Annotated in this window: 414 protein-coding genes, 2 tRNA genes, 3 pseudogenes, 1 CRISPR repeat array and 5 riboswitches (2 of these 425 only partly in view); of the genes and pseudogenes, 218 read left to right on the top strand and 201 right to left on the bottom strand. The window is 70.7% G+C overall.

All coding sequences use genetic code 11. The annotated features are described in order from the left end of the window. On the bottom strand, positions 1 to 310 hold the beginning of the coding sequence (locus A9A59_RS03220) for a major capsid protein (RefSeq protein WP_098502907.1). 578 nt of this gene lie to the left of the window's left edge; the window shows 310 of its 888 coding nt (coding positions 1-310); its start codon is at positions 308 to 310; its stop codon lies off the left edge, out of view. Between the two features lie 139 nt (positions 311 to 449). Here A9A59_RS03220 and A9A59_RS03215 point away from each other — a divergent pair, with 139 nt between their 5' ends. The 3 genes from A9A59_RS03215 to A9A59_RS03205 all read left to right on the top strand — a co-directional run bounded on the left by A9A59_RS03215 (position 450) and on the right by A9A59_RS03205 (position 4495). Continuing rightward, positions 450 to 2606, top strand: coding sequence for an amylo-alpha-1,6-glucosidase (locus A9A59_RS03215; protein WP_098502906.1), 2157 nt, complete (start codon positions 450 to 452; stop codon positions 2604 to 2606). A 109-nt stretch (positions 2607 to 2715) separates the two neighbouring features. After that, positions 2716 to 3822: a glycosyltransferase family 4 protein gene (locus A9A59_RS03210; RefSeq protein WP_098502905.1), complete on the top strand. Its 1107-nt coding sequence runs from the start codon at positions 2716 to 2718 to the stop codon at positions 3820 to 3822. Positions 3823 to 3961: 139 nt separating this feature from the next. Continuing rightward, on the top strand, positions 3962 to 4495 hold the full coding sequence (locus A9A59_RS03205) for a hypothetical protein (protein WP_098502904.1): 534 nt from the start codon (positions 3962 to 3964) through the stop codon (positions 4493 to 4495). Positions 4496 to 4508: 13 nt separating this feature from the next. Here the strand turns inward: A9A59_RS03205 and A9A59_RS03200 are convergent, their stop codons facing one another. Further along, a complete protein-coding gene (locus tag A9A59_RS03200) occupies positions 4509 to 5468 on the bottom strand; it encodes an ArgK/MeaB family GTPase (RefSeq protein WP_098502903.1) in 960 nt (319 codons plus the stop codon). Beyond that, positions 5465 to 7522, bottom strand: a complete 2058-nt coding sequence (locus tag A9A59_RS03195; RefSeq protein WP_278286768.1) for a protein meaA — start codon at positions 7520 to 7522, stop codon at positions 5465 to 5467. Before A9A59_RS03195 ends, A9A59_RS03200 begins: the two co-directional genes overlap by 4 nt. 156 nt (positions 7523 to 7678) lie before the next feature. Between A9A59_RS03195 and A9A59_RS03190 the strand changes: the two genes are divergently transcribed. After that, positions 7679 to 8899 (top strand): MFS transporter, encoded by a 1221-nt coding sequence (locus A9A59_RS03190; RefSeq protein WP_098502901.1) that lies wholly within the window; start codon positions 7679 to 7681, stop codon positions 8897 to 8899. A gap of 65 nt (positions 8900 to 8964) precedes the next feature. Here the strand turns inward: A9A59_RS03190 and A9A59_RS03185 are convergent, their stop codons facing one another. Together A9A59_RS03185 and A9A59_RS03180 are read right to left on the bottom strand one after the other, a co-directional pair. Next, positions 8965 to 9924 carry an electron transfer flavoprotein subunit alpha/FixB family protein gene (locus tag A9A59_RS03185; RefSeq protein WP_098502900.1) on the bottom strand — a complete coding sequence of 320 codons (960 nt, stop codon included), beginning with the start codon at positions 9922 to 9924 and terminating at the stop codon, positions 8965 to 8967. A gap of 15 nt (positions 9925 to 9939) precedes the next feature. After that, positions 9940 to 10740 carry an electron transfer flavoprotein subunit beta/FixA family protein gene (locus tag A9A59_RS03180; RefSeq protein ID WP_165772466.1) on the bottom strand — a complete coding sequence of 267 codons (801 nt, stop codon included), beginning with the start codon at positions 10738 to 10740 and terminating at the stop codon, positions 9940 to 9942. Positions 10741 to 11099: 359 nt separating this feature from the next. Between A9A59_RS03180 and A9A59_RS03175 the strand changes: the two genes are divergently transcribed. The 3 genes from A9A59_RS03175 to A9A59_RS03165 all read left to right on the top strand — a co-directional run bounded on the left by A9A59_RS03175 (position 11100) and on the right by A9A59_RS03165 (position 13605). After that, on the top strand, positions 11100 to 12530 hold the full coding sequence (locus tag A9A59_RS03175; protein ID WP_098502898.1) for an ammonium transporter: 1431 nt from the start codon (positions 11100 to 11102) through the stop codon (positions 12528 to 12530). Positions 12531 to 12608: 78 nt separating this feature from the next. After that, complete coding sequence (locus tag A9A59_RS03170; RefSeq protein ID WP_098502897.1) at positions 12609 to 12947, top strand: P-II family nitrogen regulator; 339 nt, start codon at positions 12609 to 12611, stop codon at positions 12945 to 12947. Between the two features lie 172 nt (positions 12948 to 13119). After that, a complete protein-coding gene (locus tag A9A59_RS03165; protein ID WP_098502896.1) occupies positions 13120 to 13605 on the top strand; it encodes a hypothetical protein in 486 nt (161 codons plus the stop codon). Here the strand turns inward: A9A59_RS03165 and A9A59_RS03160 are convergent. From A9A59_RS03160 to A9A59_RS13665, 4 genes are all read right to left on the bottom strand, one after another. After that, positions 13602 to 15026, bottom strand: a complete 1425-nt coding sequence (locus tag A9A59_RS03160) for a flavin monoamine oxidase family protein (RefSeq protein ID WP_098502895.1) — start codon at positions 15024 to 15026, stop codon at positions 13602 to 13604. The two genes, A9A59_RS03165 and A9A59_RS03160, sit on opposite strands and share 4 nt — an antisense overlap. A 66-nt stretch (positions 15027 to 15092) precedes the next feature. Further along, complete coding sequence (locus A9A59_RS03155; protein WP_098502894.1) at positions 15093 to 15323, bottom strand: type II toxin-antitoxin system HicA family toxin; 231 nt, start codon at positions 15321 to 15323, stop codon at positions 15093 to 15095. Then, positions 15320 to 15622, bottom strand: coding sequence for a type II toxin-antitoxin system HicB family antitoxin (locus tag A9A59_RS03150; RefSeq protein WP_098502893.1), 303 nt, complete (start codon positions 15620 to 15622; stop codon positions 15320 to 15322). Before A9A59_RS03150 ends, A9A59_RS03155 begins: the two co-directional genes overlap by 4 nt. A gap of 38 nt (positions 15623 to 15660) precedes the next feature. Further along, on the bottom strand, positions 15661 to 17004 hold the full coding sequence (locus A9A59_RS13665) for a CCA tRNA nucleotidyltransferase (protein ID WP_133117492.1): 1344 nt from the start codon (positions 17002 to 17004) through the stop codon (positions 15661 to 15663). Positions 17005 to 17176: 172 nt separating this feature from the next. On the opposite strand from A9A59_RS13665, the gene A9A59_RS03130 reads away from it, so the two are divergent. After that, positions 17177 to 19669: a PAS domain S-box protein gene (locus A9A59_RS03130; protein WP_165772465.1), complete on the top strand. Its 2493-nt coding sequence runs from the start codon at positions 17177 to 17179 to the stop codon at positions 19667 to 19669. Positions 19670 to 19700: 31 nt separating this feature from the next. Further along, positions 19701 to 20282 (top strand): YfcE family phosphodiesterase, encoded by a 582-nt coding sequence (locus tag A9A59_RS03125; RefSeq protein WP_098502891.1) that lies wholly within the window; start codon positions 19701 to 19703, stop codon positions 20280 to 20282. Positions 20283 to 20294: 12 nt separating this feature from the next. On the opposite strand, the gene A9A59_RS03120 is transcribed toward A9A59_RS03125, so the two are convergent. Continuing rightward, a complete protein-coding gene (locus A9A59_RS03120) occupies positions 20295 to 21161 on the bottom strand; it encodes a universal stress protein (RefSeq protein WP_098502890.1) in 867 nt (288 codons plus the stop codon). Between the two features lie 40 nt (positions 21162 to 21201). Next, on the bottom strand, positions 21202 to 21684 hold the full coding sequence (locus tag A9A59_RS03115; protein ID WP_098502889.1) for an NUDIX hydrolase: 483 nt from the start codon (positions 21682 to 21684) through the stop codon (positions 21202 to 21204). 85 nt (positions 21685 to 21769) lie between these two features. Here A9A59_RS03115 and A9A59_RS03110 point away from each other — a divergent pair. From A9A59_RS03110 to A9A59_RS03085, 6 genes are all read left to right on the top strand, one after another. After that, positions 21770 to 21846: transfer RNA gene (locus A9A59_RS03110), tRNA-Pro, on the top strand. A 26-nt stretch (positions 21847 to 21872) separates the two neighbouring features. Next, positions 21873 to 22742 (top strand): hypothetical protein, encoded by an 870-nt coding sequence (locus A9A59_RS03105; protein WP_133117491.1) that lies wholly within the window; start codon positions 21873 to 21875, stop codon positions 22740 to 22742. Beyond that, entirely contained in the window at positions 22720 to 23004 is a 285-nt protein-coding gene (locus tag A9A59_RS03100) for a hypothetical protein (protein WP_098502887.1), read from the top strand. Before A9A59_RS03105 ends, A9A59_RS03100 begins: the two co-directional genes overlap by 23 nt. 101 nt (positions 23005 to 23105) lie before the next feature. After that, on the top strand, positions 23106 to 24005 hold the full coding sequence (locus A9A59_RS03095; protein WP_098502886.1) for a DUF4352 domain-containing protein: 900 nt from the start codon (positions 23106 to 23108) through the stop codon (positions 24003 to 24005). 46 nt (positions 24006 to 24051) lie between these two features. Next, positions 24052 to 25029 carry a 2-hydroxyacid dehydrogenase gene (locus A9A59_RS03090; RefSeq protein ID WP_098502885.1) on the top strand — a complete coding sequence of 326 codons (978 nt, stop codon included), beginning with the start codon at positions 24052 to 24054 and terminating at the stop codon, positions 25027 to 25029. Between the two features lie 11 nt (positions 25030 to 25040). Next, complete coding sequence (locus tag A9A59_RS03085) at positions 25041 to 25826, top strand: HpcH/HpaI aldolase family protein (protein ID WP_098502884.1); 786 nt, start codon at positions 25041 to 25043, stop codon at positions 25824 to 25826. 10 nt (positions 25827 to 25836) lie between these two features. Here the strand turns inward: A9A59_RS03085 and A9A59_RS03080 are convergent, their stop codons facing one another. After that, positions 25837 to 26862 carry a CE1 family esterase gene (locus A9A59_RS03080; protein WP_098502883.1) on the bottom strand — a complete coding sequence of 342 codons (1026 nt, stop codon included), beginning with the start codon at positions 26860 to 26862 and terminating at the stop codon, positions 25837 to 25839. A 115-nt stretch (positions 26863 to 26977) separates the two neighbouring features. On the opposite strand from A9A59_RS03080, the gene A9A59_RS03075 reads away from it, so the two are divergent. From A9A59_RS03075 to A9A59_RS03065, 3 genes are all read left to right on the top strand, one after another. Next, on the top strand, positions 26978 to 27895 hold the full coding sequence (locus tag A9A59_RS03075) for an ABC transporter ATP-binding protein (protein ID WP_098502882.1): 918 nt from the start codon (positions 26978 to 26980) through the stop codon (positions 27893 to 27895). Next, positions 27892 to 28743 carry an ABC transporter permease gene (locus tag A9A59_RS03070; RefSeq protein ID WP_098502881.1) on the top strand — a complete coding sequence of 284 codons (852 nt, stop codon included), beginning with the start codon at positions 27892 to 27894 and terminating at the stop codon, positions 28741 to 28743. Before A9A59_RS03075 ends, A9A59_RS03070 begins: the two co-directional genes overlap by 4 nt. 105 nt (positions 28744 to 28848) lie before the next feature. Further along, the gene (locus tag A9A59_RS03065) at positions 28849 to 29601 is read left to right on the top strand and encodes a 3-hydroxyacyl-CoA dehydrogenase family protein (protein WP_098502880.1); all 753 of its coding nucleotides are present in this window, start codon (positions 28849 to 28851) and stop codon (positions 29599 to 29601) included. Between the two features lie 12 nt (positions 29602 to 29613). Here A9A59_RS03065 and A9A59_RS03060 read toward each other — a convergent pair whose 3' ends face one another. Together A9A59_RS03060 and A9A59_RS03055 are read right to left on the bottom strand one after the other, a co-directional pair. Beyond that, positions 29614 to 30270: an arsenate-mycothiol transferase ArsC gene (locus tag A9A59_RS03060; protein WP_098502879.1), complete on the bottom strand. Its 657-nt coding sequence runs from the start codon at positions 30268 to 30270 to the stop codon at positions 29614 to 29616. Positions 30271 to 30272: 2 nt separating this feature from the next. Continuing rightward, complete coding sequence (locus tag A9A59_RS03055) at positions 30273 to 30965, bottom strand: MIP/aquaporin family protein (protein WP_098502878.1); 693 nt, start codon at positions 30963 to 30965, stop codon at positions 30273 to 30275. 88 nt (positions 30966 to 31053) lie between these two features. Between A9A59_RS03055 and A9A59_RS03050 the strand changes: the two genes are divergently transcribed. Further along, the gene (locus A9A59_RS03050) at positions 31054 to 31527 is read left to right on the top strand and encodes a DinB family protein (RefSeq protein ID WP_098502877.1); all 474 of its coding nucleotides are present in this window, start codon (positions 31054 to 31056) and stop codon (positions 31525 to 31527) included. A gap of 5 nt (positions 31528 to 31532) precedes the next feature. On the opposite strand, the gene A9A59_RS03045 is transcribed toward A9A59_RS03050, so the two are convergent. The 4 genes from A9A59_RS03045 to A9A59_RS03030 form a co-directional block, all read right to left on the bottom strand. Beyond that, positions 31533 to 32426, bottom strand: coding sequence for an alpha/beta hydrolase (locus tag A9A59_RS03045; protein WP_098502876.1), 894 nt, complete (start codon positions 32424 to 32426; stop codon positions 31533 to 31535). A 67-nt stretch (positions 32427 to 32493) separates the two neighbouring features. Further along, positions 32494 to 33690, bottom strand: coding sequence for an MFS transporter (locus A9A59_RS03040; protein ID WP_098502875.1), 1197 nt, complete (start codon positions 33688 to 33690; stop codon positions 32494 to 32496). Positions 33691 to 33748: 58 nt separating this feature from the next. Then, positions 33749 to 34807: an SGNH/GDSL hydrolase family protein gene (locus A9A59_RS03035; RefSeq protein WP_165772464.1), complete on the bottom strand. Its 1059-nt coding sequence runs from the start codon at positions 34805 to 34807 to the stop codon at positions 33749 to 33751. A gap of 42 nt (positions 34808 to 34849) precedes the next feature. Beyond that, complete coding sequence (locus tag A9A59_RS03030) at positions 34850 to 36361, bottom strand: MBOAT family O-acyltransferase (protein WP_278286767.1); 1512 nt, start codon at positions 36359 to 36361, stop codon at positions 34850 to 34852. A 36-nt stretch (positions 36362 to 36397) separates the two neighbouring features. Between A9A59_RS03030 and A9A59_RS03025 the strand changes: the two genes are divergently transcribed. From A9A59_RS03025 to A9A59_RS02995, 7 genes are all read left to right on the top strand, one after another. Continuing rightward, positions 36398 to 37282: a DUF459 domain-containing protein gene (locus A9A59_RS03025; protein WP_098502873.1), complete on the top strand. Its 885-nt coding sequence runs from the start codon at positions 36398 to 36400 to the stop codon at positions 37280 to 37282. 39 nt (positions 37283 to 37321) lie between these two features. Beyond that, on the top strand, positions 37322 to 37660 hold the full coding sequence (locus A9A59_RS03020; protein ID WP_098502872.1) for an ATP-dependent Clp protease adaptor ClpS: 339 nt from the start codon (positions 37322 to 37324) through the stop codon (positions 37658 to 37660). Positions 37661 to 37813: 153 nt separating this feature from the next. Continuing rightward, positions 37814 to 38428 (top strand): pyridoxal 5'-phosphate synthase glutaminase subunit PdxT, encoded by a 615-nt coding sequence (gene pdxT / locus A9A59_RS03015; protein WP_098502871.1) that lies wholly within the window; start codon positions 37814 to 37816, stop codon positions 38426 to 38428. Then, positions 38425 to 39348: a hypothetical protein gene (locus A9A59_RS03010; RefSeq protein ID WP_098502870.1), complete on the top strand. Its 924-nt coding sequence runs from the start codon at positions 38425 to 38427 to the stop codon at positions 39346 to 39348. Before pdxT ends, A9A59_RS03010 begins: the two co-directional genes overlap by 4 nt. Before the next feature lie 4 nt (positions 39349 to 39352). Continuing rightward, on the top strand, positions 39353 to 41116 hold the full coding sequence (locus tag A9A59_RS03005) for a R3H domain-containing nucleic acid-binding protein (RefSeq protein ID WP_278286766.1): 1764 nt from the start codon (positions 39353 to 39355) through the stop codon (positions 41114 to 41116). Continuing rightward, a complete protein-coding gene (tmk, locus tag A9A59_RS03000; protein WP_098502869.1) occupies positions 41113 to 41733 on the top strand; it encodes a dTMP kinase in 621 nt (206 codons plus the stop codon). The genes A9A59_RS03005 and tmk overlap by 4 nt, the downstream gene beginning before the upstream one ends. A gap of 35 nt (positions 41734 to 41768) precedes the next feature. After that, positions 41769 to 43007 (top strand): alpha-L-fucosidase, encoded by a 1239-nt coding sequence (locus A9A59_RS02995; RefSeq protein WP_098502868.1) that lies wholly within the window; start codon positions 41769 to 41771, stop codon positions 43005 to 43007. Positions 43008 to 43237: 230 nt separating this feature from the next. On the opposite strand, the gene A9A59_RS02990 is transcribed toward A9A59_RS02995, so the two are convergent. Further along, positions 43238 to 43549, bottom strand: coding sequence for an MFS transporter (locus A9A59_RS02990; protein WP_133117490.1), 312 nt, complete (start codon positions 43547 to 43549; stop codon positions 43238 to 43240). A 240-nt stretch (positions 43550 to 43789) separates the two neighbouring features. Next, the gene (locus A9A59_RS02980) at positions 43790 to 44362 is read right to left on the bottom strand and encodes an MFS transporter (RefSeq protein ID WP_098502865.1); all 573 of its coding nucleotides are present in this window, start codon (positions 44360 to 44362) and stop codon (positions 43790 to 43792) included. Positions 44363 to 45004: 642 nt separating this feature from the next. Between A9A59_RS02980 and A9A59_RS13660 the strand changes: the two genes are divergently transcribed. Beyond that, positions 45005 to 45739 carry a hypothetical protein gene (locus A9A59_RS13660; RefSeq protein ID WP_133117489.1) on the top strand — a complete coding sequence of 245 codons (735 nt, stop codon included), beginning with the start codon at positions 45005 to 45007 and terminating at the stop codon, positions 45737 to 45739. 99 nt (positions 45740 to 45838) lie between these two features. Here the strand turns inward: A9A59_RS13660 and A9A59_RS02975 are convergent, their stop codons facing one another. Further along, entirely contained in the window at positions 45839 to 47569 is a 1731-nt protein-coding gene (locus A9A59_RS02975; protein ID WP_165772463.1) for an alpha/beta hydrolase, read from the bottom strand. A gap of 99 nt (positions 47570 to 47668) precedes the next feature. On the opposite strand from A9A59_RS02975, the gene A9A59_RS02970 reads away from it, so the two are divergent. The 7 genes from A9A59_RS02970 to radC all read left to right on the top strand — a co-directional run bounded on the left by A9A59_RS02970 (position 47669) and on the right by radC (position 53386). Then, entirely contained in the window at positions 47669 to 48553 is an 885-nt protein-coding gene (locus A9A59_RS02970) for a patatin-like phospholipase family protein (protein WP_165772462.1), read from the top strand. A gap of 302 nt (positions 48554 to 48855) precedes the next feature. Further along, positions 48856 to 49149, top strand: coding sequence for an ATP-dependent Clp protease adaptor ClpS (locus A9A59_RS02965; RefSeq protein ID WP_098502862.1), 294 nt, complete (start codon positions 48856 to 48858; stop codon positions 49147 to 49149). Positions 49150 to 49188: 39 nt separating this feature from the next. Next, positions 49189 to 49746 (top strand): LysM peptidoglycan-binding domain-containing protein, encoded by a 558-nt coding sequence (locus tag A9A59_RS02960; protein WP_098502861.1) that lies wholly within the window; start codon positions 49189 to 49191, stop codon positions 49744 to 49746. Continuing rightward, positions 49743 to 50279, top strand: a complete 537-nt coding sequence (locus A9A59_RS02955) for a hypothetical protein (protein ID WP_098502860.1) — start codon at positions 49743 to 49745, stop codon at positions 50277 to 50279. Before A9A59_RS02960 ends, A9A59_RS02955 begins: the two co-directional genes overlap by 4 nt. Positions 50280 to 50380: 101 nt before the next feature. Beyond that, the gene (locus tag A9A59_RS14230; protein ID WP_133117488.1) at positions 50381 to 51511 is read left to right on the top strand and encodes a trypsin-like serine peptidase; all 1131 of its coding nucleotides are present in this window, start codon (positions 50381 to 50383) and stop codon (positions 51509 to 51511) included. 104 nt (positions 51512 to 51615) lie between these two features. Further along, entirely contained in the window at positions 51616 to 52650 is a 1035-nt protein-coding gene (locus tag A9A59_RS02945; protein WP_098502858.1) for a trypsin-like serine peptidase, read from the top strand. Positions 52651 to 52669: 19 nt separating this feature from the next. Further along, a complete protein-coding gene (gene radC, locus A9A59_RS02940; RefSeq protein WP_098502857.1) occupies positions 52670 to 53386 on the top strand; it encodes a RadC family protein in 717 nt (238 codons plus the stop codon). 9 nt (positions 53387 to 53395) lie between these two features. Here the strand turns inward: radC and A9A59_RS02935 are convergent, their stop codons facing one another. Continuing rightward, on the bottom strand, positions 53396 to 53689 hold the full coding sequence (locus A9A59_RS02935; protein ID WP_098502856.1) for a hypothetical protein: 294 nt from the start codon (positions 53687 to 53689) through the stop codon (positions 53396 to 53398). A gap of 193 nt (positions 53690 to 53882) precedes the next feature. Here A9A59_RS02935 and A9A59_RS02930 point away from each other — a divergent pair, with 193 nt between their 5' ends. Continuing rightward, complete coding sequence (locus tag A9A59_RS02930) at positions 53883 to 55058, top strand: thiolase family protein (protein WP_098502855.1); 1176 nt, start codon at positions 53883 to 53885, stop codon at positions 55056 to 55058. A 105-nt stretch (positions 55059 to 55163) separates the two neighbouring features. On the opposite strand, the gene A9A59_RS02925 is transcribed toward A9A59_RS02930, so the two are convergent. The 5 genes from A9A59_RS02925 to A9A59_RS02905 form a co-directional block, all read right to left on the bottom strand. Beyond that, a complete protein-coding gene (locus A9A59_RS02925) occupies positions 55164 to 55610 on the bottom strand; it encodes a CoA-binding protein (RefSeq protein ID WP_098502854.1) in 447 nt (148 codons plus the stop codon). Further along, on the bottom strand, positions 55594 to 56313 hold the full coding sequence (locus A9A59_RS02920) for a hypothetical protein (protein ID WP_098502853.1): 720 nt from the start codon (positions 56311 to 56313) through the stop codon (positions 55594 to 55596). The genes A9A59_RS02925 and A9A59_RS02920 overlap by 17 nt, the downstream gene beginning before the upstream one ends. A gap of 54 nt (positions 56314 to 56367) precedes the next feature. After that, positions 56368 to 57735, bottom strand: a complete 1368-nt coding sequence (locus tag A9A59_RS02915) for an NAD-dependent malic enzyme (RefSeq protein ID WP_098502852.1) — start codon at positions 57733 to 57735, stop codon at positions 56368 to 56370. Between the two features lie 66 nt (positions 57736 to 57801). Next, a complete protein-coding gene (locus tag A9A59_RS02910; RefSeq protein WP_165772461.1) occupies positions 57802 to 58596 on the bottom strand; it encodes a class I SAM-dependent methyltransferase in 795 nt (264 codons plus the stop codon). 34 nt (positions 58597 to 58630) lie between these two features. Beyond that, complete coding sequence (locus A9A59_RS02905; protein WP_165772460.1) at positions 58631 to 60064, bottom strand: acetate--CoA ligase family protein; 1434 nt, start codon at positions 60062 to 60064, stop codon at positions 58631 to 58633. A gap of 100 nt (positions 60065 to 60164) precedes the next feature. On the opposite strand from A9A59_RS02905, the gene A9A59_RS02900 reads away from it, so the two are divergent. Next, a complete protein-coding gene (locus A9A59_RS02900; protein ID WP_098502849.1) occupies positions 60165 to 60995 on the top strand; it encodes an alpha/beta fold hydrolase in 831 nt (276 codons plus the stop codon). A gap of 4 nt (positions 60996 to 60999) precedes the next feature. On the opposite strand, the gene A9A59_RS02895 is transcribed toward A9A59_RS02900, so the two are convergent. Together A9A59_RS02895 and ileS are read right to left on the bottom strand one after the other, a co-directional pair. Beyond that, positions 61000 to 62328, bottom strand: a complete 1329-nt coding sequence (locus tag A9A59_RS02895; protein WP_098502848.1) for an MFS transporter — start codon at positions 62326 to 62328, stop codon at positions 61000 to 61002. Positions 62329 to 62407: 79 nt separating this feature from the next. Next, a riboswitch (cyclic di-AMP (ydaO/yuaA leader) is annotated at positions 62408 to 62542 on the bottom strand. An 84-nt stretch (positions 62543 to 62626) separates the two neighbouring features. Then, a complete protein-coding gene (ileS, locus tag A9A59_RS02890) occupies positions 62627 to 65872 on the bottom strand; it encodes an isoleucine--tRNA ligase (RefSeq protein WP_098502847.1) in 3246 nt (1081 codons plus the stop codon). Positions 65873 to 66287: 415 nt separating this feature from the next. On the opposite strand from ileS, the gene A9A59_RS02885 reads away from it, so the two are divergent. From A9A59_RS02885 to A9A59_RS02870, 4 genes are all read left to right on the top strand, one after another. Next, entirely contained in the window at positions 66288 to 67313 is a 1026-nt protein-coding gene (locus A9A59_RS02885; RefSeq protein WP_133117487.1) for an exonuclease/endonuclease/phosphatase family protein, read from the top strand. 58 nt (positions 67314 to 67371) lie between these two features. After that, the gene (locus tag A9A59_RS02880) at positions 67372 to 68703 is read left to right on the top strand and encodes a tetratricopeptide repeat protein (protein ID WP_098502845.1); all 1332 of its coding nucleotides are present in this window, start codon (positions 67372 to 67374) and stop codon (positions 68701 to 68703) included. A gap of 56 nt (positions 68704 to 68759) precedes the next feature. Beyond that, a complete protein-coding gene (locus tag A9A59_RS02875; protein ID WP_098502844.1) occupies positions 68760 to 69254 on the top strand; it encodes a hypothetical protein in 495 nt (164 codons plus the stop codon). Between the two features lie 83 nt (positions 69255 to 69337). Then, positions 69338 to 70495, top strand: coding sequence for a phosphotransferase (locus A9A59_RS02870; RefSeq protein ID WP_098502843.1), 1158 nt, complete (start codon positions 69338 to 69340; stop codon positions 70493 to 70495). Here the strand turns inward: A9A59_RS02870 and A9A59_RS02865 are convergent. The 4 genes from A9A59_RS02865 to A9A59_RS02850 are packed head-to-tail and all read right to left on the bottom strand — an operon-like array spanning position 70492 to position 74482. After that, positions 70492 to 71445 carry an ABC transporter substrate-binding protein gene (locus A9A59_RS02865; RefSeq protein ID WP_098502842.1) on the bottom strand — a complete coding sequence of 318 codons (954 nt, stop codon included), beginning with the start codon at positions 71443 to 71445 and terminating at the stop codon, positions 70492 to 70494. The genes A9A59_RS02870 and A9A59_RS02865 overlap by 4 nt on opposite strands. Beyond that, entirely contained in the window at positions 71442 to 72101 is a 660-nt protein-coding gene (gene cofC / locus A9A59_RS02860; RefSeq protein WP_098502841.1) for a 2-phospho-L-lactate guanylyltransferase, read from the bottom strand. Before cofC ends, A9A59_RS02865 begins: the two co-directional genes overlap by 4 nt. Continuing rightward, positions 72098 to 73030: a 2-phospho-L-lactate transferase gene (gene cofD / locus A9A59_RS02855; protein WP_098502840.1), complete on the bottom strand. Its 933-nt coding sequence runs from the start codon at positions 73028 to 73030 to the stop codon at positions 72098 to 72100. The genes cofC and cofD overlap by 4 nt, the downstream gene beginning before the upstream one ends. A gap of 39 nt (positions 73031 to 73069) precedes the next feature. Next, positions 73070 to 74482 (bottom strand): O-antigen ligase family protein, encoded by a 1413-nt coding sequence (locus tag A9A59_RS02850; RefSeq protein WP_133117486.1) that lies wholly within the window; start codon positions 74480 to 74482, stop codon positions 73070 to 73072. A gap of 63 nt (positions 74483 to 74545) precedes the next feature. Between A9A59_RS02850 and A9A59_RS13650 the strand changes: the two genes are divergently transcribed. The 5 genes from A9A59_RS13650 to A9A59_RS02825 all read left to right on the top strand — a co-directional run bounded on the left by A9A59_RS13650 (position 74546) and on the right by A9A59_RS02825 (position 80668). Continuing rightward, complete coding sequence (locus A9A59_RS13650; RefSeq protein ID WP_098502838.1) at positions 74546 to 75646, top strand: hypothetical protein; 1101 nt, start codon at positions 74546 to 74548, stop codon at positions 75644 to 75646. After that, positions 75610 to 76659, top strand: coding sequence for a glycosyltransferase family 4 protein (locus tag A9A59_RS02840; RefSeq protein WP_098502837.1), 1050 nt, complete (start codon positions 75610 to 75612; stop codon positions 76657 to 76659). Before A9A59_RS13650 ends, A9A59_RS02840 begins: the two co-directional genes overlap by 37 nt. Further along, positions 76659 to 77669: a glycosyltransferase family 4 protein gene (locus A9A59_RS02835; RefSeq protein WP_165772459.1), complete on the top strand. Its 1011-nt coding sequence runs from the start codon at positions 76659 to 76661 to the stop codon at positions 77667 to 77669. Before A9A59_RS02840 ends, A9A59_RS02835 begins: the two co-directional genes overlap by 1 nt. Beyond that, positions 77666 to 78700 carry a glycosyltransferase family 2 protein gene (locus A9A59_RS02830; protein WP_098502835.1) on the top strand — a complete coding sequence of 345 codons (1035 nt, stop codon included), beginning with the start codon at positions 77666 to 77668 and terminating at the stop codon, positions 78698 to 78700. The genes A9A59_RS02835 and A9A59_RS02830 overlap by 4 nt, the downstream gene beginning before the upstream one ends. Before the next feature lie 87 nt (positions 78701 to 78787). Then, entirely contained in the window at positions 78788 to 80668 is a 1881-nt protein-coding gene (locus A9A59_RS02825) for a sigma-70 family RNA polymerase sigma factor (protein ID WP_098502834.1), read from the top strand. Here the strand turns inward: A9A59_RS02825 and A9A59_RS02820 are convergent. The 5 genes from A9A59_RS02820 to A9A59_RS02810 are packed head-to-tail and all read right to left on the bottom strand — an operon-like array spanning position 80601 to position 86135. Continuing rightward, positions 80601 to 81503 carry an ECF transporter S component gene (locus A9A59_RS02820; RefSeq protein WP_165772458.1) on the bottom strand — a complete coding sequence of 301 codons (903 nt, stop codon included), beginning with the start codon at positions 81501 to 81503 and terminating at the stop codon, positions 80601 to 80603. The genes A9A59_RS02825 and A9A59_RS02820 overlap by 68 nt on opposite strands. After that, on the bottom strand, positions 81493 to 82344 hold the full coding sequence (locus A9A59_RS13950) for a hypothetical protein (RefSeq protein ID WP_165772457.1): 852 nt from the start codon (positions 82342 to 82344) through the stop codon (positions 81493 to 81495). The genes A9A59_RS02820 and A9A59_RS13950 overlap by 11 nt, the downstream gene beginning before the upstream one ends. Continuing rightward, positions 82332 to 83924 carry an ABC transporter ATP-binding protein gene (locus A9A59_RS02815; RefSeq protein ID WP_133117485.1) on the bottom strand — a complete coding sequence of 531 codons (1593 nt, stop codon included), beginning with the start codon at positions 83922 to 83924 and terminating at the stop codon, positions 82332 to 82334. Before A9A59_RS02815 ends, A9A59_RS13950 begins: the two co-directional genes overlap by 13 nt. Beyond that, positions 83921 to 85006, bottom strand: a complete 1086-nt coding sequence (locus A9A59_RS13645; RefSeq protein WP_165772456.1) for an energy-coupling factor transporter transmembrane component T — start codon at positions 85004 to 85006, stop codon at positions 83921 to 83923. The genes A9A59_RS02815 and A9A59_RS13645 overlap by 4 nt, the downstream gene beginning before the upstream one ends. A gap of 7 nt (positions 85007 to 85013) precedes the next feature. After that, positions 85014 to 86135 (bottom strand): prenyltransferase/squalene oxidase repeat-containing protein, encoded by a 1122-nt coding sequence (locus tag A9A59_RS02810; RefSeq protein WP_098502831.1) that lies wholly within the window; start codon positions 86133 to 86135, stop codon positions 85014 to 85016. 154 nt (positions 86136 to 86289) lie between these two features. Then, positions 86290 to 86429: riboswitch (cobalamin riboswitch) on the bottom strand. A gap of 131 nt (positions 86430 to 86560) precedes the next feature. On the opposite strand from A9A59_RS02810, the gene A9A59_RS02805 reads away from it, so the two are divergent. Genes A9A59_RS02805 through A9A59_RS02780 form a run of 6 tightly spaced genes read left to right on the top strand, consistent with a single transcriptional unit; the run spans position 86561 to position 90036 of the window. Beyond that, positions 86561 to 87352 (top strand): phosphatase PAP2 family protein, encoded by a 792-nt coding sequence (locus A9A59_RS02805; protein ID WP_098502830.1) that lies wholly within the window; start codon positions 86561 to 86563, stop codon positions 87350 to 87352. Continuing rightward, a complete protein-coding gene (locus tag A9A59_RS02800; protein ID WP_098502829.1) occupies positions 87342 to 88016 on the top strand; it encodes a glycerophosphodiester phosphodiesterase in 675 nt (224 codons plus the stop codon). Before A9A59_RS02805 ends, A9A59_RS02800 begins: the two co-directional genes overlap by 11 nt. 41 nt (positions 88017 to 88057) lie before the next feature. Further along, complete coding sequence (locus A9A59_RS02795) at positions 88058 to 88894, top strand: LLM class F420-dependent oxidoreductase (protein WP_098502828.1); 837 nt, start codon at positions 88058 to 88060, stop codon at positions 88892 to 88894. A gap of 33 nt (positions 88895 to 88927) precedes the next feature. After that, complete coding sequence (locus A9A59_RS02790) at positions 88928 to 89203, top strand: ubiquitin-like small modifier protein 1 (RefSeq protein WP_098502827.1); 276 nt, start codon at positions 88928 to 88930, stop codon at positions 89201 to 89203. A gap of 5 nt (positions 89204 to 89208) precedes the next feature. Continuing rightward, positions 89209 to 89454, top strand: coding sequence for a MoaD-like domain-containing protein (locus A9A59_RS02785; RefSeq protein ID WP_098502826.1), 246 nt, complete (start codon positions 89209 to 89211; stop codon positions 89452 to 89454). A 39-nt stretch (positions 89455 to 89493) separates the two neighbouring features. Next, positions 89494 to 90036: a thioredoxin family protein gene (locus A9A59_RS02780; RefSeq protein WP_098502825.1), complete on the top strand. Its 543-nt coding sequence runs from the start codon at positions 89494 to 89496 to the stop codon at positions 90034 to 90036. Positions 90037 to 90045: 9 nt separating this feature from the next. Here the strand turns inward: A9A59_RS02780 and A9A59_RS02775 are convergent, their stop codons facing one another. Further along, the gene (locus A9A59_RS02775) at positions 90046 to 91365 is read right to left on the bottom strand and encodes an MFS transporter (RefSeq protein WP_098502824.1); all 1320 of its coding nucleotides are present in this window, start codon (positions 91363 to 91365) and stop codon (positions 90046 to 90048) included. Positions 91366 to 91481: 116 nt separating this feature from the next. Continuing rightward, positions 91482 to 91751 (bottom strand): hypothetical protein, encoded by a 270-nt coding sequence (locus A9A59_RS02770; RefSeq protein ID WP_133117483.1) that lies wholly within the window; start codon positions 91749 to 91751, stop codon positions 91482 to 91484. A 311-nt stretch (positions 91752 to 92062) separates the two neighbouring features. Here A9A59_RS02770 and A9A59_RS02765 point away from each other — a divergent pair, with 311 nt between their 5' ends. Further along, positions 92063 to 92560 carry a PadR family transcriptional regulator gene (locus tag A9A59_RS02765; protein ID WP_098502822.1) on the top strand — a complete coding sequence of 166 codons (498 nt, stop codon included), beginning with the start codon at positions 92063 to 92065 and terminating at the stop codon, positions 92558 to 92560. Between the two features lie 5 nt (positions 92561 to 92565). On the opposite strand, the gene A9A59_RS02760 is transcribed toward A9A59_RS02765, so the two are convergent. Further along, complete coding sequence (locus tag A9A59_RS02760) at positions 92566 to 93768, bottom strand: acyl-CoA dehydrogenase family protein (RefSeq protein ID WP_165772455.1); 1203 nt, start codon at positions 93766 to 93768, stop codon at positions 92566 to 92568. Between the two features lie 217 nt (positions 93769 to 93985). Between A9A59_RS02760 and A9A59_RS02755 the strand changes: the two genes are divergently transcribed. Further along, a complete protein-coding gene (locus tag A9A59_RS02755; protein WP_098502820.1) occupies positions 93986 to 94492 on the top strand; it encodes a DUF2231 domain-containing protein in 507 nt (168 codons plus the stop codon). On the opposite strand, the gene A9A59_RS02750 is transcribed toward A9A59_RS02755, so the two are convergent. From A9A59_RS02750 to A9A59_RS02675, 16 genes are all read right to left on the bottom strand, one after another. Next, a complete protein-coding gene (locus A9A59_RS02750) occupies positions 94493 to 95254 on the bottom strand; it encodes an alpha/beta fold hydrolase (RefSeq protein WP_098502819.1) in 762 nt (253 codons plus the stop codon). Positions 95255 to 95309: 55 nt separating this feature from the next. Continuing rightward, positions 95310 to 96212: a DsbA family protein gene (locus A9A59_RS02745; RefSeq protein WP_098502818.1), complete on the bottom strand. Its 903-nt coding sequence runs from the start codon at positions 96210 to 96212 to the stop codon at positions 95310 to 95312. 137 nt (positions 96213 to 96349) lie between these two features. Beyond that, positions 96350 to 96526: a hypothetical protein gene (locus A9A59_RS13945; protein ID WP_165772454.1), complete on the bottom strand. Its 177-nt coding sequence runs from the start codon at positions 96524 to 96526 to the stop codon at positions 96350 to 96352. 113 nt (positions 96527 to 96639) lie between these two features. Continuing rightward, positions 96640 to 96777: riboswitch (cyclic di-AMP (ydaO/yuaA leader) on the bottom strand. A gap of 99 nt (positions 96778 to 96876) precedes the next feature. Continuing rightward, positions 96877 to 97818, bottom strand: a complete 942-nt coding sequence (locus tag A9A59_RS02740; RefSeq protein ID WP_278286765.1) for a ribose-phosphate diphosphokinase — start codon at positions 97816 to 97818, stop codon at positions 96877 to 96879. A 720-nt stretch (positions 97819 to 98538) separates the two neighbouring features. Continuing rightward, on the bottom strand, positions 98539 to 99222 hold the full coding sequence (locus A9A59_RS02730; RefSeq protein ID WP_098502816.1) for an NYN domain-containing protein: 684 nt from the start codon (positions 99220 to 99222) through the stop codon (positions 98539 to 98541). Positions 99223 to 99340: 118 nt separating this feature from the next. Continuing rightward, positions 99341 to 99817: a RidA family protein gene (locus A9A59_RS02725; protein WP_098502815.1), complete on the bottom strand. Its 477-nt coding sequence runs from the start codon at positions 99815 to 99817 to the stop codon at positions 99341 to 99343. Positions 99818 to 99819: 2 nt separating this feature from the next. Then, a complete protein-coding gene (locus A9A59_RS02720; protein WP_098502814.1) occupies positions 99820 to 100836 on the bottom strand; it encodes a ParB/RepB/Spo0J family partition protein in 1017 nt (338 codons plus the stop codon). Beyond that, positions 100833 to 101603 carry a ParA family protein gene (locus tag A9A59_RS02715; protein WP_098502813.1) on the bottom strand — a complete coding sequence of 257 codons (771 nt, stop codon included), beginning with the start codon at positions 101601 to 101603 and terminating at the stop codon, positions 100833 to 100835. Before A9A59_RS02715 ends, A9A59_RS02720 begins: the two co-directional genes overlap by 4 nt. Next, positions 101603 to 102346 carry a carbohydrate kinase family protein gene (locus tag A9A59_RS02710; RefSeq protein ID WP_098502812.1) on the bottom strand — a complete coding sequence of 248 codons (744 nt, stop codon included), beginning with the start codon at positions 102344 to 102346 and terminating at the stop codon, positions 101603 to 101605. The genes A9A59_RS02715 and A9A59_RS02710 overlap by 1 nt, the downstream gene beginning before the upstream one ends. A 92-nt stretch (positions 102347 to 102438) precedes the next feature. Continuing rightward, positions 102439 to 103437, bottom strand: coding sequence for an RNA-binding cell elongation regulator Jag/EloR (gene jag / locus A9A59_RS02705; protein WP_098502811.1), 999 nt, complete (start codon positions 103435 to 103437; stop codon positions 102439 to 102441). Further along, positions 103391 to 104248: a YidC/Oxa1 family membrane protein insertase gene (locus A9A59_RS02700; RefSeq protein WP_098502810.1), complete on the bottom strand. Its 858-nt coding sequence runs from the start codon at positions 104246 to 104248 to the stop codon at positions 103391 to 103393. The genes jag and A9A59_RS02700 overlap by 47 nt, the downstream gene beginning before the upstream one ends. Further along, a complete protein-coding gene (locus A9A59_RS02695) occupies positions 104248 to 105399 on the bottom strand; it encodes an outer membrane protein assembly factor BamB family protein (RefSeq protein ID WP_106427048.1) in 1152 nt (383 codons plus the stop codon). The genes A9A59_RS02700 and A9A59_RS02695 overlap by 1 nt, the downstream gene beginning before the upstream one ends. A gap of 787 nt (positions 105400 to 106186) precedes the next feature. Continuing rightward, positions 106187 to 106411 (bottom strand): membrane protein insertion efficiency factor YidD, encoded by a 225-nt coding sequence (yidD, locus tag A9A59_RS02690; protein WP_098502808.1) that lies wholly within the window; start codon positions 106409 to 106411, stop codon positions 106187 to 106189. After that, positions 106408 to 106812: a ribonuclease P protein component gene (gene rnpA / locus A9A59_RS02685; protein ID WP_098502807.1), complete on the bottom strand. Its 405-nt coding sequence runs from the start codon at positions 106810 to 106812 to the stop codon at positions 106408 to 106410. Before rnpA ends, yidD begins: the two co-directional genes overlap by 4 nt. Before the next feature lie 11 nt (positions 106813 to 106823). After that, positions 106824 to 106967 carry a 50S ribosomal protein L34 gene (gene rpmH / locus A9A59_RS02680; protein ID WP_098502806.1) on the bottom strand — a complete coding sequence of 48 codons (144 nt, stop codon included), beginning with the start codon at positions 106965 to 106967 and terminating at the stop codon, positions 106824 to 106826. A gap of 72 nt (positions 106968 to 107039) precedes the next feature. Next, entirely contained in the window at positions 107040 to 109289 is a 2250-nt protein-coding gene (locus A9A59_RS02675; RefSeq protein WP_165772453.1) for a lytic transglycosylase domain-containing protein, read from the bottom strand. 74 nt (positions 109290 to 109363) lie between these two features. Here A9A59_RS02675 and alr point away from each other — a divergent pair, with 74 nt between their 5' ends. Continuing rightward, entirely contained in the window at positions 109364 to 110539 is a 1176-nt protein-coding gene (gene alr / locus A9A59_RS02670; protein WP_098502804.1) for an alanine racemase, read from the top strand. A gap of 118 nt (positions 110540 to 110657) precedes the next feature. On the opposite strand, the gene A9A59_RS02665 is transcribed toward alr, so the two are convergent. From A9A59_RS02665 to A9A59_RS02645, 5 genes are all read right to left on the bottom strand, one after another. Further along, on the bottom strand, positions 110658 to 111899 hold the full coding sequence (locus A9A59_RS02665) for a CpaE/TadZ family protein (protein WP_098502803.1): 1242 nt from the start codon (positions 111897 to 111899) through the stop codon (positions 110658 to 110660). A 199-nt stretch (positions 111900 to 112098) separates the two neighbouring features. Further along, positions 112099 to 113361 (bottom strand): portal protein, encoded by a 1263-nt coding sequence (locus tag A9A59_RS02660; RefSeq protein ID WP_278286764.1) that lies wholly within the window; start codon positions 113359 to 113361, stop codon positions 112099 to 112101. 538 nt (positions 113362 to 113899) lie between these two features. Next, a complete protein-coding gene (locus A9A59_RS02655; protein WP_133117482.1) occupies positions 113900 to 116128 on the bottom strand; it encodes a S8 family serine peptidase in 2229 nt (742 codons plus the stop codon). A 25-nt stretch (positions 116129 to 116153) separates the two neighbouring features. After that, positions 116154 to 116960 carry a hypothetical protein gene (locus tag A9A59_RS02650; RefSeq protein ID WP_098502801.1) on the bottom strand — a complete coding sequence of 269 codons (807 nt, stop codon included), beginning with the start codon at positions 116958 to 116960 and terminating at the stop codon, positions 116154 to 116156. Continuing rightward, positions 116960 to 117709, bottom strand: a complete 750-nt coding sequence (locus tag A9A59_RS02645; RefSeq protein WP_098502800.1) for a hypothetical protein — start codon at positions 117707 to 117709, stop codon at positions 116960 to 116962. Before A9A59_RS02645 ends, A9A59_RS02650 begins: the two co-directional genes overlap by 1 nt. 418 nt (positions 117710 to 118127) lie before the next feature. Between A9A59_RS02645 and fsa the strand changes: the two genes are divergently transcribed. Further along, a complete protein-coding gene (gene fsa, locus A9A59_RS02640) occupies positions 118128 to 118784 on the top strand; it encodes a fructose-6-phosphate aldolase (RefSeq protein WP_098504779.1) in 657 nt (218 codons plus the stop codon). Positions 118785 to 118793: 9 nt separating this feature from the next. Here fsa and dnaE read toward each other — a convergent pair whose 3' ends face one another. Beyond that, positions 118794 to 122510 (bottom strand): DNA polymerase III subunit alpha, encoded by a 3717-nt coding sequence (gene dnaE, locus A9A59_RS02635; protein ID WP_098502799.1) that lies wholly within the window; start codon positions 122508 to 122510, stop codon positions 118794 to 118796. Positions 122511 to 122637: 127 nt separating this feature from the next. Between dnaE and A9A59_RS02630 the strand changes: the two genes are divergently transcribed. Together A9A59_RS02630 and A9A59_RS02625 are read left to right on the top strand one after the other, a co-directional pair. Next, a complete protein-coding gene (locus A9A59_RS02630) occupies positions 122638 to 123048 on the top strand; it encodes a hypothetical protein (RefSeq protein WP_098502798.1) in 411 nt (136 codons plus the stop codon). Next, positions 123048 to 124604: a tetratricopeptide repeat protein gene (locus A9A59_RS02625; RefSeq protein ID WP_098502797.1), complete on the top strand. Its 1557-nt coding sequence runs from the start codon at positions 123048 to 123050 to the stop codon at positions 124602 to 124604. The genes A9A59_RS02630 and A9A59_RS02625 overlap by 1 nt, the downstream gene beginning before the upstream one ends. Before the next feature lie 12 nt (positions 124605 to 124616). Here A9A59_RS02625 and A9A59_RS02620 read toward each other — a convergent pair whose 3' ends face one another. The 3 genes from A9A59_RS02620 to A9A59_RS02610 all read right to left on the bottom strand — a co-directional run bounded on the left by A9A59_RS02620 (position 124617) and on the right by A9A59_RS02610 (position 129394). Continuing rightward, complete coding sequence (locus tag A9A59_RS02620; protein WP_098502796.1) at positions 124617 to 126785, bottom strand: pyruvate, phosphate dikinase; 2169 nt, start codon at positions 126783 to 126785, stop codon at positions 124617 to 124619. A gap of 10 nt (positions 126786 to 126795) precedes the next feature. Then, positions 126796 to 128529: a PEP-utilizing enzyme gene (locus A9A59_RS02615; RefSeq protein ID WP_106427047.1), complete on the bottom strand. Its 1734-nt coding sequence runs from the start codon at positions 128527 to 128529 to the stop codon at positions 126796 to 126798. A 121-nt stretch (positions 128530 to 128650) separates the two neighbouring features. After that, complete coding sequence (locus tag A9A59_RS02610; protein ID WP_098502794.1) at positions 128651 to 129394, bottom strand: PIG-L deacetylase family protein; 744 nt, start codon at positions 129392 to 129394, stop codon at positions 128651 to 128653. A gap of 277 nt (positions 129395 to 129671) precedes the next feature. Between A9A59_RS02610 and obgE the strand changes: the two genes are divergently transcribed. Both obgE and A9A59_RS02600 read left to right on the top strand, forming a co-directional pair. Beyond that, entirely contained in the window at positions 129672 to 130931 is a 1260-nt protein-coding gene (gene obgE / locus A9A59_RS02605; protein ID WP_098502793.1) for a GTPase ObgE, read from the top strand. A 68-nt stretch (positions 130932 to 130999) separates the two neighbouring features. Beyond that, a complete protein-coding gene (locus A9A59_RS02600) occupies positions 131000 to 131782 on the top strand; it encodes an enoyl-CoA hydratase/isomerase family protein (protein WP_098502792.1) in 783 nt (260 codons plus the stop codon). Here A9A59_RS02600 and A9A59_RS02595 read toward each other — a convergent pair. Next, the gene (locus A9A59_RS02595) at positions 131779 to 132651 is read right to left on the bottom strand and encodes an SDR family oxidoreductase (RefSeq protein ID WP_165772452.1); all 873 of its coding nucleotides are present in this window, start codon (positions 132649 to 132651) and stop codon (positions 131779 to 131781) included. The genes A9A59_RS02600 and A9A59_RS02595 overlap by 4 nt on opposite strands. 211 nt (positions 132652 to 132862) lie before the next feature. On the opposite strand from A9A59_RS02595, the gene A9A59_RS02590 reads away from it, so the two are divergent. The 3 genes from A9A59_RS02590 to uvrB all read left to right on the top strand — a co-directional run bounded on the left by A9A59_RS02590 (position 132863) and on the right by uvrB (position 136428). Then, on the top strand, positions 132863 to 133213 hold the full coding sequence (locus A9A59_RS02590) for a hypothetical protein (RefSeq protein ID WP_098502790.1): 351 nt from the start codon (positions 132863 to 132865) through the stop codon (positions 133211 to 133213). Positions 133214 to 133292: 79 nt separating this feature from the next. Continuing rightward, on the top strand, positions 133293 to 134090 hold the full coding sequence (locus A9A59_RS02585) for an enoyl-CoA hydratase/isomerase family protein (RefSeq protein WP_165772451.1): 798 nt from the start codon (positions 133293 to 133295) through the stop codon (positions 134088 to 134090). A gap of 217 nt (positions 134091 to 134307) precedes the next feature. Then, entirely contained in the window at positions 134308 to 136428 is a 2121-nt protein-coding gene (gene uvrB / locus A9A59_RS02580; protein ID WP_098502788.1) for an excinuclease ABC subunit UvrB, read from the top strand. Between the two features lie 10 nt (positions 136429 to 136438). Here the strand turns inward: uvrB and A9A59_RS02575 are convergent, their stop codons facing one another. Next, positions 136439 to 137026, bottom strand: coding sequence for a protoglobin domain-containing protein (locus tag A9A59_RS02575; protein WP_098504778.1), 588 nt, complete (start codon positions 137024 to 137026; stop codon positions 136439 to 136441). A gap of 74 nt (positions 137027 to 137100) precedes the next feature. Here A9A59_RS02575 and A9A59_RS02570 point away from each other — a divergent pair, with 74 nt between their 5' ends. Next, positions 137101 to 137697, top strand: a complete 597-nt coding sequence (locus A9A59_RS02570; protein ID WP_098502787.1) for a MarR family winged helix-turn-helix transcriptional regulator — start codon at positions 137101 to 137103, stop codon at positions 137695 to 137697. A gap of 46 nt (positions 137698 to 137743) precedes the next feature. Then, positions 137744 to 138223, top strand: coding sequence for a crossover junction endodeoxyribonuclease RuvC (gene ruvC / locus A9A59_RS02565; protein ID WP_278286762.1), 480 nt, complete (start codon positions 137744 to 137746; stop codon positions 138221 to 138223). 8 nt (positions 138224 to 138231) lie between these two features. Here the strand turns inward: ruvC and menA are convergent, their stop codons facing one another. Continuing rightward, entirely contained in the window at positions 138232 to 139131 is a 900-nt protein-coding gene (gene menA, locus A9A59_RS02560; protein ID WP_098502785.1) for a 1,4-dihydroxy-2-naphthoate octaprenyltransferase, read from the bottom strand. A 126-nt stretch (positions 139132 to 139257) separates the two neighbouring features. On the opposite strand from menA, the gene A9A59_RS02555 reads away from it, so the two are divergent. Both A9A59_RS02555 and A9A59_RS02550 read left to right on the top strand, forming a co-directional pair. Next, complete coding sequence (locus tag A9A59_RS02555) at positions 139258 to 139617, top strand: hypothetical protein (protein ID WP_098502784.1); 360 nt, start codon at positions 139258 to 139260, stop codon at positions 139615 to 139617. A gap of 140 nt (positions 139618 to 139757) precedes the next feature. After that, a complete protein-coding gene (locus tag A9A59_RS02550) occupies positions 139758 to 140537 on the top strand; it encodes a hypothetical protein (RefSeq protein WP_098502783.1) in 780 nt (259 codons plus the stop codon). Positions 140538 to 140676: 139 nt separating this feature from the next. Here the strand turns inward: A9A59_RS02550 and A9A59_RS02545 are convergent, their stop codons facing one another. After that, a complete protein-coding gene (locus A9A59_RS02545; RefSeq protein ID WP_098502782.1) occupies positions 140677 to 141210 on the bottom strand; it encodes a hypothetical protein in 534 nt (177 codons plus the stop codon). Positions 141211 to 141272: 62 nt separating this feature from the next. Here A9A59_RS02545 and A9A59_RS02540 point away from each other — a divergent pair, with 62 nt between their 5' ends. From A9A59_RS02540 to lon, 10 genes are all read left to right on the top strand, one after another. Further along, a complete protein-coding gene (locus tag A9A59_RS02540; RefSeq protein WP_165772450.1) occupies positions 141273 to 142490 on the top strand; it encodes a DUF3179 domain-containing protein in 1218 nt (405 codons plus the stop codon). A 199-nt stretch (positions 142491 to 142689) separates the two neighbouring features. After that, positions 142690 to 143478 carry an ABC transporter ATP-binding protein gene (locus tag A9A59_RS02535; protein ID WP_098502780.1) on the top strand — a complete coding sequence of 263 codons (789 nt, stop codon included), beginning with the start codon at positions 142690 to 142692 and terminating at the stop codon, positions 143476 to 143478. Further along, the gene (locus A9A59_RS02530; protein WP_098502779.1) at positions 143475 to 144188 is read left to right on the top strand and encodes an ABC transporter ATP-binding protein; all 714 of its coding nucleotides are present in this window, start codon (positions 143475 to 143477) and stop codon (positions 144186 to 144188) included. The genes A9A59_RS02535 and A9A59_RS02530 overlap by 4 nt, the downstream gene beginning before the upstream one ends. 27 nt (positions 144189 to 144215) lie before the next feature. Next, positions 144216 to 145103: a branched-chain amino acid ABC transporter permease gene (locus tag A9A59_RS02525; protein ID WP_098502778.1), complete on the top strand. Its 888-nt coding sequence runs from the start codon at positions 144216 to 144218 to the stop codon at positions 145101 to 145103. Positions 145104 to 145106: 3 nt separating this feature from the next. Continuing rightward, positions 145107 to 146372 carry a branched-chain amino acid ABC transporter permease gene (locus A9A59_RS02520; RefSeq protein WP_098502777.1) on the top strand — a complete coding sequence of 422 codons (1266 nt, stop codon included), beginning with the start codon at positions 145107 to 145109 and terminating at the stop codon, positions 146370 to 146372. Between the two features lie 64 nt (positions 146373 to 146436). Next, the gene (locus tag A9A59_RS02515; protein ID WP_165772449.1) at positions 146437 to 147756 is read left to right on the top strand and encodes an ABC transporter substrate-binding protein; all 1320 of its coding nucleotides are present in this window, start codon (positions 146437 to 146439) and stop codon (positions 147754 to 147756) included. A 165-nt stretch (positions 147757 to 147921) separates the two neighbouring features. After that, positions 147922 to 148092 (top strand): hypothetical protein, encoded by a 171-nt coding sequence (locus A9A59_RS13940; RefSeq protein WP_165772448.1) that lies wholly within the window; start codon positions 147922 to 147924, stop codon positions 148090 to 148092. Next, positions 148089 to 148301, top strand: a complete 213-nt coding sequence (locus A9A59_RS02510) for a hypothetical protein (protein WP_098502775.1) — start codon at positions 148089 to 148091, stop codon at positions 148299 to 148301. Before A9A59_RS13940 ends, A9A59_RS02510 begins: the two co-directional genes overlap by 4 nt. A gap of 131 nt (positions 148302 to 148432) precedes the next feature. Beyond that, on the top strand, positions 148433 to 148852 hold the full coding sequence (locus A9A59_RS02505; RefSeq protein WP_098502774.1) for an Hsp20/alpha crystallin family protein: 420 nt from the start codon (positions 148433 to 148435) through the stop codon (positions 148850 to 148852). Next, complete coding sequence (gene lon, locus A9A59_RS02500) at positions 148849 to 151281, top strand: endopeptidase La (protein ID WP_098502773.1); 2433 nt, start codon at positions 148849 to 148851, stop codon at positions 151279 to 151281. Before A9A59_RS02505 ends, lon begins: the two co-directional genes overlap by 4 nt. On the opposite strand, the gene A9A59_RS02495 is transcribed toward lon, so the two are convergent. The 5 genes from A9A59_RS02495 to katG form a co-directional block, all read right to left on the bottom strand. Continuing rightward, positions 151241 to 151615 (bottom strand): PIN domain-containing protein, encoded by a 375-nt coding sequence (locus tag A9A59_RS02495; protein WP_278286925.1) that lies wholly within the window; start codon positions 151613 to 151615, stop codon positions 151241 to 151243. The genes lon and A9A59_RS02495 overlap by 41 nt on opposite strands. 69 nt (positions 151616 to 151684) lie before the next feature. Then, positions 151685 to 152557 carry a hypothetical protein gene (locus A9A59_RS02490; RefSeq protein ID WP_098502771.1) on the bottom strand — a complete coding sequence of 291 codons (873 nt, stop codon included), beginning with the start codon at positions 152555 to 152557 and terminating at the stop codon, positions 151685 to 151687. A 976-nt stretch (positions 152558 to 153533) separates the two neighbouring features. Beyond that, a complete protein-coding gene (locus tag A9A59_RS02485) occupies positions 153534 to 154079 on the bottom strand; it encodes a disulfide bond formation protein B (protein ID WP_098502770.1) in 546 nt (181 codons plus the stop codon). 251 nt (positions 154080 to 154330) lie between these two features. Further along, a complete protein-coding gene (locus tag A9A59_RS02480) occupies positions 154331 to 155104 on the bottom strand; it encodes a dienelactone hydrolase family protein (protein ID WP_098502769.1) in 774 nt (257 codons plus the stop codon). Positions 155105 to 155344: 240 nt separating this feature from the next. Continuing rightward, positions 155345 to 157510, bottom strand: a complete 2166-nt coding sequence (katG, locus tag A9A59_RS02475) for a catalase/peroxidase HPI (RefSeq protein ID WP_278286761.1) — start codon at positions 157508 to 157510, stop codon at positions 155345 to 155347. A 212-nt stretch (positions 157511 to 157722) separates the two neighbouring features. On the opposite strand from katG, the gene A9A59_RS02470 reads away from it, so the two are divergent. The 4 genes from A9A59_RS02470 (at position 157723) to A9A59_RS02455 (ending at position 164768) form a co-directional block, all read left to right on the top strand. Continuing rightward, positions 157723 to 158841, top strand: coding sequence for a glycosyltransferase family 4 protein (locus A9A59_RS02470; RefSeq protein ID WP_098502768.1), 1119 nt, complete (start codon positions 157723 to 157725; stop codon positions 158839 to 158841). Between the two features lie 151 nt (positions 158842 to 158992). Then, the gene (locus A9A59_RS02465; RefSeq protein ID WP_098502767.1) at positions 158993 to 162544 is read left to right on the top strand and encodes a BadF/BadG/BcrA/BcrD ATPase family protein; all 3552 of its coding nucleotides are present in this window, start codon (positions 158993 to 158995) and stop codon (positions 162542 to 162544) included. A 49-nt stretch (positions 162545 to 162593) separates the two neighbouring features. Further along, positions 162594 to 164207, top strand: a complete 1614-nt coding sequence (locus tag A9A59_RS02460; protein WP_165772447.1) for a 2-hydroxyglutaryl-CoA dehydratase — start codon at positions 162594 to 162596, stop codon at positions 164205 to 164207. A gap of 60 nt (positions 164208 to 164267) precedes the next feature. Beyond that, positions 164268 to 164768, top strand: coding sequence for a hypothetical protein (locus A9A59_RS02455; RefSeq protein WP_098502766.1), 501 nt, complete (start codon positions 164268 to 164270; stop codon positions 164766 to 164768). Here A9A59_RS02455 and heR read toward each other — a convergent pair. Next, a complete protein-coding gene (gene heR, locus A9A59_RS02450; protein WP_098502765.1) occupies positions 164765 to 165529 on the bottom strand; it encodes a heliorhodopsin HeR in 765 nt (254 codons plus the stop codon). The genes A9A59_RS02455 and heR overlap by 4 nt on opposite strands. 145 nt (positions 165530 to 165674) lie before the next feature. Here heR and A9A59_RS02445 point away from each other — a divergent pair, with 145 nt between their 5' ends. Then, the gene (locus tag A9A59_RS02445; protein WP_098502764.1) at positions 165675 to 166238 is read left to right on the top strand and encodes a YbhB/YbcL family Raf kinase inhibitor-like protein; all 564 of its coding nucleotides are present in this window, start codon (positions 165675 to 165677) and stop codon (positions 166236 to 166238) included. 40 nt (positions 166239 to 166278) lie between these two features. Here the strand turns inward: A9A59_RS02445 and A9A59_RS13635 are convergent, their stop codons facing one another. After that, entirely contained in the window at positions 166279 to 168927 is a 2649-nt protein-coding gene (locus tag A9A59_RS13635; protein ID WP_133117480.1) for a DEAD/DEAH box helicase, read from the bottom strand. Between the two features lie 338 nt (positions 168928 to 169265). On the opposite strand from A9A59_RS13635, the gene A9A59_RS14295 reads away from it, so the two are divergent. Beyond that, positions 169266 to 169394 (top strand): hypothetical protein, encoded by a 129-nt coding sequence (locus A9A59_RS14295; protein WP_278286760.1) that lies wholly within the window; start codon positions 169266 to 169268, stop codon positions 169392 to 169394. Positions 169395 to 169408: 14 nt separating this feature from the next. On the opposite strand, the gene dnaN is transcribed toward A9A59_RS14295, so the two are convergent. Next, positions 169409 to 170557, bottom strand: coding sequence for a DNA polymerase III subunit beta (gene dnaN / locus A9A59_RS02430; protein WP_098502762.1), 1149 nt, complete (start codon positions 170555 to 170557; stop codon positions 169409 to 169411). A 198-nt stretch (positions 170558 to 170755) separates the two neighbouring features. Here dnaN and A9A59_RS02425 point away from each other — a divergent pair, with 198 nt between their 5' ends. From A9A59_RS02425 to A9A59_RS02415, 3 genes are read left to right on the top strand one after another with little or no spacing between them, the layout of a single operon-like run. Further along, positions 170756 to 171850: an iron ABC transporter substrate-binding protein gene (locus tag A9A59_RS02425; protein ID WP_098502761.1), complete on the top strand. Its 1095-nt coding sequence runs from the start codon at positions 170756 to 170758 to the stop codon at positions 171848 to 171850. Between the two features lie 15 nt (positions 171851 to 171865). Beyond that, a complete protein-coding gene (locus A9A59_RS02420) occupies positions 171866 to 173461 on the top strand; it encodes an ABC transporter permease (RefSeq protein WP_098502760.1) in 1596 nt (531 codons plus the stop codon). Further along, positions 173361 to 174485: an ABC transporter ATP-binding protein gene (locus A9A59_RS02415; RefSeq protein WP_098502759.1), complete on the top strand. Its 1125-nt coding sequence runs from the start codon at positions 173361 to 173363 to the stop codon at positions 174483 to 174485. The genes A9A59_RS02420 and A9A59_RS02415 overlap by 101 nt, the downstream gene beginning before the upstream one ends. Before the next feature lie 21 nt (positions 174486 to 174506). Here A9A59_RS02415 and A9A59_RS02410 read toward each other — a convergent pair whose 3' ends face one another. Together A9A59_RS02410 and A9A59_RS02405 are read right to left on the bottom strand one after the other, a co-directional pair. Further along, positions 174507 to 175358 carry a VOC family protein gene (locus A9A59_RS02410; protein WP_133117479.1) on the bottom strand — a complete coding sequence of 284 codons (852 nt, stop codon included), beginning with the start codon at positions 175356 to 175358 and terminating at the stop codon, positions 174507 to 174509. 80 nt (positions 175359 to 175438) lie between these two features. Next, entirely contained in the window at positions 175439 to 176242 is an 804-nt protein-coding gene (locus A9A59_RS02405) for an enoyl-CoA hydratase/isomerase family protein (RefSeq protein WP_098502757.1), read from the bottom strand. A gap of 68 nt (positions 176243 to 176310) precedes the next feature. Between A9A59_RS02405 and A9A59_RS02400 the strand changes: the two genes are divergently transcribed. Together A9A59_RS02400 and A9A59_RS02395 are read left to right on the top strand one after the other, a co-directional pair. Next, the gene (locus tag A9A59_RS02400) at positions 176311 to 176736 is read left to right on the top strand and encodes a protein-tyrosine phosphatase family protein (RefSeq protein WP_098502756.1); all 426 of its coding nucleotides are present in this window, start codon (positions 176311 to 176313) and stop codon (positions 176734 to 176736) included. Positions 176737 to 176872: 136 nt separating this feature from the next. Further along, positions 176873 to 178111: an ATP-binding protein gene (locus A9A59_RS02395; RefSeq protein WP_098502755.1), complete on the top strand. Its 1239-nt coding sequence runs from the start codon at positions 176873 to 176875 to the stop codon at positions 178109 to 178111. An 8-nt stretch (positions 178112 to 178119) separates the two neighbouring features. On the opposite strand, the gene A9A59_RS02390 is transcribed toward A9A59_RS02395, so the two are convergent. The 5 genes from A9A59_RS02390 to mutM form a co-directional block, all read right to left on the bottom strand. After that, entirely contained in the window at positions 178120 to 180075 is a 1956-nt protein-coding gene (locus A9A59_RS02390; protein WP_098502754.1) for an alpha/beta hydrolase, read from the bottom strand. 150 nt (positions 180076 to 180225) lie between these two features. Continuing rightward, the gene (locus tag A9A59_RS02385) at positions 180226 to 181077 is read right to left on the bottom strand and encodes a methyltransferase family protein (protein WP_106427045.1); all 852 of its coding nucleotides are present in this window, start codon (positions 181075 to 181077) and stop codon (positions 180226 to 180228) included. A 130-nt stretch (positions 181078 to 181207) separates the two neighbouring features. Then, a complete protein-coding gene (locus A9A59_RS13935; protein ID WP_106427044.1) occupies positions 181208 to 181936 on the bottom strand; it encodes a hypothetical protein in 729 nt (242 codons plus the stop codon). A gap of 40 nt (positions 181937 to 181976) precedes the next feature. Beyond that, the gene (locus A9A59_RS02380) at positions 181977 to 182879 is read right to left on the bottom strand and encodes a phosphotransferase (RefSeq protein WP_098502752.1); all 903 of its coding nucleotides are present in this window, start codon (positions 182877 to 182879) and stop codon (positions 181977 to 181979) included. Next, positions 182869 to 183729 (bottom strand): bifunctional DNA-formamidopyrimidine glycosylase/DNA-(apurinic or apyrimidinic site) lyase, encoded by an 861-nt coding sequence (mutM, locus tag A9A59_RS02375; protein ID WP_098502751.1) that lies wholly within the window; start codon positions 183727 to 183729, stop codon positions 182869 to 182871. Before mutM ends, A9A59_RS02380 begins: the two co-directional genes overlap by 11 nt. A gap of 57 nt (positions 183730 to 183786) precedes the next feature. Here mutM and ruvA point away from each other — a divergent pair, with 57 nt between their 5' ends. Further along, positions 183787 to 184446: a Holliday junction branch migration protein RuvA gene (gene ruvA / locus A9A59_RS02370; RefSeq protein ID WP_098502750.1), complete on the top strand. Its 660-nt coding sequence runs from the start codon at positions 183787 to 183789 to the stop codon at positions 184444 to 184446. Between the two features lies 1 nt (position 184447). Here the strand turns inward: ruvA and A9A59_RS02365 are convergent, their stop codons facing one another. Beyond that, positions 184448 to 184810 (bottom strand): hypothetical protein, encoded by a 363-nt coding sequence (locus A9A59_RS02365; RefSeq protein ID WP_098502749.1) that lies wholly within the window; start codon positions 184808 to 184810, stop codon positions 184448 to 184450. Positions 184811 to 184921: 111 nt separating this feature from the next. On the opposite strand from A9A59_RS02365, the gene A9A59_RS02360 reads away from it, so the two are divergent. From A9A59_RS02360 to A9A59_RS02350, 3 genes are all read left to right on the top strand, one after another. Then, positions 184922 to 185425 (top strand): hypothetical protein, encoded by a 504-nt coding sequence (locus A9A59_RS02360; RefSeq protein WP_098502748.1) that lies wholly within the window; start codon positions 184922 to 184924, stop codon positions 185423 to 185425. Between the two features lie 61 nt (positions 185426 to 185486). After that, positions 185487 to 186074: a hypothetical protein gene (locus A9A59_RS02355; RefSeq protein ID WP_098502747.1), complete on the top strand. Its 588-nt coding sequence runs from the start codon at positions 185487 to 185489 to the stop codon at positions 186072 to 186074. Positions 186075 to 186170: 96 nt separating this feature from the next. Next, complete coding sequence (locus A9A59_RS02350) at positions 186171 to 187631, top strand: phosphoinositide-specific phospholipase C-related protein (RefSeq protein WP_098502746.1); 1461 nt, start codon at positions 186171 to 186173, stop codon at positions 187629 to 187631. 4 nt (positions 187632 to 187635) lie between these two features. Here A9A59_RS02350 and A9A59_RS02345 read toward each other — a convergent pair whose 3' ends face one another. Both A9A59_RS02345 and A9A59_RS13930 read right to left on the bottom strand, forming a co-directional pair. Then, positions 187636 to 189315, bottom strand: coding sequence for a Na/Pi cotransporter family protein (locus A9A59_RS02345; RefSeq protein ID WP_133117478.1), 1680 nt, complete (start codon positions 189313 to 189315; stop codon positions 187636 to 187638). Between the two features lie 10 nt (positions 189316 to 189325). After that, entirely contained in the window at positions 189326 to 189775 is a 450-nt protein-coding gene (locus A9A59_RS13930; protein ID WP_098502744.1) for a DUF6941 family protein, read from the bottom strand. A gap of 204 nt (positions 189776 to 189979) precedes the next feature. On the opposite strand from A9A59_RS13930, the gene A9A59_RS02335 reads away from it, so the two are divergent. Continuing rightward, the gene (locus A9A59_RS02335) at positions 189980 to 192022 is read left to right on the top strand and encodes a methyl-accepting chemotaxis protein (RefSeq protein WP_098502743.1); all 2043 of its coding nucleotides are present in this window, start codon (positions 189980 to 189982) and stop codon (positions 192020 to 192022) included. 221 nt (positions 192023 to 192243) lie between these two features. Further along, positions 192244 to 192870, top strand: a complete 627-nt coding sequence (locus A9A59_RS02330) for a superoxide dismutase (RefSeq protein ID WP_098502742.1) — start codon at positions 192244 to 192246, stop codon at positions 192868 to 192870. 104 nt (positions 192871 to 192974) lie between these two features. On the opposite strand, the gene A9A59_RS02325 is transcribed toward A9A59_RS02330, so the two are convergent. Then, the gene (locus A9A59_RS02325) at positions 192975 to 194282 is read right to left on the bottom strand and encodes a glycosyltransferase family 4 protein (protein WP_133117477.1); all 1308 of its coding nucleotides are present in this window, start codon (positions 194280 to 194282) and stop codon (positions 192975 to 192977) included. Continuing rightward, complete coding sequence (locus A9A59_RS02320; protein ID WP_098502740.1) at positions 194279 to 195673, bottom strand: glycosyltransferase; 1395 nt, start codon at positions 195671 to 195673, stop codon at positions 194279 to 194281. The genes A9A59_RS02325 and A9A59_RS02320 overlap by 4 nt, the downstream gene beginning before the upstream one ends. A 103-nt stretch (positions 195674 to 195776) precedes the next feature. Between A9A59_RS02320 and nhaA the strand changes: the two genes are divergently transcribed. From nhaA to A9A59_RS02305, 3 genes are all read left to right on the top strand, one after another. Further along, the gene (gene nhaA, locus A9A59_RS02315) at positions 195777 to 197168 is read left to right on the top strand and encodes a Na+/H+ antiporter NhaA (protein WP_165772446.1); all 1392 of its coding nucleotides are present in this window, start codon (positions 195777 to 195779) and stop codon (positions 197166 to 197168) included. Between the two features lie 63 nt (positions 197169 to 197231). Further along, entirely contained in the window at positions 197232 to 199178 is a 1947-nt protein-coding gene (locus A9A59_RS02310) for a hypothetical protein (RefSeq protein ID WP_098502738.1), read from the top strand. After that, positions 199178 to 199387 (top strand): hypothetical protein, encoded by a 210-nt coding sequence (locus A9A59_RS02305; RefSeq protein ID WP_098502737.1) that lies wholly within the window; start codon positions 199178 to 199180, stop codon positions 199385 to 199387. Before A9A59_RS02310 ends, A9A59_RS02305 begins: the two co-directional genes overlap by 1 nt. Positions 199388 to 199399: 12 nt before the next feature. On the opposite strand, the gene A9A59_RS02300 is transcribed toward A9A59_RS02305, so the two are convergent. Then, a complete protein-coding gene (locus tag A9A59_RS02300) occupies positions 199400 to 199810 on the bottom strand; it encodes a hypothetical protein (RefSeq protein ID WP_098502736.1) in 411 nt (136 codons plus the stop codon). Positions 199811 to 199919: 109 nt separating this feature from the next. Beyond that, entirely contained in the window at positions 199920 to 200228 is a 309-nt protein-coding gene (locus A9A59_RS02295) for a hypothetical protein (protein ID WP_098502735.1), read from the bottom strand. Positions 200229 to 200537: 309 nt separating this feature from the next. Here A9A59_RS02295 and A9A59_RS02290 point away from each other — a divergent pair, with 309 nt between their 5' ends. Both A9A59_RS02290 and A9A59_RS02285 read left to right on the top strand, forming a co-directional pair. Further along, positions 200538 to 202019 carry a sensor domain-containing diguanylate cyclase gene (locus tag A9A59_RS02290; protein ID WP_165772445.1) on the top strand — a complete coding sequence of 494 codons (1482 nt, stop codon included), beginning with the start codon at positions 200538 to 200540 and terminating at the stop codon, positions 202017 to 202019. Between the two features lie 84 nt (positions 202020 to 202103). Further along, the gene (locus A9A59_RS02285; protein WP_098502733.1) at positions 202104 to 204389 is read left to right on the top strand and encodes a PAS domain S-box protein; all 2286 of its coding nucleotides are present in this window, start codon (positions 202104 to 202106) and stop codon (positions 204387 to 204389) included. On the opposite strand, the gene A9A59_RS02280 is transcribed toward A9A59_RS02285, so the two are convergent. From A9A59_RS02280 to A9A59_RS02265, 4 genes are all read right to left on the bottom strand, one after another. Next, a complete protein-coding gene (locus A9A59_RS02280) occupies positions 204386 to 204625 on the bottom strand; it encodes a MoaD/ThiS family protein (protein ID WP_098502732.1) in 240 nt (79 codons plus the stop codon). The genes A9A59_RS02285 and A9A59_RS02280 overlap by 4 nt on opposite strands. 42 nt (positions 204626 to 204667) lie before the next feature. Continuing rightward, positions 204668 to 205597 carry a diacylglycerol/lipid kinase family protein gene (locus tag A9A59_RS02275; RefSeq protein ID WP_098502731.1) on the bottom strand — a complete coding sequence of 310 codons (930 nt, stop codon included), beginning with the start codon at positions 205595 to 205597 and terminating at the stop codon, positions 204668 to 204670. 72 nt (positions 205598 to 205669) lie between these two features. Beyond that, on the bottom strand, positions 205670 to 206041 hold the full coding sequence (locus A9A59_RS02270) for a (2Fe-2S) ferredoxin domain-containing protein (RefSeq protein WP_278286759.1): 372 nt from the start codon (positions 206039 to 206041) through the stop codon (positions 205670 to 205672). A gap of 65 nt (positions 206042 to 206106) precedes the next feature. After that, complete coding sequence (locus A9A59_RS02265) at positions 206107 to 207705, bottom strand: FAD-binding oxidoreductase (protein ID WP_098502730.1); 1599 nt, start codon at positions 207703 to 207705, stop codon at positions 206107 to 206109. 493 nt (positions 207706 to 208198) lie between these two features. On the opposite strand from A9A59_RS02265, the gene A9A59_RS02255 reads away from it, so the two are divergent. After that, positions 208199 to 209770: an ABC-F family ATP-binding cassette domain-containing protein gene (locus A9A59_RS02255; RefSeq protein WP_098502729.1), complete on the top strand. Its 1572-nt coding sequence runs from the start codon at positions 208199 to 208201 to the stop codon at positions 209768 to 209770. On the opposite strand, the gene A9A59_RS02250 is transcribed toward A9A59_RS02255, so the two are convergent. Together A9A59_RS02250 and A9A59_RS02245 are read right to left on the bottom strand one after the other, a co-directional pair. Further along, on the bottom strand, positions 209767 to 211647 hold the full coding sequence (locus tag A9A59_RS02250; protein WP_098502728.1) for a GmrSD restriction endonuclease domain-containing protein: 1881 nt from the start codon (positions 211645 to 211647) through the stop codon (positions 209767 to 209769). The genes A9A59_RS02255 and A9A59_RS02250 overlap by 4 nt on opposite strands. 49 nt (positions 211648 to 211696) lie before the next feature. Further along, positions 211697 to 212293: a phage adaptor protein gene (locus tag A9A59_RS02245; RefSeq protein WP_098502727.1), complete on the bottom strand. Its 597-nt coding sequence runs from the start codon at positions 212291 to 212293 to the stop codon at positions 211697 to 211699. A gap of 115 nt (positions 212294 to 212408) precedes the next feature. Here A9A59_RS02245 and A9A59_RS02240 point away from each other — a divergent pair, with 115 nt between their 5' ends. Then, entirely contained in the window at positions 212409 to 212948 is a 540-nt protein-coding gene (locus A9A59_RS02240) for an inorganic diphosphatase (RefSeq protein WP_098502726.1), read from the top strand. A 15-nt stretch (positions 212949 to 212963) separates the two neighbouring features. On the opposite strand, the gene chrA is transcribed toward A9A59_RS02240, so the two are convergent. Beyond that, positions 212964 to 214166: a chromate efflux transporter gene (gene chrA, locus A9A59_RS02235; protein WP_278286758.1), complete on the bottom strand. Its 1203-nt coding sequence runs from the start codon at positions 214164 to 214166 to the stop codon at positions 212964 to 212966. 154 nt (positions 214167 to 214320) lie between these two features. On the opposite strand from chrA, the gene A9A59_RS02230 reads away from it, so the two are divergent. Genes A9A59_RS02230 through A9A59_RS02220 form a run of 3 tightly spaced genes read left to right on the top strand, consistent with a single transcriptional unit; the run spans position 214321 to position 216328 of the window. Beyond that, positions 214321 to 214644 (top strand): hypothetical protein, encoded by a 324-nt coding sequence (locus tag A9A59_RS02230; protein WP_098502724.1) that lies wholly within the window; start codon positions 214321 to 214323, stop codon positions 214642 to 214644. Continuing rightward, the gene (locus A9A59_RS02225) at positions 214641 to 215591 is read left to right on the top strand and encodes an ABC transporter ATP-binding protein (protein ID WP_098502723.1); all 951 of its coding nucleotides are present in this window, start codon (positions 214641 to 214643) and stop codon (positions 215589 to 215591) included. The genes A9A59_RS02230 and A9A59_RS02225 overlap by 4 nt, the downstream gene beginning before the upstream one ends. Continuing rightward, on the top strand, positions 215588 to 216328 hold the full coding sequence (locus A9A59_RS02220) for an ABC transporter permease (protein ID WP_098502722.1): 741 nt from the start codon (positions 215588 to 215590) through the stop codon (positions 216326 to 216328). Before A9A59_RS02225 ends, A9A59_RS02220 begins: the two co-directional genes overlap by 4 nt. Positions 216329 to 216331: 3 nt before the next feature. Here A9A59_RS02220 and A9A59_RS02215 read toward each other — a convergent pair whose 3' ends face one another. Further along, on the bottom strand, positions 216332 to 216901 hold the full coding sequence (locus A9A59_RS02215) for a TMEM165/GDT1 family protein (protein WP_098502721.1): 570 nt from the start codon (positions 216899 to 216901) through the stop codon (positions 216332 to 216334). Between the two features lie 311 nt (positions 216902 to 217212). Between A9A59_RS02215 and A9A59_RS02210 the strand changes: the two genes are divergently transcribed. Next, positions 217213 to 217416, top strand: a complete 204-nt coding sequence (locus tag A9A59_RS02210) for a dodecin family protein (protein ID WP_098502720.1) — start codon at positions 217213 to 217215, stop codon at positions 217414 to 217416. Between the two features lie 98 nt (positions 217417 to 217514). Here the strand turns inward: A9A59_RS02210 and A9A59_RS02205 are convergent, their stop codons facing one another. The 4 genes from A9A59_RS02205 to A9A59_RS02190 all read right to left on the bottom strand — a co-directional run bounded on the left by A9A59_RS02205 (position 217515) and on the right by A9A59_RS02190 (position 221698). Beyond that, the gene (locus A9A59_RS02205; RefSeq protein ID WP_165772444.1) at positions 217515 to 218747 is read right to left on the bottom strand and encodes a BREX system ATP-binding domain-containing protein; all 1233 of its coding nucleotides are present in this window, start codon (positions 218745 to 218747) and stop codon (positions 217515 to 217517) included. Further along, entirely contained in the window at positions 218744 to 219730 is a 987-nt protein-coding gene (locus A9A59_RS02200) for a hypothetical protein (protein WP_133117476.1), read from the bottom strand. Before A9A59_RS02200 ends, A9A59_RS02205 begins: the two co-directional genes overlap by 4 nt. Further along, positions 219687 to 220466 carry a hypothetical protein gene (locus tag A9A59_RS02195; protein WP_278286757.1) on the bottom strand — a complete coding sequence of 260 codons (780 nt, stop codon included), beginning with the start codon at positions 220464 to 220466 and terminating at the stop codon, positions 219687 to 219689. Before A9A59_RS02195 ends, A9A59_RS02200 begins: the two co-directional genes overlap by 44 nt. 305 nt (positions 220467 to 220771) lie before the next feature. Beyond that, positions 220772 to 221698: a transglycosylase SLT domain-containing protein gene (locus A9A59_RS02190; protein ID WP_098502718.1), complete on the bottom strand. Its 927-nt coding sequence runs from the start codon at positions 221696 to 221698 to the stop codon at positions 220772 to 220774. A gap of 311 nt (positions 221699 to 222009) precedes the next feature. On the opposite strand from A9A59_RS02190, the gene cysS reads away from it, so the two are divergent. The 9 genes from cysS (at position 222010) to A9A59_RS02140 (ending at position 228652) form a co-directional block, all read left to right on the top strand. Further along, complete coding sequence (cysS, locus tag A9A59_RS02185) at positions 222010 to 223383, top strand: cysteine--tRNA ligase (RefSeq protein ID WP_098502717.1); 1374 nt, start codon at positions 222010 to 222012, stop codon at positions 223381 to 223383. Between the two features lie 80 nt (positions 223384 to 223463). Beyond that, positions 223464 to 223599, top strand: a riboswitch (cyclic di-AMP (ydaO/yuaA leader). Positions 223600 to 223682: 83 nt separating this feature from the next. Then, positions 223683 to 224174, top strand: a complete 492-nt coding sequence (locus A9A59_RS02180; protein ID WP_098502716.1) for a hypothetical protein — start codon at positions 223683 to 223685, stop codon at positions 224172 to 224174. Between the two features lie 294 nt (positions 224175 to 224468). Next, a complete protein-coding gene (panD, locus tag A9A59_RS02175) occupies positions 224469 to 224873 on the top strand; it encodes an aspartate 1-decarboxylase (RefSeq protein ID WP_098502715.1) in 405 nt (134 codons plus the stop codon). Between the two features lie 37 nt (positions 224874 to 224910). Beyond that, positions 224911 to 225753 carry a 3-methyl-2-oxobutanoate hydroxymethyltransferase gene (panB, locus tag A9A59_RS02170; protein ID WP_098502714.1) on the top strand — a complete coding sequence of 281 codons (843 nt, stop codon included), beginning with the start codon at positions 224911 to 224913 and terminating at the stop codon, positions 225751 to 225753. 11 nt (positions 225754 to 225764) lie between these two features. Next, a complete protein-coding gene (gene panC / locus A9A59_RS02165) occupies positions 225765 to 226661 on the top strand; it encodes a pantoate--beta-alanine ligase (protein WP_098502713.1) in 897 nt (298 codons plus the stop codon). 414 nt (positions 226662 to 227075) lie between these two features. Then, a complete protein-coding gene (locus tag A9A59_RS02155) occupies positions 227076 to 227501 on the top strand; it encodes an RNA recognition motif domain-containing protein (RefSeq protein ID WP_278286756.1) in 426 nt (141 codons plus the stop codon). A 131-nt stretch (positions 227502 to 227632) separates the two neighbouring features. Further along, positions 227633 to 227851 carry a translation initiation factor IF-1 gene (infA, locus tag A9A59_RS02150; protein WP_098502711.1) on the top strand — a complete coding sequence of 73 codons (219 nt, stop codon included), beginning with the start codon at positions 227633 to 227635 and terminating at the stop codon, positions 227849 to 227851. Positions 227852 to 227942: 91 nt separating this feature from the next. Then, positions 227943 to 228362 carry a spore germination protein GerW family protein gene (locus A9A59_RS02145; protein ID WP_098502710.1) on the top strand — a complete coding sequence of 140 codons (420 nt, stop codon included), beginning with the start codon at positions 227943 to 227945 and terminating at the stop codon, positions 228360 to 228362. 92 nt (positions 228363 to 228454) lie between these two features. Then, entirely contained in the window at positions 228455 to 228652 is a 198-nt protein-coding gene (locus A9A59_RS02140) for a hypothetical protein (protein WP_098502709.1), read from the top strand. An 89-nt stretch (positions 228653 to 228741) separates the two neighbouring features. Here A9A59_RS02140 and A9A59_RS02135 read toward each other — a convergent pair whose 3' ends face one another. Next, a complete protein-coding gene (locus tag A9A59_RS02135; RefSeq protein WP_098502708.1) occupies positions 228742 to 230727 on the bottom strand; it encodes a HAMP domain-containing methyl-accepting chemotaxis protein in 1986 nt (661 codons plus the stop codon). Between the two features lie 162 nt (positions 230728 to 230889). Beyond that, positions 230890 to 232221 (bottom strand): cobyrinic acid a,c-diamide synthase CobB, encoded by a 1332-nt coding sequence (locus tag A9A59_RS02130; RefSeq protein WP_098502707.1) that lies wholly within the window; start codon positions 232219 to 232221, stop codon positions 230890 to 230892. Between the two features lie 113 nt (positions 232222 to 232334). On the opposite strand from A9A59_RS02130, the gene A9A59_RS02125 reads away from it, so the two are divergent. Both A9A59_RS02125 and A9A59_RS02120 read left to right on the top strand, forming a co-directional pair. Further along, positions 232335 to 234143, top strand: a complete 1809-nt coding sequence (locus A9A59_RS02125) for a PAS domain-containing protein (RefSeq protein ID WP_165772443.1) — start codon at positions 232335 to 232337, stop codon at positions 234141 to 234143. 85 nt (positions 234144 to 234228) lie between these two features. After that, on the top strand, positions 234229 to 234915 hold the full coding sequence (locus A9A59_RS02120; protein WP_098502705.1) for a winged helix-turn-helix domain-containing protein: 687 nt from the start codon (positions 234229 to 234231) through the stop codon (positions 234913 to 234915). 6 nt (positions 234916 to 234921) lie between these two features. Here A9A59_RS02120 and lysA read toward each other — a convergent pair whose 3' ends face one another. From lysA to A9A59_RS02100, 5 genes are all read right to left on the bottom strand, one after another. After that, positions 234922 to 236202 carry a diaminopimelate decarboxylase gene (gene lysA, locus A9A59_RS02115; RefSeq protein ID WP_098502704.1) on the bottom strand — a complete coding sequence of 427 codons (1281 nt, stop codon included), beginning with the start codon at positions 236200 to 236202 and terminating at the stop codon, positions 234922 to 234924. Between the two features lie 26 nt (positions 236203 to 236228). Then, entirely contained in the window at positions 236229 to 236399 is a 171-nt protein-coding gene (locus tag A9A59_RS13925) for a hypothetical protein (RefSeq protein WP_165772442.1), read from the bottom strand. Then, positions 236399 to 237091 (bottom strand): serine O-acetyltransferase, encoded by a 693-nt coding sequence (cysE, locus tag A9A59_RS02110; protein ID WP_181950237.1) that lies wholly within the window; start codon positions 237089 to 237091, stop codon positions 236399 to 236401. Before cysE ends, A9A59_RS13925 begins: the two co-directional genes overlap by 1 nt. A gap of 71 nt (positions 237092 to 237162) precedes the next feature. Then, positions 237163 to 238629 (bottom strand): amidophosphoribosyltransferase, encoded by a 1467-nt coding sequence (gene purF / locus A9A59_RS02105; RefSeq protein ID WP_098502702.1) that lies wholly within the window; start codon positions 238627 to 238629, stop codon positions 237163 to 237165. A 78-nt stretch (positions 238630 to 238707) separates the two neighbouring features. Next, on the bottom strand, positions 238708 to 239994 hold the full coding sequence (locus A9A59_RS02100; RefSeq protein WP_098502701.1) for an alkyl sulfatase dimerization domain-containing protein: 1287 nt from the start codon (positions 239992 to 239994) through the stop codon (positions 238708 to 238710). 129 nt (positions 239995 to 240123) lie between these two features. On the opposite strand from A9A59_RS02100, the gene A9A59_RS02095 reads away from it, so the two are divergent. Together A9A59_RS02095 and A9A59_RS02090 are read left to right on the top strand one after the other, a co-directional pair. After that, the gene (locus tag A9A59_RS02095) at positions 240124 to 240618 is read left to right on the top strand and encodes a hypothetical protein (RefSeq protein ID WP_098502700.1); all 495 of its coding nucleotides are present in this window, start codon (positions 240124 to 240126) and stop codon (positions 240616 to 240618) included. A gap of 81 nt (positions 240619 to 240699) precedes the next feature. Continuing rightward, the gene (locus A9A59_RS02090) at positions 240700 to 241989 is read left to right on the top strand and encodes an MFS transporter (protein WP_098502699.1); all 1290 of its coding nucleotides are present in this window, start codon (positions 240700 to 240702) and stop codon (positions 241987 to 241989) included. Positions 241990 to 241996: 7 nt separating this feature from the next. On the opposite strand, the gene A9A59_RS02085 is transcribed toward A9A59_RS02090, so the two are convergent. The 3 genes from A9A59_RS02085 to A9A59_RS02075 form a co-directional block, all read right to left on the bottom strand. Further along, positions 241997 to 242554, bottom strand: coding sequence for a hypothetical protein (locus A9A59_RS02085; RefSeq protein ID WP_098502698.1), 558 nt, complete (start codon positions 242552 to 242554; stop codon positions 241997 to 241999). An 82-nt stretch (positions 242555 to 242636) separates the two neighbouring features. Beyond that, positions 242637 to 243644, bottom strand: coding sequence for a DUF5667 domain-containing protein (locus tag A9A59_RS02080; RefSeq protein ID WP_098502697.1), 1008 nt, complete (start codon positions 243642 to 243644; stop codon positions 242637 to 242639). Further along, on the bottom strand, positions 243641 to 244210 hold the full coding sequence (locus A9A59_RS02075; RefSeq protein WP_098502696.1) for an RNA polymerase sigma factor: 570 nt from the start codon (positions 244208 to 244210) through the stop codon (positions 243641 to 243643). Before A9A59_RS02075 ends, A9A59_RS02080 begins: the two co-directional genes overlap by 4 nt. Positions 244211 to 244375: 165 nt before the next feature. Between A9A59_RS02075 and A9A59_RS02070 the strand changes: the two genes are divergently transcribed. The 6 genes and pseudogenes from A9A59_RS02070 to A9A59_RS02050 all read left to right on the top strand — a co-directional run bounded on the left by A9A59_RS02070 (position 244376) and on the right by A9A59_RS02050 (position 251326). Further along, positions 244376 to 244588 carry a hypothetical protein gene (locus A9A59_RS02070; RefSeq protein WP_098502695.1) on the top strand — a complete coding sequence of 71 codons (213 nt, stop codon included), beginning with the start codon at positions 244376 to 244378 and terminating at the stop codon, positions 244586 to 244588. Positions 244589 to 244621: 33 nt separating this feature from the next. Then, positions 244622 to 245557 carry a magnesium transporter CorA family protein gene (locus A9A59_RS02065; protein ID WP_165772441.1) on the top strand — a complete coding sequence of 312 codons (936 nt, stop codon included), beginning with the start codon at positions 244622 to 244624 and terminating at the stop codon, positions 245555 to 245557. 28 nt (positions 245558 to 245585) lie between these two features. Further along, positions 245586 to 246842, top strand: a complete 1257-nt coding sequence (locus A9A59_RS02060) for an MgtC/SapB family protein (RefSeq protein WP_098502693.1) — start codon at positions 245586 to 245588, stop codon at positions 246840 to 246842. Between the two features lie 40 nt (positions 246843 to 246882). After that, positions 246883 to 247254: pseudogene (locus A9A59_RS14420) on the top strand (double zinc ribbon domain-containing protein); the annotation flags it as partial. A gap of 84 nt (positions 247255 to 247338) precedes the next feature. Continuing rightward, complete coding sequence (locus tag A9A59_RS14290) at positions 247339 to 247887, top strand: hypothetical protein (protein WP_278286755.1); 549 nt, start codon at positions 247339 to 247341, stop codon at positions 247885 to 247887. A gap of 58 nt (positions 247888 to 247945) precedes the next feature. Then, complete coding sequence (locus tag A9A59_RS02050) at positions 247946 to 251326, top strand: zinc ribbon domain-containing protein (protein WP_098502691.1); 3381 nt, start codon at positions 247946 to 247948, stop codon at positions 251324 to 251326. A 153-nt stretch (positions 251327 to 251479) separates the two neighbouring features. Here the strand turns inward: A9A59_RS02050 and A9A59_RS13630 are convergent, their stop codons facing one another. Beyond that, positions 251480 to 252154: a hypothetical protein gene (locus tag A9A59_RS13630; protein WP_133117475.1), complete on the bottom strand. Its 675-nt coding sequence runs from the start codon at positions 252152 to 252154 to the stop codon at positions 251480 to 251482. A 431-nt stretch (positions 252155 to 252585) separates the two neighbouring features. On the opposite strand from A9A59_RS13630, the gene mgtA reads away from it, so the two are divergent. Together mgtA and A9A59_RS02030 are read left to right on the top strand one after the other, a co-directional pair. Next, the gene (gene mgtA, locus A9A59_RS02035) at positions 252586 to 255171 is read left to right on the top strand and encodes a magnesium-translocating P-type ATPase (protein WP_098502688.1); all 2586 of its coding nucleotides are present in this window, start codon (positions 252586 to 252588) and stop codon (positions 255169 to 255171) included. 393 nt (positions 255172 to 255564) lie between these two features. Further along, a complete protein-coding gene (locus tag A9A59_RS02030) occupies positions 255565 to 256308 on the top strand; it encodes a DUF5131 family protein (RefSeq protein WP_098502687.1) in 744 nt (247 codons plus the stop codon). A 2-nt stretch (positions 256309 to 256310) separates the two neighbouring features. Here the strand turns inward: A9A59_RS02030 and tcmP are convergent, their stop codons facing one another. From tcmP to A9A59_RS02005, 5 genes are all read right to left on the bottom strand, one after another. Further along, the gene (gene tcmP, locus A9A59_RS02025; RefSeq protein WP_133117474.1) at positions 256311 to 257210 is read right to left on the bottom strand and encodes a three-Cys-motif partner protein TcmP; all 900 of its coding nucleotides are present in this window, start codon (positions 257208 to 257210) and stop codon (positions 256311 to 256313) included. A gap of 310 nt (positions 257211 to 257520) precedes the next feature. Then, positions 257521 to 258279, bottom strand: coding sequence for an enoyl-CoA hydratase/isomerase family protein (locus A9A59_RS02020; protein ID WP_278286924.1), 759 nt, complete (start codon positions 258277 to 258279; stop codon positions 257521 to 257523). 131 nt (positions 258280 to 258410) lie between these two features. Next, positions 258411 to 259076 (bottom strand): hypothetical protein, encoded by a 666-nt coding sequence (locus A9A59_RS02015; RefSeq protein WP_133117473.1) that lies wholly within the window; start codon positions 259074 to 259076, stop codon positions 258411 to 258413. An 81-nt stretch (positions 259077 to 259157) separates the two neighbouring features. Next, the gene (locus A9A59_RS02010; RefSeq protein WP_133117472.1) at positions 259158 to 259763 is read right to left on the bottom strand and encodes a hypothetical protein; all 606 of its coding nucleotides are present in this window, start codon (positions 259761 to 259763) and stop codon (positions 259158 to 259160) included. A gap of 1 nt (position 259764) precedes the next feature. Beyond that, on the bottom strand, positions 259765 to 260241 hold the full coding sequence (locus A9A59_RS02005) for a hypothetical protein (RefSeq protein WP_098502682.1): 477 nt from the start codon (positions 260239 to 260241) through the stop codon (positions 259765 to 259767). Positions 260242 to 260656: 415 nt separating this feature from the next. On the opposite strand from A9A59_RS02005, the gene groES reads away from it, so the two are divergent. Both groES and groL read left to right on the top strand, forming a co-directional pair. Then, positions 260657 to 260983, top strand: a complete 327-nt coding sequence (gene groES, locus A9A59_RS02000; RefSeq protein ID WP_098502681.1) for a co-chaperone GroES — start codon at positions 260657 to 260659, stop codon at positions 260981 to 260983. 83 nt (positions 260984 to 261066) lie between these two features. Continuing rightward, on the top strand, positions 261067 to 262689 hold the full coding sequence (gene groL / locus A9A59_RS01995; RefSeq protein WP_098502680.1) for a chaperonin GroEL: 1623 nt from the start codon (positions 261067 to 261069) through the stop codon (positions 262687 to 262689). An 85-nt stretch (positions 262690 to 262774) separates the two neighbouring features. On the opposite strand, the gene A9A59_RS01990 is transcribed toward groL, so the two are convergent. From A9A59_RS01990 to A9A59_RS01970, 5 genes are all read right to left on the bottom strand, one after another. Beyond that, positions 262775 to 263857 carry a Zn-dependent alcohol dehydrogenase gene (locus tag A9A59_RS01990; protein ID WP_098502679.1) on the bottom strand — a complete coding sequence of 361 codons (1083 nt, stop codon included), beginning with the start codon at positions 263855 to 263857 and terminating at the stop codon, positions 262775 to 262777. A 76-nt stretch (positions 263858 to 263933) separates the two neighbouring features. Continuing rightward, positions 263934 to 264326 (bottom strand): large conductance mechanosensitive channel protein MscL, encoded by a 393-nt coding sequence (gene mscL, locus A9A59_RS01985; protein WP_098502678.1) that lies wholly within the window; start codon positions 264324 to 264326, stop codon positions 263934 to 263936. A gap of 170 nt (positions 264327 to 264496) precedes the next feature. Then, positions 264497 to 265942: a hypothetical protein gene (locus A9A59_RS01980; RefSeq protein ID WP_098502677.1), complete on the bottom strand. Its 1446-nt coding sequence runs from the start codon at positions 265940 to 265942 to the stop codon at positions 264497 to 264499. 72 nt (positions 265943 to 266014) lie between these two features. Beyond that, a complete protein-coding gene (locus tag A9A59_RS01975; protein ID WP_098502676.1) occupies positions 266015 to 267373 on the bottom strand; it encodes a HAMP domain-containing sensor histidine kinase in 1359 nt (452 codons plus the stop codon). A gap of 3 nt (positions 267374 to 267376) precedes the next feature. Beyond that, positions 267377 to 268084 carry a response regulator transcription factor gene (locus A9A59_RS01970; RefSeq protein ID WP_098502675.1) on the bottom strand — a complete coding sequence of 236 codons (708 nt, stop codon included), beginning with the start codon at positions 268082 to 268084 and terminating at the stop codon, positions 267377 to 267379. 93 nt (positions 268085 to 268177) lie between these two features. On the opposite strand from A9A59_RS01970, the gene A9A59_RS01965 reads away from it, so the two are divergent. Then, positions 268178 to 268810: a TlpA family protein disulfide reductase gene (locus A9A59_RS01965; RefSeq protein WP_098502674.1), complete on the top strand. Its 633-nt coding sequence runs from the start codon at positions 268178 to 268180 to the stop codon at positions 268808 to 268810. Between the two features lie 115 nt (positions 268811 to 268925). Beyond that, a complete protein-coding gene (locus A9A59_RS01960; protein ID WP_098502673.1) occupies positions 268926 to 270494 on the top strand; it encodes a DUF2238 domain-containing protein in 1569 nt (522 codons plus the stop codon). A 126-nt stretch (positions 270495 to 270620) separates the two neighbouring features. Here A9A59_RS01960 and A9A59_RS13620 read toward each other — a convergent pair whose 3' ends face one another. Beyond that, on the bottom strand, positions 270621 to 271940 hold the full coding sequence (locus A9A59_RS13620) for a ferredoxin reductase family protein (RefSeq protein ID WP_133117470.1): 1320 nt from the start codon (positions 271938 to 271940) through the stop codon (positions 270621 to 270623). Between the two features lie 123 nt (positions 271941 to 272063). Here A9A59_RS13620 and A9A59_RS01940 point away from each other — a divergent pair, with 123 nt between their 5' ends. Beyond that, a complete protein-coding gene (locus tag A9A59_RS01940; protein WP_165772439.1) occupies positions 272064 to 275696 on the top strand; it encodes a DUF4011 domain-containing protein in 3633 nt (1210 codons plus the stop codon). 3 nt (positions 275697 to 275699) lie between these two features. Here the strand turns inward: A9A59_RS01940 and A9A59_RS01935 are convergent, their stop codons facing one another. From A9A59_RS01935 to A9A59_RS01925, 3 genes are all read right to left on the bottom strand, one after another. After that, positions 275700 to 276926, bottom strand: coding sequence for a serine hydrolase domain-containing protein (locus A9A59_RS01935; protein WP_098502671.1), 1227 nt, complete (start codon positions 276924 to 276926; stop codon positions 275700 to 275702). Positions 276927 to 276988: 62 nt separating this feature from the next. Continuing rightward, positions 276989 to 277759 (bottom strand): SIR2 family NAD-dependent protein deacylase, encoded by a 771-nt coding sequence (locus A9A59_RS01930; protein WP_278286754.1) that lies wholly within the window; start codon positions 277757 to 277759, stop codon positions 276989 to 276991. 170 nt (positions 277760 to 277929) lie between these two features. Beyond that, positions 277930 to 279171 carry an acyl-CoA dehydrogenase family protein gene (locus tag A9A59_RS01925; protein ID WP_165772438.1) on the bottom strand — a complete coding sequence of 414 codons (1242 nt, stop codon included), beginning with the start codon at positions 279169 to 279171 and terminating at the stop codon, positions 277930 to 277932. Positions 279172 to 279290: 119 nt separating this feature from the next. Between A9A59_RS01925 and A9A59_RS01920 the strand changes: the two genes are divergently transcribed. Together A9A59_RS01920 and A9A59_RS01915 are read left to right on the top strand one after the other, a co-directional pair. Beyond that, entirely contained in the window at positions 279291 to 280646 is a 1356-nt protein-coding gene (locus A9A59_RS01920) for an AAA family ATPase (RefSeq protein WP_098502669.1), read from the top strand. Continuing rightward, on the top strand, positions 280639 to 282015 hold the full coding sequence (locus A9A59_RS01915; RefSeq protein WP_098502668.1) for a vWA domain-containing protein: 1377 nt from the start codon (positions 280639 to 280641) through the stop codon (positions 282013 to 282015). Before A9A59_RS01920 ends, A9A59_RS01915 begins: the two co-directional genes overlap by 8 nt. Before the next feature lie 307 nt (positions 282016 to 282322). Here A9A59_RS01915 and A9A59_RS01910 read toward each other — a convergent pair whose 3' ends face one another. From A9A59_RS01910 to A9A59_RS13920, 3 genes are all read right to left on the bottom strand, one after another. Further along, complete coding sequence (locus A9A59_RS01910) at positions 282323 to 282505, bottom strand: hypothetical protein (RefSeq protein ID WP_098502667.1); 183 nt, start codon at positions 282503 to 282505, stop codon at positions 282323 to 282325. Positions 282506 to 282629: 124 nt separating this feature from the next. Then, positions 282630 to 283079, bottom strand: a complete 450-nt coding sequence (locus A9A59_RS01905) for a DUF6941 family protein (RefSeq protein ID WP_098502666.1) — start codon at positions 283077 to 283079, stop codon at positions 282630 to 282632. A 35-nt stretch (positions 283080 to 283114) separates the two neighbouring features. Continuing rightward, positions 283115 to 284257, bottom strand: a complete 1143-nt coding sequence (locus tag A9A59_RS13920; protein WP_165772437.1) for a pentapeptide repeat-containing protein — start codon at positions 284255 to 284257, stop codon at positions 283115 to 283117. 594 nt (positions 284258 to 284851) lie between these two features. On the opposite strand from A9A59_RS13920, the gene A9A59_RS13915 reads away from it, so the two are divergent. Next, complete coding sequence (locus A9A59_RS13915) at positions 284852 to 285577, top strand: gamma-glutamyl-gamma-aminobutyrate hydrolase family protein (RefSeq protein WP_098502664.1); 726 nt, start codon at positions 284852 to 284854, stop codon at positions 285575 to 285577. Then, positions 285574 to 286254, top strand: coding sequence for a phosphoribosylanthranilate isomerase (locus tag A9A59_RS01890; RefSeq protein WP_098502663.1), 681 nt, complete (start codon positions 285574 to 285576; stop codon positions 286252 to 286254). The genes A9A59_RS13915 and A9A59_RS01890 overlap by 4 nt, the downstream gene beginning before the upstream one ends. On the opposite strand, the gene A9A59_RS01885 is transcribed toward A9A59_RS01890, so the two are convergent. After that, positions 286251 to 287450, bottom strand: a complete 1200-nt coding sequence (locus tag A9A59_RS01885) for a cytochrome P450 (RefSeq protein ID WP_098502662.1) — start codon at positions 287448 to 287450, stop codon at positions 286251 to 286253. The genes A9A59_RS01890 and A9A59_RS01885 overlap by 4 nt on opposite strands. A gap of 115 nt (positions 287451 to 287565) precedes the next feature. Between A9A59_RS01885 and A9A59_RS01880 the strand changes: the two genes are divergently transcribed. From A9A59_RS01880 to A9A59_RS01860, 4 genes are all read left to right on the top strand, one after another. After that, a complete protein-coding gene (locus tag A9A59_RS01880) occupies positions 287566 to 288012 on the top strand; it encodes a GNAT family N-acetyltransferase (protein WP_165772436.1) in 447 nt (148 codons plus the stop codon). A gap of 366 nt (positions 288013 to 288378) precedes the next feature. Then, entirely contained in the window at positions 288379 to 289605 is a 1227-nt protein-coding gene (locus A9A59_RS01870; RefSeq protein WP_098502660.1) for an aspartate kinase, read from the top strand. 56 nt (positions 289606 to 289661) lie between these two features. After that, entirely contained in the window at positions 289662 to 290897 is a 1236-nt protein-coding gene (locus A9A59_RS01865; RefSeq protein WP_098502659.1) for a pyridoxal phosphate-dependent decarboxylase family protein, read from the top strand. 23 nt (positions 290898 to 290920) lie between these two features. Then, complete coding sequence (locus tag A9A59_RS01860; protein ID WP_098502658.1) at positions 290921 to 291451, top strand: DinB family protein; 531 nt, start codon at positions 290921 to 290923, stop codon at positions 291449 to 291451. 28 nt (positions 291452 to 291479) lie between these two features. On the opposite strand, the gene A9A59_RS01855 is transcribed toward A9A59_RS01860, so the two are convergent. Then, complete coding sequence (locus A9A59_RS01855) at positions 291480 to 291677, bottom strand: hypothetical protein (RefSeq protein WP_133117469.1); 198 nt, start codon at positions 291675 to 291677, stop codon at positions 291480 to 291482. A 126-nt stretch (positions 291678 to 291803) separates the two neighbouring features. Further along, positions 291804 to 292616 carry a PD-(D/E)XK nuclease family protein gene (locus A9A59_RS01850; RefSeq protein ID WP_098502656.1) on the bottom strand — a complete coding sequence of 271 codons (813 nt, stop codon included), beginning with the start codon at positions 292614 to 292616 and terminating at the stop codon, positions 291804 to 291806. Positions 292617 to 292657: 41 nt separating this feature from the next. Between A9A59_RS01850 and A9A59_RS01845 the strand changes: the two genes are divergently transcribed. The 3 genes from A9A59_RS01845 (at position 292658) to A9A59_RS01835 (ending at position 295580) form a co-directional block, all read left to right on the top strand. Beyond that, on the top strand, positions 292658 to 293863 hold the full coding sequence (locus A9A59_RS01845) for a CaiB/BaiF CoA transferase family protein (protein ID WP_098502655.1): 1206 nt from the start codon (positions 292658 to 292660) through the stop codon (positions 293861 to 293863). Positions 293864 to 293923: 60 nt separating this feature from the next. After that, positions 293924 to 294592 carry a PaaI family thioesterase gene (locus A9A59_RS01840; protein ID WP_098502654.1) on the top strand — a complete coding sequence of 223 codons (669 nt, stop codon included), beginning with the start codon at positions 293924 to 293926 and terminating at the stop codon, positions 294590 to 294592. A gap of 160 nt (positions 294593 to 294752) precedes the next feature. Then, positions 294753 to 295580 (top strand): Fpg/Nei family DNA glycosylase, encoded by an 828-nt coding sequence (locus A9A59_RS01835; protein WP_165772435.1) that lies wholly within the window; start codon positions 294753 to 294755, stop codon positions 295578 to 295580. Here the strand turns inward: A9A59_RS01835 and A9A59_RS01830 are convergent. After that, complete coding sequence (locus tag A9A59_RS01830) at positions 295559 to 302869, bottom strand: GAF domain-containing protein (protein WP_098502652.1); 7311 nt, start codon at positions 302867 to 302869, stop codon at positions 295559 to 295561. The genes A9A59_RS01835 and A9A59_RS01830 overlap by 22 nt on opposite strands. Positions 302870 to 303005: 136 nt before the next feature. On the opposite strand from A9A59_RS01830, the gene A9A59_RS01825 reads away from it, so the two are divergent. Both A9A59_RS01825 and A9A59_RS01820 read left to right on the top strand, forming a co-directional pair. Beyond that, positions 303006 to 303662, top strand: coding sequence for a M23 family metallopeptidase (locus A9A59_RS01825; RefSeq protein WP_098502651.1), 657 nt, complete (start codon positions 303006 to 303008; stop codon positions 303660 to 303662). A gap of 163 nt (positions 303663 to 303825) precedes the next feature. Next, positions 303826 to 305598, top strand: a complete 1773-nt coding sequence (locus A9A59_RS01820) for an ABC transporter substrate-binding protein (RefSeq protein WP_165772434.1) — start codon at positions 303826 to 303828, stop codon at positions 305596 to 305598. A 132-nt stretch (positions 305599 to 305730) separates the two neighbouring features. On the opposite strand, the gene A9A59_RS01815 is transcribed toward A9A59_RS01820, so the two are convergent. The 3 genes from A9A59_RS01815 to A9A59_RS01800 form a co-directional block, all read right to left on the bottom strand. Further along, entirely contained in the window at positions 305731 to 306558 is an 828-nt protein-coding gene (locus A9A59_RS01815) for a hypothetical protein (RefSeq protein WP_098502649.1), read from the bottom strand. A gap of 740 nt (positions 306559 to 307298) precedes the next feature. After that, complete coding sequence (locus A9A59_RS01805; protein WP_098502648.1) at positions 307299 to 309047, bottom strand: CapA family protein; 1749 nt, start codon at positions 309045 to 309047, stop codon at positions 307299 to 307301. Between the two features lie 33 nt (positions 309048 to 309080). Continuing rightward, positions 309081 to 310109: an HDOD domain-containing protein gene (locus A9A59_RS01800; protein ID WP_098502647.1), complete on the bottom strand. Its 1029-nt coding sequence runs from the start codon at positions 310107 to 310109 to the stop codon at positions 309081 to 309083. Positions 310110 to 310241: 132 nt separating this feature from the next. On the opposite strand from A9A59_RS01800, the gene A9A59_RS01795 reads away from it, so the two are divergent. The 5 genes from A9A59_RS01795 to A9A59_RS01775 all read left to right on the top strand — a co-directional run bounded on the left by A9A59_RS01795 (position 310242) and on the right by A9A59_RS01775 (position 316147). Further along, entirely contained in the window at positions 310242 to 312020 is a 1779-nt protein-coding gene (locus A9A59_RS01795) for an ABC transporter substrate-binding protein (RefSeq protein ID WP_098502646.1), read from the top strand. A gap of 110 nt (positions 312021 to 312130) precedes the next feature. Then, positions 312131 to 313084: an ABC transporter permease gene (locus tag A9A59_RS01790; RefSeq protein WP_098502645.1), complete on the top strand. Its 954-nt coding sequence runs from the start codon at positions 312131 to 312133 to the stop codon at positions 313082 to 313084. A gap of 2 nt (positions 313085 to 313086) precedes the next feature. Beyond that, on the top strand, positions 313087 to 314001 hold the full coding sequence (locus tag A9A59_RS01785; protein ID WP_098502644.1) for an ABC transporter permease: 915 nt from the start codon (positions 313087 to 313089) through the stop codon (positions 313999 to 314001). Positions 314002 to 314084: 83 nt separating this feature from the next. Continuing rightward, positions 314085 to 315389, top strand: coding sequence for an adenylosuccinate synthase (locus tag A9A59_RS01780; RefSeq protein WP_098502643.1), 1305 nt, complete (start codon positions 314085 to 314087; stop codon positions 315387 to 315389). A 17-nt stretch (positions 315390 to 315406) separates the two neighbouring features. Further along, on the top strand, positions 315407 to 316147 hold the full coding sequence (locus tag A9A59_RS01775; protein WP_098502642.1) for a phosphoglyceromutase: 741 nt from the start codon (positions 315407 to 315409) through the stop codon (positions 316145 to 316147). Positions 316148 to 316159: 12 nt separating this feature from the next. Here the strand turns inward: A9A59_RS01775 and A9A59_RS01770 are convergent, their stop codons facing one another. Beyond that, entirely contained in the window at positions 316160 to 317023 is an 864-nt protein-coding gene (locus tag A9A59_RS01770) for an SDR family NAD(P)-dependent oxidoreductase (protein WP_165772433.1), read from the bottom strand. A 123-nt stretch (positions 317024 to 317146) separates the two neighbouring features. Here A9A59_RS01770 and A9A59_RS01765 point away from each other — a divergent pair, with 123 nt between their 5' ends. The 4 genes from A9A59_RS01765 (at position 317147) to A9A59_RS01750 (ending at position 319392) form a co-directional block, all read left to right on the top strand. Beyond that, positions 317147 to 317542, top strand: a complete 396-nt coding sequence (locus A9A59_RS01765; RefSeq protein WP_098502640.1) for a hypothetical protein — start codon at positions 317147 to 317149, stop codon at positions 317540 to 317542. Positions 317543 to 317586: 44 nt separating this feature from the next. Then, positions 317587 to 318048 (top strand): hypothetical protein, encoded by a 462-nt coding sequence (locus tag A9A59_RS01760; protein WP_098502639.1) that lies wholly within the window; start codon positions 317587 to 317589, stop codon positions 318046 to 318048. A gap of 100 nt (positions 318049 to 318148) precedes the next feature. Further along, entirely contained in the window at positions 318149 to 318793 is a 645-nt protein-coding gene (locus tag A9A59_RS01755; RefSeq protein ID WP_098502638.1) for an SCO family protein, read from the top strand. Beyond that, positions 318790 to 319392, top strand: a complete 603-nt coding sequence (locus A9A59_RS01750; RefSeq protein WP_165772432.1) for a copper chaperone PCu(A)C — start codon at positions 318790 to 318792, stop codon at positions 319390 to 319392. The genes A9A59_RS01755 and A9A59_RS01750 overlap by 4 nt, the downstream gene beginning before the upstream one ends. Before the next feature lie 85 nt (positions 319393 to 319477). Here A9A59_RS01750 and A9A59_RS01745 read toward each other — a convergent pair whose 3' ends face one another. From A9A59_RS01745 to A9A59_RS01725, 5 genes are all read right to left on the bottom strand, one after another. Next, positions 319478 to 320026, bottom strand: coding sequence for a hypothetical protein (locus A9A59_RS01745; protein ID WP_098502636.1), 549 nt, complete (start codon positions 320024 to 320026; stop codon positions 319478 to 319480). Positions 320027 to 320134: 108 nt separating this feature from the next. Further along, positions 320135 to 320590 carry a hypothetical protein gene (locus A9A59_RS01740; RefSeq protein ID WP_098502635.1) on the bottom strand — a complete coding sequence of 152 codons (456 nt, stop codon included), beginning with the start codon at positions 320588 to 320590 and terminating at the stop codon, positions 320135 to 320137. 499 nt (positions 320591 to 321089) lie between these two features. Next, positions 321090 to 321362, bottom strand: coding sequence for a hypothetical protein (locus A9A59_RS01735; protein ID WP_098502634.1), 273 nt, complete (start codon positions 321360 to 321362; stop codon positions 321090 to 321092). A 190-nt stretch (positions 321363 to 321552) separates the two neighbouring features. Next, positions 321553 to 321984: an Hsp20/alpha crystallin family protein gene (locus A9A59_RS01730; RefSeq protein WP_098502633.1), complete on the bottom strand. Its 432-nt coding sequence runs from the start codon at positions 321982 to 321984 to the stop codon at positions 321553 to 321555. A 97-nt stretch (positions 321985 to 322081) separates the two neighbouring features. Continuing rightward, positions 322082 to 322465, bottom strand: a complete 384-nt coding sequence (locus A9A59_RS01725; protein ID WP_165772431.1) for a response regulator — start codon at positions 322463 to 322465, stop codon at positions 322082 to 322084. Between the two features lie 288 nt (positions 322466 to 322753). Between A9A59_RS01725 and A9A59_RS01720 the strand changes: the two genes are divergently transcribed. The 5 genes from A9A59_RS01720 to dnaK all read left to right on the top strand — a co-directional run bounded on the left by A9A59_RS01720 (position 322754) and on the right by dnaK (position 327150). After that, entirely contained in the window at positions 322754 to 323224 is a 471-nt protein-coding gene (locus tag A9A59_RS01720; RefSeq protein WP_098502631.1) for a hypothetical protein, read from the top strand. Further along, the gene (locus tag A9A59_RS01715; protein ID WP_098502630.1) at positions 323221 to 323439 is read left to right on the top strand and encodes a hypothetical protein; all 219 of its coding nucleotides are present in this window, start codon (positions 323221 to 323223) and stop codon (positions 323437 to 323439) included. Before A9A59_RS01720 ends, A9A59_RS01715 begins: the two co-directional genes overlap by 4 nt. Before the next feature lie 129 nt (positions 323440 to 323568). Continuing rightward, positions 323569 to 324603: a heat-inducible transcriptional repressor HrcA gene (gene hrcA, locus A9A59_RS01710; protein ID WP_098502629.1), complete on the top strand. Its 1035-nt coding sequence runs from the start codon at positions 323569 to 323571 to the stop codon at positions 324601 to 324603. Between the two features lie 22 nt (positions 324604 to 324625). Continuing rightward, the gene (locus tag A9A59_RS01705) at positions 324626 to 325237 is read left to right on the top strand and encodes a nucleotide exchange factor GrpE (protein WP_098502628.1); all 612 of its coding nucleotides are present in this window, start codon (positions 324626 to 324628) and stop codon (positions 325235 to 325237) included. Between the two features lie 26 nt (positions 325238 to 325263). Further along, positions 325264 to 327150, top strand: a complete 1887-nt coding sequence (gene dnaK, locus A9A59_RS01700; protein ID WP_098502627.1) for a molecular chaperone DnaK — start codon at positions 325264 to 325266, stop codon at positions 327148 to 327150. A gap of 319 nt (positions 327151 to 327469) precedes the next feature. On the opposite strand, the gene A9A59_RS01695 is transcribed toward dnaK, so the two are convergent. Together A9A59_RS01695 and A9A59_RS01690 are read right to left on the bottom strand one after the other, a co-directional pair. Beyond that, positions 327470 to 328279: an inositol monophosphatase family protein gene (locus tag A9A59_RS01695; RefSeq protein ID WP_098502626.1), complete on the bottom strand. Its 810-nt coding sequence runs from the start codon at positions 328277 to 328279 to the stop codon at positions 327470 to 327472. Beyond that, complete coding sequence (locus A9A59_RS01690; protein ID WP_278286753.1) at positions 328276 to 329025, bottom strand: SDR family NAD(P)-dependent oxidoreductase; 750 nt, start codon at positions 329023 to 329025, stop codon at positions 328276 to 328278. The genes A9A59_RS01695 and A9A59_RS01690 overlap by 4 nt, the downstream gene beginning before the upstream one ends. An 82-nt stretch (positions 329026 to 329107) precedes the next feature. On the opposite strand from A9A59_RS01690, the gene A9A59_RS01685 reads away from it, so the two are divergent. After that, complete coding sequence (locus tag A9A59_RS01685; protein ID WP_165772430.1) at positions 329108 to 329734, top strand: DNA-3-methyladenine glycosylase family protein; 627 nt, start codon at positions 329108 to 329110, stop codon at positions 329732 to 329734. Positions 329735 to 329746: 12 nt separating this feature from the next. Here A9A59_RS01685 and A9A59_RS01680 read toward each other — a convergent pair whose 3' ends face one another. After that, complete coding sequence (locus A9A59_RS01680) at positions 329747 to 330688, bottom strand: SPFH domain-containing protein (protein ID WP_098504771.1); 942 nt, start codon at positions 330686 to 330688, stop codon at positions 329747 to 329749. Positions 330689 to 331009: 321 nt separating this feature from the next. On the opposite strand from A9A59_RS01680, the gene A9A59_RS01675 reads away from it, so the two are divergent. Both A9A59_RS01675 and A9A59_RS01670 read left to right on the top strand, forming a co-directional pair. Continuing rightward, complete coding sequence (locus A9A59_RS01675; RefSeq protein ID WP_098502623.1) at positions 331010 to 331882, top strand: CAP domain-containing protein; 873 nt, start codon at positions 331010 to 331012, stop codon at positions 331880 to 331882. Between the two features lie 89 nt (positions 331883 to 331971). Further along, positions 331972 to 332700, top strand: coding sequence for a DUF4352 domain-containing protein (locus tag A9A59_RS01670; protein WP_098502622.1), 729 nt, complete (start codon positions 331972 to 331974; stop codon positions 332698 to 332700). 287 nt (positions 332701 to 332987) lie between these two features. Here A9A59_RS01670 and A9A59_RS01665 read toward each other — a convergent pair whose 3' ends face one another. Then, positions 332988 to 334772, bottom strand: coding sequence for an ABC transporter substrate-binding protein (locus A9A59_RS01665; protein WP_106427042.1), 1785 nt, complete (start codon positions 334770 to 334772; stop codon positions 332988 to 332990). A gap of 188 nt (positions 334773 to 334960) precedes the next feature. Between A9A59_RS01665 and A9A59_RS01660 the strand changes: the two genes are divergently transcribed. Continuing rightward, entirely contained in the window at positions 334961 to 335812 is an 852-nt protein-coding gene (locus tag A9A59_RS01660; RefSeq protein ID WP_165772429.1) for an amidohydrolase family protein, read from the top strand. After that, entirely contained in the window at positions 335809 to 336420 is a 612-nt protein-coding gene (thpR, locus tag A9A59_RS01655; protein ID WP_098502619.1) for an RNA 2',3'-cyclic phosphodiesterase, read from the top strand. The genes A9A59_RS01660 and thpR overlap by 4 nt, the downstream gene beginning before the upstream one ends. An 18-nt stretch (positions 336421 to 336438) precedes the next feature. On the opposite strand, the gene A9A59_RS01650 is transcribed toward thpR, so the two are convergent. Continuing rightward, entirely contained in the window at positions 336439 to 337062 is a 624-nt protein-coding gene (locus A9A59_RS01650) for an MBL fold metallo-hydrolase (RefSeq protein WP_098502618.1), read from the bottom strand. Between the two features lie 61 nt (positions 337063 to 337123). Beyond that, positions 337124 to 338107 (bottom strand): beta-ketoacyl synthase N-terminal-like domain-containing protein, encoded by a 984-nt coding sequence (locus A9A59_RS01645; RefSeq protein WP_098502617.1) that lies wholly within the window; start codon positions 338105 to 338107, stop codon positions 337124 to 337126. Positions 338108 to 338602: 495 nt separating this feature from the next. Between A9A59_RS01645 and A9A59_RS01640 the strand changes: the two genes are divergently transcribed. Further along, positions 338603 to 339046, top strand: a complete 444-nt coding sequence (locus tag A9A59_RS01640) for a Fur family transcriptional regulator (protein WP_098502616.1) — start codon at positions 338603 to 338605, stop codon at positions 339044 to 339046. Between the two features lie 49 nt (positions 339047 to 339095). Then, on the top strand, positions 339096 to 340271 hold the full coding sequence (locus tag A9A59_RS01635) for a thiolase family protein (RefSeq protein ID WP_098502615.1): 1176 nt from the start codon (positions 339096 to 339098) through the stop codon (positions 340269 to 340271). 33 nt (positions 340272 to 340304) lie between these two features. On the opposite strand, the gene A9A59_RS14285 is transcribed toward A9A59_RS01635, so the two are convergent. After that, positions 340305 to 340928, bottom strand: a complete 624-nt coding sequence (locus A9A59_RS14285; protein ID WP_098502614.1) for a TetR/AcrR family transcriptional regulator — start codon at positions 340926 to 340928, stop codon at positions 340305 to 340307. 26 nt (positions 340929 to 340954) lie between these two features. Beyond that, complete coding sequence (locus A9A59_RS13910) at positions 340955 to 341125, bottom strand: hypothetical protein (RefSeq protein WP_165772428.1); 171 nt, start codon at positions 341123 to 341125, stop codon at positions 340955 to 340957. Between the two features lie 144 nt (positions 341126 to 341269). On the opposite strand from A9A59_RS13910, the gene A9A59_RS01620 reads away from it, so the two are divergent. Together A9A59_RS01620 and A9A59_RS01615 are read left to right on the top strand one after the other, a co-directional pair. Then, positions 341270 to 342145 (top strand): matrixin family metalloprotease, encoded by an 876-nt coding sequence (locus A9A59_RS01620; RefSeq protein WP_098502612.1) that lies wholly within the window; start codon positions 341270 to 341272, stop codon positions 342143 to 342145. A gap of 30 nt (positions 342146 to 342175) precedes the next feature. Beyond that, positions 342176 to 343132 carry an Acg family FMN-binding oxidoreductase gene (locus tag A9A59_RS01615; protein ID WP_098502611.1) on the top strand — a complete coding sequence of 319 codons (957 nt, stop codon included), beginning with the start codon at positions 342176 to 342178 and terminating at the stop codon, positions 343130 to 343132. Positions 343133 to 343135: 3 nt separating this feature from the next. Here A9A59_RS01615 and A9A59_RS01610 read toward each other — a convergent pair whose 3' ends face one another. Then, on the bottom strand, positions 343136 to 343621 hold the full coding sequence (locus A9A59_RS01610) for an NUDIX domain-containing protein (RefSeq protein ID WP_098502610.1): 486 nt from the start codon (positions 343619 to 343621) through the stop codon (positions 343136 to 343138). A gap of 57 nt (positions 343622 to 343678) precedes the next feature. Continuing rightward, positions 343679 to 343759: riboswitch (ZMP/ZTP riboswitch) on the top strand. Between the two features lie 45 nt (positions 343760 to 343804). On the opposite strand from A9A59_RS01610, the gene purH reads away from it, so the two are divergent. The 3 genes from purH to A9A59_RS01595 all read left to right on the top strand — a co-directional run bounded on the left by purH (position 343805) and on the right by A9A59_RS01595 (position 346535). Further along, on the top strand, positions 343805 to 345379 hold the full coding sequence (purH, locus tag A9A59_RS01605; protein ID WP_098502609.1) for a bifunctional phosphoribosylaminoimidazolecarboxamide formyltransferase/IMP cyclohydrolase: 1575 nt from the start codon (positions 343805 to 343807) through the stop codon (positions 345377 to 345379). Between the two features lie 17 nt (positions 345380 to 345396). Further along, the gene (locus A9A59_RS01600) at positions 345397 to 345936 is read left to right on the top strand and encodes a TlpA family protein disulfide reductase (protein ID WP_098502608.1); all 540 of its coding nucleotides are present in this window, start codon (positions 345397 to 345399) and stop codon (positions 345934 to 345936) included. 80 nt (positions 345937 to 346016) lie between these two features. Further along, positions 346017 to 346535, top strand: coding sequence for a group I truncated hemoglobin (locus A9A59_RS01595; RefSeq protein ID WP_278286752.1), 519 nt, complete (start codon positions 346017 to 346019; stop codon positions 346533 to 346535). A 12-nt stretch (positions 346536 to 346547) separates the two neighbouring features. Here A9A59_RS01595 and A9A59_RS01590 read toward each other — a convergent pair whose 3' ends face one another. After that, a complete protein-coding gene (locus A9A59_RS01590; RefSeq protein ID WP_098502607.1) occupies positions 346548 to 348857 on the bottom strand; it encodes a DEAD/DEAH box helicase in 2310 nt (769 codons plus the stop codon). Positions 348858 to 349002: 145 nt separating this feature from the next. On the opposite strand from A9A59_RS01590, the gene A9A59_RS01585 reads away from it, so the two are divergent. From A9A59_RS01585 to A9A59_RS01575, 3 genes and pseudogenes are all read left to right on the top strand, one after another. Beyond that, positions 349003 to 349857 (top strand): hypothetical protein, encoded by an 855-nt coding sequence (locus A9A59_RS01585; RefSeq protein ID WP_098502606.1) that lies wholly within the window; start codon positions 349003 to 349005, stop codon positions 349855 to 349857. Positions 349858 to 350198: 341 nt separating this feature from the next. Next, positions 350199 to 350555 (top strand): annotated as a pseudogene (locus A9A59_RS14410) (TlpA family protein disulfide reductase); the annotation flags it as partial. Beyond that, on the top strand, positions 350552 to 352261 hold the full coding sequence (locus tag A9A59_RS01575) for a cytochrome c biogenesis ResB family protein (RefSeq protein ID WP_098502605.1): 1710 nt from the start codon (positions 350552 to 350554) through the stop codon (positions 352259 to 352261). The pseudogene A9A59_RS14410 and the gene A9A59_RS01575, both read left to right, overlap by 4 nt. Positions 352262 to 352283: 22 nt before the next feature. On the opposite strand, the gene A9A59_RS01570 is transcribed toward A9A59_RS01575, so the two are convergent. The 4 genes from A9A59_RS01570 to A9A59_RS01555 all read right to left on the bottom strand — a co-directional run bounded on the left by A9A59_RS01570 (position 352284) and on the right by A9A59_RS01555 (position 357602). After that, a complete protein-coding gene (locus tag A9A59_RS01570; RefSeq protein ID WP_098502604.1) occupies positions 352284 to 354056 on the bottom strand; it encodes an ABC transporter ATP-binding protein in 1773 nt (590 codons plus the stop codon). After that, complete coding sequence (locus tag A9A59_RS01565; RefSeq protein ID WP_165772427.1) at positions 354053 to 355801, bottom strand: ABC transporter ATP-binding protein; 1749 nt, start codon at positions 355799 to 355801, stop codon at positions 354053 to 354055. Before A9A59_RS01565 ends, A9A59_RS01570 begins: the two co-directional genes overlap by 4 nt. A 282-nt stretch (positions 355802 to 356083) precedes the next feature. Then, complete coding sequence (locus A9A59_RS01560) at positions 356084 to 356467, bottom strand: hypothetical protein (protein ID WP_098502602.1); 384 nt, start codon at positions 356465 to 356467, stop codon at positions 356084 to 356086. A 181-nt stretch (positions 356468 to 356648) separates the two neighbouring features. Next, on the bottom strand, positions 356649 to 357602 hold the full coding sequence (locus A9A59_RS01555) for an LLM class F420-dependent oxidoreductase (protein ID WP_165772426.1): 954 nt from the start codon (positions 357600 to 357602) through the stop codon (positions 356649 to 356651). Between the two features lie 98 nt (positions 357603 to 357700). On the opposite strand from A9A59_RS01555, the gene A9A59_RS01550 reads away from it, so the two are divergent. Next, positions 357701 to 358642 carry an alpha/beta hydrolase gene (locus tag A9A59_RS01550; RefSeq protein WP_098502600.1) on the top strand — a complete coding sequence of 314 codons (942 nt, stop codon included), beginning with the start codon at positions 357701 to 357703 and terminating at the stop codon, positions 358640 to 358642. A gap of 113 nt (positions 358643 to 358755) precedes the next feature. Here the strand turns inward: A9A59_RS01550 and A9A59_RS01545 are convergent, their stop codons facing one another. From A9A59_RS01545 to A9A59_RS01535, 3 genes are all read right to left on the bottom strand, one after another. Next, positions 358756 to 359913, bottom strand: coding sequence for a Fic family protein (locus A9A59_RS01545; protein ID WP_098502599.1), 1158 nt, complete (start codon positions 359911 to 359913; stop codon positions 358756 to 358758). 115 nt (positions 359914 to 360028) lie between these two features. Beyond that, on the bottom strand, positions 360029 to 360475 hold the full coding sequence (locus A9A59_RS01540) for a DUF6691 family protein (RefSeq protein WP_098502598.1): 447 nt from the start codon (positions 360473 to 360475) through the stop codon (positions 360029 to 360031). Between the two features lie 12 nt (positions 360476 to 360487). Further along, a complete protein-coding gene (locus tag A9A59_RS01535) occupies positions 360488 to 360991 on the bottom strand; it encodes a YeeE/YedE family protein (protein ID WP_098502597.1) in 504 nt (167 codons plus the stop codon). Between the two features lie 134 nt (positions 360992 to 361125). On the opposite strand from A9A59_RS01535, the gene A9A59_RS01530 reads away from it, so the two are divergent. Continuing rightward, the gene (locus tag A9A59_RS01530) at positions 361126 to 361488 is read left to right on the top strand and encodes a CZB domain-containing protein (protein ID WP_098502596.1); all 363 of its coding nucleotides are present in this window, start codon (positions 361126 to 361128) and stop codon (positions 361486 to 361488) included. Positions 361489 to 361660: 172 nt separating this feature from the next. On the opposite strand, the gene A9A59_RS01525 is transcribed toward A9A59_RS01530, so the two are convergent. The 4 genes from A9A59_RS01525 to A9A59_RS01510 form a co-directional block, all read right to left on the bottom strand. Further along, entirely contained in the window at positions 361661 to 362455 is a 795-nt protein-coding gene (locus A9A59_RS01525; RefSeq protein ID WP_098502595.1) for an HAD family hydrolase, read from the bottom strand. A 4-nt stretch (positions 362456 to 362459) separates the two neighbouring features. Beyond that, a complete protein-coding gene (locus tag A9A59_RS01520) occupies positions 362460 to 363635 on the bottom strand; it encodes an acyl-CoA dehydrogenase family protein (protein WP_098502594.1) in 1176 nt (391 codons plus the stop codon). Positions 363636 to 363717: 82 nt separating this feature from the next. Next, entirely contained in the window at positions 363718 to 364425 is a 708-nt protein-coding gene (locus A9A59_RS01515; RefSeq protein ID WP_098502593.1) for an HNH endonuclease, read from the bottom strand. A gap of 72 nt (positions 364426 to 364497) precedes the next feature. After that, positions 364498 to 365145, bottom strand: coding sequence for a class I SAM-dependent methyltransferase (locus A9A59_RS01510; protein ID WP_165772425.1), 648 nt, complete (start codon positions 365143 to 365145; stop codon positions 364498 to 364500). Between the two features lie 176 nt (positions 365146 to 365321). Between A9A59_RS01510 and A9A59_RS01505 the strand changes: the two genes are divergently transcribed. After that, a complete protein-coding gene (locus A9A59_RS01505) occupies positions 365322 to 369290 on the top strand; it encodes a Calx-beta domain-containing protein (RefSeq protein ID WP_098502591.1) in 3969 nt (1322 codons plus the stop codon). Positions 369291 to 369361: 71 nt separating this feature from the next. Here A9A59_RS01505 and A9A59_RS01500 read toward each other — a convergent pair whose 3' ends face one another. Next, the gene (locus A9A59_RS01500; protein WP_098502590.1) at positions 369362 to 369901 is read right to left on the bottom strand and encodes a hypothetical protein; all 540 of its coding nucleotides are present in this window, start codon (positions 369899 to 369901) and stop codon (positions 369362 to 369364) included. 151 nt (positions 369902 to 370052) lie between these two features. Here A9A59_RS01500 and A9A59_RS01495 point away from each other — a divergent pair, with 151 nt between their 5' ends. From A9A59_RS01495 to A9A59_RS01475, 5 genes are all read left to right on the top strand, one after another. Beyond that, on the top strand, positions 370053 to 370349 hold the full coding sequence (locus A9A59_RS01495) for a hypothetical protein (protein WP_098502589.1): 297 nt from the start codon (positions 370053 to 370055) through the stop codon (positions 370347 to 370349). A gap of 79 nt (positions 370350 to 370428) precedes the next feature. Beyond that, positions 370429 to 371619 (top strand): MFS transporter, encoded by a 1191-nt coding sequence (locus A9A59_RS01490; RefSeq protein ID WP_098502588.1) that lies wholly within the window; start codon positions 370429 to 370431, stop codon positions 371617 to 371619. Between the two features lie 9 nt (positions 371620 to 371628). Continuing rightward, the gene (locus A9A59_RS01485) at positions 371629 to 372528 is read left to right on the top strand and encodes an enoyl-CoA hydratase-related protein (protein ID WP_098502587.1); all 900 of its coding nucleotides are present in this window, start codon (positions 371629 to 371631) and stop codon (positions 372526 to 372528) included. A 15-nt stretch (positions 372529 to 372543) separates the two neighbouring features. Next, positions 372544 to 373257 carry a DUF433 domain-containing protein gene (locus A9A59_RS01480; RefSeq protein WP_133117468.1) on the top strand — a complete coding sequence of 238 codons (714 nt, stop codon included), beginning with the start codon at positions 372544 to 372546 and terminating at the stop codon, positions 373255 to 373257. Then, a complete protein-coding gene (locus A9A59_RS01475; protein WP_098502585.1) occupies positions 373254 to 373646 on the top strand; it encodes a PIN-like domain-containing protein in 393 nt (130 codons plus the stop codon). The genes A9A59_RS01480 and A9A59_RS01475 overlap by 4 nt, the downstream gene beginning before the upstream one ends. Positions 373647 to 373680: 34 nt before the next feature. Here the strand turns inward: A9A59_RS01475 and A9A59_RS01470 are convergent, their stop codons facing one another. Next, complete coding sequence (locus tag A9A59_RS01470) at positions 373681 to 374853, bottom strand: cytochrome P450 (protein ID WP_098502584.1); 1173 nt, start codon at positions 374851 to 374853, stop codon at positions 373681 to 373683. A gap of 97 nt (positions 374854 to 374950) precedes the next feature. Beyond that, positions 374951 to 375799, bottom strand: coding sequence for a DNA adenine methylase (locus tag A9A59_RS01465; RefSeq protein ID WP_098502583.1), 849 nt, complete (start codon positions 375797 to 375799; stop codon positions 374951 to 374953). 74 nt (positions 375800 to 375873) lie between these two features. On the opposite strand from A9A59_RS01465, the gene A9A59_RS01460 reads away from it, so the two are divergent. From A9A59_RS01460 to A9A59_RS01450, 3 genes are all read left to right on the top strand, one after another. Beyond that, positions 375874 to 376761, top strand: coding sequence for an NUDIX hydrolase (locus tag A9A59_RS01460; protein WP_098502582.1), 888 nt, complete (start codon positions 375874 to 375876; stop codon positions 376759 to 376761). Positions 376762 to 376911: 150 nt separating this feature from the next. Beyond that, positions 376912 to 379572, top strand: a complete 2661-nt coding sequence (gene gyrA, locus A9A59_RS01455) for a DNA gyrase subunit A (protein WP_165772424.1) — start codon at positions 376912 to 376914, stop codon at positions 379570 to 379572. 15 nt (positions 379573 to 379587) lie between these two features. Then, entirely contained in the window at positions 379588 to 380430 is an 843-nt protein-coding gene (locus A9A59_RS01450) for an EamA family transporter (protein WP_098502581.1), read from the top strand. A 12-nt stretch (positions 380431 to 380442) separates the two neighbouring features. Here the strand turns inward: A9A59_RS01450 and A9A59_RS01445 are convergent, their stop codons facing one another. Continuing rightward, a complete protein-coding gene (locus A9A59_RS01445) occupies positions 380443 to 381204 on the bottom strand; it encodes a YceI family protein (protein ID WP_098502580.1) in 762 nt (253 codons plus the stop codon). 184 nt (positions 381205 to 381388) lie between these two features. Continuing rightward, entirely contained in the window at positions 381389 to 382693 is a 1305-nt protein-coding gene (locus A9A59_RS01440) for a thiolase family protein (RefSeq protein WP_165772423.1), read from the bottom strand. A 169-nt stretch (positions 382694 to 382862) separates the two neighbouring features. Between A9A59_RS01440 and A9A59_RS14220 the strand changes: the two genes are divergently transcribed. Together A9A59_RS14220 and A9A59_RS01430 are read left to right on the top strand one after the other, a co-directional pair. After that, positions 382863 to 383597 (top strand): hypothetical protein, encoded by a 735-nt coding sequence (locus A9A59_RS14220; RefSeq protein ID WP_181950224.1) that lies wholly within the window; start codon positions 382863 to 382865, stop codon positions 383595 to 383597. A 38-nt stretch (positions 383598 to 383635) separates the two neighbouring features. Continuing rightward, complete coding sequence (locus A9A59_RS01430) at positions 383636 to 383785, top strand: nucleotidyltransferase domain-containing protein (RefSeq protein ID WP_098502578.1); 150 nt, start codon at positions 383636 to 383638, stop codon at positions 383783 to 383785. A 7-nt stretch (positions 383786 to 383792) separates the two neighbouring features. Here the strand turns inward: A9A59_RS01430 and A9A59_RS01425 are convergent, their stop codons facing one another. The 5 genes from A9A59_RS01425 to A9A59_RS01405 form a co-directional block, all read right to left on the bottom strand. Beyond that, a complete protein-coding gene (locus tag A9A59_RS01425; protein ID WP_098502577.1) occupies positions 383793 to 384089 on the bottom strand; it encodes a zinc ribbon domain-containing protein in 297 nt (98 codons plus the stop codon). Continuing rightward, positions 384079 to 384372 (bottom strand): PspA-associated protein PspAA, encoded by a 294-nt coding sequence (gene pspAA, locus A9A59_RS01420; protein ID WP_165772422.1) that lies wholly within the window; start codon positions 384370 to 384372, stop codon positions 384079 to 384081. Before pspAA ends, A9A59_RS01425 begins: the two co-directional genes overlap by 11 nt. Positions 384373 to 384383: 11 nt before the next feature. Continuing rightward, positions 384384 to 385091, bottom strand: coding sequence for a PspA/IM30 family protein (locus tag A9A59_RS01415; RefSeq protein ID WP_098502575.1), 708 nt, complete (start codon positions 385089 to 385091; stop codon positions 384384 to 384386). Between the two features lie 115 nt (positions 385092 to 385206). Further along, positions 385207 to 386151 (bottom strand): TerC family protein, encoded by a 945-nt coding sequence (locus A9A59_RS01410; RefSeq protein WP_278286750.1) that lies wholly within the window; start codon positions 386149 to 386151, stop codon positions 385207 to 385209. 481 nt (positions 386152 to 386632) lie between these two features. Next, a tRNA-Thr gene (locus A9A59_RS01405) sits at positions 386633 to 386708 on the bottom strand. Between the two features lie 425 nt (positions 386709 to 387133). Here A9A59_RS01405 and A9A59_RS13615 point away from each other — a divergent pair. Continuing rightward, complete coding sequence (locus tag A9A59_RS13615; RefSeq protein ID WP_133117466.1) at positions 387134 to 387796, top strand: hypothetical protein; 663 nt, start codon at positions 387134 to 387136, stop codon at positions 387794 to 387796. Positions 387797 to 388107: 311 nt separating this feature from the next. Then, positions 388108 to 389313, top strand: coding sequence for a hypothetical protein (locus A9A59_RS01390; protein ID WP_133117465.1), 1206 nt, complete (start codon positions 388108 to 388110; stop codon positions 389311 to 389313). On the opposite strand, the gene A9A59_RS01385 is transcribed toward A9A59_RS01390, so the two are convergent. The 4 genes and pseudogenes from A9A59_RS01385 to A9A59_RS14405 all read right to left on the bottom strand — a co-directional run. Continuing rightward, a complete protein-coding gene (locus tag A9A59_RS01385; protein ID WP_098502571.1) occupies positions 389300 to 389860 on the bottom strand; it encodes a CRISPR-associated endonuclease Cas3'' in 561 nt (186 codons plus the stop codon). The genes A9A59_RS01390 and A9A59_RS01385 overlap by 14 nt on opposite strands. A gap of 107 nt (positions 389861 to 389967) precedes the next feature. After that, positions 389968 to 390630 carry a hypothetical protein gene (locus tag A9A59_RS01380; protein ID WP_098502570.1) on the bottom strand — a complete coding sequence of 221 codons (663 nt, stop codon included), beginning with the start codon at positions 390628 to 390630 and terminating at the stop codon, positions 389968 to 389970. A 5-nt stretch (positions 390631 to 390635) separates the two neighbouring features. Next, positions 390636 to 394244, bottom strand: coding sequence for a RecQ family ATP-dependent DNA helicase (locus A9A59_RS01375; protein WP_181950244.1), 3609 nt, complete (start codon positions 394242 to 394244; stop codon positions 390636 to 390638). Positions 394245 to 394259: 15 nt separating this feature from the next. Continuing rightward, positions 394260 to 394370, bottom strand: a pseudogene (locus A9A59_RS14405) (topoisomerase DNA-binding C4 zinc finger domain-containing protein); the annotation flags it as partial. A gap of 283 nt (positions 394371 to 394653) precedes the next feature. Between A9A59_RS14405 and A9A59_RS01370 the strand changes: the two are divergent. The 13 genes from A9A59_RS01370 (at position 394654) to A9A59_RS13900 (ending at position 419144) form a co-directional block, all read left to right on the top strand. After that, a complete protein-coding gene (locus A9A59_RS01370; protein ID WP_098502568.1) occupies positions 394654 to 395124 on the top strand; it encodes a hypothetical protein in 471 nt (156 codons plus the stop codon). 117 nt (positions 395125 to 395241) lie between these two features. After that, positions 395242 to 395718 (top strand): hypothetical protein, encoded by a 477-nt coding sequence (locus tag A9A59_RS01365; RefSeq protein ID WP_098502567.1) that lies wholly within the window; start codon positions 395242 to 395244, stop codon positions 395716 to 395718. Between the two features lie 680 nt (positions 395719 to 396398). Then, positions 396399 to 396998: a hypothetical protein gene (locus tag A9A59_RS13905; protein ID WP_165772421.1), complete on the top strand. Its 600-nt coding sequence runs from the start codon at positions 396399 to 396401 to the stop codon at positions 396996 to 396998. 212 nt (positions 396999 to 397210) lie between these two features. Continuing rightward, positions 397211 to 398395: a type I-G CRISPR-associated RAMP protein Csb1/Cas7g gene (gene cas7g / locus A9A59_RS01360; RefSeq protein ID WP_165772420.1), complete on the top strand. Its 1185-nt coding sequence runs from the start codon at positions 397211 to 397213 to the stop codon at positions 398393 to 398395. 2 nt (positions 398396 to 398397) lie between these two features. Further along, positions 398398 to 399873, top strand: coding sequence for a type I-G CRISPR-associated protein Csb2 (csb2, locus tag A9A59_RS01355; protein ID WP_098502565.1), 1476 nt, complete (start codon positions 398398 to 398400; stop codon positions 399871 to 399873). Beyond that, entirely contained in the window at positions 399866 to 402856 is a 2991-nt protein-coding gene (gene cas3g / locus A9A59_RS01350) for a type I-G CRISPR-associated helicase/endonuclease Cas3g (RefSeq protein ID WP_098502564.1), read from the top strand. Before csb2 ends, cas3g begins: the two co-directional genes overlap by 8 nt. Further along, positions 402849 to 403880 (top strand): type I-G CRISPR-associated protein, Cas3-extension family, encoded by a 1032-nt coding sequence (locus tag A9A59_RS01345; RefSeq protein WP_098502563.1) that lies wholly within the window; start codon positions 402849 to 402851, stop codon positions 403878 to 403880. Before cas3g ends, A9A59_RS01345 begins: the two co-directional genes overlap by 8 nt. A gap of 18 nt (positions 403881 to 403898) precedes the next feature. Then, a complete protein-coding gene (cas4g/cas1g, locus tag A9A59_RS01340; protein WP_278286749.1) occupies positions 403899 to 405602 on the top strand; it encodes a CRISPR-associated endonuclease Cas4g/Cas1g in 1704 nt (567 codons plus the stop codon). 10 nt (positions 405603 to 405612) lie between these two features. Further along, on the top strand, positions 405613 to 405906 hold the full coding sequence (gene cas2, locus A9A59_RS01335) for a CRISPR-associated endonuclease Cas2 (RefSeq protein WP_098502562.1): 294 nt from the start codon (positions 405613 to 405615) through the stop codon (positions 405904 to 405906). Between the two features lie 272 nt (positions 405907 to 406178). Further along, a CRISPR array of direct repeats spans positions 406179 to 412982; the repeat unit is 36 nt; unit sequence GTTTCCACCATCAACAGATGGTGGCTTCATTGAGGG. Positions 412983 to 413394: 412 nt separating this feature from the next. Then, on the top strand, positions 413395 to 415143 hold the full coding sequence (locus A9A59_RS14210) for a hypothetical protein (RefSeq protein ID WP_181950223.1): 1749 nt from the start codon (positions 413395 to 413397) through the stop codon (positions 415141 to 415143). Positions 415144 to 415375: 232 nt separating this feature from the next. After that, positions 415376 to 416956: a hypothetical protein gene (locus A9A59_RS01325; RefSeq protein ID WP_098502561.1), complete on the top strand. Its 1581-nt coding sequence runs from the start codon at positions 415376 to 415378 to the stop codon at positions 416954 to 416956. A 147-nt stretch (positions 416957 to 417103) separates the two neighbouring features. Next, positions 417104 to 418675, top strand: coding sequence for a fatty acid--CoA ligase (locus A9A59_RS01320; protein WP_098502560.1), 1572 nt, complete (start codon positions 417104 to 417106; stop codon positions 418673 to 418675). A 46-nt stretch (positions 418676 to 418721) separates the two neighbouring features. Then, positions 418722 to 419144 carry a PilZ domain-containing protein gene (locus A9A59_RS13900; protein WP_165772419.1) on the top strand — a complete coding sequence of 141 codons (423 nt, stop codon included), beginning with the start codon at positions 418722 to 418724 and terminating at the stop codon, positions 419142 to 419144. An 11-nt stretch (positions 419145 to 419155) separates the two neighbouring features. Here the strand turns inward: A9A59_RS13900 and dapB are convergent, their stop codons facing one another. After that, positions 419156 to 419935 carry a 4-hydroxy-tetrahydrodipicolinate reductase gene (gene dapB, locus A9A59_RS01310; protein WP_278286748.1) on the bottom strand — a complete coding sequence of 260 codons (780 nt, stop codon included), beginning with the start codon at positions 419933 to 419935 and terminating at the stop codon, positions 419156 to 419158. A gap of 27 nt (positions 419936 to 419962) precedes the next feature. After that, on the bottom strand, positions 419963 to 420862 hold the full coding sequence (locus A9A59_RS01305) for an alpha/beta fold hydrolase (protein ID WP_098502558.1): 900 nt from the start codon (positions 420860 to 420862) through the stop codon (positions 419963 to 419965). A gap of 50 nt (positions 420863 to 420912) precedes the next feature. Here A9A59_RS01305 and A9A59_RS01300 point away from each other — a divergent pair, with 50 nt between their 5' ends. After that, positions 420913 to 421446 carry a hypothetical protein gene (locus A9A59_RS01300; protein ID WP_098502557.1) on the top strand — a complete coding sequence of 178 codons (534 nt, stop codon included), beginning with the start codon at positions 420913 to 420915 and terminating at the stop codon, positions 421444 to 421446. A gap of 284 nt (positions 421447 to 421730) precedes the next feature. Here A9A59_RS01300 and A9A59_RS01295 read toward each other — a convergent pair whose 3' ends face one another. Further along, positions 421731 to 423782 (bottom strand): RecQ family ATP-dependent DNA helicase, encoded by a 2052-nt coding sequence (locus A9A59_RS01295; protein ID WP_165772418.1) that lies wholly within the window; start codon positions 423780 to 423782, stop codon positions 421731 to 421733. 649 nt (positions 423783 to 424431) lie between these two features. Here A9A59_RS01295 and A9A59_RS01290 point away from each other — a divergent pair. Continuing rightward, positions 424432 to 425205, top strand: a complete 774-nt coding sequence (locus A9A59_RS01290) for a type III pantothenate kinase (protein ID WP_098502555.1) — start codon at positions 424432 to 424434, stop codon at positions 425203 to 425205. Between the two features lie 17 nt (positions 425206 to 425222). Continuing rightward, positions 425223 to 426467 (top strand): bifunctional phosphopantothenoylcysteine decarboxylase/phosphopantothenate--cysteine ligase CoaBC, encoded by a 1245-nt coding sequence (gene coaBC / locus A9A59_RS01285; protein ID WP_098502554.1) that lies wholly within the window; start codon positions 425223 to 425225, stop codon positions 426465 to 426467. Here the strand turns inward: coaBC and A9A59_RS01280 are convergent. Continuing rightward, positions 426451 to 427356 carry a TVP38/TMEM64 family protein gene (locus A9A59_RS01280; RefSeq protein ID WP_165772417.1) on the bottom strand — a complete coding sequence of 302 codons (906 nt, stop codon included), beginning with the start codon at positions 427354 to 427356 and terminating at the stop codon, positions 426451 to 426453. The two genes, coaBC and A9A59_RS01280, sit on opposite strands and share 17 nt — an antisense overlap. A gap of 87 nt (positions 427357 to 427443) precedes the next feature. Between A9A59_RS01280 and A9A59_RS01275 the strand changes: the two genes are divergently transcribed. The 3 genes from A9A59_RS01275 (at position 427444) to A9A59_RS01265 (ending at position 428940) form a co-directional block, all read left to right on the top strand. Next, positions 427444 to 427980: a GNAT family N-acetyltransferase gene (locus A9A59_RS01275; RefSeq protein WP_278286747.1), complete on the top strand. Its 537-nt coding sequence runs from the start codon at positions 427444 to 427446 to the stop codon at positions 427978 to 427980. A gap of 106 nt (positions 427981 to 428086) precedes the next feature. Beyond that, positions 428087 to 428707, top strand: a complete 621-nt coding sequence (locus tag A9A59_RS01270) for a hypothetical protein (RefSeq protein ID WP_098502551.1) — start codon at positions 428087 to 428089, stop codon at positions 428705 to 428707. Continuing rightward, the gene (locus A9A59_RS01265; protein ID WP_098502550.1) at positions 428704 to 428940 is read left to right on the top strand and encodes a hypothetical protein; all 237 of its coding nucleotides are present in this window, start codon (positions 428704 to 428706) and stop codon (positions 428938 to 428940) included. Before A9A59_RS01270 ends, A9A59_RS01265 begins: the two co-directional genes overlap by 4 nt. 15 nt (positions 428941 to 428955) lie before the next feature. Here the strand turns inward: A9A59_RS01265 and A9A59_RS01260 are convergent, their stop codons facing one another. Both A9A59_RS01260 and A9A59_RS01255 read right to left on the bottom strand, forming a co-directional pair. Next, positions 428956 to 429789: a GNAT family N-acetyltransferase gene (locus tag A9A59_RS01260; RefSeq protein WP_098502549.1), complete on the bottom strand. Its 834-nt coding sequence runs from the start codon at positions 429787 to 429789 to the stop codon at positions 428956 to 428958. Then, positions 429786 to 430211, bottom strand: a complete 426-nt coding sequence (locus A9A59_RS01255) for a DUF983 domain-containing protein (RefSeq protein ID WP_181950222.1) — start codon at positions 430209 to 430211, stop codon at positions 429786 to 429788. The genes A9A59_RS01260 and A9A59_RS01255 overlap by 4 nt, the downstream gene beginning before the upstream one ends. 31 nt (positions 430212 to 430242) lie before the next feature. Here A9A59_RS01255 and metH point away from each other — a divergent pair, with 31 nt between their 5' ends. Both metH and A9A59_RS01245 read left to right on the top strand, forming a co-directional pair. Next, positions 430243 to 433782, top strand: coding sequence for a methionine synthase (gene metH, locus A9A59_RS01250; RefSeq protein ID WP_098502548.1), 3540 nt, complete (start codon positions 430243 to 430245; stop codon positions 433780 to 433782). Positions 433783 to 433853: 71 nt separating this feature from the next. Next, on the top strand, positions 433854 to 434786 hold the full coding sequence (locus A9A59_RS01245) for a TIGR03619 family F420-dependent LLM class oxidoreductase (RefSeq protein ID WP_098502547.1): 933 nt from the start codon (positions 433854 to 433856) through the stop codon (positions 434784 to 434786). A 14-nt stretch (positions 434787 to 434800) separates the two neighbouring features. Here A9A59_RS01245 and A9A59_RS14275 read toward each other — a convergent pair whose 3' ends face one another. The 7 genes from A9A59_RS14275 to A9A59_RS01210 all read right to left on the bottom strand — a co-directional run bounded on the left by A9A59_RS14275 (position 434801) and on the right by A9A59_RS01210 (position 440630). Then, positions 434801 to 434935 carry a hypothetical protein gene (locus tag A9A59_RS14275; RefSeq protein WP_263970091.1) on the bottom strand — a complete coding sequence of 45 codons (135 nt, stop codon included), beginning with the start codon at positions 434933 to 434935 and terminating at the stop codon, positions 434801 to 434803. A 53-nt stretch (positions 434936 to 434988) separates the two neighbouring features. Then, positions 434989 to 435480: a GNAT family N-acetyltransferase gene (locus A9A59_RS01235; RefSeq protein ID WP_098502545.1), complete on the bottom strand. Its 492-nt coding sequence runs from the start codon at positions 435478 to 435480 to the stop codon at positions 434989 to 434991. Positions 435481 to 435484: 4 nt separating this feature from the next. Further along, positions 435485 to 436270: an enoyl-ACP reductase FabI gene (locus A9A59_RS01230; RefSeq protein WP_098502544.1), complete on the bottom strand. Its 786-nt coding sequence runs from the start codon at positions 436268 to 436270 to the stop codon at positions 435485 to 435487. Positions 436271 to 436314: 44 nt separating this feature from the next. Further along, positions 436315 to 436716 carry a pyridoxamine 5'-phosphate oxidase family protein gene (locus A9A59_RS01225; RefSeq protein WP_165772416.1) on the bottom strand — a complete coding sequence of 134 codons (402 nt, stop codon included), beginning with the start codon at positions 436714 to 436716 and terminating at the stop codon, positions 436315 to 436317. Then, positions 436701 to 437345: an MBL fold metallo-hydrolase gene (locus tag A9A59_RS01220; RefSeq protein WP_165772415.1), complete on the bottom strand. Its 645-nt coding sequence runs from the start codon at positions 437343 to 437345 to the stop codon at positions 436701 to 436703. Before A9A59_RS01220 ends, A9A59_RS01225 begins: the two co-directional genes overlap by 16 nt. A 69-nt stretch (positions 437346 to 437414) precedes the next feature. After that, positions 437415 to 438578: an acyl-CoA dehydrogenase family protein gene (locus A9A59_RS01215; RefSeq protein WP_098502541.1), complete on the bottom strand. Its 1164-nt coding sequence runs from the start codon at positions 438576 to 438578 to the stop codon at positions 437415 to 437417. 75 nt (positions 438579 to 438653) lie between these two features. Continuing rightward, positions 438654 to 440630, bottom strand: a complete 1977-nt coding sequence (locus A9A59_RS01210; RefSeq protein ID WP_133117464.1) for a PAS domain-containing sensor histidine kinase — start codon at positions 440628 to 440630, stop codon at positions 438654 to 438656. Between the two features lie 114 nt (positions 440631 to 440744). Between A9A59_RS01210 and A9A59_RS01205 the strand changes: the two genes are divergently transcribed. After that, complete coding sequence (locus A9A59_RS01205) at positions 440745 to 441305, top strand: DinB family protein (protein ID WP_098502539.1); 561 nt, start codon at positions 440745 to 440747, stop codon at positions 441303 to 441305. On the opposite strand, the gene A9A59_RS01200 is transcribed toward A9A59_RS01205, so the two are convergent. From A9A59_RS01200 to A9A59_RS01190, 3 genes are read right to left on the bottom strand one after another with little or no spacing between them, the layout of a single operon-like run. Further along, entirely contained in the window at positions 441299 to 442702 is a 1404-nt protein-coding gene (locus A9A59_RS01200; RefSeq protein WP_098502538.1) for a hypothetical protein, read from the bottom strand. The genes A9A59_RS01205 and A9A59_RS01200 overlap by 7 nt on opposite strands. After that, positions 442699 to 443664: a 4-hydroxythreonine-4-phosphate dehydrogenase PdxA gene (pdxA, locus tag A9A59_RS01195; protein ID WP_098502537.1), complete on the bottom strand. Its 966-nt coding sequence runs from the start codon at positions 443662 to 443664 to the stop codon at positions 442699 to 442701. Before pdxA ends, A9A59_RS01200 begins: the two co-directional genes overlap by 4 nt. A 37-nt stretch (positions 443665 to 443701) precedes the next feature. Continuing rightward, entirely contained in the window at positions 443702 to 444838 is a 1137-nt protein-coding gene (locus tag A9A59_RS01190) for an acyl-CoA dehydrogenase family protein (RefSeq protein ID WP_165772414.1), read from the bottom strand. Positions 444839 to 444941: 103 nt separating this feature from the next. Here A9A59_RS01190 and A9A59_RS01185 point away from each other — a divergent pair, with 103 nt between their 5' ends. From A9A59_RS01185 to A9A59_RS01175, 3 genes are read left to right on the top strand one after another with little or no spacing between them, the layout of a single operon-like run. Next, positions 444942 to 446630 (top strand): aldehyde ferredoxin oxidoreductase C-terminal domain-containing protein, encoded by a 1689-nt coding sequence (locus tag A9A59_RS01185; RefSeq protein WP_098502535.1) that lies wholly within the window; start codon positions 444942 to 444944, stop codon positions 446628 to 446630. A 44-nt stretch (positions 446631 to 446674) separates the two neighbouring features. Beyond that, positions 446675 to 447574: an enoyl-CoA hydratase-related protein gene (locus A9A59_RS01180; protein WP_098502534.1), complete on the top strand. Its 900-nt coding sequence runs from the start codon at positions 446675 to 446677 to the stop codon at positions 447572 to 447574. A 5-nt stretch (positions 447575 to 447579) separates the two neighbouring features. After that, positions 447580 to 448005: a PaaI family thioesterase gene (locus A9A59_RS01175; RefSeq protein WP_098502533.1), complete on the top strand. Its 426-nt coding sequence runs from the start codon at positions 447580 to 447582 to the stop codon at positions 448003 to 448005. On the opposite strand, the gene A9A59_RS01170 is transcribed toward A9A59_RS01175, so the two are convergent. After that, positions 448002 to 448646: a hypothetical protein gene (locus tag A9A59_RS01170; protein WP_098502532.1), complete on the bottom strand. Its 645-nt coding sequence runs from the start codon at positions 448644 to 448646 to the stop codon at positions 448002 to 448004. The two genes, A9A59_RS01175 and A9A59_RS01170, sit on opposite strands and share 4 nt — an antisense overlap. 84 nt (positions 448647 to 448730) lie before the next feature. Here A9A59_RS01170 and A9A59_RS01165 point away from each other — a divergent pair, with 84 nt between their 5' ends. Genes A9A59_RS01165 through A9A59_RS01160 form a run of 3 tightly spaced genes read left to right on the top strand, consistent with a single transcriptional unit; the run spans position 448731 to position 450420 of the window. Then, positions 448731 to 449126 carry a nuclear transport factor 2 family protein gene (locus A9A59_RS01165; protein ID WP_098502531.1) on the top strand — a complete coding sequence of 132 codons (396 nt, stop codon included), beginning with the start codon at positions 448731 to 448733 and terminating at the stop codon, positions 449124 to 449126. A 24-nt stretch (positions 449127 to 449150) separates the two neighbouring features. Then, positions 449151 to 449324: a hypothetical protein gene (locus tag A9A59_RS13895; protein ID WP_165772413.1), complete on the top strand. Its 174-nt coding sequence runs from the start codon at positions 449151 to 449153 to the stop codon at positions 449322 to 449324. Position 449325: 1 nt separating this feature from the next. Further along, entirely contained in the window at positions 449326 to 450420 is a 1095-nt protein-coding gene (locus A9A59_RS01160; RefSeq protein ID WP_098502530.1) for a glycerate kinase family protein, read from the top strand. A 1-nt stretch (position 450421) separates the two neighbouring features. On the opposite strand, the gene A9A59_RS01155 is transcribed toward A9A59_RS01160, so the two are convergent. Beyond that, the gene (locus A9A59_RS01155; RefSeq protein ID WP_098502529.1) at positions 450422 to 450700 is read right to left on the bottom strand and encodes a metal-sensitive transcriptional regulator; all 279 of its coding nucleotides are present in this window, start codon (positions 450698 to 450700) and stop codon (positions 450422 to 450424) included. 107 nt (positions 450701 to 450807) lie between these two features. Here A9A59_RS01155 and trxA point away from each other — a divergent pair, with 107 nt between their 5' ends. The 3 genes from trxA to A9A59_RS01140 all read left to right on the top strand — a co-directional run bounded on the left by trxA (position 450808) and on the right by A9A59_RS01140 (position 452521). After that, entirely contained in the window at positions 450808 to 451134 is a 327-nt protein-coding gene (trxA, locus tag A9A59_RS01150; RefSeq protein WP_098502528.1) for a thioredoxin, read from the top strand. 75 nt (positions 451135 to 451209) lie between these two features. Beyond that, on the top strand, positions 451210 to 452154 hold the full coding sequence (gene trxB, locus A9A59_RS01145; protein WP_098502527.1) for a thioredoxin-disulfide reductase: 945 nt from the start codon (positions 451210 to 451212) through the stop codon (positions 452152 to 452154). 67 nt (positions 452155 to 452221) lie between these two features. Continuing rightward, complete coding sequence (locus A9A59_RS01140) at positions 452222 to 452521, top strand: FmdB family zinc ribbon protein (RefSeq protein ID WP_098502526.1); 300 nt, start codon at positions 452222 to 452224, stop codon at positions 452519 to 452521. Positions 452522 to 452527: 6 nt separating this feature from the next. On the opposite strand, the gene A9A59_RS01135 is transcribed toward A9A59_RS01140, so the two are convergent. From A9A59_RS01135 to A9A59_RS01125, 3 genes are all read right to left on the bottom strand, one after another. Beyond that, positions 452528 to 453346, bottom strand: coding sequence for an aldolase/citrate lyase family protein (locus A9A59_RS01135; protein WP_133117463.1), 819 nt, complete (start codon positions 453344 to 453346; stop codon positions 452528 to 452530). Continuing rightward, positions 453343 to 453888 carry a DinB family protein gene (locus tag A9A59_RS01130; protein ID WP_165772412.1) on the bottom strand — a complete coding sequence of 182 codons (546 nt, stop codon included), beginning with the start codon at positions 453886 to 453888 and terminating at the stop codon, positions 453343 to 453345. The genes A9A59_RS01135 and A9A59_RS01130 overlap by 4 nt, the downstream gene beginning before the upstream one ends. A gap of 72 nt (positions 453889 to 453960) precedes the next feature. Further along, positions 453961 to 454346 carry the 3' end of a glutamine synthetase family protein gene (locus A9A59_RS01125; RefSeq protein ID WP_098504764.1) on the bottom strand. Its footprint extends 937 nt past the window's final position, so the window shows 386 of its 1323 coding nt (coding positions 938-1323); the start codon falls outside the window, past its right edge — the gene reads right to left on this strand; it ends in the stop codon at positions 453961 to 453963.

Genomic DNA, 454346 nt, shown 5'->3' with positions numbered 1-454346 from the left:
CGGCCTCGAGGTCCTGGAGGTTGGAGCGGGTGGCCTTGAGGAAGTTATCGATGTCGGCGTCGCCGCCGAGGATCTTGAGGGTGGCGGTGGCCTGGGTGAAGGTGGGGGTGCTCTCGTCCCAGTCGTCGCCGACATCGTAGAAGGCGGCCGACGGGGGGACGTTCTCGCGGTTGTAGGTGAGGCCGTTGCCGACGATTTCGATGAAGGGGAGGCGCTGGAGGACGGGGCTTTCCTGCGCGATCGTCTCGATGACGCCGGCGAGGAGGGTATCGTTGCTGAGCTTCGCGGCTTCGATGAGGGTGAGTGCCAAGGTGGTGCTGACCTCCGTGTGAAGTTCGGGGTCAGCGTGCGGGGGCGGGTGCGGAGCTCCGAGGGGGAGGTGTCACCGGGTGCGGGCGCTGCCCTTCACCGGGCGCGGGCTGCGGGGGAGAATTTCCCGCGAAGCAGGCATGTCGAAGGCGCGACCGATCCCCGCGGCGGGCTGGCTGCCGGTCGGCGAAGAACCGCAGCCGACGGGCTCGATTACCGACTGCGTGATCCTTCGGAACGACGGCGTTTCGCTCGTGGCGCTGCCGGGCGGCGATATCGATGCGGAGGAGCACGAGGCGACGGGGCTCTACCGTTGCGACACGCGCCACCTCTCGCGCTTCCGGCTGACGCTGGGCGGCGTGGCGCCGATCCTGCTCGATGCGAGCCAGTCGGGCGCGATCTTCTCGGCCGTGTACACGAACCCGGCGATGGCGGAACCGGGCGGGCGGGTGGTTCCGGCGCGGGCGCTCGTCATCCGCCGCCGGCGGGTGCTCGGCCGGGGGCTCGTCGAGAGCCTGACCGTTTCGAACTACCACCCGGACCCGCAGGCGGTCGAGGTGCGGCTCGAGGTCGATGCTGATTTCCACGACATCTTCGAGGTCCGCGGCTTCGAGCGGCGGAGCCCGCGGCCGCCGGTGGATGCGCAGGCGGGGCGGACGGGCATCCGCTTCCGGTACGCGGGGGCCGACGGCACGGTGCGGACGACCTCGGTGCGGTTCGACCCGCCGCCTTCGTCGATCGGCGCCGGCGGGGCGCTCTACCGGCTCGTGCTGGAGCCGCGGGAGACGGTGGTGCTCGACATCCGGGTGAGCACGGGCGAACCGGGGGAGCGCCAGCCGGTGCCGCAGGTGATTGCGCGGGTGCAGCGCGAGGAGCGGACCTTCCTCGACGAGGCGACGCGCTTCCAGTGCGACTACGAGCCGCTGAACGACGCCGTGGAGCGCGCGCTGCTCGATGTGCGGGCCTTGCGGACGGGGGTGGACGGGACGGAGTTCATCGCGGCCGGGGTGCCCTGGTTCGATACGCTGTTCGGGCGCGACAGCCTGGTCACGGGTATGTTCCTGGCGCCGTGGGCGCCGCGGCTGCTGCGCGGGGCGCTGGAGGTGCTGGCCCGCTACCAGGCGGAGGAGCACGACCCTGCGAGCGACGCAGCCCCGGGCAAGGTTCCCCATGAGCTGCGCTGGGGCGAGCTGGCGCGCATCGGCGAGGTGCCCTTCGGCCGGTACTACGGCAGCATCGATGCGACCCCGCTCTTCCTGGTCGCGGCTGAGGAGTACCTGGCCTGGACGGGCGACCGGGCGGCGATCGAGCGGCTCTGGCCGAACCTCCGGGCGGCGGCCCGCTGGTGCCTGGCCGAACTGGAGCGGCACGGGGGCGTGGTGGCCTATGCCCGGGAGTCTCCTGCGGGGCTGGAGAACCAGGGGTGGAAGGACTCGCACGACGCGATCCGCTGGCCGGATGGGCGGCTCGCCGAGCCGCCGATTGCCCTTGTCGAGGTGCAGGGCTACACGCTGGCGGCGCTGCGGGCGTTCGTGCGGATGGCGGCGCTCTGCGGCGAGCCCGCCGACGGCGCCGAAGCTGCCGCCGGCCGGCTGGCGGCGCTCATCGAGGAGCGGTTCGGCGACGATGCCCTCGGTTACGTGCTCTGCCTCGAGCGGGGGCGGACGCCGGTGCCGACGCCGGCTTCGAACCCGGGCCACCTCCTCTGGCTGGGCGACCCGCTGCCCGCGCGGGCGGCCGCCTTCGCCGACCGCGCCTTCCAGTCGGACCTGTTCAGCGGCTGGGGCGTACGGACGCTGGCGTCGTCGGTGGCTGGCTACAACCCGCTCGGCTACCACACGGGCTCCGTCTGGCCGCACGACAACGCGATCCTGCTCGCCGGGCTGCGGCGGCACGGTTTCGACGACCTTGCGCGGGCGCTGGGGACGGCGTTCATCGAGGCGGCGCTCGCCTTCCCGGCCTACCGCATCCCCGAGCTGTACTGCGGCGACCCGCGGGAGCTGCGGCTGGTGCCCACGCCGTACCCGGTCGCTTCGCGGCCGCAGGCGTGGTCGGCGGCGAGCCTGCCGTTCGTGCTGGCGACGATGCTGGGGGTGCGCCCGGCCGGGCCGCGCACGCTCGCAATCACCCGCCCGCAGCTGCCGGGGATGGTCGAGTGGGTGCGGCTGCGGAACCTCCGGGTGGCCGGCGCCGGGGTCGACCTCGCCTTCCGGCGGGGCGCGGCCGGGGTCGCGGTGGAGGTCGAAGGGGTGCGGGGCGACCTCGCCATCGTGCTCTCCGACCGGTGGCCGCGGTAGCGGCAGCCGACGCGGTATTGACGTCTTCGCAATAGCGAACGAAGAATGGTGGTAAGGCGCGGCCGGGGCGGCCCGCGCCAGAGAACCGTTCGAACCCGAGGGATGCGAGATGGAGACGATGCGGATCGCCATCGTTGCGCCGCCGTGGTTCGCCGTTCCGCCGACGGGCTACGGCGGCATCGAGTGGGTGGTCAGCTACCTCGCGGACGGGCTGGCCCGGCGCGGCCACGATGTGACCCTCTTCGCCGCGGGCGGCTCACGAACCGAGGCGCGGCTGGTGACGACCTTCCCGGACCCGCCATCGAAGCTGCTCGGCAACGCCGCAGTCGAGGCGCGGCACGTGCTCGCCGCCTACGACCGCTGGCGCGAGTTCGACATCATCCACGACCACACCTTCCTTGGCCCCATCGTGGGCGCCGCGGTGCCGGTTCCGGTGGTTCACACGGTGCACGGGCCGGTGACGCCTGACAACCGCGGGCTGATTGCCGACCTCGGCCGGCGGCTGCACCTCGTCGCGATCAGCCACCACCAGCGTTCGACCCTGCCGGATGGGGTGCACGCGACGGTCATCCACAACGGCATCGACCCGGCGGCGTTCCCCTTTAGCGACCGGCCCGGGGAGTACCTGCTGTTCTGCGGGCGGATCAACCCGGAGAAGGGTCCGGTGCAGGCGATCGAGATCGCCCGGCGGGCCGGGCTGCCGCTGCTGATGGTGGTCAAGATCAACGAGCCGATCGAGCACGAGTACTGGGAGGCGGAGGTGCGCCCGCGGCTGCGCGGGCTCGATGTGGAGGTGAAGCAGCAGCCGCCGACGGAGGAGAAGCTGCGCGCCTACCGCGACGCGCTCGCCACGCTCTTCCCCATCCAGTGGCCGGAGCCGTTCGGCCTGGTGATGATCGAGTCGATGGCCACGGGCACGCCCGTCATCGCCTTCCGGAACGGGTCGGTGCCGGAGGTGGTGCAGGACGGCGTGACCGGCATCATCTGCGAGGACATCGACGCTGCTGCGGAGGCGGCCTGGCGGGCGAAGGAGCTGGACCGGCGGGAGTGCCGGCGGCGGGTGGAGCGGCACTTCAGCGCGGCGCTGAACGTGCTCCGGCACGAGCAGCTCTACCGCGCCATCCTCGCGGAAGGCGGCCGGCGCGAGGCTGCGGCGCAGCTCCCGCTGGCGCTGGATGCGGCCGACGGCCGCACCGACGGCGCAGGCCGGGCCTGACGCGAGGGCTGAAGGCTGCGGGCTGTGGCGGCATGGCGGTCCGGCAGCCGGCCCCCGCGGCGGGGCCCGGTCGGCCCTCCGCAGGGCTGCCGGGCTGGCGGAAACTGAAGGCCTCAGTCCGTACCATGGAGGCCGCCCGATGCCCGCTCCGCTCGTCCTGCCCGGCTCACCCGGGCGACCGACGCCCTTCGTTCCGCCCATCCTGCCGATCCTCGGCTGGTGGGTTGCCTGGCCGCTCGCGGCGCGGATCATCTCGCTCCTGCTCGCGCTGCTGATCGCGGCCACGGTGGTGGTCGGCGGGGCGCTGGCCGTCGCGAGCTTCGCCGTCGGGTCGGCGGAGGTCCGGCTCGAAAACGCCGGCTGCGACCCGATTGCACCGCCGCCGGGGCTGGTTCGGCGGCTGATCAACCTGCTGCCCGTGTTCGCGGTGCCGGCGCGGGCGATTGGCCCGGGGGAGGCCGGCACCTACCGTGTCCCGGCGGGAAGCTACACCGTCGACATCCGCCAGGGCGAGGCGCGCTTCAGCTGGCGGTTCGTCGACCAGTCGGTGACCTACTCGCGCCCGCTCGTCTCAGTCACCTTCGATGGCGAGGAGCTGCTGGAAGCCGGGGAGACCCGGCTGGAGCTGGACCGCGGCAGCGAGCACACCGCAGTGGTTACCTGCGGGCCGTGAGCCGGGGCCGGCCTCAGCCGGGCGGGGCGACGGGCGGCCGGTAGGCGGCCTGGGCGGCTTCGAATGTCGCGGCCCGCGCGAGCAGCCCCTCGGCGCCGCCCTGGCGCTCCAGCAGGTCGAGCCCGAAGCGGCCGTACTCGTCGCGCACCCACTTTTCGAAGAAGTAGCGGTCGCGTTCCCGGCGGCCGGCCGCATCGCGGAGGGTGCGGTGGGCGACGAGGTCGGCTAGGACGTCGTCGAGCCCTTCGCCGGAGAGCGCGCTGGTGCGGAAGATCGGCGGAGGCGACGCCTCGCCGGGGCGTGCGAAGTCGATGCTGGCGCGGAGGGCGTGGTAGCTCCGGCGGGCGGCGGCGCCGACATCGCATTTATTGAGGATGAAGGCGTGGGGCACCTCCATGATGCCGGCCTTCATGAACTGGATGTGGTCGCCGCCGAGGGGCTGGAGGACGAGGTAAACGCGGTCGGCCAGGCGTTCCACTTCGACTTCGCTCTGGCCGATGCCGACGGTTTCGACGAAGACGTAATCGAAGAGCCGCTCGAGCACGCGGACGACGGGGTAGGTGGCCCGGCCGATGCCGCCGAGCTCACGGTCGGAGGGCTGGGAGCGGAAGTAGAGCCGCCGTTCGCCGATAGGGAAGTGGACGCGCGTGCGGTCGCCGAGGATGGAGCCGCCTGAGCGGTAGCTGGAGGGGTCGATGGCGAGCACGGCGACGGAGATAGCAGGGTCGCGGGCGACCATGCGGGCGGCGAGTTCGCCGACGAGGGTAGATTTGCCGCTGCCCGGGGTCCCGGTGAAGCCGGCGACCATGGCGCGGGGCAGGGCGCCGTGGGTTTCGAGGGCGGCGATGGCGGCCGCTTTCCCGGGCACGGCCTCGGGGCGCGCGTCCTCGAAGAGGCGGACGAGCCGGGCGAGCGGCCACTTTTCGAGCGCGACCGCGCCGGCGATGAGCTCGTCGAGCGCGGGGGCGGTCACCGGGCGCGGACGCCGGCCTGTTCTTCGACGACGTCCATGATGCGGCTCATCACGTCGGCGAGGTCGAAGTCGGCCGGGGTGAAGACCTGGCGGACGCCGAGGGCGCGGAGCGCCTCGTGGTCGTCCCTGGGGATGATGCCGCCGACGATGACGGGGATGGAGTCGCCGGCGCCGGCGGCCCGCAGCCCTTCGATGACCTGCCGGGTGAGGTCGAGGTGGGAGCCGGAGAGGATGGAGAGGCCGACGACATCGGCGGCCTCTTCGACGGCGCTCTGGACGATCTCCTCGGGCGTGAGGCGGATGCCGGAGTAGACGACATCGAAGCCGCAGTGGCGGGCCGCGACGGCGATGACTTCGGCGCCGTTGGAGTGGCCATCGAGGCCGGGCTTGCCGACGACGATCCGGGGGCGGTGGCCGGTGCGGCGGACGAACTCCTCGGCGCGGCGGCGGACCTCGGCGACGCGGTCGCTATCGACGTAGAGGCGCTGGCCTTCAACGCCGGTGGGCGGGCGGTACTCGCCGAAGACGCCGCGGAGGGTATCGGCCCATTCACCGGTGGTGACGCGGGCGAGGGCGCATTCGATGGAGGGCTCCATCAGGTTGGCGCCGCTGCGGGCCGCGGCTTCGAGGGCTTTCAGGGCGGCCTGCACCCGGGCCGGGTCGCGCTTCGCTTTGACAGCGGCGAGCGCTTCGAGGGTGCGGCGGGTCTCGGCTTCGTCGACCTTGAAGATGCCGCCGTCCTCGCCGGTGAGGAGGGGCGAGGGGAGGCCGTCGGTCCAGCGGTTGACGCCGACGATGACGAGCTCGCCGGAGTTGATTTTGCTGACGCGCTCAGACATGGAGCGGACGAGCTGGGACTTGAGGTAGCCGGATTCGACGGCCGCGCGGATGCCGCCCATGGCTTCGATGCGGGCGATCTCCTCGCGGGCCTGCCGCTTGAGCTCTTCGACCTTCGATTCGATGACGACGGAGCCGTCGAAGATGTCGGGGTATTCGAGGAGGTCGGTTTCGTAGGCGAGGATCTGCTGGAGGCGGAGCGACCACTGCTGGTCCCACGGGCGAGGGAGGGAGAGGGCCTCGTTCCAGGCGGGGAGCTGGAGGGCGCGGCAGCGCGCCTTGCGGGAGAGGGTGACGCCGAGGGCTTCGATGAGGATGCGCCAGGCGTTGTTCTCGGGCTGCTGCTCGGTGAGGCCGAGGGAGTTGACCTGCACGCCGTAACGGAAGAGCCGGAGCTTCGGGTCGGTCACGCCGTAGCGGTCGCGGGTGATCTCGTCCCAGAGCTCCACGAAGGCGCGCATCTTGCACATCTCTTCGATGAACCGAATGCCGGAGTTCACGAAGAAGGAGATGCGGCCGACGACTTCGGGGAAGCGGTCGGCGGGGACGACGCCGCGCTCGCGGATGGTATCGAGGACGCCGATGGCGTTGGCGAGGGCGAAGGCGAGCTCCTGGACGGGGGTGGCGCCGGCCTCCTGCAGGTGGTAGCTGCAGATGTTGGAGGCGTTCCACTTCGGCAGGTTATCGAGGCAGTACTCGTACATCTCCGCGATGAGGCGGAGGCTCGCCTCGGGCGGGAAGATGTAGGTGCCGCGGGCGAGGTATTCCTTAATGATGTCGTTCTGGGTGGTGCCCTGGAGCTTGCGGACGTCCTCGCCACGTTCGCGGGCGACGCCGATGTAGAGGGCGAGCAGCCACATCGCGGTGGCATTGATGGTCATCGACGTGTTCATCTCGGCGAGGGGGATGCCCTCGAAGAGCTGGTGCATGTCGTCGATGGTGTTGATGGGCACACCGACCTTGCCGACCTCGGGCAGGGCGAGGGGGTGGTCGGAGGAGTAGCCGGTCTGGGTCGGCAGGTCGAAGGCGACAGAGAGGCCGGTCTGCCCGGCGGCGAGGTTCTTCCGGTAGAGCGCGTTGGAGGCGGCGGCGCTGGAGTGCCCGGCGTAGGTGCGGAAAATCCAGGGGCGGTCTTTCGTCGGGTTGCCGTCGGCGTCGTAGAGGCGATGGGGCAGGCGCTCGGCGGGGGCCTGCCCGGGGTCGTTCGGTGAGTTCACGCGTTCTCTCCGGGGCCAGGGTTCGCTGCCGGGGCTGGCGAAAGCGCCAGCAGCAGATGCGCGCTTTATGGTAGCGCAGGCGCGGCCGTACGTCCGAACGCGCTGTTCGAACATCGGAGAATTGCGATAGCGGCCGGGCTGTGGTTGTATCCGGCGATGCAGGTCGCGCTGGCACGCACGGGACGCGCCGTCGTTTCCCGCAAGTGGCTGCAGGTTGCTGCCGCTGCGCTGTTCATCAACACCAGCTACGGGACGCTGTCGTACGCGTTCTCGGTGTTCGTGACGGCGAGCGGGCCGGCCGGGGAGTTCGGCGCGGGCGTGGTGTCTGCCGGGTTTGGCGCCGCGCTGCTCGTGAGCGGCGTGTCGGGGGTCTTTGCCGGGACGGTGGCCGACCTGCTGGGGACTCGCCGGCTGATGGCCGGCGGCGCGGTGCTGGGCTGCGCCGGGCTGGCGCTGCTCGGGACGGCGCAGGAGGCGTGGCAGTTCATCGCGGTCCTCGCGGCCGTCCTCGGGCCGGCGATGGCGGCCACGTTCTACGAGCCGGTGTATGTGCTGATGAACCGCTGGTTCCCGGCGGAGGAGCGGCCGCGGGCGTACGGCGTGCTGACGCTGCTGAGCGGCTTCAGCATCACGATTTTCACGCCGCTGACGCGCTGGCTGGTCGATGGCCTCGGCTGGCGGGCGGCGATGGCGGTCCTGGGCGGGATGCTGCTCGCCGTGGGGACGGCGGTCCCGGCGGTCATCCGGGAGCCGGCCGGGCCGACGGGGGAGCGCCTGGCGCCGCGCAGCTTCCTCCGGGAGACAGCGGCGGGAGTCCGCCAGGCGGACGGGGCGTTCTGGCTGTTCACCCTCGCGTTTTTCGTTGCGACGGTGGCGTTCAGCGGATTCCAGTTCCACCTGGTGGCGGGGCTCGAAGGCCGCGGCTTCTCGCCGGGCGGGGTGGCCTGGGCCATCGCCGTCACGGGCATCGTCAGCCTGCCGGCCCGGCTGCTCCTCCCGATGCTCTCGGGACGGGTCTCGAGCCCGGCGATGCTGGCGATCTGCTTTGCGGGTGTCGCCGGGGCGGCAGCGACGGCCACCGTGGCCGATGCGTGGTGGCAGGTATGGGTGGTGGTCGGGCTGTTCGGCACGGTCTTCGGCGCGATCTACCCGCTGCGGGCCCTGGTCACCTCCGAGCGGTTCGCGGGCCCGTACTTCGGGCGGCTCATCGGACTGCAGGCACTCTTCGTGGCGGCTGGCCGGGCAGCGGGCCCGGCGGCGATCGGGCTGGCGAGCACCTCCCCGGCGGGGTACGAACTGGCATTCCGCGGCGCTGCGGCGGCCCTGCTCGCGAGCGCGGCGGTGACGTGGCTGGCCTTCGGCCGCGGGCGGCGGTGAAATAGCGCAAAGGGGGCGGGGGATGCATCCCCCCGCCCCCCTGGGCTGCACCGGGAGCCGGCGGCTCAGCCGAGCTTCTTAATCTCTTCGATCAGGGCCGGGATGACCTTCCGGTAGTCGTCGATGACGGCGTACTTGGCGACCTTGACCATGTTCGCCTCGGGGTCCTTGTTGATCGCCACGATGTTCTTCGAGCCGGCCATGCCTGCCATGTGCTGGCTGGCGCCGGAGATGGCGACGGCGATGTAGAGGTTCGGGGAGACGACCTTGCCGGTGAGGCCGACCTGCTGGCTCGGCGGGTACCAGCCGAGGTCGCAGGCGGCGCGGCTGGCGCCGGTAGCGCCCTTGAGGAGGGCGGCGAGCTCTTCGAGCATCTTGAAGCCGGAGGGGTCCCCGAGGCCGCGGCCGCCGGAGACGACGACCGGGGCATCCTCGAGGCGGATGCCGGTGCTCTCGGCCTTCTGGACGCCGAGGATCTTGATGCGGGCTTCGCCGGCGACGTCGATGGTGGTGACGGTGCCGGTGCGGGAGGCATCGGGTGCGAGGGCGTCGAACGACTTCGCCTTGACGGTGGCGATGGCCGGCGCGTTCTTGAAGGAGACCTCGGCGCGGGCGTTGCCGCCGTAGCAGGAGCGGGTGGCGATCAGCTTGCCCTGGTACTTCAGGTCGACGGTCTCCATCGAGACGGCGGTATCGAGGGCGAAGGCGAGCATGGGGCCGAGATCGCGGCCGAGGGCCGTCTGGCCGATGAGGACGATATCGGCGCCGGACTGCTGGAGGGCGGCCTGGACGGCGGGGAGGTAGACCTCGGCGAGGGCGCCCTGGAGGGCGGGGTTGGTATCGACGATGGCGGCGTCGGCGCCGAGGGCGATGAGCTCGTTACCGAGGGCCTCGCCGCCGGCGATGAAGGCGGTGACGCTGCCGGCGCCCTCAGCGGAGAGCTTGCGGGCAGCACCGAGGAGCTCGCCCGAGATGGGGGCCAGCGCCCCCTCGTTGGCTTCTGCGATGACCAGGATTCCTGCCATGGTGCGTGCTCCTCCTTAGATCAGCTTCGCGGCCCGGAGCTTCTGGGCGAGGTTGCGGGCCTTCTCTTCGGGCGTTTCGCCTTCGATGATCTCGACGTTGCTCTCGACCTTCGGGACGTAGAGGGCTTCGAGGACGAGCCGGCGGTTCTCCTTGCCCATGTCGCCGGCGATGCCGAGGTCGTTCGCACCCCAGACCTGCACGGTCTTCTTGGCGGCGAGCATGATCTGGCGGAGCTGCGGGTAGCGGGGCTCGCCGAACTCGTTCGAGACGGAGACGACGGCGGGGAGCGGCGTTTCGACCGTCTGGAAGCCGTCTTCGAGGACGCGCTCCACCTTGAGGCCGGCGCCGTTCTTTTCGATCGCCTTGGCGACGGTGACGCAGGGGACGCCGAGGGCCTGGGCGATGCCGAGCGGGACGACGCCCATGTCCCAGTCGGCGGCGGCGCGGCCGGTGAGGACGAGGTCGGCGCCGCCGAGCTTCTGGATGGCAGCGGCGAGGGCCTTCGCCGTCTGGAAGTTGTCGATGTCCTCGAACTCGGGGCCGGTGATGAGGACGCCTTCATCGGCGCCCATGGCGAGGGCGTGCTTGATGGCGTCGCGGGCAGACTCGGGGCCGAGGCTGATGACGGTGACCTTGCCGGTGCCGGCGGCCTCCTTCAGGCGGAGGGCGGCCTCGGTCGCCTGCGGGTCGTACGGGTTGACGACCGGGGCGATGCCCTGGGCCGGGATGACCTTCTTGGCAACCTCATCGACCTTGAAGGACGCGGCCGGGGTCTCGGGATCGGGGATTTGCTTGACACAAACGACGATGTTCACGCGGCGTTCCTTGCCTCCTGCGCGTTGCCGGTCCTCGTGCGGGGATGCGGGCCGGGGCGATTCCTGCAGTGAATTGGGGCAAACCCCGAGCAATGTACCACACGTGACGAGATTGTGAAATATCGCACCAATGCTGGCCGCCCGGCCAGCGGGGCCGGGCGGGGGCGCCGGCGGCGCGGGCCGTGAAACATCAACGTCATGACCCGGAAACAGGTTCGAAACGGCGTCGAAATCGGCGAGAAACCGCGCCTTCCTACCGTTACGGCCATCCAGCGGGGGCGTCCGCGGGGCCCCGGCCGCCGCACGCTGGCAATCCGCAGGTGCCGCGGGGCACCGGAACGTCACGGGGGTTCACGCGCATGAAACGGCGCACCTGGCTGCGCACACTGCACCGGCCGCTCGCTGTGCTGGGCGGCGCCATCCTGGCTATGGCGGCGATTTCTGCTGCCGCAGCCCAGGAACCAACGACCGAGGAGAACGTCGCCGACCTGCTCGCCGCGCTCGATACGACGTGGCTCCTCGTCGCGGGGTTCCTGGTGTTCTTCATGCAGGCAGGCTTCGCCATGCTGACGGGCGGGTTCGTCCGCTCCAAGAACACGGCGAACATCCTGATGAAGAACATGATCGACGCCTGCGTCGGCGGCCTCCTCTTCTGGGCCGTCGGCTACGGCATCGCCTACGGCGCCTCGGACTCGGCGAACGGGTTCATCGGCTGGGGCGACTTTTTCTACGACACGTACGAGGGGTTTGCGGGCTGGTTCTTCCAGTTCGCCTTCGCGGCGGCGGCGGCCACGATCGTGGCCGGCTGTCTTGCCGAGCGGCTGAAGTTCAGCGCCTACCTCGCCTACACGGTGGTCATTACGGGCTTCATCTACCCGGTGGTGGTCCACTGGGCCTGGGACGTGAACGGCTGGATGTCGGCCTTCAACGAGGATCCGTTCCTTGCCAGCGGCTACATCGACTTCGCCGGTTCGGGCGTGGTGCACATGGTCGGCGGCTGGGCCGGCGTCGTCGGTGCGGCGCTGCTCGGGCCGCGGCTGGGGAAGTTCGGCCCCGGCAAGCAGGTGAACGCCATCCCGGGCCATAACATCGGCATCGCCACGCTCGGCATGTTCATCCTCTGGTTCGGCTGGTACGGCTTCAACCCGGGTTCGACGCTCGCGCTGACGGGCGGCGGCGCGGCCCTGGCGGCGAAGGTTGCGGTCAATACGACGCTCTCGGCGGCTGCCGGCGGCGTTGCAGCGGTGATTTACTCGAAGATTCTGACCACGCGGTACGACCCCGGTCTCACCATCAACGGGATCCTCGCGGGACTGGTCGGCATCACGGCGCCGTGCGCGACGGTGGACCCGTGGGCGGCGGTCGTCATCGGCGCGGTGGCCTCGGCCGTGATGTACGGCGCGGTGCTCCTGCTCGATGTCGTCCGGATCGACGACCCGGTGGGCGCGTTCCCGGTGCACGGCGCCGCCGGGCTCTGGGGCGTGATCGCGGTCGGCCTCTTCTCGAGCGAGGGCGGGCTGGAGCAGGCCGGCTACAGCGACCCCTCGAAGTACGGGCTCCTGCTCGGCGGCGGCTTCGATCAGCTGGCTGCCCAGCTGGTCGGCGCGGCCGCGATCATCGGCTGGGTGGTGGTGACGGCCTTCATCCTCTTTACCGCCATCAAGTACACGATCGGCCTCCGTGTACCGCAGGAGGAGGAAGAGAAGGGGCTCGACCTGCTCGAGCACGGGCTCGACTCCTATCCGGACTTCGGGCCGACGGGCCCCGGCGTCTTCAGCCCGGGCGCCTAGGCTGCACGGCGATCAGCTAGACTCACCGCGGGGCCGGGCCCCGGCTCCGCGGACCATCGAGAGAGGAAGGCAACTGCAATGAAGCGCATCGACGCGATCATCCGGCCCTCCCGGCTCCCCTTCGTCCGCGAGGCGCTCGAAGAGCTCGGCTACGGCGGCATGACGGTGGCCGAGGTGAAGGGGCATGGCAAGCAGCGCGGCATCACGGAACAGTGGCGCGGGCGCGAGTACAAGGTCGAGTACCTGTCGAAGGCGTGGATCCTGATCGTGGTCAACGACCAGGACCTCCAGAAGGTCGTCAATGCGATTGTGGAGAACGCGCGCACCGGCGAAATCGGCGACGGGAAGATCTTCATTTCGGACGTGCTCGATGTGATCCGCGTCCGGACGAACGAACGGGGCCCCGCAGCGGTTTAGCCGGCGGCGCGGGCAGGCAGCGGCAGCGGCCGGGCACATGCAGTGCCCGGCCGTTGTGCTGCGCCGCAAGGAAATGCGTCCGTAACGTCGGCGCAAAGCGGACGAAATGCCGGGCGTTCAGAATCGGGACGATGCAGGCCCAGATGCGATGCCGGGAGGTGGAGGCGGGACGGTGCCGGCGCTGACCCTCGAGCCGTTCCGCAGGCGGGTTGAACAGCTGCGCGATGCCTGGGCGGAGCGGCGCGCGCTGCGCCGCATTGCGGGGGCGCACGACCGGGCGTCGCAGCTGGCGCTCCTGCGGACGCTCCACGGGTGGGCGGTGGAGGCCGCGGCCGACATCCGCGCGGTGTACGGCCCGGGGCTCGCCGTCGAGGTGAGCCGGCTGCCGGCCGACGATGCGGAGGCGGCCGCCTTCACGGTGCGCGTGGCGCAGGACCATACGCTGACCTTCGCCCTGGTGGAGCGGCGGCGGGTCGGCGGCACGCGCTGGCACATCGCGGTGACGATGAGCACCGGGGGGCCGCGCGGCTCAACCGCGGCAGCCGGGCCGGAGCGGCGGAACGGCCAGTGGACGCGGGCGCGGCTGGAGGACCTGCTCCTCTCGCTGCTGGGGGCGTACGAGCGGGCGCGGTCGGAGGGGAGCGAGGGGGCGGGCTAGCCCGCAGCCCGGTCCAGGATTTCGGCGACGCAGCGGAGGCCGGATTCGACGGCGCCCTGGATCCAGCCGTGGGCGAGGGAGGCGTGTTCGCCGGCGATGTGCAGCCGGCCCTCCGGGGCGATGATGTGGCGGTAGAGGTGGGTTTGCTGGCCCGGCTCGAAGAGGGCGTAAGCGCCGCCCGCGAACTCGTCCTGGTGCCAGACCTTGCTGGCTCCGAGTTCGAACTCCTGCCGGACCGCGGGGTGGATGACTTCGACGTTTTCGATCGCCTGGGCGAGGCGCTCCTCGGGGCTGAGCGTGCCCCAGCGGCGGGCGTCTTCGGCCCACGTGTAGCTGGCGAGGAGGATGCCGCGGCCGCCGGGCTCGCCGCCGGCGGGGTAGTAGATGGTGCGGATCGGGAGGTCGGTGACGGAGCCGCCGCCGCTGATGCCCTCGTCCTCCTCCCAGAAGCGGCGCCGGCACTGGAAGAAGATCTTCGTGGCCGCATCGTAGTAGAGGGTGCGGATGGCGCGCTGCTTGCCGCGGCTGAGGGCGGGGGTGATTTCGATGTGGCGGAGGAGGGAGAAGGGGATGGTGATGATCGCGCGGTCGGCCGTGAAGGTGTGTTCGCCGGCGACGGTTCGGCAGCGGACCTGCACGCCTTCGAGCGACTGGTGGATCGCGATGACGCGCATGCCGTAGCGGATGGCGTCGCCGAGTTCGGCGAGGAAGGCGCGGGGCAGGCGGTCCATGCCGCCGGGGATGGTGACGACATCGGTGAACCAGTGCCCGGCCTCTTCGCGAAGCACTTCGAGGAAGGCGCTGTTCATGAACGGCTCCATGTGGGTGAGGAGCCCCCAGAGCTCGATGGCGCCCTGCGACCAGCCGCGGGATTCGAGGAATTCGGAGAGGGAGTAGTGGTCGTACCGGCTGGCGACCTCCTCCCAGCCGAGGTCGCCGTGCTCGCGGATGGTTGCGAGCAGGGGGGCGATCTCCCGCTCCCAGCGGGTGCCGATCGGGAGGTCGGTTTCGCCGGGCTGGAGTTCGAAGTCGCCGGCGTGCTGCGCAGAATCGAAGTCGCCGCGGCGGACCCGTTCGCCGTTAAAGGCGACGTACGTGCGGGGATTCTCCATGACGAAGGGGACCGTCGGGAGGCGGAACCGCTCGACGTAGTGGAGAACGAGGTCGTGGGCGCGGGGGATGCGCATGGCGCCGGCTTCGCCGGAGAGGCCGTCGGAGAACGGTTCGCGGAAGGTCTGGATGCGGCCGCCGACACGGGGCTGGGCTTCGAGGATGGTGACGGTGAAGCCGCGGCGGCGGAGCTCGAAGGCCGCGGCGAGGCCGGCCATCCCGGCGCCGAGGACGAGGATGTGCTCGCGGCCGGCGGGGGCGGGCTGCGGGTCGGCGGCGAGTTCGCGGAGGCGTTCGGGCGTGACGGTCATTGCGGCCGGCAGGCTACCACAGGCGCGGGCGGCCGGGGATGGTCAATCGCGGCCCATGAGGCGGCTTCACCGCCCGGCGATCTGCAGGAAGGTGTCGACGTCGATTCCCATGGCGCGGATCAGGGCACGGACCGTGCCGGGACGCAGTTCGCGGTGGTTGGGCACAACGAGGATGGGGAGCCCCTGCGAGGGCGGAACGTACACCAGGTGCGACCCGGATTGCCGTTCGAGCTGCCAGCCGAGCCGCTCGGCAACCCGGCCGACCTCGCGCGCGGAGAACCCGGCCAGGCGGCTCACGCAACCTGCGCCGCGGGCAGGCTGAGTGCGATGGTTTCGACCACCAGCGGGGCGCCTTCCGCGGCAAGGTCGCGGAGCGCTCCGGCAACCGCATCGGCCACAAGTTCGGGCGTCTCATCGCGCGGGCGCTCCCCGCGGCGGGCGGCCGCATCGAGCCATGCCGCGAGCGCGCGTAGCAGTCCATCGATGGCCTCGTCGCGGCTCGCGGCCTCGGCGACGGCGCCGGGCATCGCCGGGCAGGTAGCGGTGTACCACCCCTCGGCGTCGCGGGCGAGGACTCCGGTGTACCGGGCGGCCATGGCCGCAGGCTACCACAGGCGCGGGCGGCCGGGGATGGTCAATCGCGGCCCATGAGGCGGCGGGCGATGCGGGCGGCGGCCTCCTTATCGCCGGGAGCGAGTTCGCCGTCGAGCACCATGGCGCCGAGCTGCCGCTTGATCACCCCGACCCACGGCCCCGGGGGGCGGTCGAACATCCGGACCAGCTCGTCGCCGGAGAGCGGGCTTTCGGCGCGGATTGCTTCGGCCTCCTCCTGCTCGGCGCGGAGGCAGGCCGCCTCGAGGGCGTCGTGGTAGGCGGTGTCGTCGTAGGTGTGGCTGGCGTTGTCGGCGCGCTTGAGCGCGAGGAGGTCGCGCCAGTGGCCGCCGAGCTTCGCCATGAAGCGGCGGACGGCGCGGCGGTCGGCCGGGTCGGGGCGGTCCATGTGGCGGCGGACGAGGAGGACGACGACGTGGCTTTCCGCCCGGCCGAGGCGAAGCCGCTCGAGGAGGGCAGCGGCGAGCTCGGCGCCGACGACCTCGTGGCGGTAAAAGCCCCATTCGCCGTTCGGCTTCCGGTGGCGGACGGCAGGCTTGCCGATGTCGTGGAGGAGCGCTGCCCAGCGGCGCAGGCGGAGCGTCTCCGGCGTGGCGGCGATCGCCTCGACGGTCGCGAGCGTGTGGCCCCAGACATCGAACCTGTGGAAGCGGTTCTGCTCGCAGCCGGGCATGGCGGCCAGCTCGGGGAGGGCGTGGGGAAGAGCGCCGACCTCGCGGAGGGCCTCGAGGCCGGCCGCCGGGGCCCGCCCCTGCAGGAGCTTGTCGAGCTCGGCGGTAACGCGCTCCTGCGAGAGGGTGGCGATGAGGTGGGCGGTTTCGCGCATCCCGGCGGCAGTGGCCGGGTCGAGCCGGAAGCCGAGCTGGCTGACGAAGCGGACGCCGCGCAGGATGCGGAGGGGGTCTTCGCGGAAGCGGGTGGCCGGGTCGCCGACGGCGCGGATGATGCCTGCGCGGAGGTCGGCCTCGCCGCCGAAGAGGTCGAGCCACTCGCCGGTGTGGGCGTTTTCGGCGAAGGCGGTAATGGTGAAGTCGCGCCGGGCGAGGTCCTCTTCGATGGTGCGGCCGAAGGTGACCTCGGGCCAGCGGCTGCCGCCGGCGTAGCTGTCGCCGCGGAAGGTGGTGATTTCGACCCACGTGTCCTCGACGAGGACGCCGATGGTGCCGAACCGCTTGCCGACGGTGCTCACCTTCGCGCCGAGGGAGCGGGCGATCTCCTCGATTTCGTCGGGGAGGGCGTCGGTGGCGTAGTCGATATCCTTCGACGGGATGCCGAGGAGGCGGTCGCGGAGGGCGCCGCCGACGAGCCAGAGCTGGCGGCCGCGGGCGCGGAAGGCCTCGCGCAGCGCCTCGTGGGTGATGGTCATGGCGGGATTGTCTGGCCGGCGGCGCGCGGGTGTCGAACCCGTGGCCGTCGCGGGACTGCGGGAAAACCCTGAGTGCGAGGGGCGAGCCCGGGGCGGTACGCTATGGCTGCTGGCCGCCACAGGGCTCCGGCGCGCCGGCGGGGGGACGACCACGAGCCCGGGCAGGCCCTGCGTGACGAACCCGGCTGACCTCGAGACACCCGAGCTTCTTGTGCAGCGGTACCTTGAGCTCTCGGCTGAATACGAGCAGTTCCGCTACCACCTGCCCGAGGCGCTCATCGAGTTCGAGCTCCCTTCGGCCCGGGTGACCTCGATGAACCGGCTGGCCGAGGTGCTGCTGGGGTACACGGTGGAGGATGTGCTGGCCGGGCTGTACGGCTACCAGGTGGTCGACGAGGAGAGCTGGCGGCGCGCGCTCCGGGCGGGCGAGGAGGACTTCGCCGGCACGGTGCACAAGGGGCTGCCGTATGAGCGGCGCCCGGGCCAGCAGGTGCACCGGTTCACGGCGATCCGGAAGGACGGTTCGCGCTTCCCGATCGAGGCGCAGGGTTCGTACATCGTCGATGCCCGGGGTGTGCCGACCGGGGTGCGGTTCCTCTTCCGCGACATCAGCGCACGGGTGGCTGCGGAGCGCGAGCACGCCCGGCTGGCGGCGATCGTGGAGTCGGCCGGTGACGCGATCGTGAGCCGCGACCTGGAAGGGCGGATCCTGAGCTGGAACCGCGGCGCGGAGGCGCTGTACGGCTGGACGGCCGCCGAGATGATCGGCCGGACTGCGGACGTGCTGGCCCCGCCCGGGCGGGAGGACGAGGTCCGCGAGCTGACGGAGCGGGTGAAGCGGGGTGAACACGTGCAGGTCACGACGCGGCGGCGGGCACGCGACGGCCGTATCATCGACGTTGAGCTGTCGCTCTTCCCGGTGCGGGATGAAGCCGGGCAGGTGATGGCCATCGGCGGCATCGCACGGGAGATCACTGAGCGGCTGCGGATGACCGAAGAGCTGGAGCGGACGAACCGGCTGCTGGGGGCGATTTCGCGGGCGCAGGCAGAGTTCATCGCCTCGGGGGACCACCAGGCTGTCTTCGAGGGGCTCCTCGCCGCACTGCTGGACCTGACGGAGAGCGAGTACGGATTCATCGGCGAGACGATGGCCGAGCCGGGAGGGGCGCCGAAGCTGCGGGCTATTGCGCTGACCTACCCGGAGGACCCCGCCGACCGGGCGAGGCTGGCCGAGGCGGCACCGCCGGACCTCGTCTTTGAGAACCTCGACACGCTCTTCGGGGTTACGCTCCGGACAGGGGAGCCCGTCATCAGCAACGACCCGGGCTCGGACCCGCGCGCCCACGGGACTCCGCCGGGGCATCCGCGGCTGACCAGCTACCTCGGCCTGCCGATCGTGAGCCGCGGCGAGGTGGTCGGCATGGTCGGTGTCGCGAACCGGCCGGGGGGATACAGCGACGCGGATGTCGCCTTCCTGCGGCCGTTCCTTGCCACCTGCGCGACACTCATCGAAGCGCTGCGCGCCGAGGAGCAGCGCCTCGCAGCGGAACGGCGGCTCGCGGCCGCACTGGAGCGCTCGGAGATCACGCTGTGGGAGTGGGACGTCGCCCGCGACGAGATGGTCGCCTTCGCCGGCAACTCCGAAGGGGCACCGCCCCAGCCGGGGCTCCCCCACTGGCTCGAGCGGGTCCACCCGGATGACCGGCGCGCGGTCGTCGCCGCCTTCGAAGCGCACCTGCGGGCGGAGGCCAGCGCGATCGACGTCGAGCACCGCTACCTCCTGCCCGGGGGCGGCTACGGCTGGTACCTCACCCGGGGGCGGATCATCGAGCGGGCCCCGAATGGGCGGCCGCTCCGGGCCGTCGGCAGCTTCCTGAACATCACCCGCCGGAAGGAGGCCGAGCTCGAGCGGGAGCGGCTCGAGCTGCTCGTCCGGCAGGCGCAGAAGCTGGAAAGCCTCGGCGTGCTGGCCGGGGGCGTGGCCCACGATTTCAACAACCTGCTCACCGCCGTGCTCGGCAATCTCTACCTGCTGCGGCAGGCCGCGCCGGCCGACCCCGCCCTCCGCGAGCTGATCGACGATGCGGCCCACGCGGCCGAGCGCGGGGCAGGGCTCGTACGGCGGCTGCTCGCCTTCGGCCGGCCCGATATCGCGCAGGACGAGGTCGTCGACCTCGACGAGCTGATTGCGGAGTCGGCGGCGCTCGCCAGGCCGATGGTGGAGCCCCAGGTGAAGCTGGTCATCCGGGGCGGCCCCGGGAAGGCGCGGGTGAAGGGGTCGGCGAGCGCGCTGGAGCAGGTCCTCGTCAACCTCTTCGTCAACGCGCGGGATGCGATGCCGGAGGGCGGGACGATCACGGTAACCCGCACCACCGCGGAGCTGGGCAGCCGCCGCCGGTGGGCGCCGCCCGAGCTGCCCCGCGGCCGCTACCACGTCATCGCCGTGCGCGACACCGGCACCGGGATGCCGCCCGAGGTGCTCGAGAAGATCTTCGACCCGTTCTTCACGACGAAGCCGGTCGGGCGGGGCTCCGGGCTGGGCCTGCCGACGGCGCTTGCCATCGCCCGGGCCCACGGGGGGTGGCTCTCGGCCGAGAGCACGCCCGGCCGGGGGAGCATCTTCCGGCTGCTCCTGCCCGTTTTGGCCGAAGGCGACGCACGCTGAACGCCGGGCGGCGGGCTGCTACAGTTCGGCCATGCGCATCGGTCTCATCTCCGATACCCACATTCCCGAAGCCCGCCACGAGCTCTGGCCGCAGGTGTTCGACGCCTTCCGCGGGGTCGACTGCATCCTCCACGCGGGCGACATCCACGACCTCGTGGTCATCGACCAGCTGCACGACATCGCGCCGACGTACGCAGCGCGCGGCAACGGCGAGGACGGCTCGGGCGGCCGGCCGGTCCAGCCCGACCACCCGCGGCTGCGGGAGGCGTGGCTGCTCGAGCTCGAGGGGCTGAAGGTCGGGCTGGTGCACGATGTGCCCATCCCGGAATACCCGCCCCACCTGACGCTGGAGCGGGCGCTGAAGCGGTACTTCGGCACGACGGATCTCGACGTGCTGGTCTACGGCGATACCCACGTGGAGGCAATCAACACGATCAACGGCATCCTCTGCGTGAACCCGGGCTCGCCCACCTACCCGCACAACCTCGAAACGCAGTACGGCACCATCGGCTTCCTCGAAATCAGCGGCGGGAAGGCGGAGGCCACCATCTGGCAGATTACCGACGACGGTATCGAGCCGTTCAACTGGAACCGCTGGAAGCGGCCGTGGTAGCCGGGGCCGGGGTCAATCGACCGGGGCGCTTTTGACGAGGATGACCGGCACCGGCGAGCGGCGGGCGACGCCGAGCGCCGTGCTCCCGGCGATGAGGTGGCGCCGGGCGCTGTGGCCGTGGGTGGCGCTGGCGATGGCGTCGGCGCCGAGCTCCTTCGCGGCCTCGATGATGGCGGTATCGATGCCCGCGCCCGGCGGCACGACCGGCAGGTGGCAGGCGACCTCCACGCCGGCCGGGATGCGCGGGCGGAGGGCTTCGAGCCCGGGGAGGGCACGCGCCTTCGCCTCGGGCTCGGTTTCGAGGGCGCGCATGACCACAACTTCGACGAGGGTGACCCTGACACGTCCGGGAAGGAGCAGGGGCGCGAGCGCGGGGAAGACGCTGCGGGCATCGGGCGAGCCGTCGGTGGTGACCAGAAGGTGGTAGGGACCTGCGTGCGGCATGACGGGCGGGCAGCCTGAGAGTGTCATGACGGGCAGGTCGGCCCGGCCGAGGACGCCCATGGTGACGCTGCCGAAGACGGCGTGGCGGATGGCGCCGGTCCCGCGGGAGGCCATGGCGACCAGGACAGCGCCGAGCTCATCGGCGGCGCGGTGGATGGCTGCGGGGACATCCTCGCCCCAGCGCCGCTCGATGACGAGCGGCTCGCCCTCGATCCCATGGTCCGCGAGGAGGGTGCGGAGCTCGGCTTCCCAGCGGGTTCGCACGCCGGAGACGGCCTCGGCGAGCCGCCCGGCGACGACGCCGGCCGCATCGGAGCGGGGATCGAGCACGCGGGCGAGATGGAGCCGGGCACCGACCGCGCGGGCGAGGGCGGCGGCGTGGGGGAGGATGCAGGCGGAGCGCTCGGAGCCGTCGGTGGTAACGAGGATGTTCATCGCGGCGATTGTAGGGGAGGCCGGGCGACGGGGCGCGGGCTCAGCGGCCGAGCTGCACCGGCTCGCGGGGGAGGTCGCCGCGGGCGAGGGCCGCGAAGAGGTCGGCGAAGTTGGCCGGGACGAGGCGCTCCGGCCAGCCGGCGAGCTCCTCGGGAGTGAACCAGCGGTACCGCTGGAGGAAGGCGCGCTCCTCAGCGAGGTGGCGGGAGGTATCGACCTCGAAGGCGGGGCAGCGGACGAGGTAGTACGCCTCGCGCTGGCGGATGAGCCGCTCGCCCCAGCGGAAGGACTGGTCGCGGACCCAGACGCAGGGGCCGATGTCGCAGGACTGGAGGCCGGTTTCTTCGAAGAGTTCGCGGCGGAGGGCATCGAGTTCGGTTTCGCCGGGTTCGAGGCCGCCGCCCGGGGTGATCCAGAAGACGCGGGTGGGGTCGCCCGGGGCGTGGATGCGGAAGAGGAGGGTGCGCCCGCGGTCATCGAGGATGACAGCGCGGGCGGCGAGCCGCGGCTGGAGGGTATCCATGGCAACAGGGTACGCCGGGCGGCGGTTAGGGGACGGGTGCGCGCTCGCGCCTGTGCGGGCTGGCTGGTATGCTCGGGGGCAGGCGCGGGGTGTAGCTCAGCCTGGAAGAGCGCTGCGTTCGGGTCGCAGAGGCCACAGGTTCAAATCCTGTCACCCCGACCAGTTTTGTTTTTCCGCGGGGCGAGTCGATGAGCGGGCCTCTCGTGGCCCCGGGAGAGCTGCGGACGGTCGCCGACCTGGCATTTCTGGGCGCGGACAGCCGGGCGGACGAGCTTGAGATTGACCTCCACGAGGTGAAGTGGGTTGCGCCGGCGGGCGTTGTGGCGCTGCTCGCCCAATGCCTGGGGGCGCAACGAGCCGGTCGCCGCGCTGCCGTCCGGCTGCCGCGCGATCCGGCCGTCCTTGCCTACTTCGACCGAATCGGAATGTACGACGAGCTGGTCGTGAACGGCTGGAGTGTTGCTCCCGGGGCGCGGGCGCCCGCCGCCTACCGGATCCATCACCACGTGCCGGTGATGCGCATCACCGACTTTGCCGAACTCGAGGAGATGGGCATCCGCCTGGAGGGGGTGCTGCGCGCGGCAGGGCTGGCAAGCCTCATCGAACCGATTTTCACCGTAGCATCGGAGCTGTCCGGGAACGCACGCGACCACGGCTCCGACTGCTACGCCGTCCTCCAGACCCACACCGGGCGGACCAGCGGCACGCCGGGGGTACACCTTGCAGTTGCGGACTTCGGCCCGGGCTTCGCAGCCAACCTGCGGCCCGTGCTCGGTGACCTGCCGCCCGAGGAATGCATTGCGCGGGCCTTCGAGGAGGGGATCACGTCACGCGCGGAGCCGTACCGCGGGTACGGGCTGCACCACGTTGCCCTGGCGATTGGAGCCATCCCCGGCGCCACACTCGACATCGCTTCCGGGGGCGGGCTCGTGAGCCTGTCTAATTCCCGGATGCAGGCCAGCCCGTTCGCCCACCTCCCGTTTACGGTTGCCAGTGCCTATTTTCCTGTACCATTGCTCGATACCGAGGTGGGCCATGGAGCTGCGCCTGAAAGATAGTGGCCGAACGTTCGCGACCAGGTGGCGGGCGCGGCAGATTCTTGAGGAGCTGCCGGAAGACGACGCCCCAGAAATCAGCGTGGCGCTCGACGAGATTGTCGCAAGCCCGTCGTTCCTCGCAGAGCTGTATGTGGGGCTGCTCGAGCGGTACGAGCGCGTCATCCTCCTCGGTCTGCCAGACCACCAGGCTTTGGCAGTTCGTGTGGCGGCAAGCATGGGGCTCGGCGACCGGGTTGTCGCTGCTGCCACGGCGGGCGGGTAAGCCTCCGTCTCTGCATCGTCGGTTCCCCGGGGCGGCTGTTATCCGCCGAATCACCGAACAGGTGATATGCTGCGGCCCTGATTTCCCAGGGGGAGCCCGCCATGCCCCGGTTTCGCGCCCTCGCCGCACTCGCCCTCGGTGCCGCCGTCATCCTGTTCGCTGCCGCCTGCGGCGGCGGTGACGGGCAGGCCCGGACGGAAGAAGGCCTCAAACGGGCCGTCCGGGAGGCTGCGGAAGGCCTGTTCAAGGGCGACTACCGGAAATGGTACGACTCCTACGCGAAGGAGTGCCGCGACCAGGTGGACTTCAAGGAGTTCGAATCGACCACCCGCCTCGGCGTCGTGTTCATCGAGCAGCTCGCGGGCGTGAAGCTGAAGGACTTCAAGGTCGCCGGCGTCGAGGTCCGCAACTTCACGAAGGACGGCGCGGAGGTCTCGGTCACGATCGAGGCGCCGAAGGCCGCCGAGGGGTTCGAGGACTTTGTCGGCGCCGGCGAGTTCGAACCCTGGAAGTGGGAGGACGGCCGCTGGGTCGCAGCCGATTGCTCGGGGCTCGCCGGCGGCAGCGGCGACGATTTCGGCGACAGCGGGCCCGCGCCGACCGTTCCGCCGCCCGGGTCGGGGCCGAAGCTCGGTGAGACCGTCGAGGCCGGCAAGGCGCGGGTCACGGTCCACGCGGTTGAGGACCCCGCGCGCGCACCGGACGCCGTGGTCGAACCGGGCCGCCGGCTCGTCGCCATCGAGGTCAGCATCGAGGCGGCGAAGGGGAGCGTGTCGGTCGCGACCTTCGACTTCACGGTCCAGGACGAGAAGGGCTACACCTACGACCCGGCGTTCTTCGGCCGCGAGCCGGCGCTGAAGATGACCGACCTCGCCCAGGGGCGGACGATCCGCGGTTGGGTGACCTTTGATGTGCCGAAGGACGCGAAGCTGGTGGCGGTCTACGCAGACCTCGACTTCCCGAAGCCGGAGACGCTGGTCGCCGACCTGACCCGGAAGTAGCGAGCGGGGGTGGCAGCGTTCATGCGGCCGGAGTAGCCTTGCCCCGATGTCGAAGCCGCCGGCCATCATCGCCATCGACCTGCCCGCCGGGCTGCTCGAAGACCTGCGCCGCTCGGTGACGCCGATCGTGACGGGCAGCGACCCGGCGGCGATCGCCGAGGCGCTGCCGCGGGCGGAGGGGATCCTCTGCAGCGCGCTCTTCCCGCTGCCGGCGGAGACGCTCGACCGTGCGCCGCGGCTGCGGGTGATTTCGAACTTCGGCGTGGGCTACAACAACGTCGACCTCGAGGCGGCCACGGCCCGCGGCATCGCCGTCTGCAACACCCCGGGGGTGCTGAGCGGCGCGGTGGCCGACCTGACGATGGCGCTCATCCTGGCGATCGCCCGGCGGCTGTTCGCGAACGCTGCGTATGTGCGGGCGGGCGGCTGGAGCCGGCGCGAACCGCCGCCGCCGCTGGGGTGGGACCCGGCCGGCAAGACCCTCGGCATCATCGGTTTCGGGCGGATCGGACAGGCCGTGGCCCTGCGCGCGCAGGCGTTCGGGATGGAAGTGGTCTACCACGACCTCGTCAACGAGCCGGTCGAAGGGCTGGAGGACTGCCGCCCGGTTCCGCTCGAGGAGCTGCTGGAACTCTCCGACGTGGTGACGCTCCACGTGAACCTTGACCCGTCGACGCACCACCTCATCGGCGCGCGAGAGCTGGCGCTGATGAAGCCGACGGCGTGGCTCATCAACACCTCGCGGGGGCAGGTGGTCGACCAGCAGGCCCTGGCGGCCGCGCTGCGCGACGGGACGATCGCCGGGGCCGCGCTCGATGTGCTCGACCCGGAGCCGCCCGCGCCGGACGAACCGCTGCTCGCGATGGAGAACGTCATCGTGCTGCCGCACGTGGGCTCGGCGACGGTGGAGACGCGGGCGGCGATGCGGGACATGGCCGTCCGGAACCTGGTGGCCGTGCTGACGGGGCGGACGCCGCCGTCGTGCGTCAATCCGTCGGTGCTGGAGCGGGCGGCAAGCCGCTGAAAGGAGCCGGGATGCGGACGAACACGGTGAAGGAGCGCTGGGCCCGGGGCGAGGTCACCTTCGGGGGCTGGCTTTCAATTGCGAACACGTTTACGGCCGAAATCATGGCCCACCAGGGGTTCGACTGGCTGTGCATCGATATGCAGCACGGCGTAGTTGATTACCAGGCAGCGGTGGCGATGCTGCAGGTCATCGGCGGGACGGAGACGGTGCCCTTCGTGCGGGTGCCCTGGAACGAGCCGGGGATCATCGGCAAGGTGCTCGATGCCGGTGCGATGGGCGTCATCATCCCGCTGGTGAACAGCCCGGAGGAGGCCCGCCAGGCGGTGGGCGCCTGCCGCTACTACCCGGAGGGGTACCGGAGCTTCGGCCCGACGCGCGCGGCCTACTACGCCGGGGCGGACTACTTCGCCGGGGCGAACCGGGAAGTGGCCTGCATCCCGATGATCGAGACGCAGCAGGCGCTCGAGCGGCTGGAAGAGATCCTCGCGGTGCCGGGCATCGATGCGGTCTACGTGGGGCCGGCCGACCTGAGCATCACGCTCGGGCTGCCGCCGCGGATGGACAACGAGGGCGCCTTCGAAGCGGCCCGGCTGCGGATTGCGGCCGCCTGCCGGGAGCGCGGCATCGTCGCGGGCATCCACGCGAACGCGGCACTGGCGGCGAAACACGCGGCGGCGGGCTTCCAGATGATCACCGTGTGCGGCGATGCGGGGGCGCTCGCGGCCCAGGCGGCAGCCGACCTCCGCCAGGCGCGCGGGAGCGCCGGGGGCGGGGGACGCTCCGTCTACGGCTGAGGCCGCGGAACTAGGGCGTCCTCGGGTGCGCCTTGAAGAACTCCCAGGCGATGTCGCTGGCGCTGATGGAGGTGGTCGTGGCGCCGAGCCGCGGGACCGGCACCGCGCCGGGCCAGGTGTGGCCGCCCCCTTCGACCCGGTAGTGCACCACGGGCGCCCGGCAGCCCTGGTACTCGACTTTCACGACGTCGGCGGCGATGCGGGTCTCCGCCGGCGGGGCATCGCTGCAGCCGTTGTGCTTCGCCCAGGCGTCGAGCACGGCGGCCACACCGGGGAAGGGCGTCCCCGAAACGGCGCCGGCGTTGATGGTCCCGGCCTGGTAGGGCACGACCGTATCGTCGGTGCCGTGGAAGAGGACCATGGGCACCGGGCGTTCGCCGCAGCCGGCGGCCGGGGCGGATTCGCCGGCCACCGGGGCGACCGCCGCGATGAGGTCCTGCGCGCGGCAGGCCAGGGTGGTCGACATGAAGCCGCCGTTCGACATGCCGGTGGCGTAGACGCGGGCGGGGTCGAGGCAGAGTTCGTTGCCGAGCGCGGCGACAAGGTCGTAGACGAACTGGATGTCATCGAGACCGGCGGCGATGAGCCAGGAGTTCTGGACGCCGTTGGGGCTGGCGACGACGAAGCCTTCGCGCTGGGCGATGGGCACCCAGCCGCCGTAGATGTGCTGCTGGGCGCCGGTGCTGCCGAGCCCGTGGAAGTTGAGGACGAGCGGCATCGGCTCGGCCGCCGGGCCGGCCGAGGGCGGGAGGTAGACGAGGTAGGTGCGGGTGCGCCCGGCGGACTGGAGAGTGCGGGAGACCGTCTCGCCCGCCTTGAGGTCGGCGGGCAGGGGCTGGCGGCAGCCCGGGGTGCCGCGGAGGGCGGGCGCAGGGTTTGGGGAGGGGGACGGCGCGGGCGTGGGTGCGGCCGGGGCCTCGGTGGGCGAGCGTGCGGGTGCGGCCGGCTCGTCGGCGCCGGTGCAGGCGCCGAGGGAGATGCCGAGCGCCACGAGCAGCAGGGCGAGGAAGGCCAGGAGGCGGGCGCGGCGAGCCATGTGCCAGATAGTACGGCGGAATGGCGCGATGCAGCAGGGGGCACACGCGTGCAACACGGGTGCTCTCCATGCTGCGCCCCGGGGTTGTTAATGTCCGCTCTAGAATCTGTCCGCGATGTCCGCCGCAATCGAAGCCCGCGATGTCGTAAAGCGGTACGGAGCGCTGGAGGCGGTCGCGGGCGTGTCGCTGGAGGTGCCGGCCGGGGAGGTGTTCGCCCTGCTCGGCCCGAATGGGGCGGGCAAGACGACATTCGTCGAGATTCTCGAAGGGTTCCGGCGGCGGACGGCGGGGGAGGTGCGGGTGCTCGGCACGGACCCGGAGGCGGGCGGGCTCGCGTGGCGGGTGCGGGTCGGCGTCGTCTTTCAGTCGGCGGGGTATTTCGATGCCCTCACCCCGCGGGAACTGCTGCGCCACTTCGCCGGGTTCTACCCGGACCCGCTCGACCCGGACACAGCGATTGCGATGGTCGGCCTGGAGGAGAAGCGGAATACCCGGATTGGGAAGCTCTCAGGCGGCCAGAAACGGCGGGCTGACCTGGCGCTCGGGCTGATCGGGGACCCGGAGCTGCTCTTCCTCGACGAGCCGACGACGGGTCTGGACCCTGAGGGCCGGCGGCAGGCCTGGGCGGTCATCAAGGAGTTCGCCGCCCGCGGCCGAACCGTCCTGCTCACGACCCACTACCTCGACGAAGCGGAGGAGCTGGCCGACCGGGTGGGGATCATCGTGCGGGGCCGAATCGTGGAGCTCGGCCCGCCGCATACGATCGGCGGCCGGGAGCGGGAGCTGGCGCGCGTCACGATCGACCCGCCCCCCGGGCTTCCGCCGCCGCCGGGCGACTGGGAAGCCCACGCCGATGGCCGCCTGGAGCTGCTGACGCCGGAGCCGACGGCCGTCGTCGTCGCGCTCGCGCGGTGGGCGGAGGCGCAGGGCTGCGGGGAGGTGCCGGGGCTTGAGGTGCGCCGGCCGACGCTGGAGGACATCTACCTGCGGCTGGTCCGGGAACACGGCGGCAATGGCGAGTCGGCGGGATGAGCGGGCGGACACCCGGACCGCGCACCTTCGCGCCGAACTCGCCGGCCCGGCTGGCGCGCCTCGGGGCGAGCCGGGTCGGGATTGAGCTGGTCGGCTTCTTCCGCTCAACCGACCAGGTCTTCTTCACGTTCCTGCTGCCGGTCCTGTTCGTGGTGGTGTTCTCGACAGTGTTTTCTGGCGACCTGCCGGGGCCGCCCGGGCGGGGGACGGTGCCGTTCGCGCAGTACTTCGTACCGGGGATGATCGCCGCAGGGGTGATGAGCGCCGGCTTCGCGGGGCTGGCGATCGGCATCGCGATCGAGCAGCACGACGGCCTGCTGCGGCGGCTTTCGGCGACGCCGCTGCCGCGCACGGCGTACTTCATCGGCAAGGTGGGGCTGGCGATCACGACGGCGGTGCTGATGGTCGCGATCATCCTGGCGATCGGTATGACCTTCTACGGGGTATCGCCGCCGCGGGACGCGGGGCGGTGGGCGGTGTTCGCAGCGGTGCTGTTCCTCGGCGTGGGCTCGTGCAGCCTGCTCGGGATTGCGTACACGCGGCTAATCCGGAGTTCGACGGCGGCTCCGGCGGTGGTGCAGCCGCCGTACCTCGTTCTCCAGTTCATCAGCGGCGTGTTCATCCAGTACTCATCGGTTCCGGGGTGGCTGCAGGCGGTCGCGAGCGTTTTTCCGCTGAAGTGGATGGCGCAGGGTTTCCGCTACGTGTTCCTGCCGGAGTGGGTGGCGGCGGTGGATTACGGCGGCAGCTGGGAGATTGAGCGGGTCCTGGCGGTGCTGGCGGCGTGGTTCGTCGGTGCGGGCCTGCTGGCGCGGCTGGCGTTCCGCTGGGACCGTTCGCGGGGGTAGGGGGTAAGAGGCCGCGAGGCGCTTCACCGCGATGGGCGCCTCGTGTAGCGTGCACGGCACAGAATTCTCCCGGGCGCACGGTGCCCGGACGGAGGTGCGGGCGCGATGAAGTTCGAAGACGTGCGGAAGGTGGGCTGCCTCGGCGGCGGCGTGATGGGCGGCGGCATCGCCCAGGTGTTCGCGGCCGCCGGCTACGACGTGGTGGTGCGCGATATCAGCGACGAGGCGATCGCGAAAACGCGCTCCGCCATCGAAGACGGCAAGTGGGGCCTCAAGCGGGCCGTGGAGCGCGGCAAGCTCGGGTTCGACGACGCGGTCGCGGCGATGGCTCGCATCGCCTACACGACGGAGCTCGCGCCGCTGGCGGACTGCGACATCATCATCGAGGCGATCCCGGAGAACCTGGAGCTGAAGCAGCGCGTCTTCCAGGAGCTCGACGGTCTGGTGAAGCCGGAAGCGATCTTCGCGACCAACACGAGCGGCTTCTGCATCCAGGACGTCGCGCGGGACGTTTCGGAGGCGCGCAAGGAGCGGTTCATCGGCATGCACTTCTCCAACCCGGTGAGCGTGATGCGGATGTGCGAGGTGGTGTGGACGCCGCAGAACAGCGAGGAGGTGATCGCGACAGTGCGGCGGCTGGCGGAGGCGGCCGGGAAGGAGGTCTCGATGGTGAAGGACACGCCGGGGACCTACGGGTTCATCCTGAACCGGGTGTTCGCCGCGGCTGCGCGCGAGGCCCGCGCCATCGTGGAGGCGGGCATCGCGACGAAAGAGGACGTCGACAAAGCGATGATCACCGGCCGGAACTGGCCGTCCGGCTTTTTCGGCGGCCGGGGCGGCATCGGCAGGGAGTGGTAGCCGGGCCGAAGGCTACTGCGCGGCGGCGACGCCCAGCTCCGCGAGGAGCTTGCGGACCCGCTGCTCGATGTCTTCGACGATGGCCTCGACGACCTCGCGGGGCTGGCCGGCCGGGTCGGGCACCTCCCAGTCCATGTAGCGCTTGCCGGGGTAGATGGGGCAGGCGTCGCCGCAGCCCATGGTGATGACGACATCGGCCGCGCGGACGACTTCGTCGCTGAGCGGCTTGGGGAACTCCTCGGAGAGGTCGATGCCGCGCTCGGCGAGGACCTCGACGACGGCGGGGTTGATTTCGTCGGCCGGGTCGGAGCCGGCGGAGCGGACGCTGACGGCGCCGCCGCTGAGCCGCGCGGTGAGCGCGGCGGCAATCTGCGAGCGGCCGGCGTTGTGGACGCAGACGTAGAGGACTTCGGGCCGGTCCTTGGCGATCAGCCCCTCGGCCTGGGCGAGGGCGCGGAGCCGCTCGCGGCTGTAGCGGTGGACGAAGACGGGCACGAAATCGAGCAGGCGGGCGCGCCCCCGGATGGCATCGAACGATTCGGTGACGTACCGCTCGACCGTTTCGGGGGAGAAGATCCCGGCGAACTCGCGGGCGAGGGCTTCGGCTTCGCGGCGGACGCGGGCGCGGAGTTCACCCTCTTCGGCGGGGGTCAGCTGGAGTGCGGCCATGGTCAGCTCCTTCCTGGTGGCGGCGGCCCCGGGGGCGAGCCGGGGCGGATGAGTTCGAAGGCGAGGGCGCCGAGCAGCGCGCCGGCGATCGGCCCAAGCCAGTACACCCAGTGGGCATGCCACGCGCCGGAGGCCACCGCCGGGCCGAACGAGCGCGCGGGGTTCATGGAGGCGTTCGCGACCGGGCCCCAGCCCGTGGCGGCCATGGCGACGTAGCCGCCGATCGCGATGGCGGCGAGGGCGCCCTGCGCGCGGGCATCGGTGGCGACCGAGAAGACGACCAGGGCGAGGAAGAAGGTGAGCACGACTTCGGAGACGAGGGCGGCGTCGGTCCCGCCGAGGCGGGGAAGGCTGGCGCCGGCATCGGCGTAGTCGCCGACGATGGCGACGATGGCGAGCCCGGCGAGTGCAGCCCCGGCGAGCTGGGCGGCGATGTAGCCGAGCGCTGCCGCCGGGCCGATCCGCCGGCGCGCGGCGAAGGCGAGCGTGATCGCCGGGTTGATATGGCAGCCAGAGATGTGGCCGAGCGCGAAGATCATCGCCATCACGATGAGCCCGAAGCTGAGCCCAATGCCGACGCCGCTGACGGCGCCGCCAGAGGCCGCATCGACCGCGATGGCGCCGGGGCCGGCGAAAACGAGGGCGAACGTGCCAAGCGCCTCGGCGAGGTACGGTGCGGCCTGCTCACGGGACATCCGGGGCGATGCTCCAAGTGCGTGATTAACGGGAGATTAGCGCGCCGCCCGCGCCGGCGCGCCGGCGGACGTGTCGTAGGATGAGGGCGTGATTACCCGCGAGGACCTCGTGAAGTACGTGGTGAACGTGCAGGCGCGGACGTACGAGGCGTTCGAACGGCTGCGCGACGAGCACCTCGGGTGGCGGCCGGCGCCGGGCGAGTACACGGTGGCGGAGCTGGCGCTGCATATCGTCGCCAGCCGGCGGATGAACCTCGAGGCGGTCCTCAGCGGTCAGCCGCGCTACCCCGGCCACGAACCGCCGCCCGGGCTGACCGCCGACCGGCTGCGGGCGCTCTGCCTGCGCACGGGCAAGAAGACCGTCGCCGTGCTGACGACTGCCGACCTGGAGCGGACGATCGGCAACCTGGCGGGCGACCCGTTCCCGGCGTGGAAGCGGGTGCTCGGCGGGCTCGTTGAGCATGAGGTCCACCACCGGAGCCAGCTCTGCTCGTACCTCGCGGCGCTGGGGGTCGAGCCGCCGCCGCTGTTCGGGCTGCGGGTGGAGGAGCTGCCGCGCTGAAGCCCTCAGCCGGCGGTGTACCGGGCGATGAAGGCGCCGGCAGCCCGGACGGCTTCCTGCGCCTCGGGGAGCATGCCGAACAGCTGGAAGACGTGGAAGAGGTCGCGCCAGGGCTCGAAGGTGACGGCGGTGCCGCCTTCGATCGCGCGGATGGCGAGCCGGACGGCGTCGTCGTAGAGGGTCTCGGCGGTGCCCACCTGGATGAGCAGCGGCGGCAGGCCGGCGAGGTCGGCGTGGATGGGTGAGGCGAGGGGGTGGCGCGGGTCCTGCCCGGCGAGGTACCAGTCGGCCATCTGCTGGATGCCGGGCCGGTGGACCATCGGGTCGATGGCGTCGCGTTCGTCCATGGAGGCGCCCTCGAGGGCGAGGTCGGCCCAGGGGGAGAAGGTGACGGCACAGGCAGGGAGCGGGTCGCCGGCATCGCGGAGGGCGACGAGAGCGGCGACGGTCAGCCCGCCCCCGGCGGAGTCGCCGGCGATGGCGATGCGGCCGGGCGCGATGCCCTGCCCGAGGAGCCAGCGGTAGGCGGCAACCGCATCCTCGACGGCCGCGGGGAAGGGGTGCTCGGGGGCGAGGCGGTAGTCGAGGGCGAGGCCGGCCGCACCGGAGGCGGCCGAGAGGCGGGAGACGACGCCCCGGTGGGTGGCGATCGACCCGATCACATACCCGCCGCCGTGGAGGTAGAGGATGGCGCGGTCGCGGCTGGCACCGGGACCGGTGATCCACTCGGCGGGGACGCCGGCGGCATCGACCGGCTCAGATACCGTTCCCGGCTCGGGGCCGCCGAGGACGGCCATGCTCTCCATGTTGGCGCGGAGCTGCTCGACGGACGGGGACTCGAGGGGCGCGGGAGCAGCGCGGAACATGGCGGCCAGCTGCTCGGCTTCGGGGCTCGGCATGGGGCAATCCTCCAGTGCGCAGGTGCGTGGAGCATAACGGTTTGGGGTGCGGCGTGTGCGGGCCGGGTCACCGCCGGGCCGGCGGCGCGCCCCGGGCATAGGCGGCGATCGCGGACGTTGCGAGCGCCGCCAGCAGGGCCGAGACGAGGAAGGCAGCCTCCGCGCCCCAGCGGCCGACGACGAACCCGCCGAGCGCGGGGCCGAGGGCCAGCGCCAGCCCGCTGAGCGCGACGGAGAGGCCGATCAGGGTGCCGCGGTGGCTTTCGGGGGCGAGGTCCATCACCGCCGCGTTCCATGCCGGCACGGTGAGGACGTTGCCGGCGAAGACGAGGGTCGCTGCACCCATCGCGACGGGCAGGCTGGCCGTCGCCGCCAGCACCAGGAGGCCGGCGACGAGGCAGAGCTGCCCCGCGGCGAACGGCTTCCAGCGGCCGAACCGGTCGGCGAGGTCGCCGGCCGGGATGTAGAGGAGCGCGCCGACCGCCACGGCAGGGACCAGTGCGAGGGTGAGCCGCGAGAAGGTGACCCCGAGCTCCCGTTCGCCATAGGGGCGAATGGCCGGCACGAGCATGGCGAGGGCGATGCTGGCGAGGAGGATGAGCCCGGCGAGGGCGGCAACCCTGCCGGTCAGCACCGCGCGGAGCGGCGGCCGGGCCGGGCCATCGACCCGGCGGAAGAGCGACCCTCCGCGGTAGTTCGGGATGCCGAGGAGAGCGGCGGCGAAGGCGAGCCCGACGCTCACCGCGGCGGCGCCGAAGAGCTCGCGGCCGCCGGCGTGGTCGACGATGAATGCGCCGCCGAGGGCGCCGATGCCAAATCCGGCGAGCTGGGCGAGGTTCAGGAAGCCGATGACTTTGCCGCGCCGGTCGACCGGGTAGAGGTCGGCGGCGATGGCGTAGGCCGCAGGCCAGAGGAAGGCCGTGGCGGCGCCGAGCATGGCGGCGAAGGCGAGGTAGGCCCGCGCGTCGCGCACGGCGCCCATGAGGGCGATGGCGGGGAGCATGAGGAGGAAGCCGAACAGGAGCCCGGCGCGCCGCTCGACGCGGTCGGCGAGGGCGCCGGTCGGCGTTTCGAGGAGGAAGCGGGCCGCGCCGTAGGCGGCGAGCAGGTAGCCGCCCCAGGCATCGGAGGTGTCGAGCTCGCGGGGGACCCACTCCTGGAATGCGGCGAAGAGGATGATGCCGAGGGCGCCCTGGACGAGCAGGATGGCGAGGGCGAGCGGCAGCGGGTAGCGCCGGAACCCGGGCGGGAGGCTGCCGTCCATCGCCTTCGAGCCTACGGCCGGCGGGCGGAACGGACGACCGCGGGCGCGGCCCCGGCGCTCAGGGGATCTTCGCCTCGGCCTTGAGGACGGCCAGGATGGCGCGGGCCGCCCGTTCGCCGCCGGCGCGGACGAGGTGGACGCCGTCGGGGTGGCGCATCTCCTTCACCTGGCCGTCATCATCGGCGAGGTAGGCATCGTAGCCGCCGGAGGGGGTCGTGAACAGCGGCCAGAGGTCGATGAACTGCACCCACGGGCGCTTTGCGGCCTCTTCGCGGTAGATGGCGTTGAGGGCGGCCATCCGTTCGCTGAACTCGGAGCTGCGCATGATGGGCTGGCCGACCCAGAGGACGAGCCGGTCCTGGCCGCCGAGGAGGTCCATCACGCCGGCGACGCGGCGGCGGTACTCGGCGGTCCAGCCCTCCTCGCCGGGCTGGAAGATCTTGCCGTCCGGCGTCTTGATGCCCTGGGAGTCGTTGGCGCCGAACATGACGATGAACACTTCGTAGCGGCCGGACTGGACGAGCTGGTTGAAATGACCTGGCCAGTCGAAGAAGTCGGGGCGGGTGAGGCCGCTGGAGAGCTGGGGGTCGTGGGTGGCGGCGATGACGCCGGTTTCGGCGGCCTGGCGGAGGAAGGCCTCGCCGAGCACCTTCACCATCGAGTCGCCGCCAATCCAGACGCGGAGGGGGTCGGCGGCGGTGGGGGTGCGGAGGCGCGGGCGGGGATCGGGCGTGGGCGTCGGCGTGGCGGCGGGCGTGCCGCGGCCTGGGGCCGGGGTGCGGGCTGGCGTGGCCGTTGCGGGCGGCGCAACACCCGGTTCTTCGCCGCCGGGCGCGGCCGGGAGCTCGAAGAGGTCGCCATCGCTGCGGCCGAGGGCGCGGTCGAGCAGGTTGCGCGGCTCATCGAGGAAGAAGGCCCGGCTGACGGCTGCGAAGGGCTTCCAAACGGCGAGCCAGAAGTCGCGTTCGCGGCCGTAGGGCATCCGCTCGGCGCCCTGTTCGAGGGCAGGGGCATTGAGGAGGACGGCGAGGAGGAGGCCGCCGACCATGACGCCGAAGACGCGCCGGGGCCGGGCGCCGAGGCGCTGGCGGGGGCTGTGCCGGGTTGCGCCGGACATCTGCTGGTGCTGCTCCATCGCGGCGGGCGGGGCCGCCGGCCGCTAGAACTGGAAGTAGATGAAGGGCGCCACGCCCTCCGGCCCGAGGGCATCGATCAGGACGAGCGCCACCGCCAGCATAGCCGCCTGTGCGGCAGGGGCGAGTTCAGAATAGGCGACTTCGAACCGGCGGAAGAGGTCCTTCGGAAGGAACTGGGCAGCGATCGACCCGGCGATGACGGCGGCCAGCAGCGGTGTGACGGCCGGGGAGGGCTCGCCCCAGGCGGTGGCGATACGGGTGATGACCTCCCAGGCGGCCCCGAACGTCTCGGCCCGGAAGAAGATCCAGGCGAAGCAGACCAGGTGGAAGGTGACGAACCAGCCGACGGCCTTCGCGGCCGCGCCGCGGAGCCAGCGGTTGCGTGCGCGGACCTCGCGCTCGAGAACGAGCCCGGCGCCGTGGATGGCGCCCCAGGCGACGAACGTCCAGGCGGCGCCGTGCCAGAGGCCGCCGAGCAGCATGGTGAGAAAGAGGTTGCGGTAGACGAACCACTTCGGGCCGCGGTTGCCGCCGAGGGGGATGTAGAGGTAGTCGCGCAGCCAGCGGCTCAGGGTCATGTGCCAGCGGCGCCAGAAGTCCTGGAGCGACCAGGCACGGTAGGGGCTGTCGAAGTTCTGCGGGAACTGGATGCCGAGGAGGAGGGCGCAGCCGATGGCGATATCGGTGTAGCCGCTGAAGTCGGCGAAGATCTGGACGGCGTAGGCGTAGACGCCGAACAGGTTTTCGAGTGCGCTGTGGCTGGCCGGGCTGGCGAAGACGGGGTCGGCGATCTCGCCGGCGAGGTAGGTGGAGATGACGACCTTCTTGAAGAGGCCGGCGACGATGAGGGTGAAGGCCGGGGCGGCATCGATGACCCGCTCGCGGAGGGGCGCGCGGATTTGCGGCGCGAACTCGGTGACCCGGACGATGGGACCGGCCACCAGGTGGGGGAAGAAGGAGAGGTAGAGCGCAAAGTCGAGCGGGGAGAGCGGCTCACAGTCGCCGCGGGCGATATCGACCAGGTAGCTGATGGCGTGGAAGGTGAAGAACGAGATGGCGACCGGCAGGGTGACCTGGAGGAGCGGGAGCGGGAGGTCGACGCCGAACCGCTCAATCAGCCCGGCGACATCCTCGACGAAGAAGCCGTAGTACTTGAACCAGCCGAGGGTGAGGAGGTTGGCGGCGATGCCGAAGCCGAGGAACCAGCGGCCGAAGCGGGTGAGCCCCTCGGGGGTGCGCATGGCGGCGAGGTCGCGGCCGACGGCCCAGTTGAAGGCGGTGGAGCCGATGAGCAGGAGGACGAACTTCGGCTCCCAGAAGCCGTAGAAGAACCAGCTCGCGGCGACGAGGAAGACGCGCCACCAGAAATGCCAGGGCCGGATCAGCCAGGCGATGGCGAAGACAACGACGAAGAAGACGGCGAAGTCGACGGTCGGGAAAAGCATGGCATCGGCCGGCGGGTGAGCCGCCCCGTCCTGCATTGTCGCCGCCTCGTCCGAAGCGGGCGACTGGCGGAAACTTTCGGCTGGCATCATCCGTTGTAGCGTGTGAGCCCCTGCGAGGTTGCCCGGTTGGAGGACGAACGCGACGCCGACGCCCCAGCCGCCCCGGTCCGCGGACCATTCCGGGGCCGGGCGGCGCGCCGGTGGCATGCGGCGCTTCTGCTGCTTGCCGGGCTGCTGGGCGGCGCCGCCGGGGTCATCTATTCGGCGGCGAGCAACCCGCAGGCCGAGGCCCCGGCAGCTGGCGCGGCAGCGCCGCCGCTGCCCGTGTACGTGATGGGCCTCGCTTTCGACGGCACCCCCGAGCCGACGCCGACACCGACACCGACCCCGACGCCGCCGCCTGCCCGCCTCCAGTCGGCCGAGGGCGTGCGCATCTGGTCGGACGGGGATTCGACCTCGTACTTCATGACGGTCGCGCTCTTCCAGGCGTGGAGCGCGCTGGGCGGGGTGCCGGTGCGGGGCGCCGACTACAAGATCTCCTCGGGGCTCGTCAGGAGCGACTTCTTCGACTGGCCGGCCTACCTCGCGGCCGAGATGGCGCGCTACGACCCGGACGTCGTGGTGTTCATGGTCGGCGCGAACGACGCGAACCAGGTGCGTTCGGAGGAGGCGTATGCGGCCCGCGTGGGCGCGGTGATGGACCTGCTCTACCGGCCGGGGCGGACGGTCGTCTGGGTCGGCCAGCCGAACATGGGGCGGCCCGACCTCGCGGCGAGCGTGCCGCGGGTCAACGCGATCTTCCGGGCGCAGGCGGCGGCGCGGCCGTGGGTGCTGTACCTCGATGCGTGGGCGCTCACCTCGGGCCCGGACGGCAGCTACACGGCGGTGCTGCCCGATGAGGCCGGCGTGCCGCGGGTGATGCGGACGGATGATGGGGTCCACTTCACGCCTGCCGGCGGGCGGCTGCTGGCGCTGGCGGTGATCGCGGCGCTGTTCGAACCCGGCCGCTGAGGGGCCGGGCGGAGCGGCCGACGCGGTATAATTGCGGGTATGAGCCTGCTGCCATCTCCAGGGACACGCGTCATCGACGAGACCGATCAGCAGCTCGAACCGCCGTACCACCTCGTGCTGCTGGACGACGACGAGCACACCTACGCCTACGTCATCCGCATGTGCGCCGAGATCTTCGGGTACGGGCCGGAGAAGGGGTACGCCATCGCCTGCGTGGTCGACAGCCAGGGGCGGGCCGTACTGATGACCGGCAGCCACGATGAGGTGCGGGCGAAGCAGGAGCTCGTCCACGCCTACGGGCCGGACCCGCTGATGCCGAATTCGCGCGGGAGCATGTCGGCGATCATCGAGCCGGCGTACCAGGGCACAGGACGTTAACGTTTCCCGGCACGCAGGGCCCCTGCGGGTGCGCTACACTGGAAGCAGGTTGCGCAGGGTTTTTGCACTGCCGTTGCCATCGAGCATCCGCCGTTCCACGCACCCCTCGGTTGCCGTCCGTGAGCCGCGCCCTGCGCCGGGGGACCCTTCCGCATGACCAACGTCCAGGTTCCAGGCCCGCGCACCGTGGGCGTCCTTGCCCTGCAGGGCGACTTCCGCGAGCACCGCGAGATGCTCGAGGCGATGGGCCACCGCGCCATCGAAATCCGCAAGCCGGCCCAGCTCGAGGGGATTGATGCGCTCATCATCCCCGGGGGCGAAAGCACCACCATTGCCCGGCTGATCCTCTCGAACGGCTTCCAGCAGCCCCTGCGCGACTTCTGCGCGAGCGGGAAGCCAACCTGGGGCACCTGCGCGGGCGCCATCCTCCTCGCGCAGGAGGTCGACCGGCTCGACCGGCCGGGCATCGAGGTGATGGCGATCCGGGTGCGCCGGAACGCCTTCGGCCGCCAGGTGGACAGCTTCGAAGAGGAGATCGCCATCGACGGAATCGAGGGCGGGCCGTTCCGGGCCGTGTTCATCCGTGCGCCCGTCATCGAGCGGGTCGACCCGCCGGCCCGGGCGATCGCCCGGCTGGAGGACGGGACCGTGGTGGCGGCGCGGCAGGGGAACCTGCTGGCGACGAGCTTCCACCCGGAACTGACGCACGATCCGCGGCTGCACGCCTACTTCCTGGCGATGGGCGCGCCGCAGGGGGCAGCGAAATGAGCGAACTGGCAGCCGAAGCGCTGAGCCCCATCGATGCGGCGACGCTCTGGCCGCAGCTCCACCGGCTCGATACCGAGGTGGTGGCGCTGCGCGGGTCGCAGAACCTGCTCGTTTCGAGCGGGCTGGCGGCGACGGGCATCGCCCGGCTGCCGCGCGTGCCCCGGACAGCCGTCGTGGGGCTGCGCCGCGGGCTGAGCTACCGGGGCGTGGCGGTGGCGCGCCAGCTTGCCGGCGGCGCCGGCTGGGATGTCGCCTCGGTGCGCATTGGCCGGCCGAAGGACGACGACGCGGTCGAGGCGCTGCTGCTCGGGCTCGCGCGGGAAGTGGCGCTCCGCGGCGGGCGGGTGCTCTACCTTCGCTACGCCGAGGGGTCGCCCCACGCGGCGGCGCTCCGGCGGGCCGGCTTCTACGCGTACCGGCTGGAGCGGCTGTACGCCATCCGCAGCGCGCGGGCGCAGATGGCGGAAGGGAACCCGTTCCGCCCGGCGGCGCGGGCCGACCGCGCCGGCATCTTCCGGCTGTACTGCCGGGCCGTGCCGGAGCAGGTCCGTCGGAACGAGGCGCCCGGCCTGCAGGAGTTCCGGGCCGTGCTCGATTCGTTCGATTGCGAGCACGAGTTCGTGGCCGATGGCGAAGGCGCGCTCATCGGCTGGGCCGGGATCGGCGAGCGCGAGGCGCACCTCCTGCTCGCCGAGGGCGGCAGCCTCGTGGAGGCTGCGCTCGACACCGTGGAGGCCCATGCACCCCGCCACGGGGCGCTGGTGGTGGCCGAACACCAGCCCGGCATCGAAGCTGCCGCGCAGGAGCGCGGCTATCCGGCCCTCGGAGTGCGGCTCATGTGCGCTCGCCGCCTCGCGCGGGCCGAGACCCTCAAGGAGGTCGTAGCGGTCCCGGCGGAGTCGTTCCCCGTGCCGCAATAAGCCCGTGACCCACCCGTCTTCTTCTTCAACGCCGCTGCCATCTGAACAGATCGTCACCGACGACCTCGACCTGCTGCTCGATGCGCTGCCGCCGCACATCTCCGGCCCGCTGCGCGACGCCGAGCGCCGCACCGACCTGCTCGAAGTGGTGATGGACCTCGGCCGCCTGCCCGAGGCGCGCTACCCCGGCCGCGAAATTATCCTCAGCCGGGAGGAGGTGACCGAGGCCGACCTCCAGTGGGTGATCGCCCGGATCGGCGACTTCGGCGACGACAACCGCGCCGGCATCGAGCGCACCCTCCACCGCATCTCCTGCATCCGCAACCGGCGGGGCAAAGTGATCGGCCTCACCTGCCGCGTGGGCCGGGCCGTCTACGGCACCATCCGCGTGATCGAAGACCTCGTGCTGAGCGGCAAGAACATCCTCCTCCTCGGCCGGCCGGGTGTGGGCAAGACGACGATGCTGCGCGAGGTGGCCCGCGTCCTCGCTGACGACGCGAACAAGCGGGTCATCATCGTCGATACCTCGAACGAAATCGGCGGCGACGGCGATGTGCCCCACCCGGCGATCGGCGGCTCCCGCCGGATGCAGGTCGCGACGCCCTCGATGCAGCACGCGGTGATGATCGAAGCCGTCGAGAACCACATGCCGGAGGTCATCGTCATCGACGAGATCGGCACCGAGCTGGAGGCGCAGGCGGCCCGGACGATCGCCGAGCGCGGCGTGCAGCTCGTCGGCACGGCCCACGGCACCTCGCTCGAGAACCTGATGCTGAACCCGACGCTGGCCGACCTGATCGGCGGGATCCAGTCGGTCACCCTCGGCGACGAAGAGGCCCGGCGGCGCGGCACGCAGAAGTCGATCCTCGAGCGGAAGGCGCCGCCGACCTTCGACATCGTGGTCGAGATCGAGAGCTGGCGGCGGGTCTCCATTCACAAGAATGTGGCGGAGACGGTCGATGCCATCCTCCGCGGCTACCGGGCGAAGCCGGAGACGCGGCAGCTCGGCCCGGGCGGGCGGATCGAGATTGTGGACGATGCGGACCGCGAGGGCGGCGAGTTCGGCATGGGCGCCCTGGGCGCCGGCGGCGCGCGCGGCGGGCGGCCGCCGACCTGGGAGATTGGGCACCGCCGGAACGGCGGCCACATCCGCGAGTACCGCGAACCGCGCGAGCCGCGCGCCTACGAACCGGCAGAGCCGGCCGGGCCCGAGCCCGAGGACGAGGAGGAGGGCACGCCGTTCGTGACAGCAGCGCCGCGCGCAGCATCGCGGATTACGCGGCTCTTCCCGTTCGGCATCCCGCGGGGGCGGCTGGAGCAGGCCGCGCGCTCGGTGGGCGCCAACATCGAACTGGTCGATGACCCGGCCGATGCCGATGCCGTGATTACGCTCCGCAACTACTACCGGAACAAGCCGCCGGCCCTGCGCGAGGCCGAAGACCGGAACCTGCCGCTCTACGTGGTGAAGAGCAGCGGCGTCTACCAGCTCGAGCAGGCGCTCCTCCAGCTCCGGGGCGACCGCGGGAGCGCGGGCCGCGGCCCGCGGCGCGACCCGATGGTCGATATCTTCCGCGAGACGGAAGAGGCGATCGCGAAGGTGCTGGAGGAGGGGCGGCCGGTGGAGCTGCCGCCGGCGAACAGCTACGTCCGGCGGGTGCAGCACCAGCTGGCGAACCGGTACAACCTTGAGAGCCGCAGCTCCGGCAAGGAGCCGATGCGCCGGGTGAAGATCCTGCCGCTCGGCACCGGGACGCCGTTCGAGCGGTGAGCAGCGGCGCGCGCGGCCGGTTCATCGTCTTCGAGGGCGGCGACGGCTCGGGCAAGAGCACGGCGGCGGCCGCCGTTGCGGCGCGGCTGGAGGCGGCCGGCCAGCGGGTGGTGCTCACGCGGGAGCCGGGCGGGACCCCTGCCGGCGAGGCGATCCGGGCCCTGCTCCACCACCGGCTGAGCCCGTGGGCCGAGCTGTTCGCCTTCCTCGCGGCCCGCGCCGAGCTGGTCAGCACGGTGATCCGGCCCGCGCTCGAGGGCGGCGCGACCGTCATCTGCGACCGGTTCGCGCCGAGCACCTTCGCCTACCAGGTCCATGCCCGCGGCCTCGACCCGGTGGTCGTGCGGACCGCCAACCGCGCCGCCGCCGGCGGCCTGGAGCCCGACCTCGTGGTCTACCTCGATATCGACCCTGCGGCCGGGCTGGCCCGGAAGGCGGGCGAGGGACCGGCCGTCGCCACCGGCCAGGAGGGGCTCGAGTTCCACCGAAAGGTCCGCGAGGGGTACCTCCTCCAGGCGCGGGACGACCCGGCGCGCTGGGCCGTCATCGATGCCAGCCTGCCCGCCGAGCGGGTCGCCGAGCTCGCCCTGGAACGGGTGCTGCGGGCCCTGCGCTAGCGGCAGCGGGGTACGGCGCGTACCATCCGGCCGCGATGACAGACTGGTTCGCGGCCGCCCGCTTCGGCATGTTCATCCACTGGGGGCACGCGTCCCAGCAGGGAGTCGAACTGTCGTGGCCGATGGCCGGCGGCAACGTCGCCCTCCCCACGGGCGCGATGACGGTCGCGGCGTACCAGGCCTCGGCGGCCACGTTCGACCCGCGGAACCGCGACTTCCCGGCGCTCGCCCGCCTCGCGAAGCGCTGCGGGATGCAGTACGCAGTCTTCACCGCGAAGCACCATGACGGCTACGCCATGTTCCACACGAAGACGAGCGATTTCGGCGTGGCCCATTCGCCCGCCGGGGCCGACCTCGTCCGGGAGTACGTGGAGGCGTTCCGCGCCGAGGGGCTGCGCGTCGGGCTCTACTTCTCGCTCTGCGACTGGCACCACCCCGGCTACCCGGCGCTCACCGACGATGACCGGCCGTACCGGTTCGGGCGCGGCCGCCAGCCGACGCCCGAGGGCTGGGAGCGGTTCCTCGCCGACATGTTCGAACAGGTGCGCGAGCTGCTGACGAACTACGGGCCGATCGACCTGCTCTGGTTCGACGGCGGCTGGGAGCGCACGCCGGAACAGTGGCGGGCGAAGGAGCTGGAGGCGCTCATCCGGCGGCTGCAGCCCGGCATCCTGGTCAACGACCGGCTGCCCGGGGCCGGCGACTTCGCGACGCCGGAGCAGTTCGTGCCGCCGCAGCCGCCCGGGGAGCGCTGGGAGACCTGCATGACGCTGAACGAGAGCTGGGGGTACGTGCCGGCCGATACCCGCTACAAATCGCCGCGGCAGGTGGTGCACACGCTCTGCGAGGTGGCCGGGCGCGGCGGGAACCTGCTGCTGAACGTGAGCCCCCGGGGCGACGGGACGCTGCCGCCGGAGCAGACCGCCATCCTCGAGGAGGTGGCCGGCTGGATGGCCCGCCACGGCGAGGCGATCATCGGCACCGAACCGGGGCTGGAGCCGTGGCAGTTCTACGGCCCGGCGACGAAGCGGCGGAACGTGACGTACCTCCACCTCCTGATGCGGCCGTACGACCGCGTGACGGTGCGGGGCGTGCCGATCGACCACGTGCGCCGGGCGTGGATCGTGGCCACAGGCCGCGAACTGGCGACCTCCGGCCGCTGCGCCATCGTGGACCGGCTGCTCGGGCGCGACCCGCCGGGCGAGCTGACGATCGAGGTTCCTGAGGAGGAGCTGGACCCGCTGGCGACGGTGCTGGCGGTGGAGTGGGGGTAGGAGGGAGGAGGGAGCCCCGCCGCCCCGGTCCGCGCCCCGCCGAGGGAGGAGGGAGCCCCGCCACCCCGGCCCCGCCCCGCCCAGGGAGGAGGGAGGAGGGAGCCCCGCCCCGGCCCGCGCCCCGCCCCAGGGAGGAGGGAGGAGGGAGCCCCGCCGCAGCCCTGCCCCGCCCCGGGGAGGAGGTTGGAGCTTGGAGCTTGGAGCGGGGAACGGGGAGCGGGGAGCGGCGGCTAGGGGCGGCGGGAGGGCGGCGGGGATGGGCGGCTGGCGAGGAGGAAGAAGACGGAGCCGGCGAGGGCGATGAAGGCGAGGATATCGAAGCCGAGGCGGTAGTTGCCGGTGCGGTCGTAGGCGACGCCGGCGATGAGCGGGCCGAGGATCGTGCCGCTCAGGATGACCAGGTTCGAGACGCCCATGATCGTGCCGAAGGCGGCCCGGCCGAAGTAGTCGGCCCGGATGGCGGTCATCTTGGGGGCCGCGCCACCCCCACGCGAGGCCGTGGATGACCACGAAGGCGGCGACCATCCACGGGTTGGCGGCATGCGAAAGGATGAGCAGCCCGGTGCAGTGCATCGCCATGCAGGCCACCAGCAGGGCGCGCTTGTTCACCCGGTCGCCGAGGAACCCGCCCGTGAGGTTGCCGACCATGAACGTGAAGGTGAGCGCCAGCACAACGGCGGAGGCCTGGCCGAGCGTCTAGCCCTGGCTGTCGCGCAGGTGGGAGACGAGGTGCACGCTCATCGCGACGACGACGAACAGGGCCGAGGCGTGGCCGAGCGAGATCAGCCAGAAGGCCGGGGTGCGGACGACCTCGCCGAGGGTGAAGTCGCGGTGCGCCGGCGCGCGCCGAGGCCGCCCGTGGCGCGCCGCGCGGCTGCCGGCGGGCCGCCGTCGGGTTCGAGGCCGAGCTCATGGGGGTGGTGCCGGTAGAGCCGGGCAAGCGGCAGCCCGGCCGCGATGATGAGGACCCCGGAGAGGAGCGCCGTGGTGCGCCCGCCGAGGCTTTCGAGGGCAAGGACGGTGAGCGGCACGCACATGCCGCCGATAGCGAAGCCGGCCGAGGTGAGCGAGATGGCTGTGGCGCGGCGGCGTTCGAACCAGTGGACGGCGGCGAAGGTGGCCGTGAGGAAGCCCGACATGCTCGCGCCGACGGCGATGACGAGGAAGGCGGCGTAGAACTGCCAGGGCTCCTGCACGCGGCTGAAGAGCATGAAGCCGAGACCGAGGATGACGACGCCGGCCGAGGCGACCTTTCGCGGCCCGAACCGGTCGAGCAGGGCGCCGTGGAGTGGCCGAGGATGCCGCTTTCGGCCTCGCGGAGGCTGGAGGCGGCGGAGAGCATCGTCGTGCTCCAGCCGAACTGCTCACGGAGGAGGACGACGCAGGCGCCGTAGGCCTGGCCGAGGAGGGCGGCCTGGAGGGCGCCGGGCGCGGCATCGGCCACGATCCACCAGCCGTAGAAGAAGCGGGCCGGGCGGGTCCGCGGGCCTCCGAGGGCGCCGGGCGCGGCATCGGCCACGCGGGTCCTCCGGTCCCGTGGTGGGGGTGAACCGGAGTGTACGCGACGGCAGGGTTAGGGGCCGGGCGCGCGCGCGGCGGGACTGGGCGATGCCGATGAAGAACCCCCAGTTTCCGCCCTGCGCCATGACTTGGAGTAGAATCGGGGCGAAATCCCCCGTCACCGGTGCGTCATGCCCGCCGATCAGCAATCCATAACCAGCAACGCACCATCCCGCACTACTCTAGCTGAGGCGCTTAGCCTCACTCGCCTATACGACCATCACCATCTGCTAAAAACCTCCACCGCCGCTCGCAGGCAGCCAAGCACGATCAAATCGAATAACGTGAATAATAATGGCAGACGTTACGAAAGTACTCGATCTACCAAATTTTTGAACACTTCTGAATGATGCGTGTTTCTAAGTAGACAAAGGTATGTCCAGAGAACACCGCATGAATGGACATCGATGCACTGCAATACATCGAGATAAAAACGTATGACTGGCGAAAAAGGTTTTCTGATTATCCGTGGCGTCCAGCCAATGGTTAATATTCATATTATTGAAAGACCTGATGGCAATTTTATTCCTCAATTTTCGATGAAGCTACGATATTCAGCCGCGCCTTTTTGGATATGGATTGCAAGCAAACATAGAGATCAATCACTAGTTGCTGGCAACGAAATAGCTGCAGTTTGGGATACATCCGACGCTGATAACAGGGCTCGCATGTTGGAATCGGAATTGAGCTCTTGCTCTCAGACAATCGTCTCTTTGGCGATCGCGTGGGAGTCCTTTCAGAAGGTAATTGCCGATTCGATACGTTCGACAAAAGATGTGAAAGCTTCTTGGAAAAAGAACAGAAAATCTGCGGCAAAGAAAATAACTCAGACTATGGAGTTAGCCTTCGATCTGAAAAAGGAAACGGGTGGGCAATTACATTCTCATCTGTCTGCACTCTTCAGGTTGCGCAATATGGTTGTCCATCCATCGGCAGAGTTTGCTGATCCTGTTTGGAGAGATGACGTCAGAAGCTATGTTAGTCCTGTTTTTGCCGAATTATTTGCAGAACGGGTCAATCACTTCTTTTCCGATTCCCTTCATTTCTTTTGGATGATCGCGAATCAACCAAAGAGCGCGAATCGTCACGTTGATGATCACAGAAACTCGCTACGTGTGCGCCTGTTGGAGCAATTCCCAAACCTGCCAGACGTTTTTCCGAGTCCGGGATGAGGTGTTTAGCCCAGCCAAAAGGCGCCGGGCGCGGCATTGGCCACGCGGGTCCTCCGGTCCCGTGGTGGGGGGTGAACCGGAGTGTACGCGAGGGCGGGGTTAGGGGCCGGGCGGGCGCGCGCGGCGGGACTGAGCGACGCCGATGCCGACGAAGGCGATGGCCGTCGCCAGCAGGAGCAGGCCGACCAGCCAGTAGCCCCACGTGGCCGGCTCGCCGCCTCCGGACTGGCCGCTCTCGGCCGGTGGGTCGCCGGCGGCGGCCGGCGTTGGGGTGGCCAGGCGGGCAGCGGGCGACGGCGTCGCGGCCTCTGTCGGCGGCGATGCAGCCGGTTCGGCGGCCTGCCCGGGCGGCGGCGGACCGTCGCCGCAGGTGGTGCCCGCGGCGGGCAGCGCCAGGTTCAGCAGGTAGGCGTTGACCACCTCGTCGACGCAGGCGTTGCCCTGGGCGTAGATGGTGTGGCCGTTGCCGCGGTAGGTCAGCAGGACGGCATTCTCGAGCTGCTCGCTCAGGGCCTTCCCCCACTCGTAGGGCGTGGCAGGGTCGTTGGTCGTGGCGATGACGAGGATGGGCGCCGAGCCGGCGGCCCGGGGCACGCCGAGCGGGTCGGGCGGGGCCGCCCAGTAGGCGCAGACGAGCCCGCTCGAGGCCGCCGACCGGCCGAAGGTGGGCGCAATCTTCGCGAACCGGTCGGCCATCGCCCGGTAGGCGCGCGGGTCTTTCGGGCAGACCGAATCGACCGAGTTAACGGCGTAGTTCGCTTCGATCAGGTTCGGGTAGGAGCCGTCGGGGTTGCGGAGCAGGTACTGGTCGGTGAGCTGGACGAGGCCGGTGCCGTCGCCGGCGAGCGCGCGGACGAGCGCCTGCGTGAGCTGATTCCAGTACGACGTGCTGTAGAGGGCGGAGATGATGCCGAGCTGGACTTCGCCGGGGCCGGCCGGGCGGTCGGCGCCGGGCGCGGGGATCGGCGCCTGCTCCGCAGCGGCGATGACGCGGTCGATGGCGGCCCGGGGGTTGCCGTCGCGCCCGAGGGGGCAGCGCCGCGCCGCGCAGTCGTCGAGATAGGCCTGGAGGGCCCGTTCGAAGCCGACCATCTGGGTCACGGCCAGGGTTTCGTAGTCGAGCGACTGGTCGGTGCCGCCGTCGAGCACAAAGGCGCGGACGCGCCCGGGGAAGAGGTCAGCGTAGACGGCGCCGAGCGTCGTCCCGTAGGAGTAGCCGACGTAGGTGAGCTGCTCTTCGCCGAGGGCGGCGCGGAGGGCGTCCATATCCCGCGCCACGTCCTTCGTGCCGACGTGGGGGAGGAGGCGCCCGGCGGCTGCGGCGCAGTCGTCAGCGAACGCCTTCGCGACGCGCTCGGCCTCCTGCCACTCGGCCTCGGTGTCAGGGTCGGGGTCGACGGCGACGAGCTCCTGGAGGCGGTCGTGGCAGAGGATGGGGGTGCTTTCGCCGACGCCGCGCGGGTCGAAGGCGACGAGGTCGAAGCGGTCGCGGATGTCGGGGGCGAGGATGCTCTGCCAGGCGCGGAGGAAGTCGATGGCGGAGCCACCGGGGCCGCCGGGGTTCGCCATCAGCACGCCGATCCGCTGGTCGGGCTTGCGCGCCGGGTAGCGGATGACGGCGATCTCGATCGTTTCGCCTGACGGTTTGTCCCAGTCGAGCGGGACCTGGAGGGTGGTGCACTCGGCGCGGCCGCCGCAGTTCGACCACTGGAGCGCGGCAGGGCCGGGTCCGGCGGTGCCGGCGTCGGCGTTCGAGGGTGCGCGGTCGGAGCAGGCCAGCGCAAGGGCGGCGAAGGCGGCAGCAGCGGACAGGAGGAGGCGTCGGGCCATAGCAGAAACGAAGGTAGCAGCCCGCAGGGAAAGGGAAGAGGGAAGGGGCTGTACGGGCGGGGCAGGCCGGCCGATACCCATGACACAGGAGGATGCAGGGTGGCACCGGAGGCTCCCCGGAACGGTCTGCGGGCGCTGGTCCTCGGCGGGGGCGGGACCTACGGCGTGGTCCAGGCCGCCTACATCCAGGCCGCGTTCGAGCTCGGCTTCCGGCCCGACCTCGTCGTCGGCACGAGCGTCGGCTCGCTGAACGGCGCCTGGGTGGCGATGTACCCGGACGACCCGGAGGGGCTGCTCGAGGTGTGGCGGGGGCTCGGCCGGATCCGGGTGCTGCGCTGGAACCCGGTCCACCTGGCCGCGCGGATTGCGCGGAGCCCCCGCGCCCTGCGCGAGAACGACATCGTTCGCGGCCTGCTCGATGCCCACGTGCGCGACCTCCGCTTCGAGGATGCGCGGCTCCAGCTCGCGGTGGTGGCGACAAACCTGACGCGCGGGCAGAAGCACCTCTTCCGCGAAGGGCCGCTGGCGCCGGCGATTGCGGCGTCGACCGCCATCCCGGGGGTGTTCGAGCCGGTGGAGATCGGCGGCGAGCTGTTCGTCGACGGCTGCATCACCGCGTCGGTCGACATTGCCAGCGCGCTGGCGCTGGGCGCGGGCGAGGTGCTGGCGATCGACCTGACGCCGCCGCCGGGCGCCGCGCCGCCCCCGCGGACCGCCATCGGCGTGCTCGCCCGCTCGTTCAGAATCCTGACCCACGCCACGACCGATGCGATGGAGGCGATCGCGCACTCCGCGGCGGCGGTCCGGGTGGTGCGGCCGGACCTTGCCGGGCTGTCGCCGTGGCGGCTGGATGTGTCGGAGGGGCTGATCCAGGAGCAGCTTGCGCGGGCGCGGAGTGAGCTGACGCGGGTGATCGATCCCTGGGGCCGGGTGATGCCTGCGGGGAGGTCCCACCCGGGCGGCAGCGCACGGCTGGCGGCGTAGGGAGGGGCCCCCGCCGCACCGCAGCCCCGCCCCGAGGGAGGAGGGAGCCCCGCCCGGCCCACGCACCCCGCCACAGGGAGGAGGGAGGAGGGAGCCCCGCCCGCGGCCCCGCAGCCCCGCCACAGGGAGGAGGGAGGAGGGAGCCCCGCCCGCGGCCCCGGCGCCCCGCCCAGGGAAAAGGGAGGAGGGAGCCCCGCCCGCCGCGCCCGCGCCCCGCCCCAGGGGAGGAGGGAGGAGGGAGGAGTTGGGTATACTCAAGCTCCAGGCTCCAGGCTCCAAGCTCCAAGCTGCAGGCTCCAGCCATGCCGACTCCGACGACGGAACTCGACCCTGCGCTGCTCGAGAAGCTGCTGCCGCCCTACCGCGTGATCCTCCACAACGACGACGTGAACACGATGGACCACGTGGTGAAGGCGCTGCGGCGCTCGGTGCCTTCGCTCACGGCAGAGGAGGCGACGGCGATCATGCTCGAGGCGCACCACCACGGCCGGGCGGTCGTCATCGAATGCCCGAAAGAAGCCGCCGAGCACTACCGCGCGCGGCTGGAATCGTTCGGGCTGACCGCCACCATCGAGCCCGCGGGCAGCAACGGTTGACTTTCCCGTTCCGGCCGGCGGGGTAGGCTTGCACTACCGGTGACCGACACGACCTGTCATTACTGCGAACGCCCGGCGACGGCCGACTGCCCGACCTGCGGCCGCCTCTACTGCGAGGAGCACGGCGCCGAGGTGTGCCTGCGGTGCATGGCGCCGGAATCGGCTGTGCCCTCGGCAAGGGTATTCCGCGGGTCGCTGGCGCTGCTGGCGCTGGCCACGCTCGTGACGGCCTTCCTGCTCATCCGCCCGCCGGCGAGCGAGAGCCGCGGTCCGCTCGTGCGCGAACTGCCGAGCCCGACGCCGGCGGTCAGCGCGACCGCGACGCCCACGCCGCGCGGCGGCGCGCCGACCCCGACCCCTGCGCCAGGGCGCACCGCGACGGCCGCGGCCACGGCGCCAACCACGGTAACGGCGGCGGCATCACCCACGCCTCCGGCCACCCCGACGCCGGCGGGCCGCGTGTACGTCGTGCAGCCCGGCGATACCCTCTTCCAGATCGCGCTGGATAACGACACGACCGTCGAGGCCATCGTCGCGCTCAACCCGGGGCTGAACCCGGACACCCTTGCCGTCGGCATGGAGATTCGGCTGCCATGAGCGCGTACGGCGACCCGCAGCTGGAGCGTGAACTGAAGGCGCGGGCGGTGCGGGGGGGCATCCTCCGCTCGGCGCTGCTCTGGGTGCCGGTGGCCGCCATCACCATCGGCGCATTCCTTTTCGTCCTGTACGACCGGACGGTTGGGGGAGGCGAGCGCGGCTCGACCTGGTTCCTGGTGGTGGTGCTGGGATTCCTTGCGTTCCTCTTCGGGTACCAGGCGGTGCAGTCGGTGCTGGACCTGTTCGCGAAGCCGCGCGTGCGCCAGGGGCGGGTGACGCGGATGTGGTCGCGGCGGGATTCGCTGGTGCTGAAGACGTACTACGTGCGCGTGGACCGGCAGATTTTGCGCGCCGATGCGCACGCGGTGGCCGGGGTGCGGGAGGGCGACTGGGTGGAGGTGACGTATTACCCGCACTCGGCGGTGCTGGTCTGGGCCGAAGTGGTGCCGGAGCCGGGCGACGGCGAGGAGGCGCGCGGGCAGGGCCGGGATCCCGCGGGCGGGAGCGGGCGGGGGCCGATTGAGCGGCGGTAGGCGGGTTTTGTGAATTTTTTGCATCCCTGCCCAAATCGCGACAGGCGCTGTCGCTGGGCCGGCGTAGAGTCGCGCCACTTTTCCGCTGGAAAGGGCGTGCGATGCGCTGGACACGGGTTTTCGGGCTCCTGCTGGCCGGGCTGTGGCTCGTCGGCGGGGCGATAGTTCTCTCGAGCGGGGCCGGCCGGGCCGAGGCAGATGCGAGCCCATACGAGCTGGTGGAGTTTGAGCTTCAGCCGCCTCCTGAGAACGCCGAGGAGCTGATCCGCGCCGCAATGGCGGAGTCGGGCGATGCCGGAGCGGCGACGGTGTTTCCGCCAGACGACCGCATCCGGGTTACTGACACCACGCAGCCAATTTTCCGGACCGTGGCAAGATTGGGGATTTTCGATCATAACGAAAACCTCAGCTATTGCTCGGGGACACTCGTTGCGGTCAACGTAGTTCTAACCGCTGCACATTGCGTTTATTTTTCCGGAAGATACGTTAAATCTGTCGTTGTGATACCAGGATCAAACGGACTTAATTGGCCATTTGGCAGTGGATATTCAATTAGGATGGCCGTACCAAACGGATGGGCAAATGGCCCAGGACGAGACCCAGCAGACGCGCTGTTGCCTCCAACAATTTACGACTGGGCCATACTTGTGCTCGATCTTTACGACTGGGACGACACGATAATGAGACCTTACCCCGTTATAGCATATGCTCCAGACGGATTTTTGAACGATCATAGTGTCGGTCTAGTAACGGCAGGATATCCTGGTGATAAGCCAGTTGGGACGATGTGGTGGACTGCCGTCGATCATGAAGATTTCTTCTTTGATGATGATTTTATTTACACCTGGGCAGACGTCTATAAAGGACAGAGCGGGAGTCCAATCTGGGCGGTATCACCAGACACAGCATACATCGTCAGTGTAGTTTCCGGCGGAAATAGCTACGTCAATCGTTCAGTTCGTTTTTCCATCCCAGTTGTCAATGCGCTCGAAAGTTATGCCCGAGAACTCGGCGCCAGCCTGACGACCTACATCCTCCCGGGAGACACACCTGCTCCTACCCCTACCTGGACCCCAACCCGGGCCGCCTCGCCCACGGCGACCCCGACCCCTACGCGGACCACCCCGCCGACCTTTACGCCCCCGGCGACACCCACGCGGGCGGCCACGCCGACCCCCACGCCGCCGCCCCGCCCGGCGCCCATCCGCATCCCGCAGGTGGCGCGGGATTGAGCCGAATGTTCGTAACCCGGACCACGTAGAATCGCGGCTGCGCGGCGCCGCGCGGCCCCCGCCCCCGGCGGCTCCCCGCGACACCATCGACGGAGCAGCCCCCGATGCGCCGCCGCGTGCTCCCGCTCCTGCCGGCCGTACTGGCACTCGCCGGCCTCCTGCTCGTCATGCTCGCGCCCGGCGGCACGGCCGGCGCCGACCCGGCCCCGCCGGCAGCCCGCGGCGGCAAAATCTTCCGCGACGACGGCCTCCACCCGCCGGTTGCCGCCCGCACCCCGGCCGATGCCGGCGCCGCAGCGGTCATCGGCCCCGATAACCGCATCCGGGTGACCAACACCGCCGACTTCCCCTGGTCGGCGGTCGTCTACCTCGAGCTGTACGACCGGTACGGCTTTCTCGTCAGCAGCTGCAGCGGCACCTTCATCTCGCCCGATGCCATCCTGACCGCGGCCCACTGCCTCTACAGCGAGGACGGCTGGACCGAGGACATCCGCGTCGTCCCCGGCAAGAGCGGCGCCCTCGAGCCGTTCGGCTTCACCTGGGCGACGGACTGGTGGGTGCCCGACCCTTGGTACTTCGACCCCGGGAACGAGCTGTACGACTGGGGGCTGATCCGGGTGTCCGACGAACCGGGCTGGGAGACGGGCTGGCTGACGATGGCGATCCTCTCGACAGCCACGCTGCGGCTGCCCGACATCGAGCCGGCCATCGTGGGCTACCCGGGCGATAAGCCGGACGGGACGATGTGGTTCGACTACGAGCCCGGCTTCCTCGACGTGGATGCGTTCACGCTCTACCACACGATCGACACCGCCCCGGGGCAGAGCGGCTCGGCGGTCATCCTGACGAACACGACGAACCGGATTGAGCTGCTCGGCTACATCGTGGGCATCCACGTGCGGGGCGTGGCCGCCGGCGGCTACAACAAAGCGACGCGGATCGACGACGAAGTGATCGCCGACCTTGTGGAGGCGTGCAACCAGATGGGCTGCGACTTCGAGTGGTACGTCGAGGGCGCGGCGCCGACGGCGACACCCACCCGGACGCCCACCGCGACCGCCACGCCGATGCGCACGCCGACGCCTCCGCCGCCGGGGAGCCAGTTCCGGCTGCGGGTGCCGCTGCTCTCGCGCGACTGAGCGGCTACAATCGCGGCCCATGGGCGACGCGCAGCGGGCGGCACCCTACCGGACGATGCGGGAGTGGGCAGGCGACGAGCGCCCGCGCGAGCGGCTGCTCGAGCACGGGCCGGGCGTCCTCGCCGATGCCGAGCTGCTGGCCATCCTCCTCCGCACGGGCCGCCGCGGCGAAAACGTGGTCGACCTTGCCCGGCGGCTGCTCGAATCGCTCGGCGGGCTCCGCGGGCTGGTCCGCGCCGACCCCGCGGCGCTCCAGCGGGTCGACGGCCTCGGCCCGGCCAAGGCGGCCGAGCTGGCCGCCGCGGTCGAGCTCGGGCGGCGGGTGCACGCCCTCGACCCGGGCGAGCAGCCGACCCTCCTCCGCCCGGAGGCCGTGTTCGACCTGCTCGGGCCGCGGCTGCTCGGGAAGACGCGCGAGGAGTTCTACGCCCTCCCGCTCGATACGAAGGGACGGCTGCTCGGCGGCATCGCCCCCGTGAACGGCGGGAGCGTCAACGCGGTCAGCATCCGCGCGGCCGAGACCTTCCGGCAGGCGATCGTGCTGGAGGCGACGTCGGTGATCCTCGCCCACAACCACCCCTCGGGCGACCCGCGGCCGAGCCCGCAGGATATCGCCCTGACGCGCGAACTGATCCGGGCCGGCGAGATGCTCGACATCGCCGTGCTCGACCACGTCGTCATCGGCGCGCGGGGGTTCGTCTCGCTCCGGCGCGAGGGGCTCGCCTTCGACGCGTGAACGGGCCGGCTAGAAGCCCCAGTCTTCGCGGGCGATGCCGAGCGAGGTGTAGAGGCTCGGCGGGAGGGGGATTTCGCCGTTCTCCCGCTCGTACTCCTTCAGCTGGGCGCGCAGCAGCATGGCCAGCACCTTGGCGTGCTCGAGGCTCATCCGGAGGACGCAGAGGTCCTTCGGCACCGTGCCGTGGGGGCCGGTCGGGTGGGGCGGGTTCAGCCCGAAGGTGAGGGCGACGCCGTAGACGCCGGTGCTGATCTGGACGGCATCGACGTAGTACTCGGGGACGGATTGCTCGGCTTCGCTCACGGGGCGGCTCCTCGGATGGATGCTGAGGGCAGGGTACGACGGGAGCGCGTTCTAACCCATAGGGCGGAGCTATCGGTGGGGCGGCTGCTATGGGCTGGCACGGCGGTGAAGGCCGCGCGTAGAATGAAGCCCACGTGCTCCCTGGGCCCATCCCCGCGGGCTCCAGCATTCCATGCACCCGGGATGTTCGAAGATGGAAGATGTCGTCATCACGAGCGGTGTGCGCACCGCGATCGGCCGGTTCCAGGGCTCGCTCGCCGATGTGCCGGCCTCCGACCTCGCCGCCCATGTCATCCGCGAGGCGGTGAACCGCGCGGGGGTCGAACCCGACCGGGTCGACCACGTGGTCATGGGCATTGTCGGGCAGGTTGCCGAGGACGCCTACCTCTCCCGCCACGCGGCGGTGAAGGCGGGCCTGCCGATCGGCACGCCGGCGATGAACGTGAACCGGATCTGCGGTTCCGGGCTCGAGGCGATCAATACCGCGTCGCGCCTCATCCAGAGCGGGGATGCCGGGGTGGTCGTCGCCGGCGGCGCCGAGAACATGACGCGGATGCCGTTCTACCTCCGCAAGGCGCGGCAGGGGTACCGGCTCGGCCACGACTCGATCGAAGACGGCATCATCCACATGCTGAGCGACCCCTTCAAGGGGTACCACATGGGCATCACGGCGGAGAACCTCGCCGAGCGGTTCGAAGTGAGCCGCGAGGCGCAGGACGCCTTCGCCGCCGAGAGCCAGCGGCGCGCCCTCGCCGCCATCGAAGCGGGCCGGTTCAAGGAGCAGATCGCCCCGATCACCATCCGCGTCGGCAAAGAGGAGAAGGTCTTCGATACCGATGAGCACCCGCGGGCCACGACCGTGGAGGCGCTGGCCAAGCTCCGCCCGGCCTTCAAGGAGGGCGGCGTGGTGACGGCCGGCAACGCCAGCGGCATCAACGACGGCGCCGCCGCACTCGTCCTGATGAGCGCGAGCAAGGCGAAGGAGCTGGGCGCCCGCCCGCGGATGCGGATCGTCGCCCGGGCCGAGGCCGGCGTCGACCCGGCGATTATGGGCTCCGGCCCGATCCCGGCGATCCGGAAGGCGCTCGAAAAGGCGCAGATGACCCTCGACCAGATCGACTGCATCGAGCTGAACGAGGCGTTCGCCAGCGTCTCCTGCGCCTGCGCGAGCGAGCTCTGCCTCGACCCCGAGAAGGTGAACCCGAACGGCGGCGCCATCGCGCTCGGCCACCCAATCGGCGCGACCGGCGCCATCCTGACGGTGAAGCTGATGTACGAGCTGGAGCGCACGGGCGGCCGCTACGGCATCGTCAGCCTCTGCATCGGCGGCGGGCAGGGCATCGCCACCATCTTCGAACGGCTCGACTGACCCGGCCGTCCGGCGAATGCAGCGGGGCCGCCTGGTGGCGGCCCCGTTTTGGTGTGCTCCGGCTCACGGCGCACCCGGCCAGGGCGGGACGCGGAGCCTGGCGGTTCAGCCTGCGGCGTTCTCCCCGGCGCGGCGCGCCGCCTGCTGCTGGTGGACCACCTTCGCGCAGCGGTCCTGGATGGCGGCGAGGCCGGCCGCCCGCGCCCGCTCGATGCCGGCGTCGTTGGTGATGCCCTCCTGCAGCCAGACGCACTTTGCGCCGATGGCGATGGCGTCGTCGATCACCTCGTCGGTATCGGCAGGGCGGACGAAGACGTCGACGAGGTCGACGGGCCCGGGAATGTCGCGCAGGGAGGCGTAGGCCCGTTCGCCGAGGATTTCGTCGGCCGGGAAGCGCCCCCGGTGGACCGGGATGACCCGGTAGCCGTTTTCTTTGAGGTAGCTGGCGATCCGGTAGGCCGGGCGGTCGGTGCGGCTGTCGAGGCCGACGACGGCGATGGTCTTCGCGTTCATCAAGAGGTCGATGGCGGCCTGGTCAGCGGCTGCGGTCATGGCGCTTCCTCCGTGGCCGGGGCCGTTCCCCGGCGGGTTTGGTGACCGGCTGGCCGGTCTCGAGGTCGATTTCGACCAGCTCCCAGCCCGCGGGCAGGTCGAGCCGGGCGCCGGTCATTGCGGCGACCGCCTGACCGACGGCGAGGGTGCGGTCCATGCCGTCCTCCTGGCCGTAGGCGGGCACGGGGACGTTGCAGATGGGCAGGCGTTTGCCGCTCTTCTTGACGAGGATAAGGGAGAACTGGCGGAGGTCATCGGGGAGGTCGTGCCAGCGGTCGGGCTGGTCGCCTTCGATGCAAATTTCGAGGTGGTCGATTTTCGCGAAGGGGACGAGCTCCCTGGTGCCGATGCCCATGCCGAGGTAGCCCTGCTGCCAGGTGGCCGAGCCCTTTCGCCGATCGATGACGACATCGGCGCCGACGAGGGCGCCGACGAGCCCCATGACCGAGACGGGCACGAGGATGATGAGGACGAGGAGGAGGATGACCAGCAGCCAGAAGGGGAGGGCGGGGCCGCGGTCGACCATGAACCAGCCGATGGCGAACGAGACGAGGAGGCCGATGAGGGGGAGGATGACGGTGCCGCGGGCGCTCTTGATTTCGATGCGGTCGTCGCCGATGACGGCCATCGAGCGGTGGAGGAGGACGGTCTTGCGTCCGTCGCGGCGCTGTTCGACGACGTGCCCGGGGAGGTCGGTGACCATGTCGTGGTTGATCGTCGAGGGTCGGGGGGCGGGCGGTCAATGCGCTCGGGGGCGTCAGCGGCCTTCGAGCATGTAATCGGGCGGCACCTCGCGGGTGGCGACCCCGGCATCGATCGCCGCGCCGGCGACGGCCCGGGCCACCCGCCGATGAACGGCGCGGTCGAGCGGCGGGGGAAGCAGCTGCCCGGGGGGAGCGCTCTGCACGATCGCCTCGGCGGCGGCCCGGAAGATCGCCGGGACGAACTCGCGGACGCCGGCATCGAGCCCGCCCCGGCAGAGCCCGGGGAACGCAAGCATGTTGTTGGTCGCCCGGCCGTCGGTGGCCAGCGCGGCGCCGGCGGCCATCGCCACGTCGCGCTCGATCTCGGGGACGGGGTTGGAGAGGGCGAGGATCACCTGTCCGCGGCGGACCATGGCCGGCTCGATAAGGCCCGGTCGGCCCGTTGTCGCCACCACGAGGTCGCAGGTGGCCATGATGGCGGCGAGGTCGGAGGGTTCGCCGCCGGCGGCGCGGAACCGTTCGATGGCGCCCGGGTCGAGGTCGGCGCCGAGGACGGGGCGGCCGAGGTAGTCCATGAGCGCGCGGGCGATTGCGGTGCCGGCGGCGCCGAGGCCGATGCAGCCCACCCGGCAGCGGGCGAGGTCGAGCCCGGCCAGTCCCGCAGCGCCGATGACGGCGGCGAGGACGACGGCTGCGGTGCCGTGCTGGTCATCGTGGAAGACGGAGATGCCGGCTGCCCGGAGGCCGGCTTCGACCTCGAAGCAGCGCGGCGCGGCGATATCTTCGAGCAGGACCAGCCCGAAGCCGTGCGCAACGGTCGCGATCGCCTGCACGAGCTCGCTTGTGGGCACGGCCCCGGCCGCCAGCGGGACGCAGCTGACGTCGACGAGCTCAGCGAGGATGGCGGCCTTCCCTTCGAGGATCGGGAGGGCGGCGAGCGGCCCGAGGTTGCCGAGCCCGAGGATGGCGGTGCCGTCGGAAACGATGGCGACGGTGCTCGCGCGCATAGTGTAGTGGTCGGCCAGCTCCGGTTCGGCGGCGATGCGGCGGGCGACTTCGCCGACGCCGGGCGTGTAGACGCGGCGGAGGTCGGCCTCGCTGGCGATGGGGTGGCGGGCGCGGATGACGAGCTTGCCGCCGACGTGGAGGTCGAGCACCTCGTCGCGCACTTCGAGCACATGGGCCTCGCCGGTGGCGTCGATGGCGCGGATGGCCGGCTCGATCTCGGCCGCGTCGGCGAAGCCGATTTCGATATCGCGGACGCGGCTGAGGGGGCCCATGAAGACGGTGCGGAGGTCGCCGATAGAGGCGCCGTGCTCGGCGAGGATGGCGAGGACGCGGGCGAGGACGCCGACGTGGTTGCTGGTGCGCACGCGGAACGTGCGGAGCACCATCGGGCGGGGTTCGACGGAATCGGGCATGCGAGGGCCCCGGGACGCGATATTCCAAGTTTCGCCCGGCGCCGGCCTCCGGGCGACGAGCCAGGGTCAGGCCGGGCGGCGGCACACCCCCTGCAGCAGCCCGAGGCGGCCGTCGGCCATGCAGGCCGCGAGATTGGCGACCCGCTGCTCCATCCCGGCGCCCATCACCGCGCGGAGGGAGAAGGGGCTCGACGTATCGGGACGGCCGACGGGCGGCGGGGGCTGGTTCCAGGCCTCGATGACGAAGCCGACCTCCTCCAGCAGCGCGCGGGTCGCCCCGGCATCGAGGAGGAAGCTGATTGCGGGGTCGCCCGCCCAGGGCAGCGGGTAGGCCGGCTCGGCCGGGTTCGGCCCGCGGATGACATCGAAGAAGGCGAACCGCCCGCCGGGCCGGAGCACCCGGTACGCCTCGGACCAGAAGGCGCGCCGGTCGGCGATGTTCATCGCCGCGTGCTGGGTGAAGACGACATCGAAGTTGGCATCGGCGAAGGGGAGCGCCGTCGCATCGGCCACGCGGAAGGCGGCCCGTTCGCCGAGCCCGCAGGCCTCGGTCAGCACCGCAGCCGAGCGGACAAACTCGGGCGAGAGGTCGACGCCCGTGACCTCGCAGCCGAACTCGGCGGCGAGCACGCGGGCGGGGCCGCCGAGGCCGCAGCCGAGGTCGAGCACGCGGTCGCCGGGGCCGATGCCGGCGAGGCGGGCGAGTTCGCGGGTGGCGCGGAGGCCGCCCATGTGGAACTGGTCGGCGGGGGCGAGCGCGGCCGGGGTAAGCGGGTGGACGCCGGCCGCGCGGGCGGCCTCAAGGATGCGCTCGGCGAGCGCCTCTCCGCGGTAGTGCGCGAGGACGTCGTCGGTGCCCATGTGCAAAACCTCCCGCCGGCGGCCTGCCGGCATGCTAGGCCCGGCGGCGCTCCGCGGCCTGGACGAGCCGGCCGAGGGCGAAGGCGGCGCGCTCCACGCTCGGGAAGACGGCGATGCCCCGGGCGACGAAGTCGTCGCGGACCTCGTCGACGAGGGCGCGGTGGTCGCGGTTGCGCGTCTCCGTGGGCCCGAGGACGACGGCAACCGGCTTCGTGCTGGCGGCGGCGATGGCGGCGAGCCGGCCGCAGGCGTGCTTCAGCCGGTCAGCGGCATCGGGCCGGCCGAAGAACCAGTCCTCGCCGACGTTGGCGATGGCGAGGTCGTAGTGGTCGCCTTCGAGCATCAGCTCGAGCAGGCCGTTCGAGGAGAGGCCGCTGCCGGCGAGGATCGACTGGTCGACCGGGTTGCCGACCCAATCGGCGAGCATGGGGGCGCGCTCGCGGACCCGTTCGCGCACGGCATGCGGGAGGGGCACGACCTCGAAGCCGTTCTCTTCGGCGGCATCGGCCGACTGGACGCTGCGCCCGCCGCCGCCGCCCACGATGGCGATCCGCCGGCCGGCGGGCGGGCGGAGGAGCGCGGCGCCGACCATGAGGTCGAGGAGCTGGTCCTGGTTCCGGGCTTCGATGGCGCCGGCCTGGCGGAGGACGGTGCTCCAGAGCTCGGCCTGGCCGGCGAGGGCGGCGGTGTGGGAGGCCGCGGAGCGGGCGCCGGCGCGGGTGCGCCCGGCCTTGTGGATGATGACCGGCTTGCGGGCGGCGGCAGCGCGCAGTCCTTCGTAGAAGCCGCGGCCGTCAGGCACGCCTTCGACGTAGCCGCCGATGACCGTCGTCTCAGGGTCGTCGGCAAGGTAGCGGAGGAGTTCGCCCGGCGTGATATCGAGCCCGTTGCCGTAGTTGACGACCTTGCCGAAGGCGAGGCCGCGGGCGTTGCCGCGGGTGATGACCTCGACGGCGTTGTTGCCGGACTGGCTGAGGAAGGCGACGCCGCCCCGGTCGGTCGGCAAGTCGGGCCGGAAGGAGAGGCCGCCGGCCGGGTGGTAGAGGCCCATGCCGTTCGGGCCGAGGATGCGCACTCCGAGCTCGGCCGCGCGGCGGGCGATCGCCTGTTCGAGGCGGGCGGCCTCGGCGTCGCCGGTTTCGCTGAACCGGCCGGTGAAGAGGTGGAGGAAGCGGACGCCTTTTTCGCCGCAGTGTTCGACCAGCTCCGGGACGGCGGGGGCCGGCACGCAGGAGATGACGAGGTCGACCTGGCCGGGCACCTCGCGCAGGGAGGGGTAGGCGCGGAGGCCGGCGACCGTGTCGGCCTTCGGGTTGATGGGGTAGATGGGGCCGCTGAACCCCTGCCGTTTGATCGCTTCGAGGTAGTCGTGGCCTGGGCTGTCGACGTTGGTGGAGGCGCCGGCGACAGCAACGGAGCGGGGACGGAAGAGGAGGTCGAGGTCGGGCGTCGAAGGGAACCGGGTCACGCCCGGATTGTACGGGAGGGGCGGCTTGCGGGGTTGCGGACGCGGGCGGGCAGCGTAGCATCCGCGGCACACCGACGCTGCGCCCGACGGAGGACCACCTGTGACGCTTCCGCCCCCGCTCGACCAGTACGCGCTGCTGCGCGGCCTCCGCTTCCACTACCGGGAATGGCCGAACCCCGGGCGGCCCCCGCTCGTGCTGCTGCACGGGTTCACCGGGCACGCCCGCTCGTGGGACACCTTTGCGGCGGCAATGCAGCCGCAGTTCCACCTCTACGCGCTCGACCAGCGCGGCCACGGGGAAAGCGCCTGGGCCGACGACTACACGGCCGATGCCATGGTCGAGGACCTGCGCGCCTTCGCGCAGGCGCTGCGGCTGGAGCGGTTCGCGCTGCTCGGCCTCTCGATGGGCGGCCGCAACGCCTACCTCTTTGCGGCCCGCTACCCCGGGGCGGTCGAGCGGCTGGTCATCGTCGATATCGGCCCCGAGGTCCACGCAGCCGGGGCCGCGCGCATCCAGTCGGGCGTGCGTGCGCCGGACATCTTCGCCTCGCCGGAGGAGGCGGTCGAACGGGCGCTCCGGGCGAACCCGAACGCCGACCCCGCCGAGGCGCGCCGCCGCACGCTGAACAACCTCCTCCTCCTGGAGGACGGGACCTGGACGTTCCGGTACGACCGCGCCTTCCGCGATGGGACGCGGCCGATCAGCCGGCCGGACCCGGAGGCTTCGTGGCGGGAGCTCGCGAAGATTGCTGCGCCGACGCTGCTCGTCCGCGGCGAGCGGAGCGACGTGCTCGCGCCGGAGGTTGCGGCCCGGATGGCGGCGACGATCCCGGACTGCCGGCTGGTGGAGGTGCCGGGGGCGGGGCATTCGATCCCGCTCGAGCGGCCGCAGGGGTTCCTCGAGGCGGTGCGGCCGTTCCTGCTCGGCTGAGCCGTCAGGCCCCGGGCGAGGCTGCGGGGCGGGGCAGGAGGTCGGCCGGCTGCCCGACCCTGCGGAGGAACCGCGCCCGGTCGAGCTCGGCGAGGAGGAGGAAGCCGCCGACGAGCAGCGCCATGGCCGCGAGGGTGACGCGGGCGCCGGCGTAGGTGGTGCCCACGCCGAGGGCGAGCAGCGGCAGGGAGATCGCCGTCTCGGTGAGGGTGAGCTGGACGGCGAAGACGCGGCCGTGCTGGCCGGCCGGGGCCGTCTCGGTGAGCGCGACGCGCCCGGCGATGAGGAGCCCGGAAAGGGAGACCCCAAGCAGGAAGGCGACGGGGATGGCGACCGCGAAGGTGGTGTTCATCGAGGCTTCGAGGCGGGCCACCGGCGGGATGTGGCTGTACTGGGCGACCGCGGTGATGCCGTAATCGAGGGCGGTGAGCGCCGCCAGCGCAACCAGCAGGCCGAGGAGCCCGAGCCTGAGCACCTCGTGGGCGCGGGCAAGGGTCAGCTCGCGGCTGCACCACCAGAGCCCGGCCAGCACGCCGAGGACCCCGGGCGCGAAGAGGTACGCCATCGCCTCCCAGCCGAGGCCGAGGTCGCGCTCGAGGTAGAAGGGGAGGGCGACGACGATCCCTTTCGAGACCACCATCTTCAGCCCAAGGGCGACGAGGGCGTAGCGGGCGAGCGATTCGCGGCCGAAGAAGGCGATCGTCTCGCGGAAGCTGAGGGCGGCCCGGGCGCTGCCGGCAGCGAACGCCCGGGCCAGCGGTGCAACCCGCACGGCCAGCACCACGGTCAGTGCGAAGAGGAGGGACATGCCGACCGCAGCGCCGATCACCATCGCCGTGGGACCGCCGAGGAAGTAGAGCGCGGGCGCGAGCACGAGCATCCCCGCGGCCTGGCCGGCGTACTGGAGCGCCGCCAGCCAGGAGTGGACGCGGCCGACATGGCTCGCCTGGAGCGGCCGGACGAGGGCGAGCTCGGCCGGGGTGAAGACCTGGGAGCCGGTGGAGTAGAGGAAGGCGAGCACCCAGGCGCTGGTGCCGCCATCGAGGAGCCAGGTGCCGGCGGCCACCGGCAGGAAGCGCAGGAGCGCCCCGAAGGCGTAGCCCCTGCCCGGGCCGAGCCGGTCGGCAATCGACCCGCCCGGCAGGCCGAGCAGGATGGAGGGCAGGAGCATGGCGATGAAGAGGCTCGAGAGGTCGAGCGCAGGCTTCGCTCCGGTGCCGGCGACGAGGAAGAGCGCGGCCAGCCAGATGTTCTGGGACGTTTGCGCGGTGAACCGCGCGGCGTAGCTCAGGGCGCGTTCGAAGCGAAGCGATGACGGCTCGCGGGAATCCATCCCGTTCCCCCGTGACAGTCCGGTGGCCGCGCCGGGTGCGGTGCGGCCGGTGGCCTCGAGAGACGGGAGGTGCCGGTTCCGCGTCTCTCCCAAGAGCCTGCGAGGTTAGCTGACGGGTTCGGCATTGGGAGTTGCCTACGCGCCTGCGCGCGATTCACCCCGTGCGTTGGGTCCCCCGCTCTCCGCGTGGGCGGAGATTCGGCTTCGCACAGTATACGCCGCCCGTGATCGGCCGGTTTGCACACGGTTCACGAACGGCGAACGACCAGTCCCCGGCCGGTGCCGCGGAGACAGCCGCTCAGCGCGCCCGGCGCACCCCGAAGACGACGGGCGTCCCCTCCAGGTCCTCCTCGGCGCGGGCCGCATCGGCGGGCGGCTCCTCGCTGCGAAGTTCGAGCGCGAGCGTCTCGCCGCGGATGTAGGCGCCGTGGCGCTCCAGCACGCGGGCGACATCGGCGTCGCCGGCAACCCAGGCGATGATCCGGTCGGCGAGCTCGAAGCCGGCCTCGCGGCGGAGGTCCTGCAGCCGGCGGACGATTTCGCGGGCGAGCCCCTCATCGGCAAGCTCGGGCGTGATGGCCGTCGTGACGGCCACGGTGTAGCCGGCCTCCTGTGCGGCGGCGTACCCCTCGCGGTCCTGCGCCTGGAGGAGGATGTCGCCGGGCTCCAGCTCGATGCCGGCGACGGTGACGGTGCGCCCGCGGCGGACGGCGGCGGCGACCTCGGCGGGGTCCATCGCCGCCAGCCCCTGCCGGATGGCGCCGACCGCCTGCCCGTGCTTCGGCCCGAGGACCGGGAGGTTCGGCTTGACGTCGTAGGCGACGACGGCGGTCTCGTCCTCGACGATGCGGAGCGCCTTCGCGTTCAGCTCTTCGAGCACAAGGTGCCGGTTGCGCTCGACGACCGCGGCTTCGGCGGGGTCGCGAAGCCTGACGAGCACCTCGGCGACCGGCTGGCGCACCTTGATCTGGACCTTCGCGCGGGCCGCGCGCCCGAGGGAGCAGAGCCGCTTGATGAGCTGTGTCTCGGCGTTGAGGCGGGCGTCGATGCGCGCCGGGTCCGGCTCGGGCCACGCCGCGAGGTGGACGCTCTCGGGCGCGGCGGGGTCGACGGTGCGGACGAGGTTCTGCCAGAGCTCCTCGGCGACGAACGGCGTGAACGGCGCCAGCAGCTTCGCGAGGGTGGTGAGGGCTGCGTAGAGCGTTTCGTAGGCGCTCTGCTTGTCGGCGTCGCCCTCGGTAGCGCCGCGCCAGAAGCGGCGGCGGGAGCGGCGGACGTACCAGTTCGACAGGTCGTCGACGAATGCTTCGATGGCGCGGGCGGCGTCGGTCGGGTCGTACGCCTCCAGCTCATCGGTGACTTTGACAATGAGGGCGTTCAGCTCGCTCAGGAGCCAGCGGTCGATTTCGGCGGCCGGCTCCCAGCGGCCGGAGGGGCGGAAGCCGTCGATGCTGGCGTAGCTGACGAAGAAGCTGTAGGTGTTCCAGAGGGTGAGGAGGAAGCGGCGGAGCCCCTCTTCGACGAGGCCGGCGCTGAAGCGGCGGGGCGAGCCGGCGGGGCTGGCGGCGTACATGTACCAGCGGGTGGCATCGGCGCCGTGGCGGTCGATGACGGTCCACGGGTCGACCGTGTTGCCCCGGCTCTTCGACATCTTGTTGCCCTTTTCGTCGTTGATGTGGCCGAGGCAGATGACGTTGCGGTAGGCGATGCCGTCGGGGATGGCGCCGGCGGCGTGGAGGAGCGTGGCCTCGGCGTGGAGGGTGTAGAACCAGCCGCGGGTCTGGTCGATCGCCTCGCAGATGAAGTCGGCCGGGAAGTGGCGCTGGAACTCCGTCTCGTGCTCGAAGGGGAAGTGCCACTGGGCGTAGGGCATGGCGCCGCTATCGAACCACGCGTCGGCCACCTCGGGGACGCGCCGGGCGGTGCCGCCGCAGGCCGCGCAGCGGATGGTGATGGCATCGACGAAGGGGCGGTGGAAGTCGTCGAGGGCACGGGCGGCCTCCGGGTCTTCGGCCCGTTCGATAAGCTCGGCGCGGGAACCGATGCAGGCCGTCTCGCCGCAGGCATCGCACCGCCAGAAGGGGAGGGGCGTGCCCCAGTACCGCTCCCGGCTGACGGCCCAGTCGATGTTGTTCGCGAGCCAGTTGCCGAAACGGCCGTGCTTGATGTGCTCGGGGTACCAGTTGATCCGTTCGTTGCCGGCGAGGAGCTGCTCGCGGAGGGCCGTGGTGCGGAGGTACCAGCTCGGCTTGGCGTAGTAGAGGAGCGGGGTGCCGCAGCGCCAGCAGAAGGGGTAGGTGTGGCGGATGGTGCCCTTCTTGAGGAGCAGGCCGCGCTCCTCGAGGTCGCGCTCGATGTCGCGGTCGGCCTGCTTGGCGAATTTGCCGGCGCCGGGCAGGCCCTCGGCCATGATGCCGCGGAGGTCGATCGGCTGGGCGAAGAGGAGGCGGTAGTGCTTGCCCTCTTCGAAGTCCTCGCCGCCGAAGGCCGGGGCGATGTGGACGATGCCCGAGCCGTCTTCGAGCGAGACGTAGTCGGCCGCGATGACCCGGCGGAGGCCATCGGTCGATTCGCCGGGCGCGAGCGGGCGGAGGCGGCCGTCGTCGCCGAAACGGCGGACCGGGTGGCCGAGCAGCTCGGGCCGGTAGAGCGGTTCATAGGCGATGCCGACGAGCTGCTCGCCGCGGAGCGAAGCGGCCGGCTGCGCGCCCTCGCCGAGCACGCGCGGGGCGAGGGCTTCAGCGAGCACCACGGCCTCGTCGCCGAGGTCGTAGACGCCGTAGGAGGCATCGCTCTTGACGGCGAGGGCGACGTTGCCGGGGAGCGTCCACGGGGTGGTGGTCCACGCCACGAGGGCGAGCGGCCTGTCGGTGCGGAAGCCTGCGGCGGCGAGGGCATCGCCGGGGATGCGGAACTTCACGAAGACGGAGGGGTCGGGCACGTCGTCCTGGTAGCCGAGGGCGACTTCGTGGTCGCTGAGGCTGGTACCGCAGCGGGGGCAGTGGGGCGTGGAGCGGTAGTCCTGGTAGACGAAGCCGGCATCCCAGAGCTGCTTGAAGATCCACCAGCAGGTTTCGATGTAGCCATTGTCGTAGGTGACGTAGGGGTTGTCGTAATCGGCCCAGAAGGCGATCCGCTCGCTCAGGCGGGTCCACTCTTCGACGTAGCGGGAGACGGACTCCTTGCACTTCTCGTTGAAGGCGGCGATGCCGTACTCCTCGATCTCGGGCTTGGATTTGAGGCCGAGCTCCTTTTCGATTTCGAGTTCGACGGGAAGGCCGTGGGTATCCCAGCCGCCTTTGCGGGGGACGCGGTAGCCGCGCATCGTCTTGTAGCGCGGGATGAGGTCTTTGAAGACGCGGGAGAGGACGTGGTGGATGCCGGGGCGGGCGTTGGCCGTGGGCGGGCCTTCGTAAAAGACGAAGAGGCGGTCTTCCGGGCGCTGCTCGATGCTCTTTTCGAAGATGCGGTGCTCCTTCCAGAACTGGAGGATGCGCGCTTCGAGCTCGGGGAAACTGACCTTTGGGTCGACAGGACGGAACACGGTGGCCTCCGGTGCAGGACGCAGCGTTGACGCCACAGGGTGCGAATGAGAAGGCCGCGGCGGGCGGCGGTATCGTACCCTTCGGCGAGATGGATGCGCGCATGGAGGCCCGGACACGACAACGCGCGCCTGCCCCCGCTCCAGGGACGAGCGCGCGCGCCCGCGGTACCACCCTGGTTCCCGCCGTGCGGCGGGCACTCATGGGGCGCCAGCACGCCCCTGCCCCTGGTAACGGTGGGCCTCCGCCCGGGTCTACTGGGCGCGCGGGGCGCCGTTCGGCCGGGGGCTCGGGAGGGATGTTCGCGCTGCCGTGCCGTGCCCCCTTCCACCCGCCGGGGCTCGCTGGACGGCCGATGCGGCGCTACTCGTCTCCGTCATCGCCGATGGGCTCCACTACAGCAGCGCCCGAGGGGGAATGTCAATGCTGACCCGGCGGCGGCTGCTTGCCGGCTTCCTCGCTGCGGCGGCGTTCGCGGGGTTCGGCGCCGCCTGCTCGGGGAACACTCCCTCCGACAGCTACGCGCGCCCGGTCGAGACGCCGGAGCCGACACCGACGCGGCCCGTGCCGACGCCCGAGCCGACGCCGGAGCCGACGGAGTTCCGGGTCGCCTTCATCAACCTGATGAGCCCGATCCAGACCGACGCGAATGACCCCATCGCCGGCGACACCTTCGAGCAGCGGCTCCAGCTCGTCATCGACGAGCTGCGGAGCTACCGGCCCGACCTCGTCGGCTTCAGCGAGGCCACGTGGACGGCGAAGCACGGCTCGGCAGTGGCGAAACTCGCCGCCGAGCTGAAGATGGAGCCGCTCTTCGTGCAGGCGAACCCGTGGTTCGCTGGCCGCACCGAGCAGCAAAACCGGGAGCTCGCAAGGCAGATCGGCTTCGAGGAGGGCGAGCTGGTGCTCGTCCGCAGCGACCGGTGGGTGGTGCTGGGCGCGACGCCGGCATGGCTGAACCCGCGCACGAGCGAGACCGAAGGGCGGGCCGCGCTCCACGTCCGCATCAAGGGGCCGCCGGCGCTGGGCACCGTCGACGTCTTCATCACCCACCTCACCGGCGGAGGCGAACGGCTGCGCGGCCAGCAGGCGGAATCGTTCGCCGAGTTCGTGCGGAAGCAGCGGACCGGCGGGCCGGCGATCATCCTCGCCGACCTTTCCGATCCGCCGGGCTCGCCCGCCTACGAGGCGCTGATTGGCCTCGGTTTCGAGGACCCGCTGGCCGGCATCGACCCGCCGACCTGCTGCCGCCCGGGCGTCATCGGCGAGCAGCCGGAGCCGACGGTACGGACGTCGTTCATCCTCTCGGCAGGGTGGCGGGCCTCGGTGGCGGCCGCGTTTGCGACGAAGCCGGGCCGGCTGCCGGACGGCCGCCCGCTCTATGCGAGCGACCACAACGGGGTCTGGGCGCTTTTCCCCGTGCCGAAGCGGAGCGGCCAGTAGCCCGCGCGGACGCGCGCCGGCTGCCCTAGAATGCCCCCACGCTGCCGGGGGGACGCGCATGGCCTTTACCGACCGCTACGGGCTCGAACTTTCCACCACCTCGCCGCGAGCCGCCGAGGCGTACTGCCGCGGGCTCGACCACGCGCTCGCCGCCGAAGCCGAGGCCGAGGCCTGCTTCCGCGAGGCACGGCTCGAGGACCCGGGCTTCGCCCTCGCCCACATCGCCGAGGCGCGGATGCTCCAGTTCCGGGCACGGCCGGCCGAAGCCCGCGAGGCCGCCGACCGCGCCCTGCAGGTGGTCGGCGGGGCGACCCGGCGGGAGCGCCAGCACGTGGACGCCATCGCGACCGCCGTGGCGGGCGACCCGCGCGGCGCGCTCGAGAAGGTCCGGGCCCACGTGGCGGAGTTCCCGCGCGATGCCTTCGTGCTCTCGCAGGCCACGGGCGTCTACGGGCTCATCGGCTTCAGCGGGCGGCTGGAGCGGAACGAGGAGCAGCTCGCCCTGCTCGAACCGCTCGCCGGGGCCTACGGCGATGACTGGTGGTTCCTTTCGCAGATCGCCTTTGCCTACAACGAGCTGTTCCGCCACCGCGAGGCGCAGCAGGCCGTGGAGCGTTCCCTCGCCGGGAACCCGCGCAACGGCCACGCCTCCCACACCGTCGCTCATATCGCCTACGAGACCGGCGACGCCGAGGGCGGCGCGGCCTTCCTGCGGGAGTGGCTCGTCGGCTACGACCCGGCCCACCAGCTCTACGTCCACAACCACTGGCACCTCGCCCTCTTCGAGCTGGCGGCCGGGAACTTCGAGCGGGTCATGGAGCTGTACGACCGGGTCATCCGGCCGTCGGTGGCCACCTCACCGCCGCTGGGCACCATCGCCGATGCCGCCTCGCTCCTCTGGCGCTGCACCCTCACCGAGCGGCCGGCAGCCGACCTCCCGTGGGCCGAGGTTGCCGCGTACGCCGCAGACCGGTTCCCGCGGCCCGGGACTACCTGGGCCGATGCCCATTGCCTCATTGCCTGGTGCGCGGTGAACGACACCGACCGCCTGACGATGCTGGTCGGCCAGCTGCGCGACCGGGTGGCCGGCGGGAAGGTGTACGCCGGGCCGGTGCTCGTGACGCTGGCCGAGGGGTACCTCGCCTTCGCCCATGGCGACTGGGACCGGGCGGCGAACCTCTTCCAGCTGGCGCGGCCGGAGGTCATCCGGCTCGGCGGCAGCCATGCCCAGCGCGACGTCTTCGAGGAGACGCTCATCGAGGCGTGCGCGCGGGCCGGCCGGCTCGAACAGGCGCGGACGATCCTCGAGGAGCGGCTCGACCGGCGCCCGAACGGCCGCGACCGCCGCTGGCTGGAGCACATCACCGCGCGGGAGGCAGCGACCGCCTGAGCCGGCGGCCCCGGCGGTTGCCTCTACCCCGCGCTTCCGGCCACAATCGGGCCAGCATGGCCGACTTTTCGCTTCCCGCACCGTACGAACCGCAGAAATCGAGCTACATCCACGACCGGGCGACCCGCCCGAAGCGCCCGCCGATCGACTGGCGGGAGCTCACGGGCCGCTTCTGGGGCCTGGGGATGGGCGTCGCCTTCTCGGTCATCTTTACGGTGGCGCTCTTCGAGCTGCGCGATTCGTGGGACAACCACCGCGATTGGCTCGTGATGCTGATTCCATTTTTTGCGATTGCCGGGCTCGCCTTCGGCCACCTGATGTACCGCGGGAAATGGGAGGCGCTGGCCGTGCCCGGCGGCTTCCTGCTGCTCACGGGCATCTTCACCGTCTCGGTCTTCCTCGGCGACATCGACGGGATGAGCCGGGACACGCGGCGGATCGTGGCCGCGCTCGGCGGCATTTCGATGGCGCTGACCATCGTCTCGGCGATCGTGGCCCTCCTCTGGGTTGAGTTGCGCGAGCCGGCCAAGGCGCCGCCGCCCCAGCTGTAAGCAGGACCGCACCGGGCGCATCGCCCCCAACGCCCCCTGGTGATAGATTCCTCAAATCTGTTCGCCCGGGGGGTTTTTGCTGAATGACCAGCCTTTCCATTCCCGCCACGATGGATGACGTCACGCCGGAGTGGCTGACCGCCGCGCTGCGCGAGCGCGGCCACCTGCGCGAGGCCCGCGTCGTCGAGGCCCCACGCCAGCGGATCGGCGAAGGCGTCGGCATCCTCGGCGAACTCGCCCGCATCACCCTCGTCTACGACCGGGAGGAGCCGGGCGCGCCGCAGACGCTGATCGCCAAGATCCCGACGGCGGACCCCGGCGGCCGGGGTGTGGCCCACATGCTCGGCTTCTACGAGAAAGAGCGCCGCATCTACGACGAGCTGGCCCACCGGATCGGCGTCCGCAGCGCCCGGGCGTACTACACGGCCGGCGACCCCGAATCGGTACAGTACATCATCCTGATGGAGGACCTCGCCGGGCTGCGCCTGGGCGACCAGGTGGCCGGGGCCTCGGCCGAGGAGTGCTTCACGCTCGCGCGCGAAATCGGGAAGCTGCACGCCCGCTGGTGGAACGCGCCTGAGCTGGCCGCGCTCGACTGGATCCCGCGCGGGAACGACCCCGTCAACCTGATGGCCGCCGTCGCCTTCGCGCAGGCCGTCGAACCGTTCCTCCAGAACTTCGGCGGCGAACTGAGCGAGTTCGAGCGCGGCCTCGTCCTCCGGTACATGCACCGGATGAACCCGATGCAGGACCGCTTCTCGCAGGTACCGGAGACGCTCTGCCACGGCGACCTCCGCCTCGACAACGTCTTCTGGGGCAGCCCCGAGGGCGACGCGCCGCTCACGCTGGTCGACTGGCAGATCGCCGTCAAAGCGCGCGGCCCGTACGACATCGGCTACTTCATGAGCCAGTCGGTCGATACGCCTGTCCGCCGGGCGCACGAGCGCGACATCGTCCGCGCGTATTACGACACGCTGTTGGAGCACGGCGTGCGGGACTACAGCTGGGAGCAGTGCTGGGACGACTACCGGATGACCGTCATGTGGTGCCTCACCTACCCGGTGGTCTCGTGCGGGTCGATCGACCTGGCGAACGAGCGCGGGCTGGCGCTGGCCCGGGCGATGCTCCGGCGGGCCCTGGATGCGATCCTCGACCTCGAGGCGTACGACGTGCTGGATACGCTGGAGGAGCGGCCCCATCCGCTGGTGCTCGAGGCGGCAGCGGCCCGGCAGCAGGGCTAGGGCGCAGGGTAGAGGAGGACGAGGAGCGTTTCGATCGCCTCGGCGATGCGCGGCCCGGGCGCGCGCAGGAAGAGCATCCGGTCGAGCACGTGCACCCGGCCGTCCCGGACTGCGGGCGTCGTCGCCCAGGCCGGGTCGCTCCGGATGAGCGTGTCGAGGCCGCCGTCGGCGGCCGGGAGCACCAGCACGACATCGGGCGCGAGGAGCGCGGCCTGGCCGACATCGATAACGCCGAACCCGGGCAGCGGGCCGCCCTCGGGCGGGTTCGCGAGGGCGTTCTCGGCGCCGAGGATGCTCAGCAGGTTGCCCACGTAGGTGGCGGGTCCGGCGGCGAAGGTGTCGCGGCCGGCGCCGGTGAGCACGAGCACGCGCGGGCCGGCGGCCCCGCGGCGCTCCCGGGCGGCCAGCGCGGCGGCGACAACGCGCGCTTCGACGTCGCCGCGGAGGGCAGCCGCCTCCTCCTCCCGGCCGACGGCCGCGCCGAGCCGCTCGATGGCATCGAGAATCGAGAGGTAGTCCGCGGCCTTTACGAGGTAGACGGGCACAGTGAAGCGGTCGAAATCGGCGATGCGCGCGCCCTGCACGGCGGCGTCGCCGATGACGAGGTCGGGCGCGAGGGCGGCGATGGCGGGGAAGTCGGGGTTGAGCGTGCTGCCGACCGGCTGCGCCCCGGCCGCCGGGGGGATATCCGAGGGTTGCCCGATGACCTCGAGCCCGAGGGCACGGGCGTAATCGGCTGCGGCGGGCGCGGTGACCACCACGCGCTCCACCCGGGCGGGGAGGCGCACCGCGCGGCCGGCCATATCGGTCACGACGCGGTCGCCGGCCGGGGCGCTGCCGGCGAGGGTGGGGGTCGGCGTGGGGCGGGGCGGCGCCTGCTGCCGCTCGGAGCCGCAGGCAGCCCCGGCGAGCAGGAGCGCGGCCGCGAGCGCCGGGAGCAGCCGCCTCATGCCTGCGCGGCCGCGAGGCGCCGGTCGGCGCCGATGGCGAGGAGGTAGTGGCCGGCGGCTGTCTGCTGGCCACGGGCCGTGGCGAGGAGGGCGGCCACATCGGCCGGGGTATCGAGGTCGAGCTGCAGCTCGCGGTTCGGGCTTTCGATGACGCGCATCCCTGCAGCGCGGGCAGCTGCCGCGTGCCGTTCGAAGCTGCCCGGCCCGTAGGCGAGCGCGAAGCGGCCCGGCGGGTGGAGGAGCATGGCGTTGGTGCCGCCATCGCGGCTGCGGACCATCACCACGCAGCCGGGCCCCTCGTCCTCCGCCTCGAGCGTCTCGATGGTCCAGCCCCGAACCAGCGGCAGGTCGGCGTGGAGGATGAGCAGCCGGTCGGCGACGGTGCCGTCGGCGCGCAGCCGTTCGATGGCGCGTTCGAGCTGGGCGTTCAGCCCCTGCACGGCCGGGTCTTCCGGGAGGACGCGGTAGCGGCCGGCCATCCGCTCAATGACCCGCGGGTCGGCCGTGAGGATGACGGCAGCGGCGCCGGCGGCGTGGGCCGCCGTCTCGGCGGTGATGAGCGCGAGCTCCTCCCGCTCGGCCTCGGTGAGAAGCGGGGCGAGGCGGCCTTTCGCCTGTTCGAGCCGGTTGACGGGGATGAGGACCGGGAGCGTCACGGGGCAGCCTCCAGTGCGGCGAGGACCGCAGCGGCGAGCGCGCGCTTCCGCTCGGGGGTCGTCATCAGCGTCTCGGTGACGAGGGCGCGCATGCCGAGCGCCTCGACCTCCGGCGCGAGCCCAGCATCGGCCGTATCGAGCACGAACAGGTCGATGAGCCCGCGGTAGAGCCGGGCCACGCCGAGGGCGGAGACCTCGTGGCCGAGCGAGGCGAGCATCTTCGCGGCCGGGCCCTTGACGACCTGCCCGGCGATGATGGGGCTGACGGCGGCCCGGCGGGCGCGGGTGCCGGCCAGCGCCTCGCGGATGCCGGGCACGGCGAGGATCGGTCCGATGCTGACGAAGGGGTTGCTGGGCGCGAGGATGACGGCCCGGGCCTCGCGGATCGCTTCGAGCACGCCCGGGGCCGGGCGGGCCGCCTCCGCGCCGGCGAAGCGGAAGCCGCGGACCTCCACCTCCGTCCGCAGGCGGACCATGTACTCCTGGAACGGCAGCTCGCCCTCCGGCCCTTCGATGAGCGTGCGGACCGGGTCGTCGCTCATCGGCAGGAGGCGCACCTCGAGGCCCCAGGCGCGGGCGAGTTCGGCGGCGATGCGGTGCATCGGCCAGCCCTCGCGCAGGAGGCGGGTCCGGTGGAGCGACATCGCGAGGTCGCGGTCGCCGAGGTTGAACCAGCGCGGGTAGCCGAACCGTTCGAGCGCCTCGACAACGGCGAAGGTATCGCCGGCGAGCCCCCAGCCGGTCTCGGGGTTCACGGCGCCGGCGAGGGCGTAGATGACGATGTCGGTATCGGGCGAAACGTGCAGGCCGGCGAAGTCGAGGTCGTCGCCGGTGTTGGAGATGACGGTGATCTCCCGCTGGGGGACGGCCGCGGCGAGCCCCTGCAGGAAGCGGGAGGCCCCGACGCCGCCGGCAAGGACCGTGTACATGGCGGGCTCCATGCTACCGCCCGGGCCGCATGGCCGCGATCAGGCGGGGGCCGCCGCCGGCTCGCGGGGCGGTGCGGGCGCGGATGCAGCCGGCGCGGCCGCGGCGGGCGCGGCAGCGGGCGCGCGGCGGGCGGCGCCGGCTTCGAGCGCGGCGACGAGCGCGAGCAGCAGCCAGAGGTACGGCTCCTCGAACAGCCGCCCCTCGGACTGCGACTGGAAGAGGATTTCGACGAAGGCGGCGATCAGCCAGCCGCCCAGCATCCGCTCGAAGGGGTCGCCGGCGCTGCGATAGATGCGGACCGCGGCAGCGCCGACCCGGCCAGCGAAGAAGGCGAAGGCGACGACGCCGACCAGCCCCCACTCGGCGAGGATGCTGATGAACGAGGTGTGGGAGAGCGAGGTCTTCGCCCAGTAGGGCATCACGGAGTTGTAGGCGACGAGCAGGGCGTTCTGGTAGCTGCCGGTGCCGACGCCGACGAGCGGGTTATCCTTCCACATCTCCCAGCCGGCGCGGATGAGGAACTGGCGGACGCCGAGGACGACATCGACGCCGCCCGCGAGCGAACGGACGCGGGCCGCATCGGCGCCGCCCTGGACCAGGAGCAGGCCCAGGAGTGCGGCCAGCGTGCCGAAGGCGGCCACGGTGATGCGCGTTTTCGTGTAGCGCGGCACGGGCGCGAGGACCACAACGATGAAACTGGCCAGCAGCATGCCAAGCCAGCCGGAGCGCGAGGCGGTGGCGATGAGCGCCGGGGCGGAAAGCAGGAGCGCCGGCGCTGCGAGGTAAACCGTCAGCCGCCGCGGCCCGAGGGCGAGGAGGCCGGCGGCGGCCAGCGCGATGGTGATGGCGAGCAGCCGGGCCAGGTTGTTCGGGTCGGCGAAGGTGGCGTTCGCGCGGTAGCTGTAGGCATCGGACTGCACGAGGATGGCCCGCCACTGGAAGACGCCGAGCAGCCGCTGGGCCACGGCCAGGAGCGAAAGCCCGATTGCCGCAAGGAAGAACGCGGCGAGAATCCGCTCGAGGTCGCGCCGGTCGTCAATGAGCGACGGCGCGGCGAAGACGAACCCCACATACAGCACCAGGATGAGCACGGCGTTGTTCGGCCGCTGCAGGTCGGCCCAGGCGAGGCCGACGATCGACAGGAAGAGGATGACGAGCGCCGGGAGGAGTACACGGCTCGGCGGAAGGAGCCGCCGGGGATCGTACCGGGCGCGCCAGGCGGCGACCACGATAGTGGCCGCCATGGCGGCCTTGCCGGGGTTGAGCATCGCGCGGATGGCGCCCCCGACGCCGCTTTCGCCGAGCGTGTCGACCGCCTGTGTCTGGAGGTATTCGACGGGGAGGCCGATGACGACCGCAGGGATGAGCAGCTTCGGCTCGCGGAGGATGACGACGGCGGCGAACAGCGCCGCCTGCACGAAGACCACGAGCGCGAGGTCGGGGTGGGGCACGCGCACCTCGTGAAGTGCTTCACAATTGACCGGTGAAACCGGGCGAACCTACCATACCTCGCGATGCCCTCCGAAACCAGCGGCCTCCAGCGCGACGTCGAGGTCATCCGGCGCCGCTGGTGGGTGTTCCTCCCCTTCGCCGCACTCGGCCTCCTGGCAGCGCTCGCCATCGGCGCCGTCTCCGGCGGGTCGACGGCCGTGGCGACGATGACGCTGGACACGACGGTTCACGACCTGGTCATCGGCGGCGACCGAGGGCTGCGGATCTTCGAGGCGCAGGCGATGACGGCCGACCCGGCCTTCAAGGAGAAGGTCATTGCGGCGATCGGGGAGTCCGATTTCGAGTACGCCCGCTTCAGCGTGAGCCTCTCCCCCATCTCCGTCGGCGACGGTATTTCGCGCGGCATCCTGACGGTGACGATTTCGGACCCGGACAGGGCGAAAGCGGAGCGGTACCGGCAGGCGTTCGTCGACGTCTACACGGCCGAGTACACGAAGCCCGACGGCCTCTTCCGGACGCGGTTCGTGGACCGGCGCCGGGAGGTGGCGGCAAACGCCGAGGCCGACTACCAGGCTGCCTACCAGCGGCTGGCGCAGGCCACCGCGGGCAGAGGCATCGACCTGGCGGCGCTGGTCGAGACGCGGGGCGAGGCCAACCCGCTCGTCTTCGTGACCCAGCAGCGGGCCGAGCTCACGCGGCAGCTTGCCGAGGCGAAGGGCGCCCTGGCCGCGGCATCCGGCGCCAGCCCGGAAGCGGCGGCGGCGATCGCAGCGGCCGTTATCGGCCAGCCGGTGCAGGCCGGGCAGGCTGCGGCCGTCCTGGACGCGCGGGTTGCGGCCCTGGAGGCGGCCCTGGAGGAGTACAGCCGGCTCGCCCCGGCCCTCCCCGAGCAGCAGCTCGACCCGGCCACGCAGGCGCTCCTGAACGAGGTCCGCGGGCTGCGCCAGGTGCGCGATGCCGCCTACGTAAATCTCGGCAACGCGCAGATTGCCGTCCGCAGCGCCGAGAGCCGGATCGAGACGTCGTACAGCTTCTCGGGCGGGCTGGCGGGCACGCTCGCCGGCCGCGTTGCGGTGGCGCTTGCGGTGACGGTCATCTTCGGCCTGGCGGCCATCTTTGCCCTGGAGTGGCTGAGCCCGTCGCGGCGCCCGGGCGAGGGGTGACCCTCATGCGCATCGCCGAAATCAACGACATCGCCTCGGTCGCGACGGAGATCGGTGGCGGGCTGCGCGCCCGCGGCCACACCGTCGATTACTATTACCCGCGGCTGGTGGGCGCGAAGCTCCACCCGAACATTAAGCCGATCACCGGCCCGCTGCGCGCGCTCGACTGGCTCGACCTGATCCGGCGCATCCGGGCCGGCCGGTACGACCTCGTCCACATCCACTACGCCTACCTCGGCAACATCGGGGCGCTCGGCGGCTTCCCCTATATCCTCCATTGCCACGGCACCGACCTCCGCGGCGGCACGGCCTTCACCCGGCCTCTGATCGCCAACGCCATCCGTCAGGCGCGCCACGTGTTCTACTCCACGCCCGATTTGGCGGGCTGGGTGTTGCCGCTGCGGCCGGACGCCGAGTTCCTGCCGAACCCGGTCGATACCGCGCTGTTCGCCCCGAAGACGCCGCCCTCGGCCCACCAGTCGGCCTGGGTCGCCTGCGCCCTGACCGAGGTGAAGGGTGCGGGCCGCATCCTCCGCGCCTGCCGGCTGCTGGCCGAGACGCACCCCGGCCTCCGGATCGACGCCTTCGGCGGGGGCGAGTACACGGCCGCCTTCCGGGAGCTCCCGAACGTGACGCTCTACGCCCGCCACCCGCGGAGCCGGCTGCCGCAGATTATCGACGAGCACGGCATCGTCATCGGCCAGGCGCGGCTCGGCGCGGCCGGCATGGCCGAGCTCGAGGCGATGGCCTGCGGGCGGCCAGTGGTGACCTGGTTCAACGAACAGGGCGCCTACGCCGAGCCGCCCCCGTTCCTCTCCGCCGTCGACGGCGACGACATCGCCCGGCTCGTCGGACGCCTCGCCGACGACCCCGCCCTGCGCGACCGGGCCGGGGCGGCCGGGCGGGCATGGGTCGAGCGGCACCACGCGGTGGACCGGGTCGTCGACCGCGTCGAAGCCGTGGCCCGGGCGATCGTCCGCGGCGAACCTATCCCCGCAGCACCGGCAGCCTGATGCGGTTCGCACAGGTCAACGACGTCGCTTCCGTCGCCGCCGGGCTCGCCGCTGGCCTGCGCGCCCGCGGGCACACCGTCGACATCCTCCTGCCGCGGCTGTACGGGGCGAAGCTGCCGCCGCTGCTGAAGCTGGCGGTCGCCCCGCTGCGGGTCATGGACTGGGTGCGGCTGGCAGCCCGGCTCCGCCGGGGCCGGTACGATGCGGTCCACATCCATTACGCCTACCTCGGGCTGGTGGGCATCCTCGCGGGCGTTCCGTACGTCCTCCACTGCCATGGCGACGACGTGCGCGACCTCGCCCGGCGGCCGTGGCGCGGGCTGATCCGGCTGGCCCTCCGGCGGGCGGCGCACGTGTATTACTCCACGCCGGACCTTGCGCCGTGGTGCACGGCCGTCCGGCCCGATGCCGAGTTCCTGCCGAACCCGGTCGATACCGCGACCTTCCGGCCGCAGCCGCTGCCGGCCGATGCGCGCGATGTCTTCATCATCTGCGCCCTCGCGCGCAACAAAGGCGCAGAGAAGATCCTCGCTGCGATGCGCCAGCTCAGCGCCCGCCGCCCCGGCCTGCGGGTCACGGCCATCGCCGGGGGCGAACTGACGCGGCAGTTCGAGGCGCTCCCGACCGTCGTGCTCCTCCTCCACCAGCCGCGCGAGCGGCTCCCGGGGCTGATGGCCCGCCACCGGGTGCTCATCGGGCAGGTGCACGAGGGAGCGATCGGCATGGTCGAGCTGGAGGGGATGGCCTGCGGGCGGCCGGTCATCGCGTCGTTCCGCTTCGCCGAGGTGTACGGCGTGGAGGCGCCAGTGGTCCACGCGGAAACGCCCGAGGCGATCGCCGCGGCGGTGGAGCAGCTCCTCGATGACCGGGCGCTGGCCGGGGCCGTCGGCGCGGCCTCCCGGCGGTGGGTGGAGGAGCATCACGACGCCGCCGTGGTCGCCGGGCGGGTCGAGGCGTGGCACCGGGCGCGGATTGACCGCCGCGCGGGCCGTGGTAGCGTGGAGGCATGACCGCGCCAGCCACGTCTGCCCGCCTCGACGATGCCCCGCTCACCCTTCCCGAGCGGCCGCTCGTCTCGATCGTCATCCCCTGCCTGAACGAAGAGCGGTACATCACGGGGCTGCTCGATGCGCTCGCCGCGCAGGACTACGGCCCGGACGGGATCGAGGTCATCGTGGCCGACGGCGGCAGCACCGATGCGACGCGCGAGCTGGTGCGGAGCTACTGCTCACCCTTCGCCCGCCTCGAACTTGTCGACAACCCACGCCGGATTACGGTGGCCGGCCTGAACGAGGGGATGAAGGCGGCGCGCGGCGACTGCTGGATCATCATCGGGGCGCACAGCACGGTGCGGCCCGACTTCGTCCGCCAGTCGGTCGAAGCGCTGAAGCGGACCGGCGCGGCCTGCGTCGGCGGGCCGATCGACACAGTCGGCGAGGGCGCCGTGGGCCGCGCCATCGCGGCCGCGATGTCCTCCCCGTTCGGCGTCGGCAACGCGAAGTTCCGCTACGCGAACGAAGCGGGCTACGTCGATACGGTGCCGTTCGGCTGCTACCACCGGCGGGTCTGGGAGGTGGTCGGCGAATTCGACGAAACGGTCGACGGCGCCGACGAGGACAGCTACAACGCCCGCGTCATCGAAGCCGGCGGGCGGATCTGGCTGGACCCGGCGATCCGCTCGACCTACTACCCGCGGCGGACACTGCAGGCGCTGGCACGGCAGTACCGGGAGTACGGCGCGGCGAAGGGCACGCTCTTCGCGCGGGGGCGGCCGCTCCGGCCGCGGCACTTCGCGCCCTCGGCGATGGTCGTCGGCGGGCCCGCGCTCTGGCTGGCGGGGCGGGTTTCGAAAACGGCGCGGCTCGCCCTGCGCGGGCTGGCGCTTGCCTACCTCGGGCTCGGCGGGTTCGCGGCGTACCGGGCCGCAAAGCGCCATGGCGCGAACCCGGTGCTCACCTTTGCCGCCATGGCCACCATGCACCTCGCCTACGGGGCCGGCTTCCTCGAAGGCTGGTGGCGCGAACGCGCGAACCGGGCCTGACCGCGCCCGGCTGTAAGATCACCGCCGCCCCGGCGGTCCCCTCCCTGTCCGGCCGGGGCACCGCCCGCCCGGGCGCCCGGAGTTGGTATGACCCAGCTCACTGACGCGGACCTCGTCGAAGCCGCACAGGGCGGCGACCGGCAGGCGCTCGCCTCGCTGTACGAGCGCTACGTCGATGCCGTCTACGACTTTGCTGCGCGCCTGGTGCGCGACCGCGACGAGGCCGCCGACATTGCGCAGGAGACGTTCCTCAAGGCCATGAACGGGCTCGGCGGGCTCAAGCAGGGGGCCAGTTTCCGCGGCTGGCTGTTCAGCATCGCGCGGAACACCGCGCTCAACCGGCTCGAACGGCGGGGCCGAACCCGGCCGCTCACGGCCGCCGGCGACGACGGCGAAGAGCTCACCCTCGATGTGGTGGACACTTCCCGCTTCGCCAGCCCCGAGGAGGCGGCCGAGGCCGCGGCGGCAGCCCGGCTCGTCTGGGAGGCGGCCAGCGCGCTCGACCCGCGCCAGCTCTCGCTGCTCGACCTCCACGTGCGGCAGGGGCTCGACGCCGAGGAGATTGCGCAGGCGCTCGGCATCACCCGGAACAACGCCTATGTGCTCCTCCACCGGCTGAAGAAGGCGGTGGAGAGCGCGATTTCGGCCTACGTGCTCTGGAAGCAGGCCGGCGAACGGTGCGAAGGGCTCGCGGCGGTGCTCGCACCGGCCGCGGCCGGGGGCGCGCTCACCCCGGCCATCCGGAGGGAGGTCGACCGGCACGTGGAGCGGTGCGCCGACTGCCGCGAGCGGCGGCGGAAGCTCGCGCCGCTCGCCGTCTTCGGGGCGCTGGCGCCGGTGGCGCCGCCGCCGGGCATCCGCGCGGCCGGGCTGGAGCAGCTGCTCCGGCAGCCGCGGCCGCCGGCGCCGGCCCGCCGGGAGCCCCCGGGCCAGCCCAAGCAGCCGCCGGGCGGCCCGGCCCGGGACGCGCACCACGGGTTCACCTCGCCGCAGTTCCTCCGCGCGGGCGCGCTGCTCGGGGTGGCCGCCGGGCTCCTGGTCCTCGCCCTTGTGCTGCCGTTCAGCCCGCTCGCGCTCACCCGGGGCGACGGCAACGGCCTGCGCATGGGTGCGCCCGCCGGCGAGACCCCGCGGCCGGGCGGCAGTTCGACCATCATCATCCCCGTCAGCCCTTCGGCGACGGCCACGGCCACGGCCGCTGCCGCCGGTTCGCCCACGGCGCCTCCGAGCCCATCGTCGGGCGGGGCGCCGGGCGGCACCGCCGCCACCTCCACGCCCGCTGCGACATCAACGCCGGCGCCCGTGACGCCCACCGCCGCGGCCACGGCGAACCCGTCGCCGACCGGCACCGTCGCCACACCGACCGCGAGCCCCACGCCGTGCACCCCGGCCATCGGCCTGCCGCCGGGCACGGGCGGGCTGACCATCCCGGCCGGCGGCCAGGCGAGCTTCCAGCTCCAGAACGCGACGGGCTGCCCGGCGGGCTTTTCCCTCGCCTACGGCGCCGCCTGGCTGGTCGGGCCTGCGGGCGGGACGGTGCCGGCCTTCGGTTCGGTGACGGTGACCCTGCGGGTCGACCCCGGGGCGCTCCCGGCCGAGGAGGGCGACTACCCGGCGACGGTGACGGTGACCGGGCCGGCGAACAGCTTCACCCTGCCCGTCACGGCCCGGAGGGGCGGGCAGCCGCCGCAGCTCCTCTCGGCGAGCGCAGCCTGCGCCGGGGCGTCGCGGCCGGGCGCGAACTTTGTCGCCGAGGCGGCTGATGACGTCGCCGTCGTGCGGGTGACCGTGACGTTCGCCGGCGAGGGCGGCCCGGTGACCCTCGACCTCGGCCACGCGGGCGGCACGCGCTGGACGCTCGGCACGCAGGTAAGCCTCCAGGGCGTGGGGCAGGTCACCTTCACGGCGTACGACGGGGCAGGGCGGACGGCGGCGCGGGCGGTCGCGCCGGCCGGCTGCGGGACGTAGGCGGGCCAGCGTCGACCTGGAAGGCGAACCGTTCGCGGAAGCGGAGGAGCGCGCGGAGGATGGGCCCGCCCACGGCGGCAAGGACGACGGCGTTGCAGACGGTCCGGAAAAGGTCCCAGCCGAGGCTGGTGAGGAGGTAGTAGTTCCAGTAGCGGCGGAGGGTTTCGGCCGGGCCGAGGCCGGGTTCGTAGGAGATATCCGGCCCGGAGACGATCCAGGGCCAGGCCCAGAGGTTGGTGATGGCGCCATAGATGAGGCCCCAGGCCGATCCGAAGGCGATGACCAGCGCGAGGCGGCTGCGGGGGCCCATCTCCGCCCGGTCGGCGGCCCGGCCGAGCAGCCCGGCGGTGGCGCCCATCCAGGCCGCGGCGAACATCTGGAACGGCAGCCAGGGGCCGAACCCGCCGGTCACGACGGCGCTGAGGAAGAAGGAGAGCGCGCCGAGCAGGAAGCCCAGCCGGGCGCCGAAGGTGAACGCGCCGAGGATGACCAGGAAGAAGTAGAGGTTCGCCCCCGCGGGCAGGGTGATGGTGCGGAGCACCGCTGCGAGCGCCGACAGCACCCCCAGCACCGCCAGCCGCTTGCTGTCGACGCCCCCGCCGGCGAGGTCGGCCACGACGAGGACGAGGCAGAGGGCCGCAATCCCTGCGAACACCGCCGGGGCATCGGTGCGGTGGGCGAACCAGGCCGAGCCTTCCTCGACGACGCCGGGCGCGAAGAAGGGGTGGAGGTAGGCGAACAGCCCGAGCAGGTTGAGCAGCACGAAGACGACGGCGCCGGGGTCGAGGCGGGCCGCAGCGCGCGGGCGGGCGAGGGCAGGCAGGCTAACGGCCACGGCGCGCCCTCCAGGCAGCAGCACCGCCGATCGCGGCGAGCAGGGCCCCCGCGAGCAGTCCGAACGCGGCGAGGCGCATGGTGGAGCTGCCGTCCCCGCTGTCCGCGGGCGCGCCGGCGGCAGCGGCGGTGCCTGCCGGCGCCGGGGGAGCCGCCGGGCTCTGCGGGACGATGGTGATGACGGCGGTCGCGGCGGGGGATGGAGCGAGCGTCATCGTTGCGCCCGGGGCTTCCGGGCTGGCGGCCGAGGTCGCCGCCGGGCTCGCCGGGGCAGCGGCGCCCGCGGTCGGCGAGGGCTGGAGGGCCGGCACGGACGTCGACGTCGGCGGGAGCGGCGTCGGCGGGAGCGGCGTCGGCGCTGTGCCGCCGCGGGGCGGGTAGCCGCAGATCTGTTCGAAGGTGATATCGGCCGGCGCCGGGGCGCTCGAAGGGCCGCCGCGGCCCCACTTCCAGCCGTGGACCTCGCCGTCCTTCGCCCGCGCGAGCGAAATCCCGACCGAGGAGTAGACCCAGCCCTTGCCGTAGGCGCGGGTGAAGAACGCCCAGTAGGTGCAATCGTTCCCTTTGCACTCGCAGAAGCAGCTGTCGAACGAGGAGGGGTTGAAGCAGCCGACCTGCCCGATGGCGCAGACGACGCGCCCCGAGCTGCCGCCGAACAGCTCGACCGGCAGGCCGCTGGCGGCCAGGAGGCGCTCGCCGGAGATGCTGTCGCCGGTAAACGGCACGCAGTAGGTGGTGACCTGGTCGCCGACCTGGATGACGAGCCCGGCCTCGCCGTCGGCGCGGGCCGCGAAGGGCGCCAGGGCAGCGGCCGCCGCGAGCACGGCGATCAGGCGGCGCACGGGAGCACGACCTCGTCGAGGGTGACCGCCCCGGGCACGAGCCGGGCGACCTGGGTGGGGAGGGGCCCATCGGCCGCGAACGCCTCGCGGGCGGGCAGGTCGAAGACGACCTCGCCGGCGCGGAGCCCGACGACGCGGGTGGCGAAGAGCGCGGCTGCTTCGATGTCGTGGGTGGCGACGATGGCCGCGCCGCCGGCGGCGGCGTGGTCGCGCAGGCGGGCGGCGAGCCAGGCCTTCGCCGGGCCGTCCATGCCGCGGGTCGGTTCGTCCATCAGCCAGGTTCGGGGGCCGTGGGCGAGCATGGCGGCGATGGCGACCCGCTGCTGCTGGCCGACGGAGAGGTCGCGCGGGTCGCGGGCGAGGAGGTCGGCGATGCCCCAGGCCCGGGCGGCGGCTTCGACGTCGGCCCGGCCGCGGGGGAGGCCGCGGTGGCGGAGCGTCTCGGCGAGCTCGGCGGCGACCTGCTCCTGGTAGAGGGCGAGCGCCGGGTCCTGCGGGACGAGGCCGGCGTGGCGGGTCCGCTCCCGGGGTGAGCGGGGCGCGGCCGCGCGGGCGAAGCGCATCTCGCCGCGGCCCGGTTCGACCAGGCCCGCGAGCGCGCGGAAGAGGGTCGTCTTGCCGCTGCCGTTGGGCCCGACGAGCGCGACCAGCTCCCCTTCGCGCAGGGTGAGCGACACGCCGCGCAGCGCCTCGACCGGCCCGTAGGCCACGGTCAGCCCCTCGGCGCGGAGCAGCTCGTCGCCCGGCGGGGGGTACGGCCGCGGGCGTGCTGCCGGGAGCCGGCCGGAGAGGGCCGCACGCACGCCGTCGACCGTCAGCGGGAGCGGGTCGGCCCCGAGCCACCGGGCGAGTTCGACCGCGGGGGGCACCGAGCGGAGCGTCTGCGCCGCTTCGCCCGGCGGCGCGGCAGCCACCCGGCCGCCCTCAACGGCGACAACGGCATCGACCCGGTGGAGGAGGCGTTCGAGCCGGTGCTCGGCGAGGACGATGGCGAGGTCGCCCCGGCGGTGGAGGGCCTCGACCGCGGCGAGGACGGCATCGGCGCCGTCGCCGTCGAGCTGGGAGGTCGGTTCGTCGAGGACGAGGAGCTGCGGTTCGAGCGCGAGGACAGCGGCGATGGCGACCCGCTGGCGTTCGCCGCCGGAGAGGGTCGCGAGCCGCCGCCCGCGGAGGTGGCCGATGCCGAGCTCGGCGAGCACCCGTTCGAGCCGCCGGCGCATCTCGGCCGGCGGGACGGCCTGCTGCTCCATGCCGAAGACGATTTCGTCCTGGACGGTTTCGGCCACGGCCTGGGCCTCCGGCTCCTGGAAGACCATGCCGACGGCCAGGGCCATCCGCCGGGCCGGCGTGGCGAAGGGGTCGAGCCCGGCCACGCGGGCGCTGCCGGAGATGGTCCCGCCGTGGAACTGCGGGACGAGGCCGTTGAAGACGCGGAGGAGCGTGGATTTGCCGCTCGCGGAGGGGCCGGCCACGAGGGCGAAGGCGCCCGGTTCGAGGTCGAGCGCGGCGCCTTCGAGGGCGGGCCCGGCCGCGCCCGGGTAGGTGTAGGTGACGCCCTGGAGGCTGGCCAGCGCCGTCACGGGGCGCGCTCCGGGGCAAACCGCGCCTCGGGCGAGGCGGCCGGGGCAGGGGCGGGCCGGGCGATGAGGAGGACAGCCGGCCAGGCGCTGGCGACGGCGATGAGCGCGGGCAGGAGTTCGAAGCCCGGCACCTCGAGGCCGGCGAACGGGTTGTAGTCCATCGCCCCGTGGCCGGTGAGGCGCAGGCCGAGCGCGCCGAGGGCGAGCGCCCCGGCGAGGACCAGCCCGGCCCGCTCGGCCGCCGGCAGCCGCTCCCGTTCGAAGCGGGTCACGGGACGGGCGCGGCTGGCGGCTCTCCACCAAAACGCGAGGAGCGCCAGCGCAGCTGCGAAGAGGCCGAGGGCCGCCGGCCGCCAGTCCGTTTCGTAGAACCAGAGCCAGGCCGCGGCGATGAGCAGCGGGGCCGAAGCAGCGGCAGCGAGCCGGGCCCGCGCAGGGAGCGGCGGGCTCGCGCCGTAGCCGCGGGCCTCCATCGCCTCGGCCAGCCGGAGCGAGCGTTCGAGGCCGCCGACGATGGCGGGCACCACGAGCGCGGGCAGTTCGCGCAGGCCGCCGGGCGCCCCGCGCAGGGCCCGCATCTCCCGCACGCGGCGGAGGTCCTCCACGCTCGACGGGAGGAGCGTCAGGCCGACCGTCACGACGAGGCTGGCCTGGAAGAGCGCTGCCGGCGTCGAGCGGAGCAGCCGGTGGGGGCTCACGGCGCTGTTGAAGACGCCGTAGGCGAAGAGGATGGAGAGAATGGCAAGCCCGCGGATCGACGCTGCGGCGAAGCCTTCAGCCGAGACCGGCCCGCCGAGCCGCAGCCCGCCGAGCCACTCGGGCACGCGCGGGCCGGGCAGGGTGAAGAGGATGTGGTCGCCGTAGCTGCCGTTGATGGCGGCGATGCCGAGCGAGAGCGCGAACATCACCACGCCGAAGACGGCCAGGGCGCGGAAGCTGACGACGCCGGTGCCTTCGCGCGGGGCGACGACCGCCACGAGCACCACGGCGAGCAGGAGGAGCGACAGGTAGAACGGGTTGGTGGTGGCGAGGGCCACCACCATCACCGCGAGGACCCAGCCGACCCAGCTCGCCGGGTGCATGGCAGGGTCAGGCGCCGGTGCGCCGGCGGGCGGCTGCGGCAGCCGCGCCACCGAGGGCGAGGAGGAGCAGCCCGCCGGCCGCGAGCGCGGGCGCGGGGCTGCCCGGCTGCGCGGCAGCGGTATCGCCGGTGGCCGGCGGGCGCGGCGCCGGGGTCGTGGCCTGCGGCGTCGGCGAGGCCGCCGGGGTTGTCGGCTGCGGGGTCGGCGTCGGCTGCGCGGCCGGCCGGGTGCGGGTGATCGGCGTCTCCGCAGCGTTGCAGAAGGTGCGGCCGGCGAGCGCAGGCACCACCTGGTTCGCCGCGAAGGCCGGGTCGTAGCCGACGAAGGAGCCGTCCGGGAGCTGCTTGCTGAGGAGGTACTGGACGGGCGTGACACCGTTCTTGGTGTAGGCCGCCGATTCCGGGTCCTCACCGAGGGCGAGGAGGGCCTGGATAGCGAAGGCAGTCGACGAGGTGTTCGAATCGTTCGGGTCGAAGCCCCAGCCGCCGTCGTTGCCCTGGTTCGCCTTCAGCCAGGCGAGGCCCTCGGCAACTTTCGGGTCGGTCTTCGGGACGCCGGCCGCGAGGAGGGCCTGGATGGCGATCGCCGTCGTATCGGGGTCGGCGTTGCCGCCGAATCCCCAGCCGCCGCCCTCGACGGAAGCCGCCTTGAGATTGTCGGCCGCCTTCGGGCCGACGGGGTTGCCGGTGCAGGCCAGGCCGAGGATGGCGATCGACTGGCTGAAGGCGTTGTTCGCGTAGGCGCCGGTCTCGGCGTCGTAGCCGCCCTGGGCGATGGCGACCAGGTCGGTGCCGCCCACGTTCTTCGGGTCGAGGCCGAGCGCTTTCGCGCCGAGCGCTGCTTTCGCCGCTGAGACGGGGGAGGTGATCGACGGTGCGGCGGCGATCAGCCAGTCGACCGGGGACTTGCCGTCCTTCACGTCGAGGCGGGGATCGTAGCCGGCCGCGCGGACGGCGAGGATGGCGTCGATGGTCTGCCCGGGCGATTCGGCGTAGCTGCCGTCGGGGCGCTGCACGGTCTTGATGAAGGCTGCGCCTTTGATGACGGCATCGGTGGCGGGAAGCGCGGCGAAGGCGGCCGCGGGGAGCACGGCGAGGGCCGCGGCGAAGGCAAGGACAAGCCGTTTCATGGAGACTCCTTAGAGATCAGGGTGAACCTGGGCCGCGCGGTGTGCGCGGCAGCGGCAGCATCGGACGGCCGGGAAGGCGGGGAGAACGAACAAGCCCGCCTCGGCGGCGGGCTCAGGTAGCGAGAACCATGGCACCGACCCCTTTCGCGCGAAGGATCATCGGTCCGGTTGGGCGGGTTTTCTGGCTCGGCCGTTCGGCCTCACAGTTGCGGCACAGCGCCGGATTCGCACCGGACTTGCCCCTGCTCCTCCCGCACGGCTGGCGGCGGAAGGGCCCTCCCGGTCTTCGATTGTCGAAATGCAATCTGGCGGTTTGACAGGCGAACGTCAAGCGGGCGGGGCGGCGGAACGCAGCCGGGCCGCGTGCGCGAACGCCCCGTGTGCCCCGGGCTCACCCGGCCGACGCTGCGGGGTACACTGGGAAGATGACGCATGGCGGTTTCCGGAATGGCGAAACGCTGGATGCCCGGCGGGCCGGCCTGGCCGCAGCCCGCGAGCTGGGGATCATGTTCGTCGCCGTCATCGCCTACTTCGCCATCCGCGGGTTCACCGAAGGCGCCTACGACGACGCGCTGGCGAACGCGCGCCGGGTCGTCGACCTCGAGCAGCTGCTCGGCATCCACATCGAAGAGGAGCTGCAGGAGCTGATCCTCGGCTCCCATGCGCTGGTGACGCTGGCGAACTGGGTCTACATCTGGGGCCACTGGCCGTTTATCGCCGCGGTGGCGGCCTGGCTGGTCATCAGCCACCCGGCCGAGTACCGGGCGATCCGCAATGCCTTCCTTGTCTCTGGGAGCGTCGGCCTCGTCATCTTCGCCACCTTTCCCGTGGCGCCGCCGCGGCTGTTCGACCCGTCGTTTGTGGATACCGTGACCGAGCATTCGCGGGCGTACCGGGTGCTCCAGCCGCCGGCGCTGGTGAACCAGTACGCCGCCCTGCCGAGCTTCCATTTCGGCTGGAACCTGCTCATCGGCCTGGGCATCGTGCGGTGCGCGCAGCGGCGATGGCTGAAGGCAGCCGGGGTGGCAGCCCCGGCGGCGATGGGCCTGGCGACGGTGCTGACCGCCAACCACTACCTCCTCGACCTTGCGGCCGGGGCGGCGATCGCCCTGGCGGCGCTCTACGCGGTGGAGCTGGCGCGCGGGCGCCGGTTCGCGCCGTGGGCGATCCGGGCCTGGGTCCGGCCGCTGGAGCGGGTGCCCGCCGATGCCGCCTGAGCTGCCGGCCGGGCTGTTCGCCATCGCCCACCGCGCAGGGAACGAGCCCGCGCGGCTGGCTGAAGCGGTTGCCGCCGGCGCCAGGGTCGTCGAAGCCGACCTGTGGCTGCATCGTGGCCACATCGAGGTGCGCCACACGAAGACCGCCGGGCCGCTGCCCATCCTCTGGGACCGCTGGGAGCTGCGTCCCGGCTGGGGCCCGCGGCTCCGCCTGCCGGAGCTGCTGGAGCTGGCGCCCGCTCACATCCTCCTCCACCTCGACCTGAAGGGGTGGGACGACCGGCTCGGGCCGGCCGTGCGGCAGGCGATGGCCGCGCTTGCGCCGGGGCGGCCCTACCTCGTGAGCGCCCAGCGCTGGTCGCTGCTCGCGCCGTTCGAGGCCGCCGAGGAGGCGCTGGTGGTCCACTCGATCGGCAGCGCGCGGCGGTTCGAGCGGCTCGCGGGAAAGCTCGGCGGACGGCGGGCCGCAGCCGTCGCCATCCACCGGGAGCTGCTGACGCCGGAGCGGGCCGAGCGGCTCCATGCGCTGAGCGGGGCGGTGCTCACCTGGCCGGTGAACGACCCGGCGCTGCTCGGGCCGCTCGCTGCGCTGGGGGTGCGCGGCGTCATCAGCGATTCGCTCGCCATTGTGCGGGCGGTCGCGCCGGCGGGCGCGGCGGGCTAGAATCCGCGGGCGCCACACCCCCGCTTCCCAAGGAGCCTTCGATGAAGTACGGCATCCAGATGTTCCCGACGGACTACGCGATCCCGGTCACCGAGCTCGGCCGGGCCGCCGAGGAGCTCGGCTTCGAATCCGTCTTCTTCCCGGAGCACACCCACATCCCCACCAGCCGCCGGACCCCCTGGCCGGGCGGCGGCGAGCTCCCGAAGGAGTATTCGCACACGCTCGACCCCTTCGTCGTCTGCGCGGCCGTGGCGGCGGTTACGAAGACGCTGAAGGTGGGCACCGGCGTCTGCCTCGTGATGCAGCGCGACCCGATCATCACGGCGAAGGAGGTCGCCTCGGTCGACCATTTCTCGGGCGGCCGGTTCCTCTTCGGCATCGGCGGCGGCTGGAACGAAGACGAGATGGAGAACCACGGCACCGACCCGAAGCTGCGCTGGAAGATCCTGCGCGAGCGGATCCTGGCGATGAAGGAGATCTGGACGAAAGAGGAGGCGGAGTTCCACGGGAAGTTCGTGAACTTCGACCCGATCTGGCAGTGGCCGAAGCCGGTGCAGAAGCCGCACCCGCCGATCCTCGTGGGCGGGGCCGGCCCGCACACCCTCGACCGCGTGCTCGAGTACGGCGACGGCTGGATGCCGATCGGCGGGCGGACGGGCCAGGTGCTGGCCGGCATGATCCGCGAGCTGCAGGAGCGGGCGAAGGCTGCCGGCCGCGGGCCGATCCCGGTCTCCGTTTTCGGGGTGCCGCCCTCGAAGGAGGTCATCGAACAGTACGCCGAGATGGGCGTCGACCGCGTCATCTTCGGCGTCCGACCCGAAGGCGCCGACCAGGTGCTCCCGGCCCTGAAGCGGTACGCGGAGGTCGCCGGGCTGTAGCCGCCGGCCCGGCGGGAGGGGAGGTTCGCCGCGATGCACGTGAACTTCTACGCCACCCTGAGACCCCTTGCGGGCGGCAAGACCGTGGAGTTCGACCTCCCGCCGGGGGCGACCGCGCGCGACCTCCTCGAGGCGGTCGGGGCGCGGTTCCCGGCCATCGGCGAGCTGCTCTGGACCGCCCCGGGCGAACTCGGCGACTACATCAAGGTGTTCGTCAACGGGCGCGAAATCCGGCACCTGCAGCTGCTGGAGACACCGGTGCCGCCGGGCGCGGAGGTCGACATCTTCCCGCCCGCGGCCGGGGGCTGACCGCTTTGGAGCGGCTCGAAGTGCGGAACGTCGATACGGCGCTCATCGTCGGCTACCTGGAGCGCGAGTTCGGCGGAACCGCAGAGGGCGACACCGTCCGCGGGGAGGGGTGGACCGTCCGCATCGTGCCGGGCGAGGCGGTCCGCGCCTGGGGCAGCCGCATCCCGGTGGTCTTCTACGAGGTCGAAGGGCCCCGCGCCGCCGAGGCAGCGGCCTTCCTCCGGCGGAAGACGATGCGCGGGGGCGGCTGACCGCGCGACGCCGGCCGCCCGCGGCCCGACAATGGAGGCATGGCAGCGAAGATGCCGGGCCGGCGGCAGTGGTGGAATCCCGGCTGGAGCTGGAAGGCCTGGGCGATCATCCTCGCGATGGTTTTCCCGACGGTCGGCCTCACCGCGTGGGTCGGGCTGGCCGCCCGCGGCGAATCGCCGGTTGACCCCGAGCTGGCCAACCTTGCCCGCGCCAATGCGGGCAGCGAAATCGTCATCGTCCGCGGACCGGAGCACACGGCCTACCACAGCCTCGCCCCGCTCCCGGCGGCATCCGCGCAGCGCGCCGACGGCCGGCCCACGCTCGTCTTCTTCAGCGCGCCGGCCTGCGCCGCCTGCGAACGGATGCAGTTCGTGCACCGGGTGATGGCCGAGGAGCGTGACCGCGTCGTGTTCGTCGAAAAGTCCGTCGACCGCGACCCCGTCTCGGCGGCGTACGGCATCCGGGAGACGCCGACGTTTGTGCTCATCGATGCGGCGGGGCGGGAGCTGGCACGGTTCGGCGCGCTGCCCGACGCGGAGTCGTTCCGGGCGAAGGTGGACGAGCTGCTCGCGGGGCGCTGAGGCGGCGGGTCAGTCGCGTTCGACGGGCACGGGCACCGCAGCCGGCTCGGCCGGCGACTGGAGCCAGGACACCAGGATCCGCCCTTCGAGCACGAGGAACGCAAACCCGGCGACGCCGCCCATCAGGGCGAGCACGGGCCGGGCGCCGGCCACTTCGACCCCCACGCCGAACAGCACGAGCGGCAGCACGACGAAGGCGTCGGTGAGCGTCGCCTGCACGGCGAAGACGCGCGACTGGTGGGCAGCGGGCGCGGCGGCCGTGAGCGCTGTCCGCCCGGCGAGGAGCGCAAGGCAGACCGCGAGGCCGAGGAGGAAGGCGACGGGCACGGCGACCGCGAAGGAGGCGCCGAGGCGGAGGTCGAGGTCGACGAGGGGGCCGAACTCGGTGAGCTCGAGCGCAGCGCGGAGGCCGTAATCGAGCGCGGCGAGGGCGAACGTACCGACGGCCATGGCCAGGACGGCTGCGCGCATGGTTCCACTGGCTTCCTGCGGGCGGAGCCGGAACGCGGCGAGCAGGAGGCCGGCGGCCACGCCGAGCGCAGCTGCGCTGATGACCGCGCCTGCGCCGAGGGAGCCGGCGGCAAGGTCGTTCCGGAGGTAGAGCGGCAGGGCGACGATGCTGCCCTGCACGACCATCGAGGTGAGGGCGAGGGCGATCAGCGCCTCGCGGGCGATCGCGTGGCGGCGGAAGAAGCGGACGGTATCGCGGAAGGCCGAGCCGCGGGCCGGGACTTCGAGCTGCATGCGCGATGTGGCTACAGCGAGGCCACATGCCGCCGCAGCGGCCGCGAGCGCGAAGGCAGCCCCGCCGGCGGCCAGGGCGCCGGTGCCCCCGAGCCACCAGAGCAAGGGCGCGAGCACCGCGACGGCCAGCCCCTGCCCGCCGAACTGGAGAGCGAGGAGGAGCGCATGGAGGGCGCCGTGGCGGCCCCGACCGAGGGTGCGGACCAGCGCCATCTCGGCCGGGGAGTACGCCTGCGAAACCGCAGAGTAGGCGAAGACGGCCGCCGGCACGGCCAGCCCGTGCCCCGGTTCCAGCGCCCAGGCAAGGATGACCGCAGCGCGCGCCAGGCCTCCGAGGGCGAAGGCCCGGGAAGGCCCGATCCGGTCGGCCAGGGCCCCGCCGGGCACCCCGAACGCGAGCGAGGCGACCAGCATCGCGACGAAGAACGAGGAGAGCCCGGCCGCGGCGTGGTCGGAGGTGCCGGCAGCGACGAGGAGGGCGGCAAAGAAGAGGTTTTGCCCGGCCTGGGCCGTCAGCTTGGCGATCGTGAAGGCGCTGAGCGCCGGGCCGGGGAAACGGAAGGCCGCCACCTGCAAGTCAGCCACACCTGGATCAACGGATGCCGCGAGGCAGCTGCGCACCCCGCGCAGTCTCACCGTACCACGGCCCCGCGTTCGGGATGTGTACGGGCCGTAAACAGCAGGCCGCGGCATCGAAAAGATCAGGGGAAACCCTCTCCCGGATGGGCGGACCGGCGGCCGTCCTGCCGGACCTCCGCGAGCCGGAACCGGTAGCCGGAGAAGAGCGTCACGGTGCCGTCGGCATCGGCGATCGCCTCGAGGTAGGCAAGCGGGAGCCGCTCGAGGAAGCGGCAGGCGCAGGCCCGGCAGATGCCGTGGGACACGGGACCGTCTCCGGGGCCGCTGACCACGGTCTCGCACCAGGCGCAGATGACGGTGAGGGCTGGCGGGGAAAATTCAGGGTCATCCACGTAATCCACGGTAGCAGGTTCGGCCGACGGGTCCTGTCGCACCGGCGACGTGCCGCGGCCGGTCACCAACTCTCCACCCGCCCGGTGAAGAAAACGGTTCGATACTTCCGGCGAAGGAACGGGCTGCCCGCCAGCAGGGCGCCCGCCGGCAGCGCAGGCCGGGCGGCTCCCAAAGGGGAACATCCGGGCCGGGAGCAGGTCCCGGGGGGACGGTCCGCGGCGCCGACGCGGCGAATCGGTACCCTGCACGGGCCGGAATCGGGCGAATCCCCGATACGGCCCCGGCAGGCGAGCCGGGCAGGATCGCGGCCATGGATGCCAGCTTCGCCGTACTCGCCGCCCTTGCTCTTTCGCCCGCCCACCCGTACGCCCTGCTCGACCACCTCTCTGCGCTCGGCCTCCCGGTCAGCCGGAGCGCGCTCTACCGCGCCGTCGATGCGCTCGAACGGGATGGGCTCGTGACCGTGCAGGTCGAGACCGGAGAGACCGGCCACCGCCGGAAGCGGCTCGAGCTGACCGACGCCGGGCGGGAGCGGCTCGCCGCGGCCGCGCTCGGCGCCCTGCGGCGCGAGCCGGTCGATGGGCCGGCCTTCGCCCTGGCCCTGGCCGCGGGCGACGCGATTGATGCGCCCGGGCGCGGCGAGGTGCTCCGCCAGCGGATGGCGGCCGCCGCGCGCCGGCTGACGGCCCTCGAGCGGGGGCTGCGCGGGGGCGCTGCGGGGCCGCGCGCCGCGCTCGAGGAGCGGGAGGCGGCCCACCTCCGCGCCGATCTCGCCTGGCTGCAGGGCCAGCTCCGCCGGGCCGGGTAGGCGGCTCAGCCGCGCGGCAGCCCGAGCCCGCGGGTGGCGATGATGTTCCGCTGGATTTCGCTCGTCCCGCCGCCGATCGGGCTCGTGGTGCTGTGCATGTAGAAGCGGGCGATCCGCCCGCCGAGCACGCGCGCATCCTCGCGGTCGGTGATCTGGCCGTACAGGCCGGCGAGGTGCATCGCTGTCACGGCCAGGCGGACATCGAGTTCGCTCGAGTACAGCTTCGCGATCGACGATTCCTTGTTCGGGATCTGGCCGCGCTCCTGCATGGAGATGATCCGGTAGGAGATGAGGGATTCGACCTGCGCCTCGATGGCGCGGTCGGCCAGCTCGGTGCGGAGCGAGGGCCGTGTGGCTACATTGCGGCCACCGATGGCGGACTCCTTCGCGAACCGGACGAGGTCGCGCACGATGAGCTGGTGGGAGACGCTGGTGGCGATGCCGCTCCGTTCGAAATCGAGCGTGGTGGTGGCCAGGTACCAGCCGCGGTTCTCCTCGCCGAGGAGGTTCTTGGCGGGCACGCGGACATCCTCGAAGAAGACCTCGTTGAACTCGTGGCTGTTCAGCATGTTGACGAGCGGCCGGACGGTGATGCCGGGCGTCTTCATATCGACGAGGAAGTAGCTGATGCCGCGGTGCTTGGGGGCGTCGGGGTTGGTGCGGGCGAGGAGGATGCCCATGTGGGCGTACTGGGCGCCGGAGGTCCAGATCTTCTGGCCGTTGATGACGTAGTCGTCGCCGTCGCGGACGGCGCGGGTCTGGAGCGAGGCGAGGTCGGAGCCGGCGCCGGGTTCGGAGAAGAGCTGGCACCAGATATGCTCGCCCGAGATGATCTTCGGGAGGTACTCCCGTTTCTGCTCCTCGGTGCCGTAGACCATGATGGTGGGCCCGGCCCAGCCGTGGCCGATGCCGCCGGGCCGCGGGGCGCGCCGCCAAGCGAACTCCTCGCTGAGGATGAACTGCTCCTTGACGGAGAGCCCGCCGCCGCCGTGCTCCTTCGGCCAGGCGGGAGCGCCCCAGCCGCGGGCGTTCAGCTTCTTCGTCCACTCGCGCATGAAGTCGGCGAACCCGGGCGCGGCGCGCCCGGCGCCGTTGAAGAGCCCCCATTCGACCGGCCGCTCGGCGAACTCGGGCGGGAATTCGGCATCGAGGAAGGCGCGGACCTCCTGGCGGAAGGCGGCTTCGGCGGGCGAATCGCGGAACTCCATCGCGGCGGACCTCCTGTGATCGAGCGGGCTTCGGCGCGATTGTGCGGCCGGGCCGGCGGGCGTGTCGAGCAGCGCGCCGGCCGATTCGGGGCGGCGAATCCGCCCGGTTTGGGGACCCCTGCAGGGTAAAGGTGGGCGCCTTTTCTGCGCTATCCCCATCGCCCCGGCGATGCCAAACTCCCCCGCGGAGCCCTCACCAGGTCATGGAGGTGCAGAGATGGTGCTCACCTTGGGTGCGATTGCCGGGCTGCCGGCGCATCCGCTGGTTGTCCACGCAGCGGTGGTCCTGGTGCCGCTTGCGGCCATTGCCCACCTGGTCACGGGCTGGCGGCCAGCCTGGCGGCGCTCCTTCGCCATCCCGGTGGCGCTCATCGGCTTCGCCGGGGCCGTGTTCGCCTGGGCGGCGCGGGCGAGCGGCGAGGCGCTCGAAGACCGGGTGAAGGACGCGGCAAGGGCGGTCGGCCAGCGCGCCCGCTTCGGCGACCACCCGGAGCAGGGCGATGCGGCGTTCTTCTGGGCCATGCTCCTCGGGCTGGCGCTCATCGGCTTCGCCGTGCTCGCCTGGCTGGAGCGCAAGCGGGAGCTGCCGCGCTGGGCGCCGCTGGCGGCCTGGGGCGCGGTGGTGGTCATCGCCGCGGTTGCCACGGCCACCATGACGGTTGCCGGCCACTCGGGCGCTCAGCTCGTCTGGAAGGACGTCGGCAACTTTGTGCGCGGCGGGTAGCTACCGCGCGGCCACCTCGCCGCGCAGGAAGGCGGCCGCCGCGTCGATGAACCGCGGATTGCGCACTGCATTCGTGTGCGCATCGTGCGGGACCGGCAGGAACCGGGCGTTCGGGAGCGACCGGGCGAGAGCGACCGCCGGCTCGAAGAAGATGTCGCGCGTCCCCGCGGCAACGAGCACGGGCTGGCGGATCGCCGGGAGCAGCTCGGCCTCGACGGGGACGCCGTCGGCGAAGACGCCGCGGAACACCCGGTTGAGCGCCACGAGGTCCATCTCGCTCCAGTAGCGGGCGAAGTAGGCGAGGGCATCGAGCGGGCGACGCCGCGGCGCGAGGCTGCGCGGGTGCGACCGTCCGAGGGCGAAACGGGCCCGCCCCGGCGGGAAGTAGCTGCCCATGCCGCCGACAACGCCGCGGGGGAACCGGTCGCCGTGCCGCCCGAGCAGTTCGAGCGCGACCATCCCGCCCATCGAATAGCCGACCACCGGCGCCGCAGCGATGCCCTCTTCGTCCATCACGGCGAGGACATCGGCGGCGAAAGCCGCCGTGCTGTAGACGCTGACCTCGCGCGGCTTCTCGCTGCGGCCGTGGCCGCGGAGGTCGGGGATGACCAGGGTGTGACGGTCGGCGAGCCGCTCGACCCAGCCGCTGGCGACCCAGTTCGACCAGCCGCTCGCGGTGTAGCCGTGGACGAGGACGACCGGGTCGCCGCGCCCTTCGACGCGGTAGTGGATGCGGAGGCCGGAGCGGCGGGTTTCGGCCATTCCGGGTCGATCGTAGCGAAGCCGAGCGGAGCTGCGCGTGGGCGGGGCAGCCGCGTCAGCGCAGGTTCGACCACTCCGCCTGGCGGGCGAAGAGGAGGTCGTGCATCTCCCAGAACTTGCCCTGGGCGCCGGCGCAGATGGCGAGCAGGCTGGCGTTGCCGGCGTTCGGGTGAATCTGCGCGATGGGGAAGTGGAGGAAGGCGATCGCGACATCGTCGCCGACCAGCTTGCGCAGTTCGGGGAGGGAGGTCTGCGTCCAGCGCTGGCAGAAGGGGCACTGGAAGTCGCTGAACTCGGCGACGACGACGCGCGCGTTCGGGTTGCCCTCGAAGGCGGCGCCGGTCAGGTCGGGGCGCTGCGGCAGGATTTCGAACGAGGGCGGGTTCTGGGCCGCGAGCTGCTGGAGCTGCTGCGAGTAGTCGGCGAGGGAGGTCGGCGGGTTCGGCGAGCGCTCCTTTTCGACGATTTCGAGGAGGAGGGCCGTCGGCTGGGCGCCGACGAGCTTCTTGTTGTTGATGAAGAAGGTGGGCGTTCCCGAGACGCCGAGCTGGCTGCCGCGCTGGAGGTGGCTGTTGATGAGCTGGACGTTGGCGCTGTCGTTCAGGCACTGGAGCAGCTTCTGCTCATCGAGTTCGAGCGAGCGGGCGTAGCCGAGGAAGGTGTCGAGGAGGGTGGCCGCCTGGGCGCGGGCCGTGGGCGAGCCGGCCGGCGCGGTGCTGGCCGCGGCAGCCCCGGGCGTGGCCGCGGTCGGAGCCGGGTCGTCGCTGCCGGGCTGCCACCAGATGGCGGCGGCGATGACGAGCGCGCCGAGCAGGATGGCGCCGGGGGTGAGGAAGTAGCTCCAGGCAGGCTGGCGGCGGAGGTAGACCGGCCGGCCGGTGCCGTCCTCGACCGCGAGGGGCGGCGGGGGCCCGGAAAGGTCGCTGGGGCCCGGCTGCCCGGGCTCGGGAGTTGTCACCCGGGCATTGTCGCAGGCCGTGCCGCAGCGATCACGCGCCGGTCAAGAAGACGCCGAACGGGCCGCCCGTGCCGGGGCGGCCCGCCGGTGTGTGCTGCCAGGGGTCGCAGCACACCAGAGGAGGGAACTGGGCGTCTTCAGCCGTAGCGCCACTCAGGGGTGGCCATGTGGCAGCCGGGGCAGTAGCGGTCGCGCGGTTCGTACTGCGCCCGGCATTCAGGGCAGATACGGGTGCGCTGCTGGCGGGCGAGGGGGTTGGCGGGCTGGGGAGCGAGCCAGCGCAGCCACCAGGGCTGGAATCCGGGTCGGAGCATTGCGTGCCTCCTTGCATCGCGGTGCTGGAGGGACAGCCGCCCGGCGGCAAGAGCCCCGGTGCGAACGTCCCTGCGGACCTGAGAGGCACGTGCGGCAGGCTGGAGGGCTGCCGGGCCTCTCCCACTACGCCTGCGGGGTTAGCTGACGGGTTCGGCGAGGGGAGTCGCCTACCCGGCCGGAGCCGGGATACACCCCAGGGAGACGGTTCCCCCGCTCGGCGGCAGTTCCGCCGATTCGGCACAGCTACATATACCACATTCGCGGGGGCGTGTGGATGAACAGTTCGTCAACAACACACGGCAGCCAGCACAGAACAGCCGGGGGATGGGCGCCCCGGGCGGGAGGCCGGCTACTGGAAGAGCGCGCCGACCGACTGTCCGCTGTGGATGCGCCCGATGGCGTCGCCGAACTGCGGCGCCACGGGAATGATCGTCATGTTCGGGAGGATTTTCTCCGGGCCGAGCGGCACGGAATCGGTGACGACAATCTCCTTCACCTCGAGCGCGCGGAGCCGTTCGACGGCGGGGCCGGCGAAGACGGGGTGGTAGCAGCTGACGATGATCTCCCGCGCGCCGTGCTGGCGCAGGGCGTGCACGGCCGAGACGATCGTCCCCGCGGTGCTGATTTCGTCGTCGAGGATGAGGCAGTTGCGGCCGTCGACTTCGCCGATGACGTGCATCGCCTCGGCCACCTCGGCGTTGCCGATGCGGCGCTTATCGATGATGGCGAGGGGCAGGTCGAGCCGGACGGCGAGGTCGCGGGCGCGCTTTTCGCCGCCGACATCGGTGGCGACGACGGTGTAGTTCTCGAGGTTCTTGGTGCGGAAGTAGGCCGAGACGGGGTAGAGCGCGTTCAGCTCATCGACGGGGATGTTGAAGAAGCCCTGGATCTGGCCGGCGTGGAGGTTGAGGGTGAGGACACGGTCGGCGCCGGCGGTTTCAAGCATGTTCGCGATGAGCCGGGCCGTGATGGGGACGCGCGGCTGGTCCTTCTTATCGCTGCGGCCGTAGGCGTAGTAGGGGATGACCGCGGTGATCCGGCCGGCGGAGGCGCGCCGGGCGGCATCGATCATGATGAGCAGCTCCATGATCGACGTATTCACCGGGCTGACGAACGGCTGGACGAGGAAGACGTCGCGCTGGCGGATGTTCTCCTGGAACTGGACGAAGATGTTTTCGTTGGAGAACTCGAAGACGTCGACCCTGCCGAGGGTGCGGCCGAGGCGGGCAGCGATCGCTTCGGCAAGCGCCGGGTGGGCGCGGCCGGAGAAGATGGCGAGGTCGTTGTACACCGGCAGTCCCCTCGAAGCGGCGGGCCTTCAGGCCGTTCCCCCGGTACGGAGGGTAGCACGGTGCCGGGGGAGGAAGAAGGGAGCTGGGAGCCCCGCCGGCCGCGCCAGCCCCGCCCCGAGGGAGGAGGGAGCCCCGCCCAGCCCCGGCACCGCCCCGAGGGAGGAGCTGGGAGCCGGGAGCCGGGAGCTGGGAGCCGGGAGCCGGGAGCCGGGAGCCGGGAGCTGGGAGCTGGGAGCGGGGAGCGGGGAGCGGGGAGCTGGGAGCCGGGAGCTGGGAGCCGGGAGCGGGGAGCCGGGAGCCGGGAGCCGGGAGCCGGGAGCCGGGAGCCGGGAGCCGGGAGCCGGGAGCCGGGAGCCGGGAGCCGGGAGCTGGGAGCTGGGAGCCGGGAGCCGGGAGCTGGGAGCTGGGAGCTGGGAGCGGGGAGCGGGGAGCTGGGAGCTGGGAGCGGGGAGCGGGGAGCTGGGAGCGGGGAGCGGGGAGCGGGGAGCTGGGAGCTGGGAGCTGGGAGCGGGGAGCTGGGAGCTGGGAGCGGGGAGCTGGGAGCTGGGAGCTGGGAGCTGGGAGCTGGGAGTTGGGAGCTGGGAGCTGGGAGCTGGGAGCTGGGAGCTGGGAGCTGGGAGCGAGTGTGGCGGGCGGGTTCGGCCTGTCAATCTCCGAGCTCCAACCTCCAAGCTCCAAGCTGGGGTGGGGAGCAGGGAGGCCGGCCGGACGTGGCAGGCTCAGGTGGTGCTCCCGAAGGGACCCCACGTTGCCGGCGGCCGGATATGGCGCCCCTGCGCGTCGATGACCGGGATGGGCAGCTGGCAGCGAGCGACCACCTTTGGACGAAGCACACGCGAGTCCGAGGCGGCCCGCTGGAGGCGTGCCGTTACGCGCTCCTGCGGGGAGACCACGAGGACGCGCCGCTTCAGCTCGTCGCGGACCGCGCGGACCGGCTCGGCGAGGTCGGAGTCGTTGGAGACGACGATGGCGAGGTCGTACCGGTCGAAGAATGCGTCGAGCAGCAGAAACGTGGCGAGGTTGACGTCGGAACCCTTCTCCTCGGTGCGCAGCACTTTCGCCCAGCGCTGACTCCCGGCGGGCTCTGCAAGAGGCAATGTCACCTCGTGCGTGAGAAAGGTCCCGAAATGGATGGTCAGGCCGGGAAGCGTCTGCAGGGCGCGAAGGTAGGCATCCTGGCGCTGCGGCAGGCCCGGGTCCCCCGCCCGCGCTTCGACGCGGGCGGTGAAGTAGCGCACCCGGTCAAGTTGTGCACGTGGTGCGAGCTCCTGCACCAGGCGCCGGAGGTCGAGCCAGCGGTTCTCGCCGAACTGCGGCGCGCGGTCCCGCAGGGCGCGGAGGCCGTAGTAGAGATTGAACCCGTCGATGTACGCTGCTGCCCGCATGGACCGGTCGCCGCTCACGAGCCAGAGATGACAAAGGCCGCGTTGCCGCGGCCTGGCCCTCCCGCCGAAGCGGTGAGGGGGGATACACAACCAGTATCGCTGGGGCCGGTGCCATCCACAAGGGGTCCGGTACAGGCTACTCGACTTCGAACAGGAACTCGACTTCGACGGGGACGCCGGCGGGGAGTTCGGCGACGCCGATGGCGACCCGCGCGTGGCGGCCGGCCTCGCCGAAGACGTCGAGCAGCAGCTGCGAGGCGCCGTTGATGACCGCCGGGTGCTGCGTGAACCCGGGCGCGCTCGCGACGTACCCGGCGACCCGCACCACGCGCCGCACCCGGTCGAGGCTGCCAAGCTCGGCGCGGACCACGGCGAGCGCCTGCAGGGCGCAGGTCCGCGCCAGCGCCGCGCCCTCTTCGACGGTGATGGCGTGGCCGAGCTTGCCGACGGCGGCCACGCCGGAGCCGTCGCCGGCGCGCGGCACCTGGCCGGAGACGTAGAGCTGATTGCCGGAACGCACGGCCGGCGCGTAGAGGCCCGCCGGCGGCGGCACGGCCGGCAGCTCGATGCCCAGGTCGGCGAGGCGGTGCTCGGGCGTCTCTTCGTGGGCCATGGCTACTGGTACTCCCCGAGCAGGGTGGCGACGACGTTCTCGAACTCCTCTGCGGAGTAGCACTCGATGATGATTTTCGCGCCCTTCTTCTGCGGTTCGACGCGGACGCGGGTGCTCAGGGCGCGACGGAGGCGGGCTTCGATATCGCTGAGAGCGGCGTCGCGGCGGGCCGTCTGGGCGGCCGGCTTCGCGGCGGTCGCGGGGGAGGCCGCGAGCTGGCGCCGGACGTAGCTTTCGGTATCGCGCACCGACATCTGGCGGCGGACGACTTCGCGCCAGGCGTTCACCCGGCTGCGGCCCTCGGGCAGGCCGAGGAGGGCGCGGGCGTGCCCCTCGGTGATCTCGCCGCTGACGAGGCTGCGCCGGATCTCCGCCTCGAGGTTGAGCAGCCGGAGCGCGTTCGCAATCGTGGCGCGGCTCTTGCCGACCCTGCGGGCCACCTCCTCCTGCGTCAGGCCGTACTCCTCGATCAGGCGGCGGTAGGCCATCGCCTCTTCGACCGGGTTGAGGTCGGCGCGCTGGATGTTTTCGATGAGGGCGAGTTCGAGCAGCTCCGAATCGGCGGCCTCGCGGACGACGACGGGCACCGTCTCGAGCCCGGCGAGGCGGGCCGCCTGCAGGCGCCGTTCGCCGGCGATCAGCCGGTAGCCGCCCTCCTCGTCGCGGGTGACGATGAGCGGCTGGATGATGCCGTGCTCGCGGATCGATTCGGCCAGTTCGCGGAGCTGCTCCGGTTCGAAGTGGGTGCGCGGCTGCTCCGGGTTGGGGGCGATGAGGTCGATATCGAGCAGCTCGGGGCCGCCGCGGCGGGCGGGCGCTGCGGGCCGCGGTTCCGGCGCGGGGCTGGCGGCCGCCTCCGGCGGGACCTCGTGCGCCGGCTCGCGCTCGGGGATGGTCGGCGCCTCGCTGGCGGGGGGCTGAGGTGCGGGGGCCGGCGGCTCCTGCACCGGGGGCGCGGCCGAGGAGCTCCCGAAAAGGGCATCGAGGCCCCGGCCCAGTCCACGCTTCGGCTGTGTCATACGGCGACTCCCACGCGTTCCAAGAGTTCGGAGGCGACGGCCTCGTAGGCGGCGGCCGAGCGGCCGCCCGGGTCGTAGCGGAAGATCGACTGGCCGTGGCTCGGCGCCTCGCTCAGGCGGACCGACCGCGGGATGATGGTCGCGAACGTCTGCGGGAAGTGGCCGCGCACCTCATCGACCACCTGCTGGGCGAGCCGGGTGCGCGGGTCGAACATCGTAAGGATGACGCCGAGGATGGAGAGGCCGGGGTTCAGGTTCCGGCGGACCAGTTCGAGCGTCTCCATCAGCCGGCTCAGCCCTTCGAGCGCCATGTACTCACACTGGACGGGGATGATGACGCTGTCGCTCGCGGTCAGCGCGTTGATTGTCAGCAGCCCGAGCGACGGCGGACAGTCGATCAGCACCCAGTCGTACTGTTCGCGCACGGGCTGGAGGGCGTTGGCGAGCCGCCGCTCCCGGGCGAGGACGGGGACAAGCTCAACTTCCGCGCCGGAGAGCTCCGCGCTCGAGGGGACGAGGTCGACGCCCTCCTCTTCGACGCGGGCGATGCACTCGGCGATCGGCGTCTCGTCGAGAATCGCGTCGTAGACGCCGGGGCGGTCGCTGCAGAGGACACCGAGGGCGCTGGTCGCGTTCGCCTGCGGGTCGAGGTCGACGAGGAGGACGCGCTGGCCGCGGCGGGCGAGGGCCACGGCGAGGGAGACGGCGGTGGTGGTTTTGCCGACGCCGCCTTTCTGGTTGACGAGCGAGACGATGCGAGCTCCCATCAGGCGGCCTCCCGGGTCATGCGTTCTTCGATGGCGGCGCGGGTCGCGATACCGGCGAGCCCGGGCGCTTCGACAGCGAGGGCGCCTGCCGCCAGGGCGAACCGCATCGCCTCGTCGACGGAATCGGTCTCGGCGAGGCGGACCATGAACGCCATGGCGAAGCAGTCGCCGGCGCCGGTCGGCTCGGTCGCCCGGGCAGGCAGGGCGGGGTAGCTCTGCGTGCTGCCATCCAGTTCGAACAGTGTAGCGCCGTTGTAGCCACGCGTCAGGACGACAAGCGTCTTTTCGGCGGCGAGGGCGGCGGCGAGGGCCTCGGGGGCGGCCGTGTCCTCCTCGCTCAGGAAGGCGCACCAGCCGGGGCGGACGAGGGCGCGGGCCGCCTCGAGCGGCCGGGGGTTCGGCACGACGCGGCCGTCGGGTTCGCACGCGCGGAGGGCCCCCTGGAGCGAGACGCCGACGACGGCCCCCTTGAAGCGGAGCGGCGCCTTCCGGAACTCGTGGTAGGCCGGGGCGTAGAAGACGAGGTCGAACGTTTCGCCGGGGGAGAGGTGCGGCACAAGCTGGAGGTCGCTCCCGGGGGCGAGCAGGCGCTGGGTGCGGTTGCCGCGGGCGTCGTACCGGTTTTCGTAGCGGGCGACGAGCCCCGGCGCGGCGCGGAGGTCGATGCCGTCGAGGATGCCGAGGGGGAAGTCGGGTTCGAGGGCGGTGACCAGGGTAACCTCGCAGCCGAGGGAGCGGGCCATGAGCGCCGAATAGAGCGCAGGGCCGCCGGGCGCCCACCCGCCATCGGGGGTGCGGTCGAGCGCGACGTTGCCGGCGACCAGTGCGCGCGTGGCTAGCCTCCTTCGCCTCTCCGGCTGATGACGACTTTGCGGTTCTCCCCCTCGCCGATGCTGTGGGTTTCGAGCTCGGGGTCATCGACGAACTGGAGGTGGACGATGCGGCGTTCGGCGGCCGACATCGGTTCGAGCGTGATCGGGGTGCCGGTCTGGCGGACGCGGTCGCCCATGCGGCGGGCCATCTCCACGATCCGCTCTTCGTTCCGGTGGCGGTAGTGCTCGATATCAACGGTCACGCCGCCGCGGCCGGGGTACTTCCGGGCGAGGGCAAGGTTCACGAGGAACTGGAGGGCGAGGAGGGTTTCGCCGCGGCGGCCGATGAGCACGCCGAGGTTGTCGCCGCGGATGTCGATGACGGCGAGGACGGAACCGCGGCCGTCGCCCGGGGTGATCGGCTCGCGGATGGAGATTTCGGCGTCGATGCCGAGGATGCGGAGGATGTCGTCGATCGTCTGGGCGGCGAAATCGACCTCCTCGGCGTTGATGTCGGGTTCCACGTGGGGCTGCTCCTCCTTCGGCCGGGACGGGCGGGATGGCCGCGCCGGGCGGGCAGGGGCCGCGGGGCGCTCCTGCCGGGGGCGGGCCGGCTGGCGGGGCCGCTCGGCCCGGGCCGGCGCAGCGGGGGCGGTCTCGCCGGGGCGGAGGAAGTCAGCCTGGGTGAGGCGGAGGGGCGGCGGCTCGGCGGACCGGGCGGCCGGGCCTGCGGCACGCTGGCCGCCCTCGGCCGGCTGGGGGCCGCGGCGCGGCTGGCGGGGGCGGCTCCCCCCGTTGCGGGGTTCTGCGGCCGGCGGGGCCGGGTCGGAGGCCGGTGGAGCGGCCGGTCGGGCGATGCGGGTAACGCGGACGACGGCATCGCGGCCGCGGCTGAAGAGGCCGCCTTTCTTGCCTTCGTCGATGATGGTGACTTCGACTTCGTCGCGGGTTGCGCCGAGGATGGCGAGGGCGTTCTTAAGAGCGTCTTCGACGGTTTTGCCGCTTGCTTCGGCCTGGTCCATGGGTGGGTGTCCTCAGTTCTGGAGCGGATGAGACGACGGCGGCAGCTGGTGCAGGCTCGGCCGCCGCGGGCGCCGGTTCGGGCGCGCGGACCTTGAAGAACGGTTCGATGCCGAGCGGTTTGAAGCCATAGATGAGGATGTTGAAGCCGATGCCGACGATGCTGTTCACGACCCAGTAGAGGCTGACGCCGCTCGGGAACTGGAGCGCGAAGAAGGCGAACATCAGGGGCAGCATCACGTTCATCATGGCCTGCTGCTGGCGGACCCGTTCATCGGTGCTGACGGTGACGGTCGTTTTCGATTGGCCGTAGGTGGTAATGCCCACGAGCACCACCATGAGGAGGTTGGGGTGGCGCAGGTCCATACCCAGGAAGAATTCCTTTACGGGCAGGGCATGCTGGAGATAGGCCCAATCGTAAACGTGGCTGGAGAGCTTTTCGAGGGCTTCCGGGGAGTTCGGCAGCGCAATGCGGACGGCGCTGTAGAGGGCGATGAGGATGGGGAACTGGATGAGCATCGGCCCGAGGCAGCCGAGGGGGTTCACGCCGGCCTCGCGGTAGAGCTTCATCATCTCTTCCTGCCGGCGCTTCGGGTCGCTGTACTTCTTGTTGATCTCCTGGACGCGCGGCTGAATCGCCTGCATCTGGCGGGTGACGTGGAGCTGGCGGTAGGTGAGCGGGAAGGTGACGACGCGGACGAGGATGGTGAAGGCGATGATGGCGAGCCCGAAGGAGCCGAAGAGGAGGTTGTTGAGGAGAACCAGGAGGTTCACCATCGGGTTGAGCAGGGCAATGGTGAAGAGCTCGCCCATCAGCGCTTCACCCCGCTGACCGGCACTTCGACGACGGAGCGGTTCGCCGGGTTGGCGAAGAAGAGCCGGGCCTTCGTCGTGAGGATGTAGGCGCCGCCATTGGCGGCGAGCAGGTTGGCGCGGACGGTGCCCGCGCCGTCGATCGGCACGCGGTTGAGCACTTCGCCCGTGCGGGCATCGATGAAGGTGACGACGGGGGCGCGGTCGGCAACCACCAGCACATCATCCACGATGACGGGGCCGGCTTTCACGCGGTGGCCTTCGGTCGACGCCGGGGGCCAGAGCTCGGTCGCGGGCGATGTGCTTATGTCGAGTCCGTAGATGTGGCCGCCGAAATCGCCGAAGAAGAGGCGGTTGCCGTCGAGGGCGGGGGCAGTCCAGACCCAGTCTTTGGCGCGGAAGTCGGTGAGGACCTGTCCGGTGGCGGCATCGAGGATATAGACGTGGCGGTTGATGCTGGGGACGAAGAGGCGGGCCTCGTCGAGGGCGACGAGGTCGGGGATGGCGCCGGAGATTTTGAACGGCTGGGGCCAGGCGGGGGAGCGGTCGCTGATGCGGATGGCGTGGAGTTCGCCGTTCATGGTGGCGACGTAGAGGGTGCCGCCGATGGCGACGGGGGTGGCCCAGATGCCCGCATCGAAGACGAGGGGGGTTTCCCAGCCCTTTGCGGGGGCGCCGTTGGCGGCGTTCCAGCCGTAGAGGCGGCCTTCGGTGGTGCCGAAGAAGAGGATGCCGTTGGCGTAGGCGAGGCCGCCGGCGATGTTGCCCGTGATGGCGGAGGCGTTGGTTTTGCCTTCTTCGGGCCATTCGGGGCGGCCGGTTTCGGCGTTGAGGGCGAAGACGCCGGCTTCGAAGGTGGCGTAGTAGACGCGCCCGTCGGCGAGGATGGGCGGGCCGTAGGCGGCGTTGGGGCGGAGTTTGTCGTCGGCCTTGATGTCCTTATCGGGGAAGGTCCAGGCGGCGGTTGCGGAGCGGCCGTCGCTGCTCAGGGTCGTGCGGGAGATATGGCCGTGGTCGGTGGTGAGGTAGAGGGCGGCTCCGTCGAGGACGGGCGGGGCCCACCCTTCGGGGTTGGTGACGGAGACGCAGGCGGCGGCGAGGAGGGCGGCGGCGGCGAGGAGGGCGGCGCCGGCGAAGCGGAGGCGGGTCACGCGAGGATGGTAGCAGGCCGTGCGCTTACGGGCCGTGCCGACGGGGTGTTCCACGTGGAACGACGAACATTTGTTCTTCTGCCGGCGCAGCCTCCCGGCGTTGCACGTGAAACACCGGCGCCATGCATCGGGAGGGCCCAGGGGGCTGCCACCGCGGGCCGCCAGGCCGCACCGGGCGCTGCATGTGAAGCATGGCCGTCGCCGGCGCGCCGGCGGCGCTGCCGCCCGCCCCGCGGAGCCAGCCGGGGCCGGGCAGGGCGCGCGTTTCACGTGGAACGTCACTGCGATTCGGCGAGGCGCCGCGCCCGGGCGCACCCGGCCCGGCCCGGGTGTCATGGCAGAGCAGCGGCCCGCCGGGCGGCGGCTGCGAGGACGCGTTCTATACGCAACGGCGTTCGCAGCGCCCGCTGGCTGCCCCTTGCGTCGACTGCGGCCGGCATCAGAAGCCCGTCGCGGGCTCCCGTTTCACGTGAAACACCCGCCGACGGCGGGGCCCGGCGGAGCGCCGCGCTGCTCCTGGCTCCGCTGCCGCACTGCGCGGCGAGCCGTCCCGTTCCACGTGGAACGCCCGACTCCGGCCTCAACATTCCGCCCCGGCCGGTCGGATCCGATGCCCCGCCCCTTCCTGCGGGCGGCCGTTCCACGTGAAACACCCCGAGAACCCCATGCGACTGGTCTCCGCTGGCAGGGGCATCTCGCAGCGCTTCCCGAGAGTCCCCGTTCAGCACGGTTCCCCTCGCGCTCCCGCCCGCCGCCTCTGCCGCGCCCGGGAACCGGGCTCCGCCACCTACGGCACCGGGTCGTACCCGCTCCCGCCAAACGGACGGCACCGGCTCAGCCGCCGAAGCGCCAGCCACCCGCCCCGGCACGCCCCGTGCCGCTCCAGCGCCTCCTTTGCGTACCGTGAACACGACGGCTCGAACCGGCAGACCGGCGGCATCACCTTCGAAAACGTCGCCTGGTACGCCACCACCAGCCAGATCAGCGGCTTCGCCAGCACTCGCCCAATCATCTCACCCCCTCCTGCCTCTGCTCCTCCCCGGATGCCCCCTCGACGGCCCCGGGCCGGCGCCCGCCAGCACCTCCACCCTTCGCCGCCCGCCGAAGCAGCCTCCGCAGCTCCTCCGCCAGCTCCGCAACCGATGCAGCCTTCGCGCCCTCCCGGGCAACCACGATGATATCCCGCCCCTCTTCCTCTCCGGCCTGCCGCGCCGCCTCCCGCAGCCGCCGCCGCACCCGGTTCCGGTCGTGCGCCAGCGGCGCCAGCCGCCGCCCCACCGCAAACCCCCAGCGGTCCCGCCCCAGGCCGTTCGGCGAAACCCGCACAACCAGAAGGGGACCGCGCACGGCAGTCCCCTTCTGATACGCCATATCAAACTCTGGACCCTTCCGCAGCCGCCGCGAACGGTCCATCGCAGCAGGCCCTACACGACCGTCAGGCGCTTCCGGCCCTTCAGCCGCCGGGCCTTCAGCACGAGCCGCCCGGCACGGGTCGACATCCGCTTCATGAAGCCGTGCTCGCGCTTCCGCGGAATCCGGTGCGGCTGGTACGTGCGCTTCGTCGCCATGGCTCACCTCCTGCGTCCCGACTCCGCTCGCCGGGAACCTCACGTTACCGCCACCCCGGCGTTATGGTCGAATCAGGGCCCCCACGCCGCAAGGTAGTACGCGTAGGCCTCGACAATCACCCGCACGTACGCCTGCGTCTCCCGGAAGTCGATCCGCTCCGCCAGCTCCGCAGCACCGGCATCGCCGCCCCCAGCCCACCGCAGGGCATTCCCCGGGCCCGCGTTGTAGGCCGCCAGCGCCAGCAGCGGGTCGCCGAACCGCTCCAGCTGCACGCCTAGGTAGTACGCCCCAAATTCGAGCGACACCGCCGGCCGGAAGAGGTCGGACGGAGCAAATTCCCGGACCCCCAGCGCCCGCGCAATTCCCTCGCCCGTCGAGGGGATGACCTGCGTGAGCCCCAGGGCGCCGGCCACCGAGCCGGCCTCCGGGTCCCACAGGCTCTCGGCCCGGATCAGGGCGGCGAAGAACAGCGGGTCGATGTCCGCAGCGGCGGCCGCCCGGTCGAGCGCCGCCCCGTAGAACACGGGGTACGCCACCCGCAGCAGGTCCGGCGGCGCCTCGCCGGGGGCCGCCCCCGCGGCCTCCCGGACCCGGACCGCATACCCAATCGCAAGATGCCCCAGCCCGCAGCTCCGCGCCTCCCTCGCAAGCTCCAGCAGCCGCCAGGCCGGGACGCCCGCAGCCGCGCGCTCCAGCTCGGCCTCCGCCTCGTCGCTGAGCCCGGCCCGCGCCAGTGCGCAGGCGGCCGTGGGCGGCGAACCGGGCCAGTCGCCGCCGATCCGCTCCCGGAGCCACGCCGCGATCGCCTCCCAGTCGACGCCCTGCGAAAGGTCCCGCGGCCGGTAGCGCACCTCGAGCGCCAGCACCGGCTCACCCAGCCGCGCGGCGGCCTCGATGGCGAAGAAGTCGAACCGGTCGAGCGCCACAGCCCGCCGGTAGGCGTCAGCCGCCTCCACCGTTCGCCCGGCAGTCTCGAGCGCCCGTCCTCGCCAGTACTCCAGCCGCGGACTTGCCGCCGCCGACGTCTGCTCCCACGCCGCCAACGCCCCGGCTATGTCTCCCTCGACATATCGGTCATACCCTGCGCGGAACGCCGCCTCGGCGGTGAACTCGCCGGGCGGGCCGTTTACCGCGAGGTCAAGGTAGCGCGCCCCGGATTCGCCGCGCCGCCCGGCGCCTTCGAGCACGCGCGCCGCCCAGTACTTTGCCCGGTGGACGAACGGAGAATCGGCACCCGTCGCGGCTGCGGCGTCGTACCAGGCCACGGCTTCGTCCACGCGGCCGAGCTCTTCGAGCGCGGCGCCGAGGTAGTAGGCGCGGTAGGTGAGCACCGCCGCGTCGATGCCCGGCTCGTCGACGCCGGCCCGCAGCACCCGGGCAGCCTCGGCATACGCCCCCCGGCGGTAGAGGATGAACCCCGCCTGCCCGCGGTCGACCGCGTACCCGGCCTCCTGGAGCGCCCCAAGCGCACGCGTCGCCTCGCGCGCGAGGGGCGAGGCCGCCAGGAGCGCGCGCAGCTCCCGCTCGAAGCCGGCCGGGTCGCCGAGCCGGCGGGCCACCTCGGCCCGTTCGAGGCGCCCCGCCGGGCTGCCGTCGAGCGCAATCCGCGCATCGAGCCACCGGGCGAGGGCAGGGAGGTCGCCCGCATCCCGCGCCAGCCCGGCCATCCCCTCGAGCGCCTGCACCCGCACGGCTACCGCGAGCCCGCTATCGGCTGCGATCGGTTCCCAGAGCGCAGCCGCCTCGGCGCCGCGGCCGACCCCGGCGAGGGCGCGCCCCCGCTCGGCGCGGGCATAGGCGGCAAGGGTGCCCCCGCCCGCCGGGAGCCCGACATCGAGGGCATCGGCGAACCTCCCTGCATTATTCAGCGCGCGCAGCAGCCGGAAGGCGGCGCGGTCGGCCGCTTCGCCGCCGGGCGAGGCAGCAGCCACGGCCCGCCGGTACGCCGAAATGGCACCGTCGCGGTCGCCGCCTTCCTCGGCGGCGCGGCCGGCCCCGAACCAGGCTTCGGCTGCCTCGGCGGGGTCGCGGGCCGCCAGGGCTGCCGCTTCGAAGGCGGCCCGCGCCTCGGCGAACCGGCCCTCGCGCAGCAGCTCCTCCGGGCCCGCCAGCGAGGGCAGCGTGCCAGGCGGCGACGGGACGGGGGGCGGCGTCCCGGTCGCCGCGGGCGACGGGCTGACCGGCGGCAGCGGCGTGCGCTCGCCGGCGGCGGGCGGCGGAGCGCTCTCCCGGCCCACCTCGATGAGCCCGGCAGCGAGAACGACTGCGGTACACAGCAGGACGAAGCCGCCCCAGGCCGCGCGATTGCGTCCGGCCCTCACGTCGCCGATGCTAGGCTCCACGCAGGAGGCCGGTCAAAGGCCCCCGCGGCCAGGCGAAAGGACCGGTCAGGCTCGTGGCCCACCCGCCAACCACCCGCAACGCCCTCGCCGAGGTCACCACCGCCCTCAACGCGTGGCTCGAAATCGACCTCGACGCCCTCGAAGCGAACGTCCGTACTCTCAAGGCGCTCCTCGGCCCCGTCGAGCTGATCGCCGTGGTCAAGGCGAACGCCTACGGCGCCGGCGCAGCGGTCGTCGCGCCGGCCCTCGAGGCCGCGGGGGTCGACCGGTTTGCGGTCGTGTGGCCGCACGAGGGCTACCTCCTCCGCCAGGCCGGGGTCACCCGCCCGATCCTCGTCCTTGGCCACGCCTTCCCCGCGGACGCCACCCAGGCCGTGCGCTCCCGGCTCACCCTCACCTGCCACTCGCGCCCCCTCGCCGACGCGCTCTCGGCGGCCGCGGTCGAAGCCGGGGCCCCGGCGGCCATGCACATCAAGGTGGATACCGGCCTCCACCGCTTCGGCAACGAACTCGAAGAGGCGATTGCCCTCGCCGAGTACTGCCGCACGCTCCCCGGCATTATCGTCGAGGGGCTGATGACCCATATGGCGAACGCCGACGAAGCCGACGACTCGTTCAGCGAGGAGCAGCACCGGCGCTTCGAAGCCGCGGCCCGGGCGCTCCCGTGGATTCCGTATCTCCACACCGCGAACTCGGCCACGGCCCTCCGCCGGCCGGGGTTCCGGTACTCCGGCGTCCGGATCGGGCTCGCCCTCCACGGCGAGCTCCCCGCGAACACGCCCGGCCCGGAGCTCCGGCAGGTGCTCGCCCTCCGGGCCCGGCTCGCCCGGGTATCCCGGGTGGCACCCGGCGAAGGCGTGAGCTACGGGCTGACCTGGCGCGCCACCCGGCCGACCCGCGCCGGGCTGGTGCCCATCGGCTACGCCGACGGCTGGCGCCGCTCGCTGACCAACGCCGGCGAGGTGCTCGTCGCCGGGCGCCGCTGCCCGATGATCGGCCGCGTCTGCATGGACCAGTTCCTCGCCGACGTCACCGACGTCCCCGGGGCGGAAGAAGGCACTGTGGTGACGCTGCTCGGGGCCGACGGCGCCGACCGGATCACCGCGACGGAAGCCGCCCGCCTGGCCGGGACGATCGCCTGGGACCTCCTCGCCGGGCTCTCGGGCCGGCTGCCCCGCATCTACCACCGGGGCGGCCACGTCGAAACGATCGTCCCGCCCGCCTGGTAGCCGCCATGCGCACTGCACGCGCGAAACCCCCGGCCGTCCGGTCCGGGGGCGTCGCGCCTGGAGAGGGAACCTGTCTCGAACCGCCGCGCCGCCGGGCTGCACGGCGGAGGATTGCCGGTTACACGGCCGCCCGTTCGCGGCCGGGCTTCACTCCGCCATGCCGCGCCTTCCGGCCGAAGACGCCGAAGAAGCGGCCCCGCACCTCACGCTCGCCGGGCGGCGGCGGGTAGCCCGCCACCGCTGCCGCGAGCGCCTCGAACACGCGCGCGGCCGGCGCGCCGGGCCGGTAACAGACCACCGGGACGCCCGCCTGCGTCGCCTTCCGCACCGCCGGGTCGAACGGCACCTCGAAGTTCACCGGGTGGCCGATCACGAACTCCACCTCCTCCCGCCGGGGTGCCGCCTCGCCGTGGCCGTGCACGAGCGTGACGAGGAGCGCGTCCTCCGGGCGGCCCAGCATCCGGAGGTGCTCAACCAGCAGGGCCGCGTTCTTCAGGCTCGCGGGGTCGGTGCTGGTGACCGCGACGACCCGGTCGCTCACCTCTACTGCTGCGCCGACCACATCGTTGTAGGTGCCCGGCGTGTCGCAGATGACCACGTCGAACAGGGTGGCCGCGAAGCGGATGAGCCGCTGGATCTCCTCGGGAGTGCAGTTCAGCCAGCTCCGGTAGTCGCGCGGGGCAGGAAGCACGTACGCGCCCGACTCGTGCCGGAGCAGCACCCGGTGGAAGACCTCCCGGTCGAGGTACTGGGCTTCGCGCGCGACCTCCGAGACGGTGTACTCGGGCTTCACGTCGAGCATGATCGCCACATCGCCGAAGCGGGTATCGAGGTCGATCAGCAGCACCGAGCGCTGCCCGCTCGCGGCGATGGCTGCGGCGAGGTTCGTGCTCGTGGTGGTCTTGCCGATGCCGCCCTTCTGCCCGACAACCGTGACCACGCGCCCGACCGGTGCGATCTCGTCGCTGGCCAGCTTCGCGCGCCGGATCGCCATCGCCCGGGCCCGGGCCGCGACCTCGATGAACCGCTCGCGCGAGAGCGAGCCGTGGACGAAGTCGTTGACGCCGGCCTGCAGGAGCCGCCGCTCGAGGTGGGGCGACCATTCCCGCGAATACGCGACGAGCATCGCGCCGGGCAGCAGCGCCCGGGCGAAATCGATGACCTGCAGCGCACGCTGGATGGGCGGTTCGACCGCGACGATGATGACGTCCGGATGCGACTCGGCGATGGTCTGCTGGGCGGCGAGGCCGCCGGGCCGCTCGAGCGTTACCTCGAGTCCGGCCTGTTCGAGGCGGCGGCGGACCATCTCGCGCGAAAGCTCGTCGCTGTCGACGAGGAGGGTGACGAGGTGTGGGGTCATGGCTGGTGCTCCGTTGGGTGCCCCGGGGAGTGTTCCCGGTTGGTCATCGCATCGTCACCCCGCGGCCACCGCATGGGAAGATGCCTTGCCACCTCTTCCCTCAATTCCTACGCGTTTCTGCCGGTTCATCCACCGGCCGTCCACCGCCGTGTCACCGGGAGCCGGGCGCGTTCACCGCGCGCAGGGGACATAGCCCCCCTCACCCCGCCTCCTCGCGGACGAAGGCGCGCTCGAGCTCGGGGTCGTCGATGCCGAGGGTGGCCGCGGCCGTCCGCCGCGAAATGATCCCGGCCTCCACGAGCGCCCGCGCATCCTGCACCTGCCGCGAACGGTCGGCCGGCAGCACCGGCCCCCACTGCATCACCGGCCGCAGCCCCTCCACCTCGAGCCCGGTGAACCGCGCCAGCAGCTGCAGCACCATCCACGCCCGCCGCTCGTAGACCGCCGTGCGGATCCGCCGCTTCCGCTCCACCTTCCGCGCAATCGGGTCGAGCTCCATGTTCAGCGCCACGCCGCTCAGCCCCTGCGGGTTGTGTCCGAAGGCCGTGCGCGGCGATTCGCCGAGGTCGTGGATGACCCGGTAGAGCAGGTCGATATAGGCGGTGTGCAGCGCCACCCCTCCGCCCTGGAGGAGGTCGAGCAGGTAGGCCCGCGCATCCTCCGGCACCTCCCAGATGGCGCCCGGCTCGACCGTGATGTCCTCCGAGCCGGTGACGCCTTCGAGCACGGCGATCGGGTTGCCCGAGAGCTCGAGCACCTGGCTGAGCTGGCTGAAGGCGCGATTCAGCTCCCTGTTCGCCTCCATCACGGGCGGGAGGTCGCTCGCGCCCCAGGCCTCCTTCGGTTCGCGCAGGTTCGGGAAGATGACGTAGGGGATGAAGCCGTACGGGTTCGGCACCCGGTCGGCCAGCTCCGAACCCCGCCAGAGTTCGAACGTCTCCGCCGACCACCATTCGACCAGCTCCTCATCGCCGGCGCGGTAGCGGTGGGCGACGGCCGTGAGGCGGGCCGGGTCGGCGGGCTCTCGCCAGGCGAAGAGCCCCTGCACATCGGGGGCGGTGACCCGCACCTCGCCGGCCGCGGCATCCCAGGCCACGCGGTAGGCGCCGTCCCCGAGGATGGCGCAGTCGAGCTCGGTTTCGAAGTCGAGCTGGCTCAGCCCGTTGGCCGCTTCGACCCTGCGGAGGGCCTGCTCGGCCGCGCGGGCCCGCTCGATGCCGGCCGGGGAATCGTCACCGACGACCTGGACCGCGGCGCCGGCCAGGAGGTAGCCCGTCACTTTATCGACAATGGCGCGGGCGTAATTGAAGGTAAGGCGGCGCTCGCCGCGGCGGCCGCGGCCGGTCCAGTGGCGGCCCTGGTAGAAGGCGAGGTTGTCGCGGTAACGGCCCATCCGCTCGTGGTCGAGCTGGCGGAGCTGCAGCGGCAGCGGGACATCGGGCAGGGGGAGCTGGTACGGCACCTGGCCGGGACCTCCGTAGGAAGCGTGCTCCCCGGAGCGTGGACGGCGGCCGCCGCGATCTCCAAGGCCCGGGCGGCACTGGGGGGAGCGGGAGGAGGGAGGAGGGATGCCCCACCTCGGCCCCCGCGCCACCCGAGGGAAGAGGGAGAAGGGAACCCCGCACCGGCCCCCGCCACGCCAGGGAGAAGGGAGGAGGGATGCCCCACCTCGGCCCCCGCGCCACCCGAGGGAAGAGGGAGGAGGGAGCCCTTCCGCGCCACTCCACCGCCCCAGGGAGGAGGGAGGAGGGAGCCCTTCCGCGCCACTCCGCCGCCCCAGGGTGGAAGGCACGCGGCAGACCGTTTTGACGTGCACCTTCCCGGCTCCTCCCTCCTCCCCGGCGGGGCAGGGAGACCGCGGGGCGGGGCTCCCTCCTCCCTCGGCGGGGCGGGGCTGCACCGGGGCGGGACCTCCCTCCTCCCTTGGGGGCGGGGCTGCACCGGGGCGGGGCCTCCCTCCTCCCCCGGGGCGGGGCGGCCACGGGGCGGGGCGGCCCCCGCTACTGCATGACGAGCGTGCCGGGCTCCTTCATGTAGACCCAGTAGACCCGCAGGGTGAACAGGCCGCCGAAATCGTTCAGGTAGCGCGGCTGCCCCGGCAGGTGGCTCAGCCAGCGGCCGCTTGCGTTGTCATACTGCAGGACCTGCGTGTACTTCCCGCCGATGCTCGCCAGCGCATCGGCCACGGCCCGCGGCTGGCCTGTGTACGTGAAGTTGTTCCAGCCTGCCGCCAGCTCGATGGTCCGGCCGGCCGGCGGGTTCGGATTGAGCGAGGCTACGTTCGCCGCCGGGGCATCGACCCAGTAGGCGTCGTACTGCTGGATGACGGGGTAGTCGCTGACGACCGACGGCGCGCCGCGGATGAACCGCCGGTAGGCGCCGAGCACCCCCTCCGCCTCGCTGAACGCCCACTTCAGCGGGTCCCACCGGTAGATGGCGTTCCAGGGCAGCGGGAGAGTCGACGCGGCGCCCGGCAGCGGACCCGTCGCCTCCAGGTGCGCCAGGTTCGACCAGCCGCTGCCGATGGTCTGCACCACCACCGAGCCCGGCGGCGGCGAGACGCTGCTGATGAACAGGCCGGCCATGCCGAGGTCGGCGTTCCGCCCGCCCCAGGTGACGGTCGGCTTCGCAGCCAGCCCCCCGATGACCAGCTCGACCGTGGCGCCCGGGGCGCCGCAGCCCGGCTGCTCGGCGGCGCTCTTCACCTTGACGGTGAAGGTCGAGACCGGCCCCGCCGCAATCGCCGAGGTCGAACCGCAGACCGTCGTGCCGACCCGGGCCTCGATGAGCGTCCCGCCGGGAACGTCGCGCCAGTCGTGCTGGGGCACGCCGGTGAGCGAGAGCGGGATGCGGGCGACGGCGCCGCCGATGTTGATGATGCCGCTTCCAGCCCAGTTCTGGCCGTGGGGCGCGGGCGGCGCCGGCGTGGCCGCAGCCCGGGCGGCGGCGATGTAGTCATCGGCGCTCAGCCTGGTGTTGCGGGAGATGAGCAGGGCGAACATCCCGCTCACCAGCGGGGTCGCGAAGCTGGTGCCGCCCTGGAAGCCGCCGTTCGGCTCGCCGATTTCGGCGTAGGGGTTCGAAAGCCCGATATCGGTGCGGGTGGTCGAGAGCAGCCGGTTGCCAGGGGCGGCGAAGTCCACCGCCGGGCCGTAGTTGCTGTAGCTCGCCCAGGTCATGCCATTCAGGTTGTTCGCTGCGCCGACCGCGATCAGGTTCGGGTACTGGGTGTAGGCCGCGGGATACGCCACCCCGGCCGGCTGACCGGGCACGTGGTTGCCGGCCGCCGCCACGACGATGACGCCGCTGTCCTGCGCGAGCTGGAGCGCCGCCCGCAGCGCAGGGATGTCGGCCTGGGTGTGGGGCGGGTCGGAGGCGATGCTGATGTTGATGACGCGCGCCCCCTGCCGCACCGCGTACACAATCGCCTCGGCGATGCGCGTCATGAAACCCTCGCCGCGGCAGTCGAGCGCCTTGACCGTCAGCAGCCGCACCTTCCAGGCGACGCCCGCGACGCCGATGCTGTTATCGCCCGCTGCGCCGATGATGCCGGCCACCAGCGTGCCGTGGCTGCTCGGCATGTCGTCGAGGATGGCGCCGGTCGGCGTCGAGGTGGTGTAGCCGCACATCGCCGCGTTCACCTGCGTCAGGTTGATGAAGCGGCAGCCGTAGCGGTCGTTGATGCAGCCGTTGCCGTCACGGTCGATGCCGTCGCTGCGGTTATCGATGGGGTTCTCCCAGAGCTGGCCGGCGAACTCCGGGTGGCGCACATCGAGCCCGGAATCGATCACGGCGACGATGACCTCGCGCGAGCCGGTGTGCAGGTCCCAGGCGGCGGGCGCGCCGATGGCGGCGAGGTACTGCGCCTGGTTCGGCCCGTTGCCGGAGCCGAGGTAGTACGGGTCGTTCGGGATTTCGGCCGCGCGGACCGGGGCATCGGGCACGGCGCTCACGACGTTCGGTGCGCGGGAGAGCTCGGCGGCGAACTCCGCGGGGTCGCGGCCGGGCGGTACGGGGATGGAGGCGAAGCCCTGCTCGGCGAGGGTGGGCGGCGGCATCCACTCCCGGCGGGCCTGGGCGCGGAGGGCCGTATCGAACTGCACCGCAATGTAGGCCGCCGGCGGCTGCGCCGGGTCGGCCCCTGCCGGGGCCGGGCTGCTGCCCGCTGCACCCGCTGCGCCGCTGATCCCCGCTACCGCCAGGAGAATGGCAAACCAGCGTCGTCGCACGGGGCCTCCTTCCGCCCTCAGGCCGTCAGTTGCCGATCACCCCGATGGCCGGCGTCGGGATCGGCGTGGGCTCCACGGCCGGCGCCTCGCCGAGGAGCTTCGCATCGACCAGGAGCGCGAGTTCGCGTGCCCGGTCGGTCGACATGTACGGGACCGCGCCGAAGGTCTGGATGGCGACCACCGCGTTGCCCCGCCGGAAAACGAAGCGATGATAGACCGAGGGGATGTCGGTCGTCCCGATGGTCGGGCCCAGGTAGCGGAAGGCGGCGGACTGGTTGCCGAGCGGCTTCGCCTGGGCGCGCTCGCTCCCCTTGCGGGCCGCCAGCCGCCCTTCGAGGTAGTCGTAGGCGAGCTTCGCGCCGGCGGGGGTTTCGAAAAGGTAGACCTCGGCCCAGGCGTAGTAGCCGCCCTGGGCGACCTGGGCTGCCAGGCCGACAGGGTCGTACTGCACCTGGTAGCCGTCGAGGATGCGCCACTGCTTCGCCAGCTCCTCGCCCTGGGCGTTCGTGTCGAACCAGTAGGAGGCGGAGAAGGTGCCGAGGTTCATCGCGAACGTCTCGGAGACATTCACCTGCATCTCGGGCGGCATCTCCGAGAGGAGCGGGGCGTACTTGCTGGCCGGCAGCGCCACGGTCGGCTCGGGGCCGCCGGCAAGGCCGCCGGTGCTGGCTGGCGTGGGCTCCTTCACGTTCGTATCAACGCCCGAGCCGCCCCCGGAGTTCCCATCGCCGCCGCTGGCCAGGAGGAGCGTGCCGACTGCGGCCGCCGCGATGACGGCGAGCCCGGCAAGGAGCACGAGGACCGGCTGCGCGGGGCGCCTGCGGCGTGCCATCAGTTCCCGGCCGCGGGCGTGTAGTTGCTCGTCGGCGTCGGCACCGGCGCATCGAGCTGGCCGAGCGCCTTCTTGTCGCTGATGAGCGCGATATCGCGGGCCGCGTCCACCTTCATGAACGGCTCGGCCCCCTTGGTGAGGACCACGCAGACGAGGTTGCCCCGCTGGAAGATGACCTGGTGGTAGACCGCGGCGATGCTCGACTTCCCGATTGTGCCGAGGGTCATCACGTAGGCGGCGCTCTGGTTGCCGACCCGGGCCATGCTCACCGGCTGCATGCCGGGCTGCCCGGCGGCGAACTTCACAAAGTAGTCGTAGGCCTGCTTCGCGCCAGCCTCCTGGGCGAAGAGGTGGCATTCGGTGCGGATGTAGTAGGCGCCGTTGAGGACAGCGGTGTCGCGTCCCTCGGGCGAGTAGCCGGTCTGGTAGCCGCCCTGGTAGCCCCAGTCCTTCAGCAGCTTTTCGCCATCTCCGGACGATTTGAAGACGGCCGTCTGGGCGTAGGCGGCGGCATCGACGGTGAGGGTGCTGGGGATATCGGTAATCCAGTTCGTCCCGAGGTCTTCGACGCGGACGACGTACTTGCTCGCCGGCGGGTCGAGCCGGGGGCTCACGCCCGGGTTCGTGGTTTCGACGGTCGGCGTCTTGCCGGGCGCTGCCGGGGTATCGGCGGCGCCGTCGCCGCAGGCCGCGGCAAGGGGCAGGAGGGACGCGATGGCGCACAGGGCCAGCGCAGGGACGCGGGGCATACCGAACCTTCCCGGGGGCGTTGCTCGTCCGAGTGTACGGGCGCCCACGGGTTCGCGGAAGAAACGGCGAAAGATTCGGGAAGGTCGAGCCGGGCGCGGGCGGCCCGCTCCCGGGGCGATTTCGGGCAAACCGAAAACATTTTTCAGCAGCCTCTTGCACGACCGGTTAGCTTTGCCTAATATGCACGGTGTGGCGCGGCTCAGGGTTCCAGGGCCCCTGCGCCGCCCGCAGGCACCAGGTCGACGCCCTCCTCTTGCTGCGTTCCCCTCAGGCGGACACCTGGACTCCCGACGGCGGCCCCCGCTCCCTTCTCCGGCGGGGGCCGTTCGTTTGCCCGGCGGGTCGGCCGTCATCCCCGTAATCTGCTGCTCCCGTACCATGCAGGGAGCACGCAACGCCAGCCCGGGGATGCCCGCCATGCAGCTCTTCCTCGATACCGCCTCCATCGACGAGGTCCGCGCCGCCGCCCGCTACGGCGTCATCAGCGGCGTGACCACCAACCCGAGCCTGCTTGCGAAGGAGGGCGGCGTGAGCTACCGCCAGCGCATCCAGGAGATCGCCGCGGTCATCGATGGGCCGATTTCGGCGGAGTGCATCTCGCGCACGGCCGACGAGCTGGTCGCCGAGGCGCGCGAGCTCGCCAGCTGGCACCCGAACGTGGTGGTGAAGATCCCGATCGACGCCGAGGGGCTCGAGGCGATTCACCGCTGCAGCAAAGAGGGCATCCGGGTCAACGTGACGCTCATCTTCTCGGCGAACCAGGCGCTCCTCGCGGCGCTCGCCGGGGCCGCCTACCTCTCGCCGTTCGTGGGTCGGCTCGACGATGTCGGCCACGACGGGATGGAGCTGGTGCGCCAGTGCGTGGAGATCGTCGAGACGCACGGGCTGCAGGCGCGGGTGCTGGCGGCGAGCCTCCGCCATCCGCTGCACGTGACGCAGGCAGCGCTGGCCGGCGCCCACATTGCGACCATCCCGCCCTCGCTCCTCCCGCAGATGCTGAAGCACCCGCTCACGGACGTGGGCATCGAACGGTTCCTGGATGACGCCCGGAAGGCGGGACTGCTGAAGGGCTGAGCCCGGCCCCTACGCCGCCCCGGCGACCTTCGTCCCGCCGGTGAGGCGGACCGTGCCCCGCTGCCCCAGCAGGCTGCGGAGGCTCCGCGCCAGCTCCTCCGTCGCATCCGCCCGGGGGAAGTCGAACTCCGTCTCCTCGCCCGCCGTATCCCGGATCACCACCCGCACCTCATCGTTGCCCGGGTGCTGCTTCAGCAGGTCGACCACGGCCTTCAGCAGCGCCTCGTCGGCCAGCACGTCGTCGGTCTCGATGAGCGTGATCGCAAGGCGGACGGCCTCGCCTTCGACCGGGGGCGTCACCCCCGGGCGGCTCGCTTCGGCCGCGGGGCCCGCGGCACGATAGCCGCCGTTCCCGTTCGCACCGTTCGGCGTGCTGCCGTTCGCTGCCGGGCGGGCCGAAGCCTGGCCGTTCGCCCGCGCCGGGGGCGCTGCCGGCGCGGAGCCGGCCTGCGGGCGCCGGGGGGGCGCCTCCACCTGCCACTGGCTCGCCGCGAACCCGGCCGCTGTCCCCGTCTCCGGGTCGAACGGGGCCGCCTTGCGGACCGCGTAGCTGACCCCGCGGTCGCCGCGGTCGCGCACCTCGACCGAACAGACGAGGACGCGCCCCTCGGCCCAGGCCTCCTCGCCGGTGAGCTCGATCGTGTCGCTCCAGACCGTCAGCTCGGCCGTGCCCGAGAGGTCCTCCAGCTCGGCGAGGTAGAACTTCCGGCCGTCGCGGGTGAAGCGAGCCTGCACGCGGGTGAGCATCCCGGCGATGGTCACCGCCTGGCCGGCCAGCTCCGGCCCGAGGTCGGCCACGCTGTGGGTGGTGTAGCGGGCCACCTCCGCGGCCACCGACTTGAACGGGTGGTCGGAGACGTAGACCCCGAGCAGCTCCTTCTCCCAGGCCAGGAGGTCCTCCCGCTTCTGGGGCACCGGCTCGAGGTCGAGCGCGGGCAGCGGCGTTTCGACCTGGCTGCCGAAGAGGTCGAACATCGTCGCCTGGCCCGAAGCGCGCAGTTCGCGCTCGCGCTTCGCGAGCCCGATGAGCCGCTCGGCGTGGGCGGCGAGCGTCGCGCGGTTGTAGGGGCCGGGCGGCCCGCCGAGCATATCGAAGGCGCCGGCCTTCGCGAGGTGTTCGAGGACGCGGGAGTTCGCCGAGGAGAGGTCGGCCCGCCGGCAGAAGTCCTCGATGTCGCGGTAGGGGCCGCCCTGCTCCCGGGCCGCGATGATGCCCTCCACCGCGGCCGAGCCGACGTTCTTGATGACGCCGAGCCCGAACCGGATCGCCATCGAACCGTCCGGGCGGCGCTCCACCACGAAGTTGTCCTGGCTGGCGTTCACATCGGGCGGGAGCACCTCGATGCCGAGCTTCGAGCACTCGGCCACGGCCGCGGCGATGCGGGCGTGGGTATCGGGCGCGTTCTTCGCCAGCTGGAGGAGCGCCGTCATGTACTGGACCGGGTAGTTCGCCTTCAGGTAGGCCGTCTGGTAGGCGATGTGGCCGTAGCACCAGCTGTGCGCCTTGTTGAAGGCGTAGCCGGCGAACGGCTCGATCAGGTCGAAGACGGCCCGGGCATCCTCCTCGCGGTACCCCTTGGCGACGGCCCCGGCGATGAACCGGCCCCGCTCCTCGGCCATAATCTCGGCCTTCTTCTTGCCCATCGCCTTCCGCATGATGTCGGCCTGGCCGAGGGTGTAGCCGGCGAACTTCCGGGCGATGAGGAGCACCTGGTCCTGGTAGACGATGACGCCGTAGGTCTCGTCGAGGATGTCGGCCAGGTCGGGGTGCGGGTAGGTGATCGGCACGCGGCCGTGCTTGCCGTCGATATAGCGCGGGATGTGCTGCATCGGCCCGGGGCGGTAGAGGGCGACCATCGCGCAGAGGTCGGCGATGTTCGTGGGCTGCAGCTCCTGGATGTACCGCCGCATCCCGGCCGATTCCAGCTGGAACACCCCGAACGTTTCGCCCTTGCCGAGCATCTCCATCGTCTTCGGGTCGCCGTCGGGGAGGCGGACGAGGTCGATCACCTCGCCGGTCGTTTCGCGGATGAGGTCGGTGGCCCGCTGGAGGATGGTGAGGTTCGAGAGGCCGAGGAAATCCATCTTCAGCAGCCCGATCTTCGCCACCTGCTCCATGGCGTACTGGGTCATCGGGATGCTGTCCTCGTCGCCGCGGGTGGGGCGCTGGAGCGGCACGTGCTCGATGAGCGGGTCGCGGGAGATGACCACGCCGGCGGCGTGGGTGCTCGCGTGGCGGGCCACGCCCTCCAGCCGCTTCGCCGTATCGACGAGGCGGCGCACTTTCGGGTCCTCCTCGTAGGCCTCGCGCAGCTCGGGCGACTGTTCGAGCGCCTCCGGCAGGGTGATGTGGAGCACATCGGGCACGAGCCGGGCCACCCGGTCGGTCTCGGCGTAGGAGAGCCCGAGGGCGCGCCCGACGTCGCGGATCGCCGCCTTCGCGCCGAGCGTCCCGAAGGTGATGATCTGGGCCACCCGGTCGCGCCCGTACCGCTCGTAGGCGAACCGGATCATCTCGTCGCGCCGGTCGTCGGCGAAGTCGAAGTCCACGTCCGGCATTTCGCGCCGCTCGATGTTGAGGAACCGCTCGAAGACGAGCCGGTTCGCCACCGGGTCGATATCCGTGACCTTCAGCACGTAGAGCACAAGGGAGGCCGCCGCCGAGCCGCGGACGCCCATCCGGATGCCCGACTTGCGGGCGTAATCGGCGATCTCCTTCACCACGAACATGTAGTCGGTGAAGCCGGTCTGGCGGAGGACATCGAGCTCGTAGCGGAGCCGCTCCTCCAGCTCCGGGGTGACGACCTCGAACCGCTCGCGCAGGCCGCGGAAGCAGAGCTCGGCGAGGTAGTCGTCGCTCGTGCGGCCGGGCGGCACCGGCGGCTCGGGGAGGAGCTGCCGGTCGAACTTCAGCTCGAGGTCGCACTCGTCGGCCACGAGCATCGTGTTGGTGATGAACTCCGGGTTCTCGGGGAAGAGCCGGAGCATCTCCTCCTCGCTCTTCAGGTAGTAGCCGTGGCCGTCGAACCGGTACCGGTCGCGCTGGTCGACCGTGGCGTTGGTGCCGATGCAGAGGAGGATGTCGTGAGCCTCGGCATCCTCCGGGAAGGTGTAGTGGCTGTCGTTCGTGGCCACCACGGGGATGCCGAGCTCGCGGCCGATATCGGCGATGACCGGGTTCAGGCGGGTGAACTTCTCGTCGCCGTGGTCCTGCACTTCGAGGTAGTAGTGACCGTCGAACACCTCGCGGTAGTACTTCGCGACGGCGATGGCTCCCTCGCGGTCGCCCTCCTGGATCCGCCGGTGGAATTCGGAGGAAGGGCAGCCGGAGAGCACGGTCAGCCCCTCGCAGTGCTTTTCGAGCAGCTCCCGGTCGATGCGCGGCTTGTAGTAGTAGCCTTCGAGGTTCGCCTTCGTCACGAGGGCGATTAGGTTCTTGTAGCCGGACAGGTTCCGGGCGAGGAGGACGAGGTGGTACGGCGAACTCTCGCTTTTCTCCCGGCTGAAGCGGCTGCCGGGCGCAACGTAGGCCTCGACGCCGATAATCGGCTTGATGCCGCGGGCCACGGCCTCCCGGTAGAAGTCGATGGCGCCGTAGAGCGCGCCGTGGTCGGTCATGGCGATGGCCACCTGGCCGAGCGCCTTCACCCGGTCCATGAGCGGCCCGATTTTGCTCATGCCGTCGAGCAGCGAGTATTCGGTGTGGGTGTGCAGATGGGTAAACATTTCCTGCCCGGGTGCCCCAGTCTACACCCGCCGGCCGCATCAGCGGACGACAGCCTGCCAACCCCGCCCTTCGCAGGCCGCAATAGCCCGCAGACCCGGCCGCAGCCGGGACGTATACTGCGGCCGTATGGCCAGTGAAGCACTCCGCCGCAAAGCGCAGGCCGATGCCATCCTGGAGCGGGCAGCCTTCCAGCTCGCCGACCTCCTCCGCGAGGCAGCGGCCGAGCTCCGCCCCTTCCCGCCCTTCCCGAACGCCCTCTTCACGAACGCGATCGAGGTCGATATCGGCCCGCTCGCCAACAACCCCGATGTCGGCTGCATCGTCGTCGCCGAAGACGGCGAGCTGTACGAACTCCAGATGGGCATCGACCACGAGAGCATCGAGCTGACCGGCTCCTGGGACCCGGTCACTGCCCGCAAGGAGACGCTCAAGAAGGTGGAGCTCCACCCGCGCGACCAGGTGCTCTACCTCTACGAGGCGCTCCGGCTGGTGACGGAGGAGCTGCTCGAACGCGAAGCCGCCCGCGGAGGCGCCTGATGCGCCGCCTGCTCCGCCTCGTCATCGTCGCTGCCATCCTCGCCGGGGCGGCGTACGTCGCCGTGCAGGCCTTCCGGCGGCGCGGGCGGAGCTGGCCGGCCCCCGAACCGGGCTGGACGCCGCCCGCCGTCGAGCCGGTCGTCACGATCGAGGAGGACGAGGCGCTCGAGCAGGAGATCGCGGACGCCGAGGCCGAAGGGATGCGCGCCCCCGACTGGGAGCCGGCCACCGACGTCGCCATCGACGAGACGGGCCACGTGGTCGAGCCCGAACCGCCCGCCGAACCGGCGATCGTTGAGGAGCCGCAGGCAGGAGCCGCTCCCGCCGCCGGGCCTGCTGACGCGGAGGAGCCCGGGGCGCCGGAGGAGCTCAGCGACGAGGCCGTGCGGCAGCTCTTCGCCGAGGCTGCCGAGCTGGAGCGCGCCGTCGCCGAGTTCGAACAGCTCGAGCAGGCGTTCGCGGGCACCTTCGGCGGCATCGCACCCGCCGAAACGGCAGAGGCGCGCGAGGACCTCGACTTCGCCGCCATGCTCGCCGCGAGCGAACCCGGCGCCGGGCCGCTCATCCTGCCGATCGAGGACGAGGCCGAACCGGCGGCCGAGCCGCTCCCCGCGGAGGAGGCGCCCGCCCCGGCGGAGCCCGACATCATCCTCAGCCGGTTCGAAGAGCTGGCCGCCATGCCCGAGCCGGAGGCGCCGCCCGCGCCCTCCGCCGCCGAGGAGCTCGAGCGCCAGGCCGCCGACGCCGCCAATGAAGGCATGGCGCCGCCGCCGGGTGCGCCGCCGGTCGACGAGGCGCGCGATGCGTCCGGCGCGAACGTCGCTGCCGAACCCTCGGCCGGTCCGGCGGTCCAGGAGGCCGGCCCCGAGGAGCCGCTCCCCGCCAGCCTCGAAGAGGCGCTGGCTGACCTCCAGCCGGCGCCCATCCAGCGGCCCCCGCGGCGCACCGCCGAGTCGTACGTCGACGAGGGGAACGTCTACTTCAACGTCGGGCAGTTCGCGCTCGCCATCGACCGGTACACGGCCGCCATCGAACTCGACCCCGGCCTGGCCGCCGCCTACTACAACCGCGCCAACGCATACACCCGCTCCGGCGAGTTCGAGAAGGCGCTGGCCGACTACAACCGTGCGCTCGAGCTCCAGCCGAACGACCCCGACGCCCTGAACAACCGCGGCATGCTCCACCTCTACCGCGGCAACAGCGCGGCTGCCCTCGCCGACTTCGACGCCGCGCTGGCGGTCGACCCCGGCGATACCACGGTGATGGTGAACCGCGGGCTCGCCCACCTCCACGGCGGCGACGCGGCGGCGGCGCTGCTCGACTTCGTCGCCGCCGCCGGGCTCGACCCCGACGACCCCGCCGCCCACTACGGCGCAGCCCAGGCCGCTGCTGTGATGGGCAACCGCGAGGAGGCGCTCCGCCACGTGCAGCGGGCGCTCGCCCTCGACCGCGGCTACGCCCGCGAGGCTGCCGCCGACCCGCGCCTCGCCATCCTCCAGGGCGACCCCGAGTTCCTCCGCCTGCTCCGCGAAGCCGGCCAGGCCCGCCAGGGGTAACGCGCCGGCTGCCTACTCCTCCCGGCGGCGCCCGCTCAGGGCGATCAGCTCTTCGTGCAGCTCGAACCAGATGGTGTGGTAGCTCTCCTTGAGCGGCGAGGCGAGCATCGACCGGTCGCCGGCGCGCACGGCGGCCAGCGCCTGCTCGAACCGCCCCGCGAAGGGCGCCAGCCGCGGCACGAGCGCCGCAGCCTGCGCGACCACCGGCCCCAGCCGGGCGTGCAGCTGTTCGAGCCCGGACAGGGCCGCAGCCCAGGCGGCGTCAGCTTCGGCCGGCGCGGCCTGCTGCCAGCTGCTGACCAGCGCCTTGAACTCCCGGTCGAGCACATCGAAGGCCGTGAAGGCCGCATCGATCGCGGCCGGGTCGATGGCTGCCCGCTCCGCCGCGAGGGCTTCGAGCACGGCATCCCGCCCGGCCGGCAGCATGGCGAAGCCGCGCGGCGTCTCCCGCACCAGCCCGGCCCCGGCTGCAGCGCGCAGCTCCGCCTCAACAGCGGCAACGTCGGCTTCGAGCACGGCGGCGACCCGCTCGGCGGCGGCCAGCCCCTTCAGCCCGAGCGCCCGCAGGACGTCGAACCGGCTCACGGGCCGGGCCCCGGGCGGGACAGCCGCGACGCCATCGCCGGGGCCTGCCTCGGCCAGCTCGGCGGCCCACTGGCGCAGCAGCCGCACCTCCGGGATGTCGGCGGCGCCGTCGGCCCGGCAATCGCCGGCGAACAGCAGCCCGCGCGTCCCGTCGACGGTGACCCACTCCCCCTCGGCGATACGGCGCCCGCCGACCACGAGGGCGTCCTCCTCCACGACGGCGTCCTGCAGGCTGCAGACGGCGGGAATCGCCCAGCCCCGGGCCACCACCGCGGCGTGGCTCACCACCCCGCCCGTTGTGGTGACGAGGCCGGCCGCAGCCACCATGCCGTGCACGTCGGCGGGCGAGGTCTCGGGCCGGGCCAGCACCACGCTCACGCCCTGCGCGGCGAGGCTGGCCGCCCGATCGGGATCGCAGCAGAGCACGCCGGCGCCGACGCCGGGCGAAACGGCGAGCCCCCGCCCGATCGGCGCGGCCGCCGCGTCGACCCCGCCCAGCCTGGCGAGGGCCTGGAGCGTCTCCGGCCCAACCCGCTCGACGGCCTCGCGCCGGGTGAGCGGGAAGGCCGGGTCCTCGGCCATGTCGACCGCAATCCGAACCGCCGCCAGCGGACTGCGCCGCCCGACGCGCACCTGGAGGATGTAGAGCGCGCCGCCCATCACGGTGAATTCGACGTCGCACATGTCGCGGTAGTGCCGCTCCAGCCGGTCGAGGTGGCGGAGCAGCTCGTCGTAGACCGCGGGGAGCTGGCTGCGCAGCGCCTCCAGGCCGCTGACGGCGTGGGTGCCGGCGACCACGTCTTCGCCCTGGGCCCGGGCGAGGTAGTCGCCGAAGGCGCCGCGCGCGCCGGTCGAGGGGTCGCGGGTGAAGGCCACGCCCGTGCCCGAGCGCTCGTCGAGGTTGCCGAAGACCATCGCCTGCACCGTGGCGGCCGTGCCGAGCGTGCCGTCGATCCCCTCCCGCTCGCGGAAGACCCGGGCGCGGTCGCACTCCCAGGAGCGGAAGACGGCGCGGATCGCCTCGGTCACCTGCGCGAACGGGTCCGCGGGGATGCCGCCGAACCGGTCGGCCAGGGCGCAGACGCGCCCGGCTGCGGCGAGCAGCCCTTCGGGCGTGTCATCGTGCATGGCCGCATGGTTCACCTCGTCCTCGGGCAGGCCGAGGACGATGGCGGCGTAGCCGCGCACGAACCGGAGCCAGGTATCGGCCGCGAAGCGGGGGTCGCCGCTTTCGCGGGTGAGCGCCTCGCGGACCGCCGGGGTCATGCCGACGTTGAGCAGGGTGTCCATCATCCCCGGCATCGACACCGGGGCACCGGAGCGGACCGAGACGAGGAGCGGGCGTTCGCCGCCGCCGAAGGTGCGGCCGGTGGCCGCCTCGAGCCGGCGGAGGCCGGCCCGGACCGCGTCGTCGAGGCCGGCGGGCCACCCTTCCGCAAGGAACCGGCGGCAGACCTCCGTCGTGACGGTGAAGGCCGGCGGGACGGGCAGGCCGAGCTCCTGCGTCATCGTGACGAGACCGGCCGCCTTGCCGCCGAGCAGGCGTGTCGCATCGGCGCCCGCCGGGAGGGGGTCAGCGAGGCAGACGACATCCATGGCCGGCACCTCAGGGCAGCGCCACGACCGTCACGGTCCCGGCGTCGCCGTCGACGGTGATGGTCGCGCCGTCGGGGATCCGCTTCGTGGCGTTGGTCACGGAGGGCACGCAGGGGATGCCGAGCTCGCGGCTCACGATCATGGCGTGGCTCTGAGCCGCACCGACATCGACCACCACGGCCGCGGCGGGGACGAAGAGCGGCGTCCAGGAAGGGTCGGTGATCGGCGCCACGAGGATGTCGCCCGGTTCGAGGCCGCGCGGATCGAGCGGGTCGAGGACAACGCGGGCGCGGCCGGTCGCCTTCCCGGCGCACCCCTGGAAGCCCTGGAGCACCTCTCCCGGCTTCACCGGCTCGGTGGTGACGTCGGCCTTCTTCGGCCAGGTTTCCGGGTCGGGGATTTCGCCCCAGAAGACGAACGGCTCCTGCCGGCTGGCGTACTCCTCGTAGAGCGCCTTCCGCTCGCGGATGGTCGAACCGTACTTCGCCGGGTGCTGCAGCCAGTCGTCGAACTCCTCGGCGAGGAGGAAGGCGTAGTCGCCGACGTCGTCGAGGTGCCCGGCGGCGACCATCCGCCGGCCGATGGTGTGGAGGGCCATCCGGACCTCGTGGATCATCCGGATGTTGTTCGTCTTGGTCCGTTCGCGGCCGGCCTGGAAGCCGCGGGCGGCATTGGCGGCGGCGAGGAAGAGGCCCTGGTTCTGCGGGTCGCCGGCGAGCATCGCGGCGATCTCCTGCGTGACCCGCTCGCGCTCGGCCGCGAGCTCCTTCTGGCGCGCCTCGGGCGAAGCGCTCTCGGGGGCGAGCCGCATCCGGTCGATGGCGGCCAGGGCGAGCTCCGGCTTCGTCTCCCAGGTGTGGCAGCGGCTCTCCCATTCGTTCGGGCCGCGGCAGCCGTAGTCGTAGAGGAAGGCATCGAAGGCCTCGAGGAAGCGCTGGCCGTTCTCACCGAGGCCGCGGATCCGGTCGAGCACACCCTCAACGCCGGCGTCGAAGGCGGCCGTCAGCTCGCGGTCGGCGGCGATCATCCGGCCGAGCTTCCACATGGCAAGCGAGGGCGCGGCCGATTCCACGTCGCCCACGCCCTGGATGACGCGGAGGGCATCGGCCGGCCGGCCCACCGCCGCGCAGATCTGCGTCACCGCGCCGACCGGGACCGTGGAGATAAAGGTGGTGAAGATGTGCTCGGAGAAGAGGCGCCGGTGGTTGGCGAGCGCGACCCCCTTCCCGTAGGCCCAGAGCGCCTCGTTCGAGAGGTTCTCCAGCTCGGGGCGGGCCGCCCGCAGCCCGGCGACGCGCTTCGCATCGAGCGCCGGCCGCTCCAGGTGCTGCACCGTCATCGCCCACTCGAACGTCTTCGCGAGCGCCGCGGTCCGCTCTTCGTTGTGGTCGCCGGGGGCCGGCTCGTAGGGCGGCACGCCCGGCTGGGCCCCGTAGAAGAGGTCGTCCATCGCCTGGGCCGAGAGGCCGGGCGCCCGCTCGCCGAGGATGCGCGTCACCTGCGCGTTCAGGTAGCAGTACGAGCCGAAGATCCCGAGCGTCTCCATGTTGTCGGGGTCGAACTCGTCGTACGTGAACGCGCCCATGCGCACGAGCGCGTCGCGCCAGGCGCCCTCCGTGTCCTTCTCCATCAGGAGCGAGAAGGAGAGCGGTGCGACCGGGTCGGGGAAGACCTCGCCGACGTTGGCGCGGGTCCAGAGCGGGTACCGTTTGCTCGGCCGGGTGCCGACCACCCACGGCTTCATGGAGGCCTCCAGGGGCAGGAGATGCGGCGCGCTGCGGCCGCCCGCGCGCCGGGACCGTATTCTGCCATAGACGGCCGGTATGGGTGGTATAGCCCGCGCGCTGGCCGGCCGGCCAGTTGCGCTAGCGCCAGGCGGGCGGCGCCTCGTGCACCGGGTCGGCTTCGATGATGAACCGCCGGAAGGCCTCGGCGGCGGCAAGCCCCTTCGGCTCGCCCGCCATGCGCGCCATCCCCTCGACGAACAGCGCCACCTCCGGCGCGAGCTGGCTCGGGTGGCAGAGGAGGGCCTGTTTCTTCAGCTCCAGCGTCTCCGAGATATCGACCCACGCATTCGGGTGGGCCGCCGCGCCGAGCCACACCTGCCGCACCTTCCACGGTTCGTAGCCGTCGACCAGCAGCTCCGGGAAGGTGAGCCGGTCGCGCGCCGCCGGGAAGACGGCGTCGAGGGCCGCATCGCCGGCCGCGCGGTGGTCCGGGTGGTTGATGTAGGTGTCGGAGAGGAAGCGGTTGGTCGGGTCGAAGGTGATGACGGAGTGCGGGCGGTACTTCCGGATGAGCCGGGCGAGGTCGCGCCGCAGCTCGAGCGTGGGCTGGAGGTAGCCGTCGGGGTAGCCCATGAACTCGAAGTTCTGCACGCCGAGGACGGCGCCGGCGGCGCGCTGCTCGGCCTCGCGGATGGCGGCCAGCCGCTCGGTCGTCATTTCCGGGTCGTCGCTGCCCTTGTCGCCCTTCGTGATGACCACATAGGTCACCTCGCAGCCGCGGGCGGCCCACTTCGCCACCGTCCCCGCGCAGAGGAACTCGGCGTCATCCGGGTGGGCGACCACCACCATCGCACTGGGCGGGACGAACTCGGTTGCGGTCACGGGAGGCCTCCTTCGAACGTTGCATCGTGCAACCATCCTACCCCGCGGCGTTGGGAAACCGTTGGGTTTGGCCCCGCAGCCGTTGGGTTTGGCCCGCGCGAACCCACCGCTGCCGCCGAAACCGGGGCCGGCCGCATCGCGTTTCCAACGCCCGCCGCCCGGATCTCGAACGGTTTCCCAACGGCTCCCGGATTCGAATCCAACGCTCCCAACGGCCTGGTACTGCTCCTGATCAGATCTTCCAATCCATGAAAGGGCATGGTTCCATGGGATCGGGATGCTTGATGCAGTCGAAATCACGGTGAAGGGCGGAAACGGCGGCCACGGCCTCGTGAGCTACCACCGGGAGAAGTTCGTGCCCCAGGGCGGCCCCGACGGCGGCGACGGCGGCCGCGGCGGGCGCGTCTTCCTGCGCGCCGTCGATGATGTCTACACCCTCGAGCTGTACCGTTCGCGGAAACGGTTCCAGGCCGGCGCCGGCGGCAACGGCGGCCCGAACCTCCGCCACGGCGCCAACGGCCAGGACCTCTACCTCGAGGTGCCGGTCGGCACCGTCGTCTACGATGCCGAGACCGGCGACCTGCTGGCCGACCTGGCGGAGGTTGGCCAGGAGGTGCTCGTCGCCCACGGCGGCCGCGGCGGCTGGGGGAACAAGCGGTTCGCCACGCCGACCAACCAGACGCCCGGCTACTCCCAGAAGGGACAGGAGGGCGAAGAGCGGCGGCTCCGGCTCGAGCTTCGGCTCCTCGCCGATGTCGGGCTGATCGGCCTGCCGAACGCCGGCAAATCCACCCTGCTGGCGGCCGTTTCGAACGCGAAGCCGAAGATTGCGAGCTACCCGTTCACCACCCTCGAGCCGATGCTCGGCGTCGTCAACGTCGGCTGGGAACGGTTCACCCTCGCCGACCTGCCCGGGCTGGTCGAAGGCGCGTCGGAGGGGTACGGGCTCGGCTTCGAGTTCCTGAAGCACGTCCGGCGGTGCCGCGTCCTGCTCCATGTCGTCTCCTGCGAATCGCCCGACCCGGTCACCGACTACGAGCTGATCGAAGGCGAACTGCGCGCCTACGACCCCGGGCTGGAGCACGTCGCGCGGGTGGTGGCCGTCACGAAGGCCGACCTCGACCATGCCGCGGCGGAGCGCTCCGCGGAGGCGCTCGCGGCACACCTCGGGCGGCCCGTCAGGGTGATCTCGGCGCACGACGGCACCGGCCTCGGACCGCTCAAGGAGGAGCTGATGGCGCTCGTGAAGGCCGAACGGGCGCGGGCCGCCAGCCAGCCGCCCGCCGAGGTTCCGGTCATCCGGCCGGCGCCGGTCGACCGGTTCGTCGTGACCATCGACGAAGACGGCCGGTACGTGGTCGATGGTTACACGGCGGTCACTTTCGTGAAGATGATGGACACCGGGATGCCCGGGGCGCTCGACGAGGTGATGCGCCGGCTCGAGCGGTGGGGCATCGCGAAGGAGCTGCGCCGGCTCGGCATTAAGCCGGGCGACGTGGTGGTCTTCGACGACGTCGAGATCGCCTGGGAAGGGTGAACGGGCGCCTTCACAGGCGCCGCCCGGGGGCGTAGGCTCCCCGCACCACCATCGCGGGGAGCAATGCCATGGAGTACGAGCAGATCCTCTACGAGAAGCGGGGCCACACCGTCATCATCACGATGAACCGCCCGGAGCGGCTGAACGCCTGGACCTGGAAGATGGCCGCGGAGCGGAACGACGCCTTCCGGCGCGCCAACGCCGACCCGGAGGTCGCCTCGATCATCCTGACCGGGGCGGGCCGCGGCTTCTGCGCCGGCGCCGACGTGCGCGACGCCTTCCAGCGCGGCCTCGATTCGCAGGGACAGGCCCGCCGCGAGGAGCGCGACACGACGAACTACGTCGAGCTGGTCCGCACCTCGAAGCCGATGATCGCCGCGGTGAACGGCGTGTGCGTCGGCGTGGGGCTCACGTCGATCCTGCCCATGGACATCATCATCGCCTCCGACCAGGCCCGCTTCGGGATGTTCTTCGTGAAGATGGGCCTCGTGCCGGAGCTGGCGAGCACCTACTTCCTCACCCAGCGGGTCGGCTTCGGCATGGCGAGCGATATGTGCCTCACCGGCCGGCTGGTCGATGCCGAGGAGGCGCTGCGCACCGGGCTGGTGCAGAAGGTGGTCCCGCACGAGCAGCTGATGGACGCGGCGATGGAGTACGCGAACATGCTGGCGCAGAACCCGGACCGCCAGATGGGCTGGATCAAGGAGCTCATCACGAAGAACGGCGCGAACCCGGACTACAACGAGGTGATGCGGCTGGAGCACGGCCGGATCGCCGAGTGCTACAGCACGCCGGAGCACCGCGAGGCGGTGGCCGCCTTCCAGGAGAAGCGGCCCGCGAAGTTCCGTTAGCCCTGGCCGCGGCGGGCGGCGTCGCGCATCGCCTGCCACTGCTCGGCGCTCAGCCCCAGCGCGGCGGCGAGCCGCTGCCCGAACTCCTCGAGCGACCGCCCGGCCGTGAGCCCGCCGTCGACGACAATCGCCTGGCCGGTGACGTAGCTCGCTTCGTCGCTCGCCAGCCAGAGGGCGGCGTTCGCGATATCGGCCGGCTGGCCGGAGCGGCGGAGCGGCGCCCAGTCGGCGAGGGCGGCATCGATCCGCGGCAGGAGCGCCTCCGCGGCGGGCCCGCTCAGCCCCATGCCGGCCGCGAAGATGTTCGTGACCGTCACGCCGGGGCAGATGGCGTTGACGCGGATGCCGAACTCCGCCAGTTCGACCGCGAGGCAGCGGCTCAGGTGGGCGACCGCGGCCTTCGCCGCGCTGTAGACCACCGGACCGAAGCCGGCCTGCAGCCCGGCGACGCTGCTCGTGTTCAGGATGACCCCGCGCCGGGCCGGCTTCATCGCCCGGGCGGCGTGCTTCGCCCCGAGGAAGACCCCGCGGAGGAGGACCGCCATCGTCTGGTCGTAGGCGGCCATGTCGAGCTCGTCGATCGGCCCGGACACGCCGCCGAAGCCGGCGTTGTTGAACATCACATCGAGCCGGCCCCAGCGGCCCAGGGCGTGGTCGACCGCGGCGGCGACCTCGGCCTCCTCCGCGACGTTGGTGCGGAGGAAGCTGGCCTGGGTGCCGAGCGCCTCGGCGAGGTGGTGGCCGCGCTCCTCCTGGACATCGGCGATGACGACGCGCGCGCCCTCGGCGACGAACGTGCGGACCGTCTGTTCGCCGATGCCGCTGGCGCCCCCGGTGACGATGGCGACCTGCCCTTCGAGCCTGCCCATGGTGGGGAATCCTCCGGAACGGTGTGGTGGGCGCGAGTCTACGGGCCGCGGCGATGACGGGCGACCTGCCCGCCGCGAGAGGCCCGCGAGAGGGGGACCGGCAGAGTACCGTCCCAACCCCGGCGCTGATCGCGGCGCGGGGCAGCTGTCGTACGTTTCGTGCCAGCCTTGGCAGTATCCCCGCCATACGCCCGGGCAGCGGAGGCAGCGCATGGCCGGTGAACACGCCTGCTACACCGTCGTCGAGGTGCCGGCGCGGCTAACGGGCGCGTGGCTGGCAGCGGGGGAGTGGCTGAAGGTGCCCGCCGGGGGACGCGTCCTCGTCGATGCCGCGGCACTCGAGACGGCGGAGATGGAGGCGGGCGCCCTCGCGGCTGCGGCTGAGCAGCTCGCGGCCCGGGCGGGGCGGATCGCGGTCTACGCGCCGGGGGACCTCGCGTTCGGGCTGGCGCGGCAGGCGCTCCAGCTGGCCGGGGTGGCCGAGGGGGTGACGATGGCCGTCTTCCGGGAGCGGGAGGCGGCGCTGCGCTGGCTGCTGGGCGGGGAAGGAGCGGCGAAGTAGCCCCTGTGCGCCGGTGAGTAGCTTCCTGCAACCGACGCGTGTATCGTCCGGGCATCACCAGCACCGGAGGGCAGCCCCCGTGTCCAACCTCATCGCCATCGAAGACGCCGGCCACGTCCGGACCATCCGCCTCAACCGTCCCGAGGTGAAGAACGCCCTCAGCCAGGAGCTCGCCTGGGGCGTGGTCACCGCCATCGAGGAGGCGATGGACGTCGACGACGTCTGGCTCATCTGCCTCACGGGCACGGGCGACGCCTTCTGCTCCGGCCTCGACCTCCGCGGGCCCGGCGACTACAGCCCGAAGTCGCCGCTCAACACCCAGCTCGACGACCTCGGCTGGGTCTCCCAGTTCCTCCTCACCCTCCGGCAGAAATGCGAGAAGCCGATCGTCGGCGCCATCAACGGCGTGGCCGTCGGCGCCGGGCTCTCCCTCGCGCTCGCGACCGACATCCGGCTGATGAAGCGGAGCGCCCGCATCCTCGCCGGCTACCCGCGCATCGGCGGCTCGCCCGACGGCGGCATGACCTTCACCCTCTCCCAGGCGATCGGCTACGAGCAGACCATGCGCTTCCTGCTCGAGAACAAGACGGTCGATGCCGAGGAGGCGCTCCGCCTCGGGCTGGTCGGCGAAGTGGTCGACGATGACCGCTGGGAGGCGCGCGTCGCCGAGTACTGCCAGCGCCTCTGCGCGGCGGTTTCGCCGATCACCATGCGGCTGACGAAGCGCACGGTGGTGAAGGCGACCACGCCCATCGACCTGGAGGCGCAGTGCCGGCTGGAGCTGGCCAGCATCCGCATGGCGTTCGCCAGTGAAGACGGCCGGGAGGCGCGGGCAGCCTTCCTCGAGAAGCGGCCGCCGGTGTTCAGGGGGCGCTGAGCAGGTCTGATCGGGGCGATCATCGCCCGTTCCCCCGCCGTTTACACACGGCGCGCAGGATGCGCACCCGGTTCCCGGCGCCGATCACCCCAGGGGCAAACGGAGCGATCGGGGCGCGTTGCGGGCCGACCGTCGCGGGCGCAGGCCGGGATGCGCCCGCTTCTCTCCTCCTCGTCGCCCGACGCCGGCGTCGGGCCGGTCGGCTACACTGGTTCGTATGACGGCCATCGTCCGACCGCAGCCTGCGCCCTTCAAGCTCGTCTCCGACTTCCAGCCGACCGGCGACCAGCCCGAGGCGATCGAGAAGCTCGTCGCGGGGCTGGAGCGGGGCGACCGCTACCAGACGCTGCTCGGGGTCACCGGCTCGGGCAAGACGTTTACCATCGCGAACGTCATCGCCCGCACGGGGCGGCCGACGCTCGTCCTCGCCCACAACAAGACGCTCGCCGCCCAGCTCTGCGCCGAGCTGAAAGAGTTCTTCCCCGAGAACGCGGTCGAGTACTTCGTCAGCTACTACGACTACTACCAGCCCGAGGCCTACGTCCCGCGGACCGACACCTACATCGCCAAGGACGCGGACATCAATGACGAGATCGACAAGCTCCGCCATGCGGCCACGCGGGCGCTCTTTACGCGGCGGGACGTGATCATCGTGGCGAGCGTGAGCTGCATCTACGGCCTCGGCGAGCCGGCCGAATACCAGGAGTTCGTCCTCCGCTTCCGGAAGGGCGAGCGGTTCAGCCGCCAGGAGGCGGTGCGGCGGATGGTCTCGATGCAGTACGAGCGGAACGACCAGAACGTGGTCCGCGGGCGGTTCCGGGTGCGCGGCGACTCGCTGACCATCCTCCCGAGCTACGAAGAGCTGGCCGTGCGCATCGACTTCTGGGGCGACGAGGTCGAGCGGATCGTCGAGCTCGACCCGCTGACCGGCGAAATTGTGGCCGAGCGCGACGAGATCGACATCTACCCGGCGAAGCACTTCGTGACGACGAAGGACCGGCTCGAGCAGGCGATCGCCGGCATCGAAAAGGAGCTGGAGGAGCAGCTCGCCTGGCTCCGCTCGCAGGGGAAGATCCTGGAGGCGGCCCGCCTCGAAGAGCGCACCCACTACGACATCGAGGCCCTCCGCGAGACCGGCTACTGCCCGGGCATCGAGAACTACTCCCGCCACTTGCAGGCGCGGGAACCCGGCTCCACGCCCTGGTGCCTGCTCGACTACTTCCCCGACGACTGGCTGCTCGTCGTCGATGAGTCGCACATCACCCTGCCGCAGGTGCAGGGGCAGTACTTCGGCGACCGCTCCCGCAAGGAGACGCTCGTCGAATACGGTTTTCGCCTCCCCTCCGCGCTGGACAACCGCCCGCTCACCTTCGAGGAGTTCGACCGCCACATCAACCAGGCGATCTTCGTGAGCGCCACCCCGGGCGACTACGAGCTGCGCGTCTCGAGCCAGGTGGTGGAGCAGGTCATCCGCCCGACGGGCCTGCTCGACCCCGAGATTGTGGTGAAGCCGACCAAGAACCAGGTCGACGACCTGATGGACGAGATCCGCCGGGTGGTCGATAAGGGCCAGCGCGCGCTGGTCACCACGCTCACGAAGAAGATGGCCGAGGACCTCGCCGACTACCTGAAGGAGATGGGCATCAAGACCCACTACCTCCATTCGGAGGTGGAGACGCTCGACCGGGTGGAGATCCTGCGCGACCTCCGGCTCGGGGTGTACGACGTGGTGGTCGGCATCAACCTGCTGCGCGAGGGGCTCGACCTGCCGGAGGTGTCGCTCGTCTGCATCCTCGACGCCGACAAGGAGGGGTACCTCCGTTCGAACCGGTCGCTCATCCAGACGATCGGGCGGGCCGCGCGCCACGTCGAGGGCCGGGTGGTGATGTACGCCGACACCATTACGGGGAGCATGCAGCAGGCGATCGACGAGACGTACCGGCGCCGGCGGATCCAGGAGGAGTACAACCGGAAGCACGGCATCCAGGCGGCGAGCATCCAGAAGGCGGTGCGCGACATCACCGACCACGTCCGCATGCAGGCCGCCGAGGAGAAGGCCGGCTACGATGCCGGCCCGGCGCCGGAAGCGCTGCCGAAGGACGAGCTGCTGCGGCTGGTGAAGGAGCTCGAGCAGCAGATGAAGGCCGCCGCGAAGAACCTCGAGTTCGAGAAGGCGGCGGCCCTGCGCGACCGGATCGTGGAGCTCCGCCGCGAACTGGTGGGCACCGATGCGGAAGAGCTGGCCCTCTTTGCGGCGGCCGCCGGGAAGGGCGGGCCGCTCCGCTTCGGCCGGAGCCAGGCGGGCGGCCGCGACCGCTCCCGGCGCTACCGGCGGTAGGCGCAGCGGCCTACCACCAGCCCTCCCGCACGTACGGCTCCGACCAGAGCGCGACGGAGAGGACGACAGCCTTGAACCAGGCCTGGTGCATCCGCTCCAGGTGCTCCGCGTCCCGCGCGCCCTTCGCGAGGAAGGGGCGCATCGTCACCGTGATCGGCACGATCAGCGCGGCCAGGTAGCGGTACGGCACCACCTCCGGCGTCCCGGTGATGCCGTCGGCCTCCCCCTTGCCGGAGGCGTGGCGCCGGCCGATCTCCCGCTGGTAGGCGAGCCAGCGGTCATCGTACCCGGCGCGCAGGGTGTCGCGGATCCACTGGCCGAAGCGGGCCCGGACGGCCGCGAGGTAGCCCTGGTGCGGGCCCTCGGCGGTGCTGAATGAGGCGAGCAGGAACGGGTGCGAGCCGACGAACCCGTACCAGGTATCGAGGATCTCCTCGATCTGCGGCTCGATGATCGGTGCGGCCTCGCTCAGGGCCGCCAGGTCGTCGTCGCTCAGCAGGCAGGCGGCGCGCAGGTCGCGCAGGCCGTCGGCGCCGATGGGGGCCGGGGGCAGGGCAGGGTCGCCGTAGCGGTAGCCGGGAATGGCGGTGGTCGACATCGGTTCCTCCGTTGGCAAGATGTAGGACTCCTACCGGATGCAGAATGTAGGCATCCTACAGTACGCTGTCAACCGTGGACCCGCGGCAGCGCGCGGCCGGCATCGCCATGGCCCTCCTCCGGCTCGCCCGGGCGGCGGAGGCGGAGGCCCGCGAGCAGGGGCAGGCCGAGGGGCTGACGCCCGCGCAGGCGGCCGTGCTCCGCTTCGCCGCGAAGACCCGGCCCGACATGGCCACTCCCGGGCAGCTTGCGCGGCTCCTCGGCGTGCGCCCGCCGACGGCGGTGGGCATCGTGAACCCGCTGGTCGAGCGCGGGCTCATCGAGCGGCGGCCCCACCCGTTCGACGGCCGCCAGTCGGTGCTCGCCCTGACGGCCGCGGGCTGGGAGGCGTGGGGCCGGCTCGAGCGATGGCAGGCCGGGCTGGAGGAGACGCTGGCGGCGCTCCCCCCTGCCGAGCTGGCCGCCTTCGAAGCCGTGCTCGCGAAGGTGGTGGCCGCCGAGGTGCGGGCCGGCCGGCTGGTGGTCAGTGCGCCCTGCGCCGGCTGCGTCCACTTCCGGCCCGGCGCACACCCGGGGAGCGACCGGCCGCACCACTGCGCCCTCATCGACCGCGCCCTCGGCGCGGCGGAGGCCGCGATGGAGTGCCCGGAGCACACGCCCGCGGCCGGGTGACAGCCCGGGTTCGCGCTCCGCGCACGGGCGAGGCACCATGGGCGGCGTGCGCATCATCGGCATCGACCCCGGGCTCGGCGTCACCGGCTACGGCGTCATCGAAGTGGACGGCGGGCGGGCCCTGCACGTCTGCCACGGCGTCATCCGCACGCGCGCGTCGGACCCGCGGGCGGCCCGGCTCGTCGCGCTGCGGGAGCGGGTGTGCGCCATCGCCCGGGAGACCGGCGCCGCCGCCGCCGCCGTGGAGGCGGGCTTCGTGGGCGACAACGCCCGGAGCGCGATGGCCCTTGGTGAGGCGCGGGCGGCCGCGATCATCGGCCTGGCCGATGCGGGGCTGGAGGTTGCCGAGTACGCCCCGCTCCTCGTGAAGCAGACGGTCGCCGGGTTCGGCCGCGGCGAGAAGGAGCAGGTCGCCCGGATGGTGGCCTTTCAGCTCGGCCTTGCGGAGCCCCCTTCGCCGGCCGACGCGGCCGATGCCCTCGCCGTGGCGATCACCCACTGGGCGCAGGGCCGGCTCCCGCGCTGAGCCGGCGCTCAGCCGAGCGCCCAGTTGACCGCCAGCCCGAGCGCAAGCAGCAGCCCGAAGCGCAGGTGGAGGAGCGCGGCATCGCGCAGGACGAAGTTCAGCCGGCGGGGGTTCGCCCCGGCGTTCACCGCGCGGACGGTGCGGACCATCGGCCGGACGCCGGGCAGGGCGGCAAATGCGACCAGCGACGGCCACGGCAGCGCCCCGGCCGCGACGGCCCCGGCGAGCGCAGCGAACGCAGCAGCGATGAGCAGCCAGAGCTCCCGTTCGGCCCAGCGCCGGCCGAGGATGGTGGCGAGGGTGCGTTTGCCGGCGGCGCGGTCCTGCTCGAGGTCGCGCAGGTTGTTCGCGTGGAGGATGGCGGCGACGAGGAAGCCGAGCGGCAGCGAGGCGATGAACGCCTCGCGGCTCCAGGTTTCCGTCTGCACGAAGGCGGCGCCCGTCACGATGACGGGCCCCATGAACACGAAGACGACCAGTTCGCCGAGGGCGCGGTAGGCGAGGTGGAGCGGCCAGCCGGTATAGAAGAAGCCGGCGAGGAGGCTCGCCGCGCCGACCCAGAGGAGCTGCCAGCTGACGGCCCAGCAGAGCACGATCCCGATCGCCGCACCCGCGGCGAAGCAGGCGATGCCGCCGGCCAGCACCTGCCGGGGCGTCAGCAGCCCCTGCCGGATCGCGCCCGGCGGGGCGAGCGAGCCGGGGCCGTCGGTGCCCTTGCGGTGGTCGTAGTAGTCGTTGACGAAGTTGGTCCCGGCGAGGAAGAGGACGGAGCCGAGGATGGCGAGGAGGGCCGTCCACCAGGTGAACGATTCGGGCGCGGCGAGGAGCGTCCCGACGAGGGCGGGGACGGCCGCCGCGGTGAAGGAGACCGGCCGCGCAGCGATGAGCCAGGTGCGGGGCGAGGGCATCGCCGGGGAGCGTACGGGGCCGGGTGGGGGAGGGGAAGGGCGGCGTTGCGGCGCGGCTGCAGCGGGGGTGCTGGTAACCCAGTTCTGGCGCGATGCCGACTATGATTGACGGAGGAGGTCACTGCATTGGACAGCCAGGCGCGCCGACTTGAACCCGTCGAGGTGCCAGTGTTGCGGCTGGGGGACCGGGTGTTCTTTATGACGCTCATGGGGGAGCCTGACCCGGAGTACGGCCACGTCTTCTCGGCCGACGAGGCCGAGCGGTGGGCGGAGCGGCACGCCGCCCTGCTGACGCTCGCCGACCTCCTCGAGCACGCCCGGGGGTCGAACCTGGCCGGCGCGGGGTGCTGGCAGGCCGGGACCCGGGTCGGCGGGTTGCGGGCGGTCGGCGGGGCATCTGTGTCCGGGAAACCGGCCGGCGGAGCGTCCACTGCGCTCCCCGAAGCGAAGCCCCACCAGATGCGCCTGCCGCTCCCCGCCCGGTAGCCGTCAGCCGAACGGCCCGAGCAGCCAGGCGACCACGTCCTTCGGCGTGAAGCTGTCGAACCAGCGGCCCACGTGCAGGCTGTGACCTGGCGATGAGCCGCGTTGCGGCGCGGCTGCAGCGGGGGTGAGAATGGCGGGCCGTGGAGCCGAGAGGCGGCAGCGACCTTCAGCGCCGCGCACCGGGCATCCGGGGGCGCGTGATCCTCGTCTTTGGTTTTGTTCTCGCCGTCCCCTCCGCGGTCTTCGGCATCGCCGTCCTGTCTGGCGGCGTGGATCTCAGCGGGCCGCACCTCGACTGGGGCGTGGTCTCGGCGCTGGCCAGCGCGACGTCGGCGGCTGCCACGCTCGTCGCTGCGCTCACCATCGTCTGGGCCAGCCAGGAGCTGCGCCTCCAGGAGGAGGCCGACCGGGTCGCGCGGCAGCCGTACCTGCGGGTCGACGTCGATCTCGTCGAAGGAGGTTACCCGGTACCGTCGTCGTTCGATGCCCCAAAGCCGCTGCGGGTGTTCAGCGCGTGGGATTTCGGCCGCGATGACCTCGTCCATGCGCTCGAGGGATTGCACCAGGGCGAAAGCCCCCGGGAGGTCCGCCTGTACGTCAGGAACCTCCAGAACGCCCCGCTTGGGATTGCGTACGATGTCGTGGTCGAACTGCTCCTCGAGTGGACACTGGCGGAACAGGATGGCGGCCAGTGCCGTATCCAGCTCAACTTTGCCTACGTTGCCCCGGGTCAGACGACGGCCTTCGAGATTTGCCGGTTGCGGCAGGGGCTGACGTCCTTGCGCGTTATCGTCGAAGATGTTCGATATCAGGGGCTGTTCAGCAAGCCTGAGCAGCTGCGGGAGGTGCACGGTGCCCTGGAACTGGTTTGGTCACCGCAGGACATCCGGCACGAGCGCCGGTACCGCCTCAGCCGATGAGCGCGAGGCTCAGCGGCCGCCTGCGCGCCCCATCGTCCGGGAAGGCGGGGGTGTCACGGTGACGGTCACCGTCCCGGGCGAGCGTGACCCGAAGAAAGCCCTCGAAAAGGTCCGCGAGCTGACCGGAGCCCGGTAGCCGTCAGCCGAACGGCCCGAGCAGCCAGGCGACCACATCCTTCGGCGTGAAGCTGTCGAACCAGCGGCCCACGTGCAGGCTGTACTCGTGGAACAGCTTCGCGGCCGTGGCGCCCGCCAGGGCCAGGGCCGTGGCGCGGGGCCGCCAGGAGAACGACCGCCACCAGTGCCGGGTGAAGGCCGCAAACACGAACCAGAACTCGAAGACGTTCGGGAAGAGCATCAGCACCCACCGCTCGCCGGTCAGCTCGAAGAGCGCGAAGCCCGCCATCCGGAACAGGTAGAGCGCCACGGCGACCGCCCGGGCCGGCCCCTCCCAGCGCAGCGCCACCACCAGGAAGAGCGCGAGGTAGACCTGGTCGCACCACTTGTCGAAGGACTGGTAGTTGCGCACGCCGCCGAGTTCGAGGTAGGCGCGGAGGAAGAGGTCGGAGAGGTCGACGAGGATGGCGATGATCGCCCCCGCGAAGGCCCAGCGGAGGACGGGCAGCGAGCCGGCAACCCGCACGGCGAGGATGACCCACATCTCCAGCGTCATGGCCGGGGATCATACCGGGCATGACCGGGTCTTTCCGTTCGAGGGGTCAGAGTATGGCGCACATGCGACGGCACGTCCCGGCCCTGCTTGCGCCCCTCCTCGCCCTGGCTGCGGCCTGCAGCAGCGGCTCCCCACCCGCAGCGACGCCCCCGGCCGCGACGCCGACTGCCACCCTTTCGCCGGTCGACCGGCTGATCAGCTTCCAGTCCGAGTTCCCCGACTGGCCGAACACCGACTTCTCCCGCGCGACCGTCGACCCGCGCGAAATCCTCCGCGGCTGCCCCGTCCGCGACTGCATCCCGCCGCTCGATGCCGAGGGCGCCGTGACCATCCCCGCGCCGCGCGGCGGCCGGGCCAGGTTCGCCCCGGCCGAAACGCTCGGCTACGCCGACCGCCTGCCCGTCGCGGTGGTCACCGTCGACGGCGTCACGAAGGGCTACCCGCTCCACATCCTCACCTGGCACGAGGTGGTGAACGACCGCTTCGGCGAGCGGCCGGTGGTCGTCACCTTCTGCCCCTTGTGCAATACGGCGATCGCCTTCGACCGGCGCGTCGGCGCGCAGGTGCTCGATTTCGGCGTCTCCGGCAACCTCCGCCACTCCGACCTGGTCATGTGGGACCGGCAGACGGAGAGCTGGTGGCAGCAGGCGACCGGCGAGGGGATCGTCGGCGCGCACGCGGGGCAGCGGCTGGAGCCGCTCCCGGCGAGCATCGTGCCCTGGGGCGAGTTCCGCCGCGCCTTCCCGCAGGCGCCCGCGCTCACGGAAGACACCGGTTTCGATCGGGCCTACGGCATCAACCCCTACGAGTTCTACGACGCCACGAGCCAGCCCTTCCTCTTCCAGGGCACGCCCGACCCGCGCCTGCCCGCGCTCGAACGGGTAGTCGCGCTCGACCGTGCCGGCCGCGGGCTGGCCGTGCCGATGGAGGCGCTGGCGGCCGCGCAGGTGGCGAACGTGGAGGCCGGCGGCACCCCGGTCGCGGTCTTCTGGATGCCCGGCGCCGCCTCGGCCCTCGACCAGCGGGAGATCGCCCAGTCGCGCGATATCGGCGCGGCCGCGGCCTACGATGCCCGGCAGGGCGGGCGGACGCTCCGCTTTGCGCCCGGCCCGGAACCGGGCACGTTCGTTGACGATGCGACAGGGTCGACCTGGGACATCTTCGGGCGGGCGATCGCCGGCCCGCTGGCCGGCCAGCAGCTGGCCCCGGTGCTGCACACCACGGAGTTCTGGTTCGCCTGGGCGGCCTTCCACCCGGAGACGGCGATCTGGCGGCCGTGACCCGCGGGCTGGCCAGGCGTCCAGCTTCCCCGGGCGGGCGTGCCGAAGCCGCTGCGGGCGCGAACGCGGGCCGCCCGCTGCGCCGCTTGCTGGTCATCCGCTAAGTATTCACGATGGTCGAACGGCGCGCCCGCGGCTTTCCCTTGCCCTAACCGCTGGGCTGCGGCTAGACTCCGGCCGCAAACGGAAGGGGGGAGGGATGACGAGTTCCACCAACGGGTCCCAGCCGCTCCTCAGCGTGCGCAATATCACGCTGCGCTTCGGCGGGCTGGTGGCCCTCGACGATGTCTCATTCGACGTCCCTGCCGGGCAGATCGTGGGGCTCATCGGGCCGAACGGCGCCGGCAAGACGACCATGTTCAACGCCATCACCCGCCTGTACCACCCGCAGGCAGGCGAAATCTGGTACGGCGGCAGGAATCTGCTCAGCCTGGCGGCGCACGAGGTGCCGCGCCTCGGTATCGCCCGCACGTTCCAGAACCTGGCGCTGTTCGCCTCAATGACGGTGCGCGACAACATCCGCGTCGGCACCCACGCCCGGACGAAATCCGACGTCTTTTCGCAGGCCCTGCGGCTCCCGTGGGTGAGCCGGGAGGAGCGCGAGGCCGAGGCTGCCGTCAGCGAAGCGATCGCGTATCTCGGGCTGGAGCGGGTGGCCGACCACCCCGCCGCCGGGCTGCCGTTCGGCACCCTGAAGCGGATCGAACTGGCCCGGGCGCTGGTGGCGAAGCCGAAGCTCCTCCTGCTCGATGAGCCGGCCGGCGGCCTGAACCACGAAGAAGTGAGCGCCCTCGGCGCGCTCATCAAAGACATCCGCGAGCGGTTCGATGTGACCGTCCTCCTCGTCGAACACCACATGGGGCTGGTGATGAGCATCAGCGAGAAGGTCGTGGTGCTTGACTTCGGCAAGAAGATCGCCGAGGGCACGCCCGCGGAAGTCCAGCGCGACCCGGAGGTGATCCGCGCGTACCTGGGGGTGGAGGCATGACGGCGATTCTCGAAGCGAAGAACCTGCGCGCCGCCTACGGCGACCGGCCGGTCATCTTCGGTATCGACCTGGTCGTGCCGCAGGGCGGCATCGTGGCCCTGCTCGGCGCCAACGGGGCGGGCAAAACGACGACGCTGCGGGCGCTCCTCGCGCAGACCCGCACCTGGGGCGAGATCACGTACCAGGGCCAGCGGATCAACGGCGCCTCCACGCAGGACCTGGTGCGCATGGGGATGGTGATGGTGCCCGAGGGCCGCGGCACGTTCGTGGACTTCACCGTCGAGGAGAATCTCCGCCTGGGCGCCTACTCCCGCCGCGATGGCGACGGCATCCGGAAGGACCTCGAGCGGGTCTACCACTACTTCCCCGTGCTCGCCCGGCGGCGGAACCAGCGCGCCGGCTCCATGTCGGGCGGCGAGCAGCAGATGCTGGCGATCGGCCGGGCGCTCATGGCGCGGCCGAAGCTGCTCCTCCTCGATGAGCCGTCGCTCGGCCTCGCCCCGCTCATCGTGCAGGAGATCTTCCAGATCCTGACCACCATCAACCGCGAAGAGGGCGTGAGCATGCTCCTCGTGGAGCAGGACGCAGTGCGCGCGCTCAAAGTGGCGTCGTACGCCTATCTGCTCGAAACCGGCAGGGTGGCGATGGAGGGGCCGGCGGCGCAGCTGGCCGGCAGTGAAGACGTCCGCCGGGCCTACCTTGGCTACTGACGACCCGGGTCCAGAGAGGAGGCACGCATGACCGAATTCATCCAGCTGGTGCTGGCCGGTACGGCGAACGGGTGCATCTACGGCCTGCTCGCGCTCGCCCTGGTGCTCATCTACCGGTCGACCCACATCATCAACTTCGGCCAGGGCGAGATGGCGATGTTCTCGACCTATATCTGCTGGTCGTTTCTCAATGCCGGCATGGGCTACTGGGTCGCGGTCCCGCTCACGCTCATCCTGGCGTTCGCGACCGGCCTCGCCGTCCAGCGGGTGCTGATCCGGCCGGTTCAGAATGCGCCCGAGCTGACCATCGTCATCGTGACGCTCGGCCTCTACCTGTTCTTTAACTCGCTCGCGCTCTGGATCTACTCCGGCGTTCCGAAGCCGTTCCCCCTGCCGACGGGCGTCCGCCAGGCCTCGTGGCAGGTCGGCGACATCTTCATCGTCCCCTACCACCTGTTCATCTTCGTGGTGCTCATCACCCTCATGCTGGCCCTCTACGTGCTTTTCCAGCGGACGAAGCTCGGGTTGGGGCTGCGGGCCGCCGCCGCGCAGCCGGTTTCGAGCCAGCTCGTGGGCATCAACGTGAACCTGATGCTGGCGCTCGGCTGGGGGATTGCCGCCGCGGCCGGGGCGCTCGCCGGCATCCTCTCGGCGCCCATCGTCCAGCTCGAGCCGAACTTCATGGCCACGGTGCTGATCTTCTCCTTCGCTTCGGCCACCCTCGGCGGGTTCGATTCGCCGCCCGGCGCGGTCGTGGGCGGGATTGCGCTCGGTAACATCGTGGCCCTCGGCGGGCGCTACATCGAGTTCATCGGCACCCAGCTCGATATCGTGCTCGCGCTCGTCGTCATCGTTGCCGTTCTCCTGGTCCGCCCGGCCGGTCTCTTCGGGCGCCAGGCCGTGCAGAGGGTGTAGCCGATGGACTTCGTACGAACGTTCGACTATCGCAAGAACTGGTTCATCCCGCTGCTCATCGTCGCCGGCCTCGTCTGGCTGGTCGAGCCGCAGACGAACATCGCGGATCTCCCGGCGGTCGGCGCCCTGGTGCGGCCGGCTGCGGGCCTCGCTGCGCTCCTGAGCCTGGCCGCCATCGCCACCGTCGTCCTCGCGCTTGCGCTCGCGCCCGTCCTCGACCGCGGGCCCGCGGCGCAGCGCGCGGTCCGATGGGTCGGCTACGGTCTGATCATCGCGTTCTTCGTCTTCATGCCCCTGTACGTCGACCGGATTCCGCATGCGTCGATGCTGAAGATGACGGTCGCCATTCAGTTCATGATCGTGATCGTCGGCCTGAATCTGCTGACCGGCTTCGGCGGGCAGATCTCGCTCGGGCAGAGTGCGTTTTTCGCCATCGGCGGCTACACCCTCGGCGTCGGCTTCCGCCAGTGGGAGATGCCGTGGGGCTGGTCGCTGCTGCTCGCGCCGCTTATCGCCGGGGTCGCCGGGTTCCTGATCGGCATCCCGGCGCTGCGGTTCAAGGGGCCGTACCTGGCCCTGGCGACTCTCTCGCTCGCTGTGACGGTTGCCCCGCTGGCCAAGAAGTTCGAGCACTACACCGGCGGCGTCCAGGGCGTATCCATGTTCGGGAAGCTGAACCTCCCGTTCTGGGAGACGAATCCCGACCGGTTCTTCTACTACCTCACGGCCGTCCTCGCGCTGCTCGTCTTCGTGCTGGCGGCGAACATCCGGCGGGGCCGGTTCGGCCGGGCGCTGGTCGCTATCCGCGACAATGAGACCGCCGCCGCGGCGATGGGCGTCAATGTGGCGCTCTACAAGATGACCGTCTTCGGCATCGCCGGGGCCTTTGCCGGGCTCGCCGGCGCCCTCAACGGCGTGGTCATCCAGTTCGTCTCCCCGGACCAGTACTCCGTGCTCCTCTCCATCCGCTTCCTCGTCGGCGCCGTCATCGGCGGGATTGCGACGATCAACGGCGCGATCATCGGCGGGCTGTTCCAGCAGTTCGTGCCTGATATCACCGTGTCCATCAACAAGTCGGCCCCCGACGCAATCCAGGCCGCCATCCTGATCGTATTCATGTACGTGATGCGGCACGGCGTAGCCGGCTTCCTGGAACAGACCTGGCGGTACGCGCGCACCGGCCTCCGGCTGCGAAAGCCGGTGGTGACCGAAGGCGGGACCCCGGTCTCCGCCGCCCGGCCAGGCGAGGCCGGCGCAGGCCAATCCTGACGGCATTCCCATGCCCGCAGGGCATGTGAAGGCAGAACCCTGGTTCAAGGAGGGAACGCACCGAATGAGGAAACCGAAACGCTGGACCGCGCTGCTGATGCTGGTAGCCGCGGTCGCCATGGTCCTCGCTGCCGCCTGCGGCGGCGATGACGACGACGAGGAGGAGACGCCGGCGACCGGCGGCGAGACGCCGCAGCAGGACGTCAAGAAGTACGACCCCGGCGCTTCCGACACCGAGATCAAAATCGGCAGCTGCTACCCGTTCTCGGGCCCGGCGGCGGCCTATGGCACCATCGGCAAGTCCGTCGAAGCCTACTTTAAGATGGTCAACGAGCAGGGCGGGGTGAACGGCCGCAAGATCACCTTCATCACCCAGGACGACCAGTACTCGCCGGACAAGACGGTGCAGTGCGCCCGCTCGCTCGTCGAGCAGGAGAAAGTGCTCTTCATCTTCAACACGCTGGGCACGCCCTCGAACACGGCAATCTGGGACTACCTGAACCAGCAGAAGATCCCGCACCTGTTTGTTGCGACGGGCGCCTCGAAGTGGGGCGCCGACCCGAAGAGCCACCCGTGGACGATGGGCTGGCAGCCTGACTACCAGTCCGAATCGGCCATCTACGTCGAGTGGCTCTCGAAGGAGAAGCCGAACGCGAAAGTCGCCATCCTCTACCAGAACGACGACTACGGCAAGGACTACCTCGAGGGCTTCAAGAAGGCGCTCGGCGCAAAGGCCTCGCAGGTCATCGTCAAGGAAGCCAGCTACGCCGTGACCGATGCCTCGGTCAGCGCCCAGGTGACCCAGCTGAAGGAATCCGGCGCCGACACCTTCTACATCATCGCAACGCCGAAGTTTGCCACCCAGGCGCTCATCGCCGCGAGCCAGGTCGGCTGGAAGCCGACCATCCTGCTGAACTCCGTCTCCCAGTCGATCCCGGCCGTGGTCGACCCGGCGGCTCAGCAGGGCGCCGACCTTTCGGACGTCATCACCACCATCTACATCAAGGACCCGGGCGACCCGCAGTGGGCCAACGATAAGGCCATCCAGGACTACCTGGCCTTCATGAAGAAGTACTACCCGGACGGCAACCCCAACGACGGCTTCAACGTCTACGGCTACGCCGTCGCCCAGACGCTGGTCGAGGGCGTGCTGAAGCGGGCCGGGAACAACCTGACCCGGGAGAACATCCTGAAGCAGGCGACCAGCATCAAGGACCTGCGGGTCGACGTGCTCCTGCCGGGCATCCTCATCAACACCTCGCCGGTCGACTCGCCCAACCCGGACTACTACCCGATCCAGGCCGAGCAGCTGGCGAAGTACAACCCCTCCGCCAAGAAGTGGGACCTCTTCGGCGAGGTCATCGACGTCAGCAAGAAGAAGTAGCCAAAACCGGCTCAACCGGCACGGCTCGGCGGGCCCGGGGAACATCCCCGGGCCCGTTCGTTGCTGCCCGGGGGCACGGCGCATGGCGGTGACGGCCGCGGCTTGGCGCTCGCCGGCCGGCGCGCGAGGGTTGGGGAACATCCCGCACACCCGGAGGTTCGTCCTATGACCCGGCCCACCAGCCCGCTCCCGCGCCGCGCGGCCGTCGTCCTCGCCCAGGGCGCCGGTGCAGCCCTCATCGCCGCGGCCACCGGCCCGCTCGGCGGCCTCGTCGCCGCCGCGGCGCTCGGGCTGCCGCCGGTGCTCGCCGCCGCGCTCGCCCGGAGGCTCGCATGAACGGCTACCATGCGAAGGTCCGCACCACCCTGGCTGCCGTGCTGGCCGTGCTCGCCGCCGGCGCACTCACCTGGCAGGACGTGACCGGCGCCGGCCCCGACGAGCTGACCGCCGTCACCGCTGCCATCCTCGTCGTCTCCCTCCACGCCCTCGCCTTCCCGGTCGACGAGGTCCTGCGGCTCTTTGGCCGCCGCGGGCGGGAGGAGTAGCCGGCGCCGCGCGCCCGCTCTCCGGCGAATTGGGGGGACCGATCGGCCCTTGTCCGTCGCGCGGCGCCGGCTCCATGCTGAAGGAACGATAGCCCGGGGCCCCCCGGCCCGGGCGCCGCGCAGGAGGCCCCGTGCGCTACCGCCGTATCAGCTACCGCTACGCCCTGCTCGTCCGCACCGGCCCGGAGCCGCTCGCCGCGGGCGTGCTCCCCGCGCGCGAACGCGTCCGCCTTGCCCAGCCCTGGTGGCGGCCCGCCGCCGACGTGACCGAAACCGCCGACGCACTTTCCGTGCTCGTCGAGCTGGCGGGCGTATCGGTCGAAGATATCGACCTGCTCTTCTACGACGACGCGGTCGTCATCGAAGGCCAGCGGCGGCTCCCGCCCCCGCCCGTCGATGCCCGCTACCACGCGGCCCAGGTCCGCCAGGGGCCGTTCCGGCTCGAAGTGCCGCTCCCGTGCAGCATCGACCCCGAAGGCACGCGCGCAACGTACGACAACGGCCTCCTGCTGCTCGAATTCCCGAAGACCAGCGGAGGTGCCGCGCGATGAGCAGCGAACCGTTCCAGGCGCCCGGCGTTCCCGCCGACGTTCCCCCGTCCCCCGATGAGGGCGGCATCGAGGTTCTTCCCGTCATGCCGCTCCGCGGCGGGACGGTCGTCTTCCCTTTCGCCGTCGTTCCCCTCGCGGTCGGCCAGCCGCGCTCCATCCGGCTGATCGATGACGTGATGCGCGCCGACCGGCGGCTCGTCTTCGTCGCCCAGAACACCGACGATGTCGACCTCGCCGGGCCGGACCATGTGTACCGCATCGGCACGATCGGCGTCGTGCACCACCTGGCCCGCGCCGGGGAAGGGACCCTGCAGGTCGTTGTCCAGGGCATCGAGCGCGTCCGGATCCTCGAGTTCACGGGGACCGAGCCGTACCTCCAGGCCCGGGTGGAGCGCGCGCCAGAGCGGCCGGCCGACGGCCCGGAAGGCGAAGCGCTCCGCCGGGCGGTGCTCGAACTGATCGCGAAGCTCGTCGCCGTCATCCAGCTGCCGCAGGAGTTCGTCGCCGCCGCCGAAGCGCTGACCGACCCGCTCCAGCTCTGCTACCTGGTCGGTGCGGCGATGCCGCTCAGCGGCGCCCAGCGGCAGGAGCTGCTCGAGCTGGACAGCGTCGAGGCCAAGCTCCGCAAGCTCATCGAGTTCATCCAGCATGAGATCGCCGTGCGCGAGCTCGGCCGGAAGATCGCCCAGGAGACGGAGCAGCGGCTTTCGAAATCGCAGCGCGAGTACTTCCTCCGCGAGCAGCTCCGCTCCATCCAGAAAGAGCTGGGGGAGGGTGAAGGCGAAGAGCTCGCCGAGCTGCGCCGCGCCCTCGATGAGGCCGGCCTCCCGCCGGAAGCCCGCGCCGAGGCCGACCGCGAGCTCGAACGGCTCGCCCTCCTGCCCGCCGGTTCGCCCGAGCAGGGGATCATCCGCACCTACCTCGACTGGCTGGCGAACCTGCCCTGGCAGAAGCTCAGCGGCTCCGCCATCGATATCGAACGCGCCCGCACGGTGCTCGACGAAGACCACTACGACCTCGACAAGATCAAGGACCGCATCCTCGACTACCTCGCCGTCCGCAAGCTGCGGGCCGAGCGCGCCGCCGCGGACGGCGACGGTCCCGACCTGCCGCCGACCGAGCGCGCCGCCGCCGAGCCGATCCTCTGCTTCGTCGGCCCGCCCGGCGTCGGCAAGACGAGCCTCGGGCAGTCGATCGCCCGCGCGCTCGACCGGAAGTTCGCCCGGGTGGCGCTCGGCGGCGTGCACGACGAGGCGGAGATCCGCGGCCACCGGCGCACCTACATCGGCGCGATGCCCGGCCGAATCATCCAGGCCCTCCGCCAGGCCGGCACGCGCGACCCCGTCATCATGCTCGACGAGATCGACAAGGTGGGCAGCGACTGGCGCGGCGACCCGGCCGCGGCCCTGCTCGAGGTGCTGGACCCGGCCCAGAACCACCGCTTCACCGATACCTACCTCGGCGTGCCGTTCGACCTCTCGGCCGTGCTCTTCATCGCCACGGCGAACACGCTCGATACCATCTCGCCGCCGCTGCGCGACCGGATGGAGGTGATGCAGCTCTCCGGCTACACCGAGGACGAGAAGCTGCACATCGCCGAGCGGTACCTGGTGCCGCGCCAGCTCCGCGCCCACGGGCTCAAGCCCGGCGAAATCGTGTTCGAGGCGGATGCGCTCCGCCACATCATCCGGCGGTACACCCGCGAAGCCGGCGTGCGCGGCCTCGAACGGGAGATCGCCGGCGTCGTCCGCCGGGTTGCCCGGCGCGTGGTCGAGGGCGAAGCGACCCCGGTGACCATCGACGTCGCTGCAGTCGAACAGTACCTCGGCCGGCCGCGCATCCCGGAGGACGCGTTCATCCGGATCGACCGGCCGGGCATCGCGACGGGGCTGGCCTGGACTCCCGCGGGCGGCGACGTGCTCCAGGTGGAGGCCGCCGCCATGCCTGCCGGCGAGGAGCGGCTCATCCTGACCGGGCAGCTCGGCGATGTGATGCGCGAAAGCGTGCAGGCCGCGCTCACCTGGGTCCGCTCGAACGCGGCGAAGCTGGGCATCGACCCGAACTTCTTCGAGCACAAGGCGGTCCACGTCCATGTGCCGGCGGGCGCGGTGCCGAAGGACGGCCCCTCGGCGGGCGTGACGATGGCGACGGCGCTCGTGTCGCTCGCCAGCGGGCGGCCCGTGCGCAGCGATGTCGCCATGACGGGCGAGATTACGCTGCACGGGCGGGTGCTGCCGGTGGGCGGCATCAAAGAGAAGGTGCTGGCGGCGCACCGGGCCGGCATCCGCACCGTGATCCTGCCGAAGGAGAACGAGCGCGACACCGAGGACGTGCCGGAGGAGGCGCGGAAGGAGCTGCGCTTCGTCTTCGTGACGGACGCGAGCGAAGTCATCCGGGAGGCGCTGGGCGAGGGGGCTCCAGGAGCGTAAGACCCTCGACCTGCTCGAAGTCGCGACGGTTGTTCGTCAGGAGGGGAAGGTCGTAGAGGCGGGCCGTGGCCGCGATCCAGGCGTCCTGCGGCGAGATGCCCAGGCCGCGCTGCCGCGCCTCGGCGTGGATTGCGGCCCATTCCGCGCACAGGGCGTTCGAGCTCGGAACGACAACGAGCCGCCGGAGCAGCTCCTCGAGCTCACGCACGCGCCGTTTGCCGAACCCTCGCTCCTTCGCCCAGCGGTACAGCTCGGCGACCGTCTGGAACGAGACGACGATGACGCGCCCTTCGAGGAGCGGGGCAAACTGCGCCGCGCGGGAGTCGTTGCGCAGGATAGGAGAGCACGTCGGTGTCGACCAGCACCCGGGCAGGCAGCGGCGCTGATGGCGAGGCGGGGTCGGTCACGATGCTTCGCGCCACCGCCGGAGGGTTTCGAGGAAGGCGTCTTCGTCCTCGCCCTCCCATGAGGGAAGCCGCAGCGCCGCGAGGCTGTGGACCGGGGCGACGCCCTGCCGGGCCTCGAGCTCCTCAAGCGTCGGGGCCCTCCAGAACGCTGCGGCGCCGTCGAGCGGGAGAACCTCGGCGACCCGCAGGCGCCGGCGGCGGCGGTCCTCCCACGTCCCGCGGACCGCGACGTACCCGCGCCGGTGCTCGTCAACGGCGTCGAGCTGCCCGGGTCCGAGGAGCAGCGTGGTGCGTGTGCCGTCTGCCGCCCAGAGCTCGGCCGTGCTGTCGCGATAGTCGATCTCGAGGAGTTCGCCGGCGACCCGCACCATGCCGGCCCCCCCGGGTGCTGCTTCGGCGGGGAGTTTCGTCCGTGCATCAACGGTGATCACCCGGTCGAGTCCGGTGCCGCTGACCTCCAGCCGGCCGCCCGCCCGGCAAACGGGCCGAACCGCCGCCACGAGGTGGTCGGCTGCAGCCCGGGGGAGGTCGGGCCGCTCACCGCGGGCGATGGCCGCGAATCCGCCGAGGGCGCGCTCAATGGTGCGTTCGGCGATGCTGGCGTCCCACAGCCCCTGCGGCCGGGCCATGCGCAGCGTGGCGGAGAAGCTGCCGGCACCTGCGTCGGACAGGACCAGGACGGCCGCCGCCCGGAGGGCCTCCGGAATGCGGCCTCGTCCGTGCGCCCGCCCCCATGCGTCTTCGACCAGGACGGTCACTGCGCGCTGGATGCCGTCGAGGAACGCCGCCAGCTCGGGCACACCGACCTGCCCGGGCTCCGTATTGGGAGTCTCGAGCGTGAAGTGAATTGCTGCACCATCTTCGCGCATGAAGGCCAGACTCCGGCGGGCTGGAATGACGGCCCGGGTGAGAAGCGTACTGTACCCGACGGCGGCGTCCCACTCCTATCCCGGTCGCGCGCGGCGTCCCGGGCATATCAATCGATGCTGAACAGCGCAGGTGGGGCGCTTGGGCGACCCGGTTGCCGGGTCCGGCCGACCGGATTTCTTGGCGCATGATGAGGAGCCAAATCTGCCGCGGCATCTCTCGTCGCGCCTAAAACCGGGACGGCATTGGCAGGCCTGCTCCCGCAACGCAGTTTGCCCCATGCCCCATCTGTTGGGCGCCTGTCCCGCCGGGCAGTCTCAACCCGGCGGCACTTGACAGTCGCCGGCGAAGCGGCTACACTTCGCGAGTGAGATGACTTACAGTCATCTGAGTTAATTTTTATCCTAATGGAGGTAATTATGATTTTTGGAGTTGACGTCCCTGGTAGTAATGCATACGATTTAGAAAAATGCTGGCTCACGTGGTTAAGGAAGGAGATTAAATCGAAAAGAAAACGTGCTTGTCTTACTCAATGGGAGATTGGAACAATGATGGATTATTCTCAATCGTATATATCGCAACTGGAGAACCATAATTCCAGATGGGATCAATTCAAAGTACGAGAATTCGTTGAAGCTTTTGGGATTTCTTGGAAAGATATCGCTCGTCGAATGCTCAATTGCATGAGTCGTGGCTGTCAAAGCTGCCCTTGCTTGCATAAGTATCGTTGATTAATATGCGATGAGTCGTTTCATCGCTAACTCTCAGACGACACATATGTACCGTCATGAGGTTTGGGTGAATATTGAAGACACTGATATTGAGGCTATGGCATTGACTAACAGACAAGAGTAACTGGTCGGCTTGGTCAGGGCCATCGTACGGATTCAAGCGGCGACAAGGCAGCGCACCGGGCGGCGAGGGGCGGGGCAGAGACGATGTAACGGTGCAAGGCCCCGCCTCAGCCTCGCCGCCCCCTCACACCAGGCCGCGCTCCTCCAGGTAGCGGACCCGCCAGGCCGCGGCCTGCAGCAGCAGGACCGAGAGGAACGCGCACCCCGCCATGAACGGGATCGACACGAACCCGAACTCCTCCACGAAGCGGACCGTGCACGAAACCGCTTCGCCGGTGCAGAGCGCCGCCTGGTCGGGGAAGAGTTCGAGCTGGTAGTGGTAGATGGAAATGGCCAGCCCGGCGCCGGCCAGCGTCACCACGTAGCGGGCATCGAGCCGGCTGCGCGTGACCAGCGCCACGCCGAGCAGGATCGCCAGGGGGTACATCGCGATCCGCTGGAACCAGCAGAGTTCGCACGGCGTGAAGTGGACGTATTCGGAGTAATAGAGCGACCCGGCCATCGCGATCCCGGCGATGCCGAACATCAGCTTCTGCCCGTGGACCGTGACCAGCCGGCGGATGGCCGCGGCGGCAGGGTGCTCGGCGGCGAGCATAGCGAACAGCACGGCGAAGACCGTCGCGATCGCGCCCGCCGCAAGAACAGGAGAAACGTACGGTTCGGACTCCATAGCACACCCGCGGGCGGAGCGGCCCGCGCATTCATTGTACGTTCAGCCCCGCAGATGCCCCGGACAGGCTGGGGAAAGACGTGATGGCCCGGACGTCCCCCGCCGCGCCGCCTACGCCGCCGTCCAGCCGAGGTCGACCGTGATGCCGGCGGCCTTCCCAGCGAGTTCCATCCTGCTCCTCCCGTAGCGGTGCTGCCGGCGCCCGGCGCGGTTCGAGGATGCCTGCCGGCGGCGGGGCGCGGCAAGGGGGCTCACGCACCGGGCGCCGGGGGCGAGCTGGCCCGGCCGAGGTGGCGGGCGAAGAACTCTTCCCACGCCTGGCGCTCGTAGGGCGGCACCTGCACATGGCGGCCGGGGTTGGCGTGGAGCGTCTTGTCGCTCGAACCGAGGGCATCGAACAGGGCGAGCACCGAATCGCGCGGGGCCACCTCGTCGTCCCACTGGCACATGACCATCGCCGGGACGGTAATCTGCCGGGCGAGCCGCCCGAACTCCTCGTTGCGGACCCCGGCGAGGCCGAGGACGGCGGCGCGAACCCGCGGTTCGCCGGCGACGAACGGGACGCCGATGGCGGTGCCCATGGAAAGGCCCCACCAGCCGACGGGGCCGTCGCCGACCTCCGGCAGGGCCTGCGCGGCATCCAGCACGGCCTTCCATTCGCCGACGGCGCGGGCCACGCGCGCTGCCAGCTGCTTCATCCGCCCGGGGTCGATGGGCGGGAGGCTGGTGGCACCGCGGAGGGCGCGGGCCTGCGCCAGCTCGGCCTCGCTGGCGCGCTCGCCGTGGCCGGGGTTGTCGATGCTGATGCAGGCGTAGCCCAGGTGACGGACGAAGCTCCGGGCCTTGGCGAGGATGGTGTCGACCCGCTTGTGCTGCATGCCGCCGTGGCAGAGGAGGAGCAGCGGGCGGGGGCCGGTTGCGCCCTCGGGCAGCCAGAGGATGCCGGGGACGCGTTCGCCCTCGACGTGGAGGTCGAAGCCGCGCTCGGTGACGCCCTGTTCGGTGGTTTCGCTGGTGAACTGCATGGTGGAACTCCTCCGGTGTGATGTCGAGCCGGGGAGTGTGAGGTAGGGGCGCGCTCCGGCCCCGGCGCTCGAACGGTGTTCGGGATTGTAGCGGGGCCGGACACCCCCTACCACCCCCAACCCCTCCAGCGCCGCCGCCTGCCGCACCCACGCCTCCAGCTGCGCCGACAATAAGGAGAAGCAGCAGGGCCCGGGCAGCGCGCCCGGGCCCCGCGGTTCCTTGCGTGAACGGCCTGCGCCTTACTTGTGCAGGTCGAACCGGTCGAGGTTCATCACCTTGTCCCAGGCCTTCACGAAGTCGCGCACCAACTTCTCCTGCGCGTCGTCGCAGGCGTACACCTCGGCCAGGGCCCGCAGCTCGGCGTTGTGCCCGAAGACGAGGTCGACCCGGGTGGCCGTCCACTTCACGGCGCCGGTCGCCCGGTCGCGGCCTTCGTACTCCTCCTCAGCCTCGCTCGTCGGCACCCACTGGGTGTTCATATCGAGCAGGTTGACGAAGAAGTCGTTGGTGAGGACGCCCGGCCGGTTCGTCAGCACGCCGAGCTTCGTCTCGCCGCTGTTCGCCGCCAGGGCGCGCATCCCGCCGACGAGCACGGTCATCTCCGGCGGGGTGAGCTCGAGGAGCGCGGCCTTTTCCACGAGCAGGTGCTCGGCCCGCTTCTTCAGGCCGGGCTTGCGGAAGTTGCGGAAGCCGTCGGCCTTCGGTTCGAGGTAGCCGAACGACTCGACGTCGGTCTGCTCCTGCGTGGCGTCCATCCGGCCCGGGGTGAACGGCACGGTGATGTCGAAGCCGGCATCCTTCGCCGCCTTCTCGACCGCGGCGCAGCCGCCGAGCACGATGAGGTCGGCGAGGGAGACGCGCTTGCCGCCCGCCGCCTGGGCGTTGAACCGCTGCTGGATGCCTTCGAGCACGCCGAGGATGCGGGCGAGGCGCGGCGGGTCGTTCGCGGGCCAGTCCTTCTGGGGAGCGAGGCGGATGCGGGCGCCGTTGGCGCCGCCGCGGCGGTCGGTGCCGCGGTAGCTCGAGGCCGCGGCCCAGGCCGTGAAGACGAGGTCGGAGACGGAGAGGCCGGAGCCGAGGAGGTCGGCCTTCAGCTTCGCGATGTCATCGGCATCGATGAGCGGGTGGTCGACCGGCGGGATCGGGTCCTGCCAGGTCCAGGTCTCCTTCGGGACGAGCGGGCCGAGGTAGCGGGTGACCGGCCCGAGGTCGCGGTGGATGAGCTTGAACCAGGCGCGGGCGAAGGCGTCCTCCAGCTCCTCCGGGTGCTCGAGGAAGCGGCGCGCGATCTTCTCGTAAACCGGGTCCATCTTCAGGGCCAGGTCGGTGGTGAGCATGATTGGCGCGTGCCGCTTCGAGGGGTCATGCGCGTCGGGGACGAGGTTTTGCGCCTCGGGGTCGGTGGGCACCCACTGCCAGGCGCCGGCCGGGCTCTTGGTGAGGTCCCAGTTGTACTTGAAGAGCAGCTCGAGGTAGGAGTTGTCCCACTTTGTGGGGGTCGGGGTCCAGGCGCCTTCGAGGCCGCTGGTGTAGGTATCGGGGCCCTTGCCGGTGCCGTAGCTGTTCTTCCAGCCGAGCCCCTGCTCATGCAGCGGGGCGCCGCCCGGCTCGGGGCCGACGTAGCTCGCGGGGTTCGCGCCGTGGGTCTTGCCGAAGGCGTGGCCGCCGGCGATCAGCGCCACGGTCTCTTCGTCGTTCATCGCCATCCGGCCGAACGATTCGCGGATGTCCTTCGCGGCGGCCAGGGCGCTGGGGACGGCGTTCGGGCCCTCCGGGTTCACGTAGATGAGGCCCATCTGGATGGCGGCGTACGGCTCATCGAGCTCGCGCTCGCCGTAGTGCCGCTCGTCGCCGAGCCACTCGTCTTCGGGGCCCCAGTCGATATCCTCCGGCTCCCAGACGTCTTCGCGGCCGAAGGCGAAGCCGACGGTCTTGAAGCCCATCGATTCGAGGGCGCAGTTGCCGGCGAAGGCGATGAGGTCGGCCCAGGAGATCTTGTTGCCGTACTTCTTCTTGATCGGCCAGAGGAGGCGGCGGGCCTTATCGAGGTTAGCGTTGTCGGGCCAGCTGGCGAGGGGGTCGAACCGCATCGTGCCGCGGGAGGCGCCGCCGCGGCCGTCGTGCACGCGGTAGGTGCCGGCCGCGTGCCAGGTCATGCGGATGAAGAGCGGGCCGTAGTGGCCGTAGTCGGCGGGCCACCAGTCCTGCGGGGTCGTCATCAGCTCGTAGATGTCCCGGCGGAGCTGTTCGACATCGAGCGTTTCGAGCTCCTTGCGGTAATCGAAGCCGGGGTCCATCGGGTCGGAGTTCGGGTGGTTCCTGCGGAGCAGGGAGAGGTCGGGCTGGTTGGGCCACCAGTCGCGGTTCCGTTTGCCTTTGAGCTTCATCGTGCCGTTGGCAGACATCGGTCGGTTCGTTTCCTCCGGAAAGCTGGGTGGATTGGCGGATGACAGGTTCCGGCGCCGCGGCGCCGGGCGGCCGGTCCCGGGAACTGGACTGTTTCCAGAACTGGTGCCGGTCCATTCTAGCAGCGGCCGGGAGGGGGCGGAAGGCGCAAACGAGACGGGCCGCCCCGGCGCCCGTAGCGGCCGGCTGGTGTATAACCCGCGGCACCGGCATGCGCATCGCCCTCGTCTCGCCCTATGACATGACCTTCCCGAGCGGCGTGAACGCCCATGTCGAGCACCTCGCGGTGGAGATGCGGCGGCGCGGCCACGATGTCCGCACCTTCGCCCCCGGGCCGCCGCAGCGGGAGCCCGACCCCTACCACATCACCCTCGGCCGCTCGGTGCCGATCCCCTCCGGCGGCTCGCTCGCCCGGGTCACCTTCTCGCCGAGCATCCTCGGCGCGGTGCGGCGGCTGCTCGAACGCGAACCGTTCGATGTCATCCACCTCCACGAACCGCTGGTGCCGGCGCTCCCGCCCGTGTTCCTGCGCTATTCGCAATCGGTCAATGTCGGCACCTTCCACGCCGCGCACGAGGGCGGCAGCCGGCTCTACTGGCTGACCCGGCCCGTGCTGCGCCGCTGGGCGGCCCGGCTCCACGGGCGGATCGCCGTCTCCCCGGCCGCGGCGGCCTTTACGCAGCGGTACTTCCCCGGCACGTACGAAATCATCCCCAACGGCGTCGACGTCGAGCGCTTCCAGTCCGAAGCCCCCTGTCCTCCCGAACTGGCGGCGCTCCGGCCGTACGTCCTGTTCGTCGGCCGGTTCGAATCACGGAAAGGGCTGCCGGTGCTGCTCCAGGCGTTTCAGCTGCTGGCGGCGCAGCGCCCGGGGGTCCGCCTGGTGGCCGTGGGCGACGGCGCCCGGCGGAAGGAGTACGAGGCCTGGGTGCGCTGGGCCGGCCTGCGCGGCGTCCACTTCGCCGGCTACGTCCCCGGGGCGCTGCTCCCCGCCTACTACCAGCATGCTGCCGCGTTCTGCGCCCCGAACACCGGCAACGAGTCGTTCGGCATTGTCCTGCTCGAGGCGATGGCTGCGGGGGCGCCGGTCGTGGCCTCCGATATCCCCGGGTTCCGCGCAGTGGTGACGCACGGGCAGAACGGCCTGCTCGTCCCCCCGCGCGACCCCGCCGCGCTGGCTGCCGCGCTGGACCGTGTGCTGGGCGATAGCGGGCTCGCCGCCGCGTTCTCCGGGGCGGGCCGGGAGCATGCCGCCGCCTTTGCCTGGCCCCGGATTGCTGCGCGCGTGCTGGAGTTCTACGAGCAGTCGCGGGCTGCCGCCGGCCGGTGAGCGGGCCCGGTTCGCCGCAAACTGGTGACACCGGTTGCCCCAACGAGGAACGAATGGACCAGTAATGCAGGGACGTTCGCGCGTAATCAGCCGGGCGCGCCCTCCCTAGCCTTCCCCAGCAAGGGACAGTTCCGCGCTGTGGAGGCAGAGCATGAACGACGAACGAGCACGCGGTGAGCTGCTCGTCGGCCTCGACGTCGGGTCGACGACGGTGAAGGCGGTGGTGGTCGACCCGGCCTCGTTCGCGATCCTCTGGAAGGACTACCAGCGCCATGAGACCCGCCAGCCGGAGAAGGTGCTCGAATTCCTCGAGCGGATCGAGGCCGCGTTCGGCGGCCCGCCGGAGCGGTTCCGGGTCTTCATCACCGGGAGCGGCGGCAACGCGCTCGCCGACCTGATCGGCGCGAAGTTCGTGCAGGAGGTGAACGCCGTCTCGCTCGCCGTCGAGCACTTCGAACCCGGCACGGGCTCCGTCATCGAGCTCGGCGGGCAGGACGCCAAGATCATCATCTGGGTCGAAGACCCGGCCACGGGGCGGAAGCGGAAGCTGCCCAGCATGAACGATAAGTGCGCGGGCGGCACCGGCGCCGTCATCGACAAGATCCGGGCCAAGCTCGGCATCTCCCCCGAAGCGCTGGCGGAGCTGCGCTACGACGGCATCCGCATCCACCCGGTCGCCGGCAAGTGCGGCATCTTCGCCGAGACCGACATCAACGGGCTGCAGAAGCAGGGCGTCCCGGCCGAAGAGCTCATCGCCTCGCTCTTCGATGCCATTGTTCAGCAGAACCTGAGCGTGCTGACGCGCGGCAATACGCTCCGCCCGCGCGTGCTCCTCCTCGGCGGCCCGAACACCTTCCTGCCGGGCCTCCGCGACGCCTGGCGGAACCACATCCCCCGCCTCTGGGAGGAGCGCCGCTTCCCGCTGCCGGAAGGGGTCGACCCCCGGGAGCTCGTGGTCGTCCCGCCCGATGCCCAGTACTTCGCGGCCCTGGGCGCTGCCCGCTACGGCCTCGCCGAGGAAGACGGGGTCGGGCGGTACCGTGGCCGCGCCGCCCTCGAAGCGTATGTGGAGCACGGCCGCGACCATCTCCGCGAGGCGACGGGCGGCCCGCCGCTCGTCAGCAGCCCCGAAGAGGCCGCTGCCTTCGCTGAGCGGTACCGGCTGCCGCCGTTCGGGCCGCCGGCCTTCCGCCCGGGCCAGGTGGTCGAGGGCTTCATCGGCGTCGACGGCGGATCGACCTCCACCAAGGGCGTGGTGATGGACCGGGACGGCACCCTCCTCGCCCGGGCGTACCGGCTCTCGGCCGGCAACCCGATCGACGACGTGCGCGCCATCCTCGCCGACCTCCGCCGCCAGGTGGAAGCGCAGGGCGCCCGCCTCGAAGTCGGCGCCATCGGCACGACCGGCTACGCCAAGGACATGCTGAAGGAGACCCTCGGGGCCGATGTGGCCGTCGTCGAAACGGTGGCCCACACCCTCTCAGCGCTCCACTACTACCGCGACATCGATGTCATCTGCGATGTCGGCGGGCAGGACATCAAGGTCATCATGCTCCAGGGTGGGAAGGTGAAGGACTTCCGCCTGAACACCCAGTGCTCGGCCGGCAACGGCTACTTCCTCCAGTCCACGGCGCAGCGGTTCGGCTACCGGGTCGAGCAGTACGCCGAGACGGCGTTCACGGCCCGGCGGACGCCGGTCTTCAGCTACGGCTGCGCGGTGTTCATGGAATCCGACATCGTGAACTTCCAGCAGCTGGGCTGGACGCGGGAGGAGATCATGGCCGGCCTGGCCGCCGTCCTCCCGAAGAACATCTGGCTCTATGTGGTGCAGGAGCCGAACCTCGCCCGGCTCGGGCGCCGCTTCCTCCTCCAGGGCGGCACCCAGTACAACCTCGCCGCCGTCAAGGCCCAGGTCGATTTCATCCGCTCGCGGGTGCCGGATGCCGAGGTCTTCGTCCACCGCTACTGCGGCGAATCGGGCGCCATCGGGGCGGCGCTGGAGGCGATGCGCGTGGCCGGCGTGCGCTCCACCTCCTTTATCGGCTTCGAGGCGGCCGAGCAGCTCGAATTCACCGCCCGCAGGGATGAATCGACCCGCTGCCATTTCTGCAAGAACAGCTGCCTCCGCACCTTCATCGATACGAAGACGCCGCAGGGCGAGGCGCGCCGCTACATCGTCGCCACCTGCGAAAAGGGCGCCGTCGAAGACGTGACCGATATGAAGGCGATCAAGGCGCGCCTCGATGAGCTGCGCCGGGCCCACCCCGACTTTGCCGACCTCGCAGCCCGGGAGGCGTTCCGCTCCCAGGAGGCGGAGCAGGCCCCGGAGCCGCGCCGCGGCTGGCTGCGCAAACGCCCCTGGGGCAGCCGGGGCGACCGGGCCCGCCGCGCCGAGCTCACCGTCGGCATGCCGCGGGTGCTCAACATGTACTCGCTCGCGCCGTTCTTCACGGCCTACTTCGAGAGCCTCGGCCTCAAGCCCTCCAGCATCTTCTTCTCCGAGTTCACGAACGAGACGATGTGGAAGGAGGGCTCCCGGCGGGGGTCGATCGACCAGTGCTTCCCGAGCAAGGTCGCCCTCGCTCATGTCCACCAGCTCGTCTACGGGCGGCGGAAGCCGGACATCATCTTCTTCCCGTCGGTCATCAGCCTCCCCTCCGAGCTGGAGCACACCCTTGATTCGGCCGCCTGCCCGACCGTGGCCGCGACCCCGAACGTCGTCCGCGCGGCGTTCACCAAGGAGGGCGACGTCTTCGCCGGGTTCGGCATCCGGTACTTCGACCCCGTGCTCGCGATGGCCGACCCGCCCCTGCTCGAGCGCCAGCTGCTCCAGTTCGCCCGCGCCGCCCTCGGCGACGTCTCGCGGGAGGAGAACGCGTTCGCCGTGCGGCAGGGCTGGCTCGCGCTCGAACGGCACCGGAAAAGCCTCCGCGCGCGCGCCCGCGCCGTCCTCGAGCAGCTCGAGCGCGAGCACCGGGTCGGCGTCGTCCTCCTCGGGCGCCCCTACCACAACGACCCCGGGCTCAACCACGGCATCCTCGAAGAGATCCAGAAGTGCGGCTACCCGATCTTCACGGTCGACACGCTGCCGGATGACGAGGACATCCTCGAGCGGCTCTTCGGCGAGGAGGTGCGGCAGGGCGTCATCCGCAGCCCGCGCGATATCCGCGACGCCTGGAAGAACGCCTACTCCGAGAACTCCAGCCGGAAGATCTGGGGCGCGAAGTACGTCGCCCGCCACCCCAACCTCGTCGCGCTCGACCTTTCGAACTTCAAGTGCGGGCACGATGCCCCGATCTACAACGTCGTCGAGGAGATCGTGGCGGCGACGGGGACGCCGTACTTCACCTTCCACGATATCGACGAAAACCGCCCCTCCGGCTCGATCAAGATCCGGGTCGAGACGATCGCCTACTTCCTCCGCCGCTATGAAGACCGGCTCCGCGCCGAAGCGGAGGCCGAGGTCCGCATCCGCGAGGCCGTGCGCGCCTATGAGGCCGCCCTGCGCAGCGGATACGGGCGCGCGCGCCCGGCCGCCGACGTGCCCGCGCCGCGGAACTGGGAGGGGCTGGTGCCGCTCGGCATCGCCATGAGCTCTTCGGGGGCTGCCGCGGCAGCCTGCGGCGGCTGCGCCGGGGGTGCCTGCGCCACGGGCTGCGCTCCCGCCGGCCAGCGCCAGCTCATCGACATCACCTCGCTCTAGTCCGGGGCCGCCGGGCCCTTCACCCATCAGCCGTTGGGAGGTTGCAGAGATGCAGCAGCAGTTCATCAGCGAAGACGACATCCTCGAGAAGACGCGCGCCTACGAAGCCGAGCTCCGCGAGGCCCTCGGCGTACCGGCCAGGGAGGTTCGCCACTTCCGCCGCCCCGTTGAGCGGCCCTTCACCCGGGAGGAGCGCGACAGGGTGACCATCCTCTTCGGCGGCCTGACGCGGACGCACGATGACCTGATCGGCGCCGCCGCCGAGGGGCTCGGCTACCGCGTGCGCCCCCTGCCGGTGCCCGATAACGCCGCCATGGCCCTCGGCAAGGAGTACGGCAACCGCGGCCAGTGCAACCCGACCTACTACACGGTCGGAAACCTCGTGAAATACCTGCTCGAACTGCGCGCCGCCGGCGAAACCGATATCGAAGACCGGTACGTGTTCCTCACCGCCGGCGCCTGCGGCCCCTGCCGCTTCGGAATGTACGAATCGGAGTACCGCAAGGCGCTCACGGAGGCCGGCTTCCCCAACTTCCGGGTGCTCATCTTCCAGCAGACCGGCGGCCTCGAGGAGAACGGCCTCCTCGGTGCCGGGCCGAAACACGACGGCCTCGTCCTCGATACTTCCTTCTACCTCGCGATCCTCCGGGCCATCATCGCCTCCGACATCGTCAACACGATGGCGCACCGCATCCGCCCGTACGAAGTCGAGCCCGGCGCGACCGACGCCGTCCTCCACTGGGCGCGGGAACATCTCGGCGAAACGTTCCGCAACGGCCGCTCGCTCTGGCTGGCGCTGCGCCGCATCCGCTCCCGCTTCAACGAGATCGAGGTCGACTTCCTCCGCGTCCGCCCGAAGGTCAAGATCACCGGCGAGTTCTGGGCCCAGACCACGGAGGGCGACGGCAGCTACCACCTGCAGCGGTGGCTCGTGGCGGAAGGCGCGGAGGTGGTCGCCGAGCCGGTCGGAACCTGGATCGACTACATCCTCTGGAGCGCCTTCTCCCGCACGAAGGAGAGCATCGGCATCCGCCAGGGCGCCCGGCGCCGGCTCCTCGCCCTCTGGATCGCCCTCTGCGCCTACAAGAGCTTCTACAACTTCTATCGCTCGGCCCTCACCTTCCGGACCGACCCGCTCGTCTCCCAGAAGCAGCTCGCCGAGTACGCCGGCGACTACTACAACGTCCGCATCGGCGGCGGCGAAGGGCATATGGAAGTCGGCAAGCACTTCCACGCTGTGCTCCACCGCAAGGCGCACATGGTCACCTCGATCAAGCCGTTCGGCTGCATGCCCAGCACCCAGTCCGACGGCGTCCAGTCGAAGGTCGTCAGCGAACTGGCGGACAGCGTCTTCATCCCGATCGAGACCTCCGGCGACAGCGAGGTCAACGTGAAGAGCCGCGTGCAGATGAAGCTCTTCGAGGCGAAGCAGAAGGCGCGCGAGGAGCTCCAGCGGGCGCTCGACGAGTACGGCGTGACGCTCGAGGAGGTCCAGGCCTACGTGGAGCGCCACCCGAAGTTCCGCCGGCCGATGGTGAAGCTCCCGCACGACTACGTCGGCACGGCCCCGAACTTTGTGGCGGCGGTGGCGAAGGCGATGGGCCGCCGCCGGCGGAAGACGGAGGCGCTCCCCGCCGGCAGCGGTGCCGCTGCGGCATCGTAGGCCGGCCCCGGCGGCGCCAGCGCGACGCCACCTGTCGCCCCGGCGGCGTATCGTCGACGCATGCCGCGCCGCCGCACCGTCACCCTCGACCTCGACGTTATTGAGGAGGCCCGCGGCTGGTACGGCCTCGCCGGGGAGCCGATCCCCGAGCCGCCCCCGCCCACGTCCGAGTGGCTCGGGCGGCTCATCCACTGGAGCAAGGAGCTCCAGCCGTACCCCGGCTGGAAGACGGTGGAGTTCGATTTCCACCACATCTTCAGCCCGGTCGAATCCCGCTGGCTGCGCCGCGGGCTCCTGCCGCGGGAGATGGAGGACAAGTGGCTCGGCATCATGGCCGAGGGCGAACTCCTCATCGCGCGGAGCTGGACCCGGTACATCGTCACGCGCATCCCCTACCGGCTGACCGACGACGGCTGCGTGGAGGCCGTGGGGCTGGTCCACAGCACGCCGGAGCGCCGCGTGGACGTCGACGCCGTGGCCTACCACATCAGCAGCATCCTTGGCTGGTGGACCGCCGGCGCCTGGGAGCGCATCTCGGCGTACGGCGTTCGGAAGTATTAGTCGACCAGGGTTGAGGCGAAGACCTGCCAGGCCAGCGCCGACTTCGCCGCCAGGCTGAGGAAGATGTAGACCGCCTCGCCGAACAGGTAGCTCCGCCAGGGGCCGATGCGCCGGTACTGCAGCCACATGTTCAGCGCGAACACATTGAAGAAGATGAACAGCGAAATGAAGATGCCGTAGACGAACGCCGGCGGCTCGCCCGGCGACCCCGGCGTGAGAAGGTAGATGCCGATCGCCAGCCACGGCACCGCGCCGGCGATGCACCCGAGCCAGAACGGCAGGAGCCGGCCCTCGCCGGGGCGTTCGCTGTGCTCCTGCACGAGCCCGAAGAAGATCATCGCGGCGTTGACACCGAAGATGGCGACCAGCGCGGCGATATCGCCGATGCCGGTCAGCATCGCGATCAGCACCACCATCAGCGAGGCGCTGACCGAGTACTCAATCCAGCGCGCATCGTTCCGCTGGCGTTCGAGGTTCCGCCGGTACCAGTCGAAGACGCCCGGGAGCACGAGGAGCAGGTGGGCCGCCGCCGAGAGGAAGAGGAAGGCGGCGACAGCCGGCCCGATGCGCAGGTCGAACAGGTGCTCGAGGCGCGGCGGCTCCCGGCCCGGCGGCCCTTCCATGAAGGTGGCGTGGACGGGCAGCGCGAAATCGTTGCTGAGGGCGAGGACCGCCGCACCCTGCGCGAGGTGCACCAGCCCCATGACGAGGTTGTACCGGCGCAGCCGCCGGTAAACGGGCGAGGGCTCGTCTGGTGCCATGCGCTCCCTCCGGTCCGCCGCGGGAAGCCGGGGCGCCGTGCGCCCCCGCGCCGCGGGGCCGGGCGGAGTATAGCCCCCCGGGCCGGGGGATGCGTCAACACGCCGGCCCCTGCCGGTGTACCCTCCAGCCCGGGGTGATGACGCCATGGAACGCTTCCGCTCCTGGCTGACCTTCGGCGCCCTCGCCGCTGCCGCGCTCCTCGCCCCGGCCTGCGGCGGCCGCGAGCCGCTCGACCTGCCGGAGCCGCCCGGCCGCCTGGCGGTGACGAGCCCGGCCTTCACCGACGGCGCAGCCATCCCGCCTGGGTACACGTGCGACGGCCCCGACCGCTCGCCGCCGCTCCGCTGGGAGGGCGCGCCCGAGGGGACAGTTGCCTTCGCCATCGTCGTCGATGACCCCGACGCCGGCGGGTTCGTGCACTGGCTGGCCTGGAACCTGCCCGCGGAGGTGGACGCGCTCGATTCCGGCGCCTCACCGGGCGGGCCGATGCCGCCGGGGACGATCGAGGCGAAGAACGACTTTGGCCGCGCGGGCTACGGCGGGCCGTGTCCCCCGCGGGGGAAGGAGCACCGCTACCGCTTCCTCATCTATGCGCTCGATGCACCGCTCGCGGCAGGCCCGGGCGCCCCGCGGGACGACGTGGAGCGGGAGATCGCCCGGCACGCCATCGCCGCCGGCGAGCTGGCAGGGCGCTACCGGCGGCGGTGAAGGGGCCGCCCTGGGCAACCAGGCCACAGCCCCATCTTGGTCATGATTGAAAATAATCACTCGCCTCAACTATGGTGCCAAGATCGAGATCGTAAAATCCGATAGTTGACACCCCAGGGATCTCACTGACCAAGCCAATGCTAAGTATGTCTACATGATCTTTCGATGACTCATTCTTTCCGCGATACCGCAACTCTCCCGTTCCAGGATGGAAAAATACGCTCTCAACTAAAAATTCCTGACCGTTTACTACGTTGATTCCTTTGCTTCCAGGAACGATGACACGAACCGCATCGGAATTTTTCGAGGATTCCTTTGATTTCGATAACCATTCGATTGAATGAGAACGGACTTCATTCTGGAGGACCGAAAGCAATTTCACATGATCTTCACCAACAAGCTCACCTTCAATTGTTCCGCCAGAGTAATGTCGTTGTTTTGATATTTCTAAGGCGAACGAGACAGTATTTAAAAGGTTCTCTCCGTCAAATAAGGAACCAGAAAGCCGCAAGCTCCCGTATGTTCGATCAAATATTGCGAGAAATCGATCACCAGACCTGATTTCACCGAAATCGGCTTTGATGTCTCCCGAACCGAAACCAATGTCCTGTCTATCAAATGGCAGGCAAATCATAAACGCTTCAAATAGAATTTTACTCACTGTGTGCAGTGAATCTTTGTACGACAAAAATTCCGGATGAAACAATAGACATCCAGAAGTCGAAAAATAGCGAGAAAAGTTTGTCAAAGAATATCGATACCCCCGCTCTTCGTCTAGCGGGTAATTAACAGTGAAAGTATTGAGCCCTCTACGTTCTCGAAAACCGACAACTGATTCACGAGCTAGCAGCTCGGTCTCTAGGAGGTAGATTCGCCCCAGTCGTCCAATTCGCAAAATAGACTCCTGGTCAAGCCGAGGAAATAGACCAAATGGGAGAGCCATTGGCTGAGTGAAATAGTGTCGCTCTTTTCGCACTCGGATCAGTCGCTGCTGGGGAAGAACTTGGTATACTCGATAAGGGCTCGTAATGTAATAGTAGATTGCCCCTGGATAAGCTTCTCGCATTACCTGAGAAAAAGATAACCGCCCCAGGCTTCGAAGTTCTGATCCCATTCGATATTCGACTTGATACTGAGATTCGACGTCACGTAAGGGATACGCATGATGCGGATCGTCCCCTGCCTCGTGCTTAAGGGGCAGAAGTTCTTTCGGAACGTTTCCCGAACGTTCAGCGTTGCAGAGATCTATGAATCCATCTGGCCACTCGATGTGAGTGGTGAACTCTTCTGTTGACTGTGACTGGTGCAGCTGATCATGTTCGCCGCCTGGGCGCGCGACGCAAAGAGCGTGGATGTACTGGATCCTCTGATTATTGAGATACAATGCAGGCGATTCGAGCGGTCTTTCAAGTAGGCGCTGTGGTTCGGCAAAAACGTGATCGTCCAACGGTGAACCAGAATAGATGATGTAAACGCGACCAGGTTTATTCCTCCCGACGCGCCCAATCCTTTGCCATAGCGAAGTGGCGGTGGGAGGTACTCCGAAAAGAACAGCTGTTGTTAGTCCGGAAATGTCGAGGCCAAGTTCCAGGGCGCTTGTTGAAATTACTCCGCTGATCGTTCCCGAAGTAAGCGCATGCTGGATTGCGGACCTGTCGCGGTCTTCGTATCCAGCACGATATGGCAGAATCTTTGGAGAATACAATTCGGAAAAAGCGTCGTCGTGAACTTGGACTTCCATTTGTTGGTCGCTGCAATCTGCCTCGTCCTCTTGGAAGCGCAGGGCGATAGCCGCCAATTGTTCGGTCTGTTTCCTGCTATTTACGAACGCAATAAATGCTTCATCTCTTTGTTCAGCAGTGAGGGAGCGGAGGAAATTGCTTGTTTCCGTCAATGCGTCCCGTTCGCCGGGAGGTTTCAATAAATAGATATCGGTTGGATGGCGAGGAGAGCCGTCGTCCTCAGGTGCAATGATATGGCAGGGTATTCCCAGGAGGTGCTTTACTGTTGTTTCTGGGTCGTTGATGGTTGCAGAAGCGAGGAGGAAACGATTTGGAGAGCGCAGCTCCCGGAGAGCATGACGGAGGCGGCGAAATAAGAACGCGCAATTAGAGCCGAACACGCCCGTGTATGTGTGTAATTCGTCGAGAATAATGAGCCGGAGGTGACGGAGAAACCTAACTATGGCCTTGTCAGCTAGATGAGATAAAAGCCAGGCGTGGATGACATCGGGCGTTGCTAAGATGATGCGATGTGTTGCAATGAGCTTAGTGCGGGTTGCAACCGGAACGCTCCCGTCGATGCGTGCGACTGTGGCCTGAATGCCAAGGTGGTTGAGTACTTGTTTCCACCTGAGCTCTTGCTCGGCGGCGAGCGCCTTCAAGGGATAGACCGCAAGAATCCGGGAATCCGGTTCGGTCTGGAGGTGTTCGAGTGCTGCCACATGAAAGACCAATGTCTTCCCGGAGGCGGTTCCTGTTGCCAAGAGGACATTCTGCTGCTTTGCGACGTGGCGTATGGCCTCGGCCTGGTGGCTGTAAATTGATGAATAATGCTTCGTCAGCCACGAGAGGGTTGTTGGGCGCAATGGAAGGTTGCGGGGATCAGTGAACCTGCCTGGCCGGTCGGGTAGGGGAATGTGGGCGACAAAGTCCCAACCTTGGGACTCAAGCTTCTGGTGGAGGTTCATGGCAGGGTCGCGGTAGCTTTTGTGGCGCCGCGGATTATAAAGGGATTAGGGCGGGTTGTGAATTGGGCGCTTCCTAGGGTCGTGGCAGGTGCTTGCCGCTGGGCGGTATGCCGCGATCGGCGGGTGAAGGTTCTTGAGTAGGGGACCGGACGGTGCGCACGGTGCCAGTCGGTGCTGATAGGCGGTGGTTTGAGAATCAAGGACCGTAGGAAGGCGAGCTCGCCTACGGGTGGGGCGCAGCGGGTCCATCACCTTTCGTGGGCGCCGCATCCCACCCTGGCCTCTGCCGCCGTGTGCGGAGCGGCCCCCCGGCCTACCGTATCGGTCAGTCCGCCGCAATGCGCGGAGACATCCTCGAAGAGGCCGGCCTGGCCGAACCGGCGACGCTCTTCGCCATCCGCCGCAATGCCGCGCGGATGGAGGAGCTGGACGACCTCGGCGGGACTCCCGAAGAGGTCGCCCCCTAACCCCCCCCCCGCCCTCACCACTGCACGAACATCGGCATCACCACGTGGACGTAGCCCGGCTCCGGGGTGCCGTTCTCGTCCACGGGCCGGAAGACGCCCTGGGCCGAGGGACTCGTCATCTCCAGCGCCACCCGCCCGCTCCCCATCGCGTTCAGCACGTCCTGCAGGTAGCGGCTGTTGAAGGCGATCTTCGAAGCATCGCCCTCCACCACCGCGTCGAGCTTGCCTTCGTTGCCGCCCACTTCATCGGCCCGCGCGCTGATGCTCAGCTGGCCCGGCATGCCGCCCTCGCCCGGCGTCATGATCAGCCGGATGATCCCGCTCCCGTCGCGGGCGAAGATCGCCGCAATCCGGGCCTCCCGCTTGAACTCGTCCACATCGACGATGACGCGCGTGTTGAACTGCGCGGGGATGAGCTGGTTGTAGTTCGGGAACGTCCCCTGGATGAGCTGCGAGACCATCTGGACGTCGTCCCACTCGAACAGCACCTGCGAGCGCTGCGGGTTGATCCGCATCTCCACGGGCAGGGTCGAATCGCCGATGAGCCGGGAGAGCTCGCGCAGCGCCCGCGCTGGGACGATCACCTCGATCGCCTCGGGGGGCGATTCCTCAAGCTGGATATCGGCCACGGCCAGGCGGAAGCCGTCGGCGGCTGCCAGCGTCAGCCGCGGGCCGTCGCTCTTCATGTGAACACCGGTGAGCACCGGCCGCGAATCATCAGTGGCGGCGGCGAACTCCACCCGCTCGATCGCCCGGCGGAGCGCCTTCGGGTCGAACCGCACGGCCACCCCGTCGCGGATCTCCGGCACGCGCGGGAAGTCGGCCGGGTCCATGGCATTGATGGTCGAATCGTTGCGGGCGCACTCGATGCGCAGCTGGCGGCCGCTGGCCGGGGCCTCGAGCGACACGGTGGCGGCGGGCAGGTTCGCCACGAAATCGCTGATCAGGCGGGCCGGGACGGTCGTCGCGCCGGGCTCGTCCACCTTCGCCCCCACCCAGGCGACGATGGAGATGTCGAGGTCCGTCGCAGCAAGCCGGAGCTTCCCATCCTCGGTCTGGAGGAGCACGTTCGAAATGATCGGGATGGTGGCCCGGGTGGCCACGGCCCTGCCGACAATCGCGAGGCCGCGCTGGAGGTTTTCCTGGAGGACCTGGACTTTCATGTGTTCACCCGCCTGATCCGTTTCGCGGATCCGCCGTGATTATAGGTTCGCCGGCCCGCGGTGGCGAGTGCGTAGGCGCCTGCGCAATTGGGCGCTGTGCCCCCGAATCGTGGGATGCAGGACCGGTTTGACACATGAGTTAGCCACACCTAATCTCACGAGTGTGACAACTCTGTTAGTGAGGCATCGCACTGCCCCATGAAGCACCTGCGTCTGATCTTCCTCCTGGCGCTCGCCATCGTCCCGCTCGTCGCTGCAGCCTGCGGCGGCGACGACGATGACGAGGAGCCGACCCCTGCGGCCACCGCGCCCGGGGGCGCCGCCACGGCCGCCCAGTCGCCGTCGCCCACGCCGAAGCCCTCCGGCGCGATCACCGTCTACTCGGGCCGCGGCGAATCGCTCGTGAAGCCGCTCTTTGAGCAGTTCACGAAGGAAACCGGCATCCAGGTCAACGTGAAGTACGGCGATTCCGCCCAGCTCGCCACCCTCCTCGCGGAAGAGGGCTCGGCCTCGCCGGCCGATATCTTCTTCCCGCAGGACGCCGGGGCGCTCGGCGCGATTGCCAAGGCCGGCCTCTTCGAGAAGCTCCCCGAGGCCACCCTCGCGAAGGTCCCCGAGATCTACCGCGCGAAGGACGGCAGCTGGGTGGGCGTCTCCGGCCGGGCACGCGTCATCGTCTACAACCCCTCCGCCGTGCCGGCCTCCGAGCTGCCGTCCTCGGTAAAGCAGCTCACCGACCCGAAGTGGAAGGGGCAGGTCGGCTGGGCGCCGACAAACGGCTCCTTCCAGGCGTTCGTCACGGCCCTGCGCAAGCTGGAAGGCGAAGCCGCCGCCGAAAAGTGGCTGAAGGACATGATCGCCAACGACGTGAAGGTCTATAAGGACAACAGGGCGATCGTCTCGGCCGTCGCCGCCGGCGAAGTGAAGCTCGGCCTCGTGAACCACTACTACCTCTGGGGCTTCATCAGGGACCAGGGCGAAGGCTTTGCCGCGCGCAACCACTACACTGCCCCCGGCGACCCGGGCACCCTCGTCAACGTGGCCGGCGTCGGCCTGCTGAAGACGTCGAAGAACAGGCCGGCCGCCCAGGCGTTCATCGACTACCTCCTCTCCGAGGCCGGCCAGAAGTACTTCGTGGAGCAGACCTACGAGTATCCGCTGGTGACCGGCATGAAGGCCGACCCGCGCCTGCCCGCGCTCGAGTCGCTCAAGCCGCCGGCGATCGACCTCTCCGACCTCGATGACCTGCAGGGGACGCTGGCCCTCCTCCGCAAGGTCGGCGCCCTGCAGTAGCCGGAGCCCCACCGGGTGGCCGCCCTCCCGTTCCGCCGCCCGGCGTCGCGAGCCCCGCTGGCCCTCTGGCCGCCGGGGCTCGCCGTCGTTGCCGCCACGCTGGTGCCGGCCTGGTACCTGCTCCGGCGGAGCACGGAGCGCGGCTGGGCCCCCTGGGAGGAGGTGCTGCGCGAGGCCGCCTGGCCGCTGCTCGCCCGCTCGCTCCAGCTCGCGCTGGTGGTGGCCGTGGCCTGCGTCCTGGTGGCCCTGCCCGCCGCCTGGCTCACCACCCGCACCGACCTCCCCTTCCGCCGGGCCTGGTCGGTGCTGATGGCCGCCCCGCTGGCCATCCCTTCCTACGTCATGGGGATGACGGTCGTCGAATTCCTCGGGCCGAAGGGGATGCTGCAGGGGTGGCTCGAACCGCTCGGGGTGGAGCGGCTGCCCGAGATTTACGGGCTCTGGGGCGCCGCCTTCACCCTCACGGCCGTCAGCTTCCCCTACGTCTACCTCGTCCTCCGGGGCGCGCTCGGCACAGCCAGCGTCGCCGAGGAGGAGGCGTCGCGCTCGCTCGGCGTGCCGCCCTGGCCCACCTTCTTCCGCATCGTCCTGCCCGGGCTTGCTCCGGCGATTGCGGCCGGCCTGCTCCTCGTCGTGCTCTATGTGCTGAGCGACTTCGGCGGCGTCTCCACGCTCAACTACAACACCTTCACGCGCGACATCTTCCTGGAGTACCAGTCCAGCTTCGACCGCACCCGGGCGGCGGTCCTTGCCTGCGTCCTCGTCGGCGTTGCGGCCGTCATCCTCGCGGCAGAGATGGCCGTGCGGCGGCGCGCCGGCGGGCGGGCATCGCGGCGGACGGCGCCGCCCCGGCCGGTGCCGCTCGGGCGGTGGCGCTGGCCCGCCATCGGCTTCCTCGCGCTCGTCGTCCTGGCCTCGCTCGCCCTTCCGCTCGGGGTGCTCGGCTACTGGCTCGTCCGCGGCCTGCAGGTCGGCGCGAACTTCCCCGACATCGGCGAGGCGGCCCGCCACTCGCTGGCGATGGGGCTGGCTGCCGCCGTGCTGACGGTCGCCCTCGCCCTGCCGCTCGCGATCCTCGCGGCGCGCTACGGCGGCGCCGGCGCCTCCCTGCTCGAACAGGTCGCCTACCTCACCCACGCCCTCCCCGGCCTGGTGGTGGCGCTCTCGCTCGTCTTCTTCGGCATCCGCTACGCCCAGGCCTTCTACCAGACGACCTGGATGCTGCTCTTCGCCTACCTGGTGCTGTTCGTGCCGAACGCGCTCTCGGCGCTGCGGGCGAACCTCCTCCGCCTGCCGCCGCGCCTGGAGGAGGCCGGGACCTCGCTCGGGCGGCGGCCGCTGGTCGTGCTCGCCACCGTCACGATCCCGCTCGCCCGCCCGGGGATGGGCGCGGCTGCCGCGCTCGTCTTCCTCACGGTCCTGAAGGAGCTGCCGGCCACGCTGCTCCTTTCGCCGCCGGGGTTCGAGACGCTCCCGGGGCTCACCTGGGGCCGAACCTCCGATGCCCTGTATGCTGGTGCTGCGCTGCCCGCGCTCGTGCTCGTCGGGCTCGCGCTCATCCCCCTCGTGGTCCTGGCCTGGAGAGGCGACCCTGCGACCCTCGAATCCTGAACCCGCGCCCGCTGCCGAGGCCCTCGCGCTTTCCGGCGTCGATGTCTGCTACGGACGGTTCCGCGCCGTCCGCGGGGCCAGCCTCGCCCTCGCGCCGGGCGAGCTCGTCGCCCTCCTCGGGCGGAGCGGCAGCGGCAAGACGACGCTCCTCCGGGCTATCGCCGGCTTCGAACGGGTGGCTGCCGGCGAAATCCGCCTCGCGGGGCAGGTCATCGAAAGCCCCGCGCACCACGTCCCGGCCCACCGGCGCTCCGTCGGCCTCGTCTTCCAGGAGTACGCCCTCTTCCCGAACCTGACCGTCGCGGGGAACATCGGCTACGGCCTGAAGCGCGAGGAGCGCGGCCGGGTCGAGGAGCTCCTCCGCATGGCCCACCTCGAGGGGCTCGGCGGCCGCTACCCGCACCAGCTCTCGGGCGGCCAGCAGCAGCGGGTCGCCCTCCTCCGCTCGCTCGCGCCGCGCCCCCGCGTCCTCCTCCTCGATGAGCCCTTCTCGAACCTCGATGCCGGCCTGCGCGTGCAGGTCCGCGACGAAGTCGCCGCCATCCTCCGCGCCGAGGGGATGACGGCCCTGCTCGTTACCCACGACCGGGCCGATGCGATGGCGATCGCCGACCGGATCGCGGTCATGGACGCCGGCACCATCATCGAGGTGGCGACGCCCCGCGCCCTCTACTTCGAGCCCGCGGCCAGGACGGCCGCCGGCTACGGCGGCGATGCCCAGTTCCTGCCGGGCGAGGGCCACGGCCCGTTCGCCGCGTGCGCCCTCGGCGAGGTCCGGCTGGCGCGGCCGTTCCGCGGCCCCTGCGACCTCCTCATCCGGCCCGAGTGGCTGCGCATCCGCGAAGGGGGCGCCCCGGCGCGCGTCGCCGCCGCGCGTTTCGAGGGGGCGGTGACCCGGCTCGACCTGGAGGTCGGGGGCATCCGGCTGGCGATGACGGCCCCCTCCAGCGAGCTGGCCGCCCCGGGCGAGACGATCGCCGTCGCCCCCGCGGTGCCGCCGGTGCCCTTCCCGCGCGAGGGCTAGCGGTTCACCGGGCGCTCCTGCCTACTCCTCGAAGAGCTGGATGAGCACCCCGCCCGAATCGCGCGGGTGGATGAAGGTGTGGCGCTTCCAGTCGTTCTCGATGATGCCGCCCCAGGGCTCGATCCCCTCGGCCCGCAGCGCCTCCACCGCCCGGTCGACTGAGGCGACCTCGCAGGTGATGTGATGCATGCCCGGCCGCCGGCTTTCGATGAACTTCTGCACGAAGCTGTCGGGCCGGGTGGGCGCGATGATTTCGAACTTGAGCAGGCTGCCCGGGATCGTCAGCTCGGCGCCGCGGTAGCCCAGGTGCCCGTCCTCCCAGCGGGAGATCACCTCCATGCCGAAGACCCGCTCCTGCCAGGCGACCTGCCGGTCGAGGTCGGGCACGGCCATGGAGACGTGGTCCATCCGCTGGAGGTCGACGGTGCCGCCGCCGGCGTTCCGGTCGACCTCCGGCGCCGGCCGGTGGGCGACGAACAGCTGCCAGAGGATGCCGCCGCTGTCGCGCGGGTGGATGTAGGTCACGTACCACGAGCCGTCGTCCTGGACCCCGCCGAAGGGGGTGATCCCGAGCCGCTCCAGCTCGGCCGCGGCGGCGTGGATGTCCTCCACCTCCATCGTGATGTGGTGGAGGCCCGGGCCGTTCTGGTCGAGGAACTTCTGGACGAAGGAGTCGGGCGTGGCGGGGGCGATGACCTCGAATTCGATGCCGGTGCCCCGCACCTGGGAGACGCACCCTTCGAAATCCTGGCCGGGGCCGGCCTCCCAGTCGTGGAGGTACTTGAAGCCGAGCAGCCGCTCCAGCTTCGCAGCCTGGGCGCGGTAGTCGGCGGCGGCCATGGAGATATGGTCGAGGCGTTTGATCGGCAGCACACGCAGCTCCGGGAAGGAGGGGGATCGGTGGCGCCATCCTACCGGCTCGCCTGCGGCTGCGACAGCGCCCCCGGCGCCGGCTATCCCCAGCGCGGCGGCCGCTTCTCCTGGATGGCCCGGGCGCCCTCGGCCGGCGCCGCCGAGAAGAAGCCGAGTATTTCGAGCGCGAGCGAGTAGTCGAAGGCCGTAATCCCGCCTAGCCGGAGCCACTGGTTGAGCGCCTTCTTCGTGAAGCGGAGCGCGTGCTGCGGCCCATCGGCGAGCTGGCGGGCGATCCGCATCGCCTCGGGCATCAGCTCGGCCCGGGGGACGCAGCGGCTCACCAGCCCGATCCGCTCCGCCTCCCGCCCGTCGATGAAGTCGCAGGTGAGGAGGTAGTACTTCGCCTTCGCCATGCCGCAGAGGAGGGGCCAGATGATCGCCGCGTGGTCGCCGGCGGCCACGCCGAGGCGGGCGTGTCCGTCGGTGAGGCGGGCCTCCTCGGCGATGATCGAGATATCGGCCATGAGCGCCACGGCCAGCCCGGCGCCGACGGCCACGCCGTTGATCGCCGAGATGATCACCTTCTCGCAGTTCACCATCTCGTAGACGATCGCCTCGGCCTCCTTCATCACCCGGACGACGGCTTCGAACCGCTCCTCGGCGGGGAGGGCGGCCCGGGCTTCGATGTCGCCGAGGTCGCCCCCGGCGGAGAAGGCGCGGTCGCCGGCGCCGGTGACGACGATGACGCGGACGGCCGGGTCGGCGTCGAGGTCGCGCCAGATGCGGGTCAGCTCGCCGTGGAGGACGTCGTTCGTGGCGTTGTAGACCTCCGGCCGGTCCAGGGTGACCAGCGCGATGCCGTCGGTGATGTCGACCTGGAGGTGGGTGTAGCTGGCGGCCATGGGGTGCTCCTCGCAGCGGACGTTCGGACCCGGACCGTGTCCGGGCTGCGGGGTAGACTACTGGAAAGATGCCGAACTGGGTGATCGAAGGGCTGCTTGCGACGAGCCCGCGGCCGGGCTATGCCCCCGGGCCGGAGCTGACCGTCCACGACGAGGCGGTCGACCGCTGGATAGCGGAGGCGCGGCGGTTCGGGATCCGGTCGATTATGTGCCTCATCGGGAACGACCAGCTCTGGCTCTACCGGAAGGCTGCGCCGGAGGGGCTGCTGGAGCGCTACCGGCGGAGCGGCTTCGAGGTGTTCCACCTGCCGACGCTGGACCAGCTCACCCATCCGTACACCCCGGAGCAGTACGAAGCGGCCTGGCGGGCGTTCCTTGAGCTGCCGAAGCCGGTGCTGGTGCACTGCAGCGCGGGGATGGACCGGACGGGACGGGTGGTGCGCTACCTGCTGGAGCGGATGGCGGAGGACGGCGGGCTTGCAGCTGCCCGCTGAGTGACGGAATTTCCGCCACGCTGTGGTGAATTTTCGCGAATTCTCTGACCGCGGTTCGCCCCCTGCGGCCCCGCTGCGGGCGCGGCGCGGCCGTCCTGTGCGCGAAAATCGGTCACGCCGTGGTAAGATTTCCGCCATGTACCGGCGGAACATCGAGCCCCTCCTGCGCGAAGCCCTCAGCGATACGCGCGTCGTCTACCTCGCCGGCCCCCGCCAGTGCGGCAAATCCACCCTCGCCCGGGCCTTCGCCGAGGCGACCGGCCGCCGCTACCTCTCCCTCGATGACCCGCTCACCCTCGACCTCGCCCGCGCCGACCCGGCCGGTTTCGTCCGCCAGGCCGACCTCCAGCCGCTCGTCATCGACGAGGCCCAGCGCCTGCCCGAGCTCCTCCTCGCCATCAAGCAGGCGGTCGATGCCGACAACCGCCCCGGCCGCTTCCTCCTCACCGGCTCGGCCAACTTCCTCGCCCTCCCGAAGGTCGCCGATTCCCTCGCCGGCCGCGTCGAAATCCTCGAACTCCAGACGCTCAGCCAGGGCGAGCTCGAAGGCACCCGCGAACGGTTCATCGATGCCCTCTTCGCCGGCGAGCTCCCCGGCGCCCTCCCGCCCTCCGCCCTCTCCCGCGAGGAGTACCTCCGCCGCGCCGAGGTCGGCGGCTACCCGGAGGTCGTCGGCCGGCCCTCGCCCGCGCGCCGCCGCCGCTGGTTCGCCTCCTACCTCGATACCATCATCCGCCGCGACCTGCGCGACCTCAGCGCGATCGAGCACGTCCACGCGCTCCCGGCGCTCCTCCGCCTGCTCGCCGGCAGGGTCGGCAGCGTCGCCAACGCGGCCGGCCTCGCCCAGGACCTCCAGCTCCCTGTCTCGACCGTCTCCCGCTACCTCCGCCACCTCGAGACGCTCTACCTGCTCGCGCCGCTCCCGGCCTGGTCCACGAACTTCTCGGCGCGGCTCACGAAGAGCCCGAAGTTCTACCTCGCCGATTCCGGCCTGACCGCCGCCCTCGCCGAGGCGGCCGCCGCCCGCGTCCCGCTCGTGCCCGAGGCCGCCGGCCAGCTGCTCGAAGCGTTCGTCGTCGGCGAGGTGCGGAAGCAGGCGGCCTGGAGCGCCACCGGCCCCTCCGTTGCCTACCTGCGCACCTACGGCGGCCTCGAAATCGACCTCGTCCTCGAAGCGCCGGACGGCCGGGTCGCCGCCCTCGAAGTGAAGGCTGCCGCCCGGCCGTCGCGCCGCGACTTCCGCGCCCTCGCCGCCCTCCGCGACGAGCTCGGCCCCCGGTTCGCGGCCGGCGCCGTCCTCTCGCCCGCGCCCGAGCCGCTGCCCGCCGGCGACCGGCTCTGCGCGCTGCCGATCGACGCCCTCTGGCGCGCCTGAGCCGCCCCTCAGCGGAGGTGGGCGTCGAAGAAGTCGGCCATGATCCGGGTCAGCTCCGCCCCCGAGGGGCTCGGCTGCCCGCCCTCCGGCACGAACCCGTGCCCGGCGTTTGCCACCCGCACAAGCGTCGCCTCGACTCCCGCCGCCTGGAGCGCGGCTGCGAACTCCTCGCTCTGCTGAATCGGCACCAGGGGGTCCTCCTCGCCGTGGACCAGGAGAAACGGCGGGTCGCCCGCCGAGACATGGGTGATGGGGCTCGCCGCCCGGACCACGGGGTCGGAGCGGCTGGAGGCGCCGAACACCGTCTGCAGGATAGCCGCGCTCGCGCCCGGGAACTCGTCCGAGAGGTCGGCCGGGCCGTAGAGGTCCACGACTGCGGCCACGCCCGCATCGCCGCCGATGGTGACGAACCCCTGCCCGCCGGTCGTGCCGTGGAGCGCCACCAGGTGGCCGCCCGCACTCCCGCCGATCAGCCCGACCCGGGCCGGGTCGATGCCGTACTCGGCCGCGTGCGCCTTCAGGTACGCCACCGCGTTCGCCACGTCGACCGACTGGGCAGGGAAGGGGTACTGCGGCGCGAGCCGGTAGTCAATCGCGGCGATCGTGTACCCCCGCCGGAGCAGCTCCGCGAAGAGGTCGGTCAGCTGGCCGGGCCGCCGTGTCCCCGAGGTCCAGCCGCCGCCGTGCACGTAGACGATGAGCGCGCCGTTCTGGCGCTCGGGCAGGTAGAGGTCGAACGGCTGCGTGCCGCCCTCGGTGGGGTAGGCGAGGTTGGGCCGCACCGTGCCGGGCAGCTGCTGGCCGGGCGCCTGGCCGCCCGGGGCGGGGCGGGTCGGCTGCCCTGCCGGGGCGGCTGCTGTCGGAGCAGCGGCCGTCGCGGCGGTGGCGGTCGCGGCCGGGGCGGTGGTGCGGGCGTCCTGGCCCGGGTGGGCCTCCTCCCACACTTCGTAGGCCGCGGCCATCTCGCTGTAGGTCGCCCACTGCACCTTCCCTTCGGCGACGAGCGGGTCGACCACCTCCGCCAGGAACCGGTCGATCAGCGCGAACGGTTCGCTCGTGCCGGGCGCCCCGCGGAACTCGCCGGGGTGGATAGTGAAGTGGAAGACGTTCACGGTCCCCGGCACGGCGCTCTCCACCGAAGCCCGGAGCCGCTCAGCGAGGTAGGCGAAGTACTCCTCGTCGCTGCTCGTCCGCCGGCCGGAGGCGTAATCGGTGCGGTCGTAGCTGCCCTCGGGGAGGAAGACGACCGGCCCGTCGGGGTCGTGCGCCAGGAAGGCCGAGAAATCGCTGCCATCGGTGCCGCCCGCCGGCCGCCAGGGGACCGTGCCGGCGATCTCCGCCGGGGTCGTCTGCGTCCGCGGGTTTTTCCAGTCGCTGTTCACCGAGAGGCCGGCGCAGGCGGCGGCCTCGAACACCCCGGGAAAGAGATTGCCGCCGCTCCAGTATTCCACCCGCTCGACGCCGGCCTGCCGGATGTAGCCGATCTCCTCCGCCATCACGGCGCACCAGGTCTCGACCGGCACGCTGGAGGAATCCTTGCCGAGATGCGCGTCCTCGTGGAAGTGGAGGCCCACTTCGTGGCCGCGCTCCTCGAGGTCGGCGAGCACGGTCGACCCGGTTGCGATCGCCGTCGTCGTGAACGGCGATTGCGTTTGGACGGTCAACGTGCCGCCGTGGTGCTCCACGATCGCCGCGACGGCCTCGATGTCCGCGGCCGCGCGGGCGAAGGCGTCCGGCCGGTTGTAGTCGATGGCGGCGCCGGTGCCGGATGGGCCGCCGGTGGAGAAGCCCTGGGCCGTGGTGCCCATCGGCTCGATGTGGATGCCGATGCCGAAGAGGAGCGGCCCGGGGGCGGCAGCGGGCCCGGCGCCGCTGCCCCCGGGCACGGCATCGGTGCAGGCGGCGGCTGCCGCGAGGCCTGCGGCGAGGCACAGGCCGAGCAGTGTGCGCCGTGTGAAGTTCATGCGGTCCAGCCTCTCTCCCGGGGTGCCCCGGCAGGGAGTCGTGTCCTCCTTGCCGGTCCTATGGCACGGGCCGCTCCCGGGGTGACGCCCCCGGCCGGTGACCGACCGGTGACCGCGGGGTGGACGGCCGGAACGCAGGGCGTCTTCGTGCTACACGAGCCCCCGGCTCGCCGTGAGCACGGCCCAGCCCCCGGCCCCGCGCACCGGCTGCATCCCCTCGAAGCGGAGCCCGGCCCGCTCCAGCAGCCGCTGCCACTCCTCCGCCGTGCGGTAGCGTCCGGCCCCGAGCGCGAGCCGGCGCAGGTCGCGCAGCGCGAGGTCGAGGCCGGCGGCCGGGTCCGCGGACAGCACCGGTTCGACCAGGAGCACCCGCCCGCCCGGCGGGAGTGCGGCGTGGACGGCCGCCAGCTCGGCGAGGACGCCGGCATCGTCCCGGGCAGAGAGCCCGCTCCCGGCGGCGCAGGCGGGCGGCCCGGCCGCCCCCGTGGCGGCGGGGATGGCAGCGGCGAGCCACGCCCGGGCCCCCTCGCTGCCGAAGACGATGGCCGGCGCTGCGCTGCCCGGCGCCCGCCGGAGCGCGTCGGCGGCCGCCGCCGGGGGGAGCTCCTCGCCCGGGCCGGGCAGCGCGCGGGCGGGGCGGCCGGTCTCCACGGCCTGCAGGAGGCCGGCCCAGCCCTCCCACTCCAGGTTCGCCAGCGCGAGCAGCCGCTCCCGGTGCGGCCCGCGCGCGTCCCGGCAGAGCAGGTCGGAGACCGGCGTGGGGCCGAAGCGGCCGTCCCCTGTAGGGGCGAGCACCCCCGCGGCGGCCAGCGCCCGGAGCAGCCGGGCCAGCCCCTCGGGGTGCACGCCCGCCGTGCTGGCGAGGAGCAGCGCCGAGCGGGGCTGGTCGCGCACCAGGTCGAAGATGCCGAGCCGGGCCGCGGCGGCCAGCGCCTGCACGAGCGCGGGCCCGGCGAGCGTCCGCTCGAGCCAGTCCGCGGCCGCGCGCCCCTTCCCGGCCACGCTACACCGCCGCCGGGAGCTCCCGGTGCGCCGCCGCGGCCTCGCGGTCGTCCAGGGTCGGCGCCGGGCGGGCGAAGGCGGGCATCGGGCGGCTCCTCGCGGGTGGCAGGTCGGCCGCATTCTACGCGGCTCAGGGCGCGGCCTCTCCCCCGTAGGCCGCCGGTTCGCTCTCGATGGTCGGGTCGGCGGCGGCGATCGCGGCCGCCAGCCCCGCGTACGCCTCCTCGACCGCGGCCATCGTGGCGGCCCCGTCGCCGGCGAGGTAGGCGGCATCGAGCCCCTTCGTGCAGGCGGCGGCCAGCGCCGCGGGGTCGAGCCGGCCCGGTGCCGCGGTCGCGCAGAGCAGGCGGAGGCCGGCCTGGCGCGCCTGGACCGCGCCGATGGAGCCGTTCGGCGCGCCGTTCAGCCAGAGCCCGAGCTCCGCCCGCAGGTCGAACAGCTGGAGCGCGACCCGCTGCACGGCGGTGAGGGCCGGGTCGTCGCTGCAGGCGAGCGCGCCGGGCAGCGGGGCGGCGGCCCGGTCGGCGCCGGCAGCCGCGGAGGCCTTCGCGCACAGTTCGGCCCAGCCCGCCGGCGTCCCGGCAGCGGTCGCAGCGAGCGCCATCGCCTGCCACTCTGCCGGCGGCACCCCCCGCCAGCCGCCCTCGGCCGGGAACCAGGCGGCGAAATCCCCCTCAGGCAGCTCGACCGGCGCCGGCGTGCCGATCGCCTGGACGTAGGCCGGGACCGGCGCCGGCGGCACGAGGATCGGCCCCACGACGGGCAGCCCGGCGACGCCGGCGGCGAGGTCGGCCGTGTAGCAGCGGGCTGTGCTCAAAAAGAGGAGCGCGAGCACCACCCACGGGAGCTTGCGGAGCATACCGGGATCATCGGCACGGGATGGCCGCTGCCGGAGCGGGCTAGCCCCAGAGCGCCCGCCGGATCGCCGCCGCCGCGGGCGCACCGCCCGCCGGTTCGCGCATGCCCCGCTCGATCCGGACCGCCGCGAGGTTGAGCGCCGCCAGCGCGGCGTCGTCGCCGAGCGTCTCCACCTGGCGGCGCGGCAGCCCGAGCAGCTCCTCCACCCCCCAGGCGATGCCGGCGAGGTCGACCAGGTCGGCCGTGGCCTCCGGTTCGAGCCCCCGCAGGCGGGCGTACTCCATGGCGAGGGCCCGCCGGGCCGGCGCATTGAGCCCGCTGGTGAGGAGGAAGGCCGCCACATCGAAGAGCTGGTGGCCGAACCCGGCGGCGCCGAAGTTCACCAGCCACGCCCGGCCCGGCGCGAGCAGGATGTTCGCCGCGGTCGCCGCCCGGTGCGCGAAGCCGAACGGCCCGGCCAGCAGCGCCTCCCGGGCCGCGGCGAACCCCGGCCCCGCCGCCTCCCGCTCGTGCGCGGCGAAGCCGAGGCGGTAGAGCGGCGGCGCCCCCGGCAGCAGCTCCGCCGGCGGCTTCTCCCAGTCGAGCCCTTCCCGCAGCGGCAGGGCGTGGAGCGCGGCGAGCGCCCCGACGGCCGCCGCGGCCGAGCCCGGCGGCGGCTCTACCTGCAGCGCGGTCAGCCCCGGGACTTCCTCTTCGAGCGTGGCGAGCCCGGAGAAGCCGAGCAGCCGCGGGATGTGCGGGAACCCGGCCCTGCTGAGCGCTTCGAAGACCGCGGCGTGGTTGTGCGCCGCCTCCTCCGGCAGCGGGCGCCGGGCGATGAGGGCCCGGCCGCCCCCGCTCCACCGTTCCGGGGCGCCGGGGGCCTCGCCCAGCGGCTCCCGTACCGGTTCGCTCCCGGTCGGCAGCCCGAGGGCGCGCGCAGCGTCCCGCGGGTCAGCCAGCACGCCCGGCCTCCCTCCGCTGCGGCCGGCGGGCGGGCCGCTGGCAGCGCGGGCAGTAGTGGGTGGCCCGCCCGCCGACAATGCTCCGTTCAATCGGCGTACCGCAGGCGTAGCACGGCTTCCCCGTCCGCCGGAAGACCTGCACGAACATGTGCTGCCGGCCTTCGTTCCCCTGCCCGTCGACGTAGTCGCGGAAGCTCGCGCCGCGGTGGGCGATGCCCCGCTCCAGCACGTCGCGGCAGGCGCGGTAGAGCCGCCCGAGCGCTGCGCGGGAGAGCTGGCCGGCCGGTGTATCGGGCCGGATGCGGGCCGCGAACAGCGCTTCATCGACATAAATGTTGCCGAGCCCGGCGAACCGGCGCTGGTCGAGCAGGACTGCCTTCACCGGCGCGGTCCGCCCTTCGAAGGCCCGGCGGAACTGCGCCTCCGTCAGCCCGGCGTCGATCGGCTCCGGGCCGAGCCGGCCCACCACCTCCTCGGCGGAGGCGTGGATGCGCCAGGTGCCGAACTTCCGCAGGTCGCTCCAGCGCAGGTCGTGGCCGTTATCGAACACAACGCGCGCCCGCTCATACGGCTCGGGCGGGGCAGCGTGGGGCCGCCAGACAAGCCTGCCGGTCATCCGGAGGTGGGCGACCCACCAGCGGCCGTCGTCCAGTTCGAAGAGGAGATACTTGCCGCGCCGGCCGAGCGACCGGATCGTCCGCCCGGCGAGGCTCGCCCGGAGCGTTTCGAGCGGCACCCCGGCCAGCAGGTGAATCGTGCCGGGGTCGACCTCGACATCGACGATGGTGCGCCCGGTGACGAGCGGCGCGAGGTCGCGGCGGATCGTTTCGACTTCCGGCAGCTCGGGCACGCACCGATTGTCGAACCGGCGGCCCCGCTCGCGCCACCCGTGGCATACTGGCGCCCGATGATCACGCACCTTCGCGGCCGGCTCGCGCGGATGGACCTCGCCGGCCCGCTGGTCGAGCTCGATGTCCACGGCGTGCGCTTCGAAATTCTCGTGCCGATTGCGCTCTGGCCCGAGCTGACCGAGCTCGCGGGCGAGGCCGACCTCGCCGCCGGCGAAGGGCCCGAACTCGGCCTCCACATCTTCTATCACGTCACCGCCAACAACCCGACGCCCGTCCTCGTCGGCTTCCTCCGCCGGGCCGAGCGCGACTTCTTCCGCAAGTTCACCATGGTCGAAGGGATCGGCCCGGCCAAGGCGGTGAAAGCGATGAACGTCTCGGTCTCGACCATCGCCCGGGCGATTGAGCAGGAAGACCGGGCCACCCTCGCCCGCCTGCCCGGCATCGGCCCGCGCTCCGCCGACAAGATCATCGCGACCCTCCGCGGCCGCGTGACCGCCGAAGCCGCCCTGCAGGATGCCGGCGTCGAACGGCCGGTCGATGCCGCGCAGTTCGAAGAGAAGCGGCTGCTCGCCGATGCCGCCGAAGCGATTGCGGGCCTCGGCTACAGCCGCGCCGAGGCCCGCCGCCGGGTCGAGGAGGCGGTCCGCGCCGACCCCTCGCTCGATTCGCTCGATGCCGTGGTGATGGCCGTGCTCCGCAGCCTCGACGCCCGCTGAGCTACCGCCGGCTCAGCCCGGCGCGGATCTTTTCGAGCGGGGAGAGCGCCGGCTGGCCGTTCTGGCGCAGGGCCGACCCGGCCGGGATGGCGGCCGCGGCCTCCCGCCGCACGGCCTCGCGGATGCGCGCCAGCGTCTCCTTCGCCGCCGCGAAGCTCGCCTCCACCTCCTCGACGGTCGCGCCGCCGAGCAGCGCCGGGTCGAGCGCCGGCTCGCTCGCGAGGAGCGCGTCGCGCAGGCGGGCGACGGCGCGGTCGTGGGCCGCCCGCGCAGCGGCCAGCGCCTCGTCGCGCTCCGCGAGCTGCGCCCGCAGCTCCTCCAGTTCGAGCACGAGGTCGTCGCGCGCGGGGTCGTTCGGGTCCATCGGGCACCTCCATGACAGGTTCTCGGGCTCGAAGCTGCCCGGCCCGCCGCGGAACGCCAAGGGAAAGGTGGCACGTTCCCCGCTGGCGCGCCGTTTGCTACCTTCGGGTCGATGCACCCCCTGCCGCGCCTCCGCCGCATCCTGCTCGCGCTCGCCCTCCCGGCCGTCCTCCTCGCGGCGGCTGCCTGCGGCGACGGCCCCGACCCGGTCCCGACGCCGACGCCCACGCCCGACTACGGCCAGTTCGGCCCCGCGCCGAAGCTCGGCGGCAACATCCTGAAGGTCTACCCCGAGCACGGCACGACGGTGTCGCAGGCCGCGACCCGCTCGCCGAACCCGGCCAACCCGGGCGGCATCTGCGCCGAGGTCAGCTTCGACGGCACCCCGCAGTACGGCCAGTGGTTCCGCATGGCCGTCGACGGTGTCGAAGTCACTGACAAGCTCACGTGGGTCATCCCCACCCGCGAAGCGCCGGAGAACGGCAGGGTCTGCTACGCGCCGCCCGAGGGGCTCACGCCGGGCCGCCACGAGGCCGCCATCGTCGTGCAGGACCCGCTCAACCCGAATGCGCAGGTGAAGCAGGCGGTCGGCTGGGCGTTCATGGTCGCCGAGTAGCGCCGCCGGGTGGCATGATGCTCCGCCAGGTGCGGGCGCCCGCTCGCCGCTGCGCTGCAGCATGAACAGGACGTTCCACCTCTCGCGCTCGGCCGGATCCGCCCTGCTCGGCGTCGCTGCCGCGCTGCTCCTCAACGCCGCCGTCGTCCGCTTCTGGCTTGCCGATGTCCTTTACGACGAGGACCGCTTCGCGGCGACGGCCGTATCGCTCATGGAGAACGAGACGGTCCGCGCGGAGGTGCGCCGGGTCATCCTCAACCAGGCCGTCGACCAGCAGCCGGACCTCCTCGCTGCCCGCCCGCTCGTCGAGACGGTCGTCGAAACCGCCCTGGTGAGCCGGCCGTTCGAACGGATCCTTGAAGCCGCCGCGCGCGACCTCCACCGGGCGATCTTCGCCGGCGAACGCCAGAGCTTTGTGCTCAATGTCTCGGATGTTGCCCTCCTCGCCGAGGCCGGCCTGCGCGCCAACGACCCTGGGCTGGCCGACCGCTTCCCCGGCGGGCCGAACCTCGGCGCGATCGAGCTGGCGACCCGCAGCGCCGGGACGCGGCTGATCGAGATTGATCGGCAGCTGCGGGCGCTCACCGTGGCCGTGCTCGCCGGTGCCGCAGCCTGCTACCTGGCGGCCGGGCTCATCGGCCACTCCTGACGGGCTGCCTCCACGGCCTTCGGCATCGGGCTCATCGGCGGCGCGCTCTTCACGTGGCTCGCCATCGCCGTCATCGGCGATGTCATTGCTGCGCGGGTGCCCGGGCCGCCTGCCGCCGGCGCCGCTGCCCGCGCAGTCTGGGACCGCTACAGCGAGGAGCTGCGCTGGTGGATGTGGCTCCAGGCCGCGGCCGGCGTGGGGGTCGCCTCCGTCGCCTCCAGCCTCGTCGCCACAACCTCCGCCCGCGACCAGGCTGCGGCCGTGCGGCGCTGGTTCGCGGGCGCCTGGGAGCACCGGGCGGGCCGCGTCGCGCTCGCGGCCGGCGGCGTCGCGGCCGGCGGCGTCGCGGCCGGCATGCTCCTCTTCATTTCGCCCCTGGGCAGCCTCGTGCTGGCCGCGCGCGCCGCGGGGCTGGCGCTGGCCCACCTCGCCGGGGTTGAACTCCTGCGCACCCTCGGGCTCGCCCGCAAGGCCGCCCGTCGCGACCTCCCTGCTCCAGCGCGCCGGGAGGCGGCCGTGCCCGCCCTCTTCGCCGGGAGCACCCTGGCCCTGGCCGGCCTCACTGTCGGCGGCCTGTTCTGGCTCAACCGCGATGCCCTCCGCGCCCCTTCGCCCGCCGACCTCGTCCGTTACGAGGGCTGCAACGGCTCCGAAGCCCTTTGCGACCGCCGCCTGGATGAGGTCGTCTTTGCAGCGACCCACAACTCGATGGGCGCGGCGGAATCGCCCGGCTGGTTCCTCGCCGAGCACATCCACCCGATTGACCGGCAGCTCGAGGACGGCGTCCGGGCGCTCCTCGTCGACGTCCACTACGGCTATCCCACCCGGCGGGGCGTCCGCACCGACCCGGACCTGCTGATCGAGAAGCTCGAGCCGTACTGGGGTCCCCAGGCGCTGGAGGCCGCAACCCGCCTCGCCGACAGTATTGGTCCCATCCCGCCGGGTGCGAAGCCGGGCCTCTACCTCTGCCACGGCTACTGCGAACTCGGCGCCACCCCGTTCGAATCGGTCATGCGCGACCTCCGCACTTTCCTCCGCCGGAACCCCGGCGAGGTTGTCATCCTCGTCCTGCAGGATTACGTCTCCCCCTTCGACGTCCAGGACGCGATGGTCCGCACCGGCCTCATCGACTACGTCGCGACGCTCACCTGGGGCGAACCGCTCCCCACCCTGCGCGCGCTGGTCGAAACCGACCGCCGCCTGCTCGTGTTCTCGGAGAACGTGAAGGATGCCCCCGCGCCGCCCTGGTACCACGATGCCTTCACCTGGATCCAGGACACCCCGTTCCTCTTCCGCTCGGCCGAGGAGTTCAGCTGCGAGCCGTTCCGCGGCCGGCCAGACAGCCCGCTCTTCCTGGTGAACCACTGGGTTTCGAACTTCCCGCCTTCGCCGGCCGATGCCCTCCCGGCGAACAGCGAACCGGTGCTGCGCGAGCGGTTCGAACGGTGCTGGAAGGAGCGCGGCCGGATGCCCAACGTCATTGCCGTCAACTTTTCGGAGACCGGCGACCTGTTCCGTGTCGTCGAGGCCCTGAACCGCGAGGCTGCCGCCCGCTGAGCCGTCAGTCCGGCTCAGGCGGGGCGGCGGCTGCCCGCTCCCCGCTCGCGATCGCGTCGAGGTGGGCCGCCAGCCGCCAGCCGTGGTAGACGACGCGCGCCATCCAGAGCATCGTATCCAGCCGCTCGACGAGTCCCGGCTGCGGCGGCGTGGCCGCGGTCTCGGGCGGCCTCGGGCCGGGAGCGCCGAAGAGCCGGCGCCGCCATGCCCGGACATCCTGGGCAACGGTTTCGACCACGCCCGGGGCGGCCCGCGGCGCAGCCGCCTCGTTGATCAGCCGCCGCCGGCGCGACTCCCGCCAGTGAGCGAACCGGCGGGCAGCCTCCGCCGTTTCCGGCAGCACCGCCCGCAGTTGCCCGGCATCGCCGAAGGCGGCCGCCAGCGATTCGAGCTGTGCCGCAAGCATGGCGCTCCGGCGCGGGAATACCGCCGCGGGCACGAGCGGCGGCCGCCGCTCGGCCACGAGACCGGCCAGCCGATGGAGGTGGTCCACGGCGTGCAGAAGCGAAGCGTACTGCTGACGCGTTGCGGGGTCGCTGCCGGGGTCCACCCGCTCGATGAAGCGCGTCAGCGGCTCGATTGCGGCCGCCGCCTCCGCGGTTGCGCGCGGCGGCACGCCCCGGGCAAGGTCGGCTGCCGCGTAGAGCATGGCCTGCCCGATCGCCGCGGCGGCCCGGCGCGCGGCATCGATCGCGAGGTCCGGCACGGTCGCTACGGCATCGTCCAGGTCCGCCAGGTAGCGCGGGCCCCGCTCCGGCACCAGCCGGGCGACTACCCCGGCGAACGTGCCGAGCACGGGCAGCAGCAGCACCACGCCGACAAGGTTGAACAGCGTGTGGAAGGCCGCGAGCGCCATCGCCGGGTCGCCTTCGCCGGTGGTGTCCTCCGCAGCTTCGACGAACGCAGGGAGCGCCGCGAGCGCGACCACGGCGGTGACGGCATTGAACAGCACGTGCGCGAGCGCAGTCCGCTTCGCCGCCGTCGTCGCGCCGATGGCCGCAATCCCGGCCGTGACGGTCGTGCCCAGGTTCTGGCCGATCGCCAGCGCCGCCGCTTCTTCGAGGCTGATGGCGCCGGAATCGACGGCGGCGAGCGTCGTGGCGATCGCTGCGCTTGATGACTGCATCACGACGGTCATCACGACGCCGATGCCGACCAGGAGGAAGCGGGCGCCAATGCCGCCCCCGGCAAAGCTGCCCGGGTCGATCCGCTCGGCGAGGCCGCCCATTCCCTCCTGCAGCGTGCCGATGCCAACGAAAATCAGCCCAAAGCCGGCCAGCGCCTGCCCGGCGGCGCCCCGGCGCCCGGGGGCCAGCAGCCAGAACAGCGCCCCGGCCCCGATGAGCGGCAGCGTCCACTCCGAAACGCTCACCTTCAGGCCGATCGTCGAGACGAGCCATCCGGTCGAGGTCGTGCCCAGGTTCGCGCCGAAGATGACCCCGACGGCGCCCTGGAAGCTGAGGAGGCCCGCGCTCACAAAGCCGATGGTTGCGAGGGTCGTTGCGCTCGATGACTGGACGAGGGCCGTGATGGCTGCCCCGCTGGCGACCGCGGCGAACCGGTTCCCGGTGAAGCGCCGGAGCACCTCGCGCAGGGCGCTGCCGGCTGCCGTTTTCAGCCCCTCGGTCAGCAGCGCCATGCCGACCAGGAAGATGCCGATGCCCCCGATGAGGGTCAGCAGCACGCCGCTCCCCTCAGACGGCGCCCGGCGGAGCTGCCGCGGCACCAGGCGACTGCCCGGCCTGCACCATCCGGAACGGCAGCGCCTTGTCGATGACGGCCCCGCCCGGCCCCGTGGCCGTGGCGCGCACGCGATACCCGCCGAACCGGGGGAGGTCGACCTGCATCACCACCACGGTGGCCGAGAGCTGGCTGGAGCCCGGCGGCAGCTGCGGCGGCCGGCCGACCTGCATCTGCCCGTCGACCCGGAGCAGCTCGGCGCCGTCGTCGTCTTCGAGCGCCAGGCGCAGGGCGATGGGCAGGTTCGTCTCCTCCCAGGCCACGCGGATGCCGAGGGCGACGGCGAACTGGGCGCGAGCTGGCGCCTGGGGCGCGTGTCGCACATCCCAGCCGCCGCCCATCAGGTACAGCTTCCCGTTGATGACTTCAGCGTGGTCGGCGAGGAGGGCGTAGTCGAATTCCATGCCGGGCAGTCTACCGCCCCGGCGCGCCGGCCGTGGCGTCCTATCCGCCCTGGGCGCTCGCTAACCGGTGTTTTCGGCCCCGCTCCGTAGTGGCAACCGGCCCGCCCCCTAGGTGATCCTCCCGTGCGGCTGGCGCCGGTACGCAAACGATGATGAACACAGCGTTAGCGCGCTGAACGCGCCAGCGACAGGAGGGTTTACGGAATGCGGAAGGCCATTGCGCGGCCGGGATTCCTGCGGTTGCCGCGGTTCATCTCGAACCTCCGCCTCGTCCACAAGATCCTGGGCGGATTTGTCGTCGTCCTCGTCCTGATGGCGGTCGTCGCCGCGATGGGCATCTACCAGCTCAACGAGGCCGCGAAACGCGCCGACAGGATGTACCGGATCAACACGCTCGGTGTGCAGCACTCGGCGATGGCGATCCGCTACTTCAACGCCAGCGCCCGCGACGAGAAGAAGGCGCTGCTCGCCGCCGAAGCGAGCCAGCGCAGCCGCGCGGTCGATGCCTCGAAAGATGGACTGCAGAAGGCCCAGCAGGAGCTCGAGGCCTACCGCGCAACCATCACTTCGAAGGATGAGGCCGATCTCTTCCTGCTCATCGAGGAGCTGGCCCAGCGGGTCGTCGCCGGGCGCACCTCCGTCCTCGACCAGGCGGCGAAGGGCGACCAGGTCGGCGCCGTCATCACCGCCTCGCAGATTGAATCCGATGCCCAGCGGCTGAACGACAACCTCGACCTCCTGGCCCGCTACAACGCCGAGCAGGCCGCGAAGGCGGCCAAGCGGATGGATGCGGCGGCTGCCGATGCGCGGACGGTGCTCATCGGGCTGACAGTTGCCGCCGTTATCCTCGGCTTCGGCGGCGCCTGGGTGCTCGCCCGCTCGATCGCCGGCGCCGCCCGCAAGGCCGCCGATGCCGCCGACCGGATCGCCCAGGGCGACGTCGAGGTCTCGGTCGACATCCAGTCGAAGGACGAACTCGGCCGGATGGCCCGGTCGTTCGAGAACATGACGTCCTACCTGCGCGAGATGGTCGGTGTTGCCAGAGAGGTCGCCAGCGGCAACCTGGATGTCCGGGTGGCGCCGCGCGGCCCCCAGGATGCCCTCGGGCTCGCCCTCCGGGACATGGTCGCAAGCCTCGCGAGGCTCGTCGGCACCGTGCAGGAGAACGCGCAGGCGATCTTCGCGGCCTCGGCCCAGCTCGAGGAGTCGTCCAACCAGATGGCCGCCGCCACGGGCCAGATCGCCCAGGCGATCAACGAGGTCACAACCTCGACCGTCACGCTCAACTCCCTCGCCCAGGAGAGCACCCATGAGGTGACCCAGCTGGCCGCCGGCTCGCAGCAGCTCAGCGCCAGCGCACAGTCGAGCGCCGAATCGGCCGCCGCCGGCCAGCGCGAGGCCGAGGCGATGGGCCAGCGCATCAGCCACGCCTCCTCCGTCTCGCTCGATGTCGCAAAAGCCGCCGAGGAGACGCGCGAGGCCGCCCTCCAGGGCAAACAGGCCGTCGGCCAGGCCGTCGCCGCGATGGAGTCGATCGCCGCTGCCGTCGGCCGTGCCTCGGAGCGGGTCGACGAACTCGGCCGGCTCGGCCAGCAGATCGGCGACATCGTGAAGGTGATCGACGAGATCGCGAGCCAGACGAACCTCCTCGCCCTCAACGCGGCGATTGAGGCCGCCCGCGCCGGCGAACAGGGCCGCGGCTTCGCCGTCGTCGCCGAGAACGTCCGCAGCCTCGCCGAGCGCTCCAAGGCGAGCACCCGCGAAATCGCCGACCTCATCGCGCGGGTGCAGGCCGGCACCCGCGAGGCGGTCGCCGCGATGGCCGAGGGCGTCCGCGATGTGACGAGCGGCCGCGAAATCACCCAGCACGCCGGCCAGTCGCTCGAGGCGATCATCGGCGCGGTCCAGTCGGCCGCCGACCGGATGAAGGAGGTCGCCACCGAGGTGCAGGAGCTCGCCCGGGGCGCCGGACGCATCGTCGAAGCGACCGAGGCGATCGCGCAGGTGAGCCGCGATTCGGCCGCCGGCGCCGCCGAGATGGCCTCGGGCACCGAGCGGGTCGCCATGGTCATCTCCCAGGTCTCGGTCACCTCCGAGCAGACCTCCGCCTCGGCCGAGCAGGTCTCGGCCTCCACCGAAGAGCTCTCCGCGCAGTCGGAAGAGCTGGCGGCAACCGCGAGCCAAATGCGCGAGTTCGCGAAGGCGCTCGCCGAGGCTGCCGGCAGGTTCCGCCTCGCCCAGGGCTGAGCCCCCGGACCGGGCACCGGGTGCTCCAGGGGGAGCGGCTGCGGCCGCTCCCCCGTCCACGTCCGGGGCCGGGCGGGCTATATGCAAACTCATGCACTTGCAAAGAATTGCAGAACGATCCAGACTGACGGCTGCGTCAGCCCGCCGCCGTCGCCCGGTCGTGGTGCCATGGTGCGCGTGCCCGGCGGCGGGCGCGCACCCCACGAGAAGGAGCGCTGCCCATGCCCGTCTACACGCTGCCCGACCTCGCCTACGACTACGGTGCCCTCGAGCCGCACATCAGCGGCGAAATCATGGAGCTGCACCACGCCCGCCACCACGCCGCCTACGTGACCGGCGCCAACACCACCCTCGAGAAGCTGGAGGAGGCCCGCGCGAAGGAGGACTTCTCCACCGTCAACATGCTGGCGAAGAACCTCGCCTTCCACCTCTCCGGGCACATCCTCCATTCGATCTTCTGGAACAACCTGAGCCCCCACGGCGGCGACGAACCGGCCGGCGAATTGCGCCAGGCGATCGAGCGCGACTTCGGCAGCTTCGACGCGTTCATGAAGCAGCTTTCGAACACCACGAACAGCGTCCAGGGCTCCGGCTGGGGCGTCCTCGCCTACGAGCCCGTCTCCGACCGGCTGGTCATCGAGCAGGTGTACGACCACCAGTCGAATATCGCGAACGCGTCCACGCCCATCCTCGTCATCGATGCCTGGGAGCACGCCTACTACCTGCAGTACCGGAACGCCCGGGCCGACTTCGTGAAGGCCGTCTGGAACATCATCAACTGGGAGGATGTGGCCCGGCGCTACCGGGAGGCGCGGGCTGCCCGGGTGCCGATCGTCCGCGCCCCCTGATTGAGCCGCCTCGTCGGCGGAACCCGGTGCGGGGCGCGGTCCACTCCCCTCCCTGCGCCCCGCGACAGTGCGCGGCTGGTGCGAGCGGCCCGGCCCGCCGCCGGCTACAGGTGGAGCGGCGGGCTCTTGCAGGCCTTCTTCAGGCCGACGTACATGCCCCCGCGCACCAGCGCCCGGAGCTGCCGCTGCCGCGCCGGCAGGGCGACGCTCCCGTCCCGCAGGCAGAAGTCGACCAGCGGCCGCACGGCCGCATCCCACGAGAGCTCGGCCGCAACGCGGCCAAGGTTCTCGCGGCACCGCTCCCGGAAGGGCTCGTCATCGAGCAGCCGCTCGATTCCCGCTGCGACGGCCTCCACGTCGCGCTCCGCTACGGTGATGCCGAGCGGCTCCCGCTCCACCCGCTCGGCCAGCACATCCCCACGCGTGCAGAGCAGCGGCACCCGCGCCCGGAAGAGGTCGACGTACCGCGTCCGGAAGGCGAAGCGGGCCTCGAGGTTTTCATAGCCGAGGCAGACGCTGGCGTCGGCTTCCGCGAGGTAGCCGTCGATCTCGGCGTAGGGCACCCAGCCCTCGAGCAGGAAGACCGTCCGCCCGCGCAGCCCCAGCTCCTCGGCCAGCTCGAACGTCCGCCGCGTGACCCCGGCGTTCGGCCCGAAGGCGTAGTCGGGGTGGTTCACGCCCATGAAGACGAGTTTCACCTCCGGCCGGCGTTCGGCGAGCAGGGCCATCGCCCGGAGGAGCGTCTCGGTGTCGTTCCACTCGGTGATGCCGCCGTTCCAGAGCAGCACCCGGTCGCCCGGCCCGATGCCCGGCACCACCCCCTTCAGCACCGGCCCCTTCGGGCGGAGCGGCTGCGACGGCACCCCGTAGGGCACCACGTCGATGTACTGCCGGAGCGACGGGTCGCGCGCGTAGACCGAGGGCGGCACGAGGTCGAGCGCCATCATCATCCCGATCCAGAGGTCCCGCTGTCGGTCGTCGGCGCAGAAGATGAAATCCGCCATCGTGAGCTGCATGTTCAGGTACCAGCGGTTCGACGCCATCCACGTCCGCCGCCACTTCGGCAGGATGTCCCGCTGCGAGAGCTCCATCCATTCGATGAAGAGCGGCGTGAACGCATCGAGCGCCAGCCGGGTCCTCCCCATGAGCCGGATGAACTGCGGCGGAAAGTTCCGGGAAATCGCCACGTCGTGCTGGCCGGCGAGGAAGACGGCATCGGCGTTCGTGGCGTAGGGCTGGATGCGGACCGTCCGGCCCGGCGGCGCCACCTCCCCCCGGTCGCCGGGGACGGCGAGCGTAATCTCCGCCTCGGGCAGGGCCCGGCTGAGCGCCCCGGCCAGCTGGTAGGCTCGCACCCCGGGCGAGGCCATCCGCGGCCCGACCGCCGCCCGCGACAGGACGAGAAGCTTCACTTCGCGCTCCCCCCGCCGGCGAAGCGCGCCAGCCGCTCCTGCCGGAGCCGCTCCTTCTTCTCCGCCGCCTCCAGCCGCTCCGAGCGCTGCTTCAGCTTCCGGTCGAAGAGGTTGAAGACGGCGCGCCGCGCGGTGTAGGCGGTCAGCCGCTGGGCCAGCCCGGGCAGCCGCTCCCACTTCGGTGAAATCGGCTCGCCGGTCTCCATGCAGAAACGGATCAGCGGCTTGAGCGTCTCACGCCACTGTAGCCGCGGCCGCGCGGCCGCGAGGTTCGCCCTGCAGCGGGCATACAACTCCCGGTCGTCGAGCAGCTTCGCGATCGCGCGGGCGAGCGCCGGCGCATCCCCTTCGGGCACGACGAGCCCCCAGCCCTCCTGCGCCACCTCCTCCGCCAGCACGTCGCCGTGCGTGCAGATGAACGGCAGCTCGCCCCAGATCAGGTCGACGAACCGGGTGCGGTGGCTGTAGCGGGTCTCCATGTTGTCGAAGTAGGTGCAGACCGAGATGTCGGCCTCCAGCACGTACTGCTTCGCCTCGTCGTGGGAGACCCAGCCCTCCTCGAAAAAGACCGTCCGGTTCAGCTGGCCGTTCCGGGCGGCGATCGCCTTCGCGTCCTGGAAGCGAACGCCCTTGCCGAGTTCGCGGATGCCCGGGTAGGAGGCGCCGAGGAAGAGCAGCTTGACATCGTCGCGGTTCAGCAGGCGGAGCGCCTCGATCAGCGTCGCCGGGTCGTACCACTGGATGATGCCGCCGTTCCAGAGGATGATCCGGTCGTTCTCGCCGAAGCCGGGCCGCACGCCGCGGAGCACCCGCTTCCCCGGGACGGGCGGTTCGGGCCGGATGCCGTGCGGCGCCGAGTCGATGTAACGGCGAAGCGTCGGGTCGGCCTCGTACACCCGCGGCGAAATCAGCCCGAGCGAGGTCATCATCCCGATGTAGCTGTCGCGCTGGCGTTCGTTGCAGGTGAGGATGAAATCGGCGAGCGTCAGCTGCATGCCGAGCACGGCCCGCGTCCGCTCGGCCCAGGCGTCGCGGTGGCGCCCTTCGTAGTGCTGCATCCCCACCTCCATCCACTCCATCGCGTACTGCGAGAAGAGGTCCACCACGTACCGCTTCCACGGGTAGAAGATGGCGATGTGCGGGGGGAGCATCGAGCTGATGACCACATCGTGCGCGGCTGTCAGCTGGAGCAGGTTTCGGGCGCTCCAGCGGGTCACCCGGTAGGCGCCGTCGGCCGGCTGTTCGAAATCCTCGTTCGGCCCGGCGAGCGTGACCTGCGCCCCCGGCACGTGCTCGGCCAGGACGCGCGCCTGGGCCGTGGCGCGGATACCCGGCGCGGACATGTGGCTGCCGAGGTACCCCCGGGCGAGGATCAGGATGCGCGGCCCCATGGGGGGCGATGGTACGGCCCGTCGCGGGCTGGCGGAAGCCGCCACGCGGGACAGCGCCGGCCCCGGTTGACCGCACCCCCGGCCGATCTACGCTACGTCCAGCGTGTTACGGGCACTTGACACCTTTATCGGCGGCCAGGGCCGCCGGTTCGTTGTCCGGCGTTTTGTCCGGCCGGCGCAGCGCTTTGCCGCCATCGAAGCCTCGGGCGGCATCGTCCTCCTCCTCGGCGCCCTCATCGCCCTCGCCTGGGTGAACTCCCCCTGGGAGCAGAGCTACCACGACCTCTGGGAGACGGAACTCGCCCTCGACCTCCACCTGTTCAAAATCGAGCAGCACCTCGGGCACGCCGTGAACGACGGCCTGATGGTGCTCTTCTTCTTCGTTGTCGGCCTCGAAATCAAGCGCGAGCTGGTCTCCGGCGAACTCTCGAGCCCGCGCCGCGCCATCCTCCCGGCTGCGGCCGCGCTCGGCGGCATGCTCGGCCCGGCGCTCATCTACACCGCCTTCAACATCGGCACCGAGACCGCGCACGGCTGGGGCATCCCCATGGCCACCGATATCGCCTTCGCCGTCGGTGTGCTCACCCTCCTTGGCAGGCGCGTGCCGGCGCCGCTCAAGGTCTTCCTGCTCGCCCTCGCCGTCGCCGACGACCTCGGCGGCATCGTCGTCATCGCCGTCTTCTACACCGAATCGCTCTCGTTCGAGGCGCTCGGCTGGGCCGCGCTCGTGCTCCTGGTCATCCTGGTCATCAACCGCGGCGGCGTCAGCGCCATCGGCCCCTACGTCTTCCTCGGGGTGCTCTTCTGGGCCGCGATGCTCAAGTCCGGCATCCACGCCACCATCGCCGGCGTCATCCTCGCCATGCTGACCCCGTCGCGCCCGTACTACACCGATGAGGATTTCGACGCGACGCTGGAGCGCCTGCAGACCGAGTACGCGCTCGCCCGCGCCGATGGCGACCACGACCGGATGCAGCAGGCGCTCGCCCAGATCGAAGACCTGGCCAGCGGCATGGAGAGCCCCCTCGACCGGCTGGAGCACCGACTCGCGCCCTGGACGGCGTTCGTTATCGTGCCGATCTTTGCGATCGCGAATGCCGGCGTGGCGGTCTCCGGCGAGATGCTGCGGGAGGCCGTCTCCAGCCCGGTGACGCTCGGCGTTGCCCTCGGCCTCGTGCTCGGCAAGCCGATCGGCATCTTCCTCACGAGCTGGGTCTGCGTGCGGCTCGGGCTGGCCCAGCTCCCGGCCAACACCAGCTTCCGGCAGGTGCTCGGCGCCGGGATGATTGCCGGCATCGGCTTCACCGTCGCGCTCTTCATCGCCGGGCTCAGCTTCGAGAACCCGGCCCACCTCGACGAAGCGAAGGTCGGCATCCTCGCCGCCTCGGCCCTCGCCGGCGTTCTCGGCTCCGCCTACCTCCTCCTGCTGCCCGCGCCGAAAAGCTCCGACGCCGGGCTCGAAGCAGCCCGCGCCGCCAGCGCCTCCCACGCCTGACCGCCCCGGGGCCGGTGACGCCCGCCGCTTGGCGCTGCCGTACGGCCCTGCCAGCGTGGCGGCATGCGCACCCTCCCTCCCTCGCTCCTCGCCCACCAGTCCGGCCCGCGCCGCCGGCCGGCGCTCCGCGTCATCCTCTCCCGGCGGCGGGCGGCGATCGCCCTCCTCGCGTTCGGCCCGCCCGCCACGATGCCCGGCACGGAGGCGCCCCACGCCCTCGCCCTCACGGCTGCGGGCACGCTCGTGCAGGCCGTCAATGATGGCGGCGCCCTCCGGGTGCGGCGCTCCTGGGGCGCGTGGTCGGCGCCGCTCGCCGCCCTTCCCGCCGGCGCGCCGGTCGCCCTGGCCGCTGTGCCCGGCGAAGCCGTCATCGCCTTCGCCGACGGGCCCGCCCTGCGCACGCTCAGCTCCTTCGACGACGGCCTCACCTGGTCGGCGCCCGTTACCCGCGTGACCGAAAGCGGCGCCATCGGCACGCTTGCCCTGGCGGGCCGCCAGTCGAACGGCAACCTTTGCGCCTTCTACACCGTTGGGACGGCACCGCCGGTGAAGCGCCTCCGCCGGACGGGCGGAACCTGGGCAGGCTCGGGCACCGCCTGGACCGCCTCCGCGGCCTGGAGCACGATCTCCGGCCTCGCCGCGGTCCACGTCCCGGACGACTACCACCTGGTCGTGACCGGCACCGCGCCCGGCTCCGGCGACGCCCTCGCCGCTGCCCACGTGATGGGCGACGGCACCCTGCCCGCCAACGCGTGGTTCGGCCCCGCGGTCGTCGCCCGCGCCGACGCCCTCGCCGGCATCGCCTTCGACCGGCCCGCCGTCGCCGCGGCCGACCTCCCGGTGGCCGCCTTCCGCGAGGTGCGCGCCGGGCCGGTGGCGGAGACCCGCGTCATGGTCGCCCAGGCGGTGACGGCCACGCTTGCGCCCTGGTCGGAGCCCGTGCCGCTGGCCGGCGGGGCGCCGTACGGCCTCGCCCTCGCCGCCGACGCCGCGCAGCTCGTCGCCGCCTCGCCGACCTCCCGCAGGGCAGCCCCGCTCGGCGACCTGCTCGACGTCTCTGGCCGGCTGCGCGGGCTCCGCTGGACGCTCGGGCCGGCGGCCTCGGCCGGGGAGCTCGACCTCGACGACCGGGACGGCCTCGCCGGTTCGCACCCGCTCCTCGGGCCGGGCGCGGGCGTGGAGGTGAGCTTCGGCTACCGCTCCGGGCCCGGCGGCGCGCCCGAGTACGGCCTCGTCCTCCGCGGGACGGTCGCCCGCGCCGTCCGCCGCCGCGCCGGGGGCGTGCAGTCCGTGCGGCTCACGGTCGACGGCCCCTGGGAGCGGCTCGCCGCGTATCGCGCCCCGGCCAGCTGGGCCGCGCCGCCCGGCGCCACCCGCGGCGAGGCGATCACCTGGCTGGCCGCGCGCGCCGGGCTGCCGGTTACGGCCGCGGCCGACCTCCCGCCCTCCGGCGCCTGGACCACCGAAACCGTCGCCTTCGTGATCCAGGCCGGCGAGCCGGCGCTCGCGGCTGCGCTCCGCCTGCTCGAACCCACCGCCGACGCCTTCCGCGCGGAATCCGGCCTCGAAATCTGCGGCCTATCCCCCGGCGACCCGCCGGCGGCGCTCCTCGGTGCTGGCGGCCACCCGCTGCTCGCGTTCGAGCCGGCGGCCCGGGCGCGCCCAGCCTGGGTCCGGGTCCAGGGCGACGGGCGCCTCGCCGAGGCGTACCGCGGCGCCGACCTCCTCCGCGACGGCCCGGCGCTCCTCCTCCGCCGCGAACTCGGCGCTTCCAGCGATGCGCTCGCTGCCGCTTTCGCCGAGCGGCTGCTCGCCCGGCTCCGGCGCGCCCCGGTCCTCGCCCGGGCGCGCATCCCCTTCCACGCCGGGCTGCAGCTGTACGACGTCGTGTCCTGCGCCCACCCGCTCGCCGGCCCGGCGCCCGTGGACTACCGCGTGCTCGGGATGACGGTGGACTGCCGCGCCGGCCTCGCCTTCGAGAGCCGGCTCGACCTCGGGGAGGCAGGGTGATGGCGCTCCGCCGCGGCCGCCTGCTCGCCTTCGATGCCGCCACCTGGACGGCTGCCCTCCGGCTCGACGGCTCGCCCACCGCGCTCGTCACCGGCGTGGCGGTCAGCCGGGCGCTGCCTGCCGCGGAGCTGACACCCGGCCGGCGCGTCCTCGTCGAAACCGGCGACCACCACCACCCCGCCGATGCCGTCGTTATCGCGGCATGGTAGCGTGCCGGCGCGTCAGTACTGGGCCTCGAGCGCCTCCTCGTCGGAGTCGAACGTGTAGACCACGAGCTCGCCGTTGTCCCACCGTTCGCCGTTCTCGTCGACGCCCGGGGGCACCGGCTCCAGCGGGTCGAACAGCAGGCCGACCACCTGTTCGTAGCTCGCGACGCGATGGTCCTCGTCGAGGGCTGCCTCCACGTGGACGAGCGGGATGTCTTCATCGGGCAGCACGAGGAACTCCTCGGGCGGGTCCTCGTTCGTGAAGACGGGGCCGATCCGTTTCCCTTCGCGGTCGCGGTAGATGCCCTCCACGAGGTACGGCGCGCCGGTGTGGGCGAGCGGCTCGCCAAAGGCGCACCGGTAGGCGATGCGGCGGTGGCGGCGGCTGCCCGTGAGGGCGCCGGGGGGCGGTTCGACGCTGGCCATAGCGGGAGGCTCCTGCCGGGGTGGTTGTACCGAGAGCCTGCGGCAGCGGCGCCGGCCGCGCAACGTCCGCGCGGGCCCCTGCAGCCGGGCTGCCCGGCCGAATCCGGACTCAGGCCCGCTTGAGGAGCTGCGCCTCCAGTTTCCGCGCGAGCAGCAGGATGAAACCGATGAGCCAGCCCAACAGCGTTCCGCTGAGGACCGTCAGGCCTGCGATGGCCAGGCGCGCACCCAGGCTGGCGAACAGCGAGGCATCGTCACCCGCCGGGGCGGTGAACCAGCCGTCACCGCCGGAGAGCCTGTCGACGGCGTCCATCGCGGTGACAGCGAGGACGTAAACGAAGAAGAGCACGGTGCCGAACCGCGCGAGCCGGCCCGGCGTCGGGGGCAGGGGTATAAGCCATCGGCGGAACTGCTGCATCCTGCTCACTCCGTCAGAACCACCGCACGCTGACGGCCGGTGTGCAATTGCCCCACGCATCGACGAGAGCGCTCACGTGGACGCTGAACAGCGGGAAGCCAATCGGCTTTGTGCCGTACTTCATGGTCGCCCTGCCATTGCCCCAGGCGTGCTGCCAGCCGGGTGATCTGATTCTAGCGAACTTCCGCCCCCTTACGGGCTTTTCCCGATTTTTCGCAGGAAATCCCTCGCCGGATGCCCCGCGCGTGCCGATACCCACGTCGGAGCCCCCGCGGCTCCGCTACGCTTGGGACAGGAGGCCCAGCCGCCATGCCGTCCTCGCCGCTCGAGCGCATTATGCAGTCCGAACGGCTGCCTACCATCCCTGCCGTGGCGGTCCGCGTCATCGAGCTGGTCCAGCGCCCCGACGTCTCCCTCGACGAGCTCGGCGCCATGATCGAGCGCGACCCCGCGCTCGCCGCCCGCGTCCTCCGCATGGCCAACTCCGGCTTCTACGGCCGCCCGCGCTCCATCTCCCGCGTGCGCGACGCGGTGCTCATCCTCGGCCTCCGCACCGTCAAGACGCTCGCCCTCGGCTTCACCCTCGTGCACGACCTCCGGGCCCGCGAAGGCGTGGGCCTCGACCACACCTGGCTCTGGCAGCGCAGCCTCTACGCCGGCGTCGTCGCGCGCGGCGCCGCCGCCCGGGCCGGCCTCCGCACCGCCGATGAGGCGTTCCTCGGCGGCCTCTTCCATCTCCTCGGCGTCATCGCCCTCGAATCTGCCCTCGGCGACGAGTACCGCGCCCTCGCCAGCGCAGCCGGCCGCGACATCGACCTCCTCCGCGCCCGCGAGTTCGAGCGGTTCGGGGTCGACCACAGCCGCGTCGGCGCGAGCCTGGCCGAGCGCTGGAACCTGCCCGCGGCCCTGGTCGATTCCATCCGCCACGCCGCCGACCCGGGCGAAGCACCGCTCGAGACCGCTCAGCTCGTCATGTGCGTCCACGCCGGCTGCGCCGCGGCAGATGTCATCCTCGGCGAGCGCCCTGGCGAGCGGCTCGGCCAGCTCCGCACCGCCTGCGAGCGGCTCGGCCTGCCGCCCGAGGCCGCGGAGGAGCTCGTCGCCGACGGGCTCGCCGGCGGGGCCGCGCTCGGCGCCACCCTCGACATCCCGGCCAGCTGCCTCGAACCCGAGGAGGTGCTCGCCCGCGCCAACGAGGCGCTCCTCCGCCTCACCATCGAATCGGAGCGCGAAAACGCCGCCCTCCAGGCCGAGCGCGAGCAGCTCATCCAGCAGGCCTCCACCGATGTCCTCACCGGGGTGGCCAATCGCCGCCATTTTCACGAGTTCCTCGAAGAGCACTTCCGCCTCGCCGCCCGCTACGGCACGCCGCTCAGCCTCTTCCTCGTCGACCTCGACCGCTTCAAGCAGCTCAACGACACCTACGGCCACCTCGTCGGCGACGAAGTGCTCCGCGCCGTCGCCCAGCGGATGCGCGCCCACCTGCGCGATGCCGACCTCCTCGCCCGCTTCGGCGGCGAAGAGTTCGTCGTCGTCCTCCCCTCCACGCCGCTCGAGGGCGCGGTCCAGAGCGCCGAGCGGGTCCGCGAGGCCCTCGCCGCCCGGCCGATCGAGGCTGCCGGCCAGGAGATTCCCGTCACGGCGTCCTTCGGCGTCTCGGCCTACCGCGCCGATGCCCTCATGACGCCCGAGTGGCTGATCAAAGAGGCCGACCTCGCCCTGTACGAAGCGAAGCGCGCCGGCCGCAACTGCGTGCGCGCCGCCGGCGATGAAGTGTCCACCCGCTTCTGACCCGGCAAATTCAGGGAATTCCCCGAGCCGCGGCGGCGATCTTCCGGGTACGCTACATCGTGCGCCGGCGGGGGGCGCCCTGTCATGACCAACGAGCATCCCGGCACGGCCGGGCTCGATGCCCTCTTCGCGCTCGACCTCTTCCCGGCCGGCCTCTTCCAGGCCGACCTCCAGGGCGCCTGCACCCGCGTCAACCGGCGCTGGTGCACGCTGACCGGGCAGACCCCCGAGCAGGCGCTCGGTTACGGCTACCTCGGCGTCATTCACCCCGACGACCGGCCGCGCGTCATCGAGGCCACCCGCCTTGCGATCGAAGCCGACCGCCCCCTGCGCGTCGAGTACCGGGTCCTCCGCCCCGGCGGCGAGGTCGCCTGGGTGCTCGTCCAGGCCGTCGCGCTCAGCGACGCCGCCGGTCAGCGCATCGGCTACATCGGCATCATGACCGATATCACCGGCCGGGTCGCCGCCGAGATTGCCCTCCGCGAGAGCGAGGAGCGCTTCCGGCGCCTCATCGAAGGGAACCCCGAGGCGATCGCCATCCACCAGCGCGGCGTCGTTGCCTACGTCAATCCTGCAGCGGTACGGCTGATGCACGCCCGCGACCCCTCCGACCTCGTCGGCCGCCCGGTGCTCGAGTTCGTCCACCCGGCCTACCACGACCTCGTCCGCGAGCGGATGCGCCGCCTCGCCGCGGGCGAGGCCGTCGGACCGGCGGAAGAGGAGTTCATCTGCTGCGACGGTGCAGTCATCCGGGTCGAAACGGTCGCCGGGCCGACGGTCTTCGGCGGCGAACCCGCCGTCCAGCTCTGGGTGCGCGATGTGACCGAGCAGCGAAAGGTCGAGGCGCTCTACCGCGTCGTGGTCGAATCGGTCCGCGACGCCATGTGGATCGCCGACCTCGACGAGGCCGGCGAGTGGCGTCTTGCGTTCGTGAACAGCGCCTACTGCCGCGGGGCAGGCGTCGAGCCTGCGGACGTCCTCGGGAAGACCTCGGCCGAGCTGGCCGCTGCCGGCTACCTGACGCCTGAGGCCGCCCGCCAGCGCGAAACGTTCTACCGGCAGGCAGCCGCTGCGGGCCGGTCCGTCGAGTACGAATTCGCCGGCACCTGGGCCGGCCGCCCGTTCGATATCGCCACGACGCTCACCCCGGTCCCTGGGCCCGACGGCGTCGTCCGCCGGATTGTCGGCTGGTCGCGCGACCTCAGCCGCCGGCGCGAGCAGGAGCGCCGCCTCGCCGAATCCGAGGCGAACTACCGCGCCGTTGTCGAAGGGACGAGCGACGCCATCTGGGTCGCCGAGAAGGAGGCCGAGGGCGTCTACCGCATTGCCCTGGCCAACCGGCGCACCGCCGAGATGCTCCGGATGCCGCTTGACGAGGTCATCGGCCGGCGCATCGACGAAGCCCTGCCGCCGGAGGCTGCCGCCCGCGCCATCGAACGGTACCGCCAGGCCGAGGCCGCCGGGGGCCCCGTCGAGTACGAAACCATCATCGAGCGGCCTGGCTACCGGCTGGAGGTGGTCACCCACCTCACGCCGATCTTCGATGAGGCCGGGCGCTGCGTGCGGATCATCGGCTCCGCCCGCGACGCTGCCGAGCGCCGCAAGGCCGAACTCGCGCTCCTCCAGGCCCAGAAGCTCGAGAGCCTCGGCGTGCTCGCCGGCGGCATCGCCCACGACTTCAACAACCTCCTGACCACCATCCTCGGCAACCTCTATCTCGCCCGCACCGAACTCCCGCCCGATAGCCCCCTGCGCGAGTCGCTCGACGATGCGGCCCTCGCCGCCGAGCGCGGGGCCGAGCTGGTCCGGAAGCTGCTGTCGTTCAGCAAGCCGGGCATCGCCGCCCGGGAGCCGGTCTCCCTGCTCCGGCTCATCGAGGAGACCACGGCCCTCGTGCGCCGCACCCTCACGCCCGCCGTCCAGCTCGTCGTCCACGCCGACCCGGGCGACGACACGGTCATCGGCGAGTTCGGCAGCCTCCAGCAGGTGCTCCTGAACCTGCTCCTCAACGCCCGCGACGCGATGCCCGAGGGCGGCGTCATCCGCATCACGCGCACCACCCGGCGCATCGGCGAAGACCCGTCCTGGGCGCGGCGGGGCGTCCTCCCCGGGACCTACCACGAGGTCGCCGTCGCCGATACCGGCACCGGCATCCCGCGGGCCATCCTCGGCCGCATTTTCGACCCGTTCTTCACCACTAAGGGCATCGGCAAGGGGACCGGGCTCGGCCTCTCGACAGCCCTCAGCATCGTCCGCGCCCATGGCGGCTGGCTCGACGTCGAGAGCGACGAGGGGCGCGGCAGCACCTTCCGCATCCTCCTCCCCGTCGCCGCGGCGGACGACGCCCCCGGGCCGGGGCCGGGCGGCTAGCCGCCCTGGATGCTCACGAGGAACTCGACCCGATCGCCGTCCGTCAGCGGCGTCGCCATCGATGCCTGCTGGTCATTCACGACGACCATCACGGCCTCGGCGTCGACCTCCGAAAAGCCCTCCCCGGTAAAGATCGCGAGCGGGGTGAGCCCCTCGCGCCACTCCACGGTCGTCTCGGGCTGTTTCGAATGGGTCCGCTTCACCAGCGTCGGGAACCATTTCACGCGGATGCTCATGCTGCGTAGCCTACGCGGCCCCACGCGAACGCGGGAGGGCGATTACCAGCCGGGCCCCTGGGCGCCGCCGCCCCAGAGCGCAGGGAGCGGCCCCGCCGGCACCCGCACCCGCAGCGCGCCGGGCTCGACCCGGAAGGTCATCGGCGTGGCGCCGACGGTGTCGCCGTCGAGCTGCACCGGCAGGCCCGGCGTTTCGACCGCGATCTCCGCGAACCGCCCGCCGACAACGTGCCGGCCCTCGCGCCGGCCGGCGAGCACCCGGACGGCCATCGCCAGCGTCTCCCCGGGCCCGTGCGGGCAAAAGGCGACCAGGTCGAGCCGCCCGTCATCGACCCGCGCCTCCGGGGTCAGGTGGATCCGGCCGCCGTACAGCCGCGTATTCCCCAGCACCATCCAGGCGAGCGGCTCCCGGTAGCTGCGGCCGTCGGCCCGCCAGCGCGCCGGGTGGGTCCGCAGGGCCGGCAGGTGGACGAGCGCGTTGAGGATGTAGGCGAGGTCGCCGGCCGCGCGCTTCAGCCGGGGGTTCACCCCTGCCGCAATCTCGGCATCCCAGCCGATGCCGGCCATCAGCAGAAAGGCATGGCCGTTCGCCCGGCCCAGGTCCATCGCGGCCGTTTGCCCCGCGAGGTGGAGGTCGACGGCCGCGAGCACGTCCTGGGGGATGCCGGTTTCGCGGGCCCAGATGTTCACCGTGCCGGCCGGGATGGCGGCCAGCGCGGTGGCGCTCCCGGCGAGCCCCTCGGCCGCCTGCCGCAGCGTGCCGTCGCCGCCGACCACGAAGCAGAGGTCGTCGCCCCGCGCGGCCGCGGCCCGCGCTTCGGCAGTCGCCTCCTCGGGCGAACCGGGCACCGCCAGGCGCACCTCGATGCCCCGCTCCTCGAGGCGGCGAACCACCTGCGCAGCATCGAACCGCCGCGCGACCCCGCGCGCTGCGGGGTTCACAAGCAGGGTAGCGGTGCGTACCTCGGTCATGGTGAGGGGGTGCCCGGCCGGGCAGCCTCGAGAGTATACCCCCGCCCGGCAGCCCGGCGGCCCGGCGCTGCCTCAGCCCAGAGGGTTCCGGCCGATGACCAGCTCCTCCACCTCACGCCCGCCGACCAGGTGCTCGGCAGCCACCCGCTCCAGGTTCTCCGGCGTCAGGCACGCGTACCACGTCCCCTCGGGGTAGACCACGGCCGTCGGCCCGGCCGCACAGATGCGCAGGCACCCGACCTTCGTCCGGTAGAGCTTCGGCGCGCCGGGCGTCCGGTTCACCTTCGCCGCCAGCGCTTTCAGCCGGTCCCACGCCCGCTGCCCCTCCTCAGGCGTGCAGCAGTCCGGCCCGGTGCACAGGAGGATATGCCGCTCGTAGCTCCCGATCTCGCGCTGCTGCGCAGCCTCCCGGGCCGCAGCCAGCCGTGCGTCGTGCTCGTCCATCGCCCCCGATCGTAGGCGCTCCTCATCGAACGAGACAGCACCGCCGAATCGGCGCCGGCCGCCGCTCAGTCGACGAGGATGCCCGGGTTCAGCAGCCCCTGCGGGTCGAGCGCGGCCTTCACCGCCCGCAGCGCCTCAGCGAAGAGCGGCGGCCGCTGCTGGCGGTACCAGGGCATGTGGTCGCGCCCCACTGCGTGGTGGTGGGTGATCGTCCCGCCCCCGGCGATGACGGCGTCGCTCGCGGCCTGCTTGATGGCGGCCCAGGTCTCCAGCTCGCCGCCCGGTTTGCCGAGCACCTGGAAGGTGTAGTACGGCGCCGGCCCATCAGGGTAGACGTGCGTGAACCGGCAGGTCAGGCTCCCGCCGCTTGCTGCCGCAATCGCCGCCCCGACGTGTTCGCGAATGACCCGGTCGAACTCGGGCCAGCGGTCCCACGTGATCGCGGTCTCGAAGGTATCGCCGACGACCCCCGTGCCGGCTGTCAGGTTCCGCTGGTACGGCGCCCGGATGAAGGCGTTCCGCCAGGCGCCCACGGCGCCCTGCCGCCCGGCGTCTGCGTCGTCCGTCCCATCCGCAATGCGGATGCCGGCGGCATCGACCTCGCCGCCGCACTCCCGCGCGATGCGCACCGCCTCCTGCAGGTACGGCCCCTGCGGCACCTCCGCGGATTCGAAGCCGAGGATGAGCAGCGCGTGCACGCCGTCGCCGCCGGCCGCAGCCTCGGCTTCGGCGGGGTCGAGCAGCCGGCAGTTCGCCGGCCAGAGTTTCGCCTGCACCACCCGCCGGGCGGCTTCGTACCCGGCCTCCCAGGTCGGGAACAGCATTCCCGCTGAGGCCCGGAACCGCGGCCGCGCCTGGAGCCGCATCCACGCCTCGGTGATGATGCCGAGCGTGCCCTCGCTGCCGATGACCAGCCGGTCGGGGCTCGGCCCTGCGCCCGAGCCGGGCAGCCGCCGCGACTCCCATACGCCCTTCGGCGTGACCATCCGGACCGATTCGACGAAATCGTCGATGTGGGTGTGGTTCGTGGCGTAGTGCCCGCCCGAGCGGGTCGCAATCCAGCCCCCGAGGCTCGACCACTCGAAGCTCTGGGGGAAGTGCCGCAGGGTGAGCCCGTGCGGGCGGAGCTGCTCCTCCAGCGCCGGGCCCAGCACCCCGGCCTGGATGCGGGCCGCCCGCGACACCGGGTCCACCTCCAGCACGCGGTTCAGCTCGCGGAGGTCGATGCTCACCACCGGCCGGTCGCCGGCGGGCGGCTCGACGCCGCCGACCACCGACGAGCCGCCGCCGTACGGGACCGCGGCCGCGTTCACCTGGGCGCACCATTCGAGCACGGCGACGACCTCTGCCTCGGTCCGCGGGAAGGCCACCACGTCGGGCGGGTTCGGGAATTCGCACCGGAACGCCCGGACGATGTCGCGGAAGCTCTTGCCGTAGTGGTGAGCGGCGCGCTCGTGCGTGTCGGTCGTGCAGATTTCGGCCAGCGCCTCCGGCGGGGCGATGCGCGGCGGGCGGAGCTGCACCTGCTCGATGCGCGGCACCGGCGGCGCCTCGACCGGCACCCCGTACCGCGCCGCAAGCCGTGCCGCGGCCTGCTGCCGCTGCTCGTTCGTCGGTTCCTCTGCCTCCAGGCCCCACGCCCAGAAGCTCCGTCGTCCAGTCATGCGTCACCTCCCGCGCTGCACCGCGGATGATAGCCCCCCGGGAGGGAGGAGGGTTGCCCCGCCCTGCCCTTCCTCCCCACCGAGGGAGGAGCTTGGAGGTTGGAGGTTGGAGCTTGACAGGCCGAACCCGCCCGCGACACTCGCTCCCGGCTCCCGGCTCCCGGCTCCCGGCTCCCGGCTCCCGGCTCCCGGCTCCCGGCTCCCGGCTCCCGGCTCCCGGCTCCCGGCTCCCGGCTCCCGGCTCCCGGCTCCCGGCTCCCGGCTCCCGGCTCCCGGCTCCCGGCTCCCGGCTCCCGGCTCCCGGCTCCCGGCTCCCGGCTCCCGGCTCCCGGCTCCCGGCTCCCGGCTCCCGGCTCCCGGCTCCCGGCTCCCGGCTCCCGGCTCCCGGCTCCCGGCTCCCGGCTCCCGGCTCCCGGCTCCCCGCTCCCCGCTCCCGGCTCCCCGCTCCCCGCTCCCTCCTCCCTCCCCCCTCTGCTACTCTCGCCCTGTCCCCATGCTGTTCTGCGAATCGGTCTCCAAAGCCTTCGGCGGCCGCGAAATCCTCCGCGATGTCTCCTTCGTGGTCAGCGAGGGCGAGCGCGTGGGGCTCGTCGGCCCGAACGGCGCCGGCAAGTCCACCATCCTCCGCCTCATCGCCGGCCTCGAAACGCCCGATACCGGCCGCGCCGGCTACCGCGGCGGCGACCTCGGCTACCTCCGCCAGGAAGCCGGCCTCGACGACGACAACACCCTCCTCCAGGAGCTCTGGCGCGCCTTCCCCGAGGCCGCCGCCATCGAGCGCGAACTCGCCCGCGTCGCGGCAGCCATCGAAGCCGGCGAAGGGGACCTCGATGCCCTCGTCGACGAGCAGGCCCGCCTCTTCGAACAGTTCGATGCCCTCGACGGCTACCGCATCGAAGCCCGCATCGGCCGCGTCCTCGATGGCCTCGGTTTCGAACCCGCAGACTGGCAGAAGCGCTGCGGCGAGTTCTCCGGCGGCTGGCAGATGCGCATCGCCCTCGCCAAGGTCCTCGTCCGCCGCCCGGAGAACGTCCTCCTCGACGAGCCGACCAACCATCTCGATGCCCGCGCCCGCGACTGGCTCGCCGACGAGCTGAAGGAGTGGGATGCCGCCATCCTCGTCGTCACCCACGACGGCGAGTTCCTCGACCGCTTCGCCACCCGCATCCTCGACCTCCGCGACCGCACCATCGAGAGCTACACCGGCAACTACACCGCCTTCCAGAAGCAGAAGGCCGCCCGCCTCCAGGCGCTCGACCAGGCGGCCGCCCGGCAGGAGCGGGAGATCGCCCGCCAGGAGCGGTTCATCGAACGCTTCCGCGCGAAGGCCACAAAGGCGGCCCAGGTGCAATCACGCGAAAAGCAGCTCGCCCGCATCGAGCGGATTGAGCGCCCGAAGAAGGAGGCCGAGGTCCACTTCGAGATCGCCGCCCACGGCCGCACCGAGCGCGATGTCCTCGTCTTCAAGCACGTGAGCCACGCCTACGGCGACCATATCGTGCTCGTCGACGTGAACCTCCACATCGAGCGCGGGCAAAAGGTCGCGCTGGTGGGCCCGAACGGCGGCGGCAAGAGCACCCTGCTGAAGATCGCTGCCGGGCTCATCCGGCCGACCGAGGGCGTCGTCGAATGGGCCGAGCGCGCCCGCTTCGGCTACTACGACCAACACCAGGACGAGGCCCTCGACATGGGCCGCACCGTGCTCGAAGAGGTCCGCTCCGTGGCCCCGCACGAGCCGGAGGTGCGCCTGCGCACCGTGCTCGGCCAGTTCCTCTTCAAGGGCGACGACGTCTTCAAGCCGATTGCGGTGCTCTCCGGCGGCGAACGGAGCCGGGTGGCGCTGGCGAAGTTCCTCCTCCAGCCCACCAACGTGCTCCTGCTCGACGAGCCGACGAACCACCTCGACCGGACCACCCGGCGGAAGCTGCTCGAGGCGCTCCAGGCGTACGACGGCACCATCCTCTGCGCCAGCCACGACCCGGGCATCGTCGAAGGGGTCGCCACCCACGTCTACGAAGTGAAGGACCTCGGCGTACGCGAGCTCCTCCACCTGCGGAAGGGCTAACCGGCCGCCTCGCCAAACTCCTCCGTTTCGTACGGCTCAATGTTTTCCGCGATATCGGCGGCGGCGTCGGCCTCAGTGGTTGGGGCGAGGGCACTGAGGTTGGGCATCCCCTGCATTGTGTTCCCGGCCACCGGCTTCCCCATCGCCTCGGCGACGAGCTGCAGCAGCCGGGCACGCCGGTCCTGGTAGAAGCCGGCAAAGTCATCCGCCTGCAGGAACTTCAGCGCAATCCGATGGCTTGTCAGGGCCTTCTCCAGGCTTTCAGGCGTGTGCTCACCCCTGGCCATCAGGAGATTCAGGTACTTCGATGGCGCGTTCCCGCCGATGAGACGATTCGTATAGGATCCGATAGGACTCTTGTTGACGACAGAATCTGAGATCGCATCAGCTATCCCGTTGCGCCGGCACCAGTCGCGCGGGAAGATGTGATGAATGTCAATCTTTTCGTTGAAGTAGGTTGCGTGCTGCATCGGCTGCAAACTCAGCCACTCCAGCGCTTCGGCAGTGAGCAGGGCATAGATTCCCTTGTATGCTGCACTGTTACGGTAGCGCAGCTCGTCGATGCGGCCGCTGCTGAAGACGGCATCCTTTATCGTTGCAGGTTCTGGACCATGATTCAGGACCCAGTCAATCACCTGCTGCATATCAGCGGAGAACCTGGTCTCGGTGGTGCCTCCGTACAGCTCTCCAAGCACACCGCACCAGTACCATTGCTTGAGCTTGGAAAAGTGTTGCATCGACTTCAGCGGCCACCCTAATACCGCAAGGATTGCGGAAAGCGGGACGAGCTGAGAATCGTACGGAATGAACCGTTCGTCGAAGATGTGTTGTGAATGCAGGAATTTCGCGGCATCGATCATGCCCTGCCGTATGGCGGGAGCATGCGCGCGGTACTGGTCGAGTGGCAGCTCGAGCATATCCTGGCGGCGCCCCCCGACAGCCGGGACGCGCCCGTTTCGGGTCGACCAGGGGATTCCTTCCCGGTTTGCGCGGTACGTCGCGTAGAGCGTCACCGCCTGGAGGAACTGGGTCTCGGTGACCTCCTTCAGGATGGGCGAGGCGCTCACCATGTGCTTCCGGTGTTCGTCCCAGTCCTTCCGGAGCTCGAAGCCCTCCGCTGCGTACGTGGCCGTCGCCAGCTCGAAGGTCGTGAGAGGAACCCCGGCCGTGTTGACCTTTTCGAAAACGTGGCAAATGGAGGCTCTGTCGTTGTCGTTCTTCAGTTCGATGACCGGGAAGAGGTACGTCTTGAAACGCTCGAGGACAGTGTTCTGGAACTTGGTCCAGACGTCGTACGCCTCACTCTCGACGCCGTGGTATTTGAAAAACCCGGTCTGCCACTTCGTTGGGTCGAACACAAGGTAGCTCGGGAACATCATGTGCTCGAATTCGGCATCCGGAGCGGAGAGGTCACGAATGATTTCCCGGTTGAAGGCCCGGACCACCCTGTCTGGCGGGGTGAAGACGAAGCAGGATTCCCGGTCGGAGGATTCTGCGAGCGCTTCCTGCATGTCGATGTAGAGCCAGCCGGTAAGCGGCTTACCGCGGGAGTCCCGGGTGGCGATCGGCTGGTCGCGCATGAGCGTCTGGTACAGCGACGTGAGGCGCTGCTGGCCGTCGAGGACGAGGCGGTGTGGTGCGGCAGTGGCCTTGTCGGCGCCCTCGATGGGGCGGGGCTTGAACGCAAGGTGCGGGCCGCCCGTCTGGAGGAGCATCAGCGCGCCTGCTGGCTGCCCGAGCGAGATCGTGGCGAGCAGGCTGCGAATGTGGTCGATATCCCACACCCACGGGCGCTGGAAGTCCGGGAGCTGAAGATGACCCTTTTCCGCTTCCTCAAGCAGTGACCGGAGAAATTCCTTTTCGATGCCGAACGACAATTTAGGCCTCCAAAGCGATGCCTCAGTATCGTTACGGCCGGTCACCGTTTCAACTGAATCCCGCGCTCCTCACCCGGCCCGTTCGCAGCCGGCCACGCCCGCCCAGCTCCCGCAGCAGCTGCCGGAACGCCGTCTCCCGCTCGCGCGCCAGCGCGGCGTAGCCGGCCGCTGTCCCCGGGTTCAGCGTCAGCTGCTCCAGCGTGCCGCTCGCCGCCTCCGCCGCCGCGAACGCCGTCGCCCCCAGCACTGCAACGTCCTCCAGCGCAGCCGGCAGCGTGCACCCGCTTCCATCAGCCTCGTGCACCAGCCGGCACCAGAGCCGGGCGTCCGACCCGTCGGGCAGCGGGCCCTCGTCAAACCTCAGCACGGCGCCGTACACCGTGAACTGCCGGAACGCCGGCGGCTCTGCGCCCGCCGGGTACTCGGCCCGGTCGACGCCCATCAGCCCGGCGATCCCCGAAAGGTCCAGCTCCCGGCTCCCGGGCGAGGTCGCCAGCGTCACCCGCTCTTGCCGCGGGGCCGCCCGCGAGAGCTCGGCCAGGGCGTGGCGCAGGTGCCGGTCGAGCGCGGCGTCGCTCCACCGGTCGCCGCCGGGGTCCTGCAGGTCGATGCGCATGCGCGCGCGGAGGTCAGCAATCGTCGTCATGCCGCCACAGTGGACGGGCGCGCCCGCAGCTCCAACCGGTGCCTGTCACGTCACTCGCGCTGCTCCGCCGGGGGTGCGACACTCGACCCATCTCACCGCTGCGAGCCGCGCGCCCATGCACCCCTGGCACGATATCGCCGTCGACCCCGACCGCATCGAATCCGAGCTCCCGGTCGTCATCGAAATTCCCGCCGGCAGCAAGAACAAGTACGAGCTCGAAAAGAAGAGCGGCATCCTCAAGCTCGACCGCGTCCTCTCCAGCTCCGTCCGCTACCCGGCGAACTACGGCTTCATCCCCCGCAGCTTCTGCGACGACGGCGACCCCCTCGACGTGCTCGTTCTCGGCCAGGAGCCGGTTGTCCCCATGACCCTCGTCTACGTCCGCCCCGTCGGCGTCATGCACATGCGCGATAGCGGCAAGGCCGACGAAAAGATCCTCGCCGTCCACGCCCACGACCCGGCCTTCAACCACATCCGCAAGCTCGAAGACGTGCCCCCGCACCTCGTCGCCGAAATCCAGCGGTTCTTCATCGACTACAAGGTGCTCGAAGAGAAGGAAGTGGTGGTCGACCCCTTCGAAGGCCGCGAACGCGCCCTTGAGGTGATCCGCACCGCCCTCAGCGATTACTGGAAGATGCGGGCAAACGAGCGCTGACGCCGGCCCGCCGGTTCAGGCCAGGCCCGTCCAGGCGAGCCCGCAGGCGATGCCGCCCAGCACCAGCCACGCCGTGTTCAGCCGCGTCCAGGTGGCGAGGACCAGCGCCGCCGCGAACAGCACCGCGGGAAACCACCCGTCGAGCACCTCGCCGGCAAGCGTGACCCCGGCGAACACGATGAGCGCCCAGGCCGCCGCGTTCACCCCATCGAGGAAGGCGTTGCCGGGCTGCCAGGAGCGCAGCCGCGGCACCAGGGGGGCCGCCGCCATCAGGAAGAGGAACGATGGCAGGAAGATGCCGGCCGACGCCGCCAGCGCCCCCGCCAGCCCGTCCATCACATAGCCCGCGAACGCCGCCGAGCTGAAGAGCGGGCCCGGCGTCACCTGCCCGGCCGCAATCGCGTCGAGCAGCTGCCGCTCGGTCAGCCAGCCGCGCCCTTCGACGAACTCGTCGCGCATGAACGAGACGAGCACGTAGCCGCTGCCGTACAGCACCGCGCCGATCTTCAGGAAGCCGAGGAAGATGCCCGCCGTGGTCGCACCGGACGCCCCGGCCGCGGCCGACAGGGCAACCGGCAGGGGCGGCGCGAACGGCAGCCAGCCCCGCTGGCCGTCGTCCCGGCGCCGGCGGGGCCGCGGCAGCGCCCAGGGGTGCTGGCCCGCCCGCGGCAGCTCCGGCAGCGAGCGCCGGCTCGACCGGGCCAGCAGCCGGATGAACCACCAGAGCAGCGCCGTAAACACCCCGGCGCCCAGCACCAGCACGACTTCGCTGACGCCGGCCAGCGCCAGGACCAGCACGCCGGCGACGATGCCGAACGACTCCAGCCCGCGGAAGGCCGCGCCCGTCAGCCCCCAGGCGGCCTGCAGGATAATCGCCAGCACCACCGGCTGCGCCCCCAGCAGCACCGCCTCGCCCGCCGGCGTCGAACCGTACCGCACGTACGCCCAGGCCAGCACCGTCACGATGGCGACCGCCGGGACCAGGAAGAGCAGCCCCCCGGCCCACAGCCCCGCCAGGCCGGCGCGCCGGTAGCCGAGGTGCATCGTCATCTCCGTCGAATTCGGACCGGGGATGAGGTTGGTCACCCCGAGCATGTCGAGAAACTCCCGGTCGCTCAGCCAGCGCCGTTCGTCCACCAGCTCGCGACGCATGATGGCGATGTGCGCCGCCGGCCCGCCGAAGGCGACGCATCCCAGGCGGAGAAAGTACCGCGCCACTTCCCCCAGGCTGCCCCGGCTGGCTCCTCCCCGCATGGGGGAAGCCTACGCCAGCTGCCGGCAAGGTTCGTCTTCCATCAGCAAGTGGCCATTGACCACAAGAACATTGACTTTCTGAATTTCTCGATTAAGATCCGGCACACGGAGGTGAAGAATGGCCACAGACGATCCCCGGCCGCTCGACCTGCTCCTCGGCGTCGCCCGCACCCTCATCGAAGCCGCCCGCCACGGCGGCTCCCTCCCGCCCTTCGACGAACTCGTCGACCGCGCCTCCGCCGGCCTCCTCACCGCCATGGCGTTCCGCGAGATCGCCCGGGACCTCGACCTCCGCGGCCTCGCGACCGCCGCCGCGGCCGCCATCGACGGCCTGGCCGCGGCCGCCCGCGCGGGCGCCGACCCGGGGGCAATCGCGGCCGCCCTCGACGCCATCGAAGACCTCCTCGCCCGCACTGCCGCCCGTTCGGAGTCCGCCGCGTGACCCCGCTGCCGCCCGTCCTCAGCGTGCGCGACCTCGTCAAGCGGTACCGGAACGGCACCCTGGCCAACGCCGGCCTCGACCTCGACCTCTACCCCGGCGAAGTCTTCGCCCTCCTCGGCCCGAACGGCGCCGGCAAGACCACCCTCGTCCGTCAGCTCCTCGGGCTGGCCCGGCCGACCTCCGGCAGCATCACCCTCGACGGCGTCGACATCGTCGCCGACCCCGGCTTCGCCCGCCGCAACATCGGCTTCCTCCCCCAGGGCAGCTTCGACCTCCAGTCGCTCACCGTGGCCGAGACGATCGAGTTCGCTGCCCGGCTGCGCGGCGTCCCGCCCCGCCAGGCGCGCGCGGCCGCTGCCCGGCTGGTCGAGCAGCTCGACCTCGGCCCCTTCCGGAACACCGCAATGCACGCGGCTTCGGGCGGCGTCCGCCGCCTGGCCGGTTTCGCTGCAGCCGTCGCGGCCCCCGCGCGCCTCCTCGTCCTCGATGAGCCCACCAACGACGTCGACCCCCTCCGGCGCGCGGTGCTCTGGGACCTCATCGCCGAGCTCGGCCGCGGGGGCGCGACGGTCCTCCTCGTCACCCATAACCTCGCCGAAGCCGAGCGCGTCATCGACCGGCTCGCCATCATGAACGCCGGCCGGATCATCCGCGAAGGAACCCCCGCCGCCCTCCGCGCCCTCGTCACCGAGCGGCTCCGCCTCGAGGTGACCGCCGCCCGGCCGCTCGTCCCGCACCCCGCGCTCGCACCGGACGGCAACTCGGCCTTCCTCTTCGACGCCGCCCTGCTCCCCGCCGTCGCCGCCTGGGTCGCGGAGCTGCGCGATGCCGGTGCTGTCCTCGACTTCCGCATCGGCCCGCCCACCCTCGATGACATTTACGCTGCCGCCATGGCCCCGGCCGGCCCCGGCCGCTCCGCACCGCTTCCCGCAGGGGCCCGCCAATGACCGCCTTTCTCCGCCAGTACCGCGACCTCGTCTCCATGGAGCTGCGCAGCATGCGCGCCGAGGTGCCGATGGTGGCCGTCATCCAGGCCGGCTTCACCGTCGGCTTCGTCCTCGGCTTCGGCTACCTCATCCCCGATATCCGCGAGCAGACCGCGCTCTACATCATCACCGGGACCGCTACCCAGGGGCTGGTGACCATAGGCCTCGTGATGCTTCCCCAAATTCTCGCCCAGTCGAAGCACGAAGGGCGGCTCGACTACTTCCTCGCCATGCCCATCAGCCGCGAGGCGTACCTCCTCGCCCTCGTCACCGTGGTCGGGCTCATGGCCCTCCCCGGCATCGTCTTCTGCCTCCTCTTCGGCGCCTGGCATTACGACCTCAGCCTGGCCGTGAGCCCGCTCTTCCCCGCCGTCGTTGTCCTCGGGGTCGCCTCCCTCGCCGGGGTCGGCATCGCCCTGGCCGTCTACTCGCCCCATCAGCAGGTCACCAACGCGGCCACGCAGCTCATCATCTTTTACGTGCTGTTCTTCGCGCCGGTCCTCATGCCGCGCGAGCAGCTCCCGGCGCTCCTGCGCGCAACGGCCCGCTTTGCGCCCCCGAGCTACGCTGCCGATGCCGTCCGCGCGACCGTCACCGACCTCCCGGGCACGAACCTCGCCGCCTCGCTCGCCGCCATGACCCTCTTTGCCGTCGGGTCAATCGTGCTCTCCGCCGTCGCCATCCGCCGCCGCGGGTAGCCGCTACCGCCACGCCTGCCAGAGCGCCGCTGCCCCGAAGGCGATGAACAGCAGCGCCGCGACGACCGCGATCGCCCGCTGGGGGAGCCGCCTGCCGGCCAGGACGCCCGCCGCAATCGCCGCCGCGTCGGCCAGCACCATCCCCAGCGTCGAGCCGAGCCACACCCCGACCGCGCTCGATTCCCGCCCTGCCAGCGAAACGGTCGCCAGCATCGTCTTATCGCCCAGCTCCGAAAGGAAGAACGCGGCCGTCACCACGCCGAAGGCGCCAAAGCGGGCCCCCAGCCGCGGCTCGCCCGGCTCCTCCTCCAGGCGGTCGCCCCGCAGGCTCCAGGCAGCGAACCCGAAGAACGAAAGGCCCACCACGGTGAGCACCACCCGCTCCGGGAGCAGCTCATCGAACGCCAGGCCGATGGCGACCGACCCGAGGTGCACCACGAGCGTCGCCGTGCTCACCCCCGCGAGCACCAGCCACCACCGGTAGCGTGTGGCGAACCAGAGCGCCACGAGCTGCGATTTATCGCCCAGCTCTGCAACGAAAATCAGGACCGTCGAAACGAAAAACGCCGACATCACGAGCCTCCTCGTGTGCCGGCTGCTCCGGGGAGCGCCCTCGGCCGGCACACAGCATGGTGTGCTGGCCGAAAGTCTCGCCCGCCCGGCCCTTCGGCCGGGCCGCGCCACCGCCCGCCGCAGCGGGAGCATGTCGATGACGCGCGCAGGGCTACTCCCCTTCGGTTCGGTCGCCAGTCTCGCAGCTGGCGGGCGTACCGTCCACCCGGCCCGGTTCGGACCGTATGGCCCACTGCCGTTGCGCCATCCGGCGCACGCTGCCCTGCAATGTCGCGTGCTAAGGTGCAGCCATCCCCCGATGGAGGTGCGTCATGTCTGTCGCACGCGTTACCGAAATCACCGCCGCCTCGCCCGTCTCCTTCGAAGACGCCATCAAGGTCGGCATCGAACGGGCCAACAAGACCCTGCGCAACGTCAAAGGCGCCTGGGTCCAGGAGCAGACCGTCAGCGTCGAAGACGGCGCCATCAAGGAGTACCACGTCAACATGAAGGTCACCTTCATCCTCGAAGACTGACGCGGTGCCGGCTTTGCTGCCGGGGAGCTGTGCCGGCGGCGATTACTGCCGGCCTGCGGCCCCCATGCGGGGAATCCTCTACCTCGGCAGGGATGCCGCTACTCCTCGTCCCCCGCCAGCTCCTCGTCCTCCTCCGTTCGCGTCGCCCCGATGTCAGTCTCGACGATCTCCCCGGAGGTCCCGTAGTACCGCCGCAGGTCCCAGTCGGTAATCCACCTGCGGATCACCGAACGCACCGTCGTTGTCGAATGGAGTTCCGGCGTCTGCGGACGGGTCGGCGTCCAGTCCGGGTAGGCCTGGTGGTAGAGCACCGTCACTTTGTGGAGCAGCTGCTCAATGGTCTCGTTGGTCGGCGCCGTGAGCGGGACTGAGCCTCTGATGGCTGAGATCGCCGCACTCACAGCCTCGGCGGCTTGCTCGCCGTACTTCTGCCGCGCCACGCCGGGCGCCTCGTCGGCGTCGCCCTTGGCCACGAGGACAGCTTCATCGAAGTCCCGGGTTACGGCGCCGACAACGACGAGCGGCGCATCGGCCAGCTCCGGCCTCGGGGCTCCGCCGAGAAGGTGGCCGAGCATGCCATACGCCTTGATGCGCTGCAGGCGGCTGTACTGGGCAATCAGCTCAATCTCGTCGACGAAGACGACAAGTCCTCGAAGTCCGACAGCTCCGCACAGCCTTGCTCCGAACGTAAGCCGCTGCCAGTTGAGGCTCTCCGCAGACGGGAGCTTCCCGATGGAGTGGGCGCCGGCGAGCCCCGATTCTCGGAGATGCTGTCGGACCAGGGAGGCGGTCAGGGCAGGCTCTCCGGCCCAGAACCTGGCAATGCTGTCGAGCACCTCCGTTGCGGACCGCAGCCGCTCATAGAGCGCGAGCGTAGCCGACCACCATCCATCGCCGAATTGCCACTGGTCTGCCCACCGGAAAAACTCGGCGTACGCCCGCGTGTTGAAATTCAGGCGGCTCGCAATGACCGGCAGGCCGCGCTCCGGCATATCGGGGAGCTCGGCCTCGAGCAGAATCCGCGGGATGAGCCGGGAAGGGTTGCCGAGCGGCAATTCCTTCGAGACGACGACCATTGCGGTTGCATATCCCATCGACCGGGCACGTTCCCGCAGCAGCATCAGCAGGTGCGATTTCCCCGTCCCGAAGTCGCCGCGCACCATCATCCCCCGGGGCCCGGCGTCGCCCTGCCCGCAGAGCGCCTCGAACCGGCTGACGGCTTCTGTCTGCCATGAACCGAGTGCGGCGACGGCGAACCGGTTCGGGACGCCGTTCCGGAGCGCCTCAGTGGCCCGCCGGGCATCGATATCAAGGGGGTAGGTCATCGTCATCGCAGTTGCACCATGGCAGCACACGGGTTCGGGTACGACAGCGACCGGACCTCGTTCTCGATGCGAGCCTGGAGGGCCCGGTACTGGTGGTAGGAGATCCGCTCTGACTCAATAAACTCCCGGGACGTCAGGAAGAACAACACTGTTCGTTCCATCTCGCTCGCCGCGTCGAGAAACTCGCGCAGCGTTTCGTACAGGTCGAAGAGCTGCCGCCGGGTGAATCGCGGATAGCCCCGTTCATTCGTTTCCCGGTAGTACCTCGTAAGGTCGACGAGGATTGCGGCCGGGCCGAACTCCCTGGTGAACAATCGCAGGAAGGAGAGCAAAATTTGCCGGGCGTTCGTCCGGTCAATCCGCCGGAATATGGTCGCCGAGCGCACCTGGCTGATGGATGGCAGTGTTCCGTCGAACCACTGGCGGATCACCGCGCAGGAGCCGTCGATTGACTCCGGGTTCTGAAACGGGTCATGGACCAGCCGGACCATCGCCTTGCGGAAGTCCAGCGCGAGCGAGTAGTCGCGGAACACCAGCCGGCTCAGCGTTTGCTGGAACTGCCTGCTCACCTCGTGCGCCTCAATGTCGTAGCTGCGGGCGAGTTCGCCCAGCGTGCAGGCCTCGCCGTTCGGACCCGGCGGATACCCGGCTTCGGTCGCAACCCGGGCCCGTACCCGCCCGGCGAGGCGCTCCCAGTCCACCAGCCTCGCGAGGGCGAACCAGAACTGCTCAATCGAATGAACGCCCGCCGCTTCCTCCGTAAGGTCGAACACCGTGAACCCGCTGTGTTCGAGGCGCTCCCGGAGGGCAGTTCTCACAGTTCCGCGCGACTCATCCGGCACCACCGCTACCTTGATTGCCGCCCCGCCCTGCGGGATGAAGGTCTTGAGATACTCGGCCTCGAGGCAGCGCAACCACAGGTCAAGCGGCAGCCGCTCCGGCTGGTCAGGAGCTGGTGACCCGTTCGAATTCGACGAGGTAGTAGGCATGTTCGGCCCCGTACTCATCCAGGATGCGGAAATGGCGCCCCGACCGCGTGCCGGTCGAGGCCGAGAAGGTCAGGCGGTAGCCGTCGATGTCGCTTACTCGCGTGCGGTCGAGCAGATAGAGGTGGCGCGTGAAGTCGACCTCCGTGTAGTCGGGGTTGTTCAGACCGAGCACTTCAAAGACATCCTTCGCCGGCACCCGGATGGTTGGGGGCAGCTTCGCCACCGGGGTTGACACGTGCCCTGCGGCTGCGCGTGCGGCCCGCCACACCAGCCGGAGGATGCGCTCTGCATTGCCGTCCTTTGCCGTGCGCGCCCGCTCGATGCTTGCGGCGATTGCGCCCGGCCGCTGCGAGCGCACCAGCTTGCGGTCGATGCGGACACCATCGCCGAGGAACCGGACCAGCACGGGGAACGAGACGAAGGCGTACGGATTCTCGGTTGGCAGCCACGGTGCACCGCTGGCGGAGACCCGCTCGCCGACTTCCCTGATGAGGTCGCCGGGGCCTTCGGCGAGCCGGGCCCGCGCCCGTTCCAGCGCGGCCTGCGCCGCCTGGGCCTGGCCGGCGGCCTCGGCCAGCAACGCCCCGCACGTTTGAAGATTGCGTGCTGCCGCGGCCAGGTTGCCCTCCGCCGCGGCCCTGGCGGCCGCCCGGGTTGCCCGGTTCACCTTCGCTGCCAGCGCAGAAAGCGCCGCTGTTTCTTTGTCGATTTGTTCGAAATGCTGTTCGATGCTCATAGGTCCCATAGCAAGCGGCCGGAGCATAGCAGTCCCTTGACGGCTAAGGCAATGCAACAATGCGACACAAAAGCGACAACTGCTGTCGCGTTTGCTCCCTCGACCTCCACTTCCGTCACGCTGGGCTGGAGGCGCGGCTTCCCCGGGGCCGGCACCCCTGATTGAGCGTTCCGGGTGCAGCGGATGCGCAACGCCGGCGCGCCGGTTGCCCTGCGCCCTGTACACGCCGTCGACCGAATTGCGCTATCGAGGAACGCTGCCCTGCGGCCGGGCCTCCCGCACAGGACCCCGTCAGCTCCTCGCCCCTACGGGATCGTGATCGCCTCGGGCTTGCACGTCCACGCCGCCCACGGGCTGTGCCCCTGCGCCTCGCTGTACCGGAACGCCGCCAGCGCCGCCTTCAGGTTCGCCACCGGGTCCGACCAGTGCTCGAACGGAATCCCCGCGTACTCGAACCAGAGCGGGACGACCTGCATCAGCCCGTAGGCCATGTAGCCGACGGCATCCGGCCGGAACCGGCTCTCGCACCAGGCGACCCGCGCCACAGCATCCGTCAGCTCGGCCGGCCACCCCGCTTCGATGGCGAACGCAATCACCTGCGCATACGTCAGCGGCGGCTGGCTCGCCGCCGGCGGCGCCACGGCCGGGGCCGGCGACGGCGCTGCCTCCGCGGGAATGGGCTGCTCAGCCGGGGCCGCCGCTGCCGGCGACGGCGCTTCCGCTGCACCCCCGCCCGGGCGCTCCGCCGACGTGCTCGACGCCGCAGCATCGGCGGTCGCGGGAGCCGGCGCGGGTTTCGGCTCCTCGACCGGGCCGGCTGCCGCCGCGCCCGCCGCCTGACTGGTGTCAACTGAAACCGTCGGACGCACCTCCACCACGCGCGCAGGCACGGGCCGGCTGATGGCGGGCACGAGTGCAGCGCTCGCCTGCGGGGCCCGAGCCTCCGGCGTCCCCCCGCCCACGAGGTGCGCAGCAAGGAAGAACGAAAGGGTCAGCATCGCCACCTCTGCCGGCCGGACGAACCAGGGCTGGCGCCCGGGCGAAGGCGGCGGTTCGTGCCAGTGAAGCCCGACCGGCGCCGCGACGGCGAGCGGCCGGCCCTCGAAGGCGTATACCGGTTCGCAGGCGGGCTGCAGCAGCGCAGCACGCTGCCGCACAGGCACGCGCACCCGGCGGCACAGGGCGAAGGCCACGGCAACGCCGTAGTCGGCCCACGCTGCGAGCCTGCTCATGACGCGCACCGGCCCTCCAGGGAGCCGGACCGTCACGCGGCGGTCTCCACGCGTTCTTCGTTTCCCATAGGCAGTACCGGCGCGCTCCCTCGGGCCCACGCACCCCAATCGGGGGACCCGGACCGGGGACGAACGCACCCCTTCACCCCGCCAAGGGTGACCCTGAGGTTCGCACAGCTCCCCGCAAACAGGCAATACTCCGGCCACCGCCAGTCATGCCCGCGATTTCCACGATTTCGGCCCGGAGCGCCCCGGAATGCGGCCAGCGAAGCCTCCGCTACACTGGTCCAAGCTTTGCTGGGGGCCGCACCATGCAGCTGACCGATACGCTCACCGGGACACGGAAAGACCTCCTCCCGCCCGTCGGCGAAGACGGCGTCGTCCGCATGTACGTCTGCGGCATTACCCCCTACGCCGACGCCCACGTCGGCCACGCCCTCCACGCCATCGTCTTCGATACCCTCCGCCGCTACCTCGACTGGCGCGGCATCCCCGTCCGCCACGTCCAGAACTTCACCGACATCGACGACAAGCTCATCGAGCGCTCCAACCGCCTCGGCATCCCAATGGCCGAGCTCGCCGAGCGGAACATCGCCCGGTACCTCGACCAGCTCCGCGCGATGAACGTCCTCCCCGCCCACCACTACCCCCGCGTGACGCAGGTGATGCCCCAGATCATCCGCTTCATCGAGGGGCTCATCGAAAAAGGCTACGCCTACGCCTCCGGCGGCGACGTCTACTACCGCGTCCGCGCCTTCGGCGCCGAGCGCTACGGCGCCCTCTCCCGCCGCGATATTGATGACCTCCGCGCCGGCGCCCGCGTCGACCCCACCGAGCACAAGGAAGACCCGCTCGACTTCGCCCTCTGGAAAGCCGCGAAGCCCGGCGAACCGAGCTGGGAGAGCCCGTGGGGCCCCGGCCGCCCCGGCTGGCATATCGAATGCTCCGCCATGGCCCTCGAAACCCTCGGCGAGCAGATCGACATCCACGGCGGCGGCATGGACCTCATCTTCCCCCACCACACCAACGAAATCGCCCAGACCGAGGCCTACACCGGCAAGCCCCCCTTCGCCCGCATCTGGATGCACAACGCCCTCCTCCAGCTCGGCAGCGAAAAAATGTCGAAGTCCATCGGCAACCTCGTCTCCATCGACGAGGCCCTCGACCGCTACGGCGGCGACGCCCTCCGCCTGTTCGTCATCACCAGCCACTACCGCAGCCCCGTCACCTACTCCGAAGAAGCGCTCGAAGCCGCCCGCGCCGGCGCCGAGCGGCTCCGCCATGCCGCCTCCGCCGAGGGCGGCAGCGCCCCCGCCGGCATCGACCACGAGGCCGTCCGCGCCCGCTTCATCGAAGCGATGGACGACGACCTGAACACCCCGCGCGCCCTCGCTGCCCTCTTCGACCTCGCCCGCGAGATCAACCGCGCGGCAGCCGCCGGCGGCGATGTCGGCCCGGCCCGGGCCACCCTCCGCGAACTGTGCAGCGTCCTCGGGCTCACCCTCGAGGCGCCGGCAGCCCGGTCCCTCGCTGCAGCCCCCTTCATCGACCTCCTCGTCGAAATCCGCGCCGAGCTCCGCGCCGCGAAGCAGTGGGCCCTCGCCGACCGGATCCGCGACCGCCTCGCCGGCCTCGGCATCGAACTCCACGACAGCCCCGACGGCACCACCTGGAGCGAACGATAGCCGCCGCCATCGCCCCGCGGGCATGCCCGCGGGGCGCCAAAACAGGCCAGGCCTTGCACAGCGCTTGACCCGCTGTGGTAGATTGGCTGGAGCCGAACCCCGCCAGAGGCGGGGGCGGGGGAACCAACTCCTTGGGGTGTATTGCGCGAGCGGGCGCATAGGCGACTTCCGACGCCGAACCCGTCAGCTAACCCCGCAGGCGTTCGGAGGGCAGCGCCCAGGCCCTCCCAGGAATCCGAACAGGCCGCGCCCGGCCCACCCCGGCGCACGGCCCCACGACGGCCTACAGGAGGTATGCAATGGCCACTACATCCACGTCGTATTCCGGTACCTTTGCCCCGGTCCAGCCGGACGGCACCATCTTCACCATCCGCGACCCCCTCGAGGAGGCGCGCGAGCTCCTCCGCCAGGCGGCCCGGCTCCCCTTCCACGCCAACCGGCCCCAGGCCTGGCAGGCCGCCTTCCGCCAGGCAGTCACCGATGCCCGCTCCGCCATCCGCCACCACATCTGGGTTGCCGAGCTCCCCGACTCGCCGCTCAACCGCGCAGAAACCCTCGAACCGCGCCTCCTCCCGAAAGTTGACCAGCAGCGCGAAGAGCACGACCTCTTCAGCCGCAAAATCGACGAACTCGTCGAAGAGGCCGGCGCACCCGGCGACGTCGACATCTGGAAGATGATCGAACTCAGCGAGCAGGCCATCCTCCTCGAGATGGCCCTCGCCCGCCACCACAACCGCCTCACCCAGCTCGTCTTCGAAACCACTCACCGCGACATCGGCGAAGCCGGCTGACCTGCCCGCGACGGCCCGGCTCCAGCTCCCGGGCCGCCGCCCCCTTGACAACACTTCGCCCGATCGAAACGATCAGGGCGCCGGCGATCCATCACGGACGTCGAGCCCAGCTATCGAATCCGCCTGCACGTTCAACAAGCGTCCGCCTGGACCCGCGTGGCCGGTACGGACCGGGAAGTTGAGCCGGAACAGCGCCCCAGCGCACCTGCACGACCCCCGTTCGTCCCCGCCTCGCATGCGCCGAAGCGGGGACGTGTGTTGAACGGCCGGCGGCACGCCGGAGGGGGACAGCTCATGCGCGTCATGATGAGCGGCAAAATCCACCGCGCCACCGTCACAGGCGCCAACCTCGACTACGAAGGCTCCATCACCATCGACCCGGACCTCATGGAGGCCGCCAACATCCTCCCCTACGAACAGGTCCACGTAGTGGATGTCACCAACGGCGCCCGCCTCGAAACCTACGCCATCCGCGGTGTGCGCGGCTCCGGCGAAATCTGCGTCAACGGCGCCGCCGCCCACCTCATCCACCGCGGCGACATCGTCATCATCATCGCGTACCAGCACCTGGAGGAGGCAGAGGCCCGCGCCATCGCCCCCCGCCGGGTGTTCGTCGATGCAGCCAACCGCATCGTCAGCGTCGAAGCGGGCGACGGGTACAGCCACAACCCGCGCGAACTCGCCGGCGCCGCCGGCTGACCACGCGCCCAGCGCGCGAAGGAGGGGCATCCGGGCCATGGGACGGCTCTCAATCCACAAGCTCAAGGAATGGAAGGCCCAGGGGCGGCGGTTCGCCATGATCACCGCCTACGACTACCCGACCGCCCGCCTCGTCGAACAGGCCGGCATCCCCATCATCCTCGTCGGCGACTCCCTCGGCTCCGTCGTCCTCGGCTACGACTCCACCGTGCCCGTCACCATGGACGACATCGTCTACCACACCCGGGCCGTCGTCCGCGCCACGGAAAAAGCCATCGTCGTCGCCGATATGCCCTTCATGAGCTACCAGGCCGACCCGAATGAGGCGATGCGCAACGCCGGCCGCCTCCTCAAGGAGGGCGGCGCCACCGCGGTCAAGCTCGAAGGCGGCAGCCACATCGTCCCCCTCGTCCGCCGCATGGTCGAAGCCGGCATCCCGGTCATGGGCCACCTCGGGCTCACCCCCCAGTCCGTCAACCAGTTCGGCGGGCACAAGGTCCAGGGCAAAACGCCCGCCGCCGCCGCGAAGCTCATCGCCGATGCCCGCGCCCTCGAGGATGCCGGCGCCTTCGCCGTCGTCCTCGAAACCATCCCCGCGCCGCTCGCCCGCATGGTCACCGAGCGGCTCGCCATCCCCACCATCGGCATCGGCGCCGGCCCCCACTGCGACGCCCAGGTGCAGGTCCTCCACGACATGCTCGGCATTTACGACGACCGCCGCCCGCTCAAGCACGCGAAGCGGTATGCCGTCCTCGGGGCCGCCATCCGCGATGCCGTCCGCGCCTACATCGAAGAGGTCGAGGGCGGCGCCTTCCCCACCGCCGAGCATAGCTTCGAAATGGACGAAGCCACCCTCGCCGAGCTCGCCCAGGCCGGCTAGCCCGCCCCGCCATGGCCGCGCCGAACGACGCCGACTTTCGCCACGCAGGCGAGCCCGCCGGGCCGCCCGGACCCGCCGTGCTCACCACGCCGGCAGCCATGCAGCGCTGGCGCCGCGACCACCCCGGCGACCTCGGCTTCGTCCCCACCATGGGCTACCTCCACGAAGGGCACCTCGCCCTCGTCCGCCGCGCCAAAGCCGAAAACGCCCTCACCGTCGTCTCCATCTTCGTCAATCCCACCCAGTTCGGCCCCGGCGAGGACTTCGAACGGTACCCCCGCGACGAAGTCCGCGACCTCCAGCTCCTCCGCGAGGCCGGCGTCGATGCCGTCTACCTCCCGTCGGCCGCCGAGATGTACCCGCCCGGTTACCAGACCTACGTCACCGTCGAAGAGGTCACCCGTCGGCTCGAAGGCGCCGCCCGGCCCGGCCACTTCCGCGGCGTGGCCACCGTCGTCCTCAAGCTGTTCAACGCCGTCGGCCCCACCCGCGCCTACTTCGGGCGGAAAGACGCCCAGCAGCTCCGCGTCATCCGCCGCATGGTCCGCGACCTCGACCTGCCGGTCGAGATCGTCCCCTGCGACATCGTCCGCGAGCCCGACGGCCTCGCCATGAGTTCGCGCAACGTCTACCTCAGTCCCGAGCAGCGCGCGGCCGCGCCGGTCATCAAGCGGTCGCTCGATGCCGCTGCCGCCGCCTGGGCCGCCGGCGAGCGCGACGCCGAAACGCTCCGCCGCATCGTCCGCGAGGTGATCGCCGGCGAACCGCTCGCCGCGCTCGAATACGTCTCCCTCGCCGACGACGAGACGCTCGAGGAGCTCGAGGGGACGGTCGGCGGCCCCGCGCTCCTCTCGCTCGTCGTCCGCTTCGGCGCCACCCGCCTGCTCGACAACATCGAACTCGCCTGAGCCCTACCCCGCCCTGTCGCCCCTCCCCGGGGAGGAGGGAACCCCGCTCCCCGCTCCCCGCTCCCCGCTCCCCGCTCCCCGCTCCCCGCTCCCCGCTCCCGGCTCCCGGCTCCCCGCTCCCCGCTCCCGGCTCCCGCTCCCCGCTCCCCGTTCCCCGCTCCCCGCTCCCAGCTCCCGGCTCCCAGCTCCCAGCTCCCGGCTCCCAGCTCCCTGCTCCCCGCTCCTCCCCCGGGCGGGGCAGCCGGGGCCGGGGGGCGCTCCCTCCTCCCTCCCCTCGACTTTCCATCCGGCGCGCCATGTGGTACGTTACTCACGTGGCACGGGGGAAGCCCCCGCCGCAGGCCCAAAGCACGCTCCCTTTCGCTTCCTCTCGCAGGTTCCGTCTTCCCGCTGGTCTGTCGTGAGTCGTCGCAGGTGATCGTTCGTGCCCCCGGCCGGCTCGCCACAACGACGCACACGCAGCGAAAGGACCTGCACTTGATGAAGCTCTATATCGGCAATCTCTCCTACGAAACCACGGACGCTGACCTCCAGGCCGCCTTCGCGGCCCACGGCGAAGTGCGCTCCGCACAGGTCGTCACCGACCGCGATACCGGCCGCTCCCGCGGCTTCGGCTTCGTCGAAATGGACGACCGCGCCCAGGCGGAAGCCGCCATCAACGCCCTCAACGGCAGCCAGCTCCGCGGCCGCACCCTCATCGTCAATGAGGCCCGCCCCCGCGAAGACCGCCCGCGCGGCGGCTCCGGCTACGGCGGAGGCTCCGGCGGCTATGGCGGTGGCCGCTCCGGCGGGTTCAGCGGCGGCCGCTCCGGCGGCTACTCCGGCAACCGCCGCTTCTAAACCGCCCGCTGCAGCGCCAGGCGGGAATGGCGCAGCACCCGGCACACCAACCAGCCAGCGGGCGGGGGACCTCCTCCGCCCGCTGGTCCATTCCCCCCAGCCCGCCCGCGCCGCGCGCAGAAGGAGCCCCCATGGCAGAAAACGACGGCATTGAAGTTGAAGGGGTCGTGACCCAGCCCCTCCCCAACGCCACCTTCCGGGTCGAGCTGGCCAACGGCCACCTCGTCCTCGCCCACATCAGCGGCAAAATCCGCAAGAACTACATCAAAATCCTCACCGGCGACCGTGTCCTCGTCGAACTCTCCCCCTACGACCTCACCCGCGGCCGCATCACCTACCGCTTCAAGTAAGCTCCGTACCCCGCCTGCCGGCACCGCGCCGCTTGCCAGCCCTCCGCCGGCGACGCACCATGGGCGGCATCCCCGTCGGGAGGTACCACCCATGACCGACGACCTCTCCCGCGTCCTCCGCGAAGCCCAGGAAGCCGCCTCCAGCGCTTCCGACTCCTTCATCGAACGGATCGCCGGCCGCCTCGGCCTCCACGCCTCCGCCAGCGCCGTCTTCGGCGACCCCGTCGACCGCGACGGCGTCACCGTCATCCCCGTCGCGAAGGTCCGCTGGGGCTTCGGCGGCGGCAGCGGCCGCGGCATCGAAGAGGGCAGCGAGGCCGGCGAAATCGGCGAAGGCTCCGGCGCAGGCGGCGGCGTGATGGCCAGCCCCGTCGGCTACATCGAAATCCAGGACGGGCAGGCCACCTTCCACCGCATCAAGGATCCCGCCTCGCTCGTCCCGCTCGTCATCGCCGGCGCCTTCGCCGGCTGGCTCACCCTCCGCGGCCTCGCGAAGCTCTTCCGCGGCTGACCCTGCCAGCCAGCCATTTATCGGCCAAATGGCGCAAATATCCCGGCCGGTCGATCGCGGTCTGTTCGCACGTGGCGAAGCATTCTGACGTTATGAAAGGTGTGACCGCCGCCTGCGTCCTCGTCCGGCTCGTGGAGACCGGCTGGAGTGTCCAGCTGCTGGCGGGCTCCGAAGGCCCGTGTCAGCCGTGGCTCCCGCTCGGCCTCGGCCCCGGCGCCCCCGCCTGCGAGGCGCTCGAGCGCGCCCGCGCCCTCTTCCCCGGCCGGCTCGTCGCCCTCTACCACCCCTGACGCCCGCGGGCTGCGGCCCGCTGCTCCGGAACGCGAAACGGGGGAGCCGGCCGGCTCCCCCGTGCTGGTCAACGCCGGTCCCGGGCCGTCTAGGCCAGCCGGAACCGCGCCGTCGCCGCATTGAGCGATTCCGCAAGCTCCCGCATCTGCGTCGCCGTCGCGGCCAGCTCCTGCGCCTGCGCCGAAAGCTCCTCCGTCGAAGCCGAAACCTCTTCTGCCGAGGCGCTGGTCTCTTCGCTCGTCGCCGAGACCTGGATAATCGCGTCGGTCACCCGGCTCGTTGCCGATGCCATGCTGGTCGCGCCCGCGGCCGATTCGTCGGCCATCGTCGCGATCTGGTCCGCCGAGGCCACGATTCGCTCCGCCCCTTCGGCCAGGCCCTGCACGTCCCGCGCAATCTGCTGCATCCGCACGGCCGACTCCTGCACCGAGGCGATGATCGAATCGAGCGCCCGGCCCGCCTCGCTGGTGATGCCCCGGCCGGCCTCGACGTCCCGCACGCCGGCGGCCATCGCCTGGACGGCCTCCTGCGTGCCCTGCTGGACCTTCGCGATGAGCCCGGCAATCTCCTTCGTTGAGGCGCTTGCCCGCTCCGCCAGCGACCGCACGTTCTCGGCCACCACCGCGAAGCCGCGGCCCTGCTCGCCGGCCCGCGCGGCCTCGATCGCCGCATTCAGCGCCAGAAGGTTCGTCTGCGAGGCGATCTCGTCGATCGCCTTCACGATGTCCCCGATCTGCTGGCCGTACTCGCCGAGCTGGTCCACCGTCTTCGACGCGCGCTCCACCGCCGCCGCGATCGACTCCATCGAGGCGAACGCCTGGGCCACGGCCTCCTGCCCGCGCTGGGCCGCCACCCGCGATTCCTCCGCGGCGCGGGCCACATCCTCCGATGCCGCCGCAACGGCCTGGATCCGCTCGCCGATCTCCGCGGCCACCACGCGCGACTGCTTCGCCGACTCCGCCGACGTCGCCGCCGTCGAAGCCAGCTGCTGCGAACCGCTCGCCAGCTGCTCCACCTCCCGCGCGCTCTCCTGCGAGAGTCCGCTGAGCGAGACCGCGCTCCGCGTCACCTCATCGATGGCGTTGGCGATCTGCCCGGTCGCCGTCGCCATCTGGTCCGAGGAGCCGCGCAGCGCCTCGGCCGCTTCGGTAATCGCCGCAGCGCCCTTCCGGACGTTGCCGATCATCTCCCGCAGGTTCGTCACCATGCGGTTGAGCGCGGTGCCGAGCGTGTCCCCTTCGCCGCGCGGCCGCACCTGCGAGGTCAGGTCGCCGTTCGCGACGGCCGCGGCCGCAGCAGCCATCTCTTTCAGGTAGTCGGTCATCTCCCGGAACGCCCGGCCCAGGTCGCCGATTTCGTCCTTCGAGCGGATATCCACCTCCACGTCCGTCTCGCCGCGGGCGATCCGGTGGGCCGCCTCAGTGGCCGTCCGCACCCCGGCCACGACCCGCCGCGCGACAAAGAACCCGACGCCGCCGGCCACCCCGGCCGAGACCACGCCGAGGACCGCCATCAGCAGCTTCGCCTGGTTGGCGGCATCCTGTCCGTCGCTGGCGATCGCTGCGGCGTGCTGCCCAACGTACTCGTTCAGGGCGCTGAGCTTTGCGTTCATCTCCCCGATAATCGCCGGGGACTCCTCGGAAAGCTCCAGCAGCGCGGCCGAGTCCTTCTTGTCCAGGGCCTCGCCGTACTTCGTCGCGAACTCCTCGAATGCGGTGACTGCCGTTTTCGCTTCGGCGTACTTCGCCCGGCCCTCGGGCGTCGAAATGTGCTCCTCGAGCCCCCGGAACTGCTCCGAACCGTGGCCGAGGTTCTGCGAAATCTCCTCGCGGAGCTTCGTAAATGCCGCCGGCTCCGTCGTATAGGCCAGCAGCCCGGCCTTCGCGATGCCGACCTCGAAGCCGCGCCGGGCTTCGGTGATGTGCATCGTCGCCTGCACGCCTTCGTCGGCAAGCCGCTTCTCGTCCTTCGCGGCCGCGTCGAGGCGCGTCCAGCCGACGAACGCGATCGCCACTGCGGGCACGACGGCCAGCGCGAATCCGCCGAACAGCTTCGCTGAAAGTGTCAGTCTCACGATTCCTGGTTACCCCCGTGCTGAGCGTCTCGCAGCACAGCCGCCCGGAGGGGGCGGCTGTGCTGCACGCTCATCGTCGGCAAGGTTCGCCCCGCCGCGAATCGGGGAACTCCCTGCCGCTCCCTCCAGCGCCTCCCCAACGGGCGGGTGTCGCCGCCCCGGTCAGCCGGCCGCCCGGGCCCGCTCGCCCGCCACGATGAACCGCTCCGCCGCGCGCGGGTGCGCCTGCAGGTAGAGGTGGATAAAGCTCGCCAGCACCCGCCCGTCCGTAAAGCCCTCGACGGCCGTGCCGTCGGCCTGCCGCCAGGCGGGCCGGTCCCCCGGCTCCAGCCGCGCGTAGTGGAACTCATGCCCCCGCAGCCGCCACCCTGCCGCAGCGACCGGATTGGCCGCCAGCGCTACCACATCCCGGTAGCCCAGCACCGGCCGGTCGGCCATCCGCGCGACCCCGGGCGCAAGGCCGACCATCGGGTACCGCCGGCCTTCCGTTTCGAGCGCCTCGGCCAGGTACATGTACCCGCCGCACTCCGCCAGCACCGGCCCCCGGAATGCCCGGATCGCCTCCAGCATCGGCCGGTTCGCCGCCAGCGCCTCCGCGTGCAGTTCGGGGTAGCCCCCGCCGATGTAGAGCGCATCGGCCGCCGGCAGCCGCGCGTCGGCCAGCGGGCTAAAGGGAAGGATCTCCGCCCCCAGCCGCCTGAGCAGCTCACGCGTCTCCGGGTAGGTGAAGCGGAAGGCTGCATCCTCGGCCCAGGCGAGCCGGATGCGCCCCGGCCCCTGCTCCGGGAAGACTGCCGCTGCCGCAGGCAGCGGCCCGGCGCCCCGCGCCAGCCGCAGCACCGCCGCGGTATCGATCTGCCGCGCTGCCCGGGCCAGCGCATCCAGCGCCGGGGTCGCCTCGCCCGCCAGCACCAGCCCGAGGTGGCGCCCCGGGAGGGCGACCGCCGGGTCGTTCGGCAGCCAGCCGAGCAGCGGCACCCCCGCCGCCTCCAGGGCCTCCCGGAGCAGCTCCGCGTGCCGCTCCGAACCGACCCGGTTCGCAATCACCCCGCCGACCCGCACCCGGGGGTCGAAGTCGGCGAACCCGCGGGCCAGCGCGGCGATGCTCCCGGCCATTCCCGCCGCATCGACCACGAGCACCACCGGCGCCCCCAGCGCGGCGGCGGCATCGGCCGTCGAGCCGGCCCCGCCCGCCCCGCTCCGCCCGTCGAACATCCCCATCACGCCCTCGACCACGCCGACCGTCGCGCCCCGCATCGCATGGGCGAACAGCCCCCGCACCTGCCCCGGCCCCAGGAAGAACGTGTCGAGGTTGAACGCGGGCCGGCCCGCTGCCGCCGCAAGGTGGGAGGGGTCGATGTAGTCCGGCCCGACCTTGAACGGCTGAACCCGCTCCCCGGCAGCGCGCAGCGCCGCAATCAGCGCCAGCGTCACCGTCGTCTTGCCCGCGCCGGAGTTCGGCGCAGCAACCACCACCCGCGGGAGCTCTGCCATGGCGCCATCCTCGCACGCCGCGGCCCTCCCGGGCGATGGAGGCCCCGGCTGGTTCTTGCAAAACTCCATGCAGTTATTGCGCTTGCAAACGCCAGGGATTTCGTAAAGAATCTGTGAAAACACGCGGGACCGGCCTCGTGCGCATCCACCCGTCGCTCTCCCCGCGCGACCTGCCCGCCCTCGTCGATGCCCTGCCGGTCCCGGCCGCCGCGGTCGACCGCAACGGCCGGCTCATCGCCGCCAGCGCCGCCTGGGCCGCCCTCGACCCCGCCTGCGCCCCCGGCGAACCGGCTGCGGAGGCGGTCCGCCGCATCCTCCCCTGCCGCTCCCCCGCTGAGGTCGAGGCGCTGCTCTCCGGCGCCGTCGACGAGCTCGCCTGCGATGCCCCCGGCCCCGGCCGTGCCGGCCCGGCTCGCCTCGTGCGCCGTCCCGTCGAGGGCAGCACGGCAGCCGCGGCCGTCCTCGCCATCGTCGACCTCCTGCCCGGCGCCGACCGCTACCGCCGATTCGTCGAAGAGGCGAACGACATCATGTTCGCGCTCGACCGGCAGGGCCGCTTCACCGAGATGAACCGGCTCGGCTACGAACTCTCCGGCTACACGCCCGGCGAGCTGATCGGCCGCTCCGCGCTCGACTTCATCCCGCCCGAGCAGCGATCCGGTGTCATCGCTATCCTTCAGCGGATATGGGCCGGCGAATGCGTGCCCGCACCTGAGGTGGAATTCGTCTTCAAGAGCGGCGAGCGCCGCTGGTTCGAGGTTAAGGGCCGCACCCTCGTCGAGGATGGGGCCGTGACCGGCACCTTCCACGTCGCCCGCGACATCACCGAGCGCCGCGCCCTCGCCGAAGCGCGCGAACTCCTCTCCCGCGCTGCCGCGGCCGCCCCGATCGTCATCTGGGTTATCGATATGGAAGGCCGCTTCACCCTCCTCGAAGGCGGCGGGCTCGCCCGCTACGGCCTCCGCCCCGGGGAGCTGGTCGGCCAGTCCATCTTCGAGTTCAACCGCGATTCCCCCGGCGTGCTCGCCCAGGTCCGCCGCGGCCTCGCCGGCGAGGCCTTCACCGCCACCGGCACCTGGCAGGACACCACCTGGGAGGCGCACTACGTCCCTCTCCGCGATGCGGACGGCCGCCAGGTCGGCCTCATGTCGGTCATCCTCGACATCACCGAGCGCGTCCGCGCCGCCGAGGCCAGCGCCCGCGCCGACCGGCTCCAGGCGCTCTCCATCCTTGCCGGGGGCATCGCCCACGACTTCAACAACCTCCTCGTCGGCATTCTCGGCAACGCTGCCCTGGCGATGCTCGAGCTCCCGGCGGAGAGCGCCGCGCGCCCGCTCCTCCTGGAGATCGAGGACGCCGCGCGGCGCATGGCCGACCTCGCCCGGCTGATGCTCGCCTTCTCCGGCCGCGGGCAGTTCGTCCGCCAGCGCGTCGACATCAACGAGGTGGTTGCTGCCGCCCTCGCCTCCGTCGGCCGCCGCGTCACCGTCCGCCGCGACCTCGAGCCCGGCCTCCCGCCAGTCCTGGGCGACCCCGGCCAGCTCCGCCTCGCCATCGCGGCCATCCTCGAGAACGCCGCCGAGGCGTCACCGCCCGGGGCCGAGGTCACGGTCCGCACCTTCGCCGAAACCGCAGCGGCCGACCGGTTCGCCCGCGCCCACCCCGGTCCCATCCCGGCCGGCGAGTACGTGGTCGTCGAGGTCCGCGACTCGGGCGAAGGGATCGACCCCGCCATCCAGGAGCGGATCTTCGAGCCCTTCTTCACCACCCGCTTCACCGGGCGGGGCCTCGGCCTCGCCGCTGCGGCCGGCGTCGCCCGCGGACACCAGGGCGCGATCCTGGTCGATTCCACGCCGGGCCAGGGGAGCACCTTCCGCCTCTACCTGCCTGCGGCGCCCGCCGGTTCCCCGCCCGGATCGTGACAGATTTCACACGGATTTCATCGGCGGCGACGGCCCGGCCCGGGAGGCCGGGCGTATACTGGCCCGGGTAGGGGACACCTCCGGCATGCGCACCGTCTTCCTCGTGACCCGACGTCCCGATGCTGCCCGTCTTGGCGCCGAACTCGAACGCGCCGGCTTCAACGCCCCCGTCATCGCCCCCGAGCGCCTCGCCTCCGACGAGTTCCAGAACCGCGTCGACGTCGCTGTCCTCGACTTCCGCGATATCCCCCCGGCGGCGTTCTCCATCATCGCCGGGGCCTACGGCGAAAACGGCGTCATCCTCTTCGCCCTCGTTCCCCCCGAGGGGCTCGACCGGATTACGCCCGACCTCCCCGTCGACGACTTCGTCCTCCTCTCGGCGCCCCCCGAGGAGCTGGCCCGCCGGATCGAGCGCGCGCTCTGGCGCAAGCACGGCGTCGATGCCGAAAACGTCATCCGCTGCGGCGCCCTCGCCATCGACCTCACCAACTACCGCGTCACCGTCGACGACGAACCGGTCGTCCTCACCTTCAAGGAGTACGAACTCCTCCGCTTCCTCGCGATGAACGCCGGCCGCGTCTTCACCCGCGAGCAGCTCCTCAACCGCGTCTGGGGGTACGACTACTTCGGCGGGGCCCGCACCGTCGATGTCCACATCCGGCGCATCCGCGCCAAGATCGAAATCCGCGGGCACGCCTTCATCGAAACGGTCCGCAACGTCGGCTACCGCCTCGTCGCTGATGCCCGCAAAGCGGCCCCGCCGACCGATTAGCCCGGCTCAGAGCGCGATCGGCTCGTCACACTCCCGCCGCACAAGGTCCTCGAACGTCTCCCGCCGGGCGATCAGCCGCGCGCTCCCGTTCTCCCACAGCACCTGCGGCACCCGCCCCAGCGACACGTAGTTCGAGGACATCGCCGCGCCGTAGGCGCCCGCATCGTGCAGCACGAGCAGGTCGCCCGGCTCGGGCCGCGGCAGCGGGCGCGGCTGCAGCAGCTCCCGGTCGTCCCGGGTGAAGACATCCCCGCTCTCGCAGAGCGGGCCGGCCACCACGAACGGCTCCGGCTCCCGCCCGGCCCCCTTCCCGACGATGGAGATGTGGTGGTAGGAGCCGTACATCGCCGGGCGCACCAGGTCGTTGAACCCCGCGTCGCACATGATGAACTGGTGGCCCGGCCCCTTCTCGTTCGTCCGCGTCGCCTTCACGTCGGTCACCCGGGCGACGAGCAGAGCCATGCCGGCCACGGGGTACCGCCCCGGCTCGATTTCGATGCCGATCGGCCGCTCGGCCGCCGCCGTCAGCTGCCGCACCCCGTCGGCGAGCAGCGCGCCATACTCCTCCAGCGGGTATGCCGGCGCCCCGGGCCGGTACGGGTGGGGGATGCCCCCGCCGAGGTTCACCGCAGTCACCTCCGGGTAGTGCGGGAGCAGGTGCGCGAACAGCGCGATGAGCTTCTTCATGTTCTCGTCGAACTCCCGGATCTGCGGCCCGGTGCCGACATGCGCGTGCAGCGTCACCACCGGGAAGCCCGCCTCATCGGCCATCCGCTTTGCCGCGAGGTGGTCTTCGTACCAGATGCCGTGCTTCGAGGACGGCCCGCCCGTGTCGCACGCCTGCACATGCCCGTGCCCAAAGCCCGGGTTGATCCGCATCGCCACCGGGCCGCGGTACCCTGCCTCCGCCAGCTCCCGGATCATCCCCGGCGAGCCGACGTTCGGCAGGATCCCCTCCTCCAGCACCACCCGGAGCGCGTTGTCGCGGAAGACATCTGCCGTGTACATCACGACGGGCGGCTCGTGGCCCATCGGGAAGCCGGCCGCTTTCGCCCGCAGCACTTCGTTGCCGCTCACGGCATCGATCCAGAGCCCGTGCCGGCGGGCGGTTTCGAGCACCGGCCGCGCCGGGTTCGCCTTCACGGCGTACCGGCAGTGGAGCCCCGGCCCGGACGTGATCGCCGCAAGCTCGGCGAACTTCCGGTCCATGATCGCCGCATCGTAGAAGTAGAACGGGGTGCCCACCTGCTCGGCGAGCGCGTGGAGGGGGTACTGCGCAAGGTCCATATGCTCGAGTCTAGCAGCGGCCCCGGTCAGGCGCGTTTCGGGCCCTTCCGCCCGGGCCGGCCGTTCCCCTGCCGCTTCGCCAGCCGTTCCAGCCGCTTCCGCTCGGCCTGCGGCAGCACGGTCAGGAGCCCCCGGCCGCTCACCCGCATCCGCCGGCGCCGGGCCTCCAGCTTGCGCGCCCGCTCCTCCCAGCCCATCAGCGCTCGGCCGCCGTTTCCGGCGCTTCCTGCCCACCGTGGTGGCGGCCGTGCAGCTGCGCGAGGTGCTCCTCGAGGTGGGCAATCTGCGCCCGCAGCTCGTCCAGCCGCCGGTCGAGGTCGTTCAGCCGCTCCCACTCCGGGTCCGGCAGCCGCTGGATCGCCCCGTTCGAATCGTCGTGGAACGCCACGATGTGCCCCGGCACCCCGACGACCGTCGCGTTCGGCGGCACGTTCGTCACGACGACGCTCCCGGCGCCGATCCGCACGTTTTCGCCGATCTCCACCGCGCCGATCACCTTTGCGCCGGCCCCCACGGTCACCCGGTCGCGCAGCGTGGGGTGGCGCTTGACCCGGCGGGTGCTGGTGCCGCCCAGTGTCACGCCCTGGTAGAGCGTCACGTCGTCGCCGATCTCGGTCGTCTCGCCGATGACGACCCCCATGCCGTGGTCGATGAAGAACCGCCGCCCGATCCGCGCCCCGGGGTGGATTTCGATGCCGGTGAAGAACCGCGCAAGGTGCATAATCCCGCGGGGGATGAGCGGCACGCCCCGCCGATGGAGCGCATGCGCCAGCCGGTGCGCCAGCCGCGCGTGGAAGCCGGGGTAGAAGAGCACCACCTCCAGCGCCGAGCGCGCCGCAGGGTCGCGCGCCATGGCAGCGCGGATGTCCTCCCGGATTTCGGCAAGGATGCCCATGCCCACCACCTTACGCGAACCCCTGCCGGGCCTGCTACCCGTCCGCGGCGCCGGCAGCGAGCCGGCTACGGCCTGCCGGCCCGGTGGAGGCTCTCGGCTGCCGCCAGCGCCGGCTCCCGCCCCCGCTCTGCTTCGAGCCGCTCCAGCTGCATCTGCACATTCAGCGGGTAGACCCCGGTGAAACAGGCGTTGCAGAGGTCCTCCGGGTTCTGCCCGGTCGCCCGGTTCAGCCCCTCGAGGCTCAGGAAGCCGAGCGAATCCGCCCCGATATGCTGGCGGATCTCCTCGATTGAATGATTCGCCGCAATCAGCTCCGCCTTCGTCGCCATATCCACGCCGAGGAAGCACGGCGACACGATCGGCGGCGTGGTGATCCGCATGTGCACTTCCTTCGCGCCCGCCCGCCGGAGGAGCTGGATCACGCGCGGCGTCGTCGTCCCGCGCACGATGCTGTCGTCGACGAGCACCACCCGCTTGCCGGCGAGCACATCGCTCAAGGCGTTGAACTTCAGGCTGACGCCCGCCTCGCGGATCCGCTGGTCGGGCTGGATGAACGTCCGCCCGACGTACCGGTTCTTCACCAGCCCTTCGCGGTAGGGAATGCCCGAGGCCCGCGCGTAGCCGATCGCCGCCGGTGTCGCCGAGTCCGGCACGCCGATGACGATGTCGGCCTCCACCGGGTGCTCGCGCGCGAGCGTGGCGCCCATCTCCTCGCGGGCCGGGTAAATAAGCTGCCCGCCAATCCGGGAATCGGGGCGGGCAAAGTAGGTGTACTCGAAGGTGCAGATCGCGCGCTTCCGTGCCGGCGCCACCGGGTAGAAGCTCGCCGGGCCGTGCTCATCGATCACGATGACCTCGCCCGGCTGGACCTCGCGCTCCATCGGCACGCCGAGGTGCTCCAGCGCGCACGATTCCGACGCGACGACCCAGCCGCCGTCCAGCCGCCCGAGGCAGAGCGGGCGCACGCCCATCGGGTCGCGCATCGCAAACAGCCGGTCCTTCGTCATCATCACCACGCTGTAGGCGCCTTCGATCCGGCGCATCACGTAGTGGAACCGCTCCTCGAAGGTGCGCCCCGGCGCAATCGTGAACAGGTGGGCGATCACCTCGGAATCGGCCGTCGATTCGAAGACAACCCCCTGCGCTTCGAGGTCCTCGCGCAGGATATCGACGTTCGTCAGGTTGCCGTTGTGGGCGAGGGCGATCGGGTCCCCGGTCTCCCGGTCGTAGACCACGATGGGCTGGGCGTTGCAGGCCAGCGAACCGCCCGCCGTGCTGTAGCGCGTGTGGCCGATGGCGATGTGGCCCTTCAGGTAGGCCAGGTCCTCCTCATCGAACACCTGCGCCACCAGGCCCATGCCTGTGCGGAGGCTGAAGTCTTCCCCGTTGCTCGTTGCGATGCCGGCGCTTTCCTGGCCCCGGTGCTGGAGGGCGTACAGCCCATAGAACGTCAGCCGTGCGACGTCGTCGCCGGGGCTGTACACCCCGAAGACGCCGCAGGCCTCGCGCGGATTATCGCTTTCCGGGAGCAATCCCCTCCGGCCTCCTTGCGGTGACGGCTACCACCAGTATATCGGCCGCGCGGCCGCTGCGCTGAGGACCCCCGGCGGCTAGAAGTCGCCCGCAAGGTCCCGCTTCCCCTGGCGGCTCGCCAGCGCCGCATGGTTCAGGATGTTCCGCGCCATCGACGACGGCTGGAGCGCCGCCCGCGCCGCGTAGATCTCCGCCCGCAGGTCGTGCGCCGCGCGCGAACCCGGCTCCGCAATCACGGCGAACTCGACCAGGTGGCACGCCAGCCGCAGATTCCCCTCCGCGCGGAGCGCCGCCGCCCGCTCCAGCACCCGCTCGATGCCCCCCGCCAGCGCCACCCACTCCCGCGCCTGCTCGGCCCGCGGCGCCGGCAGCAAATTGTCCGGTTCGCCGTCGTACCAGCCCCCGTACAGCCGCCACACATTCCGGACCAGGAACTGGGGGTCGTCGTACACCGGCCGCAGGTACGGCTTCTCCAGCAGGTGGGCCGGCACCTCCACCTCGTGCAGGATGCGGTCGAGCGTGCAGCCCGTGTTCATCAGCGCCAGCACCTGCGCCTCGATGCTCTCCAGCAGCTCGGCCGTATCCAGCAGCGCCTGCCGGATCCGTTCCGCCCCGAAGATCGGCAGCCCGTGGCCCGGCAGGAGCAGCTCGGCGCCCAGCGCCGCCATCTCCCGCAGGCCGGCCGCCCACTCCGAACAGTACCGCTGCACCTTCTGCGGGTTGCCCGCGTTCGGCACCGCCCAGATGAAGAGGTCGCCCGGCGCCAGCAGCTTCCGCTCGGGCACCCACGTCCAGGTCGCGTCCTCCGTCTCGCCCCGCGTGTGGTGCAGCTCGAAGGTCAGCTCCCCGGCCCGGAAGGTCAGCCGGCGCGTGTAGGTCACATCCGGCAGCCGGTACTGCTCCGGCCAGCGGAACTGCGGCGCATCGATCGCGAACTGCCGCCGGTTGATCGCCGTGTTCCACCCCAGCGTCCGCTGGTACCGCGCGAAGTGCCATTCCAGGAGCTCGTGGCCGTACACCACCGGCCGCGGCCACCGGCGCTCGGCGGCCTCCTGCTCGAACGGCCCGACGCCGAAGATGTGGTCCACATGGTGGTGCGAAAAGACGGCCGCCCGGAGCGGCGCCTCCGGCCGCCAGCGCCGCACCTCCTCATACAGCGGCCGCGTGTCGTTCACGGCGCCCGTATCGAGCATCACCAGGCCGTCGCCCGTATCGATCGTGTTCGCGCTCGCAATTCCTTTATAGAAGAGCACCCCGTCGGCGATCTCCTGGCCCTCGGGCTGGCGCCACGCCACCGGGTGCAGCTCGGCGGTCGAAAGCTCGCCGTTCCAGAGGCGTTCGGCGAGGTCGCGGATATCGGGCACGGGAAGGCTCCTGCGGACGGTGTCGAACGGGCATTCTACGTCCTGGGGGAAAGCCGGGTTTCCCTGCAGAGCCAGCGGGAGGAGCCGGGAGGGTACACTCGGAGCAGCCTGTCGCCCGGGAGATCCGCCGTGTTCAGTGTGCCCGCCATCAAACCGGGGCTCATGCTCGCCGTCCTTGCTGCGGTGCTGGCGGTGCCGGCCGCTGCCTGCGGCGGCAATGATGCCCCCGCGGTCACCGACCACATGGCCGGCGCGGGGATGATGGCGCAGCAGCCCGAGGGCTCCATCCGTGTCGGCCTGCGCAACTGGGAGGTCGTCCCCGAGGTGACGTCCGCCCGCGCCGGCAGGGTCACCTTCTGGGCCGTGCACGACATGGACCACATGCACGGCCACGACGAGGGCGGCGAGATTCACGACCTCCAGGTGATGCGGAAGCTCCCCTCGGGCGACATGGAGCTCGTCGGCCAGGCGCAGGGCCTCCGCATGGGCGAGGCGAAGGCGCTCACGCTCGAGCTCCAGCCCGGCGAGTACGAACTCTCCTGCAACGTCGTCGAAGAGGTCGGCGGGAGGACCATCTCCCACTACAAAGAAGGGATGGTCGCCAGCTTCACGGTCACCGGGTGAGCCCCCGCTGCCGCAAAGCTTCGCCCCCGGCCAATGATGTGGTAGGGTTGAACCCTCAAACCTTCACGTGAGGGTAAAGCGCTGGCCGGGTGGCTTCGCCGGACGTTCTACGCGCTCGAGAACACGCAGTTCCGGCTGCTGTGGATCGGCACGCTCTTCTCCTTCCTCGGCATGCAGATGCAGATCGTGGCGCGGGGCTACCTCGCCTACGACCTGACCGGCAAAAACACCGCCCTCGGCGGCGTCATGATCGCCTTCGGCGTCCCCCAGCTCCTCCTCGGCCTCTGGGGCGGCGTCCTCGCCGACCGGCTCCCCAAGCGGAACCTGCTCGTCATCTGCCAGGGCATCATCGCGCTCAACTCGCTCTGGGTGGCCGTCATGATCAAGACCGGCCACATCGAGTACTGGATGCTCATCGTGGCCGGCGTCGTCCAGGGCGCCGGGTTCGCCTTCATCGGCCCGGCCCGCCAGGCCTTCATCGGCGACCTCGTCGGCCGCGACGCCATCGGCAACGCCGTCGTCCTCCAGCAGCTCAGCATGAACAGCACCCGCGTCATCGGCCCGTCCATCGCCGGCGCCTTCATCGCCATCGCGGTCATCGGCACCGGGGGCGTCTACCTCATGACGACCCTCGGCTTCTTCATCGCCATGGCAACCATGTTCCGCCTCCCGCCCGGCAACCCCAAACCGCGCGAGCATCCCGTCTCGCCCCTGCGCGACCTCGCCGACGGCCTCCGCTACGTCCGCCGGCGCCCCTCGCTCGCCCTCCTCATCCTCACCGGCTTCGCCGTCATCATGGTCGGCTTCCCCTACCAGTCGTTCCTGCCGTCGGTCGCTGTCGATGTCTACCGCGCCGGCTCGGGCGGCCTGGGCCTCCTCCAGTCCTTCGCCGCTATCGGAGCAGTGGCCGCCACGGTGCTCGTCGCGACCTTCGCCGAGAGCCGCCGCGCCTGGTTCTGGCAGCCGGTGCTGGCGATGGCCTTCGGCGGCTCGCTCATCGCCCTCGGCGCAACCTCGAATCTCCTCGCCGGCCTCGCCGTCATGGTCGCCGTCGGCGGGCTCGCCAGCGGCTTCCAGGGCCTGAACAACGCCCTCACCATGTCGAACACCGACCACGAGTACCACGGCCGGGTCCAGTCGATCTCGATGCTCAGCTGGAGCCTCTTCGGCCTCTTCGCGCTCCCCATCGGCATCGTCGCCGACCACATCGGCATCCGCGAGACGCTCATGCTCATGGGCGCCGTCGTGATTGTCAGCGTGGCCCTCCTCCAGCTCGCGTCCCGCTCCGAACGGGTCGCCGAAGACCGCCGGCTGGCCGTCGCCGCCGCCGAGGTCCGCCGCGAAACGCGGGCCGTTGCCGGCGGCCGCTGACCGGCTCCTACTGGAACGCGATCCCGGTCACCGTCTGCAGCCACTGCTCCTGCGGGATGCTCGACGACACGAGGTCGAGGTAGCCGGCCTGGTTGAACACCAGCAGCGTCGTCTCGCCCACCTCGGCCAGCGGGTAGCGGATCGCGCCGAGGCGAAGGTTATCGATCCGCGTCCCCTGGATGGTGGCGGTGCTGTCGGCCGGGGCGCCCGCCTTCGCGGCGACGGCCGCGAGCGTCACGCCGGTGTACTCCTTGCCGCCAATCTCCAGGGTCGTCGTCGGCAGCGCCTTGAATTCGTCGCGGTTCGGCGTGTACGCAGTGCCGCCCGGCGTCACCACCTGGATAACCGGGAGGTCGTCCGGCAGCGGCGTCGGCGTCGGCAGCGGCCGGTCCGGCGGCACCGGCTGCTCCAGCCCCTGCGCCACCTCGGTCCGGCGGGCATCGGCCTCGCTCACGGTCGGGGCCGCCCCGGCATCCCCGGCGGGCGCGTCATCGTCGTCCCCGCAGGCCGCGGCCGCGGCGGGGACAAGGAGGAGAAGGGCTGCGGCGAGGCGCAGTCGAAGCATCGGCAAACTCCATCGGGTCCTGGAGGCTGATCGCAGGGTAGGCACCGCCCCGGCGAGCGGCAACGGCGAGGTCAAGCAGGGGTTAGGGGTTGGATGAGGGCTGCGGCGCCGGCGTTTCCCGGGCCTCCGCAGGCTCCACCGTCGCCGAAGGCGCCGCCTCGGCTGTCGCCGGGGTTGCGGGCGTTGCCTCCGGAGTCGCGCTGCCCGCCGGCTCCGGGGTCGCGGTCTCGGCCGGCTCCCCCGTGGCGGTCGCGGCGGGCTCGGGTGTCCCCGTGGGCGACGGCTCAGGCGCTGCAGCCGCAGTCGGCTCCGGTGTCGCCAGCGGCGTCACCCCGCCGAGCGCCGCCGAAACGGCGTCATCGATGGCGGCCGCCGCGGCGGCTACCTTCTCCGGGTCGACGTCCGGCCGGTTGCGCGCCTGCGAGAGCACCGTCGAGCTCTGCTCCGCAAGGCTCCTCACCCGCGCCTTCTGGACGTCCGTCAGCCCGCCCTGCTTCTCAGCGAGGTCGGCAATCGCACGGAGCTCCCGCTGCAGCCCTTCGAGCGAGGCGACCAGGTTGTCGTTCCGGGCCGCAAGCTGCTGCAGCTCATAGACGCGCGCCTCGGCCTGCCGCAGCTGGACATCGATCCGGGCATCCCCGCGGGAGAGCGTGTACTCCAGCCGTTCGTTCGCCAGCTTGAACGCGTAGTTCCAGTCGCCCGGGACCGCGTCGCCGGCAGTAACGAACCCGAGCGCGAGCACGCCGACGGCTGCCGCTCCCGAGAGCACGGCCATGCTCGCCACCGCGGTCCGCACCGGCGAGTAGCCGGGGACGGGGAGGAAGAGCGGCTCTGCCGGCGTCGTCGGCTCTGTCGCCCGGGCGAGCACCTTCGCCTTCAGCGAGGCCTCGAAGTAGTAGCTCGCCGGCTCGGCCGCGTAGGCATCCGTCACCGCCGCCGTCACCCGCAGCATCCCGGCCAGCCAGTCAGCCTCCTCGGGGAAGAGCGAAAGGACGAAGTCCGGCTCCAGCCCGTCGTCGATCAGGGCCTGCGCTTCGGCGAGGATGTCGGCCCGGTGGCCAGCCTTGCGGTCGAACAGCCGGCGGATCATTGCAGCGGCACCATCGTTTGCAGTTTGGCGATCGCCTTATGCTGGAGGACTTTCACCGTATTCTCGGTTTTCCCGAGCACCCGCGCAGTCTCTGCCACCGAGAGCCCCGCACCAAACCGGAGTTCGATCACCTGCCGCTGCGCTTCCGGGAGCTTTGCGGTGGCTGCGCGGACCACCTCCATCGTCAGTGCGGTGTGCACCTCCTCCGTGTGGTCGGGCGCAGGGTCCGGGATCGTGTCCGTGAGCGGCGCTACCTGGGAGCGGACCTTCCGCCGCCGGACGAAGCTGACCACCTCGTTCCGTGCGATGCGGAACACCCACGCCCCGAACGGCAGGCCCCGGAAGCTGAAGCTGCGGAGGTTTTCGATGACCCGGAGAAAGATCTCCGTCGTCACATCCTCGGCATCTTCGGTGCTGGAGAGCCGGGCGGAGACGTACCGGTACACGCGGGGAAAGTAGTGGTCGTAGAGGAGCGAGAGCGCCTCACGGTCCCCGTCCTGGGCGGCTTCGACCACAGCCTGTTCGTCGAAGTCGGGTGCCAGTTCGTCGGTTGCCGTCTCTGCCATCCAGCCCCCTGGGCCGCGCCGGGTTCGGAATACCGAGCGTCCTCCTTCCGAGCATACTCAGGCGTTTCGCCCGTGCACTAGAGATAACGCTGCTGCCCCCGGGAAAGTTAATTTCGCATTGCCGCCGCGCGTGACACCAGGGCGCCCCCGCGCGACACTGGCCCCATGGTCAACCCGGCCCTCGTCTCCGCCATCGCCATGCCGCTCTTCATGGCTGCCGGCGCGCTCGCCCTCTGGCTCTCCCGCGGCCAGGACGATGACCGCGGCCCCCGCTGGCGGGACGACTCCCTCGATGACTGGTACCAGGAACGGGAACGCCAGGCCGAAGAAGAACGCCGCCGCCGGCAGGAGCAGGACACCCCCGCCCCGAAACCCTGACGGTAGAGCCCCGCTGTGCCCTACGATGCGCACGTGCGCACCTGGACGTGCATCGATGGCAGCTGGCGCCCCGGCGAACTCGACGGCGGGCCCCGCTGGTACGACCTCTCCGGCGCCGACCGCGACGACCTCCTCGAACTCGCTTCCCGCTACCACCTCCATCCGCTCGCCATCGAAGACTGCCTCTCCCCCTACCTCCATACCCCCAAGATCGACGACTTCGGCAGCTACCTCTTCATCGTCGTCCTCGCGATGAAGCCCGGCACCGTCGAGCCGATCCTCGAAGAGCTCGACATCTTCCTCGGGCCCGACTTCCTCATTACCTACCGCGACGACCCCGCGACCGCGCCCGAGGTCGACGGCGTCGTCCATGCCCTCGAGCAGGGCCTTGCGGTCCGCCCGGGCACCGACGGCCTCTTCTACGAAGTGCTCGACCGCGTCGTCGATAGCTTCCTCCCGCGCGTCTCCTCCATGAGCGAGCAGCTCGACGCCCTCGCCGACCTCATCATCGAAGGCGACCGCAACGGCGGCCTCAGCCAGCGCGTCCTCGAAATGCGGCGCACCGCCGGCTCCATCCGCCGAACCATGGCGCCCCTGCTCAGCGTCGTCCTCCGCTTCGGCCGCGGCGAATTCGCCCTCGTCCAGCCGTCGAACGTCATCTACTTCCGCGACATCTACGACCACCTCCTGCGGGTCGACCTCGCCCTCGAGGAGCTGCGCGACGATGCCGAAGTTGCCCTCAACACCTACCTCAGCACCCTCAATAACAAGATGAACGAGGTGATGAAAGTCCTCGCCGTCGTCGCCGCGCTGGCGCTGCCGGCCACCGTGATCACCGGCATCTTCGGCACCAACTTCGAGGAGATCCCCGGCCTGCGCAGCAACTACGGCTTCGGCGCGATGCTCCTCGCCATCGCCGGCATCGCCGCCTCGATGGCCCTCTTCTTCCGCCGGCGCGGGTGGTTCTGATGCCCGGCATGGGGCTGGGGCACCGCTGATGGACGTTGCAGGCGTCCGTTTCGACGAAGAAGGCGTGCGGCTCGCGGTCGCCCTCGGCATCGGCCTCCTCCTCGGCGCCGAGCGCGAGCGCCGCAAAGGCGAAGGCCCTGCCCGCGGCGCGGCCGGCATCCGCACCTTCGCCCTCGTCGCCCTCGCCGGCGGCATCGCCATGGCCATCGGCGGCGGGGTCGTTCTCGCCGTCGCGCTCGGCTTCGTCGCCCTCGCCGTCCTCGCCGCCTACATCCTCGGCGACCGCACCGACCCCGGCCTCACCACCGAAGTGGCCGTCATTGTCACCTTCCTCCTCGGCGCTCTCGCCCAGCAGGAGCCGCAGCTTGCCGCGGGCATCGCCGTCGTCGTCGCTATCCTCCTCGCCGCCCGCGAGCAGCTCCACCGCCTCGTCTCCCGCGCGCTCACCGAACAGGAGGTGCACGATGCCCTCCTCTTCGCCGGGGCCGCGCTCGTCATCCTCCCCCTTGCGCCCAACGAGCGGATCGGGCCATACGGCGTGTTCAACCCCTTCGCCATCTGGCGGCTCGTCGTCATCGTCATGGCGATCGGAGGCGCCGGCTACGCCGCGGTGCGGCTGCTCGGGGCCCGCGTCGGCCTGCCGCTCTCCGGGCTGGCCGCCGGCTTCGTCTCCAGCTCGGCCACGATCGCCGCGATGGGCGCCCGCGCGCGCGAGACCCCCGCCCTGCGCACCCCCGCCGTCGCCGCCGCCGTGCTCTCAACCGTCGCGACCGTCGTGCAGATGGTCATCGTTGTCGGCGCCACCGACCGCCGCACGCTCGAGCAGCTTTGGCCGGCGATGGCCTTCGCCGGCGTTGCCGCCGTCGGCTACGGCGCCATCTTCGCCCTGCGCGCCCTGCGCGATGCCGCCGCCGACGCGCACGAACCCGGCGGCCGCGCCTTCGACCTGAAGACGGCGGTGCTCTTCGCGTCCACGGTCACGGCCGTGCTCTTTGTCTCCGCCGCCCTCGGCGACTGGCTGGGCAACCGCGGCGTCCTGCTCTCGGCTGCGGTTGCCGGCTTCGCCGATACCCATGCCGCCGCGATCGCCGTCGCCGGGCTCGCCGCCGGCGGGCGGGTCGACCCCGCCGATGCCGTTGTGCCGATCCTCGCCGCCTTCACGACGAATTCCGTGACGAAGATGGTCCTCTCCGCGGCCAGCGGCGGCCGCCGCTTCGCCGCCGAAGTCTGGCCCGGCGTCATCGTCACCGCCGCCCTCGCCTGGGCCGGCTGGGCCCTCAGCTGAGCCGGCGGGGCGGGCGGGCGCGGCCCAACGGCGGCTGCGGATGTGCCCGGTCGGCCCTCGCCGCACGCCCCGTCCGCGCCCTACGTTCGAGGCCGTGGACACCCCGGAGTTCAGCGGTCGAGGGTCGACCCGGCTGACCTGCCCCGCCTGCGGCGCCGAGAACGGGCCGGGCGCGCATTTCTGCCACGAATGCGGTGCGCGGCTGGTGCAGCCGGCCCCGCCCGCGCCGGCGGCGGTGCGGTGTCCGGCCTGCGGCGCAGAGAACGAGGCGGGGTCGCACTTCTGCGAGCAGTGCGGGGCCCGGCTCGACGCCGCCCCTGCGGCTCCGCCAGCGGCGCCGGTCGCGCCGGTTTGCCCGGTCTGCGGTGCCGAGAACGCCCTGAACGCAAAGTTTTGCCGGAGCTGCGGCGCCCGGCTCGCCGGCGCCCCTGCCCCGCCCGCGCCCGCCCCGGCGGCTCCGCCGGCCACCCCAGCGGCTCGGCCCGCCGGTGCGCGGGTGCAGCCGTTTGCCCCGCGCCCGGCCCGGCCGCCTGCCCGGGCTCCAGCGCCCGCGCAGCCGCCGGCTGCGCGGCGGGGCGGCGTCAGTCCGTGGGCCGCCCTGGCGGTGGTGCTGGTGGTCGCCGCTGCTGTCGCCGGTGCGTTCATCGTGTTCCGCTCCCGCGATGACGGCGGGACCGGCAGCGACGAGGCGTACGTCCGGGCGGTGTGCGTCGCAACGAAAACGTTTGGGGAGGAGACTGAGCGGTACTTCAGCGACCCGGAGCTGGTGCAGGACTCGGAGAAGCTGAGCAAGGCGATCGCCGGCCCCCTCCGCACCTACGTCAATCGCATGGCTGCGGCGAAGCCGCCGCCCGACGCGCGCGACTACCACGAGGCAGCGGTCAGACAGCTCCGCACCCTGCTGGCCGCCGCCGAGCGCGGCGAGATCCTGCAGGCCCTCCGGGACTTCGGCGATACGCCGGAGCCCCCGCCCGAGGTGGAGGCCCGCCTGTCGGCGGTCGCCGAGTCGATAGAGGAGTGCGAAGACATCAACCCCTTCGATTGACGGGGCCCTGCACCGAGGCCGGTCGCCCGGCTGAAACCGGGAGCGAGGAGAGCTGGTGATGGAAGCGACTGACGAGAACAAGACCGGAACGCCAGGCGTGCCCGACGAAGGCCGCTCCGCCTGCCCGGCCTGCGGGGCGCCGCACGGCCCTGGTGCGAGGTTCTGCCGTGCATGCGGTCGCCGTCTCCCGGTCACCTGTGGGGTGCCAGGGGACGAGGGTGCCCTTGGGCCCGTCCGCACCTGCCCGGCCTGTGGCGCCGAGGCCAGCCCCACGGCGCTCTTCTGCCGGGTGTGCGGGACCGCGCTCGGCTCCGCTGCGCAGGGGCCGGTCCCACCTGCTCCCGTCGCTGTACCGGCCTGCCCCGCCTGCGGCGCCGAGGTCAACCCGGCGGCGAAGTTTTGCAGAGCCTGCGGCGCTTCGCTGGCCCCGGCTCCCGCGCCGGTCGCGGCGCAGCCCCGGGGAACGGCGAAGCAGTCCCACCGCCGCACCGGTCGCGCGCGGACGGCGGTCCTCGCCGTCGCCGCCGTCATCCTCGTCGGCGGGGCCGCCCTGCTTGCGCTCCGCTTCCGCGGCGACGGCGACGGCGAGCCGACCGCCATCCCACGCGAGTCGCGCATCGAACGCCTCGGTCCCGCCCCGGGCCCGGGCCCGAACGGCCTCGAGCGCCACGCCCCCGTCCGGCTCGTCCACCCGGGCGGCGCCGAGCTGACCGTCCCGCCCGGCGACATCCTCTACAGCGAGTACCTCGACCTCCGCCGGCTCGAGGCGCCGCCCGAATCGCCGGCCTGGAGGTTCGCCGGCCCGGCCTACACCTTTGTCTCCGTCACCGGCGTCGTCCACGAAGACCCCATCGAAATTCGCCTGCCCGCCGCCGGGGCCGGCGCCGACGCCGTCATCGTCGCCCTCGCCCCGAGCGGCGCCTGGCAGCCCCTCCCGACCGAGCGTGTCGGCGACCGGCTCGTGGCAGCGCTGGCCGGTGTCCCCGCGCCATGGACCGTTGCGGTAGCCTCGCCGAAGCCGTTCACCCGCCCTGCGGACCTCGAGCCGACCGGGCTCGCCGACGCCGAACGCCTCGCGTTCGCCGACCGGGCAGCATGGCGGGAGGAAGCGCGCGCCTGGCTCGAGGCGCACCCGGTCCCGCCGGATGAGGAACTTGAGCAGGCGGCCAGCCCCTCTGCCTCCCTCCTGGCCAGCCGCTCCGCAGCTGCGGCGCCCGTCGCCATCGAGTTCTCGAAATGGGAGAAGGAGTACGCCGAGACGCTCCTCCGTCTCGCCGGCGCCGGGGCAGTCCTCGAGGCCGGCCGGGCGGGCGTCGTCCCCGCCCTCGGCGCGGGCGGGCCCGTGGCGTTCGAGCACTACCGTGCCGGCGTGCTCACCCTCCTCAAGCTCCGCGACCGCTGGTTCCAGAACCGGGATGCCTGGTCGGAAATGTTCGGCGAGCGGGGAAACTACCAGGCCGTCCTCCTCGATAGCGGGGTTGCCCTCCAGGATTCGCTGGAGACCGCATTCGCCCGCTACGCCCCCTGGGGCATCGAGCTGACGGCTGCCCTCGTGCGGTCACGCGCCATCGCCGACATCGACCTCGCCGTTGTCTACGGCGAAGCCCTCTTCGCCGATGTCATCCTGCCGCCCGGCATGCTCCCCGACCTCGAGCGGCAGCTCACCGGGCAGGGCGGCTGGGCCGGGACCCCTGAAATGACCCTCCGGCTCCGGCTCTTCTCCCGGGCCGCAATCGAGAACTGGTCATTGCTCGACTACCTGAAGGACTGGCGAACGGAGGCGTTCCTCCGCTATCTGCCGGTGGCGCTCTGGGTATTGGGGATCAGCAGCGGCGGCCCGAGCCTCCTGGCCGCGACCGTAGCCGACCAGGTCCTGAACTGGTGGCAGGCCCAATACGAGACGGCCTCCAGCCCCGCCATCTACGGCACCATCCAGTGGGCGACAACGGCGCTCGCCGGGGGGCAGCTCCTGTTCGACGCTACGGATGACACACTGGTCACGAGCTTCGGACTGAGGATCGTGGACCTCTCCGAGCAAACCAGGCAGACAGTAGGTACGGCCCTCGGGTGGGCCCAGTTCCTCTATTCCGCCGCTGTCTCCTGGGCCGTGACCGGGAGCGACTGGTACCTGCTCAAAGATATCCGTGCCATCACCGAGGGTACCCGCGGCTACTGCCCCGGCGGCCGGTGCAACTGGCTGTACGCCCAGAATATCCCGCCCGTCCAGGTCATCGGCGTCGCCCGGGGGGCGGCAGCCCGCCCGGCCGACTACTACCCGGCAACCCGCGTCCGCATGGCCGCCTGGAACCTCCAGTACAACCCCGCCGCCATCGCCGCAGGCCGCCTCGACCTCCACGAAATCTTCCGCAGCGGCTCCCGCGAGGCGTCGCTCCAGGTCGGCTCCCGCGAAGCGCTCACCGGCCCGGCCTTCCTCCGCAACCTCGGCTGGGAGCCCTATGTGAAGGAGAGCTGGCCCGACGCCACGATTGATATCACCCCCGACCTGCAGGCGATCCGGATCGCCGTCCCGAGGGCGGACCTTGCGAAGTACCGGAGCTGGAGCCGCGCAAAGCTTGGCGACCCGATCGCCGACTACAATCTCCTCCTGCGCCTCGAAACCGCGGACGGCGACCACCAGGTCCTCCGCATCACGGGCGTCGACACCGAGCGCTCAACGGCGGACAGGGAGAACGTCTACCTCATCGCCGCCCTGGCGACCCGGAAAGACGCCGGCCGCGACGACCTCGAGCCCGGGTTCCGCGGCAGCGACGATAACCCCACGACGGTCGAGCGTTCGAGCGTCACCCCGCTCCGCCAGCGGTACACCGCCTACCTGTACGCCTCGGGGCAGCAGGAGGAGGACTGGGTGCCGGTCGAGGTCGTCTTCCCGCCGAATCCCGGCCCCCGCACCGACGCGGACGTCGTTGCCGCCCCGCGCGTCCACGAGACCGACGCTGCGGCCTCAGCCAAACCGCCCACAGAGTGGACGCTCGTGGACGTCCGGCTCGAGGTCAACGGGACGTTCAAAGACCCGTACGCGCTGTATCTCCTCTCATTTGTCGAACGCATCGCGCCCTCCGCGTGCAGGCTCGAACGTAAATTTTGGGATGATGGCGAAGAATTCGGATTGCACTGCGTCTTCGAACCAGGCTGTCCCCGGGATGAGAGCTGTTTCAGCCTGAACTTGGCCAGCGTCCCCAAGCCTGATTACCCCCTGGGGAGCAAGCTCACGATTACCAAAGACCGAATCCAGGGGTACCTCTGCACCGGTGCAACCGACGAAAATGCCTGCTCGCACCGTTCGTTTATCGATGCCGCTCTCGCCCCGGGCGGACAACTCAGCGGCCAGTTTGGCTGGACCTGGGACGAAATGGCGTTTGGCGAGCCGTATGCGCAGGGCACCTGGACCGTACAGTTCACCGCCTCCCCGAAACGGTGAGACCCCGCCAGAGGCGCCTCCCGTCGCTCGCCTGCCGGACCATAGCCGCACTACCGTCGTTCCCGGACGCCAGCCGGACAGGTGCGTAGCAGTGCTCGTGGAGAGAGATTCGCTCACCCGGACACCTCGCACGGCCGCGTGCCCGCGCCGCCCCTAGAACAGAATGCACCCGCTGGTCACGAAGTCCTGGTTGGCGTTGCCGGTCACGGTCACGAACGGCGGCGTCACCGCCGGCGGAACCGCGCAGAAGTCGAACGTCACGTCGTTCGCCTCGTAGGTGCCCGGCGGAAGCTCGAGCGAGTACCGGCCATCGGGCCCTGCCGCGGCGTAGAACACGCCCGCGCTGCCCCGCAGCTCGATCACGCAGCCGTAATCGCAGATGCGGGTCTCGCCGGTCTCCGCAAACCGGATGTACACCCGGCCCGTGAGCCGGGCAAGGGTCGGACGCGGCGTCGGCGTGGCTGTCGGGGGCACCGGGGTGGCGGTGGGCGGTCGGGGCGTCGGCGTGGCCGTCGGCGGCCGCGGCGTTGGCGTCGGGGGAACCGGGGTAGCCGTCGGGGGCACCGGCGTGGGGGTTGCCCCGGCCGGGCTTGCGGTGGCCGTCGCGAGCTGCGTGCTTCCCGCTGCGGGACTGCCGGTCGCGGCCTGTGTCGCAGTCGTCGTTGCCGTCGCGCCCGCCCCGGGCGGCTGCGTCGCCGTCCTGGTCGCCCGGGTCGGGCTCGCCGGGGGCCGGGTTGCCGTCGCCGTCCGATCGGGCGAAACCGGCACGACCTCCGTGCCGTCATCGCCGGTCAGGTACCAAGCGGCCGCGCCGGCCGCGGCGAGCACGGCGGCGAGCGCCCCTATCGCTATCCACGGGCCGGCTCCGCCGCCTTTCGCGCCTGCCGCTGCCGGCGCTGGCGGCGGCGCCGGGGGAGCAGGCGGCTCCGCAGGAGCCGGCGCCCCGGCCGCGGCAGGAGCCTCCGGCCCCGCGGTTCCGGCGGCGGCGCCTGGCTGCAGCGCTGCACCGCACTGGTCGCAGAACCGGGCGTCGTCGGGCTGCACGGCATGACAGGAAGGGCATTCCATAGGATGACTACTCTCGCCTGGAAGGTCCTTCCGAGGATCGCACCTGCCACACCCCTCCCGCAGCGGCCGGGCGGCCGGCCCTGACGGGCCCGCGCGGCCCCATCCGTTTACCGCAACCCGCTACCCTTGGAAAGCATGACCAGCGCTCCCCCGGCCCGGCGCGGCACCCGGCCCGCGCCGGCCGCCCCGCGATGAACCAGCCGCGCCGCCGCCCGGCGCCCGCGCTCGCCGAGTGGGCCGCGCGCGACGCCGCCGACGTGCTCGAACGTCTCGGGTCCGGCCCCGGCGGCCTCTCCAGCGCCGAAGCCGCACGCCGCCTCGCCGTCCACGGCCCCAACTCCCTGCCCCGCGGCGGCCACCCCGCGCTCACCATCCTCCTCCGCCAGCTCAAGAACCCGCTCCTCGGCCTCCTCCTTGCTGCGGTCTCGGTCTCCTTCATCGTCGGCGAGCGCCTCGATGCCGCCATTATCGTCGCCATTGTCCTCCTCTCCGTCACCCTCGGCTTCTTCGACGAATTCCGCGCCGACCGCTCCGCCCGCATGCTCGAAGAACGGCTCACGCGCACGGCCCGCGTCTTCCGCGACGGCGAAATCCAGCGCGTCGACGCCGAAACGCTCGTCCCCGGCGATATCCTCGTCGTCGAAGTCGGCGACATCGTCGCGGCCGACGCCCGCGTCATCGAAGCGAACGACCTCACGGTCGACGAATCGATCATCACCGGCGAATCGCTCCCCGCGGAGAAACGGGCGGCAGCCGGCGGCGAACCGGGCCTCGCCACCATGCTCCTCTCCGGCACGGTGGTGCGCAGCGGACGCGGGCGCGCCGTCGTCGTCGCCACCGGCCCGGCGTCAATGGTCGGCGCCATCGCCGCGGGCCTGCACGAGGCTGGCCGGCCCACCGAGTTCGAGCGCGGCCTCCGCAACTTCTCCCTCTTCCTGGTCGGCGTGACGGCCACCCTCACCGCCTTTATCCTCGCAGCAAACATCTGGCTCGGCCGCGGCCTCCTCGAATCGCTGCTCTTCGCGCTCGCCATCGCCGTCGGGCTGACCCCGCAGCTCCTCCCGGCGATCGTCACCGTCAGCCTCGCCACCGGCGGGCGCAGGCTCGCCGAGCGGAAGGTCATCGTCCGCCGGCTGGTCGCCATCGAAGACCTCGGCAACCTCGAGGTCCTCTTTTCCGATAAAACCGGCACCCTCACCGAAGGCTCCATCGTCCTCGAAGCCCTCGGCTGTCCGCCCGGCAGCGAGGACACGCTCCTCGGCTGGACGGCCAGCTGGCTGCTCGCCGGCATCCACGAAACGTCCGGCAACGCCCTCGATGCCGTCCTCGCCGCCGATGAGCGCATCCAGCAGGCCGCGGCCGCGCGCGCCGGCTGGACGCTCCGCGACGAACTCCCCTTCTCCTACCAGCTCCGCTATGCCGCCCTGGCCGTCGAATCCCCCGCGGGGGAACGGTGGGTCGTCGTCAAAGGCGCCGCCGAGGAGCTCTTCGCGCGGTGCACAGCTGCTGACGGCTGGGGCGAGGAGTGGCATCCCCCGGCCGCCGCGGCCCTCGCCCGCCTGGCCGATGACGGCCTCCGGGTGATCGCCGTCGCTATCCGGCCCGACGACGGCCGCGAACTCGCCGCGCAGGCCGCCGAAGGACTCCGCCTCGTCGGCTTCCTCGGCTTCAGCGACCCGCCGCGTCCCGAGGCGAAGGCCGCGATCGAACGGCTCGCCAACCTCGGCATCGAAGTCAAAATCCTCACCGGCGACCACCCGGCCGTCGCCCGCCATGTCTGCGACCGCGTCGGCATCCCCGTCCGCGGCGTCCTCACTGGGGCCGACCTCGAAGGGCTCAGCCCGGGCGAACTCCGCGACGCCGTCGCCCGGACCACCGTCTTCGCCCGCGTCACCCCCGAGCAAAAGAAGCTGCTGGTGCAGGCCGCGCAGGCCGGCGGGCGCGACGTCGGCTTCCTCGGCGACGGCGTCAACGACGCCCCGGCCATCCGCCAGGCCGATATCGGCATCTCCGTCGATACCGCCACCGACGTCGCCAAGGCCGCTGCCGATGTCGTCCTGCTCGAAAAAGACCTCGGCGTCCTCGCCGACGGCGTGCTCGAAGGCCGCCGCACCTTCGCCAATACCGTGAAGTACATCCTCATGGCCACGAGCTCGAACTTCGGCAACATGTTCAGCGCGGCGGGTGCCTCCCTCTTCCTCGACTTCCTCCCGATGCTCCCGACCCAGATCCTCCTCAACAACTTCCTCTACGACGTCTCCGAGCTGACCATCCCGACCGATGCCGTCGATGAGGAGCTCACCCGCCGGCCCGCCCACTGGGACCTGCGCTCTATCAGCCGGGCCATGGTCGTATTCGGGCCGGTCAGCTCCGTCTTCGATTACCTGACCTTCGCCCTGATGCTCGGCGTCTTCAACGCCGGCGAAACACGCTTCCAGTCCGGCTGGTTCGTGGAGTCGCTGTGCACCCAGACGCTGGTGATCTTCGTGCTGCGGACGCACCGGGTGCCGTTCTGGCGCAGCCGGCCCTCGCTGCCGCTGCTCGCAACGACGCTGGGCTGCGTCGCCGTCGCGGCGTTCATTCCCTATTCGCCGGCAGCGGGCGCGCTGAACTTCGAGCCGCTGCCGGGCAGGTTCCTCCTCGCGCTCGGGGGAATGGTTGTCACCTACCTGGCGCTCGTCGAACTGGCGAAGCGCAAAGTTTTCGCCCAGGCTGCGGCACCCGCGCCCGTGCCCGCGCCCGTTCCGCCGCCCCCGGCTCCCACCCCCGCCGCCTGACCCCGCCGGAGCGGCCGCCCTCGCCTGGGCCGGCTGGGCCCTCAGGTGAGCCGGCGGGCCGGCGGCGACCGGTTCACGCTGGCCTGACTGGGTTGGCCCTCTCCGGCAGGCTCCTGACGGTGATGGCCGCGGTGCGGGGCATGGGGGTAGATGACCGTCCGCCGGCGCAAACGGCGGCAGCGGACGGGGCGGCCTGTGGTCGTGTAGCAATATGCCAATCCGGCGGTCGGGAGGGGGGCGCTCCGGCGCCTACCGGGTTGCGTATATCTGAAAGGCGTGCCCCCTTGTTCAGCCACCCGACCAGCGTGTACTTGGCGAGGGACAGGAACGCAGCGGTCAACCCACATCCTGCCACGTGCGTTACAATGCGGCCGGCGGGGCAGAGGTCCGGTCATGGCTCAGAGCTCAAAAATCGAATGGACGCAGGCTACGTGGAACCCTATCACAGGCTGCACCAAGGTCAGCCCCGGATGCGCGCACTGTTACGCCGAGACGATGGCTGAAAGGTGGCGAGGCATTTCTGGGCATCCTTTCGAGTACGGCTTCGACCTGCAACTTCGCCCCAATCGACTAAAGCTGCCGTTACTCTGGAAGCGTCCTAAACTGATTTTTGTAAACAGTATGAGTGACCTTTTCCACGAAAATGTTCCTGATGCCTTTGTCGTGAAGGTTTTCGAAACGATGCGCGAGGCCTCCTGGCATACATTTCAAGTTCTGACCAAACGGACCGAGCGTGCCCGCGACCTCACAAGAAAACTCGCAGAACTAGATCCATGGCCGGATAACGTCTGGATGGGTACATCCATAGAAAATCAACGATGGGTTCAGCGTGCTGATTCTCTACGTGAAATTCCTGCAAAAATACGCTTCATCTCCTGTGAGCCATTACTTGGACCACTCAGGCTCAATCTTCATGGCATCCACTGGGTGATCTGTGGGGGCGAGTCAGGCGCGCGTGCTCGGCGCATGGACCCTTCGTGGGTGCGTGACTTGCGCGATCAATGCGTGGCTGCTGGTGTCCCATTCTTCTTCAAACAGTGGGGTGCATTCGATGAGAATGGTAGACGCGTCGGCAAAAAACGAGCAGGACGCATACTTGATGGTCAGATTTTTGATGAAATGCCCAGACTGGTTTGAATTCAAAAATTCGGCAACCTTACCTGATCGGATTCTGCACCCCAGAGTCTTCGGAACACCCACTCCATCGGGGGCTCCTTGTCGGTGCCAGGATCGAAATCGCTTGCGTGGACTAGATAGTAATACACCCTGGAACTGGCGTTTGGATGTTGCGGACCAATTGGCCGAGAAGTGACCTTGAGGTAGCCAAGCTGTCTAAGGCCTTCTTCGTAAATGTCGAGCATGGTGCGGTCGATCGGAGTGTTCTCCTGTTCACATCTCTTCAAGGCACTACGCCAATCTGAACCATTCGGCATGGCGGCATCGACGTTCATTCGCCATAAATGTTTGGTAGTAACATTGAACCGCCTAAAAGCGGGCGCATTGAAATAGATCAGTAGTTCAGGTTTGGTTCCGACCGATTTGAAATTGCTCAAGGCGATAATAGTTTGCCAAGATACTTCGAATCCTTCCGGATCGAGAAAAACAAGCATCGGTGCCCTGGGATTCAATTCATTTGCCATGAAGTTGATGAGAGCGACGTTGCAATCGCCGGACGTAACTCTGGCACGGTTTTGATCGATTCGACTGCATCTAGTTTTAAGAGCGTCGGCATATTTCTTGTTCTTTTCCATCGCGAGAACCTTGCTGAATGGCGGTTCCGTTTTAAGGGCAATGAGAGTGCTCCCCATAGTGATGCGATCGTCAAACTGATAAAGGCCTGGCCCTGCAAGAGCATCGATGAAATATTTCTGTGGAGCTTTGTTGCAAGCTTTGGTAAATGCGGGCAGATATGCCGCGAGAATGGCAAGCTTGTTTCGGGTGTGGCGCTTGGCACGGCGTTTCGGCTCGATGCCATCATCGTCTGGGAGCGTGATTTGGTGAATGTACTGCTGTACCGGTGTCATTGGTCGTCCGGGCACGAGTGCCCTTCGCGCGGGTTGAGGTATGTTGAGGCGCCAGGACCTAACTGAATCTTAGCGGCATATAGTGGGGGGTGCCAGCTTGTTGTGGTGCTCCCGGATACGTTCCGACCCTGGAATCCGGCGGTCGTGTGTCGCAACTTGTAAAGAGGCCCAAAATCGGCGGTGGGGGGGCGGATCGGCTGGGTCATGGGTTTGAGGTACGTCGTCCCTAGCTGGTGACGTCGCTGGGCCTGAGCCCGTGCAGAGGCCGGGAGCCGTGCTCATGCTGGCGGCATGGTAGCGGCCGTAGGTCCGCCTGAGCCCGCCCCTAGAACTTCGAGTAGTCCGGCTCCCGCTTCTCCAGGAACGCCTGCACCCCCTCCCGGAACTCGGGGCTCCCAAGGCAGGCCTTCTGCTGCGCCCACTCGAACGCCAGCTGGTCCGCCAGCGATACGCCGTCCAGCGACCGCCGGATCGCCCGCCGCGTGTACGTCATCGCCGAGGGCGGCATCGCCGCATACTCCCGCGCCGCCGCCAGCGCCGTCGGCAGCAGCTCCTCCGCCGGCACCACCTTCGAGACAATCCCCAAGGCCAGCGCCTCCCGCGCATCGATCATCCGCCCCGAATAAAACAGCTCGGCCGCCCGCTCCGGACCCACCAGCCGCGGCAAAAAGTACGAAAGCCCGCAGTCCGGCGCCAGCGCCCGCTTGATGAACACCGTCGCGAAGCGCGCCTCTTCGCTCGCAATCCGGATATCGAACGCCGAGCAGAGGCCGAAGCCCCCGCCCACCGCCACCCCGTTCACCGCCGCAATCAGCGGCTTGTCGCAGTGGTGGAGCGCGAGCACCACCCGCCCCACATCGCCGATGTCGTCGACCGCCGCGAACCGGCGCCCGTGCTCGTCCGCGCCCGCCGCGCCGATCGCCTGCAGGTCGGCCCCGGCGCACCACGCCCGCCCGGCGCCGGTCACGACGAACGCTTTCACCCGGTCGTCGCGCCGCCCCTCGTCGATGGCAGCGAGGAAGTCGGCCAGCAGGGTCCCCCCCATTGAGTTCATCCGTTCCGGGCGGTTGAACGTAAGCACCATCACGGGACCGTCCCGTTCGACCAGGCAATCAGGCATCGCAGGGGCTTCCTTTCACAGGCAGAATCGGCCCGCCGGGACCGGCCGGCCACGCCGATTCTGCGCGAACGCGCGCGCTCGCGAAACCGTCCGCGTCAACGGGGGGGCGCCATCAGCCACGCGTCGACCGGCACCAGCGCCGCCATGTCGCTCGCCGACGCCCCGCAACCGAAGTCGGCGCTCACCACTTTCCCGTCCCGCACCATCACCATGAACGCGAGCGAACCATCCGAGAACACGACACCGAGTGTCCCAACCGGGAGCCGCTCGACCCGCGGGTGCTTCTCACCCGGCCGGAAGATTCCGTACACCTGCGGCGCCGGGTACCCTTCCGGGCGCCGCACGAACAGCCCTTCGAGCTCGTGCTCGTACACGAAGTTGTGGCAGCTCGCGGCGGGGAATACCGGCACTTGCGTCCCCGCTGCCGCACCCGCCGGGCACGGCGGCGCCTCCGTATCGATCCGCACCTCGGTGATGCACGGCTCATCCCGCCGGGCCAGCAGCGGCGCAATCCGCGCCCAATCCCGGGAGACGAGGGCGTCGATCACGGGCTGCAGCGAGGGTTCCACCGTCGCGCTTCCCCCGGGCCCGGCCGTCGCTGTCGCTGTCGCTCTCGCCCCTGCGGTTGGCGTCGCCGCTGGCGTTGCTGCCGGCTTTGCTGCGTCCTCGTCATCGTCCGAGCAGCCCGCGGCCCCGGCAGCGACAAGTGCCGCCAGCAGCACCAGCGGCACGCGCCGCATCCACCGATGAATTCGCATCATCCGCTCCGTTCCTCCGTAAATTCCTGGCGTGCTCCCGTCGTTGAATCCGCCCAGTCGTGGAATCATCAGTACTGACCAGCGCTAATAGTACAGGATCAGCTGCGAAGGCGAGACCGTAGAACCTTGAGGCGGATTGATGTACTCGATGATCCCGTCATTCGCGAGGTGGCCGAAGTGCAGATGCGCGGGACTTCCGCAGCTCGCCACGGTGTAACCAACGTACAACCACGTTTCAGACTGCCCGGGAGCAATGTCGGCCGACCGTCCCCAGAGAAAGGAATGGTCGCCGAGATGAACGTAATTCACCGTTCCGTAGTAGTAGTACGTGTTTCCTGTATGCCGATACAGGTGAAATTTGCTGCCCGGACATGAGCTGGTTCCCTGGTAGTTGTACACCTCGTAATAGAGGTAGTCTGAAGAGCTTGGGTTTTGCAGGTTCGAATAGACGCTCACCCCGCTCGCGGAAAGGTCGAGCGCCCGCTCGCCGTAGCTGCTCCCGTGACTCCACTCGGAGGTGACGGTCGCGCTGGCTGCCAGCGGAGCCCGTACATACCCGTAATGGGCCGCGACGGTGGATGCGGTCAGCGCGGCGAGCACGACGGCCGCAATCGCGGTCGAAAATCTGGCACAACCGGACTGGACGAACCAACCAGCACGCCGCGCCAGGTGTTTCCTTACGGGAACCATATCAGCCCTCCCTCCCCGTGCCGCGGACCACCGCCTCCAGTGCAGCGATGAACGCGCCATCCGACGTGAACCCCGTCCCCTCCGCCGCCACGACCCATTGCCCGGACGCGGCCCACGCCTCCCGCGGGCCGAACCCGCCCGCCACGCGCTCCGATGGCACGAATGCCCGGAACGCCCAGCCGTGGATATCGAGGTCGAGCTCCCGTACCACCGGGCTCGATGCCGGCCGGACCAGCGTCACCCCGCCGCACTGGGTCCATGCGGCAATGCGCAGCCCCCGGCGCTGGACCGGGTCCTCGAGGAATGCACGCACGTGCGTCGCCCCGGCCGCCGTTCGCACCTCCACCGACCGCACCGAAAATCCCGGCACCGGCTCCAGGCCCTCCAGCCGCAGCGGCAGGCCCGCCGCATCGATGGCCCCGGGGCGTTCGGCAGCCGCCGCGTCGGCCAGCTCCGGCAGGAGACCGAGCGATTCCACCGCGCCCGAGGCTGCCACCGTGACCCCCGCTGGCGCAGGTGGGCAGGCAGCCGAGCCTGTGCCGGGGCCACCAATGCCGAGCACCGCCGCAATCCCGCTCAGGGCCGCCAGGCCCCCGCCCGCCGCCAGGATGCTCCGTAGCAGAACAGTTCTTGAGACTCGCATCGCCCCAGGTCCTTTGAAGGGCTCTGGAGCTTCCGCTGCATGGCTTCCGCTCCAGGCTGCTCGAACCGTATCAAAGGTACTCGCGGTTTGCAATATCCGACCTGACCCGGCCAGCCGCAAAGCCCCACCGGGGCCGCCGCTCCCGGGCGGCCCGTCGACCGCACCCCTCTAGCACTCTCCCGTTGCGAGTGCTAATATGCGCACGCTACCCTCACACCAGCAGCAACCCATAGGAGGAAACGCATACCCCATGGCTGCCAAGACCGCGACCAAGACGGAGACCAAGTCCAAGCTCATCCCCCTCGCTGACCGCGTCGTCATCGTCCCCCTCAAGCAGGAAGAAATCACCGCCAGCGGCCTCGTGATCCCCGATACCGCCAAGGAGAAGCCGCAGCAGGGCGAAGTCGTTGCCGTCGGCCCCGGCCGCCTCGATGAAAACGGCAAGCGCGTCCCCATGGACATCGCCGTCGGCGACCGCATCCTCTACGCCAAGTACACCGGCACCGACGTCAAGATCGACGGCCAGGATTACATCGTCCTCAACGAGAAGGACATCCTCTGCAAGGTCGAATACTAACGGCCGCCACTCTCGGGGGGCGCGCAGCCCGGGTCTTCGCCCGCCGCTGACGCGCCCCTCCGCGCGAAGAACGGAGCTCTCCCATGGTTGCCAAGCAACTGCTGTTCGATGAATCCGCGCGCCGCCGCCTCCGCGATGGCGTCGATGCCCTCGCCGATGCCGTCAAGGTGACCCTCGGCCCCCGCGGCCGCAACGTCGTCATCGATAAGAAATACGGCGCCCCCAACATCACCAAGGACGGCGTCACCGTCGCCCGCGAAATCGAACTCGAAGACCCCTTCGAGAACATGGGCGCCCAGCTCGCCAAGCAGGTCGCGACCAAGACCAACGACGTCGCCGGCGATGGCACCACCACCGCCACCGTCCTCGCCCAGGCGCTCGTCCACGCCGGCATGAAGGTCGTCACCTCCGGCTACAACCCCATGATGGTGAAGCGCGGCATCGAAGCCGCCCTCGCCGAAGCCGTCAAAGACCTCCGCGCCCAGGCGAAGCCCGTCCTCACCAAAGAGCAGATCGCCCACGTCGCCTCCATCTCCGCCAACGATAAGCAGATCGGCGAACTCATCGCCGATGTCATGGAGAAGGTGGGCAAGGACGGCGTCATCACCGTCGAGGAATCCCGCGGCATCAAGTTCGAAACCGAGTTCGTCGACGGCCTCCAGCTCGACCGCGGCTACGTCTCGCCCTACTTCGTGACCAACCCCGACCGCATGGAAGCGGTCATCGAAAACCCCTACATCATCATCACCGATAAGAAAATCTCCTCGGTCCAGGAGCTCCTCCCGCTCCTCGAGAAGGTCCTCCAGGTCACGAAGGACATCGTCATCATCGCCGACGATGTCGAAGGCGAAGCCCTCGCCACCCTCGTCGTCAACAAGCTCCGGGGCACCATCAACGTCCTCGCGGTGAAAGCCCCCAGCTTCGGCGACCGCCGCAAGGCGATCCTCGAAGACATCGCCATCCTCACCGGCGGCACCCTGATTACCGAGGACATCGGCCTCAAGCTCGAGAACGCCACCGTCGCCGACCTCGGCCGCGCCCGCCGCGTCGTCGCCAACAAGGACGACACCACCATCATCGAGGGCATGGCCAGCGACGAGAAGATCCAGGCCCGCATCAAGCAGATCAAGGCCCAGATCGAAGACGCGACCAGCGAGTTCGACCGCGAGAAGCTCCAGGAGCGGCTCGCCAAGCTCGCCGGCGGCGTCGCCGTCATCAAGGTCGGTGCTGCCACCGAAGTCGAGCTGAAGGAGAAGAAGGCCCGCGTCGAAGACGCCCTCAGCGCCACCCGCGCGGCCGTCGATGAAGGTGTCGTCGTCGGCGGCGGCGTCGCCCTCATCCGCGCCCAGAAGGCCCTCAAGGCCCTCGAAGAGAAGACCGCCAACGAAGACGAAAAGGTCGGCATCCGCATCGTCGCCGAGGCCCTTGAGGCACCGACCTTCACCATCGCCGAAAACGGCGGCCTCGAAGGCGCCGTCATCGTCGACCGCGTCAAGAAGCTCACCAACCCGAACGAGGGCTGGGACGCCGAGACCAACACCTGGGGCGACATGTACGAACTCGGCATCGTCGACCCGGTCAAGGTCACCCGCTCCGCGCTCGAGAACGCCGTGAGCATCGCCGCCCTCGTGCTTACCACCGAAACCCTCGTGGCCGAGATCCCGCAGCCGCCGGCTGCGCCGCCGCCTCCGCCCGAGGACTACTAACTCCAGCGCCCCCGGAGGGGCATCACGAACCGGCCCCGGTCGCACGACCGGGGCCGGCGTGTTCGTCTCCGCCGGCCGCCGCCGCTCAGTCGAAGAGCAGCACCGTCCGGGCCACCTCGCCGGCTTTCATCGCCCGGAACGCATCGTTCACGTCCTCCAGCCGGCCCGTGCGGGTGATCATCTCGTCCAGCTTCAGCCGCCCCTGCATGTAGAACTCCACATACCGCGGCATGTCCCGCAGGAACCGGTTCGAACCCATCGCCGAGCCCTGGATCTTCTTCTCCTGGAGGAAGCTCGGCCCATCCAGCTCCACCTTCTGGCCCACCGGGATCATCCCGATGATTGTGGCCGTCCCGCCGATGGCAAGGCACTCGAACGCCTGCTCCGCGGCCCGCTTCAGCCCGATCGCCTCGAACGAGTACTCCACGCCCCCGCCCGAGATCTCCCGGATCGCCTCCACCGGGTCGCGGCTCGACGCATCGACCACGTGGGTCGCGCCCAGCTCCTTCGCCTTCGCCAGCTTCGATTCCACCGTGTCGACCGCGATGATCATCCGGGCGCCGCCGATGCGCGCCCCCTGGATCGCCGCCAGCCCCACGCCGCCGCACCCGAACACCGCCACCGAGGCCCCCGGCTCCATCTTCGCCGTGTTCAGCACGGCCCCGACGCCCGTTGTCACCCCGCAGCCGATCAGCGCGGCCGCGGCCAGCGGCATATCCTCCCGGATCTTCACGATCGCGTTCTCGTGGACGAGCATCTTCTCCGCGTAGGCGCCCAGGTTCGCAAACTGCACCACCGGCGTCCCCCGCCAGGTCAGCTTCGGCGGCATGTCCGCGCTCCGCTGCCGGCTTGGGGCCCGGCACAGGTTCGGACGCCCGCTCACGCACATCTCGCAGTGCCCGCAAAACACGCTCAGGCAGCAGATCACGTGGTCGCCCGGCTTCACGTAGGTCACCTGGTCGCCGACTTCCTCCACGATGCCCGCGGCCTCGTGGCCGAGGATGGCCGGCGCCTGCAGCGGGTAGAGCCCGTCGACGAAATGCAGGTCGCTGTGGCACACGCCCGACGCGACCGTCCGGACGATCACCTCCCGGCCCCGCGGCCGGTCGATCTCGACGTCTTCGATGGTGAGCGGCTGGTGCGCCCCGTGGAACACCGCGGCTTTCATGGGCAGAGTCCTCCTTCTCCTGCTGCCGAATCGGCGCGCGGAGTCTACTCCATTCCCATGGCCCTGTGGCGAACCGCTACGGCCGCTCCTTCAGCAGGTCCCGGATCTCCCGCAGGAGCTGGATATCCTCGGGCGTCGGCAGGTCGGCCGGCGCCTCGCCCCGCTTCCTTCGCTCGAGGAGCAGGTTCACCGGTTTGATGACGAAGAAGAAGATGACCGCCGCCACGATCAGGAAGTTCACCACCGCCTCGAAGAACAGCCCAATCTCGATCGTGGCGTCGCCGATGTCGAAGTTGATCTCCCCGAAGCTCGGCTGGCCAATAATCGCAGCGATGAACGGCGTCAGCACGTTCGCCACGAGCGAGTTCACGACCGTCGTGAACGCCGCCCCGATGACGACCGCTACCGCGAGGTCGAGCACATTGCCCCGCAGCACGAAATCCCGGAACTCTTTGAAGATGCCGGACATCTTGCCTCCCGCCGGCGCGGGACGTGCCCGCACCGGATGGCGGATTCTTCGCTACCCTGCCCGGCGCCGTCAAGATGCACGGCGATTGCGGGGCCGGCAGCGCTGGAGGTCGGCCGGGCGGCCCGCTGCCGGCCCCGCATCAGCAGGTACGCGCCGGCACGCCCCGCCGATCAGCGCCACGCCGCGAACATCCCGGCCGTCACCGGCCACGCCAGCCCGCTCCCGGGGTCCAGCAGCCAGCTCACCGGCGGCACCCGCTCCGCTGGAGAGTAGTCTGCAGCGGTAAAGGCCAGGAGCCCGCGCCCCGCCGGCCGCAGCTCCAGCACCGCCTGGAACGGGTACACCTGCCGCTCGCCCGTGCGCAGGTTGACCACCCAAATGCCGTTCCGCTGGCGGTCCAGCCCCTCCTCGTGCCACGCGACCGTGTCGTCGTCGGCCCATGCCGACGTCAGCCCCGGGCTCCCGCCGCAGCGGCCGCCGACAATCGCCGGCTGCGGCCGCTCGATGCGCTGCACCTCGCCCGTCTGCAGGTCGATGACCCGGACCGGGCCCGCGAACGGCACGGCCAGCACCCTGCGCCCCGAGGGCGAAACCGACAGTTCGCCCGGCCATTCGTCGCTGCCCAGGGCGAGGGGGATCGAACGTTCCGAACCATCGAGCCCGACCGCCCGCAGCCCCAGCTCCGCCGACCAGGTCACGAATCCGCTGCCGTCCGGCAGCCACGCCAGGTTCCACGCAACCGCCGCCGGAACGGGCGTCACCTCGTCGAACGGCGGCGCTGTCCAGCCGATCGCACCCGGGCAGGCGTCGCAGGCATCCGGCAGCCGCACCGCCAGCCGGTCTCCCGGCCCCCAGAGCAGCGGCATGGCCTTCCCGAGCGGGACCCGTTCGCCCGTCGCGAGGTCGACCACCTCCCCTCCCGCCGGCCCGTCGAAGTGGTCCTGGAAGGCGATGTATCGCCCGGAGGGCGCCAGCGGCGACGGCCGCACCGCGGCCCATGCCGCGTTGAAGGGGAGCCAGGCTCCCCCGCGCACCTGCACCCTGCCGTCGGGCGTCACCTCCGCGGCCTGTGTCCAGCTCCCGTCGTCGGTGCCGAGCACCGTCGCCGTCCTGAACGGTCCGAACCCGCGGGGCGCATCGGGCGCGGGCACCGTGTAGCGCACGGCCACCCAGCCCATCCCGAGCGCATACCGCCACGTCTCGCCGTCCGCCTCAACCGCCGCACCGCGCAGCCAGAGCAGCGTCCCGTCCGGGGCGCACTGCCGCGGCCCCGGCCCCGCCGTGCCGGGGAGGGAGCGCAGGTTGAGGCAGTCGCCGTCGCCGGTGCGCACCCGGACCGGCGCGGCATCGACCGGTCCGAACCCGACCCAGTCGTCCGCCGGCGGTCCCGGCGGATTCGGACGCGGCGGCGGCCCCCACGGGGTCGGCGTCGGAACGGGGACGGGAGGCGTCGGCGTCGCCGTAACGGTCGCCGTGACCGTCGGCGTCGGTGTTGCCTCGGCTCCCGGGCCATCCGCCCGCGTCCCGGCTGCCAGCGCTGCTGCGGCCAGCCCCGCCGTGACGGCCCCGGCGAGCACCCCTGCCCGGAACTTTCCGCGAAACGTCGTGCGGCCCATCGTCGGTACCCCCGCCGCAGGATGTCCTGCTGCAGGGAGGGACGCCGCCGCCGGCCGGATTGTTCCCCCTCGTCAGCCCGGCACGTCGCGCCGCCGCCCGATGAACCGCTTCGGCAGCCGCACCGTAAAGAGCGCCCCGTGCCCCGGCGTGCTCTCGACCGTCGCCGTCCCGCCGTGCGCCCGCACCAGGTGCTTCACAATCGCCAGCCCCAGCCCCACTCCCGCGTTCGCCCGCGAGGCATCCGACTTGAAGAACCGCTCGAACACCCGCGGCAGGTCCTGCTCCGGGATGCCCGGGCCCTCGTCCTTCACCGAAATCGCGACGAGTTCGCCTTCATCGGCGGCCTGCGCCCACACCCGCCCGCCCGGCGGCGACCACTTCACGGCGTTATCGAGCAGGTTGGTCGCCACCCGCAGGAGCGCCGCACGGTCGGCCTCCACCTCGAGGTCCGTCCCCTCCACGATGATCGTCACATCGCCCGCTTCGGCCCGGGTCTGCAGCAGGCTCGCGGCCTCGGCCAGCACCTCGCCCACCGAGACCGGCTCCGGCTTCAGCGGCATGGCGCCCGATTCGATCCGCGACAGGTCGAGCAGCTCGTTCACCAGCGTCGTCAGCCGGTCCACCTGCCGCAGGATCCGCCCGTAGAACTCCGGCGCCTCCCCGGGCTCCACCCCATCGGCCAGCGTCTCGACCAGCGCCCGGATCGAGGCCAGCGGCGTCCGCAGCTCGTGCGACACGTTGCTCACAAAGTCCCGCCGCACCTGGTCCAGCCGCTGCACTTCGGTCAGGTCAGTAAGGATGAGCAGGACCGCCCAGTCGCCGCCTTCGCGGATCGGCAGGGCCGCCGCCCGGAGCGGCACCCGCCGCGGCCCGAACCGGGTGATCGCCGTCTGCCCCCGGCCCTCGGCCGCGGCCCGCTCGACAAGCGCCTCCAGCTCGTAGTCCCGCGCCACTTCAATCAGCCGCCGGCCGATGGCGTCCGCCATCGACGTGCCGAAGAGCTGCGCCGCTGCCGGGTTCAGGAACCTCACCGTCGTGTCGGCGCTCAGCGCGGCCATCGGGTCCGAGGAGGCATCGAAGACAGCCTCCAGCCGCGCATGCTCGAACGCCACACTCTCGAACAGCGTCGCCACCCGCCCTGCCATCACGTTGAAGGCCCGGGTCAGGTCGCCCGCCGGCCCCGGCTCATCCGGCACCCGCTGGGCCAGCTCGCCTTCCGCGATCCGCTCCGCCGCCTCGACCACCGTCCGTACGGCCCGCGACGGCCGCCAGAAGGCCACATACCCGACGGCGCCCCCGGCCGCCGCTGTCAGCAGGAACACCGCGACCTCACGCCAGCCCGGCCCATCGCTGATCAGCCCGAGCAGAAAGCCGACCACTGCCGCGACGAGCGCAATCGCCGCGCCCCGGGCCGCAAGGTCCCGGCTCATGGCCTAGCCTTCGAACAGGTAGCCGCTCCCCCGGATGGTGCGCAGCCGGGCCGGGTTCGCCGGGTCATCCTCGATCTTCTGGCGCAGCCAGCGCACATGGACGTCAACCGTCCGCGGCCCGCCGTAGAAGTCGTAGCCCCATACTTCATCGAGGATCTGCTCCCGGGTGAACACCTTTCCCGGGTGTTGCGCGAAGAATAGCAGGAGTTCGAACTCTTTCGGTTTCATCCGCAGGACGCGCCCGTTGCGCGTCACCTCCCGCCGCTCGCGGTCGAGTGCAAGGTCGCCCGAGACGATGACGCTCGGCCCCAGGTCCGGCTGCGCCCGCGGCCCCGAGCGCCGGAGCAGCGCCCGCACTCGCGCCATCAGCTCCCGCATCCCGAACGGCTTCGCCATGTAGTCGTCCGCGCCCGTGTCGAGCCCGGCGACCCGGTCGCCTTCGCCGCCCAGCGCCGTCAGCATGATGATCGGCACATCCGAATCGCGCCGCAGCATCCGGCACACCTGGATGCCGTCGATCCCCGGCAGCATCACGTCCAGCACAATCAGGTCCGGCTGCTTCTCCCGCGCCAGCCGCAGGCCGTCGTCGCCGCGCGCCGCGGTCAGCACCTGGTACCCTTCGCGCTTCAAATTGTGGGCGAGGGTGAACAGGAGCGACTCCTCGTCCTCGACGATCAGCACCTTCGGGTGGCGTTCGCTCGCAGCAACCATTGCGTACTTCCATCGTACGATGTCGTGTTAACGGAAAGGGAACGGAAGAAGACTCGGCGGCTTCGGACTCCCGGGGGGTACACTCAGATCACCATGGCAGAATCGACCGCCGCACCTTCGCCCGCCCGCCGGCTCGCCGGCTACGCCGCCCTCGCCCTCGCCGTTGTCATCGCCGCCGGCGCGGGCCTCTACTTCTTTGTCCTCGCCGGCGACGACAGCGATGCCGGCACGCCCGCCGGTCCGGTCCTCCCCTCCGTCTACCCGAACACCGGCCCGCTCGTTCCCGACCGGCCCGAAATCGGCAAGCCGGCGCCCGACTTCGCCCTCGTCGACGCCCGCGATACCACCGTCGTCCGCCGCCTCTCCGATTTCCGCGGCCGCGTGGTCCTCCTGAACTGGTATGCCAGCTGGTGCGATCCCTGCAAGCGCGAAATCCCCGCCTTCGTCGCCGCCCGCGCGGCCCTCGGCGGCCAGCTCGAAGTCCTCGGCATCGATTATCTCGAGCCGCCGGAGAAGGCCGTCGGCATCCTCCAGCAGCTCGGCGCCGACTTCCCCGCCCTGCTCGATGCCGACGGCTCCGTCGCCAGCCATTACCGCATCCCCGGCATGCCGACCACCTTCCTCATCGGCGCCGATGGCACCCTCCTCGCCATGCGCGCCGGCGAACTCCGCGAAGAGGACCTGCCGGCATTCCTCGCCCGGGCCGGCCTTTCTTACAATCGCTAACGCGCGAATCCCGCCGCGGCCGTTCTTCCATCCCGGCCACCACAGCGTGTGAACAATCGGTTAAGGTAAAGGCAGCCGGGCCCCGCGCCCGCTGCGGGCCCGGTGCGGAGGGGCCATGCGCGGACTGCTCGATGCGCTTGCCTTCCACCTGCCCTCCCACCCCCTCGAGGGCGCGGTCACCCTCGGCGCCCTCGCGGTCAGCGCTGCCGCCTGGCGCCGCGCCGGCGGTCCCGCCGTAGCGGCCCTTGCGACGGCCGGCGCTGCGGGCGCCTTTTTCCAGGTCGGCCACCCGGCCATCCCCGTCGCCATCGCCGCCGTCGGCCTCCTCCATGCCCGCTCCGGCCGGCGCATCACCCCCGGTGCCTTCGCCCGCGAAACCGCTATCGTCATGGCCGGCTTCCTCGCCTATGAAGCCGCGCGCTTCCAGGTCGTCTCCGACCCCGAACCCGCCATCCGCAACGCCCGGCGCATCATCGACCTCGAAGCCGCCTTCGGGCTCTTCCGCGAGCGCGAGCTCCAGCAGCTCCTCGTCGGCCCGGGCCCCGTCACCGCCGCCTGGAACTTCCTCTATTCCCACGCCTTCCTCGCCGTCGTCATCGGTGCCCTCCTCTGGCTCGTCGTCGCCGACCCGCCCCGGTACCGCCTCTTCCGGAACGCGCTCGGCATCTCGACGGTCCTCGCCATCATCCTGATCGCGTGGTACCCGGTCGCCCCGCCGCGGCTCGTGCCCGGCCTTGGCATCGAAGACACGGTCGTCACCGCCGGCAATGTCCACAAGTTCGCCAACGAGTACGCCGCCATGCCCAGCCTCCACGTGGGCTGGACTGCCCTTGTCGGCTGGGTGCTCGCCCTTCCCCTCCGCGGCTGGTCCCGCGCTGCGGTCATGTTCGGCCCCGGGCTCGGCATGCTCCTCGTCGTCATCGTCACCGGCAACCACTACTGGCTCGATGGCGTCGCCGGCGCTGCGGTGACCATCGGCCCCGCCGTCGTCCTCCTCCACCGCGCCGCGGTTGCCGGCTTCCTGCGCGAGGCCGCCTCGGCCCTGCCGCGCATCCCGGCCGCCGCCGCGAACCCCCGCGGGCGGGTCAGCACCCTCGCCCTCGGCGGCCTCTTCGTCTACCTCGGCGCCGGGCAGCTCATCAACCCCGGCTTCACCGACTTCTGGGGCTACCTCTTCTTCCAGGTCGGCGCCATGCTGGTGCTCCTCCTCGCCGCCGAGGCGTTCCTCTCCCGCGAGGGCGGCCTCTCCTGGCTCACCCACGGCATCGCCATCGTCTGCGCCTGGGCCGACGTCCTCGGCACCGACGGCGACCTCTACGCCCGCATCGACGAGTACGACAAGCTCACCCATTTCCTGGGCACAGCCGCCGTCACCGCTGCAGCCTATGAAATCCTCCGCGCCGCCGCCCGCAGGAGTGGTTCAGGCCGGCTCCCGCGCGACCGCTTCCTGCTCTCGGTCGCCATCGGCGTCGCCGCCGGTATCGGCTGGGAGGTATACGAGTACCTCGGCGATGTGGTCTTCCAAACCACCCGCAGCCAGGGCCGCTGGGATACCTTCAACGACCTGGTGAGCGATACCGCCGGCGCCGTTGCGATTGCTGCCCTCCTCTGGCGGCAGGAGCGCCGCGGCCTCGCCGGAGAGCTCGAACCCCGCCCGCGGGCCCGGCCCGCGCCCCCGTCCTGAGTCGTCCTCCGAACGCCACCAGCCGAAGACCGCTGCCGCAGCCGTCAGCAGCACCGTCAGCACGATGACCAGTCGCCGTGTCCGCAGGTAGTGCGGCATCTGCATCCCTCCCGGGCACCGCTGCCCTTACGCGATATCGAACCGTTCTGCCCGGATCGCACTGGCCGGCACCCCGGCCGCCAGCAGCGTCCGCTCCGCCAGGTCCATCAGCGGCGGCGGCCCACACACGAGGTACTGCGTGCCGCGCGTGCCGTGGCGTTCGACCAGCCCGCGGATAAGCGCTTCGTTCGGCAGCCCGGAAGGTCCCGGCCACCCCGGGGGCGCCTCCCGCGGCAGAAGCGTCAGCTCCAGCCCCCGCTCCCGCGCCATCGCCTCCAGCTCCTCGCGGTACACCATCCCCTCCAAAGTCCCTGCGGCAGAGAGCAGCGCCGCAGGCCGCCGGTCCCCGCGGTCCCGCCACGTCCGCAGGATGCTCATGATCGGCGTAATCCCCACGCCGCCGGCGATTCCCACAATCCGCTCCGCATCGTCGCGCACGGTGAACGCCCCGTACGGCCCATCGAGGTACGCCGTCGTCCCGGCCGGCACCTGCCCGATCCTCCCTGTCCAGTCGCCGAGCTCCTTGATCGTGAACTCCAGCCGCCCGGCCGCCTCCGCGCTCGAGGCGAACGAGAACGGGTGCTGCTCCAGCGAAAACGGGCTCGCGCCGATCGTCACCCACGCGAACTGGCCCGGCGCGAACCGCAACCCCGGGTGGCCGACGGGCTCCAGCACCACCGTCCACGAACTGCCCGGCTCCCGCCGCACCTCCGCCACCCGGTACGGCTTCCGCCACATCCGCAGCGGCCGAACCACCCGCGTATAGCCGAGCAGCCCAATCGCCCCGGCCGTCAGCCCGCTCCAGAGCGCCTGCTTCCACGGGTCATCGATGTAGAACCCGACCCGCAGGACGTGCACCAGCCCGATGAACACGATGACCGTCGCCAGCACCGCGTGCGACAGCCGCCACCATTCATAGCGGAGGCCCAGCCGCTTCCGCCAGAGGCTGCTCCCCAGGATCGCGACGAGCGCAATGAGCACCACCCAGAGCGCCGCCGCCCGCGCGACGCCGTGGCCGGGGTCGAGGTAATGGAGGAACCGGTCGTTCGCCGCGATCGCCAGCACCGGGTGCGCAAGCACGAGCGCAAACGCCGAAATCCCCGCCTGCCGGTGGATCTGCATCAGCGTGTCCAGCCCCGAGCCCGGCGCAATCCAGCGGAACCGCGCCGTCAGGGCGAACTGCAGCCACATCATCGCCAGCCCGATGAACCCCAGCGCCACTGAGAACTCGAGCAGGAACTCCCGCCCGCGCCGGTCGTGGTCGATCGCTGCGATGAACGGCATCGCCCCGATGAAGAGCGCGTACGCCGCCAGCCAGGCCATCCCTGCCGACCAGGAACGTGTCATTGGCTTCCCCTATGCCGGTTTTCCGCTGCAGCCTACACGGCGCCGCCGCTGCCCGTCCCTCCCTGGCGGCCCCCGATCCCGGGTCCGCCCGGCCGTCCCGGCAACCCCGCCTATAATGCCCCCGTGGGCAGCGATCCGGTCGTTACCTTCGGCCTCCGCGACGGCCGGTCCCGCCAGGCGCAACCCCCGCCCGTCAGCGACCGCCTCCGCCAGCGGATCGAGCGGTGGAAGCAGCAGCTCCTCGATGTCACCCGCCGCAACCGCGGCATCAACTTTCGCACGGCGCACTCCACCCTCGCCCTCCCCCGCTCCCCGGCCGAACTCTGGCAGACTTTCATCGTCGACGAATCGAGCGACGAGTTCGCCGCCCGCGATTTCGCCCCCGAGGCCCCGTTCCCGGCCGACGACGACCGCGCCCGCGCCGCCTTCGACGCCGCCCGCCGCCTGATCGACCGCGCACGCACCGCCGACCGCGAACAGGGCATCCGCGTCCTCTTCCTCGCCCTCGGCTGGCTCGAATGGGTCGACCGTGACCGCCACCGCCTCCGGTCCCCGCTCATCCTCGTGCCGGTCGACCTCACCCTCGACCGGGCCGCCCGCGTCATCCGCCTCTCCCCTGCCGCCGACGACGCCCCCGAGGTCAACCCCTCGCTCGCCTACGTCCTCCGCGCCCAGTACGGCATCCGCCTGCCCGCCTTCGAAGACGAGGAGGGCCAGCCCTGCTTCGACGGCATCGACGCCTACCTCGCCGCTGTCCGCCGCGCCGTCGCCGCACAGGATGGCTGGACGGTCGAGGCCGACGGCCCCGTCGTCGACGTCTTCGCCTTCGCCAAGCTCGCCATGGTCGAAGAGCTCGACCGCGCTGCTGCCCGCCTCGCCGCGAACCCCGTCGTCGCCCGCCTGGTCGGCGAATCCTTCCCGGCCGAGGGCCTCTCCACCGATGGCGACGACGCCGACGCGCCCCGCCCGCCCATCGACGAGCGCATCCCTCCCGGCGCCCTCCACGTCGTCATCGATGCCGACGCCTTCCAGCTCGAAGCCGTCGCCATGGCCGCCGCCGGCCGGAGCTTCGTCATCGAAGGCCCGCCCGGCACCGGCAAGTCCCAGACCATCACCAACATCGTCGCCGAGCTGGTCGCCGCCGGGAAAACCGTCCTCTTCGTCGCCGAAAAGCGGGTCGCCCGCGAAGTCGTCCTCGACAACCTCCAGCAGACCGGCCTCGCCGAGGCCTGCCTCCACCTCGCCATCAACGCCGGCGCCGGCGCCCGCGCCGACACCAAGGCCGCCGTCATCAAAGAGATCATGGACACCCTCGATGCCGGCCCACCGCCGCCGCTGCCGCCCGGCGACCTCGCCGGGCGCGCTCGCGAACTCCGCGACCGGCTCAACGCCCACACCCGTGCGATGTCCGCGCCCCTCGGGCAGGGCGGCTGGACGACCGCCTACGACCTCGTCGGCAACGCCGAGCACACCCGCGCCGACCGCCGCGACCTGTCCGGCATCCCCCCGCTCGTCGACTGCGACCGCTTCTGGCTCGACGACGTCGCGGCGGCCTGCGCCCGTCTCGATGCCCTCCCGGCTCCTGCCCTCGAAGCGCTCGCCGGCCCCTGGTCTGCCTTCCGCGGCCCCGGCGGCGCCCTCCCGGCCGCCGTCCGCGCAGCGCTCGAACGGGTGGCCGCTGCCCCGGCCGCCGCTGCCGCCGCGCTCGACGGCGCAACCGAGCCGCTGCACCCGGCGCCCGGAGCGATGACCCCGCCCGCCCTCGCTGCGGCGGCTGATCACCTCGAGGCCTTCGAAACGCTCCGCCGCCGCTCGGCATCGCCCCTCCGGTTCCTCTCCCCCGGCTTTTACCGCGCCCGCGCTGCCGCAGCCCGCGCACGCGAGGCCGGCTACCGCGACCCCGGCGATGCCGCCCGCCGCGCCGCCGACCTCCGGGCCCTGGCCGCCCGCTGCGCCGAGGACGCCGCCCTCCTCGCTCTTTGCTTCGGCAGCGAACACCCCCTCGGCGGCCCGCTCGAGCAGGCCGCCGCCTGGGCCGAGGCCCTCCTCCCCGGCCTGGATGCCTGGGCCGCCCTCGATGAAGCCGCCCGCGCCCTCGCCGACCTCGAAGCGCGCGGCATGCGCGGCCCCGTGGTCGCCCTCCTCCGCGACCCGTCCGCCCGCGGCCGCCTCGCGCCAATCGTCCGCGCCTCCGTCCTCGCCGCCTGGGCACAGGAAGCGCTCGCCTCCCCCGCGATCCTCACCCCCGGCGAGCACCAGCGCCTCGTCGACGCCCTCGCCCGGCTCGACCAGGAGCTGATCGCCGCCGCCCGCCAGGACGTCCTCGCGCGCCTCCGCACCTCCCGGCGGCGGCTCACCCGCACGCCCTCCATCGCCATGCGCCAGCTCGCGAAGTACCACCGCGCGAAGCGCCGCCCGGCCCTGCGCGTCATGCTCGCCCGTACCCGCCAGGCGGTGCAGGCCCTCAAGCCCTGCCTCCTCATGAGCCCGCTCGCCGTCGCCCAGTACCTCTGCCACGAGCGCGACGAGGACACCTACCGCTTCGATTGCGTCATCGTCGATGAAGCCTCCATGGTGCCCACCGCCGATATGGCCGTCGCCCTCTCCCTTGCGCCACAGGCGATCATCGTCGGCGACTCGAAGCAGATGCCCCCGACCAGCTTCTTCTCCCGCGACCTCGAAGCCGAGAACGGCCCCGGCGAGGACGACGACGTCGGCTTCGAAAGCATCCTCGACGAGGCCGCGCCGGTGCTCCCGTCAACCATGCTCCGCGCCCACTACCGCAGCCGCGATGAGACCCTCATCGCCTTCTCCAATGTCCACTTCTACGATGGCCGCCTCATCGCCTACCCCGACGCCTGGGGCGTCCGGCCCGAGTCCGGCGTCCACTTCGAGTACGTCGCCGATGGCGCCTACGGCCGCGGCGGCACACGAGCCAACCCGGCCGAGGCAGCCCGCTGCATCGCCGTCCTCCGCCGCGAGCTCGCGGCCGCGAACTTCACCCGCCAGGTCTCCATCACCTCCATGTCGATCGCCCAGCAGCAGGAGATCCTCCGCCAGGTCGAGGAGGCCGCGCTCGCCGACCCCCTCATCCGCCGCTGGCTCGACGAAGGCGGCCTCGTCCGCAACCTCGAAACCGTCCAGGGCGATGAATCCGACGTTATGATCCTCAGCGTCGGCTACGGCCGCGACGAAACCGGCCGCCTCATCCTCAACTTCGGCCCGCTCGGGAAGGAAAAGGGCGAGCGCCGGCTGAATGTCGCCATCACCCGCGCCCGCTGGAAGACCATCGTCGTCTCCTCACTGCGCGCCTCCGACATCGACCCCGCCCGCACCAGCGCCACCGGCACCCTCCGCCTGCGCGACTACCTCGATTACGCCGAGCGCGGCCTCCCCGCCCTCGAAGTGAGCGGCCGCTTCGCGCCTCGCCAGCCGGAACCGTTCGAACAGGCCCTGGGCGCCCGGCTCGCAGCGGAGGGGCTCCGCGTCGTCCCGTGCGTCGGCGCCGGCGGCTACACGGTCGACCTCGCCATCGCCCATCCGGAGGACCCGGAGCGCTACATCCTCGGCATGCTCTGCGACGGCCCCGGCTCCTGGGGCGCGCCGGCCTGCCGCGACCGTGAGCTCGGCAACACCGCCGTCCTCCTCCGCATGGGGTGGAACATCCACCGTGTTTTCGCCGCAGCCTGGTTCCGCGACCCCGATACCGAGCTCGCCCGCATCCTCGAGGCCTACCGCGCCGCGCTCCGCCCCTGACCCCTACTCCGTCAGCGCCGAGTAGACGATCGCCCGCAGCTCCCGCCGGATGTTGTACGCGTTCGAGGGCATCAGCTGCGTCATAAAGATGACGACCAGGTCCTCCAGCGGGTCGATCCAGAACGTCGTGCTGGCCGCGCCGCCCCACGAGTATTCGCCCGGCGTGCCCGAGATTTGCGCCTTAGCCGGATCGAGCGTCACCGAAAAGCCGAGCCCGAACCCGATGCCGGCAAACGTCGTCTCGGCCCACCGCCCGAGCGCATGGCTCGCCAGGTCCTTCCCCTCCGGCAGGTGGTTCTGCGTCATCAGCTCCAGCGTCTTCCGCCCGATGATGCGCACGCCGTCGAGCTCCCCGTCGTTCAGCAAGGCCTGGCAGAAGCGAAAGTAGTCTCCGGCCGTCGATACCAGGCCGCCCCCGCCCGAGAAGAAGGTGGGCTCCCGCAGGTACGCGCTCTCCGCCGGGTCGTCGATCAGCCGGATCCCCTTCGCCCCCAGGCCGTAGCAGGCCGCGAACCGCTCCCGCTTCTCCGGCGGCACCCAGAAGGCCGTGTCGCGCATCCCCAGCGGCGCGAGGATGTGCCGCTCCAGGTACCGGTCGAACCGCTCCCCGCTGATCACCTCCACGAGGTAGCCGCACACATCGGTCGAGACCGAGTAGTTCCAGTGCTCGCCCGGCGAAAACTCCAGCGGCAGCTCAGCCAGCTGCTCCACCATCCCCCGCAGCGTGCCGTTCACCTCCGCCATCCCGATCTTCCGCTCCCGGTACATCGCATCCACGTTCGTCCGCTCGAGGAAGCCGTAGGTCAGCCCGCTCTGGTGGGTCAGCAGGTCGCGCACGGTCATCGGCCGGCTGGCCGGCTTCGTCACCAGCGTCGGCCCCATGCCCATCACGTACACCCGCAGGTCGGCCCACTCCGGGATGTACTTCGCCACCGGGTCGTCGAGCTGCACCAGCCCCCGCTCGTACAGCTGCATCAGCGCCACCGAGGTGAGCGGCTTCGTCATCGAGTAAATGCGGAAGAGCGTGTCCTCCCGCATCGGCACGTTCCGTTCGCGGTCGGCGAGCCCGTAGGCCGCGAGGTGCCCAACCTCGCCCCCGCGCGCCACCAGCACCAGCGTGCCCGCCAGCCGCCCCGAATCGACGTACCGGCGCAGGTGCTCATCGAGGTAGCCCAGCCGTTCCGGGTCCAGCCCCAGGTCGGTCGGCGACGATGTTTCGAGGACGGCCATGGCAGATACCCCCGGACGGTGAGCGTTTCCGCCGAAGCCTACCAGACCGCGCCGGACGGGGGTTAGACCGCAGCCACGATCCGCGGCAGCACCTGCCCAATCGGCTCCCGGATGACGGCGTGCGCCAGCTCGTCGTACGGCGTCTCCTGCGCGTTGATAATCACGAGCCGCGCGCCGTTCCTGAGCGCCACCTCGGGCAGGTAGGCCACCGGGTACACCGTCAGCGACGTGCCAATCGCCATGAACAGCTCGCACCGGCTCGCCGCCCGCTCCGAGCGCGCGTAGTCCTCCGCCACGAGGTTCTGCCCGAACGAAATCGTGGCCGACTTCAGGATGCCGCCGCACCGCCGGCAGGGCGGGTCCTCCTCCCCCGCCCGGACGCGCTCCAGCACCCGCTCGATCGGCCCCCGCTCGCCGCACCCCATACAGACGTACTCGCGCAGGTTCCCGTGGATCTCCACCATCCGCTCCATCGAGCTGCCCGCCTTCAGGTGGAGGCTGTCGATGTTCTGCGTAATCAGCAGGTCGAGCTTCCCCTTCCGCTCCAGCTCCGCCAGCGCGTGGTGTCCCGCGTTCGGCTCCGCCTCGGTCCAGAGGCCGCCCTCGACCCGGCTCCGCCATGCACGCACCCGCACCTCCCGGTCCGCGAGGTAGGTCTGGAGCGTCGCCGCCTTCTCCGCGCCGGGGTTCTTCGTCCAGAGCCCGTTCGGCCCCCGGAAATCCGGGATGCCCGATTCCGTGCTGATGCCGGCCCCCGTCAGCACCACGGTCGACCGGCTGTCGCGCAGCCAGCCGGCCACCTGCTGGATGGTCGTCTCAAGCGCGATTTCCACTGGTCTTCCTCCTTCGCGGCTGCCGGACCGGCAGCCGGCATCAGTGTATAGCGGGGATGCGTGCCGCCTCGCTTGCCCGGGCACGCACAAACACAAAGATAGAGCGCCCCGCGCTGCCCAACCGAGGGGCCGGCCGGCAACGCGGGGCGAGGACGGAGGTAACGGCCCGTTCAGGTGCCGGCCGGCCCCACAAACGTGATCTCCCGCCCGAGCGCAGCCAGCCCGAGCGAGTGCTGCAGCTCGTCGGTCTTCCAGGCCATCACGTTCCCGCCCACCATGTCGCGGAAGATCCGCTCCAGCGGGCGGGCGCGGACATACGCATGCGCCCCGCACACCCGCATCGCCCCCGCCGCAACCTCCTCACTCATCCGCCGCAGGTGGTAGACGGTCCGCACGAGGTAGCGCGTGAACGCCTGCTGTGATTCGAACGGCGTCTCCAGCCGCCGCACCGCCTCGTACAGCACAATCCGGCCCGTCTCCAGCCAGTAGTCCATGTTCCCGATGGCGAACTGCGCCCACGGCTGGTCGGCCCGGTAGCCCGGCTGCGTCGCCCCGATCGCGGCCATCGGCCCGGCGAGGTAGCCGTGCCGCTCCTTCACGTACGCCACGGTGAAGTCGAACGCCGCCTGCGCCAGCCCCAGCCAGATGGCGAGGATGCCAAGCGCGCCCCGCGCCCGCATCTGGGTCTGCACGTTCACTACCTTTGCCTGCGCCTCGAGCACCATCCGCAGCATCATCGCCGGGATGATCAGCACCTCCGACTTCGGCAGCCGCACCTCCTCCGCCACGATGTCGTGGCTTGCCGTGCCCCGCAGGCCCATGGCATCCCAGTTGCCCAGCACCCGGATGCCCGGCGTCGCCAGCTCCGGGATCGCAATCACAATGTCCGGCTCCTGCCCGTCGGGCTTCTCCATCTGGCCGCCCATCAGCGCGTACTTCGCCCCGTCGCTCATGCTCGCGAAGCCGGCGCGGCCGTTCATCACCACGCAGTCGCCCTCGTCGCGGAAGCGGAAGCCGGCCTGCCGGTTGTCGAGCTGCCCGGTCGGGATCGACCCCGGCCCGCAGATGAGCGCGCCGTTCTTCCCGATGTCCGCCAGCACCCGGTTCCGCCGCTCAAACGGCGGCATCGTCTCGAGGAAGCTCGCCACCAGCACGTGCATGTTCAGCGCAACCGCCGTCGAGCCGTCGCCGTAGGCCACCTCCTCCATCACCCGCATCTGCCCCTCGGCGCTGATGCCCAGCCCGCCAAGCTCCGGCGCCAGCGCCATCGACGGCACCCGCAGCGCCAGCAGCTCATCGATGTTCTCCCGCGGGAACCTGCCCTCCCGGTCGTACACCGCCGCCCGCTCCTGCCACGGCCCCCGCGCCAGTTCGCGGACCTTCTCGATGAGCTCCAGCTCCCACGCGTCCATGCGCTGCTCCGGATACTTCGCTTTCAGCGAAAGAGTAGCCGAAGCATAGCGAACCGTGCCGTCAGCGCCACACATCGGGGAACCAACTCCCAATAGACGCTTCCTATCTGGTGTATCGTATGCACCACAGGGCGCAGCGCCCCGGGGTGAACCGTTCGATGCGCGACGTCAGCCTGCTCGCCCCCGCCGATGGGCGGCCCTACGTCTACCGCGGCGAACCGCTCGATGTGCCCCGCGCCATCGAGGCCCTCAAGGGCGCCCTCCTCCATGTCTCCGAAACGCTCCCCGGCCGCACCCAGCTCCTCCAGCAAACCGCCCTCGCCCTCCTCACCCGCCGCCACCAGCTCCTCATCTCCCGCGCCGGCACCGGCAAATCCCTCTACGGCGACAGCGTCTTCAGCCAGTTCGAGGGCGACGTCTTCAAGGCCCAGTTCAGCCAGGGCACCCGCCTCGAGACCATCCTCGGCGGCCTCGACCTCAAGCAGTTCCACGAAGGCCGCCTCTGGCATAACACCGCCCACTCCCTCGTCACCGCCGATTTCGCCTACCTCGACGAGTTCATGAACGCCAACGACGTCGTCCTCGAGGCGATCCTTGGCATCCTCAACGAGCGCCGCTTCCAGCAGGGCGAGCAGCAGGAGGAGGCCCGCCTTCATACCGCCCTCGCCATGACCAACCACCTCAAGTTCTCCGCCATCTCCGAGCCGATCCTCGACCGCTTCATGTTCAAAGCCTCCATCGACCCGGCCGGGGATACCCTCAACGACCTCCTCATCGACCTCGCCTACGCCCGCCACCATGGCCGCGCTCAGCCGCCCGAGCACCGCATCCCGCTCGCCGCCCTCCGCGAACTCACCGCCATCGTCCTCGGCGACCACCCCGACCGCCGCATCGAGGCCTCCCACGACATCCTCTTCCTCAAGAACGAAATCATCGACGCCTGCGTTGCCCGCCACGCGGCCCGCCAGCAGGCCGCCGGACCCGGCGCCCGCCCGGCCACCGATGGCTACGTCTCCCCCCGCACCAAGGCCGCCTGCCGCGACGTCCTCAACGCCTCCGCCCTCCTCCACCACCGCGACCGCGTCGAAAAATCCGACCTGGCCGCCCTCCGCTTCGTCCTCACCATCATCCCCGGCAACGACCGCGCCCTCCACGACCCCGGCCAGGATATCTTCGCCGAGGCGCTCCATTCCACCCTCCAGGGCTACACCGAGGCCGACCTCGAAACCGTCCGCGAACTCACCGCTATCGCCCAGTCCTTCCACCTCTACCTCCACGGCATCCCGATCGAGGCCCAGCCCGCCCACCGCGGCCTCATCCGCTTCGTCCTCGCCCTCATCGGCAAGAGCAGCTGGCACGACGTCACCGCCGAAACCTTCCTCGAAGCCCTCCGCGGCCGCAGCATCGCCAACCCGCGCGTCAACGCCCTCCGCGAAGAGATCCTCGAAGAAGTCCAGGAGTACGCCGGTGGCTGACCCCATCCCCGACCTCGCCGGCGCCTCCCCCGCTGCCCGGGCCGCAGCCCTCCAGGCCGACCTCGAGGCCCTCTACCGCTCCTGGGGTATCCTCGACCTCGTCGGCGAAACCGTCGATACCCTCCCCCCCGAGTGGCTCCGCATCCTCAACATCGCCCGCACCCTCCGCGAGGGGCTCCCCCTTCCCGGCGTCGACCTCCCCGAGCAGACCCGCCGCCTCGTCCAGCCCGCACGGCCCGAGTACCAGGTCATCGAGCGGCGCGAACGGAAACACCGCATCGTCTACCCCGTCCAGCCCGATACCCGCATCCAGCCGCTGCGCCACATCGACGACCTCCCCCAGGTCACCATGCCCGACCTCCTCCTTCGGGACCTGGACCCCGCAATCTTCGAGTTCCGCCTCCTCTCCGGCGATATCAACGCCCTCTACCACGTCGACCCGGGCCCGGCCGAAGAGGAGTACGACGACATCCGCGAAGAGCGCGTCCTCGTTTCGCCGCCGGCCGGGCGCCGCCGCCAGCGCGTCTACGTCCTCATGGATGTCTCGAACTCCATGCGCGATGCCAACAAGCTCCTGTTCGCCAAGGCCCTCGTCCTCGCCTACCTCATCACCGCCTGCGAGGAGCGCGCGCAGCTCTTCTTCCGCACCTTCGCCAACCGCATCCACCCCCGGACCGATTGCCTGGCTCCTGCCGATTTCCCGGCACTCGCCCGCCGCGTGCTCCAGGTCACGCCCGACGGTTCGACCGACATCCGCTCCGCCCTTGCGACCGTCGTCGGTGATATTTCCGACCTCGACGGCGTGGGCCCCGGCCGCGCCGCCTTCGAAACCTCGCCCACCGAGCTCCTCCTCATCTCCGACTGCGAGTCCTACGCCATCCCCACCATCCCGCGCGGCATCCGCATGCACACCATCCACCTCGTCGGCGGCCCCATGCCGAAGAGCTACGCGCCCAGCTTCGAACAGATCCGCGAGGCCAGCGCCACCTTCACCGAGATCGATACCACCCGGCTCGTCATGCCCGGGCTGACCCGGGAGCGCTGGCTCCTCCAGCAGGATGGCCGGCGCGGCCCGCCCGCCGCCGATGCGCTCGCCCCCGGCCGGCGCGCCGACGACCGCCTCGAGCGGCGCAATGCCCTCCTCCGCGCCTACGAACGCATGGCCGAGCATCCCGGCGCGCCGCGTGGACATGCCGGCGCTGCTTCCGGCCGGGGTGCCGGCTTCGGCCTCCGCTTCTCGCTCCGCAGGCTGCTCCGCCGCTACGCCGCCGCCCTCCGCCGCCTCCGCCGCCAGCTCATCCCCCGGCGCAGCGCGGCCCCCGCCGGCCTTGCCCCCGCCGGCCCTATCACCTTCCGCCCCCGCCGCTAACCCCGGCGTAGAACAGCACCCCGTCGATCACTACCGCTTTGGGGTCTGGCCGCCCGGATGCGCCGAGCGTCCCGTCCGGCCGCAGGTAGCGATGGACGAGAGCCACGCGCGCGCCTGTTGCTCGTAAAGTTCGAGGATTTGGCTGCGGGTGCAGAACGGCTCGCCGGCCGCCGGTGGGCTCGGGTGGCCGCTCCGTCGAACCCCCGCTTTGTACCTCCCTGTCCTTAACCCTTCCTCAAAACCACCGTTGTTATAGAGTGCACGCATTTCATCCGCCGAGACCCGGCGGCGAGGGATGTCATCCATGTCATCCGCCCGGCATAACCAGCTGCTCGAGCTGCTGATCGCGTTCGCGCTCGGAGAACTCTCGCTCGAGCACTTTGAGGACCAGGTGCTCCCTCTCGCATGGGAGTCTGCGGACGGCTCCGGGCCTGCGGCCGAACTTGCCGGTGACGTCCTCCTCTGGCTCGCTGAGGCGACGCAGGGGCATCGCACCGAAGCAGAGCTTCGCCGGCTGGCCGCAGCCCGGTTGCGTACCGTTGTGGTTGAAACGGAGCCGCCCGTTGCCCGCACCGGGACCGGCACCCCGGCGGCCGCACGCGGCGGACCCGTAGTCAGCCTGTCCGATACGCAAGGTAGACGACCCGCAGCGGCATCCGCGTGAACCACCGCTCGTCCAGCTGAACGTCGACCCAGTACAGTCCCTCGAGTTCGAGTGAGAAGCCGACCCCCACAATGGCGCGCGCGCCCCGGTCCTCCCCCTCGAACAGGAGCGGAAGCTCGGCCAGCAGCCTGCGCAGGCCGTCCGGCCGCTCAAGGGTGAGGCGCAGCTGATGCCTGCCCCGCGCCTGTCCTGATTTGAACCCGACGACCGCGAAGAGCTGCACCGGGGCGAGTGCTGCCGGGCCGGCCGCTCCCGCCGGACCCGGGATGGTCACCTCCAGGCGGTCTACGAGGCGGACCAGGCTGAGCACGCCGTCGCGCTCTTCGAGGACACGCTCGCAGAGCACGGCATGTTCGAGATACGGCCCATGGTCCGCGGCGGCATGCGTCGCCTCTGCCACGCCGCGCATCCTACCACGCGGCAGGGCCCCCGCCGCTAACCCCGAACGCTGCCGTCCGGGAGCACGGTGCCCGCCAGCTTCCCCCGTTCGATGAGCGCCGGCGTGATCAGAGCGCCCGAAAAATCCGCCCGCGCAAGGTCGGCAAACTCGACGTTCACACCCGGCCCCACGGCGCCTTCGAGCACCGCCCCCGTGAGATTTGCCCGCGTGAAGACCGTCCCCGCCAGCGCGGTCTCGCACAGGTCCGCCTGGCGGAAGCTTGTCCCCTCGCAGGCCGCATGCGAAAGGTCGGCCCAGCGAAGGTTCGCCCCGTCGAGCCGCGCACCGCGGAGGTTCGCCCGGCGCAGCGATGCCGCCTCCAGGTTCGCCCCCTGGAGCTGCGCCCCCGAGAGGTCTGCCCCGGCCAGGTCGAGCCCCCGCAGGTCGGCGCCCCGCAAATCTGCCCCGGCCAGCCGCGCTCCCGCCTCGAGGACGAGCCCCCCAACGGTCACCGGCCCGGTGCGGTAGCCTGCCGGCATCCTCCGCCCGTCGTCGCGTGCCGCGGGGGCGCTGCCGTTCGCGCCCTCCGCGGCCAGGTGCTCCGCCCGAGCCCGGTCGTAGGCCGCCCGCAGCCGCTCGTCGCTGAGAATCGTCCAGGCCTCCCGCAGCCGCTGCCGCTGCCGGGTCAGGCGCTCGCCTGAGATGTCGCTGCCGAGCAGCTCGTCGGCCAGGCTCGCAATCGCCTTCCGGATCGCCTCCCGCGAGGCCCCCGGCGGCACCCCGAGGAACTCGTACCAGTCGACCGAGCCGTCGACCCGCGGCGCTGTCCCCGGCCCCGGCGGCCGGTCCTGCGGCGGCGGCTCAGCCGGGCGGGGCCGCGATGCCGGCCGTGCTGTCCCCGTCGGACGCGCCCGGGGGCGCCCCTGCCCCGGAGCCGCCCCGCCCCGGCCGGCCCGCGACCCCGCAAACGCCCGCGCAGCGCCCGCCGGGCGGCTCCGGTCGTATTCGGCCCGCCGCGCCGGGTCGCGCAACACCTCCCACGCCTCGTTGATCCGGCGCATCCGCTCCGCAGCCTCCGCCGAAGGGTTTACATCCGGGTGATGCGCCCGTGCCAGCCGCCGGTACGCCGCCCGCACCTCCTCGAACGACGCCGTCGCCGAAACCTCCAGCTCCGCGTAGTAGTCCTTCCCCGGGCCCATACCCCAAGTATCCCACGCCCGTCCGCGGGAGCCTGCCCCACCCGGGGGGAGGAGGGAGGCCCCGCCACTCCCATCCTCCCCGCCGAGGGAGGAGGGATCCCAGCCACTCCCATCCTCCCCGCCGAGGGAGGAGGGAGGCCCCGCCGCCCCCATCCTCCCCGCCGAGGGAGGAGGGATCCCCGCCTCTCCCATCCTCCCCGCCGAGGGAGGAGGGAGGCCCCGCCGCCCCCATCCTCCCCGCCGAGGGAGGAGGGAGGCCCCGCCACTCCCATCCTCCCCGCCGAGGGAGGAGGGATCCCAGCCTCTCCCATCCTCCCCGCCGGGGGAGGAGGGAGGCTTCGCCACTCCCATCCTCCCCGCCGAGGGAGGAGGGATCCCCGCCTCTCCCTTCCTCCCCGCCGAGGGAGGAGGGATCCCCGCCTCTCCCTTCCTCCCCGCCGAGGGAGGAGCGACGAGGGTCAGGGACGACGACCGCCACCGGGCTCCACACTGAAGCCTTCTGTCTCCTCTCTTCACCCTTCTCCCTTCTCCCTCCTCCCTCGGTGGGGTCGGGGCGGCCGGGCGGGGCTCCCTTCTCCCTCCTATACTCCAGCCATGCCACCCACCGTCCTCCTCCCCCTCGGCGCCGCCGAACGCAAGAGCGACGAAACCTACATCCGCGCCCTCGAAGCCGCCGGCCTCGCCGTCGAAGTCGTCCGCCCCGGCGGGCCGCCCCCGCCAGTCGAGCGCGCAGCGGGACTCGTCCTCGCCGGCGGCACCGACATCGACCCCGCCCGCTACCGCGAGCCGCCCCACCCCGCTGCCTACCCCCCGGAGCCGGCGCGCGATGCCCTGGAACTCGACCTCGTCGCTGCCGCCGACGCCGCCGGCATGCCGCTCTTCGCCATCTGCCGCGGCCTCCAGCTTCTCAACGTCGCCCGCGGGGGCGGGCTCCTCCAGCACCTCCCCGAGCTCGTCGGCCACGGCAATCACGCCGATGCGCCCCCGCCCGGCGAGAAGCACCGCCCGGCCCACACCGTCGCCGTTGAAACCGACGGCCCCCTCCGGGCCCTCCTCGGCTCCGGCCCGTTCGAGGTGAACTCCCGCCACCACCAGGCGGCCGACCCGGCCCGCATCGGCCGCGGCCTCCGCATCGCCGCCCGCGCCGGTGACGGCGTCGTCGAAGCGCTCGAACCCGATGCCCCCGGCCCGCGCTTCCTCCTGGCCGTCCAGTGGCACCCCGAAGATATGGCCCTCGGGCCCGCCGGTCCGATGCGCGACCAGGCCCGCGCGCTCTTCGACGCCTTCGCCGCCGCAGCCCGGGAGTTCGCCGCCCGATGATCCTCCGCCGCCCGCGCGTGCAGATCGCCGGCATCTCCACCCTCGCCGATGCCCTGGCCTGCGAGGCAGCCGGCGTCGATGCCATCGGCTTCACCATCGGCCTCCCGACCGGCCCCCACAACGGCCTCGACGAAGCCGGCGCCGCCGCCATCATCCGCGCCCTGCCGCCGTTCATCACGCCGGTGCTCATCACCTACCGCGTCACCGCCGCCGAGGTGGTCCCGATGTGCCGGGAGATGGGCGTCAGCCAGGTCCAGCTCCACGCCCCGGCCGAGCCCGCCGAGATTACCCGCATGCGCGAGGCCGTTCCCGGCCTCAAGGTCATCCTCGCGGTCCACGTCACCGGCCCGGAGGCGATCGGCCTCGCCTGCGAACGCGCCCGCCACGCCGACGCCCTCATCCTCGACACCGTCGACCCGGCAACCGGCCGCCGCGGCGCCACCGGCAGGACGCACGACTGGGCCATCAGCGCCCGCATCGTCGAAACCGTCGACGTGCCCGTCATCCTCGCCGGCGGCCTCACCCCGCAGAACGTCGCTGCCGCCATCCGCCGCGTCCGCCCCTGGGGCGTCGATGTTCACACCGGCGTCGAGCGCCCCGACGGCACCACCGACCACGGCCTCGTCCGGGCGTTCACCGCCATCGCCCACGCCGCGCAGGTGCCCGTCCGGGGCTAGCGCAGGAGCGCCGGCACGGGCCGCCGCCCGAACCCCATCACCCCGCCGCGGATGGCCGGGATCGCCCCGGCCGGCCGCATCGCCGGGAATCGCTCGAGCAGCATCCGCAGCGCAATCCGCGCCTCCAGCCGCGCGAGGTTCGCGCCGAGACAGTAGTGCAGCCCCCACCCGAACCCAAGCTGCGGGTTCGGGTCGCGCAGCAGGTCAATCTCCCCCGGGCGCTCGAAGACCGCGGGGTCGTGGTTCGCCGCCGCAATACAGAGGAAGACCGTCTGGCCCGGCCGCAGCAGCTGCCCGCCGCGCTCGTGCTTCTCCCGCACCTTCCGCGGCATCGTCCGCGCCGGTCCGCCCACCCGCATGAACTCCTCCACCGCCGTCTCGTCCGCCCCCGGGTGCTCCCGCAGCCAGGCCCGCAGGTCGGGCCGCTCCAGCAGCGTCGCCAGCGTGTTGATGAGCAGCGTCGTCGTCGTTTCATGCCCGCCGAACAGCAGCAGCGTGCACAGCCCCACCAGCTCGATCGCCGAGAGCCGGTCCCCTTCGGCCTGCACCACGAACGACAGCAGCGAATCGCCCGGCTCCCGCTGCTCCCGCTCGATGTGCCGCTCGAAGAAGGCGATGAACTCCTGCGCCGCCCGCGCCACCGGCTCCTCCTCCACCGCGCCCGGCTGCAGCGAAAACACGAGGCTCGCAATATCGTCCGACCACGCCTGGAACCGCTCCCGCTCCTCGCCCTCGACGCCCAGCACCGCCGCGATGACCAGCGCCGGCAGCGGCCGCGCGAACTCCGCCGAGAGGTCGACCGGCCCCTGAGCCGCCGCCAGCGCATCGAGCCGCCCGGCCACGATCGCCCGGATGCGTGCTTCCAGCCCGCTCACGGCGCGCGGCGTGAACGCCGAAGCCAGCGGCTCCCGCAGCCGGGTATGCGCCGGCGGGTCGCGGAAGTTCAGCCACGCGTGCAGCATCTCCACCGCCCGGTGGAACGCCTCCGAACGTCCGCGCGCGGCCCGCTCGAACGTGTCCATCCGGTCCGACGAAAGGCGCTGGTGGTCCCGGAACGCCGCCGCCACCTCCGCGTGCGAGAGGAGCACCCACGCGCGGTGGCGGTCGCTCCACTGCACATCGCCGCCCTCCCGGGCGCGGGCGAAGTAGCCCGCCGGGTCGCGGATGGAGGCCTCGCAGCCGAGGTCCAGCTCCATGTCCGGGAGCTTACGCCGTTTGCTCAGGGGTTTCACGCACGCCGGCTCCGGCGGAAGCCGTTACCATGGCCGGGAGGCCGCCCGCTCCCATCCCGCGCCGGCCCAGGAGCCCGCCATGCCTTCCGGTTTCGTCATCCGCCCGGCCATGCCCGCCGAAGAGGCCGACCTCTACGCCATCCACCGCGCGGCCATGGAGGCCTACGTCACCCAGACCTGGGGCCCCTGGGACGATGCCTGGCAGCAGGACCGCTTCGCCGGCAGCTGGCCCGACCTCCGCCTCGCCATCGAAGTCGACGGCGAACTCGCCGGCTTCCTCGACCTCGACGAACAGGGGCCCTCCGTCGATATCGCAACGCTGGAAATCGCGCCGCGCTGGCAGCGACAGGGCATCGGCTCCGCCATCATCCGCGCCGTCCAGGCCCGCGCAGCCGAGCTCGGGCGCCCCGTCACGCTCCAGGTCCTCAAGGTGAACCCCGCCCGCTCCCTGTACGAGCGGCTCGGCTTCCTCCAGGTCGGCGAAACCGACACCCACTACCAGATGGCCTGGCACGCCCGGGGGTGAGGCCCCCGCCCCCACCGGGCACCCGTCCCCGAAACTGGAAGCTTGGAGCTTGAAGCTTTACCCAGCCCACCGGCCGCCCCTCCCCAGCTTGGAGCTTGACATGCCGAATCCGCCGGCCACACTCGCTCCCCGCTCCCCGCTCCCCGCTCCCCGCTCCCCGCTCCCCGCTCCCCGCTCCCAGCTCCCAGCTCCCAGCTCCCAGCTCCCAGCTCCCAGCTCCCAGCTCCCAGCTCCCAGCTCCCGGCTCCCAGCTCCCGGCTCCTCCCTCGGCGGGGCCGGTGCGGACGGGCGGGGCTCCCTCCTCCCTCCTCCCTTCTCCCTCCACCCTCCTTCATCCTATCCCCCGTTCGCCCTACCCTACGCACTGTGCTCGTAGTCCAGAAATACGGCGGAACCTCCGTGGCCGATGCCGAGCGCATCCGCCACGTCGCCGGCCGCATCATCCGCCGCGTCCGCCAGGGCGACCAGGTCGTCGCCGTCGTCTCCGCCATGGGCTCCGCCACCGACGACCTCATCGACCTCGCCCTCCAGGTCGCCCCCGACCCCGACCCACGCGAGCTCGACATGCTCCTCTCCACCGGCGAGCAGGTCTCCGTCGCCCTCCTCGCCATGGCCCTCAAAGCGCTCGGGCAGGAGGCCGTCGGCCTCACCGGCCAGCAGGCCGGCATCATCGCCCAGGGCCGCCACTACCAGGGCCGCATCTCCCGCGTCGAAGCCGACCGTGTCCGCGCCGAGCTTGCTGCCGGCCGCGTCCCCGTCGTCGCCGGCTACTGGGGCGTCAACGAGCAGCAGGAGATCTTCACCCTTGGCCGCGGCGCCAGCGACACCACCGCGGTCGCCCTCGCCATCGCCCTCGGCGCCGACCTCTGCGAAAACTGCAAAGACGTCGAAGGCATCTACACCGCCGACCCCCGCATCGTCCCAACCGCCCGCAAGCTGAAGGATATCGCCTACGAAGAGATGCTCGAAATGGCCACGCAGGGCGCACAGGTCATGCACAACCGCGCGGTCGAGCTCGCATCCGTCTACAACGTCCCCATCCTCGTCACCTCAAGCATGGTCGAGGCCCCGGGGACGCTCATCCGAGGGGAGACCGAATTGGAAGAACGGAACCGCGTCCGCGGCATCGCTCACGACCTCGACGTCGCAAAAATCACCGTCCGCCGCGTGCCCGACCGGCCCGGCATCGCCGCCAACATCTTCGAACCCCTCGCCGAAGCCGGCATCAGCGTCGACACCATCGTCCAGAACGCCTCCGAAGACAACCTCACCGACCTCTCCTTCACCGTCTCCCGGGCCGACCTCCGCCGCGCCGAGCAGCTCATGCCCGAGATCTGCGCCCGCGTCGGCGCCCCCGAGTGGTCCAGCAACGCCAATCTCGGCAAGGTCAGCATCGTCGGTGTCGGCATCCAGACCGCCCCCGGCTACGCCGCCCGCATGTTCCGCGCCCTCTACGACGCCGGGATCAACATCGAGCTCATCTCCACCAGCGAAATCCGCCTCACCTGCATCATCGCCGCCGACCGCGTCCACGACGCCGTCCGCGCCCTCCACGACGCCTTCGAACTCGAAAGACCCGACGCCGACGTCTGACGGCCGGCCCCGCGCCCGCAAGACTCCCTCCACCTGCTTCGCCCCGGGGTGTTGTTATGCCCATGCCCGAACACGGCCGTCTCTGGCCCGAGCTCGCCGCCGAAATGGAGGCCATGCGCGCCGGCGACCTCGACTGGCGGCACGGCCGCCACGGTGCCTACGTCTGGTACGCCTCCGACGAGCTCGAACACGTCCTCCGCGAGGCCTTCGGCATGTTCCTCGTCGAGAACGGCCTCGGCATCCGCGTCTTCCCCAGCCTCGCCCGCATGGAAGCCGAGGTCCTCGAAGCCGTCGCCGACCTCCTCGGCGGCCCCGGCGCACCCGGCATCTTCACCAGCGGCGGCACCGAGAGCATCTTCCTCGCCGTCGCCGCCATGCGGGAGTGGGCCCGCGCCGAACGCCCGGGCCTCCGCCGCCCCGCCGTCGTCGCGCCGCACTCTGCCCACCCGGCCCTCGACAAGGCCGCCCACTACCTCGGGCTCGAAGTCCGCCGCGTGCCCGTCGGCCCCGGCTTCCGCGCCGACCCGGCCGCCATCTCCGCCGCCGTCGATGCCGACACCATCGGCCTCTACGCCTCCGCGCCCTCCTACGCCCTCGGCATGGTCGACCCCATCGCCGAACTCGGCCAACTGGCTGCCGCCCGCGGTCTCTGGCTCCACGTCGATGCCTGCGTCGGCGGCATCCTCGGCCCCTTCGTCCGCGAGCTCGGCTACCCGGTCCCGCCCTTCGGCTTCGACGTCGAAGGCGTGACCTCCGTCTCGGCCGACCTCCACAAGTCCGGCTTCGCGGCCAAGCCCGCCTCCACTGTCCTCTTCCGCACCGAAACCCACCGCGAATTCGCCCGCTTCACCTTCAGCGACTGGCCCGGCGGCACCTACTCCAGCCTCACCTTCACCGGGACGCGCCCCGGCGGGGCGATCGCCGCCGCGTGGGCCGCCTTCCAGTTCCTCGGCCGCAAGGGCTACCGCGACCTTGCCGCTGCCAGCATGCGCGCCCGCGCCGCCATCGAATCCGGCCTCCGCACCATCGATGGCGTCCGCATCCACGGCGAGCCGCAGCTCTTCGCCTTCGCCTGGGCCGCCGAAGGTGTCAGCATGGGCCGCGTGGCCGCCGCCCTCGCCCGCGAGGGCTGGGTCGCCGCCCGCACCACCTCGCCCGACGGCATCCACGTCATGGCCACGCCCATCCACGAGCGCTTCGCCGACGACTACGTCGCAGCAGCCGCCCGCGCCGTCGCTGCGGCCCGTGCCGCCGCAGGCCAGGCCCCGGAACGCCCCGCAGCCTACAATTGACGGCTCGCGTACGATTGCGCGCCATGAACCGCATCGACATCGAAATCAAGCTGAGCCGCGACCGCGCCTGGCTCCTCGAGACCCTCGGCGCCATGTCCCCCGCGGAGCTCTACGCCCCGCGCACCCGCTCCGAGCACGACCCCGCGAAGTGGTGGTCGTACGCCGACCACTTCATCCACACCACCCTCATCGAGCGGAACTGGAACGACATGGTCCGCCGCCACCTCCGCGGCGAAGCGGCACTCCCCCGCCGTCTCCGCGAGGACGGCACCCCGCAATCGCGCGAAGAGGTCATGGCCGGCATCCACGCCTGGACCGAAGCCTGGGCCGACGAACACCGCGGCAAACCGTTCGCCGAACTCGCCCGCATCGGCCTCGCCGTCCGCGCCGAGACCCTCGCCCTCCTCGCCGAGCTCACCGAAGAACAGCTCCAGGAGAAGATTCCCGGCGCACCCTGGGCCGACGGCACCATCGGCGGCATCCTCGCGGCCAACGCCGACCACGGCCGCATGCATTTCCGCTGGGCCCGCGAAGGTTCAGCCGACGCACAGTGAAGCGCCGGGGGCGCCCGGCGTCCGCCTGCTAGCCGAAAAACGCCTCTGCCGGCGCCACCGCGCCATGCACCGGCGCCGGCGCCTCGTACCGCCGCAGCTCCCGCCGCTTCACCGGCAGGTAGCAGTGCACGCACGCGTGCGGCCGCGGCAGCTCCGCAGGCACCTGCACCCGGTACACCCCATGTTCGGGGCACTCGATTTCGAACTCGATGACCTCGATGTTCATGGCGGCCTCCCCGAAGCCCGACCCGCACCCCGCGGATGGACCCATAGCATAGATCGATATCCGCGCCTGTGAAGGGCCGAATGGCCCCCGGAATGTGAACATTTGGCAAACGGGGGTCTTTCGGCCTTATCCCGGTTCGAAATCCCGCTCCGCTTCCGGGAGGTCCTCCCCATCCGCCAGCAGCCACTCCAGCCCCTCCGCCTCCAGCTGCGCCGCCGCCTCGCACCGCCCCCGCCAGGCGCAGAACCCGCAGTGCGGCCCCGGGTTCGCGAGGAACTCCGCCTCCGCCTGCATCCGCTCCGCCATCCGCGCCGCGTAGGCCAGCGTCGCCACCGCGTCCTGCCGCGTCAGCTCCCGCACCCGCTGCTGCCCCGTCCGCAGGTTCCACGCTACCGCCCGCACCGTCGCCTCCGCCGGCAGCCGCCGCACTGCCCGCACGATCACGTGCGCCAGGTCCAGCTGCCGGTCCGTCACATCCTCGACCTCGAACCGCCCGGTCTTCCAGTCGATGACCAGCCACCGGTCCGCCGCCAGCCGGTCAACCCGGTCGGCCCGCGACCGCACGGCGATGCCTCCACGCTCCCATGGCGCCTCGCTGTCGACCTCGCCCCACCGCGCCTCCGAAACGATCGATGCGTGCGCCGCAATCCCCGCCTCGTAGCAGGCGAGGGCCTGGGCGTACCCTTCCGTCCCCGGCGCGGCCACCGCGTGCTTCGGCATGCGAAGGAACGCGTCCAGCTCCGCGTAGCCGTCATCAGGGTGGCCGGTGTCACACAGCTTCTGCATCGCCCGGTGCACCGCGTTCCCCACAATCAGCGCCGCCGTTTGCTCCTGCTCCGGCCACGGCAGCCCCGAGACGTAGGCAAACCAGTACTGCTTCCGGCACCGGCGGAAGGTCTCGATCTTGCTGTGCGTCAGCCGGAACAGCTCGCCCGACATCGCCGCGCAGTTTACCCTTCCCTCACGTCCCTCCGTCAGCCATGACCGCACCGCTCGAAGGCATCCGCGTCATCGAACTCGCCAACTACGTCGCCGCCCCCAGCGCCGGCGGCCTCCTGCGCGACCTCGGCGCCGAGGTCATCAAGATCGAGCCGCCCGGCGGCGAAGTCATGCGCGGCGTCGTCCCCACCGGCACCGGCCCGGGCACCGCCCCCTTCAACTTCCTCTTCGAGCTTGAAAACCGCGGCAAGCGCTCCGTTACCGTCGACCTCGACGCTCCCGGCGGCCCGGAGGTCGTCCACCGCCTGCTCGCCGGCGCCGATATCTTCCTCACCAACCTCCTCCCCCGCCGGCTCCGGCGGTTCGGCCTCACCCCGGAGGAGGTGCACGCCCGCAATCCCGCCGTCGTCTTCGTCGCCATCACGGGCTACGGCCTCGACGGTCCCGACGCCGACCGGCCCGGCTTCGACTTCTCCGCCTTCTGGACCCGCAGCGGCATCATGTCGCTCATCGGGCACCCCGGCGGCCCGCCCGTCATCAGCCGCATCGCACAGGGCGACCATACCACCGGCATGGCCGCCGTCGCCGCCGCCCTCGCCGCCCTCCGCCTCCGCGACCTCACCGGCAACGGACAGGTCGTCGATATCTCCCTCCAGCAGACCGGCCTCTACACGATCGCCACCGACGTCGCCAAGACGCTCGTCGACGGCCGCCAGCCCCGCCGCTTCGACCGCACGGCCCCCGAAAACCCGCTCTTCAACACCTACCCCACCGGCGATGGCCACTGGGTCATGCTCGTCCACATGACCCCCGACCCCTACTGGCCCCGCCTCTGCCGCGTCGTCGGCCGCGAGGATTGGGCGGCCGACCCTGAGCTCGCCACCATGGCCGGCCGCCGCCAGCGCGGCGCCGAACTCGCCGCCGGCATCGAACAGGCTTTCCTCGCCGAGACCCTCGCCTCCCTCGCCGAAAAGCTCGACCGCGAAGGCCTCATCTGGGCGCCGATGGTCGAACTTCCCGAGGTCGTCGCCGACCCCCAGCTCCGCGGGCGCGACGCCTTCCAGCTGCTCGAAACGCCCGCCGGCACCTTCGAAACCGTCGCCGCCCCGTTCCGCATCCGCGGCGCCGATGTCCGCGTCCGCGGCCCCGCCTCCGCACCCGGCGCCGATACCCTCGACGTCCTCCGCGCCGCCGGGTACACCGACGACGACATCGCCGACCTCGCCGGGCGCGGCATCTTCGGCTGACCCGCGCCGGCCGCGCCCCGCCCGGTGGCCCGGCTCGCCCCCGGCGCCGATAATTCACGCATGAGCGACGACCCGTTCGGCCAGTCCATCGCCTCCCTCGCGAACTGGGTGCCGCCCGATGAGCCGCCCACCGGCCAGCGCGCCGCCCTCCACCGCCTCGCCGCCGCCATGCGCATCGTCGCCGAGGCCCTCACCGATATGCAGGCCGACGAAGCCGACCTCCTCGCCGCCGCCGAGGCGATGGAGCAGTTCGGCGCCCGCCTCGAAGCCACCCGCACCGGCCACCGCCCGTGGGGCTTCGCCGAGTCCGCACCCGCCGGCGACGCCCGCGCCATGTTCGACCGCAGCCCCGTCATCGGGCTCGGCAACCCGGTCGCGCCGCCGCTCCGCATGGAGATCGACGGCGACCGGATCGTCGGCCGCGCAACCTTCGGCGCCCAGTACGAAGGCCCGCCCGGCCACGTCCACGGCGGCATCATCGCCGCTGCCTTCGATGAAGTGCTCGGCATGGCGCAGGCCCGGACCGGCCGCCCGGGCATGACCGGCACCCTCACCATCCGCTACCGCCGTCCGACGCCCCTCCACACCGAAGTCGTCTTCGAGGCCCGCGTCGACCGCGTCGAAGGCCGCAAAATCTTCGCCGCCGGCACCCTCCACGCCGGCGAAACCCTCTGCGCCGAGGCCGAAGGCATCTTCATCTCCGTCGACTTCAGCCGCCTCACCCGCTGACCCCCGCCACCCCCTTCCCCTCCCCAGGGGAGGAGGGAGGCCCCGCCCCCTGACCTCCCCGCCCCCAGGGAGGAGGGATGAGATGCTCTCCAATCTCCCCCTCCCTCGGCGGGGGGCCGGTGCCGGGGCGGGGCTCCCTCCTCCCTCCTATACTCCACCCATGCCCGAAATCCCCGAGCTCGAAGCCATCCGCGGCTTCTTTGCCGAGCAGCTCACCGGGCGCCGGATCGCCGCCGGCGCCGTCCGCATCCCCGTCGTCTTCCGCACGCCCGCCAGCGAGTTCCGCGAAACCCTCCCCGGCGATGCATTCACCGCCTTCGGCCGCCGCGGCAAGTTCCTCCTCCTTTCCCTTGCCTCCGGCCGCGTCCTTGCCGTCAATCCGATGCTCACCGGCCGCTTCCAGTACGTCGACCCCGCCGTGAAGCTCCCCGCAAAGACCTGCCTCGTCCTCGAGATCGACGGCGGCCGCTCCCTCCGCTACGCCGACGAGCGCCTCATGGGCAAGCTCTACCTCCTCCCGGCCGACGGCCTCGAAGCCATCCCCGGCTGGGCCGCCGGCGGCCCCGACCTCCTCGACCCCGCCCTGACCGAAGACGCCTGGCTCGCCCGCATCGCGAAGTACCGCGGCGGCATCAAGAACATCCTCGTGAACGCCGAGTTCGTCCAGGGCATCGGCAACGCCTACGCCGACGAAATCCTCTGGGAAGCCCGCATCAATCCCTACACCGCGCGCACGAAGCTTACCCCGGACGAGCTCCGCTGCCTGTTCCGCGCCGCCCGCGAGGTGATGGCCTGGGCCACGCCCCTCGCCCGCGCCGCCATGGTCCGCGACGGCACCCTCGATTACGAAGAGCGCCGCGACTTCCTCCGCGTCCACCGGCGCGGCGGCCAGCCCTGCCCCCGCTGCGGCACCCCCATCACCGAAATCACCGCGAACCAGCGCATCACCAGCTTCTGCCGGCAGTGTCAGCCCGAACTGCCCGCCTGAGTCGGCGCCTCCGTCCCATCCTCGCCCAGCCGCTCCCGCAGGATTCGCGAAATATCCTCAATGCCGTACGGTTTCGGCAGGAGCTCCACCCCGTACCGCTCGATGAGGGCAGCGACGCCGGCGTCGGTCGTCGCCCCGGTGGCGAGAATCGTCCGCGGGATAAGGTGCGGCAGCTGCGCCTCGAACCCCGCGAACACCGCGTCCGCGGTCTCCGTCGCCAGCCGGTAGTCGCACAGCACGATATCGGGGTCTGCCTGCGCCGCCAGCTCCAGCGCCCGCGCGCTTTTCTCCGCCTCGAGGCAGCGGTGCCCGAGGCTCTCCACCAGCCGCCGGCACACCTTCCGCAGGCTCGGCTCGTCGTCGATGACGAGCACCGTCGCCTGCCGTCCCGGGGCGGGCGCTCCCGTTTCGTCCCCCCGGCCGGCATCCCCCGGCGGCGCCGGCAGCGTGATGACGAAGGTGGTGCCCACGCCCGGCGCCGAAATGCAGTCGATCGTCCCCCCGTGCGACTGGATGATGGAGTAGCTCAGCGACAGTCCAAGACCCGTGCCGAAGCCCTGCTTCGTCGTGAAGAACGGTTCGAAGATCCGCGCCCGGGTCGCTTCGTCCATGCCCGCCCCGGTGTCGCTCACCGCAATGCGGATGTTCCCCCGTTCGTCCCGCCCGCCTTCGATGACAATCCGCCGCGTCGCCCTGCCCTCCAGCGCGTGCTCGGCGTTCGTGACCAGGTTGATGAGCACCTGCGTGAGCTGGTGTTCGTTCCCCCAGGCCGTCAGCTCCTCTGCCAGCGCGACCTGCACGTCGATGCCGGCCGCCTGCCACGCCCGCTCCCGCAGCCGCTGTACATGGCCGACCACCTCTGCAAGCCCGACCGGCCCATGCTCGACGGTTCCCGGCCGCGCAATGAACAGCAGGTCCCGGACGATGTTCCGCGCCCGCAGCGCCTCCTTCTGGATGATTCCCAGCTCCTCGCCCATCTGCCCGGTCGTGTCCGAAAGCGCCAGCACCTCCGCAAACCCGAGGATCGCCGTCAGCGGGTTGTTCAGCTCGTGTGCCACCCCGCCGATCAGCTCGCCCAGCGCCGCCAGCCGCGAGGCCTGCTCCATCCGCTCCCGCTTGCGCTCCTCCTCTTCCTCCCGCCGCACCTCCTCCGTCACGTCGGCGGCCACCGTCAGCACCCGCAGCTGCGGATCAGCGAGCGGCACGTACTCGTAGTCGAACCAGCGCGTCTCGCCGCCGATGGTGAGCGACGTCCGTCCGCGCGAGCCCTTCCCCTCTTCGACCGCTGCCCGGAACGCCTCGCGGAGGTCCTCCGGCAGCATCGCGGCGGCTTCCTCCAGGGTGGTCGCACGGCCCTCCGGGTCGATCGCGCGGACGATCTCCCGCCCGAGCGCATTCGCAAACACCGTCCTCCCCGAGGCGTCTGACAGGATGACCGCCTCCGAGAGCGACCGCAGGATCAGCCCGTAGATCGCCGCCTGCCGCTCCCGCTCCTGCGTCGCGATCGACGCCTCCACGGCAGGTCCGACCACCTGGGCGATCCGCCGGATGAGCGCGAGGTCCCGCTCCGAAAACCGGTGCCCGGGCAGCCTGCTCGCCACCAGCAGCAGCCCCGTCGCCGCGCCGCCGGAGTAGCTCGCCGTGTAGCTCACCGTCGAAAACCCGAAGTTCGGCCCGAAGTGCGAAGCCGGCAGCGCCTCGCCCGGGACGACCGCCTGCCCGGTCCGCCGCGCCTCCGCTTCGTGGGGCAACACCGGCAGCCGCAGCTCGCCCCCGAGCAGGTGGGGCCAGGCCAGCACGTCGCCGTCGAACCGCCCGAACGCCGCGAACGGCTGCGGCACGAACCGCTCCAGCGCCGGGAGCACCGCCCGCAGGATGGCGGTCGGCCCCTGGGCGGTCGCCGCTGCCGCGCTCGCCTCCGCGAGGATCCGCTCCTCTTCCGCCTGGCGGTCCCGCTCCGCCTGCGCCCGCACGGTCTCGATCACCGGCCCGACGATGCCCGTGACACGCCGCAGCAGCGCCAGCTCGCGCGGCCCGAACCGGAACGACGGGTCCCGGCTCGCCACCATCAGCATCCCCGGGATGCCCCCCGCGGCGTGATAGGCCGTCAGCGCGTAGGCGCACAGCCCCAGCTCGCCGTAGAAGCGGTCCCGGTACGGCGCAAGGTCCCCCACGCCCTGCCCGGTCGCCAGCGCCGCCCGGCCCACCGGCGAGAACTGCATCACCAGCTCCTCCTGCCCGATGACCCGCAGCCCCTCCGGGTCCGTCACCTGGTAGGCGATGCTGTCGCCCTCCACGAACCCGTACATCGCGTAGGCGCCAGGCACCCGCGCCCCCAGCGCGGCCGGCAGACAGTTCACCACCTCGGCGATCGTCCGCGCCGCGGCTGCGGCAGCCGCCACGCTCGCCACCACGCGCTCGTCCTCCGCCTCTTCCAGCCGGCGCCGCCGCTCCCGGAAGTTCGCCATCGCCGGCCCGGCGATATCCGCCACCAGCCGGCAGCGGCGCAGGTCCCGCTCGCTGAACTGGTATGCAGCGTCCCCCGTCCCGACGACCAGCACGCCGATGAACTCGCCCTCGGAGGCCGCGGCCGTTGTTACCCACCGGCGCAGCCCGGCCGCTGCGATCCGCGCCCGGTTCTCCGGCAGCGCATCCGAGGTATCGACCGTGTCCACCGACTGCCCCGCGCTAATCGCCCGCCGAAGTGCCGGCCCCGCGGTCCAGCGGGACCCGTCGACCGGGTTCACCAGCTCCTCGCCGTCGAGGTAGAAGAACCCAATCCTCGCCTGCGGCACCGCCCGCCCGAACAGCTCCTCCAGCCCCGCAAGGAACTGCACATCTGTCGTCGCCCGTGCGGCGGCAGCGGCCGCATCGGCGAGGAACCGCTGCTCCTCGGCCTCCTCCTGCCTCCGCCGCAGCTCGAGCAGGCTCGCAAGCGCGGGACCGGCCAGGTCGGCCGCCATCCGGAAGATACGCAGGTGCCGCTCCGTCGGCCGGTAGTCCGGGTCGCCGCTCCCAATCCAGAACGTCCCGATCTCCCGGCCCCCGGCCGCCAGCCGCGTCGAGACGTAGGTCACAATCCCCAGCTCCTGCATCCGCCGGCGTGATTCCTCGCTCTCCCGCGGGTCCGCCGGCGAGGCCACGACCTGCCCCTCGGAGGAGGTCCGCGCGAGATTCGCATCGAACGGGAAGAGCAGCCCCGGCACGGCCACGCTCTCGAGGTCGCCGTCCTCCCGCCGCACCAGGAGGTCGAACCGGCTCGCCGGCACCAGCGTCCGGAAGTGCCGCCCGAGCCCGCGCACCAGCTCCCGCTCGTCGGCTGCGGCCGCCGCAATCCGCGCCGCCTCCGCCAGGAACCGCTGCTCTTCCGCATCTTCCCGCGCCCGCTGCGCCGCCCGCGCGTTCTCCATCGCCGGGCCCACAATCTGGGCAATCAGCCGCAGCAGCCGGAGCTCCCGCTCCCCGAACCGGTACTCCTGGTCGCGCGAGGCCACCACCAGGAAGCCGAGCGTCCGCCCGCCGGCCCGCGCCACCGTGGTCGAGGCCGCCTTCGCGCCCATCCGCCAGAGCGGGCTGCGCGGGTCGATGTCGTCCGGGAGGCTGTTGGCATACGTCTGCCCCTCCGCCTCAGCCAGCTGCGCATACGCGTCAATCTCCGACTCGAAGACGGTGCCGTCGCCCAGCGGGAAGACGAGCCGCTCGCCCTCCCGGAACCCGAAGGCGATGATCGGCAGCGGGACCAGCGACCGCAGCGGCCGCTGCAGCGCCACCGTGATCGCATCAGGCGTCGACTCCCGCGCCGCGACAGCCGCAATCTCGGCCAGCAGCCGCTGGTCCTCCGCCTCCAGCCGGGCCCGCTCCGCCGCCCGCGCGTTCGCCATCGCCGGGCCGGCGATATCCGCAATGAGCCGGACGAGCCGCGTCTCCCGCTCCCCCGGGGAAAAGGCCGGGTCCCGCGAGCCCACGACCAGCAGCCCGACCGGCGTGCCGGCCGAGGTCGCCGCCGCGATGATGTGCGCCTGGATGCCGAGTGCCTGGAGCTCTGGCAGCGCCCCCGCCTGCGACGCCCGGCCCGCAGCCGCCGGCACCACCGCAACGCCCTGGTCGAGCGCTTCGCGGAAGTTCGCCCCCAGCGGAACCGTTGTCGGCGGCCCCGCCCGGTTGAGGAAGACCGCCGTCTCTCCCTCGAGGAAGCCGAAGGTCACGAACGGCGCCGGCACGAACCGCCGGGCCGCTTCCGTCAGCGCATGCGTGATCGCCAGCGCGTCATCCTCCCGGGCGACTGCTGCAGCCGCGGCCGCGACAATCGCCTGGTCCTCCGCTTCCTGCCGCTCCCGCTCCAGCGCCAGCATGTTCGCCATCGCCGGGCCCAGGAAGTCCGCAATCAGCTGCGCCAGCCGCGCTTCCCGGGCGCCGGGCCGGAATGCCGGCGCCTTGCTGAAGAGCAGCAGCATCCCCACCGTCTCGCCGCCGGCGCGGGCCGGCGCAGCAATCCGCGAAACGATCCCCGACTCCGCCATCTCCCGCCGGGCGACCTCGGACACCGCCGGGTCCTCGGGCCCGAAGACCGCCGGCACGCCCTCTGCTATCGCCCGCCCGACGTTCGGCCCGACCGGCACCCGCAGCTCGTCGCCCCGCTCGCGCACGACCTCCAGCTCGCCCCCGCGCAGGAACGCGATCCGCACCTCCGGCTCCGGGATGAACCCTCGGACGGCCTCGACCAGCGCCGCAGCCAGCTTCCGTGGGTCCCGTTCTTTCGCCACCGCCGCGGCAGCCGCTGCCACGACCCGCTGCTCCTCCTCCTCGCGCCGCCGTGCTTCGGCCCCGCGCCGGTTCGCCACTGCCTGCCCCAGCAGCGCCGCGACCAGCCGGATGAACTCCAGCTCCTCGTCCGTGAACTGCTCGTCCTCCCGCCGGCCAATCGTCAGCAGCCCTTCCGGCCCCTCCGCCGAGGTCATCACCGCTGTGGCGGCCCGCCGGTAGCCCGCCCGGTGGAGCGCCTGCGGCACCCGCCGCGGGTTCCGCTCCGTCCGGTACTGGATGATGCCGCCCGCCTCCGCCGTCTCGGGGATGCTCTCCTCCCGGAACTCCGGGTCGTCGTCGATGTCCAGCCGGTGCGAACGGATCGGGAGGTATGCCCCCGTCGCCGGGTCGCGGTAGGTGATCGAGAGCAGGTCGAACCCCACCGCCTGCAGCAGCGTCTGCGCCAGCGTGTCGAAGTGCTCCCGCACGTCGCTCCCGCCCTCCAGCAGCGCCGTAATCTCGGAGAGCGCCTGCCGGCGCACCGCTTCACCCAGCCGCTCCTGCACCTTGCGGTGGTTGGCCAGTGCCTGCCCGAGCAGCGCTCCGACCGTCTCGAGGTGGGCCAGCTCCTCCGCGTCGTACGGCCGCTCGCTCATCCGCGAGAGCAGCAGCAGCCCTTCGTCGCGTCCCTCGTGCCGCAGCGCCACGGCGGCGACCCGCTGCACGCCAGCCGCCTGGCTCCGTGCCGCAATGGGACCGCCGAAGTCCTCGATCGGTGCTTCGACCACCGTCCGCTCGGTGAGCCGTTCGAAGAGCGTCCCGAACGACTCGCGGCGTGCGACGTCCCCGGGCTGAACGGTCCTCCGCCGCAGGCTATCGACCGCCCGGAAATGCTCCGGGCCGCTCGCCACCCAGAGCCCCAGGCCGTCGAAGTCGAGCACCGCCTGCAGCCGATGAGCAAGCGCAGCAAAGAACGCCTCCGGCCCCTCGCCCTGGTTCAGCAGGAGCGCCAGCTCGTTCAGGATCCGTGTCCGCTCCGCCAGCCGCGTCGCCTCGAACAGCCGCCGCCGGTTCCCGACCGCAACCGCCAGCAGCCGCGCCAGCGCCCCCACGAACTCCCGCTCCTCGGCGCTGAACGGCGCCGCCTCCCGGCGCGCGAGATTGAGCGACCCCACCAGCCGGCCCTCGTCGAACAGCCGCGCCACCAGCCCCCGCCGGTACCCGGCCCGGCCGACGGCCTTCCCGAACTCGGTCACGGCCTTCGCCGGGTCATACTCGTACATGCCGTCTGCGCCGAATGCGACAGGAGGTGGTGGCGCCATCTGCAGCGGGAACGCCATCCCCGCCCGCAGCATGCCCTCGGGTTCCGCCCCAACGACCTCCAGCGCCGCCCCTGCGGGGTCAACTGCGGCAAGCGCCACCCAGTCGAAGGTCAGCGCCTCCGGCAGCAGCCGCGTCAGCTCCCGGAACACCACAGCGAGCGGCGTCCCAACCGAGAGGTGCACCGCCAGCTCGTTCAGCACCCGCGCCCGCGAAGCCGCCTCCATGGCCCGGCGCTGCTGCAGCTGCCCGGTCAGCGCCTGCGAAAGCAGCGACCGCAGCAGGCCGAGGAATGCCAGCTCCTCGTCGTCGAACCGCCGCCGCGACTGCCGCGCCACGATCAGCAGCCCGGCTGTCGCGGCTCCTTCGCGAATGACGCCGATTGCGGCCCGGCCGTAGCCCGCCAGGGCCAGCCCGTCGTCCGGGCTCGCACCCGCCTCCGGCCGGAACTGCAGCACATCGCCCTGTGCCGCCAGCTGCTCGATGAACGCATTCCCCTCGGCCGTCGGCGGCAGCCCCCGGTGCACGCCCGCCGGCGTCTCACCCACCAGCGCGAAGCCGCCCGGCCCGCGCAGCACCAGCCCCAGGTAGTCCACCGGCAGCGCCTCCGGCAGCAGCCCGGCGAGCGCCGTGAACAGCGTCTCGAAGCTGTCTCCCCGGCTCAGGCCCGCGGCCAGCTCCGCCGCAGCCCGCGCCCGGGCGGCAGCGGTCATCGCCCGGCGCATCTCCCGCTCCCGCGCCGCGGCAGCGGCCAGCAGGTCTGCGGCCGCCCGCAGCAGCGCCCGCGCCCGTTCATCCGGCGCGCCATCCCGGAACGCCGCCAGCACCAGGCCGACCGGCTCGCCCCGGTCAACGAGTGTGCAAACCCAGCCCGTGCCGTAGCCCAGCCCGGCCAGCGCTTCAGCAGCCGGGTGCTCCCCCGCCCCCGTCCGGAGCACCTCCCCGTGCGCCAGCGCCGCTCCCAGCTCCAGCCCGAGCGACTCCGCCGGCAGGACCCGCCCCACGAGCGCCGGCGGATGCTCCACCGGCCACGACCCCGCCACCCGCGCGGTCGCTCCGTCGCCCTCCGTCACCGCCAGCAGCAGGAGGTCAGCCCCGGTGGCCTCGCACAGCGGCGCGGCGAACCGCGGGAACCGCTCAGAGAGCGGCCCGCTGCCGGCGGCAACCACGGCAAGCTCCTGCAGGAGCGCCCGGTCACCGGGTGTCACGCTCTGGCCGGGAGCCATTGTCTCGCGTCCCTGTCCCCCTTCCCGTAAGTCTCGGGTGCAGCCGCGCCGCGGCGCATCGGGGAATCCCCGATATCCGCGCCCGCGGTGACGGCTCGCCCTTGGGGCTGCGCTGTCGAAAGCTCACGCTCCCGGCATGCGCAGCATCGAATTTGGACCTGCCCTCCTCGACGGCGCCAACTATATCGGACTGCCAATCTCCGGCACCATCACCGCGGCATTCGGCTCCGCCGCCATCCCCCAGCACGCCGGCGGCCACACCGGCGTCGATATCGGCGCTCCCGCGGGGACGCCCGTCCGCGCGCCCGCCCCCGGCGTCGTCATCGACGTCCGTTCCGGCGACCCCGTCTTCGGCAACGCGGTCGAACTCGCCCACCCCGGCGGCTGGCGAACCCTCTACGCCCACCTCTCCCGCGTCGATGTCCTGCCCGGCCAGCCGATCCGCCCCGGCGACGGCCTCGGGCTGTGCGGGTCCACCGGGCTGAGCACCGGCCCCCACCTCCACTGGGGGCTCGCCCGCGGCCACTCCCCCGCCATCCGCGGCGGCGGCCTCGCCGACCCCCTCGCCCGCATCGCCGCCGCCCCCGCCTGGCCGGAGGCCGACCGCCTCCTCGCCGCAGCGGCGGCCGCCATCTTCGCCGGCCTCCAGGCCGCCGGCGCCCTCTTCAACTCCGGCACCGAAGACGACCTCGCTCCCTACCCTCCCGGGTCGCCCCAGCGCGACATCCTCGCCATCCAGCGTGCCGCCAACCCGTTCCTCGCCCGCTGGCTCCCGCTGATCGGAACGGAATAGTTCGGCACCCGCAAAGCGGATGCATCGACAAACGGCCGATGATGCGTATACTCCGCGACGGCAGGATCTATGGCAGCTATAGACCCTGCCGAACGAACGAGGGGGAATGCTCACCGTGCCTGATTCCGACAACTACTGGACCCGTAAGCTCGCCCGTAAGGGTATGACCCGCCGCCGGCTCCTCGGCACCGCGGGCGTCACCGGCGTCGGCGTCGCCGCCCTCGGCCTCGTCGGCTGCGGCGACGATGATGACGACGACACCGGCGGCCTGCCGACCGCAACCACTGCGCCGTCGGGGTCGCCCACCGCCGCTGCATCGCCCACCGAAGCCGCCAAGCAGAAGGGCGGCGTCGCCCGCTTCACCTCCGCCGGCAACACCTGGGACACCTTCGATATCGACCGCTCCCGCTTCACGCCGGTCTCCACCCTCTTCGGCTGGACGAACCTCGGCGTCGTCCAGTGGGACAGCTATACGAAGGGCGTTATCGGCGGCGCGCTCGCTGAAAAGTGGGAGCAGCCGGACAAGCAGACCATCGTCTTCACCCTCCGCCCCAACGTCTACTGGCACGATAAGCCGCCCGTGAACGGCCGCCTTGCAAAGGCAGAGGACATCGCCAAGTTCATCGAGCGCAACGTTGCCGGCAAACTCCGCGACGGCACCGAAGACCCCAACTTCTACCGGAAGTCCGCCTTCCAGGTCGTCGACAAGGTCGAGGTCGTCGACGAAAAGACCGTCAAGGTTACCCTCAAGACGCCCAACCCCTTCTTCCTGAACACGCTCGCCGGCGCCTACGCCAAGGTCCAGGCCCCCGAGGCGATCGACGCCTTCGAGAAGGACTACGCCAACCTGAAGCCCGAGCTCGTCATCGGCACCGGCGGCATGATCCTGAAGTCCTTCAAGGCCGAGGGCGAACTGGAGTACGTCCGCAACGAGAAGTTCTACAGGCAGGTCAACTGGGACGGCGTGAAGTACCTCAACCTCTTCACTGACCAGTCGGCCCAGCTCGCCGCCTTCGAGCAGAAGCAGCTCGACTCCTTTTCGCCGACCCAGAACGCCGTCGCCGACGACCTCCTGAAGCGGTACCAGGGCAAGATCACCGAATATAAGCAGTTCTCGGCGAACCCCCAGGCCGGCACCTACTACGGCGGCGCGGCTCCCTGGAACAACCCGAACCTCATCGGCGCCATCTTCCGCGCCTTCGACCGCCGCGCCCTCATCCAGTCGCTCCTCCAGGGCAACGCTGTCCTCTCCGGCAACGTCCCGCCCACACAGGCCGCGTTCACCATCCCGGAGAAGGAGCTCATCACCTTCCCCGGCTACCTGGAGGACCGCGCCAAGGAAGAGGCCGAGGCGAAGAAGATGTGGGAAGCCGGCGGCGGCCCGGCGCTCGGCGAAATCATCGTCGACATCCCCGACATCTGGGAGGGCCTCTACTCCGGCGGCGCCGCCCTCATCACCAACCAGCTCCAGAAGGTGCTCGGCAATAAGTTCACCGCCAAGATCGAGCCCTACTCCACCATCACGACGAAGATCGTCAAACAGGAGTACGGCAACGGGAAGAACAACATCTGGTTCGGCTGGATCACCGAGATCACCGACCCCGAGCCCTCCCTCCTCAACTACCTCCAGTACAACTCCAAGCAGCCGCAGTTCCAGCAGTTCGGCGTCAAGATCGACAAGGTCGACCAGCTCACCGACGCCCTCATGCAGGAGTTCGACATCGCCAAGCGCCAGGAGATGAACAAGGAGATCGTCCGCGAGCTCATCAAGAACTACGGCGCGGGCATCCCCTACACCCTCGTCGCCGTCTCCCGCATCATGCGCTGGAACTACTTCAAGACCGGCGAAATCGTCCCCTTCGTCACCAGCCACCAGGCCGTCACCGAATCCTGGTTCGACCAGACCGACCCGACCTGGCAGGGCCGCCCGGCCTAGTCAGCCATCCTCGCCGACCAGCAGGAGGCCGCCCATTGCGGGCGGCCTCCGTTGTTCTCTCCCGGGCGCCGACGGGCACCTGCCGCGACACCGGGCCGCACCACCGACATCCCCGGCCCGCAGCCCCCGGCGTCAGTAGTAGGCCGGGCCCTCTGCGGCCTGCGCCTCCAGCTTCGCCAGCGCCGGCCAGTTCCGCGCGTCCAGCCGCAGCAGCGCCGCATACTTCCGCGCCAGTTCGAGGTGCCGCTCGTCCCGCGTCTCCCGGTACCGGTTGAAGGCGTCCAGCATCTTGTCCGCAATCAGCTGCATGTCAATGCCCATCACGTACCGGTCCGAGATTTCGTTCAGCGCTTCCACATAGATCTCGAAGAACCGGCTCAGCCGCTCGAGCGTCGCCCGCAGCCGGACCCACTCCGCCATGTCGTGGCGCGCGGCCATTTCGTAGTAGCGCCGCCCGAGCGTAATGAAGTACTGCCGGTCCACGTGCGGCGCCCCGCCCATCGGGCCGCCGCCGCGCTTCCGCCCCAGGCTCGAGGGGAACACCCCCGAGATGAACAGGGCATTGTCCCCGTACTTCCGGTACGCCTCGAAGGCGTTCTGGTACGCCCCGCTCGGGCGGGCCGTCTCCTCCATCAGGTCCGTCAGGTACGGCAGGAAGCCGCGCCCCGGCCCCAGCGAGAGCTCCGACGCCTGAAGGTAGCGCTCCAGCAGCCGCCCGAGGTAGGTCAGCGTTTCCGCATCCCGGCTCCGCCGGTTCACATACAGCGCCTTGATCAGGAACAGGTCCAGGATGTCCCCCAGGCGCAGCGCCGTCAGCTCGTCGATATCGTCATAAAAGTCGCTGATCAGCTGGTCGACCTTCCGCACGAAGGCGCTCGTCGCCACGTTCGCCCCATCGTGCGCGCGGATCGTCTCGCGGAGCCCCGCAATCTCCTGCGTCAACAGTTCCGGGTCCGGCATCTGCCTCCCTCCCTGCTGCACTCTCCCCTTATCCGTAGCGAACGGCACAAAGCCGCGTCAAGAACAGTCGGGAAACCCCCGAGCCCCCGGGCGTGCCGCCCCGAGCGGGGAGCTTGAAGCTTGCCCGCCCCTGCCGGCCACCCGTCCCCCAGCTGGAAGCTTGGAGCTTGAAGCTTGACAGGCCGAAAGCGCCGGCCACACTCGCTCCCCGCTCCCAGCTCCCCGCTCCCAGCTCCCCGCTCCCAGCTCCCCGCTCCCGGCTCCCCGCTCCCAGCTCCCCGCTCCCAGCTCCCCGCTCCCAGCTCCCAGCTCCCAGCTCCCCGCTCCCAGCTCCCCGCTCCCGGCTCCCCGCTCCCAGCTCCCAGCTCCCCGCTCCCAGCTCCCCGCTCCCAGCTCCCAGCTCCCAGCTCCCCGCTCCCAGCTCCCCGCTCCCGGCTCCCCGCTCCCCGCTCCCAGCTCCCCGCTCCCAGCTCCCAGCTCCCAGCTCCCAGCTCCCAGCTCCCAGCTCCCAGCTCCCAGCTCCCAGCTCCCAGCTCCCAGCTCCCGGCTCCCGGCTCCCGGCTCCCGGCTCCCGGCTCCCGGCTCCCAGCTCCCGGCTCCCAGCTCCCAGCTCCCAGCTCCCAGCTCCCTCCCTCCCTCCCTCGGCGGGGAGGCTGCGCGGGGACGGGGCTCCCTCCTCCCTCCTCCCTTCTCCCTCCTCCCTCGGGGCGGTGCCGTGGCCGGGCGGTGCTCCCTCCCCCTCACCTCCCCAGCACATCCTGAATCACCTTCAGCCGCGTCGGCCCCTCCGCGAACATCGGCCGGTACTGCCCCTCAATCACATAGGGCAGCATCCGGATCGTCGACAGCTTCGCCCCGTGGAACGTCGCCTCCAGCAGGTACCCCTGCGTGTGCTCCGGCGTCCACACCTGGTCGAAGATGAAGTTCCCCAGCGCATAGGCGATGAACGCGTCGCCCCGCACCTCCACCCACTGCACCCAGTGCGCCTGGTTCCCGACCACCAGATCGGCCCCCGCATCAACCGCCGCACGCGCCGCCTTGGTGCTCCGCGGGCTCGGCTCGTGCGTGTCCTCATACCCCGACTGCACCAGCACAATGACGACATCCGCCCTCGCCTTCAGGTCGCGAATCGCGCCCTCGAACCGGCTGAGCGAGAGCAGCTCCGCCGGCTTGTAGAACGCCGGCTCCCGCGGCGGCGTGCTCCGCTCATCCGCGTACGAATCGTCGAGCGGCGCTGTCCCCGGCTCCGTCTCCGTCGCGCCGATATCCTCGGCCGCGATGTCGTCGAACCCCAGGAACCCGAACCGGACGCCGTTCCGCTCGATGATGACCGGCTCCAGCGCCTCCGCCAGGTTTGCCCCGCCCCCGACCGTCGCAATGCCCGCCGCCCGCAGCAGATCAATGGTCCGCAGCATCGCCCGCGCCCCGCAGCCGCCGTCGGCGCAGTCGAATACGTGGTTCGTCGCCACCGTCAGCACGTCAAATCCGGCGTGAGTGAGCGCCGCAATCACCTCCGGCGGCGAGGTCAGGTTGGTCGTCGGGATGCAGCCGTACGGCTCCGCGTAATCCTGGATCGAGCCGTCGAGCGAGCCCGCCGCGATATCGGCCGCCGCGAGGAAGTCGCCCACCGGCGAACGGAGCGGGCTCGCCCAGTCCCCCGTGGCCCGGATCGCCGCCAGGGTGCAGCGCGACATCAGGATGTCTCCCGTCGCCACCACCCGCGTCACCGGCGGCAGCTGCACGGCGATGGCGGCCTCCGCCTGGGCCCGCGCCGCCTCGCCGGCCGGGGTCAGCGCCCGGACCGCCACCCGTTCCGCCAGCGGCCAGCGGGCCGGCTCGCCGAACCCCCGGGCCGGGTCCATCCCATCGATGGCCAGCGCCACCATCGGCGGGCGGAGCGCCTCAAACGGGACGATCGCCAGCATCCCTGAATCGAGCGCCAGCGTCGCCCGCAGCTCCTCCGCTGTCGCGAAGAACCTGAAGCGCGAAAGGTCGAATGTGCCCGCGCCCAGCCCTTCGAGAATCCCCTGCGCCTCCGCCGGCGCCCCGAGGAATCCCGGCTCGATCGCCCGGTCGAACCCGCCGAAGGCCGCCCAGCTCGCCACCTCGCCCCGGAGCGCCGCGGCCAGCTGTTCCCCTGCCAGCGCATCGACCCCCGCGCCCGGGGCCGCCGCCGGGATGAACAGCCGCACCGGCACCCCTCCGCCCGGCCCGGCGGGTTCGAACGCCAGGTCTGCCGGCTCGCCGGGCCCGGCCGGCACCAGCCCCAGCCCCGCCGCCGCGGCCGGGAGCGCGCCCTGGTAGCGGAGCGGCGGCTCCGGGGTCGGCTCCGGCGGGGGCACCCCCGCTGCAGGCCCGCCCGTCCCGTCGGTCACCGCTTCGACCAGCACGAAGGCGAGCGCGCCAAGGCTCAGGCCGAACGCCGCGATGCTGGCGACGAACCACGGCAGCCACGGATTCCGCGCCCCCGCCGGCCCGGGATGCTCCATGGGCGCATCCTAGCGCCCCGCGGCGGCCGCGTGTCAGCTCGCCCGCGCGTACCAGGTGCCCGGCGTGCCCGACGCTGCCTCGATGAACGAGAACGCCCGGTTCAGCACTCGCTCGATTCCCCCGCAGGCCTCCTCAACTGCTGCGAGGTCCGGCGGCAGCGGCGCCACCTCGCCCCCCTCCAGGTCGTACCCGCAGAAGAGCCCGTAGTGCAGCACCAGCCGGTTCGCCTGGGCCACCACGCCGGCCAGCCCGTCATGCTCCGGCGTCAGGGTCTCGTTGTGATGGCACTCCACCGCCTCCACCAGGTGCCCCGGGAACTTCCACCGTTCCCCGAGGGCCCGCCCGACCTCATCGTGCGCGTAGCCCGTCGTCATCAGCTCGGCCACGTGCAGCGGTGCCTCGCCCCGTTTCGCTAGCTGCACCGCCTGCTCGAACTCCGCCGGCATCACCTGCCGGATCACCAGCCGGCCGATATCGTGCAGGATGCCCGCCGTGAACGCGTCCTCCGGCTTCACCGTGAACGTCCTCTTCGCCAGCGCCTCGGCCGCCACCGCCACCGCCACGCTGTGCCCCCAGAACAGGTCCAGGTCGAACGTCTCACCCGGCAGCTTCCGGAATGTGTTCATCAGGCTTGCGCCAACCGCCACCTGGCGCACCTGCTTGAACCCGAGGATCACGACCGCCTCACGCACCGTCGAAATCCGCCGGGCAAACCCGTAGAACGCAGAGTTCGAAATCCGGATCAGCTTCGCGGTCAGCGCCTGGTCGGTCGCCAGCACCTGCGCGAGGTCCATCGCGCTTGTGCGCTCATCCTCCGCCATGCCCATCACCCGGGCGGCGACGGCCGGCAGCGGCGGCAGGTCATCGATACGGGAGAGCAGCGCAGCAGCATCCTTACCCATCACGCATTGAGTGTCGGCAGCTCCGCCCGGCGGTGAAGGGACGATCCGGTGCACGCCTCCCGATTGCCCCGGCTCCTCTACTGGCCGGTCAACCTTTTCGAAAACGGCGATGACAATCTGGCGAATACTGTTCGGTTTCGAGCGAATTTGCCCGGTCATCCATTGACACTCCGGTTCGGCCGTACGTACATATCGCGTGACCTTATCGGTACGTATTCGGGAGATAGGCGCATCCTATCGGCCCCGCCGGACGTACCGTCCACGTACCAACCATTCGCAGGGGGATTCTCAATGTCCGCTTCCTACTGGGACCGCTACTGGAAGGAGCGCCGCACCCGGCGCCGCTTCCTCGGCGGTGCCACCGCCCTCACCGCCGGCGCGGCCGGTCTCGCACTCGTCGGCTGCGGCGACGATGATGATGACGACGGCGGCCCCTCCGGCCTTGCCACCTCGACCCCGGGCCCCCAGGCCACCTCGACCCCGGCCGACCCCTTCGCCAATGCCAAGCGCGGCGGCACCTACCGCATCACCTTCACCGGCGACCCGCCCAGCATCGACCCCTACGGCAACCTCTCCTTCCTCACCAAGGGCTATTCGGCCTACGTCTACAGCCGCCTCTTCAAATACAACACCGGCCCCGGCGTCCGCCAGGCCGACCTCCGGCCCGTGCCCGATATCGCCGAGAGCGCCGAAGCCAGCCCCGATGGCATCACCTGGACTATCAAGCTCAAGCCGAACGTCAAGTTCCACAACGTCGCGCCCGTCAACGGCCGCACCGTCGACTCCGACGACGTCAAGTACTCCTGGGGCCGCGCCACCGCCGAGACCAACACCAACAGCAGCCAGCTCGCCTTCGTCGATAGCGTCCAGTACCCCGATAAGCAGACCATCGTCTTCAAACTGAAAGAACCGAACGCGGCGTTCCTCGACGTCCTCGCCGACGCCAACCTCCTCTGGATCATGCCGAAGGAGGCGGACGGCGGGTTCGACCCCTCCAAGACCTCAATCGGCTCCGGCCCCTGGATGCTCGAGTCCTACACCCCCTCGGTCGGCTTCAAGCTCAAGAAGAACCCCGAGTGGTACATGAGCGGCTTCCCACTCATGGACGCGGTCGAAATCTCCGTCATTCCCGAGTACGCCAACCGCCTCGCCCAGTTCCAGGCCGGCAACACCGATGTCGAAGGCCTCAACGCCGAAGACCTCGTCAACGTCAAGAACGCCCTCCCCAACGTCCAGCTCTACGGCGAAGTCTCGCAGCTGCTCTCCATCATCTACATGGACCCGAAGCCGGATTCGCCGTGGAACAAGGACCCGCGGGTGCGGCTTGCCATCTCCATGGCGACGGACCGGGCCGCCCTCCTCGACCTCGCCTACAACGTCAAGAAGCTGAAGGAAGCCGGCCTCGCCGTCTCCGAGCGGTGGAACAACCTCATCCCCGCCGGCCTCGTCCGCTTCTGGCTCGACCCGCTCTCCCCCGAGCAGGGCGAGACCTCGAAGTACTTCAAGTACGACCCGGCCGAGGCGAAGAAGCTCCTGGCCGCCGCCGGCTACCCGGACGGCTTCAGCACGGTCTACCAGTACACCGCCAACCGCTACGGCTCCGCCTTCAACGCCGTCGCCGAGGCGAACATCCAGTACCTGAACGCCATCGGCATCAAGACGACGACTGACGTCCAGGACTACTCCTCGAAGTACATCACCCAGACGTTCACGGGGAACTTCACGGGCATCGCCTTCGGGTACGAAACCCCGTTCCCGGAGGCTGGCAGCTACCCGATCCGCCTCTTCACCGACAACCCGGTGAACCACAGCCGGATCAAAGACCCGGAGCTCGAAGACCTCGCCCGCAAACAGCAGCGGGAGCTCGACCCGGCCAAGCGCAAGGAGCTCTTCTTCGAGATCCAGCGCAAGAACGCGGCCAAGATGTGGTACATCCCCCAGAACCAGGGCGCCGGCACCGCCTGGACTGGCTACCGCGAATGGGTCAAGAACATCGACATCCAGACCGTGCCCGGCGCCTACTCCGCAGGCACCGAAGAGGTCCCCTTCATCTGGCTCGATAGGGCCTAAACCAGGGAGCACCGCAGCACAACGGAACGAGATTCCCCTACACTACGCCACCCGGGGTGGGCCGGCTCCCACCGGCCCACCCCGCACAACGCCCGCCGGGTTCGCACCGCATGCAACGCTACATCCTCCGCCGCCTCCTTCTGATGGTCCCCACCCTCCTCGGCGTCACCTTCGTCGTCTTCGTCATCGTCCGGGCCGTCCCCGGCGATGTCGTCGACCTCGTCCTCGGCGAATTCGGCGCCGGCGACCAGGCCACCAAGGAGGCGATCCGCAAGGAGTTCGGCCTCGAGGGCAACATCGTCGCCCAGTACATCCGCTGGCTCGGCGATATCGTCCGGTTCGATCTCGGAAACTCCCTCATCTCCAACCGCGAAGTCACCTCCGAGCTGCGCAACCGCCTGCCGGTCACCTTCCAGCTCGGCGCCATGGCGATCTTCTTCTCGCTCCTGATCGCCGTCCCGGTCGGCGTTATCTCCGCCATCCGCCAGGATACCTGGGCCGACTACCTCGGCCGAAGCTTCGCCATCGGCCTCCTCGCCGCCCCGAACTTCTGGATCGCCATCCTCCTCATCTCCCTCGCTGCCCGCTACTTCCAGTGGGGCGTCCCCCCGGCCAAGTACATCCCCTTCACCGAAGACCCGGTCGGCAACCTCAAGCTCATGTTCATGCCCGCCGTCATCCTCAGCGGCGCCCTCAGCGGCTCCGTCATGCGCTTCACCCGCTCCTCCATGCTCGAAGTCCTCCGCCAGGACTACATCCGCACCGCCTGGGCCAAGGGTCTCCGCGAACGCGTCATCATCGTCCGCCATGCCATGCGCAACGCCCTCATCCCCGTCGTGACGGTCGTCGGCCTCCAGCTCCCCGTCCTCGTCGGCGGCACCGTCATCATCGAAACCGTCTACTCCATCCCCGGCATGGGCCGCTACTACGTCTCCTCCATCGACCAGAAGGACTACCCGGTCATCCAGGCCGTCAATATCGTCGTCGCCCTCGTCGTCGTCTTCGCCAACCTGACCGTGGATGTCCTCTACTCCGTCATCGACCCAAGGATCCGGTACTCGTAGCCATGGCCACCGACGCCCACGTCCTCGAAACCTACGCCGTCCGCGCCGAACTCACCCGCGCCGCCCGCATCCGCCGCTCGGTGAGCACCTTCATCCGCACCAAGCCGCTCGGCACCTTCGGCGCCGCCGTGGTCATCCTCCTCATCCTCATGGCCGCCTTCCCCCAGGCCTTCACCTTCGGCAAAGACCCGAACATCGGCGTCCTCTCCGAACGCTTCCAGGGCCCCTCGGCCAGCCACTGGTTCGGCACCGACCAGCAGGGCCGCGACCTCTACACCCGCATCGTCTACGGCGCCCGCAACTCCATTCTCATCGGCTTCGGCGTCGTCGCCATCTCCTCCACCGCCGCCCTTATCCTCGGCATCGTCTCCGGCTACTTCGGCGGCAAGTTCGATATCCTCCTGCAGCGCCTCGTCGATATCGGCATCGCCCTCCCCGGCCTCATCTTCATCATCCTCTTCGTCACCTCCATCCAGCAGATCCCCGTCAACCTCCGCATCGTCCTCTCCGTCGGCATGCTCGTCGCCCTCAGCCAGTCGCGCGTCATCCGCGGCGCCGCCATCGCCGCCAAGCAGAACCAGTACGTCGAAGCCGCCCGCGTCATCGGCGCCTCCGACTTCCGCATCATCTTCCGGCACGTCGCCCCCAACGTCTTTCCCGTCCTCATCGTCGGCGCCTCCATCCAGGTCGGCGGCGCGGTGCTCGTCGAATCCTCCCTCGCCTTCCTGGGCTACGGCGTCCAGCCGCCCACCGCCTCCTGGGGCCGCATGCTCAATGAAGCCCGCGAACGGCTCACCCAGTACCCCCACGTCGCCATCTTCCCCGGGCTCGTCATCTTCCTCACCGTCTACGCCTTCAACATGTTCGGCGATGCCCTCCGCGACGTCCTCGACCCGCGCCTCCGCGGCGCCCGCTGAGCCATCCCCGCTCGCCTCACCGGGCATTCCCGGGTACAATTCCCCAACGGGCCTCCGGAAAACGGGGGCCCGGAGTCTGTCTGATGCCCATCGTCGTCGTCGTCGGCGGCCAGTGGGGCGACGAAGGCAAGGGCCGCATCGTCGACCTGCTCGCCCGCAAAGCCCGTGTCGTCGCCCGCTACTCCGCGGGCAATAATGCCGGCCACACCATCGTCAACGAACTCGGCGAGTTCAAACTCCACCTCGTCCCCGCCGGCATCTTCTACCCCGAAAAAACCTGCGTCATCGGTAACGGCGTCGCCGTCGACCCTGAGGTCCTCCTCGGCGAAATCGAAGGCCTCGAGCAGAAGAACATCGATACCTCCCGCCTCGTCGTCTCCGACCGCGCCCACGTCATCATGCCGTGGCACCGCCTCCTCGATCAGCTCGACGAGCAGGCCCGCGGTGCCCACGCCATCGGCACCACCGGCAAAGGCGTCGGCCCCTGCTTCGCCGATAAGGTCGCCCGCCGCGGCATCCGCATCTGCGACCTCCTCCGCCGCGACGACCTCGTCCCCCGTATCGAAGCCGCCCTCGCCTACCAGAACCGCGTCATCACCGGCGTCTACGGTGCCGAGCCGATCGACTTCCGCGACTGCCTCGAACGGTACATCGAATACGGCCAGCGCCTCCGCCCCTACGTCGGCGACGTCCAGGAGATCGTCCTCGAAGCCCACCGCCGCGGCGAGTACGTCCTCCTCGAAGGCGCCCAGGGCTCACTCCTCGACCTCGACCACGGCACCTACCCCTACGTCACCTCCTCCGTCCCCTCCAGCTCCAGCTCCGGCGCCGCCCTCGGCGTCGGCATCGGTCCCACCGATATCAGCCGCGTCGTCGGCGTCTTCAAGAGCTACTGCACCCGCGTCGGCAACGGCCCCTTCCCCACTGAACTGTTCGACGGCACCGCCGACCAGCTCCGCGACCACGGCAAAGAGTTCGGCCGCGGCGAATACGGCACCACCACCGGCCGGCCCCGCCGCATCGGCTGGCTCGATGCCGTCGCTGCCCGCTACAGCGTGCGCTTCAACGGCCTCTCCGCCGTCGCCCTCACTCGCCTCGACGTCCTCGATGCCCTCCCCTCCATCAAAATCTGCACCGCTTACGAACTCGACGGCCGCATCATCGACACCTTCCCCGCCCGCGAGTCCGAACTCGAGCGGGTCCGCCCCGTCTACGAAGAGCTCCCGGGCTGGCAGACGCCAACCACCCACGTCCGCTCCTTCGACGACCTGCCGCCCCAGGCCCAGGCCTTCATCCGGCGCGTCGAAGACCTCCTCGAATGCCCCGTCGACCTCATCTCCGTCGGCCCCGCCCGCGAGCAGGCCGTCATCGTCAATCCTATCCTCTAGCCCGGGCAGAACGCGCCATGTACACCCTCGTCCTCCTCCGCCACGGCGAATCCGCCTGGAACCGCGAAAATCGCTTCACCGGCTGGCACGATGTCCCCCTCTCCGACACCGGCCGCGCCGAGGCTGTCCGCGCCGGCGAACTGATGCGCGACGCAGGCCTCGCCTTCGACGTCGCCCACACCTCCCTCCTCCGCCGCGCCATCGAAACCGTCAACATCGCCCTCGATGTCATGGACCAGCACTGGATCCCCGTCCGCCGCCACTGGCGCCTCAACGAGCGCCACTACGGCGCACTCCAGGGCCTCAACAAGAAGGAAACCAGCGAGCGCTACGGCCCCGAGCAGGTCTTCGCCTGGCGCCGCAGCTACGACGTCCCCCCGCCCCCGCTCGACCCCGGCGATGAGCGCCACCCCCGCTTCGACCGCCGCTACGCCGCCCTCCCGCCCGACCTCCTCCCCGCGAGCGAGTGCCTGAAGGACGTCGTCGCCCGCATGCTTCCCTACTGGTACGACGCGATCGTCCCCGACCTCCGCGCGGGCCGCTGCGTCCTCGTCGGCGCCCACGGCAACAGCCTCCGCGCCCTCGTCAAGCACCTCGACGGCATCAGCGACGAGGCGATCGCCGAGCTGAACATCCCCACGGGCATCCCGCTCGTCTACGAACTCGACGAGCACTTCCGGCCGGTCAGCTCCCGCTACCTCGGCGACCCCGAAGCCGCCCGGGCCGCAGCCGAAGCCGTCGCCCGCCAGGCCGGCTGACGTCCGCGCGCCTCAGCCGGCGGCTGCACCCTGCTGCGCCTTCCGCTTCTCCTCGCGCCGCCGGTCGGCAATCTTCTCGTACGTCTTCTTCACCCCGAAAATCGGGTAGATCTTCTCGAACATCCCCGGCGCCAGCTCTGCCAGCACCGCCGTCGGCCGGGCCGGCAGCCAGAACTGCAGCATCTCCGGCCGGTTCTTCCGGATCGCCTTCACCACATCGCGCGCAACCCGCTCCGGCTTCACCGTCCCGGCGAGGAACGAGGCCCGCGTCCCGGTCTCCCGCTCCCAGTCGGCGTACATCCCCGCATCGGCCACGAAGCCCGGGCAGATTGCGCTCGCTGAAACCCCGGTGCCCTGCAGCTCGGCCCGCAGCCCCTCGGTGAACGCGATCAGCCCCGCCTTCGATGCCGCATACGGCGACGAGTACGGCACCGGCACCTTCCCCGCCAGCGAGGAAATGTTCACGATGTGCCCCCGCTTCCGCTCCAGCATCCCCGGCAACACCAGGCGCGTCAGCTGCATCGGCGCAATCAGGTTCACCCGGATAATCCGGTCCAGCTCTTCGTCGTCCTGGTCTTCGAAGTGCGCCGTCACCTCGATCCCGGCGTTGTTCACCAGGATGTCGATCCGCCCGAACTCCGCGACCGCCGCCGACACCAGCGACCGCCGGCTGTCCGCATCGGCCACGTCGCATGCCACCGGCAGCGCCCGCCGGCCCATCCCCCGGATCTCCTCCGCCAGCCCCTCCAGCGCCGGGACCGTCCGCGCCGCCAGCACCACGTGGCAGCCCTCCTTCGCCAGCTCCTTCGCAATGTACGTGCCGATCCCCCGCGACGCCCCGGTGACCACGGCGACGCGGTCCTGCAGATTCTTCATCGAGTGCCCCTCCGTACATTCCCTGTATGACAGGGTGCCCGGCAGTCTACGACACCACCCGCCCCGCGGGGAACCCGCCGCCCCGCGCTGGCACGATGCCCCGGCTTTTGCCATCCTGACCTCGTGCACAACCCGCAGGGGAAGGCCCGCGCCCATCCGCGCCTCGCAGCCGTGCTGCTCGTCGCGCTGCTGCCGACCCTTACCTACTTCGGCCACTGGCCCGCGGTCGCCATCCCGCTTCCCGGCACCGCCGCAGTGCTGGCGCTGCCGTTCGCCAGCGGCGAAACCGCGGCCGGCGACCACCACCAGCACTGCCACGCCGACGCTGCCGAATGCTCGAGCGGCCCCGGGTCGTTCGCCCTCGCCGTCAGCCTCCTCGCCGCGGCCATCGCCCTGGCCCTGCCCGGCGGGCCGCTCCTGCCGGTCCGGGCCCCGACCACGCGGCTCGCCCTCCAGCACCTGCCTGCCCCGGAGCCCGGCCCGCCCCGCCGCACCGCCCTCGCGCCCGCCACCGGCTGATACCCGGCGCGCCCGCCGCGCCCCAGATTCGCGAGGGAACCTGCATGCTTCGGACCTCAGCCGCGCGGCTCCTCGTCGCAGGCCTCGCCGCGCTCCTCATCCTCCCGCTTGCCGCGGCCTGCGGCGGCAGCGACGACGACGAGCACGCCGGCGATACCGCCGCCGTCCTCGCCGCCGTCACCTTCCTCGATGGCGCCGGCTACCACGACATCGACGACGCCATCAACAAAGACCGCACCGTCCCGGCCACGGCCCGCACGGCCGCGCTCAAAGGCCAGGCCGTCGTCAAGGCCACCGCCTGGCCCGCCGAGCTCCAGCCGAAGGCCGACGCCCTCGCCGGCATCCTCGGCGACCTCGCTGCTGCCCTCGAAGGCGACAGCCCCGACCTCGCGAAGGCCGGCGCCGCCGCGAAGAAGGCCCACGACGCCCAGCATGAGTTCTCCGATGCCGCCTGGGGCTGGCTCTACGAGAAAGCCGGGGTCAAGGGACCAGCACACGGGCACTGAGCCGGGCCGCTGGCCCCGCCCGGCGGGCCGCTCGGCCGCAGCCAGCGAGGTCACGCAGCCCTACACTCGAATGTGGAATACCCCTCCAAGGAACTAGCAGATGCCCCGGATCTCCTGGCGCACCCTCGCCCTCGCCCTCGCCGCTCTCGCGCTTGTCCCCGCAGCCGTCGCCTGCTCCAGCGATGACGACGACAGCGCGGCCGGCGACGCGCAATACATGGGGGCGATCGTCACGCCGCCCATCGAAAAGCCCGATGCCGTCCTCATGGACGAGAACGGCCAGCCCTTCGACCTCCGCAAGGAGACCGAAGGCTACGTCACGCTGCTCTACGTCGGCTACACCCACTGCCCCGACATCTGCCCCACGCACCTCTACGAAATCAGCGAGGCGCTCAAGAAGCTCGACCCCGACATCCGCAAGCAGGTCAGGGTCGTCTTCGCAACGGCAGACCCGGAGCGTGACACGCCCGAGCAGCTCAAGCAGTACCTCGATACCTTCGACCCCGACTTCATCGGGCTGACCGGCACCCGCGACCTCATGGACCAGTTCCAGGTCGCCCTCGGCCTCCAGCCCGCCAGCCGCACCGACCTCGGCGGCGGAAACTACGCCGTCAACCACGCCGCCTACGTCATGGCCTTCACCAAAGACAACTACGCCTACACCGTCTACCCCTCCGGCATGGGGCAGAAGGAATGGCTCAACGACCTCCCACTCCTCGTCAAGAAAGGATTCCGCTCCGAATGAACATCTACCGCACCCGCGTCCCCTTCATCCTCATGGCGCTCGTCGCCCTCCTCGCCGCGCTGGCCGCCGCAGCCTGCGGCGGCGATGACGACGATGACGAGCCCGCAGGTGCCGGGCAGCAATTCACACTCGGCGACCTCACCATCGTCGACCCCTGGGTCCGCACCACGACCACCGACGTCACCGCGGCCTACATGACCATCAAAAGCAAGGGCGCGGCCGATACCCTCGTCAGCGCCTCGTCGCCCATCGCCGGCATGGTCCAGCTCCACGAGGTCATCACCGAAGGCGCCACCAGCAAGATGCAGGAGAAGCCCGGCGGCTTCCCCGTCCCCGCCAACGGCCAGGTCGAACTGAAGCCCGGCGGCTACCACGTCATGCTCATGGACCTGAAGCAGCAACCGAAGGAGGGCGAGACCGTCGAAATCACCCTGAAGTTTGAAGAGGCGGGCGAAATCACGATCACCGCACCCGTGAAGAAGGCCGCCGGCTCCAGCCCCGACATGAACCACGGCCACGGCGGCGGCATGGGCAACTCGACGCCACCTGGCGGCATGGGCGGCATGAGCGGCATGGGCTCCCCAACCCCCGCCCGGTAGCCGTCCCGGCGGATGCCATGCGGCCCGGGAGCAGCCCCGCTCCCGGGCCGTTCCACGTCAGCACGCGCCCGCCCGGCCCCGCCGGTTACTCCCCGTCCGTGGCGAGGTTCGGCATGACGGCGCAGCCGTTCCCCCAGCAGCGCGCCGGCTTCGGCGGCAGGCCGCTCCCCGGCGGCCCGCCAACCGGCGTCGCGGTCGGCGTGGGCGTCGGCGTCGGCGTCGGGGCCTCTTTCGCGCACGACGTCTGCCATGTGTTCGAACGCGGCGGCGTCAGCACCTCCACCGACTGCCCGCCGTCCGTGTAGTACCGGTCCGTTGTGCCCGCCGTGTAGCTGAACACCGTTGACCGTTCCCCGGGCTGCAGCACGAAATCCGGGTCGGCCGGCAGCCCGCCGTGCCCCGGCTTGTAGACCCGCAGCGGCACCGTGTCCACGTTCAGGAACTGGATCTCGTCGCCCCGGTTGATCCGGCAGGTGCGCGGGTTGAACCCCTCCCGGCTCACCTCGATCGTGTACCGGTCATACGCCGAGGCTGATTCCGTCGTCGCGCCGAAGAACGCCACGCTCAGCCCGCCCGCGAGCGCCATGGCGAGCGCAATGGCCGCCAGCAGCGGCCGGAAGCGGTGTTCGCTCATCGAACCTCCACGGTCCCCCACACCCCGCCACGGGGCTCCCCGAGCGTACCGCAGCCCCGGCGATCGTGTCACCGCCCGGTCAAGGCCCCGCCGCTGTTCGCTCCCGGGTCAGTCCATCGCCACGCCCGGGACCCGCAGGCAGTGCGCTGCGCCCGTGCACGGCGGCGACGGCGGCCGCTTCGCCGGGTCCGGCCAGCACTCCACCGGCCAGGTCGCCGAGTACACCGGCGTCTTCACGATGACGAAATTGCCCGCGTTCTCGAAATCCTCGAACCGGAACGTCCCGGGGAAGCCCATGTACACCGCGTTCGAAACCTCCCCCGGCGCGAGCCAGCCGCTGTCGAACAGCGGCTCCGCGCCCGGCGTCGGCGGCCGCCAGACCACCCGCCGCGGCGTGCTCCCCACGTTCTTGAACCGCAGGTACTCCCGGTTCATCTGGCATACCGCCGGATTGAAGCCGCCCTCCGAGACCTCGACGGTCTGCACCTCGTACGCCCGCGCCCCGGGCAATGCCGCCGCTGCCGCCAGCGCCAGCACCGCCGCCAGGAAGGCCACCCGTCGCATGGCGACCAAGCCTACTGCGTCTCCGCCGAATGCGCTTCCCCGGGCAGAAACGCAAACAGGCCCCGCGCCTGCGGGGCCTGTCCGGTATCCGTTCGCCTCCTCAGCCGGCCGCCGGGCGCTGCACCGGCTGGAGGTTGCCGCCGTTCGGCCGGGACGTCCGTATCCGTTGCCGCTCCTTCACGGAGCGATCCGGGGCGCCAGCATCGCACTGGACTTCATCTGCACCCGGGCACCTGGGGCAACACCGTGGATACGGGCCCGCGGCGGCTGGCGTTCGGCCTGCCTACTGCAGGCCGGGCCTCTGCACGATGAAGACTCCGTAGAGGGCGTGCAGCTTGTTCCGCATATCCGTCCCTCCTTTCGAGTCTCTGCGAGTCGGCGGAGACCGGGCCTCTTCAGCACCGGGCGCCTATCGCATCCTCACCTTACAGGCTAGTCCCTCCGCCGGGCTTGTCAAGGGGTCAATTGCGGGTTCAGCGTGAAAATGCTGCGGCCCCGCTCAATACCCCCGGTGCTCCTTCTCCAGCTCCTTCGCGTCCGGCATCGGATGCGCCTCCCGCGGCTTCGGCGGCTTCCCGCCAGGGCCGCCCTCGGCCACCTCCGAGACCGTGCCCGGCTCCGGCACAATCGCGCGCGGGTCGGCTTCCGCCGGGTCCAGCAGCTCGGCACCCTCCATGAGCGCCTCCTTGATCGCTTTCAGCGGATGCAGGTGCTGGATGAACTCCTTCGCCGCCTTCAGGTCCTCGCGCGGGTCGAGGTCGTTCTCAGCCATGATCGGTGCCTCCTCTGCTGCGCGGGCCGGTTGCCCCGCTCCTCCAGTATGCGCCCCGGGGAGCGGGCGGCGCACCACCCGCCCCGTCGCCCGGTCGACAAACCACCCGCTCTCCCTGCCCTGCTCCGCCAGTGCTGCCACTCCTGCTGCCCTCCCCGGGGCCTCCCGCGCCCCGGCGCGCCCCGCCGGCTCAGCCGGTCTTGATTTCGATCTTCCGCCCGGGCTCCTTCGGCTCCGGCGCCCGCTTCGGCAGCGTCACCTCCAGCACCCCGTCTTTCAGCTTCGCCTCAATCCGGTCGACGTCCACGCTCTCCGGGATCGCCAGCCGCCGCTCGAACGACCCGAAGAACCGCTCGCTGTACGTCCGGCCCTTCTCCTCTTCCTTCCGCTCCGAGCGCTTCTCGCCCTTCAGCGTCAGCACGCCGTTCTCCACCGTCACCTCCATGTCCTTCGCCTCGACGCCCGGGAGCTCCGCGTGCACCACGAACGCATCATCCCGCTCCGTCACGTCGCAGCGCGGGCTCCAGGCCGTCTCTGCCGGGAACCCGAACCGCGCCAGCCACTCCCGCGGCACCAGGCTCCCGAACTCCTCGAACGGATTCCAGCGGACAAGATTGGACATCGCTCCTGCCTCCACGTGGGTTCACGCCGAGCATGCCGGGCCGCTGGTTATCGACGCGATATCCGTTCGGACATGATCCTGGGGCCGATCGGCCCCGTCAGCTGCCGGAGCGCTGATGCCCCGTCCCGAGCGTCGCCTCCACCAGTCGCAGGAACTGGTCCGCCGCAAACGGCTTCTGTACGAAGATCGTCCGCGGCGTCCGTGCTGCGAACTCGGCCGGCCCTTCCGCGCTGTAGCCGCTGATCAGGATGAACGGCAGGTCGGGCCGCGTCTCCAGCACCGCGCGGCGCAGCTCCATGCCCGACTCCCCCGGCATCACGATATCCGAGATCACCAGGTCGACCGGCTCCCGCTCGAGGATCGCGCGCGCCTCGGCCGCATGTGCCGCCTGCAGCACCGTAAAGCCGTGCGTGCGCAGCAGCCGGGCCAGCATCACCCGCACCGGGTCATCGTCATCGACGACGAGGATCGTTGCCGCCATTGGCCCGTCCTCCGTTCCCCCGCCCGGCCTCCCCGGCCTGGCCATGGCGGCTGGTTGAAGCTCCAGGTGCACGCCTCACCCTTTCGCGCATCTCGCGCTGCCTTTCGCCGTCATTGTGCGCGTCCACCCGCCCACCGGGCATTCGGGTTTCCCCTGATAGGGAGCGGCCGCCGCACAGAGTTCCCCGTGAATTTCCCGAATTGTCACGCAACCAATACGCAGGCGGAAGCGCTTTGCTCACCCGCCCGGTCGCACCTATCATCGCCCCAACGCCTGGAGGTGCCCCGCATGCGCTTTATCGCCACCGTCGTCTTCGCGGCCATCCTCCTCTTCCTCGTCTACCTCGTCGTCGGCGCCATCGCCGACGGCTACTTCGGCGCCGACATCATCCCTGACCGCGCCGTCCCCGATGCCTGGGCCGCCCCCGACTCCTGGAGCGAATGGCGAGACATCGTGATCGTCCTCCTCGGCCTCTTCTGGCTGCTCGCCGGCATCCTCGCCGTCGTCTTCATGGCCGCCCTCATTGCGCTCGTCTTCGTCGTCCGCAAGGTCGTGCGCGAAAACGCCGCCCCCGCCCTCGATTCCCTCCGCCAGTCGCTCGATACCATCCGCGGCACCACCGAGTTCGCCGGCGAAACGGTCGCCAGCCCCATCATCCGCGTCTACGCCGTCGCCAAAGGCGTCCGCGCCGGCCTCGCAGCCGTCACCGGCCTGCCCGACCGCATCCGCGGCCGCCGCCACGGGAAGAAAAAGAAATGACGCCCGACGAGCCCGCCCCCCGCACCCCCGAGCCGCTCGCCCCCGAGCCCCCGCAGCGCGAGGAACACCCCATCGTCGCCTGGGCCCGCGCCATCCTCCTCGGCATCGGCGATACCGCCCGCGACATGCTCGAAGCCGGCCGCCAGGCCGCCCGCGAGGGCCTCGACGAAGGCTGGCGCCGCTTCGACGAGAAGACCCGCCACCGCCGCCGATAAGTCCCCGTCCCGGCCCCCGGCCCCGGCCTCCCCGGCCGCTCCACCCGCGTTTCGGCCCGTGGTACACTATCCCCACGACGGTTAGCACTCTGGAGGAAGGAGTGCTAACATGGCAGCGAGGGGTTGATAATGCCATTGTCAGAGCGCCGGGCCCGCATCCTCGCACTCATCGTCGACGACTTCGTCGGCTCGGCGCAGCCTGTCGGCTCGCAGGCCCTCGTCGAGCGCCACCGCCTGCCCCTCTCCCCCGCCACCGTCCGCAACGAGATGGCCGCGCTCGAAGACGAGGGCATGATCACCCACCCCCACACCTCCGCGGGCCGCATCCCCTCCCACCGCGGCTACCGCTACTACGTCTCCGCCCTCATGCCCGAACGCTCCCTCTCCCCCCAGGAGCAGTTCACCATCCTCCACCAGTTCCACCAGGCCTCGCGAGACCTCGAGGAGTGGGTCGGCCTCGCGGCCTCCGTCCTCGCCAACAGCCTCCACAACATGGCCCTCGTCACCCAGCCCCGCGTCGCCGAGGTCCGCCTCAAGCAGCTCCAGCTCGTCGAGCTGACCGAAACGCGCGCCCTCCTCGTCGTCGTCACCTCCGATGGCGGCGTCCACCAGCGCATCCTCGATTTCCCCGTCGCCGCCTCGCAGGAGTACCTCTCCCGCCTGGCGCTCCGGCTCAACGCCGAACTCGGCGGCAAGACCGTCGCCGAACTCCCGCGCACGGAGAGCGCCGAGCCGCTCGGCGCGGTCGAGACCGCTGTCATCGCCGCCCTCACCGACCTCCTCCTCCGCGAGCAGGCCGCCCGCGTCGAGGAGCCCGTCGTCGAAGGTGTCCGCGAACTCCTCCGCCAGCCCGAGTTCGAGAAGGCCGACCGTCTCCTCGATGCCCTCGAGGCCGTCGAGGAGCGCCGCCTCCGCGACGCCATCCCTGCCGAAGCCGTCTCCGACGCCGGCGTCGCCATCGTCATCGGCGACGAAAACCGCGAAGGCCCCTACCAGGAGATGTCCTTCGTCCTCGCCCGCTACGGGCCGCCGGGCGGCGCCGCCGGCATCGTCGGCCTGCTCGGCCCCACCCGCATGCACTACAGCGATGCCGTCGCCCACGTCCGCTACGTGAGCGACATCCTCACCGAACTGATCCGCGAATTCTACGGCGGTGGCGAATGACCCCCGCCGACCAGGAGGCACCATGAGCGAACCCGGTGACGACCGCACCGTCGAAACCACCAGCAACCCCGATGAGCGCACCGCCGACCCCGGCGCCCTCGCCGGCAACGGCAGCGCCGAACGCCCAGCAGACCAGGCCGAGAGCGCGGCCGCCGACCCCGTCGCGCAGCTCGAAGCGGAGCGCGAAAAGGCCGAATCCTATTTCCGCAACTGGCAGCGCACCGCCGCCGACTTCGCCAACTACAAGCGGCGCGTCGAACAGGAGCGGAGCGAGTCCCACCGGCTCGCCAACGCTGCCCTCGTCATCAACCTGCTTCCCGTCTTCGATGACCTCGACCGTGCCGTCGCCTCCGTCGACTCGCACCTCGCAGGCCTCAACTGGGTCCAGGGCATCATCAACATCCACCAGAAGTTCTGGCGGCTCCTCGAATCCATGGGCGTCAGCGAAATCCCCGCCGAAGGCGCCCAGTTCGACCCGGCCTGCCACGAAGCCATCGCCCGCCAGGCCGGCCCCGAAGGCCGCGTCCTCCACGTCGTCCAGAAGGGCTACAACCTCGGCGGCAAAGTCCTCCGCCCCGCCATGGTCATCGTTGGCGACGGCACCACTCCCGAAGCCGGCCAGTCCGGCACCTGATACCACCCCAACCAGGAGCACACACTATGGGTAAAGTTCTCGGCATCGACCTCGGCACCACCAACAGCTGCATGGCCGTCATGGAAGGCGGCGAGCCCGTCGTCATCCCCAACGCGGAAGGCGCCCGCACCACCCCCTCCGTCGTCGCCATCACCAAGACCGGCGAACGGCTCGTCGGCCAGGTCGCCAAGCGCCAGGCCATCACCAACCCGGAAAACACCATCTTCTCCATCAAGCGCTTCATGGGGCGCAAGTTCAACGACCCCGAAGTCCAGCGCGACATCAAGCTCGTCCCCTACAAGGTCACCGCAGCGCCCAACGGCGACTGCCAGGTCGTCCTCGGCGGCCGCACCTACAGCCCGCCCGAGATCAGCGCCATGATCCTCCAGAAGCTGAAGGCCGACGCCGAAGCCTACCTCGGCGAACCGGTCACCGAGGCCGTCATCACCGTCCCGGCCTACTTCAACGACGCCCAGCGCCAGGCCACTAAGGACGCCGGGAAAATCGCCGGCCTCGAAGTCCTGCGCATCATCAACGAGCCCACCGCCGCCTCGCTCGCCTACGGCCTCGATAAAAAGAAGGACGAGCTGATCGCCGTCTACGACCTCGGCGGCGGCACCTTCGATATCTCCATCCTCGAAATCGGCGACGGCACCTTCCAGGTCCTCTCCACCAACGGCGATACCCACCTCGGCGGCGACGACTTCGACCAGCGCATCATCGACTGGCTGATCGACGAGTTCAAGAAGCAGGAGGGCATCGACCTCCGCCAGGACCGCCAGGCCCTCCAGCGCCTCAAGGCCGAGGCCGAGAAGGCGAAAATCGAACTCTCCTCCGCCCAGCAGACGGAGATCAACCTCCCCTTCATCACCGCCGACGCCAGCGGGCCGAAGCACCTCAACATCACCCTCACCCGCTCGAAGCTCGAGCAGCTCGTCCACGACCTGCTCCAGAGCACCCTCGAGCCCGTCAAGAAGGCCCTCGCCGACGCCGGCAAGAAGGCCTCCGATATCGACGAGGTCGTCCTCGTCGGCGGCCAGACCCGCATGCCGGCCATCCAGAAGCTCGTCGCCGACTTCTTCGGCAAAGAGCCCCACAAGGGCGTCAACCCCGATGAGGTCGTCGCCGTCGGCGCTGCCGTCCAGGCCGGTGTCCTCAAGGGCGAAGTGAAGGACGTCCTCCTCCTCGACGTCACCCCGCTCACCCTCGGCATCGAGACCCTCGGCGGCGTGATGACCCCGATCATCCCGCGCAACACCACCATCCCGACCTCGAAGAGCCAGATCTTCTCCACCGCGGCCGACAACCAGCCGAGCGTCGAAATCCACGTCCTCCAGGGCGAACGGCCCATGGCCGCCGACAACAAGTCGCTCGGCCGCTTCATCCTCGATGGCATCCTCCCCGCGCCCCGCGGCGTCCCCCAGATCGAAGTCACCTTCGATATCGACGCCAACGGCATCGTCTCCGTCTCCGCCCGCGACAAGGGCACCGGCCGCGAGCAGAAGATCACCATCCAGCCCTCCTCCGGCCTCACCAAGGAGGAGATCGAGCGGATGCAGCGCGAGGCCGAGCTCTACGCCGAAGAAGACCGGCGCAAGCGCGAGGCCATCGAGGTGAAGAACACCGCCGACACCATGGCCTACCAGGCCGAAAAGACCCTTCGCGACAACGCCGACAAGATCCCGTCCCACCTCAAGGACGAGGTCGAGGAGAAGGTGAAGGCCGTCCGCGAAGCGATGGAGTCCGACGACGTCGCCCGCATGCGCTCCGCCATGGACGCCCTCTCCGCCTCCCTCCAGAAGATCGGCGAAGCCGTCTACGGCGCCGCCGGCGCCGGCAGCGCCTCGTCCGGCCCGTCCGGCTCCGGCCCCGCCGAGGAGGGCACCGTCGAAGGCGAGTTCCGCGAGGTCTGACCCGGGCCGCGGCCGGACGCCGCACCCACCCGGCACCGGTGATGAGGAAGGGCGCCCGCATGCGGGCGCCCTTCCTGCTTGCCGGGATGACAAATAGGGAAAGTCCCGGTCAACGTCTGTCATTGCCGACCGTCCGGCTGCGCCCTGCCATCCCCGCAGAACCCTCTCCGGAGAGCATCCGCCTGGCGGGCTGGCGCTTCACGGCTCCCGCCTCTACATCGCCGACGTCATGAATCACCGCATCCGGGTCGTGGAGCCGCTTCCCTGGGATGAAAACGCAGATGTTGGCCTGCGCATTCGGCGCGCCCCGGGGCCGGGCTCACGCGCCTCTGGCGGCCGCCCGGTAGGCCGTCTCCACCAGCGCGCTGAGCTCCGCGAACACCGCCGGCCCGGCCGCCACCACGTACCCCTCCGCGAAGCTCCGCCCGCCGAACCCCCCGACCAGCCCGCCGGCCTCCTCGACGAGCAGCCCGCCCGCAGCAATGTCCCACGGGTTCAGCCGGTATTCGTAGTAGCCGTCCAGCATCCCGCACGCCACGTGCGCGAGGTCGAGCGCTGCCGACCCCATCCGCCGGATGTCGCGGACCGCCGGCAGCACCCGCGCCAGCACCGCCGCCTGCTCCGCCCGCCGGGCCGGGTCGTAGGCGAAGCCCGTGCCCACCAGCGCCGTCGCCAGCTGCGCCCTCTCCCGGACCCGGATCGGTCGGCCGTTGCAGGTCGCGCCGCCGCCCCGGACAGCCGCATAGGTCAGTCCGTGGACCACGTCGTGCACGACCCCGGCCACAACTGACCCGTCCCGCTCTGCCGCAATCGAAACGGCATAGGCCGGGATGCCGTAAATGAAGTTCGTCGTCCCGTCGAGCGGGTCCACCACCCACCGCACGCCCGAACTGCCTGCCTCCCGTGCGCCCTCCTCCCCCACGAACCCGTCCCCCGGCCGGGCCCCGAGCAGCCGCTCCGCGATCAGCCGCTCGGCCGCCCGGTCCGCCTCCGTCACCATGTCCGTCACGGTCGTCTTCGTCCCGACCGCGAATCCCTCGGCCGCGTACCGCGCGATCAGTGCGCCTGCCTCCCGCGCCGCCGCCTCCGCCAGCGCCAGCAGCTCGCGGCCCAGCGGGTCAGCGCTCACCGCAGCTGCCGCCCGCCGTCGATGACAACGATGCTGCCGGTTACGTAGCTCGCCGCGTCGCTCGCCAGCCAGACCGCGGCCCCCGCCACGTCGTCCGGCGTTGCCAGCCGCCCCAGCGGGATGTCGGCCCGCAGCCGCTCCCCGTGGCGGCTCGCAAACAGCGCGCCCACGAGGTCCGTCTCCACCCAGCCCGGCGCGATGGCGTTTACCCGCACGCCCCGGTCCGCCCATTCGAGCGCCATCACCTTCGTGAGCTGGTGCAGCCCCGCTTTCGTCGCCGCGTACACCCCCTGCCGCTCGAGCGGCACAATGCCCGCCACCGAGGTCACGTTGATGATGCTCCCGCCCCGGCCGGCGGCGAACATCCGCTGCGCCGCCTCCACGCTCGCGAAGTAGGCGCCCCGCAGGTTCACCCGCACCACGGCGTCGAACTCCTCCGGCGTCACCTGCTCCGCGCGCTTGTAGTAGGGGCTGATGCCCGCGTTGTTCACGAGGATATCCAGCGGCCCGAGCTGCCACGCCCGCTCCACCAGCGCCGCCACTTCCGCCGGCTCGCTCACGTCGCACCGCAGCCCGATGCAGTTCGCGCCCAGCGAGGCGGCCGCCTCCTGCAGCGGCCCTTCGCTCCGCGCCGCGATGATTACCCGCGCCCCGGCCTCGATGAACGCCTTCGCAATGCCGTAGCCGATGCCGCGCGAACCGCCCGTGACCAGCGCCGTCTTGCCCGATAGCGAGAACCGTTCCATGCGCCCCATTCTCCCTGCCGTCCGCGAACCGATCACCTTCGCCGGGCCCGGCTGACGCCGCCCCATGCCGTACCATGCCGGTGTGCCTATCGACCTCGCTGCTGCCGCCGCCCACCTCGCCGCTGCCGACCCCGTCATGGCCGGCCTCGTCCGCGCCGTCGGCCCGCTCGACCTCCGCCCGCCCCGGCCGGGCCACTTCGAAGCGCTCTGCCGCAGCATCGTCTACCAGCAGCTCTCCGGCCGCGCCGCCGGCGCCATCTTCGAGCGCTTCCGCGCGCTCTACGGCCCCGCTGGCGCCTTCCCGGAGCCCGCCGCCGTCCTCGCCACGCCCCCGGAGACGCTCCGCGCCGCCGGCCTCTCCCGCCAGAAGATCGCGTCCCTCCACAGCCTCGCCGCCCACTTCGTCGCCGGCGACCTCGACGAACGCGGCCTCGAGCACTGGCCCGACGAGGAGGTCATCGCCCACCTCGTCCGCGTCCGCGGCATCGGCCGCTGGACCGCCGAGATGTTCCTCATCTTCCAGCTCCAGCGGCCCGACGTGCTGCCCGTCGACGACCTCGGCATCAACCGCGCCATCATGCGCCGCTACGGCCTCCCGGCCATGCCGAAGCCGGAGCAGGTCCGCGCCATCGGCGCACCCTGGCGCCCGCACGCCACCGTCGCCTGCCTCTACCTCTGGCGCAGCGAAGACACCGCCCTCCCCGCCTGACCGGCCCCCGCGCTACGGCTGCCCCGGCCGGTCCGCCTGGTCCACGTCCGCCTGCGTCGTCGCAGCGTTCGCCGAGATGAGCGCATCCCGGATCTGCGCGTAGAAGTCCGACATGCCCGCCGGCGAATACGGCACGAAGATCGTGTTCGCCCGCGAGGCCGCCCCGATCTCCTTCACCGTATCGTAGTGCTGCGTCATCAGCACCAGCTGCATAATCGCCTCCGGCGTCACACCGGCGATGCTCTGCTGGAACTGGTCGACCGAGTCCCGGAGCCCGTCGATGATCGCCCGCCGCTGGTTCGCGATGCCCTGCCCCTGGAGCGCCTTGCTCTCCGCTTCCGCCTCGGCCGCCTTCACCTTCAGGATCTTGTCCGCCTCGCCCCGCTCCAGCGCCGCCTCCCGCAGCCGCCGCGCCGCATTGATCTCGTTCATCGACTCCTTCACCTTCTTGTCCGGGTCGATGTCCGTCACGAGCGCCTGCACGATCTGGAAGCCGAATTCGCTCATCTCACCGGCAAGCTCGTTCTTCACCGCCATCGCAATCTCGTCCTTCCGCTCGAAGACGGCGTCCAGCTCCATCTTCGGCACCCGCGCCCGGACCGTATCGAACACGTACGCCGTGATCTGCACGGTCGGCTGGTCGAGCCGGTAGAACGCGTCATACACCCGGTCCGGGATCACCCGGTACTGCACCGCCACTACCGTGTGGACGAACACGTTGTCCAGCGTTTTCGTCTCAACCGCCACATCCAGCTGCTGCACCCGCAGGTTCACCCGGCCCGCGACCCGCTCGATGAGCGGGATTTTCACGTTCAGGCCCGGCCCGGCGACCCGCCGGAACTTCCCGAACCGCTCGACAATCGCCGCCGTCTGCTGCTCCACCGTGAACAGCGAACCGAACAGCAGCACGAGCACAATGACCGCTGCAACGCCGAGGATGATGAGACCTGCCATGGGACACTCCTCGCTCAAGGGGCCACGGCCGGCCCCGGATTGCGCCAAGTATAGCCGCATATCCTCTGACCGCGTGGCAGGCGTGCTCGCACCGCCAGTCCCCGCGAAATTTGCGCTCGGTTTACGAAGAATCGGGAAAATCCCGGTCGTTTCCGCCGCTCTGCTGCCGCTACGGTAGGTTCGGTGGCGTCCCCACGGAGGAGTACACACCCGGCGCAACCGCCCACAGCGCCGGACCTCGCTGCACACGAACGAACCACGCTCTGCTGACCAGTTCCCCTGCCGACCCACGCGCTCCCCGCCACAGGCCGGAGGTGATACATGCCGCCCGCTGTCCGCCGTCAGCTGCTCCTCGCGGCTGCGCTCGCAGGAGCCCTCCTGCTCACCCTCGCTCCCCGCGCATCCCGCGCCCTCGCGAACTGCGACGTCCCCGACGCCGCCCTCGACGCCGATGAGCAGGCATTCATCCAGCTCCTGAACGAGTACCGCACCAGCCAGGGCCTCCAGCCCGTCGCCGTCGATACCGCCCTCGTCCGCGCCGCCACCTGGATGGCCATCGACCTCGGCGGCCGCTCCACCTTCAGCCACACCGACTCCCTTGGCCGCTCCCCCTGGACCCGGATGGCCGATTGCGGCGTCGGCCGCCCCGGCGGCGAAAACCTTGCCGCGGGCACGCCGCTCGCCGCACCCGCAGCCGTCCTCGCGGCCTGGCAGGGCTCTGCCGCCCACAACGCCATCATGCTCGACGCCGCCTTCACCCTCGTCGGCGTCGCCCGTCACAGTGCGCCCGGCAGCACCTACGGCGTCTACTGGGTCCTGGTGTTCGGCTACGGCACACCCGGCAGCGCGGCATCGTCGGCCGCTCCAACGCCGACTCCGGTCCCGTCCGTCGCTCCGCCGGCGCCCGCCCCGCCTCCCCCTCCTGCCGGGCAACCGGCACCCCCGCCCCTGGCCTTCGGCGCCGGCGTCGCCTCGTTCACCTGGCAGGGCCCGCATGCCCCCGTCGCCGGGGTGTTCGGACCCGCCGGAAGCGCTGTCCGCGGCATCTACGCCTACGACCCGGCCGGCGGCCGCTGGCTCCGCTGGAGCCCGCACCTCCATCCCCGCCTGAACACCCTCGCCATCCTCCAGCCCGGCACGTGCTACTGGGTCGTCGCCGCGGCCCCCGTTTCCGCCGCAATCCCGGGCCCGTGAGAGAGTTCGCGAAATCGGCGCGACAGCACGTCAGGAGGTGACGCGCGGCCGCCCGACAATCCCCGCCATCTCACAGCGGGGTATCGCGAATGGCCAAGTCACCCACCGAAAAACTGCTCCAGGAGCTCGACCAGCTCAAGGCGCGCGGCCGCATCACCGACGAAGAGTACGCCGCCCGCCGCCAGGCGATCATCTCCGGCCAGGTCCAACTCCCCGCCGAAAAGTCCGGCGGCGGCTTCTTCAAGAAGGTCGGCATCGGCTGCGGCGCGCTCATCGGCATCCTCATCGTGGTCGTCATCATCGCGGCGGCGGCCGGCGGCGGCTCCGACAGCAACGACACCGGCGGCACCGCTTCCTCCTCCGGTACACCGGCCGCGGGCACGAACAGGGGCGATGTCCGCGTGCCCCTCGCGCCCGGCTCCTCCGGCGAAATTGCCCCCGAGGGCAACCCGGGCCAAAAATCTCGCGTCACCATCGTGCAGATCATGGACCCGGTCGTCTCGACCAACCAGTTCTCCCGGCCGAAGGCCGGCATGCGCTGGATCGGCATCGAAGTCATCCACGAAAACATCGGCACGAAGGAGGTCGGCTCCTTCGACTGGAAGCTCCGCGACACGAACGACAATGAACACGAGCAGGACGTCATGGGGCCCGTCGTCGACCTGCCCGACCTCGACCCGTTCTACAGCGACCTCACCCCGGGCGGCAAGAAACAGGGCTGGATCTACTTCCAGGTTCCCGAGGGCGCCGGCATCAAGTGGCTCCGCGCCGACCCGAACATCTTCCTGAAGAACGACCTCTACTTCGAGGCGCCCTGAGCTCCATCCCGGCGCGAACACACCGAGGGGGAGCGCATGCCGCGCTCCCCCGTTCGCTGCGGCCGAACGGCCCTCACCCCTCCACCACCGCAAACACCGGGTGCCTCGCCGCTTCCTCCACCCACCGCTCCGGCGGGTCGTCATGGGCTTCCCCATCTCGCCCCGCGGCGGCCGCGATGCGTCCGCCCTGCCCCTCTCCGCCGTATCCACAGTGCGAGGCCCCCGCCTCGCTCCCTCGATAGCAGGGCGGGGGCCCCAGCAGGGGGGTTCTCAATAAGGTCTGAAGGTCAGGCCTTATCGAGCCAACGGAAGGGCAGCACCTCGGTGGCGCCGCCGTACGAACCCGGCACCGTTTGAATCTCCACGTTCTTCACCCATTCGCGGTAGCCAGTCCAGGCGGTGCCGGCGCCCTGGTTCTGGGGGATGTACCACATCTTGGCCGCGTTCTTGCGCTGGATCTCGAAGAAGAGCTCCTTGCGCTTGGCCGGGTCGAGCTCCCGCTGCTGCTTGCGGGCGAGGTCTTCGAGCTCCGGGTCTTTGATCCGGCTGTGGTTCAGCGGGTTGTCGGTGAAGAGGCGGACCGGGTAGCTGCCAGCCTCCGGGAACGGGGTTTCGTACCCGAAGGCGATGCCCGTGAAGTTCCCTGTGAACGTCTGGGTGATGTACTTCGAGGAGTAATCCTGGACGTCGGTCGTCGTCTTGATGCCGATGGCGTTCAGGTACTGGATGTTCGCCTCGGCCACCGTATTGAAGGCGGAGCCGTAGCGGTTGGCGGTGTACTGGTAGACGGTGCTGAAGCCGTCCGGGTAGCCGGCGGCGGCCAGGAGCTTCTTCGCCTCGGCCGGGTCGTACTTGAAGTACTTCGAGGTCTCGCCCTGCTCGGGGGAGAGCGGGTCGAGCCAGAAGCGGACGAGGCCGGCGGGGATGAGGTTGTTCCACCGCTCGGAGACGGCGAGGCCGGCTTCCTTCAGCTTCTTGACGTTGTAGGCGAGGTCGAGGAGGGCGGCCCGGTCCGTCGCCATGGAGATGGCGAGACGCACCCGCGGGTCCTTGTTCCACGGCGAATCCGGCTTCGGGTCCATGTAGATGATGGAGAGCAGCTGCGAGACTTCGCCGTAGAGCTGCGCCCTCGGCAGCGCATTCTTGACGTTGATCAGATCCTCCGCGTTCAGCCCCGCAGCATCCGAGTTGCCGGCCTGGAACTGGGCCAGCCGGTTCGCGTACTCGGGGATGATCTGCAGCGATACCCCTTCCGTCAGCGGGAACCCCTTCATGTACCACTCGGGGTTCTTCTTGAACTTGAACCCGACAGCCGGCGTGTACGACTCCAGGATCCACGGCCCCGAGCCGATCATCGTCTTGGAGGGGTCGAACCCGCCGTCCGCCTCCTTCGGCACGATCCAGAAGAGGTTGGCGTCGGCGAGCACGTCGAGGAAGGCCGCGTTGGGCTCCTTTAGCTTGAACACCACCGTCGAGGCGTCCGGGTACTCCAGGCGGTCGACGAACGCCACCTGCGACCGGTTCGTCGAAGTCTCCGCCGTCATCCGCCCCCACGAGTACTTGATGTCGTCCGTCCCGATCGCCCGGCCGTTCACCGGCGCCACGTTGTGGAACTTCATGTCCGGCCGCAGCTTGATCGTCCAGGTCAGCCCGTCCGGGCTCGCCTCCGCGCTCACGGCTGCGTCGCCCACCGGCCGCAGGTCGGCCTGCTTTACCCCCAGGCCGGCGTTGTACTTGAACAGCCGGCTGTACACATAGGCCGCCACGCCCTTCGTCAGGAACGACGCGTTCCCGTACGGGTCGATCGAGGGCGGGTCGCCCGTGGCCTGCAGGTTCTGGATGCCGCCGCGCTTCGCGCTCGCATACGGGTCGCTCGGCGTGGGCGTGGCCTGCGGTGCAGCCGTCGCCGTTGCTCCCCCGGCCGTCGTGGGCGTCGCGCCCTCATCGTCGTCATCATCGCCGCAGCCGACCAGCGCCAGCCCGGCCGCGCCGGCCGCGACTCCGCCTGCTGCGCCGAGGAACCGCCGCCGCGAGCGGCGCTCCCTCCAGAACCGATCCCAGTACCCCGACACTGCTGAACCCCCTTGCAGACGCGCATGTTTAGCCATTCACGTCGTTGATGCGTGCTATAGGCCATGCGCCGAATGATGCGGGAATCCTGCGGCCCCGTCCGCCCGCTGTCAATCGTTCGTTCGAAAACGTCGAATACTTCGCACCGAACCCGGGGCCCCTGCCACCTCGGCCCTGCTACCATGCCGCCGTGGCGCCCCGCATCGATGCCCATACCCACCTTTTCCCCCCGGCACAGGCCGCCCGCCGCGAGGCCCTGGCCGATGCCGACCCCACTTTCGCCGAGATGTACCGCGACCCCCGCGCCAAGCTCGCCGATGCCCCGGCCCTCCGCGCCGCCATGGCCCGCGCCGGCATCGACCGCGCCGTCATCGCCGGGTTCGCCTTCCGCGATGCCCGCTGCCTCGCCGAGCAGGCCGAGTATCTGCTCGCCGCCGCCGCAGAGGCGCCCGGCGTCCTCGCCCCCCTCCCCTGTCTCAACCTCGCCCTCCCCGGCTGGGAGGCCGACGCCGCCCGCTGGCTCGAACGCGGCGCGCGCGGCTTCGGCGAACTCCGCCCCCACAACCAGGGCTGGGACCCCCTCGGCCCCGACGCCCTCCGCCTTGCGCACCTCGCCGCCGAGACCGGCGCCGTCCTCCTTTGGCACGTCTCCGAACCGGTCGGCCACGCCTACCCGGGCAAACGCGGCGGCATCTCCCCCGCCGAACTGTGCGAACTTGCCGCCCGCGTCCCCGGTGCCCGCATGGTCGCTGCCCACCTGGGCGGCGGCCTCCCCTTCTACCTGCAGATGCCCGAGGTTCGGCAGGCTATCGGAAATATCTATTTCGATACCGCCGCCGCATCATTGTTGTATGATGAAGGTACTGTCGCGCGCGTCGTTGCCCTCGCCGGCCCGGGGCGCGTGCTCTTCGGCTCCGATTTCCCGTTGCTCGCCCCGCGGCGCCAGCTCGAACGCATCATCGCGGAACTCCCGCCCGATGCCGTTGCCGGGGTCTGCGGCGGGAATGCCGCATCTCTTTTCTTTGGATTGCCGCACCCATGAGCGATGCATCGCACCAGGAGTCCGTCCGCCTCTTCGTTGCCTGCGAAGTCCCGGACGATGTCAAAGACGCTATCCGCTCCGTCATCGAAGACCTCCGCGCCCGCTCCGGCAACGCCGTCCGCTGGGTCCGCCCCGAGGGCGTCCACATCACCCTCAAATTCCTCGGCGAGGTCCCGACCCGGAAGCTGCCCCACGTCAAGCTCGCCATCCAGGAGGCCGTCGTCGGCCACTCCCCCTTCGAACTCGAGTTCTCGACCATCGGCACCTTCGGCGGCCGGGAGGGGCTCCGCCTCATGTGGATCGGCGTCGCCGGCGATGTCCTCCGCCTCGAAGCGCTCGTCCGCTCGGTCAATGCCGCGCTCGGCGTCGTCGGCTTCGAACCCGAGCGGAGACCGTTCCGGCCGCACCTCACCCTCGGCCGCGTCCGCGACGAAGTCTCCACCCGCCAGCGCGCCGAAATCGAAGTCGCCGTCGGCAAAACGGAAATCCCGCAGGTCAGCTGGCGCACCGCCCAGGTCTCCCTCATGCGCAGCCGCCTCTCCGAGGCCGGCGCCAGCTACGAGACCGTCGCCAGCTTCCCTCTCCGCGTCATCCAGCAGCCCGTCTAACCCGCCGGGCCCCGCCCCTCAGCCTGTCAGCCGCGGCTCCAGCACCACCACCGTCAGGTCGGCAGGCAGCTGGCTGCGCGTCAGCTGGAGCTTCGGCTGGGCGTCCGGCTTCGTCCCCGTCTCCTTCAGAAACTTCTCCAGCGGCTCCAGCTCCAGCGTTTCCGGCCCTACCTTGTAGTGCATCGGGATGGCGATCTTCGGCTCGATCCGCGTCATCACGTCGGCCGCCGCCACCGCCGAGAGCGACCCATCGCCCCCCACCGGGAGCAGCAGGATATCAACATCCTTCAGCTCGGCGAGGTTCGTCCCGGTCGGCAGTCCGAGGTGCCCGACCCGGATGCCGTCAATCTCCACCACGAAGCTCACGGTCCGGCGCCCGTCCGCGCGCCGCATCGCCGTGCCCGTCACCAGCACCCCGCCGATCTCGTACTCGCCCGGCGCGTCCAGCACCTTCGGCTCGCCGCTCACCACCGAGGGATCTCCGTAGCGCGGGTCGTCGGCGCAGCTGAGCGTCACAATGCCCGCCTCCTGCTTGCCCAGCGCGAAGCCCGAATCCGGCGGCAGCGGATCCATCAGCACCGTGCCGTCCCGCCCCTTCAGGCGAAAGCACGTCCGGCCGAGGAACACAATCTCGAGCGCCACGCGCCCATCGTATCCCGCTTCGCCATTACCCGAAACGTTCGGATCAGCCTGCTGATCGGTTTCAGGGCGCCGTCAGCAGCACGCCCGCGCCCACGCCGCCGGTGCCGAGCGACGTGACCAGCACGCAGTCCAGCTTCACTGCCTTCGCCTCGCGCACGAACGCCAGCTCCAGCCCCTCGACCGGCGTCTCCAGCCCGGCAATCGGCCAGACCTGCCCCCGCCGCATCGCCTCGGCCGCCATCGCCACCGCAGCCGGCCCGCTCGCCGCCAGCAGCTGGCCCAGCGAGCCAGCCGTCGCCGTCACATCCGCATAGTACGCATGCCGCCCGAACGTCCGCAGCGCCCCGAAACCATCCGCCACATCGACCGCCGGCCGGCCATCCGCGCACGAAACCAGCAGGTCGACCTGGTTCTGCAGGTAGCCCGCCGCCCCGAGAATCGCCTGCATCAGCCGTCCCGCTTCGTTGGCGTCGGGCACCGCCGTCGGCTCTGCCAGCGGGTCGAACGTCTCGGCCGCGGCAGCCACCCGCGCCAGCACCGCAGCGCCCCGCCGTCGCGCGTGCTCCTCCGCCTCGATCACCAGGTAGGCAGCGCCCTCCGCTGCCACCATCCCCGCGTGGCCGCGGTCGAACGGCAGGGCGCGATCCCCGCTCAGCCCCTGGAGATGCTCCAGCAGCGGCCGCTGGAGCGCCTGGGCCGCCCCAGCGATGACCACGTCGGCGTCGCCCCGCGCGATGATCCGCGCCGCCTGGACGATCGCCGCCATCCCGCTCGCCTCCGCGCCCGCCACCGTCACCACGGGCCCGCGGACGCCCAGCGTGCGCGCCACCAGGTGCCCGTACGGCACGAACATCGCGCCCTGGCCCGGCGCCCGGTACGGAAGCCCGTCCGCGACCGCGAACCGCCGCGCGTCCCCGGCGCCGCTCCCAAGCCCGGCCGCGTCGAGCGCGCGCAGCGCCGCATCCAGCGCCAGGAGCGACCCCTGGTCGAGAAAATGCACCACGTTCCGCGGGATGCCGGGGTGCGGTCGGAACTCCTCCGGCATCCCGATGCCGGCGAGGGGCGCACCCTCGCCCCCGGGCGCATACTGCCCTGCCGCAGGCTCCGCCCGCAGCAGCCGCTCCCACGCATCGCCGCCCGCCGCCGCAGCTGCAGTGACGCCAAACCCGGTGATGACCGGGCGAATTCCTTCGAGGCTGGCCCCGTCGGTCAGCTAGTCGAGCTCCTCATCGAGGAATTCGTCGTCGCTCTGCCGGCGGCGCCAGAACATCACCGCACCGGCGAGCGCCCCGAGCAGCGCAAGGATTCCGAGCACTTTCTTCATGGCGGAGTACCTCCCTGGCCTGCCCGCACCGCTCCTCCGGAGCCGAACCGGCGGCCACGGCAAAGTATAGGCGCCGCGTACCCCTTCGAACCATGCCGCCGCAGCCCCCGGTAGACCCGGTCCAGCCGAAAAATCAGCCGAAACCCGGAACCGCTCCTGTCCGCGCCGCCCCCGCAGGTTGAATCGACTCTCCCCCGGCGCGAAACTGGAAGACGGATGAAGTCCACCCGCCCGACCAGCGAACTGCTCGAGCTCCTCGCCAGCCGTGGCCTCGCCGCCACCACCCAGCGGGTCGCGCTCCTCGCGGCCGTCCTCGATTCGCACGACCGCCACCTCTCCGCCGAAGACCTCTACCGCGAGCTCTCCCGCGAGCTCCCCACCCTGAGCCGCGCCACCGTCTACAACAACCTCGCCGCCCTCGGCAACGCCGGCCTCATCGAAAAGCTCGAAACCCCCGACGGCTCCCGCTACGGGCCCGTCGCCCGTCCCCATGTCAACCTCGTCTGCACCGCCTGCGGCAGCATCGCCGATGTCCTCGTCGGCGACCCCGACCTCGAAGCCCTGATCGCCCGCGCCGCCAGCACCGGCGGCTTCCAGGCGCGCTCCGTCTCGCTCAGCGTCAACGGCCTCTGCAGCGCCTGCGCAGCTGCGCCCGCCTGACCTCCCGCTCCTGTACCTTCGCCGCGCCGCGGGCTACGCTGGACCCGCCATGCCTGCCGCCTTCATCTACGATGCGACCCGCACCCCGTGGGGCAAGTTCGGCGGCGCCCTCAAAGAGTACTCCGCAAGCGAACTCGCTGCCCTCCTCATCCGCACGCTCGTCCAGCGCAACCGCCTCGACCCGGCCGCCATCGACAACGTCATCCTCGGCCAGGTCCTCCAGGCCGGCGCCGGCCAGCTCCCCTCCCGCCAGGCCCTCATCCACGCCGGCCTCCCCGTCTCCACGCCCAGCACCCTCGTCAACAAGGTCTGCGGCAGCGGCATGCGCGCCGTCACCCTCGCTGCCTCACTCGTCCAGCTCGGCGAGGCCGACCTCGTCGTCGCCGGCGGCATGGAGTCCATGTCCAACGTCCCCTACTACGACCGCGATACCCGCTGGGGCGCACGCATGGGCAACCGCACCCTTGTCGACGGCATGGTCTACGACGGTCTCTGGTGCGCCTTCGACGATGTCCACATGGCCAACCAGGCCGACGACATGGCCGCCCGCCGCGAAATCTCCCGCGAAGAGATGGACGCATGGTCGGTCCGCAGCCAGCGCCGGTGGGGCGCCGCCTTCGAAGCCGGTCACTTTGACCGCGAAATCACCCCCGTCCCCAACCGCCGCGATCCCAACCACGTCGCCCTCGCCCGCGACGAAAGCCCCCGCCCGAACTCCACCGTCGAGCGCCTCGCCCGCATCCCGACCGTCTACGGCACGCGCGCCATCACCGCCGGCAACGCGCCCGGCACGAACGACGGCGCCGCCGTCCTCCTGCTTGGGTCCGAGGAGGCTGGCCGCCGGCACGGGCTCACCCCGCTCGCCCGGGTTGTCGGCTGGGCCGAATCCGCCACCCGTCCCGCGGAGTACCCCATCGCCTCCGCCCTCGCGCTCCGCCGTCTCGCCGAAAAGACCCGCCTCGCCATCGACGACTTCGACATCATCGAAGTCAACGAAGCCTTCGCCTGCGTTCCCCTGATTTGCGGGCAGGAGCTCGGCTGGGACCCCGAGCGCGTCAACCGCTGGGGCGGCTCCGTCGCCATGGGCCACCCGATCGGCGCCAGCGGCGCCCGCCTCGTCCTCACCGCCGCCTACCAGCTCCAGGAGTCCGGCGCCCGCTACGCCGCCGCCGCCATCTGCTCCGGCACCGGCCAGGGCGACGCAATTCTTATCGAACGGGTCTGATGCGCCGCGGGGGCGAAGCGCCCGGCCCGCCCCTCACCGCTCCGTGCTGTCAGATTCCCGGTCTGCCGTGAAGGCAGCTTCCATCAGCGCCTGGAGCGCCTCGAGCTGCCGTGTCGGCGCCACCGCCTCCGGGGCCATCAGCCGCATAAACCGCGCACCCCAGTAGAACGAGTAGAGCGCCTGGGCCAGCGCCTCCAGGTCCAGCCCCTCCAGCCGCGCGCCGAAATCGCGCCGCAGCAGGAACGCCACACCCCGCACAATCCGCTGCAGCTCGGTGCCGAACTCCTCCACCATCGCCGCATCGTCATCGCGTACCGCAACCAGCGCCCGCTCCAGCAGCAGCCTCGTGTCTGCATCGGCGCCGGGCCGCTCAAGCTCTGCAAACGTTGCCCGCGAAAGCGTCCGGAAATCCGTCTCCACCTGCTCCGGGTGCTGCCAGGCCGCCTTCACGGCCTCGGCCGAACCCTGCATGCACCCCCGGGCAAGGTCCTCCTTGCTCGGGAAGTACCGGTAGATCGCGCCCGGCGAAATCCCCGCCTCCTGCGCAATCTCCGCCATCGTCGCCGCAGCGACGCCTTTCTCCGCGAACACCTTGGCGGCGGCGTCCAGGATGCTCCGCCGCCGCGCATCGAGGTGTGCCTGCGATACCTTCGCCATGCTTCCCCCGCTCCCGCAGCCTGGCCTTAGTTCGCCGTCGCCAGGTCCGGGAACGCCTGCAGTTTAGCGCGCACGCGCTTCAGCGCACGCTCCAGCCGCTCCACCTGCAGCAGCCGCTCCAGCGTCTGCCGCTGGGCAATCTCCCGCTCCATCGCCTCGAGCTCACGCTGCCGCGCCATCATCAGTTCGTACAGCATCGTCCTGCCCTCCGTGAAAGTGAATCTCAATTCACTGAATGAATAGTTGTTCATTTTCAGGGCAGTGTCAACCCCCTCCGCCAGCCCATCTGTGAAAAATCAGCGCCCCCTGCCCTCGCGGTCCTGTGCCATACTCCTTCTCCCATGGCCCCCGTCCGCCGCGCCATCCTCGCCGCAGCCATGCTCGCCGCTGCGGTGCTCCTCCCGTCCGCCGCTCTCCGCGGCAGCACCGCGGCGCAGCCTCCAGCCCCGCCCGGCGCGCGCTTCGCCTTCCTTCTCACGGGGCCGGCCGGCCCGCGCATCCTCGAAGTCGCCGCCGTCGCTGCCCCCGGCCGCCCTGCCGACCCGGCCGCCCTCGCCGCCGCCATCCGGGCCGCCCACCCCGGCGCCATTCCCCTCCCGCCGCGGTCCGCCTCGGCCGCGTACGTCCTCGATGGCGTCCGCTGGCGCGACCCGCTCGTGCCGTGGTATTACGCTCCGGCCGGCGCCCCGCCGTCCCTGCCTCCCGGCGAAGCCTTCGAACGGATCCGCCGCGCCGCCGAAACCTGGAACGGCGCCGGCGGCACGCCCGTCCGCTTCGACTACCGCGGGGAAACTGCCGACGGCCCCGGCTGCCGTGGCGACCCGGCAGCCGTCAGCTACACCCCCGACGGCCGCAATGTCGTCGGCTGGGACGAAATCCCCGGCAACTACCTCGGCTACACCTGCTGGGTCCGCTCCGCCTCTCTCGTCGAAGGCACCCCTTATTTCGAACTCCTCGAGTTCGACATCGTCCTCGACCCCCGCTATCCCTATACCGGCGACCTCCTGCAGGCGCTCGCCCTTCACGAGTTCGGCCACGCCCTCGGGCTCGGCCACAGCGACCGCTGCCCCGGCGCCGCCATGTGCGCGGGCGAGCTCGCCACCGTCTTCACCGAACCCCAGCCCGACGACCTCGCCGGGCTCCTCGCCCTCTACGGCCGCCAGCCCCCGCCGTCCCTGCCGCGGCGCGCCCTCGTCCCGGCCATCGCCCGCGACTGAACCGCCCGCCGCCGCGGTACACTCCCCGGCATGACATTCGTCCAGGTCGATGCCTGGCTGCGGCTCGCTGCCCTCGCGCCGTCACCCCTCAACACCCAGCCCTGGCGGTTCCGCGTCACCCCGTCGCACATCGAACTCTGGTCCGACCCCGCCCGCGGCCTCCCCGTCGCCGACCCCGCCGGCCGCGAGCGCACCATCGCCTGCGGCTGCGCCCTGCTCAACCTGCGCGCCGCCGGGGCCGCCTCCGGCTGCGACGAAACCGTCGAGCCCCTGCCAGACCCGGCCAGCCCCGACCTCCTCGCCAGGGTGCGCCTCGCCGAGGGCCCGGCCGATGCCGCCCTCGCCGCCCTCGCACCAGCCATCGAACGCCGCCGCAGCACCCGCCGCGCACTCGAGCACGAACCGCTGCCCGCCGGCCTGCTCGAGGCCCTCGCCGCCGAGGCCGCCGCCGAAGGCGCTGAGCTCCTGCCCGTCGACGGCCGCGCCGCCCGCGAGGCTCTCGCCGACCTCGTCGCCGAAGCCGACCGCCGCCTTCACCACGACCCCGCCTGGCGCCGCGAACAGGCCCGCTGGATCCACCCCGGCCGCACCGCCGACGGCCTCCCCGCCTCCCGCCTCGGCGGCCGCGCCCTGCGCTTCCTCGTCGGCCATTTCGATTTCGGCGGCACCTCCGCCGGCCGCGACGAAGTCTTCGTCCTCCACGCGCCCGCTGTCGTCCTCCTCGGCACCCCCGGCGACGAACCGCTGGACTGGCTCCGCGCCGGCCAGGCCCTTGAGCGGGTGCTCCTCCGCGCTGCCCTCCACGACATCCACGCCGGCTATCTCCAGGGCCCGCTCCAGCTCCCCGACCTCCGCGAGCGCCTCGCCGGCGCCTTCACCCCCGGCCGCATGACCCAGGTCTGCCTCCGCCTCGGCCGGCCCGTCGAGCCGCCAGGCCCCCGCCGGCGCCGCCCCGTCGCCGAGTTCGCCGAATTCGTCCCCGCCTGACCCTCACCACCGCCCCGCGAACGGCCCGCCCCCGCCACGCCACTCCGCGACCCGCCGCGCACACCCGGGGTCGATGTCGGCCGGCAGCGCCTCCGCCTCGAACCACCGCACCTCCACGATCTCGCCGCCCGGCCGCGGCGGCTCCCACGCGAACCGCTCGCTCCCGAACACGGCGATGTAGTCGTCCTTCCCGCCCGGGAAGTCCGCGTACACCCCCAGCAGCCGCACCTCGTCCAGCGTCGCGCCCGCCTCCTCCTTCGCCTCCCGGCGGGCCGCCTCCTCCAGCGTCTCTCCCTTATCCACGCCCCCGCCCGGCAGGAACCACCCCGGCCGGTAGCCGTGCCGCACCAGGAGCACCTGCCCCTCCCGCATGAGAATCACCCGCGCGCCCACCGTGACCGGGTGGAACAGCCGCCAGCGCAGCCGCTCCCCCTCCCACATCCCCTTCCGGGCGGCCCGTTCCGCGGCGACCAGCACCCTGTGCAGCATGCCCCAAGCCTACCCCCGCGGCTCCCTGCGGCGAACCCCCGCCCGCTGCTACACTCAACCCTGCCGGGCGACTGGCGTCACGCGGAGCACCGCGGGGGAGCCCGGCCTCGCGCATGGCCGCTCGCCTGGGCCGGCCCGGGCCGCTGCACCCGGCGCCACATCACCTCTCCCGGGAGCATCCCCATGCGCGCACTCCTCGGCGTCTACGACAAAACAGGCATCGAAACCTTCGCCCGCGGCCTCGCCGACCTCGGCTGGGAGCTCGTCTCCACCGGCGGCACCTTTGCCGCTCTCCAGGCCGCCGGCCTCCCCGTCCGCAAGGTCGAAGAGCTCACCGGCTTCCCCGAGATGCTCGATGGCCGCGTGAAAACCCTCCACCCCGCTGTCCACGCCGGCATCCTCGCCCGCCGGGACCTGCCCGCCCACATGGCCGCCCTCGAAGCCCACGGGATCGGCCCCATCGACCTCGTCGCCTGCAACCTCTACCCCTTCCACGCCACCGTCACCCGCCCGGGCGGCGTCGCCTTCGCCGAGGCCATCGAAAACATCGACATCGGCGGGCCGACCCTCCTCCGCGCCGCCGCCAAAAACCACGAGGCCGTGCTCCCGGTCGTCGACCCCGCCGATTACGGCCGCGTCCTCGAAGCGCTCCGCGCCGGCACCGTCGATGCCGCCCTCCGCCGCGAACTCGCCTGGAAGGCCTTCGCCCATGTCGCCGCTTACGACAGCGCCGTCGCGGAGTGGCTCTGGGCCCAGCAGCACCCCGGCGAGTTCCCGCCGCGCCTCACCGTCCCCCTCGAACGCGTGCAGTCCCTCCGCTACGGCGAGAACCCCCACCAGCGCGCCGCCTTCTACCTCGACCGCTCCCTCGCCGAACACGGCCGCGGGGGCATCGCCACCGCCGTCCAGCACCACGGCAAGGAGATGTCCTACAACAACTACCTCGATGCCGATGCCGCCTGGAACTGCGTCAACGAGTTCCCCGGCCCCACCTGCGTCATCGTCAAGCACACGAACCCCTGCGGCGTCGCCACCCGTGATGACCTCCGCGAAGCCTATCGCCTCGCCGTCCGCGCCGACGCCACCAGCGCCTTCGGCGGGATCGTCGCCTTCAACCGCGTCGTCGATGAAGCCCTCGCCCGCGAAATCCGGGAGTTCCGCAGCCCCAACGACGGCGAGACCCGCATGTTCTACGAAATCGTCATCGCCCCCGGCTACACCCCGGAGGGCCTCGCCACCCTCAAGGGCAAGTCGAAGGACCTCCGCATCCTCGAAGCGCAGCCCCGCGCCCGCGGCGGACTCGCCCTCCGCCAGGTCGGCGGCGGCTGGCTCGTCCAGGACCCCGACGACCTACCGGCCGACGAGGTCGACTTCCGCGTCGTCACAAAGCAGCAGCCCACCCCGCAGCAGCTCGACGACCTCCGCTTCGCCTGGCGCGTCGTCAAGCACGTGAAGAGCAACGCCATCGTCGTCGCCAAAGACGGCCGCCTCCTCGGCATGGGCAGCGGCCAGCCGAACCGCGTCAAGAGCGTCGAAATCGCCCTCGAAAAGGCCGGCGACGAGGTGCGTGGGGCCGTCCTCGCCAGCGACGCCTTCTTCCCCTTCGCCTGGAACGACAGCATCGAGAAAGCCTGCCAGGCCGGCATCGCTGCCATTGCCCACCCCGGCGGCGCCCTGCGCGACCAGGACGGCATCGATTGCTGCAACCAGTACGGCGTCGCGATGGTCTTCACCGGCGTCCGCCACTTCCGCCACTAGCCCGCAAGGAGGCCGCCATGCCGCTCCCGCCCTTCACCCTCCCGGACCAGGCCGGGCAGCCGCGCGCCTTCCCGTCCGGCCGGCACGCCCTCCTGGTCTTCTGGTGGCACGAGTGCCCCACCTGCCAGCTCTCCCTCCCCGTCCTCGCCGCCGTCTGCGGCGCGTACGGCTCCGTCATCGATGCCTGGCTCGTCACCCAGGACCCGCCTGCCGACCGCGCCGCCCTCGAAGCCGCCGGCTTCGGCTGCCCTATGCTCGATGACGCCGCCCTCGAAACCGCCTGGCGCTACGGCATCGACGCCGTGCCCACCGTCATCCTCGCCGACCCCGGCGGCGAGGAGCTGCTCCGGTTCGTCGGCTTCGCCCGGGCCGACTGGGAGGCGCTCTTCGAGCGCCTCCAGGCAATCACCGGCGCCGAACCCCCGCAGGTCGACTGGGACGCCTTCCCCGCCTGGCGCCCCGGCTGCGGGCCGCGCAATTTCCTCCCGGGCGAGTACGAGCGGCTCGAAGCGGCGCTCGGCCCCTTCGTCCCGCCGCCCGGCGGAAACGCCCGGTAAAGGCCCGCGCCGCCCGGTTCATCACCCCGCGCCTCACCTGCGTAGTACCGGTCAGCTTTCGCAGCAAGGAGTCGCACCAGGTGTCCGAATCCCGTTCCATCATCGCCCGCGGCGCCCAAAACCGCCGCGCCTTCCTCCGCACCGCGGGGGCCGTCGCCGTCTTCGGCGGCGCCTTCCTCGTCGTCGGCTGCAGCGACGACGACAAAAAATCCATGCCAACGCCCGTCCCGACGGCGCCGGGGCAGGCGAAGCTCTACGACCGCCTTGGTGGAAAGCCGGCCATCACTGCCGTCGTGGATGCCTTCATCGCCAATGTCGCCGCCGATACCCGCATCAACCGGTTCTTCGCCAGTACCGATATCCCCACCCTCAAAATGCACCTCGTCAACCAGATCGGCGAAGCAACCGGCGGTCCCGAGAAGTACACCGGCCGGGATATGAAGACCGCTCATGCCGGCCTGATGATTACGAAAGCAGACTTCGACGCACTCGTCGAAGACCTCGTCAAGGCTCTCGACCAGTTCAAAGTCCCCGAGCGGGAGAAGAACGAACTCCTCGGCCTTCTCGGCCCCATGGAGAAGGACATCGTCACCGCCTGACCCCCGGCGGCCCTATCCCCGCGGCCCGGCGACCCGCTCCAGCAGCACCGCTGCCGAGCGCTTCGCCGGGCTGTTCCGTTCCGCCTGCGGCCCCACGCACGAGGGGCAGCCGTTCTCGCACCCGCACCCCCGGACCGCCTCCAGGCACGCCGCGGCGATCCGGTCGCGCGCCTCGAACACCCGCTCCGCCAGCCCGATGCCGCCCGGCACCATGTCGTACAGGTACACCGTCGGCTTCCCGGTCGAGGGCGACCGCACCTGCGCGTCTGCCCCAAGGTCACGGGCATCGCACAGGCAGAACACTGGTGCCAGGTTCCGCAGCACATGCGCAATCCCCTCCAGCCCGAGCGCCAGCTCGTCCCGCCCCAGGCCAGCCGTCGCCCGCTCGTCGAACGTCAGCCACGCCGCCGCCGTGTGCATGTTCTCTTCCGGGATGGCGATCTGCCCCCAGCCCACGTTCTCGTGGGTGTGCAGCTTCACCTTCTTGAAAATCGTCGCAAGGAAGGTCACCGCCACCTCGCCGAGCTCCCAGGCCCCCGCGGCGGCGGCAGCCTCCCGCTCCCGCGCAATCACTTTCAGCTCCACCGCCAGCTGCGCGTCGGTGTAGTAGTCCACCGCCACCGGCCGCACATACGCCTTCTTGTCGTCCCAGTCCAGGTGCTCCACCTGGTACTGCTGGCCCCGGTGGATGTAGATCGCATCCTCGTGGATGAGCAGCGGCGCGCTCGGCCGGTCGCACTCGCCGATGACCCGCGGCTTCGGCCCCTGTTCGATGATGACGAAGTTGTCCGTGCTCGCCGTCCGCAGCGAAACTTCCTCCGCCGGGTACGCCTCCGACATCCAGTAGTACCGCCCGTTCGCCTGCTGCAGCACCCCCTCCTCCACGAGGATGTCGAGCATCACCTCGCCGTGCGCCCCGAACTGCTCCCCGTTCGCGAACGGCAGCTCGAAGGCCGCGCACTTCAGGTGGCTCGCGAGGATGTACGGGTTGTCCGGGTCGATCGCTGCCCCTTCCACCCCGCGCTCGAACAGGAACTCCGGGTGGTTCGCTACGTACTGGTCCAGCGGGTTCGACGAGGCGACCAGCACCGCCAGCGAACTCTCCCGCGCGCGCCCGGCCCGTCCGAACTGCTGCCACAGGCTCGCCAGCGACCCCGGGTAGCCGGTCACCACGCTCGCACCCATCCCGCCGATATCGATGCCCAGTTCGAGCGCATTCGTTGCCACCACCCCGCGCACGGTCCCCTCCCGCAGCCCCCGCTCGATGGCGCGGCGTTCGTTCGGCAGGTAGCCGCCGCGGTAGCCCGCCACCCGCTCGGGGTCGCCCGGCTTCTCGCGCAGCGCCTCCCGGAGGTAGGTCAGCAGCAGCTCCACCCGCACCCGGCTCGGCGCGAACACGATCGTCTGCACCCCCGAGCGGATCAGCTGCGCCGCGATATCCCGCGCCGCCTTCAGCGACGACTGCCGAATGCCCAGCTCCCGGTTCACCACCGGCGGGTTGTGCACCACCACGATCCGCTCGCCCCGCGGCGCGCCGTTCTCGTCGATAACCTCCACCGCGTCGCCGATCAGCCGCGCCGCCAGCTCGCCCGGGTTCGCAATCGTCGCCGAGCAGAGGATGAACGTCGGGTCGCTCCCGTAAAACTGGCAGATGCGCCGCAGCCGCCGGATGACGTTCGCCACATGGCTCCCGAAGACCCCGCGGTAGGTGTGCAGCTCGTCGATCACCACGAATTCGAGGCTTTCGAACAGCTGCACCCACTTCGTGTGGTGCGGCAGGATCGCCGTGTGCAGCATGTCCGGGTTCGTCAGCACGATGTGCCCCGCCTGCCGCACCGCCCGCCGCGCGTCGGCCGGCGTGTCGCCGTCGTACGTGAACGTCCCGATCGCTGCCCCAGCCGCGCCGACCAGCCCGTGCAGCTCGTCCAGCTGGTCCTGCGCCAGCGCCTTCGTCGGGAACAGGTAGAGCGCCCGCGCCGACCGGTCCTTCAGCACCCGGTCGAGGACCGGCACGTTGTAGCAGAGGGTCTTCCCGCTCGCCGTGGGGGTGACCACCACCGTGTTCTGCCCATCGAGCGCTGCCGCGATGGCCCGCGCCTGGTGGGTGTACGGCCGGGCGATGCCCCGCCGCGCCAGCGCCTCCAGCAGCCGCGCATCGAGCCCCTCCGGCCAGTCGGCGAACTGGGCCGGCTCCTCCGCCAGCCGGCGAACCCACGTCTCTGACCCCTTCTGCACGAGGTCGCCCACCAGCCGCTCAGCGACCACCGCAGGCGGGATTGGCCGCACGGCCGGGACGGGGTAGCTGGGCGGCGGCTTCGCCATGGCGCGCACTCCTCGCACAGATGTTCGCATTCTGCCCGCAGGCCGCCCCCCGCGCAAGCAAATGTGTTGTGGAAGCAAAAGGCGTCAGGAGGTGTCGCGTTCATCTGCGATGATGCCGCGGCATCTTTGCCTGCAGGAGCGGACCGTGCCTCGACCCGCGCCCCTTCTCGCCGCCCTCCTGGCCGTCGCCGCCCTTATTGCGGTGGTCGCCCTCGATAGCCCCGGGGCCGAAAGCCAGGCCTTCGCGCCCCGCGCAATTGTCCCTATGGTGGCCCGCGACGAAGGCGCCGCACCGCCGCCTCCCACCCCGACGCCGCTCCCGCCGACCGCGACGGCGACACCCCGCCCGTCCACGCCGACGCCCACCGCACCGGCCGCCACGCCCACCTCGCGGCCGCCGACGCCCACTCCGACGCCCCAGCCTTCAGGGGTGCGCCTCCAGGGCGTCAACTGGTACGTCGACTCGCTGGGGAACATCTGGGTCGTTGGCCTGGTCATCAACGGGCTCTCAACGCCGGTCGAGTTCGTCGAAGTCTCGGCCCGCTTCTACGGCGCCTCCGGCCAGCTCCTGGCCACCGACTGGAGCTTCGCTAACATCACCATCATCCCGGCTGGCGGGAGCTCCCCGTTCTCGGTCCTGCTCCTGAACCCCCCGCCCGGCATCGTCAGCGTCGAGGCCCTCATCTCCGATTACGACATCTCTTCCCGGCTACCCATCACCGGCCTCAACGCCACCGTCACCAACGTCTACCGGGACAGCATCGGGGTCCTCCACGTTGTCGGCACGGTTCGCAATGACTCCCCCACCACGTACAGGTTTGTCGAGGTCTACGGCGCCTACGTCAACTCGGCCGGACTCGTGGTACGTGTCGACTTCGACTTCGCGACCCCGAGCACCCTGGCGTCCGGCCAGCAGGGGACGTTCGAACTTCTGTTCCTCAGTGCACCCGCGGGCATGGAGTCCATGAACCTGCTCATCTGGACTGAGGCCGACCGCTAGCTCGCCCCTTACCCCCCACAACCCTCCGCGGTGCTACCCTCAACCTGCACCGCCATGTCCGAACCCCTCCCCGACGAACGCCCCCAGCGCCGCCGCGAATACTCCGGCCCCGCCTCCACCCTCGGCCTCGCCGCGCTCGTCATCGCGGTCGTCGGCCTCGGGCTCTGGTGGTTGGAATTCCGCGATGACCCCTCCGCAGGCACCGCCCACAGCTCCGGCGGTCTCGGCATCATCCCCCTCCCCGATCACCGCAACCCCACCGGCCAGCCCCCGCCGCCCGCGAAGGCCGCGCCGCCCCCAACTTCCGCCTCGCCGCCCTCGATGGCCCGCCCCGCGCCCTCGACGAGTTCCGCGGCCGCTACGTCCTCCTCAACTTCTGGGCATCCTGGTGCGGCCCCTGCCGCGCCGAAACTCCTGACCTCCAGGACTTCTTCTCCCGCAACCTCGACCGCAACATCGTCGTCATCGGCGTCAACCAGCAGGAGGACGCCGCCACCGCCCGCCAGTTCACCGCCCAGTTCGGCGTCACCTACCCCATCCTTCTCGACACCTCCGGCGCCGTCTCCCAGGCCTATGCCACCGGCGTCGGCGGCCTCCCCCGCACCTACCTCATCGGCCCCGACGGCGTCATCCAGCGCGTCTACATCGGCCGCATCACCTTCGAGCAGCTGCGCGAACTCGAGGAGCGCCTGCCGTGAGCGCCGCACCCCGCGCCACCTCCGCTTCCACCCTCCAGCCCTCGGGCCTCGACCCCCTCCGCTGGGCCTGGCAGCTCCTCACCAACGTCAAGTTCGCCCTCCTCCTCGTCGGCCTCGCCGGCGTCGCCGGACTGATCGGCACCATCCTTCCCCAGATGCCCGGGCCGATGCGCGGCAACCCCGCAGCCCGCTCCGCCTGGCTCGAACTTCAGCGCAGCCAGTACGGCCCGCTCACCGGCCTCTTCGACCGCCTCGGCTTCTTCGAAGTCTTCCACACCGCCTGGTTCAACGGCCTCTGGTTCCTCATCATCGTCGCCGTCACCGTCTGCACCGTCTCCCGCCTCCGTCCCACCATCCGCGCCGTCCGCAATCCGCCGAAACGCGTCCCCGACGCCTACTTCGAGCGTGCCCACCACCGCGCCGATTTCTCCCACCCCGGCGGCGCCGACGCCGTCGAACGCCTTCTCCGCCAGCGCCGCTACACCGTCCAGCGCGTCCGCGAAGAGCCCGGCGCCGTCTACCTCTTCGCCGACCGCTACCCCTGGAGCCAGTACGGCACCTTCCTCTCCCACCTCGCCCTGCTCATGCTCCTCCTCGGCGGCATGCTCACCGTCTTCGCCGGCTTCGACCGCACCATGGTCATCGCCGAAACCACCCCCGCCGCGCCCGTCTTCGCCCAGGCCGGCCCGAACCAGCTCTTCATCAAAATGATCGACGCCAACCGCGGCCTCGACGCCGACGGCAACATCATCGACTACCACTCCATCATCGAAGTCCGCCGCGGCGACGAAACCGTCCGCTGCAAAACCACCGTCAACGACCCCTGCAGTGCCTTCGGCTACAAGGTCCACCAGGCCGCCTGGTTCGACGACATCGCCCGCATCCGGATCACCGCCCCCAGCGGCCAGGTCCTCTACGACGACATCCTCGATTTCGAAGGGCGCACCGCCGTCATCCCCGTCCTCCGTGTCACGAACGCCGCGGGGCAGGTGCTCATTGCCCAGCAGCTCCCCCAGATGGCCACCGACCCCGGCCTCGACCCCGCAGACCGCCGCGACGATACCGCCCTCGCGCTCCTCGTCTTCCCGTCGGCGCCCGCCGCCGAAAACCTCGTTAGCTATGCCGTCGCCTGGCAATTCCGCGATGGCCGCATGGTGCTCACCGTTACCAGCCCCGACTTCGACCCCGTCGTCCTCCGCCCCGGCGAGGAGGGCCAGGCCGGCGAGTTCCGCATCCGCTTCGAAGGCGCCGCTGCGATTCCCGCAACCACCGTCCTCGACATGCCCGGCGCCACGAGCGACGCCGGCGCCGTCGTCCAGATGCCCCTCGGCGGCGACGGCAGACCCTACCTCATGGTCTCCGGCATCGACGACCGGAACGTCATCCTCCTGCAGGGCCAGGCCGTCACCACCGCCGCCGGCTACACCTACCTCTTCCAGGGCCGCGTCGAAGCCTCCGGCGTCAGCGTCCGCCGCGACCCCGGCGATACCTTCATCTGGGTCGCCGTCGCCATGGCGATGGTCGGCCTCGGCATCACCTTCTACGTCCCCCGGCGCCGCCTCTGGGTGAAGGTCACGCCCTCCCGCACGTACATGGCCGGCATCGCCGAGAAGACCACCCGCTTCTCCCGCGAACTCCGCCTCATGGGCCGCGACCTTGGCGCCCGCGACGCCCTCCAGGCCGGCGACACCGACCCCGACCGCTAGCCCGGCTGCCCGCCTCGCCGCGTCAGGCCGTCTTGGCCGCCCGCCCGGCCACCCACTGCCGGTAAAGCGCCGCGAAGTAGCCGCCCCGCCGCACCAGCTCATCGTGCCGCCCGTCCTCCACAATCCGGCCCCCATCCACCACCAGCACCCGGTCGGCGTGCTCGGCCGTGCTCAGCCGATGCGCGATCACCACGCTGGTCCGCCCCTCCAGCAGCGTCCGCAGCGCCTGCTCTACCTGCTCCTCGGTGTGCGGGTCGAGGCTCGACGTCGCCTCGTCGAGCACCAGCACCGGCGGGTCCGCGAGGAACGCCCGCGCAATCGAGACGAGCTGCTTCTCTCCTGCGCTCAGCCGCGACCCGCGGAAGCTGACCAGCGTCTCGTACCCGTTCGGCAGCGAGCGGATGAACCCGTCGATTCCGAGCCGCTCGCAGGCAGCCCGCACCTCCGCGTCGCTTGCGCCCGGCTTCCCGAACAGGATGTTCTCCCGGATCGTCCCCGTGAACAGGAAGCCCTCCTGCGGCACCATCGTCACCGTCCGCCGCAGGTCGGCCAGCCGGAGCGTCCGCAGGTCGTATCCCCCAATCCGCACCGTCCCCGCCGTCGGGTCGTACATCCGCGTGATCAGCTTCGCCAGCGTCGATTTCCCTGCGCCCGTGGGCCCCACCAGCATTACATGCTGCCCCGGCTCGATGACCAGATCGATTTCCCGCAGCACCGGCCGGTCCGGGTCGTACCCGAAGGTCACGCCCTCCAGCGCGATCCGGCCCTCCAGCGGCGGCTGCACCCTCGCCGGTCGCTCCGGCTCCGGCACGTCCGGCTCCACCGCCAGCACCCCGAAGATCTTCCCCAGCGCCGCGTTCGCACTCTGCACCATGTCGAACACCTGCGAGAGGTTCTGAATCGGCTGGAAGATGAATTCGAGGTAGAACACGAACGCCGCCACCGTGCCCACCGTCACCGCGTCGCCCGCCACCTGCCGCCCGCCGAAGTACAGGATCAGCCCAATCGCCGCGCCCCGCAGCCACTCCACGAACGGGAAGTACAGGGACGAGAGCTTCACGGTAGAGACGTTCGCCTCGAAGTTCCGCTCGTTGATCTCCCCGAACCGCTCCCGGTTCTTCTGCTCCCGGGCGAACGCCTGCACCACCCGCAGCCCCGAAAACGTCTCCTGCATGTGCACCATCACATCCGCAATCCGCTCCCGCACCCGGTTGTACGCCCGGTTCGAATACACCCGGAAGATCGCCGTCGCCACGATTAGCGGCGGCAGAATCAGCGCCACCGCCAGCGACAGCCGCACGCTCAACGTCAGCAGGATCACCGTCGCCCCCGCCAGCGTCAGCAGCGATTGCACCACGACCAGGAAGCCGTTGTTCAAAACGTCGTTCACGGTCGTCACGTCGCTCGTCATCCGCGCGACCAGCCGTCCCGCATTCTCCCGCCCGAAGAACGCCAGCGACATCCGCTGGTAGTGCTCGAACAGCCGCATCCGCAGGTCGTAGAGGAAGTCCTGCCCCACCCGGTTGACAATCCAGGTGCTCAGTCCCTGGAACACGTACACCAGCAGCAGCAGCGCCCCAAACGCCAGGCAGGCCTGGACCAGCTCGGCCCGGTCGCCCTTCGCCACACCCTCGTCGAGCGCATGCTGGATCGCCAGCGGGCGCGCCAGGCTCGCCGCCGTGAAGACCACAATCGCCGCGGTCGCGAGGAGCAGCATCGGCCAGCGCGGCGCCAGCATCCGCAGCGCCGCCGCCAGGCCGTTCACCCTCGGCATCGCCCGGACCTCCTCGCTCACGATGCCATCGCCTCCACCTGCCCCAGCACCTCCCGGTAGCGCGGGCAGCTCCGCAGCAGCTCCTCGTGCGTGCCGGTCGCCGCCACCCGCCCCTCGTCCACCAGCACCACCTGGTCCGCCAGCGCAATCGTCGAAAGCCGGTGCGAGATGATCAGCGTCGTCCGCCCGGCCATCACCTCCCGCAGCGCCGTCCGGATCTCCTCCTCCATCCGCGCGTCCACGCTCGAGGTCGCGTCGTCGAGGATCAGCACTCGCGGCTCCATCAGGATCGCCCGGGCAATCGCAATTCGCTGCCGCTGCCCGCCCGAGAGCGAGAACCCCTGCTCGCCGACCACCGTGTCGTAGCCGTGCTCGAGCTGCTCGATGAACTCGTGCGCGTGCGCCAGCTTCGCCGCCCGCACGATCTGCTCATCCGTCGCATCCAGCCGCCCGTAGGCGATGTTGTTCCGCACCGTATCGCTGAACAGGAACGTGTCTTCGAAGACGATGCCGATACTCCGCCGCAGCTCCCGCAGCCGCAGCGTCCGGATGTCTGCCCCATCGAGCAGGATCCGCCCCTCGTCCACGTCGTAGAACCGCGGCAGCAGCCGCGCCACCGTCGATTTCCCGCTCCCCGTCGCGCCCACCAGCGCCACCGATCGCCCGGCCGGCACCTCCAGCGAAAACTCCCGCAGCACCGGCAGCCCGGCCCGGTACCCGAAGGTCACCCGGTCGAACACAATCTGCCCGTTGCCGGGCGGCAGGGGCCGTGCATGCGGCCGCTCCTTCACGGTGGGCTCCTCCTTCAGCACGTTCCACACCCGCGCCGCCGAGACGACCGCCCGCTGCCCCGACGCGATCATCTCGCCGAGGCTCTGCACCGGCCACGCCAGCATGCCCAGGTACTGCAGCGCCGCCACCAGCGCGCCCAGCGTCATCTGCCCGTCGAGCACCAGCCAGCCGCCGTACGCCAGCACCACCAGCTGCCCGAGCCCCGGCAGCAGGAAGAAGAGCGGCCCGTACACCGTCCGCAGCCGCACCACCTCCATCGCGTCCTTCCGGACCCGCTCCGCTGCCGCTCGCATCCGCCCGATTTCGTGCTCCTCGCGCCCGAACGCCCGGACCAGCCGCGCCCCTGCGATCGTCTCCTCCGTCACGCTCGCCACGTCCGCGAGGTCCTGCTGCACCCGCTTCGTCCCCGGCTCCAGCCGGTTGAAGAACCGGACGCTCAGCCACGTCACCACCGGGAACACTGCCATCGCCAGGACCGCCAGCGTGACGCTCGTCAGCACAAGCAGGACAAACGCCCCGACCGCCATCAGCAGGTAGGCCGAGTTGATCGGGATGTTCACCAGGAACGCCTGGATCTCCCGCAGGTCCGCGCTCCCCCGCGACATCAGCTGCCCGGTCGCCGTCCGGTCGTGGTAATCGAATGAGAGCCGGTTCACCCGGTCGTACAGCTCGAGCCGGAGGTCGGTCTCGATCCGGTAGCTGGTCCGCATCGCCCAGTACCGCCGCGTGCCCGCGCAGACCGCCAGCACTGCCGCCACCGCGATGAAGATGGCCACGTACTGCGTCAGCTTCCCGAGGTCCCGCTCCACGATGGCGTGGTCGATCGCCAGCCCCACCAGGTACGGCTCCACCAGCCGCAGCAGGCCCCAGCTCAGGCCTGCGACGAAGGCCACGGCCAGCATCGGCCAGCGCGCGCGCAGGTGACGCAGGATGAGGTCCCTGCCCGCGCGCAGATCTAAAGCCTCCTCGGTCACGCTGCCTCCCGGGTGAGCGCCGGAGCGACCACGCAGCAGCGCCGCAGGCGCCGCCGCCTTCATCGTCGATACTTATCACTTATCCAAACGCCCGCTCCGCTCAATAGTTAACCGCCATTCACCAATCCCGCTCCCCGCCCCGCCGGCCACCCCGCCCCAGCTTGGAGCTTGGAGGTTGGAGCTTGACTGGACAGGTGCGCCCATCGAACCAGCTCCCCGCTCCTACCTCCAAGCTTCAAGCTCCAAGCTTCAAGCTCCCAGCTCCCCGCTCCCCGCTCCCCGCTACGCCGCCCGCCCAAACCAGCTGAACGCCGTCACCGGCTCCGTCCCGCTCACCGGCCGCCGCGCCGGGAACCAGAGCGGCGACAGCACGTTCTCCAGCCGGTTCACCCTCGGCAGCGCCGGCCGCTGCGTCACCCACGCCGGCACTCCCTCCGCCTGGTCCGTCCCCGGGGCCGGCTCGCCCGCGCCGCCCGGGGCTGCCTGTTGCCGCTCCCGCTCTGCCCGCACCCGCAGCCCCCAGGCCTCGAGTGCTGCCATGATCACCTCGAGCGAGGCGTCGCCCTCGACGTACAGCACCCGCCGCCGCTCGCCCGCAACCAGCGTCACCCGCTCGCCCTCGGCGGGCAGCTCATCAGACCGCGGGACCGGCTGCAGGCGGCGCATCGTATTCGCAAAGACGGCACCCCGCCCCGGCCCCAACAGGCCCCCCAAAACCGGTTCGGTAACACGCCGGTAGAGCCCCCGGAACAGCCCCGCCGAACTGCAAACGGCCCGTAAACCGGCTGCCAACGCCGCGCAAAGCGGCCCCTCCGCAGCCGCACGGTGACCGTCCGTGACGCTCCGGTTACAGCGCCGCCGCGGCCGGCACAACCTCCGCCGCGAGGAACTCCGGCACCGTGTCGTCCTCGAACACGAAGTGCTGGAACTGTACCTCCTGCAACCCGTGCTCCGCGTACCGGCCAAGCGCGTCGAGAATTTCCTCCCTGCCGCCGACAATCATCCCCCGCGCACGCAGTCCCTCCCGGTACTGCGCTGGCGTCGTTCCTGCCGGGGCGCCCCACATCCGCATCATTCGCTCCGTCGCGCGGTCCAGCGTGCGCTCGTCCGGCCCGATGACCGCGAACGCCATCAGCGACCGCCGGATGGTGGCAGGGTCCCGGCCAACCGCCTCGCAATGGCGCTCCAGCACCGCGACCTTCGCGGCGTACGCCTCCGGCGAAAGGTTCACCGCGTTCCACTCGTCCGCATAGGTCGCGACCAGCCGGAGCGTCTTCTTCTCGCCGCTCCCGCCGATGAGGATGGGCGGCCGGCCCGCCGCCGGCTTCGGCAGCAGGTTTGCGCTCTCCAGCCGGTAGAACCGCCCGTCGAAATCCGCCGGCCCCTCGCTCCAGAGCGTCTTCATCAGCCGGATCGCCTCCTCCAGCCGCGCGAACCGCTCCCCGATCGGCGGGAACGGGATGCCGTACGCCCGGTGCTCCGCCTCGTTCCACCCCGCGCCCAGCCCCATCACGAACCGTCCGCCGGCCAGCAGGTCGATCTGGGCCGCCATCCGCGCCACATCCACCGGCGTCCTAAACGTCACCGGCGAAACCAGCGGCCCGAACCGGATGCGCGAGGTTTCCCGCGCCGCCACCGCGAACGAGAGGTACGCCTCCAGCGAATCCTGCTGCGGCCCGATGAAGTAATGGTCCGACCGGAACAGCGTCGGGAACCCCAGCCGCTCGGCCAGCCGCAGGATGTGCAGCCAGCGCTCCCACGTCAGCCCGTTTTGTCCTTCGACCATCAGTCCAATCTGCATCGCGAACCTCCCCGAGGCGGTGCCGTCCATCCTACCCTGCCCTTGCGGTTCGCTGCCGGCGCGCTACCATCCCGGCCAGCCCGCCCCGGAGCCCGCCCATGGACGCCCGCGCCCTCCTCGATCCCGAAATCGCCGAAGCCCTCGCCGGGATGCCCTCCTTCGACGGCTTCTCCTTCGAAGAGCTCCCCGCCCTCCGCGCCCAGCGCGAAGCCATGCTTGCCCAGGTCCAGCTCTCCGACGCCGTCGAGCGGCGCGACCTCACCGTGCCCGGCCCGGCCGGCGCTCCCGACGTCGTCATCCGCATCCACCGCCCGAAGGGCGCCGCCGGCCCTCTGCCTGCCCTCTACCACATGCACGGCGGCGGCTACGTCTTCGGATCCCGCGCCATGGATGACCTCCGCTTCGACCGCTGGTGCCCGGCCCTCTCCTGCGTCGGCATCTCCGTCGAATACCGCCTCGCACCCGAAACGCCCTACCCCGGGCCGCTCGAAGATTGCTACGCCGGGCTCCGGTGGGTGTACGAACATGCCGCCGACCTCGGCATCGACCGCGCCTGGCTCGGCATCGGCGGCGCCTCCGCCGGCGGCGGGCTCGCCTCCGCCCTCGCCCTCCTCGTCCGCGACCGCGGCGAATTCCCCATCGCCTTCCAGCTCCTCATCTACCCCATGCTCGATGACCGCATGACCACCCCCTCCAGCCGCTGGGAGGTCCCCGTCTGGACCCCCCGGTCGAACGAAGCCGGCTGGCGCGCCTACCTCGGTCCGCGCTTCGGCGGCGATGTCCCGCCGTACGCGGCAGCCGCCCGCGCCGGCGACCTCCGCGGCCTTCCCCCGGCGTACGTCATGGTCGGCAGCCTCGACGGCTTCCTCGACGAAGACGTTGACTACGCCATGCGGCTCACCCACGCCGGGGTCCCCGCCGACCTCCGCCTCTACGCCGGCGCCCCGCACGGCTTCGACGGCCTCACCCCCGGCACCCGTCTTGCCCGCCTCGCCCGTCGCGACATGGAGGAGTGGCTCGCCCGCCAGTTCGCCGTCTGAGCCGCTGGCCGGCGGACCACACCCTGAAAGGTTCCGGGCCCAACCTTTCACCTCACCCGCCGGGGTGGCAACAACCTTTCATTCGATCACCCCCCTGGACAGTTCCGCGCTCCTCAGCCCTGCGCGCCGGGCGGGCTCCCGAAAATCGCCCTTTCGAACTCCTCCGCGAGGTACATCGCTGCCCCCGCGACCCGCCCCAGCGGCCGGAGAGCGCCAACCTGCACCAGCGCTTCGATCGCCTGGCGGGCCGCGGGCCGCGACGCCCCCGTGTACCGCTGTACGTCCGCCGCGCCGACCACCTGCCGCTCCAGCAGCAGCGGCAGCGCATCGCGCGCGGTCGGCGACTTTGTCGTCGCGACCAGCGCCTGCCGGTACCGTTCGAGGAGTTCCCGGGCAGCCTTCAGCCGGGCCTGTGTCCGCTCCGCCTCGGCGATGACGCCGCGCGTGAAGAACGCGAGCCAGCCCGTCCAGTCCCCGTCGGTGCTGGCCCTGAGCAGACGCTCCATGTACTCGCTCCGCCGTTCAGCGAGATAGCCACCGACGTACACCAGCGGGCGCTCCAGGAAGTCCCGCGCCAGCCAGAGCAGCGGCACCAGCGCCCTCCCGAGCCGGCCGTTGCCGTCTTCGAACGGGTGAATCGCCTCAAACTGGTAATGCAGAATACCCGCATCGAGCACCGGCCCGACCCGCTCCTCCGCAGCAAACTCCAGCAGGTCGTCCATCAGCGGGCGCACCAGCTCCGGCGGCGGGGGAACAAACCGTGCTGTCGCCGGTGTGTCGCCGCGCTGGCCGATGACCACCTGCCGGGTCCGGTACGCCCCCGCGGAGAGCTGGCTCCCGCGGCCTCCCCCGAGGATCTGTCGGTGGAGTTCGAGCACCAGCGAATGGCTCAATCCCCGGCCTTCGAGCACCCATGTCGTGCCGGTCTCCAGGGCCCCGGCAGTCGCCAGCACCTCCTGGACGGCGGCTGATGACACAGCGCGCGGTGCGGCGACCGCCGTCAGCAGCTCCTCGACCTGCGTGTGCGTCCCCTCGATCTCATTGCTCAGCTGTGCCTCGCGCAGCCGCAGCGGAAACAGCGCCTGCTCGACCGTGAACGCTGCCGCCACTTCCTCAAGCCGGCCGATCTGCCGGAGCGCCTCTGCCTCGAGCCGCGCCAGCTCCCGTGGCACATCCAGGTCGCGCGGCGCTGGCGGCGGCACAAACGCCACGCCCCCGCTGATGGCGACCAGGCAGTGCCGCTGCTCCGCCGCAAAGTCCTCTGCCTTCACGGCGCGAGCCTACCACACCCTGAAAGGTTCCAGCCCCAACCTTTCACCTCGCCCGCCGGGGTGGCAACAACCTTTCATCCGATCACGGGACTGAACAGTTCCCTCCCCGGCCGCCTTAGCCTTCCCCGGTCCCCACCGCCAGCGGCGGCAGACGGAACGGCCGCGCCAGCACCCGGTACGAGCAGCCGAAAACGGCCGCGCCCACCAGCACCCCCGCCAGCGCCGCCAGCGCATACACCTTCCCCTCGCCCACGTTCACCAGCACCGGGCCCGGGCACATCCCCGTGATCGACCACCCCACGCCGAACAGGATGCCCCCGTGCACGTTCCCGCGGTGCCCTGCCTTCCGTTCGATGACCAGCGGCCGCCCCGTCACCGTCTTCCCGTACCGCTTCAGCAGCCAGATCCCCGGCGCCGTGAGCACCACCGCCGTCCCGATGATCCCGTAGAGCTGGAACTCCTCGAACAGGAACATCCCCTGGATGTAGTTGTAATCCGCCGCCCCCGAGCGGCTCAGGATGAAGCCGAACGCCGTCCCCAGGACCAGGTAGAACACTGCCATCGCCGTCCCCCGTTACACCAGCACGCGGTAGATGAAATTCGTCGTGACGGCCCCGGCAGCCATGAAGCTCACGGTCGACACGAGGCTCGGCAGCTCCAGGTTCGAAAGCCCGAAAATCCCGTGTCCGCTCGTGCAGCCCCCGGCCAGCCGCGTGCCGAAGCCGATCAGCACCCCGCCGACGAACATCCAGGCCACCTTGCCGGCCGGCCCCCAGCCGATCTCCGTATCGAACATCCCCAGCGCCCACGTCGGTTCCCAGCCCCCGCCGAGCACTGCCGAAACAAACCCGCCAAGCACCAGCCCGCCCAGCAGCGGCAGCCGCCACCCGTTCGAACCCCGAATGGCCTCCCGCCCGAAATACGGCGCCTTCACCACCAGCCCGCACACGTTCTCGAACCCCGTCGAAACCCCGAGCCGGTGGCTCGCCACCGCCAGCAGGGCCAGCGTCACCAGCGCAATCCCGGCGCCGGCAACCGCCCAGTGCAGCGGCGCAAGGTCATGCAGTATCAGCGGCATTCCAAATCCTCCATGCGTCAGTGATCCTCCAGCATAGCCCCCGTCGCGCTTCCGAACCGGGTCTCAAGTCCCCGACCGTTCTGGCCGAAACGATCGGAGGAATTCCCCGCACAGGAGCCCCAAGGAGGAACCGAATGCCCGTCAGCACCGATGTCATCACCAAAGCCATCGCCGCCCACGGCCAGTGGAAGCAGCGCCTGCGCGACGCCGCCGCCACCGGCAAGAGCGACTTCCGCCCCGAGGTCGTGAAGACCGATAACGCCTGCGACCTCGGCAAGTGGATTTACAACGAGGCGAAGGCCCAGATGCCCGGCCACCCCGGCGTCGAAGAGGTTCGGAAGCTCCACGCCGAGTTCCACCAGGAGGCTGCGAAAATCCTCACCCTCGCCCTCCTCGGCAAGCGCGCCGAAGCCGAAGCCGCCATGGCCATGGGCACGCCCTACAGCAAGATCTCAACGGCGCTCGTCAACGCCCTGAAGAAGCTCCAGGCTGCCTGACCCCGCCCTATAGCCTGCCGGTCACCGCGCCGAGCCGGGTCTGCCGCCTCCAGCGCCCGCCGTACGCAGTTCGCGGCGGGCGCTGGTCTTGCCCGGCGCGCCGTCGATGCCTGCGTCTGGTCTTGCCCCCGGGCAGGCGGTCCCGCTCACCGGCAGCCGAGCCCCACCCGCCTCACTCGCGCCGCAGCAGCTCCTCGATGAACTGCGCCACCCCCTCCTCCTCCGGCCCGGGGATCACCTCCTGCGCCGCCGCCCTCGCCGCCGGCGTGCCCGTCGCCACCGCAACCGCCAGCCCCGCCGCCTCGAACATCGGCACATCCACCTCCGAATCCCCGATGGCGACCGCCTCCGCCGGGTCGATCCCCAGCGCCGCGCAGAGCGCCCGCAGCCCGGCCCCCTTGTCGATGCCCTTCGCCGTGACGCTCACCATCCCCTCGCCCGTAAACGCCAGCGCATCGAACAGCTCCACCCGGTCGCGCCAGCTGCGCAGCTCCGCAAGGTGCGGGTCCTCGGCCCCAGGCTCGGCCAGCACCGCCAGCGCCCCCCGCAGGTCCGCATCCCGCAGCGACGTCACCGGCCGCAGCCACTCCGGCGCGTTCGCCGCCCACGGCGGCAGCTCGTTCGCCCGCCGGTAGGCGAACTCCGGCAGCGCCACCGTCGCCGGCCATCCCGCCCGGTCGCACAGCGCCGCAATGAACCGCGCGAACTCCTCCGGCAGCGGCGCCTGCGCGACCGTCTGCCCGCCCGGCGCCCGCACATCGGCCCCCGCCGAGGCGATCGCGGCGGCCTCCAGCCCGGCCGCCGCAAACGGCCGAACCGCCGCCTGGTACCAGCGCGCCGTCGCCGGCGCCACCACCAGCCCCGCCGCCGCAGCCCGGCGCAGCGCCTCCGTCGTCCGAGGTGACAGCCCGCCCGCCCCGTTCAGCAGCGTGCCGTCGAGGTCGATCGCCAGCAGCCGATACCGCATGCCCCTACCCGCGCGGCAGCCCGAGCCCGCGGGTCGCGATAATCCCGCGCTGGATCTCGCTCGTCCCCGCCGCAATCGTCGCGCTCACCGCCTGCAGATAGCCCGTCGCCTGGTCAATCACCATGTACGGGCTCCCGTCACGCAGCTGACCCGCCATTCCCAGCAGGTGCATCCCCGTCAGCGCAATCCGCTGGCTCATTTCGCTCCCGAACAGCTTCGAAGCCGAGGCCTCCGTATTCGGCACCAGCCCGCGCGCCTGCATCGTCGCTACCCGGTACGCCAGGAACGTCCCCACGTTCACCTCCACCGCGCGGTCCGCCAGCTCGTGCCGGATGCTCGGCCGCCGCCGGACCAGCTCCGGTCGCTCCTTCGCCAGCGCCACCAGCCGCTCCACCGAGCGCCGGCCGCCCGCGAACGCCTGGATGCCGGAGCGTTCGAAATCCAGCGCCACCGCCATGTGATACCAGCCCCGGTTCACCTCCCCCACCACCTGCGTCGCCGGCACCCGCACATCCTCGAAGAACACCTCGTTGAAGCCGTGCCGGTTCGCCATATTGATCAGCGGACGCACCGTAATCCCCGGGCTCTTCATGTTCACCATGAACATCGTGATCCCCTTGTGCTTCGGCGCATCCGGGTCCGTCCGCGCCGCCAGCCACCCCCAGTCCGCCAGGTGCCCGCCCGAGGTCCAGATCTTCTGGCCGTTAATGACATAATCGTCGCCGTCGCGCACCGCCCGCGTCTGCAGCGCCGCCAGGTCCGAACCGGCGCCCGGCTCGCTGTAGAGCGTGCACCACCAGTCCTGCGCCTGCGCGATCCGGGGGATGAACGTGCGCTTCTGCTCCTCCGTCCCGTAGAGCATCAGGCTCGGGCCCACCCAGGCGATGCCCATATTGCCGACCGGGGCCTGCGCGTAGGCCATCTCCTCGTTGTAGACGAGCTGCTTCATGTGCGAAGCGCCGCCCCCGCCGTACTCCTTCGGCCAGGCCATCGCCAGCCAGCCCCGCTCGGCGAGCTTCCGCTGGAAGCCCATGACGTACGCCTTCTCCTCCTCGGGCGAACGGAACCCGCCCTCGAAGCCGCGGCGGAGCCGCTCCTCCTCCGGCGGCAGGTGCTCACGGATGAACTGGCGAACCTCCTCGCGGAACGCCTCAATCTCAGGGTCATACCGGAACCGCATGGTGCAGGGGCCTCCGAACCTTCGTGTGGCCCGAACTATACCGCCTTCCGCCCCGGCCCGTGGGGGTGGCCTGGCTCGAACCCTACTCGCCGAAGCCCGCGCCCTTCTCCAGGTTATGCCGCCCGCAGAGGAGTTGGATGTTGTTCGGGTCGCGGCTCGAACCGCCCTTCGAGTACGGAAGGATGTGGTCGAAGTGCAGGTCGTTCGTCGCACCGCACTTCACGCACCGCCCGCGGTCGCGTTTGTACACCTCCGCCTGAACCCACCCAGGGATGCGCCGCTCTGCCTCCAGGTTCGCGCTCGATTCCGGCATCCACGACGCCTCGCTCGTTTCCAGGGCCGGCTCCAGCCGGAAACGGAAGACGTTCCGTCCCTCGCGTGCTGACCACTCGAAACGGTAGTCGGTCAAAAGGTAGGCGCCCCGAAAGACCCAGATTCCCTTGCGCAGGTTCTCGTAGACATGGAACCGGGCCGGCGGAGCTTTGCCTTGGCGAAACCGCTCGACCGCCTCCGCGAACCGCCCGTTCTGTGTCAGGGTGCCGGCGGACGAAGTCCTCGGCTGGTCAAGCCGCTTTGGGTCCGGTGTCTTCGCCGAGCGCGGCGCGTCGTGGCCCTCGTACCAGATGGTCCCGTCGGGTTCGACGGCATCGGCATAAGGCGCGTTCGGCCGAAGGGACATCAAGATGACGCCGTGGTTTGGGGGCTCGCGGAAGTACATGCCCCGCTGCAGCATCCCCACTCCCTCCGCCGCGCACATCTCCTGGTGCGTGACGATATCCCCCGGGCGCATCCTGGCCGCCCAGGATACCAGGGCCCTGGCACTCCGCAATTCCGGGCATTCGTGCAGTGGCCCCCCGCCCCCTCAGCCCCCCGGCTTCAGCGCCCGCAGCCAGATCTCCGCCTCCTCCATCCCCACCCAGTTCCCCCACCACCGCTCGCACACGTACAGCCACCGCTCGCTCCGGTTCGCCAGCCGGTCCAGCACCCACCCCACCACCGCGCGCACCCGCCCCGGGCGCACCGTATCGAAATTCAAATTGAAGTGCAGCCGCCGCCGCTCAATCTTGAACTTCGCCGGGTGGTAGTACCCCCACACCTGCCCGTCCAGCGTCGTCGGGTCGAAGTACTCGAACATCGCCAGGTACACCCCCCGCCGGTGCGTCGGGTCCTTCCACGTCAGAAACGGCGTCGAACCGTGTGGAAAGCGGAAGTACACCAGCGCCCCCGGCCTGCACACCCGCCACACCTCCCCCATGAACGCCATCAGATCGTCCACGTGCTCAATCAGGTGCGAGGCGTACACCTCATCGACCGAGCTGTCCTTCAGCGGCAGCGGACGCGTCACATCGGCGATCACATCGACGCCCGGCACCCGCGCGATATCCAGCCCAATGGCCCCCGGCTTCTTCCGCCGCCCGCAGCCGAGGTCGATGACGATACGGCGTCGCGCCGGCGCGCCCTGCGCCCCTGCCTGCGAATCCGCCTGCACCGCCGAACCCTGCTGTGCCACGGCCGGATTATCGCCGAAAGCCGCCCCCCGCGCCCCGCCCCCGGGCAGTTCGCGACAATTCCTGTCGTCTTCGTTAGAGCGACATAAAAATGCGTGACGCAGCATGCACCCGGTGGCTACGATTCATCTCCCCGGCTGCCACCAGCCGGGCATGAACTGAGCGACCTGGAGGCTCCATGACTGCTCGACTCCACCCCATCGGACGACGGCGGCGGTGGGCCGCGCTGGCGATGGCGGCCCTCGCTGCGGTGGCATTCGTGCTGGCTGCCGGGCCTGCGACCCGCCAGGCCGGTGCCCAGTCCGCCACGCCGACTACCTTCCGTTTCGAAACCCCCTGGTCCAACGTCATGGAAGACGGGGGCACGCACTGCATCAAAATCATCCGCGAGGGCGATACCTCCACAGCTCAGACAGTCACGGTTCAGGGACCGTCGGGCGCGGCCGATTTCTACGCTCCGCCCTACTCGCTCACGGTCACCTTCGCGCCCGGCCAAACCGTGGGCACCGTCGACTGGCCCGGCGCGGCGGGTTCCTGCCTCGCCGTGGCGAATAACACTGCTGCCGATCCGTCGCCCATCCGCAGCTACGGGCTGGAGCTGTACGCGCCTGCGAACGCGCGCGTCCCGCAGACCGGCCGGTACCACACGGTCTCCGTCATCGATGACGACGCGACGACTCCCGCGTACGCCTTCGGCGCGTACGGCTACTACGTGCGCGAGAGGACGGATACCACCTTCAAGGTCCCAGTCCTCCGCGCGGGCCCGGCGGACACCGCGGTGGACGTCACCTGCACCGGCAATAGCTCCTCAGCGTATGCCACGCCCGGCGCTGACTACACCCCATCGACGGTCACGGCGTCGTTCCTTGCCGATAGCCGCCTCGCTACCTGCGAGTTCGAGCTCACGAATGACCCCGAGGAGGAGCAGACGGAGAGGGCGCAAATCTCGGTGAGTGTCGTTGGAGGCCCATGGATTGGGTTGGTGGAAGTTTCCGTGCTCGACGACGACAACCGCGGCGCATTCATGTTTTCTCAAGCTAGCGGTCGATTCGACGAGTACAACGCCGAAGTGGGGGTCAGGGTGTTTCGGACCGGCGGGAGCGCTGGTGAGGCGTCGGTCAAGTGTCGCCTCACGGCACTCGGTACCGCGACCCATCACGAGGACTTCGAATTCGCAGAGCAAACGCTGACCTGGTCCGATGGCGATGAAGAGGCTAAGGAGTGCCGGGTCACGCTGGTCTTTGACCGGGCTCCTGAAGGCGAAGAGACCATCATACTGGAGCTCGCTGAAGCGTCCGGCGCGCCTATTGCAAGCCCTTCAACGTTCACGCTGATCTTGATTGACCCGGAAGACTGGATGGTCACGACCTTCTCTGTATCGCCCGCAGAGGTGCGAGAAGGGGTGCAAAATCACCAGATTTACGTTTCGATTTCGAGGCAGCCACTTGAAGCGGTTAGTGTCACCTGCAGGTTAAAGCCTGACACTGGGACAGCTTCTCCTGGAGTAGACTTTACGTTTGAGCAAAAAACGCTCACATGGATACCGTCAGAATGGCCGACCACTAAATCCTGCTCATTCACAATCGTTGATGATGAGGAGGTCGAAGACAGCGAAACGTTTGTCGTCGAACTCGTGGATCCCCAGGGCATGTCAATCATCAGCCCGACGAACGGTGAGGCCACTGTCACAATCCGCGACAACGACGTCCCGGGCGAGTTCTCCGTCTCCGGGACTGGCGTGTCCGAGGCTGCCGGTACGGGCTCGGTGTTCGTCTACCGCTCGGGCAATGCTGGTCCGGTGAGCGTCACCTGCCGGGTGAAGAGCGGCGCCGGCACCGCCACGCCGACTGATGACTTCACCCTCGCGGAGCAGACCCTCACCTGGAACACGGGGGAGAGCAGCTCGAAATCCTGCTCGTTCTCCGTCGTCGATGACGCGCTTGTGGAGGGGACCGAGACGTTCGTCGTCGAGCTTGTCAACCCAACCGGTGGCGCGACGGTGAGCACCTCGAACGGTGAAGCCACCGTCACCATCTACGACAACGACGTCCCGGGCGAGTTCTCCGTAGGCGGGGCGACCGTAACTGAGGGCGAGGGTACGCGCTCCGTATATGTGTATCGCTCAGGCAACACCGGCTCAGTCAGCGTGACCTGCCGGGTGAAGAGCGGCGCCGGCACAGCCACCCCAGGGTCGGACTTCACCCTCGCAGAGCAGGTGCTGAGCTGGACCAGCGGTGAGTCCGGTTCGAAACCTTGCTCGTTTCTCGTCATCGACGACACGGTTCTGAACGAGCCGGATGAGACCTTTGTTGTTGAGCTCGTAAACCCGACCGGCGGGGCCAGGGTGAGCACCTCGAACGCTGAGGCCACCGTCACCATCCGCGACAACGACGTCCCGGGTTCGCTGTCCTTCGACTGGGGCTCCGCGCAGGAGGGTAGGAACACTACCCGGGTGGCCGTCTACCGCCGCGACGGCGCCGTGGGCGCGGTAACGGTCCAGTGCCGGGTGGCCACCCCCGGCGGCACCGCCACGCCAGGGTCCGACTACACGTTCCCTGACCCGCCGCCGACCCTCAGCTGGGCAGATGGCGACGTCTCGGAGAAGTACTGCGAGTTCACCGTCATCGACGATGATGAGCGGGAGCCCAACGAAACGGTTATTCTCGAACTCTTCAACCCCACCGGCGGCGCTGTCCTCGGCACCCGGTCAACCGTGACGGTCACCATCGAAGACAACGACCATCTGCCCGTTGTCACCTCCGTCACCCCCAACGCCGGCCCCATCACGGGCGGCACCCCCATCACCATCCGCGGCCGCAACTTCGGCCCGGGCACCGTCCGCGTTACCCTCCTGGGCGAGGAGTGCACGAACCTCGTCCGGGTGAACGACGGGGAACTGACCTGCACTACCCCTGCCCGGCTGGGCGGCCCGGCAGCCCCCTACGGACCCGTCAGCGTGCAGGTCAGGGTGCAGCCGTCCGAGTACAACTACCTTTACAGCGACACCTCAGGCACCGACGACGACTTCCTCTACTACGGCCCCGGCCCGGCGGTCACCTCGCTGACCCCGCCCTCCACCACCTGCAACGGCCAGCACTGGTTCGTCCTCCGCGGCACCCGCATCGCCCGCTATCCCTACGATTCCGCCACCGCCCTCACCGTCAGGGTAGGGACAACCCAGGCGACCTTCGAGCCGCTCGCGCTCTCCTGGGGCGAAGGCTCCCTCCTCGTCCTCGCGCCATCGCTCCCGGCAGGCACCTACCGTGTCACCGTCACTACCATCGAAGGCACCTCCCCCGATGTCGCCGCCGATGACCTGGTCTGCGCGGCCGCGAGCACGCCGCCGCCGGCCAGCTCAACCCCGGCGCCCATCACCGCCGCGCCATCGGTCTCCGGTATCGTGCCCAGCTCCGGCATCTGCGACGGCAACCTGCAGGTAGCCATCCTCGGCAGCGCCTTCACCTCGGGCGCCACGGTCACCTTTGGCGGCGCCGCCGCGACCGTCACCTACATCAACGCTAACACGCTCGTCATCCGGCCGGCCGCCCGCGCGCCCGGCCAGGTCGACATCCGCGTGACCACCGCCAACGGCACCAGCCCGAACACCCCGGCCGACGACTTTACCTGCCTCGCGCCGCCCTCGCCTCCGCCCTCCGGCGGCACCGGCGGGACTGGTACGGGCGGCACCGGTACGGGCGGCACGGGCACGGGGGGCACCGGCGGAACGGGCGGTACCGGTACAGGCGGCACTGGCACGGGGGGCACCGGCGGAACGGGCGGTACCGGTACGGGCGGCACTGGCACCGGCGGGACCGGCACTGGCGATACTGGCACCGGCGGCACCGGTTCGTCGACCGTCACGCCCGGGCCCGCGACCTACACCCTCTACACCACCTACACCCTTATCGCCTGGGCCGGCCCCGATAACGCCTCGATCGCCGCCCTGCTCGCGGCCAATCCCACGATCCGTGCCCGCATCAGCGCCATCTGGACGTTCGACCCGGCAGCCCAGCGCTGGCGCGGCTACTTCCCCGGCGCCGAGAACGTGCCCGGCGCCAACGACTTCACCACCCTCCGCACGGGGGTCAGCTACTTCATCGCCATCCGCCCCGGCCCGAGCCCGGTCAGCTGGCTCGTGAACCCGTAGCCGGGTTCTCGGACCGTTCCGATCAAAGCGGGCCGGGGCAGACCCCCGGCCCGCCCCCCGCGCCCCGCCCCCTACACCTCCTGCAGGCTCCAGCTGCTCGTCCCGATCATCACCCCCATCACCATCAGCGCCAGCGTCAGCACCAGCCCCAGCAGGCTCAGCGTCATCGAAACCATCCGCGCCCGCCGCAGCGCACCCTCGTCCACCGCCTCTCCCCGCGCCTTCGCCTCGTACAGCCGCAGCTGCCTCGGACCAGCCCAGAACGTGTGCAGCGCCACCACCGCCAGCATCACGATCAGCACATTCATCTTGATGATGAACCAGGCGCCGAACCGCAGGCTCGTGAACTCCGCATCCGACGGGATCGCGTAGTAGTCCCGCCACGTAAACACCAGGTACGTCCCCGCGACGATGATCAGCGCCAGCCCGAACCCGCCGAGGTAGCCGAACCGCCGCGTAATCGTCCGCATCGCCGCAACCCGCGTCGGCAGGTCGGCAATCTGCCGCGAGGCCGGCCCCCAAACCACCGCGAGGAACACCTGCGGCCCCACCCACAGCGCAATGCCCAGGATGTGCAGCCACACAAACGTCATGTGCAGGAAGGTCTCCACCGGCGCGCTCCCTCGAGAGGTCTGGCCCGATTACACCCGACCCCGCCCTACCGGGAAAGCCGCTGAACACCCGTCCAGCTTCCGGAATGAACGCTGTCACGATGTGTTACGCATTACCCCGCGTTGACTTAGCACGTGCTAAGCTCCGGACATGAGCACCACCGCGACCTGGCAGGGTGAAGCCCGCCTGGCGTTCGGCGACGGCGTCGAAACCCGCGTCGCCGCCTCGCTCGCCCGCAACGGCGGCCCCGAACCCTGGACCGGCGAACTCGTCATCCAGGGCGTTGCCGCCATCCTCCCCGGCGACCGCGTCGAACTCACCGTCGGCCGCTCCACCCGCACCGCTATCGTCCGCGAAGCCGCCATCCGCGGCGGCGCCGGCCACCGGACCACCACACTCCGGGTCGAAGGCGATAGCCCTCCACCGGCCGCCCTCCTGGAGCGCTGACGCCCGTCGCCGAACGCCGCGCTGAGGCGTGACACCGCCGGCGCTTGTTCCGTCCCCGGCTCGCGTGCACCATGCCCGCGTGCCTCCCCGCGTTCGCGCCATCCCCCGGACAGCCTGGCTCCTCGGCCTCACCTCCTTCTTCGCCGATATCTCCTCCGAACTCGTCTACCCGCTCATCCCGATCTTCCTGACCGCCACGCTCGGCGCGCCCGTGGCCGCCGTCGGCCTGGTCGAAGGCGTCGCCGAGGCCACCGCCTACGCGACCCGCCCCCTGGCCGGCCGCTGGAGCGACGCCGCCGGCGCCCGCAAGCCGTTCGTCGTCGCCGGCTACGCCCTCGCAGCCCTCGGCAAGCTCATCCTCGCGGCCGCACCAGCCTGGGGATTCGCCCTCGCCGGCCGCGCCGTCGACCGCTTCGGCAAGGGCATCCGCACCCCCGCGCGCGATGCCATGCTCGCCGATGTCGCTGCCCCCGAAACCCGCGGGCGCATCTTCGGCTTCCACCGCGCCTTCGATACCCTCGGCGCCGTACTCGGCCCGCTCCTCGCCCTCGCATTCCTCGCCAGCGTCGGCCAGGAGCACCTCCGCTGGGCGATCGCCCTTGCGCTCATCCCCGCCGCCATCTCCGTGATCGTCGTCGCCCGCGTGCCCGAAGTCCCGGCTCCGGCCCGCTCACCTGCCGACGGCCCCCGCCCCGGCCTCCGCAGCCTCCCGCCGGCCTACTGGCTCTTCCTCGGCGTCACCGGCCTCTTCATGCTCGGCAACTCCTCCGATGCCTTCCTCATCCTCCGCGCGAAGGACCTCGGCCTCACCACCACGGCCGTCGTCCTCGCCTACGTCGTCTACAACGCCGTCTATGCGCTCCTGTCGTACCCCGCCGGCGCCCTCAGCGACCGCATCCCGCGTCCCGCCGTCATCGTCGGCGGCTACCTCGTCTTCGCCGCCGTCTACCTCGGGTTTGCCCTCGCCGGCACCGGCGCAGCCGCCTGGCTCCTCTTCCCGCTCTACGGCGCGTATATCGCGGCCACCGAGGGCATCGGCAAAGCGTTCATCGCCGACCTGGCGCCCCCCGATGCGCGCTCTACCGCGCTGGGCCTCTTCCAGGGTGTCACCGGCGGTCTCGTCCTCGCCGCCAGCCTCCTCGCCGGCGTCCTCTGGGATGCCTTTGGGCCGAAGGCAACCTTCTCCTTCAGCGCCGCTGCAGCCCTCCTCGCCGCGCTCCTGGCCGCAGCCCTCCTCGCCGGCGGCCGGCTCCGTCCCGCCTCCCTATAATCACCGGTCATGAGCCGCGCCTACGAAAACCTCCTGATCGACCGCGTCGGGACCGACGGCCGCGTCGCCCGCATCACCCTCAACCGCCCCGAAAAGATGAACGCCCTCTCCCAGGAGCTCCTCTTCGAGTTCTGGGACGCCCTCCACGACCTCGAGGCCGACGACACCGCCCGCGTCATCATCGTCCGCGGCGCCGGCCGCACCTTCAGCGCCGGGTACGACCTCGCCCCGCCCCGCGGCGGCGCCGACGGCGTCGTTCGCCGCTACCGCACCACCGACGAAAAAGGCCGCCGGCTGCTCATGGGCATCCGCACCGGTATGCAGCAGATTACCGACATCCACCTGTACTTCTGGAACATGGCGAAGGTGACCATCGCCCAGGTCCACGGCTACGCCCTCGCCGGCGGCTGCGAACTCGCCATGATGGCCGACCTCGTCGTCGCCGCCGAAGACGCCCAGCTCGGCCACCCGGGCCTCCGGGGCCTCGGCACCAGCCGCACCGGCGTCATCTGGCCGCTCGTCATCGGCATGCGCAAGGCGAAAGAGCTCTACTACACCGGCGACTCCATCTCCGGCCGCGAAGCCGAGCGGATCGGCATGATCAACTACGCCTGGCCGAAAGAGGAGCTCGAGGAGAACACCATCGCCCTCGCCGACCGGCTCGCCAACGCCACCGCCGACCACCTCGCCATCCTCAAACTCAACATGAACCGCTTCTACGAGAACATGGGCATCTACTCGTCGGTGCGCAGCTCGACCGACATGGACGCCATGGCCCAGATGACCAGCTTCAGCTACGCCTGGCAGGACCGGATGCGCGAGAGCATGGAGGCCGGCACCGGCCTCAAAGGCGCCATCGACTGGCGCGAAGGCATGTACCGCAACCTCCCGCCCGGCCTCAAGCGCTAGCCCGCGGAGGAGATTGTGGACTGGAACCGTATCCCTGAACCCGACGCTGATCTGCTCGACCGGATTCGCCGCGAACCCCGCTACACCATCACGGAAGCGGCGCGGCTCGCGGGGGCCTCGCCGCAGCTTGTTCGAGCGTGGCTCCGCGGCCGAACGACGACGCCCGGGGGAAGAGGCTTTCGGCCGGTCGTTCCGCACGAAGGCCCATTGCTGTCGTTTTTGGACCTGGCGGAAATCGTTGTCGTCCGCGGATTCCGCGAGGGCCGCGACGGCGTCGCCCGCATCTCCCTCCAGCGGCTCCGCGTCGCCCATGAATTCGCTCGCCACGCCTTGGGGATAGAGCACCCCTTCGCCAGCCGGCGGCTGTTCTACGAGGGCGGCCACATCATGCACGAGTTCGAGGGCGCCAACCCCGGACCGGGCCGGCTTTCCATCGACCTCGGCGGACAGTTCGCACTGCCCTACTCGGTTCAGGAGCTCGGCGAGCAGTTCGACTTCGACACGACCCTCGACCGGCTCGCACTCCGCTGGTTCCCGGCCGGCCGCGCGGTCCAGGTGGTGGTCGACCCGGCAGTCGCCGTCGGCCGACCGACCATCGCCGGCCGGAATCTCAGGGTGGACGTCATTGCCGGGCGCTTCAAACGGGCCGGAGAGAGCATTGACTGGATCGCTGAGGACCTCGAACTCGACAGGGAGGTCGTTGAGGCTGCCCTCCGGATCGCAGCGTGAGGCTCTTCTTCGACGAGAGCATGGGCACGAAAGTGCCCGGCGCGCTCCTCCACATCGGTGTGCCCGGTGCGGAGGATATTGAGCGGCCGAAGCGCGGCGGCCCCATCCAGCAGGGAGCGGCCGACCCCGCCTGGCTTCGGTGGGTTGGCCAGCACGGCTATCTCGGCCTATCCGAGGACACGGCAATCCTCCAGAGTGTCGCGCTGGTTGACCTCATACGGCTCAGCAATTGCGGCCTCGTCTTCCTGAAGACCGGCCAGGCACCGCGGTGGGAGGTCTTGCGGCTCCTCCTCATTCGCTGGGAATGGCTTCAGGCGGTCGAACGCGACGTGCCGCGGCCGTTCGCCTTCGTGCTGGGCAGAAATAGACGAGCCCGCCGGGTGCTCTGACCGCAACCTCCCGCCCGGCCTCAAGCGCTAGCCCTCACCGCCGCCGGAACGCAATCGGCAGCTCCAGCACCCCGCGCATGAAGAACGTCGGCACCCGCGGCAGCGGCCCCTCCGTCGTCCGTTCGAATCCCGTCGCCGCGCCGAGCAGCTCCTCGTAGGCCACCCGCGCCTCCAGCCGCGCCAGCGGCGCCCCAAGGCAGAAGTGAATCCCCATCCCGAACGCCAGGTGCCGGTTCGGCGAGCGCGTCACATCAAACCGCAGCGGCTCCGGGAACTGCTCCGGGTCGCGGTTCGCCGCCGCCAGCCACACCAGCGTCACCATCCCCGCCGGGATCGTCCGGCCCCGCAGCTCCACATCCCGCGTGGGCCGGCGGGCCGTCGCCTGCACCGGCGAATTGAACCGCAGCACCTCCTCCAGCGCCGAGGGGATGAGCGCCGGGTTCGCCTCCACCTTCGCCAGCTCGTCCCGGTGCTCCATGAAGCTCAGCATCGCGTTGCTGATCAGGTTCGTCGTCGTCTCGTTCCCGGCTACCAGCAGCAGGATCAGCATCTGCAGCAGGTCGGTGAACGTCAGCCGCTCGCCGTCCTGCTCCGCCTCCACCAGCCCGCTGATCAGGTCGTTCCGCGGATGCCGGCGCCGCTCTTCCGTCATCCGGGTGAAGTACTCCCGCATCTCCTCGAACACCTCGGCCCGGATCTGCCGCCCGCTCCCGAACCCCGTACCGAGGCTCGCGACCACCTCGTCCGACCACTCCTTGAACTGCGCCCGGTCCTCCGGCGGAATCCCAAGAATCTCGGCGATGACAATGACCGGCAGCGGGTATGCCAGCGCGGCCACCAGGTCGCACGCTTCCGCCTCGAGGGCCGGCTCCAGCAGCTCCCGCGTAATCTCCCGGATGCGCGGCTCCAGCTGCTCCACCATCCGCGGTGTAAACGCCTGGTTCACCAGCGACCGCAGCCGTGTGTGCCGCGGCGGGTCCGAATTCAGCATCGTTGGCTCCGGCGGGTCCGCCACGTCCGGCGGCGGCGGGAACCGCGACGACCACGTCTCCCAGTCCTTCAGGATCCCGACGCAGTCGTCGTACCCGAAGACCATCGCCAGGCCCCGGTCCGGCAGGACCAGCGGGCTCATCGCCCGCCCCAGCTCGTAGGACGGAAACGGATTCTCCAGGAATGCCGGGTCGTTCACATTCGGCGCAGCAACCATCGACCACCTCCGCCGACCCAGTATACCCCAAAACCCGAACGAGATTCGCGTTCACTCCCCGTTCCCCGCTCCCGTCTCCAACCTCCAGGCTCCTCCCTCATCCCTTCTCCCTTCTCCCTCCGAAAAACAGGTACTCCTCCACCGGCGCCCGCCGGTCACCCCGCGAATTAATCGCCCGCGACATCTGCACCGTCAGCGGCCGCAGCCCCTCGTAGAGCGCCGCAATCGCCGGGTGCGCCGAATTGGACAGCGCGAACCACGCCCCCCGCGCCGCCAGCCCCCGGACCGCTGCCGCCAGCCGCACCTGGTCGTCCCAACCGAACGCCCGGTCCGTATACGCCGTGAACCGCGCCGTTGCGCTCAGCGGGTGATAGGGCGGGTCGAGGTAAACGAAATCTCCCGGGCCGGCCTCCGCGCATACCTCGGCGAAGTCCCCGCAGCGCAGCTCTGCCCCCGCCAGCTCCGCCGCGCATGCGCGCAGGTTCGCCTCGTCGCAAATCAGCGGCCGCACGTACCGCCCGTGCGGCACATTGAACCGCCCCTGCCGGTTCACCCGGTACAGCCCGTTGTAGCACGTCCGGTTGAGGAAGATGACCCGCGCCGCCCGGGCCGCCCGGCCCTCCGGCTCGCTCGCCCGCACCCGGTAGTACAGCTCGCGCCGCTCCTCCCGCCCCGCCGCGAGGTACGCCTCGGCCAGCGGCCGCAGCGCCGCAATCACCGCCTCCGGGTCGTCGCGCACGGCAGCAAACGTCGCCATGAGCTCGGGATTCGCGTCGGCGAGGACCGCCGGCGCCCGCAGCCCGCGCGCCCGCAGCCCGAAGAACATCGCGCCCCCGCCGAGGAAGGGCTCGATGTACCGCTCGACCGCCAGCCCGGCGATGCCCTCCGCAACCATCGGCACTAGCCGCGATTTCCCGCCGGCCCACTTCAGGAAGGGCGTCGCCATCGGCCACCATCGTGGCCTACCCGGGCCGCCCTCGGCAATTCCCCGGCCGCAGCGCAGGCTGCTACCGTGAAGGTATGACCTACAAGGCGCCCGGCTCCGGCCGCGAAGGCTCCGCCGTCCTCCTCGTCGCGCCCGATGGCTCCATCCTCCTCCAGCAGCGCGACGACGACGTCTGGCCCGCCGGCATCGGCCGCTGGACCATCCCCGGCGGCGGCCGCGAACCCGGCGAATCCCCCCGCGAAACCGCCCTCCGCGAATTCGAGGAGGAGACCGGCGTCCGCCTCCAGCGCCTCCGCTACGTCGAAACGGTCACCACCGACCAAATCCCCGACCTCCTCCCCTCCTGCCTCCACCTCTTCGTGGCTGATGACCCCGTGCCCCGCACTGCCATACAGGTGCGTGAAGGCCTCGATTTCCAGTACCACCACCCGCGGGCCTTCGCCGCCCTCCCCATGAACCCCGGCACCCGCCAGCTCCTCGCCCGCTTCACCGCCAGCGATGCCTACCGCGGCACCGTCGGCATGCTCCAGCCCTACCGGGTCGGCGTCGGCATCATCGCCCTCGACCGCTGGGGCCGCGCCCTCCTCCAGCTCCGCGATGCCGACCTTCCCCCCGAGCGCTACCCCGGCCAGTGGTCCATCCCCGGCGGCCTCGTCGAACCCGACGAACCGCCCGATGCCGCCGCCTTCCGCGAGTTCGAAGAGGAAACCGGAATCCTGCTCGAATCGCTCCGCCTCTTCCGCGTCTACCGCGCCGCCGAACTGCCCGGCTCCCTCACCCACGTCTACCACATCTACTACGACGACCCCGACCTGCCCGAGTCGCTCATCGAGGTCCGCGAAGGGCAGGCCTTCCGCTACTGGCACCCCTCCGAGCTCGACGCCATCCCCGTGGCCGGCCCGGCCGCCGCCGTCCTCCGCGAATTCTTCGCCAGCACCCACTACCGCCGCCTCTTCCACTGAGCCGCACCCTTCCGCGCACTGAGCCGCACCCTACCGCGTCCGCTCGCGAGCCCCCGCGGCCCTGCGCCCCTCCGGCCGGGGCCGCTAAACGCCAAAATGGTACAATGAACTGAACGATTTCCCCCGTTCGCGCCCGCCCCGGAGTCGCCCGTGTCCATCGAACCAACCTCACAGGTCCGCCCGGTCGAAATCGAACAGGAGATGCGCACCAGCTACCTCGATTACGCCATGAGCGTGATCGTCTCGCGCGCCCTCCCCGATGTCCGCGACGGCCTCAAGCCGGTCCAGCGCCGCATCCTCTGGGGCATGTACGAAGGCGGCGCCCGCGCCGGCACCCCCTACCGCAAATCCGCCGCCACCGTCGGCGATGTCATGGGGAAATACCACCCCCATGGCGACCAGGCGGTCTACGACACCCTCGTCCGCATGGCGCAGGACTTCTCCCTGCGCTACCCCCTCATCGATGGCCAGGGCAACTTCGGCTCCGTCGATGGCGACCCCCCGGCCGCCATGCGGTACACCGAGGCGCGCATGTCCCCGATCGCCGAGGAGATGCTCGCTGACATCGACCAGAACACGGTCGATTTCGAACCCAACTACGACGGCCGCCACGAGCAGCCCTCCATCCTCCCCTCCCGCATCCCGAACCTGCTCCTGAACGGCTCCTCCGGCATCGCCGTCGGCATGGCCACGAGCATCCCCCCGCACAACCTCGGCGAGATCGCCGACGCCATCTCGATGCTCATCGAGAACCCCGAAACCACCACCCTCGATGACCTCCTCACCGTCATCCAGGGACCCGATTTCCCCACCTACGGCATCGCCCTCGTCGGCAAAGACAAGGCCCAGCTCCGGGCCGCCTACGGCGAAGGCCACGGGCGCATCACCATGCACGCCCGCACCACGGTCGAGGAATCGAGCAAGGGCCGCACCGCCATCATCGTCACCGAGCTCCCCTACCAGGTGAACAAGGCCCAGCTCATCGAAAAAATCGCCGAGCTCGTCCGCGACCGCAAAATCGAAGGCATCGCCGACCTCCGCGACGAGTCCGACCGGAACGGCATGCGCATCGTCATCGAGCTCAAGAAAGAGGGCTCCGTCCAGCAGGTCAAGAACCTCCTCTTTAAGCACACCGCCATGCGCTCCACCTTCGCCATCAACATGATGGCGATCGTCGACGGCGCCCCCCGCCGGCTCGGCCTGAAGCGCGCCCTCGAGCTCTTCATCGACCACCGCCGCAACGTCATCCGCCGGCGCACCGAGTACCAGCTCGAAAAAGCCCGCGAGCGCGAGCACATCCTCCAGGGCCTCCTCCGCGCCATCGACATGATCGACGCGGTCATCGCCACCATCCGCGCCGCCGAGTCCGCCCAGGCCGCCCTCGACCTCCTCCAGGGCGTCGGGCTCGTCCAGCTCGAACGGCTGCCTGCCAACAGCCCGGCCGCCATCCGCTCCCTCGCTCAGCGGAACCCCTTCACCTTCACCGAGGTCCAGGCCCGCGCCATCCTCGATATGCAGCTCCGCCGCCTCGCCGCCCTCGAGCGCCAGGCCATCCTCAACGAGTACGAGGAGCTCATCAAGAAGATCGCCGAGCTCGAAGACCTCCTCGCCAACCCGCGGAAGATCGACTTCCTCATCCGCGACGACATGAAGGAGCTGAAGAAGAAGTACGGCGACCCCCGCCGCACCGAAATCGTCGAGGCCGACCCCGAAGACTTCCGCGAAGAAGACCTCGTCCCCCACCAGGACTCCGTCGTCACCCTCAGCATCCGCAACTACATCAAGCGGATGCCCCTCGACGAGTTCCGCCGCCAGAGCCGCGGCGGCAGGGGCTCCCGCGGCGCCCCCACCCGCGAAGAGGACGCCGTCATGAAGCTCGTCGTCTGCGACAGCCACGACAACCTCCTCTTCTTCACCGACCGCGGCAAGGTCTACCACCTCCGCGCGTTCGACGTCCCCGACACCAAGAAGCAGGCCAAGGGCCTTCCCATCGTCAATCTCATCGACCTCGAACCCGGTGAGCGGGTCACCACCATCCTGCCCGTCCGCTCCTACGACCGCGACTTCATCCTCCTCGCCACCCGCAACGGCGAAATCAAGAAGACCCGCCTCTCCGAGTTCGAAGAGGTCCGTCGCAACGGCAAGATCGCCTTCAACCTCGATGAGAACGACCAGCTCATCGCCGCACGCCTGGCCACCAATGAAACCCACGTCATCCTCGTCTCCAGCGATGGCCTCGCCATCCGCTTCAAAATCGACGACCTGCGCGATGCCAGCCGCGCCAGCGGCGGCGTCCGCGGCATGAAGCTGCGGCCCGGTGCCTACGTCGTCGGCGTCGAAACCACCGACGATGGCTCCGACCTCCTCATCATCTCCGAGCGCGGCTTCGGCAAGCGCACCTCCATCGACGAATACCCCCTCCAGGGCCGGGGCGGCCAGGGCGTCAAGACCCTCAACATCACCGAGAAAACCGGCAACGTCGCCGCCTGCCGCATGGTCGACCCTCGCCAGGACCTCCTCCTCGTCACGCGCGACGGCATCGTCGTCCGCACCCGCGTCTCCGAGATCAGCCGCATCGGCCGCAACACCCAGGGCGTCACCGTGATGCGCGTCGGTGAGGGTGACGCCGTCGCCAGCATCGCCGCCTTCATGATGGAGGACGACGGCCAGGCCGGGAGCCGCCGCCGGGCACGCCCCTCCGGCAACGGCGCCGACCCCGATGCCGCCCTGAACGAGACGCTCCCCCTCGGCCTCGATGTCGATGACGCCGGGGATGGGCACGGCGGAGACGAGGCGGCCAACGGCGACTGACGGCGCACGCCCCGCATGACCTCCATCCTCTTCGGCCTCGGCGCCGCCGTCGCCTGGGGCACCTCAGACTTCCTCGGGGGCCGGTTCACCAGCCGGCTCCCCGTCTTCACCGTCGGGCTCGCCTCCCACCTGGCCGCCGTCTTCCTTCTCGGCCTCGCCGTCCTCGTGGCCCGGCCCGGTGCCTCCGCCGACGCCGTCCGCTGGGGGCTCACCGCCGGCCTCGCCACCAGCTTCGGCGGCCTCGCCCTCTATAAAGGCCTCTCCCTCGGCGAATCCGCCGTCGTCGCCCCGCTCTCCGCCTGCGGTGCAGTGATCCCGGTCGCCGCCGCCATCCTTACCGGGGCCGCGCCGGGGCCCGCAGCGCTTGCCGGCATCGCCCTCGCCCTCGCGGGCGTCGCCCTCGTCTCACTCCCCGCCGAGGGGCGCCTCTTCACCCATGGCCGCCACCTGCTGCCCGTCGCCCTTGGGCTCACAGCAGCGCTCGGCTTCGGCCTCTTCTTCCTGCTCATCGACCGCGCGTCCGCCAGCGATGGCGATGCCCTCGTCGGCGTCCTCTCGGCCCGGGCCGGTGCGGCGCTGTTCACCGCTGCGGCCGGGGCGCTCGTCGGCGGGCTCCGCTGGCCGGGTGCCGGGCGCAGCCTCCGCCTGGCCTCGGTCGGCGCCATCGACAGCGTCGCCAACCTCTCCTTCGCCCTCGCCACCAGCCGCGGCAACGTCGCAATTGCCTCGGTGCTCGGCTCCCTCTACCCGGTCCAGACTCTGGTCCTCGCCCGCCTCGTCGCCGGCGAGCAGTTCACCCGGCTGCGCCTCGCCGGCGCCGCCCTCGCCCTCGCCGGGGTCGCCCTGATCTCCGCCTGACCTGCCCGGTCCCTACCCCTGCTTCTGCAGCACCAGCTGGATCTCCATGACCCCCTTGTCGTCCACGCTGAGGACAATCGGCGCCCGCGGCTGCGCAATGTCGTAGTCGGCGAATCTGATCTCGAGCGACCCCACCACCACGATCAGCCCGTTCTCCAGCTTCGCCTGCACCGGGATCTCCACGTCGCGGGTCACCCCGTGCAGCTCCAGGCTCCCTTTCAACGTCGTCGTCAGCGGCTCGCCGTTCGCGAACGACGCCGGCAGCGTCACCGCCTCCTTCAGCGTGAACGTCGAGGTCGGGAACCGGTTCGTCTCCAGCGCCTGCGTGCGCAGGGCGTTGTCCCGCTGCGAACGGTCGCTCTTCAGCGCCTGCATATTCGCGGTGAAGGTGCTCCCGGGCTCCACCCGGTTCCCTTTAATGGTCACCGAACCCTTCACATCGCTCGTCCGCCCCACCGCGGTCACTGCCCCAATCTGCGCCAGCTCCTCCTGCACCCGGTAGCCCACGAACGTCTCGCCTGCCGTGGCCACCGTCCACGTCCCGTCCAGGCCGCCGCTCGCGCTTCCGCCTGCCGGCTGCGTCGCACCGCCTGCCGGCGTCGCACCGGCCGCCGTCGGCCCGGGCACGGTCGGCGTCCGTACCGTCTCGAGCGCTCCCTCGAGCGACACCTCCTCCGGCGCATCGCTCCGGAAGTAGAAGAACCAGGCGGCGAAGACCGCCGCCGCGATCACCGCCAGCCCGCCCCCGCCGAAGAGAAGCAGCTTCCGATTCATGAGCAGACCTCCCGTGGAGCCTCGGCGCCTATCTTCGCTGACGGCGCCATACGTTCAGGTCAGAGCCCCTAACGAAGGTAAAGCCGAGGTCCAGAACCGGACCGGCGCACCGCGCCAACGAACGCGGCGCCGGGGAACCTCTCCCCGGCGCCGCGCATTGCTGCCAGTGCAGCCAGGTGGCGGTTTACAGCGCCTCGATGATGGTGCTGATGCCCATCCCCGCGCCGATGCACTGCGTCGCCAGGCCGTACTTCTTGCCGCTCCGCCGCAGCTCATGCGCAACCGTCAGTACGAGCCGCGCGCCGGTCGCACCGAGCGGGTGCCCGATCGCGATCGACCCGCCGTTCACGTTCACCTTCTCCAGCGGGATGCCCAGCTCCCGGCAGGAGGGGATGACCTGCGCCGCGAACGCCTCGTTGAACTCGACCCGGTCGATCTGGTCCGCCTCGATGCCGGCGTACTTGAGCGCCTTCTTCGTCGAGGGCACCGGGCCGAGGCCCATCACCTGCGGCTTGATCCCCGCAATGCCGTACCCCTTGATCCGGGCGAGCGGCTCCAGCCCCAGCTCCAGCGCCTTCCTCTCGCTCATCAGCAGCACCGCGCTGATGCCGTCGTTCGTCGGGCAGCTGTTCCCGGCCGTAATCCGCAGCTCCTGCCCGGTCGGGCTCACAATGCCCTTCACCGGCGGCAGCTGGCTCAGCGTCTCGATGTTCGTCCCGGGCCGGATGCACTCGTCGCGGTCGAAGATGATCATCGGCCCGCGCTCCGACTCCACCCAGTTGCCCTCGGCGTCGAAGACCGGGTCCTCCACCTCAAGCGGGATGATTTCGTCCTTATAGACGCCCTTCTCGTAGGCGGCCACCGCCTTCCGGTGGCTGTCGACCGCGAACTGGTCGAGCTCCTCGCGGCTCAGGTTGTACACCTCGGCCACGTTCTGGGCCGTCTGCACCATCGAAAGCACCGGCGAATAGTCGAGAATCTCGTCCGGGAAGGGCACCGAGAAGTTCTCGAAGTGGTCCGGAGCCATGTTCCGCTGCTCCGGCGTCTGCTCCAGCCGGCGCCGGTTGAACTCCGTGATCCGGGTGGTCGGGCCGCGCTGCCCGCCGCCGAGCTGCCGCCCCATCCGCTCCGCGCCCATGGCGATGCCGACCTCCGTCGCGCCCACCGCGATCGACTGCGCGATCCGGTGCAGCACCTCCATGCTCGAACCGCACTGCCGGTTCGTGTCGAAGGCCGAGATCTCCGAGGGCAGGCCGGCGAGCCGCGCGATCGTGTCCGCGCCGATGCCCGCCAGCTCCCCGGCGCCACCAACGTTCCCGAGGCCGATATCCTCGATCATCCGCGGCTGCACCTTCGGGTTCCGCTCGAGCAGCGCGCGCAGCACCTGCGCCCCCGCCTCATCGAGGCGCGTGGCCACCAGCTTTCCCCGCCCGCCGCGCGCAAACGCGGAGCGGACCCCATCGACGATGACGACGTTCTGAAGTTCCAAGGGCGTTCCTTCTTCCTGGGTTTCCCGGGCTGGGCCGGCATCCCCGGCCCGCAATGCTGTGCATGATAGGCGATCCTGCCCGGAAAGCGAATCGCCTTCGTTTGAACACGCCCGTCACCCCGCGCGCGACAGGGGATGTCGCCGGGCTCTGCTACCATCTTTCGCCGTCATGCGCCCGGGCATCCGCTTCGCGGCCCTCCTTGCTGCTGCTTCCGCTGCCCTCGGCGCGGCCGGCTGCGGCTTCGTCAGCGACCCGGCCCCCACGCCCACCCCGACCGCTACCCCGACGGCTACGCCCACCCCCACCCGCACGCCCAGGCCGACAGCAACCCCGACCCCGACAGCAACACCCACGCGGACGCCGACTCCCACGCCGCGGCCGCCGACGCCGACCCCGACCGCAACACCGACGCGGACGCCGACTCCCACGCCGCGGCCGCCGACGCCGACCCCGACCGCAACACCGACGCGGACGCCGACTCCCACGCCGCGGCCGCCGGCGCCCCCGCCCGGCCCGGCCTACCCCCCGCGCGCCGGCGGAGACGTCATCGAATCCTGCACCGGCTGGACCGACATCCCGGCATCACCCGGATTCAAGGTCCGGGTGGAGTGCGTCCGGTGGCGCTGGAACACGCTCTTCACCATCACCGTGCAGACCGACTATTTCGCCGATTTCGACTACCCGCTTCGCATACGCGTCGAAGTCGACCCTCCAAACGGCTTCTCGCAGACCGCCTCCGGCTACCTCTACTGGGACGGCCATTCGCGGGAGTTCGCCTGGCCGGGAGACTTCCTCACCTTCGGTGACCCGGTGACCGGAACGTACAGCATCACCGTAAAGGCCACCAACCAGGTCTCCATCGGATTCGTCACCATCGCCGCCGGCTCCTTCACCATCCGCTGAACCGCCCCGCCGCGGCTTCCTCCGCTACACTCACGCACATGGACCCCCGCACCCGCGCCGTCGCCGACTGGCTCGCCGAACGCCTCGCCCGGCACCCAGCCGTCCGGCGCGTCATCCTCTTCGGCTCACGCGCCCGCGGAGACCACCGCGAACGCTCCGACATCGAATTCGCCATCGACGCCCCCTGACGCCGGCCTAGACCGCCGCCTTTGCCCCGCACCGCGGGCAGAACTTCGCCTTCAGCGGCAGCTGCGCATTGCAGCTCAGGCAGCGGAGCTCCTCCCCCGGGCTCGGCAGCAGGCTCCCGCACTCCATGCAGAAGCGCGCACCGCCCTCGTTCCGCGCCCCGCAGTCGACGCAGAAGACGGGCGGCGCCGCCGCGACGCCGTCCCGCCCTCCGCCGCCCTTCCCCTCCTTCTCCCTTTCCTTCTTTTTCTTCTTGCTTCGGCGCTCGAACAGCTCCTCCAGCACCTCAAACAGCTCATCGACCATCGACAGCCTCCCTTGCCGGGCCGCCCGGGATCAGCCCGTCCGGGTCCATCAGCTTCCGCAGCTCCTCGAGCGAACAATCGACCGGCGGCACGAATGCGTCCGAGGGGACGATCTCGTCCGCCGGCAGCGGCTCGCCGCGCTCCTCGATCAGCCGGTGCATCGCCGCAAGGTGCTCCCGGAACTCGGTCGCATCCCCGCGGTTGATGTCATCATCCAGCGCCGCATCAATCCGGTTCAGCTCGTCGATGAGCGCATCATCGAGCCGCCACTGGCCGCGTCCCATCAGCCGCACAATCATCGGTTCGCCTTCCCCGCGGCCATCGCGGCCCGCAGCCGCTCCAGCTCCGCATCGATGCTCGCCTGCCGGCCCAGCGCCTCCAGCTCCCGGTCGATCCCCGTCGTCCCGCCGAGCGAATCCTCCAGCACCCCGCTCTCCAGCAGCTCCTGGATCGCCTGGCCGCGGCTCTTCAGCTGCGCGGTCCGGTCCTCCGCCCGCTGGATGGCATAGCCCACGTCCGTCATCTCCTCCGAGAGGCCCGTCACGGCCTCGCCGATCCGCACCGTCGCCTTCGCTGCCGTGTACTGCGCCTTCAGGACTTCTTTCCGGGTGCGGAACGCCTCAACCTTCGCCTGGAGCCGCTGCTCCGCCTGGACCAGCTGCTCCTGTTCCGCCCGCAGGTTCGCCACCTGCGCCTCAAAGCTCTCAATCTGCGCCTGTGTCGAAGCCTTCCGCTCCAGCGCAATGCGCGCCAGGTCTTCGCGTCCGTTCTTCAGCGCCTGCATGGCCTGCGCATCGAAGGTCGGCAGCTTCGCCCGGAGCTCCTCCGCCTGCAGCTCCAGCCGGCGCCGCGCGGCGGTCACCTCGACGATGCCCCGCTTCACGTCGCGAAGCATCTCGACCTGCTTCTCGTAGCTCAGGTCCAGCATCTCGCGCGGGTCCTCGAGCCGGTCCAGGGCCTTATTCGCCTTGGCCTGGAAGATCGCGGCTAGCCGCTTCAACATGGGGTTCCTCCCTTGTCCTTCCTGTCCCCGGGTCGCTGCCCGGGCGGTGATATGCCCGCGTTCGGTGCCGTCGCTGACACCTCACGATCGTAGCCGAACAGGCGGAAGCGGCGGGTCAACGGTTCGCCGCCGGTTGGTGGACTTCGGCGGGCGCCGGTTTCGGCCACCGCCACGAGGCGAGCAGCGCCGCCGCAAGCAGCCCGGCGATCACCGCCAGGCTTGCCAGCGACGGCACCTTGTACACATCGACCAGCAGCATCTTCGTCCCGACAAACACGAGGATGGCCGCCAGCGCCGGCTTCAGGAACCGCAGGCCGCCGAGGTAGCCGGCCAGCACGAAGTAGAGCGCCCGCAGCCCAAGGATCGCGAAGATGTTCGACGTAAACACGATGAACGGGTCGCCCGTCACGGCGTACACCGCCGGGATGCTGTCCACCGCGAACACCAGGTCCGTGCTCTCCACCAGCACCAGCACCAGGAAGAGCGGCGTCGCGTAGAGCACACCCTCCCGCCGGAGGAAGAACCGCTGCCCCTCGTACCGGGCCGTCACGGGAAAGAGCCGGCGCGTCAGTCGCACAAACCGGTTCGTTTCGAGGTCCGGTGCGTGCTCCTGGTCCTTCAGGAACTTGAGCCCCGTGAAGATGAGGAACGCGCCGAACACGTAAATCACGAAGTGGAGCGTGTGGATGAGGAACCCGGCCGCTGCAATCAACACCCCCCGCATTACCACTGCCCCGAGAATCCCCCAGAAGAGCACACGATGCTGGTACGCCGGCGGCACCGCGAACGCCCCGAAGATCAGCAGGAAGACGAAGACGTTGTCGACGCTGAGCGACTTTTCGACCAGGTAGCCCGTTAGCCACTCCACCCCCGCATCGCTGCCGCGGAGGAAGAACACGCCGGCGTTGAACGCGAGCGCCAGCGCAATCCATGCGACGCTCCAGGCGAGCGCCTCGCGCCGGGAGACCGCATGCGCCTCGCGATGAAAGACGCCGAGGTCGAGCGCGAGCATCCCCGCAACGATGCCGCCGAAGATGAGCCACGGGAGCAGGTCGGACACGGAACCCTTTCGCGGCCAGCAAAAAACCCTGGCCGCATCCCTCGTTCAGGATGTGCCAGGGTCTCACCCGGCGGAACCTCGCCTCCGCGGCCGGCGCCGAAGCGCGTGGTGACGGCCCGCAGATGCACCCGGGGTAGGGTGCCGGTTACTCCCCCTTGCACCATCGAGCGTAGCGGGCGCAGCCCGCGCGGGTCAAGCGAATCCCGAATTGCCGGCCGCCCATCGCTGCCGCGCTGCTTCCGTTGCCCGTGAGGCGCGCAAAGGCGCGGCCCGGTTCCGGGGTGAAGAATTGCGGCGCTGCGCGGGCGTTCGAATTCGCGGAGTGGCCGCGGTACGCGAGGTCAAGAGCCGGGGTTCACGTCGTGGGAGGCGTTCGAGAACGTCGGGCCGGTGCTCGCCGCGAACACTCAACGCGAGGCCGAAATCGGGTCAAAATTCGCACCCTGCCATTGGCGCCCGCGCGCGCAGCACACAGGGGAACTGGAGCCTCGACAGGGATTCGAACCCTGGACCTAGCGATTACGAATCGCTCGCTCTACCAGCTGAGCTATCGAGGCTCGCCTTCGCTAATCCTACCGCTTCGCCCCGCTTCGGTGAACCTTCCCGCGGCCAGCCCGAAGCGCTGGCCGGCGCAGGAAGCCAGCCTGGCCGGGGACGCCCTCGTGCAGCCCCGCAGCGTCCCTCCCCCGTCGCCCAATCGCCCGGCCGGCCTGTGGGGCGGGCCACAGCATCGCAGCTGTCGCTTCGGGCAAGTCGCCGCACGGACCGAAAACTTCCGGCGCCGCGACCGGCTGGCAGCGTGCGCTTCGGGCCCGGGGCCATGGCGCCGCAGCCTGAACCGCCTGTGCAACCACCTTCCCCGCCCGTTCCGTCGCCAATTGGCGACAGATTGCTGTCGCTATCGCAAGCCGGTAGCCAACACGCTATAATGCCGTGCCAATCGGGGCCTGTCCCCGGTGCGGTCGACTCTGGAGCCGGTAGCGTGGCCACCCTGTCCGAATACGAACGGCGTCTGAGCCAGGAAATTCCACGGCACACCCTCATCGGTGAAGTTCCGCTCGAGGAAGCTGAGCTCACTGACATCGCCAATCAGCTACGTCGCCTGCCAACTCATATCGTGCAGAGGCAATACCCGCACTGCCTGGCAGCGTTACTCGTTAATGTCGCCAAATTTCGATATGATGGAAATGAATACTGGCCCAAAGTTCGAGCGCTTTTAGATACACCAACCTACCAGATAAATCAGCCGGAACTTGGTCAGTGGTTCGCAGATTATCTTGAGCGGAATAATCTGCCAACGTTCCGACAGCTCGTTGAGGAAGGTGCATTACCTTACGTCACGCCAATTTTCGCCCATGCCATGGTTCCGCGGGCGCTGGTTCCATCCTTCATGGAGCACGTCATCTGGCCCAGCATTATCGACCCGCAACGTTACGGATATGACTTTTGGGAGATTCGCGAGCGGCTTATCGAAAATCACGCCGGGATCCCAATTCCGGTGTACAGGTTCGTCGTCTATGGCGGGCGCGTGGCCGAAAACGTTGTCCATCGCACCATGGATCTTGTTTATGGAATCGAAGATACCGGTCTCCCCTCCTGGTTCGTCGACCACGTAATAGCATGGATTGTGGGACGCGAACAGTAGCCGAGGAGGGTTCGTCAGAGATGGACGGCCCCTTCCCTCGTGTTCGACCCGGAATTCGTTCGCATGCTGCTTCGAGTCCCCTATATCGACAGCCCGCTAGTCCGCTGGAGGGTACAGCTCTCCGGGGGGTCGCAGTTCGATGTGCCCTGGAAGGAAAGCTGGAGGAGGTCAGCGCCGTACGAAGAGCTCCTGATCGAAGAGCCCTTCTCGTCGATCCGGCTATTCGCCTTTACTGAAAAGGGTTGCTGACGTCTCGCAGCTTTGAGGGACTATCGCCGGAGCGCCCGTTCCTGCTCTTCCATGGGAAATCGTTGAAAGCCATCAGCGGGACCCGGACCCTTTCCACCCGGAACTTCTTCCTCGTCGCCCCCGATGGGATGCGCGTGAAGGGCCCTGACGGAGAAATCGCCCCGGTCGAGGACCTTGGCGAGCCGGCCTCACGATGGCGGTCCATCGTCGCGAGGTCCTACGAGTTTCCCGACGATGTGCCGTACATCGCATTGACCATCCAGGGCAAAACATACGATCTCTTCGTCGACGCGGATGCAGAGCCGACCCTGGACTGCCCGGATCTGCCGGCCTGCCTGGAGCCCTACGGCGACGCCGCGCTGGCGTTTGAGACGAAACTCCCCACACTCGTCCTCCCCGGCCCTCCCGGGAGTCGTGACGTCGGCGAGTACCTGTCTGACTGGACAGTCTCAGTCCGTTCCGGCGATGGCATGGAACAGGGAAGGCTGTCGGCTGCCGAACTCTCGCCCGAGTCACTGGTGGGCGGTCGGGTGCGACTCCACCTCGAGGACCTGATCCCCGGCCGGGACGTTGGCAGGTGGCACCTCCGCGTCAATGGGCCGCTCGGCCGCAGCGCGGAATTTATCCTTGACCTGCTCCCTGACATGGACTTCCAGGTCGACGAGCATCCTGGTGTCGCAGGGCCAAACCTGGCAGTTTCAACGGTCGACATCACTACCAGAGACGGCATCAGCGTCCTCGAAGAAGGTGATTTCGTCGAACCGCCTCCGGGCGGGTGGCGGCTGTACGACCGCAACCGGAACGGGAAAATCCCGTTTACCGTCCGCGACATCGCGACCGGCCGGGAGACGACGGCGACAATTCGCCTGGCCGTCGCGCAATGGCGCTGGGCTGGTCTCGGCTTGGAGTCACCAGGCGAAAACACCCCTCTCCGGTTCGGCCTTGACGACCTGGCTTCGACGAAGGCCACAGTTCTGCTCGCCAGGGTTCCCCCGTCTTATGACGTCGAATTGCGGCTCGTTCAGCGCCCGGGGAGGCTCCTCCAAAGCAGGCGAGCAAGGGCGAAACAGCAAAATCATGCGAGATTCGCTGTCGGTGAGTTTCTGGACACCTTCGCAACGGCACCGCTTCGAGCTATGACTTCGAGCTGCAGCTCCTCTCTGCATCTGGAATCGCAGTTGGGCGCCCAGCCACGGTCGCCACGGTCGATACCTCAATTGCTATTGAAGAGGTATCCACCGCACATATGGGGCATCAGACATTGCTGAGCTGGCGCCAGAGTCGTGCTGTACCGGCAGCGAAGGGAACGGTGAGGTGTCTGACACGGCCATGGCAGGAGCCTTTTACCAGCCCTGTCGAGTACGACAACGGCACTGGCGTCGCCGGCGGAGCACCCGTAAACACACCCTCGCTTTCGGCAAGTGCCGCGAACCGTCGTGCCCGCTCCATCACGGTTCCCACATCGACCGGACACCGCTCCGGCCGATGCCGGAGTTCGACGAGCGTAGCTTTATTCGGAAGCCCGGAATGGTGCCCCGCGACCGCAAATGCTGCTTCAACACTGTTGTGCTCCACCGCCCACGCCGCCCCGTGCGCAGCGTGTTCGACCACCCAGTCGCGGCGTCGCAGCCGGTGCTCCTGGAACTCCTCGGAGTATTTCCCCAGGTCGTGCAGAAGTCCGGCCCAGCGAGCAGGCTCAGGATCGAGCCCGGCTTCGGCCGCAAACCTCGCCGCCAGCTCGCCAACGGCGAGCAGGTGGTCGCGAAGCGGCTGCCATTGGCCGTTCGGTCCGGTCGAACGTGCATAAAACGGCACGGGATCCTCCTGCCGATTTCTCAAGGCGCAGCATTCCCGGACAGGCGACCGACCTGCCCGCTCGGCCTCGCCCCCGCGTCACTTCGCACCCTGGTCCCGAACCCGCCCTACCGGGTGAAAACCCCGACCAGGGCGCCCGCCGATATCGCCCCGACCACGAGCAATCCGGCCAGCAGCGTCGTCCAGACCTTGCGAACCTGTGAATTTGCCTGCCGGACCAGCTCGGCCACCTGTCTGATCCCGGCGTCCAGCTGCCGGTGCTGCGCCTCCACTGATGCCTGGAGCGCGTCACGCGTTTGCGCGAGGCGCCCCTCCTGCTCCTCGGACAGCCGGTCCAGGCGCGCGACAGTCTCACTCCTCGCATTTGCGACAGCTGCCGCGAGCCCGGCGAGCTGGCCCTCGTAGCGTTCGAGCGCGAGCCCCAGGCTGGATGCCTGCTCGGCGGCTGCACGCGATGCCTCATCGAAGACACCTATTCCCCGGGTCAGTTCGGCACCAAGCAGCTCCACACGACGTGCGATGTCATGCTGGCCCGCGAGGAGCGCCGCCGTATCTGCCTCCCTCAGCGCTTCGATAAGACGGCCGATGGCGACCACCACATCGGTGAGTGTGCCAATCTGACCGCGAAGCTCCTGGGCGACGTCCGTTAGGGCGGTTGCGGCCTCGCTATAGTGCTCTGTCTCCGCCCGAAGCCGTTCAAGCCGTTCAGCCGCCTCGGCCACCACCTGCTCGAGGCTGACGAACTTCGATAGCTCTTCTTCAATGCTCATGCCGTTCAAACCCCGAGCACCCGGTCAATGCGCTCAACCAGCAAGCGCGTCGAGAGCATAGCGTACGGCACGGCAGCAAAGGCAGGCACTGCCCGTGCCAGGCCCCGGAGAAAAGAAACGTCTCCCTGCATGGCCGCGACGAGATCGAGGGCAGCGTCGCGTGCCACCTCGGGCCGCCGACCCATCGCCCTGATCGCAAGGCCGGCCAGCCCGACGAGTTCGTCCGGCGTGTAGCCGTACCGGTCCCTCGCGAAGTTCATCGCTGCGGTCAGGTTCTGGCGAATATCCTCCCGGTCCGGGTCTCTGGAGAGCCCCTCGGTAACAGCCCGCAATGCCAGCAGTACCGGGACATCCGGGTAGGACGTAAGATACCGGGCCACTGCCCCCCGGATGCGCTCCGCATCGTTCGGCGAGACGACGACGTCGAGGAGCTCTTCAGCATGCTGCATGGCGTCAGCCACCGTAGTGGACTGGATGATGCCTACGAGGAAGTCGTCGTACTCCGTCGTCGTCAGGTAGTTCAGAATGCGTTCGCGAAGACGCTCGCCGTCGCCCAGGCTCGCTGCCTCGAGCATCTCCCGCAGCGAGCGCCGCCGGGCGCGCTCAATATGCTCGTAGATAAAGTCGATCAGTAGCGAACATACGTCGACCAGGTAGTCGCGCCAGCGACGGCCCATCAGCGCGTTTACCCGTGCCTCATAGGCGGGCACCAGCCCGGCCTGGTAATCACCAATATAGGCCAGGAGATGTTCGCGCACGTCTTCGTAGCCCGTGTCTGCCAGCCTGACGTGAAACTCCCGCCGCACGTAGTCGACGGTATAGTCAGCGACGACACCGATGACCACCAGGCGATGCAGCGCTTTTTCTATGGCCTTCTGAGTTTCATCGTCATCCTGTCCGCGGCCCGGCTGCTGCATGAGGCCCTGCCCGCCCGGGCCTCGGGGCATGCGCCAGCCAATGACCACGTCGCGGGCCTGTCCGGTCTCGCCGAGTAAGCCCAGGGTGGCCTTTGTTACCTCCAGGTCCCGCTCCTTGCCCCGGAACGCCTGGACGTGGAACCAGAGTGCGCGGGTCACGTCATCGTCGGTGCCGTCGTACCGTCGCTGCTGGATGTGCCGGGCCAGTACGGTCACATCCGTGCTCGGGTCAAGGAGCTGCCGGTTCGCCTGGGGCCGGTCATCCGAGAGCACAATAAACGAGAGGGCCCGCTGCCGGTCTCGCCCGGCGCGCCCTGCCTCCTGGTAGTACGACTCGATCGACGCAGGGAGCCCGGTGTGGATGGTGTATCTGATGTTCGGCTTATCGATCCCCATCCCGAAGGCCTTCGTGCATACGAGTAACGGGACCTCGTTCCGCTTGAAACGGTGCGCGCTCAGGCGCTTCTTTCGTTTGGAGAGACCCCCGGCGTAAACGTCCGAGTGAATCTGCAGCTTCTCTTGGATCTCTTTTTGAAAGCGCAAGATCCCGAAGTTCCCGTTGATGTACGGACAAAAAACAAGACCCGACGTCGTATTGGATCCTCGTGGCTGGAAGAATCCATTTGATGCCAGTCCAAACCTTGATGGCAAACTGTTCATAATGCCGATCAACCTGTCGGCCTTCTCTTCTGACCTGCAGGTCATGATGTGGAACGCAAGCTCTCTCCGGTCAAAACTGGTCGGAGTAACAAGCGCGTCGTAGTCGAGGATCCCCAGCTGGCGCTGGACGTCACGCAACACGATATAGCTGGCGGTTCCTGTCAGGCCGATAAGCGGCGGGACGAAGTCTCCGTACTTGCAATAGTCGCGGGCGATTCTGCCGAGGTTGAGATAGGCCGTACGGAAGTCATGCCCCCACTCCGAAACGCAGTGGGCCTCGTCGATGGCAACCGAGCACACCGGCACAGTCGCTGTCGCCTGCCGCAGCGCGTCCCGGAATGACGCAATCTGGAACCGCTCGGGCGCGATATAACAATAAAGGTACCAGCCCCTGCCGACCGCCGTTACAGCCGCCTCGCGCTGCTGGCGGTCGCTGATGTTGCTCGTTATGCCAACGGCTCGGTCGATGCCAACCCGATCGAGGTTGTCCAGCTGGTCCTCGACGAGTGAGACGATCGGAGCCACGGCGATGCACATCCCGGGCAGGCAGATGGCGCCGAGCTGGAAGGCGATGGACTTACCGGCACCGGTCGGCAGGAGCACGAGGGTGTCCTTCCCCTCCAGGGTGCGCCGGACCGTCTCCCACTGGCCCTCCCAGAACGACGGCTTCCGGAAGACGTAGTTCAGCATCCACTCAGCGTCTTCGCGCTGCGGATTCTGCCTGCGGACCGGTGGTGCGGCCGTGACGGGCGGTGCCACATTGAGTCCGAGCGGGAGGTCGTGAATCACGAACTCGGCAGCCCCCGTGAGCACCGGGACTCGCCCCGAAAATCCGGCGCGTATGAGCACCTGGGCCGGCCCGGCAGGTGAAGATGGCAAGACAGCAGTGCTGACTTCCGGTCGTCCCAGGGGAACGCCGTGAAGTGAGGCGACCCGCACCAGCAGCTCCGCGAAACCTTCCACCGCTCGCGCGAGCACCAGCTCCAGCTCTGCCGGTTCAAGCTCTCGAACCAGACGTTCAGGTGGCTGAATGGCTACCTTCCATGGCGCGTCGTCGGGAAGCAGTCCGCCACGAAATGCCTCGAGGAGCGCAATCTGTACCTGGTGTGCGAAGCGCGACAGCCTGAGATGCACGACCGGCAGCGTGGGCTTGGGCACGGACGCCTTTGCCAGGAGCGTAGCCAGGTGGTCGAGAGCCGGGTCCGGACCGTGGTAGTCCGTACCGGGACGCAGCGGGAATACCTCCATCTCTCGCCACTGAGCCCATGCGGACGTCGTCGGTGCAGCGGCTGAACCATCGCCGGGCAACGTCACCGCGGTCAGGCGCTCGACCGAGGGGTGCGCAAGCACGATGGGCAGGTGGTGGCTTGTTCGCTCTCCGGCCTCCTGGAAGGTCGTCTTCAGCGTCATCCCCGGAACGAGCGTCCAGCCGAGCCTCCCGAAGCCCCCGTTGTCGAACCATTCCGCGAAGGGCTTCGCCTTGCCCCACACCTCCGTGTGCAGCGGCCAGGACGGTGGAATTGTGGGGTCGGCCGCAAGAAGTTCAACCGTCTTCCTGATGTCCTCGCTGCTGATTGTCTCTCGGTCGGGCACCGGCAGAGCTTCTTCAACCTGCGGGTCGACGATTGTCAGGGCCCCACGCGTAAGGATCTTCTCCACCACGCTGATGACGCTCGCGAACCGGCTGACCGTGTCAGGCGAAGACCGCAACGGCCAGTCGAGCCGCCACTGTGCGGCGGCGCGCCGCAGGCGCGGAGGCACGCTGGCGTCGTGAATCCGTTCGACCCATTCTCGAGGCAGACCGACGGCCTGGAACAGTCGGACCTGGAGGTTCGGACGAAGTGGCTCGAGCTCGACCTCGTGTGGAAGGTCCTCGGGATCGACATCGTCCTGGTCGTCCAGGGGTTCGTCGAGCAGGCTGTCATCAGTGGCTCCCCGACGCGCTCCTCCGGCCTCGCCGAACGGCCTGTTCTGTTCCCGGGGGCGCATTTGGGACGACGCCGGGGTCTGCGCGCGCTCCCCGTTGCTCTCGTCCACATACGGGCGGGTTCCTCGGCATTCCGGATAGCGCGTGCAGCCCCAGAACTGCGCGCCAGCGCTAGGGCCCGACCTCGCGGTCCTTACGACCATGCGGGCTCCGCACTGCGGACACGTCGGGTTCATCCTTCTGGGGCCTCGAAAGCAAGCCTGGGACGGGATAGTAGCAACTTCGCTGCTCGGCTGGCCAGAAATGTGTGCCCACCGCCCCCCAAAACCCCGGCTCCCCGCCCGCGGAATTTTCTCCGACAATCCCTGCGCGCAAACGACAGGAGGTGTCGCGGCCGTATGCGAGAATGCTATCGGCTCGTGCGCAGACATCCCGCCGCGGCTGCCCGCCCGGCTCAGCGAACCTCCCGTCGCGGCCCGTCATCTCCGCTCCCCGGGGCAGACGTCAAGGAGGCAACACGTGAACGTCGCCGCCCATCTGCTTGCGCGCCTGCGGTCCCGCCTCGTCCCGCGCGCCGAACGAAGGGTACACGGGTACGTCACTCCAGATGGCCTTTGGTTCGCCGTTCGCGCCCTCGAACGGGCAGCATCTGGAACCGTCGGCTACACGGCAGAGCCGTTCATCGAGGTCGACGACCAAAATCGGCTCATCGCTGCCGGCATCCGGTTCCGCGTGCCGGACTTCCAGGCCGTTTACACGCTCACCCTGCACTACCCGGCTGGCACCTGTACCACCGACATCGAGGTCCTGGTGGCTGGCGGCAAACCGGGCTCCGGCTGGTACCGCAACCGGCCCGGCACCCGGCCCGGAGAGCCCTGGTTCCCCCAGCCCGTCCCGGGCTGCATTCGCTGGGTCGAGCGGATGCAGGCCGCCGGCGCCCTTTCTCGAAACCTGGATGTCAAGGGCGTCGCGGGCGACCGCCGCCCGTAACGCCGGCCCGCCTCGGGCACCGCCCGGGACAGTCAGCTCTTGCAGCAGTGCCCGGTCCAGGGCCCCTCGGTGCGGGCTCTGCAGCCCACGGGGGCCACCCGGCGAAGGAAGAACGCGATGGACGCTGATTTTCTCGAGCTCATCAGGCGGCCGGTCCAGTGGCCGCGCGACGACCCGCACCTGGGAGGGGTCTACTCGCCAACGGTCGCCTTCACCGACACCGAGGGCATCGTGCCGACCACCTATGTCGGCTGCAGCGTGCCCGTCACCCTGCCGCTCCTGTTCGCCTTCGTGCGCTCGGGAGGGAACCCGATACCCGAACTTCGCGCCCCTCCGGGCGGGTATACCCTCTTCGAGGCAAGAAAGCCGTTCCGCAAGGTCCGATTCCTCTATTACCACTGGGACCAGGGCGGCTTCGTGTTCAAGGAGCCGGTGCCTGTCCCCGATGGCTGCGTCCTGCTCGGGCTCGAGTACACGCCCGTCGACCGGTATCGCCCGAGCAGCCTGACCTACCTCGTCGTACCCGAAAAGCTCACAAAGGCCTGGGTCGACGTCTTTCCCGAAAAACTCCGCCGCGCGTCCGGAAACCCGTAATCGGTGGCGCGCGCGGGTGGAACCCGATCGGCGATTCCGCCGCATCGCAAAGTCCCTCGTGTGGCGGTCTCCGCCCCCGCCGTCGCCAGGCTCCCGCAGCCCGCACACTCCCAAACGCCGTCCACCCGCCGGTAGCCCGCCCCGCACGCGCGTAGCTCCTGCCGTTGCCGCTCCATTCCCTTCATTTCGGAGGTGCCGCCCGCAGTCCCGTGTTCGCTCTCGCAGCCTCCGGGTTGCCGGCAGGCGGTCCGCGCAGACCCGCCTGTGCACCGGCGCCGGTTGCACCCGGGAGCCCCTGCCCTGCCTCCCTGCCCGGGCCCCCGCGAGCGCTCGCGAGAAAGCCCCGACCCCGCCCCTCGTCCACCCGCCACGACCGGCCCGTCGCAGCCCGCATCGCCGCAAGCTCCCCCGCCGGAGCTGTTCTCCCATGGAGGTTGCCAATAAGGTCCCCACGAGCCTTCGCACCGTCCCCGCTCCCCGGTCCGACCCGCCGTCCTGAACCCCGCGCCCGTACGCCGCCTGCCCGCCAAATCGCCGTCCCCGTAACGCCGGCCTGGCCTTCGCCAGGGACCTGCCAGCCAGAAAGCACCGCAGCCCAGGGGACCCGCCGGGTCGCCGCGGCGAACCCGGCGCCCGCATCCGACCGAATCGCGATCCGTCACAACGAAAGGAGGAGCTGTTTGACGAATCCCATTTCCGGCGCCGGCCCGCTCCGCCGGGCCTGGGAGAAGACCGACCTCCCGCGCAACCATCCGCCGCACGACTACGTCACCCACTGCGAGACCGGCGAACTGGTGCTCATCTGGCCGTGCGGCCAGCACTACGCAGTCGGCCTGGACCAGCGCCCGCGGCGCAGGTTCCACCGCCTCCGCGCCGCGCTCGAACTCCAGTACGCCCGCTGGTTCGGCAGGGTGCCCGGCAGGTCCGCCCGGCTGCAGCTGCCCACGACCTGCAAAGCATGCCAGGTGCTCGGCGCCGACGACCTCTTCACCTGGACCAGGCTCTTCGACCTTATGCCGGACGATCACCTTGTCCCCATCGCCCTGCAGTACGCAGCCCAGACCGACGACGACTTCAGGATGGCGCTCGAGGAGGGCGGCACGAAGTTCGTCCCCCTGCCCCGGCGCGGCCCGCTCGCCATCGCCTCGCTTACGCGCAACGCCCGCTACGCCGGCCTGCACGACGGGACCTTCTACCTCATCCACTTCGACCCGACCCCCTACGGCCGGGAGCTCATGGAGCAGATGCTCGCCGACCTCGAATCCAGCACCCCCGGCTGAGCACCGGCGCCCCACGCCTCCGCCCTGCGGCCCCGCCCGGCATCCGCGTTTGCTCCAGCTCCCCCTCGCGTCCGTTCGCGACACCTGTCGTCGTCTTTGCGCAAAGGCCTTCCGGGGCCGCGGCCCGGCCGGGTAGACTGCCGCTGACCGGCCCCGCCGGCCCGCCGGCCCGGCCGGGAGTCTTGAGGAGTCTCGAAAGGATTGCCGTGCACATGGCGGATCTCGATGCACTGTACGAACGGCTCGCAGCGGCGGTGACGCTCCAGAACGACGATGCGGCAATCCGCATCCGCGCCGAGTACGAACCGCAGGCCGGGACAGGCGCCAAGGTCTTCCCTCCGACCTACATGGAGAGCAATGGGACGCGCTACCACTTTGAGCGCCGCTGGTCGCCCGAAGGCACCCCCGTGGAGGTCGTCGTCCTCGACTCCTACCAGTCCCAGGCCAACCGGTGCGAAGCCGCCCTCGACCGCGTGGCCGACCGGCTCGGGCTGCCCCGCCTCCTCATGCGGTTCACCCACGATGGCGTGACGATTGAACTCTCGAACCTGGCCGCCCCGCACCGCAGCCGCGACGCCTACTTCCTGGACAGTGTGGTCGGTGGAACTCCCTTCTTGGTTACGCCGATGGGTAAGGAGCTTGATCAGGCATCCGTCGATGACCTGACGCCCCTCTTAATCCACGTGCCAACGGATCTTGTTTACGGATTATGGGATTCCCATCTTAAGAACAGGGATTTGGCGCTAAAACTGGCACGCTCTTACACCTCGGAGATGATTGGCTGGGAGCCGATGCGAGGAAAGCGCGCTGCAACGAAAGGCGACCCGCTAAATCTGCCAGGCGAAGATGTGGTGGACAGGAAAGCATGGAGGCCATTTGAGACCGAAACTAAGAAGAAGAAGGAACAGACCGGCAAGGAGGAGAAAGACAAACTCAATCAACTCGGCCACGGCATGATTCCGGCTGCGCCGAATGAATCCATCGGTGGTGTTGCCGTCCGCAGCATTTCCCGCCTCGGTGTCCTCTCGCTTATCGGGCTCGCGCAGCTCCGCTTCCGCGACGAAGAGATAAACCGCGCCGGTCGGACTGCGCTTGCAGCACTCGCCCTCGCCGGCGACCGGCTCGCCTTCGGCGGCGCCGGCATCCACCTTCGCTCCGGCTCCGACCTCGTCCTGCGCAGCGAGTCCATGGAATGGGTCCAGCGCGGCGCCCGGACCGAGCCGCTGGAGCTCACAACGGATGATGCGCTGCAGCTGGTCGACCTCGCCCGCGAGCGCCTCGCCGCTGCCGGCGTTCAGTGGTCGCCCGAGCCCGTCGTTCTCTCGCCATCGGGGCCACTCGCCGAGGTGATCCGTAACGTCCTCACTGCCCGGGGCCTCGAAGACGCCGAGGCTTGAGCATGCTCGCTCTTCGCTGTCAGCTCCTCGGCGATACCTTCGAAGGTGGGGCGCCCGATGACCCGGGGGCTCCGGAGTGGCCGCCCTCCTGGATGCGCCTCTACTCAGCGCTCGTTGCTGTGGCCGACCATGCCGTCCCGTCCGAGGTCGCCCTGCTCGAAAAGCTCGAGCAGCTTAAGCCGCCCGCCATCGTCGCCGACCCACCGGCGCTCGCCGACGCTCCCGAGATGGCATTTGAACGTCAGGCCTGGGTCCCGACCAACAAAGTCGAAGGCAAAGATACGGCCACGACGCTCCCTGGAAGGAAAAACGGCGCTCGCGGCTGGGCCCGTTTCGTGCCGCGCTCCCGCGACATCGTGTACGCCTGGGATGATGACGCGCTCTCGGAATCGGAGCGCGCCGTCCTGGCGGCACTCTGCCGCCGCGTCCCCTACCTCGGGCGCTCAACATCCCCGGTCATCGTCGAAGTGGTCGAATCCAGCCTCCCGGAAGAGGGTGTCCTCGTCCCCTCGAGCTCCCAGGAAGAAGCAACGGCCGATCCGGGGCTGCCGACCTATCCGGTCCGCACTCCGTTCAACGGCGCCCTTGCCGCATTGCGGGCCGCACATGAGCGAAAGGTCACCGGAAAGGCAGGCGACCCCTGGGCTATCGGCGCCTACGTCGACTACCGGCCGCTCGTCCGCCAGTCACATGTTCCCACCATCCGCGGGCCGTACCGCGAGCTGGTCATCTTCGCCCTGGAGGGGCCCCAGCGCGACGGTCGGCACGCCGTGGAGTTCACCGACCTGCTCCGCAAGGCGGTCATGGCGAATCTCCCCCGGCCGCTCCCTGCCGTGCACGGGCACGGCCCGGGCGACGCCCCCCGGTGCGCCTTCCTTGCCCTGCCCTTCGTCGGCCACCGCCACGCTGATGGCCACATCATCGGCCTGGCTGTCGCCGTCCCGGAACTCGAGCCGGCCGACCTCCGCGACCTCTGGTGGGCGCTCGGCGCAACCGCCGAACGCGGCCTCTCCTCACCCTCCCTCGGCCAGTTCTCGTTGCGCCGGCTGACGCCGCTCGAACAACGTCGTGCCCCGCTTGCGCTCCAGGCCTGGCGATGGAGTCGGCCGTCCGATACCTGGGTGACAGCATATCCCGCCGTGCTTGACCGCTTTGTGAAAGATCGCACCGAGATTCCTGAGCTGATCCGGCAGACCATCCGGAACTCCGGCTTCCCCGAGCCAACGGAGTTCCAGTCCGCACTCAGGCCGTTCGACGGGACCGTACCCGGCGCCCTCGACCTCGCCCCGTGGGAAACCACCCGCCCGGGCCACAAAGAAGGCTTCCGCCCGTACCGGCACCTCTACCTCCGGTTCGCGGCGCCCGTCGAGGGCCCGGTGGTCATCGGGTCTATGCGGCATTACGGCCTTGGCCTCTGCGTCCCCGTCACCTCACCCGCTACCTCCGCAGCACGTGAGGTCGGACCGCGCGATGCTTGAGCCAGCGGCCTTTCCGGAATTCTTCCGCGAGGTGACCGGCCGGGAGCCATTCCCCTGGCAGGTCCGGCTCGCCGAGCAGCTCTGCACCGGGAACCCTCCAGCCCTGGTCGATGTCCCCACCGGCCTCGGCAAGACCTCGGTCATCATCGCCTGGGCCTTCGCACTCGCCGCCGAACTGGAAGGCAGAGCGGAGCGACGGCTGCCGCTGCGACTGGTCTACGTCGTTGACCGCCGCGTCATCGTCGATAGCACCTACGAGCTCGCCCGCCGGCTCGTCGAGCGGCTCGACCCCGCCGCACCGGCCGGCCCGGTCGCTGCCCGCGTCGCCGCCGCCCTGCAGGGCCTGGCCGGCGCCGATGCCCGGCCCCTCGAGGCCGTCCGCATGCGCGGCGGCGTCACCTGGGATGCCCGCTGGCTCGACCGCCCGCACCAGCCCGCCGTCGTCGTCAGCACCGTCGACCAGTTCGGCTCCCGGCTGCTCTTCCGCGGGTACGGCGTCACCCCGTCCATGGCGCCGATCAACGCCGCGCTCTGCGGGCTCGACGCCTGGGTCGTCGTCGACGAAGCCCACATCGCCGAGCCGCTGGCCGAAACGCTCGACCGGGTCCGCCGGCTCCAGCGAGCCGCCGCCGAAGCCAGCCTTCCCCACCTCAAGCTCACCCTCATGAGCGCTACAGCCCGCACCGCTCTTGCCGGCGGTCTCCGCCTAACCGCGACCCTGGAAACCGAAACGGCCGCAGGTTCAGCGGCCGCCGAAGTGGCGCGGCGACGCCTGTCCGTCCCCAAACCTGCCCGTCTTGAGTCGGTCGATGTCCGCGGCAAAGGCATCGAGCGCTACCGAAACCTCGGTGCCCAGCTCGCCGAACGCCTGGCGAGCCTTTCCAAACTGCCCGGCCGATACGCCGTGCTCTGCAACACCGTGCAGGCCGCCCGGTCAGCCTTCGAGCACCTCGAGAAGCATCGCCCGGGCACGAACTGGCTCCTCACCGGCCGCGTCCGCGAATTCGAGCGGGAACAGCTGGTTCCCGATGTCCTCTCCCGGTTCGGCAGCGGGACACCGGCCCCCGCTGACGCGCTCAACCTTGTCGCGACCCAAACGGTCGAAGTCGGCGCCGACCTCGACTTCGACGCGATCGTGACCGAGTGCGCCCCGCTCGCATCTCTCATCCAGCGCTTCGGCCGGGTCCGACGCATGGGCGAACCCCACGCCGCAACCTCCGCCGTCATCTACTGCCCGCAGACCCACGACGACGACCCGGTGTACGGCCCGGCTACCAGGTCGACCCGCGACCTCCTCGAGCAGGTCTCCCCCGGCGAAAACGTGGATTTCTCATACCGCGGAGTCCTCCAGCTCAGGCAGGCGGCGCCCCCAGGCGTCGAAATCGAACCCCCGTTCATACCGGTCCTCCTGGGCGCCCACGTTGAGCGCTGGGCCCAAACCTCGCCCCTGCCTGCCGTCGACCAGCCCGTCGCTCCCTTCCTCCACGGATTCCAGCGCGGCGGTGCCCCGCAGGTCTACATCGCATGGCGGGCCTTCCCCCAGGGTCTCGAACCTGGAGAGTGGGCGGGCTGGCTCGATCTCGCCCCCCTCAGCGACTGGGAGACCGTCGCCGTCCCCCTCGCCGAGGCGCGCGCCTTCCTCGCCGGCAAACCATCCGAGTCCATCGATGCCGATATCGAATCCGCCGCCGAGCAGGCCGGGAGCGAGCCCCAGGCGAACGGCCAGGTCGCCCGCGCTGTCATCTACGCCGGGCCCGACGAACCGCCCGCCCCCCTCAAATATCCCGAGGAGATCCAGCCAAACGCCACCATCGTCGTCGACAGCCTCGAAGGCGGGCACGACCGCTGGGGATGGAACGGCCGCCGCAACGACTCCGCCGCCCCCCGGCCAGTGCCCGATGTCGCCGACCTCGCCCCCTCCCGCCGCCGGCGCTCCCTTCGCCTCGCGCCGTCCATCGCCCTCTCCCACGCCACCGATCCGGAGGCCGAAGCCCGCATCCTCGACGCCTGGGCCCGCCTCGACCCGGAGGACCTCGACAGCACCGTGCCCGCCATCTGCGAGGCCTTCGCCTCCCTCGTCCCCGAGCCCCTCGCCGACCTCTACCGCGACGCCGCCGAGGGCATCCGCAACAAAAGCTGGGAGGCCTTCCTCCCGGCACGCGACCCGGAGACCGGCCAGTGGCGCGTCGCCGAAGCCGACAAACCCGTCGTCCGCCTCGTCGAGCACGCCAATGTCGCAACCAGCGCCGACCGCTCCGACGACGACGCCCTCTCCACATCGCTCTCAGCCTCCGAACCCGTGCCCCTCATCGACCACTGCACCCGCGTCGGCGGCCTCGCCCGCGACTTCGCGGAGCGCCTCGGCCTCGCGCCGGACCTTGTCCGCGCCGTCGAACTCGCCGGCCGCTTCCACGACATCGGCAAAGCCGAACCGCGCTTCCAGGCCGCCCTCTACGACGGCGATGCCCTGGCCGCCCTTGCCGGCACCCCCCGCGCCAAGTCCGGCCGCGACCCCCGCGACCCCGTCGCCCGCAACGCCCACCGCCTCGCCGGCCTCCCCCAGGGGTTCCGCCACGAAGCCGTCTCCGCCCGCCTCGTCCGCGCCCTCGCCCAGGCCCGCCCCGACCTCTTCGACGGCGTCGACCTCGACCTCGTCCACCACCTCGTCGTCGCCCACCACGGCCGAGGCCGCCCCCTCCTCCCGCCCATCGACGACGCAAACGCGCCTCCCACCAGCCTCGAAATCGAGGGTGCCGCCCTAACCGTCCCCGGCGAGCGCTACCAGGTCGACTGGGAACACCCCGCCCGCTTCGAACAGCTCAACCAGCGCTACGGCTGGTGGGGCCTCGCCCTCCTCGAAACCATCGTCCGCCTCGCCGATATGAAGGACTCCGAACTCGCCGCCCGCGGCGCCGAAGCCCGGCCCGGCGAGGTGCCGCCCCGTTCCGCCAGCCCGCTGCCAGCCGGAGCGCCCCATGCCTGACATCCATGCCCCCGCCCTCCGCGGCAACGATCCCCTCGGCTTCCTCGCCGCCCTCGGCGTCCTCGCCCTCTCCGAACAGGGCGAAATCAAGCCCCTCCGCCTCCGCTGGGAAGGCGGCACCGCACCCTACGCCGTCTTCGTCACCGACGCCTACGCCGGCACCAGCGACCTCGCCGATGACCTCCGCGCCGTCGCCCGGCGCCTTCTCGAGGCAGACGCCGCCATCCCCGGCTGCCCGCCCGAATTCCCCTACCGCAACCGGCACCCCGCAGACACCGCCAAAGGCGCCGACCCCATGCGCATGTCCCGTGAAGCAGCTCGCGCCACCTGCGAAGAAGCCGCCCGCCAGTGGGAATCCGGCAACCCCTGGTTCGCCCGCTGGGTCGCCGCCCTCCTGGCCCCCGGTGCGCTCGATAAAGACGGCCCCGATGGCCGCGTGCGCCTGACCCCCTTCAACGCCCCGTTCGGCCAAATGAAATTCCGCGACTCCTACTACGACCAGGCCTGCCGGTACGTCGCCACCACGCCCGGCATGCCAGGGGACGCCCTCCTCGGCTGGGTGCGCCTCGACGGCTATACCGGCGCCAACCTCGATGCCCGCGCCATCCGCGAAGCCCCCGTCAGTACCGCCGGCGTCCCCAGCAACGCCGGTGCCCCCTCCCCCACCTGGCTCGCCGTCATGGCCTTCCGCTTCTTCCCCCTCGCCGATGACGGCCGTATCCGCACCGCAGGCTGGCAGGAAGTCCAGCTCTACCCCGGCGCCACGCGCCGCTCCCTCGTCTGGCCCGTCTGGCGCCCCCCGCTCGACCCGCCCGCGGTCCGCGTCCTCCTCAACCATCCCGACCTCGCCGTCCTGGCCCCGCCCGGCGGAACGCCCCGCATCGCCGGCGGTGCACGCCTCCGCGCCCTCGGCATCACCGGCGTCTACGGCTCCTCCCGCCGCACCCGCACCCAGGGCGACGGCCCCCTCGGCCCCGCCATCCTCCTCTGGCCCGCGCACCGCCCCGCTGTCCATCGGTCTTAACAGGCCGAACATATTTATGTGAGTAGCCTCGAAAACCCCACGGCCGCCGCCCCGGCCGACGTCGACCCCGTCCCCGAACCCGACCCCGCGCCCCTCCTCCCCGCGCGCATGGTCAACGAATTCGTCTACTGCCCGCGCCTCTTCTACCTCGAATGGGTCCGCGGCCTCTGGGCCGATAACGACGACACCGCCGAAGGCTCCGACCTCCATCGCCGCGTCGATACCCCCGCCGGCACCGCCCCCGAGCCCGGCCCCGGCGTCCGCCAGATCGCCCGCGCCCTCGAACTCAGCTCCGAAACCCTCGGCGTCACCGCCAAAATCGACCTCGTCGAATTCCTCGACGATGCCGCCCGCCCCGTCGACTACAAACGCGGCCGCCCCGCGCCCACCCCCGCCCGCGTCTGGGAACCCGAACAGGTCCAGCTCGCCATCCAGGCCCTCCTCCTCCGCGAAGCCGGCTACCAGTGCCGCGAAGGCGTCATCTACTTCGCCGAGACCAACGAACGCGTCACCGTCCCCATCACCCCCGACCTCGAAGCACGCACCCGCGCCGTCATCGCACAGGCCCGCGAAACCGCCGGCCAGCCCGCCGCGCCACCGCCCCTCGTCGATAGCCCCAAGTGCCCCGCCTGTGCCCTCGTCAGCTACTGCCTGCCCGACGAACTCAACCTCCTCCTCCACCGCAGAGCCGCCCGCCCCCGCACCCTCATCACCCGCGAACCCCCCGCCCGGCCCCTCTACCTCCTCGGCTACGGCACCCAGCTCCGAAAAGACGGCAACCACTTCACCGTCACCACCAAAGACGGCGAAACCACCCGCATCCGCCCCATCGACATCAGCCACGTCGCCGCCTTCGGCACCGTCACCATCTCCACCAGCGCCCTCCACGCCCTCCTCGCACAGGAAACCCCCATCGCCTGGCTCACCCGCGGCGGGCGCTTCCTCGGCCTCACCAGCGGCCTCATGGGCAAAAACATCCAGCTCCGGCGCCGCCAGTTCACCCTCACCGAAGCCGAAGCCCTCGAGCTCGCCCGCGCCTTCGTCATCGCCAAGATCCGCAACCAGCGCACCCTCCTCCGCCGCAACAGCCGCTGGGAAATCAACCGTACCCTCGAACTCCTCGCCGATGCCGTCGCCCGCGCACGCCTCGCCCCCAATAGCGACGCCCTCCGCGGCATCGAAGGCTACGCCGCCCGCCTCTACTTCAACGCCTTCCCCGCCATGCTCCGCCGCGACCTCCCCTTCACCCCCGGCGACCTCTTCCGCGGACGCAACCGCCGCCCCCCGCGCGACCCCGTCAACGCCCTCCTCTCCTTCGCCTACACCCTCCTCACCAAAGACCTGGCCGTCCAGGCCCAGCTCATCGGCTTCGACCCCTACTGGGGCTTCTACCACCGGCCCAAATTCGGCCGGCCCGCCCTCGCACTTGACCTCGCCGAAGAATTCCGGCCCCTCATCGCCGACTCCATCGTCATCACCGCCCTCAACAACGGCGAAATCACCTCCGCCCACTTCCGTCGCATCGGCGCCGGCTACACCCTCACCGACGACGGCCGCCGCACCTTCCTCCGCATCTACGAACGCAGGCTCGAACAGGAAATCACCCACCCCCGCTTCCGCTACCGCCTCAGCTACCGGCGCCTCCTCGACCTCCAGCCCCGCTTCCTCGCAGCAGTCCTCCTCGGCGAACTCCCCGCATACCACGGATTCGAAACACGCTGAGCACACGCCCATGGAACGCCGACGGTATCTCGTCGCCTACGACATCGCCGATGACCGCCGCCTCCGCGACGTCTACCGCGAAATGCTCGGCTGGGGCAGCCGCCTCCAGGACTCCGTCTACCTCTGCGACCTCACTCGTCCCGAACTCATAAAACTCCGCCGCAAACTCCTCGAACTCATCGACCGCGACGACGACAGCGTCGCCATCTTCGACCTCGGCGTCCCCACCAGCAGCCGCGCCGTCGTCCCCGAAATTCTCGGCCGCCCGCCAAACCTCCCCCAGCAGGGCCCCGCAATCTACTAAGCTCCCGCCAGCCGCACACCCGGCCACCTTCGAGCGCCAGCTTGACGAACCCGGTAGACTCGAACCGCTCGAACGGGCTGCGGACCTTAACAGGCACCAACATCGAATCTGGACAGCCGCCTCCCGCGGCGTGGTATCCTCCCGGGAGGCGCCCGGCGGGTCCCGGAGACTCCGCATCAGCCAGGGGCGCTCGAAACACCCCCGGCCGAGCCCTTTCTTCCGGTCCATTCCCAATTCGGGAGAGGCCCGTTGCAGGGCTTCATGGGACCAGCGTTTCCACCATCAACAGATGGTGGCTTCATTGAGGGGGAGAAATCGGGTGGCTAATACTCGGTTCCAGCGAGTTTCCACCATCAACAGATGGTGGCTTCATTGAGGGCCCTCCAGAAATGGCGGCCGCACATGCCGTCGTGCTCGTTTCCACCATCAACAGATGGTGGCTTCATTGAGGGTACCCGAGCGAGCGCAGGTGCCGGGCCAGCCTGTCGGGTTTCCACCATCAACAGATGGTGGCTTCATTGAGGGTTCATCACGACGATCCTCCCATCAGGAAGCACGGAGTGGTTTCCACCATCAACAGATGGTGGCTTCATTGAGGGGATCGGAGGGTTCACCGGTGCCTAAGGCAAAGGTCACGTTTCCACCATCAACAGATGGTGGCTTCATTGAGGGCGCCAACCAATTATCGCGGCTTTCGCATCTCGGCTCGCGTTTCCACCATCAACAGATGGTGGCTTCATTGAGGGGACGGCGAGCTCGTTGGTCTGGCGGGCGGCCCTGCCCGCGGTTTCCACCATCAACAGATGGTGGCTTCATTGAGGGTCGGCGAGCAGCTCCATCCTGGCGAGAAAGACGTCGAGTTTCCACCATCAACAGATGGTGGCTTCATTGAGGGGCATCGATCTCAATCGTGTCCCCCGGGAACACAGCAGTTTCCACCATCAACAGATGGTGGCTTCATTGAGGGCAAGAAGAGCAAGGTCTCTAAGCGCGGCGGCATCAAAATGTTTCCACCATCAACAGATGGTGGCTTCATTGAGGGGCGGCAGCAAAGAACAGATACCGCACGCCGCGCCGTTTCCACCATCAACAGATGGTGGCTTCATTGAGGGATCAACCCGCCGTAGTAACCCGCCGTAGCAAATTTCGGGTTTCCACCATCAACAGATGGTGGCTTCATTGAGGGTAATGGTTCTCCCGGCAACCCAGGCTCTCGCGGCGGTTTCCACCATCAACAGATGGTGGCTTCATTGAGGGCGCATCTGCCAGTCGCTGGCAGGCGAGGGGGCCATCCAGTTTCCACCATCAACAGATGGTGGCTTCATTGAGGGCCGCCGTCGGTCTAGTGAGCCGTGTGCCGCTCAACCGCTGGTTTCCACCATCAACAGATGGTGGCTTCATTGAGGGTCGACCTGCAGCACCGGCAGATGCAGATCCTCAGTCGTTTCCACCATCAACAGATGGTGGCTTCATTGAGGGAAAACCGCCGTCTCGGCCGTAGGCGGTTTGGCGGCAGAGTTTCCACCATCAACAGATGGTGGCTTCATTGAGGGGCCATGGAGGGAGCACGCCCCCCCTGTCCGCCTGATCCACGTTTCCACCATCAACAGATGGTGGCTTCATTGAGGGCGGTCAGCTTCTCGTCCGGGTTCGCCACGCCCCCGCGTTTCCACCATCAACAGATGGTGGCTTCATTGAGGGGCCATGGAGGGAGCACGCCCCCCCTGTCCGCCTGATCCACGTTTCCACCATCAACAGATGGTGGCTTCATTGAGGGCGGTCAGCTTCTCGTCCGGGTTCGCCACGCCCCCGCGTTTCCACCATCAACAGATGGTGGCTTCATTGAGGGGCCTTAGGCACCGTACACCCCCTGCACGGTAGGCCGTTTCCACCATCAACAGATGGTGGCTTCATTGAGGGCACCAGCCACCACTGCCACCTTCTCGTCGCCCGAGCCCGTTTCCACCATCAACAGATGGTGGCTTCATTGAGGGAAGAATACTCTAGGATCACCTGGACCCTGCCGTAAACGTTTCCACCATCAACAGATGGTGGCTTCATTGAGGGATCATTCCCCCTCAGTTGCCGATGATTGCCTGAAACAGGCGGGTTTCCACCATCAACAGATGGTGGCTTCATTGAGGGTGCAGCTTCAAGCCCGAACGATCGGCACAGGGCCCCGTTTCCACCATCAACAGATGGTGGCTTCATTGAGGGGACGTTATTGTACAAATCAACGGCGGTTTTCTCGACCAAGTTTCCACCATCAACAGATGGTGGCTTCATTGAGGGAGAATCGCCGAACCGATATGCAGGGCCGCACTTTCGGCGTTTCCACCATCAACAGTTGGTGGCTTCATTGAGGGAGGCCTTCCGGCCTACTCGCCCTCGTAGACCTCCACGGTTTCCACCATCAACAGATGGTGGCTTCATTGAGGGGGTTCCGAGGAGGGAGATACACCCCTCGAAAAAGTCGTTTCCACCATCAACAGATGGTGGCTTCATTGAGGGGGCGGGGCCTGCGGCAGGGTCTTGGCGATGATCTTCTCGTTTCCACCATCAACAGATGGTGGCTTCATTGAGGGCGAATTCGGCCGTCTCGCCCGCGCGCGCAAAAGCAGCAAGTTTTCACCATCAACAGATGGTGGCTTCATTGAGGGATCAGGGACTCCAGCATGTTCGCCGCCCAGGCCCGGAAGTTTCCACCATCAACAGATGGTGGCTTCCTTGAGGGCGGTCGGTCATCGGCTTACCCCGAGCGTACGGCTGCCAGTTTCCAACATCAACAGATGGTGGCTTCATTGAGGGGATCATGGGTTCGGCGGCTTCCTTTGCCACCTACAACCTGTTTTCACCATCAACAGATGGTGGCTTCATTGAGGGGAACAGCTCATTGATGAGCTCTCGCTGCCATGGCAACAGGTTTCCACCATCAACAGATGGTGGCTTCATTGAGGGTCTGCACTATTCCTGAACTAATCGTGACTATCGATGCGGGTTTCCACCATCAACAGAGGGTGGCTTCATTGAGGGAGGATTTCGCTGCGACCAGCGCAGCAACCGCGCAGTACTTGTTTCCACCATCAACAGATGGTAGCTTCATTGAGGGCCGCCCGCAGCCATCATCGCTGCCGGACTCACTGCCGTTTCGACCATCAACAGATGGTGGCTTCATTGAGGGTCGGCGCTCCCAAACGGTCCTCGTCCGCAGCTGCCCGAGTTTCCACCACCAACAGATGGTGGCTTCATTGAGGGAAACGGTGCGCGGGGACAGGTTGCCGTCCGGGCGGGAGGTTTCCACCATCAACAGATGGTGGCTTCATTGAGGGACCGGCACGCTATCCGGCGTGGATGGGACGTTTTCCGGCAGTTTCCACCATCAACAGATGGTGGCTTCATTGAGGTCACCGATACCTGACCATGAGGAACCATGACGACATCGTTGCCACCATCAACAGATGGTGGCTTCATTGAGGGGTGATCTGGGGCCGGGGTTCGCCGCGCTGGTTGGCGTTTCCACCATCAACAGATGGTGGCTTCATTGAGGGTGGATCCGGTCTTTGAACTCCCCGGCGGGCAGGTCAGGTTTCCACCATCAACAGATGGTGGCTTCATTGAGGGGGCTCCGTCGCCGAGGCCCTGGCCGAGGCGCCGCGGCTGGTTTCCACCATCAACAGATGGTGGCTTCATTGAGGGGACGCGGGGCTCGACGACGAAATGACCAAATGGCCCAGCTGTTTCCACCATCAACAGATGGTGGCTTCATTGAGGGGTCCGCGGCTTGCCGCCTTTGTAGCGCACGAGGCTGCCGTTTCCACCATCAACAGATGGTGGCTTCATTGAGGGTCGCGCTCGCCTGGGTCGTTCGGCCGTCGCGCGCCCTTTAGTTTCCACCATTAACAGATGGTGGCTTCATTGAGGGCTCGAACAGTCGTTCAAGGCTGCTACGGCTGGCGCGGGTTTCCACCATCAACAGATGGTGGCTTCATTGAGGGCGATGTCCTGCGCGATGGCAGACCCTGCCGCCATGCTCGTTTCCACCATCAACAGATGGTGGCTTGATTGAGGGGGCGGTCCGGATGGTCAGCCGCTCCGCGTCCTCGCGGTGTTTCCACCATCAACAGATGGTGGCTTCATTGAGGGTAAATGCCGCGCCGCTGGAACCCCCTCAACCAGCCGGGTTTCCACCATCAACAGATGGTGGCTTCATTGAGGGACGCTGCCCACCCCCAGGATCACGTTGTGGCCGTGCGTTTCCACCATCAACAGATGGTGGCTTCATTGAGGGACGCTGCCCACCCCCAGGATCACGTTGTGGCCGTGCGTTTCCACCATCAACAGATGGTGGCTTCATTGAGGGCCACACGGCGCTTCACCGTGCAGATCACGACATACGAGTTTCCACCATCAACAGATGGTGGCTTCATTGAGGGACGTACTCGTCCGTGCTCATCCCGGCTCGACGAGCGCCGTTTCCACCATCAACAGATGGTGGCTTCATTGAGGGAGGAGAAGGCCGGCCAGCTCACGCACGCGGGCTCCTGAGGTTTCCACCATCAACAGATGGTGGCTTCATTGAGGGGCCCAGCGCCGCGATGGCAAGCCCACAGCCATCTGGCTGGTTTCCACCATCAACAGATGGTGGCTTCATTGAGGGCGCTGGTCCATTGCCAGCCTTGCAAGCTGCACCTGCTCGTTTCCACCATCAACAGATGGTGGCTTCATTGAGGGTGGTGTGGCGATGGGATCACAATCTGGAAGCGATCCGTTTCCGCCATCAACAGATGGTGGCTTCATTGAGGGACCAAGCCTCTTGCCGAAAGCGCCGCCGAAGGCGGTAGTTTCCACCATCAACAGATGGTGGCTTCATTGAGGGCTCTTCAGTTTGTAAGGTACGCGTGAAGCCGGGCGGCTGTTTCCACCATCAGCAGATGGTGGCTTCATTGAGGGGGCCGAACAGGCGGCCGCGGCCGCGCGCGCAAACTGGCGTTTCCACCATCAACAGATGGTGGCTTCATTGAGGGGTCAGGCTGCTGGTGCCGCTCGGGGATGCGGGGAGTTTCCACCATCAACAGATGGTGGCTTCATTGAGGGGGGTTGTCGGACGTTCGCCGCGGGACGCGGAGACGCTGGTTTCCACCATCAACAGATGGTGGCTTCATTGAGGGGCCGTACTCGGTGACGCTCACGGGCCTGCCGTCCGGGTTTCCACCATCAACAGATGGTGGCTTCATTGAGGTTGCGCCCGCTAGCGATTCGGCCATGACCGCATGATGTTTTCACCATCAACAGAGGGTGGCTTCATTGAGGGGTCTATTAAGGCTGAGTGCCCGGTATGCAGGGTCCCCAGTTTCCACCATCAACAGATGGTGGCTTCATTGAGGGCTATAAGCAGGATGCAGAAAGCAGCCGTTCGCATTCGAGTTTCCACCATCAACAGATGGTGGCTTCATTGAGGGGAGCTTGCTCCCTCTGGAATGATCGCGACCGCTTTGCAGCCGGTTTCCACCATCAACAGATGGTGGCTTCATTGAGGGTTCTTGCCCTCAAGGGATGAGCCGATTTCCCGGAAAAGGTTTCCACCATCAACAGATGGTGGCTTCATTGAGGGTCCAGGAGAAGCCGTTCAATGACGGCGAACCCGTAAAGTTTTCACCATCAACAGATGGTGGCTTCATTGAGGGCCCTGTAGGTTTCGCGCGCCCGTTTGCGATGCGACCGTTTCCACCATCAACAGATGGTGGCTTCATTGAGGGATGATGATGTTGACGCGCGGGTTCGACGGCGGCGCCGCCGTTTCCACCATCAACAGATGGTGGCTTCATTGAGGGCGTTCTCCAACACGATGGCGAAAAGGCGGCCGCGCAGCGGTTTCCACCATCAACAGATGGTGGCTTCATTGAGGGGGCGCCGGGCCATCAGGGCTCGCGGCGGCGTGGGCGGTCGTTTCCACCATCAACAGATGGTGGCTTCATTGAGGGGGCGCCGGGCCATCAGGGCTCGCGGCGGCGTGGGCGGTCGTTTCCACCATCAACAGATGGTGGCTTCATTGAGGGGCCGTCAAGCCCCTTCGGCACAAACTCGTACTTCTCGTTTCCACCATCAACAGATGGTGGCTTCATTGAGGGTACCGGTACAACGTCGGTCTCGGCGACACGATGTTTGGTTTCCACCATCAACAGATGGTGGCTTCATTGAGGGCGCGTACACGACGGGGAAGATGAAGGGCCCGTGTGGGTTTTCACCATCAACAGATCGTGGCTTCATTGAGGGATCGCGTTCGTCATGGTCGACCGCAGGCCACCCTTGTGTCCACCATCAAAAGATGGTGGCTTCATTGAGGGGCGCGTGGATGACGGCCACCCACGTGGTCGGGTCAGTTTCCACCATCAACAGATGGTGGCTTCATTGAGGGATCGAGCGCCTCTGCCGCCTGTCTGATGCCGAGTGGGCGTTTCCACCATCAACAGATGGTGGCTTCATTGAGGGCAGGCTCGCGCGAAACGCTACGGCGCCAACAACTCGTTTCCACCATCAACAGATGGTGGCTTCATTGTGGGGGCGCGCACTGCTGGCATCCTGACCATCAACGAAATGTTTCCACCATCAACAGGTGGTGGCTTCATTGAAGAGCCTCTGAGGTGCCCCAGGCGATGGAGGTGCTGGCGTTTCCACCATCAACAGATGGTGGCTTCATTGAGGGGCGGTCATTGCCGGTGTCCAAGTCGGCGCCACCGATGTCGGTTTCCACCATCAACAGATGGTGGCTTCATTGAGGGCTGCTGACGTACGGGGCGCCGCCGGGCGGGGCCACGGGGTTTCCACCATCAACAGATGGTGGCTTCATTGAGGGGACGCGAGGAGTGTACATCGTGCCGCCGATAGTGACGGTTTCCACCATCAACAGATGGTGGCTTCATTGAGGGCCTTGCTTCCTCCCTGCCACGTGCGAACGCCTGCCCAGCGGTTTCCACCATCAACAGATGGTGGCTTCATTGAGGGCTGTTCGGCGAAGTGCGGGGCATCGACTCGGCCCAGCGGTTTCCGCCATCAATAGATGGTGGCTTCATTGAGGGGGAGCGCTCCTCGGTTTTGGCACCGGCCGTTCGGGTACCTACCGAACGAGACGCTCGCTGTGCCGTTGTGGGCAAACGGAGTGTGCGACTCCCCGGCAGCCCTCTCGTCCGGTCCAAGCCCCATTCCTCATATGCCTAGCAGTTAGGCCGCGGTGTGTAAGCAGACCCTCTGGGCCCCCGCCCGGCGCGTTGCCTGGCTAAGATCCAGTCCGTCCTAACCGTCGCCGGAGATGCAACATCGCAATTCCGGGAATGCCAGTTGCCCGTCTCCGCCCCGCAACCCCCTTGACACCCTCCAGCCCCTCTCCCCACAATCCCGCCGCTTCCGGGTTGGCGCCCAAAGGCTGGGTACCAGGCGGTGTCGTGAGCGGCGACCGGCTCGAGAGCGGACTCTCAGCCAGGAGTGCGCCCGGTGCCTCCACGTCCCTCGCTGGCCGCCCTCGCCGCGGCCTTGCTGCTCGCCATCCTCATCACCGCCATGGCCACCGGAGCCGGGGCCACGACTGCAACCCGGACCATTCGCGTCGAGAAGGTCATCATCGATACCTACGGTATCGCCCCGCCTGCCACCTTCACCGGCACCATCACCAACGGCGGCGGCTCCGGTACCGACGCGTCCTGGTCGGTGTCGATTGGCCAGCTCTTCCAGGACTTCAATGTTCAGCAGAACCTCGAGCACATCGTGACCGAAGAAACCCCGCCGTCTGGCTGGACCCTCGGTGGCTATAAAGTGCTTTCACGAACCACCGATCCCTGCCCGGCGAGCGGCTACATCGGCACCTCGGGCGCCATCCCTCCCGGGACCGGTAACCAGAAAGTCTGCGTCCGAAATACCTTCACCGGCGGCGTCCTTATCGTCGGCGCTGCGCTCGACCCTGCATCAGCAAGTCCGACGGAGCCAGCCGTCATCTCGGGAACTTCCAACCAGGGTGCAACCGCTGTCGCCAGCTGGAGCGCCCCGGTTGGCTCGTTCGGTGCGCCCGTTGGCCTCGCTGCCGGAAGTTACGCCCTGGCGACGTCGACACTGCCGGCGGGCTGGAGCGCCACTGGCTGGGCCGCCGGGTCGTACGGAACCTCGCCCGCCTGCCCACCCGGGGACGCAGCCTCCTGGAATGCAGCTGCGCCGACCTTCGCAATTCAGGCCGGTCAGCGGACGGTCATTTGCGTCCGGGTTGCCTACGATCCCCCGACCCCGACCCCGACCGCCACCCCGACCCCGACCCCGACCGCCACCCCGACCCCGACCCCGACCGCCACCCCGACCCCGACCCCGACCGCCACCCTGACCCCGACCCCGACCGCCACCCCGACCCCGACCCCGACCGCCACCCCGACCCCGACCCCGACCGCCACCCCGACCCCGACCGCCACCCTGACCCCGACCCCGACCGCCACCCCGACCCCGACCCCGACCGCCACCCTGACCCCGACCCCGACCGCCACCCTGACCCCGACCCCGACCGCCACCCCGACCCCGACCCCGACCGCCACCCCGACCCCGACCGCCACCCCGACCCCGGATCAGGTGCGTGCACCCGTCCAGGCCTCACCCACCGTCACCATTCGTGTCCTCAAGACGCTGAACGTGGTCGGCTTCGAAGCTCCCGGCGCGGGCTGGCAGTTCACCCTCGAAGGCTGCGGCGTCGGTCCGCTGACCGGCACGACCGGCGCGGACGGCGTAGTCGAATTCCCGGACCTTCCGCCGGCGATCGGCTGCTGCTACACCATCACGGAGACGCTTCAGCCCGGCTGGACGCCGCAGTTCGTGACGCAGACGGTCCAGCCGCGGGGCGGCGAAACCGTGACGGTGGAGTTCCTCAACATTCGCGACTTCAACCCGCCCTGCGTCGACCCGGCCGACCCGCGCTGCGTGCCCCCGCCCCCGCCTCCCACCCCGCCAGCCCCGCCCGCAACCCCTGCCCCGCCCGCGACGCCCGCCCCGCCGGCGCCGATTGAGCAGCCCACGGCATCACCCAGCCCGTCGCCAGCTCCGTTCGTGACCACCATCGCCGGCGCCTCGGCACCCGGCTCCACGCCACGTCCGCCCGCCACCGGCAGCGGGGCTTCCGCCGCAGGTCACTCCGGCTGGCCGCTCACGGCCGGCCTGTTCCTCGTCGCCTCCGGCCTTGGGCTCCTGGCCCTCGCCCGCCGCCGCGCCTGAGTCGCAAATTTTCACGGAATTCCTATGGATTTCGGCCCGCGCCGTCCACCAAACTTTCGCTGTACGGCAACGGATGTCGCGATTGGGTGTAAGACTCGGGGCGCACGGCGGTCCAGATCGAGTCAGCCCCGGTCCAGTCCGCTGGCACGGCTCAAGCTATCCCGTTTCTCCCAGGAGGCCGGAACGCAGCATGCGCTCCAGTATCGGAGTTTGTCGCTCCCTCACCCGTCCTATGGCACTCGTCGCCATGGTCCTCCTTCCCCTTGCCGCCTTTGGCGCCAAAGCCCGGGCTGTCGTCCTCGATGGCCCAGGAGTCGCCCCGGTCCAGGCGGAACAGGCCACGCTCCTCGTCTGCAAGCAGGTCGAAGGTGTCGACCGTCTCGAGCCTGAAGCAAAGTTCGCCATCAAGGTCTCTGATGGGTACGTCGGCGACAACTTTTCTCCGGTCATCACAACCCCGGGTCCCAATGGCGCTGTCTGCGCGAAGTTCACCTTCGCCACGCCGACGAAGGTCCTTATCTATGAAGAACCCCAGGCCCCCTGGACCGCCTTCTTCACCCACCAGCCGCGCGGCGGCAGCGTTTCTACCCCCGCGCCGCTTCCGGCCGAAGGCGCCTTCCTCTACCTCTACCCCGGCGCCTGCGCCCTCCAGGAGCTGAAGGAGCCGAATCCCGGCCCCGGGAACGACCCCGACTGCACCGTCACGATCATCAACCGCACCGGCAGCGCCGCACAGCTCGACGCCTTCTCGCTGACCAAGACGCCGGTCATTCCGGTCGTCGATGACCCGGCCGACATCGCGTTCGATATCGTCCTCTCCAGCACCTACAGCCTGCGAACGCCCGACTCGCTGCACATCAACTTCTACGACCCCGGCGTGTCCGTCATCGACGGCCCGCACGCCGTCAAGGCCAGCTGCGGCACGCCCCCCATGCCCTGGTTCGAATACGGCCTCGCGTCGTTCGCCCTGCGCAACGACGAATGCAAGGCGTTCACTGACGACGTCAATGGTCTCGAAATCCGCTTCCGCGTCCGCCCGGCGCAGCTTCCGCAGCGCACCTGCGAGGACCAGGTCATCTCCAACACTGCCATGGTGCATCTCCTCGCCGAGACGATGCCGTACTCGACGTACCCGAAGGTCGACGTCAGGCTCGAGGCCTCAGCCTCCGTCATCCTCAAAGGCGACCCGGCCCGCTGCCCGGTCACCATCCGCGTCCTCAAGACCCTCAACGTGGTCGGTTTCGAAGCTCCCGGCGCAGGCTGGCAGTTCACGCTCGAAGGCTGCGGTGTCGGACCGCTGGCCGGCACGACCGGCGACGACGGCGTGGTCGAATTCCCGGACCTTCCGCCGGCGATCGGCTGCAGCTACACCATCACGGAGACGCTCCAGCCCGGCTGGACGCCGCAGTTCGTGACGCAGACGGTCCAGCCGCGGGGCGGCGAAACCGTGACGGTGGAGTTCCTCAACATCCGCGACTTCAACCCGCCGTGCGTCGACCCGGCGGACCCGCGCTGCGTGCCCCCGCCGCCGCCGGCCACGCCCACCCCGACACCCCCGCCGGCGACGCCGAACCCGTCCCCGACGCCCGCCCCGCCGGCGCCGATTGAGCAGCCAACCGCTTCGCCGACCGCGTCGCCTACCCCGTCGGTAACCAGCATCGCCGGCGATGTCACGGCCCAGCCAACGCCCCGGCCGCCCGCCACCGGCACCGGCGCGCCCGCAGCCGGGCTTGCCGGCTGGCCGCTCGTGGCCGGGCTCGTCCTCCTCGCCTCCGGCCTCGGCCTCCTGGCCCTCGCCCGCCGCCGCGCCTGAGCCGCGTCGCACCCATCCTCCCGCGGGCGCCCGGCAACACCCCGGGCGCCCGCGGCTCGTCCTCGCCCGAACCGCCCCGCACCCCGCCTTGCCAGCCGGCCCGCCAGCTGGCACGATCCCCTGCCACCACGATCACCGGAGCCCCGCGTGACCACCGACATCGATATCGCCTGCCTCGCCGATATCACCCGCGCCCACGCCGCCGCCCGCCCCAGCGCCGTCGCCCTCGTCTACCAGGGCCGCGAAACCACCTACCGCGAACTCGACGAGCGCGCCAGCCGCGTCGCCAACGGCCTCATCGCCGCCGGCCTCGGCCCCCAGGCCCGCGTCGCCTACCTCGATAAAAACTCCGACCGCTTCTTCGAAGTCCTCTTCGGCGCCGCCAAGGCCAACCAGGTCATGGTCGCCGTCAACTGGCGCCTCGCCCCGCCCGAAGTCGCCTACGTTATTAATGACGCCATGGCCGAAGCCCTCTTTGTCGGCCAGGACTTCTTCCCCGTCATCGAAAAGGTCCTCCCCGAACTCCGGACTGTGAAGAAGGTCATCGCCATCGATGCCCCCCACGAAGGCTGGGAGCACTACCCCGAATGGCGCGACGCCCAGCCCGCCGATGACCCCCGCATCCCCAGCGGCGAGGACGACGTCGCCATCCAGATGTACACCAGCGGCACCACCGGCCACCCCAAGGGCGCCCAGCTCACCAACGGCAACTTCTTCGCCCTCCTCCCCGGCGCCGTCCGCGAATGGGGTCCCCGCTGGTCCGAAAACGACGTCAACCTCGTCGTCATGCCCCTCTTCCATATCGCCGGCAGCGGCTGGGGCATCGTCGGCCTCTACGCCGGCGCCAAAGACATCGTCCTCCGCGACGTCGTCCCCGCCGAAATCCTCAGGGTCATCCCCGAATACCGCGTCACCCGTGCCCTCTTCGTCCCCGCCGTCATGCTCTTCCTCCTCCAGACGCCCGGCGTCCAGGAGACCGACTTCTCCAGCCTCCAGTTCATCGCCTACGGCGCCTCCCCCATCCCGCTCGACCTGCTTCGAAATGCCGTCGCCACCTTCAAGTGCCAGTTCGCCCAGCTCTACGGCCTCACCGAAACCACCGGTACCGTCACCTACCTCCCGCCAGAGGACCACGACCCGAACGGCAACCCCCGCATGCGCTCCTGCGGAAAGCCGCTCCCCGGCGTCGAAGTCCGCATCGTCGACCCCGAAGGCCGCGATGTGCCGCTCGGCCAGGTCGGCGAAATCATCTGCCGCTCGAAACAGGTCATGAAGGGTTACTGGAACCTCCCGGAGGAGACCGCCAAAGCCATCCGCGACGGCTGGTTCTACACCGGCGACGCCGGCTACATGGACGCCGACGGCTACGTCTACATCTACGACCGCGTCAAAGACATGATCGTCTCCGGCGGCGAAAACGTGTACCCCGCCGAGGTCGAATCCGCCCTCTTCGGCCATCCCGCCGTCGCCGATGTCGCCGTCATCGGCGTCCCCGACGAGAGATGGGGCGAAGCCGTCAAGGCGATCGTCGTCAAAAAGCCCGGGATGGACGTCACACCCGAAGAGCTCATCGCCTTCGCCCGCGAACGGATCGCCGGCTACAAGGTACCCAAGTCCATCGACTTCGCCGAAGCGCTCCCGCGCAATCCTTCCGGCAAGATCCTCAAGCGTGAACTCCGGGCGCCGTACTGGGCCGGCCGAGAACGCCAGGTCAACTGACGCCGCCGGCCTGAATGCCGGCGCAGTCCCGTCCGAAACTCAGAGTGTGGAGACGTTCAACGGCGTCGCCTCCCGCCGGCGTGCCCCGCGCGTGCCCGCCGACCTCCCCTGCCGCCTCCTTGCCGGCGGCACCGTCATCGCCGAGGGCGCGCTCATCGATATCTCCATGGCCGGCGCCGCGGTGACCATCCGCCAGCCGGTGCCCGCAGCCGACCACTTCGTCCTCCGCCTCGAGACGCCCGGCGGCGACTGGAGCGCCGACCTCCCCGCGGAGGTCGTCGCAGTCGACCCCGACCCCTTCGGCGGGCTCATCGTCCGCCTCCGCTTCGAACGCGACCCCCAGGCCGCCCGCGCGCTCGCCCCGCTCGTCGCCGCCCTCCGCCGCCGCTTCAACGCCGGCCAGGCGCGCATCGCGGCCGAGCGGCTCGGGCTCTACGGCCCCGCTCACCTCTTCCGCCGCGGCGCCTGAACGGCCCGCTGCTACGCCAGCCCGAGCAGCCGGTCGAGCCCCACCACCAGCTCACGCCGCCCGAGCACCTCGCGAATCGCCAGCAGCACCCCCGGCATAAACGAATCCCGCCCGGTGCTGTCCTGCCGGATCGTCAGCAGCTGGCCCTGCCCGCCGAAGATCACCTCCTGGTGTGCGACCAGCCCCGGCAGCCGCACCGCGTGGATCGCCACCCCGCCCAGCTCCGCCCCGCGCGCGCCGGCCACCGTCTCCACCTCCGGCTCCGGGTGCACGAACGGACGGCCCCGCGCCGCCACCATCCCCTCCGCCGTCGCCTTGGCCGTTCCCGAAGGGCTGTCCGCCTTCCCGTCGTGGTGCAGCTCGATAATCTCCGCGTGGTCGAAGAACCGCGCCGCCTGCTTCGCGAAATGCATCATCAGCACCGCGCTGATCGCGAAGTTCGCCGCAACCACCGCCCCCACGCCCCGCGCCCTGGTCTCCGCCTCCAGCCACCCCATGAACTCCGCGCTCAGCCCCGTTGTCCCGATCACGAGCGGGATGCCCCGCTCCAGCGCCGCCTTTGCGATGACCGGCGTCCACGCCGCGTTCGTGAAGTCGACCACCACGTGCGGCTTCGCTTCGTCCAGCCCGACCCCGGCCTCCCGGAACACCGGGATGCCGTCCATCGCCCCGCGCTCGGCCAGGGCATCGATGTACGCCACCGGCGTCATGCCCGGCTCCGCGAGCACCGCTGCCGCAACCTGCCGGCCCATCCGGCCCGTCCCGCTGATCACCACCGAGAGCTCAGTCACGGCCGGATTGTAGCCCCTTCCGCCCGGTCAGTCCGCTCCGCGCGCCAGCAGTGCCAGCATCTCCCGCACCTGCCCCGCAACGAAGCCGGGGTCCTCCATCGGGATGAAGTGCGAGTACTGCGGCACCGGCACATCCTCCCCGCGGACGAAATGCCGCGCGAGGTCCGGCGACGTCGGCGAGCCGCTCATGTCCATCGGCGCATCCGCCAAACGCTGCCGCGCCCGCAGCACCCGCACCGGCACCGTCACCCGCGCAATCGCGTCGTACACGTCGTCGCCCTCCGGGTCCGAATAAGCGCCCGCGTAGACCGCCGCCTCGATCCGTGGCGGACACGCCAGCACGTAGCCCTCCCCCTCCAGGTTCGGCACCAGCCCATAGGTGCAATAGTCGCGCAGCACCCCGGGGTCCCACCGTGAAAACGGCTCCCGTCCGCGGAACCGCTCGAACATCTCCTCCGGCGAACTCCACGCGTTCCGGCGCCGGGCGGCGAAGTGCTCGTCCTCAGCCATCTCACGGCGGAAGCCGCGCGGCCCAATGACCGGGTCCACCAGCAGCAGCGCCCCGAACGCGCCCGGCTCCAGCGCCGCCGCCCGCGTCACCGCGTACCCGCCCTTCGAATGGCCGACCGCCAGCGCGCCGCGCAGCCCCAGCGCCCGGACCGCCGCCGCCACGTCGCGCCCGAAGTGCGACCACCGGTACGGCGGCTCCGGTTTGTCGCTCAGCCCGTGGCCGCGCATGTCGACGGCGATCGCCCGGACGCCGGGCAGTCGCCGGATCACCTCGTCCCAGCACCGCGCATGGAACCCCGTCGCGTGCGCGAAGAACACCGCCGGCTCTGCGCCGGCCCATTCGTACGCCTGCAGCTCAACCCCGTCGCCCGGCACCCGGAAGGCGCGGGGCGCGTCAGTTCGCATTCCTTCGTTCATAGCGAACAGTCTAGCCCGGCGGCCCGCAGCGCACCTGCTACCCTCTCCCTATGACTCTCCCCCAGCCGCTTGCCGACGTCCTCGCCGTCCTCGCCAGCACGCCCACGACCCTCGCCCACCTCGTCGCCGAAGCCGATGACGCCCGCCTCGACGACGCCGACCGCGAGGGCTGGACGCCCCGCCTCTGGCTCGCCTGGTTCCGCGACGAAGAAGTCCTCGCCCTGCGCCCCGGGCTCGAGCGCATGCTCGCCGAGCCCGAACCCGTCCTCCACGTCCTCGACCGCGCCGCCTGGCCGGCCGGCCGGCACCGCACCCGCGACCGCAAGGAGCACATCCTCGCCGACTTCGCCCTCCACCGCCAGTCCACCCTCGCCATCGTCCGCGCACTCGAACCGCGCCACCTCGAACGCCGCGGCCTGCTCGCCGGCGAACCGGTCACCGTCGCCGCCTACCTCGAAGGCTGGGCCGCCCACGACCTCGCCCGCGTCCGCCGCCTCGAAGCCGCCCTCGGCGAAACCCTTGCCGACGTCCTCGAACGCCGCCGCCGTATGGTCGAAGAGTACCGCCGCGTCGACGAAGGATGAGGGGTGCGCCGCCGCCAGCCGGCCACCCGTCCCCCCAGCTGGAAGCTGGGAGCTTGAAGCTTGACAGGCCGAAAGCGCCGGCCACACTCGCTCCCAGCTCCCAGCTCCCAGCTCCCAGCTCCCAGCTCCCAGCTCCCAGCTCCCAGCTCCCTCGGGGCGGCACCGAGGTCGGGCGGGGCTCCCTCCTCCCTCAGGGCGGCGGCAAGGGCAGCTGCGGGGCCCCCTCCTCCCTCCTCCCTCGGGGCAGCGGCGAGGCCGGGCGGGGCTCCCTCCTCCCTCCTCCCTCACCGCCTCCGCGACAGCCACGCCCGCACCAGGTGCAGCTCGTCGTAGCTCACCGCATCCCCCAGCCGCTCCTTCAGCGGCTTCAACGACCCTATGGGCTGCCCGCCGGCCGCAGCCCGCACCAGCTCCACCTTCTCCGGCGCCACCAGCCCCTCGAGCGACGGAATCGCCCCCGCCGCAATCAGCTCCGCCAGGTGGCTCACAATTGTCGCCGGCGCCATCGCCCGGGCCTTCGCCATCTCCCCGACATCCCGCAGGCCGTCGGCGTACAGCGACAGCGTCTCCCGCACCGTCGGCGCGAATGCCGCCGCCTCCCGCACCGCCGGCCGGGTGAAGCGCCCCGGCGCCGCCGGCCGCGGCGGCACCGAACCCGCCGCCGCCCGCGTCGCCGCGAGGAACTGCTCCCCGTACCGTTCGAACTTCATTCGCCCCATGCCCGGCACGGCCAGCATCTCGGCCCGGTTCCGCGGACGCCGCCGGGCTATCTCCCGCAGCACCGCATCCGAGGCCACGATGTACGGCGCCACCCCATCCGCCTCAGCCAGCGCCCGGCGGATCGCCCGCAGCTCCTGGAAGAGCGCCTCCCCGGCCGCCGGCCTGCCGCCCGCCTCGCCGCCGCGTTCCCCCGCGAGGCACGGCCCGCAGTTCCCGCACGACGGCGGCGGCGTCTCCCCGAAGTACTGCAGCACGCGCGCCCGCAGACAGGTCCGCGACTGCGCGTACGCCTCCATTGCGTCGAGCTTCCTGAACGAGTGCTCGCGGTGCGCCTCCAGCATCGCCGTATCGATCAGCCCCTCGCCGTCCGGCCGCGTCGCGGCCAGCGTCCATCCCTGCTTCACCGCCACCCCCGACTCAACCAGCGCCCGCACCGCCGCATTGAACCCCGGCTCGTCCTCCTCCCGCATGAGGTCGCGCACGTGCACCCGTCGCCCCTCGGCCGCCGCCAGCGCCCGGTAGATCTCGAGCACCCGTTCCGCCGAGGGGTGCGCCATGTCGATGAAGTACTCCCGCAGGCTCCGGTCCCGCGGACTGTAGAGCAGCAGGCAGCGCGCCGGGTCCCCGTCCCGCCCGGCACGCCCTGCCTCCTGGTAGTACGCCTCCAGCGAATCCGGCAGGTCGTGGTGGACCACCAGCCGCACGTCCGGCTTATCGATGCCCATCCCGAACGCGTTCGTCGCCACGATCACCCGCACCGCATCCCGCGCGAAGGCGTCCTGCACCCGCCGCCGGTCGGCGTCCGCCATCCCCGCGTGGTAGGCCGCGCAGCGGATGCCGCGCCGCTGCAGCTCGGCGGCCAGGTCCTCCGTCCTCCGCCGCGTCGCGCAGTAGACAATCGCCGAAGCCCCCCGCAGGCCCGCCAGCTCCTCCGCCACGGCTTCCGCCTTCTCGCCGAGGCTTCCGACCCGCAGCGTCTCCAGCCGCAGGTTCGGGCGGTCGAACCCCGCCACGTGCACCGCCGGCTCACGCAGCCGCAGCCGCTCCAGGATGTCCTGCCGCACCAGCGGATCAGCCGTCGCTGTCAGCGCCACTGTGGGCGGAAACCCGAGCCGCTCCCGCACCGGCCCCAGGTCGCGGTAGCTCGGCCGGAAATCGTGCCCCCACTGGCTGATGCAGTGCGCCTCGTCGACCGCCAGCCGCGCGACCTCCAGCCCGCGCAGCGCCGCAAGGAACGCGCCCGACTGGAACCGCTCCGGCGCCACGTAGAGCAGCCGCACCCGCCCCTGCGCGCAGGCCGCGAGCACCGCCCGCTGCTCGTCGGCCCCCTGCATGGAGGTAATTGCCGCCGCCGGCACTCCCATCGCCCGCAGCGCATCGACCTGGTCCTTCATCAGCGCCAGCAGCGGCGACACCACGAGCGTCAGCCCCCGCTCCAGCGCCAGCGCAGGCACCTGGTAGCAGATGCTCTTGCCGCCGCCGGTCGGCATCACGACGAGCGTATCCCGCCCGGCCAGCACATCGGCGATCACCGCCTCCTGCCCCGGCCGGAAGCTCCCGTAGCCAAACACATCGCGGAGCACCGCCCGCGCCCTTCCCAGCAGTTCACCCGGCACAGCGCCCCAGTATAGAACACCTGTGCGAAACCCGCCCCGTTCCGCCCCGCCGTCCCTCCGCCCCGGCTTGAAGCCTGCCGCGTCCCCGGCCTCCCCTTCCCCGGCCTGGAGCCGGGAGCTCGAAGCCCGACCGGGCATGCGCCCGCATCCTGCCCGCTCCCCGCTCCCACCTCGCACCTCCCACCTCAAAGCTCCAAGCTCCAAGCTCCCGGCTCCCCGGGGCAGGGCGTGTGCCGGGCGGGTGCCGGGCGGGGCTCCCTCCTCCCTTTTCCCTCCTCCCTCGGTGGGGCAGGGCGTGTGCCGGGCGGGGCTCCCTCCTCCCTTTTCCCTCCTCCCTCGGTGGGGCAGGGCGTGTGCCGGGCGGGGCTCCCTCCTCCCTTTTCCCTCCTCCCTCGGTGGGGCAGGGCGTGTGCCGGGCGGGGCTCCCTCCTCCCTTTTCCCTCCTCCCTCGGCGGGGCCGGGCGGGTGCCGGCGGGGCTCCCTCCTCCCTTTTTCCCCCTTCCTCGGTGGGGCAGGGCGTGTGCCGGGCGGGGCTCCCTCCTCCCTTCTCCCTCTTCCCTCCCTTCTCCCTCCTCCCTCTTTCAGCTATCCTGCCCCCGGCACCGGGACCGCCACCCATGGCCCGAAGCCAGGACGGTTCATTACCCCCATGCTCCTCGCCTTCGATATCGGCAACACCTCCATCCACATCGGCCTCTGGGACGGCGAAACCCTCGTCGATACCTGGCGCATCGGCGTCGAACGCGAAAAACTCCCCGACGAATACGGCGTCCTCATCCTCTCCCTCCTCGACTACAGCGATATCGATGCCCGCGCCGTCACCGCCTGCATCATCGGCTGCGACGTCCCCCCGCTCATCCCCACCTTCGAGCAGGTTTGCCGCAAGTACTTCCGCGTCGAACCCCTCCTCGTCGGCCACGGCCTCCGCACCGGCGTCCGCATCCTCTACGACAACCCCCGCCAGCTCGGCGCCGACCGCATCATCGACGCCGTCGCCGCCAGCCGCCTCTACGGCACCCCGGTCATCGTCGTCGATTTCGGTACCGCCACCGTCTTCGATGCCGTCAACGAGCAGGGCGATTACCTCGGCGGCGCCATCGCACCCGGCATCGGCATCGCCAGCGAAGCCCTCTTCTCCCGCGCCGCCATGCTCTACCGCGTCCAGCTCGAACGTCCCCCGGCCGCCATCGGCAAGAACACCGTCCACGCCATGCAATCCGGCATCCTCTTCGGCTACGTCGGCCTCGTCGAAGGGCTCGTCGCCCGGTTCAAGCGCGAACTCGGCGGCAATCCCCCCGTCGTCGCCACCGGCGGCCTCGCCTCCCTCGTCGCCTCCGAAACCGACTGCATCGATATCGTCAACGGCGACCTCACCCTCATCGGCCTCCGCCTCATCTACGAACTCAACCGCGACCGCGACTGACCACCGGGGGTCCGCCCATGTCCGACTTCACCCCGCGCGACCTCCCCCTGCAGGGGCGCCACATCGTCCTCGGCGTCACCGGCTCCATCTCCTGCTATAAAGCCGCCGACCTCGCCAGCAAACTCCGCCAGTCCGGCGCCGACGTGGAAGTCGTCATGACCCCCGCCGCCACCCGCTTCATCGCGCCGCTCACCTTCAAATCGCTCACCGGCCGCGACGTGGTTGTCGACATGTTCGACGCCGCCGAAACCGAAGCCCACGTCGAAGTCGCCCGCCGCGCCGACGCCATGGTCATCGCCCCGGCAACCGCCGATTGCCTCGCCAGCCTCGCCCACGGCTTCGCCGGCGATATGGTCGCCCTCACCGCACTCGCCACTGCGGCGCCCGTTCTCGTCGCCCCCGCCATGGACAGCCAGATGTGGGAGCACCCCGCCACCCGCGAGAACATCGCCATCCTCCGCGACCGCGGCGTCGAAGTCGTCGGGCCGATGATCGGCCGCCTCGCCAGCGGGCGCACCGGCCCCGGCCGCCTCGCCGAAGTGCCCGAAATCCTCGGCGCACTCCGCCTGCTCCTCGGCCAGCGCTCCGGCGACCTCTCCGGCCGCCGCATCGTCGTCTCCGCCGGCGGCACCCACGAGCCGATCGACCCCGTCCGCTTCGTCGGCAACCGCTCCACCGGCAAGATGGGCTTCGCCATCGCCGAAGCCGCCCGCGACCGCGGCGCCTTCGTCACCCTCGTCGCCGGCCCGGTCGCCCTCGAAACCCCCTGGGGCGTCCATCGCGTCGACGTCCAGACCGTCCGCGAAATGCTCGTCGCCCTCGAGCAGGCCGCCGCCGATTCCGACGCCATCATCATGGCCGCCGCCCCCGCCGACTTCCGACCCGCCAGCCCGGCCGACCACAAAATCAAAAAGGCGCCCGGCCAGGAGCGCCTCGTCATCGAACTCGAACAAAACCCCGACATCATCGCCAGCATCCCCGGCGGCGGCATCCGCGTCGGCTTCGCTGCCGAGACCCGCAACCTCGCCGAGTACGCCCGCCAGAAGCTCCCCGCCAAGCGCCTCCACTTCATCGTCGCCAACGATGTCAGCGCCCCCGGCTCCGGCTTCGGCACCGAAACCAACCAGGTCGTCATCTTTCACGACGACGGCCGCGTCGAAGAGTTTCCCCTCCTCTCCAAGTACGCCGTGGCCCACCTCATCCTCGACCGCGTCCTCGAGCGGCTCGCGGCCCGCGAACGCCCGGCTACGCCCCCGGCGTAGGGTCCCCCGTGCTCAGCATCCGCCCTACCCACTCCCGCGGCGGCGGCAGCTGCTTCCGGTAGCGCAGGAAGAACACCGTCGAAGGCACAGCCAGCGCCACCACGATCAGCGCCCCCGAGACCACCTGCGCCTCCCACGACTTCCCGAACGAGTCTCCGAACGCCACCACCACCGTCGTCGGCACAATCGAGCCGAGGAACACCAGCGTCGTAAACAGCCGGAACGACATCCCCGTCAGCCCGGCCGCATACGCCGCAAAATCGAACGAGACCGGCATCATCCGCCACCAGAATACGAGGTGCGGTCCCATCTCCCGCGCCAGCCGGTCCACTTTCTCCGCACCCTCCTCCCCGATCAGCTTCGGGATGAACCGCCGCCCGAACCGCCGCGAGATCGCAAAGATGACCACCGAACCGAGCAGCTGCCCGATCACCGCGTACACCACCCCGAGGACTGTCCCCCAGGCGATGCCCGCCGCAATCATGAACGGCGGGTTCGGGATCGGCGCGATGATCATCGCGACCGCCAGCACGAGGATCAGCAGGACCGGCCCCCACGCCCCCAGGTCGCGAATCCACGCCCGCACCTTCTCCACGTCGATGTCGCCGGTCAGCAGCCCCAGCAGGATCACGCCGCTCGCTCCGCCCATCGCGAGCACCCCCAGCACCCGCCGCCGGAACTTCGGGTCCATCAATAGCGGCGTCCCGGGCGGCAGGGGGCCGTTCTTCCTCCCCGAACCGAGCAGGTCCGTCAGTTCGCCCCAGACCACGTACGCAACCACGACCCCCAGCCCCACCGACACCGAGCGCGAGTGCAGGTACTCCAGTCCGAGCAGCGTCACGGCCGCTCCCAGCGCTACCGCCAGCACCCCGATGATCCCGTCACGCATGCGACCGCAATGGTACGGCACCTCCGTCATCGCACAATGAACGCTCCGCGTAATCCGTTCGAAACCTGTACCCGCTACCCTCCGTCCGTGCCCGAACTCGCCATTCGCCCGGCAGCCGAAGCCGACCTCGACGCCATCAACCGCATCTACAACCACGAAATCCTGCACGGCACCGCCACCTGGGATACCGAACCATGGCCCATGGAGCGCCGCCGCGCCTGGTGGGCCTCCCACAGCGACCCCCTCCAGCCCGTCCTCGTCGCCGAAACCCCCGCCGGCGTTGTCGGCTTCGCCTACCTCACCTTGATGAGCGAGAAACCCGGCTGGCGCTTTACCCGCGAAGACACCATCTACCTCGACCCCGCAGCCCGGGGCCGCGGCATCGGCCGCCGCCTCCTCGGCGCCCTCCTCGAGGAGGCCCGCCGCATCGGCGTCCGCTCCGTTGTCGCCTCCATCACCTCGACCAACACCGCCAGCATCCGCCTGCATGAATCTTTCGGCTTCACCCGCGTCGGCACCCTCCGCAATGCGGGCTACAAGTTCGGCGCCTGGCTCGATACCTGCTACTACCAGCTCGACCTCGGCGAACCGCCCCCGGGCGCCCCGGCCTGGGATATAACATAACGGTTGCAGCTCCGTGGAAAACGCTGTGCCCCGCCGCCCCTGCCCTGCTCTCCCGGAAAATCCGGGCGTATATTCCGGGAGAAACTGGTGAACCCCGGGGCCATGCATGCGCTTCCCGCTTCGTAAGTCCCCCGCCCAGGAGCCGGCCGGCGAACCCGCCGACCCCGCCTCCGGCCCTATCCCCCTCCGCCAGCAGCCCGAGGCCGCCGGGACCTGGGAGGAGCTCCTTCAGCAGCGCACCGCCCTTCGCATCACCGACGCCCTCAAGGGCCAGGCCTCCGGTGCCGACCTCCGCGCCGAACGGCTCATCCGCCAGGTCCGGAAGGATGTCGAGCGCCTCCAGTCCACCCTCGAACAGCTCCGCGTCGAGCAGTCCGATCTCCTGGAGGTCGACCCCGAAACCGTCGCCGCCAACCCCGAGGCCGCTGCAGCCCTCCCGCCTGCAACCCTCGTCCGCGCCCTGGTCGCAGCGACCGACGAAAACCGCCGCCTGCGCAAACAGCTCCGCAAGGCACGCAAACAGCGCGACCGCGCCATCGAGCGAGCCCGCGCGCTCGAACTCGCCGCCGCCGGCCGCGACAGCCGCCTCGCCACCCTCGAAGAGGTCATCGCCGCCCTCCACGCCAACCTCCAGGACCTCCGCCAGGAGCGCGACCTCCTCCGCGAGTGGGCGCCCGCCCGCCTCGGCCGGTCCGATCTCCTCCCGCCCGGTGAGCCCGCGCCATGAGCGCTCCGTCCAGCCCCGCCGGCCTCCGCGCCGATATCCAGGCCGTCCGCCGCGAAGCTATCGCCCGCGTCACCGAAATGGACCTCCTGGTCGCCGCCCTGCGCGACCACATCCGCGACCTCCAGGCCGAGCGCGATGCCCTCCGCGCCGAGCTGGCCCGCCTCCGCCGTGAACGCCTCCTCGCCGCCGCCGCCTGGCTCCCCCGCGGCCTTCGCCCCCAGCGCGGCCCGTAGCCGCCGGCGCCCGGCTCACCGCTCCGCTCCATCCTCCTCGGCCGCCCGCGGCCTCCTGTGGACGAACCGGTCGCCTTCCAGCTGCCACAGCCGGTCCTCCAGCGCCCGCCGCAGCGCCCGCATCCGCGGCGTCGCCTGGAGCACGCAGGTGTGGAAGCCGTTGGTCTGGGCCCACTCCCGCGCCCGTTCTGCCATCCAGGCCTCCAGGCCGCGCCCCTCGTAGCCGGCCTCCACCACCGGCTCCGCGAGCTCCGCCAGCCCGCCGCCGGCGTCGTACACGCTGATGACCCCCACCACCCGCTCGCCGTCTGCCGCCACAAACCAGCCCGGGCGCGCGCCCTGTTCGAACGGCCACGGGTCTGCGCCGGTCAGCCTGGCGATCGCGGCCGCGTCGCCCCGCCGCTGCTCCCGCACCGTCAGCAGCGGCAGCCGCCGCTCCAGCACCAGCAGCGCCCGGCCGTCCTCTGCCCGCTCCCGCCTTACCGGCAGGTACCCCAGCCGGGCAAAGTAGGCGGCCATGCCCGGGGTATCGGGCGCCCGGCAGCGCGCCAGCCGCAGCCCCCGGTCCTGCGTCCGCCGGCCCACCGTCCGCACCAGCTCCGCCCCCGCCGGCGGCTCCAGCGATCGCAGCAGGTCGAACCACGCCACCCCCTCCTCCTCCCGCCAGCGCACCGCGCCCGCGATCCCCGCGTCATCCTCCGCCAGCAGGAACGCAGCGCCCGTCTGGAGCATCCGCGCAGCCTCCGCGGCATCGCCCGGCGCGCCCGGCAGCCCGCTCCCCGCGTACAGCTCGGCAAGCGCCTCCGCGTCCTCCGCGTCTGCCTCCCGCACCCGGAAACCGCCGCTCATCCCGGCACATCCTCGGCGAACGTCCCCGGGTTGAAGTACGCGTCGATCTGCATCCAGGCCACCCGCGAATAGTGGAATGCCGCGGGCGTCACCAGCGCTACCAGCCCGAACGCCGTCACGAGGATCGCCCCGAACGGCGCCCCGGCCAGCAGCATCCAGAGCCACACGGGCAGCGTCACGAACAGCCCGATGAAATAGCTCGCGTACATCGCCCCCGTGAAGTAGCCCGGCTCCCGTTCGAACTGCAGCCCGCAGACCGGGCACCGCTCATGCATCCGGAACGGCCCCGCCCAGGCGGCCCCCCGGCAGCAGCGCGGGCACCGCATCGCCAGCGCCGCCGCCACCCGCCGCGCCGCCCCGAAGTTCGGGTACCCTCCCGCAGGCCCGCCAGCCCCGCCGGCCCGGTTCACGTGCTCCTCCACACCCACCATGGTGTACGCTGTGATCCCACCCATGTACAGGCCGCGCGACCTCCCGCTGCTCAACCGCCTGCGGGACCAGGTGCTCTACGCCGCAGGTCCCATCGGTTCCACGCTGCTCTCGCTCAACCTCGGCCCCGAAGCCTACGTCGCGCCCGATGGCGAAAGCCACGAAGGCTGCCCCGAATGGCTCAACGTCGCCAGCCCCCACATCCTCGAAAGCATCTACGCCTCCTTCTACGAGGTCGGCGTCGACGCCGTCGATAGCTGCTCCTTCGGCGCTAACCCCGTCGTCCTCGCCGAGTTCGGCCTCGCCGACCGCACCCGCGAGCTCAACCGCCTCGCCGCACAGGTCATCGGCCGCGTCCGCGACCGCTACTCCACCCCCGAGTGGCCGCGCTACAGCTTCGGAACCGTCGGTCCCGGCACCCGGCTCCCCTCCCTCGGCCACATCACCTACGACGAGATCCGCGAAGGCTGGCGCGAACAGTGCATCGGCCTCCTCGAAGGCGGCATCGACGTCCTCAAAATCGAAACCTGCCAGGACCTCCTCCAAACCAAAGCCGCCCTCGCCGCCGCCGCCGACGCCATGGAAATCACCGGCCGCCGCGTGCCCGTCATCGCCTCCGTCACCATCGAGTCGACCGGCACGATGCTCCTCGGTTCCGATATCGCCGCCGCACTCGCCACCCTCGAACCGCTCGACGTCGTCGACATCGTCGGCATCAACTGCGCCACCGGCCCCGAGCAGATGGTCGAGCATGTCCGCTACCTCGCGCAGCACTCCCGCCGGCCCGTCTTCATCGGCCCCAACGCGGGCCTGCCCGAGGTCATCGACGGCCGCGCCTGCTACACCCTCTCCCCCGAAGAGTTCGCCCGCTACCAGAAGATCTTCGTCGAGGAGTTCGGCACCTCCATCGTCGCCGGCTGCTGCGGCACCACCCCCGCCATGTTCGCCGAGGCGATCCGCGTCATCGGCCGGCCCCGCCCCAAAGAGCGCCCCACCCGCTACGAGCCGGCCGCCGCCTCCCTCTATACCGCCGTCCCCATCAAACAGGACACTTCCTTCCTCGTCGTCGGCGAACGCACCAACGCCACCGGCTCCCGCGCTTTCCGCGACCTCCTCCTCGCCGAGGACGTCGACGGCATGGTCGCCCTCGCCCGCGAACAGGCCGCCGAAGGCGCCCACGTCATCGATGTCATGGTCGATTACGTCGGCCGCGACGGCCCCGCCGACATGCACCGCGTCGTCTCCGCCTTCCGCACGCAGGTCGCCGTCCCGCTCGTCTTCGATAGCACCGAAGTCGCCGTCATCGAAACCGCCCTCAAGCTCTACGGCGGCCGCGCCATCGTCAACTCCATCAACCTCGAGGACGGCGAACGGAAAATCACGAAGCTCCTCCCCCTCATCAAGGAGCACGGCGCCGCCGCCGTCGCCCTCACCATCGACGAAGAAGGCCAGGCCCGCACCGCCGAGTGGAAGCTCCGGGTTGCCCGCCGCATCTACGACATCGCCGTCAACCGCTACGGCATGGAGCCCGGCGACCTCCTTTTCGACTGCCTCACCTTCCCCATGACCAGCGGCCAGGAGGAGCTCCGCCGCGACGCCATCGAAACCCTCGAAGCCATCCGCCGCGTCAAAGAAGAGCTCCCCGGCGTCCACACCATCCTCGGCGTCTCCAACTGCTCCTTCGGCCTCAAGCCGGCCGCCCGCCGCGTCCTCAACTCCGTCTTCCTCCACGAAGCCATCGAACACGGCCTCGATGCCGCCATCGTCAACGCAAAACAGATCCTCCCGCTCAACCGCATCCCCGAAGAGCAGCTCGAAACCGCCCGCGACCTCATCTACGACCGCCGCCGCGACGGCTACGACCCGCTCACCCATTTCATCTCCCTCTTCGAATCCGCCGAGAAGGAGCAGCGTCCAGCCGCCGACCCGGCCCATCGCCTCCCGGTCGAAGAGCGCCTCCGCCGCCGCATCATCAACGGCGACCGCCGCGGCCTCCACGACGACCTCGACGAAGCCCTCGCCCGCTTCGACCCCCTCACCATCATCAACGAGCACCTCCTCCCCGGCATGCGCGAAGTCGGCGACCTCTTCGGCGCCGGCAAGATGCAGCTCCCCTTCGTCCTCCAGTCCGCCGAGACGATGAAGGCCGCCGTCGCCTACCTCGAGCCCCACATGGAGCGCGTCGAAGGCCAGTCCAAGGGCAAGGTCGTCCTCGCCACCGTCCGCGGCGACGTCCACGATATCGGCAAGAATCTCGTCGATATCATCCTCACGAATAACGGCTACACAACCTACAACCTCGGCATCAAGCAGCCGATCTCCAACATCATCGAAAAAGCCCAGGAGGTCGGCGCCGATGTCATCGGCCTCTCCGGCCTCCTCGTCAAAAGCACCGTCGTCATGCGTGAGGACCTCGAAGAGCTCAACGCCCGCGAGCTCTTCCACTACCCCGTCATCCTCGGCGGCGCCGCCCTCACCCGGAAGTACGTCGAACACGAGCTCCGCCAGGTCTACAAGGGCCACGTCTACTACGCCCAGGACGCCTTCGAAGGCCTCGCCACCCTCGACCGCATCATCCCGGCCCTCCGCGAGGGCAAACCCCTGCCCGACCTCTCCCGCACGTCCGACCGCCCGAAGGACGAAGATTCCGGCTACGACCCCGTCGCCGACCCGAATGCTGCCCCCGCCCCCTCAGAACACGACTACGCCCCCTCCGACATCGAGCGCGGCGTCCCCATCCCCACTCCGCCCTTCTGGGGCTCCCGCGTCGTCCGCGGCATCCCCCTTCGCGAGATCTACCCCTACATCAACGAAATCGCGCTCTTCCGCGGGCAGTGGGGCTACCAGCGCGGCGACCGCCCCGAAGACGAGTACGCCCGCTTCATCGAGGAGGAGGTGCGCCCCATCTTCCGCCGCTGGCAGGAGCGCGCCATCGCCGAGCAGCTCCTCCTCCCGGCCGTCGTCTACGGCTACTTCCCCGCCCTCGCCGAGAAGAACGAACTCGTCGTCTGGCCCTCCGTCGAAGATGGCCGGCCCGTCGGCGAACCCGTCCGCTTCCGCTTCCCCCGCCAGCCCACCGGCCGCCGCCTCTGCATCGCCGACTTCTTCCGCTCCTTCGACGAGGTCGCCGCCGACCCCACCGGCCCGCAGTTCGACGTCGTCGCCCTCTCCCTGGTGACGATGGGCCCCCGCGCCAGCGAGTTCGCCCACGAGCTCTTCCAGGCGAACGAGTACCGCGACTACCTCCACTGGCACGGCTTTGCCGTCGAAGCCGCCGAGGCCCTTGCCGAATACTGGCACAAGCGCGTCCGCCAGGAGCTCGGCATCGCCGGCAAAGACGCCGCCGACATCCGCAAACTCTTCGCCCTCGGCTACCAGGGCTGCCGCTACAGCTTCGGCTACCCCGCCTGCCCCGACCTCGAAGAGCAAACGAAGATGGCCGTCCTCCTCCGCCCCGAGCGCATCGGCGTCGAACTCTCCGAAACCTTCCAGTGGCACCCCGAGCAGACCACCGCCGCCGTCATCGTCCACCACCCCGGCGCCCGCTACTTCGTCATCCGCTGAACGCCCTCGCGCAACCTCGCGCGGCCCGCTAGGCTGTCCCCACCCACAGCCCGCACCACCGGAGGCCAGCCATGCCGGCACCCCACTTCGGCGTCACCATCCCCCAGATTAAGCGCACCTGGAACGAAGCGAAGACCAACGCCCGCGAGTTCGAAGCCATGGGCTTCGATTCCCTCTGGGTCTGTGACCATCTCTACGGCCCGCAGTCGCCCCAGATCCCAATCCTCGAAGCCTGGTCCCTCGTCGCCGCCGTTGCCGCCATCACCGAACGGGTCGAAATCGGCACCCTCGTCACCCCCGCCGGCATGCGCAACCCGGCCCAGCTCGGCAAGGTCATCGCCACCATCGACAACATCGCCGGCGGCCGCATCATCCCCGGTCTCGGCGCCGGCTGGATGCCCCGCGAATTCACCGACTTCGGCGTCCCCTTCCCGCCCATCGGCGCCCGCATGCGCCAGCTCCGCGAAGCCCTCGAGCTCTTCCGCGCCATGTGGACTGAGCCCGAGGTCACCATGGACGGCGAATTCGTCCACGTCCGCAACCTCGTCTGCGAGCCCAAGCCCGTCCGCAGGCCGCCCATCCTCGTCGGCGGCGCCGGCGAAAAAGTCCTCCTCCGCATCGCTGCCCGCCACGCCGATATCTGGAACAACCTCGCCGCCCACCACCACGCCCTCCCCCGCAAAATCGACGTCCTCCGCGAACACTGCGCCGCCGTCGGCCGCGACCCGGCTTCCATCACCATCAGCCAGCAGTGCCTCGTCATCATCGCACCGGATGAGGCCGCCGCCGCTCCCATGGTCGAAACCGCGAAGAAGATCTTCGGCGGCCACATGGGCGACCCCACCGGCCCGCTCGCCATCGCCGGCAGCCCTGCCCGCGTCCGCGAGCAGATCCAGCGCCACCTCGACCTCGGCTGCACCATGTTCGTCATCGAGTTCTTCGGCCGCGACACCCGCGAGCCCGCCCGCCTCTTCGCCGAGACCGTCCTGCCCCACTTCCGCTAACGGGAGCCCCCCAGCTACCACCACCCCTCCTTGTACCACCACCCCTTGTGCTCCCGGCCGGCCGGGCCGGCCTCCTTCAGCCGCGCCAGGTGCTTCCGGCACAGGTGCACCGTCAGCCGCTCCCGCTCCTCGCCGCGCCATTTCAGCACCGCTACCTCCTGGTACGGCGGCTCGATACACCACAAACACCGCATCCGGGCCATTACCGTTCCTCCTCGAACTCCAGCACGAATCCCCATTCCCGGCTTCGCCACGGGTCCGGCGCATACCGGAACCGGTTCCGCCGGAACCCGCACCGCTCGTACAGCCGGTGCGCATGCTCGAACGCCACATCGCTGAACAGCACCAGCCGCCGCGCCCCAGCAGCCCGCGCCAGCCCAATCACCTCCCGCGTCAGCCGCTCGCCCAGCCCCTTCCCCCGCGCTCCCGGCAGCACGTACAGCCGGTGCAGCTCGAACTCACCGCCGCCCTCGTCCGAGAGCCCCACGCACCCGACCACCTCCCCGTCGGCCGCCTCCGCCACAAGGAACCACCCCTCCCGGTAGTGCCGCTCCGGCCAGAGCACGTCCGCATCGTAGTCCGCCTCCGCAAACGGGAAGCCGTACTCCTCGAACACCCGCGCCACCACCCGCCACGGGCCGTCGCCGTGCCGCCCCCGCGCGTACGGCACCACCCGGAACTCCCCGGCTCCCACCGCGCTACTCCCGCGTCTCGGCCACGAGCCCCATGATGTTGTAGCCGCTGTCCACGTACAGGATGTCCCCCGTCGTCCCGCTCGACATCTCGCTCCCAAGGAACACCGCCGCCTCGCCGACCTGCTCAATCGTCACGTTCCGGTGCAGCGGCGCAATATCCGCGAACGCCTTCAGGTAATCCCGGAACCCCGAAATCCCGCTCGCCGCCAGCGTCCGGATCGGCCCAGCGCTGATCGCGTTCACCCGGATGTTCTCCGGCCCGAGGTCCCACGCGAGGTACCGCACCGTCGCCTCCAGCGCCGCCTTCGCCACCCCCATCACGTTGTACTTCGGCGCCACCTTCTGCGAACCGTAATACGTCAGCGTGATGATGCTCCCGCCGTTCGGCATCAGCGGCCGCGCCGCCCGCGCCAGCGCCACCAGCGAGTACACCGACACGTTGTGCGCCAGCAGGAACCCCTCCCGCGACGTATCCACGAACCGCCCGGCGAGGTCCTCCCGGTTCGCATAGGCGATCGCGTGCACCAGCACATCGATCGTCCCCAGCCGCTCCTTCGCCGCCGCGAACACCCGCTCGATGTCCTCGTCTTTCGTCACATCGCACAGCTCGATGAAGTCCGCCCCCACGCTCTCCGCCAGCGGCCGCACCCGCCGCTCGAGGTTCTCCGCCGCGTACGAAAACGCCAGCTTCGCCCCCTCCCGGTGGAACGCCTGCGCAATCCCCCACGCAATCGAACGGTCGTTCGCGACGCCGAAAATCAGCGCTGTCTTGCCATCGAGCTTGCCCATGGCTCGCTAGGGTACGGCCAACCCCGCAAATGGAGAAGCAGCCATCACCACTGGCCCCACCAGCGCGCCGGGCTCAGCCGCAGGAGCACCATCTCCTCGTGGGCATCGCTCGCCGTCTCCTTCGCCGCAACCTCCGGCCCGCGGTAGTGCGCCCAGAGCGCATACCGGTCCTCGCGCGTCAGCGGCTCCGCCGTCACCGGTCCCGCGGCCGTCAGGTACCGCCAGTCGTCGAGCCACGTCACCGCCGCCTGACCTGTCCGCTCGATATTCCGGTGCTTCTGCGAACCGCGCCCCGTCACGATCTGCACCTCGCCGTCGCGCCAGAGGTACCAGACCGCCGCCGCGTGCGCCCGCCCGCCCGGCCCCGTCGTGCTCAGCACCACCGTCCGCGGCTCGCCGATCCGCCGGGCCCACCACCCGTCCGGCGGCCCTACGAGTTCAGCCACGTCACATCCCCGCACAGGTCCGGCGCGTGCTCCCGGCTGGCGAAGACCGCGTACTCCGCCTTGCTCGCCCCGATCGTCGTGGTCGGCCCGTGCCCGGGGTACACCACCGTGTCGTCCGGCAGCGTATACAGCTCCCGCACGATCGACGCGATCTCCTGCTGCAGCGCCGCGTTGTCCTTCGAACGCCCCGGCCCGCCCGGGAAGAGCGTGTCGCCCACGAAGACGCTCTTCCCGCACAGGTACGCCGTGCTCGCGGGCGTATGCCCCGGCACGCTCAGCACCCGGAACCGCAGGTTCCCGACCGCGATCTCCTCGCCGTGCCGCACCGGCACATCGAGCTGCCCCTCCTTCAGCCCCGGTTCGTCCGGGTCCGCGTACAGCTTCGCGCCGTATGCCGCCTTCAGCGCATCGATGGCCGGCGTATGGTCGAAGTGCCCGTGGGTCAGGAAGATGCGTGTCGGCCGCACCCCGGCCGCCTCCGCCGCGGCCATATTCGCCTCCGGGTCGCCCGGCGCATCGATGAACGCCGCCTCGCCCGTCGCCCGGTCGACCACCACGTACACGTTGTTCCCGTAGCCCGTCGGCCCGCCGATCACAATCTCCAGGTCCCCATCGCGAATCCGTTCCACCAGGCGCCTCCTTCTCCGTGGTGCCGACATCCTACCCCGTCGGCGCCGGCCCGTGCGCCCCGCCCGCCGTCAGCCGTAGACCAGGTTCCGGTCGATCAGCGCCCGGCTGATCACCACCCGCTGAATCTGGCTCGTCCCCTCCACAATCATCAGCTGGCGCGCATCCCGGTAGTGCCGCTCCAGCGGGTGGTCCTTCATGTACCCCTGCGCACCAAGCACCTGCAGCGCATCGAACGCCACCCGGTTCGCCACCTCCGTCGCGTACGCCTTCGCAATCGACAGATGGTGCGCATACTCCCGCGTGTACTTCCCCTGGTCCACCAGCCACGCCGCCTTATAGACCAGGTTCCGCGCCGCCTCGATCTGGATCGCCATGTCCGCAAACATGAACTGGATCGCTTCGAAATCGATCACCGAGCTGCCGAACGCCTTCCGCTCCCGCGCCCACTCCAGCGCATAGGCCGCCGCGCCCTCGGCCAGGCCGACGCCGCGCGCGCCCACCGTCGGCCGCATCGAGTTCAGCGTCAGCATCGCCACGTTGAACCCCTGCCCTTCGACGCCCCCCAGCAGGTTCTCCGCCGGCACCCGCACATCCTGGAAGCTGAAGTGCGCCGTCGGCACGCTCCGTACGCCCATCTTGTCGTCCGTCCGGTCGATCCGCACCCCCGGCGCGTGCGCGTCCACCACAAAGGCGCTGATCCCCTTCGCCCCCGGGCCGCCCGTCCGCGCAAACACCGTCAGGTAATCCGCCACCGTCCCGCCCGAGATGTACACCTTGTTCCCGTTCAGGATGTAGTCGTCCCCGTCGCGGACCGCCCGCGTCTGCAGGTTCGCCGCATCCGACCCGTGGTCCGGCTCGGTCAGGCAGAACGCCGCCTTGGCATCCCCGGCTGCCAGCGCCGGCAGCCATCGCTGCTGCTGCTCCGGGGTGCCCCCGAAGACGATCGGCCGGGTCGGGAGCCCGCTCAGCACCAGCATCAGCCCGGCCCCGCACTCGTACTTCGCGACCTCTTCGATCGCCAGGCAGAGCGGCAGGATGCCGTTGCCCGTGCCGCCCATCGACTCCGGGATCGCCATCCCCAGCAGGCCCGCCTTCTTGAACGCCTCGAAGAAGTCGTGCGGGTACTCCCCGGTCTCGTCGACCTCCTTCGCCCGCGGCGCGATCACCTCGCGCGCAATCCGCCGGGCAGTCTCCTTGATCAGCCGGTGCTCTTCCGAAAGTTCGAACTCCATCGGGTCGTGCCTCCTGCAGCCTGGGCTGCTATTGAACCACGCCCCGACCCAACCGGCATGTTAGCCGGCCCGTCCTCAGGCCTCCTCCGAGGCCTCCTGCGGCACGGGAAAGGCCAGGACTACGGTCGTCCCCCGGCCCGCCACCGAGTGCACCCCGATGTATCCGCCGTGCTCCCGCACGATCCCCGCCGTCGCCGGGAGGCCCAGCCCACGCCCGGCGAACCGCGTCGTAAAGAACGGCTCGAAAATCCGGCCAAGGTGCTCCTCCGCAATCCCTTCCCCCGCGTCCTCGACGAACACAGCCGCATACTCGCCCGCCGGGAGCGGTTCAGGCTCCCACCGCTCCGGCCTCCCCAGCGATAAATCGCCGCGCACCCGCAGCCGCGTCACCCGGACCTCCACCGGCCCGGCGGTCGCCTCGAACGCGTTCGCCAGCACATGCTGGAACGCCGCCTCCAGCGCCCGCGGCCGCCCCGGCACACACGGCATGCCCGACCCCAGCACCACCGCGGCCCGCCGCCGGTCCGCCTCCGGGAACTGGATGAGCGCCCGCCCCAGGCACACGTCCAGCTCCACCGGGCCCTTCGGCTCGTCGCTTCCGGTTGCGGCCGCGCGCAGGTCGGCCACCAGGTACGCCGCATCACGCGCTGCCTCCTCGATCGCGCTGACCGCCTCGGCCTGGTCAGCCGTCAGCGGCCCGCCCTGCCGCACCAGCCATGCATTGCCGAGCATGGCCGTCAGGTCGTTGTTCAGCCGGTGGGCCACCCCCGCCGAAAGCGCCGCGAAGCTCTCCAGGAACCGCGCCTTCGCCAGCAGCCCCTCCCGCTCCCGGTGCTCCGTGTAGTCGGTGAAGGTCGCCACCACTTCCTGCGGCTCCCCCGCCGCGCCCCGCCGCAGCACCGCCGCCGACACCAGCAGCCAGCGCAGCCTCCCGCTGCCCAGCGGCAGCCCCATCACCACCCCTCGCACCGCTGCCCCGGTCGTCATCGCCACGTGCACCGGCATCTCCGAGGGCGGGAAGAGGCTGCCATCCTCCCGCACCGCTCCCCAGCTCCAGTCCAAGGCCCGCCCGGCAATTTGGTCCGCGGGCACCCCCAGCAGCCGGGCCGCCGCCGGGTTCGCCCCGGTGATCGCCCCCTGCCGGTTCACCACAACGACACCCGTTTCCATGTGCTCGATGACTGCCCGGAGCCGCGCCTCGCTTTCCGCTGCCGCCCGCTCCGCCAGCACCTGCGCGGTCATATCTTCGTAGAAGAACACCTGCCCGAGCACCGCGCCCGCCCGGTCCCGCAGCGGCTGCGTGCTCACCCGGAGCCAGGCCCCGTCCTTTCGCTCGAACAGCTCCGCGTACGATGCGCCCGGTTCCGCCCGCCACCGCTGGTTGAACGCCCGCGCCTGCCCCGGGTCCTTCGCCAGCGCCTCGAGCCGGGCCGCCCGCTCCGGGGGTGGCAGCTTCGTCCACGCCTCGTCGAGCCCCGTCATCGCGAAGAACCGTCCGTTCGCCCAGAGCAGTTGCCCTTCTATGCTCACCGCGACGATCCCGTACGGCGCCCCCTCGATGACCCCCTCCAGCAGCCGGTTCGCCTCCTCCAGCGCGCGCCGCGCCGCCGCCAGCTCCGTCACGTCGCTGAAGCGCCAGGCACGGCCGACCCGGTCCCCGAACAGTGGCAGCGGCCAGCTCTGCACCTCCACCACCCTGCCGCTCCGCAGCCGCACGTACCGCTCATCCCGCAGCTCCTGCTGCGCCATCGCCGCCGCGCCCCGCGCGAACGCCGCCTGCGCATCGCCGTCCGCCCGCTCCAGCAGCAGCGCCTGCAGCGCCTCCCAGCGCGCCGGCAGCTCGACACCCTCCAGCCCCCACAGCTCGCGGAACGCCCGGTTCCACAACACCACCGACCCATCGGCGTCCGCAATGACGTACCCCGCCGACGACAGGTCGAGCCCGACGCGGATCAGCCGGACCGCGGCAGCGGTCTCGCTCTCCGCAACCCTGGATGGCTGCCCCTCCCCCATCGTGCCTGGATTATCGGCCGTGTCATCCGCCTCCGTCATCGGGGAATTCCCCACACCCGTGGCCGCTGCGGCGCCCGCGCCGGCCGCACACCCCGGCTGACGCCGCCCCCGCCCTCTGGCAGAATCGGCCCACTCCTCCGCCGAGGTCCCCCCGTGCCCGATATCCCCAACCTGCCCGGCATGGGCAATCCCCCCGATACCCCCACCCAGCTCTCCGTCGTCGTCGGCCGCGTCCTCAAGTATGCCCTCCGCGCCACCGACGGCCTCACCGTCGAACAGCTCTGCGATACTCGCGGCGGCATCACCAATTCCATCGGCTGGGACGTCTGGCACGTCGTCCGCACCATCGACAACATCATCCACTTCGTCTTCGAACGCGAGCAGCCGGTCTGGCTCCAGCACAACTTCCACGAGCGCTGGAACCTCCCCCGCGTCGACCAGGGCACCGGCCAGGACCCGCGCGACGCCTACGCCATGCGCTTCCCGCCGCCCGCCGAATTCGACGAATACACCCGCGCCGTCGAAGCCGCCGTCGTGCCCCGCATCGCCGCCATGAGCGAGGCTTACCTCCGCGAGGTGCAGGTCATCCGCCCCTGGGGCCCGGTTCCGCGCATCGAAGCTATCCTCCACGGCCTCATCGGCCACGGCAACGGCCACCTCGGCCGCGCCAGCTACGCCCGCACGCTTTTCGGCCTTCCCGGCCTCCCTTACTGAACCCGGCCCTCCTCCGCCTGCGGCTTCCCGCCGGGCGCGGCAGCCTCGATCGCCGCCAGGTTCTGCGCCTCCTTCCGCGCGGCTGTCAGCACGTCCGCGGCGAACACCGCAATCGCCAGCCACGCCAGCACCCCCGCCGCAGCCGACGCATGCATCCACGCGTCGTAGCTCGCCGTGCCCGAAGCCAGCCCCGCGCCCGCACGCACGACGAGCGCGGCCGCCAGCAGCCAGAACGGCGCGTGCTCGCGGAAGCCCGCGCCCCGGCTCTCGGTCCGCGCCACCGCGAACACCGGCGCAATCAGCCGCGCCATCCCGAGGATGAGCATCGTGATCGGCCCCAGCCCGAACAGGTGCCGCGCCGCATCGCGCAGCGGAGCCGCCGCGTAGCCTCCCTCCAACGCCATCGCCGCGCCAGCCAACAGCATCAGCGCGCCCGCTGCCATGCCGGCGAGGTTCGCAGCCAGCACGAACTTCGCCGCCGGGCGCGCCCGCGGGCGCAGCCGGTGCGCGCGCCCGCGTACCGCTCCCGCGATCGGCAGCCCCCAGCAGAGGCCCGCGCCGCCCAGTGCGAGTCCCGCGCCCGCAGCCCGCGCTGCCGCCGTCCCATCGAGCGCCATCCCCAGCACGCACGCCCCGGCGCCCGCGTTCACCAGCAGCCACGGCCCGGCCAGCGCTCGCGCATCCGGAGGCCGCCGCCCGAAAAACACCGGCACCGCCCGGCTCTGCACCCCGAGGATGAAGTTCCCGATCGGGCCGAGCATCACCGCCCACGCCAGCGCGTCGTCGAAGGCTGCTGGCGCCAGGCCGCCGCCATTCGCAGCGCGCCAGCCCCACCAGGCTGCCAGCGGCGCCCACGCCAGCCACCAGGCCGCGCCCGCTCCGATGAACAGCCGCCAGGCCTCGCTGCCGCGTTTCCCCCGCCAGAACGTGACCGCCAGGACGCCGCCCACGCCGGCACAGCCGGCCGCCGTTGTCCACCCTGTCGCCAGCGCCGCCGCCCGCGCCGCACCCCCATCAACCCACGGCAGAACACCGAGCCGCACCGCCAGCGGCGCGGCCAGCAGCCCAAGCAGCGGGACCGTCACCCGCGCCGGCAGCGGCCGCCGGCCGACGAACCGCGGCACCACCCGGATCGCCATCCCCGCCACGAACAGCCCCGCCCAGCCCTGCAGCTGCAGCCACCCGTGCGCCTGCACAAGCCGCGGCGTCCGTTCCACCCCGGGCAGCACGTCTGTCCCGGCCAGCGGCATCCACACCGCCAGCGCAAACCCGCCGGCAAGCGCAAACGCAAGCGCCGCGCCGATGTAGCCCAGGTACGACCGGTCTTCCCGGGCCGGAACCGTCGAAGGCGCCCGCACCAGCGGCGGCTCGAGCGGAATCTCCCCCGCCCGGCTCACCGCGCGCCCCCGCCCGCCAGGCTCCCGCCGCTGCAGAGCCGCGCCGCCAGCAAAATCGCCTCCGCCATGCTCTCCGCGTTCGCACCCCCGCGCCCGGCGATGTCGTACGCCGTCCCGTGGTCCACGCTCGTCCGCACGAACGGCAGCCCGAGGTTGACGCTCACGCTCCGCTCGAACCCGTGCACCTTGATCGCGATGTGTCCCTGGTCGTGGTACATCACCACCACCACATCGAACTCCCCCGCGATCGCCCGGTTGAACACCGAATCCGCCGGGAACGGCCCCCGTGCGTCTACCCCCTGGGCCCGGGCGTCCTCCACCGCCGGCCCGATCTCCTCGATCTCCTCCCGGCCGATCAGTCCGCCCTCGCCCGCGTGCGGATTGAGCGCCGCCACCGCAATCCGCGGCTGCGCAAACCCCCACCGCCGGAACTCCCGGTCCGTCAGTGCAATCGCCCGCAGCACGTTCGCCCGGGTCACGTAGGCGCACGCCTCGCGCAGCGGCTTGTGGGTGCTCAGGTGCATGCACCGCAGCCCGCCGGTCACCAGCATCGTCGCCACGTGCTCCGCCCCGCTCACCCGCTGCAGCACCTCCTGGTGCCCCGTCTCCCGGATGCCCGCCGCCGCGAACGCCGCCTTGTTCACCGGCGCCGTCACCATGCCGTCGGCCTCGCCCGCAAGGCACGCCGCGGCCGCGAACTCCACCCAGCGGTGCGCGAGCCGCCCCGCCTCCGCGTCGACCTCCCCGTGGCGCACCCGGAACCCCGGCGCCGCAACGGGCTCCACCACATCCGCCCCGCCCGCGCCCGCCGCCTCCAGCCATGGCGCCAGCACGTGCCGCAGCCCGACCACCCGCACCTCGGCCGCCGCCCGCACGTCCGCTCTCGCCAGCGCCTTCGCGACCACCTCCGGGCCGATGCCGTTCGGGTCGCCCATTGTGACCACCAGCCGCGGCAGGCTCATGCCGCGAGTATAGGCCCGCCCGGCCCCGGGCCGCCCGTCAGTCCGCCAGCAGCTCCGCGCCCCGCATGGCCAGCCCGGTCGGCCGGATCGCCCCGTGCTGCCCCGCCGTCTGCAGGTCGCGCCACGCCCGCCCGGCCTCGTCCGCCCGCTGGTTCAGCGCCATCCCGCCCAGCGGCGCAACGATGCTCCCCGCCCGCAGCGCGCCTGCCGCCGCAAAATTCGCCGCCAGCGAAAGCCGCGCCAGCGTCGACGGCGCCGGCCGGCCCCGCTCCGCCTCCGCCCACGTCTGCCGCGCCGCATCGAACAGCAGCGTGCGCCCCGCCTCAACCGTCACCAGCGCTTCCGCCATCCGGCTCCGCACATCGTCCCGCTCCGCCATCAGCCGCGGACCGCCGTACTCCGTTCGCTCCCGCGTCGATGCCGCCACCAGGTCGAACAGCCGCAGCGCCACCCCGGGGAGCACCGACGCCGTCGTCGCCTCCGCGAACTCCACGAACGGCACCCGGAAGACCGTTGCCGGGTGCCACGGCTCCCCCTCGAACACCGAGAACATCCGCTCCTCCGGCACGAACGCCTCCGTCACCTCCATGTCGTGGCTCGCCGTGCCGCGCATCCCGTGCGCATCCCACGTCTCGTGAATCCGCACCTGCGCCGGCTCGAACGCCATCGCCCGGATCAGCGGCCCGCCGTTCGCCCCCGGCACCGGCTCCCCGCCTTCGGTCACCACGCAGTTCGCCGTGAACGTCGTCGCCCACGGCGCCCCGCTCGCCCACTGCCACCGCCCGCTCACCCGGAACCCGCCGGGCACCCGCTCCGCCGTGCCGCGCGGGTTCCCCGACCCCGCGATGACCGCCTCCTTCGGGTCGAACACCGCGTGCGCCGTCGTCTCCCGCATCAGCCCCGCGAACACGCCGCCGCCCGCCCCGATCATCACGCTCCACCCGAACGACCCGTCGACCCAGCCCGCCGCTTCGAACAGCCGCAGCCCCGCCTCGAGATCCAGCTCCAGCCCGCCAAACTCCCGCGGCACCCACGCCTTGAACCAGCCGCGCTCCACAATCGCCTGCACGACTTCCGGCGTCAGCGCACTCCGCCGCTCGGCCTCTGCCGCCGCGCCGCGCACCAGCGCAATAACGTCGCTCCCGATAACCGATTCGAACTCCCACCAGCGCATGCCCCAAGTATAGGCCCGCCGGGGGCAGCTCCCGGTGCCGCCGCTGACCATCCCCCCGCGCATTGTGTAGGATGCCCGCTACAGCAACCGTCCCGGAGCCCCCATGGAAATCGACCGCATCGTCCGGGTCGACATGACCACGGGCGAGATCACCGAAGAACCTGCCCCCGAGCGCCTCCGCTACCTCGGCGGCCGCGCCCTCGGCGCCACCCTCCTTCTCGAAGAGACCGACCCGACCATCCACCCGCTCCACCGCGACGCCCGCCTCTATATCTGCCCCGGTTTCCTCGGCGGCACCGCCGTCACCACCAGCGGGCGCACCTCCTTCGTGTTTAAGAGCCCCCTCACCGGCGGCGTCAAAGAGGCGAACGTCGGCGGCCAGCTTGGTCACCGCCTCGCCCGCCTCGGCATCAAAGCCCTCGTCATCTCTGGCGCCTCACGCTCCGGCTGGCAGCGGCTCGATATCGACCAGCACGGCGTCCGCCTCGCCCCCGCGCCCGAACTCGCCGGCCGCTCCAACTACGACCTCCACCGCCAGCTCGTCGGCGAAGCCGTCGGCGCCCGCGCCGCAGCCACCATCGGCCCCGCCGGCGAACACCGCATGGCCGCCGCCTCCGTCGCCGTCACCGACCCCGAGGGCCGCCCCACCCGCCACGCCGCCCGCGGCGGCCCCGGCGCCGTCATGGGCGCAAAGGGCCTCAAAGCCATCGTCGTCGACGATACCGGCGCGCCCCGCACCATCCCTGGCCTCCGCAAAGACGACTTCCGCCAGCACGTCACCCGCTTCTCCAAACTCGTCCTCGAAGACCCCCGCACCCACAACCTCTCCACCGTCGGCACCGCCGGCGTCGTCCGCTTCGTCAACCGCGACAATATCCAGTCCATGCCCACCCGCAACCACCGCTTCGGCACCTGGGACCGCGCCCACACCATCTCCGGCCAGTACATCGAAGAGCTCGGGGCCACCCGCGGCGGCAAAATGCTCCCCTGCATGGCCGGCTGCATCATCAAGTGCGCCATCCTCTTCAACGACGAACACGGCAACCACGTCACCACCGCCCTCGAATTCGAAACCATCGCCCTCCTCGGCTCCAACCTCGAAATCGGCCCCGCCGACGCCGTCGCCGAGCTCGACCGCCTCTGCGACGACATCGGCCTCGATACCATCGAAATCGGCAACGCCATCGGCGTCGCCATGGAAGCCGGCGTCCTCCCCTGGGGCGACTGGGAGGGAACAAAGCGCCTCCTCGAAGAGGTCCGCGCCGGCACCCCCCTCGGCCGCATCATCGGCAACGGCACCGTCCACACCGCCGCAACCTTCGGCATCGACCGCGTCCCCGCCGTCAAGGGCCAGGGCCTCCCCGCCTGGGAGCCGCGCACCCTCAAGGGCATGGGCATCACCTACGCCACCAGCCCCCAGGGCGCCGACCACACCGCCGGCATGGTCACCGCCCGCGGCGTCAACGCCGAGACCCTCGTCAAGCAGAGCCGCCACGAACAGCTCGTCATGATGGCCATCGACTCCGCCGGCGTCTGCCAGTTCACCAACGCCCTCCCGGCCGACCTCGCCGCCTTCGCCAGCACCCGCTTCGATATCCCCTGCGACGACGAAGTCATCCTCCGCATGGCCCGCGCCGCCATCGACGCCGAGCGCGAGTTCAACCGCCGCGCCGGCTTCACCCGCGCCGACGACCGCCTGCCCCGCTGGCTCCGCGAAGAGCCGCTTTACCTCCCCGATGGCCCGGCCGTCTTCGATATCCCCGACACCCTCATCGACGCCGTCTGGGCCTGACCCCGTCGACAGCCTCCGCCCGCCGCGCCACAATCCCCGCTGCCATGAAGGACTACCGCGACATCCTCACCATCAAGCAGCAGCGCCACGGCATCATCCAGCTCAACCGCCCGGAGAAAATGAACGCGCTCAGCCACAACCTCCGCGCTGAGCTCTTCGATGCTCTCAAAGACTTCGAAATGGACCCCGAGGTCCGCACCATCATCATCCGCGGCTCAGGCCGCGCCTTCTCCGCCGGCTACGACCTCTCCGGCGTCTCCCAAACCAGCGACGACCGCGACTACGTCGAAAAGCGCTCCGGCCTCCCCAACGTCGGCCCCATCCACCCCGGCCAGGGCCAGTGGCCCCAGCACCTCCTCAGCGGCTACTGGCAGATCTGGGAATGCACCAAGCCCGTCATCGCCCAGGTCCACGGCTACTGCCTCGCCGGCGGAACCGAACTCGCCTCCATGTGCGACCTCATGGTCGTCGCCGAAGACGCCATCATCGGCTACCCGCCCGTCCGCGCCATGACACCCGTCGACATCATCTACCACCCCTGGCACATGCACATGCGCAAGGTCCGCGAGCTCCTCTACACCGGCGACAGCGTCACCGGCCGCGAAGCCGTCGAACTCGGCTGGGCCAACCGCGCCGTCCCCATCGACCGCCTCTGCGAGGTCACCGAATCCCTCGCCGAGCGCATCGCCAACATCGACGGCCCCATGCTCCAGATGACCAAGCGCCAAATCAACCGCGTCTACGAAATCATGGGCTTCCGCACCTCCCTCCAGGTCGGCGGCGATATCCAGGAGCTCGGCCGCGTCCGCCCCGGCGGCGAAACCTTCGGCCGCATCGCCCGCGAAAACGGCCTCAAGGCCGCCCTCGACTGGCGCGACGGCCCCTTCGGCGACTACGGCGCTGCCCCGCCCGATGCGCCGAAGCCCGCCGCCGCCACCTGGTGACCGCTATGGGCGCCGTCCCTCCGCACCTCGCCGAGCGCTTCGCCGCCACCGAGCTGCACCGCCTCCTCGGCCTCGAACTCACCGAAGCCCGGCCCGGGTTCGCCAGCATCGCCCTCCGCACCTCCCCGGCCACCCTCTCCGGGGTCGGGGGCGCCGTCCACGGCGGCGTCCTCGCCGCCATGGTCGATATCGCCATGCTCTTCGCCCTCCAGGCCTCCCTCGAACCCGGCGATATCCCCAACGGCACCGCCGACCTCGGCATTACCTACCTCCGGCCCGTCCACGGGGCCCGCGCCACCGCCGAGGCCGCCATCGTCCGCAAGGGTCGCACCATGGTCTACGCCGAGGTCTCCATCTTCGATGAGCGGCGCACCCTCTGCGCCCGCGGCCGCACCATCTACGCCCTCCGCCGCGAGCCGCCCGGCGGCTAACCCTCGGCCTTCGCGAACGCCGCGTCCGTCCGCGCCAGCATCCGCTCCGCCAGCCGGATCACGAACCCGATATCCTCCACCCCGGCTACGCTCGTCGCCTGGACCGCGTGCACCACCCGCCCCGTGCGGAAGCACACCGTCGCGTCGACGAACGTCGGCGCGTCCTCCTCGAACTGCCGCACCAGGAACCCGCTCGCCCCATCCCCGATTGCCGGCACCAGCTGCGGCTCCAGCCGCACATTCGCCTCGATCGGCAGCCCGCAGGCGAACTCCCGCAGCGAGCGCTCCGCCGCGCCGGCATCCTCATACAGCGTCGAAATCGCCGTCACCGCCAGCACCGGGCCGAGCCCCTTCGGCCCGAACAGCGACACGTAGTTCCGCAGCCGCCCCTGTGCCTCCAGCTGCCGCAGCTTCGCCTCCACGTCGTCAGTCTGGAAAATCGCTGCCCACGCCTCGTTCTCGAACTCCCCCGGCGTCTGCTTCTCAAATTCCGGCGGCAGGTCCTCCGCCAGCAGCGACATCGCCGCCAGGTCGTACGCATCGTTCGCCAGCCCATCCGGGTACCCGCCGCCGTTATCGCCGCATCCCGCAGCGAGCAGCGCCAGCCCGGCCAGCATGCCCATCACCCAGGTTGCGCGCATGATCGTGTGCCCTTCTCCCGCGATTGCCCTATCGTACGCCAGCAGCCGGGCGCCGTGCCCGCCACCCCACCGGAGGTCTCGTCCATGCCCCTCTCCGTCGAAGACCAGCTCGCCATCCAGCAGCTCTACGCCCGCTACAACCACGCCATCGATTCCGGCAACGGCGCCGCCTGGGCCGCCTGCTTCACCCCCGATGGCCGGTTCTCCTCCGCCTCCGGCACCTTCGAAGGCCGCGAACAGCTCGAAGCCTTCGGCAACGCCTTCGCCACCCGCATGAAGGCCCGCCACTGGACCAACAACCTAGTCCTCGACGGCGATGGCGAAACCGCTTCCGGGAGCTGCTACCTCATGCTCCTCCGCCTGGCCCCCGGCGAACAGCCGCCCGCCTCCATCCTCGTCACCGCCATCTACCGCGACGAACTGGTCCGCACCGCCGAGGGCTGGAAGTTCGCCAGCCGCACCGTCGTCGGCGACAGCTGAGCCCCCGGCCCGGCGCTCTCACGGATGAAGTCGCTCCTCGCCCTTGCGGTCGTCACCTTCTTCGCCGTCACCATCGTGATGGCCGTCGTCTTCCGCAACCGGCAGGCCCGCGATACCCTCCGCTTCGTCCGCAACGTCGCCTACGGCTACATCATCGCCATCGTCCTCATCGCCGCCTGGCGCCTCTGGCTGAGCTGACGTGCGCATCCTCGTTGCTCCCCAGGAGTTCAAAGGCAGCCTCTCTGCCGACGAAGCCGCCGCCGCCATCGCTGCCGGCATCCGGGCCGCCCGGCCAGCCTGGACCATCGACCTCCTCCCCCTCTCCGATGGCGGCCCCGGCCTGCTCGATGCCCTCCGCCGCGCCGTCCGCGCCGATACCTGCGCCGCCGTCGTCCACGACCCCCTCGGCCGGCGCGTCCTCGGCCGCTACCTCCGCCTCCGCGAAAGCGGCGAAGCCGTCATCGAAGCCGCGCAGGCCAACGGTCTCTTCCACCTCAAGCCCGGGGAGCGCGATGCCCTCCGCGCCGACAGCTTCGGCGTCGGCGAACTCATCGCCGATGCCGCCGCCGGCCAGCCCGCCCGCATGCTCATCGGCGTCGGCGGCAGCGCCACCACCGACGGCGGCGCCGGCGCCCTCCGCGCCCTCGGCGCCCGCTTCTTCGACATGGCCGGCGCCGAACTCCCGCCCGGCGGGGCCGCACTCGCCCGCCTCGAACGGATCGACTGGCGCCCGCCCCCCTGGCTCGGCGCCTTCCCCATCGTCGTCGCAACCGATGTCCGCTCCCCGCTCTGCGGTCCCGACGGCGCCGCCCGCGTCTTTGCTCCCCAGAAGGGCGCCTCCCCAGCCGAGGTTGACCTCCTCGAAGAAGCGCTCGAACGGTTCGCCGCCGTCGTCCGGCGCGCCACCGGCGTCGACCTCCGCGGCCTCCCCGGCGCCGGTGCCGCCGGCGGCCTCGCCGGCGGGCTCCATGCCTTCCTCGACGCTGCCATCGAAAGCGGCTTCGACGTCGTCGCCCGCGTCACCCGCTTCGCCGAACGGCTCGCCGCCGCCGACCTCGTCATCACCGGCGAGGGCAGCTACGATGTCCAGTCGCTCGCCGGCAAAGTCACCGGCCGCGTCGCCGAGGCTGCCCGCGCCGCCGGGAAACCCGTCGTCATCTTCGCCGGGCGCGCCGACCTGCCCGGCGCCCGCACCCTCGCCGACCTCGAACCCGACCCCGCCCGCGCCATGGCGCACGCCGCCCCGCTCCTCCGCCAGCTCGCCGCCCGCTGGGCCGCCGAACAGCCTGCCTGAGTCACCCCGCCGGCCCGCTGTGCCGGCTCCACAGCCGCAGCGTCTCCCGCAGCGCCTCCTTCGTCCGCTCGTCCACCTCCGCCCCGCCCAGCACACAGTCGTTCAGGTGGCGCTCCAGCACCAGCTGGCCCGCGCTCTCCAGCCCCGAACGCGCTGCCAGAAGCTGCGTCAGCACATCCTCGCAGCACCGCTGCTGCTCCAGCATCTTCCGCAGCCCCCGCACCTGGCCCTCCACCCGCGCCAGCCGGTCGAGCAGCCGCTTCATCTCCTCGTCGTTCACCTTCCCCTCCCTGGAGGGGTTGACTTCAATACCCCTCGGGGGTATAGTCGCACTACCGGTACCTCACCGCAATCCCCGCGGCCAGCCGGCCGGAAAGGAACACCGCCATGTCCGAAGTTCGCGAAGTCACCGACGCCACCTGGGAAACCGACGTCGTCAAGTCCGACCTCCCCGTCCTCGTCGACTTCTGGGCGCCCTGGTGCGGCCCCTGCCGCATGGTCGCCCCCATCGTCGAAGAGCTCGCCCAGGAGTACGCCGGCAAGGTCAACTTCCTCAAAATCAACACCGACGAAAACCCCATGGTCCCCGCAAAGTTCGGGATCCGCAGCATCCCCTCGCTCCTCATCTTCAAGGGCGGCGAGCTCAAGGGCACCATCGTCGGCTTCCGCCCCAAGAGCGACCTCAAGAAGCGGCTCGACGAAGCCCTCGCCTGAGGCGCCACAGCCGTTCACTCTCCCAGCGGCCGCCAGGGTACGCCCGGCGGCCGCTCCTTCTCCCCGGAGCACCCCATGAGCGACTACGACATCGCCATCATCGGCGCCGGCGGCGCCGGGCTCACTGCCGCCATCTACGCCGCCCGCGCCCGCCGCACAACCATCGTCTTCGAAGGCAAGGTCATCGGCGGCCAGATCGCCACCACCGACATCGTCGAAAACTACCCCGGCTTCCCGGACGGCGTGAACGGCTTCGACCTCGCCCAGCTCATGTTCCGCCAGGCCGAAAAATTCGGCGCCGAGTTCGCCTACGAGCCCGTCACCGGCCTCCAGCGTCTCCCCGGCGGCACCTTCGAAATCACCACCTCCGAGCGCACCATCACCGCCGACGCCGTCATCGTCACCGCCGGCGCCGATTACAACAAGCTCGGCGTACCCGGCGAAGCCGAATTCACCGGCCGCGGCGTCTCCTACTGCGGCACCTGTGATGCCGCCTTCTTCGCCGGCCGGGATGTCATCGTCGTCGGCGGCGGCGATTCCGCCATCGACGAAGGCCTCTTCATTACCCGCTACGCCAGCAGCGTGACCGTCGTCCACCGGCGCGATACCCTCCGCGCCAGCGCCATCCTCCAGGAACGCGCCTTCGCCAATCCGAAAATGCGCTTCCGCTGGAACACCGTCGTCGAAGCCATCGAAGGCGCCGAGAGCGTCGAGCGCGTCCGCCTCCGCAACGTCGTCACCGGCGAAATCGAGACCGTCCCCATCGACGGCGTGTTCATCTTCATCGGCCAGACCCCGAACAGCCACCTCCTCCAGGGCCTTGTCGACCTCGACCCCGGCGGCCACGCCATCGTCGACCTCGACATGTCCACCAGTGTCCCCGGCCTCTTCGTCGCCGGCGATCTCCGCACGAAAGCCGCCCGCCAGCTGATCAGCGCCGCTGGCGACGGCGCCACCGCAGCCATCAGCGCCGAGCACTACCTCGCCGCCCGTGAGGCCAGCCCCGAGCGCCACGGGTAACGCACCGCTCGTCAAGCAAAACCGCCCCTGCCTTCTCGGGCGCTCCCCGCCGCGGTACCATGCGCCCATGCCGCTCTACGAGTTCAAGTGCGCGAAATGCGGGGCCATGACGGAGCTCTTCGTCCGGTCCGTCCTGGCACCGGTCGAACCGCCGCCCTGCCCCGGAGCCGGCAGCGAGCACGGCCACGAAATGCGCCGCATCGTCAGCGCCTTCGTCCGCCACCAGACCCTCAAAGACAAGATCGCCGAAGCCGAGGCGAAGTACGGCAAGGAAGTCGACGCCGCCATGGGCCCGGCCCCCGATGTCGGCAAATACGCCCGCCGCTACGAAAAACTCGCCAAAGACCTCCCGCCCGAGCCCGACTGACCCGCCCTACTCCCCGATCAGGTGGCGCAGCTTCCGCGCCGCCTCCGCGTCGATCACCTCGTCCTCGAACCGCGCCACCCACGCCCCCTCGGCCCGCGCCGCCTCATACGCCTCGACCGCCGCGTTCGCGCGGTCCTTCACCAGCCGCCCCGGCGCAAAGGCTGCGTTCGCCGTCGCCACATACCGCACGTCCGGCAGAATCGCCCCGGCGAAGCCCTGCTCCGCCAGGTAGGTCAGCTCCAGCCCGTCGCTCGTCACCAGCGGCGAAATCCCCAGCCCCCGGCAGACCGCCACCACCTTCCCCCGCGCATACGCCAGCCGGTCGCCCCGCTGCTCGGGCCGCGCCCCGATATCCCGCGCGAACCGCACCGCGTGGAACACCAGCCCGCCGACGCGCGGCGCCGCCATCGCAATCTGCTCCGCGTGCAGCAGCCCCCGCGCCGTATCGATCACCGGGAACACCTTGGTATCCCCCGGCTCGATCCCCCGCCGCAGCTCGAACTCCCGCAGGTACACCGCCGTATCGCGCACGTCCTGCGGTTCCACCGCATGCGGGATCAGCACCCCGCCCACCAGCGGGCTCAGGATCGCGTCCAGGTCGTCCCGCAGCAGCCGCGTCTTCGGGTGGTTCACCACCACCAGCGCCGCCTTCTCCCCCTGGCCGGCCGCCGCCAGCACCGCCGTCACCTGCTGGCGCGCCTCCGCCAGCGGCACCCGCGCATCCGCCACGCTCAGCAGAATCGCGTCGGCCTGCGAACCGATCGCATCCTGCGCGGCGTCGAGCCCGCCGCTGCCAACCTCGACAATGCTGCGCAGACGAATCACCGGGTGGCTCCGCCCCCAATATACCCGCCCACGATGATAGGCGGCGGCTCCAGCGCCGCCAGGTGGAGGTCCTGCACCAGCCCCAAGATCCCCTGCAGGTGGTCCAGCGTGTGCCGGTACATCACCTCCGCAATCCACTGGCAGGTCAGCGGCCCCCAGCGCGTATCCGTCCGGTAGCGCGTCCAGGTCGCATCGCCCATCGCGCGGAAGATCGCCAGCTCCTCATCCCGCATCCGCTGGAGGTCCGCCATGATCGCCGCCAGCGGCTCTGCCGGGTCATACCGCCGCTCCCGCCACTCCCGCCGGCTGTAATCCCGCGGGTCCAGCATCTCCGGCACCGTCGCCCACCGCAGGAGCGGCAGGTACACCTCCTGCTCCATATCCCGCAGGTGCGACAGGTGCTCATGCACCGACCACTCTCCCGGCACCGGCCGGTAGTGCGCCTGCTCCTCGAGCAGCCCCCGCACCACCCACGCGATGTCGTCCGTGGCCGAACGCAGCCGCGCCGTCAGTTCCGAACGGTACGTCCCGGTTTCGCTCACGTGCGCCTCCATCCCCCGCTCGCGCCAGTCTACGCGAAATCGATCACCGGCGCGAGCAGTTTTTCCGCGCACTCACAGGATCGGCAGGTACTCCCGCAGCTCGAAATCCGTCACGTGCCGCCGGTACCGCTCCCACTCGATCCGCTTGTTCGCAATCAGGCTCTCGAACACGTGGTCGCCCAGCGCCTCGCGCAGGAAGCTCGACTTCTCCGCCACCTCGATCGCCTCAATCAGCGACCCCGGCAGCATCTCAATGCCCCGCGCTGCGCGCTCCGCCGGCGTCATCTCGAACACATTCTCTTCAACCGGCGGCGGCAGCGGCCGCTCGTTCTCGATCCCGTCCAGCCCGGCCGCCAGCATCACCGCGAACGCCAGGTACGGGTTGCAGGCCGCATCCGGCGAGCGGTACTCGATCCGCGTGTGGATCTCCTTCCCCGGCTTGTACTCCGGGATCCGGA

This window comes from Tepidiforma thermophila (assembly GCF_002563855.1).
Classification (GTDB): domain Bacteria; phylum Chloroflexota; class Dehalococcoidia; order Tepidiformales; family Tepidiformaceae; genus Tepidiforma; species Tepidiforma thermophila.
This window is presented reverse-complemented; position numbering and strand designations above follow the sequence as displayed.

Excerpts from the sequence above, each read along its gene's own strand:
- A9A59_RS02525 (WP_098502778.1), top strand. The coding sequence starts at position 144,216 with ATGACCGAATTCATCCAGCTGGTGCTGGCCGGTACGGCGAACGGGTGC.
- A9A59_RS01635 (WP_098502615.1), top strand. The coding sequence starts at position 339,096 with ATGCCTGCCGCCTTCATCTACGATGCGACCCGCACCCCGTGGGGCAAG.
- A9A59_RS01980 (WP_098502677.1), bottom strand. The coding sequence starts at position 265,942 with ATGGGCCGCACGACGTTTCGCGGAAAGTTCCGGGCAGGGGTGCTCGCC.
- A9A59_RS01190 (WP_165772414.1), bottom strand. The coding sequence starts at position 444,838 with ATGCGCTGGTGGGAGTTCGAATCGGTTATCGGGAGCGACGTTATTGCG.
- csb2 (WP_098502565.1), top strand. The coding sequence starts at position 398,398 with ATGCTCGCTCTTCGCTGTCAGCTCCTCGGCGATACCTTCGAAGGTGGG.
- A9A59_RS13665 (WP_133117492.1), bottom strand. The coding sequence starts at position 17,004 with ATGACCATCACCCACGAGGCGCTGCGCGAGGCCTTCCGCGCCCGCGGC.
- cofD (WP_098502840.1), bottom strand. The coding sequence starts at position 73,030 with ATGTACACGGTCCTTGCCGGCGGCGTCGGGGCCTCCCGCTTCCTGCAG.
- A9A59_RS01925 (WP_165772438.1), bottom strand. The coding sequence starts at position 279,171 with ATGGACGCGTGGGAGCTGGAGCTCATCGAGAAGGTCCGCGAACTGGCG.
- A9A59_RS13945 (WP_165772454.1), bottom strand. The coding sequence starts at position 96,526 with ATGCTCCGACCCGGATTCCAGCCCTGGTGGCTGCGCTGGCTCGCTCCC.
- A9A59_RS03095 (WP_098502886.1), top strand. The coding sequence starts at position 23,106 with ATGCCCCGGTTTCGCGCCCTCGCCGCACTCGCCCTCGGTGCCGCCGTC.
- A9A59_RS01495 (WP_098502589.1), top strand. The coding sequence starts at position 370,053 with ATGAGCACCACCGCGACCTGGCAGGGTGAAGCCCGCCTGGCGTTCGGC.
- A9A59_RS02975 (WP_165772463.1), bottom strand. The coding sequence starts at position 47,569 with ATGGCCCGACGCCTCCTCCTGTCCGCTGCTGCCGCCTTCGCCGCCCTT.
- A9A59_RS02755 (WP_098502820.1), top strand. The coding sequence starts at position 93,986 with ATGGTGCTCACCTTGGGTGCGATTGCCGGGCTGCCGGCGCATCCGCTG.
- A9A59_RS01820 (WP_165772434.1), top strand. The coding sequence starts at position 303,826 with ATGACCCGCCGCCGGCTCCTCGGCACCGCGGGCGTCACCGGCGTCGGC.
- A9A59_RS02460 (WP_165772447.1), top strand. The coding sequence starts at position 162,594 with ATGCAGCAGCAGTTCATCAGCGAAGACGACATCCTCGAGAAGACGCGC.
- A9A59_RS02725 (WP_098502815.1), bottom strand. The coding sequence starts at position 99,817 with ATGGCCCACGAAGAGACGCCCGAGCACCGCCTCGCCGACCTGGGCATC.
- A9A59_RS14220 (WP_181950224.1), top strand. The coding sequence starts at position 382,863 with ATGCGCCCGGGCATCCGCTTCGCGGCCCTCCTTGCTGCTGCTTCCGCT.
- A9A59_RS01140 (WP_098502526.1), top strand. The coding sequence starts at position 452,222 with ATGCCGCTCTACGAGTTCAAGTGCGCGAAATGCGGGGCCATGACGGAG.
- fsa (WP_098504779.1), top strand. The coding sequence starts at position 118,128 with ATGCAGCTCTTCCTCGATACCGCCTCCATCGACGAGGTCCGCGCCGCC.
- A9A59_RS02925 (WP_098502854.1), bottom strand. The coding sequence starts at position 55,610 with ATGACCGCAGCCGCTGACCAGGCCGCCATCGACCTCTTGATGAACGCG.
- A9A59_RS01770 (WP_165772433.1), bottom strand. The coding sequence starts at position 317,023 with ATGAAGAATCTGCAGGACCGCGTCGCCGTGGTCACCGGGGCGTCGCGG.
- A9A59_RS13935 (WP_106427044.1), bottom strand. The coding sequence starts at position 181,936 with ATGCTCCGCAAGCTCCCGTGGGTGGTGCTCGCGCTCCTCTTTTTGAGC.
- A9A59_RS02330 (WP_098502742.1), top strand. The coding sequence starts at position 192,244 with ATGCCCGTCTACACGCTGCCCGACCTCGCCTACGACTACGGTGCCCTC.
- A9A59_RS02540 (WP_165772450.1), top strand. The coding sequence starts at position 141,273 with ATGCGACGGCACGTCCCGGCCCTGCTTGCGCCCCTCCTCGCCCTGGCT.
- obgE (WP_098502793.1), top strand. The coding sequence starts at position 129,672 with ATGCTTGATGCAGTCGAAATCACGGTGAAGGGCGGAAACGGCGGCCAC.
- A9A59_RS01425 (WP_098502577.1), bottom strand. The coding sequence starts at position 384,089 with ATGGTCGATGAGCTGTTTGAGGTGCTGGAGGAGCTGTTCGAGCGCCGA.
- A9A59_RS01880 (WP_165772436.1), top strand. The coding sequence starts at position 287,566 with ATGCCTTCCGGTTTCGTCATCCGCCCGGCCATGCCCGCCGAAGAGGCC.
- A9A59_RS02650 (WP_098502801.1), bottom strand. The coding sequence starts at position 116,960 with ATGGCACGCCGCAGGCGCCCCGCGCAGCCGGTCCTCGTGCTCCTTGCC.
- dnaE (WP_098502799.1), bottom strand. The coding sequence starts at position 122,510 with ATGTTTACCCATCTGCACACCCACACCGAATACTCGCTGCTCGACGGC.
- A9A59_RS13645 (WP_165772456.1), bottom strand. The coding sequence starts at position 85,006 with ATGCACCCGGCGAGCTGGGTCGGCTGGGTCCTCGCGGTGATGGTGGTG.
- A9A59_RS02425 (WP_098502761.1), top strand. The coding sequence starts at position 170,756 with ATGAAGCACCTGCGTCTGATCTTCCTCCTGGCGCTCGCCATCGTCCCG.
- metH (WP_098502548.1), top strand. The coding sequence starts at position 430,243 with ATGTACAGGCCGCGCGACCTCCCGCTGCTCAACCGCCTGCGGGACCAG.
- A9A59_RS03090 (WP_098502885.1), top strand. The coding sequence starts at position 24,052 with ATGTCGAAGCCGCCGGCCATCATCGCCATCGACCTGCCCGCCGGGCTG.
- A9A59_RS02520 (WP_098502777.1), top strand. The coding sequence starts at position 145,107 with ATGGACTTCGTACGAACGTTCGACTATCGCAAGAACTGGTTCATCCCG.
- A9A59_RS01380 (WP_098502570.1), bottom strand. The coding sequence starts at position 390,630 with ATGAGCATTGAAGAAGAGCTATCGAAGTTCGTCAGCCTCGAGCAGGTG.
- A9A59_RS01790 (WP_098502645.1), top strand. The coding sequence starts at position 312,131 with ATGCAACGCTACATCCTCCGCCGCCTCCTTCTGATGGTCCCCACCCTC.
- A9A59_RS01610 (WP_098502610.1), bottom strand. The coding sequence starts at position 343,621 with ATGCTGCACAGGGTGCTGGTCGCCGCGGAACGGGCCGCCCGGAAGGGG.
- cas2 (WP_098502562.1), top strand. The coding sequence starts at position 405,613 with ATGGAACGCCGACGGTATCTCGTCGCCTACGACATCGCCGATGACCGC.
- A9A59_RS01465 (WP_098502583.1), bottom strand. The coding sequence starts at position 375,799 with ATGGCGACGCCCTTCCTGAAGTGGGCCGGCGGGAAATCGCGGCTAGTG.
- A9A59_RS13940 (WP_165772448.1), top strand. The coding sequence starts at position 147,922 with ATGACCCGGCCCACCAGCCCGCTCCCGCGCCGCGCGGCCGTCGTCCTC.
- jag (WP_098502811.1), bottom strand. The coding sequence starts at position 103,437 with ATGGACCAGGCCGAAGCAAGCGGCAAAACCGTCGAAGACGCTCTTAAG.
- A9A59_RS02075 (WP_098502696.1), bottom strand. The coding sequence starts at position 244,210 with ATGGCAGAGACGGCAACCGACGAACTGGCACCCGACTTCGACGAACAG.
- A9A59_RS02575 (WP_098504778.1), bottom strand. The coding sequence starts at position 137,026 with ATGTCGACCACCGCCATTCCCGGCTACCGCTACGGCGACCCTGCCCTG.
- mscL (WP_098502678.1), bottom strand. The coding sequence starts at position 264,326 with ATGTCCGGCATCTTCAAAGAGTTCCGGGATTTCGTGCTGCGGGGCAAT.
- A9A59_RS01690 (WP_278286753.1), bottom strand. The coding sequence starts at position 329,025 with ATGGAACGGTTCTCGCTATCGGGCAAGACGGCGCTGGTCACGGGCGGT.
- dnaN (WP_098502762.1), bottom strand. The coding sequence starts at position 170,557 with ATGAAAGTCCAGGTCCTCCAGGAAAACCTCCAGCGCGGCCTCGCGATT.
- trxA (WP_098502528.1), top strand. The coding sequence starts at position 450,808 with ATGTCCGAAGTTCGCGAAGTCACCGACGCCACCTGGGAAACCGACGTC.
- A9A59_RS02195 (WP_278286757.1), bottom strand. The coding sequence starts at position 220,466 with ATGAGCATCGAACAGCATTTCGAACAAATCGACAAAGAAACAGCGGCG.
- A9A59_RS01485 (WP_098502587.1), top strand. The coding sequence starts at position 371,629 with ATGAGCCGCGCCTACGAAAACCTCCTGATCGACCGCGTCGGGACCGAC.
- A9A59_RS01550 (WP_098502600.1), top strand. The coding sequence starts at position 357,701 with ATGGACGCCCGCGCCCTCCTCGATCCCGAAATCGCCGAAGCCCTCGCC.
- A9A59_RS01185 (WP_098502535.1), top strand. The coding sequence starts at position 444,942 with ATGGAAATCGACCGCATCGTCCGGGTCGACATGACCACGGGCGAGATC.
- A9A59_RS02245 (WP_098502727.1), bottom strand. The coding sequence starts at position 212,293 with ATGACGACGATTGCTGACCTCCGCGCGCGCATGCGCATCGACCTGCAG.
- A9A59_RS02700 (WP_098502810.1), bottom strand. The coding sequence starts at position 104,248 with ATGGGCGAGCTCTTCACCATTGCCCTGCTCAACCCGATGGTGAACCTC.
- A9A59_RS03100 (WP_098502887.1), top strand. The coding sequence starts at position 22,720 with ATGGAGCTGCGCCTGAAAGATAGTGGCCGAACGTTCGCGACCAGGTGG.
- A9A59_RS02805 (WP_098502830.1), top strand. The coding sequence starts at position 86,561 with ATGACGCATGGCGGTTTCCGGAATGGCGAAACGCTGGATGCCCGGCGG.
- A9A59_RS02275 (WP_098502731.1), bottom strand. The coding sequence starts at position 205,597 with ATGACCGAGGTACGCACCGCTACCCTGCTTGTGAACCCCGCAGCGCGC.
- trxB (WP_098502527.1), top strand. The coding sequence starts at position 451,210 with ATGAGCGACTACGACATCGCCATCATCGGCGCCGGCGGCGCCGGGCTC.
- A9A59_RS01290 (WP_098502555.1), top strand. The coding sequence starts at position 424,432 with ATGCTCCTCGCCTTCGATATCGGCAACACCTCCATCCACATCGGCCTC.
- A9A59_RS02050 (WP_098502691.1), top strand. The coding sequence starts at position 247,946 with ATGGAAGCGACTGACGAGAACAAGACCGGAACGCCAGGCGTGCCCGAC.
- A9A59_RS13920 (WP_165772437.1), bottom strand. The coding sequence starts at position 284,257 with ATGGGCCCGGGGAAGGACTACTACGCGGAGCTGGAGGTTTCGGCGACG.
- A9A59_RS02305 (WP_098502737.1), top strand. The coding sequence starts at position 199,178 with ATGGCGCTCCGCCGCGGCCGCCTGCTCGCCTTCGATGCCGCCACCTGG.
- A9A59_RS02455 (WP_098502766.1), top strand. The coding sequence starts at position 164,268 with ATGCCGCGCCGCCGCACCGTCACCCTCGACCTCGACGTTATTGAGGAG.
- A9A59_RS01470 (WP_098502584.1), bottom strand. The coding sequence starts at position 374,853 with ATGGTTGCTGCGCCGAATGTGAACGACCCGGCATTCCTGGAGAATCCG.
- A9A59_RS13925 (WP_165772442.1), bottom strand. The coding sequence starts at position 236,399 with ATGGGCTGGGAGGAGCGGGCGCGCAAGCTGGAGGCCCGGCGCCGGCGG.
- A9A59_RS01705 (WP_098502628.1), top strand. The coding sequence starts at position 324,626 with ATGAGCGAACCCGGTGACGACCGCACCGTCGAAACCACCAGCAACCCC.
- A9A59_RS03065 (WP_098502880.1), top strand. The coding sequence starts at position 28,849 with ATGAAGTTCGAAGACGTGCGGAAGGTGGGCTGCCTCGGCGGCGGCGTG.
- A9A59_RS01670 (WP_098502622.1), top strand. The coding sequence starts at position 331,972 with ATGGCCAAGTCACCCACCGAAAAACTGCTCCAGGAGCTCGACCAGCTC.
- A9A59_RS03115 (WP_098502889.1), bottom strand. The coding sequence starts at position 21,684 with ATGGATACCCTCCAGCCGCGGCTCGCCGCCCGCGCTGTCATCCTCGAT.
- A9A59_RS02365 (WP_098502749.1), bottom strand. The coding sequence starts at position 184,810 with ATGGACCCGAACGACCCCGCGCGCGACGACCTCGTGCTCGAACTGGAG.
- A9A59_RS13895 (WP_165772413.1), top strand. The coding sequence starts at position 449,151 with ATGAAGTCGCTCCTCGCCCTTGCGGTCGTCACCTTCTTCGCCGTCACC.
- A9A59_RS02880 (WP_098502845.1), top strand. The coding sequence starts at position 67,372 with ATGGCCTTTACCGACCGCTACGGGCTCGAACTTTCCACCACCTCGCCG.
- A9A59_RS01885 (WP_098502662.1), bottom strand. The coding sequence starts at position 287,450 with ATGGAGCTGGACCTCGGCTGCGAGGCCTCCATCCGCGACCCGGCGGGC.
- lysA (WP_098502704.1), bottom strand. The coding sequence starts at position 236,202 with ATGGACCTTGCGCAGTACCCCCTCCACGCGCTCGCCGAGCAGGTGGGC.
- A9A59_RS01450 (WP_098502581.1), top strand. The coding sequence starts at position 379,588 with ATGACCTCCATCCTCTTCGGCCTCGGCGCCGCCGTCGCCTGGGGCACC.
- hrcA (WP_098502629.1), top strand. The coding sequence starts at position 323,569 with ATGCCATTGTCAGAGCGCCGGGCCCGCATCCTCGCACTCATCGTCGAC.
- A9A59_RS03105 (WP_133117491.1), top strand. The coding sequence starts at position 21,873 with ATGAGCGGGCCTCTCGTGGCCCCGGGAGAGCTGCGGACGGTCGCCGAC.
- A9A59_RS01785 (WP_098502644.1), top strand. The coding sequence starts at position 313,087 with ATGGCCACCGACGCCCACGTCCTCGAAACCTACGCCGTCCGCGCCGAA.
- A9A59_RS01735 (WP_098502634.1), bottom strand. The coding sequence starts at position 321,362 with ATGGCTGAGAACGACCTCGACCCGCGCGAGGACCTGAAGGCGGCGAAG.
- A9A59_RS02485 (WP_098502770.1), bottom strand. The coding sequence starts at position 154,079 with ATGGAGTCCGAACCGTACGTTTCTCCTGTTCTTGCGGCGGGCGCGATC.
- A9A59_RS13635 (WP_133117480.1), bottom strand. The coding sequence starts at position 168,927 with ATGAACCTCCACCAGAAGCTTGAGTCCCAAGGTTGGGACTTTGTCGCC.
- A9A59_RS01600 (WP_098502608.1), top strand. The coding sequence starts at position 345,397 with ATGCCGCTCCCGCCCTTCACCCTCCCGGACCAGGCCGGGCAGCCGCGC.
- A9A59_RS13930 (WP_098502744.1), bottom strand. The coding sequence starts at position 189,775 with ATGGAATTCGACTACGCCCTCCTCGCCGACCACGCTGAAGTCATCAAC.
- A9A59_RS02470 (WP_098502768.1), top strand. The coding sequence starts at position 157,723 with ATGCGCATCGCCCTCGTCTCGCCCTATGACATGACCTTCCCGAGCGGC.
- A9A59_RS01745 (WP_098502636.1), bottom strand. The coding sequence starts at position 320,026 with ATGAGCGAACACCGCTTCCGGCCGCTGCTGGCGGCCATTGCGCTCGCC.
- A9A59_RS02620 (WP_098502796.1), bottom strand. The coding sequence starts at position 126,785 with ATGGATGTCGTCTGCCTCGCTGACCCCCTCCCGGCGGGCGCCGATGCG.
- A9A59_RS03210 (WP_098502905.1), top strand. The coding sequence starts at position 2,716 with ATGGAGACGATGCGGATCGCCATCGTTGCGCCGCCGTGGTTCGCCGTT.
- A9A59_RS02590 (WP_098502790.1), top strand. The coding sequence starts at position 132,863 with ATGGCCGGTGAACACGCCTGCTACACCGTCGTCGAGGTGCCGGCGCGG.
- A9A59_RS01805 (WP_098502648.1), bottom strand. The coding sequence starts at position 309,047 with ATGGAGCATCCCGGGCCGGCGGGGGCGCGGAATCCGTGGCTGCCGTGG.
- A9A59_RS01460 (WP_098502582.1), top strand. The coding sequence starts at position 375,874 with ATGACCTACAAGGCGCCCGGCTCCGGCCGCGAAGGCTCCGCCGTCCTC.
- A9A59_RS02885 (WP_133117487.1), top strand. The coding sequence starts at position 66,288 with ATGTCAATGCTGACCCGGCGGCGGCTGCTTGCCGGCTTCCTCGCTGCG.
- A9A59_RS02465 (WP_098502767.1), top strand. The coding sequence starts at position 158,993 with ATGAACGACGAACGAGCACGCGGTGAGCTGCTCGTCGGCCTCGACGTC.
- A9A59_RS01795 (WP_098502646.1), top strand. The coding sequence starts at position 310,242 with ATGTCCGCTTCCTACTGGGACCGCTACTGGAAGGAGCGCCGCACCCGG.
- A9A59_RS03120 (WP_098502890.1), bottom strand. The coding sequence starts at position 21,161 with ATGAACATCCTCGTTACCACCGACGGCTCCGAGCGCTCCGCCTGCATC.
- A9A59_RS01505 (WP_098502591.1), top strand. The coding sequence starts at position 365,322 with ATGACTGCTCGACTCCACCCCATCGGACGACGGCGGCGGTGGGCCGCG.
- A9A59_RS02335 (WP_098502743.1), top strand. The coding sequence starts at position 189,980 with ATGCGGAAGGCCATTGCGCGGCCGGGATTCCTGCGGTTGCCGCGGTTC.
- A9A59_RS01965 (WP_098502674.1), top strand. The coding sequence starts at position 268,178 with ATGGCAGAATCGACCGCCGCACCTTCGCCCGCCCGCCGGCTCGCCGGC.
- A9A59_RS03010 (WP_098502870.1), top strand. The coding sequence starts at position 38,425 with ATGAGCGAACTGGCAGCCGAAGCGCTGAGCCCCATCGATGCGGCGACG.
- A9A59_RS02280 (WP_098502732.1), bottom strand. The coding sequence starts at position 204,625 with ATGAGCATCCGCGTGAAATGGTTCCCGACGCTGGTGAAGCGGACCCAT.
- A9A59_RS02360 (WP_098502748.1), top strand. The coding sequence starts at position 184,922 with ATGCACCCCCTGCCGCGCCTCCGCCGCATCCTGCTCGCGCTCGCCCTC.
- A9A59_RS02060 (WP_098502693.1), top strand. The coding sequence starts at position 245,586 with ATGGACGTTGCAGGCGTCCGTTTCGACGAAGAAGGCGTGCGGCTCGCG.
- A9A59_RS13650 (WP_098502838.1), top strand. The coding sequence starts at position 74,546 with ATGCCCTCCGAAACCAGCGGCCTCCAGCGCGACGTCGAGGTCATCCGG.
- A9A59_RS02595 (WP_165772452.1), bottom strand. The coding sequence starts at position 132,651 with ATGGGCAGGCTCGAAGGGCAGGTCGCCATCGTCACCGGGGGCGCCAGC.
- A9A59_RS14230 (WP_133117488.1), top strand. The coding sequence starts at position 50,381 with ATGCGCTGGACACGGGTTTTCGGGCTCCTGCTGGCCGGGCTGTGGCTC.
- A9A59_RS02215 (WP_098502721.1), bottom strand. The coding sequence starts at position 216,901 with ATGTCGGCGTTTTTCGTTTCGACGGTCCTGATTTTCGTTGCAGAGCTG.
- A9A59_RS01265 (WP_098502550.1), top strand. The coding sequence starts at position 428,704 with ATGAGCGCTCCGTCCAGCCCCGCCGGCCTCCGCGCCGATATCCAGGCC.
- A9A59_RS01325 (WP_098502561.1), top strand. The coding sequence starts at position 415,376 with ATGGCACTCGTCGCCATGGTCCTCCTTCCCCTTGCCGCCTTTGGCGCC.
- A9A59_RS13915 (WP_098502664.1), top strand. The coding sequence starts at position 284,852 with ATGCCACCCACCGTCCTCCTCCCCCTCGGCGCCGCCGAACGCAAGAGC.
- A9A59_RS01975 (WP_098502676.1), bottom strand. The coding sequence starts at position 267,373 with ATGAGCCGGGACCTTGCGGCCCGGGGCGCGGCGATTGCGCTCGTCGCG.
- A9A59_RS02255 (WP_098502729.1), top strand. The coding sequence starts at position 208,199 with ATGCTGTTCTGCGAATCGGTCTCCAAAGCCTTCGGCGGCCGCGAAATC.
- A9A59_RS02490 (WP_098502771.1), bottom strand. The coding sequence starts at position 152,557 with ATGCGCGAAGATGGTGCAGCAATTCACTTCACGCTCGAGACTCCCAAT.
- A9A59_RS01245 (WP_098502547.1), top strand. The coding sequence starts at position 433,854 with ATGCCGGCACCCCACTTCGGCGTCACCATCCCCCAGATTAAGCGCACC.
- A9A59_RS03055 (WP_098502878.1), bottom strand. The coding sequence starts at position 30,965 with ATGTCCCGTGAGCAGGCCGCACCGTACCTCGCCGAGGCGCTTGGCACG.
- A9A59_RS01535 (WP_098502597.1), bottom strand. The coding sequence starts at position 360,991 with ATGCCGCTGATACTGCATGACCTTGCGCCGCTGCACTGGGCGGTTGCC.
- coaBC (WP_098502554.1), top strand. The coding sequence starts at position 425,223 with ATGTCCGACTTCACCCCGCGCGACCTCCCCCTGCAGGGGCGCCACATC.
- A9A59_RS02910 (WP_165772461.1), bottom strand. The coding sequence starts at position 58,596 with ATGGGCACCGACGACGTCCTCGCGCACTACCGCGGAGAGGCGCTCGCC.
- A9A59_RS02515 (WP_165772449.1), top strand. The coding sequence starts at position 146,437 with ATGAGGAAACCGAAACGCTGGACCGCGCTGCTGATGCTGGTAGCCGCG.
- A9A59_RS02630 (WP_098502798.1), top strand. The coding sequence starts at position 122,638 with ATGGCCAGTGAAGCACTCCGCCGCAAAGCGCAGGCCGATGCCATCCTG.
- A9A59_RS02600 (WP_098502792.1), top strand. The coding sequence starts at position 131,000 with ATGGAGTACGAGCAGATCCTCTACGAGAAGCGGGGCCACACCGTCATC.
- A9A59_RS02875 (WP_098502844.1), top strand. The coding sequence starts at position 68,760 with ATGGCCGACTTTTCGCTTCCCGCACCGTACGAACCGCAGAAATCGAGC.
- A9A59_RS01210 (WP_133117464.1), bottom strand. The coding sequence starts at position 440,630 with ATGACGGAGGCGGATGACACGGCCGATAATCCAGGCACGATGGGGGAG.
- A9A59_RS02010 (WP_133117472.1), bottom strand. The coding sequence starts at position 259,763 with ATGGTTCCCGTAAGGAAACACCTGGCGCGGCGTGCTGGTTGGTTCGTC.
- A9A59_RS01345 (WP_098502563.1), top strand. The coding sequence starts at position 402,849 with ATGCCTGACATCCATGCCCCCGCCCTCCGCGGCAACGATCCCCTCGGC.
- A9A59_RS02205 (WP_165772444.1), bottom strand. The coding sequence starts at position 218,747 with ATGACGATGACCTACCCCCTTGATATCGATGCCCGGCGGGCCACTGAG.
- A9A59_RS01935 (WP_098502671.1), bottom strand. The coding sequence starts at position 276,926 with ATGGCCGTCCTCGAAACATCGTCGCCGACCGACCTGGGGCTGGACCCG.
- A9A59_RS01280 (WP_165772417.1), bottom strand. The coding sequence starts at position 427,356 with ATGCGTGACGGGATCATCGGGGTGCTGGCGGTAGCGCTGGGAGCGGCC.
- A9A59_RS03075 (WP_098502882.1), top strand. The coding sequence starts at position 26,978 with ATGTCCGCCGCAATCGAAGCCCGCGATGTCGTAAAGCGGTACGGAGCG.
- A9A59_RS03150 (WP_098502893.1), bottom strand. The coding sequence starts at position 15,622 with ATGGCCGCCCGGTACACCGGAGTCCTCGCCCGCGACGCCGAGGGGTGG.
- A9A59_RS01990 (WP_098502679.1), bottom strand. The coding sequence starts at position 263,857 with ATGAAAGCCGCGGTGTTCCACGGGGCGCACCAGCCGCTCACCATCGAA.
- pspAA (WP_165772422.1), bottom strand. The coding sequence starts at position 384,372 with ATGGGACGCGGCCAGTGGCGGCTCGATGATGCGCTCATCGACGAGCTG.
- A9A59_RS02810 (WP_098502831.1), bottom strand. The coding sequence starts at position 86,135 with ATGAAACGGCTTGTCCTTGCCTTCGCCGCGGCCCTCGCCGTGCTCCCC.
- A9A59_RS01780 (WP_098502643.1), top strand. The coding sequence starts at position 314,085 with ATGCCCATCGTCGTCGTCGTCGGCGGCCAGTGGGGCGACGAAGGCAAG.
- A9A59_RS01845 (WP_098502655.1), top strand. The coding sequence starts at position 292,658 with ATGACCGCACCGCTCGAAGGCATCCGCGTCATCGAACTCGCCAACTAC.
- A9A59_RS02405 (WP_098502757.1), bottom strand. The coding sequence starts at position 176,242 with ATGGCCGCCAGCTACACCCACCTCCAGGTCGACATCACCGACGGCATC.
- A9A59_RS01680 (WP_098504771.1), bottom strand. The coding sequence starts at position 330,688 with ATGGCAGGTCTCATCATCCTCGGCGTTGCAGCGGTCATTGTGCTCGTG.
- A9A59_RS03040 (WP_098502875.1), bottom strand. The coding sequence starts at position 33,690 with ATGGACGGCAGCCTCCCGCCCGGGTTCCGGCGCTACCCGCTGCCGCTC.
- A9A59_RS01775 (WP_098502642.1), top strand. The coding sequence starts at position 315,407 with ATGTACACCCTCGTCCTCCTCCGCCACGGCGAATCCGCCTGGAACCGC.
- A9A59_RS02310 (WP_098502738.1), top strand. The coding sequence starts at position 197,232 with ATGCGCACCCTCCCTCCCTCGCTCCTCGCCCACCAGTCCGGCCCGCGC.
- A9A59_RS01215 (WP_098502541.1), bottom strand. The coding sequence starts at position 438,578 with ATGGAGTTCGAACTTTCGGAAGAGCACCGGCTGATCAAGGAGACTGCC.
- panC (WP_098502713.1), top strand. The coding sequence starts at position 225,765 with ATGGCCGCGCCGAACGACGCCGACTTTCGCCACGCAGGCGAGCCCGCC.
- A9A59_RS02790 (WP_098502827.1), top strand. The coding sequence starts at position 88,928 with ATGCACGTGAACTTCTACGCCACCCTGAGACCCCTTGCGGGCGGCAAG.
- A9A59_RS01590 (WP_098502607.1), bottom strand. The coding sequence starts at position 348,857 with ATGGCGAAGCCGCCGCCCAGCTACCCCGTCCCGGCCGTGCGGCCAATC.
- A9A59_RS02020 (WP_278286924.1), bottom strand. The coding sequence starts at position 258,279 with ATGGTGCTTACGTTCAACCGCCCGGAACGGATGAACTCAATGGGGGGG.
- A9A59_RS03085 (WP_098502884.1), top strand. The coding sequence starts at position 25,041 with ATGCGGACGAACACGGTGAAGGAGCGCTGGGCCCGGGGCGAGGTCACC.
- A9A59_RS02080 (WP_098502697.1), bottom strand. The coding sequence starts at position 243,644 with ATGATCCGCCGGCTGTTCGACCGCAAGGCTGGCCACCGGGCCGACATC.
- cas7g (WP_165772420.1), top strand. The coding sequence starts at position 397,211 with ATGGCGGATCTCGATGCACTGTACGAACGGCTCGCAGCGGCGGTGACG.
- purH (WP_098502609.1), top strand. The coding sequence starts at position 343,805 with ATGCGCGCACTCCTCGGCGTCTACGACAAAACAGGCATCGAAACCTTC.
- menA (WP_098502785.1), bottom strand. The coding sequence starts at position 139,131 with ATGCCCTCGCCCCGCACCTGGCTCATCGCTGCGCGGCCGGTCTCCTTC.
- A9A59_RS03125 (WP_098502891.1), top strand. The coding sequence starts at position 19,701 with ATGCGCATCGGTCTCATCTCCGATACCCACATTCCCGAAGCCCGCCAC.
- A9A59_RS13910 (WP_165772428.1), bottom strand. The coding sequence starts at position 341,125 with ATGCTGTACGAACTGATGATGGCGCGGCAGCGTGAGCTCGAGGCGATG.
- A9A59_RS02300 (WP_098502736.1), bottom strand. The coding sequence starts at position 199,810 with ATGGCCAGCGTCGAACCGCCCCCCGGCGCCCTCACGGGCAGCCGCCGC.
- A9A59_RS14295 (WP_278286760.1), top strand. The coding sequence starts at position 169,266 with ATGCGCGGAGACATCCTCGAAGAGGCCGGCCTGGCCGAACCGGCGACG.
- A9A59_RS02355 (WP_098502747.1), top strand. The coding sequence starts at position 185,487 with ATGAACAGGACGTTCCACCTCTCGCGCTCGGCCGGATCCGCCCTGCTC.
- A9A59_RS02995 (WP_098502868.1), top strand. The coding sequence starts at position 41,769 with ATGACAGACTGGTTCGCGGCCGCCCGCTTCGGCATGTTCATCCACTGG.
- mgtA (WP_098502688.1), top strand. The coding sequence starts at position 252,586 with ATGAACCAGCCGCGCCGCCGCCCGGCGCCCGCGCTCGCCGAGTGGGCC.
- A9A59_RS01675 (WP_098502623.1), top strand. The coding sequence starts at position 331,010 with ATGCCGCCCGCTGTCCGCCGTCAGCTGCTCCTCGCGGCTGCGCTCGCA.
- A9A59_RS01640 (WP_098502616.1), top strand. The coding sequence starts at position 338,603 with ATGAAGTCCACCCGCCCGACCAGCGAACTGCTCGAGCTCCTCGCCAGC.
- heR (WP_098502765.1), bottom strand. The coding sequence starts at position 165,529 with ATGGCACCAGACGAGCCCTCGCCCGTTTACCGGCGGCTGCGCCGGTAC.
- panB (WP_098502714.1), top strand. The coding sequence starts at position 224,911 with ATGGGACGGCTCTCAATCCACAAGCTCAAGGAATGGAAGGCCCAGGGG.
- A9A59_RS01615 (WP_098502611.1), top strand. The coding sequence starts at position 342,176 with ATGACATTCGTCCAGGTCGATGCCTGGCTGCGGCTCGCTGCCCTCGCG.
- A9A59_RS02395 (WP_098502755.1), top strand. The coding sequence starts at position 176,873 with ATGTACCGGCGGAACATCGAGCCCCTCCTGCGCGAAGCCCTCAGCGAT.
- A9A59_RS01850 (WP_098502656.1), bottom strand. The coding sequence starts at position 292,616 with ATGTCGGGCGAGCTGTTCCGGCTGACGCACAGCAAGATCGAGACCTTC.
- A9A59_RS02760 (WP_165772455.1), bottom strand. The coding sequence starts at position 93,768 with ATGGAGTTCCGCGATTCGCCCGCCGAAGCCGCCTTCCGCCAGGAGGTC.
- A9A59_RS01525 (WP_098502595.1), bottom strand. The coding sequence starts at position 362,455 with ATGCGGTATCGGCTGCTGGCGATCGACCTCGACGGCACGCTGCTGAAC.
- groES (WP_098502681.1), top strand. The coding sequence starts at position 260,657 with ATGGCTGCCAAGACCGCGACCAAGACGGAGACCAAGTCCAAGCTCATC.
- A9A59_RS03035 (WP_165772464.1), bottom strand. The coding sequence starts at position 34,807 with ATGTCCGGCGCAACCCGGCACAGCCCCCGCCAGCGCCTCGGCGCCCGG.
- A9A59_RS02220 (WP_098502722.1), top strand. The coding sequence starts at position 215,588 with ATGACCGCCTTTCTCCGCCAGTACCGCGACCTCGTCTCCATGGAGCTG.
- yidD (WP_098502808.1), bottom strand. The coding sequence starts at position 106,411 with ATGATTGGGCGAGTGCTGGCGAAGCCGCTGATCTGGCTGGTGGTGGCG.
- A9A59_RS01515 (WP_098502593.1), bottom strand. The coding sequence starts at position 364,425 with ATGCGCCCGGGGGATATCGTCACGCACCAGGAGATGTGCGCGGCGGAG.
- infA (WP_098502711.1), top strand. The coding sequence starts at position 227,633 with ATGGCAGAAAACGACGGCATTGAAGTTGAAGGGGTCGTGACCCAGCCC.
- A9A59_RS02920 (WP_098502853.1), bottom strand. The coding sequence starts at position 56,313 with ATGGTCACCGACCTCCCCGGGCACGTCGTCGAACAGCGCCGCGACGGA.
- A9A59_RS02835 (WP_165772459.1), top strand. The coding sequence starts at position 76,659 with ATGCGGTTCGCACAGGTCAACGACGTCGCTTCCGTCGCCGCCGGGCTC.
- A9A59_RS02800 (WP_098502829.1), top strand. The coding sequence starts at position 87,342 with ATGCCGCCTGAGCTGCCGGCCGGGCTGTTCGCCATCGCCCACCGCGCA.
- A9A59_RS02130 (WP_098502707.1), bottom strand. The coding sequence starts at position 232,221 with ATGGCAGAGCTCCCGCGGGTGGTGGTTGCTGCGCCGAACTCCGGCGCG.
- A9A59_RS01725 (WP_165772431.1), bottom strand. The coding sequence starts at position 322,465 with ATGGCGGCAACGATCCTCGTCGTCGATGACGATGACCCGGTGCGGGTG.
- A9A59_RS01645 (WP_098502617.1), bottom strand. The coding sequence starts at position 338,107 with ATGCCGGAGGAGTTCCGACCGCACCCCGGCATCCCGCGGAACGTGGTG.
- groL (WP_098502680.1), top strand. The coding sequence starts at position 261,067 with ATGGTTGCCAAGCAACTGCTGTTCGATGAATCCGCGCGCCGCCGCCTC.
- A9A59_RS01555 (WP_165772426.1), bottom strand. The coding sequence starts at position 357,602 with ATGCAGATTGGACTGATGGTCGAAGGACAAAACGGGCTGACGTGGGAG.
- A9A59_RS02665 (WP_098502803.1), bottom strand. The coding sequence starts at position 111,899 with ATGACCCCACACCTCGTCACCCTCCTCGTCGACAGCGACGAGCTTTCG.
- A9A59_RS01165 (WP_098502531.1), top strand. The coding sequence starts at position 448,731 with ATGCCCCTCTCCGTCGAAGACCAGCTCGCCATCCAGCAGCTCTACGCC.
- A9A59_RS01560 (WP_098502602.1), bottom strand. The coding sequence starts at position 356,467 with ATGCGCCGCCTGCAGCCGGTCCCGCGGTCTGATGAGCTGCCCGCCGAG.
- A9A59_RS01445 (WP_098502580.1), bottom strand. The coding sequence starts at position 381,204 with ATGAATCGGAAGCTGCTTCTCTTCGGCGGGGGCGGGCTGGCGGTGATC.
- A9A59_RS01755 (WP_098502638.1), top strand. The coding sequence starts at position 318,149 with ATGCCCCGGATCTCCTGGCGCACCCTCGCCCTCGCCCTCGCCGCTCTC.
- A9A59_RS01170 (WP_098502532.1), bottom strand. The coding sequence starts at position 448,646 with ATGCGCGCAACCTGGGTGATGGGCATGCTGGCCGGGCTGGCGCTGCTC.
- A9A59_RS03080 (WP_098502883.1), bottom strand. The coding sequence starts at position 26,862 with ATGGCTCGCCGCGCCCGCCTCCTGGCCTTCCTCGCCCTGCTGCTCGTG.
- A9A59_RS02535 (WP_098502780.1), top strand. The coding sequence starts at position 142,690 with ATGACGAGTTCCACCAACGGGTCCCAGCCGCTCCTCAGCGTGCGCAAT.
- A9A59_RS01365 (WP_098502567.1), top strand. The coding sequence starts at position 395,242 with ATGGACGCTGATTTTCTCGAGCTCATCAGGCGGCCGGTCCAGTGGCCG.
- panD (WP_098502715.1), top strand. The coding sequence starts at position 224,469 with ATGCGCGTCATGATGAGCGGCAAAATCCACCGCGCCACCGTCACAGGC.
- A9A59_RS01860 (WP_098502658.1), top strand. The coding sequence starts at position 290,921 with ATGAACCGCATCGACATCGAAATCAAGCTGAGCCGCGACCGCGCCTGG.
- A9A59_RS01825 (WP_098502651.1), top strand. The coding sequence starts at position 303,006 with ATGCGCAGCATCGAATTTGGACCTGCCCTCCTCGACGGCGCCAACTAT.
- A9A59_RS01175 (WP_098502533.1), top strand. The coding sequence starts at position 447,580 with ATGGGCGCCGTCCCTCCGCACCTCGCCGAGCGCTTCGCCGCCACCGAG.
- A9A59_RS03045 (WP_098502876.1), bottom strand. The coding sequence starts at position 32,426 with ATGCCGAGCCCCGAAGCCGAGCAGCTGGCCGCCATGTTCCGCGCTGCT.
- A9A59_RS02510 (WP_098502775.1), top strand. The coding sequence starts at position 148,089 with ATGAACGGCTACCATGCGAAGGTCCGCACCACCCTGGCTGCCGTGCTG.
- A9A59_RS01430 (WP_098502578.1), top strand. The coding sequence starts at position 383,636 with ATGGACCCCCGCACCCGCGCCGTCGCCGACTGGCTCGCCGAACGCCTC.
- A9A59_RS03070 (WP_098502881.1), top strand. The coding sequence starts at position 27,892 with ATGAGCGGGCGGACACCCGGACCGCGCACCTTCGCGCCGAACTCGCCG.
- A9A59_RS01415 (WP_098502575.1), bottom strand. The coding sequence starts at position 385,091 with ATGTTGAAGCGGCTAGCCGCGATCTTCCAGGCCAAGGCGAATAAGGCC.
- A9A59_RS01260 (WP_098502549.1), bottom strand. The coding sequence starts at position 429,789 with ATGAGCGGCGGTTTCCGGGTGCGGGAGGCAGACGCGGAGGACGCGGAG.
- rnpA (WP_098502807.1), bottom strand. The coding sequence starts at position 106,812 with ATGGACCGTTCGCGGCGGCTGCGGAAGGGTCCAGAGTTTGATATGGCG.
- A9A59_RS01270 (WP_098502551.1), top strand. The coding sequence starts at position 428,087 with ATGCGCTTCCCGCTTCGTAAGTCCCCCGCCCAGGAGCCGGCCGGCGAA.
- A9A59_RS02445 (WP_098502764.1), top strand. The coding sequence starts at position 165,675 with ATGGAACGCTTCCGCTCCTGGCTGACCTTCGGCGCCCTCGCCGCTGCC.
- A9A59_RS01230 (WP_098502544.1), bottom strand. The coding sequence starts at position 436,270 with ATGGGCAAGCTCGATGGCAAGACAGCGCTGATTTTCGGCGTCGCGAAC.
- A9A59_RS02765 (WP_098502822.1), top strand. The coding sequence starts at position 92,063 with ATGGATGCCAGCTTCGCCGTACTCGCCGCCCTTGCTCTTTCGCCCGCC.
- A9A59_RS01970 (WP_098502675.1), bottom strand. The coding sequence starts at position 268,084 with ATGGTTGCTGCGAGCGAACGCCACCCGAAGGTGCTGATCGTCGAGGAC.
- A9A59_RS02830 (WP_098502835.1), top strand. The coding sequence starts at position 77,666 with ATGACCGCGCCAGCCACGTCTGCCCGCCTCGACGATGCCCCGCTCACC.
- A9A59_RS02945 (WP_098502858.1), top strand. The coding sequence starts at position 51,616 with ATGCGCCGCCGCGTGCTCCCGCTCCTGCCGGCCGTACTGGCACTCGCC.
- A9A59_RS03190 (WP_098502901.1), top strand. The coding sequence starts at position 7,679 with ATGCAGGTCGCGCTGGCACGCACGGGACGCGCCGTCGTTTCCCGCAAG.
- A9A59_RS02415 (WP_098502759.1), top strand. The coding sequence starts at position 173,361 with ATGCTGGTGCTGCGCTGCCCGCGCTCGTGCTCGTCGGGCTCGCGCTCA.
- A9A59_RS02625 (WP_098502797.1), top strand. The coding sequence starts at position 123,048 with ATGCGCCGCCTGCTCCGCCTCGTCATCGTCGCTGCCATCCTCGCCGGG.
- A9A59_RS01835 (WP_165772435.1), top strand. The coding sequence starts at position 294,753 with ATGCCCGAAATCCCCGAGCTCGAAGCCATCCGCGGCTTCTTTGCCGAG.
- A9A59_RS02895 (WP_098502848.1), bottom strand. The coding sequence starts at position 62,328 with ATGGATTCCCGCGAGCCGTCATCGCTTCGCTTCGAACGCGCCCTGAGC.
- A9A59_RS02265 (WP_098502730.1), bottom strand. The coding sequence starts at position 207,705 with ATGACTGGACGACGGAGCTTCTGGGCGTGGGGCCTGGAGGCAGAGGAA.
- A9A59_RS01865 (WP_098502659.1), top strand. The coding sequence starts at position 289,662 with ATGCCCATGCCCGAACACGGCCGTCTCTGGCCCGAGCTCGCCGCCGAA.
- A9A59_RS02070 (WP_098502695.1), top strand. The coding sequence starts at position 244,376 with ATGGTCAACCCGGCCCTCGTCTCCGCCATCGCCATGCCGCTCTTCATG.
- A9A59_RS02295 (WP_098502735.1), bottom strand. The coding sequence starts at position 200,228 with ATGCAGCAGTTCCGCCGATGGCTTATACCCCTGCCCCCGACGCCGGGC.
- A9A59_RS01760 (WP_098502639.1), top strand. The coding sequence starts at position 317,587 with ATGCTTCGGACCTCAGCCGCGCGGCTCCTCGTCGCAGGCCTCGCCGCG.
- A9A59_RS02230 (WP_098502724.1), top strand. The coding sequence starts at position 214,321 with ATGGCCACAGACGATCCCCGGCCGCTCGACCTGCTCCTCGGCGTCGCC.
- A9A59_RS01960 (WP_098502673.1), top strand. The coding sequence starts at position 268,926 with ATGCGCGGACTGCTCGATGCGCTTGCCTTCCACCTGCCCTCCCACCCC.
- A9A59_RS02780 (WP_098502825.1), top strand. The coding sequence starts at position 89,494 with ATGGCAGCGAAGATGCCGGGCCGGCGGCAGTGGTGGAATCCCGGCTGG.
- A9A59_RS01800 (WP_098502647.1), bottom strand. The coding sequence starts at position 310,109 with ATGACCGGGCAAATTCGCTCGAAACCGAACAGTATTCGCCAGATTGTC.
- A9A59_RS02015 (WP_133117473.1), bottom strand. The coding sequence starts at position 259,076 with ATGATGCGAATTCATCGGTGGATGCGGCGCGTGCCGCTGGTGCTGCTG.
- A9A59_RS02870 (WP_098502843.1), top strand. The coding sequence starts at position 69,338 with ATGACCAGCCTTTCCATTCCCGCCACGATGGATGACGTCACGCCGGAG.
- A9A59_RS02390 (WP_098502754.1), bottom strand. The coding sequence starts at position 180,075 with ATGAACTTCACACGGCGCACACTGCTCGGCCTGTGCCTCGCCGCAGGC.
- A9A59_RS02480 (WP_098502769.1), bottom strand. The coding sequence starts at position 155,104 with ATGCAGTTCACCAGCGAAACCACCGAACAGGGCGTCACCGAGCGCGGC.
- cysS (WP_098502717.1), top strand. The coding sequence starts at position 222,010 with ATGCAGCTGACCGATACGCTCACCGGGACACGGAAAGACCTCCTCCCG.
- katG (WP_278286761.1), bottom strand. The coding sequence starts at position 157,510 with ATGTCTGCCAACGGCACGATGAAGCTCAAAGGCAAACGGAACCGCGAC.
- A9A59_RS01305 (WP_098502558.1), bottom strand. The coding sequence starts at position 420,862 with ATGAACGAAGGAATGCGAACTGACGCGCCCCGCGCCTTCCGGGTGCCG.
- A9A59_RS02270 (WP_278286759.1), bottom strand. The coding sequence starts at position 206,041 with ATGGACGAGCACGACGCACGGCTGGCTGCGGCCCGGGAGGCTGCGCAG.
- A9A59_RS02240 (WP_098502726.1), top strand. The coding sequence starts at position 212,409 with ATGCACCCCTGGCACGATATCGCCGTCGACCCCGACCGCATCGAATCC.
- A9A59_RS03205 (WP_098502904.1), top strand. The coding sequence starts at position 3,962 with ATGCCCGCTCCGCTCGTCCTGCCCGGCTCACCCGGGCGACCGACGCCC.
- dnaK (WP_098502627.1), top strand. The coding sequence starts at position 325,264 with ATGGGTAAAGTTCTCGGCATCGACCTCGGCACCACCAACAGCTGCATG.
- A9A59_RS02825 (WP_098502834.1), top strand. The coding sequence starts at position 78,788 with ATGACCCAGCTCACTGACGCGGACCTCGTCGAAGCCGCACAGGGCGGC.
- cas3g (WP_098502564.1), top strand. The coding sequence starts at position 399,866 with ATGCTTGAGCCAGCGGCCTTTCCGGAATTCTTCCGCGAGGTGACCGGC.
- A9A59_RS01180 (WP_098502534.1), top strand. The coding sequence starts at position 446,675 with ATGAAGGACTACCGCGACATCCTCACCATCAAGCAGCAGCGCCACGGC.
- A9A59_RS01520 (WP_098502594.1), bottom strand. The coding sequence starts at position 363,635 with ATGCGGTTCCGGTATGACCCTGAGATTGAGGCGTTCCGCGAGGAGGTT.
- A9A59_RS01720 (WP_098502631.1), top strand. The coding sequence starts at position 322,754 with ATGCGCTTTATCGCCACCGTCGTCTTCGCGGCCATCCTCCTCTTCCTC.
- A9A59_RS02710 (WP_098502812.1), bottom strand. The coding sequence starts at position 102,346 with ATGGCCCGCTCCCTCGGCTGCGAGGTTACCCTGGTCACCGCCCTCGAA.
- A9A59_RS02320 (WP_098502740.1), bottom strand. The coding sequence starts at position 195,673 with ATGGGGCCGCGCATCCTGATCCTCGCCCGGGGGTACCTCGGCAGCCAC.
- pdxA (WP_098502537.1), bottom strand. The coding sequence starts at position 443,664 with ATGAGCCTGCCGCGGCTGGTGGTCACAATGGGCGACCCGAACGGCATC.
- thpR (WP_098502619.1), top strand. The coding sequence starts at position 335,809 with ATGAGCGATGCATCGCACCAGGAGTCCGTCCGCCTCTTCGTTGCCTGC.
- A9A59_RS01530 (WP_098502596.1), top strand. The coding sequence starts at position 361,126 with ATGCCCGTCAGCACCGATGTCATCACCAAAGCCATCGCCGCCCACGGC.
- A9A59_RS02190 (WP_098502718.1), bottom strand. The coding sequence starts at position 221,698 with ATGAGCAGGCTCGCAGCGTGGGCCGACTACGGCGTTGCCGTGGCCTTC.
- lon (WP_098502773.1), top strand. The coding sequence starts at position 148,849 with ATGAGCAGCGAACCGTTCCAGGCGCCCGGCGTTCCCGCCGACGTTCCC.
- A9A59_RS01300 (WP_098502557.1), top strand. The coding sequence starts at position 420,913 with ATGACTCTCCCCCAGCCGCTTGCCGACGTCCTCGCCGTCCTCGCCAGC.
- A9A59_RS02865 (WP_098502842.1), bottom strand. The coding sequence starts at position 71,445 with ATGAGGCGGCTGCTCCCGGCGCTCGCGGCCGCGCTCCTGCTCGCCGGG.
- radC (WP_098502857.1), top strand. The coding sequence starts at position 52,670 with ATGGGCGACGCGCAGCGGGCGGCACCCTACCGGACGATGCGGGAGTGG.
- A9A59_RS02210 (WP_098502720.1), top strand. The coding sequence starts at position 217,213 with ATGTCTGTCGCACGCGTTACCGAAATCACCGCCGCCTCGCCCGTCTCC.
- A9A59_RS03060 (WP_098502879.1), bottom strand. The coding sequence starts at position 30,270 with ATGGCCGCACTCCAGCTGACCCCCGCCGAAGAGGGTGAACTCCGCGCC.
- A9A59_RS02645 (WP_098502800.1), bottom strand. The coding sequence starts at position 117,709 with ATGCCCCGCGTCCCTGCGCTGGCCCTGTGCGCCATCGCGTCCCTCCTG.
- A9A59_RS01540 (WP_098502598.1), bottom strand. The coding sequence starts at position 360,475 with ATGGCAGTGTTCTACCTGGTCCTGGGGACGGCGTTCGGCTTCATCCTG.
- A9A59_RS13620 (WP_133117470.1), bottom strand. The coding sequence starts at position 271,940 with ATGACACGTTCCTGGTCGGCAGGGATGGCCTGGCTGGCGGCGTACGCG.
- A9A59_RS01740 (WP_098502635.1), bottom strand. The coding sequence starts at position 320,590 with ATGCGACGGGTGGCCTTCCTGGCGGCGGTGCTGGCGCTGGCGGCAGCG.
- A9A59_RS02145 (WP_098502710.1), top strand. The coding sequence starts at position 227,943 with ATGACCGACGACCTCTCCCGCGTCCTCCGCGAAGCCCAGGAAGCCGCC.
- A9A59_RS13660 (WP_133117489.1), top strand. The coding sequence starts at position 45,005 with ATGACTGGCGAAAAAGGTTTTCTGATTATCCGTGGCGTCCAGCCAATG.
- pdxT (WP_098502871.1), top strand. The coding sequence starts at position 37,814 with ATGACCAACGTCCAGGTTCCAGGCCCGCGCACCGTGGGCGTCCTTGCC.
- A9A59_RS02400 (WP_098502756.1), top strand. The coding sequence starts at position 176,311 with ATGCCGAACTGGGTGATCGAAGGGCTGCTTGCGACGAGCCCGCGGCCG.
- A9A59_RS02750 (WP_098502819.1), bottom strand. The coding sequence starts at position 95,254 with ATGGCCGAAACCCGCCGCTCCGGCCTCCGCATCCACTACCGCGTCGAA.
- A9A59_RS02715 (WP_098502813.1), bottom strand. The coding sequence starts at position 101,603 with ATGGGAGCTCGCATCGTCTCGCTCGTCAACCAGAAAGGCGGCGTCGGC.
- A9A59_RS02120 (WP_098502705.1), top strand. The coding sequence starts at position 234,229 with ATGCGCACCGTCTTCCTCGTGACCCGACGTCCCGATGCTGCCCGTCTT.
- A9A59_RS02955 (WP_098502860.1), top strand. The coding sequence starts at position 49,743 with ATGAGCGCGTACGGCGACCCGCAGCTGGAGCGTGAACTGAAGGCGCGG.
- A9A59_RS02720 (WP_098502814.1), bottom strand. The coding sequence starts at position 100,836 with ATGACACAGCCGAAGCGTGGACTGGGCCGGGGCCTCGATGCCCTTTTC.
- A9A59_RS03185 (WP_098502900.1), bottom strand. The coding sequence starts at position 9,924 with ATGGCAGGAATCCTGGTCATCGCAGAAGCCAACGAGGGGGCGCTGGCC.
- A9A59_RS03170 (WP_098502897.1), top strand. The coding sequence starts at position 12,609 with ATGAAGCGCATCGACGCGATCATCCGGCCCTCCCGGCTCCCCTTCGTC.
- A9A59_RS02285 (WP_098502733.1), top strand. The coding sequence starts at position 202,104 with ATGACCAACGAGCATCCCGGCACGGCCGGGCTCGATGCCCTCTTCGCG.
- A9A59_RS03020 (WP_098502872.1), top strand. The coding sequence starts at position 37,322 with ATGAGCCTGCTGCCATCTCCAGGGACACGCGTCATCGACGAGACCGAT.
- A9A59_RS02545 (WP_098502782.1), bottom strand. The coding sequence starts at position 141,210 with ATGACGCTGGAGATGTGGGTCATCCTCGCCGTGCGGGTTGCCGGCTCG.
- A9A59_RS01750 (WP_165772432.1), top strand. The coding sequence starts at position 318,790 with ATGAACATCTACCGCACCCGCGTCCCCTTCATCCTCATGGCGCTCGTC.
- A9A59_RS01890 (WP_098502663.1), top strand. The coding sequence starts at position 285,574 with ATGATCCTCCGCCGCCCGCGCGTGCAGATCGCCGGCATCTCCACCCTC.
- A9A59_RS02615 (WP_106427047.1), bottom strand. The coding sequence starts at position 128,529 with ATGAAGCCGTGGGTGGTCGGCACCCGGCCGAGCAAACGGTACCCGCTC.
- A9A59_RS02990 (WP_133117490.1), bottom strand. The coding sequence starts at position 43,549 with ATGCCGCCAACCCGTGGATGGTCGCCGCCTTCGTGGTCATCCACGGCC.
- A9A59_RS03215 (WP_098502906.1), top strand. The coding sequence starts at position 450 with ATGTCGAAGGCGCGACCGATCCCCGCGGCGGGCTGGCTGCCGGTCGGC.
- A9A59_RS01840 (WP_098502654.1), top strand. The coding sequence starts at position 293,924 with ATGAGCGACGACCCGTTCGGCCAGTCCATCGCCTCCCTCGCGAACTGG.
- A9A59_RS01815 (WP_098502649.1), bottom strand. The coding sequence starts at position 306,558 with ATGCCGGACCCGGAACTGTTGACGCAGGAGATTGCGGGGCTCCGCGAG.
- A9A59_RS02200 (WP_133117476.1), bottom strand. The coding sequence starts at position 219,730 with ATGCCTACTACCTCGTCGAATTCGAACGGGTCACCAGCTCCTGACCAG.
- A9A59_RS01620 (WP_098502612.1), top strand. The coding sequence starts at position 341,270 with ATGGCCCCCGTCCGCCGCGCCATCCTCGCCGCAGCCATGCTCGCCGCT.
- A9A59_RS02140 (WP_098502709.1), top strand. The coding sequence starts at position 228,455 with ATGAAAGGTGTGACCGCCGCCTGCGTCCTCGTCCGGCTCGTGGAGACC.
- A9A59_RS01855 (WP_133117469.1), bottom strand. The coding sequence starts at position 291,677 with ATGAACATCGAGGTCATCGAGTTCGAAATCGAGTGCCCCGAACATGGG.
- A9A59_RS03160 (WP_098502895.1), bottom strand. The coding sequence starts at position 15,026 with ATGACCGTCACGCCCGAACGCCTCCGCGAACTCGCCGCCGACCCGCAG.
- rpmH (WP_098502806.1), bottom strand. The coding sequence starts at position 106,967 with ATGGCGACGAAGCGCACGTACCAGCCGCACCGGATTCCGCGGAAGCGC.
- A9A59_RS02795 (WP_098502828.1), top strand. The coding sequence starts at position 88,058 with ATGAAGTACGGCATCCAGATGTTCCCGACGGACTACGCGATCCCGGTC.
- A9A59_RS02930 (WP_098502855.1), top strand. The coding sequence starts at position 53,883 with ATGGAAGATGTCGTCATCACGAGCGGTGTGCGCACCGCGATCGGCCGG.
- A9A59_RS02530 (WP_098502779.1), top strand. The coding sequence starts at position 143,475 with ATGACGGCGATTCTCGAAGCGAAGAACCTGCGCGCCGCCTACGGCGAC.
- A9A59_RS02085 (WP_098502698.1), bottom strand. The coding sequence starts at position 242,554 with ATGCTTCGACTGCGCCTCGCCGCAGCCCTTCTCCTCCTTGTCCCCGCC.
- A9A59_RS03030 (WP_278286767.1), bottom strand. The coding sequence starts at position 36,361 with ATGATGCCAGCCGAAAGTTTCCGCCAGTCGCCCGCTTCGGACGAGGCG.
- A9A59_RS02180 (WP_098502716.1), top strand. The coding sequence starts at position 223,683 with ATGGCCACTACATCCACGTCGTATTCCGGTACCTTTGCCCCGGTCCAG.
- A9A59_RS02030 (WP_098502687.1), top strand. The coding sequence starts at position 255,565 with ATGGCTCAGAGCTCAAAAATCGAATGGACGCAGGCTACGTGGAACCCT.
- A9A59_RS01715 (WP_098502630.1), top strand. The coding sequence starts at position 323,221 with ATGACGCCCGACGAGCCCGCCCCCCGCACCCCCGAGCCGCTCGCCCCC.
- A9A59_RS02965 (WP_098502862.1), top strand. The coding sequence starts at position 48,856 with ATGCCGACTCCGACGACGGAACTCGACCCTGCGCTGCTCGAGAAGCTG.
- A9A59_RS01910 (WP_098502667.1), bottom strand. The coding sequence starts at position 282,505 with ATGCCCCTGCGTCGCCTCAGCGAGCCAGAGGAGGACGTCACCGGCAAG.
- A9A59_RS02290 (WP_165772445.1), top strand. The coding sequence starts at position 200,538 with ATGCCGTCCTCGCCGCTCGAGCGCATTATGCAGTCCGAACGGCTGCCT.
- A9A59_RS01830 (WP_098502652.1), bottom strand. The coding sequence starts at position 302,869 with ATGGCTCCCGGCCAGAGCGTGACACCCGGTGACCGGGCGCTCCTGCAG.
- A9A59_RS14285 (WP_098502614.1), bottom strand. The coding sequence starts at position 340,928 with ATGGCGAAGGTATCGCAGGCACACCTCGATGCGCGGCGGCGGAGCATC.
- A9A59_RS02915 (WP_098502852.1), bottom strand. The coding sequence starts at position 57,735 with ATGCCCGATTCCGTCGAACCCCGCCCGATGGTGCTCCGCACGTTCCGC.
- uvrB (WP_098502788.1), top strand. The coding sequence starts at position 134,308 with ATGACGGCCATCGTCCGACCGCAGCCTGCGCCCTTCAAGCTCGTCTCC.
- A9A59_RS03175 (WP_098502898.1), top strand. The coding sequence starts at position 11,100 with ATGAAACGGCGCACCTGGCTGCGCACACTGCACCGGCCGCTCGCTGTG.
- A9A59_RS01730 (WP_098502633.1), bottom strand. The coding sequence starts at position 321,984 with ATGTCCAATCTTGTCCGCTGGAATCCGTTCGAGGAGTTCGGGAGCCTG.
- ruvA (WP_098502750.1), top strand. The coding sequence starts at position 183,787 with ATGATCACGCACCTTCGCGGCCGGCTCGCGCGGATGGACCTCGCCGGC.
- A9A59_RS01920 (WP_098502669.1), top strand. The coding sequence starts at position 279,291 with ATGCACCACAGGGCGCAGCGCCCCGGGGTGAACCGTTCGATGCGCGAC.